A 456,392-nucleotide genomic window follows, 5' to 3' on the forward strand; every position below is an offset into this window, starting at 1 on the left:
CAGCCGACCGCCATCGAAGGCAGCTGTGACTTTCTTGGCGTGAACGGCTGGAAACGAGAAGGGCAGAATCGTATCGTCGGTCATGGCGGGCGAGGCGTTCGCGGTTGAGGTGATGGGGTTGGCTTTGCAACCGAATCCTACGCCGCATCAGCGCTTTACACCACGCTCGCCAGCCCATCAGACACACTCTTGCGAATAAGACGAGCTAGGAAGGTTCCAAAATATCCGCAGAATTGACGCGCACATGCCCGGCGGGCGTGGCCTCGTCCGGCTGCGCCACTCGAGCGCCGCGCATTTCCGAACCGATTCTGTCGGTGGAGAGATTGACCCAATCGTGGTCGAATATCATTCCAAAATACTTGGCGAGCGGTTCATCGTCGAACAGCAAGCTCGCGTCTCGATTAAGCGTGACGCCGAGTTGTGACCAATTTTGGCTTCCCACGAGCACCTTCTTGCGGTCGACAATGACGCCTTTAGTGTGGCTGTTGTGCTGAAAATGAACGGTGCCAACTTTCAGGCCTCGATCGGTCAGAAGTTCCAGATTGGCGCGATCGGTGGCCGGGAAAAAACTGCGGATAATGACGCGAACGGAAACGCCTTGCTGCTGCTTTGCGATTATCGCGTCAATCAATTGCGCGAGATCGGTCTGCCCCTGCAGCGGAGCGTTGAATGTCTGATTTTGAATCAGGATCTCATTTTGCGCTTCGTCGATGAGCGCATTGACGGGCGTGACGAAATTGTCTGGAGTGAGAAGTGGTGCGGAACCGACCTACCCTTCATCGGCGATCCGACTCGGAAAGCGGCACCGGCGCCCGCCGGCGCCATGAAGCGCGAACGGGAGAGCCGCGCGCATCGATCGATGCGCGCGGCTCTCCTTCGTGGACGGCGTCGTCATCACGGTGACTTCAGTCAGCCGTTGATCAGACCGCGCTTGAGCAGAGCCAACAGCTCATCCTGCCGGTCACGCGGCAGGTACTGCACGTAGGCCCGGACGGTCCTGACGCCGTCCTGGATGGCGTCGGCGGCGAGTTGCCAAGCGTCGGTCGCCGACTTCGAACCGTTCACCGCCTGCTTCAACACCCCCGTCGCAAGAATGTGACGGATCGCGTGACCCGGGAACGAGGTGATGCCCGGGATGCCGGCGCCGGCCTCGGGGTCGTGGCGCAGGTACTTGCCGATGATGCCGTGGACGAGCCGGCCGAGATAGGCGGTCGTCATGCGGCCCTTCTCGCACCAGGAATACTGCTGCTGGCGCAACCCGCAGCGCTCGTAGGGATTCACGACGAAGAGCGCGCTGGTCTCGCAGCCGCCGAGGATCCGCCGGCGGCCGGCCTTCAGGTAGTGCTCGATGGCGGCGTAGAGGCCGTGCGAGTCCAGGAGGTCGCGCTCATAGTGGTGGCGCCGGCCGGGGCCGGTGCCGAAATAGGGACCGGCCTGTCCGTTCTTGAAGCGCTTCGCGGGGACCCGCAGGCACCACTTGCCCCTGGTCTCGTCGTAGAAGATGTCGTCGACCTCCATCGCCTCGACCGTGCCCTTGCGGAAGCCGACCTGCGTCAGCATGCCGATGATGAAGGCGTCCCTGCTGGCGTAGGCCAGCGGCTCCGGATCGAGGCCGGCCATGTCCCGCTCCAGACCGCGGCACAGGGTCGCCAAGGCCGACAACGGGTTGTCCATCAGCAGGATGGGGCGGACCGACTCGTGCGGGTCGCGCGACACCTTCACGTGCTTGAGGTTTGACGCCTTCATCTCCACGTACGCCGCCCGCGCCGCGGCGCAGGCGCCCTTCCAGTCGGCGCGGACACGGGTGATGTCGGCGTCGGAGATGATGACCTCACCATCCGTCGTCGTCACCGGCACCAGGCGCTCGGCAAGGTGCGGCATCTGCGTCAGCCAGCCGGTGTCCGGATCGAGCAAGCTCTTGACCCAGCGGATCTGGTCGACCTCGAACCGGGTGAGGGCGCCCTCCCCGACGCCGAGGTTCTTGGCCGCGGCATCGCGCGCCAGCGCGAAGGCCAGGCGCTCATGGAGCATGCGCGGGAAGATGAACAGCGCCACGGTCATGTCGTCGCCAGCCATGCGCAGCTTATGGAGCGGCGTCGTCCAGCTGCCGTACACGCTCGCCAGCCAGTCGCGCTGCATCTGGATCGTCTTGGCGCCGAGGCGGCCCTTCGGCCGGTTCATGCCGAAGGGGCAGAGCGGCGCGTTACGGAACTCGCCGAAGGCCGCGAACTCGGCCTCTTGGCGTTCCGACCAGACGTGCATGCAGTACGGGTTCTGGATGCGCCACTGCGCCGCCTTGCCGTAGTCGGTGGAGCCGTAGACCGGGCTGGCCGTGCCTGGCGGCGCCACGCGCCGAAGCGCGAGGTCAGCGAGTCGTGCGGCAGGTCCAGCGCCTTCTCGACCAGGTTGACGCGGGCGAAGTGAGCCTCGATCGGACCGCGCTTGCCGGTGAGCCAGTTCGAGAGGGTAGCCTGGTTGGTGCCGGCCATGTTGGCGACCTTGGACTGGCTCAAGCCCGAGCGCGCGAGCGCGTAGCGGAGCAGGTGCGCCGGATTGCGCGGCAGGCCCTCGTTGGCATCCCAGTTGCCCACATAGCCGAGCGCGCGATTGGCCTCATTGAAGAAGACAGCGGACTTGTTCGCGAACCCGGCGCCGGCCGACGTGACCACGGACACGAGGACGTCGCGAGCGTCCTGATCGGGATCGCACTCGGCCTCGATGTCCTGCATGACGGCGGTGAAGACGGCGAGCTTCTGCGCCCTGCCGTCGGCACCCTCCTCTTCCAACTCGCGCTCGCGGTGCGCGACGGCGATCATGGCGAAGTCCGCGAACGGCAACGGCGTCGGCGCGATCGGCGCCGGCTCGAGGCCGTACGTCACGGCGAGCGCCAAGATGCGCTTGCGGTAGGGGAGGTGTTTGGCCGCCAAGAGCGACGCCGGCAGGTTCACCTTCGCGGCGATCGCCTTCCAGTACGGGACCTTCGGCTGGTCGGGGCTCGCCTCCACCTTCCCGCCCGCCTTCAGGTGCTTCTCCTCATAGGCGTCGAGCGCCGCGGTCGCAGGGGTGCGGCGGCGGCCGGCCTCGTCGCCGGCCGGCACCGGCACCTCATCGTCAACGAGGGCCGGCAAGCGCAGCGATGGGAGGAACGCGGCGTTGTTCAGGAAGGTCTCGGTCGTCTCAGTCTGCTGGGTACGCATAGGCTTACCCTCCATTACAAATTTCCAAACCAATTTGGCAACTGAAATGGCAATGATCGCGCCAGCCTCGGGCACGCAACCAAGTTCACTTTTCATAGTTAACGGATAATTCAGGGATTTTTCGCATAACACCAACAATTGCCAAACAATTTGCGAGTAATCTAAATGCAGGATCATTGGCTCGACAAGGAGTTCGCCAGGAGCGGCCTGCCCAAGTCCGCATTGGCCAGTTATCTCGGCGTCGAGAAAGCCGCGGTCAGCAGGGCCGTCAGCGGCGAACGGCAGCTGAACCGGGAGGACACCGATCTCGCCCACGCCTTCTTCTCGATCGTCCCACCCGATGCACCCGAATCCTTGACGGAGGCGATCCATCGCCTTCGCTCGACCAAAGTCCGCGAAGCCGCCGGACTGATGTTGAGCCGATGGCTGCTGGAGAGGGTCGACGAAGGGGATATCGCTTCCCGCGATTTCTTCGGGCCGGTCGCATCTCAGAACACGACACTGAGAGCCGACCAGATCGTCGCGCTCTGTCGCTTGCTTGGAATCGACTTTGGAGAACTGGTCCAAGGATTCGGCGTCCGAAGCCGAAACAATCTCGCACCGCCACGGAATCTGCTTGACGCACTACAGAGCGAAGCAGAACGGTGGCCCAGACGAGGCACCGTCCCATATCAGTTCGACCGCAATTCCGAAGCATCGCCTCCCCGCCTCGCCACGTCGAAGACAAGGTTCGTCACCCTGCAACCGGCCGATCCATCGGGCGAGGATCTGACCTCATGCGTCCCCTATCTGATCCCGGACGATTCCTACGCGCCTCGTTTCGAACAAGGTCAGACGATCTACCTCGACGCCTATTCCGAACCGAGGAAGGGCGACTACGTCGCGGTGGTGATCAAGGATTCGAATTCCTGGGAAGTGAAGGCGGTGCTGGGCAGGCTCCTCTACGTCAGCCGCGACCAGATCGGACTTGAGTCCTTGAAAAACACTCGGACGGAAGTGCCGCGAAGCGATGTTAGCGAATTCAGACGGATCGGCTTCTGCAAGATGTAGGTGAAAACGGACACCGAAGCCCTGTGTGCGCGAGGTCGTCAATCGCTAACGTACAAGACGGCGAAGGGTAGGCCTGCCCGTCCGTTAAACGAACCACCCAGACTCAAGGTCTGGCGGCACTGCGAGGATAAGGGGAGTCGGGACCGGACCGTCACACTCAGGGTGAAGTTCGCCGACTTTGAATTGATTTCGCGTAGCCGCACGTTGGCCAGCGCAATCGGCAGCCGTGATGAACTGTCGAACGTTTCGGTCGATCTGTTAAGGGTGCTGTTTCCGATGCAGAAAGCGGTTAGGTTGCTCGGCGTCTCGGTATCTGGGTTTGCTGCCGACGATATCCATCCCAAACAAATCGCCTTGGCCATCTAGTGCACTGAATGGGAAGGGAGAAAGTTCGAGTGAATGGAACGCGCACCTTTGACATCCGGACCACGGTAATCGTTGCGATGACACTTTTCCGCTTTTGTCAAAGAACGGGGTCAAACTAAGCTCTGTCCGGGTCAGGCTGAAGCAGCAGATCGAGGTATCAACTCCACGAGCGCCGCCAGACTCGCTAAATAGGCGAATCCAAAACCATTCAGCGCCATACCATAGACCTGCGCGAATGCCATCTGCAGCCGTTCCCACAATCGCCCGGTCGCAAGATATTTGCTATGGTGACGGACATGGCGCAATGCTGCGGCCTCCCCGTCGTCCCGAAGGAAAGGCAACTCGTGCCGTCGGAGACCAATTGGAGTGGTGTGGCTCCCTGCGTCTTCGACGTTAAGAAATGTCGTCAAGAACGCGCCCAAATACCCTCCCCGGAGACCGTGGAGAGATAGTCGAATTGATAAAGCAGATTGCGGCGTGCGAGTGCCACAAGTACACCGAGGGCAAACGTAGCGGAGCGGATGCCGCCACCGGAAATAGCAAGAGCAACGGCGTGTGGCCGACTTCGCCAAGCTTCCTCTACCGACGCTTCGGCCGGTAATGCGCCTTGCGATTGGGTCGCGTGCGACCGAGTGTCAGTCTGAGCCGAAGTTTCGTGCGCAACGGGGAGAGGGCGGTAATAGTGACGCCGCGCGGTCACGGCTTTCTTTTCTTCGGCATTTATCGCCGCCGCCATTTCCTCGCGAAGACCGCCCAGTTTCTCGTCGATGTGCCATTCAACGTCCTCACCCATTTCATCCGCGATTCTACTTTCGTCCTCGCTTTCGGCGGTCACCAGCGCCGAAGGTGGCGCCAGTCCATCGCGGATTTCCATGAGTAAGGCGTCGAAGCGAGTTAGCTTTTGTTGCAACGTGTAGAGGTCGTCGCGAAAAATGTCCGTGGCGTCGAGCGCCGAGAGAGCGCCGCGCTCGCTTTGCCTGTGCCATTTGGCCGTGAAGGGTCTGACATGCGTGTTAAGTACATGCCAGCTAATGGCGTCGACCAACCGGCTTCTGGAATGCGCCATGAAAATTTCACGTCCTTCGCCAAATAGCTGATAAACGCTTATTAGCGCAGCGGCCTCCACGCCGTCGGCGTAAGGAAGACGTTGCGTGCTGATGCGCGATACAAGCTGGACATGCAGCTTGGTCGCGGCGGTGATATCATCTGCACCTGCGGGATCGTCATGCGACGGCCACGCCTGGTTGCCCCATCGCTGGAGAAAATCTCGTCCAAAAATGACGATGCCATCGACGTCATAAGGAGTGAGCTTATAGCGCCACCTTGCAGTCACCACACTCTCCGAAACTGCTTCCATTGACCTAGGTTAGGCGAGGCGCGTCAGTAGTGTACTGGCCACGCGCTCCTAATCGTGCTCAACGTAACGCGCATCATTCGAGCGGCTTTGTCAATGCGGCTCCTCCTGTTGTCGGTCTTGTCGACTGAGCCGTGAGCGACGATGCCTTCAACGTGGGATCGAACCAGTCGCGGAGAGTTTGCGCTGCACGCGAACCTAGCCGTACGTTGACCTCCAAAGTGAAGTCTAGAAACATCTTGTACTGCTTCAGCCAGCCTCCAATAAGTCCGTCAAATTTGGGCGATTCACAATTCTCTCTCAATAGCTCTGTCGAACACTTGACCAATGCGTTCCGGGCCTCGGCCCAGTCAGCAAACGATTTTGTGACAGCGTCCGGGTCAGCATCAGATCCATAGTATTTAAAGTAGTTCGACGGCTCATCGAGCCCGTAGATATGACTCTCGTCTTCAATGAGGAATATTTTTCTCAACACCACTTCAATGCAATTCTTAAATTTTGATTTATCACCCTTGTTGACGAACACCGACCTATAGCTAAGCGGCGATTCTTCTTCCAAAAATAGCATCCGATAGCGCGCGGCGACATTCAACAAGGCCAACACGATAGCTTCCGGTCCTTCCTCGTAACGCTTAAACATCGGGATGAAGTAGACGTGCATCAATCGGCTACCGTCGTAGAAGGAGAAATGTCGCGTCACCACAATCCTGTGGATCGAGTTGCTCTGCCCGACGAAGAATTGCTCGTTGTCTACCGGACCAGGCTCGATCGCCGATCGAACGACATTTCTGAAAGCATTTGTAATGAACGGCGCATGAGCGGCGTTCGCTTCCGCAAGATGCTTCACAAATCTGTCCCACTCAAGCGAGGTTTGCTTAGTTTGGATGCCGAAGATTGAGAATGCGTTCTTAGTTGCACTCAGGGCTTTCAGAATTGCGCCCTCCATCAAATCGCCAGGAGGCTCCCCTCCCGCTGACGGCGGGTTCCAACTAACTACTAAGAGCGTCTGCTCTATCGAACTTCGTTCGACGATCCGTGACAGGGCCTTGAACAATGAGGATCGAAGTGCAGGAAGTATCGTATCATCAACCTCCGCTTGACCGCTTGCCAGCAGACCTGACAACTCGGTCGCCCTTTTGTTGTCCAAATTAGATCCGTGTTTGAGCTCATATACACTTCTGATGCTACTATCCGACAACGAACGGAAGAACACACCAAGCCCATCGGCGGGATCGATAACCCGATCGGTCGGATGGCCATCGCTGATAGCCTCCACGTTCAGCTTAATGCCGAGCATGTCAACTTCTGCCTGAGGAGGATCATCCAGAAACATCGAAATGATCCTGCGATCAGTACAGCCTCGAGCCTCGATGTCGTTCCTCATGTAGACACTGAACGCCCCTAATTCGAATCCGGTATACGAATGGCTTTTCTTCAACGTTTCAGTGTATATAACGAGTAAAATTTGCGAGCCCTGCAACATCTCGAGCACTTGGCTTTTTAGTGATCGTCCTTGATCGAAGCTGTGAATATCGCGGACAATTGCGACGTCAAAAAACGTTTTCTTGGCTAATTGGTTGAGTGCATCTTCGACAGCAGTCGCAAGCTCTTTGTCTTCGCTGGCGTATGAGATGAACACCGTTGTTGGTGTTGGATCCATCGGACACTCCTTCGTATGCAAGTATCACAATTAGTATAGGCCTGTGAAATTTCGCTCCAACGCAAAGTCCGCGGTTAGTTCAGCACACCGTTAGAGGTAAGTCGATTTTGTCGAGACATTCCCCCGCCTAACGGTCACCCCTCAATGTTGATGCGGTAAGCCAACCCCCGTGCCGAACTGGCAGCTCTTAAAATAGGTTTGCGGCGGCTAAAGCGAATAAATTATCGTATACATCTTCTAATTGTCAATCTAAACTGCTTCTTCGATCATACGGCAATTCATTCAGGCGGTGGTCGAAGCCTATGTGCTTCGGCATGCTGGAACAACATGATCCGAGGGACGTCGGTTTGAACCGACTATTGTCTATGGAAAAGAATCCAAATTCCTTTTTATCAGCAGATACTGACGCCCGAATGCCGACTGATCACGAACTCGGGGCATGGGCGGATCTCACGCCGGATGCCTTGTTGAGCAACGTCCCGCTGGTCCGTGAGCAGGTCAAGGTCACGGAGGCGTGGAAAGCACTGGCTTACGCGCGGATGGTCCCAAACCCGAGTTATGACGAACTTGCCTATCGCACCGCCGCAGCAACGCCGTGTCGCGGAGTGATACCGGTTCAAACAATTGCTCGGATGCTAGTCGAGCGAGAGCGCGATCGCGAACCTGCGCGGATCCGTCGCCTCAGGCGCAATCACGATGCCCTCCGACCGCGCGCGCTCGATCTGCCAATCAGCGAAGGTAGAGTGCGCTACGAGATTAACGCTACGACGCTTAATTTCCTCGTCGAGCGGCGATCTGACCGCGGCGTTAAGTTCGAAGAGAGGTGGGTTGTCGGACGTTCTCATCCTCCTCAAATGCTGCTACGCGGCGCGGTTGCGCGCGATGCTTCGCCGACTCTCAATCAGCACTTTCAAATACAGCTACCGCACGCCGCATGGGTTTCGCTCGGAACATTGATCGAGGTGGGCAAGCTATTGCCCCGTCAGCGATGGGAGGATCGGCTCTTGAAGCAGATAGAGGCGGGGCGCCTCTATCTATTCATCTCACACCGCTGGCGAACGCCGCACAATCCTGATCCAGACGGCCGCGAAGCCAGCCTGCTGGCGTGGCAATTGATCGATCACCTTTGCGAGGCCGTTCTCATAGCGAGCCGGCGAGGTTTGCAGGCGCCGCGAATGTACGCGCCAGACCTCGGTCAAATCATTGGGTTGTCCGGGCGCGACTTGGCCGAAACGATGATCGTGAATCTGCTGCGGCCACAGCTGACGGAGAGTGAGATACTCACCGCCGCAGCGGAAGCCGTGGAAATCGAACTCCATCTGGCGCGCGGGGTGCTCCATTCTGCAGGTGCCGACATCGGTCTCGGTTCGCTTCGTCAGTTGCTGGAACGCTGCCCGGTTCTAAACCGCCTCACCGAGGGCATATGCCTCTGGTATGACTTCGCCAGTCTCCCGCAGGTGCCGCGCAACACCTCCGAGGAAGCCGTGTTTCAGTCTGGGTTGCGCGAACTTAGCCCGATACAGATGATGGGGAATACGGTTGTCCTCATCGATCAGCCAGAACATTACCTTTCGCGCGCTTGGTGCACGCTTGAGGCAATTGGGGCGAATGTCTCGAATCAAGACCTCGTCCTCTTCCACGCCGAGCCGCGATCGACGGCGCTCGGAGCCGAGGTCGAGCACTACTTTGTGAACATGATGAATGATCGACCGTACGTTGTTCGTCGGGCGATCCTCGACACCTTTCTATTCAAAATACAGACACCGCAGCAGTGCTTCGAGCGCCTCGCGATCGCTCTGACCGAGACCGCCGACCTGATCAACGTCTTCGATTTACTTCGACAAGTGTGCCACACTCCCGGAGCCCATATCGATAACAGCAGCGTAGTGACCGGATGCTTGCCGCTTGCGCCTCAAGGAGTAAGCAACGTCGTCATCCCGGTAGGCCCTTCGCGCCTCGAATTGCTGGAGGATGCCGATGGAAATCCCCGTTCGCTGGATTGGACCGAGGCGCTGACACTCATCGGGTCTGGAACGCGCCCGATTTTCCCGGCACACGTCACCATGCCCAACAAGTCAGACCGGCGGCGGGCGCATGTCATCGTCATCGCCGGCTGTGAAGGAGACGCGGTCTTGATCGCGGGATGGGCCAGCGAGCACCTGGCTGCGCTCGAAAGCGAAATCGCTGCGTCGGCGGTCGCTATGTCCTGGATAAGCGATGACCTGATACCGGTTGGGCACATGCCGTGGGGTAAGATCGAGCCAGTCGTGGTGCCGGCCGACGTCTGGGTGATCGTGGCCCCGACCGTCTTGCTCAGACACGGCCACCTTGCGCGACGCCTGCTTACCGCAGCCGCTGCGGCCGGGTTGGCGCGCATCGTCGTCGCAGTTGACGTCCCCGAGCGTAACGTGCATCGGCTGGCCAAGTCTGCAAACGAACAATCCGGAGAATGGCTCGGATCCGTGCCCATTGAACGGCTCGACCGGCGTTCGATTCCTGGTGGGATTTTCGGCGCGGCTTTGGAGCGCGCAGAACTACTTTTGTTCCAGCATCCCGTCGAGTGTCCTCGGCCTCCCTTAGAGGATGCTGCGCCGGCTCCGGAGCAACTGCAAGTTATCTTAATCAACTCAGCATTCAAGAACGACCGCAAGTTGATGGGCCAGCTCTGTCAGACTTTCCCGCGTACAATAACTGAACTTTTCAAGACTTGGATGATGGTTCCCGAGGAATTACGCGAGCCGCCGGAACAAGCCCGCGCGTACGTAGACGCGCTATTTCAGATCGCGCAGCTTATGAATGAGCTCGGCTTCGAGGATCCATTGCAGACGCTGCACTCCTCCGACGGCAACCCGATCAGCCGGTGGTATGACATGATCAATTCGTCGCAGGCGGCGGCCGCGCAAGGCAATTACGAAGTAAGCAATCGCGAACTCGAAGCGGTCTTGACTGAGATGAAAGGCAGCAGGGGCAACGCCATCGATAGTTTACGGCCCAAGGTCTTGGGGATGATCAGCGCAAACCATTTTCACGACGGTCAGATTGACCAAGCACGAGAAAAGTCGCGGCAAGCACTTGAGGCCTGCCGGGAGGTCGGTGATGAAGAAGGCGTGTCCGTGTACCAGCAGAACCTCCAGCTCCTCGACGGCGCCTTGACCGAGGATGATGCGTCTATTGCACAGATTTATCGTGCTCAGGGACTATCTGACCAAGGTCGATACGAGGCGAGCAACGCAATTCTCAACTCTGTAGCGCTCGATGTGGCCACGGTAATGACGTGCAAGGCTCATGGCTTACTAGGGGCGAATTACTTCTGGCTAGGAGATCGGGCCGCCGCAGAACACCACACCCAAAAGGCTGTCAGCTTTGCTCAACATATTCCTGATCCAGATGCATTGCGGGTCTATGTTTATAATCTTACCCGGGTCAAGGAACCCGCGGACAGTGCAAGGTCACCGGAAATTTGATGCTGACTCTGATGACGCCTTGGCTAAGATGCGACAATCTTAGTTGCCGACCATGAAGACACTTTGACCGGGGGCACGATCAAAGGTGCTGCCCTAAGGTCGGCCACCATCGCCGAACAGATCGGCCTGTGACTTTGAGCCCTGGCGCGGCCCATAGAGATCGGACATCTGACGCAGGAAATCTGCCTGGCCGCCGTAGCTTGGGTGCCGGACCTTCAGGCATTTGCCCGGCGCCACGCGCTCGACGCATTTGGCCGCATCGCCGCCGAGCGCCACTACCCGTTCCGGCTGCAGTAGCCGCAGCAACTCGGAGAGAATCTCTTCCCCTACGGCGCGCTCACAAGCCCGATGCGACCTATTCGTGAAGGGAAGGCCCGGCTCGTGAGGGTGAAAGGGGAAAACATTCCACAAGAACACAGGTAGCTCGATTTCATCCAACACCGACCATGCCAGCCCCGCGGTCCGCTCCTTGACCGGCAATCCTTTCGTGCAGCGTCGGGTTTCGATGCCCCAGCGGGCCGCATGAGCGGCAACGTGGACGTCGTCCGTTAGCGCGAGGCCGGTGCGCCGACCACCGCGATAACCAAGGTCCCTTCCAATCCACACCGAGTGGATTCCCCCCGAGGAGGCCGCCCCAAGGATGGCGCTCAGTGTCACGGACCGTCTGGCCGGCGCGTCTGCCCTGTCATGAACGGGACAGCGATCGAAATAGGGATTGAAGACGTTTTCGAAGGCGAGGCCGCGGACGGTGGCCACGAAACGGGCGGCTGCATTCATCAGACTGCTCCGAGTGGCCGGAACTCCAGCTTGCGGCGATTACGGTCTCCGCGAACTATGCCGCCCTCGTGCCTCTTTACACGACGGAACACGTCATAGCCCTGTAAAATGGCATCTTCCCACAGCTTCATGGGGCAGGCATCTACCTCGTAGCCATCGACGAATTGCCGAACCGTCTTGAGAAGGTCGAAGGACAACGAGGATTGGCCTTCGAAGAAGGCAAGCGTTTTCGCGTGTGAGAAAACGAAGGCCGACAGGCCTTCTTCGACGACGATGGCTCGACCGCTGTCCTGCGTCTCATCCACGACAGGATCGCTCTTGCGCTTGCGTTTTATCAGCGCGCGAAAGGTCGGCGACCAGTGCATGACCGCGGCATGCGCGAAATGAAAGACATCGTGAAACCGGTAGCCGTCGCGGTCGGCGATGTTGTCGGTCAGCGGGTCGCCTATGACCACTCCGTTCATTTCCAGGACGCTGCGGCCTCCGGAGCGCTGACGGATCACGATCTCGAATTCGCGCGGCAGGCTTTCTTCTTCGGTAAAAGTTCCGTCGAACTCGGGAAGATCCGACAGAACGGGCGCTAGAAATCTACCCCGCACCTTTCGAACGTTGGCCGACGCGACCTCGGCAAACGAAATGCCCGCGGCACTCAACGCGCGCAGGAACGCGTCGGCGAAAGCCGTTAGGCGGGCCAGCGCGTCCGGGGCCTGCTTCCCCAGAACAAGAAGATTGGCCGCATTGCCTCCGAGACTGAGCAGGACTTCATCGAACGTGCCGGATGGTTGCGGAGACGAGACCCGGGATACGGCGCCCGGCGGATTATTCGCGGCCGACATCGAACACAGGTAGCCCTGCGACAAAGCCGCGGCGAGCACCTCGTGTAAGGGCACGCCTGCGCGCCGGCAGAGGGCGGCAAAATACCAGAGTGCATCACCGAATTCCTCCTCGACCGCGCGGCGGTAGCCGACAAACGCCGCGCCTTCCCTCCTCAGCTTCTTGGCCGCGGCCATAACTCCACCCACCTCCCCGAAGAGCCCGAGGAGGATCGGATTTATCTCCTCCGGCCTGAAACGGTCGGTTTCCCGGGTCAGCCGTTCGTAATCGGCGATGAACATGTTGGCTTTCTCCGTGTTCACGCCGTCGAAGTTTTCAATCGCACTATGCACTGAGTCGGAAGACATAAGGTGTTGCCCGAGCGAGAGGATTGCGTCACAGCACTGACCAGGTTTGGGGCATCTTCGATCGCAAAGGGCAACGCAAACTGTGGTCGACGATTGTCAAATCACCTTGTCGGCTTTCTTGGAATACCGGGCTGTGCTCTGCGTAAATTGGAACGGATCACCGAGCACTAGATTCACCTCACTTCCAAAGGAAGTGTCGAGCCATGATAAAAACGGTTGCGCATCCTGGATCGAGAAGACCCGATGACCGACCCCATTGCGAAAACCTAAATCGTCAAGAATTTCCTTAGGAACAAGGGGCGCGGTTTTACCGAAGTAATAGAATTGGTTTGATATGAGCACGCGGTTGGTCTGTGTGTCGTGCTGAATATTATGCGGATCTGGCGAACCATCTGGCTTACTATGATGAGAGTCTTCTTGCTGCCATTTCTTGGACGAAGATGATCGGTGATAGATATTATCTCCAACTATGGTCTTTCGACTGCCATTTCTGACTGGGCGCTTAGCGCGGAACTCCAACTCCTCCCAGTATTTTTCGAAAGTGCGTGCATCGGTTACCTGCATCGCATAAACGCAACGGCCGACGGCATCTAATTTTGCACCACCCATGCCGACAACCCAGTCGCCGGCTCTCGCAGTGCGACGAATGGTTGGCTTACATGTAGCCAACGTGCACATCCCGTGGAATGGGTTTGGCGCGAATCCGAAGTCCCGAGCCACGACATAAAAATAGACCTTTGCCATTCTGGTCTTAGCAGCGAGCCGTTCGCGCAGCATGAACAAGTGCGCGGGGCGCGGCGCTGCCCGCCGCCTCAAACGGGCTATCTATGCCCTCGATCGCTTGGATCACGCTATCAGAATTCCAATTGACTAGCGCATCACCATATTCTTCAAATGCAGGCGGAATATCGGCTTCGGTTCCGCCTCTCGTGAAAACGCCGACGATCCGCTTACCGAGCTCATTAGCTTTACGGATTTCCCAGTCTACCCATGGTCGTTGGTGCGTTTCTTTGCCTACCAAAACAATGACGGTTGAAGCCCACGACATCTTCATGCGCAAAAGCCGCTTCAACGTCTCCTCGGGAATCTGATTTTTGTCTAGGCGAGCCTGGTTGGATGGCTTCGCTCGAATCGAGCTGTTCCGTATTTGAAAGCCTTGCCGGTCCAGCAACTTAGTCAGGCCGCTAACATGCTCGTCATCCGCATGGTGATGGCTAATAAAGACATTGCGGCGCTTTGACATTGTCCCTCCACGAGCGGCTCGATCGCGGGGCAAGAACCCCGACGGGGACATATTTACGTGTTTGAAAATGTCAAGGCACCCTGGGGTAGAACGAGCGATTTCCATAATAAACGGAGACCGTTGTTCGGAAGGCGATTCGTGCCTTCACCGTGATTCCCCTAGCAATCGGTGGCCCTCGACGGCGGCGGCTCGGAGTATGTCGCGATCGTGGCGCGCCAGGTCGACAGGGACGGCGGTGCCGCTTTTACGGCAGCCCAGTCGGACTTCATTGGCCTTGGGCAGATGCAGCCACAATTTCGCCCGTTCGATCGCAACGTCACACAGAATACTCTCGCAGGAGGCGGAAGTGATCCCGTCATTCCAATTCGCCGGTCTGATCAATGTTAAATTGCTGGCGTATGTGGTCAACACGCTCATCATCGATGTCGGGCATGAAACAGGCATTCGCGATGTCTCCGAAGGCGCTCGGCGCGACGCGTGTCAGCATCCTGTTTCGCAACAATCCGGGGGACGTCGTGGCGAGCATCTATTTCACTCGAGCATTAGGATCTCCGTTCGAGCGCCCCCGGCGATTGGAACTGAGTGGCCCACTTCAAGCTCAAATGACTCCCGCTGGTAAGCCGAAATGGATGCGTACTGACCGGGCCTCGGCGGCCCGTCTGGCGTCGCAGGCGAACTTAAGGCTGGTACCAGCTTTCAAGGTCCATTGCTTGCGCGCGTCGCATGTGCGAAACGAGGTGGGCTTTGGGGCTACACTCGGAGGCTACACCGGCAAATCCGGGCGTGCGAAAAGCCGTAATTTACGGGGCTTTCTTGAAGCCGCTTTAAAGTGGCCGAGAGGGAGGGATTCCCGGCCAGATTGTAATATTGTCGTCCGAAATCAGTGACTTAGTGCGACAACCCTCTCACCTCCGAACGCCATCTAAAGCAGCTACGAAGCGGGCTCCGGCCTGCCCCTTGCTGCAGGCCGCGACAGCAGATGATCAGTGACTAATGATCGGAACCGGCGGGGATACCGCGATGACTCGGGCTTGGGTTTCTACCATGTTCGTCAGACCCGCGGCGCTGATACTGTCCGTCGGCTCGCCGTGACCCGACGGAGAGAACAGCCAGCCAAATTCCAGCGGGCTGATCCCCGGTTTAAGCGCCCGCGGCGAATGCAGGATCGAGACGTCCGACCAGAATTCGCTGGAGCCACCTTTGGTACCGTCGATCGAAACGAAGAATCCCGGAGCCGCGTTCGTGGCGGCGACCAAAGGAAACTGATCGGCTTCAGCAAACTGCCCGCTCGAGGTGGCGAGGGTTCCGTCGGAGTAGATGATCTGCAGGTCGTAGGTTCTGGCCGTTTCCGAGCCTTTGAAGGCGAGCCTGAGCCCGACCGCGAACTTCGAAGGCAGGTTGTTGAACTTGACCGGCAGACGAAACGGATTGAGCTCACCACTGCGATTGCGCCAGAAGTTGAGCCGTATCTCGGTGAATTTGGCGATCTGCGCCGGCGGGCCGACAAAGCGGAAGTGCAGTTGCACAGTACCGATGTTTTGCTCGAACTTGAATCCGGTCGAGAGCAGGTCGAAATAGGCTTGCTTGTAGGTTTGCGGAACTTGCGGTCCCTCCGCGCACAGGACCGCTGCCGGGGTCTCGAATTCAACAATGCGCACCACTTCTTCCTGCGGCTTGAAGATCTTGCCATCGCTCAGCCGGAGATTGCCCTCCATTGTGACCAATTGATATGCGGCGTCGGCATCGGCGGAGGTGCGGCAGAACACCTCCACAGGAGTGCCAAGCTCCTTCAGGAAACGCGACGAAATCAGGCCGACGTGTCGATGCACGTGGATCGGGGCAGGATTGGCGAATGTCGAGGAGCATAGCCAGACTGCCTTGCTGTCCGCAGGCGATCCGGTCCGATGGAACGTAAGGAATTCGTGGTTGTCGTGGTTAAGCTTCGCGGTCAGCTCGCGCACGTGAATGGGACCTGTCTTCCACTCGTTGTTGCCGAGTTCGGCAACATGAACGAAATCGAAATCGCGCCCGGTCTTGGTCCATCGGAGGAACGTTGATCCGCTCGCCATCGTCTGGAAGGCGCTTGCGGAAGTAGCTTCGAGTCGCACGGAGGGCGGACGTGGCTCCTCCTTGGGACCGCCTGCGTCATCCTTCACCTTCTTCTCTTTGGGCGACGACCATTCGAAGCCCGCGACCACCTGGGGGGTATTGATCTCGCCGCGCTCGGTCTTTGCCGAACCCGTGCGGACGAAAATAGACAAGGCGTGGCGAGCGGGCGCTACCTGCTGATGCAGCGCGGAGAGCTTGCTGAACTGTTCCAGGGTAACCGTCGCGACGGCAACCCAGTCCCGCCCGGGGTTTGAAAAGCCATCGATGGCCAGTATGGAAGCGCATAGCTCGATGTGCTGCTTGTCCGAGCTTTGCCTGAAAGCCAGAAGCGGCATCGAGCCCTCCAGGCCTTCGACTTTGTACCGTAGCAGGTCGGTCTCTTTGTTGACCTTCCAATCCCGTTGATCGAAATCGATCCACCAGGCGTTCTCGGCCTCGAGCCCGTTGCTGTTGTTGCCTCCCGCTCCCGTCCATGCGGGATCGATGTAGCGGCGCATCGTGACGCCGGCAAAGAATTCCTCGATCGGTGGCTTGCTGCCGAACAATACGTCCGGCTTGAGTACGAACATTGAGTTGGGAAAGGCCGGCGCCGGCGCGTCCACGTTGTCAAAGGTGAGGCCGATCGGCCCTTCGCCGCGCAGCATGAGGCTGAGCGCGGTTTCGCTGCCGAGAGCACGATAATCGAGCTGCGCATTGCGGCCCGCTTCCTTGCGTGCGTCTCGAATTTCGAGAGGGTCAACATCATTCTCAAAGCCGTAGCCGAAGCCAGTCTTGACCTCGGTGGCGATGCGATCGGCGAGGCCGCCGCGTGCATAGGGCGGTTCCTGCAGGATTGCCGCGACCGGTGGCGCCGGCCGGTCGATCCTTTCGCCTCCCGGCGCGGTCGTAAGCGGGATCAGTGCGCGCAACTGCGGCCGCGTCAGCTGGATACGCGCAAGATCGGCCAGCATGGCCACACGCATCGTCCAGCCATGGGCCTGGGTCTCCAGCTTGGCGGTGCGCCAGGCATTGATCTGACGGCTGTCCCGCTCAAGCAGGGCGCCAGCGTAGCGCGAACGCAAGGTAAAACGGTGTCGGAAGTAAGTTGCCGATTCCGGATTCCAGTGATGATCCTGAAGTATGGTGCTGGCCGGCAGCGGTGCCATTTGTTGCGTTACGGTCTGGGCGTCGACATCCGACCGATCGAAGAATGCCTCCAGTTCGAACTGCGCCAGTCTTCCGGCCATGTCGAGGTTCAAGGGCAGGGCGGGCTGGTTTCTGGATTCGGTTGACGGCTTCTTGTCGATGGCGAAATCGGGCTCGCGGGGGTTGATGAGGTGGTAGATCGGCCGTCCGCTCGGCCGCCAGCGCTGAGTGATCACATCGACTTCGCCGAGCAGGCGCCATTTCTCCCGCTGCTCGCCAGGCGCTGGCATGCCTGTCACGATTTCAAAGCGGCGGACGTGATCGATGCACCTGGCGGAGATGACCGCTGCAGCGAGAGCGATCGCGCCGGCGCCATCTTTCTCGATACCGTCGTACATCGTCTCTGCCAGCAGCGCCGCTGCGGGGAAGATGACGTGAGTAGGCTCCGCGAGTGGTTCGGAAGAATCATAGACGTTGCGCGACGCGTACTGCAGCAGGCCTCGATAGATGACCGACGGATGATGACCGTCGCTCTTGAAGCGCTTTGCCCTGACCATGGTGTCCATCGACAAACGGGCGACCATTCCGGCCGGCACTGACGCCGTCCGTTTCATTGCCTTCGGCTGGTTTATCGGCGTGAGCGCCAGTGGTCCCGGTTGGACCGTGACCCCAAAGCGGAATTCCTTGTCGAGAGGTTTGAGCAGATTATCGAGAAACCACTTCGGGAACTTTTTCGTCTGCGCATTGGACTTGGCGGCATACGCATTTGCAAATTCTGCCAACCGGCCACCGAGTTCGTGCAGCTGTGCCCCAACGGGCGCGATCGTTGCCTGCGTGAGGTCATCGAGTGCGACCAATTCGAGCCGGATCTTTTCGACCGCCGGATCGGGCAAGCTCTCGAGGTTCCTGGCGAGGTCGGCATCGAACTTTCTCATGGCATAGGCGGTGGCCAGGTCGTTCATGAAGATAACGCCGGCGTTATTCTTCGGATCGTCTCCGCGCTCCTTGCCAAACGTTTCGAGAAACAGGCTGCCATTGGCGAACCAGCGTTCGAAATCGAGATAGCTGACCCGAGGTGTCGTAACGGTGGTAGTCACCGGTCGCTCGACGCCACCCTTCCATGCGTCCTCGTCCGGCGCGAGGATCAGCAAGGGCTGGCTGACATTGTCGCTCTTCTGTGAGCCGATATTGGCAAAGGACATCGACGCCGAATGATCGTCGTCGGTCTTCAGGGCAAGACGCAGCCAGCCATTGAATTCATCGCCCGCCTTAAGGTCCCGCCGTTCCGGTTTGGCCCCGTCGCATTCGAACTCGAGCCAACGCTTGGGCCAATTTCCCGGGTCCAGCTCGAACACGATACGAATCGTGATGTTCGACAGGCTGGCAAATCCCTTGCCGATAACGAATGAGGCACCCTTCGAGCCAGGCTCCTTGTCAGGTTCGTTCGCGGTCCCCTCGAAGACGTTGAGAGTGAGCGTCTTCGGTTGGCCGCTGATCTTGATATCGCCGATGTGCCATTCGCAGGTCTTGCTCGCGACCATCGACCCGCGGCCGTCGGAATCGCGCAGCAGGTCGCGTACGCCATCGATGCGCGCTTCGGCGTGCAGGCCCACGCGGGGGTAGTCGGCCGCAAGCGGCATCACCCCGTCGACCAATGCGCCGATACGTGCAGGCCGGCCCGCAGTGTTCTCGACGACCGACATCTGCGCAATCGCGGTGCGGCGCTGATAATCGACATTCGCGATGACCGTCTGGTCCTCGTTGCCGGCAGAATCCTGCGGCGGCTTGATCTTCCAGTGGGGCGTCCACGGCGGAGTGCCCTCGTCCTGCAACCGGCGTGGCAACGTACCGGCGTTGCTGGTGATAAAGCTGAAGGTCTTGAACGTGCGGCCATAGGCAAGCCGCGGGATCCTGGGGTGGCGGTCCGCGGCGTCGTGCGGATCCTGCACGTAGAACGGACGCCGCGCATCGCGCGCGACCATGTCGTTGCCGACGATGCTCTCCTCGAGGGCCCGGTCGGCGAACGGAAATCCGTTATACTCGATGAACATCGGCCCGCGGCCATCGTTGATGGCAGGCAGCATCGGATGAATGGCCGCTGTAATGTCAGGCGGAGGGTCCTGCGACTCGCCGCCCGGTGGCGGCGGTGTCGGAAGCGTCCAGGTTAGATCGGCGAGATGCGTATGCGCCCAGCTATCGTCGCCGGTGCCGAGATCGCCGCGCTGAATTGCCAGGCCGATTCCGTTGAAGTGTCTGGAAAACGCGTCGATCTTGCCGCCGTCGATATTGCCCGCGACCTCAATCGCCATCGGCTGCGGCGTGCTGTCGGGAATGAAGCGGACGTCGGGATCCGAGAACGATGCGGCCGGCGCGAGGAAGTCGTGGAGGCCATCCTCGAGATGTACGTAGATCGACTCCAGCAGGGCATCGATCTGGCCCTGCAATTCCCCTGCGGGAATTCCGTCGGGTGCGGTGGTCAGCAGCAGCATGTCGGCATCGGCGCGGACCACGGAAGCCGCATGTGCATCGAAACATCCGCCGGCCGGAGTCGGAGTTCCGGTAACCCGGTTTGCGAAGAACGCGCTGCTGTTCAGATTCTTCACCAGCAACGACGTATTGCCGGCTTTTGGTTCGAGCGAGGAGAAATCCAGCAGGCTGCGAACGAAGGATGCGCTTGCGGATCTGCGAACGGCTTCGGCGCCGTTGAAGCTGCCGGCGAGCTCTGTGCGGTAGGTAGGCCACGCCTGTTCGAACGCGGCTTTGACCGCGCCCTTGATTTTTACTTGCTCCGCAGGGTCGGATGGGAGCGGTAGATATTGCTCGCCGACCTGTGTTGACAGAGATGGACCAGCCGTCTCGAACAATTTGATGATCGCGGCTTCTGTACCGGCCTCGTCGACCAGCCGCTGCTCGTATTGCAGCAGCGCCGTCGACACCTTGCTGGCCAGGCCACCCTTGTCGGCACCACCCTTGTCGGCACGAGCCTTGGCGGCTTTATCCGTGATGGTTTTGGCATAGGCGAGCACCTGGGCGCGCGGCTTGACTTTGTCAATCTCTGGCTTGTCGCGTGCTTCTTCGTAACAGGCGAGCGTCAACGAAATGAATTCACGCGCATCCTTGGGCTCTTCACTCTTTGGCGCCTCAATGTCATAGATCTTGCGCAATGCCTGAACGACGTCAGTCCGGGTCGGCTTCGCGCCGGACGGGTTCGAAATCAGCGGGCTGGTACGGGAAAGGGCTTTCCTGATTGCAAGCGCGACGTTGCCCGGATCGATGATTGAATCCGGGAGCGATTTCTCCAACTGGTCGAGCATCGCCGACACAAGCGGCGCAAGCACTTCGCCCTGGGCGTGCGGGTCAAACCCGAATGGTTCAGCCGGCACGGTGAGCGGCTTCAGCGCGCCGATCACTACGTTGTCGAGCGCGGACAGCAGTCTTGCCACGACGTACCAGACGATCGAGCAGCAGGTCACTTCAACGGGCAGTCCGTCCTTCGTGACCTGGACGGTGCTCACACCAAAGCGATTTTCAAACGCGGGATCATCGTCCGGATTGCTGGCGCGCGAAGCGAGCGCGGCGTTCGCCGACAGCAGAGTGGCGGCACGCAGCTCGAACCATGTCAGCAGCCGGTGGACCTGGGGCGCTTCGGGATCGATTTCGAAATAGCCGTCCGGTGTCAGGCCGGGATAGATCCCCTTCAAATCCAGCGGCGATGCTTTGGCGACGATCGACGTGTAACAGGTGACTGCGCCGACGTCTCCCTTCGCGTTATAGTCGAAAGTGCAGGCCGCCTCGTCGGCGAGCGGATCAGTCCCGAGCGCCTTGCCGGACAATGTCTGCTGCTCGGGGTCGTCCACGAAGAACGGCAATACGACGACGCCGTCACCCGTCAGGGCGGCGACCGGCAGCTGAACGATGTGGGTCAGCCTGAACTTGTGCGCAACCGGCGCATTCCACGCCTGCGCGGCCCGAAGGCGATGTGACGCACCGATGACATCGACGTTGATGGCGCTGTCGGGGAGCCATTCCGTCGTGGCCTTCGTCGCCCAGTAGTCGATGTTGTGCTCGATCGGCGCTGCTCTCCGCTCCCGCTCGAGCCAATTATAAACGGCGTCCGGATCCGCAGGTGCGACCGGCTCCGAAGTCAGATCGGTAATCTTCTTGTCATACTCGATCTCGATTTTTCCCGGATCCGGATCCGTGACCTTGTAGAGCTGGAAGCGTACGTCGCGAACGGCTTTCAGGAAATCCTTGAACGCGAGCGCCGCGTCCTTTGCTTCCTGCTCGGGATCGGCGGCCGTGCCGTCGGTGCGAACCTCGAAACTCAGATTGGCCGCGAAAGAAGCCTTGGATCCGTCGTCGTCGCTCGCGTGAAACGCGGTCGGTTCGCGGTCGACCAGGCAATGGATGTACTTTGAAATCGTCATTTTCAATGCCTCGCCGCTTCGAGCTTTTCGGCGGCCTTCTGCAATTTGTTCAACCTCTCGTCGGTAACCTGACCGCTGACGCTCGTGGAAACGGTGGTTTCCGATTTACCGCCGCGCAGCTTGTATTTCGCCTGCGCGCGCGCCGTGATCTTGAAGAACTTCGAAATCCGGATTTCGACTGTCAGGGTGCCGTCGGCATCGATCTGGCCGTTGTCGCGATAAGTCATGCGCAGCATCAGCACGATGCCGACCGTGACGATACCGGCGACGTTGACATGGCCGGCAATCACGAGGACCGCCGAGATCGAGAGGCCACCGCCGGGCCTGCCGATCACCTTGCGGTAGGCGAGGGTGCCCGACAGTGTGATGAATACCTGTCCGGAGAACGGGCCGAATGCGAACGCGAGTGATGCCGATCCGCCCGCACCTGCCTCGACGCAAACCATCAGCTCATTGTCGAAGGGCCGGTACTCCGCGTCGATCTGGATGTAGCCCGTTCCGCCGATGATGAAGATGGAGAAGATGAACGGACGCTCGACCGACGACAGGTTGAAGCGGTTGGCGAGCATGAAGTCGGGGAACGCCAACAACTTGAAATGGTTGGCGATACAGATGTTGGAGACGCCGCTGGTACCAAAATTGAGCGCCATCGGCGGGATCGCGAAGTCGTGCTGCAGGCCGACCGGAATGCCGTTCTCCTTGATGACCGTCAGCCCGCCGATGTCGTCGGGGAACAGGGCCGACAGGAAGTCCTGAATGAACTTGAATGTCGGATTGAGCCGGATGTTCTTTGGATCGAACTCGACGTCGAGGCCCTTCTCGCGGGTGAAGCTCAGCCCGAATTTCTCGAACTGCACCATCGACTGTCCGCCGACCACGAGATCGATCGTCGTACCGACCCGGCCGAACCCGGTCTCGGATACCTTGTCCTGGTCCTTCGACGCTTCGAGGCGCACCTGACCGGTCAGGTGCATGTCGACGAAGTCCGCCTTGAACACGCCGACGGAGAACAGGCTGCGGCGGCCGCCCATCGGCGCATCGATATCGACCTGGACCCAGGCGCGCGCCTGCTTCTTGTCGAAATCGTGGGTGACGCGTACCGCATTGCTGACGCCTTCCGGGATCTTGTAGTCCTTCAGGAGATTGCTGAGCTTGGCGCCACCGAAATTGCGGAACACATTGCCGATATCGAAATTCGAGAGATCGGCAGGCAACAGCTGGTCGCTGATCTTGTCGAACGGCAGCGACAGGCCGAGCGCCTTCAGCTCGTCACTGAGCCGGTTGAACAGCGCGTTAGCCTGGGTCGTCTTGATGACGTTGTCGATTTCATCAAAGTCAGACCGGATCCGGTCGATATCAGCCTTTAGCGCGGCGAGTTCCGGCGCACCGGTCACCGCCGAATAGAGCTTGAGGACGTTGTTCGGGGCCGCGAGCAGGCCGCCGTCGTCGAGCTTGCTGAACTGGTCAAAGACCCGATCACCATACGCGCGCGCCGTTTCGTGCGCGCGCGAGAGGTCGTTCTGCAGACCGCGCACCGAGCGATCGAACGATTTCGCAGCCGAAACCAACTGATCTACATCCTTGGGAAAGTCCGTGAGCGCAGTTTGCAGGTCCCGGAACGTCGGGTTCTCTTCGAGAGCGCCATAAGCGGCCTTCAGCTTGTTTTCGAAGTAGGTAGCCGCATCCGACCCAATCTCCTTGAAGTATTTCTCGACTTCCGCGATGCCCTCCGCAACCTGGCCGCATGCTGCGGAAACCTGCTCCATCCCCGTCAGCGCTTCGTTCCTTAGAGTGCGCATGAGCTCGCCGACCTTGTCGACGAAAAGGGCAAGTTGCGAGCGCATCGTGGCGACGGCCTCGGTGATGGCCTTGTCGACCTCGGGGACGTCCTTGATCGTCTCCGGCAACGATAAGAAGAGCTGATCCAGCGTCGCCCTGATGATCTTTTTCTTAACGAAGCCCTCAAGCAGCGCGTCTGGCGCGAGCGCGACCTGCACGGACTGGAGGAGGGCTTTTGCATCATCGATCACCGGCAGGGCCGCGGCCGGGATGGCACTCAACTCGACCTTGGTCTCGAGTAGGAGTGAATCCAGGAATGCTGCGGCCGGCGTAACGACGGCGTCGATCTGGGTGCCGATCTTGACGAGCCATTTTTCGGGCCAGTCGATGATGTTGGCGATCTCCTCGTTGACGAGGTTGAGGAGGCCGTCGACTTCCGTGGAAAGTTCGGTGGCCGCCTCGTTGGTGAGTTCGATCGCAACCTGGTTCAGTTCGCCGAGTTCGGTCGACAACGAAGTGCCGATTTCCTTGATCGCTGTGCCTACGGCAGCGACCAGATCCGTGACCTGACTTGCGGCCTGGTCGGCGCGCTGGTCGAGGGCCGCGGCCTGTGTCCGGGCTTCGCCGGCCGCTGCCTTCGCCTTCGCAACGGCCGTCTTCAAATTGGTGATGGCCGTTTCTGCACGGGTCTTCAGGCCGGCACTGACACCACTATTCTTGATCTTGGTCAGGACATCGTCGATCTGGCCGGTTCCGCCGGCGTTGACGAAACCTTCGAGAATTTTGTCGATCTTGCCGAGTAACTGATCGACGTGCCGGTGTACCTTCGTGACCTCGCCGAGCGCGCCGGCCTGCAAAGCCGCCAGCTGTCCGAGCGCCTTGGCAATGTGCCCGCCGATGGCCTGGCTGACCTCGTTGAGTTCGACACCCAGCCTTTGACGCGCTTCCTCGATCGCCGCGACGATGTCGTCACCGACACTGCTGACGGCAGCCGTCAGGCCGGCGCGGAACGAGCGGCGCCGTTCTTCCGACCACGGCTTGGTCTGGTCGTAGCCGTGCACGAACTGCGCGATTCGCTGCCGCGCGCGGGCCACGACCGCTTCGATTTCCGCCTCGACATCCGCGACAATGGCGCTCGATTTCTCGACGCCCTCCTGCAGCCGCGTGACGTCCTTGCTGGCCTCGTCGAAGAGCGGACGGATGTATTTGACCGCACTGTCTGTGAGCTGATTGATGACATCAGTCTTGGACGTTGTCCTGTAGGGATCGAGTGCCTTCAGGATTTCGTCAAGCAGTCCGCTCCAATCGTGCAGGGCCGTGCGAACCAGCAGTTCCTTGCGCTGGATCGTTTCGACGGCGTCCGATTTAAGTTTCTCGCACAGCGCCGGCGCCGCCTTGAGTTCCGACACGAAGCCCTTGAACTTGTCCACGTCGCCTGGAATGAACTTCTTCAGGTCGTTCTTGAGGCTTCCTGTCCAGGCTGCATCCAGTTTCTTTCGTGCATCGTTGAGGGCGGCAAGGTTGCCGGCTCCAAGCGCGGCATTGAGGGCCGAGATGCTGTCGGAGAAGGCCGTGGCACCGTCAGAGCCAGCGTTCTGTCCGTCAGCGCCCCAGTACCTCAAGGCGGCGAGTGCCTCGCTTTCCGGCTTGCCTGCCAACCCGCCAACGATCCCGAGGACCTTCGAAAGTTTGGGAGCGGATTCGGCGAGATTCTTGGGCCTTGCGTGCGTGGCCCGCATGAAGGAGACGCTGTCGAGGCCGGCATAGACCGGTTTGCCGGCGCGCCCCGCATTCACCGCGACCTTCTGCGCAGCCGGTGCCAGCCGCCAGGTGAAACGACGCAGGCCGGGAAGGATGCGGCTGACCGGCGGACGCCGCTTTTCGTGTTCGCTGGCTTCGGGCTGGTCCGACGATTTCTTGTCGACTTCGACGGCAATGTCATGCGCCGCCGGCATGTTGGGAAAGTCGAGATTGTGCCGCGGTTGCCAGGTGTCGGTATCGGGTGAGGCGTTCGGGCTCACATCGGCGTAGAAGTACAGGTAGTCCGGATCGAGACACTCCTGCGCGACGACAGGTTTTTCGGCATCGCCCTCGGCGGTGGAAACGAAGGCCACGTCCGGCATCGGGTAGACCTGCGGCCGCTCGCGCGCGCTTTGCCGGTTCCAGAGCGGAATCTCCCAGCCGTAATTTTCGATGTCGTGCGCCCATGCGCTGTCGACATTGATGATCTTCGAGTTGAATCGCACGCGTTCGAGGAAGCCGGCGCTGCGCTGTTCGGCGATCGTGAAATCGGGATAGTTGCGTTCCGGCTGCAGGAGCTCGATATATTCGCGGACCTTACGCAGGATCGGCCGGCGGGATCGCGTACGGTGCTTATCATCCTCAAACTTCGGTGCGAACTGCGCGGAAGGGTTGACCGTGCGCTCGTAGACCACGACGTGCTTGGCCCGATGCCAGAAGGCGCAGATGCGGCCGAGCACCTCGACCTGCTGACGCTGCACGTAGCCGTTATAGGTCTCGCTGATGATCGTGACCCTGCCGTCGAGGAATTGGGCTTTCTGCTTCGCGTCGCCCCCGGTCGGTGAGAGCGCGATCGCCTCGATCGTCCCGCCGGCCGATTGAGGCACCTGCAGCAGGGTCTTGAACAGGTTCAGCTGTTCGACCGGCCACAGCGCCCCGCCGCTCAGCCCTTGCGGATGGTGGCGCGGGTTCTGGAGTTCGATCGACGCCTTGTCGGCGGCGATCCCTCCGACGCGCGGCAACGACTTGTAGTCGTCAGCCGTTTCCCCGACCCCGCTGTCCGGCGTCTGGTCGATCAGAGGCGGGCGATGCAGCGCCGTGTGGCGCAGGGCAAATTGCACACCGTCGGTAAAGCGCGCCGGGGTGAAGTCGACAGCCGAATCGATATCGCGCGCCCAGATCTCCAGACGCTCGGGACGCCGGGCGATGGCGCTGCGCAGCGCATTCCAGCGACTGGAAACCCGTGCTTCCGAGCCGGGCTGCGCCGGGCCTGTCGGCTTGCCCGTCAGGGCCTCGATCTCGGCGACACGCGCGCCGCGGGCGATCGACCGTTCCTTGCTGACATCGATTCCGACCGGTAAGCCGTAGAGGAATTCAGCGCGCAAATATCCAAGAGCCGCGCCAAGTCCATATTCGCCGCGCTGGCGGAAAATCTCGTAGCTCGTCGCCTCCGGCATGAAATAGCCACGTTGGACGTCGCTCGGTTGGATCCACATCTCTGCGGACGGCGTCAGGCGGAACTCAACCGCGCGGCGCTGCAGATCGCTCTTCGCGCCGGCCTGGCGATAGTTGTGCGCATCAAGGATATTCTTGCCCTCGCCGTCCTGGTGCGGAACGAACGGGGTGGGCGGGTTCTCATTATTCGGATCCGGTACGAGCAGATCATGCAGTTCGAGTCGTCGCGGCTTGTCGGCGCTTTCGCCGACCACCTGCGGCGGGAAGACGTAGTGGTAGAGATCCGAGGTTCGCCGGTACTGCCAGATCCGGTCGTCGTCCGAATAGAACGCGACATTCGCCGTATCGACCGTGCCGCGCGCGTAGAGCGGCTGATGGGTATAGCGGAAAATCGAGAACGGCTCCGACGAGAGCACGACGTAGGAGCGTGTTCCGGTCTGCTGCGAGTTTTCGATGATCGAGGCGACAAGCTTGCGATCATGAGTCGGCGACAGGGTCTCGGTCGCCTTGAGCCAGAACACGTTGTCGCTGGTCGGGCCCACGGCCGCAGGGTCGAGCTGGATCAGTAGCGGGCCCGGACGCCCGCTGCGGTCGGTACGCGCGGTGTCGACGCCGATCGGCTCGATGATCGACGCCGGGATAGCGAGGCTGATTTCCGTCGCAATGCGGCCTTCGGGATAGGGCAGCAACGGGGCGCCGTCACCGAGGCCGAGATGCGCGCCTCGTCCGCCGATCCTGAGATGGCCGCGCTGCGATGTTGTCGGATAGTTCGTCGATCCGCGAAACTGCAGCGATGAAAGCCGGCCATGCCAGCTCTCCTGTTCGTCCTGCAGCCTCGGCCGTGTGGTTACCTTAAATGACGCAAAGAACGGCTCGCCGTCTTCCACGCTGTCGGTGGCCTGCGGCGGCCAGTCCTCGTCGTGCTCGAGGGTCAATTCAAGCTCGGGCGGAGGGGCAGCCGGCTTCGGCTGAAAGAAAGTCAGGCCGGTAGCGGACAGCACCAGTTTGAAGTTCGTGACACCAGGCTTGCTTTCGTCAGTCCCCTGGATCAGCTGGCCCGGGTTGGCGATGCTCAGTCGCATCGATGGCCGTCGCCAGCCGGCTTCTCCCGCGCCCGGCGCCGAGCGTCCCCATGAAACCATTCCGTCCTTGAAAGAGGCGGGTAGCGGCGAGCCATAAAGACAGAAGCGGATGTTCGAACTTCCGTCAGGACCGGACAGGTCCGGCAGGAAGGAATGAGGACGTCCTGCCTCGCCGCACTCGAGCGAGTCCCTGACCGTGCCGAGCGAATGGTTGGCGTGCGCGAGCAGCCCACTTCGAAATTCGGTGTCCGCGTTGACGGCTGCCGCTTTGACGTTGTGCGCCGAGATCGGCTCGAGCCAGTGCAGGCGTATACTGACGGTGGGAGACCAGTCGGAATCGGGATCGGTCGTCCAGATGTCGCGGCGTGAAATCTCCCAGGCGAGTTCGCAATCGACGGATAGATGCTTGGCGCCGATCCTGATCCAGCCGTCGACCTTGCTTGCGTCCTCCTCGTTGGGGGTCTCGTCGGCTCCATAATGGATGCCATCTGCCAGGCGGCCGCCGAGTTCGCGGGCCAGGCGCAGACGCAGTCCCTTGGTGTCGCCGCGAAAATCTCCGGAATCCGGGTTGTTCACTCCGGTCCGGATCACCGAGGCGCGATAGATGAGCGAACTGGAATGTCCCCGGTCCGCGCCGGTTCCATCTGTCGCGAGGGAAAAGCGCAGGCTTGAATCCGCAAGCCCGATATTGGCTGACCGCAGCCAATCGTCATCATTGTAGTCCAGCGCAAAGCCGTAGGGCCAAAGGATATCCTGGCGCAGCGCCTGGCTGTTGAGCGGCCAATAGGTCAGCGTGGTCGGCCGGTCGAGGCCATAAACGGCGAAATTGCTATCGGTCTTGCCGTATTCGGCAAATCCGAACGAGCCAAGGCGCATGTTGTCCTTGTTGGGCTTGTTCTCGCCGCGGAACGGAAAACAGGTCTTCTCCGGCACGTCGAACTTCGGCAGGCCGTCATTGGCCTTCCAGCCGGCGAATAGCCGGTCGATCTTGAACCAATCGCCCGCGGCTTTCGGCTTGAGATCGAGCACCGCCGAGAATGGAAACGCGCCCGCGTTCTTGCGGCTGGCCGCCGGAAGGCTTGTCCGGCGCACGGGCAGCGGCAGATGCAGACCCAGATGAAGCAGCGGATGGGTCTTGCCGTAGATGCCGAGCGAGGAGAAAACCGGATTGTCGGCATAGGCGAAGCGGCGCATCAGCGGCCACTGCACCTCGAGGTCGGCCGACCCTGCCGCCTTATCGCCCTTGGGCCGCCGGTACTGCTCGAAGAGGAACGCGCCGCGGAAGATGACGAACGCCTGGTCGGCGCCGGCCGCCGCGGCACCGCTACTGTCGAGCCATATCGCGCAGTCGTTGCCCGTGCTGGTGCTGAACCAGTCTGCCGCGCCTTGCGGGGTGAGATCGAAGAGATGGTCCGTCGGCTTGGCTAGGCCGGGGGGGCATGGATCGGCCAGGCAAGGGGGGGATGGATCGGCCTCACGATCGGTTGGAAACCAGCGCAACAGTGCCGTGTATTTATCGGCCGCTTGCTGCCTTGGCGCCGCGTAAACCTCGACGATGCCGGACTGCCGCGACGTCTCGTCGTCGTCGTGAAACTGCGCGGTCGGCGGCCAACAGAATTTGCCGTACAGCCTGAATATCAAGAACATCGAGCAACCCCCGGCCCAAAACGTAAAAAACAGAAAATAAAGCGCCTACCTCCGACAGAGTCCTTGTCGCGTCGTCTTCTCAAGCGTGACGCGAAAGTCCGAGCGATCAGAAAACTGGGTCGATAACGGACCGTTGCGTCGGCCGCTGCGCGATGTCCGCCCGACGGCGGCCACCCTCTATCTTCGGTGCGTGGGTCGACGGCAGTTCAGGCCTTCTTGACCGACACATGCACGTGGCTGGTGTCCTCGTAGAACACCCAGTCGCAGCCGGCATTCACCGCCAGCCGGGCAAGGCGCCCAAGCTTGGCGCCATCCGGCGGCTGCGTCGTGATGTCGGCTGCCCGGCCCTCGTAGTGCAATGCGGTGGGCAAGTGCTCGTCATTCTCGTCCCAGGCCTCCGTCACGCGAAGCTTCACCCCCGCCCATTCCGCACTGACCAGCGAAGCCAGCGCATCGAGCTTGGCCTGCAAGCGGGTCGACATCATGCGGTCGGCGCCGGTGCCTTCCTCGTCCTTGAAAACGATGCTGGCGTTCTGATTGGAGACCAGCGTCGCAAACTCGGGGTCGGTTCGCTTGATCTTCTTGGCGATCGCGCCGCAGGTCGCCGTTTCGGACGCGTTGGGGACCTTTTGCCCCTGCGTCAGGTCATCGGGGAGCAACGACGTCGGAGCCGATTCCATCGACGACCGATCGCCCGCCGACTTCGGCGTAATGCCGAAATAAGCGTAGGCCGCCGACACCGCGAGGCCGAGCCAGGTAGTCCCGATATCGCTCAGTGTCTGCAATGATTTCGGATAGGCCATGACGCCGATCACGAGCGCGGCGAGGCCCGTCGCCATCCAGCCCAGAAGGTAGGCGATCGCAACGGATGTTGCGGCCGTTGTCGCTTCGGTATCACCCACGCCGACCGTCGGCACTTTTCCGGGTTCCGTCACGCTGAGCTTGGCAATGACAAATGCCGAAACCAGGCCGCCGACCGTCGTGACGACGTAGATAAGCCCGTCGCCGAACTCGGGCTTCACAGCGCAACTGGTTCCCACGGCCCAACACGCCTTGATCACATAGAAGACGATGTAGAATGTCGTCGCCGAGAAAAGCAGAAGCAGGATGATCGCGATGAAGCCGCCAAAGACCTTTCCAACTGGAGTATCCATTTAATACGCCCCCGTTTACGCACTAAAATAAAATATGCCTTCAACTAAACATTGCAGAAATAGTAATCGCATCCGCGGTAGAAAAGCAAGATGGTGGCCATGGCCAGACAACCACCGGTGGCGGACTAGTCCAGGTTGAGTTCGGGGAACAGGCACTCGACGTCACCCGTGCGGGTTGTGCGGCTGCACCCGTCATGCTGCAAAGCGGTAGGCGGCGCGCGATTGCTGTGTCCTTCCGTCGCATCGACGTGCTGCCTTGCGGCGCGACATTCCTTGAGCGAGGGCCTCGGCTGATAGCGATACAAGCGGTCGGGGCCTGGCATTCACGAATGCCGTGCGAACGCTTGCGGTCGGATCGAACGAGGAGGAAAGTAGTTCGCTGGCAACAGGCGGGCGTCAGGTTTGCTGGCGCTGAGGCGAGACCGTCTATTTTCGATAGTTGCAGATTTTACTGGAGACCTTCATGGCTGATATCAAGATTGCCCTTACGTTTGACGATGGTCCCGACAACAACGTCCTGGATGCCGTCGGCGGGCCCGACGAGAAGAACAGGACGGAGCGTGTCCTGAACGTGCTGTCAGCCAAGGGTTACAAGGCCGCCTTCTTCATTCAGACGGAAGTGCCCAACCGCTTGAAGGGCGCGAACGGCGCCAAGATCGGCGCCCGTTCCCACAGCGACGGGCACGTCCTTGCCATTCACAACGGGAACAAGGAGGACCATCGCTGCCACAAGTCGCGCGTCGCGAAGAATGCCGATCTTCCCGGTACGACCAACGGTCCGGATTCGGACATGGTGCGGGCCAAGCAGAGTCTCAAGGCCATTACCGGCAATGATCCGGCATTCGTACGGGCAACGTTCGGCTACACAAACGCTGCCTGCATGAGCGTTTATCAGACGCGCAGCCTCAAGCACATCTACTGGGATATCGACAGCACGGACACCGCCGAGGGGGCGAACAAGGCTTCCGTATCGGCAGCGCTCAAAACCAAAACCGAGGAAAAGCTTGCCGCCGGAGTGACGGAGCTGATCTACCTGTTTCACGACATAAAGCTAATAACGGCCCAAAGTCTGGATGCATTCATTGGTGTCATCAGTACGACTGTCAGCGGAAAAGGTCATACCCCCAAGTTTCTGACGACATCAGCGGAAGTTTCCTCCCTTCTTCAAAGCAAGGCGAAAGCAACGGACGATGCCTGCCCTCCAAACTCCTTGTAGTCAGTCAATAAAGAGCCGAAATATCGGGAGCGCTCCTATGCGAAAGTCTCCACTGCGTCTGACGGCCGGCCCGGCGTATGTCGCGCTGGCAATCTGCATCGTCATGTGGTCGCCGCCGGCGAGGGCGGACAGATGCCAGTCGGACAATGGTCTGGCGTTATGCAGCTGCAGTGGGCAATGCGAGAAGTCGACCGCTGATTGCCGATGCAAGAGCGCAAACGACCCTGGTGTTCCATTGCTATGCACGTCGCTGGACGGACGGAGGGAGGCAATGTGCTTTGTGAAGTGCGAGCGGAGTAACACCGAAGTCCGGTGCAACGATCCGCCGGCGCCGCGGAGGTAGCGGTAGTCTCGTCCGCATAAGGAAGCTGAGGCAGCGGAAGGGTTTGGCCGGTTAGTTATGAACTGACAAAGACTTCGATATCGGCCAACGCTGCCGGCTAGTCCAAGTTCCTACCTCGCCCCGCGCGCCGACAGGCGCGTTGGGGCGTACGTTTCAGGGTCTGCTGCTCCTACATCGAAATCGCCAAGGCTCGAAGGCGTCAAAGGCGACGCGGTGATCGACGGCGAGCTGATCGTCATCGCAAACGGAGTTTCGCACTTCCAGCTCCTGCAGAATGCCCTGCGTCACGAAGCGAAGCTGCTATGCACCTCGAAGGCGTCATGGCCAAGCGTGCCGACAGCCCGTACGCATCCAGCCGGTCCGCGGATTGGCTAAAGGTCAAACCGCGCAGCGGCAGGAGGTCGTAATCGCGGGCTACACGGCGCCGCAGACCGTTCCCCGTGACGGGGCACGGCGAGTGCGGACATTCCCAACCAACCAATCCGACTGGCGCAAATGTGTCCGTAAGCTGAACAAGCAGCTTCAGAGCCCCGCCGGTGTCGGCAGCGCGTCGACGAGCATCTCGGCATCGTGCGGATAGGCGGCTCTATCGAATTCCACGTAACAAGGCGACAAATGGTGACATCTCTAGATTTTGTTCTATATCCGTTCTAACGAGGCGCGGTTTGTCAACCCGATTCCCTTGAACCCGCTCCGAGAGCACAAGCGCCAAAAGAGAGGCAATTGCCTGGACATCTGGGGGTATCCCTAGTTCCTAGCGGCTCAACCGACAGGCAAATTGGCCTTCCTCTCACTTATTGGGCCGACCGCCATGCCGCCGTCTTACCGACAAGGTTTCGAACGTAGAGGCCTGCGCTCGTGAAACTTGAGCTTGGAAAATTGCGCGACCTACATCCGCGAATGCCGGCCGGCCAAGCTAAGACGTTCCACTTCTATGCGTCGGCGGGTCTGTCTAGAGCTCATCATCGATCGGGAGTCAGTTTGCAGGTTTCCAACGGCGACGACAGCGGCCAGGCCACGCTTCATTTTTTTAGCTTCGCCACAGATGCCCTAGAGCAACTGGACAACAACAGGATAACCGAAGAAGCTGCCGAGGCCATCGCGTTAGCCTTCGTTGGAATAGCTAAAAAATGGCAGATCCGGAGACGCTTGCAGCGGGAGGAAAGCGCCGATTGGCTGCTGAACGACGGACCCGGTGCGGCTCGTGTCGCTTTGGAGATCAGTGGGATCGCAGAGGGCAAATCGGATGAGGCACGCATTAGGCGCAAACTCGAACAGGTCAGCCTGTGCCTAGTTGCGTCCGCTAAAGCGGCATGCGTTGTCGAGTTGAGCGTCCCATGGACGAAATTGAGGTTAGCCAACTGATGGAAGAGGAAATCGACGATATCTATCCGATCGTCAGCGAGGCGATCCGAAAAGCCGAATATCTCGAGAAGGTAGGGCTGGCTGCTTACGACGCGTTTCATGAGGTTTCCATTTTCGAAGAACGCGTCGCACGCATTTTGCCGGCGAGCGACGAAGAAGGAATGATCGCGCGAAGAGGCGCCGTCAGGGCAGCGATCAAGGCGCAGCGATATCGCCGTGCCACGTCGCTTCGGAACGAATTCCTTGCGGAGGTCGGCCCAGATAGCACGCTGGGAAAGCAGCTCGACGAAATCTACTTTTTGTTCACCCAACAGAGCCTGCAAAAAATCACCCTCGTGGAAGCAGAGATCGTTAAAGGTCTAGTGATGCTTTCCTTTCGAACCAGCGAAAGCATCGGTTACGAAAACATCGCCGAGGAGCTTGCCGAGAGAGTCTGGTTCTTTGCAGACGCAAGGCCCCCGTTGTTGCCGCGCCTCTTGTCGAAAGCCGTCTTAAGCCTGACTATTTCAGCCATCCGACAGTTGCTTGCCGTGTTGGTTGAATGCGCCGATTTAGATCTGCAGAAAGCTGCAGATGCCATGGTGTCGTCTCCCGGCTCACCCCTACGGCTGCTAATGACGGATGACGACTATATGTTGAGCTACGGCGGCAAGCGCTTTAAGCTCGATATTTTCGGTACCGGAAAGTCCGCGTCGACGGAGCGTCTATGGATTGAATTCTGCGTTCGCAATAGCGAAGAGAGCCAGGACGCCGATGTGGCACGCGCTTCGCTCTTGAATGCGGTCGGATCATGAACCAACCCGAGCGAGCCAAATATGTGAAGGGGGCGCGACGGCTGCGCGCCAGCATGCGCCTCAATCTGCAGGACGCCGAATTCGCATCAGAGGGTGGTCAAATCGTATACTTCGCGGATGCCAACGTTGTGGCGATGTTCACCGATCCGGCCTCCCACCGAGAACTTCTTGGTCCTTTCAATGATTGGCTGCAGGACGATCAAGCCTTTGCCACGCTGACAATGACGGCAGAATTTCTTTTCTCCGGCAATCTTCCGGGACAGCGCGGCCTGCCCATGCTGATCAGTATCGACCATTACGAAGAACTTCATAGTATGGCTGCTGCCATCAAACGTAACGGCGAACGATGGGCCGCCACTGCAGGCGCCGATCTTTCCTCGGCAGGAACGTACCGAAATCAGCTCGACGATCTCGTCCTCAATTACCGTCACGGGGACCTGAACACGCACGAATTCATGATGAAATGCTCCGAATTGCTGCCCAGATCGATGGTCGACCTGCTTCAGGGACCGGTGTCGGAGGCGGTCCAGTTTCGGAGGCTTCTCGGCGGCGACATGTTGCAGCGTGCTGACACCATGACCTGGTTCGACAGAAGTCTGCTTCACCCCAACCCACAACATGTCGCAGACTGGACTGTCGCTATCAGAACGGCCGCGCCAAAGCGCACTGCCGTGAAGACCGTACGCGATGCACGCTCGATCGTACAAGTCATGGAGCTCAGCAAACGGGAAGACTACCGGGGACCGGAGAAGCGTTATGTGCTCATAACCTCCGACTCTGCAATACACGTGGCCTATCTTCAATATCGGCAAAAGGAAATCCGGGCAGGAAGACGGCCAATTGAGCTTCATCTAAGACAGCCGACCGAATTTGTGCCCCTTTTGAATTTAGGCTCAATGGGCGGAAACGAAGTAGGCAGGCTGGAGCTTTTTCCTGAAATTGAGAAGGCATTGGAGAGACTGCTGCGGGGCGATCGTCTGGGGGCCGGCCCTGCGGATCCGTCGCCGCAGGATCTGAACAGCTCAGTCGCAGTGGCCGGAATGGCTGGAGATCCATCGTCGGACACGACGCAAATCGAAAGTCTGAGAAAGCTTTGGTCGCGCGCCGCTGCTCAAGCTCTCGCTCTGAACGCGAGCTACATTGCGCGGCGGGACACCGAGCACTTCGTCCAGATCGTCAATGTACTATCGAACGGCAACGTGGTCGATGCGGCCTTGCAGGAAATTCGTTCGGTCGTACACGACCTTAATGTCGCCCACGCGCGATATTCGGTAGCCGGAATTCTACAGAAATTCGTGGACGATGGGCGTGCGCGTGCGCGAAACGTTCCGGCCTTCGGAGCGCGTCGAGCGCCTTTGGTCATCCGACCCCAGATATTCCGCAGTCTAGTCGGTAATCTTTCCATCAACGATTATCTGGAAGCTCTCATTTCCGACACGTCCGAATTCCGGGTCGACGGCTTTGATCCAGGCGACAAGGACGTCGCCCTGCTCTTCGCCGCCTGCGTGGCACTCACCGCTGAGGATTGGATTTCAGCGCGAGCTTACGCCGAGCGGGCTATGGATGAAGCCCTTAACGTCGGAAACGAGGCGATGCTGAACGAAGCACGCTATTGTTGCGCCGTGGCGCTACGCTTCACGATGAAGTCGCCGGTAGAACTGGCTCGCGCCCGATCCCTTCTGGACGCTACGGACGCGTACTGCAAGTCGATAAAAGATGAATTGGGAAGGCTGCGCGCAGCAGCCGAGAGCGCTGCTCTGTTTTGTGTTGCTGCGTACAAAATGAAATTGGTGAGCGGCACTGAATTTGCGAGAACGCAATCCTCCGAGATTGCGAAGACCTGGAAAACCAGCCGATTATTGGCGGAACAAGCCGACGAATTGTACCGATTCGTCGATAGTCGAAGCGCAGTTAGAGGTGGACTGCACAAGCGGATCGGACTGCAAATCGCGTCGATAAACGCTGCACTGGCGCTCTTTTCTATTTGGATCGACTCCTCTCTACGAGGAGATGCTGGCGAGGAAAGCTTCGCGGGGGACCTCGAAGAACTCGAAAACAGATCGAGAGAATGGAGCGAGAGATCCCGGTTACCTTATACCGCCAACGTCTTCATCAAGGTGCTCAGATTTGTCCTTGAAAAAGACGAGCGGGCGCGCGTCAAAGCGGGTCTTGAGGCAGAGGAACTGCTTCGTAATCTTCTAATCTACGAAGAAGTCATGACCGATTTTGATAGCGCAGAATATAAGTTCTTCCTCGACAGGATATTAGCTGCAAGTCAGCAAGAGTAAGGTGGTTCGCCCCATCCTAATTCAGCATTCCTTCGCCAATGCTACGTAAGCGGTTCAGAACCCGAAAAATTCGCCGGCCACGTGATCCAGCCAAGTCGAAGGTCCTTCTGACCAAAACAATGTCAGGACGCCGAATGCGCTCTTCAACTTAACCACCGTTCCGGCTTCGACGATACCGAACCCTCCGGCGCCGATGACGGTATTGTTGATGCGAAGAGATCCGCCGATGACGAAGGTCGAAAGCGGCGCGGACAATGATAGATGAAGTCTTTCGCTCCCAGGTATGAACTGCGAGTCGGATGCGTGCTGCACTCCGTTGAGCGTTCCTGCGAAAAAAAGGACGGTTGAAGCGAAGAAGCGCTCAGTCAAGCGCCTTCAGCACGTCCATGCCCGGTAACGCCGCCAAAACGCAAGAAATGACGGAGCGCATCAAGTCTTCCGCGACCTAGCTTTTGAGGCCTTCAACAGGCCACGGAGTATCAATGCCGCCGCCTCATCCACATGGACCGTTTCCGCCAACCGGCCGTTTTCTTCGACCGTCAATCCATTGCGGAGGTCGGATGCGCCGAACTTCTCGAATTCTTCAAGGCCAGGCCACGACGAAGATCCGAACTGGACGGTCGAGCTCGACAGGCCCATTTTCATGGCAAGGTCGGCGCTACACCCGCCGAAGCCACCGAGCAGATAGAGAGGTTTTCCGCGCTTCAATTGAATCAGTGCCTCCTCGGCGATGCCCGGCAATCTGCCCTTGTATTTGGCGGTTTGCCCTCCCAAAGCTACCCTTGCTTGCACTTGCGACGCCATCTTTTCACGCATGGCCGTAAGAGCCGGCGCCCATTCGGCATCTGCCACTGGCAGACTTTCCGACGGTCGATCTTCCAGTTTGAGCTCGGCTCCGTCAGCGGATAGCAGCACGATCGACGCTAGGCCCTCAAGTCCGCTTCGCATCCTTTTGATATCGTCGGAACTCATGACTGCGTGTACTGGCCAAGCGAGATAACTCTTTACCAATATTTTGTCGCTATCGCTATTCAATCTGTATCTATTGACGATCTCAAACAATAGTTCAGTAAAGCCGCCCGGACGCAAATCTCCCCCGTACGCCACGGTCCCACCACTCGCGATCAGATGACGAGCTATCTCCGACATCGCGTCTTCCAGATGCTCCTTGCCAAGACCGCGGGCCGCCATGTCGGGGCTGTTCGATATCGAAATCGCGATGCACCGATCCTTCAGTAGCGGCGTCTTCATTTTGCTGCTCCAGCGAGCCATTCCGTAACACTCAGTAGCTTCACTCCGGGCGCAGCGAGCTGGAATAGATGGAGCTCTTCGGCGCCGATAGGCGGATCAGGATAGATAAGCGTGTCGGCGTGCGGATCCGCCGATCTCATCGCCGTCAAAACGATAAGTTCGGGAGGTCGTGGCAGAAAAGACGTGCTTTTGCTCGCCGCAACGGAGAGAAGGGTAACTCGGCAGCGCCAAAGAAAATCCTTCAGGACTTCGTCCATCAATCTTGAAACAACGACATCAATGCGGTCCCGCTTTTCCGGATCCATTCTGACGATGGGAACGTTCGCCATGTACGGAAACCCGCGTTCGTCGACGTCCTTCATGCAGTTCGCCACTACGAGCGGAACGTGAAACATATTGGCTTGGATCATTTCGCGCCGGCACCACTCGCGGCTAGAGTAGCTATCGGTATGTATCGCAACAACCGCGCTGACTTTGACCTTTTCAAGGAGGACCTTGTTGAAACGGAGGCCGATCGGAATATCGAAGACATCGAAGAACGCGTCGTAGCCGCCGTCTTGCACGAATTTTCTGAATTGCAACGCGATTGCGGTGCCGTCGCCGTCGTGTTTTGAATGGCTTAGAAAGACGTCGACGCGCTTCAAATAGGCAATAAGATCAGGCTCGTCGACTTCGGGACGCTTCAAGTGTTCCAAATACTGGCGAAGCATTCGGCAGAACTGGTACGACAGCGCGGTGGTCAACCGTCGATATTTCGTCTCCACAGCCTCTTCAGACCACTCGAACCATCGAACGCTTTGATCAGGAATGAGCGCATTTTTGATGCCGCTGGGGTCGATCGCTATCGGGAAAATGAGCGTCGTCAGCCCGGAGGCATCGGCCCTATCGGAAAGGTGTCGAGCCCATTCAGCCCAAGCTTCGTCTTCGGTCCAATTGCTGTCCACCAACAGGATAATGGCGTTGGTCTGAGCCTCGTTAAAGTCGATTTCAAGCGGAAGTTTCGATCCGCTCAAAGGTTCGAAACGATAAAGTACGGGCACGCCGGACCCGCCTGCGATATTTTGATAAAGGTCGCGCCTGTAATGCTGGAACAGGCGCCGGCCGATCTGGGCTCCATCGGCTAAGCTCGGATGCCAGGCAACGTAGATGGCAAGGAATGGTTTCGTCGAAACCGCCATGTTCAGCTCCGCCCCCCCGCTTTCCACGCATTATGTCTCATCCCTAAAGCTTTGTCCCGCGGATCATGGACAAGAAGGCAACATGGGCGGCGTCGTCTTGGTGAAAAAAGACGAGATTTCCGATTGATTTAAGTCCCGCCAAACGAGTTCGCAGACGATTCCCGCCAGGCGATCCGCGCTGATCACAGTGCTCCTTATCGTGCCGTCGTCGCTCACGGAGACAATCCGCGAGCCGGCTTTGTCGAAGGCAAGCGATCTGACCACGTCCTTGTGCAGATTCAGCAACACGGGCTGCCTTTCTGGGCGATCAAGCGACCAGAGGCGAACGATGCCATCACCAAAACCGGCCGCGAGCATTCTGCGATCGTCGCTGACCGCAGTCGCATACACCTGACCGAGATCCTTGCTGATCGATCTTTGCGTAGGGGTTCTCTCGTTGAGAGAGATAATTTCCACCTCCGCTCCCCGACCCACTACCACGCGGGTTGGGTCGACAAGCGCCATCGAAACGATGGGTGGCCCACCTCCTATTAGCGCTTCGGAAGTCGGCGTTGTACCCTGTATTCTCCATCGAGCAAGCCGACCAAAGTCGTCTCCGACGAGCAGCGTGTCTTCGTCTACAAAGGCGATTGCTCTGACCGTATGGTCGCCTTCGGAGGCTAGTGCAATTTTTTGTGTCGCGGCGCCGTCTTCGTTTAGATCGTGCATCACTGTAAGTCGCGAGGTTGCTCCTACGACAAGGCGATGTCCGGACGGGCTGAGAGCTACCGACAGGCTGGGGTGGCTCACATCCGCCGATTGGACAAGGACCGGAGGTTTGGCATCGTTGGCAGTCCAGACAAGGGCATACCCATAAGGGTCGACCGTGGCGAAGCGTTTTCCATTCTGTGAAAAGGACACAGCCATCACATGGCCGGTCAGCAGGAAATTTCTGCTCGAACTTTCGAATCGCGAGAGGTTTGGCACGCTTTGCATAGCCAGCCGTCTCCGCTCCGCAAGTACGACGGGAGGAGATTCCAGCTGAGCCGACCAACGTTGCAGGACGCCGTGATCTCCGCCCACGGTGAATTCGTCCTGCGTCGGATGTCTGGCGACGGAGTAAAGTCTTCCTGGTATTGGGAACGGCTGCCAATCACGAGCAACGATACTTCGCCCGCTACCGCTTCCCTTCATCCTCCAAAATTTGACCTCAGGGTCGGCCATTCCCGAGGACACCAGAAACTTTCCGTCTCCAGTGAACGCCAGACGCGCCACGGATCGCACTCCGGGAATGCGCCCTTTCTGGGCACGGGAACCTAGGTCCCAGATCAGAATGCCTGGGGATATCGCGCCCGATGCCGTTGCGGCCGTTTGGCCGTCGTCGGACACAGCTATGCTGTCGACCGATCCTCGTACCTCGGCTTGCTCAAACTCTCGCCGGCTGGATGGCTTATTCTTTGGATCCCAACCCCAAATGCGACCTCCGCGCTCGCCGACGATCAGCGTGGTGCCGCTGGCGAACTCGAAGGAATTGACCCTGTCGTTTGCCGGAAAGGTAGCGACGGGTCGGCTCAACCCTTCGGCATATGCACGCAGCTTTCCCTCTTTGTCTGTCGTTGCGATCAAGCGGCCGTCGGCCGACACGGCAATGCTTTCAATGAAACTGTCCACTTTCCAGGACTTCGAGACTTTAGCGGCCGCAACATCGATCCGTACCAACTCGCGCTCGCCGAGAACCGCTACGGCGGCTCCTCCATCGCGCGTCACGATGAAGATCGACGGAACTTGTCCGAGTTCTCCGATCAGCCGACGTCGTTGTTCCGGAGCCGCAAGCTTTCGTATTTCGACGCCGCCCTTGGAGGTTACGACTATGAGATCATCGCCCTTGCCGACGAAGCCCGCGACGGGATCGCCCAACTCCACCTCAAGCGCCGTTCCTTGTTTCGCGTCGCCGCCCAAGAGCGGGCCGAAAAGAACGTTCTTCTTTCCTGATAACAACGCGTAAGAACCCGACGCAGAGATGCGATCGAAGGTGCGCCCTTGCGGTACGCGCGCGATGCTTCCGACGAACGGAGTACCGAGCACTTCGGAGAGCGCCGCAATCACGTCGTACGAAGACTTGCCTCCGGTGCGCTTGTCGAGGAGGTAGGCTTGTCGCGCCAGCAGCAGTGCGCGTTCGTCCGCTCGATCTTCGCCTATCGAGCGTGACGCAAGCGACGTCAGCGAGCGCGCTTGCGCGATCCGAGCGCTCTCGGTTGCCGCGTCTCTCTGTCTGCCTGCTTCGTTTCTCTGAAGGATGGCCATCCCCGCCAAGATCGCCGTTACGACAGACACGGACGCAGCAGCTCCCGCAAACGCTCTCAGACGATTTCGCTCGCGTTGGGCGCATCTATCAAGATAGGCCGGCACCGAATTCACGCTGACGAATTGAGGGTTGGTTGCGGCCTGCGCCCGGGCCGTCTTGAGGAGCTGTCCCCCGATAAGGAAGCTGTTGTCCTTTCTATTGCTCAGTTCCCAAAGCGCCGCTTGGCGCCGGATGTAGTATGGCGTTATGGCTTCCGGCCCCGCCGCCCTCACGGGGAATCGCCCATGAACAGCCTCAATCAGTTTCGCCCGGGCCGCGTCGTCGGTCGGACCTTCGAGCTTTATCCAGTTGAAGGGAGGTTGATTGCCGGCACCGAACAAGTCCGACCAGGCGGCAGCCGGCGCATCGGGAAGATTTATCGGAATGATCCGGAAGTCGGCGCGTTCGGCCTTCACTTCGAGCGCGAGACGCGCCTCGACGAGATGCGTATTGCCCCAGCCATTGGCGCCGACGAATATGGCGCAGGCGGCCGATTTTCTCATCTCTTGGCGAATGAACTCCAGAAACTCTACGCTAGGCGGAATTGAAAACTCGTCGAGAAAAAAGAGAATGCCGGCTTCGATCTGAAGGGCGTCCGCGACGTCCTTAACCAACGGCTTATCAAGCGAGTTATGGCAAAGGAAAACGTCGTAGCGGGCTGCAGCAAGAGGAGCCACCGCGACGGCCAGGGCCGCTTCCGGTTTTTTTTCGGAATCCAAGTTTCGCCTCCGCAGTCCGGCCGACCGTAGCCGTAACATGCCCGTTCCCACGGGCTTGCCTAGGGGTTTCCCGCGTCGAAACTAGATCCCGAATCGTCTAATTTTCCAGATTCTGAGGGCGGAGGTCGGTCGGTGAACGAAGAAAAAAGCGCGGTTAGTCCGGGCGAGCAGCGCAAGATGTCGCCGGATCAGAAGGCCGCCCACGATCTGCTGACCGAATTGCGGACCAGAATATCAACCCAGCGCCTGCCCTACCAATACGGGGTGGAAGCGCGGGCTCTGGAGAGCCTTTGGGAAATCTTCGGTCTGACCCGGAAGGCCATAAAGGACAATCCGGGCTGCCAGCAGTTCGCGCAGATCGCGACCACCATGCTGAACGTGGTGCTCCGGCCGGTGACAGCCAAGTGGCATCGGGCCAAGGAAGCTGGGCTGCTGGACTCTCGGGACGGTGCCAACGACTTCCGAGCCGATCTGGCTCAGGTCCGCGAGAAGTTGGTCGCCTTTGCCGAGCATCTGCAGATGTTGGCGTATGGCAATGTGATACCTGACGAGCTTGGACCGGAAGTGCTGAGCCAGGCCCAGCTTCAAGCGGCTTTTCTTCCGCTCAAATTCGGCCAGGACGAAGGTGTCATTGCCGCGCCGGCCACCACGCGCACGCCGGAAGCGCGCATCAATTCCGACGAAGCAACGGACATCTCGAATCGCCGCCGCGCCGTAGGGCTCGTCCCGAACGATGTGGATGCCATCGGCTTGGCGCTGTCGGGCGGCGGCATCAGATCCGCGACGTTCTGCCTGGGGGTCGTTCAGGTTCTCGCGGATCGTGGATTGATGAAGGATTTCGATTATCTATCTACGGTCTCGGGCGGCGGTTACATGGGATCGTTCATCACCTCCGTCGTCGGAACGGGCGGGTCTTTCGACGAGCTCGCGAGTCCCTATGGTCCCGACACCGAAGCCGTCCGTCACGTCCGCCAGAATGCCAAATATCTCAGCGCCGTTGACCTAAAGCACCGCTGGCTCATGATAACCGGGACATTGTCCGGCATGATCATGAATTGGATCGCGCCGCTATGTCTGCTTTCTTTCCTGGCTCTGATTGCAGCGTTTTTCGGCGCCGGAATCACTCCGGAAGTCTGGTCCAAAGCCGCGCTTGCGTTCTCTATCGCCACCCTGTCGGCCATCTACGTGTCCGGCTTCTCGCTTCGTGCCGGCGCAAACGCACGATCAGGCGCGGCGGTTGTCGCCGTCGGCGCCGCTGCCGCCCTTGCCTGCGCTTTGATGTTCGCGATCGAGTGGGGGTTCGTCAAGTTCGACGCACTTCTCAATTCGAAGATCTCAGGTGGCGTGGCCCTTTCAGTCCTGGCCGGGCCTGCGCTGGCGCGATACCTGCCGATCTTCAAGAGCGAGATCTTTCGGAAGAACTTCTTTCGTATCGCACTGTACGCAGCAGGTCTCGTCGTTCCCATCCTGGCGGTCGCCGTGTTCTACCTGCTGAGAGAGTTGGGCAGGACGCCGGTCGACCCCGCGGCGTCTTGGTGGAATCCCATATACCACATTTCGGGCATCGAGATATTAGGCTGGGTGTTCTTGCTCACTCTGTTCTTTTCGCTCCTAGGCTTGGACGTTAATCTGACGGGGCCGCATAAGCTCTATCGCGACGCATTGGCGGGCACGTTCGTTCGGCCGAAAACCGAAGAACCGACGCTCCCGTTGGCGACGCTCAATGCCAGCGGAAGAGCGCCTTATCACCTGATCAACGCCGCTGTGAATCTGCCGTCGAGCACCAGCTTGGTGCTGCGAGATCGAAAAGCGGACTTCTTCCTGTTCTCGAAACACTGGATTGGTTCAAAAGCCGTCTGCTACAGCCCTACGAAGGCTTGGGCAGCGAAGACTTCGGAGGTCGACCTGGCCACCGCGATGGCAATCTCCGGTGCGGCGGCTTCCCCGCATATGGGCCTCGGCTCGATGCCGACGCTTTCCGCATTGATGACGCTGCTTAACGTCCGCCTCGGGTACTGGATCGCGAACCCGAAGGAGCGGTCGTTCTGGGATTTTCCGGGTTTTATTTGCCTCCTCCGCGAAATGTTCGGCGTCGGCATGGCGGAGAAAAACGCTTGGTTGAACGTTTCCGACGGCGGCCACATCGAGAACATGGGAATCTACGAGCTCCTCAGACGCCGATGCAAGTTCATCGTCTGCGTCGACGGCGAAGCAGACGCCGAGAGCACCTTTCATGGACAGTTGACCTTGGTTCGACATGCCCAAATCGATCTGGGCGTACGGATCGAGCCCCGGCTCGACGACATGCGGCCCGATCCGAAATCGCGCTTCAGCAAGACTCACGCGCAGCTATTTCGGGTGATCTATCCGGCGACCGCGGACGGGCGGCCGCAAGGCATGGGCTTGATGCTCTATCTGAAACTATCCTTGACCGGCAACGAAGCGGAAATATTGAAGCGATACCGGTTGCTTCACCCGGAATTTCCACATCAGTCGACCTTGGACCAGTTTTACGACGAGGAGCAATTCGAAGCCTATCGCCAGCTCGGCGTCCATGTTGCAGAAGGAACGTTCTCGCCCGCACTAATGACAAGCAATACGGAGCCGGCCAACATACCAGAATGGTTTCGCCAGCTTGCCGCGAACATGCTCGAGCCGTTTGAGGGTCGTTGATCTGCGGATTGCATCAATCCTCGACTTGCTCGGTAAGTTACTATCAGGCCACGATCAGCTTGTTGGCGTAACCACGCCGTATGAATAGCGGAAACCATGGCTCGCCGTCGACTATGCCCGGGCACCAAAGCGCGGTGTAGGTGGATGTGGGCACGTTCCACAGTGTGACCGTTCGCCCTTCGGAGTTCTCGTATCCGAGCGCGTCCTTCTCGGCATTGGCTTCCTTCAATCCGGAAGTTTGGATGCAGCCTGCACCCGCCTTCCGCAGAAATTCCAAGAATGGCGCTCTCAAAGTGAGCGTTGCCGATCCGGCGTCGAGACGCTCCCCGAACAATGAGCCTCCAAATCTTATGGATTGATCAGCGGGCGCCAGCTTTGATCGTATCGACTGATCGCTGCCGGGTTTGCCGACGCATGTGGCGAGCCGAACGTTGAGCTGCGAGAACAGGGCGATCTCATTGGGCTGCAGCCGGTTTGCCTCGATCCCCGCTTCCCTGAGCACCGCGGGATCGTCGCTCTGATCGCGCACTCCAAGCCAAGCCAGCATCTGGGCGCTGAATTGGGTGCCCGAGCTCACGTTGTCATCGACGAATATCACGGCATCGCCGGCTTTGGCCACACCGAGAAGTTCGTGGATCGAAGAACGGTCTTGAAGGGCCAAGGTAGCGAGTTGGGGCCTATTTTCCTGTTTGACCAATTCAAGCATCATCCGCGCGCTGGTGCCCGCAAGGGCCACTAGATGGATCGATGCAGGCTGATCTGCTTTTCGGATGTCTTCCACGGTATTGCGAACAGCAGTCCAAAGTGTTCGGCTCGCCGTCTCCCTGTTCAGGAAATTCAACGAAAGAAGGAGGCTTTTGGCGTCTTCTCGCATGGCGGGAGGAAATTGATTCAGAAAATGCCGAACCGTGCTCTCGGTAATGCGCCAATTGTGCTGTCCGGAAAATTCGCGAAACTTGTGAGCAATCTCCTCGCTTTCCCCGGTAGACGACTCCGGTTTCGCCAGTCGAGGACGACGGTCGTAGTATCCGTCCTGCGAGAGCAGCCGGCGATACAACGCAAGCTTTCCACGTTCAAGCCTGCACCTGCGTACCGCGAGATCCTCGGCGATGTAGAATCGTTGCATTGTTTTGACCTTGAGAAATCTCCTCTCGTTCCGACCGTCGCCCTGCTCGGCGTTTCCGAACGTGAGATCGATGTCGAAATGTCCGACGGGACCGTTGAAATAGTCATAGAGTATTTCTTGGGAAGCTAAGAAGACGATTTCAGCCCACTCGGAATCGCAAGTCACGAATCCGATCGAGCGGCCGATCTCTTTTGCACTCACGATCTGTGCCGCTCGCGAATGCTTCGCGGAGCTTTCGAGCTCTCCCTCGTGCGTCAGGAACGCACATGAACTGGGCGAGGCGCTATGATCGGGCAATGGGATGAAAAATACGGCCGGCCGACCGTCAGGAACCGAGCTTTCGGTCTTCTTGAGGATCTTGACCATCTCCATGGCTCGCTCCGAGATCCGCTTTTCGATCTCGATGTGACCCGATTTCGACTTGAAGTTAGTGGACGACTCTTTGAGCCTCGCGACGATGTCGTGGAATGGATCTTTGGAAGTTACGTCGTGATGATAGTGGGAGGCAGCTCTATGTGCTTCCACGTCTGAAAATATTTCCACGTAGGGCACGATCGGAGAGTAGAACTCTGGTGAGAAGGCGAATGCGCGTTTAGGAAGTTGCCTGAATTTGATTTTTCGAACTAGATCTTGACCGAGAGGCGAGGCGGCATCGAGAAGACTCTGCAGAAAGGTCTCGTCGTCGGCGGTGAAGCTGTTCAGAGCCTCAAGCCAAAAGGCCGGGTTCTGCGCGGCATCGGCGGAATCGGCGATAGCCACGGCCAACATTCGCTCCGCATTCCTCGTAACGGAGTGCCGGTACACACGCTCGTAGAGCGTGGCCCTCGAGAAGGCGACCTCCTCGATTGTATCGACGCCGGAACTGTTGAGCACCAAGGTAAGCGCAGGCCGCTCGAAATCAGTCTTGCGCGCAAGCACGCCCTTGGCGACGAGTTTTCGAAGCGTGCCTGTCTCGCACTTCACCAAAGCGGAGTTGAGAAAGAGGCGAGCCTTGTCGATAGCGACAGGAACATTGCTCATGGTCGAATCGCGCAACAGATAGTCGACCTTGTCGCAATCCACGGCCCCCGAAATGAGCTGGCTGTATCCGGGTTTATTGACGTCCATCGGGAGACCCGTAATAAGGCAGGCCACCCGCAGATATGCGGTGTCGTCCAGTCGCAGCGCGCTGTAGAATTTTTGGAAGCGCGGCGAAAGAATAATCGCGACGCTTAGCTTCTCACTCAGTTCCGATCTCACATCCGGAAGAGCCGACATGACTTCGTTTTCGAATTCGAGAACGGACGCGCCGCCAAGTGTGAACTTCGTAGGCTGCGCCCCCAGAATACCTTCCATCACATGAGAAAGAGGAAAATGGCCGATGTCGTGAAGCAACGCCGCGTGGCGGAGGTCCATCGCGAGCTCGGGGGACATCTCGATAGCACTCAGCCCCTCCGCGTAGCTTCGAGGCTGGGTCGCGCTGCGGTTTATGCTTTCGATGTATTTGGACACGACGGCGAGGACGCCGAGCGAATGCTCAAGCCTTACGTGCGAAACCGACGGAAACACAAGATAAGTGAATCCATTTTGTCGGATCGAGCGAAGTCTTTGTAAAATCGGTGAGTCCAGGATCGCGACGCATGTCGCGTCGAGCTCAATCATGCCCCAGACAATATCTTTAACTACTTTAGTTATTTTGGCGCCGCTGCTCTCGACTTGAGCGGCATCTCTTTCGTGACGCTTGAGTAGTCGTTCTGCACAATTTTTTACGTACGACTCAGAAAAACCAATTCGATCGAAAGCCGCATTTAGACCGGCTTCGAAGTTTTTCAGTGGAGATTCAGCGTCGGCGTCGGGTCCCGGATAGAGTAACCTTCCCAGATGCCTGAACTTATCCAGCGACGGGAAGTCGGCGTTCATCGGCGGGCGACTCGGATGGTGAGTCGAATCGCCGAGCCGCAGACTTTGCCAGCTCCGCCCATCCCGATTCTAGGAATTCCAATGAACTCTCCGCGTAGCTCCGTGAGACGTTGAACCTGAGATCCGCGAAGGCGGGGTTCGGCGAAGAAACCATACTTGTTTGAAGCGACCGCAGACAGGATTCGAAGTTGTCGAACTCCCCGTTCGAACTTGGTGCCAGATCGGTTCTGATCTTGAGGAGGCTGTACATTCCTTCGCGATCGTTCCGTTGCCTCGCCAGGCTGATTTCGTCGTCCAACCGATCCATTACCGCTTGAAAGCCGGCGCGCGCCGCATCGCTGCGGGGACGGACGGAATTGATGCCGGCAGTCACCAAAGCTGACACGAAGGCCGCACAGAAAGCTTCCGTCGACAAGCTGGTTTCGAAAGGCATCACCAAATTCCCCTTGACCATCTAAGAACAGATAACGAACAAAATGTGTTTTTACAGAGGCAAAATATGACTCCGAATCACATCTGTAGGTAGATATAGTTCTCCGGCGACTCGAGCGCACCACATTTAGAGGATGACGCCAATTTTCCAGTGCATGAGTGACACTACTCCGGACGTTGCAAATGAAAAGTCCTGAGTGATGGACGCTTGGTGACCTCGGACAACTTTCCCCGCTCTTCGCTAACCGCCGCTTGAGGCCGTGATCCACTTTTTACTCGCTTGTCAGAACCCGATTCGACAACCGTGTGACAAAGTTTTGCTCAAAGCGACTGGGGATATTCCTAGGTAGTGAAGCCATTGCCGAGCCGCTCCGCGCAATGTTGAACGGCCGTGCGAAGGCCGATTGGCTAATGCATGCCGCCGGTCTGAGGCGATGGCATTGCGGCTGTATCTCGGCGATGAACCTCAAAGTCCATACAGCAAGACTGTAGCCGGCACCGTATGCGGTGTTTTTTGGCGCGACTGGCTAGGGCAATCCACAGATACCGGCAAAGGTGAATCAGCTTAAACTCGCGACTCACCGGAGGTTACAGGATGATGGCCAACCCCTATGCTCCCTATCAACCGCAGCGCAGGCGCGTTTTCGTGAGCTACCACCACCGCGGGGATCAGTTGTACTATGAGGAATTTTCAAAGGTATTCCACGACGGCTTCGAAGCCATCACCGATAATTCTTTGGAGCGAAGGATCGACAGCGCGGACTTCGGTTACATCATGCGGTGCATCCGGGAGAACCATCTCAAGGGCAGTTCATGCACGATCGTGCTTTGTGGTCGCGACACGCCGAAGCGCAAATACGTCGATTGGGAGATCGAGGCGTCGCTGGATCAAAGTATGGGTTTGATTGCCGTCTTGCTTCCGACCCTTGAAGTATTTTCGAACGGCGGCACCGCAAAGCCGGATCGTTTGCAGGATAACATCGACAGCGGATATGCGGAATGGGTTTGGTGGCATAACCTGCGCAGCAATCCGGCCTTGCTCGCGACCATCGTCGAACGCGTGAATTCCAAATCCAGCCGATTGATCATCAACGCCAGGCGTCGAATGGACAGAAATGGTTGAATATATCACACGCGATACTCTTCGCAGTACCGGTGGGACACTCACCGAGCAGGCCTCCGTTCTCAGAAAGGCGCAGGCGCGCTCCCCTCAAGGCTCGACCTTTCTGAGCCATTCCTCAAAGGACATCGACATTTTGCCGGGTGTCATAGCGATACTCGAACGCCACGGCGCGACGGTTTACGTGGACAAGAAGGACGACTCGCTGCCGCCGACGACATCGCGCGATACAGCCACGATCCTCCGCGGCAGGATACGGCAGTCGCGCAAGTTTCTCCTTCTCACGACCACGAATTCGAAGGACAGCCGATGGATGCCGTGGGAGCTGGGCCTGGCCGATGGCTACAAGAGCCCGACGAATACTGCGATCTTTCCCGGCGTGGACTCGGCAACTGAGCGAACTTGGGCGGAGCGCGAATATCTCGGCATCTACGATCGCGTTGTGTACGGCGATCTGCAAGGGCAACCGAGGCCCGTGTTCATGGTCTACAATCAGGAAAAGCATACGGCGACCGAACTGTCCGTTTGGCTGAAGGCTTGAGAGTTGGTGTGCATATCGGGCGGCTTTTTAGCCGGCGACTGATCAAAAAGGGGATTTTCCGGTGGCGAAGTCATCCAAAATACGCGTCATGATATCGAGCCGCTGCAACGACGACTTTCCCCTGCGAAGCAAGGACAACATGAGGTTGACGGATCTCCGCGTGGAGATGAAGAACGAAATCGAAAGCAGCAAGACGCTTGGCAGCAGCGTTTACGAAGTCTGGATTCACGAGGATGCGGGCGTCTCCGCCGAACGAGATTCATGGGAGGAATGCGTGCGCCAGTCCCGCGACTGCGACATGTTTCTGATGCTGTATAACGGAAATGCTGGCTTCAAGGGAAAGGGCGAGTTCGCGTCCGTGGGAATATGCGACGCTGAATTTCAGGCGGCTTACGCCACCGCTCCATCGAAAGTAACCGTAGTAGACATCTTCGAACGCGATTCACCGGCTGCACCGTCCGGGGCTCACCATAAGGTTTTTCAGAAACGAATCGAAAGGGAAAGCGTGTTCGGTGCCCGTCCGACCAGTGTTCGAGAACTGAAGGACGCAATCCGGCGCGCAGTGGTTTCACGGACCATCGAGTTGACCCAGAAAGGTGTCGTATCGGGTAGGCAGGGACGAGGCTATCTCGGACCGGCGCTGGACTGGAAACGGCTCAGCTACTCGGAAAGAGCGGATAAAGTGACAAGTGCTGTCGTATCGGCGTTGGGCGGCCGCTTAGACGCAGGTACGTGCACGATCGAGCTCGACGACCGTATCCTTCTCTGCAAGCCTGCATCCATTCCGGACTCGCTTTCTGTAGCAGCCGCCCGCGAACTTGTAGGCCAGCCGCATCTCCGAGACCACATTGAGTCGGCCAAATTGAAGAAATGTTATGGTGGCCCGGTGCACTTGATAGCTTGCCAAAGGGGTGCGACCGAAGCTCAAGCGCAACGGATGCTGGGCTTTCCCAATGCGACAGTCGTCGCCGGCCCCTTCGGCGTCTACATCGTCGATCCGATCCAGGCTATTCAGCTCGTCTTGATCACAGATTGTTGGGACGATTACGCTACGCGCCTGGCCGTCCAACGCTTTCTGGATTGGCTGCCCCAATCGGCCCAGCTACCCTTGTTGGTTCGAACAGCTAAGAAAAGGAAGGAAATCGTCGACTTGCTGGCGAAGGACATCTGACCGATCCGCTCGCGGCGGACCATTGCGCTACCCGCCTTCCTCCCGTCCCTACTGCAGTGGTTCCTCTGCGGCGGCGGTCCAAAACGTGTGACGATCTCAAGGGCCCAGGAGACCTATTCAACGACAGGCCCGCGGCAGCACCGGAACCCTGTTCGCGATCACAAGCGTCGCGCTTTCGGAAGTTTCCAAGCCGATCTTTTGAGCGAGCATGACGTCGCCAGGCACAAGCGCCCGCACGGGATCGACGCACCACTCCCATCCCTCCTTGCCCTCTACGGCCCGTTCCGGATGTTGGCGGAGGTCCCGTAGTGGATCCGATACCGCGCCCCAGTGTCGCCACCGATGACATCGAAGCACCTGTCCGCATCGAACTGCTCGCGCTGTCTGGACGACAGCCATTCGCGAAGCAGCCGGCGACCGCGCGCTTCCGGGTCGTTCTGAGCCCGGATGGTCGCAAAGAGCGCGCGCACGCATTTGAAGCGCGAATGATCGCGGTCCTTGCCGATGCGATGCAACATCTCTGCCGAACTGCGTCTTGTCCGGACTCGCGCTTTGTTGTCGCTCGTTCGCTAGTTCAGGAAGCAAACTACGTAAACGCGGCGGCAAAGTCCGTCTGTAATGCGGACCTCGGGAATGGCGGTGGCCAGCTGCAACTTAGATTGTTGCTGTCGCAAATATGCTTGCTTTATCCAATCTTGCTAGGGTAACCCCGAGTGGAAACAACTGGCTGAACGTGCTTCGATCGTGGAGCATGTGTTCTATCGTTCGATAATGCGCCCCCGGCGGACTTTTGGACCCGAGCAATCTCGCGGTTATCCGACGCAAAGGCTTTTCGATGATTAAGGGGGACTAAGCCATGAGCTCGTCTCAGATCGATCATGCAGAGACAGCCGAGCATATGTCCGACGCCGTGACTTATCTGCAACGGGTCGCGCTTCGAGCCGGCTTCGAAGGTATCGCGGCAGAACTTGCAATCATTGCCTACCGCTTGAAAAGCATGGCAATCGACGAAAATCCTGCCAGCACCGAAAACTTGGGACGGAAGCACTGATTTTGAAGATCTTCACCCGGCAGCGAGCGTGCTACCGTTAGAGTTCAAGAAAGCCCCTTTTTATGCTGACCATGACCGCCGTTATGCGGTTGCTTGCGCCTAGTTTGCGCATCGAGTTTCCCAAGTGGAATTCGACGGTCTTTTCAGAAATCGAGAGTATCTCGCCGATCTCCCAGTTAGTCTTCCCTTCCTTGCACCACCGCAGACATACCACTTCCTTTGCCGTCAGCGTATGGTCCCGATTTTTGACGCTTCCTTCAATACCCTCTAAAACTCTCATGGGCCCCCACCTTAAAATCACTCGTTAAAAACCCGTCCTTTTCGCACTGGTTTTGCGGCCATAGCAATGCCCTGCAACCATTAGTCTATCGGAATTTTTTATGCGCCCATAAGACGATTACCCGCTGCCGATGGTCTACTCGTTAAAGCGAATAATCGACGGGTACAGATCGTCAGGCAACCGGAGCCGAGAAAAGGTTGGCAAGGTCTACGCCCAATGCCGCAGCCAATTTGTCCAAGGACTCCAGGGTCGGATTGGCGCTTCCGACCTCGATGGCGCTGACCAGCGCCTGACGTATCGCGGCCTCGTCGGCCAAGTCGTGCTGCGACCAGCCGCGGCCGTGCCGCAACGTTCTGACGTTGCGCGCTAGATTACGCCGTACTTGTGCTAGGCTTCGCTTTCCCATCCGGCCCATTCTCGATCACTGGAGCCTTCGGCGTCTACTCTTTAAAGATGGGTTTTAGAAAATTTGCTGGCGCCGATCCTCGGACGGTTCAAGCCAAGTCAGTAAGCGTGTTCCGTCAGCGCGACTAGGCCATGCCCGATCTGCAGAGCCTTTGAACTTGCCGGCAGCCTATCGGGCCGTCAACGCCGTATCAGCGACGGGTTGAGCTCTCACCGAGGTTTTCGTGGGTCGTCCGCAGCATTGAGATAGTCGATGTCGGTCGGTCCGACGCCGGTGATCTGAAACACCACTTCTTCATCCCTCGTTTCGGCGAATTATCAAACCTTAGGCGGCACGTAGGAGAACGTACCGGCCGGGAAGGCCATCAGCTTCGATCTGACGACATCATCGCCTCGAATACATCGCCTGGCACCGCGATATAGCCATCGCTTACGACATCGACCTGAAACTCGCCCTGCGTGAACGAGAAGTGGCTTCCTTTCGTCGGTCCCGCGCTTTGACTTTTGCCCTTGGAACTGCGGCTCCGTCGATGGCGTGTGAATGCGGTATCGAAGCGACGATGCCCGCCTGCAGAAAATGTTCGGGCGCCAGCGGTTAATCCATTGCACGATGGTATCGCGCACTTTGGTATCGGACGGCGACCGGGCTCGCCTCCGGTGCTCCGCCTCAAGCGCTCCTACGTGACCCGCGCCTCCTGCACCAAGGTATCGACGATACCATCGTACGATGGCGCATCGCTCGGATCGCTTTCGGATAGGCCGGTGTCAACGGCTCGCGCGGTGGGAGACTCGTAATGGGTAAACTGTCTGGGAAAGTCGCGTTAGTGTCGGGAGGAAGCAGCGGCATAGGGCTGGCGAGCGCCAAACTGTTTGCTCAGGAAGGGGCGCTGGTGTTCATCACTGGCCGGCGCAAGAAGGAACTCGAAGACGCGGTTGCCGAAATAGGCCACTTGGCGACGTGGATACAAGCAGACATTTCAAACCTTGCGGACTTGGACCCCGTGTATGAAGCGTTTAACGCGGAAGCCGGTGTCATCGATATCCTCTTCGCCAACGCTGGTGTCGGAGATTTTGCGCCTTGCGCGGCGCCATTACCAAAGAACACTTCGATAGGATATTTTCGATCAACGTGAGTGGAACACTATTCACTGTTCAGAAGGCGTTGCCGCTCCTGAACAACGGCGCCTCTATAACTCTGACCGGATCCACAACGGGCACGACCGGTACTCCTGCATTCAGCTGTACGGCGCGAGCAAAGCTGCGATCCGCAACTTTGTGCGAACCTGGTTTCTGGATCTCGCGGACCGGGCGATCAGGGTCAACGATTTGGTCCCAGGGAACACCTCCACGCCCCGCCCCGGGTGGCACGGCCTTGCTGCGTCCGAAGAGGTAAATCGAGAGATGGTGAATTACGTTGTATCGACGACCTCTCATGAGGCGGCTCGCTCAACCTGACGAGGTAGCTCGGGCGGCCCTGTTCCTTGCTTCGGACGAAAGCAGCTACGTAACCGGAAGCGAAATCTTCGTCGACGGCGGTTCTGCTCAGACCTGAGGCAACTTAGTGCTTCGAAAACGATCGCCGATACTCCCTCAGGCATTCGCCGACAAATGTCACGTTCCACATCGTGGTGCGACCAAGCCTCGAAGGACGGCTTTGAAACTCACCTCGGGGATACCAGGACCAGTCCCTCAAGGACTGGAACTCGATGCAGGTGAAGATTGATTTGCCTTGAACGGTCGTTATCGTCCAGCGCCTCAGCGAGGACGATTTGAGGCGGCTATGCCTTCGCCGCGTTTCGTAGATGCGCCCCTGCTCCCGAGCCGCTTGGTCGCCGGCGGGCGAATGCGAACTTCATACCACGCATTTGAAATTGATGTCCGATGCTCGTTAAGGCTGCCCCTCCAGCCGCGTTGAAACTTGCAGCCCGCCATGGCAGATTAGAGTGACCTTGAGGCTACACCCCGGGGCTACACCAGAGATCCTCTGGCGTGCAGTAAGACCTGATTTTAGGGGGCTTTCTCGAAGCCGTTTTATTATGGCGGAGAGGGAGGGATTCGAACCCTCGATATAGTCAGAGCAAAAGAGCAATAATCTTGCTCGGAATGGACTGGCATTCCGCCGCAACGTGAGCATTGCTGTCGGGACCGGGAGCCGCCTAGGGCGCGCTTTTGGGACAAGCCCCACCGGCTGATTTGCCTGGGTGGGGCTGAGGTGGTGCGGCGGACGGCGTCGCACAAACCTAATGAGGCCCCCCATGACCAGGACCAAATCTCAACGTAAGACGACTGTTGCTCAATCGCGGCCAACGAGGAAGTTGGCCAAGCGCAAATCATTAAAACCGCAGGTTCGAGCCGATGCCGCTTCGGGCGCGCTCGGAAGAACAAGGAGTGGCACCAAGAGCGCGCAGGTCCTCGCGATGCTAAGCGATAAGGCGGGAGCGACGATCGCCGCCATCGGTGGCGCGACCGGCTGGCAAGAACATTCTGTGCGTGGATTCCTCGCCGGTGTCGTCCGCAAAAAGCTCGGCCTCAATCTGGTATCTGAAGCATCCGAAAGCGGTCGCCTCTATCGCATAATCGACACGTCGACGCTTCGAGTGAAGCAAGCGGCGTGATGCGATGCAGAGCAAACATCGAAACCACCCGTCGTCGAAGACATCCGTAGAGGACGAGATCGCGCATCTGCGCGGTCTCGCTCTCGGGGGCTTACGTGCCCGATGGCAAAGTATCTTTCAGCGATCAGCGCCTCCTCACCTGCCTCGACACCTCTTGATTGCGATCGTGGCCTATCGGATCCAGGCCGATCGATTCGGCGACCTCGATCAAGAGACACGGAGAGTACTGGATCAGAAAAGCGCCAATGAGTTGGGTTCGACAATGGCGGCACGCCTGGAGGCCTTCGACCGAAAGCGGACCGATCTCACACCGGGAACAGTCCTCGTTCGGGAGTGGGATCAGAAATCGCATCGCGTGATGGTGCTGGTTAATGGCTTTGCCTGGAACGGGCGGTCTTATGACAGCCTGACCAAGATCGCCTTTGCAATTACCGGTACAAAGTGGAATGGCCCCCGCTTTTTTGGTCTGAGGGGCAAACCGGCAAAACCGATGGCAAGACCATGAAGGTCGCCTCCGTTAAACTCGTCCGCTGCGCCGTCTATACAAGGGTCTCGACCGACCAGGGTCTGGATCAGGAGTTCAACTCGCTGGACGCGCAGTACGAGGCTTCTTCGGCCTACATCAAAAGCCAGGCGCACGCCGGATGGACCCTGATCAAGACCCGGTACGACGACGGCGGCTACTCGGGGGGATCGACGGACCGGCCCGACCTCCAGCACCTGCTCGATGACATCCGCGCCCGCAAGATCGACGTCATCGTCGTCTACAAGGTCGACCGGCTAACACGATCTCTCGCCGATTTCGCCAAGCTCGTCGAACTTTTTGATGCTCACGGAGTGTCCTTTGTCTCGGTCACCCAACAGTTCAACACGACGACCTCGATGGGCAGGCTGACGCTCAATGTTCTATTATCCTTTGCCCAGTTCGAACGGGAGGTCACCTCTGAGCGGATCAGAGACAAGATTGCCGCCTCCAAGCGAAAAGGAATCTGGGTTGGCGGTCCCCTCCCCCTCGGCTATGACCTGAAAGATGGCAAGATTGCCGTTGACGAGCGTGAGGCTGAGCAGGTCCGCCTTATTTTCCAGCGTTATCTCGAACTCAGCGGGGTCAACGCCCTAGTTCGAGATCTCAGGGAGCGCGGGCTCCGCACCAAGACAAGGCTAGCCTCAACCGGCAGTACCCGAGGTGGGATCCCCTTTGAGCGAGGAACGCTGTTCTATTTGCTACGCAACCGCTTCTATATCGGCGAGGTCAAGTACCGAGGCGAGATCCTGCCTGGAGAGCAGCCTCCGATTCTCGACCGCGCCCTCTTCGATGCGGTCCAGAAAAAGCTGACGGATCAATGGACCACCAAGTCCACCGCCCGGAATGCCGGCGACCACTTGCTGGCGGAACTTCTGTTCGACGACGCGGGCTGTCCTATGATCCCAACGCATGCGACCAAAGCCGGCATTCGTTATCGCTATTACGTGTCCCGCCCCTGCCTGCATGGAGAAACCAAAATAGCCGACGTCGGATCAGTAACGCGTGTTCCTGCCGCCGACGTCGAGGAAGTAGTCGTCAAATCCCTCAAAGAACATCTCAGAGGTCAAAGCGGATTGCCGAGTACGCCGGTCTACGACCGCAACACTGTCAGGACGTTGATCGACCGTATCGATGTCCAGGAGTACAAGTTGGTGCTCCACCTAAAATCTAACGCAGGTCAAATGTCTACGGAACTAGCACGCGACGCTGAGGGGACAGACAATACTAAGGACCTGATCGATCACCACCTCTCCATTCCCTGGCAGAAGCCACCGTCCAAGCGATTCCGAGAGATGCTGTTGCCTCATGGCACCCCGCGAAAGGATGTTCGCCCCGAACGACCAGAACGACGGCTACGACTTGTCAGTGCCATCGCGCGAGGTAGACGCTGGCTTGATGAGATCATTTCTGGCTCAGCCATCAGCGCCGAACATATCGCTTCGCGGGAGCGTTGCAGTGTTCGTCATGTCAACATGACAATTTCGCTCGCCTTCCTTGCACCCAAACTCGTCCGGGCCGCCGTGGAAGGCCGCCTTGCTCGCGGCATCAACATCGAGCGCCTGCGCGACGCACCCGCGGAATGGAGCCGGCAGTTCGAAGCGCTGGGTCTGAATCCGCAATAGCCTGCTGCCGATAAAGGCTGGTCGTTGCGAACTCGCGGGTCTGGTTCGCTTACCCATAAGCCACACGTCAGCCGCCGACCGTTCGCTGCCAGGAACGGGATTTTTGGATGCAGAGACACGGGCCTCGAAATCGCTGCTAGAGATTGCGAGTGCGCGCAGAGACCGGTAGGCGCCAAAAGGCACCGCGGAAATCCCGGCAGATACGGCCCATCTGGACCTGACGGAAAGCTACCCAGTTTCGGGGGACTGGGTGGTGGGTGCGACAGGGATCGAACCTGTGACCCCTACCATGTCAAGGTAGTGCTCTCCCGCTGAGCTACGCACCCAAAGCGCTGTTTGGATCGGGACCCTATAACGGACCGCGGCGGGGCAGGCAAGGACGCAAAGTGAGGCTTTTTTGGCGAATCAGGCCGCCAGCAACTTGTTCACTTCGCTGACCAATTCCCTGAGGTGCACGGGCTTGGCCAGCACCTTGGCATTTTTCGGCGCCTCCGAATCGGAATTGAGGGCGACCGCGGCGAAGCCGGTGATGAACATGATCTTGATGTCGGGATCGAGTTCCGAGGCACGGCGCGCCAGCTCGATGCCGTCCATCTCGGGCATCACGATGTCGGTGAGGAGCATTTCGAACGGCTCCTCGCGCAGCCGCTGGTAGGCCGACATGCCGTTGTCGTGCGGCGAGACCTTGAAACCCGCGTTTTCGAGCGCCTTGACCAGGAAGCGGCGCATATCGGTGTCGTCTTCGGCGAGGAGAATTTTCGGCATGACTGAATCGTCGAATCCGGCTTGGAGGATCTGTCCGAACAGTAGGCACGACAGACGGTAAATTTCGGGTGAAATTTGCGGCAGGCCTGAGGCTGCGACCACCACCTATTTGTGGACCGAACCCCGCAGCGAATCAACCTTGGTTGGCATTTCCTGCTTTTAAGACCCGTTCCAGCGGAAACCACACTCTTTTCACTTGGCAGAATGATCGCGATTACCGACAATGCCCGCCCATAAATCTCCGCTTTTCCGGCAGAATCAATTCCTGCGGGGCGAGGCGGACGCAAGGGACGGCGCCAAGGGAATGAGCGAATTTGCTGGCGAGTTGTCGCCCCCGTTCGAGATCGTTGAGCCGCAGGCCTGGCGCGCGCCGATCATCTTCAATTCCCCGCATTCGGGTTCGGTCTACCCCACCGAATTCCTCGAAGCTTCGCGCATCGATCTGACGTCGCTGCGCCGCTCCGAAGATTCCTTCATGGACGAGTTGATCGCGGGCGTGAGCGATCGCGGCTTTCCGATCGTCCGGGTCAACTTCCCGCGCTCCTATGTCGACGTGAACCGCGAGCCCTATGAGCTCGACCCGCGTATGTTCACCGGACGGCTGCCGAGCTTTGCCAACACGCGCTCGATGCGGGTGGCCGGCGGCCTCGGCACCATCCCGCGGGTGGTCGGCGACGGCCAGGAAATCTACCGCGAGCGGCTCGACGTCGACGAGGCGCTGCGGCGGATCGAGGTGCTCTACAAGCCCTATCACCGGGCGCTGCGCCGGCTTATCAACAAGGCGCACCAGGCATTCGGCGCCGTGATCGTGGTCGACTGCCATTCGATGCCGTCGGTCGGGGTGTCGCGTGACGAGCCGCGCCGGCCCGACGTCGTGATCGGCGACCGCTACGGCACGAGCTGCGCGCCGCTGCTGCCCGACCTGGTCGAGGAGATGATGAGTTCGCTCGGCTATTCGATCGGCCGCAACAAGCCCTATGCCGGCGGCTTCATCACCGAGCATTACGGCAACCCGGCGAGCGGCCTGCACACCGTGCAGATCGAGCTCAACCGCGCCGTCTATATGGATGAGCGCCACCGCGAGCGCGGGCCGCGCTTCGCCCAGGTCGCGGCCGACTTCGCGAAGCTGGCGGATGCACTCGCGAAAATTCCGTTCGGGGATCTCGGCCCGTTCCAGGCGGCGGCGGAGTAGACAAGTCTCGGACAGGCACTGCGGTGCCCGTCGAAGTCATGAACAGAGAATCCATTTCGCGACGCGAGCCGAGCGCCGAACTGGATTCCAGGTTCACGCGCGGAAATGTCGGCCTAAGAAAAAAGGGCCGCTTGAATGAACAAGCGGCCCAAGTCTAGGGAGGAAACGCCCAAGGAGGGCAGCGATAGCGCGAGGCGCTACCGCACCGCAACAATATGCGGCCGCGCTGCACAAAACGCAAGAACTTTCGAAACATTTCCTCTGCAATGTTGGTAAATCTGGCGAAACTGCAACAGGCCGCACGCTCTAATTTTTGTCATTTAGATTCAATTGCTTATGGCAAAAATCTGAGGCGTCCAGCGCCCTGCGCATAGCTTGTATACCAGGACTCGCAACTTCGTGATCCGCCGCCAAGCCCAGGAGACTTTCGAATCCTAAGCCAAACGAAAGTGGGGAACCCCGTCATCAGGCCGGGATAACACTCCGTTAATCGTGCGCGCCGCGCCGGATTGAGCTAGGCAGATCGCATCCGATTTCTACCGCGTCGTTTGCGCATTTCAGGGACATGCCGTGACGGTCATCGACTTCACCGCCTTCATCGGCCGCCTCGCGACCGCATCCGGCGAAACCATCCTTCCGTTCTTCCGGACCTCGCTCTCGGTCGACAACAAGAGCTCGAACGATTTCGATCCGGTCACCGAGGCAGACCGGGCCGCGGAAGCCGTGATGCGGCGGCTGATCAAGGCGAACTTCCCCCAGCACGGCATCGTCGGCGAGGAATTCGGCAATGAGCGCGAGGACGCCGACTATGTCTGGGTGCTCGATCCGATCGACGGCACCAAATCCTTCATCGCCGGCTTTCCGATCTGGGGCACGCTGATCGCGCTGCTGCACAAAGGTACGCCGGTATTCGGGATGATGCACCAGCCCTATATCGGCGAGCGCTTCTCCGGCGACAGCGGCTCGGCGCATTATTCCGGGCCGTCGGGCCATCGGCGGCTCTCGGTGCGGCGCTGCACCTCGCTGAAGGAGGCGACCGTGTTCACCACGAGCCCGCTGCTGATGAATCCGGATGACCGCGCCCGCTTCGGCCGCATCGAAAATGCGGCTCGCCTGTCGCGCTACGGCGGCGACTGCTACTCCTATTGCATGCTCGCAGCCGGCCATCTCGACCTCGTGGTCGAGACCGAGTTGAAGCCCTACGACATTGCCGGCCTGATCCCGATCGTCACCGGGGCCGGCGGCATCGTCACCACCTGGGACGGCAAGCCGGCGCAAAGCGGCGGCCGCATCATCGCCGCCGGCGATCCGCGCGTGCACGAAGCGGCGATGAAGCTGCTCAATGCCTGATTTCCTGGCGTGATCTCTTGGCCTGATTTCTTGAGTTGCCGCGCGATTGATCTGCGCCCATCCTGACGGCAACAAGAAAAGTCAGGGATGGATGGGCGCACATGACGATTTGCGGCAGGCTGCTGGCAACCCTTCTGCTTCACGCGCCCGGCGCAGCCTCGGCCCAGGATTATCCGACCAAGCCGATCCGGCTGATCGTGCCGTTCCCGCCCGGCGGGCCGAACGACATCATCGCGCGGGTGATCGGGCAGAAGATCTCGGAACTGGTGAAGCAGCCGATCATCGTCGACAACCGCGCCGGCCAGGGCGGCGTGCTCGGCACCGACGCGGTCGCGAAGGCCGCGCCCGACGGCTACACGGTTGCGATCGCGAGCGCCGGCGCGCTCGCCATCAGCCCGAGCATGGAGAAGGTCGCCTACGACACGCTGAAGGATCTCGCGCCGGTGACGCTGGTCGCGACCGTGCCGGAGATGCTGGTGGTCGCCACCAATGTGCCGGCGAACAACATGAGCGAATTGGTCGCGCTTGCCAAAGCGCAGCCGGGCAAGCTCAACTTCGCCTCCTCCGGCCCCGGCAGCCTGCCGCATCTGGCCTGCGAATTGTTCAAGCTGACGGCGAAGATCGACATCGTGCACGTGCCCTATCGTGGCGCGGCACCGGCGGTGAACGACCTGCTCGGTCAGCAGGTGCAGATGACCTTCCTCGACCTGCCGGTGATCCTGCCGCAGATCAAGGCGGGCGCGCTGCGCCCAATCGCGCTCGGCGGCCGTGAGCGCGCCCCGACCGCGCCCGACGTGCCGACCACGGCGGAAGCCGGCATGCCCGATCTCGTCATCGAGAACTGGTATGGCATGGTCGCGCCCGCCGGAACGCCGCCGGCGATCGTCGCGAAACTGAACAGCGTCGCCACCGAGGCGATAGCCGACCCGGCGGTGAAGCAAAAGCTCGCCGAGTAGGGCCTGACACTGGTCGGCGACACGCCGGACCATTTCCGCGACTTCGTCGCCGCCGACATCAAGAAGTGGGCCAAGGTGATCCAGGATGCCGGCGTCGTGACGGCGAAATAAGGGTGCCGTCAGCGCTGCGCTTCGGCCCGGAGATACTCCACGAGCTGCTTGGCCGCCCGCGGCAGCGCCTTGAAGCTGCGGGCGCAGATCGTCAGCCGGCGGTTAGCCCAGGCGTCGCGGATCCGGATCGTTGTGATCGGCATCGAAGCCGCGCAGCGCCGCGCAGCGGTTTCCGGGATCACGGCGATGCCGACGTCGGCGGCGACCATCTGGCAGATGGCGTCGAAGCCGCGCAGCCGGGCGCGAAAGCGTAGCCGCGCCCCGAGCTTGGCCGCGTGGCGCGAAATATGGACCTGCAGCGCCGACGTCGCCGTAAGCCCGACGAAATCGCGGCCGACCACTTCCTGGAAGTCAATCTGGCGGCGGCCGCCGAGATCGCTGCGCCGCGACGCCACCAGCATCAGGCGATCCTCGCTGAACAGGAAACGCTCGACGCTGTCGGGCAGCGCGTGTTCCGCGGCGAAGCCGAGATCGGCGGCGCCGCTGGCGATCGCGGTCGCGATATCGGTGCTCTCGCGCTCCTCGACATCGACGCTGATGTCGGGATATTCGTGCAGGAAGGCCGCCAGCGCCCGCGGCAGGTGCTCCGACAGGCCCGAAGTGTTGGCGAGCAGCAGCACGTTGGCGCGGACGCCGCTGGCATAGGCGGCAAGATCGCTCTGCAACGCCTCGACATTGTGGATCACGATGCGGGCGTGGCCGAGCAGGCTCTCGCCCGCCGCCGTCAGTTCGACGCCGCGGCGACCGCGCTTGAGCAGCGCGACGCCGAGCGCCTCCTCGAGGCCCTTGATCCGCTCGCTGGCCGAAGCCAGCGCCATGTTCGCGCGCGCCGCGCCCTGCGTGATGCTGCGCGCATCGGAAACCGCGATGAACAATTGCAAGTCGATCAGGTCGAACCGCATGTTTTTTCCCGCCCCATACCTTCGCCCGGTCCGAAGGCTAACTCCGTAACCTCCAGATTGTGCCGATCGGATCGATCGGTCAATGTGCCGCTATGGTCGACCATCTCCTGATCTTCATCGCCTTCGCCTTCCTGCTCGCCGGCTTCGTCAAGGGTACGCTCGGCCTCGGTCTGCCGACGGTCGCGATGGGGCTGCTCGCAACCACGATGCCGCCGGGCCAGGCGATCGCGATCGTGATCGTGCCGGCGATCGTCACCAATATCTGGCAGACCTTCGTCGGCCCCTATCTGCGCGACATCATCAAGCGGCTGTGGCCGCTGATGCTCGGCACCGTGGTCGGGATCTGGATCAATGCCGGGCTGTTGACCGGGCCTTACGCGGCCTACGGCACCGTCGTGCTGGGCGTGCTGCTGGTGATCTACGCGATCGTCGGCCTGAGCCGATTCAACTTCAAGGTCGCGCGCCGCAACGAAAAATGGATCGGTGGCGTCGTCGGCGTCATCACCGGGCTGATCTCGGCCGCGACCGGAGTTCAGGTCATCCCCTCGATGCCGTTCATGCAGGCGATCGGCATGGAGAAGGACGAACTGGTGCAGGCGCTCGGCGTCTTCTTCACCACCGCAACCATAGCGCTCGCCTTCAACCTCACCGCCTCGGGCCTGCTGACGGCGGCCACCGCACTGCCGGGCGCGGTCGCGATGGTCGCATCATTCACCGGCATGTTCATCGGCCAGGCTGTCCGCACACGGATGCAGCCGGACGTCTTCCGCCGCTGGTTCCTGATCGCGATGATCCTGCTCGGCATCTATCTCGCCGGCAGCGCGCTGCTCAAGATCCACAGCTAGGGCATGATCCGGAAAAGTGCGAAGCGGTTTTCCCTCGCGACAAACGCGGAACGCGTTTGCGCGGAGATCATGCCCAAACTAAAGGGCTGAAGCGCGAGGACGATTCACCCCAATCTCATCGCGCTTAGCGCGCCTCCAGCATGGCGACGCGGACGCCGAGATAGATGAAGAGCGCGCCGAGCGAGCGGTTGATCCAGGCGACTACGCCGGCCGATTGCCTGATACGGCCGGCGGCCCTCGCCGCAAACGCGGCGAGGCCGAAGCACCACAGCGTGCCGCCGGTGATGAAGATCAGCCCGAGCACCAGGAAGGCCAGAGTCTTGTGCGGCGCGTCCGCCGCCACGAACTGCGGCAGGAAGGCCAGGAAGAACAGCGCCACCTTGGGATTGAGGATGTTGGTGAGCGCCCCCTGCCAGAACACAAGCGAGATCGAGGTCTCACCGCCCTGCCCGGTGATCTCCGTGATCGGCTTGGCGGGCGACAGCAGCATCTGCAGGCCAGTCAGCACCAGATAGGCCGCGCCGATCAGCTTGACGGCCAGGAACGCGGTCGACGACGCCATCAGCAGCGCCGACAGCCCGATCGCCGCGCCCAGCACATGGACCAGGCAGCCGCAGCTGATACCGATTGCCGCAGCGGCACCGCCGCGCCATCCCAGCTGAATCGTGCGCCCAACGATATAAGCGGTATCCGGCCCCGGCGTGATGTTGAGCAGCAGGCCGGACAGGACGAAAAGCCAAAGTTCGTGAATTCCCAGCATGTCAGCGCAATTAACCTATGTAAGTAACCGCCCCGGAAAGGATGACCAGCCGACCGGCGCCATCCCGGCGACACACGAATCCAGTAGACAAACGGACTGTACGATCCGTTGGTCGCATGCCAAATCCTGCTACTATGCATTATAGGTGCCTGCAAACCGAGCTTCCGCCGGACCCGGCCTGTCTTGTAAGTATCGGATACGGTCACCTCGGCTGAATGGCCATTCCAGGGCACAGGAAATATGGAAAGACGGCTCGCTGCCATTCTTTGCGCTGACATTACCGGCTATTCCCGCATGATGGGCGCCGACGAGGCGGGGACGCATGCCTCGTTCAAGGCGCATCGCAGCGCGATCTACCCGATCATCCTCAACCATGGCGGCCGCATCGTCAAAAACACCGGCGACGGCTTCCTCTTGGAATTTCCGAGCATCATCGGCGCCATCGAAGCCGCCGTCGCCATGCAGACCATGATGGCCGAGCGCAACGAGCATCTGCCGGCCGACCGCGCCATGCATTTCCGGATGGGCGTCCACATGGGCGACGTCATGGCCGACGAGGACGAGGTGTTCGGCGACGACGTCAACATTGCCGTCCGTCTCGAGACGGTCGCAGCGCCCGGCGGCATCGCGGTATCGGACAAGGCCCGCACCGAAGCGGGGCGGCGGCTTGCCGTCATCCTGGCGGACGCCGGCCCGCACCGCTTCAAGAACATCGCCGAACCGATCCATGTCTGGACCTGGGCGCCGGCCGGATCCGATCTGCAGGAGAAGACCCCGGACGACGGTCCGCATCTGCCGGGGCAATACCGGACCGCAATCGTCGGCGTGCTGCCGTTCGACAATCTCAGCGGCGGCGCCGACGAATATTTCTCCGACGGCCTGACCGAGGATCTGATCCACGCGCTGTCGCTGCAATCCTTCTACCGCGTGCTGAGCCGCAACTCGACCTTCGCCTACAAGGGCAAAAGCGTCTCGACCCGCCTGATCGCGCGCGAGATCGACGCGACCTATCTGATCCAGGGTTCGGTACGCCGCGCCGGCAACAAGATCCGCGTCTCCGCCGAACTGATCGCTCCCGAGAAGGGCGAGCAGCTGTGGACCGGCCGCTATGATCGCGACATGGGCGACCTGTTCGCGATGCAGGACGAGATCACCGCCAACCTCTCCGCCGCGGTGGCCCAGGAGATCTACCGTGCCGAGGCCTCGGCACCGGCGCGCTCGCCGAATGCCGAACTGACGGCGTGGGACCGCTTCCTGAAGGGCCTGTCGCACTACTATCACCAGACCAAGGACGACTGCGACACCGCGATCGCGCTGTTCAAGGAGGCGATCGAGCTCGACCCCGCGCTGTCGATCGCGCGCGCCTATCTGGCGCTGATCCAGATCCAGAGCATCCAGTTCGGCTGGATCCCGAGCACGCGCGAATTGTGGGCCTCGTCGGTCAGCCTGGCCGAGAGCAGCGTCCGGCTCGACCCGCGCTCCTCGTTCGCGTTTTCGCTGCTGGCCTATCTGCACGCGATGCAGGGCCACTACGAAGCCGCGATGGATGCCATCAAGCGGGCGATCGAGCTCAACCCCTACGACATGGGCGCGCGCGGCGTGCTCGGAATCTGCCACATGGTGATCGGCGACCACCGCAAGGCGGTCGACCTGTTCTCGACGGCGGTCCAGCGTGGCAACAGCGACCCGCGCTACCAATGGGCCGGGCTGAACGCGTTCAGCCATTATCTGCTTGGACAATATGACGCGTCGCTGTCGTGGTCGCGCGAGGGGCTGTATCTCAACCCGAACCATCTGCAGTGCCTTGCGGTGCGCACCGCGGCGCTCGCCCAGCTTGGCCGCGCCGACGAGGCCGCGCAGGCGGCAGAGGCGCTGCTCGCCAGTCATCCCGATCTGACGGTCGAACGTCATTTGCGGAATTTCCACTGGAAGAACCCGGCCGACATCGCGCATTACCGCGATGGCCTCTTGAAAGCCGGCCTGCCCTTCGGCAAACTCGTTCTGGTTGCATCTACGCCGAAATTCGCCGCTGAATCCTGAGCGAGTTCATCCGCTGGTAATGGATGCTTTTTAGGCTGAAGCTTTTCAGGATGTGGTTTGATGTCCGATATGCCTGCAAGCGAGGCCGCTGCCCCGCAGGTTTCCCCCAATAATCCTTGCCCGTTCCTGCGCGCACTCGTCGCCGGCAACTATGTCGGCGGTCATATCGTGCCGCTGCCCGAACTGACCGGGACGATCGGACGCGCCACCGGCAAGACGGGCCTGGCGGGTGCCGACGCAAAGGCGAAGATCTTCATGGTCGCGCAGATGGCCAACGGCATCGGCCCGTTCAGCCAGTTGCGCAGCCTGACCCATGGCGCGATCCTCGACGAGCTGCGCAACGGCCCGCTCGACAAGCACGGCGCCGGCTCACGCATTCTCGACCAGCATGCGGTGGTGCATGAGGACGAGATCGCCAGGCTCGCCACCTTCGGCAAGGACTATCCGAATCCTGACGGTGGCACCGAACGCGGGCTGTCGGCGTCCGACATCAAGACCTTCATGGCCGCGAACTTCCAGCGCGCCAAGGACGAGCATCCGCCGTCCTACGCGATCCTGCACGGCTACTATCCGCTGTTGATGCTCGGCGAGTGGCCGGTGCTGCTCGACATCATGGGCAAGGGCGACGGCAACGACCGCTATCTCAGCGTCGCCGAGGTCAGGACGCTGTTCGTCGAACGGCGCTTTCCGGACCGCATCGTCACGTTGCTCAACGCCTGAGCCACAGGCCTTCCGCAAACAGGCGGATCACTTGAAAAGCGGCGTGCCCGGCACGAAGGCGTCGAACGCCGCCCAGAATTGCCCGCGATAGCGATCCTGCTCCTGCAGGATCTCGTGCTTGGAGCCGGCGATCACGAGATGCGAGCCGGCGCGCAAATGATAGGCGAACTCCTCGATCGCCGCCGTCGACACCACCTCGTCATTGCTCGCCGCCAGCATCAGGATCGGCTGGCGGATTTCGGACGGATACGACATGCCGCGGAAGGTGCGCATCGCCTTGAACGCGGTGTCGGCCCAGGCGATGGTCGGCGCCGCGATGCCGAGCGTCGGGTCTTCCTCCAGGATAGCCGCGTTGCGGGCGTGGCGCACCAGATCGCTGGTCACGGGATTGCCGATGAACGGCGCGAGGCCAACCAGTTCGCCGCCGCCGCCCGGAACGTAGCGGCCGCCCTGACCGGCCAGGCGCATGATCCGGAGCAGCGCGCTCGGAAAGAACGACACGCGCCGCCGCGGCAGGTCGATCATCGGCGCCGACAGCACCATGCGGTCGAACCAGCGCTTGCCGGCATGCGCAAGCCGCAGCATCACCGCGCCACCCATCGAATGCGCCAGCGCGAAATAGGGCGGCGGGCAATCCGGCAGCACCACCTGCTGCACGAAGGTCTCGACGTCGACCTCATAGTCGGCGAAGTCGCGCACATAACCCTTGCGCGGATCGCGCAGCCGCCGCGACGAGTGGCCCTGCCCGCGCCAGTCGATCGTCGCCACCGCAAAGCCGCGGTCGCGCAAATCGCGCACCGTCTCGAAATATTTTTCGATCATCTCGCCGCGTCCGCCGAACACGCAGACCGTGCCCTTGCGGCCGGGCGGCGGCGCCCAGCGCGCAAAGCGCAACTCGGCCCCGTCGGGGGTCTTGATGGTGCCACTGACCACGTCGTCCGGAACCGGATTGGCAGGAATCGAGACGAGCGTCATGCGGGGAACCGGTAGGTGGGACGGAGTGGAGATCAAGGGCACGGGCGTCAAAAGCGACGCTGTTTCCGTCCCTTGAACGCGACGTAACCCCTCCCATATCACCTCAGTGCAGGCCGCTACCAGTGTTTCGGAACCGGAACATCAGGCTGCACACATCTAAGCCCGGCCCGATGGCGGGCGGGTAACTGAAACAGTCGCTCACTGGAGGACTAGCTCTATGCGTACCTACGACCTCACTCCGTTCTATCGTTCCACCGTCGGCTTTGACCGCCTCTTCAACCTGCTCGATCAGGTGACCTCGGACGGCAGCCCCGGCTACCCCCCCTACAACATCGAGCGCACCGGCGAGAATGCTTACCGGATCAGCGTCGCGGTCTCCGGCTTCTCGCAGGCCGAGCTGTCGATCGTCGCGAAGGAGAACACGCTGACGATCAAGGGCGAGAAAACCGCCAACGAGAACTCCGGCAACACCTCCGAAGTGCTCTATCGCGGCATCGCCTCCCGCGCCTTCGAGCGCGTCTTCCAGCTTGCCGATTTCGTGCAGGTGAAGAACGCCTCCCTCGAGAACGGTCTGCTCCACGTCGATCTCGTCCGCGAGATTCCCGAGGCCAAGAAGCCCCGTAGCATTCCAATCGGCGGCGGCGAGAAGGCTCCGCAGGTCGTCGACGGCTCGGCGAAGGTCGCGGCCTAAGCAACACGTCCCGCGTCAGCAGATATTGGCTGCACGCGAAAACGCCCCGGGAAACCGGGGCGTTTTTTGTTGCTGGTAACCGTCACTCCAACCCCTGCACCTTCGGCATGTCCTGGGTCGGCAGGATCGCGGGCGCGGGCGGCGCCGGCGGCGGAGCGGCCTGGCCGACGGTTGGAGCTTCGGCACGCTGAACGGCAGGCGGCGCCGCCTGGGCCTCGGCCGGCTTCGGCGCTGCTGCGGCCTGCTGGGCAGGCTCAGGCGCGGCCGCCTGGGTGGGCGCGGGCTGCGGGACCGCGGCCGGGACAGCCGCCTGGGCCGCCGGAGCCGGAGCGTCCGCGGGAACCTGCGCCTTGGCCGCAAGCGGACTGCGCTTCGGCACCGGCACGCGGCTCGCGACATGGGGGATCGGAGCCGGCGGCCGCGGCACCCGGGCCTGGATCGCCCGCGGCATCGGGCCGAACGGACCGTAGGTCGCGCTCAGCTCCTCTTCGTAATTGTCGCCGAGCCGATAGGCTGGGGTGAAGCGGAGAATGTGCCCGTCGCGGGCGTCGATCACCAGCCGGCCGTCGTCGCCGCCCTGATCGATCACCGAGATCGTGTAGACGAAACCCCGCTGCCGGGGGGCGCCGAGCGGCAGATAGCCGTTCTCGCGGAGCACGGTGTAGACCTCGACCGGCGGCAGCAGGCTCGGGACACGGCCGAAGCGCGGCGGCGGCGGAACCTCTGGCATGGCGGCATAGGGTCCGCCCATGTCGGATACCTTGATCAAAGCCGGGCTGCCGATCCTGGCCGATGTCGCCAGCTGGGCCTGGGCCGAGAGTGCGCTGAGCGCGAGGGCAGCGGCTGCAACCGAACCTGTGAACAACTTCATCGCCGTTACTCCTGTCTTGCCCACGCCCTTAAGGAGCTTCCCGCTCTCTGGCCGGCTTGCCCGGAGTAAAATTTCAGTTTGAAATCCGGCGGTCCTTGGTCGCTCCTTGGGCCAGATCACGGCGTGTTTGCTTCGAATCAGGGGCGCGGCGGGCCGGCCGAGCCGTTCGTTCCAAGCATGCGGGCGAGGACTTCCTCGCGCTTGTGTGATAGACAAAAATTTGGCAAGGTCGAAGTTAGGACAGCAAGACTGTCTCAAATTCGAGGCCATTCCGGCATAGGGATTGCAACGAAACCTCGGCGCCCCGGGCTCCGAGAATGCTGCAGGCAGGGCCGTTCCGCAGGGGACGTTGAAACGCCCGACGTCTGAATTTAGGAAAATGCGGCTCGCGGCGGACGAGCGGTGGCCCGGTGGGTGCCGCAACGTCCAAGGTGCGCCAAATACGGTGAGGCCCCTGACGCAAGGGAGAGGACACATGAGCGGGTCGGAATTCGAGCGCGAAATCATCGTGGCAGGTACGCTGTCGGCGACCGCGGACTCGAAAGCCGCTGATGCCGCGCATGACGCCTTATATGATGCGTCTTTTGGGCCGCACACTCCCGAGCTGCACACCTGGCGTCCGCAAGCCGAAGGCCTCTACGACCTCAGCCTGGAAAAGGATTCCTGCGGCGTCGGCTTCATCGCCAACATCAAGGGCCAGAAGTCGCATCAGATCGTCTCCGACGCGCTGAGCATCCTGTGCAACCTCGAACATCGCGGCGCCGTCGGCGCCGACCCGCGCGCCGGCGACGGCGCCGGCATTTTGGTGCAGATCCCGCACGCCTTCTTCGCGCGCAAGACCGCCGAACTCGGCTTCAAGCTGCCGCAGCCCGGCGAATACGCCATCGGCGCGCTGTTCATGCCGCGCGATGCCGCGTGGCGGAACGTGATCAAGAGCATCATCGCCGACGAGATCAAGAACGAGGGCTTCAAGCTGCTCGGCTGGCGCGATGTACCGTCTGACAATTCCTCGCTCGGCGTCACCGTGAAGCCGACCGAGCCCTATCACATGCAGGTCTTCATCGGCCGCAACGGCGCCGCCAAGACCGAGGACGATTTCGAGCGCCGGCTCTATATCCTGCGCAAGTCGATCTCGCAGGCGATCTATCAGCGCCGCGACCGCGGCATGGCGGGCTATTACCCGTGCTCGCTGTCGTGCCGTACCGTGATCTACAAGGGCATGTTCCTGGCCGACCAGCTCGGCAAGTACTATCCCGACCTGCATGAAGCGGATTTCGACAGCGCGCTGGCGCTGGTGCATCAGCGCTTCTCGACCAACACCTTCCCGACCTGGTCGCTGGCGCATCCGTACCGAATGATCGCCCATAACGGCGAGATCAACACGCTGCGCGGCAACGTCAACTGGATGGCGGCGCGGCAGGCCTCGGTGCATTCCGAAGCCTACGGCAAGGACATCAGCCGTCTCTGGCCGATCTCCTATGAAGGCCAGAGCGATACCGCCTGCTTCGACAACGCGCTCGAATTCCTGGTGCAGGGCGGTTACTCGTTGCCGCACGCCGTGATGATGATGATTCCGGAAGCGTGGGCCGGCAATCCGTTGATGGATGAGCAGCGCCGCGCCTTCTACGAATATCATGCCGCGCTGATGGAGCCGTGGGACGGCCCGGCCGCGATCGCCTTCACCGACGGCCGCAAGATCGGCGCCACGCTCGACCGCAACGGCCTGCGTCCGGCGCGCTATCTCGTCACCAAGGACGACCGCATCGTGATGGCGTCCGAAATGGGCGTCTTGAAGATTCCGGAGGACCAGATCGTCACCAAGTGGCGGCTGCAGCCCGGCAAGATGCTGCTCGTCGACCTTGAGCAGGGCCGCCTGATTCCGGACGACGAGATCAAGGCAGATCTCGCCAAGAGCCATCCCTACAGCGACTGGCTGCATCGCACCCAGATCCAGCTCGAGGAGCTGCCGGATGCGGCGGCCAAGGGCGTGCGCTCCAACCTGCCGCTGCTCGATCGCCAGCAGGCGTTCGGCTACAGCCAGGAAGACATCACCATCCTGATGACGCCGATGGCAGCCACCGGCGAGGAAGCCGCCGGCTCGATGGGCAACGACACGCCGATCTCGGCGCTGTCGGACAAGCCCAAGCAGCTGTTCACCTACTTCAAGCAGAACTTCGCGCAGGTCACCAACCCGCCGATCGACCCGATCCGCGAGGAGCTCGTGATGAGCCTCGTCTCGATCATCGGGCCGCGGCCGAACCTGTTCGACCTGCAGGGCCTGGCCTCGACCAAGCGCCTCGAAGTGCGGCAGCCGATCCTGACCGACGCCGACCTCGAGAAGATCCGCTCGATTTCCGACGTCGCCGAGACCCACTTCAAGTCGCGCACGCTGGACACCACCTTCCATGCCGGCTTCGGCGCGGCGGGCATGGAGCAGGTGCTCGACGAGCTCTGCGCACGCGCCGAGGGCGCGGTGCGCGAGGGCATCAACATCATCATCCTGTCGGACCGCATGACCGGCACCGACCGGATCCCGATCCCGTCGCTGCTGGCCTGCGCCGCCGTGCATCATCATCTGATCCGCACCGGCCTGCGCACCTCGGTGGGACTGGTCGTGGAGTCGGGTGAGCCGCGCGAGGTGCATCACTTCGCCTGTCTCGCCGGCTACGGCGCCGAAGCAATCAACCCCTACCTCGCGTTCGAAACCATCCTCGCGATGAAGGACCGGCTGCCCGCAGCACTCGACGACTACGAGATCGTCAAGCGCTACATCAAGTCGATCGGCAAGGGCCTGCTCAAGGTGATGTCCAAGATGGGCATCTCGACCTACCAGTCCTATTGCGGCGCGCAGATCTTCGACGCGGTCGGCCTGAAGGCGGACTTCGTCGCCAAGTATTTTGCCGGCACCCATACAAGGATCGAGGGCGTCGGCCTCGCGGAGATCGCGGAAGAGACCGTGCGTCGTCACGACGACGCGTTCGGTGACGGCCAGATCTACAAGAGCGCGCTCGATGTCGGCGGCGAGTATGCCTACCGCACCCGCGGCGAGGACCATGCCTGGACCGCGGAATCGGTCTCGACGCTGCAGCACGCCGTGCGCGGCAACTCGCTGGAGCGCTACCGGGCGTTCGCAAAAATCCTCAACGAGCAGTCGGAGCGTCTGCTGACGCTGCGCGGCCTGTTCCGGATCAAGAGCGCCGAGGACGACAAGCGCAAGCCGGTCAAGCTCGAGGACGTCGAGCCGGCCAAGGACATCGTCAAGCGGTTCTCGACCGGCGCGATGTCGTTCGGCTCGATCTCGCGCGAGGCGCACACCACGCTCGCGATCGCGATGAACCGGATCGGCGGCAAGTCGAACACCGGCGAAGGCGGCGAGGAATCCGACCGCTTCAAGCCGCTGCCAAACGGCGACAGCATGCGCTCGGCGATCAAGCAGGTCGCCTCGGGCCGGTTCGGCGTGACGACGGAATATCTCGTCAATTCCGACATGATGCAGATCAAGATGGCGCAGGGTGCCAAGCCCGGCGAAGGCGGCCAGCTGCCCGGCCACAAGGTCGACGCGACCATCGCCCGCGTGCGGCATTCGACGCCGGGCGTCGGCCTGATCTCGCCGCCGCCGCATCACGACATCTACTCGATCGAAGACCTCGCCCAGCTGATCTACGACCTCAAGAACGTCAATCCTGACGGCCAGGTCTCGGTCAAGCTGGTGTCGGAAGTCGGCGTCGGCACGGTTGCCGCCGGCGTCGCCAAGGCGCGCGCCGACCATGTGACCATCGCGGGCTTCGAGGGCGGCACCGGTGCCTCGCCCCTGACCTCGATCAAGCATGCCGGCTCGCCGTGGGAAATCGGTCTTGCCGAAACCCATCAGACGCTGGTGCGCCAGCGGCTGCGCAGCCGCATCGCGGTCCAGGTCGATGGCGGCTTCCGCACCGGCCGTGACGTCGTGATCGGCGCGCTGCTCGGCGCCGACGAGTTCGGCTTCGCCACCGCGCCCTTGATCGCGGCGGGCTGCATCATGATGCGCAAGTGCCACCTCAACACCTGCCCGGTCGGCGTCGCGACCCAGGATCCGGTGCTGCGCAAGCGCTTCACCGGCCAGCCCGAGCACGTCATCAACTACTTCTTCTTCGTCGCCGAGGAAGTCCGCGAGATCATGGCGCAGCTCGGCTACAAGACGTTCGACGAGATGGTCGGCCAGGTCCAGATGCTGGACCAGACCGCTTTGGTCTCGCACTGGAAGGCCAAGGGCCTCGATTTCTCCAAGCTGTTCGTGCGGCAGAAGGAGGAGAAGGGCCAGACGATCTATCACTCGGAAACCCAGAACCACCATCTGGACGCCGTGCTCGACCGCCGGCTGATCGACAAGGCGCAGGCCGCGCTCGATCGCGGCGCGCCGGTCAGGATCGAGGAAGAGATCAACAACACCGACCGTTCCGCCGGCGCGATGCTGTCGGGCGCGGTGGCCAAGATCTACGGCCATGCCGGCCTGCCGCTCGACAGCATCCATGTCAGCCTGAAGGGCACCGCGGGACAGGCGTTCGGCGCCTGGCTCGCCAAGGGCGTCACCTTCGATCTCGAAGGTGAAGGCAACGACTATGTCGGCAAGGGTCTCTCGGGCGGACGCATCATCGTCAAGCCGCCGAAGAACTCCGGCATCGTGCCGGAGGAATCGATCATCGTCGGCAACACCGTGATGTACGGCGCGATCGCGGGTGAGTGCTATTTCCGCGGCATCGCCGGCGAGCGTTTTGCCGTGCGTAACTCCGGCGCGGTCGCGGTCGTCGAAGGCGCCGGCGATCACTGCTGCGAATACATGACCGGCGGCATCGTGGTGGTGCTCGGCAAGACCGGACGCAACTTCGCGGCCGGCATGTCCGGCGGCATCGCCTATGTGCTCGACGAGAGCGGCGACTTCGCCAAACTCTGCAACCTGTCGATGGTCGAGCTCGAGCCGGTACTGTCGGAGGAGCTGATCAACGCCGGCACCTACCACCACTCCGGCGATCTCGAGGCGCATGGCCGGGTCGACGTGTTCCAGAACCTGCTCGACTCCGATGTGGAGCGACTGCATGTCCTGATCACGCGTCACGCCAAGCTGACCGGCTCGAAGAAGGCGGCCGAGATCCTCGCCGACTGGAAGACCTGGCTGCCGAAATTCCGCAAGGTGATGCCGGTGGAGTACCGCCGCGCGCTGAAGGAAATGAAGGCGAACGCCGACGCCGAGCCGAAAATCGCGATCGGCGCGTAATATCACCAGGCGTCATTCCGGGGCGCGCGAGGCGCGGACCCGGAATCTCGCCAACCGACTTCGGGACCTTCGGGTCTGCGCCTCGCGGCGCAGCCCGGAATGACGGAACAACTGAGATGCAGGGGCATCGGGTTTCAATGGGTAAGATCACAGGTTTTCTCGAGATCGAGCGGCATGACCGCAAGTACGAGCCGGTTGCCGAGCGGCTCAAGAACTTCAACGAGTTCGTCATTCCGCTGAGCGAGAAGGACACCCGCGACCAGGCCGCGCGCTGCATGAATTGCGGCATCCCCTATTGCCACGGCACCGGCTCGACCGCGCCGGGCACGCCGGGCTGCCCGGTCAACAACCAGATCCCCGATTTCAACGACCTCGTCTATCAGGGCAACTGGGAAGAGGCGTCGCGCAATCTGCACTCGACCAACAATTTCCCCGAGTTCACCGGCCGGATCTGCCCGGCGCCGTGCGAGGCGTCCTGCACGCTCAACATCGACGACAACCCGGTCACCATCAAGACCATCGAATGCGCGATCGTCGACCGCGCCTGGGACAATGGCTGGCTGAAGCCGGAGATCGCACCCCAGAAGACCGGCAAGAAGGTCGCCGTGATCGGCTCCGGTCCCGCCGGCATGGCCTGCGCGCAGCAGCTCGCGCGCGCCGGCCACGAGGTGCATGTCTACGAGAAGTTCGCCAAGGCCGGCGGCCTGCTGCGCTATGGCATTCCCGACTTCAAGATGGAGAAGAACATCATCGACCGCCGCGTGGCGCAGATGGAAGCCGAGGGCGTCACCTTCCACTACGGCAAGGCGGTGGGTGGCTCAACGCCCGGCGCGATCGATCCGCAGGAACTCGCCAAGCAGTATGACGCGGTGGCGCTGACCGGTGGCGCGGAAGCCCCGCGCGACCTGCCGATCCCCGGCCGCGACCTCGCCGGCATTCACTTCGCGATGGACTTCCTGCCGCAGCAGAACCGCCGCGTCTCCGGCGAGCCGCTGGACGGCACCGCCGACATCCTCGCCGGCGGCAAGCATGTCGTCGTGATCGGCGGCGGCGACACCGGTTCGGACTGCATCGGCACCTCGTTCCGGCAAGGAGCGCTGTCCGTGACCCAGCTCGAGATCATGGCGGCGCCGCCCGAGCACGAGAACAAGGGCGTGACCTGGCCGAACTGGCCGCTGAAGATGCGGACGTCGTCGAGCCAGGCCGAGGGCGCGGTGCGCGAATACGCGGTGCTGACGACGAAGTTCGAAGGCAAGGACGGCAAGGTCAGCAAGCTGCACTGCGTCAAGGTCGACGACAAGTTCAAGCCGCTGCCCGGCACCGAGTTCACGCTCGACGCCGAACTCGTGCTGCTGGCGATGGGCTTTGTCCATCCGGTGCACGAGGGCCTGCTCAAGACGCTCGGCGTCGAGCTCGACCAGCGCGGCAACGTGCGCGCGTCCCTGCACGACTACCAGACCTCGCGCGCAAAAATCTTCTCCGCCGGCGACATGCGCCGCGGCCAGTCGCTGGTGGTCTGGGCAATCCGCGAAGGCCGCCAGTGCGCCCGGTCGATCGACGGCTTCCTGATGGGGAAGACGGATTTGCCGGGATAAGGACCGGCAGTCTCGTCGAACCGCATCTCACAAACGCAACTGTCATCGCCCGCGAAAGCGGGCGATCCAGTATTCCAGAGGCGCCTGCTGGATATTCTGACGCCGCGGCAGGGTAAAGCCGGAGGCATCGATACCATTTGCATTCTTAATTGGTGTCATTGGCTCAATTAATTTCACCGTGCCCGTTACAGCTGTCAGTATCGCCGCCCACGGCGAGGAATTGAAACGATGCTGGCAGGACCGCGGCCGGAATGGCTGACCTTCGATTGCTACGGGACGCTGATCCAATGGGACGAAGGTCTGGGTGCTGCGGTTCGCAGCATCCTTTCCGGCAGCGGAGGACGGGTCGATCCAAATAAGCTCCTGGCGATCTACGACCGCCATGAGCATCGGTTGGAGCAGCAGCGCCCGCATCTGTCTTTCAAGGAAGTCAGTACTGAAGCGTTGCGCCTGACGATGGCGGAGCTGGCGTTGCCCTTCGACGCCAGTCAGGCGGAGATTCTGATATCGTCGATCAGCGCGATGCCTCCTTTCCCGGAAGTGGTCGAGACGCTGGGCCGCCTCAAGGCCGCGGGCTTTAAGCTCGCGATCATCTCCAACACCGATGATGCGATCATCGCCGGCAACGTCGCGCAACTCGGTGGCCATATCGATCGCGTCATCACCGCCGAGCAGGCCGAAGCCTACAAGCCGTCCGCGCGGATATTTCAACACGCCTGGAACGCCATCGGCGTCGGCAAGGACAGGCTCCTGCACATCTGCGCCAGCCCGCATCTCGACCTCGCGGCGGCTCGCGAACTCGGCTTTCGGGCCATCTGGATCGATCGCGGCACGGGCCGGCAGCCTTTGCCGGACTATGTGCCCAACGCAACGGCCAGAGCGCTCGATAGGGTGCCCGAGCTGCTGCGCGCTGCCGGCTGGATGTGACACCGTGCGCGACGATAACGGCTATGCGGGTCCCAGGATGATCGCGGCGCAAGCGGACGCGCGCTAAGCTAGTTCTGCACCCGCACGCCGAGCATCACCACCGTCGATGCCGAGCTCTGTCCCGGCTGGTTCGAATCCAGCCAGTCGCGGCGCAGGGTGCCCTTGATCCAGAGGCTGCGGGTCATCTTGTAGATCAGGTCGCCGGACACCGAGTAGATGGTGTCGTTGCGGTTGTCGCCCTGGTAGTCGAGCGTGCCGTAGGTGAACCTGCCAATGCCGGTCAGCCAGCGGCGGAAGTCGTGGTCGACCTCGACGGTGTAGGTGCGCGACAGCACGCCCGAGGTGCCGGGCAGCGTGGTCTCGCCGAGCTGGGTGTCGGAATAGAATTTGGCCGTGGTCAGCGGCGTCGCGGTCCAGGTCAGCGAGGCGGTGGTGAGCAGGCCCTCGAGTGGGCTAAGCCGCGGGTCGACATAGTCGCGCCTGGCATAGCCAATCGAGACCTCGCCGAACAGCAGCCGGGTGAACTCGAACGACGTACCGACCTTGGCATAACCGCCCGAGGAGTTGCGCGCGTAGCCGGAGCGGTCGAGATAGAGATCGTGGAAGCGGCTGTCGCCCTCCACCTCGACGAACGCCTTCACGGCCGGATTGAGCTCATAGCTGACGCGGCCGACGCCGCCATATTGCGTGAAATTGCGGTCGTCGTTCGACGACGAGGTGCCGTCGGTGAGCTTGGACCATTGGTAATCGGTACGGTCGACGGTGGCGCCGAGCGAGACCTGCAGGCGGTTGAAATGCTGGTCGATGCCGAAGGTGCCGCCGACCGTGGTGTAGATCGGATATTTGGCGAGGCCAGCCTGCACGTTCGGGCTGCCGGGATTGTCGGTCGAGACCAGCAGGCGGGCCTGCCCCAACAAATGCGTGTCTCTGGAGACGTCGAGACGGCCGTCGATATGGCCGGTGAAATTCGGACGGTCGACGTCGAGCGGCGCCGACAACGGCGTGCCGTCGGCGTTCGGCGTCAGCTGGGAACCGTAGCCGGTGAACGAGCCGCGCAAATCGGCGACGATGGCGTGACGCTCCCAGTCGGATACCGCGAGGAATTCCGGCGCGACCATGTAGAACGCCCTGCCCTGCGGCGAATAGAGACGGCCGGGGTTGGTGTCGTAGCCGGCCATCACCTCGACCGCAGTCTTGACCATGAACGAGCCGGCGTAATCGCCGACCGCGCCGAACGGATCGTCGTCGATCCTGAGCCGCCTGCGCGGCGGCTGGCCGACGATGGTGCCGGCCATCGCCGGCGGTAGCGGCGGCTTGCTGGCGGTTTCCGACGGCGGGATCGACAGCCGCAACTGACCGCTCGCGCTCAGCGGCGGCGGCGTGGGCACCGGCGAGCCGGGCCCCGGCGGCGGCTTCGGCTTGGCCTGGCCCGGATAATATTTCGGCTTCAGGCGCTTGCGGTTGAGCGAGTCATAGCCCGACGTCGCGGCGCCGTTCGCAGCGGGGAGGCCGTAGGTCGGGACCTGCCCGATCCGCTGCGACGTTGATGTCGATGAAGACGACGAACGCCGGTCACGATCGGCATCCGGCAGCCTCAAGCCGTTGAGCGGATCGAGCGCCTCGGCCGTGGTCCGGCGCAGCGGCGAATCCTGTGTGATCACCTGGCTCTGGCGGCTCGGGCTGAACAGATCCGGCGTCACGGTCTGGGCGTTGGCGAGCCCGGTGGCCGCGGTCAGCGCAAGGCATGGCAAAACCACGCGAACGAAGCGTCCGCGCCGATTTGGGCCGCTTGCTGGCCGCCGCCACACGATGGAAATACTCCAACGAATTCATGTACTTGACGTACGCATCCCGCCGGGCGGCGGAAAACGTCCTTAATGGAGTTAAAACAATTATGGTTAATGACCCGTTGAGGATCGGCCGCCGCGCGTCGCATCGCGGAATCGAACGTGCTAAGGGAGACGCCCGGGTGCAAAACCCCTCCCCTGGAATGCGAAATGGCCAAACCGAAACCGCTGATGACCAAATCATCCGGCCCCGATGACGGCGCCATTCAATCGGCGCTCCGCACCCTCGATGCCGAAGCAAGCGGCGTCGCAGCCCTTTCCGCGGCCCTGAAGTCCAACCTCGGCGCGCCGTTCGCGGCGGCGGCCGAGCTGATCGGCAAGGCCAAGGGACGCCTGATCGTCACCGGGCTCGGCAAATCAGGCCATATCGGCCGCAAGATCGCCGCGACCTTCGCCTCGACCGGCACGCCTTCGTTCTTCGTGCACGCCGCCGAAGCGAGCCACGGCGACCTCGGCATGATCACCGTCGATGACGTGATCCTGGCGCTGTCATGGTCCGGCGAGCAGCCGGAGATGCGCAATCTGATCGCCTATGCCGCGCGCTTCGGCATTCCGCTGATCGCGATGACCGCCGACAAGGATTCGACGCTGAGCAAGGCCGCCGACGTGCAGCTGACGCTGCCCAAGGCCCGCGAGGCCTGCCCGCACAACCTCGCGCCGACCACCTCCTCGCTGATGATGCTGGCGCTCGGCGATGCGCTGGCGATCGCGCTGCTCGAAGGCCGCGGCTTCACCTCGACCGATTTCAGCGTGCTGCATCCGGGCGGCAAGCTCGGCGCGCTCTTGAAATATGCCCGCGACCTGATGCACAGCGGCGACGCGCTGCCGCTGAAGCCACTCGGCACCAAGATGTCGGATGCGCTGGTCGAGATGACTTCGAAGGGATTCGGCTGCGTCGGCATCGTCGACCGCCACGGCCATCTCGTCGGCATCGTCACCGACGGCGATCTGCGCCGGCAGCTGCGTCGACCCGACCTTCTGGCGCTTTCCGTCGACGAGGTCATGACCAAGACGCCGAAGACGATCAGCCGCGACACGCTGGCCGGCGAAGCGCTTGAGCTGCTCAACGCCTCGAAGATCACCACGCTGATCGTGACTGATGCGAAGAAGCCGGTCGGCATCATCCATCTGCACGATCTGCTGCGCGCGGGCGTGGCGTAATTTCCCTCCGTCATTCCGGGGCACGCGAAGCGTGAACCTCAGATGCGCAATTGCGCATCGGGGAATCTCGAGATTCCGGGTTCGATGCTACGCATCGCCCCGGAATGACAGCGATTATTTCGGAAACCGCGCCGCGGTCGCCTCCAGCGGCAGGGCCAGCGCGTTGGCGAGGTAGGAGACGGTGCGGTAGAAGCCGCATAGCAGGATGATCTCCAGCACCTGATTGTCATCATAATGCGCCGACAGCGCCGCGTACTCGGCGTCATCAAGCGTCGCCCGCGCATGCAGCGCGTCGACCGCCGCGATCATCGCCTGTTCGGCCGGCGACCAGCAATCGGCGTCGGCCTTGCCGCGCACGGTAGCGTCGACCTGCTGCTCCGACAGCCCCGCGGCGGCGCTGAACGCCGTGACATGCACGCCCCACTCATATTCGCAAGCGTTGAGCGCGCAGGTGCGGTCGATCACGATCTCGCGCTCCCGCAACGGCAGCGGCCCGCGGTCGAGCAGGCTGCCGTCGCGAAACTTCTCCCAGGCGCGCGGATGGCCCGCCATGATGCGGAACAGCACCAGCGGCGGCTTGCCGCGCATGATGCGGTCGAAATGCTGTTGAACATCCGCCGCATAGGGCGGATCGAGCGGCGCGATACGTGACATGGCTCGATCTCCTTGCTACATTTACTGTAGCATCACGCTACAATATCTGTAGCGATCGACGCAAGCGGGATTCAGAAGGGATTCGCGACATGGCAAAGCAGGCTCCCGCCGCAAGACCGGGCGTTCGCGGCTCGCGGAGCGGCCGCCCGATCATGGCGCTGCTCGATCTCTTGGGACGGCGCTGGACCTTGCGCGTCATCTGGGAGCTGCGCGAGACCGCGCTGACCTCGCGCGCGCTGCGCACCGCCTGCGACGAGGCCTCACCGACGATCCTGCAGACGCGATTGACCGAGCTGCGCGAGGCAGGGTTCGTCGAACTGAGGGACGATGGTTACGGCCTCACCGCACTCGGCAGGGAGCTATTCCAGACCTTCACGCCACTCAATCGCTTCGCCGAGCGATGGAGCAAGCAGGGCGCCTGCTAGACCCCAGCCACCGTTAGGCTCGCGCCATCGGCGCGGACCACCTTGACCCGGCTGCCGGCCGGCGCATCGGGGCCGGCGACGCGCCAGACCGTGTCGTCGATCCGCACCGTGCCTGAGCCGTCGACGATTGGCTTCTCCAGCGTAAATTCGCGGCCGACCAGGGCTTCGTTGCGGCGGTTGAGGAATGGATTGCTCTTGCTCGCCTCGGTCGCGCCCCTGGCGAAATGCCGCCAGACCGGCACCGCGAGCGCAGCAAACACCGCGAACATCAGGAGCTGCGTCTGCCAGGACGGCGTGAAGACGAACGACAACAGCCCGACCAGCAGCGCCGCGAGCCCGAGCCAGAACAGGAACACGCCTGGCGCCGCAAGCTCCAGCGCCATCAGGATGAAGCCGAAGATCAGCCAGTTCCAGGTACCCAATGTCGAAAACATCTCGGCCATGACATGACCTCTATCATTGCGGGCGTGATGCCGTCATGCCCTCACCGCTGCGGCGGCACCGGCGGTGGCGGTGTTGGACCTGCCGGCGGCACCGAGCCGCGCCGCGCGGCGGCCGCGGCGGAGGCAGCGCTCTCACCGAAGGTGGCCTTGGCGATCTCGCCGATGCCGGCGAGCGAGCCGAGGATGCTGGTCGCCTCGATCGGCAACATGATGATTTTCTGGTTCGGCGAGTCGGCCAGTTGCCCGAACGCCTTGATGTACTTGTCGGCGATGAAATAGTTCAGCGCCGCCACGTCGCCCTTGGCGATGGCATCGCTGACCATCTGGGTTGCCCTCGCCTCGGCCTCGGCGGAACGCTCGCGCGCCTCGGCGTCGCGGAACGCAGCCTCCTTGCGGCCTTCGGCCTGCAGGATCTGGCCCTGCTTGGCGCCCTCGGCGCGCAGGATCTCCGATTGCCGCTGGCCCTCGGCCTGCAAAATGTCGGCGCGCTTGACGCGCTCGGCCTTCATCTGCCGGCCCATCGCCTCGACGAGGTCGGCCGGCGGCACGATGTCCTTGATCTCGATGCGGTTGACCTTGAGGCCCCAGGGCGAGACCGCGGCGTCGACCACGCGCAGCAGCCGCTCGTTGATCTCGTCGCGATGCGACAGCACCTGGTCGAGATCCATCGAGCCCATCACCGAGCGGATGTTGGTCATGGTCAGCACGATGATCGCCTGGTTGAGATTGGCGACCTCGTAGCTCGCCTTCGCGGCATCGAACACCTGGAAGAACGCGACGCCGTCCACCGTCACGGTGGCGTTGTCCTTTGTGATCACCTCCTGCTCGGGGATGTTGATCACCTGCTCCATCATGTTCATCTTGCGCCCGATGCGATCGAAATAGGGCACGATCAGATTGAGGCCGGGCGACAGCGTGCGGGTGTATTTGCCGAACCGTTCGATGGTCCAGTCATAGCCCTGCGGAACGGTCTTGATCCCGGCGAACAGCGTGACGATGACGAGAAGAACAAGCGCGATCGCGAAAATATCGAAGCCAGTCATAAAGTCCTCCAGGGCCCGCGAGACCATCGCCAGGCACGGTCCGTGCATTGGTCGGCAGGACCGCTCCGCCGGTTCAGCCGGCGGTTGTTCTCCCTAGCACATAGGAAGCTGTTGTCGGATGACCAGATGTATGCGAATGGCCGTGTCCGGTGTCACGGTTCGTTAACAATCAGGCCAAGGCCTTGCTAGATCCAGCCTTGCTAGATCCGGCCTTGTTAAATCCAGCTCTGTTAAATCCAGCCTTGCAGCTCGCGCAGCACCAGCTGGCGGATCACGTCCATGCCGCCGTCGCTGTCGTTGAGGCAGGGGATGGCGGCGAACTGCTCGCCGCCATTGTGGCGGAAGATTTCCGCGTTCTCCTGCGCGATCTCCTCCAGCGTCTCCAGGCAATCCGCGGAGAAACCGGGCGTGACCACGGCCATGCGCCGCACGCCGTCCTTGGCGAGCTTCTCGACCGTCTTGTCGGTATAGGGCTGCAGCCACTCGGCATTGCCGAAGCGCGACTGGAAGGTGAGGATCAGCCCGTTGGCATCGAGCCCGAGCCGCTTGCGCAGCGCATTGGTCGTGGCAATGCAATGCGCCTGATAGGGATCGCCCTTGTCGACATAGTCCTTCGGCATGCCGTGGAACGAGGCGACAATGATCTCGGGCTGGAACGACAGCGTCGCGAGATGCTCATTGATCGAGACCGCGAGCGCCTCGATGTAATCAGGGTCATCGTAATAGGGCGGCGTCACCCGCAGGATCGGCTGCGCACGCATGGCGGCCAGCACGCGAAACGCTTCGTCGCAGACGGTCGCCGACGTCGCAGCGGAATATTGCGGATAGAGCGGCACCAGCAGCAGCCGGCCGCAGCCTTGCGCCGCCAGCGCCTCGATGCGCTGCTTGATCGAGGGGTTGCCGTAGCGCATCGCCCAATCCACCACGACATGGTCGTGATCGGCGATCGCCTCCGCGAGCTTGTCGGCCTGCGAGCGCGTGATGGTCTTGAGCGGCGACTCGTTCTTCTCGGTGTTCCAGATCTTCAGATAGTCCTGCGCCTTGCGGGCCGGGCGGACGCGCAGGATGATGCCGTTGAGGATCAGCTTCCAGAGCAGGCCCTGATCCTCGATCACCCGCGGATCGGACAAGAATTCCTTCAGATAGACCCGCACGCCCGTGGCATCCGCGGTATCCGGCGTGCCGAGATTGACCAGCAGCACGCCGACGCGTTCCGGCTTCGGCGCCGCGGCAGGCTTCGCGCTCTCGAAGGGGATGACCGTACTCATGATGGCCTTGCGCTTGGGGTCCTTTGGGCTTCGCGCGTTGCTCCAACCTTGTCAAGCCGAGTGCCGGTTGGCTACGTTCCCGTCCGGAATATGGGGAGGAACCATGACGATCGCCGAATGGTGCGTCTTCGGGACGCTGATGCTCTCGCTCCTGACGATCGTGTCGGTGAAATGGGCCGGCATCCGCGGGTTCGACAATTCGAAGCCGCGCGATCCCGACTTCTACGACGACCCGATCCGCGCGCGGGCGCTCGGCGCCCACCAGAATGGCATCGAGGCCTTCCCGTTCTTTGCATTCGCCGTGCTGCTCGCCGAATTCCGCGTCGGCCCGCTGCGGCTGATCGACGAGCTCGCGGTGCTGTTCCTGATCGTGCGGATCGCCTACGTCTTCACCTACATCGGCAACCGCCCGACGCTGCGCTCGATCCTCTGGAGCATCGGCTTTGCGATCAACATCGCGATCTTCTTCCTGCCGGCGATAAGGGGATACCTGACGAGTTGAGCCTGAATTCCGTCTCCTTCCCGTCATCCTGAGGAGCGCGCTCTTGCGCGCGTCTCGAAGGATGCACGGCCCGGCCGGTGGCCGTCGATCCTTCGAGATGCCTGCTGCGCAGGCTCCTCAGGATGACGGATCACTTGGAGTTAGAGCCCTAAAGGCACGTCGCCCGTTCGGCCGCGACATAGCCGAGCAGCAGCCCGAGGCCGAACAGCAGCACCAGGCCTGCGGCGGCGAACTCCAGGCCGCGCATGATGACCATGCCGCCGCCGTCGCGCGCCGCGCTCAGCCGTTCCGCCAGGCCGCGCGCCGACACCGCGACCAGCGCGATCGCAGCCACCGTGATGGCGGTGCCGAGCCCCATCACGAAGGTCGCGGCAATGCCGGCCCAGAACAGGCCCTGCGCCAGCGCGAACACCAGCACCAGGATCGCGCCCGAGCAGGGCCGGATCCCGACCGTGAGGATCGCGCCGAGGCCGCGCCGCCAGCCGCCGGGACCGGCGAGCTCGGCTGGCGTCGGCCCGTGCGAATGGCCGCAATGCTCGTCATGGACATGCTGCGCGTCATGACCGTGATCGTGGCCGTGATGGTGATCGTGGTGATGATGGCCGCGATCGTCATGAGCATGGTCTTGGGCGTGACGATGATGGTGATCATGGCCATGGTCGTGGTCATGGTGGCCATGGCCATGATCGTGCTGCTGCGCACCGGCCATCGCCAGCGCCGGGCGCGGCACCTGGAGCGCGCGGAAGAAGCCGCCGCCCTTGACCCAGACCAGCCGGGCTCCGAACGCCGCGATCAACGCGTAGCTTGCGATCTCGATCCCCTTCTCCGCCCCGCACATGGTCTTCGCCGTCGCATTGAGCAGCCAGGCGCAGACGCCAACGACGAGAACGGCGACCAGCGACTGCATCAGCGCCGAGGCGAACGACAGCACGATGCCCCGTCGCGCAGTCTCGCGATTGGCGACCATGTAGGAGGAGATCACCGCCTTGCCGTGGCCGGGGCCGGCGGCGTGGAAGACCCCGTAGGCAAAGGAGATCGCAAGCAACGTCCAGACCGCCGAACCGTCGGATTTCGCGGCGCGGATGGTCTGCGAGATCTCGCGATAAAACTCCGACTGCTTGGCCAGCAGCCAGCCGACCAGCCCGCCCTGCGGCTCCGCCGCGCGCGGCGCCCCGAACGGATTTTGCGCCAGCAGCACATGTACCGCGCCATCGAGCAGCGCCATCGCAGCGACCACGGCAGCGGAAACGGCAAGGCCCCGCATCACGCGGGAGACGATCGGCGTCATGGGCATTCCACCGTGATCTTGTTAGCGAACATCATGGCGAAGTTGCCGGCATTGCCGTCGAGGAAGTTCTGCTCGCCGAGCTTCGCTGCGGCAGCGGTGCCGTCACTCGGCCGCTCGAACTGCAGCTTGCAGTCGGCCGCGGCGCCGACCAGCTTGACCGGCTCCTTCTCGGCGAACTGGAAGTCGATGAAGTAGGTCGGGTCGAACACTTCGAGCGAGAGCTGCCTGGCCTTGAACGGCGCCTTGACCGGCAGGGTGAAGTGCAGCGTCAGCGCCGAATCCTTGTATTCGAGGTAGTAGTCGACCGGCTCGGTGAACTTCTGCTTCTTGCCGTCTCCCTTGGCGAAGGTGAAGTAGGCGTATTCCTTCAGCGATTCGACGTTGGTCTGGGCCAGCGGCGCCAGCTCCTCGCGGCTGTAGGCGCCCTTCACCTTGGTCTCGAGGCCCTGCAGCGCGTAGGTCGAGAACATGTCGTCGAAGGTCCAGGCGTGGCGGACCCCGGTGATGGTGCCGTCAGGCGCGTAGATCAGCTCGCTCCGGGCGGTGATCCAGACATGGGGATGGGCCTCGGCGACCGCCGTGCCGAGCACGACGCACACCGCAAGCACCAGCCAAGCGATCAGGCGGTTGAAGGCGAGCCGCACCTTCAGGCCGCCTCGGGCGTTTCAAGCAGACCGCGTCGGCGCAACAGCGCATCCGGCTCGGGCTCGCGGCCGCGGAAGGCGACATAGGCCTCCTCCGGATCGCGCGAGCCACCCGACGAATAGATGTCGTCATGCAGCCGCTTGGCGGTCGCCGGATCGAAGATGTCGCCGGCTTCCTCGAAGGCGCCGAAGGCGTCGGCGTCCATCACCTCCGACCACATGTAGCTGTAGTAGCCCGACGCATAGTGGTCGCCGGAGAAGATGTGGCCGAACTGGGTCGGCCGGTGCCGCAGCGAGATTTCGGCGGGCATGCCGATCTTTTCCAGCTCCTTCTGCTCGAAGGCCCTGATATCGCGGCTCGCCGCCGCCGGCTGGGTGTGGAATTCGAGGTCGACCAGCGCCGAGGAGACGAACTCCACGGTGGCAAAACCCTGGTTGAACTTGCGCGCCGCGAGGAAGCGCTTGAGCAGGTCGTCCGGCAGCGCCTCCCCGGTCTGGTAGTGGCGGGCGAAGCGCTGCAGCACCTCGGGCCGCTCCTGCCAGTGCTCGTAGAGCTGCGAGGGCAGCTCGACGAAGTCGGTGAACACCGATGTCCCCGACAGCGACGGATAGGTCACGTCGGAGAGCATGCCGTGCAGGCCATGGCCGAACTCGTGGAACAGGGTCCGCGCGTCGTCGGGCGACAGCAGCGACGGCGCACCGTCGGCGCCCTTGGCGAAGTTGCAGACGTTGATGACCAGCGGCGCGACGGCGCCGTCGAGCTTCTGCTGGTCGCGCAGCGAGGTCATCCAGGCGCCGGAGCGCTTCGAGGGCCGCGCAAAGTAGTCGCCGTAGAACAGCGCCTTGTGCTTGCCGTCGCGGCCCGTGACCTCCCAGACCCGGACGTCCGGGTGCCAGACCGGCACGTCCTTGCGCTCCTCGAAGGTGACGCCGAACAGGCGGGTGGCGCAGTCGAAGGCGGCCTCGATCATGTGGTCGAGCACCAGATAGGGCTTGATCGCGGAATCGTCGAAATTGGCGCGGCGCTGGCGCAGCTTCTCGGCGTAGTAGCGCCAGTCCCAGGACGCCAGGGTGAAATTGCCGCCTTCCTCAGTGATCAGCGCCTGCAGCGCGTCGCGATCGGCGAGCGCCCGCGCCCGCGCCGGCTTCCAGACCCGCTCCAAGAGGCCGCGCACCGCCTCCGGCGTCTTGGCCATGGAGTCCTCGAGGCGATAGGCGGCATAGGTTGGGAAGCCCAGGATCTTCGCGGTCTCCTCGCGCAGCGAAAGGATTTCCACGATGGTCGCGTTGTTGTCGTTGGCGTTGCCATTGTCGCCGCGGGCCGTGAAGGCCTTGTAGACCTTCTCGCGCAGGTCCCGCCTGTCGGAGCTCTGCAGGAACGGCTCGACCGAGGAGCGCGACAGCGTCACGATCGCCTTGCCAGGCATGCCGCGCTCTTCCGCCGCGGCCTTGGCGGCCGCCACGAATGTGTCGGAGAGGCCGGCGCGGTCGTCCTCGCCGAGCTCCATGGACCACTCCTGCTCGTCGCCGAGCAGATGGTGGCTGAACGAGGTGCCGAGATGGGCGAGCCGCTCGTTGATCTCGGCCATGCGGGCCTTGGCCGCGTCGTCGAGCCCGGCGCCGGAGCGGTGGAAGCGGGTATAGGTGCGCTCCAGCAGCCGCATCTGCTCGCCGGTCAGGCCAAGCGAAGCGCGCTTCTCGTGCAGCATGGCGATGCGGCCAAACAGCACAGCGTTCATCATGATCGGATTCCAGTGCCGCGCCATCCGGGGCGACACCTCCTTGTCGATCTCCAGGATCGCCGGGCTCGAATGGGCCGAGACCAGGTCGTAGAACACCGCGGAGACCTTCGACAGCAGCTTGCCGGAGCGCTCCAGCGCCGTGATGGTGTTGTCGAAGTCGGGCAGCGCCGGATCATGGGTGATCGCAGCCACTTCAGCCGAATGGTCGGCAAAGGCCTGCTCGAAGGCGGGGAGGAAATGCTCCGGCTTGATCTCGGCGAAGGGCGGCGTCTCGAGCGGCGTCTGCCATGCCTTCAGGAGGGGGTTGGCCAAATTCTGGACCTCGGCTTCTGCGCTGGTTTCTGACATCGAATGTCCCGTTTTTCGCCTTGAAAATGCGGCCCAATCTATATCACGCGATACGGCATTTTTGGGCCTTTTGCGCTTGATAGATGGGCACTTTTCGGAGAGATTGCGCCCCCTGAACAGGACCTATTCCATGACCATGCAGCCCTCCACCTCAGGCAACCGCACCATCGCCTGGCCGAGCGTCATCACCGTGATCTCGGCGGCGATCCTGATCGGCGCGGAAGTGTTCGGCGCGGCGTTCGCCGGCGGCTGGGCGCTCGCGATCCTGCTTGGGCTCAGTGATGTCGGCGCGCACATCCTGCAGGCCGTGCTGTTCGGCATCGGCGTCCTGATCATGATCGCCTTCATCCGCGCGGCGCAGCGCGTCGAGCCGTTCACGCGTCGCGCCTGACCGCTGCGATTCAAGAAAGCGCTGCGGCACAGGGCTAAAACGCCACACGCTTCCTTAGTCATTCTTAACAGCCGTTCATCTTCACCGCCCCGACCGTGTGCTGCGCGCGAGATCGCAAGCACGCGTTAGGGAAATTTGTCGCTACCGCAAAAAAAATTCTTGCACCCCGAATTCAAAAGATTTATTTCCTGCCTTGCCCAATTTCGCACGTGCCTGTGGTCGTGTGTCAGTCGGTAGGTATCCGGACAAGAGGCCGGACAGCCGCCAAGGGGTGGAAGAACCGAGGGTCGCTTACGTCCATCAGGACACGAGGCGGCCAGCCTCCCTCTCCAGGGATGCCGTTGAAGGTCTCACCACTCTTTGCAACCGTGACTGGCAGCCGGAGGCGAACCGGCGCACCCCGCTCTCAACGGGGGACGCGACTTAAAGCAACGACGGATCGGGCTTTTTTGGTCTCTACCGGCAGTCCAAAGCCGGCGCGGGCTACTGAAAAGGCTTGTCCTTCATTGCCAGGTGAGCGGGCGGGAAACTCTCCCAACCAATCCACGGCAGCACAGTCTGGTTTGAGTCTTTTGGCTTCGTTGCGCCTCCATCGCGCAATGTGGCCAGAGCACTCCTATCCGACGTCACGTTGATGCGGATCCCGTCGCTGGGGCCGTTGGAGAGTGCCATGACCGAACGTATCCAGGAATTCCTGCGTCACCGCCGCAGCGAAGGTCTCGACACCGAGCCGTGCCTCGTCGTCGACCTCGACGTCGTGCGCGACAATTACCAGACCTTCGCGAAGGTGCTGCCGGACAGCCGCGTGTTCTACGCGGTGAAGGCCAACCCGGCGCCCGAAGTGCTGTCGCTGCTCGCCTCGCTCGGCTCCTGCTTCGACACCGCGACCGTTGCGGAGATCGAAATGGCGCTGGCCGCCGGCGCGACGCCGGACCGCATCTCCTATGGCAACACGATCAAGAAGGAGCGCGACATTGCGCGTGCCTTCGCGCTCGGCATTCGCCTGTTCGCGGTCGACTGCGCCGCCGAGGTCGAGAAGATCTCCCGCGCCGCTCCCGGCGCCAAGGTGTTCTGCCGCATCCTCTATGATTGCGCCGGTGCCGAGTGGCCGCTGTCGCGCAAGTTCGGCTGCGACCCGGAGATGGCGGTCGACGTGCTCGACCTCGCCAAGCGCCTGGGGCTGGAGCCGTGCGGCATCTCGTTCCATGTCGGCTCGCAGCAGCGCAAGGTGAAGGCGTGGGACCGCGCGCTCGCGATGGCCTCGACCGTGTTCCGTGACTGCGCCGAGCGCGGGATCAACCTCACCATGGTCAACATGGGCGGAGGTTTCCCGACCAAGTACCTCAAGGACGTTCCGCCGGTCCTGCAGTATGGCCGGTCGATCTTCCGCGCGCTGCGCAAGCATTTCGGCAACCAGATCCCGGAGACGATCATCGAACCGGGCCGCGGCATGGTCGGCAATGCTGGAATCATCGAGACCGAAGTCGTTCTGATCTCGAAGAAGAGCGATGAGGACGAGGTGCGCTGGGTCTATCTCGACATCGGCAAGTTCGGCGGTCTCGCCGAGACGATGGACGAGTCGATCCGCTACGCCATCCGTACCCCGCATGACGGGGCGGACATGACGCCGTGCGTGCTCGCGGGCCCGACCTGCGATAGCGCCGACGTGCTGTACGAGAAGCTGCCGTATCCGCTCCCGGTGACGCTCGAGATCGGCGACAAGCTGCTGATCGAAGGCACCGGCGCCTATACGTCGACCTACTCGTCGGTGGCGTTCAACGGCATTCCGCCGCTGAAGACCTACCACATCTGACCCGCCTCCTTTTCGAGGCCTGATAAACCGGGAGCCGGCCCCGCCGGCTCCTTCCCGATCATTTTTGATTTTCTGAACGACGCTTGCCGCGGCGTACGACACGCCGTTGCAAGCGGGGACTGACGTGCCATGACTGCAAAACGGAACACCCCCGTTGCCCTCATCCGACAAGCCGCTCCGTTCGCGATCCGTGCGGAGCGAGCCTCGGACGTCGTCGCGCGCGAGGCGCTGCTGGATGCCTGCTTTGGCGAAAATCGCCATGCCCGCATTTGCCAGCGCCTGCGCGACGGACGCGCGCCCGCCGAAGGCCTGAGCCTTGCGGCCGTGCGCCAGGACGGCCGGCTGGTTGGAACCGTGCGGTCGTGGCACGTCAGCGCGGGGGGCCGCAGCGCGCTGATGCTAGGGCCGCTGGCAGTCGACGATGACTGCCGCGGCCTCGGCGTCGGCGCCGCGCTCATGCAGCGCGCGCTCGCCGCCGCCAAGGCGCGTGGCCATGGCGCGGTGATCCTGCTTGGCGATGCGCCCTACTACGCCCGTTTCGGCTTCTCTGCCGGCAAGACCGGCGAGCTGTCGCTGCCCGGTGCTTTCGAGCGCGACCGGCTGCTCGGCCTCGAGCTTGTCGAGGGAGCGCTTGATGGCGTCTGGGGCATGATCACGCCGACCGGCGCAGTGCCTAAGGTGAAGGCATCCCGGACCCGGAAGGCACCGCTCGCCGTGCCGCACGCGGCGTAAGGCGGCGGCCATGTCGGACCACTTTCCCGCAACCGACGGCGCGCGCCCGCGTTGGCGAGGCCTCGTCACCACGGTCATGCTGATCCTGATCTCGGTCATGATCGTCAGGGACATCCTGATCCGGCGCTGGACCGGTGCGCCTCCGGCGCCGCCGGACACCACGCAGCAGTCCCACTAGCGCCGGCCGCAGGGCCAAAACCCAAGTCAGAATCTCAAGTCAGAATGCCAGGTCAGAATCCGGGGGTTGCGCGGGCGGCAAAAATGCCCGTAAACCCCGCGCAAGGCCATTTTCAGCCGAGGTCCGACATGTCCCGCCGCCTGATTTCCACCGGCTCTCCGTTCGAGAAGACCGCCGGCTACAGCCGTGCCGTGATCGACGGCGATTTCGCCTTCGTCGCGGGAACCACCGGCTACGACTACACCACCATGACCATGCCCGCCGATGTCACGAGCCAGTCACGGAACTGCTTCAAGACCATCGAAGCTGCCCTCAGGGAGGGCCGCTTCGCGATGGCCGACATCGTCCGCGCGACCTACTACCTCACCGACGTCAATGACGCGGACGCCCATTTCGCGGTCTGCGGCGAGGTTCTCGGCGACATTCGCCCGGCGGCGACACTGCTGATCGTCGCGGGGCTCTACAAGCCCGAGATGAAGGTCGAGATCGAAGTCACCGCGAAGCGTCGCAACCCCTGATCCACTCTACCCGCCGCTAGGCACTCTCCTGGAGAATATGATGAGCCCCTCCTCGCAGATCCACGCGAAAATCACCGGCCCCATTGTCATGATCGGCTTCGGCTCGATCGGCAAAGGCACGTTGCCGATGATCGAGCGGCATCTCGACTACGACAAGTCGCGCGTCACCGTGATCGACCCGAAGGACGAGGGCCGCAAGGCACATTGCGAGAAGCAGAATGTGAAATTCATCCAGAAGGCCGTGACCAAGGACAATTATCGCGAGTTGCTGACCCCGCTGCTCACTGAAGGCGGCGGCCAGGGTTTTTGCGTCAATCTCTCGGTCGATACCGGCTCCACCGACATCATGGAGCTCTGCAACGAACTTGGCGCTCTTTATATCGACACCGTCAACGAGCCTTGGCTCGGCTTCTATTTCGATTCGTCGAAGGGCCCGGAAGCGCGCTCCAACTACGCGCTTCGCGAAGTGACGCTGGCCGCCAAGAAGGCGCGCCCCGCGCGCTCGACGACAGCCGTCTCCTGCTGTGGCGCCAACCCCGGCATGGTCTCCTTTTTCGTCAAGCAGGCGCTGCTCAATGTCGCCGCTGATCTGAAGCTCAATGCCCCCAAGCCGAAGACCAAAGCCGAATGGGCGGACCTGATGCGGCAGGCCGGTATCAAGGGCATCCACATCGCCGAACGCGACACCCAGCGCGCCAAGTCGCCGAAGGAGCCCGATGTCTTCGTCAACACCTGGTCGGTGGAAGGTTTCCTGTCGGAAGGCGTGCAGCCGTCCGAACTCGGTTGGGGTACCCATGAGAAATGGATGCCCGAGAATGCGCGTACCCACGAAGCCGGCTGCGGCGCTGCCATCTATCTGATGCAGCCCGGCGCCAACACGCGCGTGCGGACCTGGTGCCCGACCCGCGGCGCGCAGTATGGCTTCCTCGTCACCCACAACGAGTCGATCTCGATCGCCGATTACTTCACGGTGCGTGACGCATCGGGCACGGCGATCTACCGGCCGACCTGCCACTATGCCTATCATCCGGCTGACGATGCCGTGCTGTCGCTGCATGAAATGTTCGGCCGCGCAGCGAAGATGCAGGAAAAGCACCACATCCTCGATGAGAACGAGATCGTCGATGGCATCGACGAACTCGGTGTGCTGCTGTTCGGCCACGACAACAATGCCTACTGGTACGGCTCGCAGCTCTCCATCGAAGAGACCCGCAAACTCGCGCCCTACCAGAACGCCACCGGCCTGCAGGTGACCTCGGCCGTGCTCGGCGGCATGGTGTGGGCGCTGGAAAACCCGAACCAAGGCATCGTCGAGGCCGACGAGATGGATTTCGATCGGCTGCTGGAAATCCAGCTGCCGTATCTCGGCCCGGTGAAAGGGTTCTACACCGACTGGACCCCGCTGACGGATCGTCCGGGGCTGTTTCCGGAGGATATCGATACCAGCGATCCTTGGCAGTTCCGGAATATTCTGGTGCGCTGATCCCGGAGCGCAGTCGATCGATCAAAATGCCCGGCTTCGCGCCGGGCATTTTGCTGTCGGCCGCCGCTCACTTCGCCATGTAGTCGAACGCCACCGAGCCGAGGCCGAGCGTCAGGTCCGCCTTGTAATGCAGCGCCGAGACCACCTCGCGCACCGGCAGACGGGCGACGTCGCACAGCGCGTGCGGAAACAGGCCGAGCGCGGCGGGACCGGTCCAGGCTTCCTTCAGCACGACATCGTCGAGATGAAAGCGCACCAGCTCGCAGATCCGCGGGGTGCCGTCGACATGCGGGATGATCTTCAGGATGAAGTTCGGCGCCTTCATCGCATTCAGCACGGTGTCGTGGTCGACCTTGCGGTGCTTGTAGCCCATGGTGGCGGAGGCGCACAGCACCGAGCCGTAATGCAGCGAGCCGACGAGGACATCGCTTTCGATCTCGATCTTGGGCCGCGCCAGCTTCTTCGGAAATCCCCACAGCTCGCGGCCGCCGGCGATCGGGGCCTCGTCGTCGAGATACATCGCGTGGGTATAGGCCCCGAGCTCACCCTTGAAGCGGACCGGGATCACCTGCCCGGTCTCGGTGTAGTCGCCGAAGCCGGTCGAGTCGGGCATGCGGATGAATTCATACTTCACCACCGGCTCGGCGACCTCGAGCGGCTCCGGCACCACGGCCGCGAGCGCTTCGGGGTCGGTCTTGTAGGTGATGATGAAATATTCGCGGTCGAAGAACCGGTACGGCCCCGGCGGGAACGACGGGTTGGTGAGCGGCATCGAATAGGCGGTGCGGCGGACGTCCTCGATCTTCATGAAAGGCCCCGATCTGTCGTTGGCGAGACGGCAGATTATGGCGGGCGCGGGCGGCGGAAGCGAGACCGTATAAGCGGCAGCGTTCGTCAAATGCGCGTCACAATGCGCCGGCCGGCAGCGGCTATTTCTTCTCGATCGGCGGCGCCGTCTTCTCGGCGGGTGCCGGCGGCAATGCCGGCCTGGCACCGGCCTTCTGCGCGTCGGCGTCGGGACGGGCCGGCTGCGGAGCCGGTGTGGTCGGCCGCTCGCCGCCGGGTTTCGACTCCGCCGGCGCGGTCTGCTGCGGCTCGGGCGACGGCGTGGTCTGCAGCGGCTGCGTCGCCTGCGCCATCTCCTGCGGCGGGGCCGCGTTGATCGCGTGCAGCGACAGCGCCGCGATCGCGACGCCCGCCACCACCAGTGTGGAGGCGATCAGCATGTCGTTCCGCAGCCTGGTCCGATCCGAAGCCATCTCGCTCACCTGCATTGTCAGCGAGGTCAACGATCCTGCCATGGCATGGTTCCGACGCGCCCGGCTGCGGAACCCAGCCTCAATCCGTGGTGCTGATCTCCCAAGTCGCGTGCCGCACGCCGGGCTGATGCTGCAGGTCGACCACCACGGCATTCAGCTCATTGGGGTCGACCGCGGTGGAGACCAGTGTGGCCACGATCTCCAGGAAGTCGTCGCCGGCCTCGACCACATTGACATCGGCGACCGGATAGTTCGCGGCCTCGAGCTTTTCGACCACGCGGTCGCGCATGTCGGGCAGCGCCTCGGGAGTGACCGCGAGCTTGAAGTAGTAGGTCGCCTCCGAGGCCTTCTCGTTCAGCGGGATGCGGTTGATGGCATTGACCAGCGGACGCAGCAGCGTGTTGCCGGCGATCACGAACACGGTCAGCGCGGCCGCCTGCGCCACCAGATCCGCGCCGGCGCAGGAGCCGACCGCGGCCGAGGCCCACAGCGTCGCCGCGGTGTTGAGGCCGCGCACGTCCATGCCCTGCTTCATGATGACGCCGGCGCCGAGGAAGCCGATTCCCGACACCACATAGGCGATCACCCGCACCGCGCCGTCGGCACCAGCCAGATGCATTGCGAGATCGACGAAGGCGGCCGCGCCGACCGCGACCAGCACATTGGTGCGCAGCCCCGCGGTGCGCTGCCGGTACTGCCGCTCAGCGCCGATCAGCGTGCCGAGCACAAAGGCGGTCGCCAGGCTGACCAGCGTGTCGATGAAGTCGGCGAGCTGGAATGTGGTGAGAAATCGCATGACGCTGCCCCGGCGCGAGCTTCGGATGCCGCGATCTCTTACATTTCCAGGATGCCCGCGTCACCATCTTCCGTGCCGAAGGCGAGCAGCGTGCCCTTGGCATTCCAGCCCAGCGCCGACACCGCCACACCGGCGTTCCGTCGTACCAGGATTTCGGCGCCGTCTTCGAGCCGGACCATCAGCACGGTGCCGTCGGCATAGCCGACCGCCATGACGTCGTTCTTCGGATGGCAGGCGACCACCGCGACCCGCGCCGGCATCGGCGCCAGCATCGCCGGCTCCTTGCCCATCGGGCCATCCTTGCTGGTGAACGGCCAGACGATCACGGTATCGGCGCCCGAGGTCGCGAGCCCCTTGCCGCCGGCGCTCCATGACATCGAGCGCACCCGGCCGGGATAGCCGCTCATCCGCATGTGCCTGTTATCGGCGAGCCGCCAGCCATGCATCGCCGGCTCGTGCATCGCGGTGACGAGGAATTTGTTGTCCGGGCTGAACATCACGGCGAGATGCGAGCCAGCCCATTCCAGAAACTCCGGATTGGCCGCCATGTTGGGAAACCACAGTGTCACGCCGTTGTAATGCGCGATCGCAAGCCGCAGGCCCTTCGGCGCGAAGGCGAGCCCGCCGACCGTCGACGGCACCTCGAAGGTTTTCGCTTCGCCCTTGGCGCCCTGAACGAACGCGGTCTTGCCCGCCGACCACGCCACGGTGCCGTCGCCATGCAGCGCGACATTGTCGATCCAGCGCCGCTTGGCGTCGGTCGCGATGGTCGAGGTCTCGCCCTTGGCGTCGATCGCGATCAGCTTGCCGTCGTCACCGCCAGTGACAATCCGCTTGCCGTCGGAGGCCGCGCACAGGATGGCACCGAAATGCGTCTCCGTCCGCGTGAACTCGCCGTCGGCGGTCGCGATCGCGATGCTCTCCTCGGCGCCGACGAAGAACGCGCGGTCGCCGAGGAAATGCACCGAGCCGACCGACGCGCCGAGCGCAAGCGGCTTGACGCGGTCGGTGATCGAAACGATGGAAGAAGGGGCCTCGCCCGGATCGAACTCTTTCATCACGTGGTGATGCACTGCTCGAAGCCGTCGCGGATCGCCTGCTCCGGCAGTTCGCGACCGATGAACACGACGCGGCTCTCGCGCTTCTCGCCGTCCTTCCATTTCCGCTGGTGGTCGCCCTCCAGCATCATGTGAACGCCCTGGAACACGTAGCGGTCGTCATCGCCGGTGAAGGCGAGGATGCCCTTCGAGCGCAGGATCTTCTGGCCCTCGGTGGCGACGAGCTGCTGCAGCCAGGGCATGAACTTGGTCGCGTCGAGCGGCTTCTCCGAGCGCAGCGACAGCGATTGCATGTCCTCGTCGTGATAGTGCTTCAGCCCATGGCCATGGCCGTGATCATGATGATGGTGGTGATCATGGTCGTGATGATGATGATCGTGGTCGTCGCCGGCCTCGAGGAAATCGGGCTCGATCTCCAGGATGCGGTCGAGGTCGAACGCGCCGCGCTCCAGCACGTCTGATATCCCGACCTGGCAACGCTCGGTGCGATGCAGCTTGGCATATGGATTGATGCCGCGGATGCGCGCCTCGACCTCGGCGAGCTCGGGCTTGGAGACGAGGTCAGTCTTGTTCAGCACGATGACGTCGGCAAACGCGATCTGGTTCTTGGCTTCCGGGGCGTCCTTGAGGCGGTCGCTCAGCCATTTGGCGTCGGCGACGGTCACGACCGCGTCGAGCCGGGCGTTCTTCTGCACGTCCTCGTCGACGAAAAAGGTCTGCGCGACCGGCGCCGGATCGGCCAGGCCGGTGGTCTCGACGATGATGGCGTCGAATTTGCCCTTGCGCTTCATCAACCCGTCCATGATGCGGACGAGGTCGCCGCGCACCGTGCAGCAGACGCAGCCATTATTCATCTCGAACACTTCCTCATCGGCACCGATGATGAGGTCGTTGTCGATGCCGATCTCGCCGAATTCGTTGACGATGACGGCGTATTTCTTGCCGTGGTTCTCCGACAGGATGCGGTTGAGCAAGGTGGTCTTGCCGGCGCCGAGATAGCCCGTCAGCACGGTCACAGGAATTTTTTGCGAAGCTTCAGCCATAACAACTCCGAATTGGGGCCGCGCTCAGCCCCGGCAGGGAGGCCCCTGCCCCTAGTCGGCGAGCGCGCTGGTCAGGGCCTTTATATTGTGCCTGACCATATCAATGTAAGTGGGGACTTGGCCCTTTTCGCCGGTCAAACTGTCCGAATACAGGGTGCCGCCGACCCTGATCCCGGTCTCGGCCGCGATCCGCTCGATCAGGCGCGGATCGCTGATGTTTTCGAGAAAAACTGCTGGAATTTTTTCAGCTCTGATCTGGGAAATGATGGCGGCGATATCGCGTGCGCTGGGCTCGGAATCGGTGGAGACCCCGAGCGGAGCGATGAAGGCGATGCCATAGGTATCGGCGAAATAGCCGAAAGCGCCGTGGGTCGAGATCACCTTGCGCCGGCCTTGCGGTATTTTCGCCACCGCCTCGCGGACCTCGCGGTCGAGCGCGTCGAGCTTCGCCAAATAGGCCTCGGCATTGGCCTTGATAACAGCGGCATCGTTGGGGGACACGGCCACCAGCGCGTCGCGGATGTTGCCGACATAGACCTTTGCATTGACGACCGATTGCCAGGCATGCGGATCCTCATGGCCGCCACGCTGGCGCGGCGTGATCCCCGTCGTCGCCACCACGACCGGCGCCTTGCTCCCGGAGGCCTGCACCAGCCGAGGCATCCAGCCCTCGAAGCCGAACCCATTGACGACAAGCAGCCGCGCAGAAGCGACTGTCTTGGCGTCCGCCGGCGTCGGCGCATAGACATGGGCGTCGCCGTCGGGCCCGACCAGCGCCGTGACATCGACCCTGTTACCACCGACATTCCGCACCATGTCGGCGAGGATCGAGAAGCTCGCGACGACATTGATACGCTCCGCAGCGCACGCCGGGCCGCTCGCCACCGCCAGCGCCAGACACATCAACCCGAGCAAACGCCGCATCGCACTCACGCCTCGAGATGGCGGCCGGGGAACAGCTGCCGCACCAAACCACTGACATTGCCGAACAGCAGCGACACAATATAAAGCCCCGCCGCGACCAGGATGATCGCGGGGCCGGAGGGAATCCGGGTCTGGTACGACAGCACCAGCCCGGCATAACCGGACACAATCGCGCTCGCGACCGCGATGCAGATCATCGTCGTGATGTCGCGCGACCAGAACCGCGCAATGCCGGCGGGCAGGATCATCAGCCCGACGCCGAGCAGCGTGCCGAGCGCGTGGAAGCCGTTGACGAGGTTGACCACGACAAGCGCGAGAAAGGCGAGATGCGCCGGCGCGCCGGCCCGGCTCACGGTGCGCAGGAACACCGGATCGACGCATTCGATCACCAGCGGACGATAGATCACCGCGAGCACCAAAAGCGTGATGGTGGCGTTGAACGCGATCACCAGCAGGGTCTGGTCGTCCATCGCCAGGATATTGCCGAACAGCACATGCAGCAGGTCGATATTGGTGCCCTTGATGGAAACAATCGTGACGCCGAGCGCGAGCGAGACCAGATAGAAGGTCGCGAGCGAAGCGTCCTCCTTCAGCTCGGTGGTGCGGGCGACCAGGCCCGCGAGCAGCGCCACGGTGAAGCCCGCGATCAGGCCGCCGGTCGTCATCGCGAACAGACTGAGCCCGGACAGCAGGAAACCGATCGCCGCCCCCGGCAGGATCGCATGCGCCATGGCGTCGCCGACCAGGCTCATCCGCCGCAGCATCAGAAACACGCCGATCGGCGCGCCGCCGAGCGACAGCGCGATCACCGCCGCCAGCGCGCGGCGCATGAACTCGAATTCGGTGAAGGGCGTGATCAGCGCGTCAGTGAGCATTGGCGTCAGGCAGCCCGCGAGCGCGGATCGGCGGCGCAGGCGCCGGCAGAGTCGTCGAACGCCTCGCACATCCGCATCGCGACCATCAGATTGTCCGCCGTCAGCGCCTCTGCGGTCGGGCCCCATTCCACCGGGCCGCGCGCCAGGAGCAGCGTCTCGGGGAAATTGTTGCGCACCATGTCGAGGTCGTGCAGCGCCGCCAGCACCGTGCGCCCCTCGCCGTTCCAGCGCTTCACCAGCGCCAGCAAATCGGCTGACGTCTTGGCATCGATGGCGTTGAACGGCTCGTCGAGCACGATCAACCGGGCATCCTGCAGCAGCACGCGCGCGAACAGCATGCGCTGCATCTGGCCGCCGGACAGCGTGCCGATCGGGCGGTTCTCAAAACCGTTGAGGCCGACGGCGGCGAGCGCCGCCAGAATCTTCTCGCGCGCACCCTTGCCGATGCCGCCGAAGAAACCGGTGGTGCGCCACAGCCCGGTGCCGACGAAATCGAACACCGAGATCGGGAACGTGCGGTCGATGTCGGCGGACTGCGGCAGATAGGCGATGTCGCGATGGTCGAGCCCGTCGAGATCGATCACGCCCGACAGCGGCTTGAGCACGCCGGCGATGCCGCGCAGCAGCGTCGACTTGCCGGCGCCGTTGGGGCCAATCACGGCAAGCAGCGCGCCCGCCTCGACGGCACCGTTGAGATGATGCACCGCCGGATGGCGGTCATAGCCAAGCGTAACGTCGCGGAATGTGACAAGGGCACCCATACTCACCTCATCGCCAGCCAGACCACGCCCCACAGGCAGGCCGAGACCGCGAGCGCCGCGGCCAGCCGCGCCGGCACGGTCATGCGCAGGATCGACCAGTGGGCCGTCTGGGCCGGATGCCCCGCCGGGCCGTGGCTGTGGGCATGCGGATGGGGGTGGCCGTGCTGGTGGTCGTGATCGTGGGTATGCGTATGCGCCATGGACAGACTGTTATATTATAACATAACGCGAGTCTACAAACGAGGAACTCATGGCGGATCCGCAAAACCGGGAGAGATTTGAGCTGCGACGGCAGAGTGACACCCTCGTCCATGTCTTCGTCTGCAAGACGCGCCCCGATGGAACCGTCGGCTACCAGCGCCAGGATCAGGATCAAGGCCAGGATTTCTGGATCTGGCACCGGCCGGATTGGGGGGTAGGTGGCCTGGGATCCGCAGAGCCAATCCTGCACCGGCCGCCCCTGAAGCGTGCTGCCGGCCAGATGCAGGTTGTGAGGCGCACCTGTGCGCTCAAATTCCGCCGTCGTCCCGGCGCAGGCCGGGACCCATAACCACAGGATTGGGTTGGTAGGAAAGCTGTGGCCCCAGCGTCGCGCAACCATCACCTTCGGTGGTTATGGGTCCCGGCCTGCGCCAGGACGACGATGAATTTGTTGCACCACTTGTACGTCACACTCCAACGGCCCCTTCAGTGGGCCGATGTCGGATCGGTCGTGTCGTAGACCACGCCGCAGACCCTGTGCGCGTAGCAGGAACGCAGATGACATCGTTGATCCAGTGCACAGCCGCCGTAGATCAGGGCGAAATAGCCGAGCACGGCGAAGGCGGTCACGCCAAGAAGGCATCTGGTCCAAACATCCATCGACGGCCGCCTCACCCCGTGTGCGAGTTGCACCACCACGCGCCCATACCCTTCGTATGATTTGACCGTAAACAGGTTCGTCCCCGCCTCACGCCTCTCTTGCGTAGCTCTTCAACCTTGCCTCGAGCACCGCCATCACCTGGTCGCGGACCGGGTCACGGGAGCCTTTCAGCCAAGCGGCGGCGAGTGGCAGGCGGCCGGCGGCACTGCCGCGCTTGAGTCTGAGGGGAACGAAACGCACGCCGGGGATCGCCATCCGCGCGGTCCAGCGCGGCACGATGGCAACGCCGAGCCGCGCCGCGACCATGTTGACGATGGTCTGCTTCTCGTCGGCGATCTCCTGGATGCGCGGCGTCAACCCGGCCTCGTCAAACAGTTTTGTCGTGAGATCGTGGCTGTGCGGCCGCGAGCGGCGCTCCGGCACGATCAAAGGCTGATCGGCGATGTCGGGCAGCACGATCTGCTTACGCCGCGCCAGCGCATGCTTGTGCGACAGCGCCACCACGGCGGTTTCCCGAAATAACGGAATGAACTCGATGCGGCGGTCGGGCCGCTCCGGCGGGCGCACAAAAGCGAGATCGAGCGCGCCCGACAGCAGCTTTGGCAAGAGACGGATGGTCTTCTCCTCGAGCAGCTGCACCGCGACATCGGGATGGGCGACGCGGAGGTCGCGCAGCAGCGGCGGCAACAGGCCGGCCGCGGCGCTGTCGATCGCACCGATCCGGAAGCGCCGCGCCTGTGGCTTGCGCAGCCGGCGGCGAAAGCCGTTCTCGATCGCTTCGGCGCGGCCGAGCAACTCGCGCCCCTCGCGCAGCAGCGTCGCGCCGTCCTCGGTCAACGACACCGCGCGCGTGGTGCGCGCGAACAGCCGCACCCCGAGATCTTCTTCCAGGAGCTTGATGTGGCGGCCGAGCGCCGACGGCATCATCTGCAGGCGCTGTGCGGCGCGGCCGAAATGCAGTTCCTCGGCAGCCGCGACGAAGCAGCGAAGCTGGTGCAGTTCCAAGATTTTCGTTCCCGGCTTTCTGTGATCGTCATGGCCGAGCTTGTCCCGGCCATGACGTGCCGAGGGCGCGTCGCTCGCGGCGATTATATCATTTTTTTGTATAAACCGGCGCGGATTGAAGCGGAAGGGCGCGAGCCTCTAGGGTTCCCGGTGGCGCGGCGAAATGCGCCGTCCCAACAAACAAGACGAACCCCGGGGAAGCCCATGGAAAGCGAGCTTGGCACTCGCGTGTTGCGCAAGATCTCACTGCGCATCGTGCCGTTCATCATGCTGCTGTACTTCGTGGCCTTCATCGACCGGGTCAATATCGGCTTCGCGTCGCTGACCATGAACAAGGACATCGGCCTGTCGCCGACCGTCTATGGCTTCGGCGCCGGTATCTTCTTCTGGGGCTACTTCCTGTTCGAGGTGCCCTCCAACATCATCCTGCACAAGATCGGTGCGCGGATCTGGATCGCGCGGGTGATGATCACCTGGGGCCTGGTCTCGGCGGCGATGGCGCTGGTGCAGGGCGCGACCAGCTTCTACGTGCTGCGCTTCCTGCTCGGCGCCGCGGAAGCCGGCTTCTTTCCCGGCATCATCCTCTATCTGTCCTACTGGTTCCCGGCCCGGCAGCGCGCCGCCGTCACCGCGCTGTTCATGGCCGCAGCCCCGCTGTCGACGGTGCTCGGCTCGCCGGTGTCCGGCGCGCTGCTGGAGATGGACGGCCTGTTCGGCTTCAAGGGCTGGCAATGGCTGTTCGTGCTGGAAGCCGTGCCCGCCGTGCTGCTCGGCTTCGTGGTGCTGGGCTTCCTGACCGACCGGCCGGAGCAGGCCAAATGGCTTGCCAACGACGAGCGCGCCTGGCTGGTCAAGACCATGAAGGCGGAGAACGACGGCAAGGCCGCGACCGCGAGCCACAGCATCTGGCGCGGCCTTGCGGACCCGCGCGTGCTGGCGCTGTCGCTGGTCTATTTCGGCACCTCGGCCGGGCTCTACACGCTTGGTGTGTGGGCGCCGCAGATCATCAAGGCGTTCGGCCTGTCGTCGCTGCAGGTCGGCTTCCTCAACGCGGTGCCGGCGACAATTGCCGTGATCGCGATGGTGCTGTGGGCACGGCATTCCGACCGCACCGGCGAGCGCACCTGGCACGTTGTGCTGGCCTGCCTGGTGGCATCAGCGGGACTCGCGCTGGCCGGACTTTGGACCGGCCTTGCCGCCGTGATCGCGGCGCTGACCTTGGTCAATATCGGCATCTCCTCGTCCAAGCCGCCACTGTGGAGCATGCCGACCATGTTCCTGTCGGGCTCGGCCGCCGCGGCCGGGATCGCCACCATCAACTCGATCGGCAATCTCGGTGGCTTCGTCGGGCCGGCGATGATCGGCTGGATCAAGGAGCGCACCGGCAGCTTCGAGGGCGGCCTCTATTTCGTCGCTGCCCTGCTGGTGCTCTCAGCCGTGCTCACGCTGCTGCTGTCGCGCGCGCAAGCCGCGCCAGTGCAGGCCGAACCGCAACCCAATCCCGTGCAAACCCGCTAACAACAGATCCGGAGACAACCCATGCGCACCCATTCCATCGCCGCCATCCCCGCCGACGGCATCGGCCCCGAAGTGATCTCCGCGGGTGTCCGCGTGCTCGAGGCGCTGGCAAAGCGCAGCGGCGACATCAGCTTCAACGTCAAGACCTTCGACTGGGGTTCGGACTATTACAAGAAGCACGGCGTGATGATGCCGGCCGACGGCCTCGCCGAGCTCAAGAAGTTCGACGCGATCTATTTCGGCGCGGTCGGCGCGCCCGATGTGCCGGACCACATCACGCTGTGGGGCTTGCGGCTGCCGATCTGCCAGGGCTTTGACCAATACGCCAATGTGCGGCCGACAAAGATCCTGCCCGGCGTCGCCTCGCCGCTGCGCAATGTCGGCGTCGGCGATCTCGACTGGGTGATCGTGCGCGAGAACTCCGAAGGCGAATATGCCGGGATGGGCGGCCGCGCGCACAAGGGCCTGCCGGAGGAGGTCGGCACCGAAGTCGCGGTATTCACCCGCGTCGGCGTGACGCGGATCATGCGCTATGCATTCCAGCTCGCGCAGTCGCGGCCGCGCAAATTCCTCACCGTGGTGACCAAGTCGAACGCGCAGCGCCACGGCATGGTGATGTGGGACGAGATCGCGGCCGAGGTGGCGCGGGAGTTCCCCGACGTCACCTGGGACAAGATGCTGGTCGACGCCATGACGGTGCGGATGACGCTGCATCCGAAGAGCCTCGACACGATTGTGGCAACCAATCTGCACGCCGATATCCTCTCGGATCTCGCAGGCGCACTGGCCGGCAGCCTCGGCGTCGCGCCGACCGGCAACATCGATCCGCAGCGCCGCTTCCCCTCGATGTTCGAGCCGATCCACGGCTCGGCCTTCGACATCACCGGCAAGGGCATCGCCAATCCAGTGGCGACCTTCTGGACCGGCGCGCAGATGCTGGAGCACCTCGGCGAAAAGGACGCCGCCGTGCGATTGATGGCGGCAGTCGAGAAGGTCTGCGCCGCCGGCGTGCTGACGCCCGACGTCGGCGGCACGGCGACGACCAAGGAAGTGACGGATGCGGTGATCGACGCGATCCATGGATCGAATGTGTGAGGCGCGGTCGCGCCGCTGCATCATTGAAGTAAGGTGAGCACGCTGCTCGGGCTCCCTCCCCCCTTGCGGGGGAGGGTTGGGGAGAGGGGCGCACTTGCTCCGCTCTCAGTTAGAAGCGGCGACACTTGCTGCGCAGGTTGATGGCGTCGTCGCTTCATCACTCGCATCACGCCCGGGGCCACCCCTCTCCCCGCCCTCTCCCGCAAGGGGAGAGGGAGCCTGAGAGGGTGCTCACCTTACGAGGTCCGTACGCTTACCTCACGAAAGCGTCTCCGCCTCCGCGCAGTTCGTCAGCCGCGCCGGCACGCCGACGGCGGTGCAGCCGGCGGGCACATCCGAGGTCACCAGCGCGCCGGCGCCGATCTTGGCGAAATCGCCGATCGTGAGATGTCCGATCACCGTTGCGCCGGCACTGAGCAGCACACCGCGGCCGATGGTCGGGGCGTGGCGCGGGTCGTCCTGATGGCGCGCGATGGTGACGTTCTGCAAAATCGTGACCTCGTCGCCGACAGAAGCCAGCGCGCCGATGATGATGCCGGTGCCGTGATCGAGGAACACCGCGGTTCCGATTTGGGCCGACGGGTGAATGCTGATCTGCAACTGGTCCGCAGCCGCACTCTGCATCAGCAGCGCGAGGTCGGGGCGATCTTCGCGCCACAGCCAGTTCGACACGCGCCAGGCCTGCAGCGCGGCGTAGCCCTTGAAGTTGAGAAGCGGCGGCAGGAAGCCTGAGATCGCCGGATCGCGGCGGACGATCGCCGTGAGATCAACTGCTGCGGCATCGACCAGCGCGGGCTCGGCCGCATACGCCTCGCGGGCCGCACGCGCAAACTGCGCACGATCGGCCTCGGCGCGGCCGATGCGCCGGCCGATCAGGAACGCGAGCGCGCCGCCGAGCTCGCCCTGATCGAGGATGAAGGCGGCCGACGCCTCGAGGAAGGGATCGGCGACGACGGCGGCTTCCGCTTCGCGCCGGATCGAACGCCAGAGATCGTCAGAACTCGCCGTCACATGCGTCGCCATGATCTTCGCCTCATCGTCCGGGCCGCCGACGATAGAGTGGGCGCGACCACCCCAAAATGCAAACCGCCCGCTTGCTCATCGCAAACGGGCGGCTCAGGGCCATCAGGTGTTATGGGGGCACATCGCCTGAAGGCTCAGCGCTTGCCTCGCGTGATCAGCTCTGCGGCGGCTGGTCGTTCGGCGGGGTCGGACGGGTCTTGTGTTGCGCCATGAAGGCGTCGAACTCTTCCTTGTCCTTGGCGTGGCGCAGGCGATCGAGGAAGTTCTTGAACTCGACCTGCTCCTCCTCGAGACGGCGCAGCGTGTCCGTGCGGTACTCGTCGAAGGCGCGGTTGCCGCTCGAGGGCGAACCGAAGCCGCCGAACGGGAAGCCGCGGCGCTCCATGCGGCTCTTCATCCGCTCCATCCTGTCCTGCATGCGCTCCATCTTGTTCTGCCAGCGATCCATGTCGTTGTGACTCCAACAGGCCATCTTTCTGCTCCCGAGTGTGAAAAAGAGAAGGGCGAGACCGATCGGCCACCAGATCATGAAACCAAGGATGATCCCGGCGATCTTCAGGGGATGCCACGGCGTCGCGTAGAAGTAGGGGCGGTAGGGTTCTTCGACGGGGCCGCGCCAGCGATTGACATCAGCGGTGTAGGCCATTTCCTTCTCCATGACGGCATCACGCCGTTGTGAATGTAAATAACATTTACATAGATAGCCGACCCCTTGGGAAAGTCAAGCAGCGCGAATGACGCACCCCTGGGATTATTTTTGAAATTTTATTTCGGCTTGCCCCAGGGACCCGCCTTGTCACCAGCGGGCATGTCGTCGGCGGGCGCCTCGGCACCCGGCCTGCGATCGGTGAGGAAGCCGAGGCCGCGCAGATAGATCAGCACTTCGGCTTCGAGCAGATCTTCCGGCGACATCGGCAGCTTGCGCCGCGCCGCATCGCCGCGGCCGAACAGCGAGGCGACGCCATGCGACATCGACCAGATGTGCAGCGCCATCATCATCGCCGGCGGGCGCGGCGTGGCGGGCGGCGCCAGCGCCGCGAGCCGCTCGGCGGCGGCGCGGATGATCGCAAACGCGCGTTCGCTCGCGGCCATCAGGGTCGGATTGGAATCGACCGGCAGGCCGGATTCGAACATCGCGGAGTAGAACGCAGGCTCCTCGCGAGCAAAGGCGAGATAGGCCTTGCCGACGCGCTCGAACGCCGAGACGGTGTCGGGACGGCCGTCGTCCCAGGCCTGCGTCAAGAGCGCCTCGAACTGCTCGAAGCCGCGCTGCGCGATGCTGGCGATCAGCTCGTCGCGGTCGCGGAAATGCCGGTACGGCGCGGCGGGGCTGACGCCGGCCATCCGCGCGGCGTCGGCGAAGGTGAAGCCGGCCGGCCCTTTCTTCGTGATCAGGTCGAGGGCTGCCTGCAGCAACGCCTCTTTGAGATTGCCGTGATGATAGCCGCGCTCGGCGCGGCCTTGGTCCTTGCGCCAGCTCATGTGAACGGCTTTTACATGAGCCGGCGGTAAAGGTCACTAGGCCACCGGTCCTGGCCGACCCAGGACCGGCGGCCTGGATTCTTGTTTCAACGCGTTCTCCGCGCGGAAAACGCTATGCGGCGGGGCGCGGGTTAATCAAGATTAACGGATAGGTGGCGCAGGCTCGCTGCTCTCGACCAGAGCAGCCCGGCTCAAGCCAATGGCTCCATCTTCCCCTTCCCCCTGAAAGGGGGAAGGTCGGGATGGGGGTCAGCCGCAGGCGACGAAGCATGTGGAGAGAGCAGATCCCCACCCGCTTTGCCCTGGCGAGCAAAGCGACCTCCCCTTTTCAAGGGGAGGTGAATGGTCCGGCCTCAGCGGCCCGGGATCGGCAGCACAGGCATTATCTCGACGGCCTCGCCCGGGAAGATCGCAAAATGCGGGTGGTTCTCGAACAGGTTTGCCGCCGCTTCGTGCGACGCCGCGCGCACCACGGTGAAGCCGGTCATCAGATTGGCGATGTCGGCGGTGCCGTCAGCGGCGACCTTCTTGGTCTTGCCGAGCGGTCCGCCCATCTCGACGATCACGTCGTGGTGCTTCTCGACCCAGGCTCCCCAGGCGGCCATGCCCTGCTGCTCCTTGGCACGCCGCTCGGCCTCCGGCATCGCGTTCCAGGCTGCCATCCGCGAACCGGTTTTGCCGCCGCCGAGATAGACGGCGAGGAAGGTGTTGGTGCTCATCTTGCGTCTCCGTTGTGGTGGTTGGTTGATCGTCAGTGCGTGTCGCGATGACGCTCTGAAGCGGCACCGCTTTCTTGGTGGTTAGCGCAGCGCCTTGCCCCAGCCGCCCTGCGGGTGCTCGAAGGTGGCGGCGGCCTGCTGCACCTCCTCGGAGAAGTCGGCCATCTCCTGCACCTGGCGGATCTCGATCATCTCGTTGGCGGACGCCGGGCACTTGCTGGCCCACTCGATCGCTTCAGTGCGCGAGGCGACATCGATCATCCAGAAGCCGCCGATCACTTCCTTGGCCTCGGTGAACGGACCGTCGGTCACGACGGGCAAGCCGCTGTCGAACCTGACCCGCGCGCCGGTCGCCGGCGGATGCAGGCCTTCCAGCGTGATCAGCACGCCGGCATCCTTGAGCGCCTGGTTGTATCGCATCATCGCGGCGACCCGTTCCGGGTCGAGCTCGAGCTTGGCCGGCGCGGACTCGTAGCCCTGCGGGATCATCAGCATCATGAAACGCATTGGTCGATCTTCCTTGCTTGTTGAATTACTCGCCTTCGTCATCTCGGGCATGCGCCGTCGGGCGCAAGCCCCGCAATAACGAAGACGTCACTTCTTTGCGGCCTGCGCGCGCAGCCGCTCTCCCCGCTCGCGCAGCTCGGGCGTCAGCGCCTCGCCAAAATCCTCCGCAGCAAACACCTGACGGATCTCGATCTCGGAGCCGCCGTCGAACGGCGCGCGCTTCATCCAGCCAATCGCTTCATCGAGCGATTTGGTCTCGATCAACCAGAAGCCGCAGACGAGATCGCCGGTCGGGCTGAACGGTCCGTGGCTCACGGTGCTCTGCCCGCCGGCATATTTGACGCGGGCGCCCTTGTTGGTCGGATGCAGGCCCTCGCCGGCCTGCATCACGCCGGCCTTGACCATCTCCTCGTTGAACTTGCCCATCGCGGCGAGCAGCTCGGTGCTCGGCATCACGCCGGCCTCGGTATCCTTGTTCGCCTTCACGATCACCATGAACTTCATCGTCCTGCTCCGTTGTGTTGGACCGGCGGTTGCCGGTGCTCGTCAGAAGGACGACGCCGCTCTTGCCACGCCGACAGGTCGAACGAAATTATTTCGGAGGTCATTGCATCGCGCGCCACGGCCTTCAGCGCTCCTGCCTGACGAGTTCGCCGTCCTGATGCGACGGACCGAAATAGACGTCGATGCGCGACACCTTGTCGCCGTCGAACACGACAAACTCGGTGTTGCGAAAGCTCTTGCCGTCGCGGCCGACGCAGCGATAGGTGACGAAGGCCTCTGTGCCATCGACCATGATGCGCTCGATCTCGTGGCGGCCGATCCAGCCAGAGTCGCGCCAGCACTCGGCGAAATAGCGCGGCTTGTCGATGTTCTCGCCGTAGGGTGTCGAGAAGCGGAAATCCTCCGCAAATGCCGCTTCGACCGCCGCGCGGTCATTGGCGAGATAGGCGGCGAAGAGCCCGCGGATGATCTCCGCCCTGTTGCCAGCTGCAGCCATGTCGTCTCCACACAATTCGCCCGGGCCTCCGGAGCGCGCTCCAGAACCCGGGCCTCAGGGAGATGACGAACGGGGCGGCGCGAAAACGACATCGCGCCGCGATTTATTTTCAGGCCCGGCTGGGACTTCAGCCTTCCCTGGGGAACATGCCGAAATAGGGTTCGGCCTCCCCGAGGACGCGCGCGAAGGACGGCCGCGCCTGCAGCCGCGCCAGATAGCCGGCCAGATGCGGATGGCCGTCGCCGAACGGCTCGACCTTGTTGCCGTAGAACAGCGCCGGCGCGGCGGCACAATCGGCCAGCGAGAAACGTTCGCCCATCATCCAGCCGCCATGCGCGAGTTGCTGCTCGAGAATGGCATAGGAGGTACGGAGCTGCGCCCGTGCCTCCGCGACGCCATGCGGGTCCTTGGTGTCCGCCGGCCGCAGCCGGTCGCCGACGATCCGCTGCATCGGCAGATGGACATAGAGATCGAGGAAGCGATCACGCAGCCGGGTCTGCAGCGCGAGCTCCTGATCTTCGGGGATCAAGGCGACGGCGCCGGGATAATGCCGGTCGAGATATTCGATGACGATGCTCGATTCCGGCACCGTCTCGCCCCGCGTCTCGTCGCGGAGCACGGGGAAACGGCCGATCGGCCACAGCGCGAGCAGCGCCGCGCGTTGCGCGGCATCGCCGAGATTGACCAAATTGGGCGTGAACAGTGCGCCGTTCTCGTAGAGCGCGACCAGCGCCTTCCAGCAGAACGAGGACAGCGGGTGGTAATGCAGGGTGAGCGACATCAGAACTCCATCATGAAACCAGTGCCCGGAGGACGAAGCGGAGAACGCGCTGCCGACATCCGGCACAGCAATTATTTTTCGCAGTCGCCGGGCATGGATATGAGCCTGGACATTGAGCATCAACGCGACGCGCATTCGTCGAGCACGCGAATCACGATGCTGGATTGTTTTGCGAAGCGGTCAGCAATATCAGCCTTCGTAATAGGTCTATCAGCGTTGCTGAAGTGCACGCGTTCCGATCATCCGCATCAGACGAAAGTTGTCATCGATTTTCGTCCGTAGGATTACGGTAAACATCGCATGCTGACTATGGATGCTAACGTGCACATCGGAAAATTTCTTCGCAAGTTGAAATAGATGCGCGCGCGACACAACGCGTTGTGCAGTCCGTGCCAGGCCCGCGCGACCATCAGGCTTTACCGATGCTAAACGGCTCGCTGCAACCTTTCCGTGAGTTGCCTCGATCCGCTTTTCCGCATCCCTTTCTTTTGAACCTTCACGGAGCCCTGATGTTCAGTTTCCGCAACAAGGCAACCATCGACAGTGCGCTGGCGCAAGCCGCTGCGATCGGCAAGTCGCAGGCGGTGATCGAGTTCAAGCTCGACGGCACCATCGTCACCGCAAACGAGAACTTCCTGAACGCGATGGGCTACACGCTCGACGAGATCAGGGACAAGCACCACAGCATGTTCGTCGAGCCGGCCTATCGCGACAGCCACGACTATCGCGCGTTCTGGGCGAGCCTCAACCGCGGCGAATTCCAGGCCGCGCAGTACAAGCGCGTCGCCAAGGGCGGCCGCGAGATCTGGATCCAGGCCTCCTACAACCCGATCCTGGACAAGAGCGGCAAGCCGGTCGGCGTCATCAAGTTCGCCACCGACATCACCACGCAGAAGATCCACAGCATGGAGGACGCCGGCAAGATCGCCGCGATCGGCCGCGCCCAGGCGGTGATCGAGTTCAATATGGATGGCACCATCGTCAATGCCAACGAGAACTTCCTCGGCGCGATGGGCTATTCGCTCGCCGAGATCCAGGGCAAGCATCACAGCATCTTCATGCCGCCGGCCGACCGCGACAGCGCGGCCTATCGCGATTTCTGGGCGCGGCTGAACCGCGGCGAGTTCGAGGCCGGCGAATTCAAGCGCATCGCCAAGGGCGCCAAGGAGATCTGGATCCTCGCCACCTACAACCCGATCCTTGACGACCGCGGCAAGCCGTTCAAGGTGGTCAAGTTCGCGACCGACGTCACCCAGCAGAAGCTGAAGGCCGCCGACAATGACGGCCAGATCGACGCGATCGGCAAGTCGCAGGCGGTGATCGAGTTCAACATGGACGGCACGATCCGCACCGCGAACCCGAACTTCCTCGGCGCGATGGGCTATTCGCTTGCCGAGATCCAGGGCAAGCATCACAGCATGTTCGTCGAGCCGGTCGAGGCGAGTTCGGCCGGCTATCGCGAGTTCTGGGGAGCGCTGAACCGCGGCGAGTTCCAGGCCGCCGAGTACAGGCGCATCGCCAAGGGCGGCCGCGAGATCTGGATCCAGGCTTCCTACAACCCGATCCTCGATCTCAACGGCAAGCCCTACAAGGTGGTGAAATACGCCACCGACATCACCGCGCAGGCGATCGGCCGCAAGAAGGCCGACAGCGCGCGCGGCCTGATCGAGGCGGTCGCCGCCGGCAGCGAGGAGATGAGCGCCTCGATCCGCGAGATCTCGGAAACCATGACCAAGTCGAAGCAGAACGCCGCGGTCGCCTCTGGCCGCGTCGAGGCTGCCGACGGCCAGGCGCAGAAGCTCAATGCCGCAGCTCAAGCGATGAGCGGCATCGTCGAGATGATCTCGAGCATTACCGGACAGATCAACCTGCTCGCGCTCAACGCCACGATCGAATCGGCGCGTGCGGGCGAAGCCGGCCGCGGCTTCGCGGTGGTCGCCTCCGAGGTGAAGAGCCTCGCCAACCAGGCCAAGCTGGCGACCGACACGATCTCCTCGGAAATCGACGCGCTGAACTCGATCGCCGCCGAGGTGGTGACCTCGCTGTCCGAGATCAAGGCCGCGATCGCCGGCGTCAACGAATACATCACCTCCACCGCCGCCGCGGTCGAGGAGCAGAGCATCGTGACGCAGGACATGTCGACCAACATGCAGCGCGCCTCCGCCGAGCTCGCAGCGTAAGCCACGGTGCGATCCTCGAAGGGTGCACGGCCCAGGCTGGTGGCCCTGCATCCTTCGAGACACGCCCCGAGTGACGAAGAATCCTCGTCGGGTTGACACGTCAGGGTAAAGGTCGCAGACGGTCGGGACATTGCCCGAACCGATGGACCACCCCGATGACTACAGCTTCCCCAAAAGTCGCACTCGTGACCGGCGCCGCGCGCGGCATCGGGCTTGCCGCAGCGAAACGTTTTCTCGCTGACGGCTGGCGCGTCGCGCTGCTCGACATCGAGGGTGAATTGCTGGCGAGCGCCGTCGCGGCGTTGAAGCAGCCCAACAGCACGCTGGCGCTGACCTGCGACGTATCGGACGCTGACGGCGTGACCAAAGCGATGGCGGCGATCACCGGCCGTTTCGGCCGGCTCGACGCGCTGGTCAACAACGCCGGCATTGCCGTGTTCACGCCGGTGCTGGAGACCTCGGACGCCGACTGGAGCCGGATCATGGCGGTCAATCTCACCGGCCCGTTCCTGTGCACCAAGGCGGCTGCGCCCTTGATGCGCGAGCATGGCGGCGCGATCGTCAACATCACCTCGATCTCGGCGGTGCGCGCCTCGACGCTGCGCTCGGCCTACGGCACCAGCAAGGCGGGGCTTGCGCACCTCACCAAGCAGCTCGCGGTCGAGCTCGCCTCTCTTGGCATCCGCGTCAACGGCGTGGCGCCCGGGCCGGTCGAGACCGCGATGGCGAAGGCCGTGCACACGCCGGAGATCCGCGCCGACTATCACGACGCCATCCCGCTGAATCGTTACGGGCTGGAAGAGGAGCTGGCGGAAGCGATCTTCTTCCTGTGCTCGGAGCGCGCCAGCTACATCACCGGACAGATCCTCGCCGTCGACGGCGGCTTCGACGCCGCCGGCATCGGCCTGCCGACGCTGCGCGGCCGGCGGCGGAATGGGTAGCGCCTCCGCTTTCTCACCGTCACCCTGAGGAGGCTGCGCAGCAGCCGTCTCGAAGGGTCGACGGCCCCGCTCGTGACCGATTCATCCTTCGAGGCTCGCCCGGCGGCGCAAGCGCGCCGCAGGGCTCGCACCTTCAGCGACAAAGGCGAAGCCTTTGCGCGGGGATGACGGGACAGAAAGCCGCGCAGTTGGCCTAGCGGTCGTTCACTGCAACAACACGCCAAGCATTCTCAAGCCGGTCGATCCGCGTCAGGGACAGTGGATCGATCACGAACCGCAGCGCGAGCTCCGGCGCGAGATCGAGTGCGATCGCAAGCACCGCGCGGATGGTGCCGGAATGCACGACCAGCACGACATTGCCTTCCGACAGGCGCGCGAGCCCTGCCCGCGCCCGCGCAATCTGGTCGGCGAAGCTTTCGCCGCCGGGCGGCCCGTTGGTGCCCGGCGATTGCCAGAACGCACGATAGGCTGCCGCGCCGAGCTCTCTCTCGATCTCGCAGTGGCGCCGGCCGGTCCAGTCGCCAAAATCCTGCTCGCGAAAGGCGTCGTCCTCGGCTGCCGCGAGACCGAGCCGCGCAGCGGTCTCGCGGGTGCGCCGCGCCGGGCTGCAAACGGCGAAGGCGCTAGCCGGCAGCCGCGCCTGCAACGCTGCGAAGGTCGCTGCATCGCCGAGATCCGCGGGCGCATCGGGCGCGTGGATCACACCGCGCGGACCGTCGACCGGCGCGTGGCGGATCAGCCAGAGATGCGTTTCGCCGTCCATCTTCGGCTTACTCCAGCCGGGCCGCGAGCAGCACCAGGATCGCGGTCTCAGCAACCTGCTCGGCGCCGCCGAGCACATCGCCGGTCTGGCCGCCGATCTGCCGCTTGGCCAAAAGCGCCATGATCAGCGCGCTCGCGCCGGCCGCGATCGCCGCCAGCAGCGCATTGCCAAAGGGCAAGGCAAGGAGTGCGATCAGAAGCGCGATGCCGGCCGCGACCGCCGCAATCGTGCCATCGGGCCGGCCTGCATTGGCCGCGAGCCCGTCCTTGCGCGCGTAAGGCAGGCTGATCGCGATCCATGGCAGCACGCCGCGGCCAAGCGCATGCGCGGCGATCAGGGTCTGCACCACAAGACCGTTCGGAATGGCCGCGAGCGCCGCAAGCTTGGCGGCAAAGCTCACCACCAGCGCCAGCGCGCCATAGGTGCCGAGCCGGCTGTCGCGCATGATCTCGAGCTTTGCGGCCGGATCGCGGCCGCCGCCAAAGCCGTCGGCGACGTCGGCGAGCCCGTCCTCATGCAGCGCACCGGTCAGCAGCGCACCGCCACCGAGCGCAAGCGCCGCGGCAGCGAGATCCGGCACACCGATCGCCCGCAGCAGCAGGCAGAACAGGCCGATCGCCGCCCCGATGCCGGCCCCGACCAGCGGAAACAGCCGCTGCGCCCGCGCAAAACTCTCCGGCCGCGCACCGTCCGGGTGCGGCATCGGTAGCCGGGTCAGAAAGGCGGTGGCGATCCTGAGATCGTCGAGCCACTCACGCATGGTCTTGGTATTCAAAGTCCTGGCCTTCAAATTGCTCCAAACCGCGATGAGATCAGGCCGGATCGTCATCCCGTTTCAGCGTCCAGTTTGAGCATAATCTTCCCGGAAAACCGCTTCACAGCGTTCCGGATCATGCTTTAGTTTGCGGCCCGCTCGACGAGGGAATCGCATGCAGTTCAGTACTCTAGACGACATCCGCAGCTTTTGTCGCGACCTGCCCGCAGGCGACGAGGCGAGCGCTGCGGCGGCTACCCTGCGCCAGCAGAATCTGACCAAGCCGCCGGGAAGCCTCGGCCGGCTGGAAGAGGTCGCGATCTGGCTGGCGCGCTGGCAGCGGCGCGAGATCCCCCGGCTCGACCAGGTCACCATTGCCGTGTTCGCCGGCAATCACGGCATCGCCGAGCGCGGCGTTTCGGCCTTTCCCTCTGAAGTAACCGCGCAGATGGTAGCGAATTTCGCCGCGGGAGGCGCGGCGATCAACCAGATCGCAAAACTTGCCGGCGCCGCGCTGCGCGTCGAGCCGCTCGAGCTTAAGCGCCCGACCCGCGATTTCACCATGGCGCCGGCGATGGATGGCGCCGATTTCCTGGTCGCGCTCGACACCGGCTGGCGCACGGTGCCCGAGCAATGCGACCTCCTGGTGGTCGGCGAGATGGGCATCGCCAACACCACCGTGGCCGCGACGCTGTGCGCGGCATTGATGGGCGGGCGCGGCGCGCGCTGGGCCGGCCGCGGCACCGGCGTCGACGATGCCGGCCTGCTGCGCAAGCGCACGGTGATCGACACCGCGCTGAAACTGCATCGCAACCTCCTCGACGATCCCTTGGCTGTCGCAGTCGCGCTCGGCGGGCGCGAGCTCGCAGCGATCGCAGGCGCCGTGCTGGCGGCACGGGCAAGATCGATCCCGGTGCTGCTCGACGGCTTCGTCGCGACATCGGCGGTGCTGCCGCTGGCGCGGCTTGCGCCCGACAGCCTCGCGCATTGCCGCGCCGGGCATGTGTCGGCCGAACTCGGCCACCGCGAATTGCTGCGCGAGCTCGCGCTCGCTCCCCTGCTCGATCTCGAGATGCGGCTCGGCGAGGCCTCCGGCGCGGGCGTGGCGATCCTGCTGCTGCGCGCCGCACTCGCCTGTCACGGCGGCATGGCGACCTTTGCCGAGGCCGGCGTTTCCGGCGCGGACTGAAGCCGGGGGATAGCGGCACAGTTCCTTCAAAAAGCCGGTGCATACCGCTGATGCGGGGCACAATCTTCGCGTGCGCAGCATGACCACTGTGCGCGGAAGGCCTAACCTGCGTGCCGGCGGGCGCCGGCCGGCGCCTCGGGCCATGCTGAAACCAGAATCCGGGGAGAATCACGTCATGTCGGGTGTTCTCATCAATCTGATCATTCAAATCATCAGCGGAGCCGTCGGCGGCAATGTCGCGGCGGGAGCGGCCAAGAACATCGATCTCGGCACGCTCGGCAACACCATCGCCGGCGCCATCGGCGGCGGCGCCGGCGGACAGCTGCTGGGCATGCTGATCCCGCTGCTCGCCAATTCAGGCGCGGCGCCTGACATCGGCAGCATCATCGGACAGGTCGCCGGCGGCGGCGTTGCCGGCGCGGTGCTCACTGCGATCGTGGGCGTGCTCAAGAACCGGGCAGCCTGAATCGACTGCCGTCGCGGAGCGGGCATCGGTCTTGACGATGCCCCATTCCGGCGCGAGCCTTGAGCTATCCGATGCGGCGGAACCTTGATCGCATCGGCGGCAGGGATCGCGTTCATGAAGGCACTTGTCGCGGCGGCAGCTCTCTGCGCAACGGTTTCCTGCGCACAAGCCGACGTTCGCATCCTTGCCAGCCCCGGCGGGCAGGTCGGCCCATTCATCGAACTGTTCGACAAGGTGCGCGAGTCCGGCGAGCGCGTGGTGATCGACGGGCCGTGCCTGTCGGCGTGCACGCTGGTGCTCTCGATGGTGCCGGGCGACCGCATCTGCGTGACGCGCCGCGCGGTGCTCGGCTTTCATGCCGCGCGCTCGATCGACCAGCGCGGCCGGACCTATGCGGAGCCGGAAGCCTCCGTCGCAGTCCTGGAAGCCTATCCGGCGCCGGTGCGCAGCTGGATCGTGCGCCGCGGCGGCCTGACCTCACGCCTGCTGCTGCTGCGCGGCCGCGAGCTCGCGGCGATCTATCCGCGGTGCAGGCGAGAATCTGTAGCTTGCAGAGTGGGCAAAGGCACGTCTGCGTCATGCCCACTCCGCGAACCCAAACCCGTCATCCTGAGGTGCGAGCCCTTGCGAGCCTCGAAGGATGCACGGCCACCAGCCGGGCCGTCGATCCTTCGAGGGCCGCTGAAGAAGCGGCCACCTCCAGCGACAACGGCGAAGCCGTTGCGCGGGGATGACGGTCCAACCACGTCGTGTACGCCCTACATCTGCTGCGGGCAGTTCACCATCCAGGGGATGCCGAACTGATCGACGCACATGCCAAAACCGTTGGAGAAGAAGGTCTTGCCGAACGGCAGGGTGACCGTGCCGCCTTCGGACAGCGCCTTGAAGCGGCGTTCGCCCTCGGCAGGATCATCGACCTGAAGCGCGACGTGGAAGCCCTGCGGCTTCTGGAAGTGGCCGGGCGGGGCGTCGGAGGCCATGATGATCTCGCCGTCGATCGTGAGGCGGGCGTGCATGATCTTGTCCTTCCAGCCGGGCGGCGTCTGCATCTCCGCATTGCCCTCGCCGTAAGGGAAGGTCTCCTCGATCCGCGCGCCGAGAACCGTCTGGTAGAATTTCAGCGCGGCGTCGCAATTGCCGTCGTAGGAAAGATAGGGGTTGACCTGCATGACATGCTCCCTGTGATAGATTCTCGTTTTGACGCGTTTTCTTCACGCAAACCGGTAACCGCTTCGTTCGAAAACGCTCTCTATTTTTCCGTCAGCTTCTTCAGATTGGCGAGACCGATCTCGAAATCCCTGCCGATCATGCGATCCAGGTTCATGAACACCTGCATCACCTTCGACATGAAGACGGCCGGACCATACATGGTCCATGTGACGCTGGTCGCATCTCCCTGCGGCAGCATTGTGAACTCGGCGGTGTTGTGGCCCTCGAACGGCTTGATGAAGTCGAGCTTGATGACGATCTTCGACGCCGCGGAGGACTGCAGGATCTCCATCCGGCCGGCGCCGACATTCTTGTTACCATCCCAGGCATAGACGGCACCCTGCCCGCGCTCGGCGCCGCTATAGATGCGCTTCATGTCCGGATCCCGGTTCTCGTAGGGCGACCACACCGTCCACTGATGGAAATCGTTGATCAGCGGAAACACCCGCTCCGCCGGCGCGTCGATACTGATCGCACGCGTCACCCGAAGCGTGCCCGGCTTGGTCACCACGAGGATCAGGATGACGGCAATCGCGAGCGCGAGGATGATAGCGATGATGGCAATGGTCTCGAACATGACAGTCTCCAGGTGGATAAATTAAAACGATAGCTCAGCGGCGAAACGGAAGCATTGCGCGCAGATTGCCGTCGCGCAGATAGAGCCCGCCCCACACCATCAGGCCGAGATAGAGCCCGAACAGCGTGTGGGTGAACAGCGGACTATCGATCCGCACATGGGAGGCGATGGCGCCGCCGAGGTAGCCGGTGAGCAGGATGGCGCCGAGGATCGAGGTCGGCGGCACCGAATACAGCAGCGTGCAGACGATGGTGATGATGCCGAGGCTGCGCGCCAGCGTATCGCTCGCGCCGTAACCCATCTTGTCCATAGTCTCGGTAACGACCGACAGCGGCACCAGCTTGATCGCGCCGTCGAACAGCAGGAACAGGACGACCACGCCGCTCATAACGCGGCCGGTGATGCGGGCGGGCTTTGAGATTTCGGCGTCGACGATCGTCGGCATGGCTTGCTCCCCAAGGTGTGGTGATGCTCTGCCTTCATGACGAACGGAGTGATGCGCGGCCGACAGGGGCGGTGAAGATTTTTCTGGGAGAGCGCGATGAGATGCGGTCATATCGCGACCGCGGCGGGACTGCGCCTCCCTCTCCCGCTTGCGGGGGAGGGCTGGAGTGGGGGTCTCACCACGAGTCCTATTGTGGTGAGAGCCCCCACCCGTATCGCATCTACGATGCGATACGACCTCCCCCGCAAGCGGGAGAGGTGCAGCGTGCGTGCGGCGATGTGGATGAAACTACTTCGCCTTCACATTGCGCGGCTTGCTGTCGCGCATCAGGCGGTCGATGTGCATGCGGATGTGGGCGGCTTCGGCGGTGGTGTTGGCGAGCGCGATGGCGCGGTCGAAGGCGACGTGCGCTTCGTCGTTGCGGCCGAGCTGCATTAGGAAGGCGCCACGCACGCCGAAATAATGGAAGTAGTTGGACAGCCGCGGCGCCAGCGGCTCGATCATCTCGAGCGCGGCCTCCGGCCCCTTCACCTTGGAGACCGCAACCGCGCGATTGAGCGTGATCACCGGCGACGGCTGCATGACCTCGAGCGCGCCGTACAGCAGATCGATCTGGGTCCAGTCGGTATCCTCGGGCTTTTCGGCGCGGGCGTGCAGCGCTGCGATCGCCGCCTGCACCTGGTAGGGCCCGCTGCGGCGGTGGCGCATCGCCTTGTCGATCAAGGCGAGGCCCTCGGCGATCAGCTTCTGGTTCCACAGGCTGCGGTCCTGGTCGTCGAGCAGGATCACCTGGCCGTCGGCGTCGAAGCGCGCGGCGGCACGGGCATGCTGCAGCAACAATAGCGCCGTCAGCCCCATGATCTCCGGCTCGCTCTGGAACAGCCGCAGCAGCAGGCGGGCCAGCCGGATCGCCTCCTCGCACAGCGGCGAGCGGATTTCGGCGGTGTCGCCGCTCGCCGAATAGCCCTCGTTGAAGATCAAATAGACCATCGCCGCGACCGAGACCAGCCGCTCGCTGCGCTCGACCGCACCCGGCGTTTCGAACGGCACGTTGGCATCGGCGACGCGCGTCTTGGCCCGCGTGATGCGCTGCTCCATCGCGGCTTCCGAGACCAGGAAGGCGCGCGCGATCTGCTTCACCGACAGGCCGGAGACGATGCGCAGCGCCAGCGCGATCTGCTGCGTCGCCGGCAGATCCTTGTGACAGCAGATGAACAGCAGCCGCAAAATGTCGTCGCGGTAATGCGAGCCGTCGAGCCGCTCGGCGATCTCGTCCTCGGTGTCATCAAGGTCGGAGATCGCCTGGTCGTCGTCGGGCAGCGGCTCCTGCTTTTTGCTGCGCCTGATATCGTCGATCGCGACGTTACGGCCAACCATGATCAGCCACGCCGCGGGATCGCGCGGCGGGCCGTTCTGCGGCCAGCTCTTCAGCGCCCGCAGGCAGGCGTTCTGAAAGGCCTCCTCGGCGGTATCGAGATTGCGGAAGTAGCGCAGCAGTGCGCCAACCGCCTGGGGACGCGCCGACGTCAGCGCGGCATCGATCCAGGCGGCGTCGGTCATGCTCACGCTTTTGGACTCCCCTGATTGAAGTAGCCGACCGGGCGGATCTCATAGGTGCCGCCCGGATTGGCCTCGCCAAGGTCGCGTGCGATGTCGAGCACCTCGTCGAGGTTCTTGCCCTCGACCAAATAGAAGCCCAGCAGCTGTTCCTTGGTTTCGGCGAACGGGCCGTCCAGCACGACCGGCGGGTTTTCCTTGCGCAGCGTGGTCGCGGCGGTGGTCGGCAGCAGCCGGGCCACTGGGCCGAGCCGGCCCTGCTTGGCGAGCTTGTCCTGCACCACGGACAGTTTCTGCATGACCGAGGCGTCGTGCTCCTTGCTCCAGGAACCGACCATGTCTTCGTCATGATAGCAGAGGATGGCGTACAGCATCGAAAAGGCATCTCCGTTCATTGCAAGAACGAACGATTATGCCCGCTGCCGACAGGGGGAGCGAAAGAAATTTAGGTTCCGGATATCGGCGATGGATTTCGCCGAAGCTGCATGGCGAGCCGCGACCGACCAAAGCCGAGGCACGGCGATGGCGCGTGAGGTCACCACCGTGACGATCATGCTGCGATTACCAGGTGACGCCGTAGCGGGCAGCGATCCGGCGCGCCTTGGCTTCGTCGCTCTCGCGGCGGCGGGCATGGCTCTTGTTCACAGGCCGGGACGCCTGCTGCCGGGGGGCCTCGGCCGACTGGGCCTGCGACGGCGCCGGCTGGGAGTCGGCCTGAGATGCAGCAGCGGCCGGTCGCGCCTGGGCGGGCGCATCCGCGGCGGCGAGCACGAGGCCGCGGCTCTGACCGGCATGGGCAGTGGTGAGCGAGGCCAGGATGAAAGCCGGGATCAGGATCAGTTTGCGCATGGAAGTTCTCCCCTGTTGGTGGCAGGAGACTGGGGGCGGGCCGGACCCGCTCTGTGATGCATATCACAATGACGTTGGAGGTATCTGGATGGGTAATGGCGTACTCGCGCTGCTGATCAATGGCGGCTCGGAAAACTGGTCGTCGGCGCGCTGGAAGGCGCGGTTCGACACCGTCTGCCCGGACCGCCGCGTGGTGCTACTGCCGGACGGCACGCTCGATGCGGCCGAGGTGCACTATGCCGCGGTATGGAAGCCGAAGCCGGGCGAGCTTGCCGCGTTCAAGAATCTGCGCGTGATTTTCAATCTCGGCGCCGGGGTCGATGCGCTGATGGCCGACCGCTCGCTGCCCGAGGTGCCGCTGGTGCGGGTCGCGGTCGGCGATCTCACCGACCGCATGACCGAATATGTCGTGCTGCATGTGCTGATGCATCACCGCCAGGAGCTTTACTTGCGGGAGTCACAGCGGCTGAAGCGCTGGGCGCCGAAATATCAATGGGCGGCGGGCGCGATCACCGTCGGCATCATGGGGCTTGGCACGCTCGGCGCCGCCGCGGCGCATGCGCTGCGCGCGCTCGGCTTCCGCGTCGTTGGCTGGAGCCGCAGCGAGAAGCGGATCGACGGCATCGCCTGCCACCACGGCACTGAGGGGCTGGATGCGTTCCTGCGCGAGACCAACATCCTGGTCTGCCTGCTGCCGCTGACGCCGGACACAAGGCACGTGCTGGACCGCGACGTGTTCGCGAAGCTCAATCGTAGCAGCCCGCTCGGTGCGCCCGTCATCATCAATGCCGGCCGCGGCGGCTTGCAGAACGAAACGGACATTTTGCGCGCGCTCGACGACGGTACGCTGGGCGCCGCCTCGCTCGACGTCTACGAGAGCGAGCCGCTGCCCGAGGCGAGCCCGATCTGGAGCCATCCCAAGGTGGTGCTGACGCCGCACAACGCCGCCGACACCGACGCCGACGAGATCTCGAAATACGTCGCGCAGCAGATCGCGCGCTTCGAGGCCGGCGGCGCGCTGGAGAACCTGGTCGATCGGACGCGGGGATATTGAGACATCGTCGTCCCGGGCAAGCGAAGCGCGACCCGGGACCCATAACCACAGGCGTTCGTGATCAAGAAAGCTGTGGCCCCCCAGCTTACCATAACAACGACAAACCGTGGTTATGGGTCCCGGCTTTCGCCGGGACGACAGGTGGTGAGGGCGCTCGTCAGCCCATCCCCGCGACAATCTCGGCGAGCCGGTCGTAGGCGGGCTCGACGCCCTTCTCGAGGCCGGAATTGAGATGGCCGTCGCGCGCCTCCTTGGTGGGATGGCGGATGGTGGTGGTCAGCGTGGTCGTGCCGGCCTCCTCGACGAAGGTCGAGGTGACCAGATATTCGTCGCTGGTGAAGCCCGGCATCGAGAAGGTCTCGCCGAAGGCGATGCGATCCGGGCGCGCGACCTCGCGGAAGGTGCCGGTGAGGACGTGCTCGATACCGTCAGACGAACGGAACACGTAGCGATAGCGGCCGCCGACGCGCAGGTCGACCTCGCAAACCGGCATCGCCATCTCCTCGCAGCCGAGCCAGCGAACCAGATATTCCGGCTTCGTCATCGCATCGAACACCAGGTGCCGCGGCGCGTCGAACTGGCGCGTCATGGCGAACTCGACATCCGACGGGGTGGTGATCCTCAGCGTCTTATCCACGCGTGCGTCCACGTTGCTTCTCCTTTACTCTGACTTTACGGGTGCTGCGCGGCGGGGCCTTGGTGGCCTCCTCCGCCTTCATCTCCTCGAGCAGGCCGTCGAGGCGGTTGAAGCTCTCGTCCCAGAAGCGGCGGAAATTTCCGAGCCAGAAATCGACCTTCTTGAACTGGTCGGGCGCGATGCGGCACGGCCGCCACTGCGCCTCGCGCCCGCGCGCGATCAACCCGGCATGCTCGAGCACCTTCAGGTGCTTGGAGATCGCCGGCAGGCTCATGTCGAACGGCTTTGCCAGTTCCATCACCGAGGTCTCGCCGAGCGCGAGCCGCGCCAGGATCGCGCGCCGGGTTGGATCGGCCAGCGCCGCGAAGGTCGAACTGAGGGGGTCGGGCGGCATCTACTTAGCTCATCGGTTAAATAACCTTTGGGTTAAGTACGACCAAACAGCGCCCGCGTCAACGGCGGATTTTCCGCTGACGCAGGCGTGAGTGGTTCAAGACTTGCGCGCGAAGGTGACGTGCGTGGCGTACGGGCTCGCGACGTGCGAGACGACGGCATAGCCGAGACCAGGCAGATCGAGGCCTGCGAACAGGCTTTCACCGGCGCCGAGCACGACCGGCGGCAACACCAGCTGCAATTCGTCGAGCAGACGCGCCTGCAGGAATTGCCGCACCACCGAGACGCCGCCGACGACGCGAATGTCCTTGTCCCCCGCAACCCCGCGCGCCCGCTCCAGTGCGGCAAGCATGCCATCGGTCACGAAGTGGAAGGTGGTGCCGCCTTCCATCTCGATGTCGGGCCGCGCATGATGGGTCAGCACGAACGTCGGCGTGTGATACGGCGGATTGTCACCCCACCAGCCCTTCCAGGAATCATCCGGCCACGGCCCGCGGATCGGGCCGAACATGTTCCGCCCGAGGATCCAGGCGCCGATACCCTCCATCGACTTGCGCGCGATCTCGTCGTCGAGTCCGGTCGTCCCGCCGTCCTGGCCGATCATTGCGCGAAAGGCGCGCGTCTCGAACAACCAGGAGGCGGGCAGCGCCAGGCCGCCCTCCCCGAATGGATGTTCGAGGCTCTGGCGCAGCGCCGCGCCAAATCCGTCGATCGAGACCGTGAATACTGAAGTCCTGACTTTTCCCATGACATTCCGCTTCCGTGGTTGAGAGACCTTACGGAGGACGGGCGGGAAAACCAGCACCCGACATTTGGTGCGGAGGAATTTCGCGAGCCGCTATTTCGGCCCGCACATCACGTCGACAGCCCCCTTCACGATCGCCTCGAGCTCCTTGCGCGGCACGCGCGCGCGGGCACGGATCGCAATGGTGTGGATGGTGGCGGAGGCGAGATGCGCCAGCGCGGCCGGATCGGCGCCGTCAGCCAGCTCGCCGCGCTCCTTGGCGTGGCGGAAGCAGATGCCGAACGCCTTGTCGAGCTCGGTCAGGCCCTCCACCACCATGCTGCGGATGCCCGGATCCGACACCGCCTCAGACGCCGCGGTCATCACCGTGAAGCAGCCGCGCGGGCCGGACTCGCCGGAGAGATAGATGTCGAGCGCGATGCGGTAGATGCGCTCGAGCCGCTCGCGCAGCGGTGCCTCGGCGCGGAAGATGTCGACCATCGCGGCGCGCGCGTCGTCGCGATAACGCTGGTAGCTCTTGATGTAGAGCTCGCGCTTGTCGCCGAACGCGCCATAGAGGCTCGGCCGGTTCATGCCGGTCGCAGCACTGAGATCATCGAGCGAGGTCGCGGCAAAGCCGTCGCGCCGGAACAGATCGAGCGCCTTGCCGAGCGCGACATCCGGCTCATAGGCGCGCGGCCGTCCGCGGCGCTTCGGTGCGACCGGTGCCTCGATTTTGGCAGCAGATGGCGGCTTCTTACTTTTTTGTACCATTTCGCATTAAATTCCTTGACGCCACTAATATTATCCAAGACAGTACAAAAATCAACAACGGCCGGGACACCCGTGCCAGACGCCCCAAGGAGGCACAAATGGACCTTTATTTCTCGCCGCTTGCCTGCTCGATGGCGACCCGCGTCGCGCTCTATGAGGCGGGCCAGCCGGCCAACTATCTCGAGGTCGATCCGAAGACCAAGCAGGTGCGCAACGACGGCTCCGACTTCAACAAGGTCAATCCGCTCGGCCTGGTGCCGACGCTGCGCACCGACGACGGCGTGGTGCTGACGGAGAACGCCGCGATCCTGCAATATGTCGCCGACCAGTTCCCGCGCGCCGGCCTCGGCACCGCATCGAATGCCGAGCGGTCACGGCTGCATCAATGGCTGTGCTTCATCGGCACCGAGCTGCACAAGGGCCTGTTCCTGCCGCTGCTCGACAAGAAGGCGCCGCCGGACGCCAAGAGCTACGCGCTGGAGAAATACGTCTCGCGGCTCGACCATGTCGAGAACCATCTGAAGGGCCGCGACTATTTGCTCGATCATTTCAGCGTCGCCGACGCCTATCTCGTCACGGTCATCAACTGGACCATGGCGACGCCGCCGATCGAGCTTTCGAAATGGCCGGCACTGAAGGCCTATTACGAGCGACTGCGGACGCGGCCATCGGTCGCTAAGGCGGTCGCGGAGGAGTTCGAGCTCTACAAGGCCGAGATCGCGCGGCATAAGGCGGCGGCGTAAGGATTGACGCACAAGGTGTAGCGGCTCCCGGATGGGGCCGTTCACCCTTCGAGGCTCGCTCCGCTCGCACCTCAGGGTGACGGAGATGGAACTGAGCTCGGCTGCAATTCGAGCCGCTCGCGAACATCTATCACCGTCATGCTGAGGTGCGAGCGCAGCGGCGCGTTTGCGCCGCTCCGCAAGCCTCGAAGCACGACGGCCCTGCTGTAGCGATATCCGGCTAGAACGGACTGTCCCCCAGTCCCGGCACATCGGCCGGACGCGGGCCGGGAGCGGGCCAGTGGAAGCGGCGGTCCTTTTCCAATATCGCGATGTCGTTGATCGAGGCCTCGCGGCGGCGCATCAGGCCGTGCTCGTCGAACTCCCACTGCTCGTTGCCGTAGGAGCGAAACCAGTTGCCGCCGGCATCGTGCCATTCGTACTGGAAGCGCACCGCGATGCGGTTGCCGTCGAACGCCCAGAGATCCTTGATCAGGCGATATTCCAGCTCCTTCTCCCATTTGCGGGTCAGGAAGGCCACGATCGCCTCGCGACCCCCGAACACCTCGGAGCGGTTGCGCCAGCGGCTGTCCTCGGTATAGGCGCCGGCAACCCGAACCGGGTCGCGCGAATTCCAGGCATCCTCCGCCATGCGCGCCTTTTGCGCGGCGGTCTCGCGGGTGAAAGGTGGCAGCGGCGGGCGTGACATCGGCGATCCCTCGCGGTTGTTTGTCGCGCAAATCTATCGCCGCGCCGCGCAGAGTCGATGGGGCATTTGCTATCGGTCAATAGTTAGGCCATATCGGCCTTCATCAGTGTGCGGATGCTCTTCGGTATAGGCTGTGCCCTGCCCTGACTGACGAAGGCAACGCGCACCTGCGCCTTCACGAGCACGTCATCGCCGCGCCTGACCTCCTGCGCGAGCATGATCGAGGCGCCCTTCACCGCGATCGGCCAGGTCACGACGTCGAGCATGTCGTCCATCCGCGCGGGCTTGAGGAAGTCGAGCGTCATCGAGCGCACGACAAAGGCGAAGCCGCCGGTTTCTTCCTGTGCCTCCTCGAACAGCGCGTTCTGTTCGGCGCCCATCAACCGGAGATGATTGGTGCGTCCGCGCTCCATGAAGCGCAAATAATTGGCGTGGTAGACGATGCCGGAAAAGTCGGTGTCCTCGTAATAGACACGGACCTGCATATGGTGGCGGCCATCGCGGATCGCGCCGTCGATATGGGGTAAGGTCATCTGGAAAACTCTCGCTCAGTACCTCCGCGACCGTCGAGAACGCGAACGATCACGATCCGATCCATCCCACCAGATAGAATGCAATGTAGCCCTCGATCAACCGCCCACGTAACGACGGCCGCAACCAACTTCGATTGCCTCATCGTGCAACGAACACGGAACCATCCGTGCTTCACTCCGACTTGTCGATATTCCAGAAGATCGGCGTGGCAGGGCCGTCAAGCACGCCCGAGAGCGATTTTCGCCACGCGCCGACCCCGCGCCACTGCCCGAGGGGGACATAGATCACCTGATCATAGACGACCGCCTGGATATCTGCGGCGATCTTCTTCTGCTCGGCCGGCGTGGATGCACGCACGAACTGGTCTTTCAGACCTTCAAGCCGGACCGATTCCGGCCAACCAAACCAACCACCGTTCCTGCCTCGACCGTTGACCAATATGTTGACGACGGGGTCCACCACATCGGCAATGATGAAGTTGGTGAAAAACAAGTTCCAACCGCCCTCTTTGGGCGGCTTCTGGCTGGCGCGACGGGAGACCACCGTTTGCCAATCGGTCGCCTGGAGGTCCACGTTGAAACCGGCCCTACGCAGCAGTTGCGCCGCGACGATCGGCTGTGCCTTGAAAACCAGGACGTCACCGGGAGCCATGATCACAACAGGCGTACCGTCGTAGCCGGACTCGGCAAGCAGCTTGGCCGCTTCTGCGAGACCATTGCCTTTCACCAGCGATTCCGAACCGGTGTCGGTGGCCAGCGGCGTGTCACAACCGAAAACCGCGCCACATACCCGGTAGTATTCTGAATTGCCGACCAATGCGTCCAGCACGTCCTTCTGGTTCAGCGCCAGCAACGCCGCGCGGCGCACCAGGACGTTATCGAACGGCGGGTAAAGAAAGTTCATGCGCCCGACGATCTGGAAGCCATGCTTGTCCAGGGTTTCAAGCTTCAAGTCCTTGTTGGCAGCCAACTTCGTTACGAGATCGAAGGGGATATTCTCCACGAAGTCGATGTCGCCGGATTGCAGCGCGTTCACGGCGGTCTGTGCATCCGGCATCCTGATCCATTCGACCCGATCGACCTTCACGACCTTGCCGCCCGACGTCCAGTTCGGCGGCTCCTTGCGCGGCACGTAGTCGGTGTTTTTCTCATAGATGGCCTTTACGCCGGGCTGGAATTCGGACTGAACAAACTTGAAGGGACCGGAGCCGACCTGCTCCTTGATTTGCTGGCCCGGCGGGGTTTCAGCCAGACGCTTGGGCATCATGAACGGAACAATCGACGAAGGCTTTCCAATCGATTCCAGCACTAACCCGTAAGGCTCTTTCAGTTTCAGCGTGATGGTTCTGTCGTCAGTCGCCTCAATGCTGGCCGTGAAGTCCATCAGCGTCTGGCCCATGGTCTCGTTCTTGCTCCAGCGCTTGAGCGACGCAACGCAGTCTTCCGCGGTGACCGGGCTGCCATCATGCCATTTCAGTCCGTCGCGGAGAGTGAAGGTGTAGGTGAGCCTGTCGTCGGAGATCTTCCAATCCGCCATCTGAGGCTGGATCTTGAAGTTGGAGTCGGTGGCGAGCAAAGTGTCAAAGATCATGTAGCCGTGATCGCGCGTGATATACGCCCCGGTGAAGCTTGGGTCGAGGATGCGCAGATCGGAATGCATCACCGCAATGAGAGTCTTCGCATGCACTTGCGACGAGATTGGTTGCGCCGAAGCGAACACTGCCGACAAGGCGCCGACTGACACCACAGTGCAAAGTTTTCGACATGATATCTGAAGCATTGGATGTCTCCTGATATCGGCTGGTCAAATCCTCAAATTCGGGCTGAGCTGAGCGTGCAGGCTTGATACGGCGGCGGAGCACCGCACCAGCGACCACATGCAGAGATCTCCGCCCGGCACCTTATCCGCAATCATCCCTCGGGTGCCGCGCTGGACGGCGCTCATTGCGCCGCGAGCGGAATGAGTACCCATGAGCCGACCTTGTCGATCGACTGCGATTATTTCATCCCCGCCTGCTGCAATCCCTTGAAGAGTTCATTCAATGTACTCTGAAACGCCAGATGCTGATTTGGAATTTCCTGGGAATAGATGTCGCGGATACGCGCCAGTGTGTAACCCGGCAGCGCGCTGTTGAAATCATTCAGCTCGTCGACCGCTTCGGTTTGCTTTCCGGCCAGCGCAAAGGCGCTCACCAAATGCGCGCGACTGAACCAAACCGTGCGTCTCTCCTCAACCGCCCTACGAAGCCAGACAATTGCGTCGTCGTAGTTTCCCATCGCGAAGTACGCGCGCCCCAGGACCCAGGAAAATACACTCCTGGCAGGATCGCGAGGACTGAGTCTGATCGCCTTCAACACCAGCGGAGGCGCTTCCTTGGGACGCCCCGTCAGGACAAGTTGATTGGCCTTTTGAGCATATGCGAGGGCAAGATTTGGATCGAGGGCAAGCGCCCGTTCGAAAGCATCCAGGGCTCCTTGATGATCCCCCTTCGCACGGCGAATAAAGCCATCATCCATGTGGCTCAGAGCAATGGTCGGGTCGAGACTGAATGCCTGTTGCAGCGCATGCTCGGCCTGGTTCAGCAGCTCAATGCGTGCGTTGGAATCCTTTCCAGCAGCCTCATTCCAGCGATTCAAATAGTCACGCATCAAGACATCTGCCAGTTGGCTCCAGGCGATGGCCGATTGCGGGCTGAGCTGCAGAGAATCCTGAAGATACTTGCGTGCGATAAGATTGTGCTGCGGAGTAATCGATTCAATGAGAATAGCCATGGCTCGTAACCTCATATCAATCGCATTGGAATCTCCCGACCGATTACGTCGGCGGCTCTCGGCCTTGACCAGTTGAAGTCCGAGTGACGATGCGATTCGGCCAGTTACAACTTCCTGCAATTCGAAAAGGTCTGTAACATCAGTATCAAATTGATCCGCCCAAATGGCCGTGGCGGAACGCGCATCTACCAGATGCGCGTTAGCTTGCACCTTGGTACCGACTTTCCGGATGCTGCCTTCCAAGAGATATCGAACGTCGCAGTCCAGTCCGATCTGTCGAGGGTCGATATCTTTCCCTTTGTAAGTGAAAGCCGTCGCACGCGCAATCACCACAGTATCAGCCAAGCGGGAGAGGTGCGTGGTTAGATCATCAGTGACCGCGTCGGCGAAATAGCCCTCCTGCGGATCATTGCTCATGCTGCGAAACGGCATCACCATGATGGACGCTTGAGCAGACTGCGCTTTTTGGCCATGCCAAAACGGCACTGTGCCTGCAAACATCGCGATGGCTAATAAGACTGCAAATGCAGCGACCACCGGACGACGCATCGGAGGAAGCGCGATAACTCGGCGCGCGGCGAGACGCATTCGCCCCAGGAGGGATTTGTCTTGCTCTTGGGCCTGGGTGACCCGAAAGACCTGAATCGGAGGGTCAATGTTCTTGAGCCGGTGACGGCCCCTGTCCTCAAATGCGAGGTCCGGATGACCCAGGAGCTGATCCCGAACAGTATTGGTAACAAATAGCTCGCCCGGCTCGGCGAGAGTCTCTAGCCGAGCTGCAATATTGACGCTGTTTCCGTAGATGTCGCGCTCGTCGAAAATGACGTCACCGGCATTTACGCCGATGCGCATTTGGAAGCGGCGCTCGGGAGCGGCACCGACATTGCGCTGGCTCAATTCCTGCTGAATTTCGATACCGCAATGCACGGCATCCAGAGCGCTGCCGAATTCGACAAGCAATCCATCGCCGCTGGATCGGATAAGACGACCACCGTGCTCGGAAATTTTGGGTTCGATCAGGCCGCCGAAACATTCGGCCAGCATCACGTGTGTGGCGTCCTCGTCGGTCGACATAAGCCGACTGTAGCCAACGACATCCGCCAGCAGGACGGCTGTCATCCTGCGTTTCACAGGGCACCTCCTTCCCGCTGCATCGGGGCTTAATGTTTTTACAGGAGCGGGCAGCTGTTGTCACGCGCCGAGGTCGGCGTGGCTGCACAACACCCGTTTGGGTGACGAACGCGCGTACCTCGCTAAAGGATGCCGCGTTTCAAGGCACTTCCCATGCAGCCTGATCTCCAAACGCCGACATCCGCGCCTTTATGAGTGCACGGCCGGGCTCGTCAGGAAACCACCGGCCCCTTGGCGCCGAGCGTCACCTGCACGACCTCGGGCGGCACGCCGAGGCGGAACGGCATGATGCTGCAGCCGAGGCCGCCGGAGACGACGACGTCGCATTTCAGCTTCAGATGGCCATAGGCGAGCCGCATGCCGTGCTTGACCGGCACCGCCGGCGACCAGCCGAGCAGCCGGACCTGGCCGCCATGGGTGTGGCCGGACAGCTGCAGCGCGACGCGCGAGGGCACGCGGAGCGCAACGTCGGGCTCATGCGCGAGCAGGATCACCGGCGCGTCGTCGGTGACCTTTGCAAGCGTCGCGTTGAGATCGTCGACGCCGATGCGGGTGACCTGGCGATAGTGCCGCGCCGGCAAATAGGCGAGCTGGTCGCCGAGGCCGGCGAGCCAGAACGCACGGCCGTCCTTGACGAGCCGCACCGCATCGTTCTCGTAGACCGGGATGCCCGCCCGCTCCAGCGCACGGCGCGCGACCGGCGTGCCCTGCCCCAAACGCTGTACCGCCTTGTCCTCCCAATAGTCGTGATTGCCGAGCACGGCATGCACGCCGAGCGGCGCCTTCAGGCCCTTCAGCACCGCAGCCCATTCGGAGGCCGGAATGAAGCGGGTGACGTGGCGCAGCCCCGCGACATAGTCGCCGAGCAGCACGATGATGTCGGCGTTGAGCGCATTGGTGCGCTCGACGATTGTCTCGATACGATCGAGCGACATCCAGGGATCGCAGGCGTGGATGTCGGCGAGCACGGCAATCTTGAGCGGAAAGTCCGCCGGCCATTGCCGCGGCGACAGATCGTAACGCGTGAGCGTGAGCCGGGCGACCGGCTCGCTCAGGCCGTAGGCCGCGGTCGAGGCGGTGACGGCGGTCAATCCGCCGAACCCGCGAAGCAAATGACGACGTGAAATCATGGACGTTGGATCGGTGATGCCTGACGCTTCCTGGAAACGCTCCGACCAATCATAAGCCCTTTGATTGGAGCGGAATTGGGCCGCGTTTGTGCAGACGGCCTGCAGAGACCTCGCAACGGTTAGCGGGCAAGGTTACCGGCAGCACGATGCACTGCATCAACACGTCTTTTCACGACTTCGGGAGCAGCTCAGTCCTCGTCGCCATTGTTGCCGAACAGGCCGAACTGCGAGGGATCGCGGTTCGGCTCGGCGAGGCCGAGATGACGGAAGGCGTGCGAGGTCAGCAGCCTTCCGCGCGGGGTGCGCTGCAAATAACCGCACTGGATCAGATAGGGCTCGATGATGTCCTCGATCGCATCGCGCGGCTCCGACAGTGCCGCTGCCATGGTCTCGACGCCAACCGGTCCGCCGCCATAGTTCAGGGCGATGGTGGTCAGATAGCGCCGGTCCATCGCGTCGAGCCCGGCACTGTCGACCTCGAGCGCACTCAGCGCGCGGTCGGCGATGCCGCGATCGATGGCGTCGGCGTCCGCCGCGGAGGCAAAGTCGCGCACCCGGCGCAGCAGGCGGCCGGCGATGCGCGGCGTGCCGCGGGCGCGGCGCGCGATCTCGTTGGCGCCGTCAGGGCTCATGCCGATGTTGAGCACGCGGGCGCCGCGGGTGACGATCTTCTCCAGCTCGTCCTCGGTGTAGAAATTGAGCCGGATCGGAATGCCGAAGCGGTCGCGCAGCGGATTGGTGAGCAGCCCCGCGCGCGTCGTCGCGCCGACCAAAGTGAATTTCGACAGCTCGATCTTCACCGAGCGCGCCGCCGGACCTTCGCCGATGATCAGGTCGAGCTGGAAATCCTCCATCGCGGGATAGAGCACTTCTTCCACCGCCGGACTCAGGCGATGGATCTCATCGATGAACAGCACGTCGCGCTCTTCCAGATTGGTCAGCAGTGCCGCGAGATCGCCGGCCTTCGCAATCACCGGACCCGAGGTGGCGCGGAAGCCGACGCCGAGCTCGCGCGCGACGATCTGCGCCAGCGTGGTCTTGCCGAGGCCGGGGGGACCGACGAACAGCACATGATCGAGCGCCTCGCCGCGCTTCTTCGCGGCCTCGATGAAGATCGAGAGATTCTTGCGCGCCTGGGCCTGGCCGACGAATTCCGTCAGCGACTGCGGACGCATCGCACTGTCGCCGACATCATCGGAGCGGCGTTCGGGCGAGACCATGCGCGACGGCGTGTTCACTTCGACAATTCCTTAAGCCCCAGCCGGATCAGCTGCGCGGTCTCGGCCTGCTCACCGGCGCTGCGCGAGGCGGCGGCGATGGCGGCGGCGGCCTGCGGCTGGCCGTAGCCGAGATTGACCAGCGCGGAGATCGCGTCCGTCACCGGACGCGGCGCGCGGTTGTTGTCGATCGCGCCCGACAGCTGCACCACCGCGGGATCGACATCGGCGAAGCCCGGCGCCTTGTCCTTCAATTCGCTGACGATACGCTCGGCGACCTTCGGCCCGACCCCCGGCGTGCGCGCCACCGCCGCCTTGTCGCGCAGCGCGATCGCGTTGGCGAGATCGGTCGGTGGCAGCGTGCCGAGCACCGCGAGCGCGACCTTGGCGCCGACGCCCTGCACGGTCTGCAACAGGCGAAACCATTCGCGCTCGAGATCTGAGCGGAAGCCGAACAGCTTTATTTGATCCTCGCGGACATAGGTCTCGATCGAGAGCACGGCCGCTGCGCCCGGCGACGGCAGCGCCTGCAACGTGCGGCTGGCGCAATGCACCTGATAGCCGACGCCGCCGACGTCGAGGATCACGTAATCCTCGCCATAGGAGTCGATCAGGCCCTTGAGCTTGCCGATCATGAGGACCACCCGGACTCAACGGCCGCGCGGTGTTCGAGTTTTTCCAAATCCGTGAGGGAGGCACCGGCGGAAGGGTTCCCTCCCCCCTTGCGGGGGAGGGTTAGGGAGAGGGATGCCGCTTGCTCGGTTGGCTGACGCAGAGCAAAGGCAACACTCACATGTCGAATGATCGTCTCACGAACTTGGTTGGCGCATCTTCGCTGCATCTCATGGGCCGTCGCCCGGGGCTTACCCCTCTCCCCAACCCTCCCCCGCAAGGGGGGAGGGAGCCCGATCAGCGCGCCATCCTCACATTGCGTGATCATAGGCTTGCCACCCTGAGCCGCAGCGCGGTGCTCTGGCGGTGATGGGCGTGGGTGATCGCGACCGCCAGCGCGTCGGCGGCGTCGGCGGATGGCGGCTCGGCCTTCGGCAGCAGTATCTTCAGCATCACCTGGATCTGGTTCTTCTCGGCATGCCCGGCGCCGACCACGGTCTTCTTGACCTGGTTCGGCGCGTATTCGGCGACCGAGATACCAAACATTGCGGGCGCCAGCATGGCGACCCCGCGGGCCTGACCGAGCTTCAGCGTGGCGACGCCGTCCTTGTTGACAAAGGTCGCCTCGACCGCCGCCTCCGCCGGCTTGTAGTCGCCTAGCACTGCGGCAAGCCCCTCATGGATCGCGAGCAGCCGGCTCGCCAGCGGCAGATTGTCCGGCGGTTCGACCGAGCCGCAGGCGATATAGACCAGACGGTTGCCTTCGGTCTCGATCACCCCCCAGCCGGTGCGGCGGAGACCCGGATCGATACCGATGATGCGGACGGGAGAGCGAATCGGCTGCGATGTCATGGGGTAGTGATACCGCCTGCGCCGGGAGAACGAAACACAAACGGAGGTTCATCCCCTGCCGCGGCCGTTGTAGTCGGCCTCGCTTGTCATCCCCGCGAAAGCGGGGATCCAGTACGCCGCGGCTTCTCGGTTCAAACGCAGGTCTCTGGAATCCTGGATCGCCCGGTCGAGCCGGGCGATGACAGTGGAGTTTTGAGCGACGAACGAGCCCTTACCCACCCATCTTCGCGATCAGCGCGTCGGACACCTCGAAATTGGCGAACACGTTCTGCACGTCGTCGTGCTCGTTGAGCAGGTCCATCAGCTTCAGCAGCTTTTCGCCGGTCTCGTCGTCGACCGCGACGGTGTTTTGCGGCTTCCAGGTCAGCGCCGCCTTGCGCGGCTCGCCGAACTTCGCCTCCAGCGCCTTTGCGACTTCGCGGAAGGTGTCCTGCGAGGCGTAGACCTCGTGACCAGATTCGCTGGAAACCACGTCGTCGGCTCCGGCCTCGATCGCGGCGTCCAGCATGGCGTCGTCGGAGGCGACCTTGGCGTCGTATTCGATGATGCCGGTGCGGTCGAACATGAAGGCGACCGAGCCGGTTTCGCCGAGATTGCCGCCCGACTTGGTGAAGAAGGAGCGGATGTCGGAGGCGGCGCGGTTGCGGTTATCGGTCAGCGCCTCGACGATGACGGCGACGCCGCCGGGGCCATAGCCCTCGTAACGGATCTCGTCATAGTTCTCGCCCTCATTGCCCGCGGCCTTCTTGATCGCACGATCGATATTGTCCTTGGGCATGTTCTCGGCGCGGGCCGCGACCACGGCGGCACGCAGGCGCGGGTTCATCGCAGGGTCCGGGGTGCCGAGCTTGGCCGCCACGGTGATTTCGCGGGCCAACTTGCCGAAAAGCTTCGACTTCTGGGCATCCTGCCGGCCCTTGCGGTGCATGATGTTCTTGAATTGGGAATGGCCGGCCATGCGACGTCTCTTCGAAAGCGTAGGGTCTGACGGGTGGAAAACGCGGCCTTATAGGCCCCTGGCGGTCAAAATCAAAGATCGGCGGGGGCGGTCCGGCCCCGGAATACTACCGCAAGCCGGAATATGAGGCACTTGTTAACCATGACTTCACGCCCGGATGCGAGGATCGCCCCGTCCCGCCGCAACTCCAAGGCAACTTCCAACAGCCCCCACAGAGCCCACATGGCGTTCGGTTTGTTTCGAAAGCAAGTGCCGGAGCCGGCTGCGCCCGCCGTCGCGCCGAAGGTTCCAACTGCGGCGGCTGCGCCTGAAGCCTCCGCGACCGAGACTGATTCGGCCAAGGACTCGGCCAAGGAGATCCTGGAGCTGCTGGAACTCGAGCTCGGCGCGATGATCCGCCAGCTCGAGCGCGCCGCAGGCTCGGTCGCCGACGGCGCCGAGGCGACGGCAGCCAAGCTTGCGACCATCCGCGCCCGCACCGACGCGCTGAGCGGCCGCAGCAGCGACGCGCAGAACACCGCGACGACATTCTCGGAAGCCGCCGGCCGATTCACCCATTCCGCCGAGGGCATCGGCCAGCAGGTGCGCAGCGCGAGCCAACTCGCCGACGATGCCGCAGCCGCAGCGCGCGAGGCCACCGCCAATGTCGATCGCTTGCGCGAATCCTCGGCCGCGATCGGCAACGTCGTCAACCTGATCGCGCAGATCGCGCGGCAGACCACGCTTTTGGCGCTCAACTCGACCATCGAGGCGGCGCGCGCCGGCGCCGCCGGCAAGGGCTTTGCGGTGGTTGCCACGGAGGTCAAGGCGCTGGCGGTGCAGACCCAGAGCGCCACCGAAGAGATCACGCGGAAGATCGAGGCGCTGCAGAAGGATGCCACCGGATCGGCGGACGCCGTGCACCGCATCTCGCGGGCGATCGAGGCAATCCGCCCGGTGTTCGAGAACGTCAACGGCGCGGTCGCCGAGCAGAATGCGATTACCGGCGAGATGGGCCAGAACGCGGCCTCCGCCTCCAGCTTCATCGTCTCGGTCGGCACCAGCGCCGGCGAGATCGACTCCGCGACACGCGAAGCCGCCGCATATGGCGACAATGTTGCGAAGGCCGGGAAGGCCGTGACCGCCTTTGCCCAGAAGCTGAAGGCACGCTGCGCGGTGCTGCTCCGCCAGAACGAGCGCAGCGACCCGCGCAAGAACGAGCGCCTGCCCTGCAGCCTCAAGATCGAGATCACGACCGCCCGCGGAATCATCACCGCGCCGGTCTACGAAATCGCGATGGACGGCATCCTGATCGGCGGGCCCGATGCCGAGAAGCTGCCGGCCCATGAGACCCTGAGTGCGACCTTGCAGGATGTCGGTGCGTGCCGGATCAGGATCGGCGACCGCACCAAGGCCGGCGCGCAGGCGCGTTTCGAGGCTGCGAGCTCCGCGCTGCGCGAGCTGATCGAAGACCGGATGTGGGCGATCCACGAGGAAAACGCCGAGCTGATCACCCGCGCGATGGAAGCAGGCACGGCGCTGACCAAGGTCTTCGAGAGCGGCCTTGCGAGCGGCGCAATCACGATCGACGACATGTTCGACACCGACTATGTCGAAATATCCGGCACCAATCCGGTGCAATACCGCACAAGGATGCTGGATTGGGCGGATCGCGCGCTGCCCGCTCTGCTCGAGGCGTTCCTCGCCAAGGACAAGCGGCTGGCGTTCTGCGCGACGGTCGATCGGAACGGCTATCTGCCGGTCCACAACAAGATCTACTCGCATCCGCAGCGGCCGGGCGATGTCGCCTACAACACCGCCAATTGCCGCAATCGCCGCATCTTCAACGATCCCGCGGGCCTCGCCGCCGCGCAGAACCAGCGCGCCTATCTGGTCCAGAGCTATCCGCGCGACATGGGTAACGGCACCACCGTGATGATGCGCGAGATCGACGTGCCGATCCGCGTCCGCGGCCGGCACTGGGGCGGCTTCCGCACCGCCTACAAGCTTTGATTGGAATTTTTGGTGCCCGGATGGAGCGAAGCGTAATCCGGGACGAGCGTGCCCACGGGCGGGAAACCCGGATTTCGGGGAACCTGTCATCGGGCCGCGCTTGGCGCAGACCCGTTGGCTGCATCCGGGCTACGGAGTGCACGCTCAGGCAAGACCGGCGGCGCGAATCACGCTTTAGATTGAAATGGGGAATGCTGCGGCGGCTCAACCGACCGCTGTGATGGAGGAAGCGCTGATATGTCGGCCGCGCAGCTTGCAGTTCTGGACACCTCATCGAACCGGACGCTGGCCGAACGGCTCGTTGACCAGCTTGCCGACCGCATCGGCGGCCTCGGAGTGGAACTCGCCGACATCGCCGGCAACGTCCAGGAGGTCGCCAACCGCGTCACCAACCAGTCGGAGCGGTTCCATCATTTGCAGGCGACCGCCGAGACGATGGTCTCGGCCAATCACGACATCGCCAACGCATCGCAGGCGGTGCAATCGACCGCGTCCGCCGCGGTCGGCCAGATCGCGGAGTCGCGCCATGCGGTGGACACTGCGGTCAGCCACATCTCCGAACTCGTCGCCGCGGTCGCGCGGATTGAGGCGCGGCTTGCCGCTGTCGGCTCCGCGCTGAGCCAGGTCGCCAAGGTTTCCGGTTCGATCGAGGCGATCGCCAAACAGACCAACCTGCTCGCGCTCAATGCCACGATCGAGGCGGCGCGCGCCGGCACCGCCGGCCGCGGCTTTGCCGTGGTCGCGAGCGAGGTGAAGAGCCTTGCGGAGGCGACGCGCCAGGCGACGCATCAGATCTCCGACACGGTGCGCGATCTCGACGGCCAGATCGGCAGCCTGATCGGCGAGAGCAGCGACGCCTCGCTGCGCGCCAAGAGCGCCGGCGAAGGCGCCCAGCAGATCTCCGGCATCATCATGCGGGTGCAGGAAGGCTTTTCATCTGTTGGTGCCGAGATCGACAACGTCGCGCGCGCCGCGACCTCCAATCTCGGTCATTGCGACACCGTGATCGCGGAGCTGAACGAGCTTGCCAAGGGCGTCGATCTCTCGTCGCGCGATCTCAAGCACGCCGACGGCCGCGTCGCGAAGCTGCTCGAGCTGTCCGAGAGCCTGATCGTGACCATCGCCGACAGCGGCGTGGAGACCAGTGACGCGCCGCTGATCCGCGTCGTGATCGACACCGCGAAGCAGATTTCCGAGCTGTTCGAGAACGCGGTCACGCGCGGCGAGATCACGCTCGCGCAGTTGATGGACGAGAATTACCGCGAGATCGCAGGCAGCAATCCGAAGCAATATCTAACCAACTATGTCAGCTTCACCGATCGCGTGCTGCCCGCGATCCAGGACCCGATCCAGAAGACCGATCCGCGCATCGTGTTCTGCGTCGCCTGGGCACGCGGCGGCTATCTGCCGACCCACAATCCGAACTACCGGCTGCCGCAGGGGCCCGACCCGGTCTGGAACAACGCCAATTGCCGCAACCGCCGCCTGTTCAATGACCGCGCGGTGAGCAAGGTCGCAGCCAATACAAAGCCGTTCCTGCTGCAGACCTACCGCCGCGACATGGGCGGCGGCAATTTCGTGCTGATGAAGGATGTGTCATCGCCGATCGTCGTGCACGGCCGCCACTGGGGCGCGTTCCGGATGGGCTTCCGGCAGTCGTAAATCCGTAGCCCGGATGCAGCGAAGCGCAATCCGGGATCAGCCCCTCAGCTTTGTTAGACCCCGGATTTCGCGGAGCCTGTCATCGGGCGCGCGTTCGCGCGACCCGTTGGCTGCATCCGGGCTACAAGCTCTACGTCCAGAACCCCGGCACCGCGGGCTCGAGTCGTCCGCCGGCGCGCACCGGCGCGACCTTCACCGCAAGCCCGGTCGTATCGTCGGTCTCGACCGCGATGCCGCTGAGCGTGGCTGTGCCCGCGGCCGGTTCGAAACGGCCGGAGGGAATGCCGGTGAGGAAACGCTGCAGCGGCTCCTCCTTCTGCATGCCGATCACCGAATCATAATCGCCGGTCATGCCGGCATCGCTCATATAGGCGGTGCCGCCCGGCAGCACCTGGTGATCGGCGGTCGGCACATGGGTATGGGTGCCGACCACGAGGCTGACGCGGCCGTCGCAGAAGAAGCCGATGCCCTGCTTCTCGCTGGTGGCCTCGGCATGGAAGTCCAGCACGATGGCGTCGGCGCCCTCGCGCAACGGACAGGCCTCGAGCTCGCGGTCGATCGCGGCGAACGGATCGTTGGACGACGGCTCCATGAAGACGCGGCCGATCGCGTTGATGACCAGCGCGCGCTTGCCGTTCTTGGTGTCGATCAGGGTCGAGCCGCGGCCGGGCGAATGGCGCGGGAAATTCAAGGGGCGGATCAGGCGCGGCGCGCGCTCGATGAAGACCAGCGCTTCCTTCTGATTCCAGGCGTGGTTGCCGAGCGTGATCGCGTCGGCCCCGGCGTCGAGCAGCTCCTGGTAGATCGCCTCGGTAATGCCGAAACCGCCGGCGGAATTCTCGCCATTGACGATGACGAGATCGAGCGACCAGTCCCTGATCATGCCGGGAAGGTGGTCGGCGATGGCGGTGCGGCCGGTCCTGCCGACGACGTCACCAACGAACAGAATACGCAATGCTAGGGGCTCCGGAAATCGAACGTCTTGCGCTCGGTTAGCACATAATCCAGCGGGACGTCGTGCGACAACGCCGGAATAGCCTTGCTTTCCTGTGCAGCGAAGGCAATCCCGACCCCGATCACATGCTTGGCCTTTCGCAGATGCGCAAAGGTATAGTCGTAATAGCCGGCGCCATAGCCGATGCGGTGGCCGAGCTTGTCGAAAGCCGCAAGCGGCACCAGCATCACGTCGGGATGCACCTCGGGTGAGGCCGGCGACGGCTCGGGAATGCCGAGCGGCCCGAGCATCAGCCGGTCCTGCGGCGACCAGCTGCGGAAGGTCAGCGACTGGCCGCGCGCATTGATGCAGGGCAGCGCGAGCCGCGCGCCCTTCTCGGCCAGCTTCTTCATCAGCGGCGCCGGATCGAACTCGCTGCGGATCGGCGCATAGCCGGAGACGATCATGCCTTGCGTGATCTCGAACGGCGCGCCGCGCTTGGCAAGCGCCTCGGCCGCCGCTGCGCGCTGCTCGTCGCTCAGCGCATCACGCTTGGCGAGGGCAAGCGCCCGAAGCTCGGCCTTCGATGGAGCTGCGTGCATGATCCATCTTCCGCTGTCGTCGTCCGCGACAACGGACGATCCATCGTTCCAGAGACGCTAAAGCGCGATGAGCGCTTTAGCGTTCTTGTTTGAGCATGATCTTTTCGGAAAACCGCTTCACACTTTTCCGGATCATGCTTCAGCACCGTATGGCCAGGCCGCGGCGCACTGGACGCCCCGCTTCGCAGGGGACAGCGCTGCACCACAATCGAACCGCCGCCGCGCGACGACAAGGCAACAGCAAAAATAGTGCGAAGCCGCAGAGGCCGTTGGAGCGCTCGATCCCGGAGTTCCCTACGAAAGTAGGTGGGCACCATATGTCCGGGTCCACGGACCCGGCCAGGGACAGTTCCCTAAAGGATCGATAAGGCCCCGGGGATATATGGCTCCTGACGCACGACGCAGCTTCGCGAAGCCAATGTAGCGACGAAGTGCCGGTTCCGCCAGCGGCAAGAAACCGCGATTCTGGATCGTCCTCCCTGCGACCAAGGACGTCATTGCTAGCGAAGCGAAGCAATCCACCACCCCCCGCATATGCTGATGGATGGATTGCTTCGTCGCTATCGCTCCCCGCAATGACGCCTCGGCTACCCGATCGCGATGCCGCCGCCGATGGTGCGGTTGAGCACTTGGGTGGTGCGCTCGATCCGCTCGGCGGCGGCGTTAAGCGCGTTGGAGACCGCGGTCTGGGTGGCGCGGGCGCGGTCGGTGGCGGCGACGCGTGCATTACGCAGCTGCTCGACCTCTTCCTCGAGGCTGCGGAGGCGTGCGCTGGCATCGGCCAACTCGTCGCAGGCGGTCAGCGCCGCCATCACCGTGAGCCGCGCATCGCCGATCTCGCCGAACTTGCCGCGCAGCGATTCGACGCGCTGCTCGAGGTTTTCCGCGAGCTTGAGCAGCCGCACCTCCTGGCCTTCCTCGCAGGCCATCCGGTATTGCCGGCCATTGATGGTGACGTTGATGTGGCTCATCTGCTGTCTCCGCCCTCGAGCACGGCGCGAATGGTGCCGATCGCCGCGTCGAGCTTTTCCGCGATGTCGCGATTGACGCGCTCGAGCTTGCGCGTCTTGACCAGCGATCCGTCGAGTTCGTCGGCAAGTCTGGAGCGATCGGCGCCGAGCGCCTGGATCCGGCTCGCCAGTTCGTTTTCGTCGCGGTCGGCCTCGCGGCGCCGCTCCACCGAGCTTTCCAGCGCGTCGAGCGCAGCCATCAGCCGCTTTGTCGCAGCATCGATATCGGCAAGCGGTGCCTCGGTATTGCCAGACCCGTTGGCGAGACGATCACTCATGACACGCGGCGTGGACCTTTCTTGGGTTGGCTGGGTAGCCTGCTGGATATAAGCCTGCCGCACGGCAAAACTGGCGGTTCGGCAAGCGCTTACGGGACGAAATTTACGTGGCAAGCGAGCCGAGCGCAACGGCGCAGCAGAACTATGCACCGTTGAATGAAATAGGGCCATTTCGGGCAACTTTTCCCCGTTTTGGGGCGTTTCATCGCCTTGGACTTGCGGAATTGAGGTGCTAATCCACCCTCCAACCCGTAAGGCCATCCACGCGCGCATCGCGGCTGCCCGCCCCGATGCGTCCAGCAACCAGCTCCTCATTTCAGGCGGACTTTTCATCATGTCGCAGGTCGATCACACCCGTATGGCCAATGCGATCCGTGGCCTTGCCATGGACGCCGTCGAGAAGGCGAAATCCGGTCATCCCGGCCTGCCGATGGGCGCCGCCGATATCGCGACCGTGCTGTTCACCCAGTTCCTGAAATTCGACGCCGCCGATCCGGCCTGGCCCGACCGCGACCGCTTCGTGCTGTCGGCGGGCCACGGCTCGATGCTGCTCTATTCGTTGCTGTACCTCACCGGCAACAAGGAGATGACGCTCGACCAGCTCAAGCATTTCCGCCAGCTCGGATCGCTGACGCCTGGGCATCCCGAGAATTTCCACACCAAAGGCATCGAGACCACCACCGGCCCGCTCGGCCAGGGCATCGCGACCGCAGTCGGCATGGCGCTCGCCGAGAAGATGCTCGCCGCCGAGTTCGGCAAGAAGATCGTCAGCCACCACACCTATGTGCTCGCCTCCGACGGCGACCTGATGGAAGGCATCTCGCAGGAAGCGATTGCGCTCGCCGGCCACTGGCGCCTCAACAAGATGATCGTGCTGTACGATGACAACGGCATCTCGATCGACGGCCCGACCTCGCTTTCCGACTCCGTCGACCAGGTGAAGCGCTTCAAGTCCGCGGGCTGGGCCGCCGAACTGATCGACGGCCACGATCAACAGGCGATTGCGGCTGCCATCACCCGTGCGCAGAAATCCAGCAAGCCCTCGCTGATCGCCTGCAAGACCACGATCGGCTTCGGCGCACCGACCAAGGCCGGCACCGCGAAGGTGCATGGCGAGGCGCTCGGCGCCGAGGAGCTCAAGGGCGCCAAGGAGAAGCTCGGCATCTCGCTCGAGCCGTTCTCGGTGCCCGACGACGTGCTGAAGGCCTGGCGCGAGGCGGGTGCCCGCGGCGGCGCCGAGCACAAGGCCTGGGACGAGCAGTTCGCGCAGCTCGGCAACCGCAAGCGCGCCGAGTTCGAGCGCCGTCTGCGTCACGAGCGGCCGGCCTCGCTCGCCAAGGGCCTGCGCGCTTTCAAGAAGGGGCTCCTGGAAAATCCGCTCAACGTCGCGACCCGCAAATCGTCGGAAGCCGCGATCGAGGTGATCGCGGCTGCGATGCCGATGGAGTTCGTCGCCGGCTCCGCCGACCTCACCGGCTCCAACAACAACAAGGCGAAGTCGGCGGTGGGGTTTGCCGCCAAGACGCCGAAGGGCCGCTTCATCCATTACGGCATCCGCGAGCACGGCATGGCGGCGTGCCTCAACGGCATCTTCCTGCATGGCGGCTTCGCGCCGAACGGTGCCACCTTCCTGGTGTTCACCGACTATGCGCGCGGCGCGATGCGGCTGTCGGCGCTGATGGGCACCGGCGTGGTCTATGTCATGACCCATGACTCGATCGGCCTCGGCGAGGACGGCCCGACGCACCAGCCGGTCGAGCACCTCTCCGCGCTGCGCGCGATGCCCAACATGCGCGTGTTCCGTCCCTGCGACGCGGTCGAGACCGCCGAGTGTTGGGAACTGGCGCTCAACCGCATCGACGGACCGACGGTGCTGGCGCTGACCCGCCAGAACCTGCCGCAGCTCCGCACCACGGTGCCGAATGACAGCCCGTGCAGCCACGGCGCCTACGAGCTGGTCGCGGCGCAGGGTGACGCAAAAGTGTCATTGTTCGCGTCCGGTTCCGAGGTCCAGATCGCGGTCGAGGCGCAGAAGCAGCTCGCCGGACGCGGCATCGCGACGCGGGTGGTCTCGGTGCCGTCGCTGGAATTGCTGCTGGCGCAGCCTGCCGAGCGGCAAAATGCCATCATTGGCAACGCCCCGGTCAAGATCGCGATCGAGGCCGCGGTGCGCTGGGGCTGGGATGCCGTGATCGGGCACGATGGCGAATTCATCGGCATGCACGGATTCGGCGCAAGTGCCCCGGCGAAGGACCTTTTCCCGCATTTCGGCATTACCGCGGAGGCCGTCGTTAACGCTGCCCTGAAGCGCGTCTGACGCTGGCCTGACACCCGCCGGTCAAAGGTTGAGCTTGCCGCGAAAAAGGATTACCAAAGCTCCATCTTTTCCGCTCGCGTCCGGCTGAACCGGGCGTTCCGCCGTAAAAGCTTCGTGGGAGCCCTCCCGCGGGGCTGGCAGCAGCTTTTAGAGGAGACAACAGCATGGCAATCCGCGTCGCGATCAACGGGTTTGGGCGTATCGGCCGCAATGTGTTGCGCGCCATCGCCGAGTCCGGCCGCAAGGACATCGAGGTCGTCGGCATCAACGACCTCGGCCCGGTCGAGACCAACGCGCATCTGCTGCGCTTCGATTCCGTGCATGGCCGCTTTCCGGGCACCGTGACCGTTGACGGCGACTCGATCAGCCTCGGCGACAACAAGATCAAGGTCTCGGCCGAACGCGATCCCTCCAAGCTGCCGTGGAAGGCGCTCGGCGTCGACATCGCGCTGGAATGCACCGGCATCTTCACCGCCAAGGACAAGGCCTCGGCGCACCTCACCGCCGGCGCCAAGCGCGTGCTGGTCTCGGCACCGGCCGATGGCGCTGACGCCACCATCGTCTACGGCGTCAACCACGACACGCTGACCAAGGATCAGCTCGTCGTCTCCAACGGCTCCTGCACCACCAACTGCCTCGCGCCGGTTGCAAAGGTGTTGAACGAGACGGTCGGCATCGAGACCGGCTTCATGACCACGATCCACGCCTATACCGGCGACCAGCCGACGCTCGACACCCTGCACAAGGATCTCTATCGCGGCCGCGCTGCGGCGATGTCGATGATCCCGACCTCGACCGGTGCGGCGAAGGCGATCGGCCTGGTGCTGCCGGAACTGAAGGGCAAGCTCGACGGCGTCTCGATCCGCGTGCCGACCCCGAACGTCTCGGTGATCGATCTGAAGATCGTCGCCAAGCGCGCCACCGACGCCAAGGAAATCAACGAGGCGATGAAGCGCGCCGCCGAGCAGCAGCTCAAGGGCATTCTGGGCTTTACCACCGCGCCCAACGTCTCGATCGACTTCAACCACGATCCGCACTCGGCCACCTTCCACATGGACCAGACCAAGGTGCAGAACGGCACGCTGGTGCGGGTGATGGCCTGGTACGACAATGAGTGGGGCTTCTCGAACCGCATGGCCGACACGGCCGTCGCCATCGGCAAGCTGATTTAACTCACGTCTCGTGTCCCGGACGCGGTGCAGCGTCGAGACGCTGCACCGCTGAGCCGGGACCCATTCAACCCAAGGTCCCGGTCCTGCACAGCCGCACTTCGCGCCGCTGTGCGCCGGGGACAAGAGACCTCCCATGACAAAATCATTCCGCACCCTCGACGACGTCGACGTGAAGGGCAAGCGCGTGCTGCTGCGCGTCGACCTCAACGTCCCCATGGAAGGCGGCCGCGTCACCGACGCCACAAGGCTCGAGCGCGTCGCCCCCACCATCACCGAGATTTCCGACAAGGGCGGCAGGGTGATCCTGCTCGCGCATTTCGGCCGGCCCAAGGGACGCGATCCCAAGGAGTCGCTGAAGCCAGTCGCTGACGCGCTGTCGCAAGTGATCAAGCGCCCGGTCGCCTTCGCCGACGACTGCATCGGTGATCCTGCGGCCAACGCGGTTGCGGCCCTCAAGGACGGCGACATCCTCTGTCTGGAAAACACCCGCTTCCATAAGGAAGAAGAGAAGAACGACGCCGGCTTCGTCGCTGATCTCGCAAAGCTCGGCGACATCTGGGTCAACGACGCCTTCTCCGCCGCGCATCGCGCCCACGCCTCGACCGAAGGCCTCGGCCACAAGCTGCCGGCCTATGCCGGCCGCACCATGCAGGCCGAACTCGACGCGCTCGGCAAGGCGCTGGAAGCACCGACCAAGCCCGTCATCGCGATCATCGGCGGCGCCAAGGTCTCGACCAAGATCGACCTGCTGGAAAATCTCGTGAGCAAGGTCGATGCGCTGGTGATCGGCGGCGGCATGGCCAACACCTTCCTGCACGCGCAAGGCATCAACGTCGGCAAGTCGCTCGCCGAAAAGGACCTCGCCGCGACCGCGCTGCGGATCATGGAAAAGGCCAACGCCGCGAACTGCGCGATCATCCTCCCGGTGGACGCCGTCGTCGCCAACCAGTTTGCCGCCAATGCGCCGTCGCATGCCTATGGCCTCGATGCGATCCCGGCCGACGGCATGATCCTCGACGTCGGTCCGCAGTCGATCGCGCGGATCCATTCCGCGATCGACGACGCGGCGACGCTGGTGTGGAACGGTCCGCTCGGCGCCTTCGAGCTGACGCCGTTCGACCGCGGCACCGTGGTGTCGGCCAGGCATGCCGCCGAGCGCACCAAGAGCAAGAAACTGGTCTCGGTCGCCGGCGGCGGCGATACCGTCGCGGCGCTGAACCAGGCGGGCGTGGCGGGCGATTTTTCTTACGTCTCGACCGCGGGCGGCGCGTTTCTTGAATGGATGGAAGGCAAGCCGCTGCCGGGCGTCGAAGTTCTGAAACACGGCTGATTGAGAGCATGATCCGGAAAAGTGTGAAGCGGTTTTCCGAAAAGATCATGCTCAAACAGAGAGTTAAACCGCGATGACGATTCAACCTAAGCTCATCGCGCTTCAAACCCGCGAACGCGCACTACAGGGAGAAATGGAATGGCTCGCATAACGTTGCGGCAACTGCTCGATCACGCGGCCGAGCACGATTACGGCGTACCTGCCTTCAATATCAACAACATGGAACAGGCGCTGTCGATCATGGCGGCGGCCTCCGAGGTCGACGCGCCCGTCATCATCCAGGCCTCGCGCGGCGCGCGGTCCTACGCCAACGACGTCATGCTCAAGCACATGATGGACGCCGTCACCGAGATCTACCCGCAGATCCCGGTCTGCGTGCATCTCGACCACGGCAACGAGCCCGCCACCTGCATGACCGCGATCCAGGCCGGCTTCACCTCGGTGATGATGGACGGCTCGCTGAAGGCCGACGGCAAGACCCCGGGCGACTGGGATTACAATGTCGGCGTCACCCGGACCGTGACCGGCATGGCCCATCTCGGCGGCATTTCGGTCGAAGGCGAGCTCGGCGTGCTCGGCTCGCTCGAGACCGGCATGGGCGACAAAGAAGACGGCCATGGCGCCGAGGGCAAGCTGTCGCATGACCAGCTGCTGACCAATCCCGACGAGGCCGTGAAGTTCGTCCAGGAGACCAAGGTCGACGCGCTCGCGATCGCGATGGGCACCTCGCACGGCGCCTACAAGTTCACCCGCAAGCCCGACGGCGACATCCTCGCCATGAACGTGATCGAGGAGATCCATCGCAAGCTGCCGAACACGCATCTGGTGATGCACGGCTCCTCGTCGGTGCCGCAGGAGCTGCAGGAGATCATCAACGCCAACGGCGGCAAGATGAAGCCGACCTGGGGCGTGCCGGTCGCCGAGATCCAGCGCGGCATCAAGAACGGCGTGCGCAAGATCAACATCGACACCGACAACCGGATGGCGATGACCGGCCAGATCCGCAAGGTGCTGAAGGACAATCCGGAAGAGTTCGATCCGCGCAAGTACCTGAAGCCCGCGATGGAGGCGATGACCAAGCTGTGCAAGCAGCGCCTGCAGGAGTTCAACACCGCGGGCCAGGCCAGCAAGATCAAGAAGGTGCTGACCACGGCGGAAATGGCCAAGCGCTACGCTGCGGGCCAGCTCGACCCCAAGGTCGCCTAAAGAGGTCGCCTGACGAGAGATCGCTGACACCATATTGCCCGAAACATTAACGCGGGACACCGGCTCCGACGCAGTTGGAAACGGTGTCCCGGGGCTTGATCGCCGACTGCGACAAACAGCGGCCGCGACGAACGTTTTCTAGGCATTTGCCCGAGAACCGCCTATTTTGGTTTGCAAAGGCAATGCGCTCTGGAGAACGTTTCCATGAACCTCGCTGACCTCAACAAAGTTGCCCTCGCCATGGTCACCCCGGGCAAGGGCATCCTTGCCGCCGACGAATCCTCCGGCACCATCAAGAAGCGGTTCGACGCCATCAAGGTCGATTCGACCGAGGACAATCGCCGCGACTATCGCGAGATGCTGTTCCGCTCGCAGGAGGCGATGAGCAAGTACATCTCCGGCGTCATCCTCTACGACGAGACCATCTGGCAGGATGCCAAGGACGGCACGCCGCTGGTCAAGCTGATCGAGCAGGCGGGCAGCATTCCCGGCATCAAGGTCGACGAAGGCACGCAAGCCCTGCCGAACTGCCCGGGCGAACTCGTCACCGTCGGCCTCGACAAGCTCGCCGAACGGCTGAAGAAATATTACGAGCGCGGTGCGCGCTTTGCGAAATGGCGCGCAGTGATCGATATCGGCTCGGGCGCCGGCAGCCGCGGCATCCCCACCATGACCGCGATCCGCGTCAATGCGCATGCGCTGGCGCGCTATGCCGCGCTGTGCCAGGCCGCGCAGATCGTGCCGATCGTCGAGCCGGAAGTGCTGATGGACGGCGATCACGACATCGACCGCTGCTACGAGGTCACGCAACGCGTGCTGAACCGCACCTTCCAGGAATTGCGGGTGCAGCGCGTCGCGCTGGAAGGCATGATCCTGAAGCCGAACATGGCGATCTCGGGCAAGAAATGCCCGAAGCAGGCGTCGGTGCAGGAAGTCGCCGAGAAGACCATCCGCCTGCTCAAGAGTTGCGTGCCGGCCGCAGTGCCCGGCATCGCCTTCCTCTCCGGTGGGCAGAGCGACGAGGAAGCGACCGCGCATCTCGACGCCATGAACAAGATCGGCCATTTGCCCTGGCGGCTGACCTTCTCCTATGGCCGTGCGCTACAGGCGGCGCCGCAGAAGGCGTGGTCCGGCAAGCCCGACAACGTCCCCGCGGGCCAGTGCGCCTTTTCGCACCGCGCCCGGATGAACGGGCTGGCAAGCACCGGCAATTGGGAAGCCGGCCTCGAAAAGCAGGCGGCATAGTTGGCGACCAAGCCCGTTCCGCCGCGGCCAGCGCCGCGCCTCTATCTGGCAACGCCGCCGCTCGACGAGCCCGCGCAGCTTGCGGCCGAGCTTGCCGAGCTGCTCGCCGCGGCCGACGTCGCGGCCGTGCTGGTGCGGCTGCGCGAGAGCGATCCGCGCAGCATGATTTCTTCCGTCAAGGCGCTGGCGCCGGCGGTCCAGAACGCCGGTGCTGCGCTGCTGATCGACGGTCATCCGGATATCGTGGCCCGCGCCGGCGCCGACGGCGCGCATCTGACCGGCATCGCCGCGATGGAAGAGGCGATGCCGTCGCTGAAGCCCGACCGCATCGTCGGCGTCGGCGGGCTCGCGACGCGCCACGATTCCATGGCCGCGGGCGAGGCCGGTGCCGACTATGTGCTGTTCGGCGAGCCCGATGCCAGGGGACAGCGGCCCTCGACCGAGGCGATCGCCGAGCGGCTGCAATGGTGGGACGAATTGTTCGAGCCGCCTTGCACAGGCTTTGCGACCTCGCGCGAGGAGGCCGAGGCGTTCGCATCGGCCGGCGCGGATTTCGTGCTGGTCGGAGATGTTATCTGGTCCGATCCGCGCGGCGCCAAGGCGGCGCTCGTCGAGATCGGCGAAGCGATTGCGCAGGCCCATGCCAGCACATTCGGCACGGCCAAGGCCGAGGGATGACGCCGGAATGAAGTCCCTGCGTCCGATAGGTGTTGCGCTCGGCTGCACGATGCTGGCGAGCGGCGCGATGGCGCAGCTCTCGATCACGCCGCCGGCCCAGACGCCGCCGCCTGCGCAGAAGGAGGCGCCGAAAGAGAAGCCGAAGGTGCATGCGCCGGTCGCGAAGAAGCCAGTGCCGAAGCCTGCCGCCTCGGCGACGCCCACCCCGACGCCCTCGCCGACCCCGACGCCGGACGATCCCAATGTCGACCTCGTCTACGGCGCCTATCAGCGCGGCATGTACAAGACGGCGTTCGACCTCGCGACGGCGCGCGCGCAGAACAACAACGATGCCAAGGCGATGACGATGCTGGGCGAGCTCTATGCCAACGGGCTCGGCGTCAAGCGCGACTACGTCAAGGCCGACGAATGGTACAAGCGCGCCTCCGATGCCGGCGACCGCGAGGCGATGTTCGCGCTCGCGATGATGCGGATCGCAGGACGCGGCGGCACGGTGGACAAGGATTCCGCGGTCAAGCTTTTGGCATCGTCGGCCAAGCTCGGCGAACCCAAGGCGGCCTATAATCTTGCGCTGCTCTATCTCGACGGCCAGACCCTGCCGCAGGACCTCAAGCGCTCCGCCGAGCTGCTGCGGATGGCCGCCGACGCCGGCAGCCCGGAGGCACAATACGCGCTCGCGACCTTTTACAAGGAAGGCACCGGGGTGCCGAAGGACCTCGAAAAGGCGGCGCGGCTGCTGCAGGCCGCCTCGCTGGCCGACAATGTCGATGCCGAGGTCGAATATGCCATCGCGCTCTATAACGGCTCCGGCACGCCGCGGAACGTGCCGGCGGCGGTGGCTATGCTGCGCAAGGCGGCCCGGCAGAACAGCGCGATCGCGCAAAACCGCCTCGCCCATGTGCTGGCGACCGGCGCCGGCGCCCCGGTGGACAAGGTCGAGGCGCTGAAATGGCACACCGTCGCCAAGACCGCGGGCAAGGGCGACCCCGATCTCGACGACATCCTCGCCGATATGAGCCCGGAAGACCGCGCCAAGGGCGAGGCTGCTGCCCGGAAATGGATCGGAAACAACGTCAAATGACGCCTTGACGGGGCGGCCTCCAGAGGGCACCCAGTCCAGCAATCTCCGACGCCGCAAGCCGTTCCCCGTCATCCTGAGGTGCGAGCGGAGCGAGCCTCGAAGGATGCGCGGCCCGGCTGGTGGCTGTCGATCCTTCGAGACGCGCGTTCCGCGCTCCTCAGGATGACGGGACCACTTTGAACCCGCCGTCAGCTCAATCGCACCGAAGAAGCCGCCATCATGCTCTACTCCGCCCTCATCAATGTCATGGTCAAGGCCGCGCGCCGCGCCGGCCGCAGCCTCAAGCGCGACCTTGGCGAGATCGAACATCTCCAGGTGTCGCTGAAGGGGCCGGCGAACTTCGTCTCGCTCGCCGACAAGCGCGCCGAAGAGATGCTCTACACCGACCTCGAAAAGGCCCGGCCCGGTTACGGGTTCCTCGGCGAGGAAGGCGGCCAGCGCGAAGGCTCGGACAAGAGCCACACCTGGATCGTCGATCCGCTCGACGGCACCACCAACTTCCTGCACGGCATCCCGCAATTCGCGATCTCGATCGGGCTGAAGCGCGAGGACACGATCATCGCCGGCGTGATCTACAATCCCGCCAATGACGAGCTCTACATCGCTGAGCGCGGCAAGGGCGCGTTCCTCAACGACCAGCGGCTGCGCGTCGCCGGCCGCCGCCAGCTCAATGAATGCGTGGTGGCCTGCGGCCTGCCGCATATCGGCCGCGGCAATCACCAGCTGGCGCTGCAGGAGATGGCCGCGCTGCAGACCAAGGTCGCGGGCTTCCGCCGCTTCGGCGCCGCCTCGCTCGACCTCGCCTTCGTCGCCGCCGGCCGGCTCGACGGCTTTTGGGAGCGCAATCTGCAGCCCTGGGACATCGCGGCGGGCCAGATCATGGTCAGGGAAGCCGGCGGCACCGTCTCGGGCATTCAGGGCAATGACGACCCGCTGCAGACCGGCCACGTCGTCTGCGGCAACGAGTTCGTGCACGGCGAGTTGATCAAGATTTTGAAACCGCTCGGGCAGTAGCACGACGGCACGATCTAATCGTCATCGTCGTCGTCGCGTTCCTCGTCACGAAATTCACCGCCGAGGGTCAGGCCTTCGATGGCCGTGGCGCCCTTGGCCTTGATCACCCGGCGAAGCGGGACCGAACTCTCGCTTTGCAACGCCTCCATCAGCTGTTCCGAATGGGTGACAATCCAGATGCCGGCGCGGCGCGACGCTTTGGCGATCAGCCGGGCCAATGGCGCCAGCAGCGATGGATGCAGGCTGGCCTCGGGTTCGTTCAGTGCGATGAACGGCGGCAGCCGATAGCCCATGAACACGGCGAGCAGGCAGATATATTTCAGCGTCCCATCGGATAGCTCGTGTGCCTTGAACGGACGCGGCATGTCCGCCAGTTGCAGTTCGAATTCGCACCGCCCGTTCTCTTCCCATGCCCGGAGCTCGGCGCCCGGGAACGCATCCTCGATCGCATCCTGCAGGTCGCAGGCATCTTCCCTGATCGCGTAGAGGGTCGCCAGGGCGGCAGCCAGATCGCTGCCATCGGCACAGAGCGCAGGCGTCGTGATCGCGAGACAAGGCTTTCGGATCGGCGACGCCGAATCGGTGCGAAAATCGTGATAGAATCGCCAGCTCTGCATTGCGTTTCTGATCAGGTCGACTTCGGGGCACGTCTTGCCGTCGAGGAATCCGGCGAGCGCGGTTTCCGACGGCAGCACCGCATCCTTGTGCTCGCTCAAGGCGCCGCTCTCGCCGCGCACGCTGACATGTGAATTCGTCCGCTCCATCAGCAGTACTTTGCGCTTTCCGTGGGCCACCTCGATGCGCTCGGACTTGATCATCGGCTCGCCGGAAAATGCCGCCTCGAGCGGGCCGGGAAATCCGAGCTCGATGGCGTATCTGATGTCGTCGAATCTGGCCGCCAATCGCAGTCGTCCATCCTCGCCCCGCTTGCGAATGCCGGACCAGCAGACGGAGTTCAATCCACCTTCATCGGCGATCGTGCGGGTGATCCGGCCCGTCGCCGCGTCGCGCAGCAGCGACAGGGACTTGTAAAGATTGGATTTGCCGACACCATTCTCGCCGACGAATACCGACAGCGGTTCGATGGGCATGAAGAGCCGCCGAATGGAGCGATAATTCGAGATCGCAATATCGGTCGGCCGCATCACATGCCCTCAATCCTCGGGTTGCCTGCACGCTCCCCGTTCAATCCAGAGATGCAATCTGGATTGGTCGGCTTGCGAGAGCAAGCCGGAGGCGGCGCCAGGCCCTGATGAGATCGGCGCCGATCTCGGACATCAGTGGCCGCCCCGCGCCGGCGCGGGCGGACTATAGGCTTCGGCCTTCTCGGGCGCCTTCTCGCGATCCCCCGCCAGCACGCGCTGCACGCTGACGAAGAACACCGGCACCAGCAACAGCGCCAGGATCACGACCGCGATCATGCCGCCCATCACCGACGTGCCGAGCGCCTGCTGGCTGGCGCCGCCAGCGCCGGTCGCGATCGCCATCGGCAGCACGCCGCAGACGAAGGCAAGGCCGGTCATCAGGATCGGGCGGAATCGGAGGCTACACGCCTCGATGGTCGCCTCGACCAGCGGCTTGCCCTGCGCGCGCAGATCCTTGGCGAACTCGATGATCAGGATCGCGTCCTTGGCGGCAAGGCCGATGATGGTGATCAGGCCAACGGTGAAATAGACGTCGTTGGACAGGCCGCGCATCGTCGCGGCCACCACGGCGCCGAGAATGCCGAGCGGAATCGTCAGCAGCACCGCGAGCGGAATGGTCCAGCTCTCATACAGCGCGGCGAGCAACAGGAACACCACCAGCACCGACAGCGCGAGCAGGAACGGCGCCTGGGAGCCCGACAGTTTCTCCTGCAGCGACTGGCCGGTCCACTCATAGCCGAAGCCGCGCGGCAGCTTGTCGGCGAGCCGCTCCATCTCTGCGATCGCATCGCCCGAGGTGAAGCCGGGCCGCGCCTCGCCGGAGATGCGCACCGCCGGATAGTAGTTGAAGCCCGCGATCTGCGTCGGCCCCTTCGACCATTCGATGGTGGCGAAGGCCGAGAACGGCACCAGCTGGCCGCGGCTGTTCTTGACGTTGTAATTCAGGATGTCGTCCGCGTTCATGCGGCTGGTCTTGTCGGCCTGCACGATGACGCGCTGCATGCGCCCGCGGTTCGGGAAGTCGTTGATGTAGTTCGAGCCGAGATTGGTCGAGATCGTGTTGTTGATGTCCTCGAAAGTGAGGCCGAACGCACCCGCCTTCTCGCGGTCGATCATCAGATTGGCCTGCGGCGCCGGCGGCAGGCCCTCGACATAGACCTTCTGCAACACGGGACTGGCATTGGCGTCCGCGATCAGGCGGTCGGACGCGGCGATCAGCGCCGCATAGCCCTTCTGGCCGCGGTCCTGCAGGCGGAACGAGAAGCCCGAGGAGTTGCCGAGATTGTCGATCGGCGGCGGCTGCAGCGCCGAAATCCTGGCGTCGCGGATCGACGACGACAGGTCGCGGTTGATGTCAGCGACGATCGCGGCAGCCGAATCCTTCGGGCCGCGCTCCGACCAGTCCTTCAGCGTGATGAAGGCCTGCGCGGTGTTCATGCCCTGGCCGAGGAAGCTGAAGCCGGTCAGGAACGTGACGTTCTCGATCCCGGCGCGGGTCTTCAGGTACTTCTCGACCTGCTCGACCGCAGCCTCGGTGCGCGCATAGGACGACTCCGACGGCGTCTGCACGTCGGTGGTGATGAAGCCCTGGTCGTCGACCGGCAGGAAGCCGCCGGGCAGCCGCACGAAGCCGTAGGCGACGCCTGCGAACAGCACGAGATAAATCAGCATCAGCCGGCCGGTGCGCTTCAGCCCGGCCTGCACCGTGCTGACATAGCCGGCGCGGCCGGAGTCAAGCACGCGGTTGAACCAGCCGAACACGCCCCTGCGGGCATGGCCGTGGCCCTTCTCGACTGGCTTGAGCAAGGTCGCACACAGCGCCGGCGTCAGCGACAGCGCGAGCAGCGCCGAGAACGCGATCGCCGCCACCATGGTTACCGAGAACTGGCGATAGATGATGCCGACTGAGCCCGGGAAGAACGCCATCGGCACGAACACCGCCATCAGCACCAGCGTGATGCCGATGATGGCGCTGGTGATCTGCGACATCGCCTTCTTGGTGGCTTCCTTCGGCGGCAGGCCTTCCTCGGCCATGATGCGCTCGACGTTCTCGACCACGACGATGGCATCGTCGACCAGGATGCCGACCGCCAGTACCATGCCGAACATGGTCAGCATGTTGATCGAGAAGCCCACGACCATCAGCGTGGCGCAAGTACCGAGCAGCGCCACCGGAACAACGATGGTCGGAATGATGGTGTAGCGGATGTTCTGCAGGAACAGGAACATCACGATGAACACCAGCACCACCGCCTCGACCAGAGTCATCAGGACCTTCTCGATCGAGGCCTTCACCACGGGCGTGATGTTGTAGGGGATCTCGTAGCCGATATTGGCCGGGAAGAAGCGCGACAGCTCCTTCATCTTGGCCTCGACCGCGCTCGCGGTCGCCAGCGCATTGCCCTTCGGCGACAGCAGCACCGAGAGACCCGCGGTCGGCTTGCCGTTGAGGCGGGTGTTGAACTGATAGCTGAGGCCGCCGATCTCGATCCGCGCGACGTCGCGCAGGCGGACCGTCGAGCCGTCGGGATTAGCGCGCAGGATGATCGCGCCGAACTCGTCGGGCGAGGAGAGCTGGCCCTTCACCAGCACTTGCGCGGAGATCTTCTGCGTATCGGTGCTCGGCTCGGCGCCGATGCTGCCGGAGGCGACCTGGGCGTTCTGCGCCGTGATCGCCTTGTTGACGTCGTCGGCGGACAGGCCGTAGCCGACCAGCTTGGCCGGATCGATCCAGATGCGCAGTGAGCGCTCGGTCGAATACAGCGTGGCGCGGCCGACGCCGGGGATGCGGCGCACCTCGCCCAGCACGTTGCGGATCATGAAGTCGCCGAGGCCCACTTCATCCAGCGAGCCGTCGGTCGAGTTCAGCGTGATGATCTGCAGCACGGCGGAGGAGGCTTCCTCGACCAGGATGCCCTGCTGGATCACGGCGCGCGGCAGCCGCGCCTCGACGCGCTTGAGGCGGTTCTGCACCTCGACCGAAGCCTGGCTTGTGTCGGTGCCCGGCTTGAAGTTGGCGATGATCTCGACCTGGCCGAGCGAGTCGGAGGTCGATTCGAAGTTCAGGATGTTGGCGGCGCCGTTGAGCTCCTCCTCGATCAGCCGCGTCACGCTGTTGTAGAGGTTTTCAGGCGACGCGCCGGGATAGCTGGTCGAGATCGAGATCGAGGGCGGCGCGATGATCGGATATTGCGCGACCGCGAGCAGCGGAATCGAGATCGCACCGACCAGACAGATGAACAGCGCGACGACCCAGGCGAAGATCGACCGGTCGATGAAGAAGCTGGGCATGTCGGATCACCGCACCGCGTGCGCGGTCTGCTGCGAATCCGTCATTGCAGCAGCGTCAATGTCACGCCAGGCCTGCGGCCGCACCTTGTCGCCGGCGGCGAATTTCTGGAACCCCTCGACCACGACCATGTCGCCGGCCTTAAGGCCTTCGGTCACGAACCAGTGGCCACCCTGCAGCGAGCCGGTACGCACCGGCTGCACCGCGACGAGGTTGTCGTCCTTGACGACGAACACTTCGCTGCCGCCGCCGCCATTGCGCTGGATCGCCTGCTGCGGCACAGCGATCGCATCGGAGTCGATGCCCTGCTCGATCTGCACGCGGACATACATGCCCGGCAGCAGGATGCGATCGGGATTCGGGAATTCGCCGCGCAGGGTCACCTGCCCGGTATGGGCGTCGACCTTGGCGTCGGAGAACAGCAGCTTGCCCGGTATCGGATAGATCGAGCCGTCGTCGAGCACGAGGCGGACCTTCATCGCATCAGACGCAATGCGGTCGAGGTCACCGCTCTCGAAGGCGCGGCGCAGCTGATTCATCTCGGTCACCGACTGCTGGAAGTCGGCATAGATCGGATCGAGCTGCTGGATGGTCGCAAGGCTCGCGGCGTCGTTCTGCACCACGAGCGCGCCCTCGCTGACCAGCGCGGCACCGATGGTGCCGTCGATCGGCGCGCGAATGGTCGCGTAATCCAGATTGAGCCTGGCACGCGCGACATCGGCCTCGCGGCCCTGCACGTCGGCTTCGGCGCCCTTCAGGTTTGCGATCGCCTTCTCGTTCTCGGCCTCCGGCGCTGCGCGCTGGCTGGTCAAAGTGGCAATGCGGCGGGCCTGCAGCGCAGCCTGCTCCTGCACGGCCTTGGCGCGCGCCAGCGCCGCCTCGGTCGATTGCAATTCGACTTCAAACGGGCGCGGATCGATCTGGTACAAGGGATCGCCGACCTTCACCTCGCTGCCCTGATGGAACATGCGGTTCACGACGATGCCCGAGACGCGCGGGCGCACCTCGGAAACGCGGGTCGGCGCGATGCGGCCCGGCAGCTCGCGCACCATCGCGCGCGCCTGCGGCTTCACGGTGACGACACTGACGTCCGGCTCGGGTGATGCTTGTACGGCGGCGGTTGCAGTATTCGGCTCGTCGCAGCCAGCAAGCAGTGGCGCCGTCACGGCCAGCATCAGAGCAATGCATGCCGATTGCGCGCGAAGTCCAGACATTGAGATGATCGCCCCTGTGGGTTGCAATAAACAAACGGCGGCGTCACACCGACACCGCTTCTGTTGCTGAAAGTAAAACCCGCTTGCTGCGATGCAAAGCGTTTGTCAGGCGGCTCAATGTCACACAAACCTATCGCACTGATTTCGCGGCATGTTTTAGCGAGTCACCGGATTGTGAGCGGGTTCCATCGCAGGCTGTGGGAATGCATTAACGACTGCGTGAGCGGGAATAGGTCAATTGCCTGCGCAGGAATGCCGCACATCGCAACATCATGAGGCGCAGCGAACGAATCACCGGTCACGGCACTTGCCTCACCCGCTGGTGCGTGCGACCCGCACGCGATCTGCTGACCGGACCGGCTCCAGCGCCAATGGTGATGCGCGGACTGGGCTGGAAAGCTGGGCGAAGCGGCAGCAACCCGCCCGGTTTCAACCCAAGGTTCTGCGCGCCCGCTTTGGATTCGGCTTTCCTCACTCCGCCGCTGTGCCATATTGCTGGCAGATGCAGCCTTCGCGAACGGATGATCCGGCAATGCCCCCTTCCCGCTCCGATATGGAGATCGAACTGAGCAAACTGTCCTCGCCCCGGATCTTCCTGGTGCGGATGCTGGTGTTCCTGGTGCTCTGCGGCCTGGTCGGGGTCGTACTGTACAAGCAGATCGTCACCGCCTTCTTCGCCAATCCCGGCCTGAACGCCCTGATCGGCGCGGTGCTCTTGATCGGCATCATCCTGGCGTTCCGTCAGGTGATCCGGCTCTATCCCGAGGTCGCCTGGGTCAATAATTTCCGCATCGCCGATCCCGGGCTTGCGATCGACCGCCGCCCGAAGCTGCTTGCCCCCATGGCCGCGATCCTCGGCGGCGAGCGCTCGGGCCGGATGTCGATCTCGCAGCAGACCATGCGGCATCTGCTCGATTCGATCGCAACCCGCCTCGACGAGGCCCGCGATATCTCGCGCTACATGACCGGCCTTTTGGTGTTCCTCGGCCTGCTCGGCACCTTCTGGGGCCTGATCGAGACGGTGGGCTCGGTCGGCAAGGTGATCGACGGGCTCAAGGTCGGCGGCGATTCCAGCGCATTGTTCGATACGCTGAAGGAGGGGCTGGCCGCCCCGCTCGGCGGCATGGGCATCTCGTTCTCGTCCTCGCTGTTCGGCCTCGCCGGCTCCCTGATCCTCGGCTTCCTCGATTTGCAATCGAGCCAGGCCCAGAACCGCTTCTACACCGACCTCGAGGACTGGCTCGCCACCACGGTGCGCGGCATTTCCGGCGACGAAAGTGGCGTCACCGGCGACATGCAGGGCGCGATCGACCGTCTCCGCACTGCGCTCGAGGAAGGTGGCGGCGGCGGCGGCCGCAACACCACGGCCGCGATGGCCAATCTCGCCGAGGCGATCCAGGGGCTGGTCGCCCATATGCGTACCGAGCAGCAGATGATCCGCGAATGGGCCGACGGCCAGGGCGAGCAGAACCGCGAGATCAAGCGGCTGCTCGAGCGCCTCGCCCGCCAGCCCGAGAAGAGTTGAGCCGAGGAGGCCTGTGTGCTGGACCACGTGACCATCGGCATCAGCGATATCGAACGGTCCAAGGCGTTCTATGACGTGGCCTTGCGTTCGCTCGGCATCAGCCGCCTGTACGCCGAAGGCGCCGAGTTTGCGGGTTATGGCGTTGGCCCGAAGGCGTTCTTCTGGATCGGCCGGCGCGACACGCCGCAGGCCGGCGCCCACGTCGCCTTCACCGCAAGCGATCGCGCCACTGTCGATCGCTTCTACGAGGACGCGATCAGGGCCGGCGGCAGGGACAATGGACGGCCCGGCATTCGGCCGCACTATCATGCAAACTACTACGGCGCCTTCGTGCTCGATCCCGACGGTCACAACATCGAGGCCGTCTGTCATGCAGCGCAGGACTGACCGCGTTAGAGCCTTTTCCGTTCCGATGAAATCGGAACGGGGCTCTAGATTTTTGTTTTGACGCGTTTTCTTCACGCGAACCGGTATCCACTTCGCTTGAAAACGTTCTAGATAAAGGGAAACCGAATGGCCCTCGCCCGCTCGCGCCGTAGCGAATCCGGCTTCAACTACTGGCCCGGCTTTGTCGACGCGCTGTCGACGCTGGTGCTGTCGATCGTGTTCCTGCTGTCGGTGTTCCTTGTGGTGCAGTTCTTCCTGTCGCAGGAGGTCACCGGCAAGGACAAGGCGCTGGAGCAGCTCACCGCCAAGATCGCCCAGCTCAACGAGCTGTTGTCGCTGGAGAAGCTCTCCAAGCTGACGCTGGACGACCAGGTCTCGCAGCTCCGCGCCGGGCTCGCCTCCGCCGAAGGCGAGCGCGACCGCATGAAGGGGCTCTATGAGGGGCTCGCCAGTTCCGGCAACGACGCGCAGGGCCGCGCCAACGAGCTCAACAAGGCGCTGGAGTCCGAGAAGAGCGTCTCGTCGCGCGCGCTGGCGCAGATCGAGGTGCTGAACCAGCAGATCAGCGCGCTGCGCCGCCAGCTCGCCGCGCTCGAGGAAGCGCTCGACGCCTCCGAGAAGCGCGACAAGGAATCGCAGAGCCGGATCGCCGATCTCGGCTCGCGCCTCAACGTCGCGCTGGCGCAGCGGGTGCAGGAACTGTCGAAATACCGCTCGGAGTTCTTCGGCCGGCTGCGCGCGATCCTCGGCAACCGCCCCGACATCCGCATCGTCGGCGACCGCTTCGTGTTCCAGTCGGAAGTGTTCTTCGACACCGGCCAGGCGCTGCTGCTGCCGGAGGGCAAGACCGAGCTCGACACCGTGGCCAATGCGCTGATCGATCTGGACAAGCAGATCCCCCCCGAGATCGCCTGGGTGCTGCGGGTCGACGGCCATACCGACGTGCGGCCGATCAACAGCCCGCTGTTCAAGTCGAACTGGGAGCTGTCGTCGGCGCGCGCGATCTCGGTGGTGCAATATCTGGTTTCGCTCGGCGTGCCGGCACAGCGCCTGGTCGCCGCCGGCTTCGCCGAATTCCAGCCGCTCGACACCGCGCAGACCGAAGACGCCTACAAGCGCAACCGCCGCATCGAGCTGAAGCTGACGGAGAGGTAGTTTGCTGGCGCCTGGCCAATCAGTCGTCATTGCCGGGCTTGACCCGGCAATCCATCGGAAAAGAGTCGTTCGAAGTAGATGGATGCCCGGGTCATCTGCGCGAAGACGCGCTTCGCGCTTTAGCCCGGGCATGACGTTCGTGTTTCGATGAGCCCTTCTTTCCATCTCCGCTCCTATCGCGCCGCGGATGAAGACGCCGCCATCGAGCTGTGGCGGCAGACCTGGCAGCAGGCTTATCCGTCGATCGATTTCGACGCACGCGTGGCATGGTGGCGCGAGCGCTGGCGCAACGAATTGGTGCGCGATGCCACGATCGTCGTCGCGGAAGCGAGCGGCGCGCTGGCCGGCTTCGTCACCATCGACAAGACCGGCTATCTCGACCAGCTCGTGGTCGATCCCGCGCACTGGGGCTCTCCGCTGGCGAGCGCGCTGCTCGACGAAACCAAGCGCCTGTCGCCCGAAGGCGTCACGCTGCTGGTCAACAAGGACAACGCCCGCGCCATCCGCTTCTATGAACGCAACGGCTTTGTGCATGCCGGCGAGGACGTCAACCCGACCTCGGGACGCCCGGTGCTGAAGATGGCGTGGAGATCGTAAAAAATCCTGCGCGCATCGCTGATCCATCCGTCGTCCTGGCGAAAGCCAGGACCCATAACCACCGGCGTTTGAAGGGAAAGGGTTCGAGGCCACAGCGCCGCGCAACAACGCGCATTTGGGGTAATGGGTCCTGGCCTTCGCCAGGACGACACCAAATATGTTACATGGCCTACATCCACAATCGTCGTCCCGGCGAAGGCCGGGACCCATTACCACAGGGTTGTCTTGTTGAAGAGGACTATAGCCCCAACGTCGCGCAACAATTGCCATTTGTGGTTATGGGTCCCGGCCTTCGCCGGGACGACATCGAGTGTGCTGCACTGCTTGTCAGTCATACATCCGCGCTCTCGCGACATGAATCGCCCGAGTCTTGCATTTCGTTCCGCCCTCTCGTTGAACAGAGGGCGCAGGGAAAGCCGGGCGCCGATCGCACCCATGGGTCCCGTGCAACAAAAAGCACGGGAGGTAGGACCACAGGTGTCACCGGAAACTCCGGCTTTCCCTGCGCGATGGTTTTACGGCTTACTTCGTGCTCTCCCCGGCGAGACTGGGCTTGTTTGTCACCGCCTCGCAAAACGCAATTGCGTCTTACAAAAGGACACCGGCCGCTAGGGCGTCAGGACCACACGACTTCACCGTCCGCTTCATGCGCACTCGTCAGTCGCGCAATCAGCGTCCACCGCATCCCACACCGCGTTCGTGACGATCGCGAAACGCCCCTCGATCGGGTGAGACGGGCAAACCATACACTGAGTTTTTGTTCCGATAAACCGAAATATTTTTGCGGCGAGGGCTTGCGTCGTCGGGCAACTCAGTGGCACGCGCGCGTGAGGGAGCCACCGGCGGCAGGGTTCCCTCTCCCCTTGCGGGAGAGGGTTAGGGAGAGGGGTACCCCACGGCAAGCTCTCTCCGTATCTGCTACCACTGCAAGCAAGCTGCGCGTGTAGTGTGCCCTGATCAATCATCTCGCCCAGGGCCACCCCTCTCCCCACCCTCTCCCGCAAGGGAGAGGGAGCCTGAGAGACGTGCTCACCTAACGTCATTTCGGGTCTCGTGGCCTCGGACTGACAGACGAACTCCCCCTCAGCGTCCGACCATCTGTTGCAGATGCTCCGGATAGCGCGCGCCCTGCACCTCGATCGCCGCCAGCGCCGTGCCGATCTCGGCGAGATCGGCGGGCGTCAGCTCGATCCGCGCGGCGCCGATGTTCTCGTCGAGGCGATTGAGCTTGGTCGTGCCCGGGATTGGCACGATCCACGGCTTTTGCGCCAGCAGCCAGGCCAGCGCGATCTGGGCCGGCGTGGCGCCCTTGCCGGCGGCGATCCGGCCGAGCTGATCGACCAGCGCCTGGTTGGCGCGGCGGGCTTCCGGCGAGAAACGCGGCACGAGGTTGCGGAAGTCGTCGCTCGCGAACGTGGTGGACGCGCTGATCGCGCCGGTGAGAAAACCTCGGCCGAGCGGGCTGTAGGGCACGAAGCCGATGCCGAGCTCCTCCAGCACCGGCAGGATCTCCGCTTCCGGCCCGCGCTCCCACAGCGAATATTCGCTCTGCAATGCGGTGACCTTCTGCACCGCATGGGCGCGGCGGATGGTCTGCGCGCCGGCCTCCGAGAGGCCGAAATGCCGGACCTTGCCGGCGGCGATCAGGTCCTTGACGGTGCCGGCGACATCCTCGATCGGCACCGCGGGATCGACCCGATGCTGATAGAACAGATCGATGACATCGGTCTTCAGCCGCTTCAGCGAGGCGTCCGCGACGGCCCTGATGTGCTCGGGACGGCTGTTCAGCGAACGATGCCGCTCCGCCATGGAGCCGATATCGAATCCGAACTTGGTCGCGATCACGACATCCTTGCGGAACGGCGCCAGCGCCTCGCCGACCAGTTCCTCGTTGACGAAGGGGCCGTAGACCTCCGCGGTATCGAACAAGGTGACGCCGCGCTCGACGGCGCCACGGAGCAGCGCGATGCCTGCTGCGTGGTCGACCGCCGGACCATAGGCGAAGCTGAGGCCCATGCAGCCGAGCCCGATCGCCGATACCTCCAGATTGCTGTTACCGAGTTTACGTTTCTGCATGTCGTCTCTCCGCATCAAGGACTGGAACCTGCCGCTGCGGCATTTAGGGCGTGCACAGGCGCGCCATTAGACGTAAAAATCGGGATGGACTTATGAGCTGGATTCATCAATGCCGCGGCATGACGTCAACGACCTGATCGCCTTCCTCGCGGTCGCGCGCGACCGCAGCTTCACCCGCGCCGCGGCAAGGCTCGGCGTATCGCAATCGGCGCTCAGCCACACCATGCGCGCGCTAGAGGAACGGCTGGGGGTGCGGCTTCTGACCCGCACCACGCGCAGCGTCGCGCCGACCGAGGCCGGCGAGCGGCTGCTGCAGGGCGTCGGTCCGCGCTTCGAGGAGATCGAGGCCGAACTCGCCGCGCTCAACGCACTGCGCGAGAAACCGGCCGGCACCATTCGCATCAACGCCGGCGAGCACGCCGCCGAGACCATCCTGTGGCCGGCGCTGGAAAAGTTCCTGCCGCGCTATCCCGACATCAAGGTGGAGCTGACCGTCCGCCTCGGCGAGCAGCTGGCCAAGGACATGATCGCGGTGCGGATCGCGCCTGATTTCCGCATGGTCGTGGTCGGTGCGCCCATCTACTTCAAGCGGCGCGAGCGACCGAAGCGGCCGCAGGACCTGACGCAGCACGCCTGCATCAACATTCGCCTGCCGACCCATGGCGGCATCTACGCCTGGGAATTCGAGAAACGCGGACGCCCGATCAAGGTCCGCGTCGACGGACAATTGGTCTTCACAGCACCGCACTGCGGATCAAGGCGTCGTTGGCCGGACTTGGGCTTGCCTATATCGCCGAGGATCAGGTGCAGGCGCAATTGGCCAAGGGTCAGCTGGTCCAGGTGCTCGACGACTGGTGCGCGCCATTTCCCGGCTATCACCTCTATTATCCGAGCCGCCGGCAATCCTCACCGGCCTTCGCGCTGCTGGTCGACGCGCTGCGCTATCGGGACTGACCGTGAACGTCCGCGCACCAAGTGCGCTCCACACGGATATTTGCTTCGCAGTTGACGCGGCTGCCGGGAACGCGACCGACATGGCCGACGTTATTGACACGCAATCTTGAGGGTTTGGCGGATGTCTCGTCTCCGTCGCGGCCCTATATACAGAAGCAGCCTCACCGCCTGATCTCGGAGTAGCGCATGCTCAGGAACAAATTCGCCATCATCATCGCCGCCGGCCTCGTGCTCGCGCCGGCCCAGCTTCTAGCGCAGAGCACGGGCGGCGGCAGCGCGCTGCCGCCCCGGCCAGGCGACCGTGCCACTTCGTCGAACGGCGTCGGCGGGAGCGCGCTTCCGACCCAGACCGGCCAGCGCGTTGCACCGTCGTCCGGCAGCAGCGCCGGCAGTGCGGCACCGGCCCTTCCGGGAAGCTCGATGGGCACGACCGGCAACGCATCAACGGGACGCTGAGGCGCGCTTGCGCGAGCCGCTAAAAGCACGACGATACGATCGGCGATTTGCTTCGCTGAGCCTGTCGAATACTGATCGATGAATGCTAGATAACGCCGGCCGGCTCCGCAGCCGGTTCGGTCGGCTCAGGCTCCGCCGTTACGAATTTGAGCCCGTAGGTCTTGCCGCGTCGCCACACCACCTCGCAGGGATAGCGCTTGGCGTGATCGGCGAGCAATGTCAGCGCAAGGCGGTCCTTCACCTCGAACTCGACCTCGGTCGTGATCTTGGCGCCGCCGGGCGAGATGTCGACCACGGCGCAGGCGCTCTCGGTTGCGCCGTCATCGACTGTGATCCAGGCCGCGCGATTGTTGAGCTGGCGCCTCGGCTCGCGACTGACCTTGATCCGTGCTCCATTGTTCGCCATCGTCGTCGTCCTCGAAGACATTGGGGACCGGGCGCGTCGATCGACAGGCCCGGCACGCAACCGCACGGGCCACCATGCCGTCCCCCCGTAAAGTCCGGCTTAGCGCGATCGCTTGAACTTTACCGGAATCTTGACGTGGCTTTTAGGCAACCGGGATTCTGCAATTCCCTCAGCATGATACCGGCCGCATCGGCCGCCGTCGGCTTGACACGGCGACCGCATAGTTGGTGAAGTGGCGGCCGTGGCTTTGGCCACATCCCTGCAACAAGAGCGCTTCAAGCCGCCCCCCTTTTTGACGGAAACGCCCCATGCTGATCCCCTTAGCCGACGTGCCGCGCTGGTATGCCGAACGCAAGCCGCTCGATGCCATCGCCGTCAGTCACGGCGCTGAAGCGCTGACCTGGCTCGAACTCGAGCGCCGCGCCAATGCGCGGGCGCGGGCGTTCGCCGCCAAGGGCGTCAAGCCCGGCGACTTCGTCGCGATCGGGCTGCCCAACAGCAACGCGTTCTTCGAGACCTCCTTTGCGGTGTGGAAATGCGGCGCGACGCCGACCTCGCTGTCATGGCGGCTGCCGCGGGGCGAGGCCGCCGCGGTGCTCGAGATTCTTAAACCGTCGCTGGTGGTCGGCGGCGAGGCCGACTGGAATGCGCCGAATTCGCTGCCGGTGAATTTCGTGCCGGAGGGATTTTCCGAGGAGCCGCTCGATGCGCCGGTCGCGCGCTACTGGAAGGCGATGACGAGCGGCGGCTCGACCGGACGGCCGAAGGTGATCCTCGATCACAACCCCGCCGTGATTGAGACCACGACGCCGCCGCTGCTCGGGATTCCGTTTGAGGCGTCGCTGCTCAATCCGGGGCCGCTCTATCACAACGCGCCGTTCATCCTGTCGCATTCCGCGCTGTTCGGCGGCGGGCGGCTGACCGGCATGGTGAAGTTCGACGCCGAGGAGACGCTGCGGCTGATCGAGCGCGAGCGCGTGCAATGGGTCAACTTCGTGCCGACCATGATGCACCGTATCTGGGCGCTGCCCGAGGAGGTGCGCAACCGCTACGACGTCTCCAGCCTGCAGATCGTGTTTCACATGGCAGCTCCGATGCCGCCCTGGCTGAAGGAGAAGTGGATCGAGTGGCTCGGCCCGGAACGAGTCTGGGAGCTCTATGGCGGCACCGAGCGGCAGGGCGCCTGCGTGATCTCCGGCGTCGAGTGGATGGCGCACAAGGGTTCGGTCGGCAAGATCGGCGAGACCGCGAAGCTCCGCATCATCGGCGAAGACGGCAACGACGTCGCGCCCGGCGAGACTGGCGAAATCTACTTCCTGCCCAATGACGGCGCCGGCTCGACCTATCACTATCTCGGTGCGGCGCCGAAGCGGCGGCCAGACGGCTGGGAATCGCTCGGCGACATCGGCCGGCTCGACGAAGAGGGCTATCTCTATCTCGGCGACCGGCTCGCCGACATGGTGCTGCGCGGCGGCGCCAACATCTATCCGGCCGAGGTCGAGGCCGCGGTCAGCGAACATCCCGAGGTGCGCTCCTGCGTCGTGGTCGGATTGCCCGATCCGGAATTCGGCCAGCGCGTGCATGCGATTCTCGAGCTCGCCGACAGCGCCGATGCACAACAGATCGCCGACGGCATGGCCGATTTCCTCAAGGACCGGCTCAGCCGCTACAAGCATCCGGAGAGTTTTGAGCGCGTCGGCACCGGGCCGCGAGACGATTCCGGCAAGGTCCGCCGCACCATGCTGCGCGACGAGCGCGCCGCCTGGATCAAGAAGGACCGCGCCTTCCGCATCATGCCGGCGCGCGCATCGGCGAAAACGGAGTAGCGCCGATTCTCGACATCAGAGATATTTCGCGGAAATACATTCTGAGGTAGAATGAGGATCGGCAGGCGCCGCTGACCGTGGCAGGTAGTCCCATGTCGTTTCGCAGTGACAACAAGGCGTTCGAGGCCTGGCTCGCCGAGCAGTGCGACGTCGTCAGATCCGACATCGCCTACAAGCACGACCGGATGCGCAAGAGTGCGTTCATCTTCCTGCGTGCGACCTATTTCCGTTGGGCGCGCAAGATCGGCGACTGGTGCCCGGAGCTGATGGATGCGCCGGCGGTGCTCTCGGTCGGCGATCTGCATCTGGAGAATTTCGGCACCTGGCGCGATGCCGACGGACGGCTGGTTTGGGGCGTCAACGATTTCGACGAGGCCGCCGTGATGCCCTATGTGCTCGACCTGGTGCGGCTTGCGACCAGCATCCGGCTCGCGCCGCGCCCGGCGATCAGCGCAAGTGAGGCGGCTGCCGCGCTGCTCGACGGCTACCGCGAAGGGCTCGACGATCCGCAACCAGCGCTGTTGTTCGAGGGCCAGACCTGGCTCAGGCCCTACGCCGAACCGGATGAGACGAAGGTGAAGAAATTCTGGAAAGACGTCGCAGATTATCCCACCGCAGCGCCACCGCCGAAGATCGCCGCAGCGCTGCGCGCGAGCCTGACGCGCGATGTCGCGCGCAACAGCATTCGGCTGTGCCGCATCCTGCGCAAGGGTGGCGGCGGCCTCGGACGGCCGCGCTATGCGGCGATTGCCTATTGGCGCGGCGGCCAAATCGTTCGCGAGGCGAAGGCGCTGGTGCCGTCGGCATGGAACTGGGCGCATGGCAGCCGCGCCCGCAGCGCGCCTCACTTCATGGCACTGGCAACCGGACGGTACCGGGCGCCGGATCCGTTCCTGCATCCTCGTCACGGTTTCATCCTGCGCCGTATCGCCGCCGATTCCCACAAGATCGAGCTCGGCGAGGATGCCGGACGGAAACTGCAACGCAAGCTGATCAAGGCGATGGCCTATGATCTTGCATCGATCCATGCAGCCGGCACATCCCGGGTCAGCCGATTGCAGGACGATCTCAAGCAGCGGCAGCGGAAACAGCGCAACTGGCTCGATGCCGCCGCCGAAATCGCCGAGGCCAAGGTGCGACGCGATTTCCGGGAGTGGCGCGGCTGACCCGATGCTGAACGCGTGCGAAGCCGCGTGCCCGATCTGGCATCTCGATCATCCGCCAATTGACTGTTATATATCACGGAAGCGGACGACAGTCCGGACCGTGATCTTTTCGCCTCGCACGGCGTTATCGACGACGCACTTGCGCCCCTGCGGAGACCTCCATGCCCTCCACCACCGAATGGAAAGTGCCACCGGCCTTTCAGCCTCGCCCCGAAGATTACCGCTTCGATCTCGATCGCGCGCTGACGAGTGTGGTCGGCCTGCATTCGATCATTCCGCCTGACGCCTTCAGCGCCGAGACACTCGGCACCGAGCGCGCCGGCAACGGCGTGCTGATCGACGACGGGCTGGTGCTGACGATCGGTTACCTGATCACCGAGGCCGCAACGGTGTGGCTGCATCTCGGCGACGGCCGGGTCGTCGAGGGCCACGCGCTCGGTTTCGATTTCGAATCCGGCTTCGGCCTGGTGCAGGCGCTCGGCCGGCTCGATCTCGCTCCGCTGCCGATCGGCCGGTCCGCGGCAACGCGCGTCGGCGACAGTGTCGTGGTCGGCGGCGCCGGTGGCCGCACCCGCTCGGTCGCGAGCCAGATCGCGGCGAAGCAGGAATTCGCGGGCTACTGGGAGTACCTGCTCGACGAGGCGCTCTTCACCTACCCGTCGCATCCGAACTGGGGCGGCACCGGACTGATCAACAACTCCGGCGAGCTGATCGGCATCGGCTCGCTGCAGCTCGAACGCGAGCGCTCGGGCCGCGCCGAGCATGTCAACATGATCGTGCCGATCGATCTGCTCAATCCGGTGCTGGACGATTTGCGCAAGTTCGGCCGCGTCAACAAGCCGTCGCGGCCGTGGCTCGGCATGTACACGACCGAGATCGACAACCGCCTCGTGGTGGTCGGCATTGCCAGCAAGGGTCCGGCGGCGCGCGCCGAGCTGAAGACCGGCGATGTCATCATCGCGGTCGACGGCGAGAACGTGACGAGCCAGACCGCGTTCTATCGCAAGCTCTGGTCGCTCGGCACGGCCGGCGTCGACGTGCCGCTGACCGTCTACCACGAAGGCGTCACCTTCGACGTGACGCTGACCTCGACCGACCGCATGAAGCTGCTGAAGGCGCCACGGCTGCATTGAAGCGAAGAGAAAGAGGCAGCGGCGATGAGCGAGGCCGTGGTTGATAACATCGTGGCCGTGCTGCCGCCGCTGTTGCAGACGCTGGAATCGCTGTCCTTTGTCGCGCGCAATCTCAACCCGCCAGACTTCGATCGCGTGATGCAGATCGCGGGCGAGCCCGACGAGACCTTGCAGGCGGTGCGGCCGCTTCTCGCCGGATGGCCGGAGAAATTCGACCACATCAAGACCGCACTTGAAGCTGCGATCGATGCGGCGCTCGCCGGCTATGCGGACCTGCGCGCGGTGCAGAACGGCGAAGGCGATCTGGTCAGCGTGTTCCGCGCGCTGCGCTATCTGCCGCGGGCGCAGGAGGCGCTCTATCCCTTGACCGAGCTGCCGCCGGTCAGCGCCTTCTTCCTCGCGCCCGAGTTGCGCGAGGATGCCGAGCTGCAGGCCAGGCTCGCGGCCACGCCCAACGAGAACACCGGCATTTTCCATGAGCGCAACGAACCGGGCAGCCGCGGCGGCTTCTCGATGTATGTGCCGGAGTATTATACGCCCGATCGCACCTGGCCGCTGGTGATGGCGCTGCACGGCGGCAGCGGCAACGGCCGCGGCTTCCTGTGGAGCTGGCTGCGCGACGCGCGCAGCCGCGGCGCCATCCTGGTGGCACCGACCGCGACCGGCCAGACTTGGGCGCTGATGGGCGACGACACCGACACGCCGAACCTCAACCGCATCATCGACCAGGTGCGCGAACGCTGGCGCATCGACGAGACCCGCATGCTGCTGACCGGGATGAGCGATGGCGGCACCTTCAGCTATGTCAGCGGGCTCGACGGCGCCTCGCGCTTCACGCATCTGGCGCCGGTTGCGGCGACCTTCCATCCGCTGATGGCTAACATGGCCGATGCGGATCGGCTGCGCGGCTTGCCGATCTTCATCACCCACGGCCGGCTCGACTGGATGTTCCCGGTGCAGACCGCGCGGCAGACCCAGGGCTTGCTGTCGGCCGCCGGCGCTAACGTCGTTTATCGCGAGATCGACGATCTCAGCCACACCTATCCGCGCGAGATCAATGCGGAGGTCTTCCGGTGGCTGAACGGCGAGCGCGCCGACGGAGCTTGAGGGACTCCCTCCCCGTCACCCTGAGGAGCGCGAAGCGCGTCTCGAAGGGTCGACGGCCCGGCTGCGGCCGCGCGGCTCCATCGGGGCCGTGCATCCTTCGAGACGCGCGCAAGAGCGCGCTCCTCAGGATGACGGTGATGGACGGAGCCGCGCGGGCGCTATCCTGGATTCAGCGCGGACAACGTTACTGGTTATCTCGCGGCTTGAGCAGGTCGGAGAAGCCGACCTGGTGCAGCATCTCGTTGCGGACGCGGTCGATCACGCCGAAGGCAACCTCGGCACCGTCCTGGGTCGGATCGATGTGGACGCGGAACGGCCGCCGGCCGAACGGCGTGTCGACGACCCCGACGATCGCGTCCGCGACGGACGACGCGTCGGCATCCTCGGGCACGATCGCCGCGAATGCCTTCATGATCTCCTCGCCGAAGCCGGCATAGGGACCCGCTTCGTATTCGGCCACGCGCGCCTGGTCGGCGGGGCGGCCGGAATGCGCGAAGTGGTTGGTGCCGCCGGTGAAGGCACCGGGCACGATGATCGAGGTCTCGATGCCCCAACGCGTGAGCTCACGAGCATAGATCACCGCCATCGCATCCATGCCGGCCTTCGCCGCGAAATACGGCGCGAGATAGGGCGGCGTGCCGCCGGCCGAGCTGCTGCTCGACACCCAGACCACAAGCCCCCTGCCCTGCTTGCGCAGCTGCGGCAGCGCCGCGCGGTTAACGCGCTGGGTCGAGAGCACGTTGACGTCGTAGAGCTCGGCGAGCTGCTCGGGCGTGAAGGCCTCCGCCGGGCCGAACACCATGTGGCCGGCATTGTGGATGACGACGTCGAGACGGCCTTCTTCGGCGACGATTTGCGCGATCGCCGCATCAACCGAGGCGTGCGAGCCGACATCGAGCTCGAGCGCGCGCAAATCGACATGGTTGTCCCTGGCGAATTCCTCGATATCGGCGACCGCGGCAGCGTTGCGGCCGGTAGTGTGGCGCATCGAGGCGTAGACAATGTGGCCGGCCCTGGCGAGCGCGTTGGCGGTGAGGCGGCCGAAGCCGCTCGATGCGCCGGTGATGACGATAACCTGTTTCATGACACGTATCCCTGTGAGGTCGATTGAGTGCAAGTTGGGTGAAGGTCTGAGAGCGTCAGACCAGGCCGCCATTGGCGCGCAGCGTCTGGCCGTTGATCCAGGAGCCGTCGGGACCGACCAGGAACGACACGGCGTTGGCGATATCGTCGGGCGTGCCGAGCCGCTCCAGCGGCACCATCTTGGCGAAGCGGTCGATCAGCTCGTCCGACTTGCCGTCCAGGAACAGGTCGGTCGCGGTCGGGCCGGGCGCGACTGCATTCACGGTGATGCCGCGGCCGCGCAATTCCTTCGAAAGGATCGCGGTCAGTGACTCGATCGCCGCCTTGGTCGCGACATAGATGCCGTAGGTCTCGAGCCTGGTGCCGACGACGCTGGTCGAGAAGTTGACGATGCGTCCGCCGTTGCGCAGCCGGCGCGCCGCCTCGCGCATGGTGTTGAAGCTGCCCTTCAGATTGACCGCGACCTGCTGGTCGAACGCCGCATCGTCGCTGTCGGCTATCTTGCCGAGCTTCATGATGCCGGCATTGTTGACCAGCACGTCGACGCCGCTGAACGCCGCTTCCGCCGCGTCGAACATGCCGCGGACGGCATTGGCATCGCTGACATCGGCCTTCGCCGTCAGCGCCCGGCCACCGGCGGCCTCGATCCGGTCGGCGACCGCCTGGGCGGGCTTGGCGTCGCCGGAATAGTTGATGACGACGGTGAAGCCCTCTTTGGCGAGACGCTCGGCAACCGCCGCGCCAATCCCGCGCGAGGCACCCGTCACCAGAGCTACCTTGTTGGTTTGTTTAGTCATTTTCAGTCTCCCATCAGGTGGTGCGGCCGAGCCGCGTTCGATGGGAGGACACTATGCCTTGTCACTATCCGGATAATCATGCATACTCCGGCATCACTATTCGCTATTTTCGGATAATAGATGGACCGCTTCGATGCGATGCGCGTGTTCACCCGCGTGGTGGAGCGGCGCAGCTTTTCGCTGGCCGCCGACGATCTGGGGCTGCCGCGCTCGACCGTGACGGACGCGGTGAAGGGGCTGGAGGCGCGGCTCGGCGTGCGGCTGCTCGAGCGCACCACGCGCACGGTCCGGCCGACGCTCGACGGCGAGGCGCACTATCGGCGCTGTCTGTCGTTGATCTCAGACCTCGAAGACGCCGAGGGCGCGTTCGGCGGCGCGCGGCCGAAGGGGCTGTTGCGGCTCGAAGTGCAGGGCACGCTGGCGCGGCACTTCCTGCTGCCAAATCTGCCGGGCTTCCTCGCCGAATATCCTGACATCGAAATCAGCATGAGCGAGAGCGATCGCTGGGTCGACCTGATCCGCGAGGGTGTCGACTGCGTGCTGCGCTTCGGCCAATTGCCCGACAGCGACATGATCGCGCGGCAGGTGACGATGCTGGAGCGATTGACCTGCGCCACGCCGGATTACTTTGCGCGCTGGGGCATGCCGACCGATCCGTTCGCGCTCGACGGCCATCGCATGATCGGCATTCGCTCGCTGACGACGGGACGGTTGCGGCCGATGGAGTTTTTGATCGACGGCGCGCTCAAACAATTTCCGCTGCCCGCACCGATGTCGGTGACCGGCCCCGAAAGTTATCTGGCGAGCGCCAGGCTCGGCCTCGGCCTCGTGCAGGTGCCGCGCTTCCACGCCGAAACCGATCTCGCCAACGGCACGCTGGTGCCGGTGCTGCAGCAATGCCCGCCGCCCTCGGTGCCGGTGTCCCTACTCTATCCGCGCAACCGCCAGCTTTCGCCGCGGGTTCGCGTGTTCATCGATTATGTGATGCGGGTGTTCGCGCGGGGCTGATGGGCAATCGGAACCACACCGAGCCCTGCGGCGTTATCCCGCCGACACCGGAGGGTTCAAGCGATGCGGACGTTTTTCGGCATGATTTTGGGTGCGCTGCTGCTGGTTTGCGGCGTCTATGTCTACGATTCGATGCGGACGTCGGGCGTGGCCAATGGCGAGGTCGCGCGCACCATCGTCAATTGGGATGTCGCGGCGCACGACTGGAACCTGTTGAAGGAGCGCGCTCGCGAGCAGTGGACCAAGATCGCCGAGAAGTAACGGTTGATTTCAAGCCGGCACAAAAGCCAATGGCCTCTCCGGCGCCGGAGAGGCCATGATTGTTTGTCGTGAGTGTCTTGCCATTCCAAGCTCCCCCGGATGAGGAGTTACAAGTTCTTCTCGTTCGAGCGGCCCATATTGGCCTTGCGGGCGTCGGCGATCACCTGCTCGAACTGGTCCATGCTGAGCACACCCGGCACGCGATACTTGCCGACGATGAACGAGGGCGTGCCGTTGAAGCCGAACGCCAGCGCCTGCTCATTGTTGCGCGCCAGGATCGCGTCGATTGCCTTGGCGTTGGCGTCGAGATCCTTCTTCAAACGGTCCATGTCGAGGCCGGCGCCCGAGAGCAATTCGGCGATGCGCGGCTCGGTGATGCGCGAATTGACCGAGATCATCGCTTCATGCGCGGCCTCGAACTTGTCCTGGTACTTTGCCGCCAGCGCCATCCGCGACGCGACCTTGGAGACCGGCCCGAGGATCGGCCAATCCTTCAGCACGAGACGGACCTTGCCGTCGTCCTGCACCACCTGACGCAGCTCCGGCGCGAGCTTGCGGCAATACGGGCAGTTGTAATCGAACCATTCGACGATGGTGATGTCGCCCTTGGGGTTGCCGATCACCGGAATATCCGGATCACGCAGCACCTGCGCCTCGGTCAGAACGTTGTCGTCCTCGGCGCGCGCGCTGCCTGCGGCCAACAGCGCGATGCCGGCACCGAGCAGGCCGAGCGCGCCGCGGCGGGTGGCACCGGCGTTGGTCAGAGGCGATTTCGTCAGATGGTTCATGGCTGGCTTTCGCAAGGGCACTTCGCCCTTCTACGTTCAGGACACATTGATGTTACGCAGCAGCATATAGATCGCCACCACGATAATCACAGTCGCAAACACGATATTAAGCGCGCCGCGCCGCTCCGACAGGTGCCGGGCGCTGCGTGTACCCATCAGGCCGCCTGCGACGCCGCCGGCGACGAATAGCCCCGCCAGCCCCCACGACACCAACCCGGACCACGCATAGCTCAACGCCGTGGTCATGCCGAAGGCGGTGACGGCGACCAGCGAGGAACTGACCGCGTTCATGATCGGCATCCCGGTCGCCAGCATCAGGGCCGGCACGATCAGGAAGCCGCCGCCGATGCCAAAGAAGCCGGACATGGTTCCGGTCGTCAGCCCGAGGCCGATGATCGCGGGCATGTTGGACATCGACATCTTGACGTCGGTCACCCCGACCCGCGCGCGGGTCTTCAGCATCAGGCCCGCAATCGCCAGCATCACCAGCGAGAACAGCGCGAGCAGCTTCTGCCCCTCCAGCATCTTGCCGAGGATCGAACCGCCGAAGGCCCCGCAAATGCCTGACAGCGCGAACACCAGCGCGCAGGACCAGATCACGGTGCCGCCGCGGGCGTGGTTGGAGAGGTTGATCGCGGCATTGGCGGCGACCGCGATCGCCGAGGTGCCGATCGCGACATGCGGCTCGGGCACGCCGACCACATAGACCATCAGCGGCACGGCAAGGATCGATCCGCCGCCGCCGACCAGGCCCAGCGAAAAGCCGCCCAGCAGGCCCGATGCCAGCCCAAGCACGCTTTGAGTTACGGAAAACACCAAGGGGAACAGACTCACGTTTGAGGCCGCAACCCTAGAAGGATTTGCTGCCGAACGCCATACCAACAGCACAAAACTGCCCTGCAGCCTGATGCCGGATCATGCTCAGCGCACCAGATAGGTCGCGGCGAACGGCACCAGCAGCGAGGTGACCAGCGCGTTCAGGCTCATCGCGATCCCGGCAAACACGCCGGCAACCTCGTCGACCTGGAAGGCGCGTGCGGTGCCGATGCCATGGGCGGCGATGCCGGCGGCAAAGCCGCGGCCGCGGAAGTCGGTGATCCCAGTGAAGTTCATCAGCGGCGTGACGATGATCGCCCCCATGATGCCGGTGAGGATCACCGACACCGCCGTCAGCGACGGATCGGCATGCAGGGATTCGCTGATTCCCATCGCGACGCCGGCGGTCACCGATTTCGGCGCCAGCGACAGGATGATGTCGCGCGGCAGCCCGAACGCCTGCGCCAGCAGCACCACCGAGACGATCGCGGTGAGCGACCCGACCGCGAGCGCAACCAGCATCGGCAGGATCGCAGCCGCGACCCGCCTGCGGTTCTCATAAAGCGGCACGGCCAGCGCGACCGTCGCGGGTCCGAGCAGGAAGTGCACGAACTGCGCGCCGGCAAAATAGGTGGTGTAGGAGGTTTTCGTCACGAGCAGGAATGCGCCGATGATCCACAGCGAATGCAGCACGGGATTGGCGAGCGGATGCCGCCGGGTCTTCAGCGACACCGCATCAGTTGCGGCATAGGTCAGCAGCGTCACGGTCAGCCAGAGCAGCGGCGACTGCGAGAGATAGACCCAGAGCGAGAACGGATTATCGCTCACGGCCTGTCCTCCTCGCGCGGCAGCAGACTGCTCGCCGCAACGAAGGTGGCGACCGTCGCCAGCAGCGTCACAATGACCGAAACCGCCAGGATCACCAGGATCGCGACGCCGTGCTCGGCGAGCAGATCGAGCTTCTGCACCACGCCGACGCCGGCCGGAATGAACAGCAGCGAAAGATTGGCCAGCATGGCGCGGCTCGCGCTCTCGACACCGTCATCGCCGAGCGGCCCGCGTGCCAGCGCCGGAAAGCGGTCGCGCGCCAAGAGCAGCAACAGCAGCAGCAACAGCCCGACCACCGGCCCCGGCACCGGTACGCCAAGCGCCCGCACGCCGACCTCGCCGACCAGCTGACAGAGCAGGATCAGGCTGAGGCTGGCGATCATGACGAGACGCTCACGTGAAGCATCCGCGTATCAGGTCGTTGTGGCGGGAGCTTGTCAATGCGGCGATCTCGGGAGGATGCGCAGATGCTGGGCACGACGGCTTCACAGTCCCGTCATCCCCACGCAACGGCATCGCCGTTGTCGCTGGACGTGCGCGCTCTTGCGCGCTTCGAAGGATGCACGGCCACCCGGGCCGTCGATGCTTCGAGACGCCGCTACGCGGCTCCTCAGCATGACGGGGATAGATTGCTCGTCACAATCTATTGCGCGCGCCGCTGCAGCGCCATCAGCGTGCCGCTCATGGTCGCGATCAGCGTTTCGACGCCGTCCTGTACTGCATAGGCGCGGCCGTCGCAGACGGTCAGCGTGCGGCCGGGCTTGACCACGACGCCGCGGAACACGAACCGCTCGCCGCGGGCCGGTGCCAAGAGATTGGTCTTGAACTCCACAGTGAGGATGTCGGAGCCGTCGGGCATCAGCGTGAAGGCGGCGATCCCGCAGGCATTGTCGAGGCCAGCAGTGATGATTCCGGCGTGCACAAAGCCGTTCTGCTGGCAGAACTCCGGCGCATAGGGCATTGCGAGATCGACCTCGCCGGGCTCGATGCGCGCGATCGAGATGCCGAGCGTCTGCATCGCGCGCTGCTGCGCGAATGTCGCGGTCGCGACCGCGCGATAGTCGGGATTCTTCGGTTCGAAACGCGGCATGGCGGTCACGCGATCGCAGGTTCTGCGGGCACGAGGTGCGGCATCGCGGCGTAGCGGATCGCCGGCGCGAACGGAACCGACTTGCGCGCCGCGCGGTCGATATGTACGGCCGCGATCTCGCAGGTCGCGGCGACCTCGCCGGTCTCCGCGTTGCGCATCTCATGCAGGAAGCGGATCGACTTGTCGCGGAATTCGACCAGCCGGCTCTTGACCTCGATGATATCGCCGGCGAGCAGCTCGCGCTTGTAGGAGATGGTCTGCTGCACGGCGGCCATGCCGCAGCCGGATTCGCGCAGATAGGTCGGCGTCAGCCCGATCCGCGCGAACATGTTCCAGTTCGCCTCGTCGAACTTGCCAACATACCACATCACGTTCATGTGGCCGATGTGGTCGCAATGCCATGGATAGACCGTGCCGCGGTAGGTCGCCTCGCCCTCCATCGTACGCCTCCTCGATTTGTGATACGGTAGCGTATCAGGGACAAGGCGGGCTAGCAATACGGTACCGTATCAAAGCATGATCCGGAAAAGTGCGAAGCGGTTTTCCCTCGCGACAAACGCAACGCGTTTGCGCGGAGATCATGCTCGAACAAGAGATTAGTGCGCGATGACGCTCCCATCGTGCATGAGGGTGCGCGGAGATCACATGACTGAAAGCAAGGGCGACGTCTGGGTCGCGGCCGGCTTTGCCGAACTCGCCCATACCGGCGTCGACGGCGTGCGGGTCGAGGTGCTGGCCAAGAATCTCGGCGTCACCAAAGGCGGCTTCTACCGCCGCTTTCGGGATCGCGCTGCGCTGCTCGAGGCCATGCTGACGCGCTGGCGCGACGGCCGCATCGCCGCGATCGAAAAGCAGACCGCACTCGACGGCGCGAGCGCGCGCGAACGGCTGAAGGCGATCATCACGCTCTATTCGGAGCGCATGAACACCGAGGCGATGGCGGTCGAGCTCGCGATCCGGCAATGGGCGCGCACCGACGAGGCGGCGGCCACTGCCGCCGCGAGCGTCGACGCCGCGCGGCTGAAGAATGTCGGCCAGCTCTATCGCGCCACCGGCCTAGCGGCCGAGGAGGCTGATGCGCAGGCCTTCCTGTTCTACTGCTTCATCTTCGGCCAGAGCCTGCTGTTTCTCGAGCGCGGCCCGCGCAAGCGTGCGCAACTGCTGGCGCAGTCGGCGGACAAGTTGCTGGCGGAAGGCCCATAGAGCGTTTTCGAGCGAAGTGGATGCCGGTTTGCGTGAAGAAAACGCGTCAGAACAAGAATCCGGAGCCAATCGAAAAGCGGCCGACTGGCGCCGGCCGCTCTCGTCGAAAACGCGTATCGGAAGGGCTCAGGCGCCCTTCAGGCGCTTGTTGCATTCGCTGTAATAGCCGCCGCCCTTCTGGATCCACTTCAGGCCTCCATTGCCGCCCGTGGTCTTGTTGGCGTTGTACTGGTCGACGCAGGTATGCATGCGTCCCTTGCCTTCGGACTCCTTGGCATATTTGGGATCGATGGCGTTCGGAAACACGGCGGGCCCTGCCGGCAGCGCCGGGGCTGCAGCGGGGGCGGCTTCCTTCTTGGCTTCCTTCGGCGCGGCCGGAGGGGGCACAGCTGCAGCAGGCGGCGGAGCGGCAGGCGCCGCGGCCGGGGTCGCGTCGGCGCCGCATTGAGCCTTGCGGAAATCATTCCACTTCTGGCCGGCGAGGGTGCCGGCTGTCTTGGCCGCCTGGTACTTGGCGCTGCATTCCTGCGCGGTCAGGGCCTGCGCCGGTGCGCTCGCCGCAAAGGCTGCAAAGCCCGACACCGCAATCACACACAACAATCTGGTTTGAATGGTCATCCCTGGTCTCCCTTTGGGGGGCATTGGCATAAGACCATTATCCTAGCGCAACCCGGACTTGCGACAACGCGCGGACGCGCCTCCCCGTCAAAATATTGTGGCGGCGGGACCGCCGCACGTTCATCCACGGTTCAGCATCGCCGCGCAACGTTTCGACCTCCTTTCCTCACGAGGTGCCTTCATGACGAAGATTTCCACGTTCGCGACCGCAACCGCCCTTGCCTCCCTGCTGCTGATGGGCGGCGCCTTCGCACAAACCGCCGCGCCTGCCGCCAAGGACGCCGCTCCGAAGGCGGACACCAAGGCGCCGAAGGAAGCCAAGCCGCGCACCGCCGAGTCGCTGGAATGCTCGAAGCAGGCCGACGCCAAGGGCCTGCATGGCAAGGAGCGCAAGAAATTCCGCTCCGAGTGCAAGAAGGCGGGCGGCGCTGCCGCTGCGCCGGCGGCCACGAAGTAACGCTCGGACATCTTTGATGTCCTTCACCCTCCCCCACCGGGGAGGGTGAAAATCTGTGCGCCAGGCTAGTTGCCCGCGTTTTCCGGCGCAATGCTGCAATCGCGAGATGCATTTGTCCCGTGGTTGCGAATTTGCCATAAGGCGGCGTGACCCTGATCCGCGCTTCGATGGCAACGGCCATTTCCGACCGCAGCAAAGTTCTGAACGGGCTCGAGACACTCGTCATCGGCGCTGCCGGCGGCTTGCTGTTTTTGTGGGCAGAATTGCCGGGCGGCCTGATCTCGGGGGCGATGGCCGCGGTTGCGATCGCCGCACTGATGGGGCGGCCGCTCGCGGTGCCGCCGGTGCTGACGCAGTCGGTGCTGCTGCTGCTCGGCATTTCGCTGGGCTCGCTGATGTCGCAGCAATTGCTGCAGCATATGAGCTCCTATCCGCTCACCATCGGCCTGCTTGCGCTGGCCACGTTCTGCTCGACCTTCGGCTCAAGCCTCTATCTCCAGCGCGTCCACGGCTGGGACCAGACCTCGGCCTTCCTCGCCGGCAGCCCGGGCGCACTGTCGCAGATCACGATCCTGGCCGCGGAAAAAGGCGCCGACGTCGCGGCGATCGCCGTGGTGCAGACCATGCGCGTGATCATCCTGACCGCGGCGCTGCCGCTGGTGCTGGCGCTGACCGGGGTGACGCACGGCGCGCCGCCGGCATTGCCGACCTCGGTCGCCTCACCGCTCGGACTTGCCGCGCTGGTCGCCGGGTCGATCGGCGTTTCACTACTGCTGCGCTGGGTCAAGTTTCCGGCGAGCTGGATGTTCGGCGCGATGCTCGCCTCCAGCCTGCTGCATGGCTCCGGGCTGGTCGATGGCGGCCTGCCGCCCTGGATCCGCAACGTCGCGCTGGTCGGCATCGGCGCGCTGATCGGCACCCGCTTCGCGCGGATGAAGACCTCGACCCTGCTGAGCCACGTCAATGCCGGACTCGGCTCGTTCGCGATCGCGATTCTGATCTCCGCCGTGTTCGTCGCGGTGATCGGCTTCACCACCCATGTCCGGCTCTCCGACGTCGTGGTCGCGTTCGCGCCCGGCGCGATGGATGCGATGCTGGCGCTGGCGCTGCATATCGACCCGATCTTCGTCGGCGCGCACCATCTGTCGCGCTTCCTGTTCGTCACCATCTCGACGCCGGGCATCATCCATCTGTTCGGACGGCCGCAGGACGACGTCGACGATTGACCTACCAACCGTTATCCTGAGGTGCGAGCGGAGCGAGCCTCGAAGGATGAACGGCCCGGCTGGTGGCCGTGCATGCTTCGAGACGGCTGCTTCGCAGCCTCCTCAGCATGACGGATTGCGAGGCGGACGGGCCTTATCCGTGGAAGCGTAGAATGGGTAGAGCGAAGCGAAACCCATCGCTCTCGTTCCGCCGATAGCGAGATGGCGGGTTTCGCGGAGCCTGTCATCGGGCGGCGCTTTGCGCGGACCCGTTGGCTCTACCCACCCGACAGCTCCAATCCCGATCATGCCTCGGCCGTCGACTGGTTCGGCTGATCGCGGAACGATCGCGCCAACGCCGTCAGCTCCACGGGATCGAACCACAGCTCTTCGTCCCGGTCGGTTTGCAGTTTCGCGACCGCTGCAGCGCGCCACAAGGGCCCGGTGATCCGGGCATAGACCGAATCGGGCTGTGCTTCGTTCCATTCCTCGAGCCGCTCCCTGGCGACTGCGCGCCATAACGCGGTCAGCCGGCAGCTCGCACCATGTATCTCGGCGATCGCGTATCTCGGGCGCTGCTCGCTCATCAACGTAGCGATGAGATTGCGCCCGCTCTTGAGGCGCATCAGCGTCTCATTGGCCAACAGCAACAACTCAACGGGGACGCGGCGCACGATGATCAGCATAGGCTCGTCTGTTGCGCAAAGTCGGGGACGGAGACGGCGGGATAGCCTCCACCTTGAAACACCTGACATGCGTCAGGGCCTTCGCACGGGAAGCCGCTATCTTTGCTTCCGGAAATCGATGCTGCGCAGGACGATCCCGGGCGGCGCGCCCTCGAACTCCTTCGCCTGGTACTTGCCGTCGGCGCAGGCTTCGATGCGCTCGCGCAGGCGCATGAACTGGGTCTCGCGGTGGCCCGCGCGCCCGAGCGCCCCACCTTCCAATTCATCCATGGCAGAGGTCGAGATCGCGCAATGGATCTCCTTTTGGTCGTCGTGCATCGAAAAGAGTACGACCATCCTGTCGTACTCGTAGCTGATGAAGCGACCCTGCCTAAGCGTCATGTGACCGGTTCCTTCAAAGCCGCGCAGTGGTCCTGGCTCATCGCGGCTCGGTGAGCCGGACAAAATCCTCGAGAATTGCCGTGACCAGATCGCGATGCCTTGTATCCTCCGGCGGCAGGCTCGCTGCGTACAGATTCAGGACGTAGCGCGCCTTGGCGGCGACCTCCGGCCACGACGTCGCGGGTGCCGCCAGCAGTCCGGTTTCAAGCGCGGCCTGACGTTCGCGCAGATCCCTCGCGTGGGTCTCGATTTCCGCCAGCGCACGGCGAATATCGGTGGCCTTCTGCGCCGCCATGCCGCGGTGGCGATCGAGGTCGAGCGGCTCGTCAGTCATTAGATGCGCTCGCGTCGATACGCTGGGCGTCCGCGAGATCGACCGAGCCGATCGACACCATCTCCGTCGCCAATCCGCGCGAGCCTTGTGCCGGGACGATGATCATCGTGGCGACACGGCGGAACGCCGCGAACGAGAGCCCTTCGATCGCCTCTTCGTCGGTAATGACCTCATAGGCCCCTGCAGGCAATTCACGATCGATGCCTCTGATCCGGAATGGATGCCGGAAGGTGACGACTTCACGTTGTGAGCGGATGGTCACGGGCCAGCCTTTTGCGAAACGTCTTGCTGCAGTGCGGCCCCACGGCGAGCATGCGCCCCTTCGGCCGTAATAGCCACAGCTTTCTGGGCTTTTTCGGCTTTCCGGGCTCTATCGCCGAGGCCGGAGCGACGGGCCGCTTGCCATTGCGTGCCGTGCGTTGTTGCCGCAGCGCCGCCGGATACTTTCGCGCTCGCTATTTGGGTGACATCGGCCTACGCTCGATGATCATCGCGTGTCCCCACGACATCGGCCGGTGACTGAGGGCCGCGCGCGCTGCCGCCGCAATGAACAGGAAGCATCTGTTGCGGCTATTTCGGCTGGCCGAATGGATCGTGGCATCCATCGTCGTTCCGCTGCTGCCTGCTTTGGTGTGTTCGCAGCGGCTCTCTTCCACACCTCACGCGTTTTCGCGAAGCCGCCATTGCTTCGCGCAAATCCACGTCGACGTCAGAGCCTGCCCCCACGGCCAAGCTCTGGCGGATCGATCCGATCCTCTCGAGAAGCACGATGGAGACCGTCATGTCCAAAGGCGAGCGACGCAGCAACCGGGAAGCCAAGAAGCCCAAGAAGGAAAAGGTCAAGGTGATCGCCGCGGCTCCCAGCCTTAAGGGCGGCGGACAGCCGAGCTTCGCGCCGGGAAAGAAGAAATAGGTCGGTTGAGTGAGGCCTGTTCTGTCAGGCCTTCACGTCAGGCCTTGGCCGCCTTCGCCAGGCCCCAGCCGGCGATCGCAGCCATCAGCAGCGAGATCAGCACATTGTAGCCGGCAAGCGAGATGCCGAGGAAGCGCCACTGCACCTCATCGCAGCGGACCACCTTGACCTTGTCGAGTTGATCCAGCAGCGAGCCGGCCTTGCCGAAATCCACCAGCGGTCCGGTGCAATCGGTCGGCCCCGGCCAAAACCCCCATTCGACGCCGGCGTGATAGGCGCCGAGCCCGGCATTGGCGAGCGCGGCGAGGCCGAGGATCACGAGCCCTGCAAGCAGCAGCCACCGCGGCGCACCGCGGGCCGCCGCCAGCGCGACCACGGCGCCGAGCGGAAGCGCGAGGTAATAGGCATAGCGCTGCTCGAGGCAGAGCGGACAGGGCATGATCTCCAGCACCAGCTGGAAGAACCAGGCGCCGGCCAGCGTCGCCGCCGCGATCACGGCAATCGCCAGGGCCGAGCTCAGCGCCGGATTGCCGGCGGCGGAAGCATGCGACGGATGGGCGGTGGCGAGCGTCACGGCATTCCTCCTGCGAGCATCATTCGGAAGGGCCAAGCCCCCTGCTCCATGGTTCAACCGAGGTCGTATCGCGCGAAAATACCGCTGTCGAGGCGCGGGACAATCACATCCGCGCGGGTTGACCGTGACGGGCCGGCCGCTATAGTCCGCGGCGCTTCGCAACCCCGGCCGTTTTCCTGGCCGGGAGCTGGCGAATGCCCCTGTGGCGGAACTGGTAGACGCGCTCGACTCAAAATCGAGTTCCGCAAGGAGTGCTGGTTCGATTCCGGCCAGGGGCACCAGCCTTCGCTGCTTCGCAGCTACGGCCGGGCGAGCCACGACGGGCTCTATCCAAGCGAAGCAGAGAAGGCTGTCCCGCCGAAGCCTTGGCGAAGGCGGACGCCCGGGCACCGCACCGCGTGGCGCAGCCGCGCGATGGCCAGAAGCGCGAAGCGTGTCCGGCGAAGCTTGAGCAGAGCGAAAGCGAAGACGGACCGCCCCAAGCGAACTGCAATTGCGCGCACAGCCCGCGCCGAAATCCCAATCCGAAATCATCAAGACGCCCGCCGCCAGCATTCCGCAAGCCGATCTCAAGCACGCCCGGAAACAGCCGTCGTCGCTGACTACGACATATCCCAACGTGAGGATGTCGGCAGCGGAGCTATTAACCCTGGAGCTTGCCTGGGTGGGATCGTTCCGCCATCATCCCCGGAGGAGCGTCTGGAAAGCAGGAAGCGATCATGACCACCTATGTCGGCACCCTGGGGGATGACAGCCATACCGGCACGGAAGATGTCATGTATGGCCTGGATGGCGCCGACACGCTCAACGGCAACGCCACCACCGGAGGCGGACAAACGCTCTATGGTGGTGAGGGGAATGACAGCATTTCCGGAGGGAGCCCCACAGGCCCAGGCATAAGAATCTACGGCGGGGGTGGAAACGATACTCTCTCGGGTATCGGTGCATTCTATGGCGACGGGGGCAACGATTCGATTACCGCAACCGGTCAAGGCGGCGCTTTCGGAGGCGATGGAAACGACACCATCAATACATCTCTGAGCGGCTTTTATGGCGGGGTTGCCTACGGCGGTACCGGGGATGACCTGCTGACCGGAACCGTTCTGTATTGGGATGGCGGCGACGGAAACGACAGCCTGTTTGGTGGCTACGCAGCCATTGGCGATACGACATTTACATTCGGTGGCAATGGCAACGATCTCATCGTGCTGACCGGCGCCAACGGCACAGGCGGTTCAGCGATCTACGGCGGCCTGGGCGATGACAGCGTCTACGGCGGGGGCGCGCAAGACACCATCGTCGGGGACGCCGGCGTGGATCTTCTGGAAGGCGGCGGCGGGGATGACTGGATCTATCTGCCGACTGGCGGTGGAAACGCCTACGGCGGCACCGGCAACGATGTGCTGATCGGTTCGCAGGTGTACGACGTCCTCAACGGCGACGACGGCAATGACGTGCTCTACGGTTACGGCGGCAATGACTACCTCTATGGCGGCGCCGGCAACAACACGCTGTACGGCGGCGATGGCACGGACATCCTGCTCGGAGGCGCCGGCAACGACTATTTCGACGGCGGCACGGGGGTGAACTACTATTTCGGAGGCGGCGGCAGCAATACGTTCGTCTCCAATGACGTGCCCAGCGTGCAGGTGGTTCAGGATTGGAATAGCGCGACCGACGTCGTGCAACTCAATGGCTCCGGCTTCAGCTCCTTTGCCGACGCGCTGTCGCACTCCTATCAAAACGGCGCCTACTTCGTTGTCCAGGTCGACGGCGACACCGCGGTCTGGCTCAATGGTGCCACGGCAGGCACGCTGACGGCGGCGAACTTCTCGATCGTCAGTTGACCGCGGGCCCGGCAGCGAGTTCAGGTACGCGTGGATGTCGGCAGCATCCTTGCTCAGCCGGCAACCGGAATATCAACTTGTGCAAGGACTCCCCGTCCATCGCGCCGATTTTCGACAGTCAGCGTCATATTGTTGCGCTGAGCAACCTTTCTTGCAATCGCGAGCCCCAAGCCGGTGCCTTCGATATCGACCGGCGCAGCGCGATAAAACCGGTCGAAGATCCTTGGCAACGCATGCTCTGGAATGCCTATTCCGGAATCTAGGATTCTGACCGAAATAGCCGAGTTCGACTTGGCAATGGAGACCTCTACAGAGCCACCGAACGGCGTGTAGCGGACTGCATTGTCGATCAGGTTAGCAAAGAGCAGGCGGAGTTCTGCATCATATGCCTCAATGCGGACATCCTCATTCAAGGACATATCAAGTTCGACGCCGCATCTGGCGGATGTCGGGACAAACTCCGAGACGACAGAAAGCATGACCCCCTTCAAGTCGATTTCAGCACGGGCATGGTGCAGCATCGGGCCGTCCAGCCTGGCCATCCTTAGGAGTTGTCCGACCATCGCGCTCGCACGCCTTATGCCCTGGCTCAACTCGCTGAGGATTTCACTCTTGAACGCGGCACCAGACTGACGGTGGAGATTGTCGATCTGAATCTGCAGCGCAGCAAGCGGCGTGCGCAGCTCATGCGCGGCTTCCGAGACAAACTGCTTTTGCTGCTCGACCGCCTGCCGATACCGGTCGATCAATTTGTTGATTGCACTAATGATCGGCAGGAACTCGTTGGGCATACCACCAGGGTCGACCGGATCCTTGGCCTCAACACTGCGGGCTGCGAGCGCATCCGAAAAGTTGGCCAAGCGACGAAGCAACTGATCGACCCCGAGAATTACCGCGATCCAAGCAAGCGGAAACGCGGCTAGCAGGGGCACTCCGGCGGCCGCAGCGGCATGATTGGCGATCTCCATCCGCGCACTCTGGCGCTGCCCAACTTGTGCGAAAAGATGACCATCGCCCGCTGTGTAGACCCGCCAAAGGTGGCCGCCGGCCTCGATGTCGGAAAAGCCGATCCTGGTTGATCGAGGCAGCCGATCCATTTCAGGACTTTGGTGAACAGTTTCACCGTCCTCGCGCCAGACCTGAACGGCAACGCGATTCTCGACTTCCGTGTTGCGGAGCGGCCCAAGTGCAGCTTCGGACAAACCGCGCCCGGCGTTGACTGCGATCTGCTGCAATTCGTTGTCGAGCAGCTTGTTGATCTCAACGATCGCGACATGCCTTGCTGCCGCAACGACGATGGCCGCGATGAAGATGATCAGGAGGCTGCTCCAGATCAGCGCTCGTCGGCGCAACGAGCTCAAGCGATATCCTTCGTGACCATCCATCCGGCGCCTCGCACATTGCGAATTATGTCCTTGTCGAACCGCTTTCGAATAGAATGAATGAGCACAGCGACGGCATTGCTCTCCACTTCCTCGCCCCAGCCATAGATCTGCTCCTCGATCTGCGCGCGAGATAGGATCATCCCGGGCCGTTGCAGCAGGACACGCATCAGCGCAAACTCGCGCGCCGACAAAATCAGCTTGACGTTCTTATACTCGACCTCGTGAGTTGCAAGGTCGAGCGATATCTCGCCACTTACGATCACCGATTGCGCCTGACCGTGGAGCCGGCGCATAACCGCGCGCATCCGGGCGAAGAGCTCGCCGAGCTCGAACGGTTTGACAATGTAGTCGTCGGCACCAAGGTCGAGGCCAACGATGCGGTCATCGACGCTGTCGCGCGCGGTGATAACCAAGATCGGTAGCGTTTTGCGCGCGAGCCGTACGCGCCTCAGCAGATCCAATCCCGACATCTCGGGTAGACCGAGGTCAAGCAGTACAATCGCATGCTCATCGCGGTCTGAGCCGAGCACCGCGTGTCCATCCGCGCCGGATCGCACCCAGTCGACAGCCATGCCCTCGTGCTCCAGGCCACTCACAAGGCTCCGACCAATCAGAGCATCGTCCTCGATCAGCAACACACGCATAGTTTGCGCAGACGCTTCCCCCTCTTGTTCCCCAGCGATGGATCGTAGGGATACGGCTAATTGTCAGCTAATTCTACGCCCGTAGCTTTGTTGCGCCACGACATGCTCGAGGAGCCCAAAGGCACGAACGGCAAAGCCTGATTTGAAGTCTGATCCAAAACGCGATCGACTTCAAATCCATCTTTGCTTATTCCCGAGCGATCACCCGCGACAAGACGGGACGTGGCGCATTGGAGGGCGCCGTTGAAGAAACCTGACTCTAAGTCCGCTTGGGACGACAAGGCCGATCGCGCCATCGAGATCGCACGCAGCCTCCCACCGGGGCCTGATCGGCATGATGCGATGAAGAAGGCCGGTCTAATGCGTCGGATGGCAGCGCTGTCGAGGAAATCGACAAGCAAGAAAGACCGATTCGTGGCAAGCGACCACGCAAGCTGAAATCGGCTCGATCTCGCGAAGTTGCGGAGTAACTAACGCTCGTCACGATCGACCAGCCTTGCTGGCTTTCGTCATGCCGGCCGTCGAGGGCCCCATTCCGCACCTTCGTCGCTGTGCTGCAACACGGCTGCATCGCATTGCGGAAGCAAAGTGGTGCCAAATTTGCGACAGACCTCGCGCGATCGACATCATGAATCGCGCGCCTCTGCATCAGCTAATTCAAGCCTCCTACGGTCTCTCCACTCGCAGATTCATGCGAGGACAAGTTGCGTCGGGGGGAGGCACAAGAACCATGCGATCGAAGATCGCCGGTCACGCGTGTCGTTCCGCTGCAGAGTTGATTTCAAAAAGGGGGAGGATCGAATGAAGAGCGTGATAGTGGCAATGGCTTGCGTCATCTGCTTCGGATCGACTGTGAACGCGGTCGCGGCCGAAGATAAGGATGCAACCACCCAGGAAATCGAAATGCTACGCCGTGAGATGCAGCAGATGAAGGCATCTCAGAAAGCGCTGCAGTCGAAACTCGACGCATTAGCGGCGGCGCCACGCCTGAGTGTCGCGGCGCGGGGGACAAATACAGAAGTTCCGAAAAAGGTCCCTCAGTCGCCTTGGCCCGCGGGTGTTCAGATCCCCGCTCCACCGAACACCACCTCGCCCGATATCGCAGAGGTTCCGCAGGTCGCAAGGATATCGCAAACCGGAATCGTTAGGGGACCGGCACCTGTGCTCGGCAATACGTTGAGCACGCGAGTGTGGGGAGTCGATGTCGGCTTGTACGGTTTCCTCGATTTGTCGTTCGATCGAGCCAACAATGGCGTAAAATCGATCAATCAAGTCTCCAGCAACGAATCGTTTCTGGGGGTCGCGGGAGGTATCGACCTCGGATCACCCTACTGGCGGGCAATCTACCAGATCGAGACCATGGCAGAGGTGTCGGCAACGCCTGGCGTCGCGAGTTCGATCGGATCGCGCAATTCGTTCGTCGGCATTGACACACCGATCGGCAGGTTCATGGCCGGGAAGGATGACACGCCCTACAAGCGATCGACCGCCCTAATGAACCCCTTCAAGGGCAGCGTCGGCGATTACAACTCGATCATGGGCAATTCAGCAGGCGAAGGCCGCACCGAATTTGACTATCGCATGCCGCATTCGGTCTTCTTCGACTCGCACGAATTCTATGGCTTCACCGTTAACGCGCTTTACTCGCCTGGCCAAAAGCTCGATGACCTCGCCGCTGCTGGCAACAACGCCTTTCCGGTCGGCGAACTCGTCTGCTCGGGCTCGCAGCAACCTAGCTTGAACGGCGCTACGCCAAACGCGCAAGGGACCCAGACGCTCTGCAATGACGGCGCGTTCAAGGATGCCTACAGCGTTGCGGTCAACTATTCCTATGGTCCGTTGTACCTCACCGCCGCCTACGAACTGCACAAGGATGTCAACAGAGAATCCGACAAAGGCGGTGTCATCGCCGACGAGGCAGCTGCCAAGGTCGGCGCGTCCTATCATCTGCCGTTCAACAACCAAGTCTCCGTCATCTATGAGGAACTCTACAGGTATGGCGTTGTGGCAGCCACCAATGAACGGCAGCGTTCGGGACTCTACGTCAGCGACGTCCAGGACATCGGTTTTGGGATCGATCTGATGGCGGGGTATGCGCACGCAGGCCAGACCCCCGGGAGCCCGAAATTTCCTGGCCTAGACGACCGCGCCAACATGTACTCGGTCGGAGCAAAATATCACTGGAACGAGCACACCAGTCTTTAATCTCGTAGCGGCCCACCTCACGCAGGGCCCAGGCGCCCATTACGGTCTGGGAGCTGGCGAGGGGCACGGCGCGCCGGACCTTTCGCCGCGAACTCAGACCGGCGGGCCGATGCCGGGGCAGACGCTGAGTGCGGTATCGACGGGAATCCAGGTTTCATTCTGACTGCGGTACGGATGCCCCCGTAACCTTTGGCTCGGCACCACGCCGGGCCAATTTTTTGTTGTCAGAGAACCTAAGCCGATCTTTAGAAAAAGCGTAGCGGTAAGCGCCCTGATGTTAGGCACCGCTTCCAGTGCTAAAATTCATTGGATATCATAGGCGCCGTGGGACTCGGCAAAGGTCTTGGGGCTGTCGTGAGCAAGAGAGACAGGATCGCGATATTGGGCTCTGCCCTGTTGCTACTCGTCATTGTGACGGTGGGTATATACGCCTTGTCGAGAGCATATCACTACAACGAACCCGCAATCCCACGGGCTGATCATTAGTCGACGATGTCGGCCGTGGTTCGCGACAAGGGTTGCGTCCTTGAAAGAACAGAATGACGTTGACGACATTGAAATGAAAGAGGCCGCCAACCGAGGCGGCCTCTGATCGTTTGACTGTTGCCGCGCGTGTCGCGACCAAGCGGCTTAGGCTAGAGCTTCGGTTCTGATTGAATCAGAACCGAAGCTCTGGCTTGTTGTATTGACGCGTTTTCTTCACGCGAACCGGTGTCCACTTCGCTCGAAAACGCTCTAGCGCGCCAGCGCTGCGATCAACTCGACCTCGATCGCTGCGTTGCGTGGAAGCTGCGCGACGCCGACGCTCGTCCTGGTGTGCAGTCCGCGCTCGGGACCGAACAGCTCCATGATGAGTTCCGATGCGCCGTCGGCGACTGCCGTCTGACCGCTGAAATCCGCGGCGCTGTGCACGAACACGGTGAGCTTCAAGATCTGCGTGATATTGTCGAGCGAGCCCAGATGCGCCTTGATCGCGGCCAGTCCGCGGATCAGCGCCAGCCGTGCACCTCGCTTGGCGTCTTCCAAGGTGACATCGCGGCCGACCTGGCCGACGACATGCACCTTGTCACCATCGCGCGGAAGCTGGCCGCTGACATAGATGGTGTCGCCGTGGACCACCACCGGTGCATAGGCGCCGCCGGCCGCCGCCGACATCGGCAGCTCGATGTTGAGTTCGTGCAGACGTTGTTCGAGCTTCACGGTTGCCTGCCAGCGAACTGGCCCTCTTCTCGGATCGCGGCGTGACCTCCGTCGGGCGCTCCTGATAGCCGAGTTCGGCGTGAAGCGGTACCGAGATCATGCTCTCGGAGCAATTGCGCCGGCGGCTCAGCTCCTGCCGGCCGCGCCCAGCGTCATCGCGATCAGATCACTTGCCATTGGGCAGTGTCAGCAGCCGCGGCAGATGGTCTTGAGCTTGGCGTTCAGCTTTGCATTTTCATCAGCAAGCATCTCGACGACGCTGCCACGCTTGGCCGACGGATCCGATAAGGCGGTCTTGCCCTTGTCCGGACTTCCACCCGTGATCGCGGCAGCCTTGTCATAGCAGGCCAGCCGGTCATTGGAATTGCTGATCGCCGAGCATCCGGACGTTTGAGCCGCAGCGCCGTGGCAAGCAATAACCTGGCAGGCAAGGATGAGAAACGCCGTGAGGGGAATAAACTTCATCTGAAAATCTCCGTCGGACATCATCTGCCAGCGATTGGGGCTGCACGTTGCGACACGCCTCGAGCCAGCCCGCAAGGCGTCAGTGACCTTCCTCATAGGGACGACCGACCAACGAACCGTTGCCTAACATACCCGGCCGAGATCGAGGAAGAATATTTGCCGCGATCTGACGCCGCGCTGCGCGCCAGGTTAACTGCGAAGCGGAACTCCGCTTATGAGGTGTTTCACCCGTGACACGACGTCCGGCGGGAATTATCGATAGGCCGCTAAAACGGCGGTTTGAAGGACAGCTGCGAAGGACATAGGTTGGGCACCACGCTTCGCCTGTCGGGCTACGCGTGGCGCGGCCGCGGCGCGATTTGCAGACGCCTCAACGTCGTCCAAGGCGCCTCAGATACGCGCAGAACATGTCGGCCATGGCGTCGGCGTAGGTCTCGATCTCCGCCTGCGTTCGCGGGCTTTCCGAAAAATCCTTGCCGACCGTGCTCAGCGTCGTCGCGATCAGATCGCCGGCCATCGCGCGCACCGCGTCGGACGCCTTCGGCAAGGCCGTGCGCATGAAAGTCTCGACGATGCGCTCGCCCGACGTCCGCGCCTCGCGCGCTTCCGGCGCATCGCGATAGAGCGGCGCGGCGTCACCAAGCGCGACGCGCACCGCGGCCTCCTCGCATTCCGAGCGGACGAAGGCGTGCACCAACGTGCGCAGCCGGTCGAGTGGCGGCCGTTTTGCGTCCTCGAGGATGTCGCGCAGCAGGGTCGTGGTCTGTCGCCACTCGTCGCTCTGCAGCCGGAACAGGATCGCCGCCTTGTTCGGAAAATACTGGTACAGCGAGCCGACGCTGACGCCGGCCCTCTCGGCCACCCGCGCCGTGGTGAAACGCTGCGCGCCCTCCTTGGTCAAAACCTGAACAGCGGCATCGAGAATCGCCGCGACGAGCTCGGACGAGCGGGCCTGTTGCGGCTGTTTTCGCGAGGAAATTGAAGAACTTCGGCGCTCGGTCATGGACTTCATCTGGAATGCGATTAGCGAATGCGAATAATTATTCGTATTTCTGACGGAGCGCAAGGACGCGCCGCTTTCAGACCGGAGACCGGATATGACCACCCTCATTTCACCTGAGCTCGCGGGCCTGCTCGATCGCCTGTTCGAGCAGGCTTCCGCCGCGCGGGAAGAAACCCAGCTCGCGGTGGCTGACCTCACCGACGAGGAGCAGACGCGCCTGTTGCGGAGCAAGACCGACTATCGCGCGCTCTACGGCCGCCTGAGCAACGTGCCGCTCGCGGTCTCGCGCGAGACCGGCACGCTGCTCTACATGCTGGCGCGCGGCAGCGGCGCGCGCAGCATCGTCGAGTTCGGCACCTCGTTCGGCATCTCGACGCTGCATCTTGCCGCCGCGCTGCGCGACAATGGCGGCGGCCGCCTGATCACCAGCGAGTTCGAATCGTCCAAGGTGGTGCGCGCCAGGGACAATCTCGTCGCCGGCGGCCTCTACGACCTAGTCGAGATCCGCGAGGGCGACGCGCTCCGGACGTTGCGCACCGATCTGCCCGATACGATCGACCTCGTGCTGCTCGACGGCGCCAAGGCGCTCTACCCCGAGATCCTCGATCTCGTGGAGCACCGCCTCAAGCCGGGCGCCTTCGTGGTCGCCGACAACGCCGACTTCAGCCTCGACTATCTGGCGCGCGTGCGCTCCCCGGCAAGCGGCTACCTGTCGGTGCCGTTCGGCGAGGACGTCGAGCTGTCGATGCGGCTTGGCTGAGGCGGAGGCGGGCGAAGCGCGCGGTCAGGCAATGCCCGTTGCGGAACTGGCCGACGCGCTCGACTTGAGTTCAAGGAGTGCTGGTTTGATTGCGGCCAGGGGCGCCATCAAACCGCGCTGCCTGCGCTAACAATTTGCGGCAATACCGCGAATGAGGGTCTTGCCGCCGCTGAAGGTAGTGGTTACCGCGGCGTTGCCGCGGCACTCGCTGCCATTTGGCCGCACAAAGCGATACTTCACGTTCACCACATCGTTGCTTGCAAGCTCGACGCTGAGCGTTTCCATCGGCGATGGCAGGTTCGAATAGAATTGCCGAATGCTGGTCGGATTGAACGGACCACCGCCCCGCTTTTCAGGAATAACAAACGTCTGCGCCAAATCGCCGTCGGCTCGCGACAGCGCAAGATAGAACGCTCTGACCGTGCCGACGGGATCGTAGGAGTTTATCGGCGACGGAGACGCAACGATTGGCCCGGGATCAGGCTGGACCCGAGCGACCGGAGGTACCGGCGAAGAGGTGACGTTTGGTGCTGGACCGGCCTCGCTGCGGCCTGATGGAGGTCCCGGCCTGGAGCCGGGATCAACGCCTGGCGCGAACTGGCGGATACTCTCGAACCCCTGCCTCATTTTCCCCGGCCGATCAGGCACCGGTTCGAACGCGCCCTCAGTGTTGATCGCGAGGCCTCCCAGCGCCTCGACCAGATCGGGGAGCCAGCCGCTCACCGTTTCAGGCGGGGTCAGATCCAGTGAGGCGAGGGCAACAAATCGTTTGTTTGAGTGGCCCGTGAAGGCAACGTATTTGGCGTCCGGATCGATCATTGCGCGCTCCACTTCATCGTCACTCATGGTATTTTCGAAGAGTGTGCGATCCATGAGGGGCAAGCCCGTTTCCAAATCCCAAAGGCTGTACCATTGAAGGTCCACGTTCGGCGGATCCCAAAGCGAACTTGCGATCAACGCGCGCCGGTTGTCGCGCGGGACAAACACGCGCTTCGTCGACTGAGGCGTGGTTCCCTGGCCGAACAAGCGCCGTTCCACGATCGGCAGACCAAGGCGCCGCGAAAAGTCGGTCGTCCATACTTCGGTGACAAAATCGCTTGTCGTAACCGCAAGGCTATCTCCGCCCTCGCCAAGACACACCAGGATGACTTCGTTGGAAAAGACCGGCGACACGGCGACTTGCACCCCATCCCTCACGACAGCGAGCTGTCGCGGTTCGGGCCGAGACAATTCACCTTTCGATGTGCGCAGCTTCCCGTCGGCCGGAGCGTCCATGGCGTAAAGAACGTCGTCATCCCATCGCTTGCATCCGGTGGATACCTGCTCGCTGACGACCGGGCCCGCCAAAGGCATTTTCACGACCGAGCTCAATGCAAAGAAGGGGGAGTTGCCGGGACCGAGAGTTACGACAATTCGATCGTTGCCTACTCGGTTGATCGACGTCGCAGCGCTCGCGAGATGCAGCACATTGCCAATCAGCTCCCCACCAGCGCCGCCGGCCAGACGGGTGACGCGCAGTATCCCGTCGGAACTCGACGTCATGAGCCATTCGTGTGCGGCGTCCAGCTCGGCGAAGACGATTGGCGCGGCATGTTCGCTCTTCGCAATCATGTCGATGCCAGACGGATCCACCCGGAATATGACGGCGTCTCCCTTCTCGGACACCGTGAACAGCAGCATGCTGGAATCGGCGCCGGCGTGAGCCGGCTCAGGCAGAAACTGCACCCGTGAGAACTGGACGTTTTGACTGTTCGGGAGTCGTCCGGTCGCTCTCACGTCGGAGCCAATTTGCTGATTGGTCTTCAGGTCGATGATTTGCAGGTAGGCACTCTCTCTCCACCCAGTGACTTCCAGAGCCAAGAGATTTCCGTCCAACGACAGGTAGCCTCTGAGTGAAGCGACGTAACTTATTCCGTTGTATGGCGGCTTGATCCAGGGTGTGACAGGTGTTCCGTCACTGCGCCAGATCCGATATTGGGCATCGGTCGCTTCGACGTTGTCGCCGATTGCGGTGAATATTCGTTTGCCGTCGCCGCTCACGGAGATGAACTTGACCTGTGCCGAGGTCCCGTTGACCGTAACGCTCTTGTACCTTTTCTTGATTGCGTCCGGGATTGCGTCCGATTGCACGGGACCGGCGGCAACGGCCGCCGTGCCGTCAGGCTGCGCCGGCAGCCAGAAGCGCCGCTGCTGAAGCAGCGTCCACAGTCTTGCAAGGGCGCGCTTGTCCTGTCCTTCCCTGACGGACCGCGACAGCAACGCCATCCCTTCCGACGTTGTGTCGTTGTTTTCCAACAGCGACGTTCCCTGGCGGAAGTCGGAGGTGGCGAGGGTCCGGACGGCATTCGACCGGCTGGCTTCCGCCAATTGCCGCTGGGTCACCGCAAAGGCCGCCAAACCCAACGCGAGCACACCGACGGCGAGCGACGCAGCGACCGTCAGGCGCAGCCGGCGCGTGGCAGCACGCCGGCTCTCGGCGACAAAGCTCTTGTGAAGAGCCGTCGGCTCGGGCGCCCCACGCGGCCTCGAGGCGATCCAATGTTCCACGCTCTGCAGTTCTTGCCCCCGCAGGGTCAGGCCGCCCGGCCGGTTTCGCTCGTCCCAGCGGCGAGCCAGTTCGCCGACCCGCGTGTGCTCCTTGAGCCAGACAAGGTCCGTCTGCAAAGCGTGCGCGAGCTCGTCGACCCGTGCATCGAAATCGTCTGCCTTGTCGAAGAACAGGTAGTTGATCCTGGCGATGGCTTCGGGAATGCGGTCGTCGGATACCCGTTCGAGAACAATCGGAGCCAGGCGCTTGTTGAGCGCGGCGACCTGCTCGACCTCCCACGCGCAAACCGGCGACAGAATCGAGTTTGGGCTGACGATGAAAACGACCGCGTCGGCTTCACGAATAAAGCCCAGCAACTCCCGCCGCCAATCTTCAAGCTTTGGCAGATCGCGGGTGTCGATCCGCGGTGTCAATCCGCGCGCTTCCAGCGCGGCGACGATCTTCTGCGCAAAATCGACATCCTTGCGCGAATATGAGATGAAGACGCCGAGCTGTTTTTGATCAATCGCCGGGGTCGCAACCATCGATCTTTACCGCCTTTGAAAATAGCAAATGCAGTGGCAATGAGCCCTATGCCTCCGCCGTGATCACAGCGCGCGAGCCTGGTGGCTCGCGGCGGTCATGTGCCGACCGTGCCGGCACCATGCTTCACAGAGCAGTCGTCACCATGCCGCCGAGATGGCGCGGCGGTCAGGCCGTCTTGATCTTGTCGATGATCGCAGACAATCGCGCGCGCCTTGCGGGGTCATCGACATGCGAAACGGTGTTTTCGAGATCACTCAGCATGGCGCTCACCTTCCATCTGGCCTGACCTTCGGCAATCACGGCATCAGCAAGTTCGTCAGCCTTGTCGGGCTCGCCGAGGTCGAAAGCCGCGGCAAGCAGCGTCGGGCGCAGCCATTCGTCCGCGATCTGCATCCGCCGGGCCCGCTCGCAAGAGGCGATCACCAGCCGAAGTGTCGACTGCGCGCGCTCCTCGTCACCTGCACTCCCACGCGTGCGATAGAGACGCGGCAGATTGCCGGAGCAATAATAGGCGTTGAGATCAAGCTCCATACCCCGTTCATAACAGCCGATCGCCTTCACGAGCGACTGATTGCGCTCTGCGGCGGAGGCCGCTGTGGCTCTGGCGAGGCGCTTGTAGCGGCCACCCATCAGGCCCAGACGTTCCGGTGTCGGTCCCGCCAGGTCAATCAGCGTTTCGATCTCGGCAATAGCCTCGATCTCGTTACCGACCTGGGCAGCGGCGAAAGCGCGGTTTTCCTGGACCTCAGGCTCGTTCGCGAAACGGTCGGGAAGATTCTTGATGTAATCCAGCACGACGTTCCAATCGGCAGTGGTGTCGACGCAGTCGCGCAGTAGCAACAGCAGGGCGAGCGCCTTCGCATAGGTCGCGGGTGGATTGCCCTCAGCTGCGATCAACGCCTGGGCGCGCTTCATACGCTCGGCCGCAGGCGCAGCGCGGACCGCGCGTATCTTGGTCTGGAACGCGGCTTGCTCCGCGAGTTGACCTCGCATCACGGTCGCCTTGCGTGGATCCACCTTGTCGGGATAGCCCGGGATCGACTGGTGCATCGGCGAAATCCCGTCGGAAAGCGCCCTGATCGGCTCCTTGATCGCGGCCTGCATGGCGGCGGCGGTTGCCGCCGTGATCTCTCCTTCGGGCAGCGGGTAGCGGACGGTCCGCAGCTGGACGACATCGAACAATTGCTTGGACCAGTCGGCCGCGAGCAGGACGCATCCCGTCTTCTGCGACGCGTGGCGAATGCCGACCTCGTAATAGACGTTGCCATTCGGGATCGTCATGTCGGCCAGCACGAGATCGGCGAAGTAGATTCGTTCTAGCATCTCGCTGACGATCAACGCGCTGGTGTCCTGATCGGCCCGCACCGGCTCATAGCCCAGCGCCTTGATGGCCGGAACATATGCACGATCCCAAAGCGCATTGAAATCGATCTCGGCCGGGCCAAGCTTGGGGTCAGCCTGGGTCGCCTTGCGGCCGTAAGGCATGATCATGAAACACGACGGCATCTTGCAAATCCTTCAGTCCCATAATTTTCGTGTATCCAGCCAGTAAATCCACGTCGTCCGGCGCCCCGCTTCCTCCATCAGGTGCTTCGCGCCGCCAGGACCATCACCGCCCTCGCCGTTCCACAGGCAGATGAAGGCGATCCTTTCGCCGCCATATCGCGCGGCCCGCTCCAGCATCCATTGATTGTCGCGCTCATAGGCGTTCTCGCCGGCCGGCATTGGCCCCAATTCGTCGGGCATGACGTGGAGCGTCGCGCGCGATTTGGCCGCGAAATAGCGCGCGCGCCAATTGCCGCTGGCGAAATCCACCGAACCGGCAAGGAAGGTCGGCTCGTCGAACGGAATATAGATCTCAAGCCGCATGCCCCGCGCCAGAGCCGCTTCCGCAAACAGCAGGTCACCGCCGCAAGCGCCGCCGCAGATGGCAAGATCGCCTTCGGCCGCACCGATCCGCAAAAGCGCATCGGCGATCGCAGCGGCGGCTGCCGGCTCCTTGTCCGGCGGAAAGCGGGGCGTTTTTCGATCTGGCGCATCGATCATGTGACCGCTGAAGAGAACCACCTTGTTCGGTGATCTGGCATCCGGCTCTGTGGTCATCGCGACACCTCGACTAAATGATTGGATCATCGTGTCTCGGTGGCGAACTTAGCTGAAGGCGAATTGCTTGTCGAAACTGGGATTTGCGTGTTGAGAAGCTGCTCCGCGCGGCATCATTTGATATCGAAGGCCGGCGGGAAGTGATCCGGCTTGACCTGCCTGATTGCTGCGAGTCGTCCGATGTCGGCGAGCTCGTCCATGTTGTTCGGGTTGTCCATCGCCGCGATCTTCACCAGCGCGTCCGGCGTCCGGTCGATGGCGACCGTCTTCCTCAACCAGTCGGTTTCCAGCAGTACGTTGTAGCGCGCATAGGTCGCGAGTTGCGGCCCGCTCTGGCTGTCGGCCACCATGTCTTCCACCGCGCGATCGATCATCCACGGCGTCAGGCAGTTCGTCAGCCATTGCAGCATGCCGTGATTATGCCGCCCGCAATCGTCCATGAGCGATTGCAGCGACCGCACGCCCTGCTCAGCCGCCGGCATGTGGACGATCTCATCCGTCGAGAACGTCGATTTGAACACGCCCGTACCGGCCGAGATCAGCAGGAGATTGTCCTTGCCGGTGTGCCAGCGAAAGCCATGGCCATGGAGTGCCGCGAGCATCAGGAGTTGCAGGGCCGGATCGTTGAACGGGCTGACGCCGCCGTCGACGAAGGCGCCGCTGACCGTGCTGCCGTCGCGCGCCGAGATCGTGATCTTCTGCGGTTCGAAATAGGTTGGCGCCGCGGTGCTGGCGCGAACCACCTCGGTCAGCCGCAACGCGCCGTCCTGCTTTGCGTAGGGCGCGTCCGGATGGTTATGCAGCGGCCAGGGACTGCCGGTATCGAGCCGCTTGGTCATGATCATCAACCCGGCGCGGATGTGATCGCCGCCGAGCGCCGTGTCGGCGCCGAGCTGAGCGTCGAGCGCGCGCTGCAAGGCGTCGGCCTTGAATTTCGGCGCCAGCAGCCCGCGCCGCCAGAACGAACCCTGAAAGATGTCGGTGCCGATCCCGCGATAAAGCTTCTTCAAGGCGTCGATCGTCATGCCGCAGGCCAGTCCGGCCGCGATGATCGATCCCGTCGAGGTGCCGCCGATCAGATCGAAATAGTCGCAAAGCAGGAGATCGTCCTTGCCGTACCGCCTGCGCAACATCGCTTCGACCGCGGCGAGATATTCGAGCGTCAGGATGCCGCGAATGCCGCCGCCATCGAGAGCCAGGATCCGCTTCGGTCCGGCGTCGCGATCGAGATGCTGCTGCTTGGTCTTCGGCATAATTGCCCCCGCGGAACCATGACGTCATGAAATGAAGCAACGCGCCCAACCGGCGCATCGGCTTGCTTACAATTTTAGTCATTCGATGCCGGAGCCGGACAATTTCGCGCGCCGGCTCTCCGCGGCAGTCAGCTTGCACGCGATACACCCTAAGGTATAGTGAGATATTTCACTGGCAGACGGTTTTTCTTTTTCTTGCCCGGCGATCGCGGATTTGAAAGACGGGATATCATTCCGTCCGCGGCGAGCCACGGAATTTGGCCGACGAAGATGCGGCCAGCCGTCGCATAACATTCATGCGGATAGGGTTTTGCCATGCCGGATGATTTTTCGGTCTTTCTCAGCCATCGCGCCGAAGACAGATATCTCGCGCGCCTGCTCAAGGCGCGGCTCGAATATCTCAGCAGCCTCGACCGCCAGCGTCCGGTGGAGTGCTATGTGTGCGAGGAAATCCCCGGGGGCTCGGAGTGGCGCCAATGGATGATCGACAACACGGCCAGGGCCGATTGCCTGATTTTCATCCACACCAATGCCGAGCACAATTGGACCTGGTGCGCGTCGGAGATTTCGCAGTTCGACGGCTACAAGCGCGCGCTGAAGCTGATGTCGAAAGTGCTGTGGTTCTCGGTCGATAGTTCGCCTTCGTTCCCGATGCTGGCGGAGAACGAGTTCTACGGCATCGGCGAAGACGATGTGCGGCGGTTTCTCGAGGATCTGTTCGTGAAACCGACCTTCGGTAACGTCCCGCTCCGGCCGCGACTGAATGCCAACCACGCCCGCGAATTCAACGATGCGGCGAAGGACATTCACGCGCAATTCATGCAGATCACCCGTCCGGAAGAGCTGTTTCGGCTCAGGCTGCGCATCGTGTTCAGCGACGAGCTGTCATTCCGGCAAAAGGCCGATTCGCTGGCGCCGCTCGCCCCTGCGGACCGCGCGCGCGGATTCCTGAAGGATGCCAGGCTGGAGGCGGATGCCGCCACTGTCACGCTGCTGTCCGGTCCCGATACGGCGGAGCTCGACTGGGAGGACCTGCTCCGCGCGCAAAACCGCTGCGACAGCGGTGCCTGGCTCGACGAACTGACCAACTATATCGCGAACTCGTTCGCCGACGTCGATATCGCAAGCCGCCGCAGCCGCGAACAGGTGCTGAGCCCGATATTCCGCGACCTGAAGCTTTTTCAGCCGGTCATTGCCCGGCTCGAATATCTCGACAACACGCCATTCTCGGTCGTCCTCATCTTCGTCCCGATGCCGCCCTTCAGCGAGGATCCCCGCCTGATGGTCGCGCAGAACATGCCAAAGGACATCGTCTTCCTGTCAATCCTGCTGCGGCTGGCAAGGCGCTTCCGCTGGTCATTTCTCGAACCCTTGTACAACGCGGTCGAGGGCATGGACGATGACGTCAACGCCAAACGATGGGACGATCTGCTCGAGCGCTACCACGAATGCCTGGAGAATCTGGATTCGATCCTGCGGCAGAGCAATATGCGCGAGTTGGAGACCGTCGGCGACATCAAATCGGCGATCAACATCTCCGACGATGCGCTGCTGAAGGAGATGTTCAAGGATTGGGGGACGTTTCAGACCAGGCTCGCGCAGGCCGTCGAGAAGAGATCGCCAGGCGACATCAGGCAGACGCTGGAGCCTTGGCTGAAGCGCAACAAGGACTTCATGAAACAGCTGCTTGTCGAAACCCAGGGCAGGGTCGAGAAGCTGCGGCCGATGTAACCCAGCCAAGCGAGAGCAAAGGTCCGGCTCGACCGGACCCGGCACTCAGATCATCGCCGCGACTCGTTCGAGCCCGATCAGGCGGGCCAGCGAACGGACCTCGTTCTTCTGGTCCTCGCGGAGCTGGAACAGCAGCGGCATCGCCGCCGATTTCAGCTGCTGAACTTCCTCGGAGTCGGGATCGATCGGCATAGTGCCCGCCGCAGGATCACCCTGACGCTTGGCGTGGATCTTGCGCGCGACGGCACGCAGCGCTGTCTCGACCGCCGGCCAGTATGATTCCTGCGACGACGACAGCTTGAGCCGGTCCTTGATGCCGGCGATCTGCGCGTCGCTGAGCAGCGCGTAGCTCTTCTGCGGCGCCGGCTTGGCGGCGGCCTTGGGCTTCGGCGGCGCGGGAGCCGTCGGCAATGCCCCGGGCTCGGCGGCCTTCGGCAGGCCGGCATCGACCGGGTCGGTGAGCTTCGGCAGGCCGATATCGGTGGGCTCGGCGGAGGCATAGGCCTGGCGCACGGTGTCGGTCGCGCCCGGGATCGCGGCCTGCGCCCGCAGCAGGAGCGGCGACGGATTGGCGGGAGGCACAGTCGGCTGGGGCGCCTCAAAGGCGGCAGTGGCAAGCGTCGTGACCGCGAGCTTGTCCTGCTTGCTGGCGCGGTTGGCGACCGGGCCGATGTCAGCCTGCGCCGCCGGCAGGCTGTCGCGGCCCAAAATGGCTGTGATCGCAGCGCCGGCAAGGAGGAAACATGTCAGCGCGGCGAGGGTGATGGCTCTGGTCAAAAATTACTCCATTCCCTGCCAGTATCACCGCAGGCTGACCGCCAAATGCGGCGTTACCGTGCCATGACGACGCCAAATAGGTGAAATTGTCCCGAAACGGCCCGAAAATTAGGCCGCGGCGGCGAGCTCATAGGCTTCCTGGATGTCGGCGACGATCTCGTGGGCGGTCCACAGCGCCCCCGGCTGGACCGAGTGCAGGCTGACCGTCCAGTTGGTGCGCCGGGTCCGCGGCGTGCTGACGATGTCGAATTCGACCTGACGGCACAGCGGATGCCGCTGCAGGGCGTAGAAGACCCGGGTCCGGAGCTCGTCGAGCGATGCCGGGGTCTTGTCCAGATCCTTGGCCAGATCCTTGGCGAAAAGCGCCTCAAAAGCCATGTCGCATTCCCACAACTGCCGGGCGGCCGGCCGTGGCGGCAGACCGTCCCATGGCGCCATTGTTGGGACTGGCATGGTTAATGCCGCGTTAAGCGGACAGGCGGGACTTGAGCGACAGCTGGGTCTGGTATCAGGCGAGCCGCACCCGCGCGCTCGCCGCCTCGTACTCCGCAACCGTCTGCGCCACGAGATCGTCGACGCCAAGCACCCCAGTCACCCCCGAAGTGGAATGACCGCCGCTCCAGATGTCGCGCCAGCGTTTCGGGCGGCTTTCGCGGGCGCCGATATCGATGTCCTTGCCAATGTCGATCGCGCCGCGCGCCGGCAGATCGTCGGGATCGAGACCGGCGGCCTCGATCGAGGGCCGCAGCATGTTGGTCTGCAGGCCCGTGAACGCCGTCGTCAGCAGGATGTCGTCGGCAGAGCTGTCGACCAGCATCTGCTTGTACCTCGCGTCAGCCATGCTCTCGCGTGTCGCGATGAACTTGGTGCCCATATAGGCGAGATCGCAGCCGAGCGCCTGCGCGGCGCGCAGGGCGTGGCCGTCGCCGATGCCGCCGGCGAGCACGATCGGGCCGTCGAAGAAACCGCGCACCGCACGCACGAACGCGAACGGATTGAGCCAGCCGGTCTGCCCGCCGGCGCCCGCGGTGAGCAGCACCAGCCCGTCGGCGCCGGCGGCGGCCGCGCGCTCGGCATGGCGGATCGAGGCGACATCGGCGAACACCAGCGCGCCGGCATCGTGCAACGGCGCGAGCACCGGTGCGGGCGAACCGACCGAGGTGATCACGAGCTCGACCTTGTGCCGCAGCAGCACGGCGAGATCCTGCTGGAGCCGCGCATTGGAGCGGTGCACGATCAGGTTCGGACAGATCGGTGCCGCCGCCTTGCCGCTCGCATCGGCATGCGCCCGCAGGCGGCGCTCGATGTCGCCGAGCCAGGCATCGAGCTGTTCCGTCTCACGGCAATTCACAGTCGGAAACGAGCCGATCACGCCGTTGCGGCAGGCCGCTACCACCAACTCGACGCCCGACACCAGAAACATCGGCGCCGCGATCAGCGGCAGCCGAAGGCGATCGCGAAAACGCGCAAGAAGATCAGCGGACAAGTTGTTTCTTCCCTGCAGCCTTGTGTTAGCGTTGCCCGCAACATTGGCACGAGAGAAGCCAAAGACAAAGGCGGGAGGAAGAACAAGATGAGCAATCCGCTCTATGCATTTCCGGCGGTGTGCGAGCAGACCTTGCGGGCGCTGGCACGCTATCCGTCGCGCACGGCCTTCGCCTGGCCGGGCGGCTCGCTCAGCTATCAGGGCGCGACCGACCTGATCGGACGGATGCAGAGCGTGTTCATGCGGTTCGGCTTTGCGCCGGGCACCCGCGTCGCCTTTCTCACCGCCAACCGCGCCGACACCTGGTGCGCCGGCGTCGCCGCGCAATTGTCGCGGCTCGCGATCACCTGGCTGCATCCGCTCGGCTCGCTCGACGACCAGCTGTTCCAGATCGAGGATTCCGAGGCCGAGATGCTGATCGTCGACGGCATCACGTTTCGCGATCGCGGCGGCGAGCTCGCGACCAAAGCGCCCGGGCTGAAGACCGTGTTCACGCTCGGCCCGGCAGATTACGGCGCCGACCTGCTGCAGGCGGTCGACGCCGCGGGCAGCGCGAGCCCGAAGAACTTCGCTGGTGCGGACGACATCTCGACCCTGAACTACACCGGCGGCACGACAGGCAAATCCAAGGGCGCGCTGCGCCGTCACCGCGAATATGGCGGCTTCGCCGCCGCCATCCTCGCCGACTTCGAGATTCCGGAAACGCCGCGCTATCTGACGGTGGCGCCGATCAGCCATGTCGCCGGCACGAAGGTGCTGCCGACGCTGATGCGCGGCGGCACCGTGCACATGCTCAAGGGCTTCGATCCGGAGGCCGTGTTCAAAACCATCGCGCGCGAGAAGATCAACTTCACGCTGTTCGTGCCGACCATGATCTATGTGATGCTGGATCATCCCGCGCTCGACAAGACCGACCTCTCCTCGCTCGAGCTCCTGCTCTACGGCGCGTCCGCGATGTCGCCGAGCCGGCTGGTCGAGGGCATCGAGCGGATCGGCCCGGTGTTCTCGCAGCTCTACGGCCAGACCGAATGCTATCCGGTCTCGGTGCTGCGCAAGGCGGATCATGATCCAAAGACGCCGGAGCTGTTCCTGTCCTGCGGCTTCCCGATCGCCGCCTGCCAGGTCAAGATCCTCGATCAGGACGACCAGGAGGTCGCGACTGGCGAGGCGGGCGAGATCTGCGTGCGCGCCACGCATGTGATGGCCGAATACTGGAAGCGGCCCGACATCACCGCCGAGACGCTGAAGAGCGGCTGGCTGCACACCGGCGACATCGCGCGCATGGATGAGCGCGGCTACATGTTCATCCTCGACCGCAAGAAGGACATGATCGTCTCCGGCGGCTTCAACATTTTTCCGCGCGAAGTCGAGGATGTGCTGTCGCAGCACGCTGATGTTGCGATGGTCGCGGTCGTCGGCGTGCCCGACGACAAATGGGGCGAGGCCGTCACCGCCGTCGTGGTGGCGCGCGAGGGTGCTGTGCCCGACGCCGACGAGCTGATCGGCCTGGTGAAGGCGAAGAAGGGCTCGGCCCATGCGCCGAAGCAGATCCAGTTCGTCAAGGAGCTGCCGATGACCGGCGTCGGCAAGGTCGACAAGAAGGTGCTGAAGGCCCGCTTCTGGACCGGCCGCGACCGCATGGTGGGGTGAGCACCGCGGCGCGCACGAAACCTATCACCGTCATCCTGAGGAGGCCGCACAGCGGCCGTCTCGAAGGATGCACGGCCCCGATATTTCGGCTCGCACCCCAGGCCATCGCGGCGACAGCCGGGCCCCGTCGCCCTTCGAGGCTCGCTCCGCTCGCACCTCAGGGTGACGGGGAGAGGCCGCCGGCGGCGGCACATTCCACGTTACTCCTTGCGCTGGTCGAGACGCGCAAGGAAGCCGCGAACCAGCGTCGCGATCTCGTCGGTCGCTTCGTCGAGCGCGAAATGTCCCGCATCCAGGATGTGTACCTCGGCTCCCGGCACATCGTCGGCATAGGCGGTTGCGCCGGCGACGGTAAACGACGGGTCGTATTTGCCCCAGACGACGAGGGTTCGCGGCTGCGCCTCGCGAAGCCATTTCTGCCATAGCGGGTAGGAGGCCAGGTTTGTCCGGTAATCCAGGAACAGCGTGGTCTGGATGTCGGCCTGGCCCGGGCGGGACAAAAACGCTGCTTCGTCGACCCACAGATCCGGATCGTAGCGTTCGGGATGCGGGCTCGTTCCGACATGACGCTGGCGCGTCGCTTCGAAGGACGTGAAGTTGGCCTTGAGCTTGTCGAGCTCGTGCGCCGGATCCGCCCAGAATTTCCTGCGCGCTTCCCACAGCGGGCCCAATCCCTGTTCGTGGGCGACCGCATTCTGGACAATGATCGCGCGGACTCGTTCGGGGTGCGCAAGCGCCAGGCGAAAGCCGACCGGCCCGCCATAGTCCTGCATGAACAGCACATAGTGCGCGAGCCCGAGCTTTGTCGTGAACTCGTTCGTCACGCGCGCGAGATTGTCGAAGGTGTATTCGAAGCTGGACGGCGCCGGCGCGCTGCTGTTGCCGAACCCCGGATAATCAGGGGCAATCACGTGATATTTGTCGGCGAGAAGAGGCAGTAACGGCTCCCACATCCGCGATGAGGATGGAAAGCCGTGGAGCAGCAGCACAACCGGTGCGTCGGCGGGCCCCGCCTCGCGGTAGAAGATGTTGACGCCCAGGATATCCACCGCGTGATACGAGATCGACCGTCGGCTCGATTGCAGGTCGGCCAGAGCGGCAGACATCGCTATTCGGGTGGGCATCTTCATAGGGCAGCTCCTGGTGCTCGGCGTTCTTCGACGTGATGTGACCAACACCGATCACGCGCGCATCCTTCCCGCCCAGTCGGTCGCGCGCAGATCACGTTTTCGACATTGTCAGCCACGCGACGTAGCCAGGCCGCCGCCCTTCGCGACGCCGCGCAAGCGCGGCTCCTCAGGGTGACGGAGAGAGCGTGGAAGGCGTGTCGCGACTGTCGGCGCTGGTGGCGGCGGTGTGCTGACCGGCGCCCTGCCCCAGCAACTGATCGAGCCGCTCGCGCAGTTGATCCTGGTGGTAGGGCTTGGCCAACCGCGGCAGGTCGACCTGGATGCCGTCGGGCAATTCGGCATAGCCGGTGGCGAGCAGGACGGGAAGCTGCGGCCGCAGCTTGCGCGCGGCCGCGGCGAGCTCGATGCCGGTCATGCCGGGCATCACGTGATCGGTCATCATCAGGTCGATCTCCTGGTCGCTCCTGATGATGTCGAGCGCGTGCGGTGCTGAATTGGCGCCGATCACGCGATGGCCGAGGTCCTCCAGCATCTCCATGGTGGACATCGCGATCAACGGATCGTCATCGACCAGCAGGATCACCGCCGAGCGCTTGACGGTCTGCGCCGCAGGCGCCGGGCTCTCGGCCTCAGGCGCTGCGGTTGCGACCGGCAGCACCAGCGCGGCCGTGGTGCCCTTGCCGACCGCGCTCGACAGCTGCAGCGCGCCGCCGAGCTGCACCGCGAGCCCATGCACCATCGACAGCCCGAGCCCGGTGCCCTTGCCCACCGGCTTCGACGAGAAGAACGGCTCGATCGCCCGCTTCAGCACATCCGGCGACATGCCGGTGCCGCCGTCGACCACCGACAGTTTCAGGTAATTGCCCGGCTGCAGCGACGGATCGTTCTTCGCCTGCAAGGCCGCGAGGCTGATCTCGATCGTGCCGCCATCCGGCATCGCATCGCGCGCATTGATCGCAAGGTTGAGCACCGCGAGTTCGAGCTGGTTGGTGTCGACACAGGCCGGCGGCAAGCCGGCGGGAATGTCGAGCCGCAGCATGACGCGCGGTCCGAGCGAGCGCTCCAGCAGATTGCTCATGTCGCGCACCAGCGCGCCGAGATCGACCGGCACCGCGCGCAGATCCTGCTGCCGCGCGAATGCCAACAGCCGCTGCGTCAGCGAGGCGCCGCGCTCGGCACCCTGCAGCGCGCCGTCGACCAGCCGTCGCAGGCGCGGATCCTCCGGCATCCGCTTGCGCAGCAAGTCGAGATTGCCCATCACCGCCATCAACAGATTGTTGAAGTCGTGCGCGACGCCGCCGGTGAGCTGGCCGATCGCCTCCATCTTCTGGGAATGGCGGAGCTGCTCCTGCGCCCGCTCGCGCGCGGCGACCTCCTTCATCAGGTCGGCGGTGCGCTGCTCGACCCGCTGCTCCAGCGTCGCGGTGAGTTCGGCCAGCGCGGTGCGCTCAGCCGCGAGCTGCGCCAGCAGCGCCTCCCGCTCGATCTCCGCGGTCTTGCGCGCGGTGATGTCGGAGCAGACCCCGACCAGCGAGCGGATTCTGCCGTCGGGCCGGCGCACCGCGCGGGCGCGGACGTCGAGCCAGTGCTGGGTGCCGTCGGGCCAGATGTTGCGGTATTCGATCCGGTAATCCGCGCCGGTGCGCAGCGTCTGCGCGACGATTTTGCTGCGGCGGGCACGGTCGTCGGGATGCACCGCATCCAGCAGCTCCGGATAGGTGAAGGGATCGGCAGGCTTGCGCCCGAAGAATCTCTTGCAGGTCGGCGACGCTTCGAGCTCGAAATCCGGCATATGAAGTTCGAGCGCGCCGAGATGGCCGGCATCGAGCGCGGTCTGCAACAGGCCTTCGCTCTCGGTCAGATCCTCCAGGATCTGGCGGGTCTGATACTGGCGGCGGCGGCCGCGCACCGCCGCGGCGACCAGGCTCACCAGCGTGGTCGGATGAAACGGACGCTCGACGAAGGTGACATTGCCGAGCGCGCGGCCGAGCCGCGCCGCCTCGGGATTGCGCTCGGGCCCGCCGCCCTCGCTCATCAGCACGATCGGGAAATCCGACCATGACGGCTGCTCGTTCAGCCAGCGCGTCAGGCCGGCGAGGTCGGCGCTCCGGATCGCCTCATCGGCAATGATGGCAAGCCCCGCCCCGCTTGCGACCTGGCGCTCGAGAGCGGCGAGGTCGCCGCAGATATTGGCGTAGTAGCCGGCTTCCTTGATCAGATGGGCCGTCTTGACGGCGTCCCGCTCGCTTGCGGCAAGGATGACCGCGCGTTCCGAGGACGGGCCGGGCCTCATCGCGACCGCCCCTCGGGCTGCCGAGCTTCATCACGAACCGGCGCCACGTCACACCGCCGCCGGGCGGCCATGGCCACGATACCGGCGGTGGGATCGATGCGCATCATGGGGCCCCTCACGGGAGCGAAACTCGCTGGCGCTGCCAACCGTTCCCGGGAAACCGGGTTATTTTTGCTGCAAGGGCAGCCGCTTGGCAGGGCTCCCACACCGCGGGCCGGTCAACGACCCCCCCGCGCTATTAAGGCGCGGCTGATCCTCTCCTTCCCCCTGAAAGGGGAAAGGTCGGGATGGGGATCGCTGCAGGCGATGCCGTATGCGGAGAGAGCTGATCCCCACCCGCTTTACTCTGACGAGCAAAGCGACCTCCCCTTTTCAAGGGGAGGTTGGAGAAACGTAGTCCTAGCTAGCGCCGCTCGATCACCAGGCTCTGGACTGCCCGGCCGAAATAGCCGCGCTGGTCGGCGAGCCGCGACATCGCAAGGCCGGCGCCGTCAGGCCCGATCCAGGATTCGCCGTCGAGCAGGATCCAATCGCCGACCGGCTCGCGCGCCAGGCTCACGGTGAGGTCGGCGTTGATGAAGGTCCATTGGTTGAAATCGAGCGCCGGCGAGGTGCCGTTGGAGAAATCCGAGGCGACCACCGCGCGCATCGCCTGCGAGACGGCGGCGCCCGCGATCAGCGGCTGGTCGACGCGAAACCAGATCGCGCCCGGCCCGATCTGGCCGAAACGGCCGCGCGCGGCGCGCATCGAGATACATCTGACGAACGGGCTGCTGATGTCGCCCGGCTCGGCCGAGCATTGATCGGGCCCCGGAAGATCGACCGGGAGATCGGCAATCTCGGGCGGCAGCTCGGCCGCCTGCTGCTTGATCTTCAGCACACTGGCCGAGACCACCAGAACGCCGTCAGCGAGCAGCCTGACGCCGCAGAGCTGGATCTTGCGGCCGTCGCGCAGGATCTCGCTCTCGACCGTCAGCGGCGCCACCGGCACCGGACGCATCAGGTCGATCGTGACGCGCGCGATCCGCATCGGCACCGGCGCGGGGATGGCTTCGGCCGCCCACACCACGAGCGCCGCCGGCGCGGAGCCGTGCTGCATCCGCGGGTCCCATGGACCCGCGGCGTCGGGACTGGTGACGACGCGGTCGCCGTCAACGCGAAAGATCGGCTCCATCAGAGCGCCGGATCGACCGCTTCGTCATATTCCTTCCTGAACCGGGCAATCAGCTCGGCCGCAGGCACCACCTTGGAGATGCTGCCGACGCCCTGGCCCGAGCCCCAGATCTCCTTCCAGGCCTTCGGCTTGGCGCGCTCGCCGGACGAATCGGTGCCGAAGCTCATCTTCGAGGGATCGGAGGTCGGCAGGTTTTCCGGATCCATGCCGGCCGCGACAATCGACGACTTCAAGTAGTTGCCGTGCACGCCGGTGAACAAGTTGGAATAGACGATGTCCTCGGCGGACGAATTGGTGATCATGTTCTTGTAGCCCTCGACCGCGTTCGCCTCCTGCGTCGCGATGAAGGCGGAGCCGATATAGGCGAAGTCGGCGCCGATGATGCGCGCGGCGCGGATGGCGCGGCCGTTGGCAATCGTGCCCGACAGCGCAATGGGTCCGTCGAACCACTGCCGCGTCTCCGACACGAACGGGAACGGCGAGATCGTGCCGGCATGGCCGCCGGCGCCGGCTGCGACCAGGATCAGGCCGTCGGCGCCCTTCTCGATCGCCTTGTGCGCGAACTTCTGGTTGATCACGTCGTGGAAGACGATACCGCCCCAGCCGTGGACGGCCTGGTTGAGCTCCTCGCGCGCGCCGAGCGAGGAGATGATCATCGGCACCTTGTGCTTCTCGCAAAGCGCCATGTCGTGATCGAGCCGGTTGTTCGACTTGTGCACGATCTGGTTCACCGCGAACGGCGCCGACGGCCGCTCCGGATGGCCCTTGTCATAGGCGGCGAGCTCTTCCTTGATCCGGTACAGCCATTCGTCGAGCAGTTCCGGCGGGCGCGCATTCAGCGACGGAAACGAGCCGACCACGCCGGCCTTGCACTGGGCGATGACGAGGTCGGGCACGGAGATGATGAACAGCGGCGCCCCGATCACGGGAAGAGACAGGCGGCCCTTGAACAGAGCAGGCATGGACATTGGGTGCGGATCCTCGGGTTGGTCGTTGGTCTCGAATGCTGACCGTCATACCAACAAGAATCTTTCCAGTGTCAAGTATTGCGTTACGGCGCTGCGAAATGGATGACAAAACCTCATCCAGGCACAGCATTTTTCGTAGGCGTCTGGCATCCCAGACCTGGTTTTACCCGCGCTATTGGCAGACCGCCCCTGTCACGAAATTTTCGGTCTTGCAGTCGTTCGGGCCACGCTTGTGGCCGGGCAAATAGACCAGCGGCGAGCGTTTCTCGAAGGCGTCGGTATCGATGCCCTTGCCTTCCCGAAACCCCTGGCTCTGGCACAGCCGGTCGGCGCCGATCTTGCAATCCGGCGCACCGTTCGACGCCACCACGCAGGCTGCGCGTCCGGTCACAACCGTCGAGGGGCGCGCGATGTTCGAGAGGTCGTTGATGGTCGCGCCGGGGCTCTTCAGCTGCGGCAGCGCCGACTTCGACTTCTCGAACAGCTTTCCGATTTCGTTGATCAGCCCGGGATTCTCGCGCTCGACCGGCGCCGGAGGCAGTTCGATCTGTGGCGGCTGGGATTCAACAGGCTGCGACTGCTGCGACTGCACGCCGAGCGCGGGCGGCGCGGTCTGCGCCCATCCTCTGTCGATCGCAGGCAGCGCCATCGACAGCGCAAGGCCCGCCATCGCAACGCGCGCCCTGGCGGGATTGAGTCTCGCGAGATTCACCGGTCGTCGATTCCATCAGCCATCGCAGCGAGCGTAGTCCGAAGCCGTCCGCTGACAAAGACGCGAAGGGCTAGAACTTTGGTTAGATCAGCTTGAATGCGACAACAAAGCCCAGCACCAGCACGATCGCGCCGATCGCGACCCACAGGCCGAGCCGCTTCTCGAGCTCCGCGCGGATGACATCGCCATAGCGGTTAAGCAGCACCGCAACGAAGAAGAAGCGGCCGCCGCGCGCGACGATCGAGCACAGGACGAACAGCCAGATGTTGTAGCCGGCAAAGCCCGAGGTGATGGTCACGAGCTTGTAGGGGATCGGCGTCAGCCCCTTCAGCAGGATGATCACGGCGCCCCATTCGGCATAGGAGGCGCGGAACGCGTCGACCTTGTCGGACAGGCCGTAAAGATGGATCAGCCACTGCCCGAGCGAGTCGTAGAGCAGCGCGCCGATCGCGTAGCCGAGCACACCGCCGGCAACGGACGCAACCGTACAGACCGTCGCAAACCACCACGCCCGCTTCGGCCGCGCCAGCGACATCGGCAGTAGCATGATGTCGGGAGGGATCGGGAAGAAGGAGCTCTCAGCGAACGAGACGGCCGCGAGAATCCAGAGTGCGTAGGGCTTGTCGGCCGCCTCGACGCACCAGTCGTAAATCCGTTTCAACATGGGCGCGATGAACCATCATGGAGCGGATTTGTCCATGCCGGGATTGGGCTGATTTGGGACGATTTGCGGCTACCGTTTGCGCAGCCGGTTCTCCAGCGCGACAATTCGGCGCCGAACCACCGGGACGGGCGCGGTTTTGGGCAGCTTGACCGGCGACTTCGGCAGTTTCTCGGCGATCCCGAGTAGCCGCTCGCGCCGCTCCATCTCGCGCCAGACGTCCTCCGGCTTGACGCCGGCCGACGCCCAGAGAACGGTGAGGTTGTAGAACAGGTCGGCGCTTTCGCGGACCACGGCATCCGACTTGCCGGCGACGGCGTCGATCACGACTTCGATCGCTTCCTCGGCGAGCTTCTTGGCCATCTTGGCCGGGCCGCGCTGGAACAGCCGTGCCGTGCGCGACGTTGCCGGATCGAGATCCTTGGCCGCGATCACCGCCTGGTAGAGCCGATCGATCGAATCACTCATCCTTCGAACCTAATCGAAACGCGTCGCCAGCGTGTTAACGGCGCTCATGAAAAAATCCACCGGCCTGAGACCGGTGGATTGATCGTTTGTGACAGTTCTGAGAACCGCCGGCGGTCTCAGTACGGCGTATAGGGCAGTTGCGAGCGGCCCCCGTAATAGCCCTGGTAACCATACGGTCCGCCGCCATAGTAGACCGGGCCGCCGCCGTAATAGGCCGGACCACCACCGTAATAGCCCGGGCCGGCGTCGTAGCCGTAGGAGTCGTAATAGTCGCGGCGGCTCTGGGCCGCGGCGATCGCCAGACCCGTGCCGACGATCCCGGCGAACGCGGCCGCCGCAGCCGCGCCACCTCCGCCATAGTAGCGACGGCGCGCACTGATATCGGTCGCGCCGCTGGTGCCGAGCGATGTGGTCACAGTGGCCGCCTTGCCCGCCGGAGCAGAGCCTGCGAACGCCATCGTCGGCTCAACGGCCGACAGCGCCACCGCGGCAACCGTTGCCAATGTGGCTGCGCGGCCAATGGACGAAAAAACACCTTTTCGCGCAAACATTGCAGTCATCCTTTGTGGAAGCCGGCCCGACGGGCCATGGTTAGCTAACCACTACCTCCAGATTAGGTTCCCCAAACCGAATGCAAGCTGAACAACCCTAGGCGAAAACAAGGCAGTCATCGGCCGTTCACCTTGGCTGAGGCAAAATGCCTGCAAATAACGCTTGAAATTGCACGTTGCCCTGGCGCATTCGATGCCATGAAGCAGGCGCACCGGCGCGGCACTTTGTCTCGCCTCCCGGATGTCATGATGCAGGTAACTCGAACCATCGTTCTCCGCTGGATACTGGCCGGCATGATCGGCCTCGCGGGCGGCGCGTGGCCGGCCGTCACCTCGCTCCGCGCCAGCGACCAGCCGCTCGCCATCCAGTTCACACTCGACCGTCCACTTGATGCCGCCGCCGCGCCGTTCGTGATGGCGCAGACCGGCGGCCTGTTCAGCGCCGAGGCACTTGCGGTCGGCACCAACGTCGCCACCACCTCGGCAGACGCGATCGCACGGGTCGCCGACGGCTCGAGCGATTTCGCGCTGGTCGACATCAACGCGCTGATCCGCTTTCGCGACAAGCCTGGCGCTGCGCCCGTCAAGGCGGTGCTGGTCCTGTTCAACCAGGCGCCCTACGCGATCATTGCCCGCAAGAGCCGCGGCATCAAGGCGCTGGCGGATATGGAAGGCAAGAACCTCGGCGTCGCCGAAGGCGACCTCTCGATCCTGTTCTGGCCCGCCGTCGCCAAGCAGAACGGCATCAAGCTCTCGAGCGTGAAGCAGAACACGATCAGCGCCGCGGTGCGCGAGCCGATGCTGTCCGCCGGACAGGTCGATGCCGTCACCGGCTTCTCCTATCTCTCGGCGATCAATTTGCGGGATCGCGGCGTACCGGCCGACGATCTCGCGGTGCTGCGCTTCGCCGACTATGGCTGCGAGGCCTATGGCTTTGCCGTCATCGTCAGCCCGCGCCTTGCCGCCGCGAAGCCGGATGCGGTGAAAGGGTTCGTGCGCGCGGTGATCGGCGGCACCAACCTCGCCATCAAGGACCCGGGGCGCGCCGCCGGCGAGGTGGTGAGCCGGATGGATGGCGGCTCGCGCGATCTGGAGCTCGAGCGGCTGCGCGCCATCATCCGCGACAACATCCTGACCGGCGAGGTGAAGCGCGACGGCATCGGCGGCATCGAGGCGGCGCGCTTCGAGCGGTCGATCGACCAGCTCGCGGAGGATTTCAAATTCCAGAAGCGGCCGCACGCCGCCGACATCTTCGACGACCAGTTCCTGCCGCCGATCGACGGCCGGCTGGTGAACTAGGCACTCACTCCGTCCACGTCATTGCGAGCCACCCGGTCGGCGCGAAGCGCCGCCGGATGACAGGCTCCGCGAAGCAATCCATTGTCACCGAGCAAGCGGAAACGGGGATTGCTTCGTCGCTCCAGCGCAAAATTGCTTCGCAATTTTGTCGCGAGCTCCTCGCAATGACGGGGATTGAATAACGCGAGGAGCCGGCCATCGCCCGCTGGCCCTGTCTCGCGAACCCTGATTAAATCGCGTCCCGCCTGACCGGGCGTCCACCGCTTACGAGTCCCGCCGGCATGTCCATGCTCCGCCTCTATACCCGCGTCCTTGAACTGCTCGGCAAGGAGGCGCGGCTCGGCTGGATCCTGGCCGCCGCCAACATGCTGCTCGCCGGCGCGCAATTCGCCGAGCCGGTGCTGTTCGGCAAGATCGTCGATGTGCTGTCGGGCCGGCCGGTCACCGGATTGTTCGCGACGAACTCGGCATGGCCGCTGCTCGTCGCCTGGGCGGCGTTCGGCCTGTTCACGATCGGCTGCAGCGCGATCGTCGCATTGCAGGCCGACCGGCTGGCGCACCGCCAGCGCCAGGCCGTGCTGACCGATTATTTCGAGCACATCCTGCAGCTGCCGCTGACCTTCCACTCCGGCACCCATTCCGGGCGGCTGATGAAGGTGATGCTGAACGGCACCGATGCGCTGTGGCGGCTCTGGCTCGGCTTCTTCCGCGAGCATTTCGCCGCGATCATGTCGCTGATCGTGCTGCTGCCGCTCGCGCTCTACATCAACTGGCGGCTCGCCATCCTGCTGTTCGCGCTCTGCGTCGTGTTCACCGTGCTGACCACGCTGGTGGTGCGCAAGACCTACGGCATGCAGAGCGAGGTCGAGGCCTATTACAGCGACCTTTCGGCGCGCGCCTCCGACGCGCTCGGCAATGTCGCGCTGGTGCAGAGCTTTGTGCGGATCGATTCCGAGGTGCAGGGCCTGCGCTACGTCGCCGACAAGCTGCTCGCGGTGCAGATGCCGGTGCTGTCATGGTGGGCGCTGGTCACCGTGATCACCCGCGCCTCGACCACCATCACGGTGCTGGCGATCTTCACCGTCGGCATCGCGCTCCACAACGAGGGCCTCACCACGGTCGGCGAGATCGTGATGTTCGTCTCGTTCGCCACCATGCTGATCCAGAAGCTCGAACAGGTGGTGAGCTTCATCAACAACGTGTTCATGGAAGCGCCGCGGTTGCAGGAATTCTTCGACGTGCTCGACGCGGTGCCGGCGGTGCGCGACCGGCCCGGTGCGGTCGATCCCGGACGGCTGTCCGGGCTGGTCGAGTTCAACAACGTCTCGTTCTCCTATGACGGCAAGCGGCCGGCGATCGAAGACCTCTCCTTCACCGCATTGCCCGGCCAGACCATCGCGCTGGTCGGCTCGACCGGTGCCGGCAAATCCACCGCGATCGCGCTGTTGCATCGCGCGTTCGATCCGCAATCCGGCATCATCAAGATCGACGGTATGGACATCCGCGCGCTGAAGCTGACGGCGCTGCGGCGGAACATCGGCGTGGTGTTCCAGGAGGCGCTGCTGTTCAACCGCTCGCTCGCCGACAATCTGCGCGTCGGCAAGCCCGACGCGACCGATGAGGAACTGCGTACCGCCGCGGCGCGCGCGCAGGCGCTGGATTTCATCGAGCGCAGCGACAAGAAATTCGACACCCATGCCGGCGAACGCGGCCGCATGCTGTCAGGCGGCGAACGCCAGCGGTTGTCGATCGCACGTGCGCTGTTGAAGGATCCGCCGATCCTGATCCTCGACGAGGCGACCAGCGCGCTCGACGCCGTCACCGAAGCCAAGGTGAATGCTGCTCTCGATGAAGTGATGAAGGGTCGCACCACATTTGTGATCGCGCACCGCCTGTCCACCATCCGCCACGCCACCCGCATCCTGCTGTTCGACCAGGGACGGGTGATCGAAAGCGGAACTTTCGATGAACTGGTGGCGAAAGGCGGGCGTTTTGCCGAGCTCGCGCGGGCCCAGTTCATGGTCCATGAGCAGGCACGCGCCGGCATCGAGACACCATAATTCCGGCTTTCCAATTGAGGCGGCTGCCGAAATTCAGCCGATTTCGTCCACGATATAATCCGTCGGCCTCTGTTCTCTGCTGGCAAGCTGGTATAGGGTTTGCATCGCCGCAACGCGGCGCCGGACACGCTTGAAACCCGTACGCTACAATCGCAAGACCTCCTTGTTTTAAGGCGGGTCTCAAAGGACCGGAACCGGACTCGTGCATTTTCCTCGCCCGCTGCGCCCGTCGTTGAAATGGATTCTGGCTGTTGCGATGCTCGCCATCGCAACGCCGCAGCTGGCGCAAGCCGAGGCGCTGCTGGTCGTCGAGGCCGATTCCGGCAAGGTGCTGCAGGCCGACAATGCGACGATGCCGTGGTATCCGGCGTCAATCAGCAAGCTGATGACGGCCTATGTGACGCTGAAGGCGGTCAAGGACGGCCGGGTGTCGCTCGACACGCTGCTCACGGTCTCGCCGACCGCGGCCTCGCAGTCGCCCTCGAAGATGGGCTTCCGGCCCGGCACCCAGGTCACCGTCGACAACGCGCTGAAGATGATGCTGGTGAAGTCGGCCAACGACATGGCCGTCGTGCTGGCGGAGGGCGTCGGCGGCTCGATCGACGGCTTTGCCGGGATGATGAACCAGACCGCGCAAAAGCTCGGCATGACGCAAACGAGCTACGTCAACCCGAACGGCCTGCCCGCCGACGGCCAGATCACCTCGGCGCGCGACATGGCGATCCTCGCCCGCGCCATCATCCGCGACCTGCCGGAATACGAATATTTCGTCCACATCCCGTCGATCCGCTTCGGACGCCGCATCACGCCGAACTTCAACAAGCTGATCGGCCGCTATCCCGGCGCCGACGGCTTCAAGACCGGCTTCATCTGCGCCTCCGGCTACAATCTGGTGGCCTCGGCGACGCGCGACGGCAAGCGGCTGATCGCCGTGGTGCTCGGCGCCTCCTCGGGCCGCATGCGCGCGATCCGCGCCGCGCAGCTCCTGGATCGCGGCTTTGCCAATAACGGGCTGGCGTGGCTGCGGCCCTCGCTCGGCACCGTCGACAATCTGGTGCCGATCGATGCCTCGCCGCCGAACCTGCGCGAGGAGATGTGCGGCGGCAAGCACAAGCGGCCGGCCAGCGACGAGGACGGCGAAGACACCGTCGCCAGCGCCGGAGGCTCGACCACCAACGGCGAAGGTGGCGTGAGCTTCTTCGCCGCCGGCCTGCAGGCCGCGATGCCGAAACCGTCAGAGATGCTGGCGCAGGCGCCGGCGGCGTCCGAGCCGGTCGTGGTTTATACGGGGCCGACCAAGACCGGCGCTGCGTTGATCGCCGCGGTCGATGCCGACACCGAGAAGATGCAGCCGGTCAAGCGCGGCAAGGCCAAGCACACCCGCGTCGCGGCCAAGAAGCCCGATGTGGCGGCCGACAAGGGCGACGCCAAATCCGACAAGCCGGCGGCCAAGCCGGCGCGTCATGCCAACGCCAAGCCGGATGCCGCAGCTGCGAAGCCGGCCGCGGACAAGCCAGCTGCCGCAAAGCCGGCCGCCAAGCCCGCGGCAGCGAAGCCCGTGGCGGCAAAGCCGAAGGCGGCCGACAAGCCGAAGGCCGACGCCAAGCCGGCCGGCTAACAGCGCAGCCGGCCCTCCTATTCCCCCGATGCGTCGATAGCGCGGCTTGCCATTGACCGCGGCATTGCTCAATACTGCCGAAAATAACGCGGCCAACAGCCGACCAAGTGCCGGCCAAAGCGCCGGAAACCCGGAAGCAATTCGGGACATCAGGCAATTTTGAGAGAGGGGATTGACCACCATGGAGCGCATCTGGCTCAAGCACTATCCGGCCGGCGTGCCCGCCGATATCGACGTCACGCAATATTCATCGCTGGTCGAATTGCTGGAAGAGAGCTTCAAGAAGTTCGCCGATCGCAAGGCGTTCATCTGCATGGACAAGTCGATCACCTATCGCGAGCTCGACGAGATGTCGTCGGCGCTCGGCGCCTACCTGCAGAGCAAGGGCCTGCAGAAGGGTGCGCGGGTCGCGCTGATGATGCCGAACGTGCTGCAATACCCGGTTGCGACCGCCGCCGTGCTGCGCGCCGGCTATGCCGTGGTCAACGTCAATCCGCTCTACACCCCGCGCGAGCTCGAGCATCAGCTCAAGGATTCCGGCGCGGAGGCGATCATCGTGCTGGAGAACTTTGCCACCACCGTGCAGAAGGTGCTGCCCAACACCGCGGTCAAGCAGGTGATCGTCGGCAGCATGGGCGACCTGCTCGGCTTTAAGGGCGTGATCGTCAATCTGGTGATACGCCGGGTGAAGAAGATGGTGCCGGCCTGGTCGATCCCGGGCGCGGTCTCGTTCAACGACGCGCTGTCGGCCGGTCGCGGCATGAAGCTCACCAAGCCCACGCTGACGCGCCAGGACGTCGCCTTCCTGCAATATACCGGCGGCACCACGGGCGTTTCCAAGGGCGCCACGCTGATCCACCAGAACGTGCTCGCCAACGTGCTGCAGAACGACGCTTGGCTGCAGCCGGCGCTGAAGAAGCCGCCGCATGTCGACAATATGATCATCGTCTGTGCGCTGCCGCTTTATCACATCTTCGCACTGACCGCGTGTTACCTGCTTGGCGTGCGAACTGGCGGCACCAATCTGCTGATCCCGAACCCGCGCGACATGGCCGGCTTCATCAAGGAATTGTCGAAGTACCAGGTCAGCTTCTTTCCGGCGGTCAACACGCTCTACAATGGCTTGCTGAACACGCCCGGCTTCGACAAGCTCGACTTCTCCAAGTTGAAGATCGCCAACGGCGGCGGCATGGCGACGCAAAGGCCGGTCGCGGAAAAATGGCTGAAAGTCACCGGCACCGCGCTGTCGGAAGGCTATGGCCTGTCGGAGACCTCACCGACCCTGACATGCAATCCAGCGACGATCGAAGAGTTCTCCGGGACGATCGGCCTACCCGTGCCGTCGACATGGCTCTCGATCCGTGACGACGACGGCAACGAGCTGGCGATCGGCGAGGCCGGCGAGATCTGCGCCAAGGGTCCGCAGGTGATGTCGGGTTACTGGAACAGGCCCGACGAGACCGCGCGCGTGATGACCGCGGACGGCTATTTCCGCACCGGCGACATCGGCGTGATGGACGAGCGGGGATACACCAAGATCGTTGATCGCAAGAAGGACATGATCCTGGTCTCGGGCTTCAACGTCTATCCCAACGAGATCGAGGAAGTGCTAGCGAGCCATCCGGGCGTGCTCGAGTGCGCCGTGATCGGCGTGCCCGACGCGAAGTCCGGCGAGGCGGTGAAGGCCTTCGTGGTCAAGAAGGACCCGAACATCACCGCCGAGGACATCATCAAATTCAGCGCCACCCAGCTCACCGCCTACAAGGTGCCGAAGCAGATCGAGTTCAGGACCGATTTGCCGAAGACCAATGTCGGCAAGATCCTGCGCCGCGAGCTGCGCGACGAGAAGAAGGCTGCGGCGTAAGAGACCGGCGAGGCGAGCGTTGGACATGACTGACGCGCGCCTCGCGACGCCGGCCGATATCATCACGTTCTGGCTAAAGGCTGGCCGTGATCGCTGGTACAAGCGCGACGACGCGTTCGATGCCGATATCCGCAGCCGCTTCCTCGCGACCTGGCAGAAGGCGGCTTCCGGCGAGCTGTCGTCATGGGAGGCGAACGACGATGGCGCCCTGGCGCTGACCATCGTGCTCGACCAGTTTCCCCGCAATCTGTTTCGCAACGACGCCAAGACCTTTTCCAGCGATCCGCTGGCGCGCGAGGTGGCAGGCCGGGCCATCGACCGCGGCGTCGACGCGCGGATCGATCCGCTGCTGCGCGAATTCCTCTATCTGCCTTTCGAGCATTCGGAGCATCTCGCCGACCAGCAGCGCTGCGTGTCGCTGTTTCGGCAATGCGGCGGCCATCCCGACAACCTCAGATATGCCGAGGACCACGCCGACATCATCCGCCGGTTCGGCCGCTTCCCGCACCGTAACCGCGTCCTCGGCCGCCAAACCACCGCGGATGAGCAGGCATTTCTCGACGCCGGCGGGTTTTCCGGCTGATGACGGAACGGTGACCAGCTTCCGGCATTGCCGTTCTTCCGCCAGGTCGTATTGTGCCGTTCCGCAGCCGGGTTTAAGAGAGTTCCGCTTCACCGAGGGAGAACACCGATGACGATCAATGTTGGCGACAAGCTGCCGGAAACCAAGTTTCGCGTCATGACCGCCGAAGGGCCGCAGGTCAAAACCACCGACGACATCTTCAAGGGCAAGAAGGTCGCCCTGTTCGCAGTGCCCGGCGCCTACACCGGCACCTGCCACAAGATGCATCTGCCGAGCATCTTCCTCAACGCCTACGCCTTGAAGAACAAGGGCGTCGACACCATCGCGATCGTCTCGGTCAACGACGCCTTCGTGATGAACGCCTGGAAGCGCGACACCGACCAGCGCGACGAAGCCGTGTTCCTCGCCGACGGCAATGCCGACTTCGCCAAGGCGATCGGCATGGAGCTCGACGCTTCCGGCAACGGCCTCGGCATCCGCTCCAAGCGCTACTCGATGCTGGTCGAGGACGGCGTGGTGAAGAAGCTCAACCTCGAGCCCGCCCCGGGCAAGGTCGAAGTCTCCGGCGGCGACACGCTGCTCGGGCAGCTCTGAGCTGAGCTTTCGCCGCAAACCTGGCTGTCGTCGCCCGGCTCGACCGGGCGACCCAGTACGCCGCGGCCTCTCGTTTCAATCACCACTGTCTCTGGAATACTGGATCGCCCGCTTTCGCGGGCGATGACAGTTTTGGGCGTGGCGATAGCTGGGGATCGCCGCGTTGTAGCTTCGCAGGATGGGTAGAGCGCAGCGAAACCCATTGGCTTCGTGCCATGCATTGAGATGGTGGGTTTCGCTTCGCTCTACCCACCCTACGCAATCTGCGCTTGACCCACCCTACGCGGGCACGGCTACGTGCAATCTGTGCCGGATGGAGGGTTCCCTCCGCGGATCGGCTTTTTCGTCCCGCCTCCCCGGAACCTGCCGGAATTTCCCCGGCGCGCCGGTGTTTGGTCAACACGCAGAGCATTGATGCTGCGCCGACTTCGGCTCAAGTCGATTAAATTCCAACAACTTAATGTTCGGCCGCACTGATCAGGGAGGCCCGTCATGGCTGAAAATGCATCCGCGTTCATCGGATTCGTGCAGCTTTCCCCGACAAGCTATCAGTACACGATCACCTTGATCGACAACGGTACCACCCCGATTGGTACATTCTGGTTCTCCTGGTTGCCTGGCCAGGGCTACCTGAGCGAGATTCCGACCTTCGTCGCCCCTTCGGGATGGACAGCAAGCATCACGGATGGTGCCCCCCCGGCGAACGGCTACAGCGTCCGTTGGGTCGCAGACTCCACCGCCACCGCGCTGCAGCCCGGCCAATCGCTCACCGGCTTCACGTTCACGACTTCAATTGCGCCGAATGTACTTTTTGCAGATTCATCAATCCATCCGGGGGTTTTCGGCACGACATCGGTGGTCTATTCCGCCGGCCCCTTCAGCGACGGCGGCTTTGACCTGGTTGCCGGTCAATTGCTTTCCGGCTCGGCGAGCAATGACATCCTCATTGGAACGATCGGCGATGACGCGGCCTATGGCGGAAACGGCAATGATTACATCTATGCCTATGGCGGCGATGACACGCTGGTCGGTGGCGATGGGCTTGACGTGCTCCTGGGCGCAGAAGGCAACGACTTCATCTACGGAGGCACCGGGTTCAACTATCTGTTCGGTGGCAGCGGCGATGACACATTGATCGGAAGCGGCGGAGGGACGGCATCCGACGTCAACGTCATGTACGGCGGCGACGGAGCAGACTTTCTCTACGGCGGCATCGGCACCAACTATTTCTACGGCGGTACCGGCGTCGATACGATGGTTGGCGGCTCCGGTCTCAACATCTTCATCTCGTCGGGCGAGACGGACGGCAATTTCATCTACGGCGGTTCAGGCCAGAACTATGTTTATGGTTCGAACGGCGGCGACACGGTCACTGGCGGCGCAGGCGTCGACGTTTTCCTGATGGGGAGCGGCAACGACAACATCACCGGCGGTGGCGGCGTCGATTATGCCTGGGGCGGCGGCGGCTCCGACACGTTCACGATCAATGACAGCACGCCAGAGGTCATGGTTGTCCAGGACTTCAACACGGGCGGCGTCAACGACTTCGTGAACTTCGCCGGCACGTCACTGCATTCGTTCGCCGATGTTCAGGCGGCCGAGTTCTATTCGCCCGGAATCAACACGACCATCATCACCGACGCCGCAGGCAGTGCGGTCTGGCTGATCGGAATCGCGCCGGGACAGCTGGACGCCAGCATGTTCAAGTTTAGCTAAGCGCCTGGCACCGCAGGGTGGGTTTCGCTTCGCTCTACCCACCCTACGCAGCCAGTTAGCGGCGCGACCGCGCCCTAACTCTTCAGCCGCGCCATCGCCACGCCCTCGCGCGCGAGTTCGTCGGCGCGCTCGTTCTCAGCGTGGCCGGCATGGCCCTTGATCCAGTGCCAGCTCACCTCATGCGGCTTCAGCGCGGCGTCGAGGCGCTGCCACAGCTCGACATTCTTGACCGGCTTCTTGTCGGCGGTGCGCCAGCCGTTGCGCTTCCAGCCGTGGATCCAGCCGGTGATGCCCTGGCGGACATACTGGCTGTCGGTAGTGAGGTCGACCACGCAGGGCTTCTTCAGGGCTTCCAGCGCCGAGATCGCCGCCATCAGTTCCATGCGGTTGTTGGTGGTGTGCGGCTCGCCGCCCTTCAATTCCTTCTCGACGTCGCCGAATCTGAGGATCGCGCCCCAGCCGCCCGGTCCGGGATTTCCGGAGCAGGCACCATCGGTGAACACGATCACATGCGGCTTGTCGCTCACGCCGCGCATCCCGCCGGCGTGATGCCGTAGTCGCTGATGGCAGCGACGTTCTGCTGGAAGCGCAGCTTGCGGACGTATTCCAGCGGATCCTTCGGCTGCACCAACGCGCCTTCGGGAACGTTGAGGAAGTCGACCAGGCGCGTCAGCAGGAAGCGCATCGATGCGCCGCGCGCGAGCAGCGGCAGCGCGGCCTCTTCCGCCGCCGACAATGGCCGCCCGCGGCCATAGGCATTGAGTAGCGCGCGCGCCTTGGTGACGTTGAAGGAATGATCCGGCTCGAAGCACCAGGCGTTGAGGCAGATCGCGACGTCGTAGGCCAGGATGTCGTTGCAGGCGAACGGGAAGTCGATCAGGCCCGACAGCTTGTCGCCGAGGAAGAAGACGTTGTCGGGAAACAGGTCGGCGTGGATGACGCCGACCGGCAGATCGGCCGGCCACGCGGCTTCGAGATGATCGAGCTCGCGCGCGATGAAGTCGTGCAAGCCTGGCTGCACGCTGTCAGCCCGCGCGGCGGCGAGACCGAACAGCGGTCGCCAGCCGGAGACCGATAGCGGGTTGTTGCGGACCAGCGGAAAGTCGCGGCCGGCGAGATGCATTTTGGCCAGCGCCTCGCCGACGCCTCCGCAATGCGTCACGTTCGGCCGGCGCGGCCACACGCCTTCGAGGAAGTTGATGATCGCCGCGGGCCGGCCGGCGAGCCGGCTAAAGACCTCGCCCTTGCGGTTGCGCGCCGGCTGCGGGCACGACACGCCGCGCTCGGCGAGATGCGCCATCAGCGACAGGAAATACGGCAGGTCGTCCTCCGCCACGCGCTTCTCATAGAGCGTGAGGATGTAGGCGCCCTGGCTGGTGTGCAGCAGGAAGTTCGAATTCTCGACGCCCTCGGCGATGCCCTTGTAGGAGAGCAATTCGCCGATGTCGTAGCTGTTGAGGAATTCCGCGAGGTCTTCGGCGGCAACGTCGGTGTAGACCGCCATATGGTCTATTCCGCCGCGGCAGCGTCGGGCCGTAGCGAACGCGGCAGCGGGAAGAACTCGTTCTCTTCCGCGGCCGAGACCGTCTCCACGTGCAGTTGGTAGCGCTCGGCGAAGGCGCCCATGATCTCCTCGACGATCACCTCCGGCGCCGATGCGCCCGCAGTGATGCCGAGGCTCGTGATGCCTTCAAACCTGCTCCAGTCGAGATCGCTGGCCCGCTGGGCAAGAACCGCAATCGGGCAGCCCTCGCGCTCGGCGACCTCGCGCAGGCGCTGCGAGTTCGACGAGTTCGGCGCGCCGACCACGATCAGGGCATCGACCACCGGCGCCACCTTCTTCACCGCGAGCTGGCGGTTGGTGGTGGCGTAGCAGATGTCTTCCTTGTGCGGACCGTTGACGTTCGGGAAGCGCTGCTTGAGCAGCGCCACGATCTCGGCGGTGTCGTCGATCGACAGCGTGGTCTGGGTCACAAAGGCGAGGTTGTCGGGGTCCTTCGGGACGAAGGTCTTTGCATCCTCGGCGGTCTCGATCAGGGTCACGGCGCCCACCGGAAGCTGGCCCAGCGTGCCGACCACCTCGGGGTGATGGGAATGCCCGATCAGCAGGATCTCACGGCCGCGCTTGAAATGGATCGCCGCCTCGCGGTGGACCTTGGTCACCAGCGGACACGTTGCATCCAGCGAGAAAAAATTGCGGGATTTCGCCTCGGCCGGAACCGATTTCGGAACACCGTGGGCCGAAAACACCACCGGCGCGTTGGTATCGTCAGGGATTTCGGCCAATTCCTCGACGAAAATGGCGCCTTTGGTCTTCAGGCTGTCCACCACATACTTGTTATGGACGATCTCGTGCCGGACATAAACCGGGGCACCATAAATGGTGAGGGCACGCTCGACCGTGTCGATGGCGCGGACCACCCCTGCGCAAAAGCCGCGGGGGGAACAAAGCACGATTCTAAGGTCGGGTTTTTTCGCTGACATCGGGCTGTCTCGGGGCAATCTCGGGACCGAATCACCCCTCGCCGGCGGGCGGGGAACGGCCAGTTAGGATAAGGACTTGGGACTGCTTTCGGGCTCTGTCAAGGCGATTTTGCTGGCCCATTGCGCCATTCCCCCCTGAGGGCTTATATAGGCGCCATAATTCCCGTCATCACCGATGACTACCAGCTTCGCCTCGACAGAGGTGGGCGAAGCACAAAGGAGATTTGCCATGAGCAACGCACCGCTGATGCCGAAGGCGACTGCCGTGTGGTTGGTCGACAATACCGCCCTCACGTTCGATCAGGTGGCCGATTTCACCAAAATGCACCCCCTGGAGGTCCGCGCCATCGCCGACGGCGACGCCGCCCAGGGCATCAAGGGCATGGACCCGATTTCCAATGGCCAGCTGACCCGCGAGGAGATCGAGCGCGGCGAGAGGGACCAGAACTATCGTCTCAAGCTGCAGGAGAGCAAGGTGGTGCTGCCCTCCGCCGCCAAGAAGAAGGGCCCGCGCTATACCCCGGTGTCGCGCCGCCATGAGCGGCCGAGCGCGATCCTCTGGCTGGTGCGCAACCACCCCGAGCTGAAGGACGCCCAGATCATGCGTCTGGTCGGCACCACCAAGACCACGATCGCCAGCGTGCGCGACCGCACGCACTGGAACGCCTCGACCCTGACCCCGATGGACCCGGTGACGCTCGGCCTGTGCTCGCAGATCGAGCTCGATTTCGAGGTGCAGCGCGCCGCCAAGGAAAAGCCGACCACGACCGTCTATGGCGGCGCCACGCTGCTGCCGGCCTCCGAGACCACGCGCAAGGACGAACTGGACGATCAGCCGATCGAGAAGCACGACGACCTCAACGTCGATGCCGTGTTCGCCAAGCTGAAAACGATCGGCGGCAAGAAGGCCGACGACGACGAACAGTAAGCGCGGACCGCGCAACTCGAAGACCGGAATACGAAACGCGGCGGGACAACCGGCCGCGTTTTTGTATGCGGGCATCAATTGCCCTGATCCCGCACGCGCCGGCTTCGCTCACCCGAACGAGAAACGCCGGTGGGCAAAGTCGAGCAGTGGACGTTCGAAATATCGATAGCTCAGCGCACACAGCCCAAACGTCAGGGCAAGCGCGGCGAAGGTCAGCAGGATGCCGGCGAGGCTCGTGACTGTCCTGGGTTGATGGAGCACGGCGAACAGCAGGTACACGATGACGTGGTGGGTGAGGTACGCCGCGTAGGACGTTCTGGCAAAGAAGTTCGCGACCGAGCTGCGCAGGATCGCGAGTTTTGCAGAGCCGCGATTTTCCAGAACGACGAACAGCAGAGAACCGAAGAAGATCTCGACCTGCGTGTGCGAGAACGCCACCGACCAGCGCTTCCACCCGAACAGCCACAGCAGGGGAAGCGAAACGCTCGACCATTTGAGGATCGCGGTGACGCGTCCGGAGATCTCGGCATCCGGCTTGCGATAGAGGCGCCACCAGGCGATCAGCGCGCCGATCGCAAGCGAATCGATCCTGAATTGCGGGAGCACGTACCAGCCATAGGCATCCGGCAGCGCGCTGTCGATCAGCGCCCGATCGGGCAAATCAGGATCGGGACGAGCAAGATCGCGAACAGCCGCTCGGACGGGAAGTTCCGGACCAGCAACGGAAACAGCAGATAAAACTGCTCCTCAATCGCAAGCGACCAGGTTACGGCCAGCCAGTAAGCGCCATCGGTCTGTGCCTTGGCCATTCCGAAATTCTGCAAGCCGAACAGATACAGCCAGCCAGGCACGCCCCTGGTGTCAAACAAATGAGGGCTTAGCGAAAAATACCAGCCGATCGCTGCGCTGGCGCACATCAAATAGTAGAGCGGCCAGATGCGGAACGCACGCCTGCCGTAGAAGGCCGAATAGTATCGTTTGGCCGCGCGGTGCCGCAGCAGAATATCCGTGATGAGATAGCCGGACAGAATGAAGAAGAGGTCGACGCCGAAGCGGCCGACATGCAGCAGTTCCCACGGCCAGCGCTGCGGACCGTCCGGCGTCCCGAAATAGTGCCAGATGACGACGGTCAGCAGCGCGATCGCGCGCAGCCCGTCGAGCTCTCCGATCCTGTCACGTTCCAACGCGAGCTCGCCTTCCACATGCACAAGATCAGGTCTCATCCAGTCCGCGCATACCCCGCCGGCCGGGCCGTCATCACGCGCCTAGTGCCGGTCCGGATTGTTCATCATGTATTCGCCGAGATCACGCTGCCTCCGATCGGTGCGGGCTTCGGCGTTCTGTCGCTGCACGTCGCGGTCCTTGCGGCAGGCGACATATTCGGGCGAACCGACCGCAACCTTGCCGTTGGCCTGGCAGTACTGGTCGTCGTCGCCCATGCTCTCCGCAATCGGCGATCGGCCGCGCTCGAGGCAGCCTGCCAGCAGCGGCAGTGCGAGCAGCAATGCAAGGGGCGCGCGTGCGGAAATGGATCGCATCCGGTGGTCCGTATCTCGTGGGGTATGGCGTTGGAAAGCCGGGATGACCCGGCAATCCATCAAAATCAAGGCCGTTTTGCTTCTGGGTGCGTTTCGGCGAGACGCGATCGAGACGACCGGCGATGGATCCATCAATCATCTCGCCCGCGGCTTACCCCTCTCCCCAACCCTCCCCCGTCGCAAGTCGGGCCTGCCCGACTTGCGCAAATCAGTGGTGCGCAACCGGGGTAGACCCCGGTTGCGTGGGGGAGGGAGCCTGACGAGCGTGCTCACCTTACGTAGCAATACGCTGCCCAAATGTGAGGGACGCACCGGCGGAAGGGTTCCCTCCCCCCTTGCGGGGGAGGGTTAGGGAGAGGGGTGGCCACACGGCGTGGTCTCTCGGATGCTGCGCAACTTGCTCTCGCCCCGAAGGACCTACGCCTTGCCCTTCAGCGCCTCGCCGATTTCGTCGAGCACCTTGGGGTCCTCGATCGTCGCCGGCATGGTCCAGGGTTCGCCGTCGGCGATCTTCTTGATGGTGCCGCGCAGGATCTTGCCGGAGCGGGTCTTCGGCAGCCGCGCCACTGTGATCGCGAGCTTGAATGCGGCGACCGGCCCGAGCTTCTCGCGCACCAGCGCCACGACCTCCTTCTCGACGTCGGCGGGCTGCTTGGTCACGCCGGCCTTCAGCACCAGGAAGCCGCAGGGCACCTCGCCCTTGATCGCATCCTTGACGCCGAGCACGGCGCATTCGGCGACATCGGGATGCGAGGCCAGGATCTCCTCCATGCCGCCGGTGGATAGCCGGTGGCCGGCGACATTGATGATGTCGTCGGTGCGGCCCATCACCCAGACATAGCCGTCCGCATCCTTGTAGCCGGCATCCGAGGTCTTGTAGTAGCCGGGAAATTCGGTGAGGTAGGCGTCCCTGAAGCGATCATCCTGCTGCCACAGCGTCGGCAGGCAGGCCGGCGGCATCGGCAGCTTGATCACGATCGAGCCCATCGTGCCCGCCGCCACCGGCTTCGCCGCCTCGTCGACGATGTCGACCTGATAGCCCGGCATCGGCACCGTCGGCGAGCCGTGCTTGACCGGCAGCATGCCCAGCCCCACGGGATTACCCGCGATGCACCAACCGGTCTCGGTCTGCCACCAGTGGTCGATCACAGGCACCTTGAGCTGCTGCTCCGCCCACTCGACCGTCGGCGGATCGGCGCGCTCGCCGGCGAGGAACAGGGTGCGGAAGCTCGAGAGGTCGTAGCTCTTGAGCAGCCTGCCCTCCGGGTCTTCCTTCTTGATCGCGCGGAACGCGGTCGGCGCGGTGAAAAAGGCGACCGCCTTGTGCTCGCTGATCACGCGCCAGAACGCACCGGCGTCGGGCGTGCCTACCGGCTTGCCCTCATACATGATCGAGGTCGCGCCATGGATCAGCGGGCCGTAGACGATGTAGGAGTGGCCGACCACCCAGCCGATGTCGGAGCCGCACCACCAGATCTCGCCGGGCTTGACGCCGTAGAGATTATACATCGACCATTTCAGCGCAACGAGATGCCCGCCATTGTCGCGCACCACGCCCTTCGGAATTCCGGTCGTGCCCGAGGTGTAGAGGATATAGAGCGGATCGGTGGCCAGCACCGGCACGCAGGGCGCGACCTTACCGGCATCGAACGCGGCGCGGCGCAGCGTCGCCCAGTCGTGGTCGCGGCCCGCGGTGAGCTCGCAACCCTGCTGCGGCCGCTGCAGGATGATGCAGGTCTCGGGCTTGGTGCCGGCGAGCCGGATCGCCTCGTCGAGCAGCGGCTTGTATTGCACGATGCGCCCAGGCTCGAGCCCGCAGCTCGCCGAGAAGATCAGCTTCGGCTTGGCGTCGTCGATGCGGGTCGCCAGCTCCTTGGCCGCGAAGCCGCCGAACACGACGCTGTGCACCGCGCCGATCCGCGCGCAGGCCAGCATCGCGACGACGGCCTCCGGCACCATCGGCATATAGAGGATGACGCGATCGCCCTTGGCCACGCCGAAATCCTGCATGATCGCGGCGAGCGTCTGCACTTCCTCAAGCAACTCGGAATAGGTGAATTTGCTGATCGTGTTGGTGAGCGGAGAATCGTGGATCAGCGCGACCTGGCTGGCGCGGCCGCCGGCGACGTGGCGATCCAGCGCGTTGTAGCAGGTGTTGACCACGGCGCCGGTAAACCAGCGTCCATAGGCGCCCATCGAGGGATCGAAGATCTTCTTCGCCGGCTCGATCCAGTCGATCTCGCGCGCCGCCTCCGCCCAAAAGCCCTCGGGGTCCCGAAGCGAGCGGGCATACACCTCATGATACCGGCTCATCTGCTGGCTGTTCATCGCGTTTCTCCCTCGCGCGGCCGCGCGTCATTTGCCGACCATTGTCACGGGAAGCGGCCGGGTTTCAAGCCGAAATGACCGCGACCTTCGGCCGGGTGTGGCTAGTAGCCGTCGACCCCGTTGATCCGCTGCAGCCGCTCGCGCATCGCCTTTTGCAAATCATAGCCCGGCTTGCCGAATTCGGCATTACGGCGGGCGATGAACTGATCCTGCTCGCGCTGCAGTTCGCGCGCCTGCCGCGGGTCTTTCGACTCGCGCACCGCGCGAAAGGTCGACGCACCGATCTCGCGATCGAGATCGGCGAGCTTGGGATCGGCGCAGATCGCCTTCTCCACCGCGCGGCGTGCCTTGCGGCAATCGAAGCTCGGCTTGCCGGCGACCGCCATCATGGCGCCGATCCGCTCCAGCTCCAGCGACAGCGATTTGTAGTTGGCCTTGGCGGCGGCGTGATCGGGGTCGAGCTTGACGGCGGCGCCAAAATCCATGATCGCCTTCGGCCGGTCGCCCTTGCGGCGCCACAGCTCGCCGCGCGCATTATGGGCGTCGGCCAGCGCCGGATCCAGCCTGAGCACGCTGTCGTAATCGGCGATCGCGCGATCGATCATCTGCCTGCGGTCATAGGCGCTCGCGCGCGCCACGAGCGCCTTGATGCGATCGGGCTTCGCCGCCTTCTCATTGTCGATCAGCGCGCCGCAGACATCGATGGTCTTGTCGTCATCCGCCGCCGCAGCCGCCGCAATGCAGGGTCCGGCATCGGCCTGCACATCCTTGCCGGGCTCGCTGCTCGTCGCACGCGCAACGCCCGATGTAAGCGCGCCTGACAAGCAAGCACAGATCAGAGCCAAAGCCAGATTCAAGGCCAGATTTGCAGAATTGCGTCGCATCCCAATCGCCAACAAAACACCCCTCTCCCGCGTCCAACCACCGGTCCCCGACTTCCGGCAGCGCGCCATTTGCCGCAAAACCACACGCTGGATTATACGTCAATTGCCACGATCGGCTGCACTGGGGGTTCGCCTTGCTCACATTCGAATGGATCATCGGCCTGTTGCTCGCGGCCGTTGCGTTGTCGGCGCTGGCACGCAAGATCAAGGTGCCCTACCCGACCTTCCTCGCGATCGGCGGCGTACTGCTGGCTTTCGTGCCGTCCGGCCCGTCCTGGGCGCTGGAACCGAAACTGGCGCTGGCGCTGTTCCTAGCACCAGTGCTGCTCGATGCCGCGTTCGACACCTCGCTGCGCGATCTCCGCAACAACTGGCTGCCGGTCTCGACGCTGGTGCTGGTCGCGGTTGGCATCACGACGGTGGCGGTCGCGGTGGTGGCGCGCTGGCTGCTTCCCGACATGCCCTGGCCGGTCGCGATCGCGCTCGGCGCCATCGTCGCCCCGCCCGACGCGGCCGCGGCCACCGCGATCCTGCGCCAGGTCAAATTGCCCTACCGGATCCAGAAGATCCTCGAGGGCGAGAGCCTGCTCAACGACGCCAGTTCCCTGCTGATCTATCGCGTCGCCGTCGGCCTGATCGCGGCCGAACACATGAAGGTGCGCGAATTCGTGCCGTCGCTTGCGGTCGCGTTGGTCGGCAGCCTCGCCGCGGGCTATCTGTTCGCGCAGGTCTGGATGATGATCACCCGCCGCATCACCGAGGCGCCGAGCGCGATCATCACCCAGTTCGGCGGCACCTTCATGGTGTGGATCGTCGCCGAGCATCTCGGGCTGTCGGGCATCCTCACCATCATCGCCTATGCGATCACGATCGCCCGCACCGCGCCGGCCCGTACATCGGCGCGGTTGCGCGTGTCGTCCTATACGGTGTGGGAAACCGTCGTGTTCGTGCTCAACGTGCTCGCCTTCATGCTGATCGGCATGCAGCTGCGTCCGATCTGGTCGGAGCTCGACGACGAGGTGCGGTGGAAATATTGCAGCTTTGCCGCCGCGATTCTCGCGGTCGTGGTCGTGGTCCGCATCGCCTGGGTGATGTCCTATGGCGCCTTCCTGCGTGCCCTGAAGGCGCGCGACCTGCTTCCGCGCTACGTGGTGGCGGCGGTGCCGTCGCTGCGGCGTACGGTCGTCGTATCCTGGTGCGGCATGCGCGGCATCGTCACGCTGGCGGCCGCCTTTGCGCTGCCCGAGTATTTTCCGTATCGCGACCTGATTCTGTTGACGGCGTTTGCCGTGGTGCTGGGCTCGCTGGTGATCCAGGGCCTGACATTGCGGCCGCTCATCCTGGCGCTGAAATTCGATGACGACGATCCGGTCGGACGTGAGGCCGCGCACGCCCGCAGCGTCGCCTTTCGCGCCGCGCTGGACCAAATCGATGCGGACCCCTCCGAGGAGGCCGAGATCCTCCGGCTCGAATACCGCGCCGTGCTGCTGCGCGCCGAGACCGAGCCGGACGGCGGCATCGCCTCAGGCGAGCTGCCGGCCGATCCGCTGCGCCGCCGTGCCATCGCAGCAGCGCGTCAGGCCTTGCTCAATTTGCGCCACACCGAGGCGATCGGTGACGACGCCTTCCATCTGGTCGAAGAAGAGCTCGACCGCGCCGAACTCAGCGCTGAAGCGTGACGGCCCGCCGTCTTCACAAGATCGTTCGCAGCCGGGCCCGGTTGAACCATCGCCGGATTTGTCAGACCCAACATCATGACAATCCTCATTGATCGCAACTCGCGCGGCGCCTCGGTGAAAGTCGAAGCGCAGTCCTTCTATTTCTATATGGCGTTGTCGTGCATGGCGGTTGCCCTGCTCGGTTTTGCCCCGACCTACTGGGTGCCGATGGCGCGGGGTTCGCTGGCCGCGCCCCCTGTCGTGCATTTGCATGGCCTGCTGTTCTTCGCCTGGACGCTCTATTTCGTATTCCAGAGCTGGCTTGCGGCTTCGGGGCGGATCGTGCGGCACCGCCGGGTTGGCATGATCGGCGTGTCGCTTGCGACCGCCATGACGATGCTGGGCCTGATGGCTTCGATCAGCGTCATGAAGCGCTCGGCCGCGATCGGGCAGATCAACGAAGGCATCGCCTTCTCGATCGTTCCGTTCAGCGGCATCGTGTTCTTTGCGGTCGTCTTCGCGCTCGCGATCATCTATGTCCGCGACCGTGAAGCACACAAGCGGCTGATGCTGCTCGCGGCCATTTCGATCCTCGACGCTGCGGTTGCCCGCTGGTTCCTGACCTTCCTCGCACCATCAGGCCCGCCGGGGCCACCGCCGGTCCCGGTCACGATCGCACCGGCGTTCGTCGCCTATCTGCTGCTGGTCGTCGCGATCGTGTTCGACTGGCGCACCCGCGGCCGTCCACACCCAGTCTATATCTATGGCGGGCTGGCGCTGGTAGCGGTGAAGCTGTTGAACTGGCCGATCAGCACCTCGGCCGCCTGGCATTCGTTCGCCGGCGGCATCCTGGCGCTGGCGCAGTAACCTCCTTCACGTGCCCGATTTCACGCGCCCGACTTGGAGGTGATGCCGCCATCGACCACGAGCTCGATGCCGGTGACATATTTCGATTCGTCCGACGCCAGGAACAGCGCGGCATTGGCGACGTCCCAGGCGTCGCCCATGTGCCCCATCGGCACCTGTGCGTCGCGGGCGCGCCACATCGCCTCGACATCGCCCTTGGCGTAGCTCTGCGCCAGCCCCGCCGAATGCGCGACCATCGGCGTCTTCATCAGCCCGGGCAGGATCGCGTTGACGCGGACATGCTTGGAGGCGAACTCGACCGCGGTCGAGCGCGTCATCTGATTCATCGCCGCCTTGCTCGCATTGTAGCTGACATAGGAAATGCCGACATGGCGGATCGAGGCGATCGAAGAGATGTTGATGATCGAGCCGCCGCCCTTCTTGATCATCACGGGAATGACGTGCTTCATCGACAGATAGGCGCTCTTGAGGTTGACCGCGAACACGCGGTCCCAATCGGCTTCCGCCACCTCGACCACGCTGCCGACCTCGGCGATGCCGACATTGTTGTCGAGCACGTCGATGCGGCCATAGGCCTTCAGGCAGGCCGCGACCATCGCCTCGACCTCGGCGGCGCGCGAGACATCGGCGGTGAATGCGACAGCCTTGCCGCCCGCCTCGGTGATGATCTTGACCGTCTCCTCGGCCGCGGCGCCGTTGCGATCGACGCAGAACACGCTGGCGCCCTCGCGCGCAAAGGTCACGGCGGTCGCCTTGCCATTGCCCCAGCCGGGCCCGATCGAGCCCGCGCCGACCACCATCGCAACCTTGCCCTTGAGCCGATCCATCGTTTGTTCTCCCTTGTTGTTCTTGTCGCCCGAATAAGGCCCGTAGCCCGGATGAAGCGCCAGCGAAATCCGGGGGCCGGTCTCCCCGGATTACGCTGGCCCTATTCTCCCCTTAGGCTCAGCCGGAAATTGGCCGCACACCCCCACTGGGTCAACCCATCCAAACAGGGATCCCGTATGGCAGCACCGCTCGCCACGACGGGAAACTCTGCGCATGCGAGCGGGTTGAGATGCGCATTCCCGCCGCGAGGTATGACTTGCAGCCGTCCCGGACGACCGCCACGCGAGCGCTTGATGCGTTGAACTTCTTCCTTGCCGACGTGCGGGACGGGCTCGGCCCTTATCTGGCGATCTACCTGCTGACCGAACGGAAATGGGACGAGGCCTCGATCGGGTCAGTGATGTCGATCGCGGCGATTGCCGGGATCGTCGCCCAGACCCCGGCCGGCGCCCTGATCGACCGCAGCCGCGCCAAACGCGCCCTGATGATCGCGGCTGCGATTGCCGTGACCGCCACGTGCCTGCTGCTGCCGCTGCTCGACCGGTTCGAATTGGACGCCGCGACCCAGGCGCTCGCGGCCGCCGCCGGCTCGGTGTTCGCGCCGGCGATCGCCGCGGTGACGCTCGGCATTGTCGGACCCAAGGCATTCGCGGCGCGGACCGGCCGCAACGAGGCGTTCAATCACGCCGGCAATGCGATGGCCGCGGCGATCGCCGGCGGCACCGCCTTCTGGTTCGGCCCGATCGTCGTGTTCTGGCTGCTGGCGGCGATGGCGCTCGCCAGCATCGCCGCAACGCTGTCGATCCCGGCCGCCGCCATCGATCATCAGGTCGCGCGCGGGCTCGACGATGTCGCTGAGGGGCAAGGCGCGGCGCATGACCAGCCGTCCGGCTTTCGCGTGCTGCTGACCTGCGAGCCGCTTTTGATCTTCGCGGTCTCCACCGTGATTTTTCACTTTGCCAACGCGGCGATGCTGCCGCTGGTCGGACAGAAGCTCGCATTGGTCAACCGCAACCTCGGCACATCGCTGATGTCGGTCTGCATCATCGCGGCACAGATGGTGATGGTGCCGGTTGCGATGCTGGTCGGACGCAAGGCCGACGTCTGGGGCCGCAAGCCGATCTTCGCGACGGCGCTCGCGGTGCTGGCTGTTCGCGGCGCGCTCTATCCGTTGTCGGACAACCCATACTGGCTGGTGTCGGTGCAATTGCTCGACGGCGTCGGCGCCGGCATCTTCGGCGCGCTGTTCCCGCTCGTGATTGCCGATCTCACGCACGGTACCGGGCATTTCAACATCAGCCAGGGCGCGATCGCCACCGCAACCGGCCTCGGCGGCGCGCTGAGCACGGCGGTCGCCGGATTCATCATCGTCCATGCCGGTTACAGCGCCGCATTTCTGTTCCTTGCAGCCGTCGCTTGTGCCGGGCTGATCGGCTACTGCGCGTTGATGCCGGAGACATTGCGCACGGCAACGACGACGTCACGCACAACTGCATTGGCACCGCAGAACCGATGATCCGATTCGCCGTCGGCGCTCGGCAGCGAATCAACGCATCACGCCGCCTGACGCGATCTGATGTCCGACAATGACGCAGATTCACATCTGCATCGAAGCCACACCACAGTCCTTAACACCGTCTCTCGATGAAACACGCGCGCAATGTTTCTGCCGACGTCAAAAGCCGGCGCGATCGCGCTCGTGAACGTCAGATGACGCATTTGTTGCGCGCGAGACAGCGGTGAGACGCGGCGATTCCCGCGTCATTTGATTCGAATTGAATCCTTTAAGGTTAGCGGCGCAATCAATGTATGAGCCAGAAATTTCCATGATTGCCGCCGCTCTTGGATGTACGAGTCAGGCCGGGGTAATTACGGATAAGGCGGGGCATGAACCACATCAGTCACATCGGACACGCGCGAGCCGGATGGTTCGGACATCGCAAGCTGACCCCACGCGCATGCATTGCGGACAGCAAAAAACACCTTCGGACCTTCCTCGCGGAGGCGCTGGAAGACCTCGGCTTCATCACCAGTGAGTGCAGCCAGGCTTTGGAACTCGAAACCGTCCTGGACGCGGAACGGCCCGATCTTCTGGTGCTCGGCGTGTCCGTTGACGGCATCGAAGTCAGTAAAATTCTCGAGACTTTGGTGAGAAAGGACTACGGCGGCAAGGTGCTCGTCATCGGCCAGCCGGACTCGATCATCGTCAAGGCGGTCCGGCAGATCGGCGATGAATACGGCATCGTCATGCTGCCGGCACTGTCGACGCCGTTCAGCGCGGGAACCCTGCGTGACAGTCTTGCGTCGCTGCTGCCGCTCGAACCCGCGCCGAGCCCCGCGGTGGATGTCCCCGAAGCGCTGAAGGCCGGCTGGCTCGAGCTGTGGTATCAGCAGAAAATTCATCTCCGCACTCTGGTTCCGAGCGGCGCCGAAGCGCTGATCCGGATGCGCCATCCTGCCTGGGGCGTCGTGCCGCCGGCCTACTTCATCCCCGATGAGAGCGATCCGCATTTTCATGCGCTGTCCGAATTCGTGATCGCGCGCGCGATCGAGGACTGGCGCTATCTCCTCGAGCAGATTGGGCCGGTCGATCTTTCGATCAACCTGCCGATCTCGTTTCTCGCCGACGACGATGCGGTGCGCGAGCTCTGCTATCGGATGCCGGATCATGCTGCATTCGCCGGCCTGCTGATCGAGATCGACAGCACCGAGGTGGTCGACAATCTCGACCTGGCGATCGATGTCGCGAGGCGCGTGCGGCTGCACAATATCGGCATCTCGATCGACAATGTCGGCGCCAACTGGCCGTCCTTGCTCGGACTGCCGAACTTCCCGTTCGTTCAGCTCAAGGTCGACCATCAATTCGTCACCGGCTGCGCGGATCAGCGCCTGAAGCAGACGGTATGCCGGCGGGTCGTGGAGCTCGCGCACGATAGCGGCGCGCAGGTCGTAGCCCAAGGCGTCGAGACGCGCGCGGATTTCCTCGCCGCGCATGAGATGGATTTCGATCAGGTCCAGGGTTACCTCTTCGGCAAGCCGATGGGCGTCAAGAAGTTCGCGCGCTCACGCATGCACTTCTCGGAGAAAGAGCCGGTCGTATCCTGAGGCGTGGCCTCTGGTCAGGCTTGAGCGTCGCGATCGATCGCGCGCAGCGCCTCGCCGCGCGCGATCAGGCGCTTTGCGTTCGAATAGGTCGGGACCTCGAGCAGCGAGCCATCGAGTTCGACGCGCCCAAGGCCCTGTGTCCGCGCCGCCTCGAACGCCGCGACGATCCTGCCCGCCTGCCGCAGTTCGTCCTCGCTCGGCGTGAGGACGCCGTTGACGATGGCCGCGTGCGCAGGATCGACCAGGCTCTTGGCGGTGTAGCCCAGCCGTCGCGCCCACACCGTGTCGCGCGCGACGCCTTCAGCGTCGCTCCAGGTGTAGGGACAATCGACCGCGACGACGCCAGCCGCGCGACATTCCACGATGAAGCGCTGCCGCGCATAGGCAAGCTCCAGGCCATCACTGCCCCGTTCGGCACCAAGATCGGCGGCGAGATCTTCGGAGGCCATCAGGCAACCGACGATGCGCCGGCTCGCCACCGCGATCGCGCCGGTCTGCACCAGATCGCGCGCGAACTCGATATTCGGCAGCAGGGACGTCGACCCCTCGGCAATGCCATAGTCGCGCTCGAACCGCGTCACTGCCTCGTCAAGCCTGACGACATGGTGCGGCTCGGCGACCTTCGGCAGCGCGACGATATCGGGACGTCCCCGCATCACCGCGGCCAGGTCATCCATGCCGTCCTGGTCGAGCGGATTGACGCGGACCGCGACCACGACGCCTTGGTCGCGCCAGGCCGCGTAGAGCTCGGCCGCCAGTGCCCGCGCCTTCGGGCGCAGCGGCGGCGGGGTGAAATCCTCGAGCTCATGGATCAACACGTCGGCGCCGCTGGCGGCTGCCCGCTGCAGGACCGCCTCATTGGCGCCTTCGAGAAACAGCCAGGAGCGGCAGAGCGAGGCTGGACGCAGCTTGCGCATCAGGCCGCCCGCACCGCCGTCACTGAAACGTCATGTCGAGGCATTTCGAGATGTCGGAGCCGAGGCCGGACGAGATGGTGATGCAGCCGCGGATCTTCTGGGTGTTGGCGTCGCTCGCCCAGATCGCATAGCCGCCCGGACCGAAGAACGAGTTGGTGTTCGGCGGCTCGGTCTCGGTGGCGTCGAAGGTGTAATTGCCGTCGGTCTCGAAGATCCGCGGCTTCCTGGTGCAGCCGCCGTCGGCCTGGACGTTGATGACCTCCTTGTTGTCCCGCGTCAGCGCCAGCGAAACCTGGCATCGGAAGTATTCCGAGGTCTTGGCGTTGAACAGATAGGCGTAGGACTTGCAGGTCGCGGTGTTGAGCTTGCCGGCGGACAGGCCGCGGCTGCAGGAGATGCGCTGGTTGTTGGAGAGCTTGAATTCGTCGGCCTGCGCGGCTGACGCCAGCGTCATGAACGACAGCGCGACACCGATACCGATCTTCATGACGTGGTTCATCCTGATCCATCCCCAAGGTCGTGTTTCTGGCAATCGAGGCGTTTGTAAACGGTAACGCGAAGATAGTCGTCAAGCTCGATGCGGGAAATCACAAAGTCGCTGACTGGCGTAAGCAGTCGCGCCGATTGTCGTATTGACGCACGAATGGCGTTCGTGATTTGTTCAGAAACGTGGGGACGACGCCGTTTTTCTCGGCCGGAGGTGGATCATGACGCATTTTCTGACCAAGACCTTTGTTGCGACTGCGGCGTTTGCCGCGCTGACGACCTGCTCCTTCGCGCAGGAGGCTGCGCCGTGGGAGCTGAAGCCCGACATGGGCTACGCCTATGACAAGGACGGCAAGACCTGGTCCTACAAGATAGGCACCAGCAATGCCGGCACGCTGCTGAAGGGCGCCAAGAAGGTGCCGAAGGGGACGCTGTTCTTCATCGGCCACAACGGCCAGCTCTACATGCGCTCCGGGCCCTATCTCGAGGGCGACGGCAAGTTCATGTTCGGCTCGAACTAGAGCGTTTTCGAGCGAAGTGGACACCGGTTCGCGTGAAGAAAACGCGTCAAAACAAGAGTCTAGAGCTTCGGTTCTGATTCAGTCAGAACCGAAGCTCTAGCGTTTTTCGGCAGCCCTCAGAACGCCGCGGCCAATTCCCGGGCGCCAGGCTTGTTGCTGTTGAAGTCCATCCGCTCGTTGGTGACGGCGAGCAGCCGGGCCACGGTGTTGTGGCGGATCGCGACCGGGTTGCGCTCGTAGCCGGAGCGCTGGAAGAAGTTCGAGGTCGGCACCTGCTCGCGCATCGCCTGCGGCATGGTCACCATGTCGAGCCCGGTGCCGTCGCCGGTCAGGTTCATCATCTCGAGCTCGGCTGCGGTCAGCGGCCGTGTGTAGCCCTTGTTGCGGGCGAAGATCACCGAGGTCAGCAGCTTGTGGGTCTGCAGCATCGGGCCGACATCGATGTCGAGCACCATGGCGTGACAGGCCCAGCCCTGCGGCGTGTCGGCGAGCCGTTGATGTGCCGACCAGTCGTCGGGCACGGTGCGACTGAACGCGACCATCTTCTTCAGCACCGCGAGCTTGTGCTCCATGGCCTTGCGCGCCGGCCCCTGCGTCGCCGCCACCCGCTCGGAGAGGTCCCGCACGAATTCATGACCCTGCTCGGCCAATAGCTCCACGGTGTTGGTGGTTAGCAGCTGGTTGTAGCCCATCGCGGTGGAAATGGCGCGCTTGCCGCCATGCTCGATACCCGCCTGCACGTCGTAATTGCCGGTGCCGCCGGTCTCGAACGAATAGACCCGCACCGCCTGCTCCGGCGTCAGCCCTGCCGCGCGGGCGTAGCGGGCATAGGCGCGCTTGAACTCGACCTCTTTGGTCGGCCGCTGCGGTGTGAACTGGAATTGCTCGGCAGCCGCCCTGACCAAATCCGAGACCACCGGTATAGTCTTGGGCGGACGCTTGCCGCCCTCCTCCTCTTCCGGAGCCGGATTGACCGGCCGCTTCGGGCCCTCATAGACCGGCGGCTGCTGCAGCACGTAATCGTCCAGCGAGATCTGCACGCGGTCGCGGCGCTTGGCATTGCGGCCGCGCCGCTTGTCGGCGATCGCATTCCAGTAGGCGGTCGCATCCTGCTCGAAGGCAGCGCGCGCCTCCTGGTATTCCTGCAGCTTGCGGCGATAGTCCATGATCGCCTGCGGCGAGGCCTGCGCCATCGCATTGGTGATGGAAGGCGGCAACGCATCGGCCTCGCCGGCCAACACAGACGGCGCGCTTGCGACCAGCGCGAGCGCGACAAATCCTGACGAGAAGCGAATCAATTGCGGGCGCATCGCCTCCTTGTAGCAAGCACGGCCGTGAAGTCAGCCCGGAATTGTCTCCTGATATCGGCGACCGGATGCCGCGATCAGGCGCAGAATATTCGCCATAATGCGGTGTTCTCCGAGGAAAGCAGTGGAGATCGCGATGAGGAAGGCACTCTGGCTCGCCGCCGCAGGCGCGCTGACGCTGATGGCGCCGGCGCGCGCCGAACGTCCGGATTGCGGATCGTTTCCGGATACCCGTTCACGTCTCACCTGTTACGACAACGTGTCGCGGGCGCCCAATCCGGAACCCGCGGTCGCGGCGCATCCTGCCGCACCACCGAAAGTAACGAAGCCGCGCCGCCACAAGCGGCACCACAGATAGCTTCCTCCACTCACTTCCATGCGAACACCGGCTGCTCGAGATCGGCGACGCGAGTGTTGCGGCCGGCCAGCACCTCGCGGAATTGATAGATCAGCGCCGCGGTCGGCGCATGGATATGCTGGCCGCCGAGTCGGAAGCGGATCACGCGCCGCGAACTCTCCGGGATCGTGACGAAGGTGAACACGTCGTCCGGCTCGATCGCATCGAGGCCGATGCGGTGGACGGAGGCGACCTCGTCCGGGTTCGGCACGATCGCCGCGTTGGCGCCGGCCCAGACCACGACCGGCGTGACCAGATAGCCGGACCGGGTCGGATAATCGTCCAGCATGCCGAGCACGTCGCGTTCGGACAGCGCCATGCCGAGTTCCTCGTGCAATTCGCGCAGCGCAGCCTCGGCCTGCGTCTCGCCGGCATCGCAGCGCCCGCCGGGCAGCGCCCATTGCGCGCTGTGGGCGCGCAGGCGCGCGCTGCGGCGGGTCAAGAGGAAGGCCGCGCCGCTGCCATCATCGCTCTCAGTCAGCGCGATCGCGACCGCCGCGCGCTTCAGCGTCGGTGCGGCATCGACTGGCGCGAGGCGCGCGAACGCCGAGCAGAGCTCTGCGATATTCCGCCGGGTGGCATCGTCAAATGTGCGGGCCATTGATCTTGACTACAACACAACAGCGTTTGATGAAATGACCTGAACGGCATGCCTCCTGCGATCAACCATTTGCAAGCAACGGATCCTCACCTCATGACGGCCAAGGTCGCGGACAAGCTCAAATCCGACGGCTGGAAGGTCGCCGACACCACGGGCTTCCTGACGCTGATCGGCCCGTTGTGGGAACGGCTGAAAGACGGCGCGCTCGAGCTCGCATTGATCACCGAGGACAAGCACCACAACCGCCGCGGCCTGGTGCAGGGCGGCGTCATCATGACCTTCGCCGACCGCGCCTGCGGCATGGCCGCGCGTTTCGTCTCGGGCAAGCCGACGCTTGCGACGGTGCAGCTCGACACCCATTTCGTCGAGGCCGGCAAGATCGGCGAGATCCTGACGACGCGCCCGCGCGTGGTGCGCTCGACCCGCAGCCTGATCTTCATCACGGCCGAGGTGACGGTCGACAAGCGCTGCATCGCGATGGCCAACGGCGTGTTCAAGATTCTGAAGAACGAGAGCTGACGCGTCATTCCGGAGGAACGATCGATGCAATATCGCCAGCTTGGCCGCAGCGGCCTGAAGGTTTCGCCGATCTGCCTGGGCACCATGATGTTCGGCGGACCGACCGATGAGGCGACCTCGTCGCGGATCGTGGCGAAGGCGCGCGAGGCCGGCATCAACTTCATCGACAGCGCCGACGCCTATAATGGCGGCAAATCCGAGGAGGTCGTGGGCCGCGCGATCTCGAACAGAAGGTCGAACTGGGTGCTGGCGACAAAACTCGCCAACCCAATCGGCGACGACCCCAACCATGGCGGACTGTCGCGGCGCTGGGTGTTCCAGGCCGCCGACGAGAGCCTGAAGCGGCTCGGCACCGACTACATCGACATCTACTACCTGCACAAGGAAGACCACACGACGCCGCTCGACGAGACGGTGCGCGCCATGGGCGACCTGATCCGCGCCGGCAAGGTGCGCTATTTCGGCATCTCCAACTACCGCGCCTGGCGCGTCGCCGAGATCTGCAACATCTGCGACCGGCTCGGCATCGACCGCCCGGTCGCGAGCCAGCCCTATTACAACGCGATGAACCGGATGCCGGAGGTCGAGCACTTTCCGGCTTGCGCCTATTACGGCCTCGGCATCGTGCCCTACAGCCCGCTGGCGCGCGGCGTGCTGACCGGCAAATACGCGCCCGATGCGGCGCCGCCCGCGGACACCCGTGCCGGTCGCAACGACAAGCGCATGATGCAGACCGAGTGGCGGCCGGAATCGCTGCAGCTCGCGCAAGAGATCAAGCGCCACGCCGAGAGCCGCGGCATCACCGCCGGGCAGTTCGCGGTGTCCTGGGTGCTCAACTCCTCGTTCGTCAGCGCCGTGATCGCGGGCCCGCGCACCGAAGCGCAATGGGACGATTACATCCGCGCGCTCGATTATCGCTTCACCGCCGAGGACGAGGCGCTGATCGATCGCCTCGTCGTCACCGGCCATCCCTCGACGCCCGGGTTCAACGATCCCGCCTATCCGATCGAAGGGCGCCGGGCGCGGACCGAATAGCATCGCGGCGTCGGCGCTTGTCTCGGCAACGCCGAAGTTACGTTTCGCACCTTCCGAATTGCGCAATGTCCGCGGCGGCTGCAGCATCAGGGCATGACAATGCTGATACTGGTGCTGCAATGATTGCATCCAATGTACTGGACTGGATCGTGGCGCTGCTGGTCTGCTGGGCAAGCCTGACCGCGATCTTCGAGCCCTCGCGCGGGGCCTCACAGTGCGACGTCCCCTATGCGACGAGCAGCGGACCGCAGGTCCCGCTCGCGGCTCCGACCCAGGCGGAGATCGCAGCGATGCTTCGCGATATGAAGCTGCACGACTGAGTAGGATAGGCAAACCGCTGAAAATCCTTCCTCATCGTCCCTGAAATGAGACAGGGCGGCGCCGAAGCGCCGCCCTGCCCTGATTGCCGTTGCCGGCTGCTTACTCGACCAGTTTACTTGGCCAATTTACTTGGCAAGCTCGAAGCGATCGGCGTTCATCACCTTGGCCCAGGCCGCGACGAAGTCCTTCACGAACTGCTCCTTGGCATCCGACGAGCCGTAGACCTCGGCGAACGCGCGCAGCTGCGAGTGCGAGCCGAAGATCAGGTCGGCGCGGGTGCCGGTCCACTTCACCGCCTTGGTCTTGCGGTCGCGGCCTTCATAGACGCCCTCGCCGGCATCGCTCCACACCGTGCCCATGTCGAGCAGGTTGAGGAAGAAGTCGTTGGTCAGCGTCCCCGGCTTGCCGGTGAAGACGCCGTGCTTCGACTTCTTGGCGTTGGCGCCGAGGACGCGCAGGCCGCCGATCAGAACCGTCAATTCCGGTCCGGTCAGCCGCATGAGGTGTGCACGATCGACCAACGCCTCTTCGGGCAACATGAACTGACGCTTGCCGCTGATGTAGTTGCGGAAGCCGTCAGCCCGCGGCTCGAGCGGAGCGAACGATTCGACGTCGGTCTGATCCTGCGTCGCATCGGTGCGGCCCGGCGTGAAGGGGACCTTCACATTGGTGCCGCCGTCCTTCGCCGCCTTCTCGATCGCAGCGGCGCCGCCGAGCACGATCAGATCGGCTAGCGAGACCTTCTTGCCGAACTCCTTCTGGATGGCTTCGAGCTTGCCCAGCACGGTTTTGAGCTGCGCCGGCTCGTTGACATCCCAGTCCTTCTGCGGAGCGAGACGGATGCGCGCGCCGTTGGCACCGCCGCGCTTGTCGGAGCCGCGGAACGTGGAGGCCGAGGCCCAGGCGGTCGACACCAGTTCGGACACCGACAGACCCGAGGCTGTTATCTTCGCCTTGAGCGCCTCGATATCCTTGTCGTCGATCACGGCATGATCGAGCGCCGGGAGCGGATCCTGCCAGATCAGCGTTTCCTTCGGCACCAGCGGGCCGAGGTAGCGCACGATCGGACCCATGTCGCGGTGGGTGAGCTTGAACCAGGCGCGGGCAAAGGCGTCCGCGAACTGATCCGGATGCTCATAGAACCGGCGCGAGATCTTCTCATAGGCCGGATCGTAGCGCAGCGAGAGGTCGGTCGTCAGCATCGTCGGGACATGCTTCTTCGACGGGTCGAACGCGTCCGGAATGACGGCGTCCGCGCCCTTTGCCTTCCACTGCTTCGCACCCGCCGGACTCTTCGTCAGCTCCCATTCGTACTTGAACAGGTTTTCGAAGAAGTGGTTGCTCCACTTGGTCGGGGTCTGGGTCCAGGTGACCTCGGGGCCGCCGGTGATCGCGTCAGCGCCGACGCCGGTGCCGAACTTGCTCTTCCAGCCGAGGCCTTGCTCCTCAAGCGCGCCACCTTCCGGTTCCGGCCCGATCAGCGACGGATCACCCGCGCCGTGGGTCTTGCCGAAGGTGTGGCCGCCGGCGATCAGCGCAACGGTCTCCTCGTCGTTCATCGCCATGCGGAAGAACGTCTCGCGGATGTCCTTGGCCGCGGCAACCGGGTCCGGATTGCCGTTCGGGCCTTCCGGGTTGACGTAGATCAGGCCCATCTGCACCGCGCCGAGCGGCTCGGAGAGCTGACGCTCGCCGCTGTAGCGCTCGTCGCCGAGCCAGGTGCCTTCCGGACCCCAGTACAGCTCTTCCGGCTCCCACACGTCGGCGCGGCCGCCGGCGAAGCCGAAGGTCTTGAAGCCCATTGATTCCAGCGCGACGTTGCCGGCGAGGACCATCAAATCGGCCCAGGAAATCTTGCGGCCGTATTTCTGCTTGATCGGCCAGAGCAGCCGGCGCGCCTTGTCGAGGTTGGCGTTGTCGGGCCAGCTGTTGAGCGGAGCGAAGCGCTGCTGACCGGCGCCGGCGCCGCCGCGGCCGTCTGTGATACGGTAGGTGCCCGCCGAGTGCCAGGCCATGCGGATCATCAGGCCGCCGTAGTGACCGAAGTCAGCCGGCCACCATTCCTGCGACGTCGTCATCAGGGCCGTGAGGTCCTTGATCACGGCGCCGAGATCGAGGGTCTTGAATTCCTTGGCGTAGTCGAAGCCCTTGCCCATCGGATCGGACAGGCTGGAGTTCTGATGCAGCACCTGAACGTCGAGCGTCTCCGGCCACCAGTCACGATTCGCGCGCCCGTGGGGCCCGCCCGTGAATGGGCATTTGCCCGCGCCTTCGTCGGTTTTTGCGTCCATGTTTCTTCTCCGAGGTGATGGATTCTGGAATGTGCTGGAACTCTTCCAAGAACGATTCTACGCGCCCCAATCCATCAGGTGAAATTGACTTTAATGATCGCAGCGATAAGATAATCTGATGATAAATGTCACACTCCGGCAACTGAGGTATTTCGATGCGCTGGCGCAGCACGGACATTTCGGCCGCGCCGCGGAGGCCTGCGCGGTGTCGCAGCCGGCATTGTCGATGCAGATCCGCGAGCTGGAACGGGCCGTCGGCGGCGTGCTGATCGAACGCAATGCGCGACAGGTCACGCTGACGACCTTCGGCGAAGACCTGTTGCATCGCGTGCGCGACATCCTGCGCTCGGTCGACGAGCTCGGCGACTTCGCGCGCGCCTCGCGCGACAAGCTCGCCGGGCGGCTGCGCGTCGGCATGATCCCGACGATTGCGCCGTATCTGCTGCCGAAGGTGATCGAGACCTTGGCGCGGCTGCATCCCGAGCTCGACATCCATGTCCGCGAGACGCTGACGCCGAAGCTGATCAAGGAGGTCGCCGAAGGCCGGCTCGATACCGCGATCGTGGCACTGCCGGTGCATGAACCGTCGCTGACCGAGGTCGCGCTGTTCTCGGAAAACTTTTTGCTGGTGCGGCCGGGCGAGGACGCCAAGACGCCGGTGCCGAGCGCCGAGATGCTGCGCGAGATGCGGCTGCTGTTGCTCGAGGAAGGCCATTGCTTCCGCGACCAGGCGCTGTCGTTCTGCAACATGCAGTCGTCGTCGCCGCCGCGCGAGGTGCTGGACGCGAGTTCGCTGTCGACGCTGGTGCAGATGGTCGGCGCCGGCATCGGCGTCACCCTGATCCCCGAGATGGCGGTGACGGTCGAGACGCGCTCCGCGCCGGTCACGGTCTCGCGCTTCAAGAACCCGCAACCCTCGCGCACCATCGGCATGGTCTGGCGCAAGACCAGCCCGCTGGCGGCACAATTGCAGCAGATCGCCGAAGTGGTCAGTCTCGCCGCCGACGAATTGCGCGCGCCGAAGGGGAATGCTGCGAAAGAGCCGGCAAAGCGCGCGGGGCGGCGCAAGGTCGGGTGATTGCTCTAGTGGCACGACGGAGCCGCAGGCCGCGTTTGACACGCACGTCGCACCACCCCCACAACTGTCGTCCCGGCGAAGGCCGGGACCCATACGCCGCAGCAATTATAGTGAACGGGACTCGTCGTTCCAGCGACGCTTAGCAACATCCCTTTGTGGTTATGGGTCCCGGCCTTCGCCGGGACGACACCGAGTGTGTTGCATGGCCTGTGAGTCACGCATCCGCATCCTCGCGACATGATTTGCCCGAGCTTTGCATCTCGTTTCGCCTCTCTGAGGATCAGAGGGCGCAGGGAAAGCCGGGTGCCGATCGCACCCATGGGCCCCGAGCAAAGGTAGAAAGCTCGGGGGTAGGACCACAGGTGTAACCGGGAACAACCCGGCTTTCCCTGCGCGATGGGTTACGGCTTACTTCGTGCTCTCCCCGGCGAGACTTGGCTTGTTTGTCACCGCCACGCGAAGATGCTTCGCATCTCGCGGGGGACACCGGCCACTAGGGCGTCAGGACCACACGACTTCGCCGTCCGCGTCATGCGCATTCGTCGACTGCGCAATCAGCGTCCACCGCATCTCACCGCAACACCCGTGACGATGCGCAGCGCCCCTCGATCGGGTGAGACGGGCGAACCATACACTGGGTTGTATTTCTGATAAAGCGAAATATTTTTGCGCTGGGGCCTTGCGCCGTCGGGCAACTCACTGGCAGGGGGCGCGTGAGGAAGGCACTGGCGGAAGGGTTCCCTCTCCCCTTGCGGGAGAGGGGTGCCACACGACGTGCTCTCACCGTATTAGTCACGGCGGCAAGCGAACAAGTTGCGCGAACGATGCGCTCATCGATCAGCTTGCCCGGGGCTACCCCTCTCCCCACCCTCTCCCGCAAGGGGAGAGGGAGCCTGAGCGGCGTGCTCACCTCACCGCGCCCCGCGGCATCGCGCTATGCGCCGCGGAATGGCGCGCGCAGCGCCCGCGCCTCACCTCTCCAGATACTTCTTCATCTCGGCGATCAGGCCGTCGCGCAGTTCGGGGCGTTTGAGGCCGAAGGCGATGTTGGCGCGGAGGAAGCCGGGCTTCGAGCCGCAATCGTGGCGCTCGCCCTCGAACTCGACGCCGTAGAATTTTTGCGTCCTGGCGAGCCCGATCATCGCGTCGGTGAGCTGGATCTCGCCGCCGGCGCCGCGCTCCTGGGTGGCCAGGATGTCGAAGATCTCCGGCTGCAGGATGTAGCGGCCGGTGATCGAGAGGTTGGACGGCGCGGTGCCCTGCGGCGGCTTCTCGACCATGCGATCGACCTCGAAGATGTTGCCGGTGCGCTTGCCGACGCTGCAGATGCCGTATTGATGGGTGAGCTCGTCGGGCACCGCCTCGACCGCGATCAGGTTCGACTTCTCGCCGAGCTTGCTTGCGGCGTCGATCATCTGCTTCAGGCAGCCCGGCGTGTTCAGCACCAGCTCGTCCGGCAGCACCACCGCGAACGGCTCGTTGCCGACGATGTCGCGCGCGCACCACACCGCGTGGCCGAGGCCGAGCGGCGACTGCTGCCGGGTGAAGCTCATCGCGCCGGCTTCGGGCTGGTTCTGCGCCAGGATCTCCTGCTCGGTTTTCTTGCCGCGCTGCGCGAGCGTGGTGTCGAGCTCGAACATGCGGTCGAAATGATCCTCGATGACGCCCTTGTTGCGGCCGGTGACGAACACGAAGTGCTCAATGCCGGCTTCCCTCGCCTCGTCGACCACGTACTGGATCAGCGGCTTGTCGACGATCGTCAGCATCTCCTTCGGCATCGCCTTGGTGGCGGGCAGCACGCGGGTACCGAGACCTGCGACGGGGAATACGGCTTTGCGGATCTTCATGGGATTATCGGAAGCCTTGAAATGGGTGGGACGGCGGCACGAAATGAATCATGCCTTGGTACCTGTTTTGCAGCCGCCAACAAAGGCGGATGTGTGGTGAGGCTTAATTCCGCCGTTCCCGCCGGCCAAAGCTGCGGCAGCAAAATCTCGCCGATGTTAAGTTAATGGAAACCGTGCCGGGGCCTTCTGAAACCGCACGTTTTTGACAGGCACACGACAATGCACGCGACGGGAACATCAAGGACCAGGCTTTTCAGCGCGAGCCTCGTCGCGTTGGCCGTTCTGCTGCCAGGCGCGGCGCTGTTGATGCCCGGCGGTGCCCGGGCCCAATCGGGCAACGGCCTGACCAACCTGATCGACAGCATCTTTTCCGGACCCAATGCCGCGACGCCGCCGCAGGCCGCGACCGGAGGCGACGGCACAGCGCCGCCCTGGAGCGGGGAAGACGGCGCCTCCGGCCATCCGCTGATGACGGCGGCGGCGATCCGCCAGGCCGCGTCGGACTTCCCGAACTGCGTCGCAGCGATGTGGCCAGATGCCGCACGGCGCAACATCACGCGCGAGAATTTCGAGCGCTTCACCGCGGGCCTCACGCCCGACCTGCGCATCATGGATCTGATGGATTCGCAGCCGGAATTCACCAAGGCGATCTGGGACTATCTCGACATTCTCGTCAGCGACGCGCGGCTTGCGAAAGGCCGCGAGATCCTTGCGAAATACAAGGCGCAGTTCGACGCGACCGAGCAGGCCTATGGCGTCGATCGCTACATCATCGCGGCGATCTGGGGCATCGAATCGAACTACTCGACCCAAATGGGCGATCGCAGCGTGGTGCAGTCCACCGCGACGCTCGCCTGCATCGGCCGCCGCCAGGCCTATTTCAAGGACGAGTTCCTGTCGGCGCTGGAAATCCTCAACCGCGGCGATCTCAGGCCCGAGCAGATGCGCGGCTCCTGGGCCGGCGCCTTCGGCCCGACCCAGTTCATGCCGACCGCGTTCAAGCGCTACGCGGTCGACGGCGATGGCGACGGCCGCCGCGATGTCGTCGACGATCCGAGCGATTTGATCGCCTCGACCGCCAACAATCTGAAGAAGGACGGCTGGCAGACCGGCGCGAGCTGGGGCTACGAGGTCGTGCTGCCGGAAGGCTTCAACTACATGCTAGCCGATCGCGCCAAGGCGATGCCGCTGTCGCAATGGGAGCAGCTCGGCCTCAAGCGGCCGAACGGCCAGCCGTTCCCGCGGTCGTCCGACAAAGCCTATCTGCTGGCGCCGGCCGGCGCCGCGGGGCCGGGCTTCCTGATGCTGCAGAATTTCCGGGTCATCATGAAGTACAACCCGGCCGAGGCCTATGCGCTCGCCATCGGCCATTTCGCCGACCGCCTGCGCGGCGGCCCACCCTTCGTGCAGCCCTGGCCGCGCCAGGAACGGGTGCTGTCGCGCGCCGAGCGGCTGGAACTGCAGCAGCTGCTGGCCCAGCGCGGCTTCTACAAGGGTACGCCCGACGGCCAGTTCGGCGGCCAGACCCGCGAGGCGCTGCGCGGCTTCCAGGTCTCGATCGGCGCCCCCGCCGACGGCTTTGCCACCGCCGAGGTGCTGGAGCGGCTGCGGGGAAGGTAGGGCGCCCTACGGAACCTCTTCACCTCCCCTTGAAAAGGGGAGGTCGCTTTGCTCGAGAGAGCAGCGGGTGCGGATCGTCTCTCTCCACAAGCGGCAGTGCGTGTGGCTGACCCCCATCCCGACCTTCCCCCTTTCAGGGGGAAGGAGAAGGCTAAGCCCCGGATGAGGCCCCGCTCCATCCGGGCGACGGGCGTGGGCAGCAGGCCCCTCACCCCCAAAAGTAACCGTGAAATCCGATATTTGCCCGGCGCCTTGACGGCCGCCCGCGGCACCCGATTTATGGTGGAAAAGCTGCCCGCTTGCGGCCCGATTCCGCTAGTATGGGGTGGTACTTCCAGATCATTGCGACCGCCCCGATGCGAAAGCCGACGTCCTTCCTGCGCATATTCACCGAAGCCGGCCCGCTGGTCGCGCTCACGGTGGCGCTTGCGCTCCTGATCGGCATCGCCCAGCCCGCCTCGGCGCAGTTCTTCGGCTTCCCGGGCTTTGGTGACGCACCCCAACGCCGCGCGCCGCCACGCAGCGGTGGCGGTGGTGGCGGCGGCTGGTTCGGGGGCGATTTCTTCGCGCCGTTCCAGCAGCAGCAGCAGCAACCGCAATCACAGCAGCAGCGGCCGCGTGAGGATTTCTCGCGCGCGCCGGCGCCGGCCAAGCGCGAGGCCGCCGCCGAGCGCAACGTGCTGGTGATCGGCGACGCCATGGCCGACTGGCTCGCCTATGGCCTCGAGGATGCCTATTCCGATCAGCCCGACATGGGCGTGATCCGCAAGCACAAGACGGTGTCCGGCCTGATCCGCTACCAGCCCAAGGGCGATCCGGCGGACTGGGCTGCCGCCGCGAAGGGCATTCTCGCCACCGAGAACCCCGACGCCATCGTCGTGATGCTCGGCCTCAACGACCGCACCGCGATCCGCGAACCTGTCGTGGAGAAGAAGGTCGACAAGAAGGACGACAAAAAGGACCCGCGCGCCAAACCGGACGCAAAGCCCGGCGACAAGCCCGATACCGCCGCCAAGACCGACGGCAAGACCGATGGCAAGACTGACGCCAAGCCCGCCGCTGCCGAGCCGCCGGCTGACGACGCCGACAATGACGCGCAGGCCGCGCCGGAAAAGACCGCGCGCTCGCCCAACGGCCTCTATGAATTCCGCGAGGACCGCTGGGTCGAGCTCTACGGCAAGAAGATCGAGGAGCTGATCAACGTGCTGAAGAGCAAGGGCGTGCCGGTGCTGTGGGTCGGCCTGCCCGCGATCCGCGGCCAGAAGGGCACGTCGGACATGCTGTTCCTCGACGCGCTCTATCGCGACGGCGCCGGCAAGGCCGGCATCACCTATGTCGACGTCTGGGACGGCTTTGTCGACGAGGCCGGCCGCTTCATGCAGAAGGGCCCGGACTTCGAAGGCCAGCCCCGCAAGCTGCGCTCCGATGACGGCGTGTTCTTCACCAAGGCCGGCGCGCGCAAGCTCGCGCACTATGTCGAGCGCGAGGTGACGCGGCTGCTTGCGGTGCGCACCGGCCCGATCGCGCTGCCGAGCGAGCCGGCAACACCCGATACCAGCGCCGAGCCCGGCAAGCCCGCGCCGCGGCCGCTGGCAGGCCCCGTGCTGCCGCTGGTCGCCTCTACGGTCGGCACCGATCAATTGCTCGGCGGACCGGGCTCGCGGCCCGCCGCCGTCGATGCGCTCGCCGCGCGCACGCTGGTGAAGGGCGAGGCCCTGGCGCCGCCCGCGGGCCGCGCCGATGATTTCGCCTGGCCGCGCCGCGAGATCGGCCGCGAGCAGGCCAAGGGCGATGTGCCTGTCGCTGCGGCCACGCCAGCCGCGCCGAGCGGTGCGCCGGCGAATCCGCCGCCCTCCACCACGGCGATCGCGCCCGACGGCTCGATTATCACCGCGCCGAAGCCGCAGCGGCGTGCGTTCCGCCCGGCCCAAGCCCAACCGCAGCAGCAGCCGCAGACCCAGCCTTGGCTGCGCGACATCTTCGGCTTCGGCGCGCCGCAGCAGCGCCCGCTGGTCGCACCGCCGCCGCGTCCGCCGCGGCCGCCCGGCAATATCGGACAGCGGGCCGCAGCGCCGGGCAATCCCTGGCAGTGGTAAGCGCGCCCTCTGATCAAATCGAAGCTCCATCCACGTCATTGCGAGCGAAGCGAAGCAATCCATCGATCCGTACGCGCGGACGGATGGATAGCTTCGTCGCTTCGCTCCTCGCAATGACGGTGAGTGAGCCTCAGCCGTAATAGCGCCAGCGCGACGGCGGCGGCCGGCGCGGCTGGCGCGTCATCAAAAGCGCGAGCGCAAAGCCGATGCCGCCGGCGATCAGCAGCGAACCGAGCGGATTGTCCTGCACCGCATGAGCCATCGCCTTCTGCCCGCTGCGAACGGTCTCGCCGCGATGCTCATAAGCATCTTTGGCGTAGTTGACCGCGGTATCAGCCGCGTCGCGCGCGGCATCCTTGGCCTGGCCGTAGAGATCCTGCACTGCGCCTGCGGCCTCGCGCGCGCGGCCCGAGGCCTGCGTCTGCGCATCGCCGGTCGCATCGCCGACTGCGCCTTCGGCCTTGCCTGCAAATTCCTTCGCCGTTCCGAAAATCCGATCCTTGTCCATCGTGACGCTCCCTGAAATGTCAGGGAGCCAACCGCGGAACCTCGCGCAAGTTCCTGGAGCTAGAGAATGAGCCCGCCATCGACGACGATGGTCTGGCCGACGATGTAGGAGGCGAGCGGCGAAGCGAGGAACAGCGCGGCGCCGGCCATGTCGGCGGGCGTGCCGAGACGCTTCAGCGGAATGCGCTCCAGCGCGCCCTCGAGACGCTTTGGATTGGCCGTCGTCGCCTTGGTCATCTTGGTGTCGACGAGGCCGGGCGCGATGCCGTTGACGCGGATGTCGTTCTCCGCCCAGGCCTCGCCCAGCGTGCGCGTCAGCCCGACGGCGCCGGTCTTCGAGGCGTTGTAGGCCGGATTGCCCATGGTGGAATGATAGGCCGCGGTCGAACTCACGATGATCAACGAGCCCCTAGCTGCGGTCAGCATCGCGTGGAATTTCGTGGCGCAGGCCATCAGGCTCATCAGATTGACCTCGAGCACCTTGCGGAAGCCCGCCATCTCGAATTCCCCGCGGCGGTAAATCACCGCGCCCTGCGCCAGCACCAGCACGTCGAGCCGATCGAACGACGGCGTGAAGCTTTCGATCGCCTGCGGATTAGAGACATCGAGCTGCGCGTAAGCGAGGCCCTCGAGATCCGAGCCCTCCTCTTTCGAATAATCGCTCGCCTGCGCGCGGGTGCCGTACACACTGACGCGCGCGCCCTTGGCGCGGAAGGCCCGCGCGATGCCGTTGCCGATCCCGCTGGAGCCGCCGACCACCAATATTTGCTTACCGCCGAAATCGAGCTCGTTCATCGCGTTTCTCCTGCTCTGTTTTCTTGATTGAGCATCATCCTTTTCGAAAAGCCAACCGGGAAACTTGCGTTAACGCGCTGCGCGCGCGCCGATATCGGATCAGTGGTTTGACGTCTCTGCGGAACGGTGCCAGCGTTGTCGATCTCACAACGCAAGAAAATCAACGGGGGGTCCGTCATGTCCGAATTCAAGCAGCTCAGCCGTTCGGTGAAGGGCCTCACCGTTCTCGTCACCGGCGCCGCCAGCGGCATGGGCCGCGCCACCGCGCGGGTGTTCGCCGACGAAGGCGCCAATGTCGCGGTCACCGACCTGACCGAAGAAGGCACGCAGGCGGTGGCGAAGGAAATCTCGGCGAACGGCGGCTCCGCAAAGGCATGGACGCTCGACGTCGCCGATCGCGATGCGATCACCAAAGTCGTCAACGATGTCGCCGCGCATTTCGGCGGGCTCGACATCATCGTCAACAATGCCGGCATCTCGGTGCGCGTGGCGATCGACGATCCCGGATACGAGGACGCCTGGGCCAGGGGCATTGCGGTGATGCTGACGGCGCATCCGCGCATCATCCGCGCCGCACTGCCATACCTGCGCAAGTCGCGATCGCCGCGCATCGTCAACATCGCCTCGACCGAGGCGCTGGGCGCGACCGGGTTGCACAGCGCCTACTCCGCGGCAAAGGGCGGCGTCACCAGCCTGACGCGTTCGCTCGCGGTGGAACTGGGACGCGAGGGCATCACCGTGAACTGCATCTGCCCGGGCCCGATCCGCACCGCCATCACCGACCGCATCTCCGAGGAGCACAAGACGATCTACGCCAAGCGCCGCACCGCGCTGGCGCGTTACGGCGATCCGGAAGAGGTCGCGCACATGACGCTGAGCCTGTGCCTGCCCGCCGCATCGTTCCTGACCGGCGCCGTGATTCCGGTCGACGGCGGGTTGATGGCGCGGAATGCCTGACCCGCGCCAACCCCACACTTCGCCGCGGAGCGTTGACAGCCCGCGCGTCGGGAGTAGCCTTCCCGGCAAACGAAGCGGGATAACCGCCCGCGAGATACGGGGAGATACGCCATGACGGTCCTGATCCGGCAGCTTCACAAGCATTTCGTCGGCGAGGTCTCCGGCGTCGATCTGCGCAAGCCGCTGACGAACCAGGAAGCAATCGACATCGAGGCCGGAATGGACAGGTACGCCGTGCTCGTCTTCCACGGCCAGGACATCACCGACGAGCAGCAGATGGCGTTCGCGCTGAATTTCGGCGAGCGCGAAGATGCGCGCGGCGGCACCGTGGCGAAGAAGGAGGACTATCGTCTCTCCGCCGGGCTTAACGACGTCTCCAATCTCGGCAAGGACGGCAAGCCGCTGCCGAAGGATCACCGCACCCATCTGTTCAACCTCGGCAACTGCCTGTGGCATTCCGACAGCTCGTTCCGGCCGATTCCGGCGAAATTCTCGCTGCTGTCGGCGCGCGTGGTGAACCCGAAGGGCGGCAACACCGAATTCGCCGACATGCGCGCCGCCTATGACGCGCTCGACGACGAGACCAAGGCGGAGATCGCGGACATGATCTGCGAGCACTCGCTGATGTATTCGCGCGGCTCGCTCGGCTTCCTCGACTATACGGATGAAGAAAAGCAGATGTTCAAGCCGGTGCTGCAGCGTCTGGTGCGCACGCATCCGGTGCACGGCCGCAAGTCGCTGTATCTGTCGTCGCATGCCGGCGCCATCAGGGGCATGAGCATGCCGGAGGCACGGCTGCTGCTGCGCGACCTCACCGAGCACGCCACCAGTCCGGAATTCGTCTACGTGCACAAATGGACGGTGCATGACCTCGTGATGTGGGACAACCGCCAGACCGTGCACCGCGTCCGCCGCTACGACCAGTCGCAGCCCCGCGACATGCGCCGCGCCACGGTGGCCGGCACCCAGTCGACGGTGGCGCAGGAAGCGGCGGAGTAGGCACAGCCACCGCCCGTCGTAGCCGAACCGACTACTGTCCTAACCAAGCCCACAGCTGTCGTCCCGGGCAAGCGTCAGCGCGACCCGGGACCCATAACCACAGGGCGCCGTTGTTGCGCGACGCTGTGGCCCCAGCTCGCTCCATCCTCACGTCCTATGGTCATGGGTCCCGGCTTTCGCCGGGATGACACTGTGAACGTGGAGAGATCGTCGCTACGTCAGGACAAACTACGCGTGGCCGGCGTCGTTGGACAGCATGCCGGCCTCGATGCCGATCTTGCGCAAGGCGCGCGCGTATTTCTCGTCGACATCGGCGCCGAAGATCAGCTCCGGATCGGCGTCGCAGTGCAGCCAGCCATTGTGCTGGATCTCGTTCTCGAGCTGGCCCGGCCCCCAGCCGGCATAGCCGAGCGCGAGGATCGCGTGCTTGGGGCCGGCGCCTTTGGCGATCGCCTTGAGGATGTCGACGGTCGCGGTCAGCGAGATGCCGTCGTCGATATTGAGCGTCGCATCCTGGATGTAGAAGTCGCTGGAATGCAGCACGAAGCCGCGGCCGGTGTCGACCGGGCCGCCCTTCATCACCTTCATCATCTCGGCATTTTCGGGCAGCCGGATCTGGTCCGATTTCTCGATGATGTCGAGCTGCACCAGGAGCCCCGGAAAGTCGATGCTGCCGGCCGGGCGATTGACGATGATGCCCATGGCGCCCTCGGAGGAATGGGCGCACATGTAGATCACCGAGCGCTCGAAGCGCGGGTCGTTCATGACAGGCATCGCAATCAGCATCTGGCCGTCGAGATAGCCATCATCGGCGGCGTTGTGACCGATGCCCGCGCTTCTGGCGGCGGTCTTGCGAGTCTTGCCTGTTTTGCCTTCAGGGCGCATCCGCAAAGGCCTTTCCTGCTGATTTGGCATCCTGATATTGGGTCGCCGTTCTGTCAATCAACCATCGCCCGCCATGCGGCGATGCATCACAAGCAATTCAATGGTTTGCAACGAAAGTTGCGGGTAAAGACGTCTCATGATGGTCACAGTTCCCTTGCGGGCCGCGTTTGGCGTTGCCGCCCTATTTTCCGTCGCATCCCTATCCGTCGCATCCCTGGCAACGGAGGTTCGCGCCGACGACGCCTCGCCGTGGCAGCAGGACACGCATTCGGCGGTGCGGCTGCTCGCGGGGTCGCGCAGCGGCGCGGTGCTGCTCGGCGGCATTGCCTTCCAGTTGCAGGACGGCTGGAAGACCTACTGGCGGACACCCGGCGATTCCGGCGTGCCGCCGCGATTCGATTTCTCCAGGTCGGACAATGTCGAGGCCGTCACGGTGATGTGGCCGGCGCCGCGCCAGTTCGACGACGGCGCCGGGGGCACCTCGCTCGGCTACAAGCACCAGGTCGTGCTGCCGCTGCGCATCGTCGCGAAGAATCCCGACAAGCCGCTGGTGCTGCGCGCCGACATCAACTACGCGGTGTGCGAGAAGCTGTGCGTGCCGGTGGAAGCGAAGGCCGAGCTGGCATTCGCCAGCGTCGCCTCGACCGAGGACGCCGCGCTGACCGACGCGCTCAACGCGGTGCCGAAGCCCGCCAATATCGGCGATCCCACGCCGTTCACGATCCGCGACGTCAAGCGCGACGGCAAGAACAACGTGCTGGTCGATGTCACCGCGCCCGAGAACCGCGACCTCAGCCTGTTCGTCGAGGGGCCGACGCCCGACTGGGCGCTCCCGGTGCCCAAGCTGGTCGAGCACGCGCCGCCGGGCGTGAAGCGCTTCTCTTTCGAGCTCGACGGGCTGCCGCCCGGCGTCACGGCGGACGGTGCGGCGCTGAAACTGACGCTGGTCGGCGGCGACAAGAGCTACGAATTCAATATCAATTTGAACTGACGCGGCAGCGTCGTCCCGGCGAAGGCCGGGACTCATACTCCGCGGCAGCAGTCTGAGGCACGCTGGGATCAAGCCGTGCGCATTAACGGTTCCCTGTGGTTATGGGTCCCGGCCTGCGCCGGGACGACGCAAGATGGAAGCATCCGTCACCCAACCCAATCTTAACGTTTCGTTGATAGATCGAGGCGCATCGCCGCGCTGCGGCGCTTCAGGAATTTTCCGCCTTGGCTGTGATGGAAACCCAAACCGCAACCTCTGCGCCATCGGGCCCGGTCGCACGCCTGCGGGGGCTCGCCGCGCGCCTGCTCGGCGGCACCAAGGAGGCGTCGGTCACCAAGCGCCTTGCAGGCACCATCTTCGTCATCCGCGTCATCAGCGCCGCGATCGCCTATCTCGCGCAGATCCTGCTGGCGCGCTGGATGAGCGGTTCGGATTACGGCATCTATGTCTATGTCTGGACCTGGGTGCTGCTGCTCGGCAGCACCATGGATTTCGGCATCGCGCCGTCCTCGCAGAAGATCATCCCGGAATATCGCGCGCGCGGCGACCTCGCCGCGCTGCGCGGCTTCCTCTCCGGCGGCCGCTGGGTGGTGCTGGCCGCGTCCAGCACCGTGGCGCTGCTGCTCGCCGGCGTGATCCATCTCGCCTCGCCCTGGATCGACCCCAACGCGATCGTGCCGCTCTATGTCGGCTGCCTGACGCTGCCGCCCTTCGTGGTCGCCAACACCCAGGACGGCATTTCGCGCGCGCATGACTGGATGCAGCTCGGCCTGATGCCGCAGTTCATCGTCCGGCAGGGGCTGATCATCGCGCTGACTGCCGGCGCGCTGGCGCTCGGCCTCAATCTCGGCGCGACGGTGGCGATGATCGCGAGCGCGGCTGCCGTGTACATTGCGGCGATCGGCCAGATGATCGTGCTGAACCGCCGCCTCGCCGCCCATGTCGGGCCCGGCGAGAAGACCTACGACGTCAAGGGCTGGTTCGCGATCTCGCTGCCGATCATGCTGGTAGAAAGCTTCTATCTGCTTCTCGGCTACACCGACGTGCTGATGCTGCAGCAATTCCGCTCGTCGGAAGAGGTCGGCATCTATTTCGCCGTGGTGAAGACGCTGGCGCTGGTGTCGTTCGTGCACTACGCGATGTCGGCGACGACGGCGCACCGCTTCGCCGAGTACAATGCGCTCGGCGACAAGGACCGGCTGTCGGCCTATGTCGCGCACGCCATCAGCTGGACGTTCTGGCCTTCGCTGTTCGCGACCATCGCCCTGCTCGCGTTCGGCAAGCCGCTGTTGTGGCTGTTCGGCCCGAAATTCGTCGACGGCTACAGCATCATGTTCGTCGCCGCGATCGGGCTTGTGATCCGCTCGGCGATCGGGCCGGTCGAGCGTCTGTTGAACATGCTCGGACACCAGGGCATCTGCGCGACGGCCTATGCGGTATCCTTCTTCATGAATGTCGGGCTCTGCATCGCGCTCGTCCCGCGCTACGGCGGCATGGGCGCGGCCGCCTCGACCTCGCTGTCGCTGACCTTCGAGACGATCCTGCTGTTCTACGTCGTGCGCTCTCGGCTCGGCCTGCACGTGCTGGCGTTCGGGAAGCGGCGGCCGACGTCGTAACGGGGCAGCAAGGTTCAGTCGCATCTCCAAAAGCAAAAGCCGGCCCTGATCCAATCAGGGCCGGCTCGTTGCTTCTGGCAGTCCAGCGACAAATCCCGCCGGAGAATTACTCCGCGGTCCAGCCGCCGTCGATCGAGAGATTGGCGCCGGTGATCTGCGCGGCATCGTCGCCGCACAGGAACAGCGCGAGTGCTGCGACTTGCTCCGAGGTGACGAACTCCTTGGTCGGCTGGGCGGCGAGCAGCACGTCCTTGATGACCTGCTCCTTGGTCAGATTGCGCGCCTTCATGGTCTCCGGAATCTGGTGCTCGACCAGCGGCGTCCAGACGTAGCCCGGGCTGATGCAGTTGCAGGTGATCTTGTGCTGCGCGAGCTCGAGCGCGGCGGTCTTGGTGAGGCCGGCAATGCCGTGCTTGGCCGAGACATAGGCCGACTTGAACGGCGAGGCGACCAGCGAGTGCGCGGACGCAGTGTTGATGATGCGGCCCCAGCCGCGCTTCTTCATGCCGGGCACCGCGGCGCGGATGCCGTAGAACGCCGACGACAGATTGATCGCGATGATCGCTTCCCACTTCTCCGGCGGAAACTCCTCGATCGGCGAAACGAACTGGATGCCGGCATTGTTGACGAGGATGTCGACCGAGCCGAAGGTCTTCTCGCCGAGCGCGATCATGTCGGCGATCTCGGCCGGCTTGGTCATGTCGGCCGGCGAATAGGCTGCCTTGACCTTGAAGTCGGTCTCGATGCCGGAACGCTCCTTCTCGATGTCGGCCGGAACGCCCATGCCGTTGATGACGACATTGGCGCCGGCGCCGGCGAAGGCGCGCGCATAAGCCAATCCGATGCCGCTGGTCGAGCCGGTCACAACGGCGGTCTTGCCTGTCAACGTACCCATTGTTCTTCGCTCCTATTTGCTTGCCGGGGGCGTGGGTTCGTCCCCCGTGAGATCGTAAGTCACCATGGTTTCCCCGGACTGTGGCCGTTCTAGCCATTCTTTGTGACGCATCGACAAATGCACGTCGCGCACGCCGGCGCCCCAGTGCTCGACCATCGCAAAATGGGAGAAGTCGTAGTCCTTCGACGAGCTCTCGTAATTCTTGCTCTTGTAGATCAGGTGAACCACCGTGACGGTGTTCTCCTTGGAGGCCTTGCGCAGCAGCTCGACCGACGGGTCGTTCTTCAGGTAATCCGGCAGCTTGCCGATCAGGTCGCGCACCGCCATGCGGGCATTGTGGATCTGCTTGTTCTTGTCGGTGTTCATCCGCGTCCGGCTGGAATAGCGGATGTCCTTTTCGCGCTCGGCGGCCTCCAGCAACGTCTCCGGCAACAGCCCGCGCGCGCTGAACAGGTCGACCTGGAAGATCAGGAGATCACGACTGATCTCCTCGTCCAGCACGAAGTCGAGCGGGGTATTGGAGGCGATGCCGCCGTCCCAGTAATGCTCGCCCTCGATCACGACGGCGGGAAAGCCCGGCGGCAACGCGCCCGAGGCCATGATGTGCTCGGGGCCGATCTTCTTGCCGCGCTTCTTGAAATCGTAATTGTCGAAATAGCAAAAATTGCCCGAGGTGACGCCAACCGCACCGACCGACAGGCGCGTCTTCAGATCGTTGACGCGGTCGAAGTCGACCAGCCGCTCCAGCGTCTTCTTCAGCGGCGCGGTGTCGTAATAGCTCAGCGATTGCGAGCTGCCGGGCGGCCACAGCGGCGCCGGCGGAATCCGCGGCGTGAAGAAACCGGGTACGCCGAAGGTCGCGATGATGGCGGCAGAGGTCTCGTTGAACAGCGAACGGGCGCGCTCATGCTTCGAGATCGGATTCCACGGCACCGGCGCCGAGACCATCTCCCAGAATTCCTTGAGCTTCGGCACGCGCTTGTCCGGCTCGTTGCCGGCGATGATCGCGGCATTGATGGCGCCGATCGAGATGCCGGCGATCCATTCCGGCTCGAAGCCCGCATGGCAGAGCGCCTGAAAGGCGCCGGCCTGATAGGAGCCGAGCGCACCGCCGCCCTGAAGAACCAGCACACGCTGCGCTTGCGCCGGCGTCGAGGCGGGCGCGGTGTCAGAAGTATCCATTCGTAACCGCCCAGTCAGGAATACCTTGCAGCGCACCGTGGCGGCTGTTCGCGGCCGCGTCAATCGACGAGATGCGGAAGCGGATCACGCGGATTTTATCGAGATCAGGTTGCCGCCAAAATGAGCGTCCAGAACACCTTGTATTTGGTATTCGGAGCATAGACGGCCGCGATGCCCATTTTTGTGACACCAGTCTTAAGCATATTGGCCCGGTGCGGCGGTGAATCGCGCCACCCCGAAAACGCTTCCGCCAGCGTGTGATAGCCGGCCGAGATGTTCTCGACCGCCACGGTTGCGGGATAGCCCCCGGCCTGCAGCCGCTTGCCGAGTGGGGCCTTGACGTCATGGTCCATCTTGTTGCGGGTGGCCATCGCCTGCGACTGCTGCTCGGCAAGCTTCGTCAGGTCCGGATCCACCACGACGGTGCCAAGACCATTGTTCTGGCGATACTGCGAGAACATGATGGCGGCCGCCTGGCTATCCAGCACCGCGCCGGCCTGCGCCATGTTGAGATACATGGTCGGTTCTTCCGGGATTTTGGTGTCTGCGGCACAGCCGGCAAGCACCAGAAGCCCGAACAGGGCGACCGTCGTCCATTTCACTTTAGAGAACCCCCAAGGTTGGCCCGCCGTTGTTGCATACCAACCGTGGCTGAATGGTGAACAGCGGCTAACTTTGGGGCCATCATCACCGTCATTCCGGGGCGCGAAGCGAACCCGGAATCTCGAGATTCCGGGTTCGATGCTTCGCATCGCCCCGGAATGACGACGATATCTGGCAGGTCGTCCGGATGGAGCCAACGGGTCGCGCGAACGCGCGACCGATGACAGGCTCCGCGATCCGGGGTCAGTCGATCCGCGGAGCAAGTCCCCGGATCTCGCTTCGTTGACACCATTGTGCGTTTCTGGCTCCGTCGGCCCACCATAGCCGTCGGGTTGAGGAAGATGATGAGCCAGGAAGCAGCCCTGCCGATCGCCGATTCATCGACGACGGAATCGGTCTTCGATTGGCTCGAACGGTTCGCCGCCTGCGTCAGGGCGGTGGACTATGCTGCCGCCCGTCCGTTCTGGCATCCCGACATCATCTCCTTTGGCACCTACCAGGAACTCATCCGCGGCCGCGCGCGCTGGACGGAGATGCAATGGGACAATGTCTGGCCCCGCACGGCGGACTTCGCCTTCGACCTCGGCAATACGGTGGTGCTGGCAAGCGCCGACGGCAACATGGCGACGGTGATCACGCCATGGACGAGCACCGGCTTCCATGCCGACGGCAGCCGCTTCGATCGGCCGGGACGGGCGACGATCATCCTCGCGCGTCAGACCGACGGACGCTGGCTCGGCATTCATTCCCACATGTCACTGCAGCGTGGCGTGCCGCAGGACAGCCACGGCAACCGGCCGGTCAGGGCGCGTTAGTCGCGGGCTGTTGGCCCATCCGGGCTACGGCACTTGCTTCTCCTTCCCCCTGCAAGGAGGAAGGTCGGGATGGGGGTTGGCCACAGGCGACAGCGGATGCCGTGGAGAGAGGATCCCCCCCGCTTTGCTCTGACGAGCAAAGCGACCTCCCCTTTTCAAGGGGAGGTTTGAACGCGGCGGCCGGGCCCCTAATCCTGCGCTGCGAAAATCCGGTAGCGGCGGGGCTGCAGGGAGACGATTTCGCCGGCCTGCAGCTCGCGGTCGCGGGGGGCATCGATCTCGATCACGGTCTTGCCCGCGCTACCCGACAGCGCCACTTCGGCGCGCTGGATCGGCCCGAACGAACGGACATGCCGGATGGCGCCTTCCAGGGCGCCGGTACCGGCCGGACCGACCGCCATATCGTGGCGGCGGACGAACAGCTTTGCCGCGCCCGACGCCGCGCCGAGCGCCGGAATGTTCAGCGGACGGCCGTCCAGCCGCACCGCGTCGCCGGCCACGTCGACCGGAAGCACGATGGATTCGCCGATGAAGCCATGCACGAAGGCGGTCGCCGGGTTGTCATAGACCTCGCCGGGCGAGCCGATCTGCTCGATCTTGCCCTTGTCCATCACCACGACGCGGTTGGCGACTTCGAGCGCCTCCTCCTGGTCGTGGGTGACGAAGATCGAGGTGACGTGAATTTCGTTGTGCAGCGAGCGCAGCCATTGCCGGAGCTCCTTGCGCACCTTGGCATCGAGCGCGCCGAACGGTTCGTCGAGCAGCAGGATGCGAGGCTCGATCGCGAGCGCGCGTGCCAGCGCGATGCGCTGCCGCTGGCCGCCAGACAGCTGGCTTGGATAGCGGTTGGAGAGCCAGTCGAGCTGCACCAGATCGAGCAATTCCTTGACCCGGGCGCGGATCGTCGCCTCGTCCTTGCGGATCGCGCGCGGCTGTACGCGCAGCCCGAACGCGACGTTCTCGAACACCGTCATATGGCGAAACAGCGCGTAGTGCTGGAATACGAAGCCGACCTGACGCTCGCTGGCGCCGCGTGACAGCGCATTCTCGCCGTCGATCGCGACCTCGCCGCTGTCAGGCCAGTCCAGTCCCGCGATGATCCGCAGCAGCGTTGTCTTGCCGGAGCCGGACGGGCCGAGCAGCGCCAAGAGTTCGCCGTCGGCGACCTTGAGATCGACATTGTCGAGCGCGGCAAAGCTGCCGAACGTCTTTACGATATTCTTGACTTCAATCGCCATCGGGCACCTCTGCCTCGTCGAGTCGTTGCTCGAGAACGGTCTTCGCCACCAGCGTGATCAGCGCCAGCATCGCCAGCAGCGATGCGATCGCGAACGACGCGACGAACTGATATTCGTTGTAGAGAATCTCGACCAGGAGCGGCATCGTGTTGGTCTCGCCGCGGATGTGGCCGGAGACGACCGACACCGCACCGAACTCGCCCATCGCGCGCGCGTTGCAGAGCAGGACGCCGTATAGCAGGCCCCATTTGATATTGGGCAGCGTCACGCGGAAGAAGGTCTGCAGGCCGGACGCGCCGAGCGAGATCGCCGCCTCCTCCTCCTGGGTGCCTTGCTCCTGCATCAGCGGGATCAGCGCGCGCGCCACGAACGGGAAGGTGACGAAGATCGTCGCCAGCGCGATGCCGGGCACCGCGAACAGGATATGGACGTTGTGCGCCTGCAGCCACGGACCGAAATAGCCCTGCGCGCCGAACAGCAGCACGAAGACCAGGCCGGAGATCACGGGCGAGACCGAGAACGGCAGGTCGATCAGCGTGATCAGGAAGGTCTTGCCGGTGAATTCGAATTTCGAGATCGCCCAGGCCGCGACCACGCCGAACACCAGATTGAGCGTGACCGAGATCGCGGCGACCAAGAGCGTCAGCCTGATCGCGGCGAGCGCCTCGGGCTCGGCCAGCGCCGCGATATATGCGCCGATCCCTTTCGAGAAGGCGGACGCGAACACCACGACCAGCGGCAGCACGACGAACGCACTGAGGAAGGTGATCGCCAGCGCGATGATGATGAAGCGGATCGGGCCCGGCTCGGTGCGCAAATTGCGCTGCGCCGTGCCCGGCTCCGCGCGCGCGATCTCGAGCCGTGGCGCCGGAGCCGCCACGCTGACATCCGTTGCCGGCGCGTAGGTCCGCAGTTGCGTCGTCGAGGTCACCAATCCCGTCTGCATCGACATCTCGAACCTCAATGCACGGGAATGCGGGCTTGCGCCCAGCGCTGCAGGCGATTGATCACGAAGATGATCAGGAACGAGGCCACCAGCATCACGACCGCGATCGCGGTGGCGTCGGCATAGCGGAATTCGGACAGCCGGATCACGATCAACAGCGGCGCGATTTCGGAGACGTTGGGCAGATTACCGGCGATGAAGATCACCGAGCCGTATTCACCGATGGCGCGGGCAAAGGCCAGCGCAAAGCCGGTGAGCAGCGCCGGGATCAGGCTCGGCAGGATGACGCGGAACACGGTGTGCCAGCGATTGGCACCCAAGCTCGCCGCGGCTTCCTCGATCTCGGGATCGAGATCGATCAGCACCGGCTGCACCGTGCGCACCACAAAGGGAATGCCGATGAAGATCATCGCGATGAAGATGCCGATCGGCGTGAACGCGACCTTGATGCCAAGTTCGGCGAGCGGCGCGCCAAGCCATCCCTTCTGCGCGAACAATTGCGTCAGCGCGACGCCGGCGACCGCGGTCGGCAAGGCGAATGGAATATCGACGATGGCGTCGAACAGCCGTCGGCCCGGAAAACGGTAGCGCACCAGCGCCCAGACGATGATGGTGCCCATCACCAGGTTGACGCAGGCGGCCGCAAACGAAAGCCCAAACGAAATCTTCAGGGCGTTCAAGGTGCGGCGGCTGGTGACGATACCCCAGAACTGGTCGAGGCTGAGCTCGAACGTCTTCAGAAACAGCGCGGCCAGCGGAATCAGGATGATAACGGAGAGCCATGTCAGGGTCAGTCCCATCGTGAGACCGAACCCCGGCAGGGTACTGCGCCGTGCAACCGCTGTGCTCACAAATCCCCCTGTTTGGCCCGGACGATAACTCGATCAGTTCTTGTAGATCTGATCGAAAATGCCGCCCTCGGCGAAGTGCTCCTTTTGGGCCTTGGTCCAACCACCAAAAACGTCGTCGATGGTGAAAAGTTCAACCTTGGCGAAGGATTTTTCGTACTCCTTGGCGATCTCGGGATCGCGCGGTCGGTAGGAGTTGCGCGCGGCGATCTCCTGGCCTTCCTTGGTGTACCAGTACTTCAGATAGGCTTCGGCGACGGCGCGGGTGCCCTTCTTGTCGGCAACCGTGTCGACCACCGCGACCGGCGGCTCGGCGAGGATCGACTGCGCCGGGGCCACGATCTCGAACTTGTCCTTGCCGAATTCGCGTTGCGCCAGAAAGGCTTCGTTCTCCCACGCCAGCAGCACGTCGCCGACGCCGCGCTCGACGAAGGTGACGGTCGAGCCGCGCGCGCCGGTGTCGAGCACCGGGACGTTCTGGTAGAGGTCGGCGACGAACTTCTTCGCCTTGTCGACTGAGCCGAACTTCTTCTGCGCATAGCCCCAGGCGGCCAGATAGTTCCAGCGCGCGCCGCCCGAGGTCTTCGGGTTCGGCGTGATCACGGCGACCCCGGGTTTGATCAAATCATCCCAATCCTTGATGCCCTTGGGGTTGCCCTTGCGCACCAGGAACACGATGGTCGAGGTATAGGGCGAGGCGTTCAGCGGCAGCCGCTTCTGCCAATCGGCCGCGAGCAGGCCCTTGCCCGCGATCGCATCGATGTCATAGGCGAGCGCCAGCGTGACCACATCGGCCTGCAATCCGTCGATCACCGAGCGCGCTTGCGAGCCAGAGCCGCCATGCGACTGCTTGATCTCGACGCTCTTGCCGGTTTCCTTCTGATAGGCCGCCGCGAACGCCTTGTTGAAATCGACATAGAGCTCGCGGGTCGGATCGTAGGACACGTTGAGCAGCGAAACGTCGGCCGCGAAGGCCGAGCTCGCCCACAACAATCCCGCGACCAGCGGCAGGATACGACGGATCATTTCTGTCTCCATTCAACCCGAGAATGTCAGGGAACACGCCAGACATAACTCGCGGCGAAGTGGCTTTAAGTCAACGAAACCGGTTTTCTTTGTTTGCGGCCGTGCAGCGCGCTTGTGCTACGAAGGCGCCGCACTGCGAAGGCTTTGTCGTGTGCTACGACATCTTCATTGTATGAATGCCGCATTCCGTCTTGGCCCGGCCACGCCAGCGGCCGTCGCGCGCATCCTCGCCGGCGGCAGTCCGGCTGCTACAAGGCATACACCCGACCGACTGATATCCCGATGCGACAAGTGGATGCGGCGGCAGCTTGCCGAGCGTGTAGATCGCCTCGATCTCCTCGCGCGAGACATTGGCGAACGGATTGAATTTCAGCCTGACCCCGTCGTCCTCGACGACCGGAATCTCGGTGCGGGCGCCGCCCTGGAAACGCTTGCGGCCATTGATCCAGCCGGCGAACGGTTTTAGCGCACGCGCCAATGGCTCGACCTTGCGGATCCGGCAGCAGGCATCGGGATCGGTGAACCACAATTCGCGGTCCGGATCCTGGCGCGACAGCGCCTGCTCATCGGGCTTGATCGAACGCACATCGGTGAGGCCGAGCGTAGCTATCAAGGTGTCACGATAAGCCAGCGTCTCCTCGAACAGCCAGCCGGTGTCGAGGAAGACCACCGGGATCGCCGGGTCGACATCCGCCATCACCTTGAGCAGCGCGGCGGACTCGGTGCCGAACGACGACACCAGCACCAGCCTCTCGCGGCCGACCGTCTTCAGCGCAGCCGCGATCACCTCGGCGGGCGATGCCGTGCGCAGCGCGCGATCGAGTGCATCGGCCGCGGGCAATCCGCCCGGCGCCGCGGCTGCGAGCTCTGGTGCAAGCGTGCTCACTGGCCAGCGCTCTCCGAGTGACGCAGCTGCATGCGACGGTTGAGCGCGGTGACGCGGCCGTCACCGGTCGGCTGGTAGAACACCGAATAGCGCTTCATGGTCGCGGCGAAGGCGTCGGCATCGGCATCCTTCTTCACCTCGAAGGCGTCGAAGCCGGCGCGGGTCATGAACACGAACTGGTCGCGCAGCACCTGCCCGGTGGCACGCAGCTCACCGTCATAGCCGTAGCGCTCGCGCAGCAGGCGCGCCTGGCTGTAGGCGCGGCCGTCGCGGAAGGTCGGGAACACCAGCGCGACCGAGGCGAGCCGATCGAGATGCGACACCAGATCGTCGAGATTGCGGTTGTTCGGCCAGATCACGCCGACCTTGCCGGGGCGGCGCAGCAGCGCCTCCGGATCAGCGAGAAAGCGTTCGGCGCTCACCAGCACCGCGCCGTCGCCCGGCAGCTCGGCGCCGTCGGCGACATGGACGAACAAATCGGTGGTTAGTCTTCCCTGCTTAACGAGTGGCATAGACCCGCTCCCTGAAAGGCTCGACGCCCAGACGCTTCACCGTATCGACGAACAATTCCTCGGGACGGTCGCGCAGCGCGAGATAGGCTTCGACAATGTCTTCGATCACGTCGGCGACTTCCGCATAGGGAACGGCCGGGCCGATCAAGGTGCCCATCTGCGCGTTCTCGTCGGCGCGGCCGCCGATCGTGATCTGGTAGAATTCCTCACCGTTCTTCTCGACGCCGAGAATGCCGATGTGGCCGACATGGTGATGGCCGCAGGCATTGATGCAGCCGGAGATGTTGATGTGGAGCCGGCCGATCAGGTCGGCGGTGTCGTGATTGGCAAAGCGCCGCGTCAGCTCCTGCGCGATCGGGATCGAGCGCGCATTCGCCAGCGAGCAGTAATCCAGTCCCGGGCAGGCGATGATATCGGTGACCAGGTTGACGTTCGGCGTCGCCAGGCCGAGCCGGTCGAGCGCCTTGAACAGTGCCGGCAGGTCGCGCTTGGCGACGTGCGGCAGCGCCAGGTTCTGCTCGTGGCCGACGCGGATTTCGCCGAACGAATATTTGTCGGCGAGATCGGCGAGCGCGTCCATCTGCTCGGCGCTGGCATCGCCGGGCGGGCCGCCGACCGGCTTCAGCGACAGCACGACGATCGAGTAGCCCTGCACCTTGTGCGGGAACACCGAGTTCTTGCGCCAGCGCTCGAACAGCTTGTCATGCGCGGCCTGCTTCAGCTCGTCCGGCATGTGCGGCAGCTTTTCGTAAGACGGATAGGAGAAGCGCGAGCGGACCTCCTCGATGGCGGCGTGGTCGAGCGTCAGCCCGACATCGCCCATCTGCTTCCACTCCTCGTCGACTTCCTTGGCGAACTTCTCGATGCCGAGCTCGTGCACGAGGATCTTGATGCGCGCCTTGTAGATGTTGTCGCGGCGGCCGTACTGGTTGTAGACGCGCAGGATCGCCTCGATGTAGCTCAGGATATCGCGGCCGGGCACGAACGGCTTGATGGTCTTGGCGATGAACGGGGTGCGGCCGAGGCCGCCGCCGACCAGCACCTCGAAACCGGTCTCGCCGTCGGCATTCTTGTGCAGCCGCAGGCCGATGTCGTGGATCTTGATCGCGGCGCGATCGTGCTCGGAGGCAGTGATCGCGATCTTGAACTTGCGCGGCAGGAACGAGAATTCCGGATGCAGCGTGGTGTGCTGGCGGATCAGCTCCGACCAGATCCGCGGATCCTCGATCTCGCCCGGCGCAACCCCGGCCCACTGGTCCGAGGTGACATTGCGCATGTTATTGCCGGAGGTCTGCATCGCGTGGATCCCGACCTCGGCGAGGTCGGACAGCGCGTCGGGTAGCTCGCTGAGCTTGATCCAGTTGAACTGGATGTTCTGCCGGGTGGTGAAGTGGCCGTAGCCGCGATCGTAGCGGCGCGCGACATGGGCGAAGCGGCGCAGCTGCTTCGACGACAGCGTGCCGTACGGGATCGCGACGCGGAACATGTAGGCGTGCAGCTGCAAATACACGCCGTTCTGCAGACGCAGGATCTTGAATTCGTCCTCGGTGAGCTCGCCCGAGAGGCGGCGCTTCACCTGGTCGCGGAATTCCGAAACACGCTCGTTGATCAGCGTGCGGTCGAGTTCGTCATATGCATACATGATGGATGAGCCTTACGCCGGCACCTGAAGATCGATCGTGACGCCCTTGGCGCGGATGTGTTCACGGAGATTGCCCGGCTTGACCTTGCCGCCGTCCTTGAGCTCGACCGGCGCGATATAGGGGCCGACCGCGCCGACGTCGTCGGCGGCGGCTTCGGCCAGCAGCGCGCGGGCATCGTCGGAGGTGCTGACAATGGCGGAGTCGGCGAGTTCGGTGGACCAGCCCTTTTGCGCGGTCCGGTACACCACGGCGCCATCCCAGGTGCGGTTGGCGGTCACCACTGACGGGCCCGTGATCCTGATTTTCTTCTGTTCAAGCGGAGAGGTCATTCGGCAGCTTTCAGCAGTTCGGAGAACATCTGGTTGGAGAAGAGTTGGGTGACGTTGGATCGGCTCCACGGCGCGGAATGCGCGACCACGTCGCCGATGATGAGGACGGCGGGACCGCCATCGACCTGTTTGACCAGCTCGGGCAGCCGCGCCAGCGTGCCGACCGCAGCCTTGGCGTCGGGCCGTGTCACGCGGGCGAACACGCCGACCGGCGTCTCCGGCGAGCGGCCTGCTGCGAGCAGACCTTCGCGGATCGAGGGCGCCGCGGTCATGCCCATGTAGACGACGACGGTCATCTTGTTGTCGGTCAGCACCGACCAGTCGACGACTTCGGCATCGCGCGCCTTGTGCGCGGTGAGGAAGGTGATGCGCAGCGCCTCGTGCCTATAGGTCAGCGGCACTTCGAACTGCGCGGCGGCGCCAAGACCGGCGGAGATGCCGGGAACAATGGAGTAGGCAACGCCGGCGTCGCGCAGTGCCTCGATTTCCTCGCCGCCGCGGCCGAACACAAAGGGATCGCCGCCCTTCAGCCGCACCGCACGCTGGCCCGCCTGCGCCGCCTCGATCATTAGGCGGTTGATGGCGTCCTGGCCGATGCCGGGCTTGCCGATCCGGCGGCCGACCGGGGTTCGCGCGGCATCGCGCCGGATGCGGTCGAGAATTTCAGGTGACACCAGTTCGTCATAGAACACGACGTCGGCATCCTGCAGCGCGCGCAGCGCCTTCACCGTCAAGAGATCAGGATCGCCGGGTCCCGCACCGACCAGCGTGACGTGGCCAATGGCTTTGCCCTCTGCGCTCGCGCCGGCGAATACGGCGGGATCGGTGATCGCGTTCAGCGCCTGCTCGGCTTCGTCCTTGCGGCCGGCCAGCACCAGCGCGCCGATCGGGCCGTCGACGATGCGCTCCCAGAAGCGGCGGCGCAGCGGAAACTCTTCGATGCGGGTATGGATCGATTTGCGGAAGCGGCCGATGAAGCCGGCGAGGTCGCCGATCCGTGCCGGCAGCACCGCCTCGATCTTCTCGCGGATGCGGCGCGCCACGACCGGCGACGTGCCGCCGGTGCCGACCGCGACCACGACATCGCCGCGATCGACGATCGCGGGCATGATGAAGGTGGAGTGGACGAGGTCGTCCATCACATTGACCGGCAGGCCGATCGCCTTGGCCCGCACCGACATCGCAACGCCGATGTCGCCGGCGCCGGCGCACAGCACGGCGATGACATCTGAAAGATCAGCGGCGAGCGGATCGCCCTCGGCGCGCTCGATCCGCGCGGCCTCCTCCGCCGCAAGGCCGGCGAGATCATGGTCACCGTCGGTCGCGTACCAGCGGACCGCGGCGCCGGCAGCCGCAAGCAGCCGCAGCTTGGCGCGCACGAGTTCGCCCGCTCCAACGAGCAGCACCTTGCCGCTTTGCAGATCCAGAAACACCGGCAGATATCGCATCAGACACTCGCTTCCCCAACTTGGGGGTTGACTGAAATTATTTTCTATTTATCTCTCGATCAAGGCCAGCAAAGAGAAAATTATTTCTTCTCTATTGCAGCGCAACTTTAGAATTTTCACCTCCACAGGCCAAGGCCGATAGATGCATCTTCTCGACAAAGAATCCGCCGCTGCCGGATCACGGGCTGCAGCCCTTGCACAAGCATCTTCCGTGCCGGGGATTTCGGCCCATCAGGCCCCCCCGACCATGGATCACCTGGACGAGCTCGAGGCGCAGAGCATTTACATCCTGCGCGAGGCATTCGCCCGGTTGAAGAAGCTCGCGCTGTTGTGGTCGCTCGGCAAAGACTCCAATGTGATGATCTGGCTGGCGCGCAAGGCATTCTTCGGCCGGGTTCCGTTCCCGGCGATGCATGTCGACACCGGCAAGAAGTTTCCGGAGATGTACGCGTTCCGCGACCGTTTCGGCAAGGAATGGGATCTCGACCTGCGCGTCGAACCCTGCCCGTCGATCGACAGCGTCGATCCGACCCTGCCGCCGGCCGCGCGCTCCGCGGCGCGCAAGACAGAAGGGCTGAAGCTCGCACTCAATAAGTATGGCTTTGACGGATTGATCGCCGGCATCCGCCGCGACGAGGAGGCGACGCGCGCCAAAGAGCGTGTGTTCTCGCCGCGCGGCCTCGAAGGCGAGTGGGACGTGCGCGACCAGCCGCCGGAATTCTGGGACCAGTTCAACGCCTCGCCGCCGCAGGGTGCGCATTTGCGCATCCATCCGATCCTGCATTGGACCGAGGCCGACATCTGGGCCTACACCAAGCGTGAGAACATCCCGATCATCCCGCTGTATCTCGCCAAGGACGGCAAGCGCTACCGCTCGCTGGGCGATCAGGACATTACCAACCCGGTCGCTTCGACCGCGTCCAACATCGACGAGATCCTGACCGAACTCGACGCCACCAAGATCCCGGAGCGCGCCGGCCGCGCGCTCGACCACGAGACCGAGGATGCGTTCGAGCGGCTGCGTGTCGCCGGCTATCTCTGATCGACTGGCTTCTCAACATTTGGCTTTCCCACTTCGCGCGAGCGTTCCGATGAACATGATCCTTCCCACCGCCTCGATCTCGGCAACGCCCAACGGCACGACGCGGCCGCAGGTACGCATCGTCATCGTCGGCCATGTCGATCACGGCAAGTCGACGCTGGTCGGGCGCCTGCTGCATGAGACCGGCAGCCTGCCGGACGGCAAGCTGGAAATGTTGAAGGCTGTCAGCGCACGGCGCGGCATGCCGTTCGAATGGTCGTTCCTGCTCGACGCGCTGCAGACCGAGCGGGACCAGGGCATCACCATCGACACCACCCAGATCCGCTTCCGCACCCGCTCGCGCGACGTCGTGCTGATCGACGCGCCCGGCCACGCAGAGTTCTTGCGCAACATGATCACCGGCGCCTCGCAGGCCGACGGCGCGGTGCTGATCATCGATGCACTCGAAGGCGTGCGGGACCAGACCCGCCGGCACGGCTATCTGTTGCATCTGCTCGGTGTGAAGCAGGTCGCGGTCGTGGTCAACAAGATGGACCGCGTCGACTTCAGCGCCGAGAGGTTCAAGGAGATCAGCGACGAGATTTCCGCGCATCTGATCGGCCTCGGCGTCAGGCCTACGGCTGTGATCCCGATCTCGGCGCGCGACGGCGACGGCGTCGCCGAGCGCACGCCGCGGATCGACTGGTACAAGGGACCGACCGTGGTCGATGCGCTCGATGCGCTCGAGCCGGCGCGTCCGCTCGCCGAGTTGCCGCTGCGGCTACCGGTGCAGGCGATCTACAAATTCGACGACCGCCGCATCGTGGCGGGCCGCATCGAGTCCGGCAGCCTCAAGGCCGGCGACGAGATCGTCATCATGCCGACCGGCAAGATCGCCACGATCAAGACCGTCGAGAGCTGGCCGGTGACGCCGGTCAACGGCCCGCAGGGCGCGGGGCGCTCGGTCGGCATCACGCTCGACCGCGAGCTGTTCCTCGAGCGCGGCGACATCATCGGACATAGCGGGCAGAGCCCGCGCGACACCCGCCGCATCCGCGCGCGGATCTTCTGGCTGCACGACAAGCCGCTGACCAAGGGCGAGCAGATCCTGATCCGGCTCGGCACCAAGGAAAGCCGCGCCACCGTGGTCGCCATCGAGAAGGCGATCGACCCCGGCGCGCTGTCCAACGAAGAGAACAGCGCTATCGCGCGCAACCATGTCGGCGAGATCGACATCTCGCTGGCGCAGCCGGTTGCGACCGATCCCTACACCGACAATCCGCGCACCGGGCGCCTCGTGATCGAGGTCAACGGCCGCATCGCCGGCGGCGGCCTCGTGCTGTCGGTCGACGCCGGCCGGCCTGCGGTGCCGGTCGATATCGTGCCGGTGGAATCCGCCCTGCGTGCGGACGAGCGCTCGGCGCGCTACCACCACAACGGCGCCGTGATCTGGCTGACCGGCCTGCCCGGCTCGGGCAAGTCGACCCTTGCGCGGGCGCTGGAGCGGCGGCTGTTCGGAAATGGCGGCTCGCCGATCCTGCTCGACGGCGACACGCTGCGTGCGGGCCTCAACAGCGATCTCGGCTTCTCGCCGCAGGATCGGGCTGAGAACATCCGCCGTCTCGCCGAGGTCGCGACCCATCTGGCGCGCAACGGCCATATCGCGATCGTCGCCGCGGTGTCACCGTCCGCCGCCGACCGTGCGACGGCCCGCCGCATCGCCGACAACGCGTTCCGCGAGATCTATGTCGCGACGCCTGCCGAGGTCTGCGAGACCCGCGACCCCAAGGGCCATTACGCCAAGGCCCGCTCCGGCGGATTGCCGTCCTTTACCGGCATCACCAATGACTACCAGCCGCCGGCCGGCAACGAATTGACCATCGACACCTCGAACCGCTCGGTCACTGAAGCCACCGACGAGATCGAGCGGATGCTGGCCGAGACCGGCATCCTGTTCGACGAACTGACCGATCTCGCGGCGAATATCTGACCTCGCTCGCCTGTCATCGCCCGGCTTGTCTGGGCGATCCAGTATTCCAGAGACAGCAATTATCGAGCCGGGAGGCCGCGGCGTACTGGATGCCCCGCTTGAAGCGGGGCATGACGGCGTCATGCGCGGCAACAAAGGGGCCTTCTCAGAGCCGGGACTTTAGGGCTAAAAGGGCCGTGAACGCGGCCCTTTGGCGCGTTTTTTGCTGATTTCTTTCGAAAACAGCTCCTAAAACGCCCGTTTCTTTGAGAAAGCCCATCATGACTCGTGTCGATGCCCATGGATTGAAGATCGCCCCTGTCCTGTTCGATTTCATCGCCAAGGAGGCGACGCCCAAGGCCGGGATCGCTCCCGACGCGTTCTGGGCCGGACTTGCCGCCATCATCCAGAAGCTCGGACCGAAGAACCGCGAGCTGCTCGCGGTCCGCGACACGCTGCAGGCCAAGATCGACGACTGGCACCGCGCCCACAAGGGCAAGGCGTTCGACATCAACGCCTACACCGCGTTCCTGAAGGACATCGGCTACCTGCTGCCGGAGCCCGCGACCCACAAGGTCGAGACATCCAATGTCGATGAGGAAATCGGCAAGATCTGCGGCCCGCAGCTCGTGGTGCCGCTGACCAACGCCCGCTATGCGCTGAACGCCGCCAACGCGCGCTGGGGTTCGCTGTACGACGCCTTCTACGGCACCGACGCCATCCCGCACGATCCGAGCGAAGCTGGCCGCGGCTACAACAAGGCCCGCGGCGACAAGGTGATCGCGAAGGCAAAGGCCTTCCTTGACGCATCAGCGCCGCTTGCGACCGCAAGCCATACCGATGTGACCTCCTACAGCGTGATCGCCGGCCAGCTGTCGGCCAAGCTGAAGAGCGGCAATTCAACCGCGCTGAAGGACGGCGCCCAGTTCGCCGGCTATCAGGGCGATGCGGCCCAGCCTTCCGCGATCTTGCTCGTCAACAACGGCATGCATGTCGAGATCAAGATCGACCGCAGCAACATCATCGGCAAGGATGATCCGGCCGGCGTCGCCGACATGATCCTGGAATCGGCTGTTTCCACCATTCTCGACATGGAAGACTCGGTCGCCGCCGTCGACGCCGAGGACAAGGTGCTGGTCTATCGCAACACGCTCGGCCTGATGAACGGCACGCTGTCGGCCGATTTCGACAAGGGCGGCAAGACGTTGACCCGTTCGCTCAATGCCGACCGCGTCTACAAGAAGCCCGATGGCAGCGAGCTGAAGCTGCACGGCCGCAGCCTGCTGCTGATGCGCAATGTCGGCCACCACATGTTCACCGACGCGGTGCTCGACGCCAAGGGCGAGGAGATTCCGGAAGGCCTGCTGGATGCCGCGGTCGCCGGCCTGCTCGCGATCCACGACATCAAGGGCAATTCCAAGGTCAAGAACAGCCGCACCGGCTCGGTCTATATCGTCAAGCCGAAGATGCACGGCCCCGACGAGGTGACGCTGACCTGCGACCTGTTCGCCGAGGTCGAGAAGATGCTCTCGCTGCCCGAGAACACGCTGAAGGTCGGCATCATGGACGAGGAGCGCCGCACCACTGTCAATCTCAAGGCCTGCATCCAGCGCGCCTCCAAGCGCATCATGTTCATCAACACCGGCTTCCTCGACCGCACCGGCGACGAGATCCACACCTCGATGGAAGCGGGTCCGATGATCCGCAAGAACGACATGAAGGCGCAGCCCTGGATCAAGGCCTATGAGGACTGGAACGTTGACAACGGCCTGGTCGACGGCCTGCCCGGCCATGCCCAGATCGGCAAGGGCATGTGGGCCGCGCCCGATAAGATGGCCGACATGCTGGTGCAGAAGATCGGCCATCCGCAGGCCGGCGCCACCACCGCCTGGGTGCCGTCGCCGACCGCGGCCACGCTGCACGCCCTGCACTATCACCAGGTCAACGTAACAGCCCGGCAGCAGGAGCTCGCCAAGGGCGGGCCGCGCGCAAAGCTCTCCGACATCCTCACCATTCCGGTGTCGCAGTCGAACTGGGCGCCCGACGATGTCAAGCAGGAGATCGACAACAACTGCCAGAGCATATTGGGCTACGTGGTGCGCTGGATCGACCAGGGCGTCGGCTGCTCCAAGGTGCCGGATATCCACGACGTCGGCCTGATGGAAGACCGCGCCACGCTGCGCATCTCGAGCCAGCATCTGGCGAACTGGCTGCATCAGGGCGTCATCACCAAAGATCAGGTGATGGAGTCGCTGAAGCGCATGGCCGTCGTGGTCGACAAGCAGAACGCCGGCGATTCCCTCTACAAGCCGATGGCGCCGTCGTTCGACGGTGTCGCCTTCAAGGCCGCCTGCGACCTGATCTTCGAGGGCCGTACGCAGCCGAACGGCTACACCGAATACATCCTCACCGCGCGCCGCCGCGAGGCCAAGGCCGCCGGTTGATCGGCGAGTCGCGACGAGAAGCAAAAGCCCCGGCGATGAGCCGGGGCTTTTTGTTGGGCGTTGGCGGTGCCGCAGGCGTCATTGCGAGCGAAGCGAAGCAATCCATCTCACCACTTGTGGAGGCATGGATTGCTTCGTCGCTTCGCTCCTCGCAATGACGAACTCAGTCTAGAACACCGCCAAATATTTCAGCAGCGAGACGATGCCGATGATGATGACGACGACGCGCGCGATCTGCTTGGCGCGGCCGTCGAGCGGCAGCATGTTGATGAGATAAAGAACGAGAATAATGACAAGGAAGGTGACGAGTACGCCGACGAGCATGCGGGGCCCCCTGATGGCATCGGTAAATGTGCTGTTCGCCCGTTGCTAACGTGCGAGACGGAGCCCGGTTCCGGATCACGGAACCGAAAGTGGGCCGCCTCGTGCAAGTGGCGCTACTCGCGCGCCAGCACCGCCGGACGCTGATATTTGGCGCGGATGCGATCCGGCGCCGGCGTGAAGTTGAGAGATGCCCCGCGCCGGTCCGCGCGGCCGACCGACATCAGCCCGTCCTTGCCGGCGACGATGTCGCCCTTGCGCAAGGTCGGATCGTCCTCGATCTTCACCGCGGCCAGGCCGACCGGATCCTTGCCGTTGCAGGTGCAGCCCGCGACGATCTGGTCACGATAGCGGAACGCGTTCGGCAGCTCGGAATAGGGCTTGCCGTCCTCCGTCGCGGCGTTGTCGATATTGCCGCCATAGACCACTTCGGTCGCGCTCGCCGGGCAGAAACTGTTGCAGCTCTCCGCCTTGCTCTGATTGCCGGTCGCTGCCAGCGGGAAATAGCGGCCGTCGCAGGTCCGCACGCAGTAAGCCTGACCGCCGTCATAGCGCGCGCGACGCTCGGCCCGCGGCGCGACAGGCGCCGGGCCGTCGTCGAACGGGACCCGGATCACCGGCGGACGGCCCTGCATGAAGCCGCCGAACAGTTGCGAGAAGAAGTCCTGGGCTTGCGCCGCGGGCGCAAGGGACAGGCCGAGCAACGCCGCCGTCCCGAACGCCCACCGCCTGGAATATCGCTTCACCATCACCGCCCCTCATACAACGCCGATCCTCAGTACAACGAGGAAGCGGTCGGAATGTTCATCGCCTGGCGGCCTGAGGGCAGCGTCATCACCGCGGGCCGCGGCTGCACCGGTGCCGGCCGGACCGAGATCTGCGTCGTGGTCGGGCCGAGCTCGCGGGCGGCGAGATGCGGCGCGTTCTTCGGCAACACCACGACTTTGGTGCCGACATCGACCCGGCTGAACAGGTCGGAGACATCCTCATTGGTCAGCCGGATGCAGCCCGACGACACGTACTTGCCGATGGTCGACGGATCGTTGGTGCCGTGGATGCGGTACTCGCTGGAGCCGAGATACATCGCGCGTGCGCCGAGCGGATTGCCCGGGCCGCCGGCCATGAAGCGCGGAAGATAGGGCTGGCGCTTGATCATCTCGGCCGGCGGATGCCAATCCGGCCATTCGGCCTTGCGGCTGATGGTCTGGACGCCGGCCCAGGTAAAGCCCTCGCGGCCAACGCCGACGCCGTAACGGATCGCCCGGCCGCCACCGAGCACGTAATAGAGCGCGGTGTTGCCGGTATCGATGATGATGGTGCCGGGCGCTTCCGTCGTGTTGAGCGCGACGGTGGTGCGGCGCAGCCGCTCCGGCAGCGCGCCGCCCTCGCTGGCCCCGCTCGAGGGATCGTTCATCACCTCGTCGGATGGAAATGCACCCGGCTGCGTCGACGCATAGCCGAGCGCAGACGAGCGGACTTGCGCGCTGGCCGAGGTGGTGACAACGAACGGCGTCACGAACAGGACGCTGGCGAAGGCAAGGTTGCGCGCGGCGCGCGACGCAAGCCGGCGGCTGGAGAGAGACTGCTGTGTCATGTGCTGCCCCTGGACGGGATGCGCATCGTGGTGATGCTACGCCAGTTCAACGCACGCGGCCGTCAGACGGTTCCGGCGCGAATCATCGCAAGCCCGAGATTGTCAACCCGCCGGCCGTCACGAACCCGCGATGGAACCTTTGCCGGCGCGGGCCGTTGTCAGGCGCCATTGGACGCGCGGGGTGACCTCGCAGCGCGAAATTCGTTTTGCCTTCGTGCGGGAGGAAACTGGTGCGCGCGTTTCCGGGTGAACGTCTGCTTGGCAATCCGCCCGAAGGCACGCCCTTCCCCGACAGCAAGGCCGAACTGCCGCCGATGATCAGCCGCGCCGAGGTCGTCGCGTTCGCGCTGGTCGCGCTGCTGGTGATCGTCGTGGTGGCCGTGCTCTATCTGGCGCGCGCGTTCTTCCTGCCGATCACGATGGCCTTCATTGTCGGCACCATGCTGTCTCCGGCGGCGAACCTGCTTGAACGCTACCGGATCCCGCGCCCGCTCGGCGCAGTGTTATTGGTGATCGCGGTCGGCGCGACCGTCAGCTTCATGGTCGGGTTGATTTCCGCGCCCCTAATGGAATGGAGCTCGCGGCTGCCCGAGCTCGGCGCGATCCTGAGGGAGAAGCTGCATGTGTTCGACCGGCCGCTCGCGCTGTGGCAGGAATTGCAGAGCATGCTCGGCGGCTCCGATACGCTTGCCAGCCTGCAGCTGCCGAAATTCGAATGGGTGCAGCCGACGCTGGAATTCCTGTCGCCGACCTTTGCCGAATTCCTGCTGTTCATCGCGACCCTGATCCTGTTCATCGCGAGCTGGAAGGACCTGCGCCGTGCGCTGGTGATGAACTTCAGCGAACGCGCGGCGCGGCTGCGCACGCTGCGCATCCTCAACGAGATCGAGACCCATCTCGGCAATTACCTGCTGACGGTGACCATGATCAATGTCGGCGTCGGCATCGTCACCGGTGCGATCTGCGCGGCAACCGGCATGCCCAATCCGGCCGGGCTCGGCGCACTCGCCGCGACGCTGAACTTCATTCCAATCATCGGCCCGGTCGCGATGTTCGTGGTGCTGGTCGTGGTCGGCATCATCGCCACCCCGACCATCGGCGCCGGGCTGATCGCGGCGGCCTGCTTTGCGGCCGTGACCTTTATGGAAGGGCATTTTGTCACGCCGATGATCGTCGGCCGCAGGCTGTCGCTGAATGCGCTCGCAGTCTTTCTCGCGCTCGCGTTCTGGACCTGGCTGTGGGGCCCGATGGGCGCCTTTCTGTCGTCGCCGCTATTGATCGTGGCGTTGATCGTGAAAGAGCATTTGATGCCGGACAATTCGCCGCAGCTGCCCGAGGAATAGAAAGCGTTTTCAAGCGAGGCAGGCACCGGCTTGCGTCGCGAACACCTGTCGAGCGAACAGGCCAAGTTTCGCATCTGGAACTTTGCCTGCTGCGGGGCGTTTTTCCTTACAACACGCGAATTCTCCGGGAGCTTTCGATGTCGAGCACGGACAACGCATTTGGGATCAAGAACATGACGGACAAAGCGACCTACGAACGCCTGGAAAAGGATGTCACCGCCGTGAAGAACGATATCGCAGCCCTCACCGAACAAATCACTGACGCGCTCAACTCGTTCGCCAACAACGCGGGCAAGCAGGCGCGCCGCCACTACAAGGATGCGCGCGCCAATGCGGAATCGACGCTCGACGACATGTCGGAGCGCGGCAGCGCGATGATGGGCGCGGCGCAGGACGCGGCCTCTTCGATCGAGGAATCGCTAGAAGACATGATCACGCAGCGGCCGCTGGCGACCGTCGGCCTGGCGCTCGGTCTCGGCTTTCTGATCGGCGTCGCCTGGCGCCGCTAACGGATCTTCTCGAATGAGGCCTGTGGAGGCGGTCATCCGCAAACCTCCCCTCTGGACGCGATGGCAGCGCTGGCGCGCCGCCGCCTCGTTTGTCGATGCGCTTTTCAAGGCGAGATTGAAGGCAAGGTTTGGCAATGCTTCAGCGGCTGATCAATGACGTCAAGGAATCCACCGGCAGCGCGTTGCGCCTGACGTCGCTTGCCGCCGCTGCCGCGATCGCGCTGTCCATCACCATCGCCTTCCTTTGCGCGGCCGCCTTTGTCTTCGTACTGCAGCACTACGGCCCGGTGGAGGCGTGCCTGTCCGGCGCCGCAGTGTTCCTGGTCGTCACGCTGGTCGCCGCCAGCGTTTACATCGTGCGTAAGCGCGAGGCACGCCAGCGTGCGGAGAAGGCGGCAAAGGCAGCCGCGGCCAATGTGTTTGCCGACCCTGTTGTGGTCGCCACCGGCCTGCAGATCATCCGGGCGATCGGCGTGAAGCGGTTGATCCCGATCCTGGCGGTCGGTGGCCTCGCGCTCGGCCTGATGGCCAGCCGCAGCGCCGCCGCTAGCGGTCAGCCGGAGGAGGAGTGACGCCTCGTACGGGAACAACCGGTGTCATCGCCCGGCTTGACCGGGCGATCCAGTACGCCGCAGCCCATCGGCTCAATCACGACTGCCTCTGGAATACTGGATCGCCCGGTCAAGCCGGGCGATGACAGCTGTGCCTGTTGAGATCGCGGAGCTTCTAGTTGAGATCGCGGAGCACCGTTCTCAGGTCACGCAGCGGCCGGGCTGCAGCAGCTTGGCCACTTCGGTCAAAACGCTAACCACGGGCTCACAAGCCACCTTGCGGGTGTCGCCGGGCCGGGCCCGGGCGGGCGCTGTGGGGCGATTGCGAGCCTCTTCCCGCGCCACGGGAACGCGGACCAGCACCGACGTCTCGGGAAGCCGATCGACCTTCAGCGCGACGGTCCTGCTCGGCAGGCCGCTTGATGGAACCGCGGCGCGGTCGGTCTTGGCGGTGCGATTGACCGCGCTCTCCGGCGCCAGTTCGGTGGTGACCTTCTGAGTTCCAATGAGATCGTGGCCGGATGCGAGCTGCACCGCGCCAAGCGTCAATCCGCCCGCCAACGCAGCGAAAATTCCCTTTTGAATCTTTGGCATGGTGATGTCCCTCGCCCCATGGAAGTTTCCCTTGGCGATCACGGACACAACGCGAGCGGAACCTGTGGAGTTCTCGCGTCCGGCCATCACTTAACCGTGTACGAAAATATTTTCACGCGCAGGGAACGAGTCCGGGGGTTCGCGAGTCATTGCAAGAGCCGGTTATTCCCCCTGCCCCATTGACCGGCGACGTAGGGCGCGACCGTGGTGATGCCGGTCGCGCCCTGCTCTTTTTTGCGGTGAGCTGCGGACGGGGCGTCAGCCAGCATTTCACTCACCGGTTGCATTTGGAGTGAGGCGCCGAGGGCTGATCCCCTCACTGGCGAGAGGACCGCCTGACTAGGCGTTGTCGTTTGCCGGCATGTCCTGGGAACGAACGACCGTCACTTCACGGCAGGACAGGCAACGACCGACGTGAAACTTGATTCCCGTCGTCTGGTCGTCGACGAGCATCAGCTCGCTCAGGGGCTCGCCGCATTTGCAGGTCACCGTCTTGCTGTCGGCAAAATACATCGGACGTCCCTCCATGGGCTGGAGATTTCATCTCGTCATTGGGGCGAACTCGATTGCCCCTTCAGATCGCTTCCACTCCTTTTCGGCCGGTAACGTCCGGGCAATCCGGACAATGGGGGTGACGTTCCCAGATTTATTTTGAAGCAGCTTGCGTCTTCGTCTGGAACTGCGCGGCTTCGCGCGCCTGCCGCTCGGCCTTGAGCCGCTTGAAATTCTCGTAAAAAGCCTTCTCGCTGGCGCGATGCTCCTTTATCGCCTCCGACGCCTCTTGCTGACGCAACTCGTTGCGGGCCTTCCGCTGCTGGGGAGTCAAATTCATATGGCCTCCAACTAAGCTCTTGAATCAACGCTGGATTCAACGCACGAGGCCGGAAAAGGTTGCACTGGAGGGAACTGGCTCTACTTGCGCAGGCTGGCCCAGACGCCGCCGAGAATCAAAAGGCCGCCGATCAAATGGATCAGCTTCGGTGGCTCGCCGAGGATGATCCACGACAACAGCGCGCTGGCGATCGGCGCGACGTAGAGCACGAGCGACGTCCGCACCGAGCCGAACCTTGCGCCGAGCCAGGCAAAGCCGGCATAGGCGATCAGGCCGGGCACGAGGCCGGCGAAGACATAGGCCTCGAACGCCCTGGCGTTGAAGACCTCCGCCGGCGTGGCCCACATCTCCCGGAGCGCCGGCGGCAGCGAGCACAGCGCGCCGGCCGCCGAGAACAGGCTGACCCGCGCCAGCAGCGAGGCGCGCGACGCGACGCGCGACTGCATCAGCGTGTAGCCGGACCAGCCGAGCATCGCGACCACCACCAGCAGATCGCCCCAGGCCGCGCTCGACTGCGTCAGCGTTTCCAGATGGCCGCCGGAGACGATCAACAGCGCGCCGGCCAGCGCGAGCCCGGTGCCGAGCCATTGCAGCGGCCCGATATGCTCGATGCCGAGCGCGGCCGAAATCAGCAGCACCATGATCGGCGACAGCGCGAAGATCAGCGCGATATGGATTGCGGTCGTCGTGATGCCCGCGATGTAGACCGGGCCGCCGCACAGGAACATGCCGAGGAAGCCCGCGGCGAAGATCGGCCAGAGATTCTGTGCCAGCGGGATCTTGCCGTCCCTGACAGCCGCGATCGCAAACGGCGCCAGCCCGATCGCGATGATGCTCCAGCGAAAGAAGGCCAGCGAGAACGGCGGCACCGAGCCGGCAAGGCCGCGCGCCAGCACCTGGTTGGAGGCCTGCCCGACCGCGACCAGGATGAAGCCGGTCAGCGCGACCGCGTCCTCCCAGCCCGTGGCCGGACGGCCGACCGGAGCTTTCGGCAACTCCGCATCCATGACACCGCCCCCTCAGCCGGCACAATCGACGAAGACAAATCCCGTCAGCGCAGCCGCCCGCCGCGGCGCGCGCACAGCCTCACTGCTCCGCCGCTTCCCGCTCCATGTCGCGGCTGGACATGTCTTCACCCTGCATGTTGGCGTAGTCGCGCGCCATCTCGCGCATCAGGAATTTGGCGGGAACGTCGTGATACGTGCCGTGGTCGTTGACATACTGCATGTAGGCGCGCCCGGCGCCGTCGAAGGGATGCAGCAGCGCATCGGAATGGCCGTCGAAATCGAGCGGCTTGACGCCGAGCTTGGCGCACAGCGTGTCGTTGAAGGTCGGGGTCGCCTTGCGCCAGGCGCCGTCGACGAACACTTCGGTGAAGCCGTGCCAAGTGAACAGGTCCGAGCCCATGCTCTGTCGCAGCTTCTCGGTGGTCAGGTGGTTGCGGACATCAGCGAAGCCGACCCGGGCCGGGATGCCGTGGACCCGGCAGGCCGCCGCATAGAGCGCCGCCTTGCCGACGCAATAGCCGTTGCCGGCGGCGAGCACGCTGGAGGCGCGGAAGCTCTCCGGCGAGCGCATGCTGACATAGGGATTGTAGCGGATGCCGTCGCGCACCGCGGTGTAGAGCCGGCTCGCTCTTTCGCGCGCGCTGGCGTCAGCCGGCACGGCGGCGCGGGCGAACGCTGCGACGGCAGGATGGTCGCTGTCGACATATTCGCCTGCAACAGTGTAGAGGCGGCTGATCGTATCGGGAAGATGCTCGGTCATGGCGCGAGCTTAGCAAGCCATTTGCGCAGTTCAATGCGGCTCGTGCGGCCCTTCTTGCAGCCCTGCCCCGCTCAGGTCCTGAAGCGTCCGTCCCTGCGGCGGCGAGTAGCTGCGCCGCTTGGCCTTGAAATATTCGCGCGCGAAATGGATGCCGATCCCGATCAGGAACGGCGGGGCAAGCGCGGCAGCGATCATCAAGGCGGTAATCGACTTCGGCGTCAGGATGTCCAGCACCATCGACGCCAGCAGCCACAGCGTGGCAGCAATCACCGCGACGTCGACATGCTTCATCCCCGCTCTTTCCCTTGTCCGCTGACCATCATCCGGGTTCCATACTACCGGCTGGCCCCGGGCGCGCCAAGGATTCCGGGCGGCAGGCAATACCTCCAGCCCTTCACTTTTCTGGAACGGCAGGGCGGCTGGTTAGGCCGCGAACGCCCTGACCAGCAGCAGGCCGCCGAACAGCGCGAGGATCGAGAACGCGACGGAGGCTGCGATGTAGGCGCCGGCCGACCATAACTCGCCCCGCTGCATCAGCACGATGGCATCGAGCGAGAAGGTCGAGAAGGTGGTGAAGCCGCCGCAGATGCCGACGGTGAGAAACACCCGCGTCGCCTGGCTGACATTCCAGCTCAACGCGAAGGATTCCGCGAAGACGCCGATCAGGAACGAGCCCACGATATTGATCACCAGCGTGCCCCAGGGAAATTCCGTGCCGACCAGGCGCCCCGCGCCGATCGCCACCAGATAGCGCGCGACCGACCCCAGCGAGCCGCCGATCGCGACCGCCGCCAACAATTGAACGTTCAATGCCTCACCTTTCCGCCCCGCCACTCGACGATGCCTGCCACAAGCCCGACAACGAAGGTCGCGGCGACCAGCTCGCCCGGCGCGCCGACCAACAGGGCGACGACGCCGACGAGCCAGATCGACCCGACCAGCGACAATGCGATTGAGAGTGACCCAGGAAGACTTGTCATGCTCTGCCCCTTCTCGTTCGCGGGGGGCGCGTAGCGGGTCGGCGGTGGCGCATGCTCCTACCGACGCTCTCGCGCCCGGTAGGAGTCATCAGCCTTGCGGCGGTTATCGGGGGACTCCATCCCCATCAACGTGGGAATGGTAGGCGAGCGGCGCGGCGGGAGCAAGTAACCATCCCGCCGCTTCGCTGTTGGTTCACTCGCTCATCGACAGCATCGCGTTCAGCTCGACGGCGGTCCGCAGCTGCTCGATGCGCGCAGCAACCTGCTCGCGTTCGGCGCCGCGCGGCAGCTGCGCGAGCCGGCTTTCAAGCCGCACCCGGTGCTCGTCGAGGCGCTGCTCGAAGGTGTGGGGTTCAGATCGCTTCCGCTTCTGAATCGTCTTCATCACTCACCCTTGGCGGTTGCAGACCGGGACTGTTGGCCCAGCGGTCCAGTTGATCGATGACCTGTGCGTGGCTCGGACGCCGCGGTTCAGGGGCTTCCGGCTCCTCGGATAGCTTGCGGGGCAATTTGACGTGGTTGGTCATGGCATCACTCCCGCGAGACAACGGAGAGGCACCCGGATCGTTCCTCAATCTTTTGTCTAAGTCATTGATATCACTTGATAAACGTACTCAATTGATGTTTTTTTAGGGGCTTGAGGAACCCGCCGCAACTTGGTTCGTTTAGCAAATTACTCAACTAACTAATTCTGGGCGATTTGCGATGAATGAGCTTCGCGCTGAACGTCTTCAAGTCATGTTGTCACCCGAGGAATTGGCTGCCCTCGACGATTTCCGATTCAAGCACCGCATGCCGACCCGTGCTGCGGCGGTTCGCGAGCTGCTCAAGCTCGGTCTGGCCGGCAACGGCATCGATGGGGGAGCCGGGGTCAAATCGAGCGAGTATGGGGTGTTTAATCGGGGGCCGGACGGGCACACCCAAGGGGACGCACCGCAAGAGGAATAGCGGCGCGTTGGCGCGCAGGACTGTCGCGGCTCAAGCCGCGACGAAGAGGTCCACAATCCCCTTCAGGATCGAGACCACGAGCGCCGACGAGAACATCGCCGTGCCGAGATCCGCGAGATAAAGCAGCTGCGCCTTCTGCTCCGCATCAAGCCGCGCGATTGCCTTTCGCATGGCCAAGCTCCCTTTTGGGGAGAACGCGCCTCGCGAACGTCGGTTCCGTCCGCCGTGCGCTCAGGCCCGCTGCAGCGCCAGCGTCACGCCGCCGAGCGTCAGCGCCATGGCGCCGATCTCGCGCAGGCCCAAGGGCTCACCGAGGATGATCGCCGCCGACACCACGCCGATGACAGGTACCAGCAGCATGCCGGTCGACGCCGATGTCGGCGGCAGGCGGCGCAGCGTCTCGAACCAGGTGAGGTAGCAGATGCCCATCGGCATCAGCGTCATGTAGGCGAAGCAGCCGAGGCCGAACGGCGTGATCGCGGCGTAGTTCGGGTGCTCGAAGAGAATGCCGAGCAACAGCATCACGAGACAGCCGATGCCGACCTGCCAGGCGACCACCGCGAGCGGCGGCATCGGCAGCGGCTTGCGGTTCAGCACATTGCCGAGCGCAAAGAGGATGGCGCAGGCGAGCGCCAGCGCAATTCCGGTGAGCTTGCCGGCGCTGAAGGCAAAGCCATTGCCGCCAAGCAATAGTGCAACGCCGGCGACGCCGAGCACCAGCGCGGCGAGGTCCCGCAAGGTCGGACGGCTGTGCAGCACCGGCCAGGCGAACAGCATCGCCCAGATCGGCATCGTGTAGGCCAACAGCGCGCCCTCGCCGACGGTGACGAATTTCATCGCGATGGTGCCAAAGCCCATCCAGGCGAAGACATTGGTGAAGGAGGCGAACAACAGCCGCGGGATCGCCTCGCGCGGCACGGTCAGCGACTGGCCGCGGGCCAGCGCCAGCGTGCCCAGGATCACCGCCGCGCAGGTGCCGGCGAGCCCGCGGGCGAACAGCGGCGGCCATTGCTGCAGCAACAGCTTCATCAGCGGCCAGTTCAGGGCCCAGCCGAACGCCGTGATGACCAGGCAGAGAAAACCGACTGTTCTGTCGCGTTGAGTCGTGTCCATGGGCCGCGCTTAGCAGGCAGACAGGCGTGATTCCACAGCGCATTGCGCATGCCGGGGCGCGTGGCACGCGAGAACGATCCAGCGTGTACCTTCGAATACCACTTGGTCAGGCGAAGGAGCCGATCGTGATCCGCGGCCAGCCCTCGCTTTTCCGCGCGGCGGCAAGCTTGCTCGCCCAGGCATCGATCAGGCTCGCGATCAGGAGGCGGCCGGTGCCGCGCATGTCGGGCAGTTTCATGGTAGGCGTGCCGAGCGTAAGTGCGACCACGCCATGCACAGCCGCAAGCAGCGCAGTCGCCAGCCGCTGCGGCAGGCCCGACGGCGGTTCGGCGCCATGTGCCGCCAGGAATTCCCGCACCGACGTGACGAACAGCTCGTAGCTGCGGCGCGCGATCTCGGTCTCGCCGAAATAGACGCCGTCGGGAAAGCGGCGGTCCTCGACCGTTCCCGACATCGAGAACAGCGAACGGAAGTGATCGGGATTGTCGGCCCAATAGTCGAGATAGGTTTCCATCACGCGCCGCAGCCTGAGATCGCTGTCGGCGGTCTGCGCGCGGACCCGTTGGAGCTGTTCGGCCACCGCCTCGAGGTTCTGTTGCTTCACAGCGAGCAGCAGCAGCAGCTTGGTCGGATAATATTTGAGGACGGTGCCCTTGGAGTAGCCGATCGCGTCGGCGATCTTCTGGATCGAGACGGTCTCGAGCGTGCCGGCGGCGAATTCCTTGCGCGCGGTATCGAGGATCAGCGCCTTCAACGCCTCCTTGTCGGCCTCCTGCCGTGCCCGGCGCTGAAAGCGCCGCCCGCCTTTGCTGGATCGCTCCTCGATCGACATCGCCGTTTCCTAGAGCCTTTTCCGTTCCGATGGAATCGAAACGAGGCTCCCCTTGCCATAGCCGAGTTAATTGACTATGGTCAATTAATTGATCATAAGACGGGAGGATGCAATGAGCGCCCTTGCGAGCCCCCTCGCCGGCGAGGTTGTCCGCAGCGATTTCGATCCGTTCAGCCCTGCGACGCGGGCCGATCCCTACGGCACCTACGCGGAGCTGCGCGCCGCGGCGCCGGTCATTCGCCTGACCAAATACGACATCTGGGCGGTGCCGCGCTTTGCCGAGGTCAAGACGATCTTCGGAGACCATCTCAACTTCAGCAACGCCGGCGGCGCCGGGCTTGCCAACCACTTCAAGGAAAAGCCGTGGCGGCCGCCGAGCATCGTGCTGGAAGCCGATCCGCCGCTGCACACCCGGACCCGCGCGGTGCTGGCGCGCATCCTCTCGCCCGGCGCAATGCGTCGGCTCGCGGATGACTTCAAGGCGATGGCGGCACGGCTGGTCGACGGGCTGGTCGCGCGCGGATCGTTCGACGCGATCAAGGACATCGCCGAGGTATTTCCGGTCAGCGTGTTTCCCGACGCGCTCGGCATCGACCAGGAAGGCCGCGAGAATTTCCTGACCTATGGCGCGATGGTGTTCGCCGGCTTCGGACCCGAGAACGACTATTTTCGCGACCTGATGAAAGAAGCGCCCCGCGTGCTGCCCTGGGTCGCGGCACGCTGTCAGCGCGAGGCGCTGCGCCCGGGCAGCTTTGGCGCGCAGGTCTACGAGGCGGCCGACGCCGGCGAGATCAGCGCGGAGGAAGCGCCGCTGCTGGTGCGTTCGCTGCTCTCGGCCGGGCTCGACACCACGATCAGCGCGATCGGCATGGCGCTGTACACGCTCGCGCGCCATCCCGATCAATGGGCGCTACTCGCGGCCGATCCGTCGCTGTCGCGCGCGGCGTTCGACGAGACGCTGCGCTTCGATTCACCGGCGCCGTTCGTGTTCCGCACCACGCCGCATGACACCGAGATCGCAGGCGTTGGGATCGGCAAGCACGAGAAGGTGCTCCTGCGGCTCGCCTCCGCCAACCGCGACGAGACGCGCTGGGAGCATGCCGACCAGTTCGACGTCAGACGGCGGTTGTCCGGGCACATGGGGTTCGGCGTCGGCATCCACGGCTGCGTCGGGCAGATGGTGGCGCGGCTGGAGGCGGAGGCCGTGATCGCAGCGCTCGCGGCCCGCGTTAAGCAGTTCGACATTGCGGGCCCCACAGCCTTCCGCGACAGCTCGGGCCTGCGGGCGCTCAGCGCGATGCCGGTCCGCGTCACACCGAAATAGCAGGCCACCCTAGAAAAATCCGGCGCACCTTGCGATGCGCCGGATCAGTCGACCAGCTTCAGAACTTCATGCCGACGCCGCGCGCGGTGTACGGTTGCGCGAGTTGCGCTGGAAGAACAGCGCCTGGCTCGCCACCGCCGACACCATGGCCGGCTGGAACGGCTTCGAGATCAGGAATGCCGGCTCCGGCCGCTCGCCGGTCAGGAAGCGTTCGGGATAGGCGGTGATGAACACCACCGGCACCTCGAAGGTCCGCAGCAGCTCGTTCACCGCATCGAGGCCCGACGAGCCGTCGGCGAGCTGGATGTCGGCGAGGATCAGGCCCGGCTTCTTGTTCTTGGCGAGCGCAACCGCATCGGAGTGCGTGCGCGCGACGCCGATCACGTTGTGACCGAGATTCTTCACCAGGCTCTCGAGGTCCATGGCGATGAAGGTCTCGTCCTCGATGATCAGAACGTCGGTGGCGATCTCGGCGGCCATCTCGCGGCCGGCGGCATCGGTGAGCTTGCGCGTCTCGGCGATGTCGGTGCCTAGAATGTAGCCGACCTCCTCCTCCGAAAAGCCCTCCAGCGACAGCAGCAGGAAGGCCTGGCGGGGCAGCGGCGTGATGTTGGAAAGCCGGCGCTCCGGCGGCAGCGACAGCGTCGCCACGTCGGCATTGTCATTGTTCACCGACACTGAATTCCAGATCTGGGTGAACAGCCGAAACAGGCCGGCGCGCGGGCCGTGCGCCTGGTCCAGCAACGATCCGTCCTGCAACAAGGCCTCGAGCATGGCCCCGACATAGGCGTCCCCCGACGCCTGGTTTCCGGTCAGTGCGCGGGCATAGCGGCGCAGCAGCGGAAGGTGTTCGGCAACGATCTGCGATCGGGACATTCCCACTCCATCTTGTTCGTGAGGCCTGCCGGCCTGAAACCCGTTGTCCGGGGGCGGCGCATCCATTTCGAGGCCCCCCCGGTTCCCCTGCATCCCCGATTACGCGTGAACGACGAAAAAGTTCCACGAAATAGTTCCAGCCTTCCGGAACTTTCTGCGCAACTTTGCATTAGCTCGTGACCGACGAGGCAACGCGGCCAGCCTCTAATTTCGAGGAAACATCTTGGAAATCAGAGACTTAACTCCCGGGGAAGCGTGGATCACATCATGAAGGAAGTAAAGAAGCAGGGCGGTCTCAACGCCGAGATTCAATCGAGAATCGGCCACCAGCTTCGCGCCATGTACGACGACGTGGTGCGACAGGGGGTGCCCGACCGCTTTGCGGAGCTGATCCGCAAACTCGACGGACCCGAGGCTGCCGCGGCGGCCGTCGCCGGGGGTGGTGATACCGACAAGAACAATGGAGGGGACTAATGCCTCTCACGAATGAACTTCGCGACGACATTCTTGCGTCGGTCCCGAGCCTGCGCGCGTTCGCGATCTCGCTGTCCGGTAATGGTGACCGCGCCGACGATCTGGTGCAGGAGACCCTGCTGCGCGCGATCGCCAATATCGACTCGTTCCAGCCTGGCTCGAACCTGCCCGCGTGGCTGTTCACCATCCTTCGCAACCTGTTTCGCTCCGACTACCGGAAGCGGCGGCGCGAGGTGGAGGACGCCGAGGGCAACTATGCCAAGACGCTGAAGAGCCAGCCGTCGCAGACCGCTCACCTGGAGTTCGAGGAATTCCGCACCGCACTCGAAAAGCTGCCGCAGGACCAGCGCGAGGCACTGATCCTGGTCGGCGCCTCCGGCTTCTCCTACGAGGATGCCGCGGCGATCTGCGGCTGTGCGGTCGGCACCATCAAGAGCCGCGTCAACCGTGCGCGATCGAAGCTGAGTGCGCTGCTCTATGTCGATAGCGCCGAGGATTTCGGCCCCGACAACACCGTGCGCGCCGTGATCGGCGGCAATGGCGGCTGAACGCGACCGATGTTAAATGCGAAAAGGCGGCCCTGATCGGGCCGCCTTTTTGGTTGGGAATCAACAAGATCACGTTCGCGCGACCGGCAGACGCCTCCTCTTCGCAGCGTTAGCTCGCCATCGCCTTCTCGACAGCGGCCGGCTTGAAGCCGTTTCTCAATTCGAGGATCTTGGCCGCGATTTCGGTCACCGGGACCGGATGGCTGAACAGGAAGCCCTGGGCCTCGTTGCAACCTTCCGCCCGCATGTGGTTCAACTGCTCGACGGTCTCGATGCCCTCGGCGATCGTGGTCATGCCAAGGCTTTTGCCGAGGCTGATGACGGCACGGACGATCGACTTCGATCCATGCGTCGCCGTCGCGTCGCGCACGAAGGATTTGTCGATCTTGAGCTTGTCGAAGGGAAAACTTCGCAGATAGCTCAGCGATGAATAGCCGGTGCCGAAATCGTCGAGCGCAATGCGCAGCCCCTGCGCCTTCAGCTTGTGCAGCGTGGCAAGGGTCTCGTTGCTGTTGGCGAGGAAGACGGACTCGGTGATTTCGAGCTCCAGCCGGCGCGGCGACAATTTTGACGCCGCGAGCGCGTTGACAACAACGTCGATGAAGTCGGGGTCGCGAAACTGGACCGCCGAGACGTTGACCGCGAGCTTCATCTCGCTGGGCCAGGTGACGGCCTGCTCGCAGGCACGATTGAGCACCCATTCTCCCAGCGGGCAGATCAGCCCGATCTCTTCCGCGATCGGGATGAACTGGTCGGGTGGCACCAGTCCGCGCTTCGGGTGATGCCAGCGCAGCAGCGCCTCGAAGCCGCAGATGCGGTCGAGATTGAGATCGTAAAGCGGCTGGTAGAACAGCGAGAACTCGTCCTTGACCATCGCCTCGCGAAGGTCGAGCTCGAGCGCCCGGCGCCGCTGCAGACTGGCGTCCATCGCGGGTTCGAAAAATCGCCAGGTGCCCCGGCCTTCCATCTTGGCACGGTACAGCGCGACGTCGGCGTTCTTCTGAAGCTTCTCGCCGGTGGTGCCGTCGCCCGGCGACATCGAGATGCCGACGCTACATCCGACGATGACGCGATGCCCGTTCAGTTCGTACGGGGCGCCGACGCATTCGACGATGCGGCGAGCGAGGCGCTCGGCCTCGTCTCCGCCCTGGACGCCGCATTGAATGACCGCGAACTCGTCGCCGCCCAAACGCGCGACGGTGTCGACCTCACGGACGCAGGCGTTGAGCCGGTCCGCGACCGCACAGAGCAGTTCGTCGCCGACCGGATGCCCTAGCGTGTCGTTGACCTGCTTGAAATTGTCGAGGTCGAGGCAGAACACCGCGAAGCCAAATCCACGGCCGACCTGAGCAACCGCCAGCTCGATCCGTTCGGCCAGCAGCGTACGGTTCGGCAGCTTGGTCAGGGCATCGTGCCGGGCCATGAACGCGATCTGCGACTCGGCGCGTTGTTGTTCGGTGACGTCCTCGCAGGTGACGAGCCAGCCGCCGTCGGAGGTCGGCCGTTGCGCGATGGCGATGATCCGTCCATCGCTGAGATGCTGCAGATAGTTGCCGCCCTCCTGCTGGCCCATCGATCGCTCGCGCTCGGCCAGCAGGTCGGCGACGGTGCGATCGCCATGATTGCCGGCGGCGATGCTGAGGTCGAGCACGTCCTCCATGGTCATGCCGGGAACGACGAGCTCCGGCGAAATATCGAAGATCTCGCAGAACCGGCGATTGGCGACCTGCAGCCGCGCTTCGCTGTTGTAGAGGCACAAGCCTTGCGACATATGCGTGAGCGCCGCATCGAGCCGCAGATTGGTTTCATGCAGCTCTGCCTTCTGCTGCTTCAGCGCGGAGATGTCGCTGTAGACGAGGACGACGCCGCCCTCCTGCGTCTCGCTCCGGCTGACGCGCAGCCAGCGTCCGTCGGACAGCTGCGCTTCGCTCGCGAAACCGTCGATGTCACCTTCGGTCGGAGCGAGCTCGGGAGCCTCCAGTCGATCCGATTGCAGCAGCTGCGGCGAGAGACGGATGAATTCGCTGGCGCGCGAGTTGGCCAGGGCAATCTGGCCGTCCGCATCGAGCAGCACGACGCCTTCACGCGACGTTTCGAGCGCATCCGAAAGCCGCGCCTGCGCGGAGCGACGTTGCGACACCTCCTGATCGACCATCCGCCTGATGTTGTCGCGCATCGTTTCCATGGCGGTCAGCAGGATGCCCAGTTCGTCGGTGCCGCCCTTGGGGACGGTCGCATCGAGGTCGCCGCCGGCGATGCTGCGCGCGGCGCGGGATGCAATGGCGACCGGTCCGATGATGCGGCGCGCCAGCAACCATGAAAACAGTGCCGACAGGAATAGCGCGACGGTCAGCCCGGCCACGTTGAGCTGCAGGTCACGCTTGATGGTCGAGAGCGCCTTCTGCCGGAACAGGAAGCCGTCACCAGCCGTATAGTTGACCAGCAGCTCGACCTGCTGGCCGACGATCTTGGAATAGCGATCGACGTCGCCGACCGAGGTGCCCGATGCATGCGGATCGGACGCCGGGTTTGCCTCCAGCGACGAGCCGACCGCGCGGCGATGCAGTTCCATCCAGGCGTCGGCGGCTTCCTGAACCTTGGCGGCGGCCTGCGCAGCCCGCGAGGACTGCGACCGATCGGCGGCGATCGTCAGGTCTTCCGAGAGCGTCCTGGCGAGCTTTTCGATCTGGCTGTCGAGGCTCGCACGGATCTCCGGGTCCGACGTCATCAGACGCTGCGACGAGGCGACCCGCATCGCGGCGAAATCCGCGCCGGCCGCGCGGGCGTAGTTGATCGACATCAGGGATTCGTCGAACGTCTTGGCCACCAGATCGCCGGCGTGGCGGATGCCTAGGATGGAGTATCCGCCGAGCGCGACGGCAATGGCGCTCATCGCAAGGCAGAAGATCAGAATCTGGGCGCGGATCGAGCCCGTCGTCAGCGCAAAGCGCGACAGGCGGCCGGTTGCGTACCGAAGCGCCGCACTGCTCTTCACCTTGAGATTGCCCAAGAGGCTATCCATGCCCGCGTTTCGCCGTAGTGCTCGGTACTCAAGCTACGCAGAAACGCGCAGCGCATGCGGAAAATGACTGTCTGCTCAAAATTGCCTTAGTAGTGACTGGAACTCATGCTGAAATCGTTAAGATCAGCTGGCGATAATCACCCTCACAGGTAATCCCTGAGGCGACTTTTGCAGCCTTGGGTAGCGGTATCCGGTGGTCGAAGTTCAGGCGGGGGTCTCATGCAGTCAGGCTTGTTGCGCGGCTTGCGCCTCGGCCAGTTCAGCCGTGTGCCATTTGTGGCCGCGATTGTCACGGGAGTGCTCACCGGAGCCGCTTTGGGTGCAGCCCCTTACGTCATTTCGCAGAAGGATCGTGAATTCAAACCCGCGGAAATCTCGATCAAGCGGGGCGAGGTTTTACGGTTCGTTAACGATGACGGCGAGCTGTTGCATCACGCTTATTTGAGCACCGAGGCGTTCAGCTTCGACTCCGGCGACCAGCAGCCGGGCAGCAAATTCGACGTCACCTTTTCGGTACCCGGCGACTACACCGTGTTGTGCGGCATTCATCCGAAGATGAAGCTCGCCGTCCACGTCGCCAAATAGCCAGGCTCAAACCGCGACGATCTTACAGGACCGAGGTCTTGAAGATCGCGGCATGGCCGAAATAGTAGACGAACAGCGTCAGAGACAGCGCGGCACAGAGCGCGACCGGGGCGAGCCACGCCGGGCGACGATCGCGTTGCAGGACCTTGTTGTCGGCCACGATCGCAAACAGGACGGCGATGATCGCCGAATGTCCGATCGTGTCGATCTTGCCGAATTCGAAGCACGCGCTGACAAACATCCCGGCGAGCACGGCGGCGGCGCAGCGCCGGATCAACGGCGTCCAGATCAAGGCGAAGGCGAGCGTGAATTCCACCATGCCCGCGGCGCGCATGTAGAACTCATTGTCGAAGCCGAGGGTCATCGACGCATGCTCGATCAGGAGCGGGAAGCTCCACTCCGGATAGGCCCATTTCTCGATCGAAGCCCACATCAACGTCACTGCCGCGGCGTACCGCATCACGTCGATCGGCCGGATTCCGAACAGATCCTTGTTCAGCCCGACCAGCGCGAAATAGGCGGCAACGCCTAGAAAGATCGGGTAATCGGCGAGATGGAAGACGCCGTAGCCCTGGACGCCGATTCCGAACAGGATCGCCATCCCGGCGGCCGACAGCGGCATCGTGCGTCGCGACAGCATGCCGGCGGCGATACCGAGTTGCAGCGCGCCGACCAGCGGTGACGACGTCTTCAACTCGGGGGTCAGCAGGATGCCGCCGACGGCCCAGATCGAGATGAAGAAGAACGCGCAGACCGCACGCATCATCAACTCGGTGTGCAGCCGCAATCCCGCGGTGACGCGGTCGAGCACCCGGATCGTCGCATCTCCCAGCGACGTCGGCTCGATCACGCAGCCCGCAAACAGCCAGAAGACGGCGATGCCGAGCAGCAGTTCAAAGTCGAGGCAAAGGACATTCTCGAGTCCGCGCGGCTGGCCGGCGACGTCGTAGGCACAGAACCATTTGACATGCGCCTCGGCACTGCGCGCGGCTACGACACAAAACAAAACCGCTGCAAGGCACGTGGCAGAAAAGGAGCGCACGGCCGATCCGGCATCTCGCGCCCATCCACTAAACATTGAACCAACCGCCCACACACACACACACGCTTAAGGACTTGTTTAACTTATATCAAATTTTAAGCTTTGCGCCTGCCCCGGACAGCCGCTGGTTGCATTGTGGTTAATTGCGACGGACCAGCCCAGCCCGTCCCTTTGTGCAGTCTTTACAGCCGGTTCCCTCAAATTTTAGCTAATTCCGGCACGGGAGCTCAATTCAACTGTCGTACTGAAATCCGGACAAATCGGTTCGGGAGGCCGGTACAATGTTCGGAGCGTTGAGTGTCGTGAGTATCGGGGTGGGCTCGGCCCTCGCCTACCTGACCAAATCGTATCCTTCGCGCGTGGAGACGCTGGAGACCTGCGCGGGTGCCTTCCTGATCGTCGGACTTGGCCTCCTGGGGGCTGCGCTGCCGCACCTGGCCTGAGCGAGTCCTGTTCTCGACAGCCTTGTTCTCAACAGCCCTGCCGCGGTCATCGCGGCAGCTTGGGCACCCCGGGCACCGGTGGATTGGTGGCGGTCAACGTTTCAAGAAAGGCGATGAGATCCTTCTTCTCGGCTGCCGTCAGCGACAGCGGCTTGATGTCGGGCGATCGGCTCGGCCGTTCGATCCCGCCCTTGTTGTACAGCTCAATGACATCTTCCAGCGTCGCGACCGATCCGTCGTGCATGTAGGGCGCGCGGCGCGCGACGTCGCGCAAGGTCGGGGTCTTGAACGCATATTTCAGCTTCGCCGACGTCGGAAAGAAACGGCCGCGCCCGATGTCATGCCCCTTGGCGGTGCCGATATCCTGAAACGATCCGTCGGAGAAGGACGGGCCGCTGTGGCAGGCCGAGCAACGCGCCTTGCCGTTGAACAGCTCAAAGCCGTGCTGGGCTGATGCACCGATCGCGCTATTGTCGCCCTTGATCCAGCGGTCGAACGGCGCCTCGCCAGCAATGATGGAGCGCTCGAAGGTCGCCAGCGACTGCTCGATCCTCGGCCGTGTGATCGCACCGTCGCCGAACGCGCGGCCGAACGCATCGACATAACCAGGGATCGCCGCAAGGCGCGCGATCAATTCCGGCTCGGTCATGTTCAGGTTCATGGGAGACAGGATCGGGCCGAATGCCACGGATTCGAGATCCTTGAACTTGCCGTCCCATCCGAGGGGCTCGAAAAAGGCCACGTCGATCAGCGTCGGCGAGCGGATCGGCAGGCCTTTCGGGTCCTCACCGATGGCGCGCGGCAGGCCGTCGCCCCAAGACAGGCTTGGCCTGTGGCAGCTCGCGCAGGAGTGCGTCTTCGACCGCGACAGCAGCGGATCGAAGAACAGCATCTGCCCAAGCGCGGATTTCGCCTCCGAATAGGGATTGCTGCTCGGGAAGGGAACGACCTCCGGCCGGCGATAGCTGGTACGAATTGTCGCAGGGTCGCCGGGCGCCGTCGCCGGGGTCAGCGCAAGCGACAGCCCTACCGGCAAAACTGCCACAAGCAAGGTCAGGCTGACCCAAAGCCTCATCGGGGTCCTCAGACGGTATCCTGCCCGGTATATGCCGAAGCATGTTCAACGAAGTTTTAACAATCGGTTGCGGGTTAGTACGGATGACCGGCGCCGGTCACGAATGATGCCGGCGCTTCGCGCGCGCTTGACTTCGATCAATCCGGGCAGCGGCAGAGTATCACAACCTGAGGCAGCAGCTGCTACTTCTTCACCGGGCGCACCGGCGCTGAGATCTGCTCGGTGCGGTCGCGCTCGGTCATGTCGACCACGGTGTCCATCGGCGCAGTCAGCTCGTAGACATAGGAGACGTCGGTGAAGTAGCGCTTCGCGGTGCCGCCGAGCGCCTCCGGCGCGACACGGTCGAGCAGGATCAGGCCGAAATCGCTGTCCGCGCGCCGCGTCGCCTGGCTGGTGTTGAACTCCTCCCAGCGAAAATTGAAGACCGCGTCCTCGCCGTCGCCGACCACCTCCCAATTGGCGACGATGTGCGGATGCTTGCCGACCAGCGACAGGCCTTCGTCGGAGTGCGAGGCGAGCTCGAAGAACAACAGCGACAGCGATTGCGCGGCGCGCGCGCTCACCGTGATGTCGGGTCCGTTCACCGCGATCCGGTCGGCATGCGGGATCGAGCGCGATTCGAACAGGCCCTTCAGCTTGACGCCCTGCCACTGGCTCTCGCTGAGCAGCGTGACGACGTTCGACATCGCATGGATGCGCCCGATCAACAGTTCGCGCGCGACGTCGATATCGGCGCCGTGCCGCAGCGTACGGGTCACGATCGACTGGATCACCGCAAGGATGTTCTTGACCCGATGGTTGAGCTCGTCGATGACAGCGGTCAGCCGGCGCTCGAAACCGATCCGGACCTCGATCTCGCGGCTGAGGCGCAGATTGTTGTAGGCGACATAGCCGAACAGGCCGCAGACGATGCCGGTGAGCGCGAGGCCGATCGCCGCGACGATGGTCGCGGTCTGCTGCGCACGCACCGTGGCATTGCTCTTGGCGTAATAGTCGAGCGACCAGTCGCGGCCGCCGAACGTGACCGTGCGGACCATCGACGGCATCGGGCCGTCCTGGCGCACCGCGCGCGAGGTGACGATGCCCTGCTCGTTGGCGGTAAACTCGTCGTTGGAATCGCGCGGATCCTTCAGCGCCACCGCGAACAGCGAGGAATCGTCGTTGGTCAGCATCAGCGACGACAGCTCGTAGGAAAAGGTGATGAAGCCGGCCGGCTCGGATGCGCCCTCCTGGAACACCGGCGCCGCGAGCACGACGCCGACCGGGCCGTTCTGCCGCAGCAGTGGCACCGGGTCCGAGGCCACCGGCTTGGCGTCTGTCATCGCCCGCGCCAGCATCGGACCAACCACCGAATGACGGTCGAAGGCGCGGCCCGGGATGCTCAGGGTTTCGGGATTGCGCGGCTCGACGTCCATCAGCACGTTGATCGGCTTGTCCAGCGCCTTGAGGTCGAGCGCCTGGTCATCGAAATCCCGGATGGTTGGATTGGTGAAGCCGTTGGCCTTGAGCTCGGCCTCCGCCGCGGCCAGTTCGTCCGGCTTGAGCCGCGCGATCCAGGCGGCGAACACGAAATCGGTCTTGAACGCGTAGATCGCCGAGCGCAGCGGCTGCAGCATGTTGGCCTTCACCATCGACGGGGTCCGGAACAGGCCCGAGGCCACCCGCGCCAGCAGCTCGCGCTCGGTCAGCCGGTCCTGCACCAGGCTGGCATGGACGTCGATCGCCCGCGCCAGCGCGATACCGTCGATCGCGAGCTCCTGATCGTGCACCCGATAGGCGGCAAGACCGGAGAGCAGAACTCCGATCAGTGCAATCAAGGCAACGATGAAGCCCAGTCGAACCACACGCTTACTCGGCAATCAGGGGGTGGCGAAAGGGGACGGAAAGCATCTGGCTTCTGCGGGGGCCGCGATAACTCAGGGTGCGAAGAGCGCCAACCGCAAGGGAATATGGAATAGCGATCATCGGTACGCAACAGGAGCCGGTCGGCAACATTAACGACGACGCCACCCGGCGGTCTTTGGCGGCGCCAAAGGTTGCTAATCGTCAAAGTTGGAAATTGTTCCGGCGATTGCGCAGCTTTTTTGCGGCGGCTTGACACCCAGACTACTGCCTCACCGTCATCCTGGGGAGCGCGCAGCGCGTCTCGAAGGATGAACGGCCCGGTCAGCGGGGCCGTGCACCCTTCGAGGCTCGCTACGCGAGCGCCTCAGGGTGACGGTGAAGGACACTAGCGGTCTGCCACAATGATTAACGTCAGCCTGCCTTGTCAGCCCGCCTTCGTACGTGCCTTGGCCACCTTGCCTGCGGCTTGCGACCGAAGGCCGCCCTTGGTCTCGATGAAGCTGATGATGCGGTCGAGGCCGTCGCTCTTCTTCAGATTGGTCATCACGAAGGGCCGCTCGCCGCGCATCCGCCGGGCGTCGGTGTCCATCTTCTCAAGCGACGCACCGACATGGGGCGCGAGGTCGATCTTGTTGATCACGAGGAGGTCGGATCGCGTGATGCCGGGGCCGCCCTTGGAAGGGATCTTGTCGCCGGCGGCAACGTCGATGACGTAGATCGTGAGATCGGCCAATTCCGGCGAGAAGGTCGCCGCCAGATTGTCGCCGCCGGATTCGATCAGCACCAGGTCGAGATCGGGGAATTTGGCCCGCATGTCGGCGACCGCAGCGAGGTTCATCGAGGCGTCCTCGCGGATCGCGGTGTGCGGGCAGCCGCCGGTCTCGACACCGGCGATGCGGTCCGGCGTCAGCGAGCCGGAGCGCACCAGAAACTCGGCGTCCCATTTGGTGTAGATGTCGTTGGTGATCGCGGCGATGTCGTAGCGCTCGCGCATCGACTTGCAGAGCAGGTCCATCAGCGCGGTCTTGCCGGAGCCGACCGGACCACCGACGCCGACCCGCAACGGGCCATGAGAAGTGGGCATGTGAGAAGCTCTCTCTGTTATCGTCGTCCCGGCGCAGGCCGGGACCCATTACCACCGAATTGAATTGTTGCGAGAAGCTGGAGCCCCAGCGTTGCACAACCCCAGAAGCCTGTGGCTATGGGTCCCGGCCTGCGCCGGGACGACGGTTGAGGACGCGGCGCTGGCATTGTCGCTCGATTGCGCATCATGACCGAAACAGCCTCGTATATTGCGTCTCGTGACGCAGGCTGGCGAGATCGGCCCTAAAGGTCGCGCTGCCGAGATCGTCGAGCGAGGCCGCGCTGGCCCGCGCCGCGGTTGCGGCAACGACCTGCTCGAGATCGGCCAGCACGCGCTGGCTGTCGGTCTGGCCTAGCGGGATCAGCCGGCTGCCTGCAGAAATCCAGTTGGAGACGACGGCGTGCAGGAAGGCGTGCAGCGACGGCGCAAGCGGAATGCCATGCGCGGCGCTGACGATGCCGACCGCGACCGGATACACGATCGCGCCATCGCAGGCCGTGATCATCGCGTCGAGGCCGGGTGAATTCCAGGCCGCGCGGGCGATCTCGATGAAGGCGCGTCCCTGCGTCGTGGTCTCGAGCTGCCGTTCGCGCGACGGCACGAAGGCCGCGGCGAGCTCGGCGGTCTCCTTCAACCCGCTGTGGTTGTGCTCCGACGCCGCGCGATGGCTTTGCGCCAGGAATACGGCGTCGCAAAATCCGCTGCCGTCAGCGAGCATCGCCGCGAGCCAGCCGCGCAGCGAGGCGGCGTCGGTGATGTCGCCGGCCTCGACCGCCCATTCGATGCCGCTGGAATAGGCGAACGCCCCCACCGGAAAGGACGGCGACAGCCACGTCATCAGTCGATACAGCGCGGCTGCCTCATCCTCCGTGATTCCGCCGCGCACCGCGGCGGGATCAGGCTCATTTGCGGTCATGAGCATGGGAGTGGTCGTGGTGATGATGAGCATGATCGCAATGCTCATCGTGATGGTGGTGGTCGTGATCATGCGCGTGATCATGGTGATGACCATCATCGTGATGGTGACCATCCCCGTGGTGATGTCCATCACCGTGATGATGATCATGATCGTGCGCATGGCTATGAGCGTGATCGTGCCCGGTATGACCATGCGCGTGCGCGTCGGCATGCGCATGCTCGGCATAGGCGCCACCCTCGGGATCGAACGGCGCCTCGATCTCGATGACACGGGCGCCGAGCCCCTTGACCATCGCCTCGATCACGTGATCGCGACGGATGCGCAGGGCTTTCGGCATGATCTGCGTCGGCAGATGGCGGTTGCCGAGATGCCAGGCGACCCGGATCAGATGATGCGGATCGCTGCCGCGGATTTCCGCGAGCGGCTCGGGAGCCGCGACCACCTCGACAAGGCGGCCGTCCTCCAGCACCAGCGCATCGCCGCCGCGCAACGCGACGGCGTTTTCGAGATCGAGCAGGAATTCGAGCCCGCGCGTCCCGGTCATCGCCATCCGCCGCCGGTGCCGGTCGTCGAAATCGAGCACGACGGTATCGGCCGCCGCTTCCGACCAGCGATGCTGTCCCAGAACCTTGGTTGCGCGGATCATCGATGCCTCAAAGCTTCTCGACCTTGGCGTCGCTGATGATCTCGATCACCGTCGGCCCGGTCTTCATCTGCGCGGAATATTCGCGCCATACCTTCATGTGCGGCGCCCTGGCATGGGCGTTGAGATCCTCGCGGCTCTCCCAGCGCTCGACCACCACATAGAGGTTGGGATCGTTGACGCTGACATTGCCGTCATAGGAGATGCAACCTTTCTCCTTGCGGGTCTCGACCGTGCAGGCCTTGTGGCCCTTGATGAAGTCGTCGCGATTCTCCGGCTTCATCGGCGTGGTGGCGATCACATAGATCATGCTGCTTGTCCCGTTCTTGTTGTTATCTTAGCGGACGTCGACCTTCTCGGGCGTGATCACCTCGATCTTGGGCGGCGCGGCCATGCACTTCACGGCGACACGGCCGAACGTCTTCATGTGCTCGGCTGCGCGATGCGGCACCAGCGCCTCGGCATTCTCCCATTGCTCGACGAACACCATCTTGCTGTGGTCGGTGACGCTCTCGTGCAAATCATAGGCGATGTTGCCGGGCTCCTTGCGGGTTTCCTTGATGCAGGCGGTCGCCGCGGCGATGAATTCGGCGCGGGACTCGGGCTTGATGGTCAGGGTGGCTACGACGTAAATCACGGAAGTTCCTCCCGGTTTTCTGTTATGGCTTTGGATACCGGGAGCGGTTTTAGAACATAAAGTAACGCTGTGCCATGGGCAGCACCTCGGCCGGCGCGCAGGTCAGAAGCTCGCCGTCTGCGCGTACCTCATAGGTCTCGGGGTCGACCTCGATGTTCGGCGTCGCATCGTTGTGGATCATGCTCTTCTTGGAGATTTTCCCGCGGGTGTTCTGCACCGCGTAGAGCTTCTTGCTGATCCCGAGCTTGCGGGCGAGGCCGCCGGTGACCGCGGCCTTCGAGGTGAACACCACCGAGGACGCCGTCAACGCCTTGCCGAAGGCGGCGAACATCGGCTGGTAGTGCACCGGCTGGGGCGTCGGGATCGAGGCGTTGGGATCGCCCATCGGCGCCGCCACGATCGAGCCGCCCTTGATGATGCAGTCCGGCTTGACGCCGAAGAACGCCGGCGACCATAGCACGAGGTCGGCGAGCTTGCCTTTCTCCACCGAACCGATCAGCTTCGACACGCCATGCGCGATTGCGGGGTTGATGGTGTATTTGGCGATGTAGCGCTTGACGCGGAAATTGTCGTTGTCGTTGCCCTTGTCCTGCGGCAGCGCGCCGCGCTGCTTCTTCATCTTGTCGGCGGTCTGCCAGGTGCGGATGATGACCTCGCCCAGCCGGCCCATCGCCTGGGAGTCCGACGACATCATCGAGAGCGCGCCGAGATCGTGCAGGATGTCCTCGGCGGCGATGGTCTCCTTGCGGATCCGGCTTTCGGCGAAGGCGAGGTCCTCGGCGATCGACGGATCGAGGTGATGGCACACCATCAGCATGTCCAAATGCTCGTCGATGGTGTTGCGGGTGAACGGCCTTGTCGGATTGGTCGATGAGGGCAGCACGTTCTTCAGGCCTGCGATCTTGATGATGTCGGGCGCGTGGCCGCCGCCGGCGCCCTCGGTGTGGAAGGCATGGATGGTGCGGCCCTTGAATGCCTTGACCGTATCCTCGACGAAGCCGGATTCGTTCAGCGTGTCCGAGTGCAGCATCACCTGGACGTCGTAATCGTCGGCGACCGACAGGCAGGTGTCGATTGCCGACGGCGTGGTGCCCCAGTCCTCGTGCAGCTTCAGCGCGCAGGCGCCACCCTTGACCATCTCGACCAGCGCCGCCGGGCGCGACGCGTTGCCCTTGCCCGAGATGCCGAGATTGACCGGGAAGGCGTCGAACGACTGGATCATCCGCCCCATGTGCCACGGACCGGGCGTGCAGGTGGTGGCGAAGGTGCCGTGCGACGGGCCGGTGCCGCCACCCAGCATCGAGGTGACGCCGGACATCAGCGCGTGCTCGATCTGCTGCGGGCAGATGAAATGGATATGGCTGTCGAATCCGCCGGCGGTCAGGATCTTGCCCTCGCCTGCGATCACATCGGTGCCGGGCCCGATGATGATGGTCACATTGGGCTGGATGTCCGGATTGCCGGCCTTGCCGATCGCGGCAATCATGCCCTCCTTGATCGCGACGTCGGCCTTCACAATGCCCCAGTGATCGACGATCAGCGCGTTGGTGATGACGGTATCGGCGGCGCCTTGCGCGTTCGTGACCTGCGACTGCCCCATGCCGTCCCGGATCACCTTGCCGCCGCCGAACTTCACCTCCTCGCCGTAGGTGGTGAGATCCTTCTCGACCTCGATGATCAGGTCGGTGTCGGCAAGCCGCACCTTGTCGCCGGTGGTCGGCCCGAACATGTCGGCATAGACGGAACGTTTGATCTTCACGGACATATCAGCCCCCAGTTTCTGCCAGCGCAGCCTTGGCGCGCGCAATGGTGTCGTCAAAAATGCGGTCGAGCCGCGGATTGATCCCCCGGCAACCGGCAACAACCCTGCCGGCCCAGGCCGCATAATCGGCGAGATCGGCGCGCTCATCCTTGCTTGGATGCGGCACGATCCGGGCGCCAATATTGCTGACCTTGTCGGCGGTCTTGATCAGCTTTGCATCGGGCGATTTATGCGGCGCGTCGTCGATCTGCCTTTGCCGGCGCACGGCCTTGGGCAGGCTCATGTCGTCGGTGCATTCGACCACCAGCGAGGCAACACGTTCGCTGAATTTTTGCGCGAGCTCCTCACGCGTGGTCCCGGTATCCTCGATGGTGTCGTGCAGCCAGCCTGCCGCGACCAGTTCGGCATCGGCGCCATCGGTCACCTGCGCCAGCAGGTTTGCGACCTCGGCGAGATGATTGATGTAAGGCTCGCTCCCCCGCCCCTTGCGCGCCATCCCGTTATGACGGCGCGCGGCGAGCTCGGCAGCCTCGGAGACCATGCGGAGCGCGGGCAGCATCGGGCCTAAAGCTTCCCCTTCACCTCGGCGCGGAAGCCGTAGATCACGCGCTTGCCGGCGAGTGCGACGAGCTTGATGTCGCGGGTCTGGCCGGGCTCGAAGCGGACGGCAGTGCCGGCGGCGATGTCGAGGCGCATGCCGCGGGCTTTCTTGCGGTCGAATTTCAGCGCCGGGTTGGTCTCGAAGAAATGGTAGTGCGAGCCGACCTGGATCGGACGGTCGCCGGTGTTGGCGACCGACAGCGTCACGGTCTTGCGGCCGGCATTGAGCTCGATCTCGCCGTCCTTGATGAAGAGTTCGCCGGGGATCATGTCCTTCTCCTCGTCATTCCGGGGCATGCGAAGCATGAACCCGGAATCTCCTTAAACAATCTCTGGATTCCGGGTTCGGCCTTCCGGCCGCCCCGGAATGACGCTCGTGACTATCGGATCGGCTCGTGCACGGTGACGAGCTTGGTGCCGTCGGGGAATGTCGCCTCGACCTGGATGTCGTGGATCATTTCGGGGATGCCGGTCATCACCTGATCGCGGGTCAGGACCTTGGCGCCGGCCTGCATCAAATCGGCGACGGTGCGGCCGTCGCGCGCACCCTCGACGATGAAATCGGTGATCAGCGCGATCGCCTCCGGGTGGTTCAGCTTGACGCCGCGCTCCAGCCTGCGGCGCGCCACCATGGCGGCCATCGAGACCAAGAGCTTGTCCTTTTCGCGGGGAGACAAATTCATGCGAGCACTCTGATCGTTCTGATGAGGTCTAGTTGAGCCACAGCCGCGGCAGCGGGACCAAGGAGGCGCGGCCGAGCACCGTCATCATATCGGCGCGCAGCCGGGCCGCATCTTGGGCACAGAAGCGCGCCATTGCAAAGCCATTCCAGGCGGAGATGCCGACCTCGCCGCCGAAGCTGTCCGACGCCTCGCGGATATGCTCGATCAAGGCCTCGTCGCCCGGCACGATCAGCGCCGTGCCGATTGCGCAGCCGCCGCCCGCGATCGCGGGCCGTGCGAGCTTCTCGCCGATCTCGCCGTCGAGCCGGATCGTCTCGGCGAACACCAACTGGCCGCCGCGCCGCATCCGCCAGCGGTCGACGAATTCGCCGTGACCCATGGTCTCGCCCATCGCAGCACGGCCGAACACGACGATCTCGGAGAGCAGGAACGAAGCGCCTTCCGCAAGATCGATGTCGAAGCTCCTGACAATACGTGCGCGGTCGAACAGGATTGTCTCCTGCGGCAGCCAGGAGAGATGCGCACCGTCCGCGACCTTCAGCGCAATATCGAGCCGAGCCGGCGCTGCCGGCGCACGATAGACCTTTTCCGCCGCTGCCGTAGTCAGCGTCAGGCGGGTGCCCTCGCCGGCTGCGATGGCAATGTCGAAGCGGTCGCCGCCGGCAATGCCGCCGGCGGTGTTGACTAACATGGCCGAGAGGCCGTCGTCCTCCGGCGATGGAAAGCGGACGCGCAGCGAGCCCGACTCATGCAGGTCGCCGCGGCGGGTGGCGCCATCCTTGCGATGCACGCCGAACCTGACAGCACCCTGGGCGCGGTTTGCCGCGAACGTCGCCGCTGCCGCGCCTGCGATCCCGGTCCGCATTCCTCCGACGCTCCCTCACGCACGCCGCGCGAAGCGGCGTCACATCCTGTTCACAGCGCCATCTGACGGCTGATCTCTGCGGGATCGAGGTTCGCGCGGTCGCAGGCATATTTCACCGCACCCCGGTCCATTACGGCAAAACTGTCGCCGAGTTCGCAGGCAAAGTCGAGATATTGTTCGACCAGCACGATTGCGATGTTGCCGAGGTTGCGCAAATAGGAGATGGCGCGGCCGATGTCCTTGATGATCGAGGGCTGGATACCCTCGGTCGGCTCGTCGAGCAGCAGAAGCTTTGGCCGCATCACCAGCGCGCGGCCGATCGCGAGTTGCTGTTGCTGGCCGCCGGAAAGGTCGCCGCCGCGGCGGCCCAGCATGGTCTGCAGCACCGGGAAGAGCGAGAACACGTCATCGGGGATGTTGCGGTCTTCGCGCTTCAGCGGGCCGAAGCCGGTCTTGAGGTTTTCTTCCACCGTGAGCAGCGGGAAGATCTCGCGGCCCTGCGGCACGAAGCCGATGCCGCGCCGCGCCCGCTCATAGGGCTTTAGCGCGGTGATGTCCTTGCCGTCGAAATTGATCGCACCGGAGGCGATCGGGTATTGCCCGACCATGGCGCGCAGCAGCGAGGTCTTGCCGACGCCGTTGCGCCCGAGCACGCAGGTGACCTTGCCGGGCTCGGCGGTCAGCGACACACCGCGCAGTGCCTGCGCCGCGCCGTAATAGAGGTTGATGTTGTCGATCTTCAGCATCGCGCTAGCGCCCCAGATACACTTCGACCACCCGCTCGTTCGACGACACCTGGTCGATCGAACCTTCGGCGAGCACCGTGCCTTCGTGCAGGCAGGTCACCTTGACGCCGAGCTCGCGCACGAAGGTCATGTCGTGCTCGACCACCATGATGGTGTGGTTCTTGTTGATCTCCTTCAGAAGCTCCGCGGTCAGATGGGTCTCGACATCGGTCATGCCGGCGACCGGCTCGTCGACCAGCAGCACCTTCGGGTCTTGGGCCAGCAGCATGCCGATCTCGAGCCACTGCTTCTGGCCGTGCGACAGGCTGCCGGCGAGGCGGTTGCGCGCATCGGTCAGGCGGATGGTCTCGAGCACCTTGTCGATGCGCTCGGACTCGGCCTTGCTGCTGCGCCAGAACAGCGTGCCGCGCACGGAATGATCGACATTGAGCGCGAGCAGCAGGTTGTCCTGCACGGTCTGGCTCTCGAACACCGTCGGTTTCTGGAACTTGCGGCCGATGCCGAGCTCGGCGATACGGGTCTCGTCGAGCCGGGTCAGGTCGACGGTGCCGTCGAACAGCACCGTGCCCTCGTCCGGCTTGGTCTTGCCGGTGATGATGTCCATCATCGTGGTCTTGCCGGCGCCGTTCGGGCCGATGATAGCGCGCATCTCGCCGGGCGCGAGCGTCAGCGACAGATTGTTGATGGCGTGAAAGCCGTCGAACGAGACGTGCACGCCGTCGAGATAGAGCATGGCCGAGGTGGCGCGGGTATCCATGACGTTCATTTGCCTACTCCGCCGGATTCGGTGCGCCGACGCCGTCTTCGCGCGCGGCACTCTCAGCGTCGGGAGAGCTGCGCCGCGCGTTCTCCCACCAGCCGTTGATGGTGCCGACGATGCCCTTGGGCAATAGCAGCGTGACCAGGATGAACAGCGCGCCGAGCATGAACAGCCAGTACGGCGCGAGCGGCCCGGAGGTAAAAACCGTCTTGGCGTAGTTGACGACGACGGCGCCGAGCGCCGCTCCGATCAGCGTACCGCGGCCGCCGACCGCGACCCAGATCACCGCCTCGATCGAATTGCCGGGGGCGAATTCGCTCGGATTGATGATGCCGACCTGCGGCACGTAGAGCGCGCCGGCGACGCCCGCCATGCAGGCCGACAGCGTGAACACGAACAGCTTGTAGGATTCGACGCGATAGCCGAGGAAGCGGGTCCGGCTTTCGGCGTCACGCACCGCGATCAGGACCTTTCCGAGCTTCGAGGTCACGATCGCGCGGCAGATCAGGAACGCGATGATCAGCGCAAGGCAGCTCAGCAGGAACAGCGCGGCGCGGGTTCCTTCGGCCTGCACGTTGAAGCCAAGGATGTCCTTGAAGTCGGTCAGGCCGTTGTTGCCGCCGAAGCCGAAATCATTGCGGAAGAACGCCAGCAGCAGCGCATAGGTCATCGCCTGCGTGATGATCGAGAGATAGACGCCGGTGACACGCGAGCGGAAGGCGAGCCAGCCGAAGCAGAAGGCGAGCAGACCCGGCACCAGCAGCACCATCAGCGCTGCAAATGCGAATTTGTCGAAGCCGTACCAATACCAGGGCAGCTTGTCCCAGTTCAGGAAGACCATGAAGTCGGGCAGAACAGGATTGCCATAAACGCCGCGGCTGCCGATCTGGCGCATCAGATACATGCCCATGGCGTAGCCGCCGAGCGCGAAGAACGCGCCATGGCCGAGCGAGAGGATGCCGCAATAGCCCCAGATCAGATCGATCGAGAGCGCGAGGATGGCGTAGCAGACATATTTGCCCCACAGCGCCACCAGATAGGTCGGCACCTGGAACATCGAGCCCTGCGGCAGCAGCAGGTTCGACAGCGGGATCAGCACCCCGACCGCGGCGACGAGCAGAACGAACGCGGTCGCGGCGCGGTCGAGCGAACGGGTGAGGATGTGCGGCGTCATGCTTCCACCGCCCGACCCTTGAGCGCGAACAGGCCGCGCGGCCGCTTCTGGATGAACAGGATGATCAGCACCAGGATCGCGATCTTGCCGAGCACCGCACCCGCCACCGGCTCGAGGAACTTGTTGGCGATGCCGAGCGTGAAGGCGCCGACCAGCGTACCCCAGAGATTGCCGACGCCGCCGAACACCACGACCATGAAACTGTCGATGATGTAGCTCTGGCCGAGATTCGGGCTGACATTGTCGATCTGCGACAGCGCCACGCCGGCAATGCCGGCGATCCCCGAGCCGAGGCCGAAGGTCAGCGCGTCGACGCGCGAGGTGGCGATCCCCATCGAGGCCGCCATGCGGCGGTTCTGCGTCACAGCGCGCATCTCGAGGCCGAGTGCGGTGTAGCGCAGCATCGCGAGCAGGATGGCGAACACGGCGAGCGTGAAGCAGAGGATCCAGAGCCGGTTATAGGTGATGGTGATCTGGCCGAGCTCGAAGGCGCCGCTCATCCAGGAGGGATTCCCGACCTCGCGGTTGGTCGGGCCGAACGCGGTGCGCACCGCCTGCTGCAGCACCAGCGACAGGCCCCAGGTCGCGAGCAGCGTCTCCAGCGGGCGGCCGTACAGGAAGCGGATGATGGTGCGTTCGATCAGGACACCGATGAAGCCCGCGACCAGGAAGGCGAGCGGCACCGCGATCAGCAGCGAATAGTCGAACAGCGCGGGATAACGGGTCCGGATCACCTCCTGCACCACGAAGGTGGTGTAGGCTCCTAACATCACCATCTCGCCATGCGCCATGTTGATGACGCCCATGACGCCGAAGGTGATGGCGAGCCCGATCGCGGCGAGCAGCAGCACCGAGCCGAGCGACAGGCCGTACCAGGCATTCTGCACCATCGACCACATTGCGAGATTGCTCTGGATCGAGGTGACCGCGGTTGCGGCCGCCTGGGCGACCAGCGGCGGCTGATCGCCAAGCCCGGTGAGCAGCGCCAGCGCCTCCTGGTCGCCGCGTGCCTTGACCACGGCGACGGCGTCGAGCTTGTCGCTGTCGGACGCATCCGACTTGAACAGGATGATGGCGGCGCGCGCCTCGGCGAAAGCCTGCTTGATCGACTTGACGCTCTCCTTGGCGAGCGCGCCCTCCACCGTCGGCAGCAGGTTCTCCTCGTGGCTCTTGAACACCGATTGCGCCGCGGCGAGCCGCTTGGCCGGATCCGGCGACAACAGCGTCAGGCCACCGAGCGCGGCATCCACGGTGCGGCGCAGGCGGTTGTTGAGGCGAACGGCGGCGGCGTTGTCGGGCAGCTTGTCGACGGCAGCGCCGGTGGCGGCGTCGATGATCTTGCCGTCGGTCTGCGTGATGAAGACCTTCTTGCTGTCCGGATCGGCCGAGAGCCGGCCGTCCTGCAGCGCGCTGATGATCGGGGAGGCCAGCGCATTGCCCGATGCGGCAACCCCGCCGATCGCCTCCTCGGTGTCGGAGAACTCGTCATTGGCGAATTTGGCGACCGAATCCTCGAACGGGCCGGCCAGCGCCGGAACGACGAAACAGCTCAGCAGCAGGATCGAGAGAAACAGCGCACGAAAACGATCAATACAATTGGCGAACACGTCAGTACCCCGGCAGGAGTGTGAGGAGAAGGCGGCGAGCTGTGCCGCCTTCTCCAGGTTCTTGGATGGTTGTGTTGTGTCGTGGATCAGGTCAGGAGCTCAGGAGCCCTGGCCGCCGCACTTGTTGGTCTTGGTGTTGTAATTGCCGCACTTCTTGCCGACCCAATCGCCGATCAGGTCCTTGGAGCCCTCGAGCTCCTTCGACCAGGCGTCGCCGGCCACCAGGCCCGGGGTCTTCCAGACCACGTCGAACTGGCCGTTGCCCTTGATCTCGCCGATGAACACCGGCTTGGTGATGTGGTGGTTCGGCAGCATCTTCGAGGTGCCACCGGTCAGGTTCTTGGCTTCGATGCCGGGCAGCGCGTCGATCACCTTGTCCGGATCGGTCGACTTCACCTTCTCGACCGCCTTGACCCACATGTCAAAACCGATCACGTGCGCTTCCATCGGATCGTTGGTCACGCGCTTCGGATTCTTGGTGTAGGCCTGCCACGCCTTGATGAACTTCTCGTTCTCGGGCGTCTTGATCGACTCGAAGTAGTTCCAGGCGGCGAGATGGCCGAGCAGCGGCTTGGTGTCGATGCCGGCGAGCTCTTCTTCACCGACCGAGAACGCGACCACCGGGATGTCGGTCGCCTTGATGCCCTGGTTACCGAGCTCCTTGTAGAACGGGACGTTGGCATCGCCGTTGATGGTGGAGACCACCGCCGTCTTCTTGCCGGCCGAGCCGAACTTCTTGATGTCGGCCACGATCGTCTGCCAGTCGGAATGACCGAACGGCGTGTAGTTGATCATGATGTCTTCCTGGGCGACACCCTTCGACTTCAGATACGCCTCCAGGATCTTGTTGGTGGTGCGCGGATAGACGTAGTCGGTGCCGGCCAGCACCCAGCGCTTCACCTTCTCGTCCTTCATCAGATAGTCGACGGCGGGGATCGCCTGCTGGTTCGGCGCGGCACCCGTGTAGAACACGTTGCGCTCGGACTCCTCGCCCTCATACTGCACCGGATAGAACAGGATGTTGTTCAGCTCCTTGAACACCGGGAGCACGGACTTGCGCGACACCGAGGTCCAGCAGCCGAACACGACCGCAACCTTGTCCTTGGTGATCAGCTCGCGCGCCTTCTCCGCAAACAACGGCCAGTTCGAGGCGGGGTCGACCACGACGGCCTCGAGCTTCTTGCCAAGCACGCCGCCCTTCTTGTTCTGCTCGTCGATCAGGAAAAGGATGGTGTCCTTCAGCGTGGTTTCGCTGATGGCCATGGTGCCGGAAAGCGAATGGAGAACGCCAACCTTGATGGTGTCGTCGGCCGCTTGCGCGGGCGCGAACGGCGAGGACGCAGCCAGACCCAAAACCAGGCCGGCCGTCGCCGCGAGCGCGCGGCGGCGGGTCATCGTCGTTATTTTGTGAGTAAGCTGAGTAAGCATGAAATGTCGTCTCCCTGACGCAGGCGTGAACGCTTGCGAAACGGCCGCTTGGCCGCCTGCGGTTAAGGGAATCGCAAGAACTGTGCCACGGTGCGCGAGCACCTTAAGCCAATGAACCGGCTGGATAATTTTGCGAGTTCCGGGCAAATACGGAAATCGATTGCTCAATCATTGGGCCGTCATCTTGACTGCTGAAAGTGCAATCAGATTATTTTGTAGGCAAATTTGCCATTTTGGCTAAAATTCCGGCACCGATTTGTGACAGTTTGCGCGAGCGATCGGCGAACTTCGAGCACCGATCCGGCAATCTCACCTTGAAACCGCCCTGTTCCTGGTCCATATCCTCGCCATGCCCGCGAAATCGCGGTGCCTTCGCGAGCTGCGTGTACAAGCCGCCCCAAGCGGCTTCTGGCTCGCCTTTCAGCTAACCCAGCTTGACGCCCCAGACACGCGGGTGTCCCGAACGCCTTCAAGCGATTCCGGCCGATATTGGACCGGGACGAAGACGGCTTTTATGGAAAGAACCACTTTTGACCTCCTTTCAGGATTTCGGCCTCGCCGAACCCATCGCCCGCGCGCTTCGTGAAGAGAACTATCTCACACCGACCCCCATCCAGGCCCAGACCATCCCGCTCGCACTTGCCGGCCGCGACGTCGTCGGCATCGCCCAGACCGGAACCGGCAAGACCGCATCCTTCGCGCTGCCGATCCTGCACCGGCTGCTTGAGAACCGTGTCCGCCCGCAGCCCAAGAGCTGCCGCGTGCTGGTGCTCTCGCCCACCCGCGAACTGTCCGGGCAGATCCTCGACAGCTTCAATGCCTATGGCCGCCACCTCCGGCTGTCCTCGGCGCTCGCCATCGGCGGCGTCCCGATGGGCCGCCAGGTCCGCAGCGTGATGCAGGGCGTCGAGGTGATGGTCGCCACCCCCGGTCGCCTGCTCGATCTCGTGCAGAGCAACGGCCTGAAGCTCAACCAGGTCGAGTTCCTGGTGCTCGATGAAGCCGACCGCATGCTCGACATGGGCTTCATCAACGACATCCGGAAGATCGTCGCCAAGCTGCCGATCCGGCGGCAGACGCTGTTCTTCTCGGCCACCATGCCCAAGGACATTGCCGAGCTCGCCGAAGCGATGCTGCGCGACCCCGCCCGCGTGGCGGTGACGCCGGTGGCCTCGACGGTCGACCGCATCGCGCAGCGCGTGATCCAGGTCGATTTTGCGGCCAAGCCGGCGATTCTCGCCCAGTTGCTGAAGCAGGAACCGGTCAATCGCGCCCTGATCTTCACCCGCACCAAGCATGGCGCGGACAAGGTGGTGAAAGGCCTGGAGCGAGCCGGCATCAGCGCCAATGCCATCCACGGTAACAAGTCGCAGAACCACCGCGAGCGTACGCTGGCGGCGTTCCGCACCGGCGAAATCCGGACGCTGGTGGCGACCGATATCGCCGCCCGCGGCATCGACGTCGACGGCATCAGCCATGTCGTGAATTTCGACCTGCCCAACATTCCGGAGACCTACGTCCACCGCATCGGCCGCACCGCGCGCGCCGGCGCCGACGGGGTCGCGATCTCGCTGATCGCGGGTGCCGAAGAGATGGGCTATTTGCGTGACATCGAACGGCTGATCCGCGTCACGCTGCCGCGGGAAGACCGTCGCACGCCGGGCAGCAACCGCGAACCCGCACCGGCTCAGGCACCCCACCCGCACCGGGGTGGCCGTTCTGCGCCGCGCGCGCATAATGTCCGTGGGAAGAATGAGGCGGCTCCGAGTGGAAAAGGGCCTCGCCGCCGCCGTCGTCCAGGTGGTAATAATGGCGCGCCGCAGACGAGCCGGGGCGAGTCGCCGCGTCCGTCGCAGGCCGGCAACAGCGAAGGCATCCAGGGCGTCGCCTTCTTGCATCGCGAGAGCCGGCCGAATCCGCAACCCAACCGCAACAACCGACCGAAGCACTAGCCGTCGCTCGATCTGGAGAACCATATGGCTAAGGAAGAGCTGATCCAGTTCGAAGGACTGGTGACCGAAATCCTCCCCGACGCTCGTTACCGGGTACAACTCGATGCCGGACACGAGATCGTCGCCTACACCGCCGGCAAGATGAAGAAAAACCGCATCAAGACGCTGGCCGGCGACCGCGTTACGATCGAAATGTCGCCCTACGATCTCGAAAAGGGCCGCCTGATTTTCCGCCACAAGGACGAGCGTCCGAGCGGCGCGCCCGGCGGCCCGCCGCGGGGCGGAGCGCAGCGCGGCGGCCAGTTCCGCCGCCGATAAACAAGGTTTGCAACTGCTGCGCGCATGACATCCTGATGTCCTGCGCAGCAATGGCCGGCGCCTGCGCCGGCCAAAAAATCGCGCACGTCAGGATTGTTTTGAAGCCTTCTATCGAATAATATCCTAACCATCGATTTTCGGCCGGACGACATTAGCCAATACCGGTACAGCCGGTTCAGACGCTGACGACCCTTCCAAAAATTCGATCTCACCACCCCGCCGATCAGCGGGTCTTGAACTTGTATATCTGAGAAGGGACTACCCACGTGAGCATGGGAACCGTGAAGTGGTTTAACGCGACCAAGGGCTACGGCTTCATCCAGCCGGATGAAGGCGGGAACGACGTGTTCGTGCACATCAGTGCAGTCGAGCGCGCCGGCCTTGGCACTCTGCGTGAAGGCCAGAAGATCTCCTACGAGATCGTGGCTGACCGCCGTTCCGGCAAATCCTCGGCCGACAATCTGCGCGCCGCCGGATAAGCCGATTTCCCGGAAGCGCGAAGCTCCAGGAAATTGTCGTCAAAGCATCAAGGGCCGCACCTCCGGGTACGGCCCTTTTTGTATGGATCGCGGGCCCGCAGCCCACGTCGCTCGAAAGCGCTCTAGAGTTTCCTGTTTTAACGGGTTTTCTTGACGCGAACCGATGCCCACTTCGCTCGAAAACGCTCTAGTAAGTCGTGCAGGCGTTCGACGCGGTGGCGGACGTCGAGGAATAATTCACGCACAGCGACTGCCGCGGCCTGGTATAGGCGACGTCGCTGAGATTGATGCCGCTCTTGGCCATCACATAGCCGATCGTCGGCATGTATTTGTAGCTGACTTCACTGAAGATCAGATAGGTGCCCGCAATCAGCAGCGAGGCCGGGACCAGGCTCGTCACCACATCACCCTGACTGCGCGTGGAGGTCGTCACCGTGGCTTGCGTGGCGCCGGTGGCGATCGTTCCCGCCTTGCTCCACTGGATCCGCGCGATATTGGAGTTGTCGATATAGATTTCCGACAATGTGATTTTGGTCGGTGACGGATCGTACGGCGTCATGATGCCGACGGCGGCGCTGAAGAAGTTCTGCAGGTCGGTGTCGACCACCGCCGTTGCCTGCGAGGTCAGATCCGACGCGGCGCGCGCCATCAGCGTGACCTTGCGGTCGACCGCGACGCCGGATGAGAACTCGACGGTGCCGAAGAACATCACCAGCATCAGCGGCACGATGAAGGCGAACTCGACGGCGGCGAGGCCACGGCGGTCATGGCAGAGGGCGCCGACGGAGCGCAGCAAGGCCGCGGTTAGGGTTTTCACGACTTTGCTCATGAGCATGTGGCTCCGGAGGTTCCGGAGGGCTCGTTCTTGAACGTCGCGGTCGCGGTCAACAGCCGCGTGCCATTGGAGAGGTTGGCGACGTGGAAGCCGAGCTTGGTGACGAACAGCGGCCACTGATAGTACAGCCGGACAACCACGACGTCGCCGTCCTTGCCGGGACACCATTTCGTGGCCGGAATGAACGCGTTGCTGGAGTCGATCGGCGGCGTGATGTTGACGCTGCTGAACGAGGAATAGCTGCGCACGTCGACAAAGATGCCGTTGGTGCAATCGAACAGCGCGCTGACCCGGCTGCAGACGTAGTTCTTGAACTGCGCCTGGGTGTAGCTCAGGCCCTGGGCCTGGCCGGTCATGACGAAGCGGGCCGAATCCTGCGTCACGGTCTCGAGCACCTGGCTGGCAAGGAAGATCATTGCCACTTCGATGATCGCGAACAGCAGTCCGAAAAACAGCGGTGCGACCATCGCGAATTCGACCGCGGTCACGCCACGGCGATTTCGGCGAAAGCGGCGGAGCAGGTCTGCGAAGGAACGAGCGGGCAGCGGCATCAACGACCCCGGATCAACATGGCGGCAACAACTACCCCAAGACTCATTGTTGAAGTGTTTCGCCGGATCGAGACAGAGTGCCCCTATCCGTTAGGTCTTTCTTAACCATGTCGAACGAACGGTATCCGATCGGCCGCGGCCCCGGCGTGAGTGGCGCCGGAGCGGACACGTGCTAGTTCTGCGGCTTTCCTGCCGCGCCCGAACCGGAGGCCTGGGTGTTGAGCGTACCGGCCTGGTCCATGGTCGCCTTGAAATAGACGTCGCCGTCGCCGAGCGTGATGCGGCGCTGACAGACCGGCATGCAGCTGTAGGTCTCGCGATCGACGCCGCGATAGACGGTGACGAGCTGGTCGGTCGGGCCTTCGACCTGAATCTGGCGGTCCACCAGCACCTGACCGGTGCGGTCGAGCGCGATGAAATTGGTCGCGCCGTAGCCCTTGCCGGTTACGACGACAACCCCGCCATTCTGCAGGGTGACATCGGCAATCAGGGGATTGCCGACCACGATCGTGGCAATGCCTCCGGGCAGCTTGACGAGCTTGGCCTGATCGACATTGACCGCGATCCGGTCGGGATCGGGCGCTGCCGTTGCGAACGCGGGCGACAGCAGCACGGCTGCGGCCAGCGAGATGAATCCAATGCGCGTGACGGCGCGAATACGATGGGACTGAAACGACATATTGTACCCCGGGACGTTAACAGGCCGGCAAAAGCGATACGCAGCGGACCGGCGCCCGACGCAGGCGAATCTGACGGTAATTCATTTAAGAAGAGGAAAAATCGAGCGCCGAATTGCGCGGATGTCACGACTTCCGGAGCGGATCGGCCAGCGGCCTCGGAATCTCGCGCGAAAACCTATCCCGCGGGGCGCGCAGCCGCCGCCTCACCGCCCGCACGCACATGGATCACCACGCGATCGTCGGCGTAGAGGCGCTGCCATCCATCGATATGATCGAGAAATCTGGAGGCAGGCGTCGCCGGGTCGAGCATCACCGCATCGATGTTGTAGGTCTTGAGCAGATCGAAGAAGCCGTCGACGTCCTTGAGCTGGAGCGCGCGGTAATAGGCCATCTCGAACGTCTCGCCGTAAAGCTCGGCACGCCCGTCGACGAACACCGGCACCTGACGCCAGATCAGATATCCGCCGAACTGCAGATCGTTGAGCACGCGCCGGGCATTGTACGCCTTCAGCGCGTCAACGGCAGCAACGGGTGAATGGATCGGCGGCGGCGCGATGTTGCCCCGTGCCGCAACGAACCAGGTCGAGGCGCACAGCGCGACGATGAATATCGCAGTCGGCGCAGCCTTCAGCCGGACAATGCTCGCGGCACGCAGACCGAACTGGGTCGCCACCGGCGTCAACGCAGCCAGCGGCAGCAGCAGGGCGAACAGCTCGAGATTCCTGACATGGGACAGCGCCATGTGCAGCAGGCCCAGCACCAGGGCGATCCGCGGCAGCGGCAGCCTCACTCCGCAATAGAGCGCCCCGCCGATCAGGCCGAGAATGGATAGCTCGAACGCATCGATGTGGCTGAAGTTCGCCGGCATCCACTCCGCAATCAGATGCAGCAGTTCGCCGAGGCTGAGAATCTTCAAGGAGGCAAGGAGCGAACCCCATCCGTAGGGGGTCGCGCAGCACGCGGCCAGCGCGCCGATACCGAATGCCGTCCAGCGCAGCGCGAGCGGCAATCTTTGCGCGGGCGCGGCATTCCACATCGCATCGAGCGCAAAGGCGCCGAGAAGCACGAGGCCGAACAGAAAGCCACCATGCAAATTGGCCCAGAGCGCGATCAGCGGCAGCAGCCAGAACGAGGGGGCCTCGCGGCGTTCACTGGCGACCATCAGGCCGTTCGCCCAGAGCATCATGATCGGCAGCACCAGCACATGCGGACGGGCCAGCAGATGCCCGCATGTCAGCACCAGCGCCGCCAACGCGACCAGGCTCGCATAGATCGCCGGCAGCGCGCGGCTGAGAATGGCCGTAAGCAGCGCGAAGGTGGCGGCACCACAGGCCGCGGCCAGCGCCGCGGGCCCGGTCCACCCGGCAAGATCATAGGCCTTCGCGAACAGGACCTGCGCCAGCCAGGACGACGACATCCATGGCTGACCCGCCTTGGTGAACGAATAGATATCGACTGACGGCAGCGCGCGATGGTCGAGGATCCAGCGGCCGACCGCGATTTGCCAGTAGGTGTCGGAATCGGCGAGCAGCCTGTCGCCGACGATCAGCAGCAGCGCGTAGACGCCGCACGCCATCCAGAACCAGGCCGGGACCTCGGCGAACACGGAGGCCCTTGCCTGCGGGATGGTTGCGGTCTCAGCACTCATGCGGGCACGGGCCGGACAACGACGTCAATGCCGGAACGGATAGGCCAGCTGTCCGCCGATCTCGGCCGGGACGCCCTGCTCGGCGTCGACGCCGTAATCCTCCGGAAGCTTGCCTTCGGGCATGCGGAACGTCCCGAACAGGATGTCCCAGAGCGGAAACGTGCCCGCGAAATTGGTGTCGCCGCCTTCCTCGAGCGCGGTGTGATGCCAGCGATGAAACACCGGCGTCGCGATCACATATTTGAACGGGCCGAGTGTCCAGTTCAAGTTGGCGTGGACGAAGGCCGAATGGAATGTGGTGAACGGGCCGACCCACAGCATGATGTTCGGCGAGATGCCGGCCATCAGCAGAATCACGTCGACCGTGATCGTGCCGATCAGGAGATTGACGGGATGGAAGCGCGCCGCCGAAATCCATTCGAGGTCTTCGGAGGAGTGATGAATGGCGTGGTACTTCCAGAAGCCGCCGCCGTGAAACATCCGGTGCAGCCAATACAGCATGAAGTCCGAGGCGACCAGGAAGACGATCGACTGCAGCCAGAGCGGAAGCTGCGACAGCGGACCGTGCCCGTTCTCGTAGAACGCGATGAGATCGTCGGCGCCGTGCACGTTGAAGACCGCGGCCGCGCCGACCACCAGGAGTCCGATGCGCAGCACGCGGGCGAACACCGGCACGAAGAACCAGTAGCAGATGTCAGTGACCAGCTCACGCTTCTGCCACCACGGCTTGCCGGGATTGCAGGCCCAGAAGTGGGTCAGCACGCTGAAGAACAATGCGAGGCCGATCGTGATCGGCACCACCCTCATCATCGTCTGGCCGAGCATCTCGATGACTTCAAGCGGAAGGGTGGACATGACAGCCTCATTCTACGGAAGCCTCATGGGTATAGATGTGCGCTTAAGGAGCCGTGAATAGACCCAGGCCGCGGCCGGCCTCGGTAACAATCTGCAATTTTGGCGAGCCGCTTAATGCCAAATTTACTTTGCGCAACAACAGCGGGTTCCCCCAGAGTTTATGCGATCAAATTAACTGCACCGAAATCGTCGAACCGTAGGGTGCCGCCATGGTCACGGTGCTGAGAACGCCGGCCAGACCAAACCTAGTTCGACCAGCCACGTGTACACAGGAGTGAATTTTATGAAGAACCTCGTTTCGCGCTTCGTGAAGGATGAGTCGGGCGCGACCGCCATCGAATACGGCCTGATTGCGACCGGCATCGCCATCGCGATCATCGCTGCGGTCAACGGCGTCGGCACGAAACTCTCGGGTACCTTCAACTCGATCTCGGGCTCGCTGAAGTAAGCCGGTTCCGACGAGTTCGCATCAAAGGTCCCGGCAACCCCGGGACCTTTGCTATTTGTCGGGCTCCAATTGCCGGCCGCCTTCGAAGCGGCCGGCAGTCCTTTCCCGATTGTTCACCAATGGCCGCTAGCGTCGGGTCTCGACCGCAGCTCCAGCTTGACGGCATGAATCCATGATCCTCGACATCGCACGCTTGATGCTGTTTCCGGCCCTGATGGCCTTCGCGGCGGCGAGCGATCTCCTGACCATGACGATCCCGAACCGGATCTCGCTGGCACTGGCGGCCGGCTTCTTCGTGCTGGCGCCGCTGACCGGGATGGGCGTCCACGACATTCTTACCCATGCCGGCGCAGGCGCGCTGGTGCTGGTGGTGGCGTTCGGCATGTTCGCGATGGGCTGGGTCGGCGGCGGCGACGCCAAGGTCGCGGCCGCAGCCAGCCTGTGGTTCGGGTTCGAGCATCTGCTGCCTTATCTGGTGTTTGCGTCGCTGTTCGGCGGTGCGTTGACCGTGCTGCTGTTGCAGCTCCGGCAATGGCCCCTGCCCTACCCGCTCGCGTCCCAGGCCTGGCTCAGCCGGCTGCACGACAAGCAGACCGGAATTCCCTACGGCATCGCACTCGCCCTCGGCGCCCTGCTGATCTATCCCGAGACGGACTGGATCAAGACGATCGATCTCGCGCACTTCGCGATGCGCTGAGAAAGCAGCGGTAACCGCTCGTTAAGGCGATTTAGATACGCCTCATTAACCATGCTTTGACGAATAGCTGGTCAACTCCCATCACGGCGGCGGCAGCGTCGCGGCGTCATGTGGAAAGTGAAGCGTAATGGATAAGGCCCGCATTCTGGTCCTGGCAATTGCAGGCTGCGCCGGCCTTGCGGCGCTCTATTTGGCAAGCGGAGGCGACGACAAGCCGGCGGCGCCTCCCCCGGTCGCGCAGCTGCCTACCGTCGACATCCTGGTCGCGAAAGCCGACATCGGCCTCGGCCAGGCGGTGAAGCCCGAGGATCTGCAGTGGCAGACCTGGCCGGCGGCGACCGCCAGCGCCAGCTTCATGCGCAGGGACAGCAACGCCGAAGCCATCAAGGACGTCACCGGCTCGATCGCCCGTGCCCCCTTCATCCAGGGCGAGCCGATTCGCGAGCAGAAGCTCGTCAAGGCGGACGGAAGCGGTTTCATGGCTGCGATCCTGCCGACCGGCATGCGGGCGGTATCGACCGAGATCTCACCGGAGACGGGCGCCGGCGGCTTCATCCTGCCGAATGACCGGGTCGACGTCCTGCTGTCGAAGCGGGACAAGAATCCTGACCGCAATGGCGCCGACATCGTCAATTCCGAGGTCATCCTGACCAATATCCGGGTGCTCGCGATCGATCAGGCTCCTAAGGAGAAGGACGGCACCAACGCACTGATCGGCAAAACGGTGACGCTGGAGCTGAAGCCCGAGCAGACCGAGACGCTGGCGCGCGCGCGCCAGAGCGGCATCCTGTCGCTGGCGCTGCGCAGCATCGTCGACGTCAACGCGACCGACGTCAGGACCGACGACAACCCCCAAAAGCGCGGTGAGACGATCAACGTCATCCGCTTTGGCGTTGCCAACCAGGCAACGATGCAGAAGTGATCATGAGGACAGACGTGATGAAGGGCGGGGCAACTCAACGGACGATGCGGGCCTACATGGTCCGCGCATTGTCGTTCTCGGCGGTCGCAGCGCTCACGCTCAACCCGGCGCTGACGCCGGTGGTAGCGAGCGACTACCGCGCCGCCGCCGCCCCTGCCGCGGCCGATGGTCAGATGAACGCCCGTTTCCTTGCGCTCGGCGTCGGCAAATCAGTGGTGATCGATCTACCCAGGGACATCAAGGACGTCCTGGTCGCCGATCCGAAGATCGCCAACGCCGTGGTCCGCTCGGCGCAACGCGCCTACATCATCGGCGCGACGGTCGGCCAGACCAACATCGTGTTCTTCGATGCCGCCGGCCAGCAGATCGCGGCCTATGACATCGCGGTCAAACGCGACCTCAACGGGGTCCGTGCGGCGCTGCGTCAGGCAATGCCGAATTCCGACATCCAGATCGAGGGCGTCGGAGAGGGCGTCGTGCTGAGCGGCAGTGCGGCGAGCCCGGTCGAGGCGCAGCAGGCCGGCGAGATGGCCGCCCGGCTGGTCGGCAGCACCGACAAGGTCGTGAATTCCATCACGGTTCGCGGCCGTGACCAGGTGATGTTGAAAGTCACAGTTGCCGAAGTCTCGCGCAGCCTGATCAAGCAGCTCGGCATCGACCTCACCGCAAATCTCAATTACGGCACAGCGGTGGTGAAATTCGCCAACGCCAACCCGTTTACGGCGAACAACGCAGCGCTGGTGCCCAACAACGCCATCACCACCGCGTTCGGGTCGGCGCCCTCGGTCTCCGCAACGATCCGCGCCATGGAAAGCGCCGGCGTCGTCCGCACGCTCGCCGAGCCGAACCTGACCGCGATCTCAGGCGAATCAGCCACCTTCATCTCCGGCGGCGAATTTCCAATTCCAACCGGCGTGACCTGTCAGACCACGACGAGCGGCGCGATCGGACAGTGCGTTCAGACCGTCAGCTTCAAGAAATTCGGCATTTCGCTCAACTTCACGCCGGTGGTGCTGACCGAGGGCCGGATCAGCCTGCGCGTGATGACGGAAGTGTCGGAAGTCTCGACCGAGAACTCGCTCACCGGCGGCGCGAACGGAACGACGATCCCTTCGATCAAGACCCGCCGCGCAGAGACCACGCTGGAAATTCCATCGGGCGGCTCGATGGCGATGGCCGGCCTGATCCAGGACCAGACCAAGCAGGCGATCAACGGCCTTCCCGGGCTGTCGACGCTGCCGGTGCTCGGCACGCTGTTCCGCAGCCGCGACTTCGTCAACAACCAGACCGAAATGATGGTGCTGGTGACGCCCTATATCGTTCGCGCGGTGGCGCAGAAGGACCTGTCGCGTCCGGATGACGGTTTCGCCAATGCGTCGGATCCGCAGGCCGACCTGCTGGGCAGCATTAATCGCGTCTACGGCGTGCCGGGCCGGACCGAGCCGGCGCGGAATTACCGCGGCACCTACGGCTTTATCACGGACTGAGGCGGACGATGACACAGACCACATCCAGGACACCCGCCGGTACCAAGCGCCCGATCGCTATCGCAGCGGCGCTCGTCGGCGTTGCCGTGACGCTCGGCGCCTGCCAGCACGCCGCCGACAACAGTTTCGCGATGGACGCCCCCGCCGACTATCGCCAGCGTCATCCGATCTCGGTGACCGAGGCTGATCGCTCGATCGTGGTGTTCGTCGGCCGCAGCCGCGGCGGCCTGACCGCGGATCAGCGCGCCTCGGTGATGGAGATGGCAGGGGACTGGATGCGCGAGGGAACCGGCGCCGTGACGATCGACGTTCCGGTCGACACGCCGAACGCCCGGCCCGCCCAGGAATCCCTGCGCGAGATCCAGGCCACCTTCGCCGCCGCCGGCGTGCCGCCGCGCGGGATGCTCGTTCGCAAATATCACCCCGACGATCCGCGGATGATGCCGGCGATCCGGGTGAACTATCCAAAGATGAAGGCCACCGCGGGGCCGTGCGGCCTCTGGCCGGACGACCTCGGCCCGTCGATCCACAACAGGGCCTACATCGAGAACCAGCAGTACTACAATTTCGGCTGCGCCAATCAGCGCAACCTCGCCGCCATGGTCGAAAACCCGTCTGACCTCGTGCAGCCGCGCGCGGAGACCCCTGCCTACACGTCGCGTCGCAATATCGCCTTTGACAAGTATCGCAAGGGCACCACCACCGCCACGACGTATCCCGAGTCCGACAGGGCCAAGCTAAGCGATACAGGAAAATGATCACCTACGCGCAGCAAAACTCCGAAGAGCAGCCGGACGCCACGTCGCAAGCCGTGGACGACCATATTGCTCCGGCGCCACGGGTTTCGGTTCAGGCGTTCTGCGAAACGGTCGAGACCGCCGCCGCCGTGCAGTCGGCCGGCGAGGATCGCCGGCTGGCCAAGGCTCACCTCAAGATCCAGATGGGCGGCATGGCCGCCGCCGTCGAGGCCTATCGCTCGGCGCCAACGCCCAACGTCATCATCCTCGAGACCGAGGGCCGCGGCGACATCCTGACCGGCCTCGATCAGCTCGCCACGGTCTGCGATGCCGGCACCCGCGTGGTCGTGATCGGCCGCGTCAACGACGTCACGCTGTATCGCGAGCTGGTGCGCCGCGGCGTCAGCGACTATGTGATCGCGCCGGCCCATGCAATCGACGTGGTGCGCGCGGTCTGCAACCTGTTCTCGGCGCCGGAAGCCAAGGCGGTCGGCCGCATCGTCGCCGTCGTCGGCGCCAAGGGCGGCGTCGGCGCCTCGACGATTGCCCACAATGTCGCCTGGGCGATCGCCCGCGATCTGGCGCTGGATTCCGTTGTCGCCGACCTCGACCTCGCGTTCGGCACCGCCGGCCTCAACTACAACCAGGATCCGGCGCAAGGCATCGCGGACGCCGTGTTCTCGCCGGACCGCGTCGATACCGCCTTCGTCGACCGCCTGCTGTCGAAATGCACCGACCATCTGAGCCTGCTGGCGGCGCCGGCCACGCTCGACAAGGTCTACGATTTCGGCGCCGAAGCGTTCGATGCGATCTTCGATACGCTGCGCACCACGATGCCCTGCATCGTGCTCGACGTACCGCACCAATGGTCTGGCTGGACCAAGCGCGCATTGATCGCGGCCGACGACATCCTGATCGTGGCGGCGCCCGATCTCGCCAATCTGCGTAACGCCAAGAACATGTTCGACCTCCTGAAGGCGTCCCGGCCCAACGACCGCGCGCCGCTGTACTGCCTCAACCAGGTCGGCGTGCCGAAACGGCCGGAGATCGCTGCGGGCGAGTTCGCCAAGGCGATCGAAAGCCAGCCGATCGCCGCAATCCCGTTCGATCCGCAGATCTTCGGTTCGGCTGCCAACAACGGCCAGATGATCGCGGAAATCTCCGCCAATCACCGCGCGGTCGAGATGTTCCTGCAGATGGCGCAGCGGCTGACAGGCCGCGGCGAGACCAAGAAGCCGCGGGGGTCCTTCCTGTCGCCCCTGCTCGAAAAGCTGCGGTCCAAATAGTGGCCCGCGTGGAGTCAAGACGTCGTGTTTGGTAAGCGTAGCGGAAACGATGGGGACGTGCGGGCACCCAAGCCCGCCTTTCAGGCGCCGGAGCCCGCCGGCGCGCCGCCGATGGCGCGCGAGTCCGTCGCGCCCACGATCTCGTCACCGCCGCTGGCCCCGGCCAAGCCGCCGCCGGCTCCAATCGTCGAAGCCCGCCGCTCGGACAACTATTATCAGGTCAAGGCGACGATCTTCGGCGCCCTGATCGAGGCGATCGACCTTGCCCAGCTCGCCAAGCTGGACAGCGAGTCCGCGCGCGAGGAAATCCGCGACATCGTCAACGAGATCATCGCGATCAAGAACATCGTGATGTCGATCGCCGAACAGGAAGAGCTGCTCGACGACATCTGCAACGATGTGCTCGGCTACGGACCGCTGGAGCCCTTGCTGTCGCGCGACGACATCGCCGACATCATGGTCAACGGCGCCGGCACCGTGTTCATCGAAGTCGCCGGCAAGATCCAGCGCACCGGCATCCGCTTTCGCGACAACCAGCAGCTGCTCAACATCTGTCAGCGCATCGTCAGCCAGGTCGGCCGGCGCGTCGACGAATCCTCGCCGATCTGCGACGCCCGCCTCGCCGACGGCTCGCGCGTCAATGCCATCGTACCGCCGCTGGCGATCGACGGGCCTGCGCTGACCATCCGCAAATTCAAGAAGGACAAGCTGACGCTGGACCAGCTCGTCAAGTTCGGCGCGATCACGCCGGAAGGGGCGACCATCCTGCAGATCATCGGCCGGGTCCGCTGCAACGTGATCATCTCAGGCGGTACCGGCTCCGGCAAGACCACGCTGCTGAACTGCCTGACCAACTATATCGAGCACGACGAGCGCATTATCACCTGCGAAGACGCCGCCGAACTCCAGCTGCAGCAGCCGCATGTGGTGCGGCTGGAAACCCGGCCGCCGAACATCGAGGGCGAGGGCCAGGTGACGATGCGCGAACTGGTGCGCAACTGCCTGCGTATGCGCCCGGAGCGGATCATCGTCGGCGAAGTCCGCGGACCAGAGGCGTTCGACCTGTTGCAGGCGATGAACACCGGCCACGACGGCTCGATGGGCACGCTGCACGCCAACAATCCGCGCGAAGCACTGTCGCGCTGCGAATCCATGATCACGATGGGCGGCTTCTCGCTTCCGTCGCGCACCATCCGCGAGATGATCTGCGCCTCGGTCGACATCATCGTGCAGGCTGCGCGCCTGCGCGACGGCTCGCGCCGCATCACGCACATCACCGAGGTGATGGGTATGGAAGGCGATACCATCATCACCCAGGATGTCTTCCTCTACGACGTGGTCGGGGAAGACGCCAACGGCAAGATCATCGGCAAGCACCGCTCGACCGGCATCGGCCGGCCACGCTTCTGGGAGCGTGCGCGCTACTACAATGAAGAGAAGCGGCTTGCGGCGGCGCTCGACGCCTCCGACGCGCCGGCGCCGGTCTAGGGGAACGCAGGATGCAGACGCAAACCGTTGCCCTGGCCTTCCTCGCCGCCACGACCGTGGGCGGCATCGCCTGGGTCTTCCTTTATCCCTACCTGTCGGGAGAGAAGAAGGCCGAGTCGCGCCGCGCATCGGTGGCGCGCAGCGAGCCTGCAGCAGCACGAAATGTCGACCGCACGCAACGCTCGCGCCGCGAGCAGGTCGAGGGATCGTTGAAGGAGCTCGAGGCGCGGCGGCAGAAGGACAGGAAAGTCCCGCTCGGCATGCGCATCTCGCAGGCCGGACTGGAATGGTCCGAGCAGAAATTCTGGATAATCTCCGGAGCCCTCGGCCTGTTCGGATTCGGCGCGGCATTTCTGGCCGGCGGAGGCATGCTCGGCGCGGCCGGCATCGGGTTTGCCATGGGTCTCGGCGTACCGCGCTGGCTGCTCGGCTGGCTGAAGAAGCGGCGGGAGAAGGCCTTCCTGCGGGCGCTGCCCGACGCCGTCGACGTCATCGTGCGCGGCATCAAGGCCGGCCTGCCGCTGTTCGAATCGCTCAAGGCGGTCGTCAACGACGCATCGGAGCCGTTGCGCAGCGAGTTCCTCGCGATCATCGAGACCCAGGCGATCGGCATGCCCCTCGGCGAGGCCTGTTCCCGGCTCTATGAGCGCATGCCGCTGCCGGAAGCAAACTTCTTCGGCATCGTGATCGCGATCCAGCAGAAGTCCGGCGGCAATCTGTCGGAAGCGCTCGGCAATTTGTCCAAGGTGCTGCGCGACCGCAAGAAGATGGCCGAGAAGATCCAGGCGATGTCGATGGAAGCCAAGGCCTCCGCCGCCATCATCGGCTCGCTGCCGCCGATCGTGATGATCCTCGTGTTCCTCACGACCCCCGACTACATCGCGCTGCTGTGGACCAACTCGATGGGCCAGCTGATGCTGGTCGCCTGCGCCGTCTGGATGTCGATGGGCGTGCTGGTGATGAAGAAGATGATCAATTTCGATTTCTGACGGTGCAGCATGATTGATTTCCTTATCGCCAAGCTCCACGACGTCAGGTTCATGACCATGCTGCTTGCCTTCTTCGCGGCAAGCGCGACGGTCTACACACTGGTGATGCCGCTGCTCGCCGGCGGTGATCTCGACAAGCGCATGAAGGCGGTCGCCAGCGAGCGCGAACGTCTCCGGCAGCGCGAACGCGATAGGCTCTCCAAGTCGGAGAAGGTGACGCTGCGGCAGACGCCGAAGCAGGCCGTTTCCAGGATGGTCGATGACCTCAACCTCACCAAATGGCTGGCCCAGGAAGCGGCGCTCGACAAGCTGGTGATGGCCGGCTATCGCGGCCACGCCCCGTACGTCTATTTCCTGGCAGCCCGCGCGGCGACGCCGGTCGTGATGCTGCTCGCCGCGATCATCTATACGTTCTTCATCGCCGGCGCGACCTGGTCGCTCACGCTGAAGATCGGCATTTGCGTCGGCGCGGCCTATGCCGGCCTCCAGGCCCCGATGCTGTTCCTGAAGAACGCGATCTCCAAGCGTCAGCTCCAGATCAAGCGTGCCTTCCCTGATTCGCTCGACCTGCTGCTGATCTGCATCGAGTCGGGCATGTCGGTCGAGGTCGCCTTCCGCAAGGTCGCCAACGAGATCGTCGGACAGTCGGTCGCGCTGTCGGAGGAGTTCGCGCTGACGACCGCGGAATTGTCCTACCTGCAGGACCGCAGGACCGCCTACGAGAATTTGGCGCGCCGCACCGGGCTCGAGGGCGTGAAGTCGGTGTGCATGGCCCTGCAGCAATCCGAACGCTACGGCACGCCGCTCGGCCAGAGCCTGCGCGTGATGGCGCAGGAAAACCGCGACATGCGCATGAACGAGGCCGAGAAGAAGGCGGCTTCACTGCCGCCCAAGCTGACCGTGCCGATGATCCTGTTCTTCCTGCCCTGCCTGTTCATCGTGATCCTCGGGCCGTCCTACATCAAGATCGCTACGATGCATTGAGCGGCGCCGCCGCGCCGACCGCCTTCTCCTTCCCCCTGAAAGGGGGAAGGCCGGCATGGGGGTCAGCCACAGGCGACGCTGCCCGTGGAGAGAGATGATCCCCACCCGCTTTGCTCTGACGAGCAAAGCGACCTCCCCTTTTCAAGGGGAGGTATGGAAGTTGCCGTGTTGGCTAGTCGTCCTTGGCGACGACAGGGGCGGCGCGCGATGCGGTTCGCGGCCCGTCCTTGCGGTTCAGCATGTCGCGGAGATAGGCGACGTTGGCCGCCGCCTCGTCTGCCGGCAGGTCGGCCTTGACGATGGTTTCGGCCTCCGCGAAGCGGCCCTGAAGGCCGACCACGAGCGCAAGGTTCTGCCTGATACGGGTGTCGGCGCGGGCGCTGGCATAGGCCTGGCGCAACGTCTCTTCCGCTTTCGGCAATTCCTTGGTCAGCATGTAGGACAGGCCGAGATTGGACAGCACCGACGGCTCGTCCGGAGCCAGCCGCAGCGCGCTTGCGTAATAGCGCCGCGCCTCCTCGTGCCGGTTCATCTTGTCGAGCGTGGTTCCCTGCACCGACAGGATCCGCCAGTCCGGATTGTCCGGGCTGTGGGCGCGGCTCAGCACATCGAACGCAGCCTGCGAATTGCCGTTGTCGGCCAGCGCGCGGCCATAGGCGGCGAGCAGCGTCTTGTTGCCGGGATTGGCGATCGTGGCCTGCTCCAGCATGGCGCAGGCCTGCGAGCGCTGTCCGCTCATGCGCAACGCCTGGCCGTAGGCGATCGCGGCGTCGACATCCTTGGGATTCTTGCGATAACGCTCGCCATAGACTTCGGCGGCACGGCGCGGATCATCGGGCACCGGATCCGACTTGGACGCAATCGATCCCGTCACGTCAGACATGGTCTGGCAACCGCCAAGGCCAGCGGCGAGGACCGCCACGAGGGCCGCGGAAGCGAGATGCCGGGTCAAATTGGACTGTCGACACATGGCACTGTGACTCACGAAATCAGGCGAATGGATCCAGCCGAGCGTGCCAGCAATAGACTGTTAACCCTAACGTCTGGTTAACTGGGCGGGCCCGGTTCCGTTTCCGCACGTCGCGTGAACCGCTCGTGCGCTACCATCCACCGCGAAAGGCGTGTAGTAGCCACCCACGACGCCAGAACAGCCGAGAGCCGCATGCCATCCGTGTTCGAGACCGCAACCGCCGCCGCCGTCACACCGATCACCTTCGTCACCAAATCGACATGGGATGCGGTCCGGAGCGAACTGCCGGCGGCGGCGCGCCAGTTCGCGGAGGCGAATGGCTTTGAGGCCAAGCCCGGCAAGTCCCTCGCCTTGCCGGCCGCCGACGGCAGCATCGCGCAGGTGCTGTTCGGCCTCGAGGACGCCAGTGGCCGATCGCCCGATCCGTTCAGGGCCGGCGCCCTGCCCGGCCTGCTGCCGCCGGGCGTCTATCGCTTCGCCAACGCGCCGCATGACACGCGGCTCGCCGCGCTCGCCTTCGCGCTCGGCTGCTATCGCTTCGCTCGCTATCGCACCAACAAGACGCCGGAGGTTCGCCTGGTGCTGCCCGACGGCGTCGATGCCGCCGAGATCACACGGATGGCGGATGCGGCGACGCTCGCGCGCGACCTCATCAACACGCCGTCCAACGACATGGGGCCGGCCGAGCTCGCCGAGGTGGCCCGCGACCTCGCGACACGGTTCGGCGCCGACTTCACTTGCATCAGCGGCGACGAGCTGGCGCAGAATTTTCCGCTGATCCACGCCGTCGGCATGGCATCGACCCGCGCGCCGCGGCTGATCGACCTGAGCTGGGGCGATCCGGCCCATCCGAAGGTGACGCTGGTCGGCAAGGGCGTCTGCTTCGACACCGGCGGGCTCGATCTCAAGCCGTCCAGCGGCATGCTGTTGATGAAGAAGGACATGGGCGGCGCCGCCAACGTGCTGGCGCTGGCGCAGATGGTCATGGACGCGAAGCTGAAGGTGCGGCTGCGCGTGCTGATCCCGGCGGTCGAGAACGCGGTCGCCGGCAATGCGTTCCGCCCGCTCGACATCTTCAGGTCGCGCAAGGGCATCACCGTCGAGATCGGCAACACCGACGCCGAAGGACGGCTGGTGCTCGCTGACGCGCTGGCCCTTGCCGACGAGGAGCAGCCCGATCTGCTGGTCGATCTGGGCACGCTGACCGGTGCGGCGCGCGTGGCGCTGGGCCCGGATTTGCCGCCGTTCTACACCAATGACGAGACGCTGGCCGGCGACGTCGCAGCCCATGCGAAGCGCGAGAACGATCCGCTGTGGCGCATGCCGCTGTGGCCGGCCTACGATGCCTGGCTCGACTCCAAAACCGCCGACATCACCAATGCACCGTCAGGCGGTTTCGCCGGCTCGATCACCTGCGCGCTGTTCCTGCAGCGCTTTGTCGAGCAGGCGAGAAGCTGGCTGCATGTCGACATCTACGGCTGGACGCCATCCGCAAAACCCGGCCGCCCCGAAGGCGGCGAGTGCCAGGCCGCACGCGCAATCTATAAATTGTTGAGCCAGCGCTATGCATGATGTCAGACTGACGCCGGCCCGCGACGACGTCGCCGCAAAATATCTGGAGGGCAAGGTCAAGGCCGCGCGCTTCGTTGACGGCGAGGTATTCGAAGTCAGCGACGCCATCGCCCCGTTGCGTCATGCGCCTGCGGCCGATGCCGAGCAGATGACGCAGGCGCTCAAGGGCGAGCGCGTCACGGTGTACGATCGTAATAGCGAAGGCTGGGCCTGGGGCCAGCTCGCCGATGACGGCTATGTCGGCTGGATCCCCGAGGCCGCGCTGACCAAGCCCGGCGCGACGCCGACGCACAAGGTGGCGGTGCTGCGCACGCTGGCGTTTCCGGGGCCGTCGATCAAGCTACCGCCGGTCGAGGCGCTGGCGATGGGCACGAAGCTTGCGATCGTCCGCGAGGACGGTCCGTTCGCGGTGACCCGCGAGGGTTGGCACCTGCCGCGCCGGCATGTTGCGCCGCTCGACGCGATGGCGCCGGATTCTGTCGCGATCGCCGAGCAATTCGTCGGTGCGCCCTATCTGTGGGGCGGCAAATCGAGCCTCGGCATCGACTGCTCCGGCCTGGTGCAGATCGCGCTGACCGCCGCCGGCACCGGCTGCCCGCGCGACAGCGACATGCAGCAGGAAGGGCTCGGCCGCGAATTGACCGCGGCGGAATCAAAGCATCTGCAACGCGGCGACCTGATCTTCTGGAAGGGCCATGTCGCCATCGCGCGCGATGCGACCACAATCGTGCACGCCAACGCGCATCACATGGCAACGGCAGTGGAGAACACGCAGGCCGCCATCGCGCGGATCAAGGCCGCCGGCAGCGGCGTCCTGGCGATCAAGCGGCTTTAGCGAGATGTCGTAGGATGGGTAGAGCGCAGCGAAACCCATCAGGCTGCAACCGCGTGGCCCGATGATGGGTTTCGCTTCGCTCTACCCATCCTACAACAGCTACAGAGTTACGTCGCCACGGCCGCCCCGCCGGCCGCTTCGATGCGGAAGGCGGCGGCGAACAGCGCACGGGTGTAGTCGCTCTTGGGGTTCTTGAAGAGCTCGGAGGCCGGCCCCTCCTCCTCGACCTTGCCGGATTTCATCACGATCAGATGGCTCGCGAGCGAGGCCACCACGCGCAGATCGTGCGAGATGAACATGTAGGTGAGGTCACGCTTGCGCTGCAGGTCGCGCAGCAGGTCGACCATCTGGGCCTGGAGCAGCATGTCGAGCGCACTGGTCGGCTCGTCCAGCACGACGAAGTTCGGCTCCAGCACCACCGCGCGCGCGATCGAGATGCGCTGGCGCTGGCCGCCGGAGAACTCGTGCGGATAGCGGAAACGCCACTCGGGATCGAGGCCGACATCCTTGAGCGCCTTGATCACCCGCACCTCGCGCTCCTCGCGCGACAGCTGCTTCTGGTGCACTTCAAGCCCCTCGGCGATGATGTCAGCCACCGACATGCGCGGGCTGAGCGAGCCGAACGGGTCCTGGAACACGATCTGCATGTCGAGGCGGAACGGCAGCATCTGCTTGAAGCGCAGGCCCTGGATGTCCTTGCCGAGGAACACGATCGGACCATCCGACGAGATCAGCCTGAGCAGCGCGAGCCCAAGCGTGGTCTTGCCGGAGCCGGATTCGCCGACCACGCCGAGCGTCTCGCCCTTGCGCACGGCGAGACTGACGCCATCGACCGCCTTGATGTGGCCGACGGTCGAGCGCAACAGCCCGCGCTTGATCGGAAACCAGACCTTGAGATTGTCCGTCGATATCACGACCGGCGCATCGGGCTGCGGCGGCGCCGGGTCGGGCTTCGGCTCGGCCGCTAGCAGCGCCTTGGTATAGGCGTGCTTCGGCGCGGTGAAGACCTGCTCGACCGGGCCCTGCTCGACGATCTTGCCGCTGTTCATGACGCAGACCGTGTCGGCGATACGGCGGACGATGCCGAGGTCGTGGGTGATGAACAACAGGCTCATGCCGAGCCGCGCGCGTATCTCCGCCAGCAAAGCCAGGATCTGCGCCTGCACGGTGACGTCGAGCGCGGTGGTCGGTTCGTCCGCGATCAACAGATCGGGCTCGTTGGCGAGCGCCATCGCGATCATCACGCGCTGGCGCTGGCCGCCGGACAATTGGTGCGGATAACTCTTGAGCCGTGTCTCCGGCTCGGGGATGCCGACCTGGCCCAATAGCTCCAGCGTCCGCTCCCTCGCCGCCGCACCGCTAATGCCGCTGTGCAACGACAGGATCTCGCCGATCTGGGATTCGATGGTGTGGAGCGGATTGAGCGAGGTCATCGGCTCCTGGAAGATGATCGAGATGTCGTTGCCACGAATCCCGCGCATCTCGCGTTCCGACGATCCCAGGAGATCGCGGCCCTTGAAACGGATCGCCCCGGAGGGATGTGACGCCGCCGGATAGGGCAGCAGCCTCAATACCGACAGCGCGCTAACCGATTTTCCCGAGCCGGACTCGCCCACCAGCGCCGTGCATTCGCCGCGCTTGATCGAGAAGGAGACACGATCGACCGCAAGCGAGCGGCCGAAGGCGACGGAGAGGTCGCTGACGTCGAGCAGAGGCTGATTGGTCGCGTCCATGCGTCAGCCCTTCGAGAATGTCTTGCGCGGATCGAAGGCGTCGCGCGCGGCTTCGCCGATGAAGATCAGGAGCGACAGCATGATCGCAACCGAGAAGAAGCCGGTGAGGCCAAGCCACGGCGCCTGCACGTTGGCCTTGCCCTGCGACAGCAATTCACCGAGCGAGGGCGAGCCGGGTGGCAGGCCGAAGCCGAGGAAATCCAGCGCCGTCAGCGTCATCACCGAGGACGAGACGATGAAGGGCAGGAACGTCATGGTCGCGACCATCGCGTTCGGCAGCAAATGGCGGAACATGATCACGCGGTTGGAGACGCCGAGCGCGCGCGCCGCCTGGATGTATTCGAAGTTGCGGCCGCGCAGGAACTCGGCCCGCACCAGGCCGACCAGCGAGACCCACGAGAACAGCAGGAGGATGCCGAGCAGGATGAAGAAGCCCGGCGGCAGCACCGCCGAGATGATCAGCAGCAGATAGAGCGAGGGGATCGCGGTCCAGATTTCGATGAATCGCTGGAAGCCAAGATCGATCCAGCCGCCGAAATAGCCCTGCACGCCGCCGGCGGCGATGCCGATGATCGAGGACAGGATGGTCAGCGTCAGGCCGAACAGCACCGAGATGCGGAAGCCGTAGATCAGCCGCGCGACGACGTCGCGGCCCTGATCGTCGGTGCCGAGCCAGTTGTATTCGAGGTCGCGGCAGCCGGTCAGGCCCTTGCGCTTCACCACGTCCTTGCACTGCGCTTCGGTCAGGAGCCAGGTCGGCTTCGACGGCACCGCGGTCGGCGGGTCGAGGTTGCGGCTGTCGTAGGAGTAACGGATCGGCGGCCAGATCATGCTGCCGCCCTTGGCGGCGATCTGCTTCTGCAAGTACGGATCGCGATAGTCGGCCGCGGTCTCGAAGTCGCCGCCGAAGGTGGTCTCTGCGTAGGTGAACACCACCGGCCAGTAGAGACGGCCGTCATATTTGACGACCAGCGGCTTGTCGTTGGCAATGAAATTGGCGAACAACGACAGCACGAACAGCACGAGGAAGATCCAGAACGACCAGTAGCCGCGGCGGTTGGCCTTGAAGTTCTGCCAGCGGCGCTTGTTGAGCGGCGACGGCGCAAAGCCGTGACGCGTGGCGGGCACGGCCTCGCCGAGCGGCGATTGCGTCGTGGTTTCGACCGGCTGGGGCGCGAGCATCGTCATCAGACCTCCCGCGCCTCAAAGTCGATCCTGGGATCGATCCACATATAGGCGAGGTCGGACAGCAGATTGACCACCAATCCGACCAGCGAGAAGATGAACAGCGTTCCGAACACCACCGGATAGTCGCGGTTCAAGACGCTCTCGAAGCCGAGCAGGCCGAGCCCGTCGAGCGAGAAGATGGTCTCGATCAACAGCGAGCCGGAGAAGAACGCGTGGATGAACGCGCCCGGGAAGCCCGCGATCACGATCAGCATGGCGTTGCGGAAGATATGGCCGTACAGCACCTGACCCTCGCTGCAGCCCTTGGCGCGCGCGGTCATCACATATTGCTTGCGGATCTCGTCGAGGAACGAGTTCTTGGTGAGCAAGGTCATGGTGGCGAAGGCGCCGAGCGCCATCGACACCAGCGGCAGCGTCAGATGCCAGAAATAGTCGATGATCTTCCAGTACCAGGGAAACTGCGCCCAGCCGTCCGAGGTCAGGCCGCGCAGCGGGAAGATGTTGAGGAACGAGCCGCCGGCGAACAGCACAATCAGGAGGATCGCAAACAGGAAGCCCGGTATCGCAAAGCCGACGATGATCACGGCCGAGGTCCAGGTGTCGAACCGCGACCCATCCTTGACCGCCTTGCGGATGCCGAGCGGGATCGAGATCAGATAGGTCAGCAGCGTCATCCAGATGCCGAGCGACATCGAGACCGGCAGCTTTTCCTTGATCAGCTGCAGCACGCTGACGCTGCGGAAATAGCTGCTGCCGAAGTCGAAGCGCGCAAAATTCCACACCATCAGCGCGAACCGCTCCGGCGCCGGCTTGTCGAAGCCGAACTGCACCTCGAGCTTCTTGATGAAATCCGGATCGAGTCCCTGCGCGCCGCGATATTTCGAGTTGGTGGCACCGGCTGCGCCCGCGCCCTGGCCGCGCTGCGCGCCGAAATCGCCGCCGCCACCCGACACGCGCGAAGTGCCGCCGGTGTCGGCGCCGTTGATCTGCGCGATGACGCGCTCGACCGGCCCGCCTGGCGCGAATTGCACGACCACGAAGGAGACGAACAGGATGCCGAGCAGCGTCGGCAGCATCAGGAAGATACGTCGGGCGATATAGGCGCTCATCGGCTATTTCTTCGCCTGTTCGAGCTTTGCGGCCTTGGCCGCATCATACCACCAGTTCTCTGGCGCCCCGACGCCCTGGGTATATTTCGCCAGCTTCTCGGTATGACCGAACTGGTCCCAATAGGCGACCGGATGCGTGTTGCGGTACCATTGCGGCACCCAGTAACGGCCGGCGCGGAACACGCGGTCGAACGCACGGCAGGCAATCGTCAGCTCCTGGCGATTATTGGCGCCGATGATCTTCTCGATCAGGGCATCGATTGCGGGATTGGCGATACCTGCGAGATTGTAGGAGCCCTTGGTCTTCGCCGCCTGCGAGGAGAAGAACGGCCGCATGCTGTCGCCAGGTGTCGCCGAAAAGTTGAAGCGCTCCATGGTCATGTCGAAGTCAAAATCTTCCACCCGCGCGCGGCGCTGCACGGCGTCGACGAGGCGGAATGTAGCCTCGATGCCGAGCGTGCCGAGGTTCTTGATGTAGGGCCCATGGTGCGGCTGCAGCGAGGGCTCATCGTTGAGGAATTCGATGGTGAGGGGCTCGCCGTTCGGCAGCACGCGCTTGCCGTCCTTGATGACGCAGCCGGCCTCGTTGAGCAGTTGTACCGCCTTGCGCAGCAGCGCGCGGTCCTGGCCGGAGCCGTCGGACATCGGCGGCACGAAGGGCAGGCCGAACACCTCGTCGGGCACCTGGCCGCGGAACGGCTCGAGCAGCGCAAGCTCTTCGGGCGGCGGCGGTCCCTCGGCCACCATGTCCGAATTCTGGAACGGCGACACGGTGCGCGCATAGGCATCGTACATGATGGTCTTGTTGGTCCACTCGAAGTCGAAGGCGTAGATCAGCGCCTCACGCACGCGTGGATCCTTGAACTTGTCGCGGCGCGTGTTGATGAACCAGCCTTGCGCGCCGGACGGCGTGTCGTCCGGTAGCGTCTCGCGCTTGACGCGGCCATCCTTTACCGCGGGGAAATCGTAGCGCGTCGCCCAGACGCGCGCGGTGAACTCCTCGCGGAACAAATAGCTCTTCGAGGTGAAGCCCTCGAACGCCACATCGCGGTCGCGATAGAATTCATAGCGTACGGTGTCGAAATTGTAGCTGCCGCGATTGACCGGAAGGTCGGCGCCCCACCAATCCTTGAGGCGGTCGAATTCGACGTAGCGGTTGACCTCGAACCTGCCGACCTTGTACGGCCCCGAGCCGAGCGGCGTATCGAGCGTCGATTCCTCGAACGATCGTGCCGCGTAATAGGCCTTGGAGAAGATCGGCAGGCCCGCGACATAGAGCGGCACGTCGCGGGCGCGGCCCGCTGCGAAGGTCACCACCACAGTCGCGTCATCGGGCGCCTCAGCCTTGACGAAGTCGCGCAGCTGCACCTGGATCAGCGGGTGACCTTTTTCCTTCAGCGTGTTGAGCGAGAAGGCGGCGTCCTGCGCCGTCAGCTTGGTGCCGTCATGGAAGCGCGCCTCGGGACGCATGGTGAAGCGATAGGTCAGCTTGTCCGGCGAGATCTGCACCGACTTCGCGGCATAGCCGTACATCGCATCGGGCTCGTCATTGGCGCGCGACATCAGCGTCGCGAACGTCATGTCCATGCCCTGCGCGCCTTCGCCCTTCAGGACATAGGCGTTCAACGAATTGAAGGTGAAGTAGGACTGGTTGTAACCGCGCACCCACGGAATCACCGAGAACGCGCCACCCTTCGGCGCTTTCACATTGACATAGTCGAACTGCTGAAAATCCGCCGGATATTTCAGGTCGCCGAACACCGACATGCCGTGCATCTCGGTTCCGTTGTCGGCTGCCGCCGGCGCAGCACGCAATCCTGCAGCACTCAATGCACCGATGCCGAGACCGAGTGCGTGCCGACGGGTAAACAGCGCCATGCGCGAATCCTTAATCTTATGAACGCTTGAGCTTGGCCGCTCTGTCGGCGTCGTACCACCAGATCGCCGGGAATCCCGATTGGCCATATTTGGGCAATTCTGCCGGACGGCCGAAGCGATCCCAGCGCGCTGTACGCACCTTCGGATAATTCCATTGCGGAACGACGTAATGGTTCCATAGTAACACGCGATCGAGCGCCTTCGTCGCGGCAACGAGATCTTCGCGATCCGTCGCAAAAATCACCCGCTCGATCAGTTTGTCGACCACCGGGCTCTTGATGCCGGCAATATTGCGCGATCCGGCGTTGTCTGCAGCCTTCGATCCCCAGTATTCGCGCTGCTCGTTGCCGGGTGACAGGGATTCCCCCCAAGACGCGACCACGATGTCGAAATCCCAACTGCGAAGCCGATTTTCGTATTGGATCGGGTCGATCGTGCGCACTGTGATCGAAAATCCGAGCCGCTCGAGTGCCGGCTTGTAGGCCAGCATGATCCTTTCGAAATTCGGATCCTCACTCAACAGTTCGATAGAGAACGGTTCTCCGCTCTTGGAATCCACGAGCTTCCGGTCTCGTACTTCGTAGCCGGCCTCCTTGAGCAGACGTGATGCTTCGCGGAGATTTTCGCGCACGGCCTCGGGATTGCCACCGACCGGGTTGGTATAGACCGTTGTGAATGCTTCGGCTGGCACCTGATCACGCAGTGATTCAAGGATGGCAAGTTCCTTGCCTTGCGGCAGCCCAGTCGCCATCAATTCCTCGGCGCCATCAAAGTAGCTAATGATGCGCTTGTATTGGCCGAAGAACAGTAGTTTGTTGACTTCCTCGAAGTCGAACGCGTAGTTCAGAGCCCGGCGAACACGCGGATCCTTGAATTTGGCACGGCGCTGATTCGGAACAAAGGCCTGCATGACGCCTGAACTGCGGTTCGGAAACTCTTCCAGCACCACACGCTTGTCGCTGACGGCCGGAAAATCATAGGCAGTCGCCCATGCCTTCGCGCTGTTCTCCAAACGCCAATCGATCTGATCGCCCTTGAATGCCTCGATCGCAACCGTCGGATCCCTGAAGTACTCGTAGCGAAGTTCGTCGAAGTTGTTGCGCCCCACGTTGATCGCGAGGTCGCGCGCCCAATGGTCCTTGACGCGTTCCAGAGTCACGGTCCGTCCTGCGACAAACTCCTTGATCCGATACGGTCCCGACCCAAGCGGCTGCTCCAGCGTTGTCGCGGAGATATCGCGCCTGCGGCCTTGGCCATCGGTGCCTTCCCACCAGTGCTTGGGCAAGATCGTGAGTTGGCCCACGATCTGCGGCAATTCGCGGTTACCTGGCATATCGAAGACGAATTTTACTTCATGATCGCTAAGCTTCTCCGCTCTCACCACATGGCTGTAATAGGCGGAAAACATCGGGTGATGCGCCTTGAAGGCGTCGAGCGAGAAGATCACGTCTTCCGGAGTAACCGGTGCTCCGTCATGCCACTTTGCCTGAGGGCGCAGACGGTAAACGACGTAGGAGAAGTCGTCGGGGTAACTTGCGGCCTCCGCCAGCGATCCGTACTCCGTTGAGACTTCGTCGAGCGAAGCCGTCGTCAGCGATTCATAAATGAAGGCCACAGCGCCTGCGATGGAGCCTTTCACACCCGAGACGACGATGTTGAAATTATCAAAAGTGCCAATTGAGATTTGCCGGACAAGACCTCCCTTCGGTGCATCCGGATTGACGTAGTCAAATCGCTTGAAGTCAGCCGCGTATTTGACGTTGCCGAAGAGCGAGAGGCCGTGTCGCCATTTAAGCCCGTTGGGGGCGTCGTCGGCGAGCGCCGGCGTGATCGCCGAGATGCCGGGGTTAAGTCCGAGCGCCGGAGCCATTGCCGCCAGTGCGCTGCCTTGAAGTAGGTGTCGTCGGGTGATCGCCAAATTCGCTCTTCCTGCTTGCGGCCCCGCTTACATGGGACCCAATATAAGGCAACGGTTCGACAAATTACGTTGCTTTTTCCTCATGATGTCAGCCCGGGAACAATATCGGTGCGGCGAAACGTCCCGATAACAACTCTGCGACAGCAGATTCCGCATGCGAAAACGGCCAGGCATTGCCTGGCCGTTTCATCCACATGCTTGCGCGAAGCAAATCGTTACTTCGAAGCGGTCGGGATCGGAGCCGGATGCTCCGAGTTCGAATTTAGATAGGCGATGATGTCGGCGCGCTCGCTGTCCTTCGGAACGCCGGCGAAGCCCATCGCGGTGCCCGGGATGAAGCCCTTCGGATTGGTCAGGAACTTGTTGAGGTCGTCGAAGCTCCAGTTGCCGCCCTTGGCCTTCATGGCCGCCGAGAAATTGAAGCCACGGCCTTCGCCCCTGGCCTCGTTCACGACGCCGAACAGGTTCGGACCGACGCGGTTGGGACCGCCCTTCTCGAAGGTATGGCAGGCCTGGCACTTCTTGGCGGCCGCCGCGCCCTTCTCGACCGAGGCGGTCTGCAGCAGCTTCTCGATCGGCTCGGATGCGGCCGCAGCCGCCTCGCCGCCACCATGGGACTCTTCCTTCACCGCGATCTCAAAGCCCGGCTTTTCCGGCAGCTTCGCGGAAAACACCGATCCGGCGGCAAAGCTCATCACCAGGACGACGATGCAGGTGCCGAGAAGCGCACCGAGAATTTTGTTGAGTTCGAAGGAGTCCATTTCGGGTCAGGCTCCGGGCCTTGAATGTCGACTTCAGGCCGGGAATTACGGCCGCGGGAAAGACCTGGGAATCGGCCTTATCGCACCGCCCCAAGCAGGGTTGAGATATCGGTTTGCCCGCGCTCTGGCAACCCGTATAAACGCGCCGAATTCAACCTCCTCCCCGCCAATTTCCGCAGGCCGGACGGGCCCCGACACGAATGACCCAATCCCGCACCCTGGTGCTGATTCCGGCCCGCATGGCCGCCACCCGACTGCCCGGCAAGCCGCTGCTCGATATCGCGGGCGCGCCGATGATCGTCCACGTGCTGCGGCGGGCCGAGGAGGCCGGGATCGGCCGGGTCGCGGTCGCCACCGATGCGGTCGAGATCGCTGAAGCGGTGAAGGCTGCCGGCGGCGAGGTCGTGATGACCCGCGCCGACCATCCCTCCGGCTCGGACCGGATTCATGAAGCAATGACGACCCTCGACCCGGACGGCCGTGCCGAGATCGTGGTCAATCTGCAGGGCGATTTTCCGACCATCACCTCTGAGACCATCCGCAGCGTGATGCCGGCGCTCGACGATCCCGCGGTCGAAATCTCGACCCTGGCCTCGCGCATCCATACCGAGGAGGAGGATCGGGCCCCCAGCGTCGTCAAGGCGGTGGGCTCGCCGATCGGGGCAAATCGTTTGCGCGCGCTGTATTTTACCCGCGCCACGGCGCCCCATGGCGACGGACCGCGCTACCATCATATCGGCCTCTACGCCTACCGCCGGGCCGCTTTGCAGCGCTTCGTGGCGCTGCCGCCCTCGCCGCTGGAGCAGCAGGAGAAGCTCGAGCAGCTGCGCGCGCTGGAGGCCGGGATGCGGATCGACATCACCATCGTCGACACCGTCCCGCGCGGCGTCGACACCCCGGCCGATCTCGAAACCGCCCGCAGAATACTTTCCAAAGCCTGACCGGGTGCTAAAAGGCGCCGCAGGAAAGAACCCATGACCAAGAAGCTGAAAATCGCATTCCAGGGCGAGCCTGGCGCCAATTCCCATATCGCGATCGTCGAGGCCTATCCCGACGCCGAGCCGATGCCCTGCGCGACCTTCGAGGACGCGCTGGCCGCGATCGCCTCGGGCGAGGCCGATCTCGGCATGATCCCGATCGAGAACTCGGTCGCCGGCCGCGTCGCCGACATCCACCATCTCTTGCCCGCCTCGGGCCTGTTCATCGTCGGCGAATGGTTTTTGCCGGTCCGCCACCAGCTGATGGCGGTCAAGGGCACCAAGCTCGCCGACATCAAGAGCGTGGAGAGCCATGTCCATGCGCTCGGCCAGTGCCGGCGCATCATCCGCAAGCTCGGCATCCGGCCGATCGTCGCCGGCGATACCGCCGGCAGCGCCCGCGATATCTCCGAGCGCGGCGACAAGAGCGTTGCGGCGATCGCCTCCCGCCTCGCCGCCGAGATCTATGGCCTCGACATTCTCTCTGAGGACATCGAGGACGAGGCCCACAACACCACCCGCTTCGTGGTGCTGGCGCGCGAGGCCAGATGGGCGGCGCAGGGCTCGGGGCCGCTGGTCACCACTTTTGTGTTCCGGGTGCGCAACCTGCCGGCCGCGCTCTACAAGGCGATGGGCGGCTTTGCCACCAACGGCGTCAACATGACCAAGCTCGAGAGCTACATGGTCGACGGCAATTTCTTTGCCACGCAGTTTTACGCGGACGTCGACGGCCATCCTGACGACCGCGGACTCGCCTTTGCGCTGGAAGAATTGAAATTCTTCTCGCGCGAATTCCGCATCGTCGGCGTCTATCCCGGCCATCCGTTCCGCGCCACCTTCAGCGAGAAGGCGGACTGAGTCGCACGCACTGTCCTCCATACGTCGTCCCGGCCTAGTGCGCAATTGCGCACGGGGGCCGGGACCCATAGCCACCGGCTTGGGTTGTGGGAGGGATAGCGGCCCCAGCGAAGCGTAGCAACTTTGATTCGTGGTAATGGGTCCCGGCCCCCGTGCGCAATTGCGCACTAGGCCGGGACGACGATCATTACGCGGCTTCCTTTTTCGTAAGCCCGAACGCCTCGGCAAGCAGGCTGTAGGACTTCTTCCGCGCGTCGTGATCGTAGACCGCGGTGATCACCATCAGCTCGTCCGCCTGGCTCGCCGCGAGCAGCGGCTGCAGCTTGGTCATCACGGTTGCAGGGCTGCCGACGAACAAGCGGGCGCGGTTGCGCGCGATCGAGGCACGCTCGGCGTCGGTGTAGGGATAGGCTTGCGCCTCCTCGACGCTCGGCAGCGGCAGATACTGGCCGCGGTCGCGGCGCAGCCGGTTGAGGTCCATCGACATCGCGAGTTGCTCGGCTGCCGCGTCGGTCTCCGCCGTGACGACCGCGACCGCCAGGATCGATTGCGGCGTGGCGCGCCAGCCCGACGGCTTGAAATGCGCACGGTAATTCGTCATCGCCGCAACAGCGTCATGGGTTGCGAAATGATGCGCGAATGCAAAGCCCATCCCGACCTGCGCGGCGAGCTCGGCGGAATAGTCGCTCGAGCCCAGCAGCCAGATCGGCGGCAGCGGCGAATCATCCGGCATCGCCACGACATTGTTGTAGGGATGGCCGGCCGGGAAATCGCGCGTCTCCCACAAGGTCAGCTCATGCAGCCGCTCGAGGAAATCGTCGCCCTCGCGGCGATCGAGCCGGCTGCGCAGCGCGTAGGCCGTAGCGCCGTCGGTGCCGGGCGCGCGGCCGAGGCCGAGATCGATCCGGCCGGGAAACAGCGCCTCCAGCGTCTTGAAGCGCTCGGCGATCACCAGCGGCGCATGGTTGGGCAGCATCACCCCGCCGGAGCCGACGCGGATATGCTGCGTCACCGCCGCGATCTGCCCGATCATCAGATCGGGCGCCGGGCTCGCGACGGAGGCGAGGTTGTGGTGCTCGGCGAGCCAGTAGCGTGTGTAGCCGAGACCATCGACATGGCGCGCCAGGTCGATGCTGTTGCGGAGCGCAGCGGCTGGCTTGGTACCGGTGGTGACGACGGACAGATCGAGGACGGAGAGCGGAATCATGGCCGTCAACCTAGTGTGGCGCCACGGGGCGACAAAGGCCCCGGCCGCGCAGGGCAGTCCCGCACCCGAAGGTCGGCACTCGCCGCGACGGATTTTGGGACGAAATGAAACGATTCATTGACACAGCTTACTGCCCACAACTGATTTCGACCCCAAATCAATGCAAGATCCCTATTTTATATAGATAATTCAACAAACTGTCCGCTCAGTACGTCGGACAGACGCCTGCCCATTATCCGCCTTATGTGGTCAGTTTTTGTCGCATCAGCGTATCCAATGGGCAATTTCCCATATCCGATGGGCTGTTTGATCCAACCCATTTGGCCTATCTTGCGCAGATCATATCCAGGCCAGACGTCTGCCCTCCAGTTGCGGAGCCCTTGCGTATCATGACCGAGACGATTTCCTCCGTGCCGAACGGGTATCGTGCGTCAAAGACGCCGAAAATCTCCTTCGAGTTCTTCCCGCCGAAGACCGAGGAGATGGAGCGCAATCTCTGGGAGACCATCAACCGGCTGGCGCCGCTGACGCCGAACTTCGTCTCGGTCACCTACGGCGCCGGCGGCTCGACCCGCGAGCGCACCCATTCCACCATCAGTCGCATCCTGCGCGAGACCGATCTGCTGCCGGCCGCACATCTGACCTGCGTCAGCGCCTCGCGCGGCGAGATCGACGACATCGTCGACCGCTACCATGAGGTCGGCGTCCGCCACATCGTGGCGCTGCGCGGCGATCCGCCCGGCGGCATCGGCACGCCCTACTTCACCCATCCCGACGGCTACCAGAGCTCGGCCGAGCTCGTCGCCGCCATCAAGAAGCGCCACGCCGACATCGAGATCTCGGTGTCCGCCTATCCCGAAAAGCATCCGGAAGCCGCTGACTTCGACGCCGACATCGACACATTGAAGGCCAAGGTCGACGCCGGCGCGACGCGCGCGATCACCCAGGTGTTCTTCGACAACGACCTCTACCACCGCTATGTCGACAGGGTGCGGGCGCGCGGCATCGAGATTCCGATCGTGCCGGGCATCATGCCGATGCACAATTTCAAGCAGGGCCGCAATTTCGTGACCCGCGCCGGCACCAGCGTGCCGGACTGGCTCGCCGAGAAGTTCGAGGGCCTCGACAACGACGCCGAGACCCGCAAGCTGGTCGCGGCCACCGTCGCCGCCGGTCAGGTGCAGAAGCTGTTCAAGCACGGCGTCGACACCTTCCACTTCTACACCATGAACCGCGCGGACCTCGTGTTCGCGATCAGCCATTTGCTCGGCATCCGGCCGAACGGTGCCCAGAAAGCTGCCTGACACATGTCCGTTCCCGTTTCTCCCAAGCGTAACGCATTGCTCGCTTCTGCCCGCGAGCGCATCCTGGTGCTCGACGGCGCCATGGGCACGATGATCCAGGGCCTGCAGTTCGATGAAGCCGCCTTCCGCGGTGCGCGCTTTGCGGACTTCCACCGCGACATCAAGGGCAACAATGATCTCCTGATCCTGACCCAGCCTGACGCGATCACGGACATCCACGCCGCCTATCTGCGCGCCGGTGCCGACATCGTCGCGACCAACACCTTCTCCTCGACCTCGATCGCGCAGGCCGACTACGACATGTCGGACCTCGCCTATGAGCTGAACCTGCAGGGCGCGCGGCTGGCGCGCACCGCAGCGGAGCGGGTGAGCGCCGAGGACGGCAAGCCGCGTTTTGTGGCCGGCGCGCTTGGCCCGACCAACCGCACCGCCTCGATCTCGCCTGACGTCTCCAATCCCGGCTATCGCGCGGTCACCTTCGACGATTTGCGCAAGGCCTACGGCGAACAGGCCAAGGGCCTGCTCGACGGCGGCGCCGACCTGCTGCTGGTCGAGACCATCTTCGATACGCTGAACGCCAAGGCGGCGCTGTATGCGATCTCCGAGATCATCGAGGAGCGCGGCATCGATGTGCCCGTGATGATTTCCGGCACCATCACCGACAAGTCCGGCCGCCTGCTCTCCGGGCAGTTGCCGGAGGCGTTCTGGCACTCGGTGCGGCACGCCCGGCCCGTGACGATCGGCTTCAACTGCGCGCTCGGCGCCGAGGATTTGCGCGCGCACATCGCCGACATCGGCCGCGTCGCCAACACGCTGGTTTGCGCCTATCCGAACGCCGGCCTGCCCAACGAGTTCGGCCAATATGACGAGACGCCGGACTACATGGCGCGGCTAATCGGCGAGTTCGCCGCCGCCGGCCTCGTCAACATCGTCGGCGGCTGCTGCGGCACCACGCCCGACCATATCGCCGCGATCGCCAGGGCTGTCGCCCCGCACAAGCCGCGCGTCGTGCCTGACATCGAGCCGCGGCTGAAGCTCTCCGGCCTCGAGCCGTTTACGCTGACCGACGCGATCCCATTCGTGAACGTCGGCGAGCGCACCAACGTCACCGGCTCGGCGCGCTTCCGCAAGCTGATCACCGCGGGCGACTACACCGCCGCGCTGCAGGTCGCGCGCGACCAGGTCGAGAACGGCGCCCAGGTCATCGACGTCAACATGGACGAGGGCCTGCTCGATTCGGAAGCGGCGATGGTGACATTCCTCAACCTCGTCGCCGCCGAGCCCGACATCGCGCGCGTGCCCGTGATGGTCGACTCCTCGAAATTCCACGTCATCGAGGCCGGCCTGAAGTGCATCCAGGGCAAGCCGATCGTGAACTCGATCTCGATGAAGGAAGGCGAGGAGAAATTCCTGCACGAGGCGACGATTGCAAAACGCCACGGTGCCGCCGTGGTGGTGATGGCGTTCGACGAGACCGGCCAGGCCGACACGTTCGCGCGCAAGACCGAGATCTGCAAGCGCGCCTACGACATCCTGGTCAACCGGCTCGACTTCCCGCCCGAGGACATCATCTTCGATCCGAATATTTTTGCGATCGCGACCGGCCTCGAGGAACACAACAATTACGGCGTCGACTTCATCGAGGCGACGCGCTGGATCCGCCAGAACCTGCCCGGTGCGCACATCTCCGGCGGCGTGTCGAACCTGTCGTTCTCGTTCCGCGGCAACGAGCCGGTGCGCGAGGCGATGCACTCGGTGTTCCTGTATTACGCGATCCATGCCGGCATGGACATGGGCATCGTCAATGCAGGGCAGATGATCGTCTATGACGACATCGACCCCGAGCTGCGCCAGACCTGCGAGGACGTCATCCTCAACCGTGATCCGGGTGCTTCCGAACGCTTGCTGGCGCTTGCCGAGAAATTCCGCGGCAAGGAGAAGCAGACCAAGGAGCAGGATCTCGCCTGGCGCGAATGGCCGGTCGAGAAGCGGCTGTCGCATGCCCTGGTGCACGGCATCACCGAGTTCATCGAGGCGGATACCGAGGCCGCCCGCCAGAACACCACCCGCCCGCTCGACGTGATCGAAGGCCCGCTGATGGCCGGCATGAACGTGGTCGGCGACCTGTTCGGCGACGGCAAGATGTTCCTGCCGCAGGTCGTGAAGTCGGCGCGCGTGATGAAGCAGGCGGTCGCCTATCTGATGCCGTTCATGGAGGAGGAGAAGGCGCGCAACCTCGCCAACGGCATCACCGGCGGCCGCAACGCCGCGGGCAAGATCGTGCTCGCGACCGTGAAGGGCGACGTCCACGACATCGGCAAGAACATCGTCGGCATTGTGCTCCAGTGCAACAATTTCGAGGTCATCGACCTCGGCGTCATGGTGCCCGCCAACAAGATCATCGAGACGGCGAAGGCCGAGGGCGCCGACATCATCGGCCTGTCCGGCCTGATCACGCCCTCGCTCGACGAGATGAGCTTCCTCGCCGGCGAACTGGAACGGCAGGGCATGAATCTGCCGCTCCTGATCGGCGGCGCCACCACGAGCCGGGTGCATACCGCTGTGAAGATCGACCCGAACTATCCGGGCGGCCCGGTCGTGCATGTCAACGACGCGAGCCGCGCCGTCGGCGTTGCCTCCTCGCTGTTGTCGGCCGAGAAGAAGCAGGCCTATGCCGCCGAGGTGCGCGCCGAATACGCCAAGATCTCGACGGCGCATTTCCGCGCCCAGGTCGACAAGAAGCGGCTGAAGCTTCCTGCTGCCCGCGCCAACAAGGTCGCGATCGATTTCGCCGCGGCGCCGCCGAGGAAGCCGACGTTCTTCGGGCTGAAGAGTTTTGATGCCTACGACCTCGCGGAGCTCGCCCAGTACATCGACTGGACGCCATTCTTCCAGACCTGGGAATTGACCGGCCGCTTCCCGGCGATCCTCGACGACCCCAAGGTCGGTGAGGTCGCCCGCTCGCTCTATGATGATGCGCGCACGATGCTCGACCGCATCATCGCGGAGAAGTGGTTCACCGCGCGCGCCACCATCGGCTTCTGGCCCGCGAATGCCGTCGGCGACGACGTCGAGGTCTATGCCGACGAGAGCCGAGCCGAGAAGATCGCGACCTTCCATACGCTGCGCCAGCAGCTCGAGAAGCGCGAGGGCCGCTTCAATGCCGCGCTGTCCGACTTCGTCGCGCCGAAGGACACTGGCGTAGCCGACTATATCGGCGGCTTCGTGGTCACCGCGGGCATCGGCGAGGATGCAGTCGCCGACCGCTTCAAGAACGCCAATGACGACTACTCCTCGATCCTGTGCAAGGCGCTGGCCGATCGGCTGGCCGAAGCCTTCGCCGAGCGCATGCACCAGCGCGTGCGCAAGGAGTTCTGGGGCTATGCGCCCGACGAGAGCTCGTCGCCGGACGAATTGATCCTCGAGAAATACGACGGTATCCGCCCCGCGCCGGGCTATCCGGCGCAGCCCGACCACACCGAGAAGCGGACGTTGTTCGCGCTGCTCCATGCCGAGACCACCGCCGGCGTGAAGTTGACCGAGAGCTTTGCGATGTGGCCGGGCTCGTCGGTCTCGGGCCTGTATTTCTCGCATCCCGACAGCTTCTATTTCGGCGTCGGCAAGATCGAGCGCGACCAGGTCGAGGACTATGCCGCGCGCAAGGCCATGACGGTCGCCGAGGTCGAGCGCTGGCTCGCGCCGGTGCTCAACTACATCCCGTCGCAGGACGCGAAGGGACAGGCGATCGCGCCCGCCGCGACGCCCGCCAATGACGAGGAGCTGGCCTCGCATCCGCAGGGCTGCACCTGCGCGGTGCACCTCGCCTGGCGGAAGAAGAAGGTCGGCGCGGGGTAGCTCTTCCTTCCCTTCTCCCCTTGTGGGAGAAGGTGGCGCGGACGCAGTCCGCGACGGATGAGGGGTCTCCATCCGCGGAGACAGACCCCTCACCCGTCCGCGATGCTTCGCATCGCGTCCACCCTCTCCCACAAGGGGAGAGGGGAAGAAACGCGGAGTATACTCCATGCAATTCTTCTCCTTCTGGCGGTCGCTGGCGAGCTTTCGGGTCCGGATCGCGCTCAATCTGAAGGGCGTGCCGGCCGAAATCGTGCTCGTCGACATCGATGCGGACGCGCATCGCGCCGATGCCTATCGCAAGATCAATCCGCAGATGGCGCTGCCGGCACTGGTGACGGACGACGGCACGGTGCTATTCCAGTCGCTCGCGATCATCGACTATCTCGACGAGACCTACCCAAGCCCGCCGCTGCTTCCTTCCGATCCGCTCGGCCGCGCCCGGGTGCGCGGTCTGGCGCTGATCGTCGCCTGCGAGGGCCATCCGCTGCTGACGCCGCGGGTGCGCCGCTATCTCGACCGCGAGCTCGATTTGCGCGACAGCCAGCAGAATGCCTGGCGACGGCACTGGACGGTCGAGACGCTGGCGGCGCTCGAGGGCCACCTCGCCGGCCACAAGGCAACCGGCCAGTTCTGCCACGGCGATGCGCCGGGCCTCGCCGACATCTGCCTGGTCGGTCACGTCACCGCGGCGATCAACCAGCAGATCAGCCTGTCGCCCTGGCCGACCGTGAAGCGCATCCACGAGACCGCAATGGCGCTGCCGGCATTCGCCAGCGCGCATCCGTCCGCGCAGTCGGACACGCCCGAGGCGATGCGGGCGAAGTAGTGGGCGAGTGGAAGCGCCGCGAAGCATAGGTAGAGGCGCAAATGTGCACGATCCTCGCCCCGCCGTCGTCCCGGCGAAGGCCGGGACCCATACGCCGCAGCGGGTGTTGTGGATGGGACTCGTCGTTCCAACGTCACGCAACAATAACCATTTGTGGTTATGGGTCCCGGCCTGCGCCGGGACGACACTGAATATGCGGCGCGGGTTGTGAGTCAAACCTCCGCGTTCTCGCGACATGAATCGTCCGAGCTTTGCTCTTCTTTCCGCCCTTGCTCTTGCAGAGGGCGCAGGGAAAGCCGGGTGCCGATCGGTACACCCCGGTTGCGTGGGGAAGGGAGCCCGAGACGCGCGCTCACCTCACGCTCCGACCAATGCGCTCGCTGACCGTTCGCGCGATCGCGGCCGGCGCCTCGTCGGGGATCGCGAAGCACGAGCTCGCGTTGATCTCGCAGAGCACGTAGGTGTCGGCGCCATCGGCATCGCGCGGACCATAGAGGAAGTCCGCATCCCAGATCACCGGCAGCGACGCCTCATCGATCACCAGCGTCGCCATCAACTGCGGGATCCAGTCGTCCTCCATCAGCCGTCGCAACGTCCTAAATTGCGGGGCATCGGGACCATGCATGATGCGCGGTCCGGGTTGCGCCTCGGGTGCGTCAGGGCCTTCCGGAGGCGGCGGGATCAAGGCCCTGATCAGCTGGTGCCCGAAGCCCGCGACCTTCGATCCGCTGACATAGCAACGGATCATGCCCTCGGGCAGCCGCGGCTGGAAAGCCTGATCGATGATGCAGCCGCCCCATCCGAAATACGGCTCGCAATGCGCGATGAAGGCGTCAAGCGGCATCTCCTCGGGCTGGCTGCCGCGCAGCGCGTGGAGCACGCGAACGGTCGCGTCCGCATTCGGCAACGCTTCCACCTTCCAGACGCCCTGCCCACCATTGCCGCGGTTCTGCTTGAGCACGCGTGGACCACCCGTGCGCAGGCGCGACGGGAATTCGGCGCGGAAAGCGTCGGCGGTGGCGTAGCGATGCGTGTCAGCGCCCCAGCCGAGATGACGGGTGCGGTAGAGCACCTCCTTGACGCCCATCTTGAGGATGACGTCCGGATGCGCGCTGACCCATGGATGTCTCATCGGACCTCTCATCGGATGTTTCGCCGCGACCTCGCGCAGCAGCGGATCGAGCGCCGCGCGCGTCTTTCCCTGATGGATCGGATCGACCCAGACGAGAACGCCGTCCATCGTCAGCAATTGGTCGCGGACGGCATCGGCGAAAGTTTCGTCATAGACGACGGGACAAGCCTCGATGCCGGAGGCTTCGAGCGCTTCGAAGGCGCGGACGAAACGGTTGTTGTGCGCCGTCGCGTCCTGCCGCGCCGCGGCATCGCCACGCCACAGGATCGCTATTCTGGAACGACGAGGTGTGTGCTGTTCGGTGTCCATATCAACGCTCCACGACGGGTTGGGTGTCGCGCAGAGCTTGGACCGAGGTCTCACGGGGAGTCTGCCTTTTCCCCGTAGGCAGGAATCTAGACGACCTTGCCCAGGTTTCAAGATGGAAGTGGAACCAATCCTGCTGAGCGGTTGAGAGCGAGATTCAGCACCGACACCGTTCCTGTCATAGACAGTGAACTTTTGGTGATCCGTTTCAATCGTTGATGATTCCGCTTCGCCAAGACCGTTGACAGCAACGGACATTCGTCTTTTATTGCAGCCACGGGGATGTGCGATCTCCCCGCGAGGCGACATGCCCAAGAATCGCGTCCTGTTCACCAAGGACGCACCATGTCGTCATACACATCGATCTCATCAGAGAAACTGTCTCGTCTTATCGGCACGGCCAAGGCCCCGGTGCTGGTCGACGTTCGCGTCGATGAGGATTTCACCGCCGATCCACAGCTGATCCCGGGCGCCATCAGGCACTCCCACCTCGACGTCCAGGACTGGGCTCCCCGCCTTTCCGGCCAGTCGGTGGTGGTCATCTGCCAGAAGGGGCAGAAGCTCAGCGAAGGCACCGCCGCCTGGCTGCGATGCGGCAACATTGCTGCCGAGGTTCTCGAGGGCGGCCATCTCGGCTGGAAAGCGGCGGAACTTCCCACCGTTCCCGCCGACAGGATTCCGAAACGCGACGGGCGCGGCCGCACCGTCTGGGTGACGCGATCACGGCCGAAGATCGACCGCATCGCCTGTCCGTGGCTGATACGCCGCTTTGTCGATCCCGCGGCCGTGTTCCTGTTCGTCGCATCAGCGGAGGTCGACGCTGTCGCCGAGCGCTTCGGGGCCACGCCTTTCGACATCGAGAACGTGTTCTGGAGCCATCGCGGCGACCTCTGCACCTTCGACGTCATGGTCAAGGAATTCGGTCTCGCGACGCCGGCGCTGGAGCGGCTCGCCACCATGGTGCGGGCGGCGGATACCGCGCGGCTCGATCTATCCCCGGAGGCACCCGGATTGCTCGCCGCCTCGCTCGGCCTGTCGCGCATGTTCGACGACGACCTCGAGCAGTTGAGCGCCGGCATGCTGCTCTACGACGCCTTCTATCGATGGTGCCGCGACGCGACCAGGGAAACGCACAACTGGCCGACCAGCAAGGTGAAGGCATGACCGACGTCGCGGCGAACCCGAAGGCGAGTCAGGAGTACGCCCACGGCATCTCGTTCAACGAGGCGCTGCTGGTGTGGATGCGCGTCGCGATCCTGAGCTTTGGCGGACCGGCCGGCCAGATCGCGGTGATGCACCGCATCCTGGTCGAGGAAAAGAACTGGATATCGGAGGGGCGTTTCCTGCACGCCCTCAACTACTGCATGCTGCTGCCGGGGCCGGAGGCGCAGCAGCTCGCGACCTATATCGGCTGGCTGCTGCACAGGACGCTCGGGGGCATCGTGGCAGGTGGGCTGTTCATCCTGCCCGGCATCTTCGCCATCATGGGCCTCAGCTATATCTATGCCGCTTACGGCAATGTCGGATTTGTCGAGGCGCTGTTCTTCGGCCTGAAGGCGGCGGTGCTTGCCATTGTCATCCAGGCTGTGGTGCGGGTCGGCAAGCGCGCGCTGCGCAACCGGGTGATGATCGCGCTCGCGGCGACGGCCTTTGTCGCGATCTTCTTCTTCGCGGTGCCGTTTCCGCTGATCATCCTGGCCGCTGCCGGCGTCGGGCTGATCGGGGCATGCCTGGGCCGCAGCGAATTTGCGGCGATCGAACATGGCGGCAAGAATTCCGCCGTGATCGACAGCATGCTTGGCGAGGCGGTTCCGGATCACGTCCGTCCCAACGCGTCGCGCGCGCTGCGGGTCGGCGCGGTCTGGCTCGCGCTCTGGCTGGTGCCGGTGTTCACCCTGCTCATCGCGCTCGGGCCCGGCGACGTGTTCAGCCAGATCGCGATCTTCTTCAGCAAGATGGCGATGGTGACGTTCGGCGGCGCCTATGCCGTGCTCGCCTATGTCGCGCAGCAGGCCGCGGAATATTACCACTGGGTCAGCCCGCGCGAGATGCTGGACGGGCTCGGCATGGCCGAGACCACGCCCGGACCGCTGATCATGGTGGTTCAGTTCGTGGGCTTCATGGCGGCGTTCCGCGAGGCCAGCGGGCTGCCGCCGATGCTCGCCGCCACGCTCGGCGGCCTGCTCGCGACATGGGTGACCTTCACGCCGTGCTTCCTGTGGATCTTCGTCGGCGCGCCCTACATCGAAGCGCTGCGCGGCAACAAGGTGCTGGCGGGTGCGCTTTCGGCGATCACCGCCGCCGTGGTCGGCGTGATCCTCAATCTTTCGATCTGGTTCGCGCTGCACACGCTGTTCCGGCAGACCTTCCCGGTGCACGGACTCGGCCTGTCGTTCGACGCGCCGGTGCCAAGCAGTATCGACTGGCCGGCGCTGGCGCTGTCGGTGGCCGCTGCGATTGCGATCTTCCGCTTCAATGTGGGGATGCTCACGGTCCTGGCCGCGTCCTGCAGCGCGGGCGTGCTGCTGCGCCTGGCGGGCATCATCTGAGGTGAGCGGCACGCATCACAAGAACCTGGGGCAGCACAATACAACCGGGAGAACAAACATGCAGAAAGCAAAGCTCCCTCACCTGATCCTTGCGCTCGCGATCGCGGGCGCCGCCATGCCAGCCCATGCCCTGACGCAGGACGAGCTCGTCGCAAAACTTCAGGCCGCCGGCTATGCCGAGATCAGCGACGTCAAATCGACGGCCGAAGGCTTGACGGCGAAAGCGATGAAGAACGGCAAGCCCGTGAGGCTCGTGATCGACAGCAGCGGTCAGGTCAAGGAGCAGAACTGAGACCTCGGCGAAACACCGAAATCGAAGCGAACGAGGAACGATCATGACCAAATCAACTTTGGCATTGTGTGCTGTCATACTTTGGCCTGCGATGGCTCTCGCGGCACCAACCGACGTCAGCGAAAAGCAGCAAGCCGTCGTCACATCGGCCGAGGCGGCAGCCATCCATCCGCCGTCGACCCAGACCCTGCGCGGCGTCGTCGACAGCATCGACGAACGCAACGATACGATCAGGATACGTCTGTCATTGGACCGGACAGAGCCGTTCAAGGTTCAGGATGGCCTGCTGTTCAACGCGGTCCGCTTCGGCGATCCCGTCACATTCTCGGTGCAGGATATCTCGGGATTTCGGACCATCGTCGGGCTCACGAAGGAATAGCGCGCGTGCCTGACGCATCGAACTTTTTCGCCTTTGATCCAAGCGTACCGGCATTGCTCAACATCAGGAGGAGCCGATGACCATCGACACAGAGCGCCGCAACTTCATCACCGCGGCCGGCGTAGCCACAGCATCGGCAGTCGTGCTGGGTAGCAACCGCGCCGCTGCCGAAACCAACCAGCAGACAGGAGCCAGGGCCATGTCCTATCAGGCAAAACCGATGTCGTTCGATCCAAAGTCGATCAGCGGCATCTCCGAGAAGATCCTCGTCAGTCACTACGAGAACAATTACGTCGGCGCGGTGAAGCGGCTCAACGCCATCGGCACGCAGCTTGCCGAACTCGACTTCGCCAAGGCGCCGAACTTTGTGATCAACGGCCTGAAGCGCGAGGAGTTGATCGCAGCGAACTCGATGATCCTGCATGAAGTCTATTTCGACGGGCTCGGCGGCGCGGGCAAGCCGGGCGGAGCGCTCGCCGAGGCGATCACGCGCGACTTCGGCAGCATGGAGCGCTGGCGCACCGAATTCGCCGCGATGGGCAAGGCGGAAGGTGGCGGTTCGGGTTGGGTGATCCTCGCCTACTCGCCCCGCGACAAGCGGCTGGTCAATCAATGGGCCGCGGATCATACGACGACGCTTGCCGGCGGTCGTCCGGTCCTGGTGCTCGATATGTATGAGCACGCCTATCACATGGACTTCGGCGCCGCCGCGGCCCGCTATGTCGACATCTACATGGAGGCCATTCGCTGGGACAATGCAGCCAGGCTTTACGAGCAATACGCGAAGGAGACGTGAGGAGAGACGTGGAGCGGCGCGGCTGGTTCCATTCGGCGGGCATGTGACCAAACACTGCCGCGTTATCGGCATTGAGAATGTGCTTCGGCCACTCTAGATCAGAGGTTGCCCCTCCCCCGGCGCAGTCACTGCGCCGCTCCACCGAAGAGTTAGCCTATGCGACCCCACATCATCTGCCACATGGGCACGTCGATCGACGGCCGGCTTCATCCCAGCCGCTTCACCAAACCCGCCGCCGGCATCCCGGCCGACGTGCTGCGCTCCCATTACGAACGGATCCATGACGAATTCAACGCCGACGGATGGATCATCGGCCGCGTCACCATGAACGAGATGGCCAAGGGATCGGAGCGGCACATCGCCAATGCACCGAAAGTGCCGCGCGAACCGCATCTCGGCAATCGCAATGGCCGCAAGCTCGCGATCGGCATCGATCCGGCGGGCCGCGTGCATTTCGGCAAGGACAATGTCGGCGGCGATCACGCCGTCGCGGTACTCGGCGAGCAGGTCTCCGATGCCCATCTCGCCGAGCTGCACGAGGACGGCGCGTCCTATCTCTTTGCCGGCGCAAAGGGCGATGACCTGGCGAGCGCGATGGCGCAGCTTGCGTCGCTGTTCGGCGCCAAAACGCTGCTGCTCGAAGGCGGCGGCGGGATCAACGGCGCCTTCCTCAAGCACGGGCTGATCGACGAGTTCAGCACGCTGATCCATCCGGCGGTCGACGGCGTCGCCGGATCGCAAAGCATCGTCGACTATCACGGCCCCGAAGGCGACCGCCCCGGCGCCGGGCAATCGCTGCGGCTCACCCATTGCGAGACGCTGGAGGGCGGCATGGTCTGGCTGCGGCATGCGGTGGAGCGCGTGCCGGGTTGAGCGCCGGCCTGCCGCAAGCGCGACGAGGCGGATGTCAAATGCCGGCGGTGGCGGCGATGATGGTGTCTCGCAGCCAGCGGTGCGCCGGCAGATCGTCGAAGCGGCGGTGCCAGCTCATGACGCTCTGCAGCTTCGGTGCGTCGAACGGCAATTCGCGCATCTCGATCGGATAGGCGCGGCGGAATTCGAGCGCGAGCTTCCGCCCCAGGATCGCGACCATATTCGATTGCACCAGGACCGCGCCGGCGGACAGATAGGGGATGTCTGCGGCAATGGTCCGCTCGGCCTTGCGGGCCTGCAGCCAGGCGTCGACGAAGTCCAGATTCTCGCCGCTTGAGGTGATCGCAAGATGAGGCAGTCCGGCCAGCAGCTCGGCGGTCAGCTTCTTGCGCAGGGACGGATGCCCGGCCCTCAGCACCGCGACGAAGCGATCCTCGATCAAGAGCTGCGAGGCAAAGCGCTCGTTCTCGAGGGCGCGCGCAGAGATCGCGAGATCGAGCTCGCCGCGGTCGAGCCGGTCGGCAAGGTTCAAGGTGCCGCTCGGCAGCAGCGTCAGCCGCACCTTCGGCGCCTGCGCCCGCGCAGCCGCGAGGATCAGGCCGACCGCGACCACCGCGGCATAATTGTTCACCGCGATGGTGAAGCGCCGGTTGGCCTGCGCCGGATCGAACTGATCGCCCTCGACCGCGAGCTGCAGCTCGTTGAGCGCCTTGCGGATCGGCAGCGCCAGCGCCTCCGCCCGCGGCGTCGGCAGCATGCCGGATGGCGTGCGGACGAACAGTCCGTCCTTGAGCGCGTGGCGCAGCCGGTTCAGCGCGTGGCTGACCGCCGGCTGGCTGATCGCAAGCGCGTTGGCTGCGCGTATCACGCTGCGTTCGCGCATCACCGCGTCGAACACCAGGAGCAAATTGAGGTCGAGATTGCGCAGCCGCATATACCCATCATGCACGATATGAATTAGCGGATAAAGACAATTCATTTGAATAATATCGCGGCGAGGCCCAGCTTCCGGGCATGTTCCAGAGCCTGCACAGCGCGGTTCCAGCAAGGTCGGTTCGCACCGCGGCGAGCGTGCTGGTCGGTGTCCTCGTCACACCGGATGCAACGGCCGTCGCCATCCCCGAGACCTTCGCGCGCTGGCGGGCGCTGACGCCGCTTGCGACATGGCTGCCGATCGCACTGGGCGAACCGGGCTACGCCGACGTCCTGAGCGGCGTTGCGGCCGCCCTCGCCCGCTCCGGCATGACGCCGCGGCAGCTGATCCTGCTCGGCGAAGGGCCGGTCGCGCGCAGCATGCTCGAACTGGCGCTGCGGGGCGAATTGCCGTGCGGCGGCATCGTCGCGATCGACGTCCCCTGCGGCGCACTGCCGTTTCCCATCGTGCCCACGGTCACTGCGATGCGGCTTGTCATCCGTCGCGAAGGCGATGAGACGCTGCGCGGCAATCTCATTGGCGCGCTGCGCTCAGCCGATCTCGACGCACGCATCATCACGCTCGACCTGACGGCCGGCCGCGGTGCCGGCGCGGCAGCGAGCGTCACTGAAACCTTCGTCCTCGAGCTGGTCGCAACGATCGGCCGCCGGACAATTGATGGAGTTGGCGACCCATGACACCGAAGGCCCTCATGATCACCAGCGCTTGTCTGGCAATTGCCGCCGCAATCGGCGCCGGTGCGTATCTCGTGCACCTGCGCGACGGCCGCACAGATCACGTGCCCGCCACAGCACAGGCCAAGGCCGCCACGCCGGCCGTTCCGGTGACTGCGTCCAAGGTCCGGCAGCACGACGTGCCGATCGTGCTCGAAGGGCTCGGCACGGTGACGCCGATTAACACCGCGACCATCCGCACCCAGGTGCAGGGCACGCTCGACAGCGTCGACTTCGTCGAAGGCAAGCAGGTGAAGCGCGGCGACGTGCTCGCCAAGATCGACCCGCGGGTCTATGAGGCCCAGGTCGATCAGGCCGAGGCCGCGCTGGCCCGCGACGAGGCCGCCCTGAAGAACGCCAGGACCAATGTTTCGCGAACCCAGCCGCTCGCCGACCGCGGCTTTGCCACCCAGCAGCTGCTCGATACCCAGAATTCGCAGGTCGCGCAGGGCGAGGGCACGGTCGCGCTCGACAAGGCGGCGCTGGAAGCCGCGCAAACCCAGCTGAGCTTCACCACCATCACCGCGCCGTTCGACGGCGTCACCGGAATCCGCCGCATCGATCCCGGCAACATCGTGCAGCCGTCCGATCTCAACGGGCTCGTGGTCCTGACCCAGCTGCAGCCGATCGCGGTGATCTTCACGCTGCCGTCCGCCGACATCCCGCGCGTGCAGCAGGCGCTCGCGTCCGGGATCGTGTCGGTCGACGCTTACGATGCCAGGAACACGCGGAAGCTCGACCACGGCAGCCTGATCCTGATCGACAACCAGGTCGACAGCTCGACCGGCACTGTGCGGCTGAAGGCGTCGTTCCCGAACGCCGGCAAGACGCTGTGGCCCGGCACCTTCGTCAACGTCCATCTGACCGTCGCGATCAGCCACAACGCGCTCACCGTGCCGCTGACCGCAGTGCTGCAGGGCCCGAACGGCGCGTTCGCCTATGTGGTCGCTGCGGACAATGTCGTGAGCACGCGCAGCCTCACCACCGGTCAGTCGCGTGACGGGCAGAGCCTGATCGAGCAGGGCCTCGCGGCAGGCGAGACCGTCGTCACCGCCGGCCAGTACCGGCTCAGTCCAGGCGCGACCGCCGAGATCGTGCCCGACGACAAGAAGGACCTGGTCCAGAACGCGACCACCGCCAGCGCAGGCATGCTGCCATGAACATCTCCGAAGGCTTTATCCGCAGGCCGGTCGCAACCGCCTTCCTGGCCATCGCCATCACGCTGGTCGGCATGGTCGCCTTTGTGCGGCTGCCGGTCTCGGCGCTGCCGACGGTGGACACCCCGACCATCCAGGTGACCGCGCAACTGCCTGGCGCCGACCCGCAGACCATGGCCTCCTCGGTCGCGACGCCGCTGGAGCGGCAGTTCGGACAGATCGCGGGCCTGACCGGCATGAGCTCGAGCAGCGGGCTCGGCAACACCCAGATCACGCTGCAATTCGCGCTGAACCGCAGCGTCGATTCGGCCGCGCAGGACGTGCAGACCGCAATCAATGCCGCAGCCGGGCAACTGCCCAAGACAATGCCGTCGCCGCCGACCTTCCACAAGGTCAATCCGGCCGATGTGCCGGTGCTGCTGATCGCGTTGACGTCGGACACCGAGCCGCTGACCAAGGTCGACGATTACGCCGACAGCATTTTGGCCCAGAAATTGTCGCAGGTGCCCGGCGTCGCGCTGGTCACGATCGGCGGCATGCAGAAGCCGTCGATCCGCGTGCAGGTCAATCCGGCCAAGCTCGCCGCCGCAGGCCTCGACCTCGAGCAATTGCGCACCACGCTCGGCAACATCACCGTGAACCAGCCCAAGGGCGTGCTCTACGGCAATCAGCAGGCCTACACGCTTGCCACCAACGACCAGGTGCTGGTCGCGAGCAAGTATGACGATCTGATCATCGCCTATCGCAACGGCGCGCCGGTGCGCCTGCGCGACGTCGGCCAGGCCATCGTCGCCGCGGAAGACGTCACGCTGCACGGCTGGTACAACGACAAGCCCGCCGTCATCCTCGCGATCCAGCGCCAGCCCGGCGCCAACGTGATCAGCACGGTGGACGGCATCAAGAAGCTGCTGCCGCAGCTGGTCTCGGGCCTGCCGTCCGACATCAAGGTCCAGATCGCGTCCGACCGCACCCAGACCATCCGCGCCAGCGTCGCCGACGTGCAGTTCACCCTGCTGTTGACCATCGCGCTGGTGGTCGGCGTGATCTTCCTGTTCCTGCGCAATCTGTGGGCGACCGTCATTCCCGCGGTCTCGGTGCCGATCTCGCTGATCGGCACCTTCGGCGTGATGTATCTGCTCAACTACAGCCTCGATAATCTGTCGCTGATGGGCCTGTCGATCGCGGTCGGCTTCGTCGTCGACGACGCCATCGTGATGATCGAGAACATCTCGCGGCACATCGAGGAGGGTCTCTCGCCGATGCAGGCGACGCTGAAGGGCGCAAAAGAGATCGCCTTCACCATCATCTCGATCTCGGTCTCGCTGGTCGCGGTGTTCATTCCGCTCCTGCTGATGGGCGGCGTGATCGGCCGCATGTTCCAGGAATTCGCCGTAACGGTCTGCGTCGCCATCCTGGTGTCGGTCGTCGTCTCGGTGACCCTGACGCCGATGATGTGCGCCTATCTGCTGTCGCCGAACCCTGGCGCCGATGCCGGGCGGGTGTCGCGCGCGCTCGAGCGCGGCTTCGTCGCGATCGAGACCGGCTACGAGCGGCTGCTCGCCGTGGCGTTGCGCTTCAAGGCCACGACGCTGTCCATCATGCTGGCCAGCATCGTGGTGACCGGCCTGCTGTTCGTTGCCATCCCCAAGGGCTTCTTTCCCCAGCAGGACACCGGCATGATCACCGGAATCACGGAAGCATCGGCGGACGTCTCGCCGGCGCAGATGGCGGCCTTGCAGCGCAGCGCCATCGACATCATCGCAAAGAACCCCGGGGTCGCCAATGCGACCGGCTATATCGGCCCGGGCGGCCCAACGGTGACCGAGAACAATGGCCGCCTGTTCGTGCTGCTGAAGCCAAAAGCGGAGCGCTCCGCTTCCGCGGACCAGGTGATCCGGCAGCTCGACACCGCGCTGCAGAAGATCAAGGGAATGTCGGTGTTCCTGCAGGCTACGCAGGACATCAATCTCGCCAGCCGCCTGTCCAAGACGCAATATCAGTACACGCTCACCGATGTGAACCAGGACGAGCTCAATCTGTGGGCCGGCAAGCTGTATCAGACGCTGAAGACGCTGCCGGAGCTCGCTGACGTCGCCACCGACCAGGCTAATGCCGCGCGCCAGCTCAAGCTCGAGATCGACCGCGACGCCGCCGCCCGCCTCGGCATCGATCCGGCGGCGGTGGACAACACGCTCTATGATTCCTTTGGCCAGCGCCATGTCGCGCAGCTGTTCACGGCGCTTAACACCTATTACGTGATCCTCGAGGTCGATCCGTCGTTCCAGCTCGGCCCCTATGCGCTGAACCGCATCTATATCCGCTCGTCCACCGGATCGATGGTGCCGCTCAGCCAGATCGCGAGCATCGACTACGGCACCGCGCCGCTCGCCGTGAACCATCAGAGCCAGTTCCCGTCGGTGACGCTGAGCTTCAACCTCGCGCCCGGCGCGGCGGTGGGAACGGCGGTCGCCGCGATCCAGAAGGCGACCGCCGAGATGCACATGCCCTCGACCGTTGCCACCAGCTTCCAGGGCAATGCGCAGGCGTTCCAGGCGGCACTCGCCAGCACGCCGGTGCTGATCGTCGCGGCGATCGTTGCGGTCTATCTGATCCTCGGCATGCTCTATGAAAGCACCATCCATCCGGTCACGATCCTCTCCACCCTTCCCTCCGCCGGCCTCGGCGCGCTGCTTGCGCTATGGGCCTTCGGCTTCGGCCTCGACGTGATCGGGCTGATCGGCATCATCCTCCTGATCGGCATCGTGAAGAAGAACGGCATCATGCTGATCGACTTCGCGCTGGAGGCGGAACGCCACCAGCACCTCTCTGCCGAGCGGTCGGTCTATCTGGCCTGCAAGGCGCGCTTCCGCCCGATCCTGATGACGACGATGTGCGCCATGCTCGGCGGCGTGCCGCTGATGATCGGCACCGGAACGGGGTCCGAGCTGCGCCAGCCGCTCGGCTTTGCGATCGTCGGCGGGTTGATCGTCTCGCAGCTGATGACGCTGTTCACGACGCCGGTCGTCTACATCTATCTCGACGACATCAGGCGATGGCTGGGCGGCCTGCGCGGAGGCGCGCGGCAGGCCGCATCTCGCCGGTCCGAGGCAGCGTCATAGAGGCGCTCCCCAGCCGGTCCTGCATGCGGCGACGAAGAACGCGACGCCGCGTGCAACATGATCATCGATCTCGGGGTCGAGCACTTTCAGGTCCACCTCGAACAGCGCCCGAAGCAGCATCGGCACCGCGATGATGTCCAGGAACAGGCGCGCCGTTGTCGGCAGTTGCTCCGGGGCGAAGGCGGGCAACTTGCCGAGTTCATCGGATTGCGTCAGGTCGCGCAGCAGGTGAACGCCGAGCTCGGTGGCGAGCGCGCGCGCCCTGCGGTTGACGGTGGCAGCAAGATCCGGAAAGCGATGCGCCTCCGCGATGGCGAGCCGCATCAGTCCGATCCGATCGGCGTCAAGGCCCCAATGCAGCAGGGTCGAGGCAACGCTGGTGAGACGCTCCTCGACCGTCGCGCCGACCGGCGCATCCGCCTTGAACTCGGCGATCCGCGACAGGATGTCCCGCGTCACCACCTCGGTAAACAGCGCGCGCTTGTCGCGGAAGCGTGCATAGATCGTGCGCTTGCCGGAGCGCGCGGCCTCGGCGATCTCGTCGATGCTCGCGCCCTCGAACCCGCGCTGCAGAAAAACCTTGCGCGCCGCATTCAGGATGCGCCCGTCGACCTCGCCGGCCAGCTCCTTTGGCGGCCGGCCGGCACGCACCTCGACCGGACTCGCCTTGGGAGCCCGCGGCTTCTTCAAGGTGCTGGTGGTCATCGCCTCTACCCGGGTGCCGTTGGCCGGTCGCGCCGGCAACAACAGATGATATAGCCCTATCACATCTGGTTGTAAATAGAACGGTACAGTTCCGTTTCTATTGACGCCGCGCTGCCACCGGACTACTTGCCGCATAGAAACGAAACTGTTTCGTTCCTTTATGCAGGCCCGAACGGACCTCGCCGGACAGCAGGAGCCGCCATCATGTTCGAAGACACTGTTTTGGAGCGCGACCAGGAGGGGCATCCGGGCATCGAGGGCTCGCCCCCGGTGCCGGCCCCGCACGAAGCCGATGCCAAATCCGACCAGCCGGAGATCACCGCGAAGGCTCCCGCGCCGGAGCGTCCAGCCGGCAAGCAGCCCGCGCCACCGCAAACAGTCCCACCGGAGGTTACCGGCAAGGCGCCGCGGCGCGGTTTCCTGCGCCGCCGTCCGGTCGTCTCCGCGATCGGCGCCGTGCTGCTCGCCGCCGCGGTCGGCGGTGGCACCCTCTATATGGATTACACAGACCATTTCGAATCCACCGACGACGCCTTCATCGCGGCGCGGCAGTCCGCCCTCGCACCAAAAGTCTCCGGCTACATCACCGCCGTTCCGGTCACCGACAACCAGCATGTCACAGCCGGCGACGTGATCGCCCGCCTCGACGACCGCGACTATCTCGTCGCGCTGGCGCAGGCCGAGGCCCAGGTCGCGGCCGCGCAGGCCAGCATCGAGAATGTCGATGCGCAGCTCGATGTGCAGCAGGCGCAGATCGCCGCCAACCAGGCCCAGGTGGACCAGGCGCACGCGGCGCTGGTGTTCGCCCAGCAGCAGGCAACGCGCTTCCAGCATCTGGAGCAGACCGGCTACGGCACGGTGCAGAATTCCGAGCAGTACACCTCGCAACTGCATCAGCAGCAGGCCGCGCTGCTGAGCGCGCAGGCGACGCTCAATCTCGCGCAGCGCCAGGTCGAGTCGCTGAAGGCGCAGCGCAAGAGCGCGGTCGCCAATCTCGCCCAGGCCGAGGCGCAGCGCGACCAGGCGCAACTCAATCTGTCCTACACGACCGTGACCGCCGCGCAGCCGGGCCGCGTCGTCAACCTCTCGGCTGCGGTCGGCCAGTTCGCGCAGGCCGGCACCAACCTGACCATGTTCGTGCCCGACCAGACCTGGGTCACCGCGAACTTCAAGGAGATCCAGCTTAACAAGATGCGCCCTGGCAAGAAGGTGACGCTGAAGATCGACGCCTATCCCGGACGCACGATCAATGGCCATGTCGAGAGCGTGCAGCCCGGCTCCGGCACCGCGTTCTCGTTGCTGCCGGCGCAGAACGCCACCGGCAACTACGTCAAGATCGTGCAGCGCGTGCCGGTCAAGATCGTGATGGACAATCCGCCGACCGACGTCGCGCTCGGGCCGGGCATGTCGGTGGTACCGACGGTGCGGATCGACGCCGCGCCGTCGCTGCTCGAGCGTCTTGAGAAGCTGAATCTCGGGAGGCTGTGATGAGTGCCGCAGCGATCGACGCCAAAGCCATGCCGGCTCCAGCCGTCAGCATCAATCCCTGGCTGATCGCCATCGTGGTTGCGCTCGCGAGCTTCATGGAGGTGCTCGACAGCACCATCGCCAACGTCGCGCTGCCCTATATCGCCGGCGGCATGGGGGTGAGCGAGGACGAAGCCTCCTGGGTGGTCACCTCCTATCTGGTTTCCAACGCCATCATCCTGACCGCGTCCAGCTTTCTCGCCCGAATGCTGGGGCGCAAGCGGTTCTTCCTGATCTGCCTCGGCATCTTCACGGTCTCTTCGATCCTGTGCGGCTTCGCCTCGAGCCTCAACGCGCTGCTGCTGTTCCGCATCCTGCAAGGCCTCGGCGGTGGCGGCATGGTGCCGGTGGCGCAGTCGATCCTCGCGGATGCGTTTCCGCCGGCCAAGCGCGGACAAGCGTTTGCGGTGTTCGGCATCGCCGTGGTGGTGGCGCCGGTGGTCGGGCCGACGCTCGGGGGCTGGCTGTCCGACAATCTGTCCTGGCACTGGTGTTTTCTGATCAACGCCCCGGTCGGCGCGTTTGCGACCATCCTGATCGCGGCAGTGCTGCAGGAGCCTGCAAAGAAGGCCAAGCCGCAACGGCAGGAGGCCGGTTTCGATGTCATCGGCTTCGCGCTAGTCGCGACCTTCCTCGGCGCGCTCGAGGTGATGCTCGACCGCGGCCTCGAGGACGACTGGTTCGCCTCGTCCTTCATCGTCACATCAGCGGTGATCTGCGGCGCGGCGTTCGTGCTGATGATCCCGTGGGAGATGACCCGGCGCAATCCGATGATCGACCTCAGGATGGTCGCGACCCGGCAGTTCGGCGCCTGCTTCCTGGTGATGCTGGCGACCGGCGCCATCCTGCTTGCGACCACGCAATTTTTGCCGCAGCTGGTGCAGCAGGATTTCGGCTACACCGCGACCTGGGCCGGCCTCGTGCTCTCGCCCGGCGGCCTCGTCACCATGGCGATGATGTTTGTGGTCGGCCGCCTCGCCGCCAAGGTGCAGCCGAAATATTTGATCGTGCTCGGCGCGCTGGTGATCGCCGCCTCGATGTACAGCATGACCAACGTCTATGGCGATCTCGGCTTCTGGTTCATGGCGCGCTCGCGCATGCTGATCGGCGTCGGCCTGCCGCTGATCTTCGTGCCAATCATGGCGGCGTCCTATGACGGCATCCCGCCTGACAAGACCGACCATGCCTCCGCGCTGATCAACGCGGCGCGCAACACCGGCGGCTCGATCGGCGTCTCGATCGTGTCCAACGTGCTGACGCATCGCCAGCAGTTCCACCAGAGCCGGCTGGTCGAGCAGGTGACGCCGTCAAGCCCGCAATATCAGGACACGCTGCACCAGGTCACCGACTTCTTCGTCGCCCAGGGCAATTCGCTGGCGCAGGCGCACCAACAGGCGATCCAGTGGATCGGCCAGCAGGTGCAGACCCAGGCCTCGTTCCTGTCCTACATGGACGCGTTCTGGGTGCTGATGCTGATCTCGCTCTCGGCCATCCCGTTGGCGCTGACCTTGCGCAAGGTCAAGCTCGGCGGCCCCGCCCCTGTCGGCCATTGAGCCTCGCCGCGAAAGGAAATTTTCGAAAGCGCGTCGCCCTTCCGGCGGCGCGCTCTCAGTTGGCGCCTTCCCTCAACCCGCCCTGCGCCGCTGGCCGCGCCACCACAGGCCGAAGGCGATCGTGACCGCGGCGGCGAGCGAGAACCAGGTGATGGCGTACTGCATGTGGTCGTCCTTGAGCCGCACCTTGAGCGGCCCGGGCTTCGGCGTGCCGCTCTCCGGCACCGGCGCCTCGAGGTCGATGTAGAACGGTGCGACCTCACCCCAGCCGAGCGCCTGCGCCATCGCGCGGTGATCGCGCACGAACCATAGCCGCTTTGTCGGATCTTCCTTCGGCGTCAGCCGGCCCGGCGGCTCCGGAAAGCGGATGTAGCCGGTGAGTTCGACCGGCGCGCCGGTGGCGAGGCGGCCGGCGACACGATCCTCGAAAGCGCGGTCCTGCATCGTGTTCTGGACGAAGCCGGCGTTGACCACGACGGTCTCGCCGCTGGCGAGCTTAGCCGGCAGGAACGCCCAGGTGCCGGGCCCGCTGATGTCGTCGCGCACCGCGGAGCCCGAGCTGAACACCATCGCGTCAGGCTGTTTCGCGTAGGTCACGGTCAGGGTGACGCGGCGGAATTCGTCCCTCGCCGAAGTCAGCGTGGGCCACGCCGACGGCGGCGGCAGCGCCTCGGTCGGAGCGGCGAGCCGCACGTCGAGCGCTGCGATCAGCGCATGCTTCTCGACCCTGCGCTGCAATTGCCAGACGCCTAGCGCGATGCACACCGCGATCAGGATCAACGTGAAAATGCCGAAGCCGGCCGCGCTCGGCCGGTGCGTCGTCTTGTCATTCATTGCGGGTCGCGCTCGATCAATTGGCCTTCGGCGGCCTTGTGGTGGAATTGCAGCGCGATCAGCAGCGCCTTCATCGAACGCAGCGGCAGGATCGTGGTCACCACGATCAGCGGCAGCCACAGCGCGGCATGCACCCAGAACGGCGGCTGGTACTTCACCTCGACGATCAGCGCCGCCGCGACCACGATGGCGCCGGCCAGCATGATGACGAAGATCGCCGGCCCGTCACCGGCATCGATGAAGGCGAAGTCGAGGCCGCAGGCCTGGCAGCGCGGCGCCAGCGTCAGGAAGCCGGAATAGAGCTTGCCCTTGCCGCAGCGCGGACAGCGGCAGGCAATGCCGCGGATCGCGCTCTCGGTCACAGTGGGCGGGGTATCCGTCATCGGGTCTCTTCAAATGCAAAGGGGCGGCCATCCGGCCGCCCCTCTTAGCACGTCGGCGTGCGGTTAGTGTGCGCCGTGGGCCATCGCCTCGGCGCCGCGACCCCAGACGTAGATGCAGATGAACAGGAACAGCCAGACCACGTCGACGAAGTGCCAGTACCAGGCAGCGAACTCGAAGCCCAGGTGCTGCTTCGGCGTGAAATGACCGGCATAGGCGCGGATCAGGCAGACCAGCAGGAAGATGGTGCCGACCAGCACGTGGAAGCCGTGGAACCCGGTCGCCATGAAGAAGGTCGAGCCATAGACGTTGCCGCCGAACGAGAACGTCGCGTGGGCGTATTCATAGGCCTGCACGCAGGTGAAAAGGGCGCCGAGGATCACGGTCAGGATCAGGCCCTGCTTCAGGCCCTGGCGGTCGTTCTCCAGCAGCGCATGGTGCGCCCAGGTGACGGTGGTGCCGGAGGTCAAGAGCAGCAGCGTGTTGAGCAGCGGCAGATGCCAGGGATCGAAGGTCTCGATGCCGTGCGGCGGCCAGGTGCCGGGGACGGAGCAGGCGCCCATCGCACTGCCGGCGCCGCAGCCGAACACCGCGTCGCGGGTGGCATGCACCGCATCGGCCGGGAACAGCGCCGAATTGAAGAAGGCCCAGAACCAGGCGACGAAGAACATCACCTCGGAGGCGATGAACAGGATCATGCCATAGCGGTGGCTGATCTGCACCACGCGGGTGTGGTCGCCTTTGTACTGGGCTTCCTTGATCACGTCGCCCCACCAGCTCGCCATGGTGTAGAGCACGCCGATGGTGCCGACCCCGAACACGATCGGGGCGGCCGAATACATGTGGTGCATCCAGCCGATCGCGCCGACCGCCATGATGAAGGCCGAGATCGAACCGACCACCGGCCACGGGCTCGGGTCGACGAGATGATAGTCGTGATGCTTGACTTGCGCCTCAGCCATTGCCGTCTCTCCATTCGCGTGCCGCGAGGCACGTCTTAAGTCTTTAATTCCAGAACTAGCCGCCCTTGCGCTGCTCCGCCTCGCCCGCCGCCACGGGCTTCGGCGCGGCGTCGCGCACGGGGAAGAAAGTGTAGGACAAAGTGATCGTCTTCAGCGTGTCGTTCTCGCTGTCCTTGGCCAGCGCCGGATCGACATAGAATACGACGGCCATCTCGCGCTTTTCGCCGGGCGCCAAGGTCTGTTCCGTGAAGCAGAAGCAGTTGATCTTCTGGAAATAGGCGCCGACCGTCAGCGGCGCGACGTTGTAGGACGCCTGTGCGGTGGTGGTGCGGGCCGACTGGTTGGTCACGGTGTAATAGACGGTGACGACCTGGCCGATCTTGACGTCGATATTGTTCTGCTCCGGCTCGAACTTCCAGGGCAGGCCCGGCGCGACGTTGGAATCGAAGCTGACGGTGATGGTGCGCTCGAGCGGCGCATCCGAAGGCAGCGAGGTCGCGACCTGGGTGGTGCCGTTGAAGCCGGTGGTGCGGCAGAACCAGTTGTAGAACGGCACGGCCGCGTAGGACGCGCCGAGCATCAGCACCACGACGAAGCCGCAGATCGACGCCACCATCGTATCGCGCGACAGCGTGCGGCGCGTGACCTTGGCGCGCTCGCCTTGCGGTGCCTCGGTGCTGCGCTGGTTCGCCGTCTCACTCATAGCGGCCGCACCAGCACGGCTGGCCCCTTGACGATGGTGACCGCGAAGAACAGCAGGACCATGACGCCGAGCGCGAGCGCAATGGCGATCGAGCGCTGGCGCCGGCTCCTGAGCTGCGCCTCGGTGAGGACGATTCCGTCTGGTTCGCGTTTCTCGTCCATTGATGTCCCATGCGCCCCCATCTCGCCCCCGGGCGTTCCCTATCCGATCAAGACAGGCGCAATCGCGCGGACCACGACCTCGGCGAGGAGGACGGCAAACAGCGCGAACAGATAAAGGATCGAGAACGCGAACAGCCGGCGGGTGGCGCGGTTGGCCGCAACACCCTCGCGGCGACGATAGACCTCGATGGCAAGCCATAGCATGCCGGCGCCGAGCACCAGCGAGGTGACGCCGTAGATCGCGTCGAAATAGCCGAGCGGCCACGGCGCCAGCGCCACCGCGACCAGCACGATGGTGTAGAGCAGTATCTGCAGGCGGGTCGCGTCGGGACCGGCAACCACCGGCAGCATCGGAATGCCGGCGCGCGCGTAGTCGTCGCTGCGGAACAGCGCCAGCGCCCAAAAATGCGGCGGGGTCCAGAAGAAGATGATCAGGAACAGCAGGATCGGCTCGACCGAGAGCGAGCCGGTCGCGGCCGCCCAGGCCACCACCGGCGGCAGCGCGCCGGCGGCGCCGCCGATCACGATGTTCTGCGCGGTCCAGCGCTTCAGCCACATCGTGTAGACCACGGCATAGAAGAAGATGGTGAAGGCAAGCAGCGCGCCCGCCACCCAGTTGACCAGGATGCCGAGCGTCATCACCGAGAAGAAGGCGAGCGTGATGCCGAACGCGGCGGCCTCGGTCGGGGTGATGCGCCCGCGCGGGATCGGCCGGTTGGCGGTGCGCGTCATCAACGCATCGACGTCGTTCTCATAGGCCATGTTGAGCGCGCCGGAGGCGCCGGCGCCGACCGCGATGCACAGGATCGAGGTGAACGCCAGCACCGGATGCACATGCACCGGCGCGATCATCAGTCCGACCAGCGCGGTGAAGATCACCAGCGACATCACGCGCGGCTTCAACAGCGCGATGTAATCGCCCACTTCGGCCTCGGAGATCCGGGGCAACTCGATGGCATTGTGATCGACAACCGACAAGATCAGGTTCCGCTTCTATAAAGCGCACGGCGCACTTTGGGTGCGCCGCGCGGTGTTGGAATTACTGCACGCGCGGCAGCACTTCGAACTGGTGGAACGGCGGCGGCGAGGTCAGCGTCCACTCCAGCGTGGTCGCACCCGCGCCCCACGGATTGTTCGCGGCCTGCTCCTTGCGGACGAAGGCATCGATCACGCCGTAGATGAAGATCAGCACGCCGATGCCGGAGATGTAGGAGCCCCAGGAGGAGATCAGGTTCCAGCCGGCGAACGCATCCGGATAGTCGACATAGCGGCGCGGCATGCCCGACAGGCCGAGGAAGTGCTGCGGGAAGAACACCAAGTTGACGCCGATGAAGGTGAACCAGAAGTGCGCCTTGGCGATGGTCTCCGAGTACATGTAGCCGAACATCTTCGGGAACCAGTAGTACCAGCCGGCGAAGATGCCGAACACGGCGCCGAGCGACAGCACGTAGTGAAAGTGCGCCACCACGTAGTAAGTGTCCTGCAGCACTCGGTCGACGCCGGCATTGGCCAGCACCACGCCGGTGACGCCGCCGACGGTGAACAGGAAGATGAAGCCGATCGCCCAGATCATCGGCGCCTTGAACTCGATCGAGCCGCCCCACATCGTGGCGATCCAGGAGAAGATCTTCACGCCGGTCGGCACCGCGATCACCATCGTGGCGGCGACGAAATAGGCCTGCGTCGCCGACGACATGCCGACGGTGTACATGTGGTGCGCCCACACCACGAAGCCGATGCCGCCGATCGCGACCATGGCGTAGGCCATGCCGAGATAGCCGAACACCGGCTTGCGCGAGAAGGTGGAGACGATCTGGCTGACCATGCCGAAGGCCGGCAGGATCAGGATGTACACTTCGGGGTGGCCGAAGAACCAGAACAGATGCTGGAACAGCACCGGGTCGCCGCCGCCGTCGGCGGCAAAGAAGGCGGTGCCGAAATTGCGGTCGGTCAGCAGCATGGTGATCGCACCGGCGAGCACCGGCAGCGACAGCAGAAGCAGGAACACCGTCACCAGGATCGACCACACGAACAGCGGCATCTTGTGCAGGGTCATGCCTGGCGCGCGCATGTTGAAGATCGTGGTGATGAAGTTGATGGCGCCGAGGATCGACGACGCACCGGCCAGATGCAGCGACAGGATCGCGAAATCGACCGCCGGACCCGGATGGCCCGAGGTCGACAGCGGCGCGTAGATGGTCCAGCCCGCGCCGACGCCGTTGGCGCCCGGCTCACCCTCGACGAAGGTCGACATCAGGAGCAGCGCGAACGAGGCCGGCAGCAGCCAGAACGAGATGTTGTTCATGCGCGGGAACGCCATATCAGGCGCGCCGATCATCAGCGGTACCATCCAGTTGCCGAACCCGCCGATCATCGCCGGCATGACCATGAAGAAGATCATGATCAGACCGTGCGAGGTCACGAACACGTTATAGGTGTGCGTCTCGTGGAATATCTGGACGCCCGGATACATCAACTCGGCACGGATCGCGATCGACATCGCGGCGCCGATGATGCCCGCGATCACCGCAAAGACCAGGTACATCGTACCGATGTCCTTGTGGTTCGTGGAGTAGAGATAGCGCCGCCATCCGGTCGGATGGTGGGCGTGATCATCATGGGCGTGATCGTCGTGTGTCGCTGCGCCTGTCGCCATGTTCAAAATCCTGCCTTGCAGTCCCTCTTGGACCTTGCGGTCCCGTCGCCCTTATTCCATCCCGCGCCGCAAGCCGTCCCGGCTTACTGCGCCGCCTGACCAGCCGAGGCGTAGGAATTCGCCGGGTTGGTCGCAAACTTCTTCTTCGCCCCCTCGACCCAGGTCGCGAATTCCTGGTCGCTGACGACCCGCACCGCGATCGGCATGAAGGCATGGTCCTTGCCGCACAGTTCCGAGCACTGGCCGTAGAACACGCCGGTCTTGGTGGCCTTGAACCAGCTCTCGTTGAGGCGGCCGGGGACCGAGTCGATCTTCACGCCGAAGGCCGGCACAGCGAAGGAGTGGATCACGTCGGCACCGGTGGTCTGGATCCGCACCACCTTGTTGACCGGGACCACCATCTCGTTGTCGACGCCGAGCAGGCGGGGCTGCTTGTCCTTATCGAGCAGCGAGTCGAACTCGAACTTGCCGTTATCCGGGTAGGCGTAGGACCAATACCACTGCTTGCCGGTGACCTTCACGGTGAGGTCCGGCTTCGGCACGTCGAGCTCCAGGAACAGCAGGCGGAACGACGGCACCGCGATGCCGACCAGAATCAGGACCGGGATCAGCGTCCAGGCCACTTCGATCAGGGTGTTGTGGGTAGTCCGGGAGGGGACCGGGTTGGCCTTGGCGTTGAACTTCACCACCACGATGATCAGCAGCGCCAGCACGAACAGCGTGATCACGGTGATCAGCACCAGCAGGAAATTGTGGAACCAGATGATGTTCTCCATCACCGGGGTCGCGGCTTCCTGCAGCGTGTGCTCCCACGGCGCCGGCTGTCCCATCTCGGCGGAGGCCGATCCCGCGGCGACTGACGCCATCCCCGCCACCGCCAAACCCAGCAACTGCCTGCCCAACCGGCCAATCGACATCTTCATGCCGTTCGCGCTCCCTTGATAATTCCCCAAAACACCTCCGGCACTTGACCGGAAATGCAGCACGATCCGCCCTGACAAATGGCCTTCCGGACATACCCGTCTACGAGTCAAGGTGGGTACGGGAGCCAGATCGCTAGAACGCGTCGAAATCCAGCCTCTCAAACCATAATTCGCAGGCGCTCGCAATGCAGTAGTGGGGCCGAAAGCCATGCGCCTGCGATGAACCTGCCGCTTGCGATTTTTCCCGCAAAATCAAGCGAAAGTCGCCGAAACACGGCCGCACACAGTTGACAGGGGGATTACCGGATGTACGCACAGGCAGGGCAGCCCACAGGAACCTGATTCGCTGCGGGCCGCCCCAATCCGGCGCGGGAATGGCTTCAACATCGCCTTCAAGGCGCCCTATTGCGGTATCAGTCGACTGATGCGTGCTACCGGCGGCCTCGACGGCTGGACCGACCGAACAATCAAAGGATCGACCCGGATGGGCGCTTCGAACATTCAGGTAAGACCGAAGGCCGGTTGGCTCAGCGGGCTGCTGTTTCTGGCCCTCAGTTTCGGCCTGACCCAGGCGGCAAACGCGCAGGGCGCGGTACGCTCGGTCCATGGCGACTGGCAGATCCGCTGCGACACCCCGCCCGGCGCCCAGGCCGAGCAATGCGCGCTGATCCAGAGCGTGGTAGCGGAAGACCGCTCCAACGCCGGCCTGACCGTGATCGTGCTGAAGACCGCCGACCAGAAGAGCCGCCTGATGCGCGTGGTCGCGCCGCTCGGCGTGCTGCTGCCCTCCGGCCTCGGCCTCAAGCTCGACAACCAGGACGTCGGCCGCGCCGGTTTTGTCCGCTGCCTGCCCAACGGCTGCGTCGCCGAGGTCGTGATGGACGACAAGCTGCTCGGCCAGTTGAAGAACGCGAAGACCGCGACGTTCATTATTTTCGAGACGCCGGAAGAGGGGATCGGGTTTCCGCTCAGCCTGAATGGGCTGGGCGAAGGGTATGACAAGCTGCCGTAGCCGAGCCTACCGCGCACCACCCGCATAATAATCAAACAACCCGCCCGCCTCCGCGGACAGCCAGTCCGCCTCTCCCGTCATATAGCCCTCGACCTGTCCGCTGACGCCGATCAGGAACGAGATCGGCATGCCGTAGAGCGCGAATGGCGTGTCGAGCTCGGCGGCATCGACGCGCGAGACGAGGCCGCCTGGATCGAAGCCGATCGCTAGACGATGCAGCTTGAACTGCTTGACGTAGGGCGGCACCAGCGCGCGGTTGCGGTCGGTACTGATCGCAATGACCGCGAGATCGCTGCGGCCGCTGGCGGCGAGCCGGTCCAGCATCGGCAGCTCGGTCCGGCACGCTGCGCACCATGTGGCCCAGAAGTTCACCAGCACCATCCTGCCCTTGAACGAGGTGAGATCGATCGCGCCGCCGGCGAGTGCGGGAATCGCGACCGGCGGCACCCGGCGGGCGCCTTGAACCTGCGTGAACTGGTGGCGGATGGTGCCGAACGGCGGCGGTCCGCCGGACGCTGCGCGCACCGGTGGTGCCGGCATCGCGAGCGAGGCGCCGGCGCCAAGCATGCCGGCGACGATGGCGCGGCGGGTTGGCGCGCGAACTGACATCATGATGGGGTCTCCGCCTGGCTTGATCGCCGCATTGCTCACGACCGGATGTAGGACCAGCCGGCTTCCTGCAATTCGATGATGCGTCCGGGCCCGTTCGGCACCAGATCGACATTGTCGAGCAGGACGAGCGGATGGCCCTCGGCGCGCTCCATGCCGAGCTTGGTGGCTTCGCAGACCACGAAGCGGATGCCGGGCGTGAGCCCACGCACCACCCGCAGCAAATCCTTTACCGGCGAGGTATCGGCGCGCAGCATGTGGACGCCGGCATTGTAGGCGACGATTTCGATCTCGAACGGCTCGTTGCGCTCCTGATAATATTTCGGGAGGTTGAGCGCGGTCGAGATCAGCGCCCGCATCGTGGTCGGATCGTCGGAGTTGATCGGCAGCACCAGGCGATGCATGCGCGGCTGCACGGCCTGCCTTGTGGACTCGGGCTTCGAGACCGCCGCAACCGATCCGGTGAGCAGCAATGTCGCGGCGAACGGCACCACGAGTGCCAGCACCAGCCCGGTTGCGACCGTCAGTGTGCTGCGAGAGAGGCGCACCGCGGCCTCCTCACGGCGCGATCGCGAGCAAGGCGAACTGGCTGCGCTTGGTGTAGGCGACGATCGCGCTCAACGTCAGCAGCACGAGGGCGGGCACCGGCGAGCCGCCGATCACGAACAGATGGGTGATGGTCGCGCCGACCATGATGCAGCCGAGCAGCAGGCCGCCGAAGGCTGCGAGCGAAGGCACCAGGATCAGGAGGGCGCCGAACAGCTCCAGCGATCCCGTGAGATAGCGGAACCACTGGCCGAGCCCGATATGCTGGAATTCCTCGACCAGCATCGGCACGCCATAGAGCTTGGCGCCGCCGGCGGCGGCAAAGGCCAGCGCAAGCAAACCCCTGACCACCCACAGCGTGACGGATTTCCAGCGCGACGGCGCCGAGGCAACAGCAACTGACATTGATCTCTCCCGAGATTGTTCGAATCGACCCCAACGCGCGCCCATCTCTCCATTCGGCGGCAGGCCCGCTTCTTCCGGTGCACTAAATTCGGGAGTAAGATGAAAAGAACAAGTAGGATGCTTTTTGTGAGGCAGTATGAAAAAACTGACTAATGAGCCCGCCGAGCCTCCGGCGGCATCCGAACCGTGCAACGGCGACCTGTCGGCGCAATTTCATCGGGCGCTTTCGGTGCTGGCCGGAAAATGGAAGGGCGACATCCTCTGGCAATTGGTCGACCGCAAGCGGCGGTTCGGCGAATTGCGGCAGTCGATCCCCGGCGTGACCCAGCACATGCTGACCACCCAGCTCCGCGACCTCGAGGCCAATGGCCTCGTCAAGCGCACGGTCTATCCCGAGGTGCCGCCGCGGGTTGAGTACGAGATGACGCCGTCCGCCAGGGCGCTCAAACCGGTGTTCGATGAGCTGTACCGCTGGGCCCAGGAGCATGGTTTCCCGACCTCGGCGCAGGGAGCCGCGCAGCCGAAGCCCGAGCCGTCGAGCGATGGCGACGTGCCGGAAGACCAGCCGCTCAAGGCGGATCGGCGCTCTCAAGCGCGATGAGTTCAGGTTGAACCGTCATCGCGCTTTAGCTCTTTGTTTAAGCACGATCTTTTCGGAAAACCGCTTCGCACTTTTCCGGATCATGCTCTGATGACGACAAGGTGAGGAACTCGATAGCCTGCCGTGATCAACGGCATAGCCGCGGGCTCTCCCGGTTTGCCACCCCAAACACTATCTTTGACAGTGGCCATCCGGGTCTGAACCGGGACCGGCACAGGTTTCCGGGTTGTGAGATGAGTGTTGCGCTCGTTTCTGCTTCATTTGCCCGAAATCCCTGCTGCTCGTTCCGCACTGGCAATCAGCCGCGCTTCAGGCAAGGATGACGAGGAATCGCCAAGGAATCGCACTGCGTCGGAGTGACCATGACCAATCCTGCCACGACCTCCCTGATCGACCGCGCCAATCTGGACCGCGATGCCGTCCGCCGCGAGGTGGCGCGGGGGCTTGAAGGCGCCGACGACGGCGAGTTGTTCCTGGAGTACGGGCAGACCGAGGCGCTGGTGTTCGACAACGGCCGGCTGAAGCAGGCGACCTACGACACCTCGCAGGGCTTTGGCCTGCGCGCGGTCAAGGACGACGCGGTCGGCTATGCGCATTCCTCCGACGTGTCGATCCCGGCGCTGATCCGCGCCGCGGATGCGGTGGCGGCGGTGCGCGGCGGCTATGCCGGCAGCTTCGCCGCGGCGCCGGCCCACACCAACATCAAGCTTTATGGTGACGAGAACCCGCTGGACGGGCCGGCCTTCGAGGCCAAGGTCAAGCTGCTCGGCGAGATCGACGCCTATGTCAGGGACAAGGACCCGCGGGTGCGGCAGGTCTCGGCCAGCCTGACTGCGACCTGGCAGGTGGTGGAAATCCTGCGGCCCGATGGCGAGAGCTATCGCGACATCCGCCCGTTGGTGCGCATCAACGTTTCCGTGGTCGCCGGCCAGGGCGACCGGCAGGAGAGCGGCAGCAAGGGCTATGGCGGCCGCGAAGGCTATGCGCGCTTCATCGAGACCAAGGCCTGGCGCGACGCCGCCGACGGCGCGCTGCGCGAGGCGCTGGTCAATCTCGAATCGGTGCCGGCGCCGGCCGGCGAGATGGACGTGGTGCTCGGCGCCGGCTGGCCCGGCGTGATGCTGCATGAAGCCGTCGGCCATGGGCTCGAGGGCGACTTCAACCGCAAGCAGACCTCGGCTTTCGCGGGCCTGATGGGCAAGCAGGTCGCGGCCAAGGGGGTCACGGTGGTCGACGACGGCACCATGGCGTCACGCCGCGGTTCTCTGTCCATTGACGACGAGGGCACGCCGACCAACCGCACCGTGCTGATCGAGGACGGCGTCCTGGTCGGCTACATGCAGGACCGCCAGAATGCCCGGCTGATGGGCATGAAGCCGACCGGCAACGGACGGCGGCAGAGCTATGCCCATGTGCCGATGCCGCGCATGACCAACACCTACATGCTGTCGGGCGACCGCGACCCGGCCGAGATCCTCGCCTCGGTGAAGAACGGCATGTATGCCGCCAATTTCGGCGGCGGCCAGGTCGACATCACCTCGGGCAAGTACGTGTTCCAGTGCACCGAGGCCTACAAGATCGAGAACGGCAAGCTCGGCGCGCCGCTGAAGGGCGCCATGCTGATCGGCAATGGACCGACCGATCTCCACAGGATCACCATGATCGGCAACGATCTTGCGCTCGATACGGGAATCGGCACCTGCGGCAAGAACGGCCAGGGCGTGCCGGTCGGCGTCGGTCAGCCGACGCTGCGGATGGAACGGATTACGGTCGGAGGAACGGGCTAGTGAGCAGCGGAAACGAAGTCGTGACGGCCAAGCCGACCAGCTGGCGCGGACAGGCCGTGCAGCTGGCCGCGATCGTGGCCGTCGTGTTCCTCGCCAAGGGCGCGATCGCCGAGCCATTTTACGTGCCGTCGGGATCGATGGAACCGACGCTGTTGATCGGCGACGCGCTGGTCGCCTCGAAATTTCCCTATGGCTACGGCGCGGCGTCGCTGCCGATCCAGATCACGCTGCCGGAAACCGGCCGGGTGTTCGGCGAGACGCCGAAGCGCGGCGACGTCGTCGTGTTCCGCTGGCCGGGCGACCGCTCGCAAGCCTGGGTCAAGCGTGTGGTCGGGCTGCCCGGCGATCGCATCCAGATGCGGCAGGGTCAGCTCTTCATCAACGATCATCCGGCGGCGCTGAAGCCCGACGGCACCGGCTTTGCCGAAGACGATCGCGGCGGCGGCGAGGAGGCCTATCGCTATATCGAGACGCTGCCGAACGGCGTTAGCCATGCGATCTTCAAGATCCGCGACAATGGCCGGCTCGACAACACGCAAGAGGTGACGGTGCCTCCCGGCAATCTGTTCGTGCTCGGCGACAACAGGGACAATTCCGCCGACAGCCGCGTGCCGGTGCGCGACGGCGGCGTCGGCCTCCTGCCGATCGACAATCTGATCGGCCGCGCCGACGCAGTGGTCGGCTCCTGGGACATGGGCATCCGCAGCCAGCCGGTCTGGACCTGGCTGTCCGGCTTCCGCCTCGCGCGCTTCTTCACCTCGGTGCAGTGAGCTCACCAACCGTGACCTTCGACGACGTCAGGACCCATGGTGCTGGCGTGGCCGGAGGTCGAGGACGGCTCTTCCTACGGTACGCCGGCGCTGAAGGTGCGCAAGAAGATGCTGGCGCGGCTCAAGGAGGACGGCGACAGCCTGGTGATGCCGGGCGTGCCGCCGGATGAGCGCGACATACTGGTCGAAAGCCAGCCCAAAGTGTTCTATTTCACCGATCACTACCGCGACTACCCGATGGTGCTGATCCGCCTGTCGAAGGCCAGGCGTCAGACCGTCGAGCCGCTGCTGCGCCGGCATTGGCGCACGCTGGCGTCGAAGAAGGCAGTCAGGGACTACGACGCGACCGCCTCGTCGTGACGCAAGACGGATTCCTCACGGCTGCGCTCCGCAACCCGGCCAATCAAGCGATAGCCGACGAGCTGCACCGCCTCGCTTTGCCCGATGCCTGGCTGGTGGCCGGCTGCCTGGTGCAGACCGTGTGGAACGTGCTGACCAACCGGCCGGTCGATCACAGCATCAGCGACTACGACATCTTCTATTTCGATCCGGATACGTCGTGGGAGGCCGAGGACGCTGTGATCCGCGACCTCAAGGCGCGGCTCGGCCATCTCGGTGTCGCGATCGAGGCGCGCAACCAGGCCCGCGTCCATCTCTGGTATCCCGGCAAACACGGCCTGCCCTACCCCGCGCTGTCGCGTTCGAGCGACGGCATCGATCGCTTCCTCACCGAGAACACGCGGATCGGCATCAGCCGCAGCGCCAGCGGCTACGACGTCTATGCGCCGAGCGGTTTCGACGATGTGGCTGACATGATCGTGCGGCCGAACCGGACCTCGAATTTTCCGCGGCAAACTACGCGACGAAGACAGCGCGGCGGAAGGCGCTGTGGCCGGAGATCACCGTGCTGGCGGCTCAGGGTTAGCCTGTCGTCCCTGCGAAAGCAGGGACCCATAACCACCGGAGGAAATTGCAGGCGGGATCGAGGCCCCAGCGTCGCGAAACACCGGCATTTGTGGTTATGGGTCCCGGCTCAAGGCCGGGACGACGTGTGGAGAGAACCGGCGTCACCGCACCACGCCCGAGGTGAACCCCGCCTTGCGGCGCGGCGGCTTGATGTCTTTCTTCAGGAAGCAATGCGCGTCGCGGCCGGCATAGCCGGGCCGGGCGTAGGTCCAGGCGCGGCACTTGTTGTCGGCGGTGCAGGCGGCCTGGCAGGCCTCGTCGCCGTCGCTGCTCTTCAACTCGAAATTCTTGTAGTCGCCGCCGAGGCGGTCGATCGAGGTTTCGATAGCGCCGTTGCGCGGTTCGACCACGCCCGCGCCGCGCACTCCGGACACGCAGCAATTGTCCTGCACCCGCGGCGGCACGCTATTCTTCAGCCAGCACACCGCGCCATTGTTGACGTCGTTCGGATAGCTGAAGCTCCAGGCACGGCAGCGGCGGTCGCGCTCGCAGGTGAGCGCGCAATCGGCGGGATCGCCCGACGTCACCGGCGCGTTCAGATAGTCGCCGCCAGGACGGTCGAAATTGGTCTGCGCCAATGCCGGGCGCGCGACGAAAGCCGCGGCAAAAACCGCGAACATCACCACAGACGCCCTAAAGAGGCGGCCTATCCCCATGAGATTGCTTTCAAATTCGCGCAGCCCCGCGCATCCCGCGGGCCGTCATTTGAACGCCATGAACCTGTACGGCTGATGAACGGCCGGTGCGACACCACCGCCGTCCGCGCGCGTTTCGAGCCCGGATCGGGGTTAGCCAGGGATTAGAAGGCGTATTCCTGATAGGCCGGCTCCACCGAGCCCTTCCAGGGACCGTTGAACTTCTCCAGCATCTCCTCCGCCGGCGAGCGGCCGGTCTCGATGATGCGCTCGAGCGGTTCGAGGAAGCGGCTTTCGTCGCGCCCGAGATGATCGATCCGGCCGCGCCGCCGCAATCCGGCATGCGACAGGATCAGGCACTCCTTGGCGATCTCGAACAGATAGCGGTCCTTGATCCGGGCCTTGAAGCCGAAACGCGGCACGTCGTCACGCAGCGCCTGCCGCTCCGGCGCGGTCCAGTGCCGGACGATGTCCCAGGCGGCATCGAGGCTGTCATTGTCGTAGAGCAGCCCGACCCAGAACGCCGGCAGCGCCGGCAGCCGGCCCCACGGCACGCCGTCGGCGCCGCGCATTTCGAGATAACGCTTCAGGCGCACCTCGGGGAAGATCGTCGAGAGGTGATTGGCCCAGTCCGACAAGGTCGGGCGCTCGCCGGGCAAGACGGCATTCTTGCCGGCGAAGAAATCCCGGAACGAGGAACCGGCGACGTCGATATATTCCTCGCCGCGCTTGACGAAATACATCGGAACGTCGAGCGCATAATCGACATAGCGCTCGAAGCCCATGCCGTCCTCGAACGCGAACGGCACCATGCCGGAGCGCGCATTGTCGGTGTCGCGCCAGATCTCGGAGCGGAACGACAGGAAGCCGTTGGGCTTGCCCTCGGTGAACGGCGAGTTGGCGAACAGCGCGGTCGCGATCGGCTGCAGCGCCAGCGACACGCGCAGCTTCTTCACCATGTCGGCTTCGGAGGAGAAGTCGAGATTGGTCTGAACCGTGCAAGTCCGGAACATCATGTCGAGGCCGTACTTGCCGACCTTCGGCATGTAGTTTCTCATGATCTTGTAGCGCCCCTTCGGCATCACGGGGATCTGCGCCCGCGACCAGGACGGCGTCATGCCGAGACCGAGGAAGCCGATGCCGAGCGGGGTCGCGATCTCCCGCACCTGTGCCAGATGCGCCATCAGCTCCGACTGGGTCTGATGCACGGTCTCGACCGGCGCGCCCGACAATTCGAACTGGCCGCCCGGCTCGAGCGAAATCGCGCCGCCGCCGGTCACGTCATAGAGCCCGATGATGTTGCCGCGCTCCATGATCGGCTCCCAGCCGAGCAGGAGCTTCATGCCCTCGAGCAGCGCGCCGATGCCCTTCGCGCCTTCATAGGGCACGGGCTGGTGGCCCTCGAGCGTGAACGGTGTCTTCTCATGCTCGGTGCCGATCCGGAACTCGGATTCGGGTTTCACGCCGGCTTCAAGCCACGCCACGAGTTCGTCGCGCGACTGCAGCGGCGTCATGTCGATCTGGTCACGCGCCATACGAAATCCAACTCAAGGGCGCTTCGATCGAACGCGCGCGGTGGCAGGGACATCCGCGAGCCACAACGGCTGCGGATGATGGGATCAGGACTATCATCGGGCAGGCGCGCCGTCTCGGGCAGGCGCAGCCTTGCTATCGTTCTTGGTCTCATTCTTGGCGTCGCTTTTGGCGTCGCCGCAGGAGCAGCCGAGACGGTCGAGCAGACCGCACAGCCGGGCCGCGTCGGCATCGGATAATTTCGAGCCGACATGCTTGTCGATCGCGGCCGAATAGGCGCTCCACATCTTCTTCTGGAGCTCGCGTCCAGCCTCGGTGATCTCGACGAACTGGCCGCGCTTGTCGATCTTGCATTCGCGCCGCGCGGCAAGTCCCTCGTCGACCAGCTTGTCGATCAGCCGCGACGTCGAATATTGCGGAATCAGCATCTGCCGCTCGAGCTCGACCGGGCGCAGCTCGCCGGACGGCGCGCGCGACAGCTCGAGCAAGGCGTCATACCAGGCGAGCGGCGGAAAGCCGGCCTTCTTCAGATCCTGCTCGACGCAGTCCAGCACCCGGCTCGGCACCCGCATCAGGCGGATCCAGGCGGCGGTCGCCTCGCTCGATAGCTTGCGTTTCATGGTCTAGCTCATAAGGTCCCGGAACCAGTGTACCGCACTGAATGCATCTGCATCAATCTTGACTATTTCATGCAGGTGCATGTTGGCAATCCCTCTCCGGACGCCAAGAACAAGGGAAGGAATACCCCCATGAAGCTTTATTACTCCCCCGGTGCCTGCTCCCTCTCCCCCCACATCGCCCTGCTCGAAGCCGGGCTGCCCTACGACCTGGTCAAGGTCGATCTGCGGGCCAAAAAGCTCGAAAACGGCGACGATTTCCTGCAAGTGAACCCCAAGGGTCAGGTGCCCGCGCTGGCGCTGGATAGCGGCGAGATGGTCACCGAAGGGCCGATCATCATCCAGATGATCGCCGACAGGGTCGCCGACCGGAAGCTGGCGCCGGCCCGCGACTCCAACGAGCGCTACAAGCTGCTCGAATGGCTGAACTACATCACGACCGAGCTGCACAAGAATCTCGGCCCAATGTTCGCGCCGGCCCTCGCCGACGACGCCAAGGCCTTCTTCAAGGACCGCGCCATGGGCAAGTTCAAATATGTCGAGAGCCAGCTTACCGGACGCGAATACCTGATGGGCAACCAGTTCACGGTCGCCGACGGCTACCTCTTCACGATGATGATGTGGGCGAACGACCGGCTCGGCTTCGACTTCTCCGGCTTGCCCAATGTGACGGCCTACAAGGCCCGCGTCGCGGCGCGCCCGAAGGTGCAGGAAGCGCTGAAGAAGGAAGGCCTGCTGAAGGCGGCCTGAGCCTGGCACACCACAGTCGACAAAGAGCCGGATCGCCGATCCGGCTCTTTTTTGTGGCCGCTAGCCTACTTTCGGCAACCGAAGGTGGAACGTCTCAATTTAACCCGCATTGTACCGATTAATGCTAAGTCGGTGTACTTCCGGCTGAGGGCGTTGCTGTCCTTGTTCGCGCGATCCAACTGACCGACTATGACCTGCGGCGCGCCCTCCGCTCCAACTGGTCTAAAAATGTGACGATCGCCTTTACCCTTTTGTTGACCAGCACCCTCGTTGGGCTGGCAACCAGTTTGTATTTTCGGGTTTGGACGTTGATGCTGGTGTCACCGCTGATCGCGGTGCTCGCGGCGGTCATGCTCCAATCCGACGGCTTCTCGTTTGCCACCGGCGCTCCGCTCGTCGTCGCCTGCCTCGCGTTCAGCCAACTCGCCTATCTCGCCGGCGCCTTGCTGTCGCCGGAGGCTGACGGCTCAGTTGCGGAAGAAATCGACGGCGTGCCAGGCGGCCACCGCGAGCATCAGATCCGCCGCCAGAAAAAGTAGCACCAGGCCGGTCCACAGCGGGCCTTTGCCACGCAGCCGAAGGGAAATCCGGCGCGGCCGCGGCAGCAACGCGTGTCTATCCGCGGTTCCGGCGGCACCTTCCTTGAACGCAGAACTCATCGCCCGCCCACCCTTGATGCTGATCGTCGTCCCGACGATCGCCTTTGGCGATCGTCCTCGGTGATCGTCTTCGATCAACCCGGCGATCGACTTGACGATCGACCCCGGTGATCGACTTGACGATCACCCAGCAAGAGTGATGCCAGCAGCGTGGTGGCAGTGCGGAGCAAGCGTGGCGGGAGTTTGACCGGCGTGACCGTCACGTAACGGGATCAAGTCGGATCGATGACCCGGCCTGATCCTGTCGCGATTTGGAACGCGACGAAGGCTTACGCCGCCTGCTTCTTCGGCGGGAAGCGGCCGTAGAAGGTTTCGCCCTTGGCCGCCATCTCCTCGAGCAGTTTCGGCGGCGTGAAGCGCGAACCGTACTTCTTCTCGAAGGCGTGGCAGAGCGCGACGAAGTTCTTGGTGCCCATGAAGTCGATATAGGACAGCGCACCACCGGTGAACGGCGCGAAGCCGAAGCCCAGGATCGAGCCGACATCGGCCTCGCGCACGTCGGTGATGACGTGGTCCTCGACGGTGCGCGCGGCTTCCACCGCCTGCACCACCAGGAAGCGTTGCTTCAGCTCCTCGACGCTGAGTGTGTCGGGATCGAGCCGCTTCGGCTGCAGGCCGGCGAGCCCCGGCCACAGGCTCTTCTGACCCTTGCCCTTCTCCGGATAGTCGTAGAAGCCCTTGCCGTTCTTGCGGCCGAAGCGGCCCTGCTTCTCGACCATCTCGACCATCAGCTTCTTCTGCGCCTGGTCGATCGCGTTGGGGCCGAGATCGGCCTCGGTCGCCTTGGTGATCTTCAGCCCGAGGTCGAGCGCGACCTCGTCCTGCAGCGACAGCGGCCCGACCGGCATGCCGGCCATCTTGGCGGTGTTCTCGATCATCGCCGGCGGCACGCCTTCGAGCAGCATCTCGTTGCCTTCGGAGATGTAGCGCATCACGCAGCGGTTGGCGAAGAAGCCGCGGGAATCGTTCACAACAATGGGCGTCTTGCCGATCGCACGGACATAGTCGAGCGCCGTCGCCAGCGCGACGTCGCCGGTGTTCTTGCCCAGGATGATCTCGACCAGCATCATCTTCTCGACCGGCGAGAAGAAGTGGATGCCGATGAACTTGCCCTGGTCCTTGAACTCCTCGGCCAGCGAATTGATCGGCAGGGTCGAGGTGTTGGAGGCGAAGATCGCGTCCGCCTTCAACAGCGGCTGCGCCTTGGCATAGGTGTCGGCCTTGACCTTGCGGTCCTCGAACACGGCCTCGATGACCAGGTCGCAGTCCGAGACCGCGTTGTAATCAGATGTTGCCGAGATGCGCGCCAGGATGGCGTCGCCGGCCTCCTGCTTCATGCGTCCCTTCGCCACCTGCCCGTCGACCACGGTTTTGGCGTGGCCCTTGCCCTTGTCGGCGCTCTCCTGGTCGCGATCGACAAGCACGACGTCGATGCCGGCCTGCGCCGAGACATAACCGACGCTGGCGCCCATGAAGCCGGCGCCGATCACGGCGAGCTTCTTCACCTTGGTCGGCGGCACGCCCGCCGGACGGCGCGCGCCCTTGTTCAATTCCTGCATCGACAGGAACAGCGAGCGGATCATCGCCGCCGCTTCCTTCGAGCGCAGCACTTTCGTGAAGTAACGCGACTCGACGCGCAACGCGGCGTCGATCGGCAGCTGCAGGCCTTCATAGACGCAGCTCATGATGGCGCGCGCGGCCGGATAATTGTCGTAGGTCTCGCGGCGATAGATCGCGTTGCCGGCCGGGAACATCTGCATGCCGGCCTTGGAGAACACCAGACCGCCGGGCAGCTTGAAACTCTTCTCGTCCCACGGCGCGACCGCCTTGCCGCCGCCCTTGATCCAGTCCTTGGCGGCCTTGATCAGGTCGGCCGCCGGCACGACGGCGTGAATCAGATTGAGCGCCTTGGCCCGATCGACCTTGACCGCCTCGCCCTTGAGCAGCAGCGTCATCGCATCCTGCGGCTGCACCAGGCGCGGCACGCGCTGGGTGCCGCCGGCGCCGGGGAACAGGCCGACCTTGATTTCCGGCAGGCCGAGCCGGGTCTTCGGATTATCGGCCGCGACGCGGTAGTGACAGGCCAGCGTGATCTCGAAGCCGCCGCCGAGCGCGAGGCCGTTGATCGCGGCGACCCAAGGCTTGCCCGAGGTCTCGATCGCGCGAAACGCCTGCGACATCTGGCGGCTCTGCTCGAACAGCATCTGGTTGGCGGCTTCCTCGCCCTTCTCCTTGAGAAGCTGCGCATAGCTGCGGTTCATGCCCTCGAGCATCGAGAGGTCGGCGCCGGCGCAGAACGCCTCCTTGGCCGAGGTGATCACGACGCCCTTGATCGCTGCGTCGCCGGTCGTCTGCTTGATGATCTCGCCGATCTCCTGGGTCGAGAGATCGTCGAACACGTTCATCGAACGATCAGGGATATCCCAGGTGACCAGCGCAATGCCGTCGGCGTCGACTTCGAACTTGAAATTCTTGTAGGTCATCTCTTGCTCCCTCGGTGCCAGCGGCCGATCCCAGGCGCGGCGGTTGCGTCTCGATTTCGTAGGGTGGGTTAGCGAAGCGTGACCCACCGTTTTCTTCGGGGTGGCGTGGTGGGTTACGCCTTCGGCTAACCCGCCCTACGACCCACGGCCGTCACACCCGCTCGATGATGGTGGCGGTGCCCATGCCGCCGCCGATGCACAGCGTCACCAGCGCCGTTTCCTTGTTGGTGCGCTCGAGCTCGTCGAGCACGGTGCCGAGGATCATCGCGCCGGTCGCGCCGAGCGGATGGCCGAGCGCGATTGCGCCGCCATTGACGTTGATCCTGGCGTTGTCGATGTCGAAGGCCTGGATGTAGCGCAGCACCACCGAGGCGAAGGCCTCGTTGAGCTCGAACAGGTCGATGTCCGACTTCTTCATGCCGGAGCGCTCGAACAGCTTTTCGGTGACGTCGACCGGGCCGGTCAGCATCATCGCGGGCTCCGAGCCGATATTGGCGAAGGCGCGGATCCTTGCCCGCGGCTTCAGGCCGTGCTTCGCGCCGGCCTCCTTGCTGCCGAGCAGCACCGCGCCGGCTCCATCGACGATGCCGGAAGAGTTGCCGGCGTGATGCACGTAATTGACTTTCTCGACCTCAGGATGCGACTGGATTGCCACCGCGTCGAAGCCGGCCATCGCCGCCAGCGCCGCGAAGGACGGCTGCAGCTGCGCCAGCGACTGCATCGTCGTGGTCGGGCGCATGTGCTCGTCCCTGGCGAGGATGGTCAGGCCGTTGACGTCCTTGACCGGGACGACAGAGTTCTTGAAGCGGCCCTCGTCCCAGGCCTTGGCGGCGCGCTGCTGGCTCTGCACGGCATAGGCATCGACATCATCGCGCGAAAAACCGTACTTGGTCGCGATCAGGTCGGCCGAGATGCCCTGCGGCATGAAATAGGCCGGCACCGCCATCGAGGGATCCATCGGCCAGGCGCCGCCGGAGGCGCCGATACCGACGCGGCTCATCGATTCCGCGCCGCCGCCGATCACGAGCTCATGCTGGCCGCTCATGATCTGGGCCGCGGCAAAGTTCACGGCATCGAGGCCGGAGGCGCAGAAGCGGCTGATCTGCACGCCCGGCACCTTCTCGCCGAGACCGGCCTTCAGCGCCGCGAAGCGGGCGATGTCGGAACCGGCCTCGCCGACCGGATCGACCACGCCGAGCACGACGTCGTCGACGGAGTTTTCGGGAAGATTGTTGCGCTCTTTGAGCGCCGTCAGCGGCGCCGTGGCGAGCGCCAGCGCGGTGACCTCGTGGAGCGCGCCATCGGCCTTGCCGCGGCCGCGCGGGGTACGAACGTGATCGTAGATGTATGCCTCAGGCATGACGCCCTCCTTGATATGAGGATCATAATATATAACGGAAGGAAGCGCCGCCGCACGGGGTGCGGCGGCAATTTTTCAGAACGCTTCCGCAGCCAGTTCCATCGTGGTGGCGCTGCCGCTCTGGATCCGCGCCAGGTGCACGGCGGTCTCCGGCAGCAGCCGCTCCATGAAGAAGCGGCCGGTGACGAGCTTGGTGTTGAGGTAGGGCGTCGTGCCGGCGGCGATCTTGTCCTGCGCCACCCTGGCCATCTTCGCCCACATATAGCCGAGCGCGACCAGGCCGAACAATTTCATGTAGTCGGTCGCGGCGGCGCCGGCATTGTCGGGCTTGGCAAGCGCGTTCTGCATCAGCCAGCCGGTGGCCTGCTGCAGATGGCCGAGCGCGGCGGAAAGCGGAGCAACGAACGGCTTCATCGCTTCGTCGGCGCCGTGCTCCTTGGCGAAGGCCGTGACCTCGCCGAAGAACGCCATCGCGGCGCGGCCGCCGTCGCGTGGCAGCTTGCGGCCGACCAGGTCGAGCGCCTGGATGCCGTTGGCGCCCTCATAGATCATCGCGATCCGCGCATCGCGCACGAACTGCTCCATGCCGTGCTCGGCGATATAGCCGTGGCCTCCGAACATCTGCTGCGCCGAGACGGTGTTGGCAAACCCGGTGTCGGTCAGCACGCCCTTCAGCACCGGCGTCATCAGGCCCATGTGATCGTCAGCGGCCTGGCGATCCTTGGGGTCCTGGGAACGATGCGCGACGTCGCTCTTCAGCGCGGTCCACACCACCATGGCGCGCGCCGCCTCGTTGAAGGCGCGGATGGTCAGCAGGGTACGGCGGACGTCGGGATGCACGATGATCGGGTCGGCTGGCTTGTCGGCCGCCTTGACGCCGGTCAGCGCGCGGCCCTGCAGGCGCTCGCGTGCATAGGCAACCGCGTTCTGATAGGCGACTTCGGACTGCGCGAGGCCCTGCACCGCAACGCCGAGGCGGGCCTCGTTCATCATCACGAACATGCCCTGCATGCCCTTGTTCTCTTCGCCGATCAGCCAGCCGGTGGCGTTGTCGTAGTTCATCACACAGGTGGAATTGCCGTGGATGCCCATCTTGTGCTCGATCGAGCCGCAGGTGACGCCGTTGCGCTGTCCGAGCGAGCCGTCGGCATTGACCAGCACCTTCGGCACCACGAACAGCGACACACCCTTGATGCCGGCCGGCGCGCCCTCGACGCGAGCAAGCACCAGATGGATGATGTTCTCAGTGAGGTCGTGCTCGCCGGCGGAGATGAAGATCTTGGTGCCCGTGATCTTGAAGCTGCCGTCGGCCTGGCGCACCGCCTTGGTGCGGAGCAGGCCGAGATCGGTGCCGCACTGCGGCTCGGTCAGGTTCATGGTGCCGGTCCACTCGCCGGCGACCATCTTCGGCACATAGGTCTTCTTCTGCTCGGGCGTGCCGTGCACCAGCAGCGCCGCGGTCGCGCCCATGGTGAGGCCGCCATACATCGAGAACGCCATGTTGGCGGAGATCTGGAATTCGCCGACCACCTGCGAGAGCGTCACCGGCAGGCCCTGGCCGCCATACTCAGTCGGCGCCGCCAGGCCGAGCCAGCCGCCTTCGGCGACCTGCTTGAAGGCGTCCTTGAACCCTTTCGGCGTGGTGACGTTGCCGTCGTCACTGCGCTTGCAGCCTTCGAGATCGCCGACCCGGTTGAGCGGCTGCAGCACTTCCTCGCTAAGCTTGGCGGCCTCGCCGAGGATCGCCTCGCGCACATCGGCCGACGCGTCGGTGAAGCCGGGAAGATTGCCGTAGCGATCGATCTGGAAAACGTCGTTCAGCAGAAAGCTGACGTCTTCAACGGGGGCTTTGTAGGTTGGCATGCTGGTCTCCCGGCTGGCCGTGGTCGCATGTGCGACTGACGCTGGCGCAGCTTTGTCGTTGGTTTGTTGGAGCGGACCTTATCCGGTTCCGGAGGTCCGCGGCAGGTCCTATCGAGACTGTGATTGCGACGTTGCGCCGCTTTGCTGCATCAACTGCTCGCCCATCAGCCGATGCAGCAGGTTGATCGCCTTGAGCGGACGCACCATCACCTTGAAATGCGTGATCCGGCCGTCACCATCTAAGGTGATGATGTCGACGCCGTTGAGCTTGATGCCGTCGATCTCGTTCTCGAACTCGAGCACCGCGCCGGTGTCGTTGCGCCACTCACCCAGATACTTGAAGGTCGGGCCGCCGAGAACCTTGGCGGCGCTGGTGAGATATTTGAAGGTGATGTCGCGGCCGCGCTGCGGCGTGTGCACGACCGGACTTTCGAACACCGCATCGGGATGCAGCAGATCCCACAAAGCGGCGGTGTCGTGGGACTTCATGTAGGCGTACCACTTGTCGAGGCCCGGCTTGCTCATTCGGACGTCTCCTGCGGCGGGGGTTGGGAAGTCTGAACACCGGCGCGCGCGACAAGGCGGCACGCCGATCACGATATGCATATTGACGCATATGCACAGTAATGCATAAAGTCAAGCGAACTTCAGAACGGTCTTGTCGGGAACTCAGATGGAGGTGGGCGTTGGCACTCGGTGACGCAATCCTCGCATGCCTCACGGAACGTCCGATGACAGGCTATGAGCTCGCCAAGACGTTCGATGCCTCGATCGGCTTTTTCTGGAAGGCCGACCATCAGCAGATCTACCGGGAGCTCTCGCGGCTGCGCGACAAGGGCCACGTCCAGGGCCGCGAGGTGGTGCAGTCGGGCAAACCCAACAAGCTGGTCTACACCCTGACGCCCGAGGGCCGCGCGGCGCTGAAGCATTGGGCGGCGCGGCCGAGCGTTCCGCCGTCGATCAAGGACGACCTGCTGGTCCGGCTCTATGCGCTCGACTGCGTCGACATCGAGCCGCTGCGCACCGACCTGATGGCGCGGCTCGAGCATCACCGCGACCGCTATGAGCGCTACGAGCGCCTGCTCAACAAGCGCTTTCCCGACGGCACCGCGCCGCCGGCCGATGTCGGCAAGATGCTGGGCTTGCGCATCGGGATGCGCCACGAGCGCGTCGTGATCGAGTGGTGCGAGGAGGCGCTCGACGCGCTGTCGGCGATCTCCGGTCGCGGCAATGTGCTGCCGCTCGACGACGGCAAGCGCGAGAGCAACGGCTAGAAACAATCTCAGTCTGGTCGCGGCGTGCTGCGGTCGCGCGAAGCGGAATCCTTTTCGCCGAAAAACGCTAGCCCTGTCCTGATCCGGCGCAACAGGTTCCCGGATTCCCTAACTTTAAGGCCCGCCGGCCGCATTCCTTAACCCGTTATTTACCGTGACGGGAAAAAGTCAGCAGCTGAAGCAGACGACCAGCGCAGAATTCGATTGTCTCTTAACGGGAATGCGCGGGGAGGCTGCGGGGCGCAGGGTGTAGCGCCGGAGTCGGGACCGGACGGAATCATGAATTCGCGCGTATCGTGGAGTGTTGACGGCATCGATCCCTCCGTCCGCGAAAGGGCAGAGGCGGCGGCGCGCCGCGCCGGCATGTCGCTGAACGACTGGCTCAATTCCACCGTCGGCGAACCGAGCCCGCCGGATTGGCGCATGGAGCAACGGCAGCAGCCGATGCCGAGCCGGGAAAGCCGCGAGGTCGCCGATATCCATCAGCGGCTCGACGCCATCACCCACCAGATCGAACAGATCGCAAAACCATTGTCGCGCGGCGAAGCCGTGCGCGCCGAAATACCGCGCGGCCAGCCCGCCGTTGCGCGGCAGCTGAACGACGCGATCTCGCGCCTCGACGCGCGGCTGTCGCAGATCTCGCGGCCGCAGCCGGCGCGCGAGCCGCAGCCCCAGCCGGTGCGTGAACCGCAGATGCAGCGCGAGCCGCAGATGCCGGACCGCCAGGTCCAGGACCGCCAGTCGCAGGAGCGCCAATTGCAGGAGCGGCTGCGCCAGACCGAGGCGGTCGAGCGCGCCGCAGCCCAGGTCTACCGCCCCTCGCCACCGCTGAGCCCGGCGTCGTTCGATTCCGCGATCGCGGAAATCGCCGCACGCCAGAACGAACTCGACGCATCAGCATCACGGCAGATGCCGCCGCGCAGCGCGCCGCCGATGCCGCCATCGGCCCCGCCGATGGCCGCCTACACGCCGCCGCCGGCCGCGCCCGCCGGCCCCGACTTCTCCTCGCTCGAGCGCCATCTGCTCAAGATCACGAGCCAGATCGAGGCGCTGCAGCGGCCCGACCATATCGAGCAGTCGATCGCGACCTTCCGCGGCGAGTTGGCGGAGATCCGCCAGGTCATCACCGAGGCGATGCCGCGCCGCGCGATTGAATCGATCGAGAACGAGATCCGCTCGCTGCATCACCGGATCGACGAGATCCGCCAGGACAGCAGCAACGGCCAGGCCCCGGCGATCGCCGGCATCGAGCGCGCACTGTCGGAAATCCGCGAGGCGCTGCGCACGCTGACCCCGGCCGAGCAGCTCACGGGTTATGACGAGGCGATCCGCAATCTCGGCGCCAAGCTCGACATGATCCTGCGCGCCAACGACGATCCGTCGACCGTGCATCAGCTCGAGAGCGCGATCGCGGCGCTGCGCGCCATCGTTTCCAATGTCGCCTCCAACGACGCGCTGCTGCAGCTCTCCTCCGACGTGCACGCGCTGTCGGCGAAGGTCGACCAGCTGTCGCAGATGTCGCGCAGCGAATCCCACGGCGATGCCTTTGCCGGGATCGAGCAGCGCATTGCCGCGCTGGCCTCGACGCTGGAAAGCCGCGAGCGGCCGGCCGGCTACGACAATGGCGATGCCATCGAAGGGGCGGTGCGCGCTCTGTCGGAGCGGATCGACCGGTTGCAGGTCGGCAATGACAGCTCATCGGCATTTACGCATCTCGAGCAGCGCGTCTCGTATCTGCTCGAGCGGCTAGAGTCCGCCGACCAGCGCTCCGGCAATCTTGGCCGCGTCGAGGAAGGTCTGCATGACATCATGCGGCACCTCGAGGCGCAGCACGCCCACATCGCCTCGCTCGCCGACGCCACCCGCAACTTCAATGGCGCCGCGCCGCAGCCGATGATGGACACCGGCATCGTCGACCTGGTGAAGCGCGAGCTGTCCGACATCCGCTTCAGCCAGTCGGAGACCGATCGCCGCACCCAGGATTCGCTGGAGACCGTTCACAACACGCTCGGCCATGTCGTCGATCGCCTGGCGATGATCGAGAACGATCTGCGCACGGTGCGCACGGCTCCGCCCGCCCCCGCGCCGGCCGAGCCGCGGATGGAAGCACCGCGGATGGAGATGCCGCGCGCGGCAATGCCGCAGCCCAGATCCGAAACGTACAAGCCTGAAACGTATCAGCCTGAAGCTTACAGGCCCGAATTGCCGAATCCTGCGCAGGCGCAGGAGCACTTCATGTCCGCGCCGCGCGAATTCCATGCCGCGCAGCCGGTCGAGCCCGCGCCGCCGCCGCTACCGCCGCGCGCGATCAGCGAGATCCTCGAACCGCACGCGGCGTCCGCGCGCGCCGCGATCGCACCGGAATTGCCGCCTGATCATCCGCTCGAGCCCGGCACGCGCCCCTCGGGCCGCATGTCGTCGCCATCGGAGCGCATTGCGGATTCCGAGCGCGCGATCTCTGATCTTCCCGCCGGCAAGAAGGAGCCCGTCTCGACATCGAGCTTCATCGCCGCCGCGCGCCGCGCCGCGCAGGCCGCGGCCGTGCAACCCGTCAACGAGAAGGCGGCGCGCGCCGCGAGCAAGGCCGCAGCCAAGGCCAAGGACAAGGCCGACAAGGCCGCGAAGGCCGCAGCCGGAAAGGCCGGTGCACCTGCGACTGGCGCGTCGGAGGCCGAGCCGTCGACCATCACCTCGAAGATCCGCTCGCTGCTGGTCGGCGCGAGCGTGGTCGTGATCCTGCTCTCTACCGCCAAGATGGCGATGAACCTGCTCGACACCAGCTCCGCGCCGCAGATGCCGGCGATCGAGCACAGCGAGCCGGCCGCGCCCCCGCTGCCGCTGCAGCCGCCGGCCGAGAATTCCGCGGCGCCTGCACCGGCCGCGCCGTCTGGCCTGCCCGTGCCGTCGATGACCTCGCCGACCCCGCTCGGCCGCCAGTCCAACAACACGCCGGCGCCGAACACGCTCGACAGCGCGCAGGTCACGATCCCGCAGGCCGCGGCGCCCGCCGCTGCTCCAGTGCCGTCAGCAGCTCCGGCCGCGGCGGCACCGGCCGGAACCAACGACATCACCGGCACAATTCCGACCGCGCCGCCGCTTGGCGGCAAGCTCGGCACGATCCAGATTCCCGCAGGCGAGAAGCTGCCCGACGCGATCGGCGGGCCGGCATTGCGCACGGCCGCGATCAAGGGCGATGCGGCCGCGGCCTACGAGGTCGGCATCCGCTTCGCCGAGGGCAAGGGCGTGACCGCCAATCTCGACGAGGCCGCCAAATGGTATGGCCGCGCGGCACAGGCCGGCGTGGTGCCCGCGATGTTCCGGCTCGGCACCTTCTACGAGAAGGGCCTTAGCGTGAAGCGCGACTTCGATATGGCGCGGCGCTACTACGTGCAGGCCGCCGAGCGCGGCAGCGCCAAGGCGATGCATAACCTCGCCGTGCTCGACGCCGATGGCGGCGGCAAGGGCGCTGACTACAAGAGCGCGGCGCAGTGGTTCCGCAAGGCGGCCGATCGCGGCGTCGCCGACAGCCAGGTCAATCTCGGCATCCTCTATGCCCGCGGCATCGGCGTCGAACAGAACCTCGCCGAATCCTTCAAGTGGTTCAGCCTCGCGGCTGCGCAGGGCGACGCCGACGCGGGTCACAAGCGCGACGACATCGCCAAGCGGCTCGACCCGCAGTCGCTGGCCGCGGCGAAGCTTGCGATCCAGACCTTCACCGCCGAGCCGCAACCGAGCGACGCGGTCAACGTGCCGGCCCCCGCCGGTGGCTGGGACACGGCCCCGGCGCAGCCCGCGGCGGCGAAGCCCGCCGCCAAGCAACCATCGAAGCGGACCGCGGCATTGGCCGCTCCAGCTCACTAGATTTCAGAATGGCTGCGGCGCCTTGACGGCGCCGCTCTGCTATACCTCTGCCCTCCCGCCGTGTAGAGAGGTGCGCAGTCCCGCGCCATTAACGCACGCGTTCCGGAGGAGCCGGCTTGTCTGTCGATGACCGTCAGGATGATGCAGCGGGAGCCCACCGTTCGTCGCCGACCGGTCCCCGGGTCGCGCCGCCGCGCGAGAGGCCGTCGCCATTTGCCGCGCGTCCCAACGCGCCGCCGCAAGGCAACGCGCCGTCACCGCCTCGTGCCTTCCGGTTCTCGCTCTGGTCCATCATCATCTTTGTCCTGCTGCTGTCGAGCGTTGCCATCCAGGCCTACCGCGACCTGTCGACGCCCGGCGCCTGGGACTTCTGGCGCGAGACCTACATCGCGGCGAGCATGACGTCGGCGGTGATTCCCGATGTCGACATCGACGGATCGGGCCGCGGCCGGCGGGCGCTTGCGATCAGCGGCAAGATCGGCTCGGCCAGCGCGAGCTGGCTCCGCGACCGGCTCAGCGAGGCGCGTCTCAAACCGGGTGATGCCGTGCTGCTGTCGTCGCAGGGCGGCGCGCTGAACCAGGCCGCCATCATGGGCGAGGCGATCCGCACCCGCGGGCTCGTCACCGCCGTCGCCACATCAGACCCATCGGGCAAGCTCCGCCCCGCCGCCTGCGCCAGCGCCTGCGTGCTGGTCTTTGCCGGCGGTCAGACCCGTTATGGCATCGCGGGCTCGCGGCTCGGCGTGCATCGCTTCACGACGAGCGCACCGGTCAGCGATCCCCTCGCCGAGGCACAACGCATCCAGGGCATGGTGCTGGGCTACATGACCAAGATGGGCGTCTCGTCCGGGATCGTCGAGGCGATGTCGCAGACCTCGGATATCCGCTGGCTGAGCCCGAAGGAAGCGCTCGCGCTGAACCTGATCACCAGGCCGGTCGATCGGCCCTGAGGCAACACGGACGTCATTAATCTGAATTATCAACCACGTCCGCAGCTGAGCTGCAACGTGCGGCGAAAAATGCTCTCCGGGGCGGAATCTTTAGTCCCTCCCCCCGCCGATTTCAGTTATGCAAGAATGCGGCAATCGACCCGCGTTCGCCTGCTTCTTGCGCGCTGACCGGATTCGTTCAGCCGGAGAATGCCCCGAACGACATCACGCCGTGATGCGGCCTTGCGCCCAGCTCGCGGCGAACCGACAAGAAGCGACGCGCGTGCAGCTGTACCTCCCGATCGCCGACATTCCGGTCAATGTCTTCCTCATCCTGGCGATGGGCGCGGCGGTTGGATTCGTCTCCGGCATGTTCGGGATCGGCGGCGGCTTCCTGATGACGCCGCTTTTGATCTTCGTCGGCATCGCGCCCGCGGTCGCGGTGGCCTCGGTCGCAAGCCATATCGCTGCCTCCTCCTTCTCCGGCGCGATCTCCTATTGGCGCAGACGCGCGATCGATCCGCTGCTGGCAGCGGTCCTGCTGGTCGGAGGCACCATCGGCACCGCACTCGGGGTGTGGACCTTCACCTTCCTGCGCTCGCTGGGCCAGCTCGACCTGATGATCGCGCTGTCCTACGTCATCCTGCTGACGACGGTCGGCGGGCTGATGTTCTGGGAAGGCCTGCGCGCGATGCTGCGTTCGCGCCGCGGTGGCCCGGTCACGCTGCGCAAGCCCGGCAGCCATGGCTGGATCCACGGCCTGCCGCTGAAGCTGCGCTTCAAGCGCTCCAAGATCTACCTCTCCGTCATCCCGGTGGTCGTGGTCGGGCTCGTGATCGGCTTCATCGGCGCGGTGATGGGCATCGGCGGCGGCTTCATCCTGGTGCCGCTGATGATCTATCTGCTGCGGGTGCCGACCTCGACCGTGATCGGCACCTCGATGGTGCTCACCCTCGTCACCATGGTGTTCGCCACCCTGCTGCACGCCGCGACCAACCATCTGGTCGACGCCGTGCTGGCGCTGATCCTGATGATCGGCGGCGTCACCGGCGCGCAGTTCGGCGCCCGCGCCGGCCAGAAGATCCGCGGCGAGCACTTGCGCCTGCTGCTCGGCCTGCTCGTGCTCGCGGTCGGCATCCGCTTTGCGGTCGAGCTCGTGATCCGGCCGCAGGATCTCTTCACCATCCGCGAAAGCAGTGGCGGAGGCCCGCCATGAGATCGCGCACGCTGTTCGCCATCGCCGGTGTTGTGACCGCCATGCTTGCCGCGGCGCCCGCCCATGCCGAGCGGCTGATCGTATCGGTCTCCAACCACCGCGTCACGGTGACGCCGAATTATTCCGGCGGCGAGCTGGTGCTGTTCGGCTCGGTCGAAAAGGACGACAAGACGCCGCCCAATCGCGGCAATTACGATCTCGTCGTCACGGTCTCCGGCCCGCGCGCCGACATGGTCACGCGGCGCAAAGAGCGCAAATTCGGGATCTGGATCAACACCGATTCGCGGCAGTTCCTGCAGGTGCCGGGCTATCTCGCGCTGTTCTCCAACCGTCCGTTCGACCAGATCGCCTCGCCCGAGGTGCAGCGGCGTCAGCAGCTCGGGCTCAACAACGTGCTCCTGATGCAGCGGGTCGGGGCCGACTATGCCGACGTGGTGCCGAACGATCCTTTCCGCAGCGCCTTCGTCCGGCTGCGCTCCGAGCACGGGCTATACAGTGAGGCGACCTCGGCGGTGACGTTCCTGACCCCGACCCTGTTCCGCACCGGCATTCCGTTGCCGGCGGAGGTGCCGATCGGCACCTACAATGTCGAGATCAAGCTGTTTGCCGACGGCGCGCTGGTGACCAAGACCGAGACCGCGTTCGAGATCGTCAAGGTCGGCTTCGAGCAGTTCGTCGCCACCACCGCGCGGCAGAACGGCCTGGTCTACGGCCTCGTCACCGCATTCATGGCGCTGATGACCGGCTGGATGGCCTCGATCGTGTTCCGCAAGGATTGATCTGCCAGTCTTTCAAGCGCCCTGCCGTTGCAACGTGCTTTCGAAAGCGTCGCTCAGGATCGAGAGGCCAAGATCGATCTCGTCGTCGCTGATCGTGAGCGGCGGAGCGATGCGGAACACGCTGCCCATGCCGGGCAATTGCACGATGTTGGTGCTCAGTCCGAGCTCCATGCAGCGCTGCGACACAAGCGTTCCGAGCGCTTCGTCAGGCTCCTTGCTGTGGCGGTCGCGCACGATCTCGATGCCCTGCATCAGCCCTCGCCCGCGCACGTCACCGATGCATTCGAACCGGTTCTGCAGGGCGAGGAGCCCTTCCCTCAGCCGCGCACCCGCAGTCCTGGCGCGCTCGACCAGTCTGTCGCGCAGGATGATCTCGATGACCTTCAGCCCGACCGCGGCCGGCATCGGGTCCGACACATGTGTCGTGTAAAACAGGAAGCCGCGCTCGTGACACCGCTCCTCGATTTCGGCTGACGTGATGACCGCGGCCAAAGGCAGGCCGGCGCCGAGCGTCTTCGACAAAGTGAGGATATCAGGCACGGCGCGGTCGCGCTCGAAGGCGAACATCGCGCCGGTCCGGCCAAGACCGGTCTGTGCCTCGTCGACGATCAGCAGCATGCCCCGCGCACCGCACAGCTGCTTCAGCTCGGCAAGGTAGCCTTCCGGCAGATCGATCAGCCCGCCGGAGCTCAGGATCGGCTCGGCGATCATACACGCGAGCGATCCGGTCGACTGGCGATCGACCAGATCGAAGGCATAGGCCAATTCGGCTCGCCAATCGTCCGCATTGCCGAAGCGGGGACGATAGGGGTTCGGCGTCGGGATCGCGAGCGAGCCGACCGGCGCGGGACCATAACCCTTGCGGCCGGCCGAATAGGTCGTCGCGGCCGCGCCCGAGGTCATTCCGTGCCAGGACTGCGCGAACGCAACGGTCTCGAAGCCGCCGGTGAAGAGCTTGGCCATCTTGATGGCCGCCTCGTTCGACTCAGCCCCCGTGCTCAGCAGCATGACGCGATCAAGTCCCGGCGGCAGCAACTCGGCGAGCTGTTCGGCCAGCGAGACGACCGGGCGCGTCAGCATGCCGCTGAACAGATGGTCGAGCCGTTCGGCATGTTCGCTGATCGTCTTGACGATCTCGGGGTGACCGTGACCGAGCACGGCGCTCATCTGGCCGGACGTGAAGTCGAGGATGGCGCGGCCGTCGGCGTCATAGACGAAGGATCCGGAGGCGCGCTCGATGATCACAGGAGCGAACGTCCCGCCATAACGGATGAGGTGATGCCGTGCGCGGTCCCAGAACGATTTGTCGTCATTTCCGGCCATGCCCGTTCCCTTTGATGAATCGCCACGAATTCAGGTTCTCGCAGAGCATCCTAAGCGCGCACCATCGCAATGACATTGCGTTTTGGGATGCATTTGGCCGCCTCTTCTGCAATTAATTGCGCAAGATACGGAAAATGCGAAAGAAATGGGAACCACGACGGTGCTCGACGAGATCGACCGAAAAATCCTCGACCTGCTGCAGGTCGAGGGGCGCATCACCAATCTCGAGCTGGCCGAACAGATCGGCCTCTCGTCCGCCCCCTGCATGCGACGCGTCCGGACGCTCGAAGAGACCGGCGTCATCCGCTCCTACGTGGCGCTGGTGGACCCAGCCAAGATCGGGCTCGGGTTCGACGTGATCGTCGAGGTCCGCCTCAAGCAGCAGACCAGGGAATCCTTCGAGCGCTTCGAGAAGAAGGTGACCGGCCTTCCGGAGGTCGTCGAATGCTGCATGATTGCCGGCGATTGGGATTACTCGCTCCGTGTCGTGTCTTCCGACCTCGCACGCTATCAATCATTCATCCTCGACCGCCTCATGCATCGCGACACCGATATCGCGAGCTACCGCACCACCATCATCCTGCGAAAGGTCAAATCGACGACCAGGATCGATCCCTCGCTGTTCTGACCGCGGGGATCATAGGAGCAGCCCGACGCCCATCGCGATCACGCTGAGCGCCATCGAAGCGGTCGAGAGCCAGCCGAGCCAGTAGAGCCACCCGCCGATCACGAAGCGTCCCATCACCGGCTTGTGGCGGGCCATGAACATCAGCAGCACCATCACGGGCACCGCGAGCACGCCGTTGACGACCGCGCTCCAGTACAGCGCCGAGATCGGATCGATCGGGGTGAAGTTGAGCGCGATGCCGATGCCGCCCGACAGCGCCAGCACCAAATAGAATGCGATTGCCTCCTTCGGCTTGCGTGCCAGCCCGACAGACCACCGCCGTCCTTCGCCGACCGCGTAGGCCGTTGCGCCGGCAAGCACCGGGATCGCCAGCAGGCCGGTGCCGACGATGCCGAGCGCGAAGATCACCTCGGCAAAGGGTCCTGCGATCGGGCGCAATGCCTCGGCGGCTTGCGCCGAGGTCTGGATATCGGTCTTGCCGGCGGAATGCAGCGTGGCCGCGGCGGTGACGATGATCGACAGCGCAATCACGTTGGAGAACGCCATGCCGGTGATGGTATCAGCGCGGATGCGCGAGAATTCGCGCTGCGCGCCGTATTGCCGCTCGATCAGCGGTTGCTTGCTGGCGTCGATCCGCTGCTCCTCGGCCTCCTGCGAGGCCTGCCAGAAGAACAGATAGGGCGAGATCGTGGTGCCGAGGATCGCGACGATGGTGGTGAAATAGTCCGCGCTCCAGGTGATGCGCGGCACCAGCACGCCGGCCAAGGCCTCTGTCCACGACACCTTGGCAAACGCGAGCGCCGCAACATAGGCGAACAGGCTGAGCGTCAACCATTTCAGGACGGCGACGTAGCGCCGGTAGTTCATGAAAATCTGGGCGGCCACCGACGCCGAACAGCACGACGTAGAGGATGGCCGGCCCGCCGATCAGGAGTTTTGTCGCATCCGCCATCGCCGAGAGGTCGGCCGCGATGTTGATGGTATTGGCGATGGACAGCAGCGTCACCACGATGACCAGCAGCCAAGGTGGATAATGTCGGCAGACATTGCCCGAAAGGCCGTGCCCGGTGACGCGGCCGACCCGCGCGGAAATCTCCTGGATCGCGGTCATCAACGGGAATGTCAGCAGCATGGTCCAACCGATGCCGTAGCCGAGTTGCGCGCCGGCCTGGCTGTAGGTGCCGATCCCCGACGGGTCGTCGTCGGAGGCCCCGGTGATCAAACCGGGGCCGAGCGTCTTCAGGACATTACGGAAGCTAAACGGCTGGCGCGGAGCTTTCTCAGCCGGCGCGCTGCCCGACTTGTCGTGATGTTTTCGCGAGGTCTTGTGTGTCATGCGGTTCCGGCCGTCGCGACAACGAACCGGATACCGCAGGGTTCCTCCGATGAAACCTGTAGCTCTATGGCCGTAGCGTGGTGATGCTCACGTCACATTCCTCTTGGGCGCGGCGGCGGCAGGGCGGGTCACCAGATAGATGCCGAGCGCAACCGGAACGATGCCTAGCAGGTCGCGAAATTCGACATGCTCGCCGAGCACGAGGTAGGCGAACAGCATGCCGAGCGGCGGCATCAGGAAGTGATAGGCGCTGGCTGCGGTCGCGCCACACACCTTCAGGAGATGAAACCAGAGCAGATAGGCGAGGATCGAGCCGCCGAGCACCAGGAAGGCGAAGGCGCCGGCGAGCCGCATGCTTGGCACGATGTCGCTGATGCTGGAGAGCGTGAAGGCGAACGGCATCACTGCAAGTCCGCCGGCGATGTTCTGAATGCCGTTGCCGATCCACAGACTGCCCTTCGGCGCCAGCAGCTTGAACAACATGGTGCCGGCGACAATCGAGGCGAGCGAGGCCAAGGTGAACAGGATGCCGTGCGGGCTATCGGTGCCGACCTTCAAGCTATGCCAGACGATAAAGGCAACGCCGACGATGCCGAGCACGAGGCCCACGACCTTGCGCAAGGTCATGCTCTCACCGAGGAACATCGCCGCCAGCATGGCGGTGAATACCGGATTGGCCGAGACGATCAGTGCGCCGAGCCCGGCGGACACCGTCTTCAGCCCGGTATAGCCAAGGCCGAGATAGAGCGCGTTGTTGGCGACGCCGATCACGGCAAACACCGCGGCGTCGCGCCAGGTGAGGTCCCATCTGTCGCTGCGCAGCCAGGAGACGGCAAGGATCAGGACGCCGGCGAGCGAAAACCGCGCGGCGAGCAGGATCAGCGGCGGGCAATCGGTGACGCCGATCTTGCCGGCGACGAAGGCATAGCTCCAGAGCAGGCAAAACAGCGCGATCAGCAGCGGCAGGGTATTGAAGCGGGTACGGGGGGCGGCCAACGAGGTTGCGGCGGACATGGGCATTCTCCTTCGCCCATGATCTAGGCCCGCGCCTTGATATTTGTAAATTAAATGATAAACTGACATCCAGTGGATTTATTAATGGAGGCTGCGATGCTCGATCTGGAGCTGCTGCGCAGTTTCGTCTCGGTGGTCGATGCCGGCGGCTTCACCCGCGCCGGCGAGCGCGTCCACCGTACGCAATCGACTGTCAGTCAGCAGATCAAGCGCCTGGAGGAGGACGTCGGCCAGCCCTTGCTGATTCGCAGCGGCAAGGATGTGACCCCGACGGAGGCCGGCGAGCGGCTGTTGAGCTATGCGCGGCGGCTGCTGTCGCTCGCCGAAGAGGCGCGTGATGTGGTGTCGCGCCCCGGCAGCGAAGGCGCGATCCGGATCGGCATCACCGAGGATTTTGCCGCCTATCGGCTGACAAAGCTGCTCGCGACCTTCTCGCGCAGCCATCCGAATTTGCGGCTCGACGTGCGCTCCGGCCAAAGCCTGTTCCTGTACCGCGATCTGGAGCGCGGCGATCTCGATCTCGCGCTGATCAAGCGCGCCGCCGATGAGAAGGGCGGCATCGCGGTGTGGCCGGAACGCGTGCACTGGGTCACCAGCAAGAGCCATCCGCGTGACGTTGCGGCCGGCTCGGTGCCGCTGATCGGTTTCGCCTCGGGCTGCCTCTATCGCGCCCGCGCCATCCATGCGCTGGAGAGCGCCGGCCGCAACTGGCACATGGCCTACACCTCCTCCAGCCTCGCCGGCATCCAGGCCGCGGTCGCCGCCGGCCTTGGGCTCAGCATCCTCTCGGAGATGTCGATCCAGGCGGAGCATCGCGTTCTCACCGCGAAAGACGGCTTTGCGCCGATCGAGCGGACCGAGGTCGCGCTTGTCGCAGCCCCCGACGCCAGCCCCGCGACGCTGCGGCTGGCGGACAGGCTGGCGGAGTATTGCGAGAGCGTGCAGGCGAAGGCGGCGTAGGGCTGAGTGCCGCAATAACCTCTGCCGTCGTCCCTGCGAAAGCAGGGACCCATAACCACAGGGTTGTGTTGCCGAAGTAAGCTTTGGCCCCAGCGACGCGCAACAACGACTATCGGTGGTTATGGGTCCCGGGTCGCTCTTCGCTTGCCCGGGACGACACCGAGAATGGTGGCAGGTTGGAGTGGGCTGGTCACGATCGTCAATAACACCGTGACGCCGCGAACGCGTGCACACGGTTGTCGCCGAGCACGTGGGCCATGAAGCCGGGCGATCCGAAAATCCTCGCGAACGCCGCGTCGCGGATGCTCAGGCCGCCGGTGTAGGCACCGAAGGCCGGCATCACCGCACGCTCGCCGTCAGAGGCAAAGCACCGCCGCTCGATCGAGCGGCCGCGGGTCGGCACCCGGGCCTTGGGATGCAGATGGCCGGCGATCTCGCCGCTCGCGCCCGTCGGCTCATGGCGGAACACGATCGGGCCGATCGCGACTTCGGTCGCGACCACGCCGCCGAGATTGGTCGGCAGCGCCGGATCGTGGTTACCCGAGATCCAGATCCAGTTACGCCGCATCTGCAGCGCCGCGAGCGCCTCGCGATCCGGCCCCGACAGGCGTGCATGCGCGTCGCGATCGTGAAAGCTGTCACCGAGCGCGATCACCTGCCGCGGATCGTGCCGCGCGATCACCGCGGCAAGCCGGCTCAGCGTCGCGACCGTGTCGTAGGGCGGCAGCAGCACGCCGCGGGCAGCGAAGCTCGAGCCTTTTTCCAGATGCAGGTCGGACACCACGAGCAGGCTTTGCTGTTCCCAGAACAGCGCGCCGGAGAAATCCGCCACGAAGCCGATATCCGCCACCGTGACCCTGGAAACGCGCATGTCGTCACCGTCTCTCAAAACCTGCGCGCTCGCCGTCACATCCGGTCCTCAGCGTTATGTCGTCGCCTCCCGCACGAGTTCCTCGGCCGCCTCGGCCAGAAGCTCGTCGGATGCTTCGCCATAAACTGACTCGCGGCCGATTTCCAGCAGCGCGGGCACGGCAAGCGGGGAAACGTGATCGAGCGCCTTGTGGGTGATTCGGCCGTGGATGCGGGAAAGCATGTCGCTGAGGCGGCGGAGATCGAGCAACCCTGTGGCGGCATCGCCGCGCGCGGCGCGCAGCAGCACATGGTCGGCCTGGTGCTTGCGCAGCACGTCGTAGATCAGGTCGGTCGAGAACAGCACCTGGCGGCGCGACTTCTCCTCGTCGGTGAAGCGGCGCGCGATCAGGCCGGAGATGATGGCGCAATTGCGGAAGGTCCGCTTCATCAGCGCGGATTCTGCGAGCCATGCTTCGAGGTCGTCGCCGAGCATGTCGGGATCGAACAGCGCGTTGAGATCGAGCTTGCCCTGCCGGATCATGAAGGAGAGATCGCCGACGCCCCAGACCGCGAGCGCATATTCATTGGCGACGAAGCCGAGCGGACGGGCGCGGGCGCGCTCCAGCCGGCGAGTCAGCAGCATGCCGAGCGTCTGATGCGCGAGCCGGCCCTCGAAGGGATAGCAGACCAGATAATGGCTGCCGCCGCGCGGAAAGGTTTCCACCAGCAACTCGCGCGCCGCCGGGACGCGGGAGAACTTTCGCTGCAATGACAGCCAGTCGTGCACCTGATCCGGCAGCGCGGTCCAGGCACGGCTGTTGTCGAGCAATTTGCGGACGCGCTCGGCGAGATAGGTCGAGAGCGGGAACTTGCCGCCCATATAGGACGGCACTTTTGCATCCTTATCATTGGCGCGGGAGACGTAGACCTGGTCTTCAACCAAGGCCTCGTAGCGCACCACCTCGCCGCCAAACACGAACGTGTCGCCGGACACGAGGCCCTCGATGAAGGCTTCCTCGATCTCGCCGAGCATGCGGCCGCCGCGCGCGATCGCGCCGGTCGAACCGCTACCGCCGGCGCGCGACCGCACCAGCCGCACCTTCAGCATGGTCTCCTCGACGATGGTGCCGACGTTGAGGCGATAGCTCTGCCGCACCTTGGGATTGGTGACGCGCCAGCGGCCCTGCTTGTCCTGCTTGATGCGCGCGAAACGCTCATAGGTCTTGAGCGCGTAGCCGCCGGTCGCGACGAAGTCGACGACGTCGTCGAAATTCGTTCGGGCCAGCGACGCATAGGGCGCCGCGGTCCTGACCTCATCGTAGAGCTCATCGGACAGAAACGGCTTGCCGCAGGCGCAGCCGAGCACGTGCTGGGCGAGCACGTCGAGCGCGCCGGAGCGCAGCGGCGGCGTGTCCTGCGCATTCTCGGCGATGGCATCGATCGCGACACGGCATTCCAGCACCTCGAACCGGTTGGCCGGCACCAGCACGGCGCGCGAGGCCTCGTCGAAGCGGTGGTTGGCGCGGCCGATCCGCTGCATCAGCCGCGACGATCCCTTGGGCGCACCGATATTGATGACGAGGTCGACATCGCCCCAGTCGACACCGAGGTCGAGCGATGAGGTGCAGACCACGCCGCGCAGGCGGCCGGCGGCCATCGCGTCCTCGACCTTGCGGCGCTGCGCGACGTCGAGCGAGCCGTGATGCAGCGCGATCGCGAGCCCATCGTCGTTCATGCGCCAGAGATCCTGGAACAGCATCTCGGCCTGGCTGCGGGTGTTGACGAACACCAGCGTGGTCTTGTTGCGCTTGATCAGCTCATAGACCTCGGGCAGCGCATGGCGCGCGCTGTGGCCCGACCATGGCAGCCGCTCCCGCGTGTCGAGCATCTCGACCACCGGCGGCGCGGCGCCGCCGGCGGTGACGACGTCGGCGGACACGCTCGCGCCGCCCGGCTGCGGCACCAGGAAGCGCGCCAGCTGCTCAGGTTCGGCCACCGTCGCCGAGAGGCCGATCGCGCGCGCCTGTGGCGCGATGGTCCAGAGTCGCGCCAGCCCGAGCGACAGCAGGTCGCCGCGCTTGGAGGTGACCAGCGCATGCAGCTCGTCGAGCACGATGCGCTTCAGCGAGGAGAACAGAAAAGGCGCATCGTCGGAGGCGAGCAGCAGCGCGAGTTGCTCGGGCGTGGTGAGCAGAATATCCGGCGGATAGCGCCGCTGCCGCTGCCGCCGCGACACCGGCGTGTCGCCGGTGCGGGTCTCGATCCTGATCGGCAGTCCCATCTCGGCAACCGGCGTCTCCAGGTTGCGCGCGATGTCGACCGCGAGCGCTTTCAACGGCGAGATGTAGAGGGTGTGCAAGCCGGCGGAGCGGCGAACGCCGCGGCCCGTGGAGATGAGATTCGTTCTTGGCTCAGCGGCGCTCGCTGGTAGGGCTCCCTCCCCCCTTGCGGGGGAGGGTTGGGGAGAGGGGTAAGCCGTATCGTTCGGAGCAAGCGGCGTACCCCTCTCCCGCCGTCCTCCGACGCGCAATTGCGCGTCAGAGGACGTCGACCTCCCCCGCAAGGGGGGAGGTGGCGATCGAGTATGCCGCTGTGTTTCTTCGCCCTCCCCACTCAACTCCACCAGCGTCGGCAGGAAACCCGCCAGCGTCTTGCCCGCGCCCGTGGGCGCGATCAGCAGCGCCGAGCGCGCCTCGCGCGCTTTCGCCAACAGCGCGAGTTGATGCTCGCGCGGCGACCAGCCGCGTGAGGCGAACCAGTCGCGAAACCGGCGCGGCAAGAGATCGGCCGTTTCCGACGGCGTGACGGAAAAGAGATCGAGCGTCGACACGCCCAAGAGGTAGGTGGTTCAGGCGGTTTCGTCGAGGGCGAAGCGGGATGGCAGCAGGTGGCACTGCCCCGTTGCGCTGGTCCCTTACCTCGCCCCGCTTGCGGGGAGAGGTCGAAATTCAAGCACCGCTTGAATTCCGGGTGAGGGGGTACAGGTCTGTCGGCTTACACCGCCTTGTGGAGAGAGCCCCTCACCCCGCCCTCTCCCCGCAAGAGCGGGGCGAGGGAGACGATAGTGCGGTGCCCGCCGCCTACTCCGTCATCGGCTCGCCGGAGAGGTCCCAATCCTTGCCGTTGAAGATCGAGACATAGAGCGTCTTCATCGGCGTGTAGTTGTCGGGCGTGTAGCTGTAATTGATGCCGTCGAGGAAATAGGGCGAGTGGAAGCCGGCCAGCGTGGTGGCGTGCTTGAGCACATTGGCGCGGGTCAGATCGTCGCCGCAGCGGCGCAGGATCTCTCCCATCGTCGCGGCCTGGCCGTAGCCGGCGAATGCGATGGTGTTGTCGGGGTCGATATTCGGCAGGTACTTCTTGCGCAGTTCCTCGAACGCCACCACATCGGCATCCTTCTCGTAGCGCGGCACGCCGACTTCCTTGTTGTAGCGGATCGCGACGATGTCCTTGGCGTTCTCGAGTCCCGCGGCGCTCAGGATCGAGCGGCCGGTCGAGCCCGCCGACAACAGCTGCAACGGCTTCCAGCCGAGCTCGGCCACCTTGCGGATCGACTGCGACGTCGCCTTGCCGGTGGTGATGTTGTAGAACACGTCGGCGCCCGACTTCGAGAGATTGATGAGCTGGGAATCGACCGTCGGATCGGTGAGATCGTAGATCTGCTCCATGATCACCTGCGCGGTGCCGCCGGCATCGGCCAGCACCTTCTTGAACGGCCCCAGGAAATCACGGCCGAAATCGTCGTTCTGGTAGAGGATGCCGATCTTGGCGTTCGGCTTCACGCTGACGACGTGCTTGGCCAGGATGCGCGCTTCGGTCGGATAGAGCGGCAGGCCCGCCATGGTCCATTTGAAATTCTTCGGGTCGTTCCACTTCGAGGCGCCGGTGTTCAGCAACAGCTGAGGCACGCCCTTGGAATTGAGGTATTTGTGCACGGAGGTCTGCGGCGCGGTGCCGAGCGAGCCATAGAGCGCCAGCACCTCCTCCTGCTCGACCAGGCGGCGCGTCGCCTCGACGCATTTCGGCGCACTGTAGGCGTCGTCCATGGTGAGGAATTTCACCTTGCGGCCGTTGATGCCGCCCTTGTCGTTCAGCATCTGGAAATAGGCTTCGCCGACGCGGCCGAGCACGCCATAGAGCGAGCCGGGGCCGGAATGCGGCACGGTCTGACCGAGCTTGATCTCGGTGTCGCTCGCACCCGGATCGTACTTCTTGTCCGCGGCCCGGACGAACGGCGCGGGCAGCACGGACGCTGCGATGACAGACAATGCGGTGGCGCCGAACTCGCGCCGAGTATGTTTTTTCATTGCTTCTCTCCCTGAGGCGAAAAGCTCTCGCATTCCGCCCTGCGCCGGGCAAGCGCGAAGTCACCGCTTTGCGGCGCAATGCCGCGTCACGGCAAATGCGTAGCGTGTAGACTCAAGTTTGAGCACACAACGCGGACGACTCTTCCCTTCTCCCCTTGTGGGAGAAGAGATCACTAAAAAATGTCAATCATATCAATACGAACTGGGTTTGGTGCCCAACCAGTATCAAGACCAGCGCAGCAAGCGAAAGCCTGTGACCTGAGGCAGGGCTCTGTCAAGCTGGAGAGAGCCATATGGAGCTACGCGAGAAGAAGAGATACGGTACAGCGCCATCGGGCCTCCGGATGATTTCTGCGCGCACTTCCTTTGTCAGCAGGTCATCACAGGCTCTGAGATACCGATGCGCGAACTGCCGCAGGATCTCGCAGCGCCAGATCGCAGCATACTCCAGCGGGATCAGGTTTCTGCCCCGCGCGCGGAGGTGTCAGGGCGCGCACCTCGCGCGGACATCCTGCGGACAAGCTACCAAGGTGCGCTGATGACCCGAGGCAGAACATTCAACCTCTAAGGGGCCTGATACTTATATCCAGCATCCACCGATGAATCGCCGTCATAGCCCTCCGAGATCTTGTACATCTCACAATTGACCCCACTGGTCCGCTTTAAAAAGTTGAAGGCAACGCACAAGAGTTCCTCGTTGCAGGTCCTCTTGCAGGCGTCGAAATTATCCACTCTCAAGGTTCTGTTAGGCGCGCCATGCATTCGCTTGTTGCGCAAGGTATCGATCTGACTTTCCTTTTGTGAGACCCTCGGAATTTCCCCGGGTTTCTTCACCGCAATCATCGAACGTGGATCCAGTATTGAGCCGGAGAACGCACTTTTCGGGTAGCAACTCCTATTCCAACGATCGTATGCAAACGCCAGACATCTCGAGTCGCTGGTGCATCGTTTCGCACACTCGACTATGTCCACTCCGTGCAAGCCTATGCTGCCGTCAGGCAGCTTAATGTCCTGTTGCCAGATGTCTCTGTTGTCCCGCGTGCTATACAGAGCATTCCAAGGGGAAGTTGGTGTCGGAGTTGGTGTCGGAGTTAGTGTCGGTGTTGGTGTCGGTGTTGGTGTTGGTGTTGGTGTCGGTGTTGGTGTTGGTATCGGAGTTGGAGTTGGAGATGGTGTTGGGCCTGAGTAAGAAGTGAGTCCCCATGGATAACCCCATTCCCGAAATGCTCGCGAAATGGCTTCGATGGACGTCGCTATTCCAATTACGGCGTCAACGTCGTCGACTATCATACCCAAAATGCCGGAGTTGCCGATCAGCGGTCCCCCCGATGTTCCCGGTCGAATGGCAAGACCTTCGAAACGGATTTCCCTATCAGATTGGACACTGCTGATCGCGCCGGGCCTTACGGGAACGTACCAATCGCCCTGAAGGCCCACGAACCAGACATCGTCAGGCCGAACGGCACCAGTACGGGCGAGGACATCGCGCCGCCAAGGAGGAAGGCCGAGTGGAGGTGGGAGTCGAATTACCGCCACATCACCTAAGGATTTTATAAGGTGCGTATCTAAGACGTCTCCTGGATACTCCTTTCCTCGATCGAAATAGAAAGTTATCCCCGGCGTCCCGGCAAGCCCATTGCTGTCGCGAACCACGTGATCGGCGGTCACAATGTAAAGAAGTCCACCTCTATCGCCGACCAAGAATCCGAAACCGTCTTTCGACCCACCATTGGGCCATCGGGCGTTGACACGAACAACATTGTTTCGCAAATCAGACGCAAGCGCACCGCCGGTGGCCTGTGCTAGTGCTTCCGGGACACTTGGTCCGACAAGCATAAGCGCAAGCAGCAGCGACAATTTTACCTGAAGATTAGCGTGCGCGCGCTCCAAAGAAGACCCCACAGGAAACTGGCCACGGCCCAGAAAAAGCCGAGCCTTTGTTGATCGTACATATACTCGAGCAGCGACGGTTTAAGCTCTCGTTCAAATCCAGGCGGCCCAATAGTGGCGCTTCGGACTCTGCCCTCGAACACAAGACGAACGCCGTCGCCGCCAATAGTAAGTGCGGAGATTACACCCTTGACACCCTCCAGTCGCAGTCGGCTTCCCGCCTCTAGCGGCAGAGGTTTTTCGCCGATGCTCAAGATGGTCAGGTTGCCCTTGATAATCCCCGATTGGAACGAGGTTTCGGAATCGGCTTTCTCACGCGCGAAAGAGATCTTTTCTACCGCCAAGTCGGCAAGGGTTAGTGAACCTCGTGGCGTCACACGGAGAATCGCAGGAGCTTGTGAGGCGTCATGGAAGAAGGTAATCGTCCCAGGTATATCGAAGCGAGTTTCCGAAAGCTTTTCGCCCTTTTCGGGTGATCGGCCGGCCTGAATCTTTGGTGTGCCGTATACTTGCAATTGCCCGAGCAACGGGGAATTCCAGGAGTTAATGTTCAGGGTCTGCAACTCGGCCTTCTTTACCAGAAGTTCCGATTGAGCTTGAATTTCAAGGCTCCTCAACGCGAAATCGCCATTGCTTCCCTCAAACCAGGATCTCCCGGCAAGCATATTCTCGTCGGCCAACTCCGGGGGAATTTCGATGCGTGACATGTCCTCCAGACGCAGCAAACCGCCGCCAAGGTCCCAATTGCCGTTCCAGCTTGTCTGCTTAGCTAGTCTTATTGTGATGCTCTCACTCGTGACATCCAATTGCAAATGGCTCGTTGGCAATCGAGTCGTCCAGAGCACACAAGCAACGATCAGACATATCGCTCCCACTGCGCAAGCTGTGTAGATCGTTGCCTTGTTTGATTGCGGAATGAATTTTAAGAGCTTTTCGACTTGCTCGATCCGTTTCAGTTCCTCGTCTACGGGAGCGTTCAGCAGCAGTTTTTTCGCTGCGGCCGCACTTTGTGCTGCACGAAGGGCTTCCAATTGACTCCAAAGGTGTTGGCGGCCAGTCATGGCACAATTATTCGAAATGGTTCTGTTTGCAGCCTACCTTGATTTGCGTACTTCACCGCGATTTCGACGACTAATGAACCGCTCGGTTGTTCTGAAAGATCAAGCGAGATTGGTTGACCGGCCCGTATTATCGTCGGTTGCGGGCCACCAAACGTGATCCAATCTTTTATTTTATTCTGACCGCTCTCTTGCCGGCTTCGCCATTTCAATATCTCGATGTCCAGGGAGGACCGTAGAATCATTACGGGTGGACGGCTCGCAGGCGTTGCGACATTTTCGGGAACGACCGAGACCGGTACATAGTATTTTCCGAGCTCTCGATTGATCCAAGCAACAACGCCGATGGCATTTGACGGCAGGTTTGCGGGAGCCAGAACGGCATTGATCGGCCACCTGAACGTTCCCCCGGATGCGATGGCCGCATCCATCCGGTAATATGTGCCAGGGCGGAGCGCCCTTGCTGTCAGGAAGACCTGAGAAGACCCAAACTGGCTCAGATTCGGTGCCGAAACAACGAGAGTCCTATCCGACGCAAGGTCGTAATTGATCGTTCCTTTTACCAATGAAAGGAATTCGAGACTGCCAGAAACTTGCTGCTGATAGAATCCTTCGCATCTGTCAGCATTTAGGCGTCGTTGATAACCTATGGAGCCAACAATTGGGGTGACGTCGCTACAAGAAAGCTGAGCCGCCGCTGGCTGCAAACAATCAACAAAACAAAATATCACCAGCAAAACCCGGAGACACCGCATGGGCCCCTCCCAGAGTAACGCTTATACAACCATAGGGTAGCACGCGGCGCCAACCATTTCAACGTGCGAATGTTGTCCGACTGGTATAATTGCGAGTATGCGCGTTCTGCCGCGCAGGTGCTAGACGGGGGCAGCGGAGCGGACAACGCCAGGCGGGTGCGGCTGAGTAGCCTGATCAGTCGTCTTACCGCAACAACCCATCGAACTTGCCGGGCGATGGCGGCGCGTAGCCGCCTGCCGCGAGCCTCGTGCGGGCAACGGGCGTCAGGCCGAACTCGGATGCGTAGCGGATTACATCGCCAGCATGCTTGCGCACAATGCTGACTAGCGGATTCGTCGCTGCATCGCCGTACTTGGTCTTGATGATCATGCCGTTCATGATCGGATCGTTCGCCTGCATCTTCGCGAGCGACTCGGCGGCCATACGCCATTGCCCGAAAGCGTGGCAGTAGGCGGCCAGCGCGGGAACATCGATGCGGGTCAGCAGGCCAAGCCTGTGAAGTTCGGGTGCGGTCTTCCACCATTCATCGGCGGCATAGCCGGTGATGAAGGGCGGTGGCTCGGGCACGTAAGGCAGCTGCTCGGGCTGAGGCCCAGGCTTCAATGGCCGCTTGCCAGGGTTGCCGCGGAGCACTTTCAGCGGAAACGGCACTGGTGGGTTGGGCATGGCAGCTTCTCACGCGCGGTTGCCCGGCAAGTTTGCTCGGTTTGGAGCTGGGAAACGAGGGGGTCCCGAAGAATATTTTTCCCGGCCAAAATGCGCGAACTGCGGGCGCTAAACTGCCAGCGCCGCCAGCGCTCGGACAGAGTTCGCATCACGTTTGGCGTCCTCCCCCCGGCCCCCCTTAAACAGTAGCCCCGTGGCGCGGACCCGCACAGGATGCGTCATTTTGCAGTGGCCGCTACCATAAGCGGCACGGTGCTTGAACGCATCAGCGGGCTCCTAAAGGGCTCGCGTCTCAGAGCGGTGCAAACTGATCACATCTGCTCAGTTCGCGCATGTCAGAAAATTCAAGCGCGCACGAGCTTGGCGTAGACATCGCCGATCTGCTGCCAGCCTACCGCGGGGCATCGCCTGGTTCGCACTTAATCGGCGGGAGCGTGACCACACCGCGGCGCCTTGGTTCGGAATCAGCATCAATCCGACAATCATCCCATGTCCCTAATCGCTAGGACACTTCCAAAGCCCGTAGCAGTTGTTCATTGCAACTTTCGATCCACAACAGTACTCGATCCCGCCGAAACATCTCGACCCGTTCGGACACATAGCTCCAGTCCGGTTCGTAGTGGCTGGAATCGAGCCAAGGTCAAAACCCAAGTCGACCCGCAGCTTTTTGTACGTCGACCCCCTACGGACCAATACGCGATTGGTGCCGTCCGTGTCCTTTAACTCGAGCACTGCATCATTTTCTACTTCGATTGATACCTTAGCTCCGCTCCTATGATGATCAATCTGCCCCCCCGTGGCGCTTTCCTGCCGCCTGCCGAAATTGATTAGGACGCCTTTCTTTCCAAACGAGAATGCTACTTCGATATAACTCGGCAGTAGGTGCGCCCCCAAGGCTCTCTCCGGCCCTCAACTGCGCCGGCTGCCGAAATAACCCACTTGACTCCTTCAACTAATTGGCGAGTAATTTACCTGTTACGCCCCAGCGCATCTCTTCGCCGTGAGACCTGCCGGGGAGACCAGATGTGATTTAGCCGAAGCCTATCGTTTTCTCGCAATCTTTTGCATTCGGGCGGAGGTGCTTGTGCCAACAGCCGGAATACACATTACCATTGTAGAGCGTATCGCTCTTACTGGGGAGTTCAGCGACTCGATCGGCGAGATTGACGCTGATCAGGACTCAGATCCGGGCAAGCTTTTGAAGTTTGCCAAGCTGGGCGCCATCGGGCCTGACATTTTTTATGCGCTCGCGGACTACAAGAGCGACATGCAGGACCTCATCAACTTCCTTTCGAAGTTAGCGGGCTCCGTCGCATGCATAACCGAGCTAACGGCCGACATTGACAAGAAGATCGCCGAAATCGAAGCCGATGTGACGCTGGGCGCAAGCACGTACTTTAAGCAGGCGCTCGCTGAATTTGAAAGTGTGTTCGGCCTGATCAACGCGATCCTTCACGAAGGGCTGATGGCGGCCGTTGTCACTAACGGTGTCAACTTTTTCCCGATCTTCGAGGCTAGACGCCAGCAGGACAAGCCAAGGAAAAAGTGGTTCTGGGCTGACTACCTCCACTACGTGCGGACGGGTCAGTTTGCGCGCGAGCTTTTCGTGCAAAGCATGAACAAGCCTAACGTCAGAGCCTTCGCTTGCGGGTATCTTACGCACTACGTGACGGACGTGGTTGGACACCCCTTCGTCAACCAGATCGTAGGCGCACCTTACCGGATGTACTGGCAAAGGCATCATCTGGTCGAGAACTTTATGGACGGCTATATCTGGGATCGCTGGCACGACAGCATCGATCAAACTGACCCGAACACGGGCGAGCAGTTCTTGGACAAAATTCGCAGTGCTCCCAATGCCAAAATGGGCGATGGCGCGCGTTTCACTTTCGCGCGGCTCAACGATCATATCAATGTCGGTACGTTTGCCGGCGACGATCCGATCGACAAGTTCATTCAAGGGATCTGCGACGACATACGCAATGGCCTCGAAAACATCGGGGTCGTCGAGAAGGTGCCGGATGCGCCGGATGACGAGGATCTTAACGAATGGGCCGAGACGCTCGCACAGGTCTTCAAGGTAGCTTATCCGGTAACGGCGGAGCCACCGGAGAACCTGAAAGGCGGCGGCCGCCCGGATGGCTATCCGACGGCAGACGATATTAAACAGGCATACAGTCTCTTGCGCCTTTTCCTGCGAGTGTCGACCGAAGAGAGTATCAACGAGCCGGAATTTCCTGACATCGTTGGAGATGTCTGGAATGCCGTCAAGAAACTTTGGGACGATGTAGAGAAAGATCTGGGTGCGGCGCCGCCGTTTCCTTCGCCAGGAATCCCGCAATCCATGGAAGACCTTTGGGCAGCGCTTAAGGCGTTCCTAGACTGGGCAGCAAAAACAGCTGCTGCAATCGGAAAAGCCGCGTTTGACTTCATCAAGAACGCCATCGCTGCTGGCGGCGTCCTTCTCGTCGATATGATTAAGGCCGGGCTCTATCTTATCAAGAAGGCCCTTTTCGATCTTTACAAGTATTTGCGCTTCTTCCTAGTACGGACCGGATACGCTATCCCGTTCACCGACGAACTCACCGAAGACCTAGGCGGCGGCATTCCTGCCACCACGCTATGGCGGACGGCACCGGAGCCGAACATCTACGCATTCCCGAAGGAGGAATTGCCCGATCTCGAGCGGAAAATGGTGTCGAGTCACTACGTACCGTGGGTCCCGCCTGAGATGTTGAGCGAAATGCAGTCGCCCAACAGTGTCGTCATGGAGCAGCCGCAAACTTGGATGGGTCCGTACGCGTCGTCGGCGACGCCGGATGCCTTTATCGATCCGCCGGTCGGCACTCGCACCATGCTCTCCCCTCAGGGACCGACCAGTTTCGGCTCTCTCGTGACACCGGGAGTGCCGTTTCCCGCTCCCACCACCTTCGGAGGAGCGATCGACAACAGCGTGGTAGCTCTTCGAAAAGTCCTTGCCGCCGAATCTGCCGGTAACATCCCCGACGATATCTTTCCTGACTACAATCTTGATGGAGACCGTGGATATGGTTGGCCGTGCTGGAATGTGCGGCATCCGCCGGGCGGAGCTGGCGCCTTTGACAGCCTGCAGCCGTCTCCGGGTATGTCGGTCACCGTCGACCCGGTGCTGATCAGATGACAGGGGATACAATGTCGATCGCATCATCCCGTGTGGACTTCGACCGTCCTCGCAGATTGAGAGACGATGAACATCACCCGGCTACACCCTATTTGGTGATACCCGAGGCTTACGATGATAACGGGTTCCGTCCTCAGCCGGGAACGGGTTGGATTTCTTCGCAATCGCTCCTGTTGCTGAGCGACGCAGGTGAACTGGAGACCTCCCCACGGCCGAATGTCACCTACCGGCTTTTGGCGTTGATGGAGAATATCGGTGCGGCGCCCGTACAAAATGGGTTCGCCGAGCTTTGGCTGGCGCCGAAGCCTCCTGTGACTCAAATCGATCCGGCTCCCGCGTTTGTCTACCAGCGCAATCCAATGACTCCAGACGCGAGGTGGACATCGCTTGGTGTCTCAACATTTTCTCTTCCGCCGTCGGTATCCGGACGCGGCGAAGTTGGTTGGGTATTGAGTCCCCGGAGCTGGACAGCCGCCGACTTAGGTTTTTGCGCCGTCGTGCAGGTCTTTGAGCCCATACAGGATGGTGCCAGCTCAAGCCAGAAAAGCTGGGAAGACCGGAAGCTCGCGTTTCGGGCATTCAGCCCCAATTATGCCGGCACATGGAATGGCACCGAACAAGACGCGACTACAGGCCAGGTCCTCGGGCCGGTTCAGCTCAAGATTTCGCAGGAATGGAATATCGTCGACAGAGGAGGCGTCCAGGCATGGACGCCGACCTGCTATGTCGACGCGCGGCAGCTTCCGAGCCTTCCCCCTCCCGGCACCTTTGAAGGTATCTGGGGCACGATCGTTGGAGCTCTGTACTATTCGATAAAGCGGGACGCCAGATCCATAAGCATGACCTTCTCGTTCCGAAAAGACGGCTCGCTTGAAATGCATCTCCTCAAGGACAACGGCGGCCGCACTACAGCTTCCCTGACGCTTACACAGCCTGGTCCGCCGCCGCCCGGACCCGACAAAATCCTCCTGAACCGGGTGCGTCAGATTATTCCGCAATCATGGCCCGCCCAACGCAAAGCGGATGCCGAGAAGCTCTACAGGGCGTTTGCTGCTCTGCCGTAGGACTTACGCAAGACGGAAAACATGGGGGACTCTGATGCCTGAACTGACCATCAATACGCCGACGCACGGCAACCCCGACGGCCGTTTTGCGCGTTATTGTACGGTAGACGATCCGCTCACGGGTGCAGGGTCAGGCCAGATCGAATTGAGTGAGCACGGCGCTTTGGTCACCATTTTCGGCAGGGTTTGCACGCAGTTCACACAGAAGCTCTTTGGCGACGATAACCGTATCGAGGCGGCTACCTCTCAAGTGAGCCAGTCGCTCGGAACGGTATCAGACGCACAGCCTACCGTGATGATCACGCATACGCTCTTTTTGCGGGGCACCGTGCAGATTTCAGGAAATATTCCAACGGGCCAGGTCGTGTTTCGCAGCCCTTCGGTGGGCCTCGCACGCGGCTGCGGTATCCAGACTTACGCCCCGCCCTCTCCCGGATTTGTAAAGCCCGTCGTTTTTTTGCGTTCGCTTGACGACGTCGATCCCATAGGTCTGATCACGTTCTCCTGGAATTTCGGCGCACCCTGCTTAGCTTGATTTTTCTGCTCAACCGTCTGCATTCTCAGTACCGGATTCCTCGGGGGTCGGCCCGACGGGTCTTCGTCATCGGCGGATCTTGTGGGGCGCCGATCTGATGTCCGTTGTGGGTCAAAAAGCGACATCTGCTCACTACCGGAGTAGGTCAGCTTTGCACTTAGCAACGGACATAAGAACGGGCTTGCTCAGGTGCGCCCCGTTCCCTTGATCAGCCCTTTGAACGAACTCGCCCGCAGCAAGCCTTCCGACGTGACGTCCCGGTATTTATCTCGAAGTGAAATGCTTGGGCTGCAGCACGCATCAAACCGTGCCGCTGAATATCGTCCGCCGACCGAAGGCTACGCCTGGAGCGCTACATGCGGTGCAAGGATTGCTCACGGCTTCAAGGGCGACCGTACAAGCGAAGCCATCTGATCGCGCTGCGGGCGACGAAGATTTCCGCCAACGATCCGGCGTCAACGTGGTGGCCGGGCGAGCGGGATTAGGAACCAATGTGCAATCTACTCGATCACCACGAACCAAGAAGCTATCCGCGCGCTCTTTCGTGTCATGAACCGTTACGTAGGCAACCTGCCGCCGATGCCGGGCGTGTTTCCAGACTACCCCGCGCCAGTGGTCCGCAACTTCGGCACTGAGCGCGAGCTGACGATGATGCGCTGGGGCATGCCGCCACCACCGCGCACGCGCGGACCTCCGGTGACCAATATCCGCAACACCAGCTCCCCGCACTGGCGGATGTGGCTGAAGCCGGAAAACCGCTGCTTGGTCCCATTCAACAGTTTTGCTGAATACGCGCCAGAGCCCAACCCGGAGACCAAGAAAAATGATGTGGTGTGGTTCGCCTTGAACGACGAACGGTCGTTCGCCGGGATCTGGACCGAGTTCAAAGGTGACCGGGGCACCAAATCCAAGCCGGTGTCGGGGCCGCACCTCGTCTAGGGCTTTCTGACCACCGAGCCGAACGCGGTCGTGGAGCCGATCCACCGGAAGGCGATGCCGGTGATCCTGACGACTAACGACGAGCGGGACGTTTGATGCGCGCGCCGTGGGATGAGGCCAAGGCGCTCCAGTGGCCATTGCCCGACGATGTGCTCAGGATCGTCATGCGCGGCTCAGACAAGGAAGACAAAGCAGCCGGATAACGGCTGGATTGTGGGCGGTTTCACATACAACCATCTTATGTCATTGTAACCTTCTGGACTATGGGGTGACTGCAATGCACTTGCTCTGGATTGTCGCGCTCGCTGTAGTCTCTTTGTGCGGCGAGGCACGGGCATGGGGAGACGACGCGCACAAGATCATCTGTGAAATTGCCTTCAGGGTGGCACAGCCGGGCACGCGGGCGGCCATACAAAAGCTAATAGAGACGGACCCAGCGTTCAAAACCTTTAGCGATTCTTGCGTTTTTGCCGATAATCCGCGCATGCGTGCTTCCGAACATTTCATTAATCTAGCGCGCGATTCTCAGGGACTTCCGTCAAGTAGCTGCCCAACAACGTCGAGGTGCCTGCTCACTGCGATTTCTCATGACTCTAAGATCCTTGCGTCAAAAGCTGCGAAGAGTTCAGATCGATTGATCGCGCTAAAACTGCTCGGGCATTGGGTCGGAGATATACATCAACCACTTCATGTCGCTTTTGATGATGACCGGGGAGGCGCGAACATCGGGGTTAGTGGACAATGTTCAGGAAACTTACACGCGGCATGGGATAACTGTCTCGTTCTGCACGCAGTCGGCCCTGACGTTGCCGGTGCCACGACGGCTCTCGTCGATGCGATCACTCCCGAAATGAAAAAGAGCTGGACCGCTTCCGAACCGAGTGACTGGGCCAATGAATCCTTTGCAATCGCGAAGTCCGTGAAAACTAGATACTGCGTCATGCGCACCGTCTCTTGCGATTTGCCAAGCACGGATGATGTTTTGGTCGACGCAGCATACTTGGACGCAAACGAAGCGGTCGTGAAGGAACAGTTTCAGAAGGCTGGGGTACGACTCGCGCGACTTCTTGACGCTGCATTAGCCGATTAGTGAGTTGCACCCGACTTGACTATCGACGCTTGTCGAACATCAGGCATCGGCAATCAACTTCGCAAGCAGTTTGGGGCGGGCAATCATGGCGAACGAAACGAAGCATCTCGTTATAACTGTCCATGGCATCCGGACCTTCGGTCAGTGGCAACAACGGTTGGAGAAAGTAGTAAACAACAAGAACGGCGCTATCCAATTCAATCACTTTCAGTTCGGCTATTTCTCCATCCTTGCTTTCATCATACCGTTCACACGGTGGCTTTTGGTTAGGCGTTTCAGACGCGAACTGCGTGCCGTGGTCAGCAGGCATAGTCCGACCCGCTTGGACTTAGTCGGCCACAGTTTTGGTACCCACCTAATAGCCTGGGCGTTGCGCGGTCTTGGGGACGGCGAGAAAATCCAAATCCACACCCTCATCTTGGCCGGGAGCGTGCTTAGGGCCGATCACTATTGGGCGGACTTAATTCCTTCCCGTGTTGGCCGAGTCATCAATGACTGCGGCGTCCGCGACTCCGTTCTTCTCGCCAGCCAATTCTGTGTGCCATTCACTGGTATGGCGGGGCGAACCGGGTTCGTAGGCATGAATGGTTCCGAATTTCTAAATCGCTATTCGATGTTTGGGCATAGCGGATATTTTCAGAACGAGAATAGAGATCCTTCAGATGAGTATATGGTGAGCAATTGGTCACCGCTGATTTCTTCAGACGCGCCAGCTGTTCCATTTGACGCAAGAGAAGTGCCTACGCCGTGGCGAGGCTTGATCATTTGGTTGAGCAACAATTTCGAGCCGATCAAGCTTTCAATACTTACAGCCCCACTATTAATTTTCGCAATAGTTGTTGGTGCTTTATACGTGAGAGCAAACGCAACGAACGAGAGGCTGGCAGCAGTGGCAGCCCTCGCTCAGCAAATGAAGTACAAAAACTCGTTTCCGCGCGAAGCCGAACCCCTGCTCGAAACGATTCAGCGCGCCTTAGCGTCAAGCTTGGAACGGACCGCAGTGCTTTGGGTCGATGATGATCCGTCAGCAAATTCTTTCGAGCAGAGGGCGCTTACGAAATTCGGGCTTTGCTTTGCGCAAGTGGGAAATACCGACGAGGCCATTCGCATGCTAGAGGCAAACCCAAGTCGGTTCTCTGTCGTGCTCTCCGACTTTGCACGGCCTAAGGACACGAAGGCAGGCTATGGCCTTTTAGAGGAAATGACGAAGCGAAAAATAAACGTCCCATTGATCTTCTATGTTACCAGAGTCAATGAAGACCAATTGAAAGAGGCACTAAATAGGGGCGTACGTGCTGAAGTAACTGGTAGCATCGATTTGCTTACCGAAGTTATAGATTTACTTCCGCCGCAGTCCAAGATACCTGGCAGGCTAGAACTGATCTCTCAAATGCTCTTGGGGTGTTGGGGAATGTGGAGTCAACCAAGCAAGTAGGCGAGATTAGCACCACGGCACCCTGCTTCTCGAGCCCGGCGTTAGGCAACATCCATCGAATGAGTCACGAGTGGTGCACGACGGCTCCACGAGACGGTTACCGGATGCAGGTCATCGCGAATCGCTCAAGTTAAGGCCTGGTCCTGTCCGCGCCGGTGCAGCACACCGGGCAGATCGATCACCTTGGCCTATTCGATACTTCCCCGATGGCGCAGTTCGGCAATCGCGATCTGGTGTTCTGTCAGCTTCTCGCTGGTGTGGCGGCTCCTCGGCTGACCGCGCATCGTTCGCACCCAACAGTTCCGCCAGCTTGAGTGCTAAACTTCGAATGCTTTCGGCCCGTCTGGTGCTATACTGACATCAAGCCAGGCGGGAAGCGGCCATGCAGACTAATGGCAACAGACATCACAGTGAGGCCCTTGCAGATACAAACGCGGCCTGGGCGGAGCATGTCAATGGCTTGGTGCACCAATCGACGATGGATGTTCTCCACGCCGTCGCGGACGAACTGACCAAGTTGATGGCAGGCGTCAACGAAGACTTCAACAAAAGCATCGATGTTTGCGATGCCAAGATCAAAGCCGCTATCGCTACCTGTGAACGGACCTCTGCCGAGATGCGGTCCAATGTCCCAGCCATGATCGACGAGGCCGTCGCAAAGTACGTCGCGCAGGCGATGGTGAGCATCCGACTGCCGGCTGATGGCGCGCCGGGTCCCGCTGGTCCGCCCGGCAAAATGGAGATCGTGAAAGATCATGTCGAGGGCCGGGTCTACTACGAACGCGATCTCGTGGTAGCCGGCGACGGTGCGCTGTATCAGGCCGAATGCGACACAGCCGCACCGCCGCCACACACAGATTGGCACTGCATCACCCGCGCCGGCCGCGATGGCCAGGATGCCCTCAACTTCCGCATCGAAGGCACGCATAACCCAGACGCGAAATATCGCCGGCTCTCGATCGTAATGCTGAATGGATCGAGCTTTGTGGCGCGTCGTGACGGCCCAGGGCCTTGCCCCGGCGACGGCTGGCAACTGTTCACTTCCGTCGGCAAACGCGGCCAGCAAGGTCCAAAGGGCGAGCGCGGTCCTGCGGGTCCGCTCGCAATTGCGCCCCGCATCGCTAGCACCGAAATTGACGCTAACTATAACCTGCTCATCCTGTACACGGACAATTCTAGCGACACCATTCCGCTTCGCCCGGCGTTCGAGCAATTCCAGATGGAGATCGGAGGATGAAATGATCCAGCCCTTCCATCCCGACGACCTGAAACGCATCAAACAGCTTACCTATCTACGGTCATCCGTGGAGGCCTATTTCCTGCTCGGGATCAAAGGCTGGAAATTTAACCATTCCACTTTTCGGCTGACGCCGGTCCTTCTCGACGATAGCCTCGGCCCGGTCGTCGAGTTGCGAGAGATGTACGACAGCTTCAGCGCACGCAACGGCGACTGAACGCTTGGGAGGTTCAGAGCACCACCCGGACTTCTTTGCTGGGACGGCGGTTGCGGCATTGATGCTAATACCGGTGCTCGATCCCCGCGTAGCCTGTTGGAGATCAGGGTGTTCCCCTTGATATAGCGCGTCAGATACGTCTCGGCGCATCCGCCATGACGAATTCGCGCGGCGTGCCTTCAAGGGAATAGGGCGCAACGTCTTTAAATCATCGACCCAGCGCCGCGAAGCGGAACCTTGAGCATCGGACTTTATGGAGACCGGATGCTCAGAAGATTTCAGTCACAAGGCTTAGGCACTACTGCACCGGAGTCTAACGACGTTTATACGCTGGAAAACAGAACACGGCCCAATCTGCAGAGCCGTTCTGGCCGATGGCATGCGAACACCATAAGTGCCTCACTGACCAAACCAAACGAGCGTCGTCTCAGATCAATCTGGGCCAACATGCGACGTTTGAAGAGTGAGGGCGACGGCTACGTTGCCGAGTTGTAGTCCCTCGGTCGCTTCTTTCACCATCAATGCTACCTAGCGTCAGCTCTGCAAGGCAATGAACCTAGAAATTGGGTGGGAATGGGTTGCGACCCCGCTCCCGGCGGCGCAGCACTCCTTCGACTAAGTCGATCGGAAAGACTCGGCCAAGTCGCAGTGCCTCCAGTGCTTTCTCTCCGACCGCACCTGCATAGACCCCGACGAGTTCGAGCTTCACCCAGTCTTTCGCCCGGCGGCTTGCACCGCGGTCATCGGAACGGGGATCTGCTAGATCTGACCGGCGATCGCCACCCGTCTGCGCAGACACGATTGTACGATAGTAGACGGGCGCCCCGGACATGCCCGGGACACCGGGCGCATCGACGAGAATCCATGGTCTGCCCTCGGTGGTGTCCCGTTCGCTCGCGACCATCGCGCCTTTCCAGATCGCAGAGGCTGCATGCGTGCCGAGTTCGAACGGGTGACCGACCATGACGACCTCCAAGCCCGGCTCAAGCATCATGGATGAGTTGGGCGCAAAACTCTGGGAAAGTGGCAGGCGGAAGCGGGGCCTATCTTTCAATTGGATGAGCGCCAAATCTATCCCTTGGTCGCGATCGCATTCGACCCACGTCGGTCCATCGGCATCATAGAGCGCGAGCTCCATTTGCTGCCAGCCAGTGCCGCCTGCATCCTCCACTTTGAACCGAAGCGAGCTAGGACTCGCTGGCTTTCCACGGAGAAGCATGCCGGGATCATCCGGTCTCCGACCGGTTACGACATGCCAGTTCGTCACCAGCCACCGCGTTCCGTTGGGGCCCGCATACAGGAACCCGGTCGCGAATCCGAACGGCTTTTGCCCCTCGGGGGTGTTGACGAGGCTCTCGATATAGACGCTGCAGCGGGAGACGGGGGACATGGACATCTGGACCGTGTAACACTCCGGCAGCGCCCCGAAAAGCCGAGGGGCATATTGGGATGGATGCATGAAAACTCTGGCGGACCACGAGATCGCCGACGCTATCGCTCGCAACGAGCTCGTGCTCGACGCGGACCTGCAGGGGTGCAAGGGAGCCTGCTACGAACTTCGGATGGGAGACGTGTACTACGACCTAACTGAGGACGAGAAACGCTGGTCGGTCGCTCCGGGAGGAGACGTGCTGATAAAACCGGGACATCGGGTCGTCCTCATCACGCACGAACGCCTTGCGCTTAACGACCGGGTGTTCGCTCGCATCGTCAGCAAGGGCTCTTTGTTCAGCGTAGGTCTGAGCGCCGTGGCTACCTATGCCGATCCCGGATTCAATGGACGTATCGGCATCGTGACTCAGAACATAAGCGATAAGTACATCGTCCTGCCTCTGCTTGAGCCTATCGCCAAAGTCGACTTCACGATTCTCGAGACCGCCTCCTCCAATCCGTATAAGGGCCAGCACGGATTTGAGACTAAAATCTGGCCAATTCAAAAGCACCTCCAGAAGACGCGTGAAGAATTGGCCGGCGATCCGAGGCTCGGTGAGCCGGCTCCCTTCAACGCCAGTCGGGCGTCGGAAACCGCCGTGGAGACGTTGGTCAGTCTCTGCCGTCGGCAGATCGATGCGGACCGCATGCACGGCTTTCCCGTCGATCTTCCTGACGACGCCGAGCGTTGTGGTCAGATATCTCGGGATCTCGTAGGATTGATGGGGGAGATTGGTGAATTTGCGAATCTGATCAAGAAGGTTGACCTAGCCATGATGAGACCAGGTTATGCGGGTTCGGATCTCGTCGCCGCAGAACCGAAGCTCCGGATGGAGCTTGCCGATGTCCAGATTTATTTGCTGCGACTTGCGCATTTGATTGGCGCGGATCTCACCGAGACGGTCCTTGAAAAGATGCGGTTGAATGATGAGCGGTACGCGTATCTCAGGAAGACCTAGGCGGACTTTCTTCGTCGGATTGAACACCGGCTACGTCGAAGACGGCGCGCCGGACCGGCGGATGCTCGCGTTCTATGAGCAACGGAGTTCGCCCAGCCTCACGTGTGCGATCGTCGGCAACGTAGTCATTCCCGGAGGGCACGCCGTCAACGCGGTGACGCCAAAGATGTCCCGAAATCGGCGATGGAAGACGTTGTCTTCGGCTATCGCATCGCGCGGCACGACGCCGGGCATCCAGCTCGCGACCGCTTGGGAAAACTATGAGGGTGTGACGTCCTTCCGGCCGAAGGACTGGACGGAGACTATCGCAAGAAGTCGTGCAATCGCGGCCACGATTGCCCCGCGCCGACTGCAACAGCTCTTCTCCTGCCTGCAGATCGGGACGGAGTTGGCCGCAGAGGCCGGCTTCCTGCATGTCCAACTACACGCCGCCCATGGTTACCTTTTCGGCATTCTCCTCGACTCGCGACTCTACGACGGCGCCGCGGACTGTCTTGCGCTTGTGGCCACATGGGCGAAAGCAGGGCGACAAACCGGTTTGGAGACATCGCTAAGGATTTCGCTGAGAACGGGTGACGATAGTTTCGACCGCGATGGCGCAACTAGCTTTCAGAATCAGGCGAGTACCTTGCCCGTCGACATCGTCGACGTGTCGTCGGGATTCTACAATATCGACAAGCGGCTAATATATCCCAGCGTTGGACCCATATTGCGCGATCGTCATATTGAGACGGCAAAACTTGCAACGCGCCTTCCCGCAACTCAATTCATCTTGTCCGGGCGAGCATCCAGCGCAGTCGAAGAGTTCCCTGACAACGTTCACTTAGGCCTATGCCGGGATCTGATTGCCAACCCATACTTTCTCGATGGTCGGTCGCACGGCTGCAGAAACTCTGGGAACTGCCACTACCACTCCCGTGGCGCCAGCAGTGTGACATGTTCGCGCTGGCGCTCGGGCACCGAGACGTCGCCGGACCCAGCCTGCTCGGCTGGTGGCGTGCCCTTACAAGATGTTGTCTAAGGCGAATGTCAACGCAGCAAATCGACTGCACGGCCATCCGCACTATAGACATCGATGCTTTATGTGCGATGCGGATTCCATAGGAACGCACGAATAACGCTTCGTCTCGTCAACTTGGATGGAATTACTCAAGAACAGCCGTTGCATCATCCTGAAGCATTGTAGTCAATAGCCGCAAATCCTTTAGCGCGAGATTATTCGCGGTCTCGACACGCGCAGTAACGTAGAGGTCATCTGGTTCCACTGAGGCTGGCTCAGATGGTCGCGCGACGCGCCATACAGCAACCTTTCCAAAATACTTTAGCGCTATCAGAACCAGTAGCGCTGATAAGATCTTCGGGCCCATCGGAACCATCACAACGCGGTACGAGCCGACCAACGAGTGAACAATATTCTCGATGTGATCGTAGGCCGCTTTAAGATCGAGAAGTTCGTATTCTGTGACCTCTACATTGTATGGATTAAAGTCAAAGTCTAAATTCGCATTTCGGACGGCTCGATCGTAATTGTCATCACTGCCAATCGCCCGAAAACAAATGGTAAAGTTGGGTTCTAACTGATTGATTAGCCCGACTGCTGTCCCATACTCGTACCCCAAGCCTAACACCAGTGCGACTGGAAGCGCGGGCTCAGAATCGAATCCCGAGAGTTCGGGTATTACCGCTCCCACTTGCTCGATGGGAGAAAATAGCAAATTTGGTTCCTTAAATTTGGCAGGAACATAAAAAATCTCGAACGAATCAATATCGTTGTTGCAGGCAAACATCGAGGACAGCGAAAGTGCGGCCATTGTTCGGTTCATCGACGAAACGTCAATGCCGACAACAAGTTTTCTGCCAAACTTTCGAATGAGGAGATCTAGGTGCTCCTGAAATTCATGCCTAAAGAACGCTGAGACGTCTGAGACGATGTGAGCAGATAAGCCCTCCATAATTTTCTTGTTCGCATCAAAGTACAAAACGGCATTCTCGCCGAACGACAAGCTTATAAACGACGCGGCCTCAATCTTTTGCGCGCGAAGAAGGCAAGATGCTCGCTCTTCATACCCTAACGAGTTGATAAAAAGGTCGAACGAATGCGTCTCTGAACCGCGCAATGAATGGACGTGGCTTTGCGATATCATGCTACGATCGATCTGTAGGAAGAAACAGATCCCCCAATATCAGCTGTTCCGACGAAGGCTTGGTTAGTGTAGCCGAACGAAGAACGGGTGAGAGGTCAATAGACCGGCCTAATACAAGCGGCAATCGGTATCTCGGCGCGAGCAGGAAAGCCAAACGAACTCGTTTGCCTGAAATCGTACCCGGAGCAGCACTATTTAGCTCGGATGTTCCACGCCTCGCGGTACTTTGCGGCACTATAACAAGTGCCCCTTGGTTGATCGCGCGACCTACGGCGCTTTGAACTTCGTGGGTCACGCTGCGATCAATCGTAAACGAGAGAACAGGCTCGGGGTTGAAGTCCTTACTGAGGACTTGCTCAAAACTGAAGTCCCCAAGCTGTTCGACTAATTCAATGATAGACTTGCTTGGATAGTCTCCGGATGGAGCCCGCAATGTCGAAAGTAATGTCAGGAACGTTGTGATAGTCCGCTCAATACGTTTGCTTTGCTCGGCTCTCCCGACCGCTTTCATCGCAAGCTTATCCTTTGCGCCTGTCAGTTCAGCGATTAGGGGCCGAAACATTCCAATAATCCATCGCGGATTTCCCTCACAAAGCGCGAATAGAGAATACGCCCCAGTATAAATCGGTGAAATCACCTTGCGCGCGCGATACCTTCGTGACCTCGCTTCATCGTTCTGGGCCCTCTCGAAGAGAAATTCATCTCGCACGATCACTGTAGAGATAATCTTACGAATAAGAGAGGCCTTTTGAAACTCAGGCAACTTCTCCATACCGTTTGGATCAATGCCTCGCGCAACAAGGTATTGCTCAAAACTAGGATCTTTCCGCGCTAGGCTTCTGAACTTCTTGTTGTAAAATCCATTGGGAGCCAGCCGCGCTCCTTTTCCACGACTGACCGAGGAAGCGAGCGTTGTAACGCTATCGGTGGCGGGTCCATCCACATCAGGATCAAACGAATCATCGTAGAAGGACGGCCCTAAACGTTGTTCTGCCTGTATTGGATTGGTGCCTATTTCCGAACAAAGCTTTTGAAACATGCGCCTACTAAATCGATCGATCTCTCGTCGCGGCTGCGACGAGAGGTCAATCTCTCGGAAATCATGAGACGCCATAGGCATCTTGGGCTGAAGCAGTTCGGTTAAGCTTTCATCGTAGGGACTCGCAGAAATTTTAATGAGAAAGCGCGAGTCAAAAGATCTTCCGCTTTGCCAAACGGGAACCTTGACTGGATCTGGCGCAATCTCAAGTTCATCGAAGCACGCAGCCCACCGCTGCCTCCGGCTGTATACGTGTTCGAACACATCGCCAAACTCCTTCAAATCGTCGAAGAACGTCGCAGATAAGAATGCATGCCGATCCAGCATTTCGCTCGCGGATAGCGCCTTCATCGATACTAGGGTCAAAAGATGTTGTATCGCGCGTATGCGTTGGGTCACCGCGCTACGTAGACCATAGAAACCACCAATGGGCGGCTCAAGTCCCCAACTCGCTGCAAGAAGTCCAGAAGCCCTTTCTGCTAGAACCTCATCGCTACTGATAGCCAGCTTGCTTAGATATCGATCGTCCTTGAGCAGGGGATCGATCATATACCCCAACGTATCGCATATTGCCAAAAGCACATGACTTCGGAAAAGTGCATAGCTCAGCAAGTCATCAGTATCCTTTGGTGGTTGGGTTTTTATAGGGCGCCTGAAATCTGGATACCAAGTGAAGTCCGAAGGAACGTAGATAGCGATGAAGTCCATTTGCTCCATCAGCCGCTGTGTTTCTTTCGTCCGTTCCCGTTTCCACCATGAGCGAAGCGCTGGTAGCGTAAGCATCTTGAGGAGTGTGGTCTTCCCGCTTCCTCGCGGTCCTAGAACAATAGAATTTGAGCGAGCAGCAACTTCAGCAAACGGAGGTGAATAAATAAATCCCCTCCCAATTTGCTCTGGCTCGAGCGCACGAGCATTGAATGATTCAAATAGCGACTGGTGGATCATGTATGTTGTTTACCTCGATCGAGCACTCGCGGTAACTGCCACTTGTCGTATAGAATTTCGGTTCCTGAGTTGTTTAACAGTGCGATCAGTTCGACGAGCTCATCAGGCACTAGGAATGATAGATCGGAAATCGCGCTTGTTAAATCAGCCCAGTCACTTCGTTTCGTGGGCTGATTGTTGACGTGATGGTTAATTGCCGTGCAGAGATCCGAAAGACCTGTCTGGCGGCCGAAACCGCATTGGCGTGGTAAGCCCGAGTCCGGATATGATTCCGTCCAGCCAATTGTTTGAGCCCAGTTCCAAGTAAAGATCTTTGCGCGCACTGCTTGGTCATCGTCGAATTCTATTAGGTGCATTTGGTTGCGAGGAGTCCGCCCACGGACTTCGTAGCGTTGCGCTGCAATACTGGCTGCCGATAGAACGACAGGCGAATTGCTATCGGACGTTCCGTAAGCGAGGTGTGGCAAATGCTGGTGACCGTGAACCACCAGCCACTGCACACCGGTCTCACGCAAGATCTCCATCAAACGAGGTCCATTAACAGCATGACTGCTATCGTCTGGAATCCAAGGGTGCTGTCTGATGTGATGGTGCATAATGAGGATGTTAATAGCGGAGATCCGGCCTGGAAGCTCAGAGGCTAAACGTTCAATGACCCTGTCGCTAATCAGGCCGTGTTCGTATGAGGGGCTTTCTGAGCCTGATCCGATCCCGTGCAATGCGCAGCTATTGACCAAGACGAACGTCGCGCTTGCAGCGCCGTCTTTCACAACGACATAATCATCTGCCCAGAACTTATTGGCTAATCTTCTGTCGGCTAAAGGGAACGGCGGAGACAATGCCTTTAACGCTTGCTCGGGCTTCTCCTTGCCGTCCTGACGCCTCGAGTTAATGTCGTGATTTCCTACGGTGCCGATAAGTTTTCGAGCTCGTATCTTTTTTCTCATGGCATCTAGCTGCTGCCAAGCAATGGAAGCTGAGATGGGATCATTCTGATCGGAAATGTCACCTGGACAAATTATCCAATCAATTTGTTTTCCGAGTGAACAGACCAATTCGGTAGCATCAAAGATGGGGTTCACCTTTGCCACGTTGAAGTTTGGATGAGCGCTTAGATACGATGGTGACGAGCCCACAGGCTTCTTTTGATGCATGTGCGGATCGCTGATGACGACAATGCGCAAACTAGGCATCGGTAACGTCGTAATTGAAAATCAAAAGTTCCTTAGTTGGCCCGCGTGCGGCTACGCTTCCTGCGATCGTACGGCGAACATTTATTCGTTTCCGGTTCCATTGAGCCGCGAGACGTTTCGCTATAGCGCATTCAGGATAGCTTAAAAGAAAACGAGCGCCTGTCTGGTCAATTTCTCGAAGCAGACACTCGAGCCGATCAATATCCTCATTCGAGAATGGCTTTGAGGAATACTCCCTAAAAACTCGCTTCCGGGGCCGGTAATAAGGAGGGTCAAGATAGATAAAGTCACCCCGCTTTGCTTCCATCTCGCACGCGTGTTCGAAGTCGCCGCATCTGAGCTTGGCTTTTGTCAGTATATTAGTGGCCAGAATAAAATTCTCGCGCGTCGGATAGTTCGCTACGCGGTCCTTTGAAAACGGAACATTGAAACCGCCCTGGTTGTTTGTCCGATAAATTCCGTTGAAGCAGTTGCGATTTAGGTAGAGAAAATGGGCCGCTCTCCTGAGCGGGTCTTTCTCAGAGGGAAAGGCGCGACGAATTCGATAGTACGTCTCAGGATTGCGAGGCAGTCGAATGAAACGCCTGAAGACCCCTTCAGGATCGTCCGTTGCCACTCTATAGAACTCAATCAGAGAAACATTATTATCAACGAGGACGGCGCGCTTGGGGGCGAGGTGGAAGAATAGACAAGCGGAGCCGGCGAAGAGCTCAATGTATCGGTCTCTAACTTGTGGAAAGTACGGCGACATCTCGGGAAGAGAACGAAGTTTACTCCCGGCCCACCTTAGAAGCGGACGTACCGAATTGGAGGGTTCAAGCTGAATTTGCTTGCCCTGGTTGGAGTGAGCCGCGTTCCGCATGCTTTCCCTAGGAGGCCGTTGCTATCCGATTCGGATAGCAACAACTGAAGTGAACAGGTAGTAGGCAAAGGAGCAACTAAAAATTGCAAGTTCTCGACAGATAGTTATGAATACTCGTTATTTGGTTCGTACGCACGTCTTGCGCCCAATAACTTGTGAGGCCTTCCTTGGACGGCACCAAGCCTCACTTGCGTGCGTGGCGCGAGCGCTTCCATCAGCCGCTGCTTCAAAAGCGGCTGCAGTGGTTACCATTGCGGTCCCACTCCATGCCGTCGTGTCCCTTCATGTAGGCGGCGGCTCAGATCAACATAATCGTCAAATAGGCTGGTCGTGCGTGGATATCTGCCGAGCCTGCGCTTGGCGCTCCTGTCTGTTACGATCATCTGAATACGGGGGTCATCCGGTCCTCCCGATGGCCGCCCGAGCTGCTGTGCGCGCGCTTAGATCTTCCTGGTTCGGCCGCGGTCGCTGGGCCTATAGGGAGGGAGGTTCGCTGTCCTCCCTCCCTATAGGACCGGGAACACCGAACACCCCAACCGGGAAGAACCGGGAAGCAACCCCGAAGGTAACCGGAAAGGCCGATCATACCCCCTCCGATCCGGCCGGTCCGAGCGCCAGGTGCCGAATTGTTTTCGAGGGCGGGCCGAAGCTGGCGATATGAACGCGGCTTGCCGCCAGCAGCCGCTCGAGCGCGGCCCGGTAATCGCGCTGCGTATAGGCCTTGCCGTCGGGATGCTCGGCGATGACTTTCGGCCCATAGTTCGACGCGTGCGCCGACGGGCTGACCGGCCGGTTCTGCTTGATCAGTTTGCCGAGAACGTCGAGGAACGTCTCATCGACCTTCTGGTCGTGCGCGAGCTTCTCGAGCGTGGATTGGCCGGCCTCCGGCAAGAATAGGCCGTTGCGGTAGCGCAGAACGATTCGTTCGGCGAGCGGGCCGTAATTATTCTTTAGGAACGACAGCTCGCGCAGGTCGCTGACGGACTGCTCGTCGTTGCTGTCCTTTGTCGGCGTCTTGAGCAGCATGCGGGCACGTACCGAGTTGTGCCACGCGGTAGAACCGCTCAGGCCGGTGCCGCTGCTAATCCCGGTGAGAGACGGATGCGCCAACAGCACCACCGAGCCGTTGGCTGCGATCGCCAGCTTACGCATCAGGCCGACGAACTGGCGCACTTGCGCGCGGTCGATCTCGTTGCCGGCAAAAGTGTCCGCTGTGGCATCGATGCCAATGTGCTTGGGCCTGATATCGCCAGCGGCCTCGAGCAGCTTATTGTACAACGGCGTCGGCTGCACCTTGCCTTGCCGATCCGGTATGGCCAGCACCGCGTCGGCGCCGGCGAATGATAGCAGGTGCAAACCGCCAGCGATAAGGTCCGAAAATTGGACGCCATAATGCCCGACGATGGCGGTAAGCCGGCGGTGCAACTCGTCGGCGTCGTCCTCGGCGCCGTAATAGATCGCCGGGCCCGGTTCCGGCATACCGCCGAGCCAGTCTCGTGCCAGGACGTGCGCGGCACAAAGCTGCAACTCGACGAGGGTCTTACCGGCGGCGCCTTCGCCGCTAAATAAGGTCGGCTGGTTTATCGGAATGCGATCAATTACGGCCCAAGGCCGGGATGGTGCGGGAGTGCTATCCCAAGGCTGCATATCGATGAAGGGCAACGGGCCCGCTGGCGGCGCATCGTCTCGATGATATTTCTCGCGTGCCGAGCTGACGATACGTGGGATAGCGTCAAATCGCGCCTGCCAACGCACCGCATCGTGTGGCGCCGTCGAGGCCGACATGATCGCACGCAACAGCTTGATTGCGGTGCCGTCGTGCATCCTGCTGCCGACCAAACGAGCCGCCAGCGCTACCAGCGCCGCATGATAGCTCGCCCCGCTTATGATGCCGTTGACCAGAGTGTACCAGTCGCTGCTATCGCCAATGCTAGTACTACCATCGGAGTTCGCCTGCGGCTTCGGCGGTGCCGCCGCCTGCAATCTTGCCATCACGACCTCAAGCTCGATCTCGATGTCGGCGTTAACCTGCTCGATCTCACATAGCCGGGGCTCGGCTTTCCGGTGCCAGGAACCTGGCCAACGGATCGGATGACAAACTGGCTTGTTGGTGGGGTCGCCGCCGACCATCCGCGACGCGAGATCGCGGGCAAGCTTGAGCGCAGCGAGCGCTTCTCCAGTAGCCGGACGGGCGAGACGCCAATGCAGGTGCAGTTTGTTTTCCGGCGTATTATTTCCGCCGTTGACCCAGATGCCGCCGCTCTTGACGACAACGGTTGCTGGGCCAAGCAGGTCTTCGAGGATTGTGCACGCCTCGCCGGGATGCTGGTCGCATTCGACGCTAAGTGCCAGACCTTCGAGTAGGTCCTGCTCGCGTGCGTGATCCTTGTTGCCGAAGACCGCGATCGGCGGACAGAAGACAACAGGCGCTGGGTTTTGCGCCGCCCGTCTAGCGTCGTCCTCGGCGACGTCGATGAGAAATCGCAATCCTCCCGAAAGGTTTGCGGTACTTAATCGGAAGGGTTTGTCTGCGCCTTCAAAGAAACTGCGGACCGCGACAAAACCTCTGTCGCCGGCGCGCCGGAACAGCGCGTCGACAAAGATTTCCAACTGGTCGCGGTCCGGCTCGAGCATGGCAACATCGGCTCAAAACGCAATATCGTCATCGAGCGCTTCTGTCGTCGTCGGCGCCTTAACCAGCCTGCCGACGGGTGCCGTTGTCTTGGCCTCGATCGCGCGGGATGGTGTGCTCTCGATCGCAGGGCTTCCGGTGCTGCCGAGATCTCTCCAATCGGCGATTGAGAACTCGGGCCGCAGCTTGGTGCCGATCTTCGTCTTCATTGGACGGCTATCGAGCGTGACAAGCGGGAAGACCGCGGCGCCTCGCAGCGCTCTCATCCAATTGATGCGATCGACTAGCCGCTCCCAGGCGATCATCGCGCCGATCGTCCCGTTAGCGAAGGTGAACAACGACGCGTCTGAGATGTTGAGCAGATAGACGACATACTGCTGTTCCCAAGGCGGCCGCGGCTGACCATCGAGGCCTAGATCCCATTCGGTCCGCGGTATTTTGGCGTTGAGTTCGTCGACGTCCGGCAGCCCCGTGCCGGTATCCACGATTGTCTCGACCGGTTCAAGCCACCGCTTAATTGCCTTGACAGTCGTCAGTGCCAGCAACTGCGTGCCGGTCAACGCGGAATCGTCGTTTGTGCTCCATCTGCCGTCGACGCATTTCAACAATTCGCCGTGGATCAGTCGTTCGCTGGTATTAATCGCAGGCAATGCTTGGATACTCATTTGCTCTCTCCATCGTTTTGGCCGGAAGGCGCCGGCCCGCATTTTGGGTCTCTCAGTTCGCTTGCGAAGTCGGGGCTCGCCAGGCGCACGGCATTTGAATGATCGTGAAATTCGCGTTGTCCGGATCGGTGATCAGGATGGCGTTGCCCGCGCCCATCCCGGCATCGATGCGAACGCGGTGGCTTTTGAGTTCACCGAGCAGTTGCATCAGATGCTTGATCTGGATAGCCAGCCGCCCTTGGCCGGACACTTCGGCCTCGATCGTGTCCTCGGCGATCTCGGGCGCGCCAGGAGTGCAAAGTTGCAGTGCCTTCTCGGGCGTTTTCCATGTCAGCCCGATAAGCGGCGAGCGCTTGTTGTCAGACGCTACAGCCGCGATGCGGGCAACGGCCTGGACCAGTGCCAGATGATCGACAGTCGCGGTGTTATTGGTCGAAGCGGGTACGAGACGTTCGTAGGCCGGATATTCGGCGTCGATCAGCTTGCTGATGAATGAAAATGCTGTGGTCGTGATTTCAATCAGCGCCGCCGAGCGCCGAAGTGTCAGTAGTTCCACGTCCCTGTCGGCCAGCAACTTCAGCAGGACCCTCATCGCCGGCCGCGGAACGATTAGACGCCGGTCCTGCGATAGCCCGCTCGTACCTGGTAAGATAACGCGCGCTAAACGGTGGCCGTCGGTGGCCACTGCGGCGAGGCCGTCGCCGGTATCGTGCAAGAGGATGCCATTGAGATAGTAACGGGTGGTCTCCGTCGAGATCGCAAATGCCGGCTTTGACAGCAGCGCGAGCAACTCCGAGCGCTCAAGCGCGATGCAGCCAACCTCATTCTCGACCACGGGCGTGGGCGGCAGCTCGGCGACCGGCAACGTCGGAAGCTTGAAGCGTGAACGCCCGCAGGTGATCGACACCATTGTTTCGTCGCTGCTGATCGCGAGCTCGGCATCGCCGCGGAAACCCGCAGCTAGCGTGGCCAATTGTTCACTTCTTATTGCGACTTCGCCCGCAGCCTCAATCAGCGACGGCAGCGAAAGCTTCAGCACAAAGTCCAGCACGTTCGCGGTGATGACGAGGCGATCGCCCTCGGCCGCCAGCCGCGCGTGGTCTAACGCAGCGATCTTCTTCAGCTTGGCGTCGACCATGCAACTGGCTGCTAGGCTGAGCATGGTTGCCAGTGGCTTGGCTCGGAGAATGACTTTCATGGCGTCGGGTCCTCGAGAGAAAGCTCGACGCACAGAACGTCCTGGTGGCAACGCTCGCAGATCAGGTTAATGGCGTCTGTCTCGCGGCTGACGGCGCTTGGGCGGAGTGGACGAAGACAGTGCGGGCAGATCAATTCGCCCGCCATCCGCACGCGGAAGTTCGAGCCGGTCCAACTCAACATTGAGAAGATCGGGAGATTTTTCATATGCCGTGGCCTTTCCGTTCATTAAGCTTCTTGAGAATTTCCCTCGCGGTGCGTTCCGCCTTCGCAGGCGACAGCGTGGCAACCATCACTCCGGCAATATCCGCTGCCGAGTCCGACGGCTTCCACAAGTCACCGTCAGCGGCTTCGATCCGATGCTGAAGGCGATGGTTCTCTTCGATGAGTTGGACGTGCGCGGTTTTGAGCTGTGCATAGGGCGATGGCTTCGGCGTCGCGTTGGGGTCGGGAATAGCAGTCGCAGCCTTCCATTTGCGCAAGACGGCGTCCGGGTGGTTGAGCTTGAATCGCTCGCTGTCCGTTAGAAGCGCGCGCCACTTTTCAATTTGTTCGCGGTGGCGAAGACACTCCAGCAGCCGGCAACGGGCGCTCTTGTCGATGTCCTTAAAGCCGTTCGCCACCAACCACTCGCCCATTGCCTTTTCGTACCGGCGGCCTGAGGGTTGATTGGTATGCAGCTCGCGCATGACCGCGGAGCGGCCGACGTCAAGTGCTTCGGCAATGATCATAAAGTCCTCCCAGCGCCGCCGCTGGCGCGCCATGGCTTCTTGGCCGAGACGGACTTTCAATTCTGATGGGTTGTGACAGCACAACCCATCACTGATCTGAGGCTTGACACTTGCCGAGGGCGGGGCGATATCGAGCATGATCTTCCTGCTGCTTTGCGAGAGCTCGGGATTGATAAAATCGGCGGCCGGGCGTTTGAGTTGACGAGACCTTTCCTCCCGGCCGCCGCCCTCCTTTTAGATTTCGCAACCGTTCAGGCGGCTCCCTCCGTCGCCTCGGCGCCTGCGGCCTCGCGCTGGACACGCCAAGCGGCGGTGGCTTCCAGCGAGATCAAAATGCGCTGGCCGACCTTCATTTCGACGGGGCCAAGTCCCTGGCGCTTTAGCTTGAAGTAGAAGGCTTCGCTGATACCGAACGATTCACAGAATTCAGGAATGCTCAGCGCGAAGCGGCTTACGCCCGGCTTTCGACCTGTTACTTCTCTGCGCACCATTGTTCGGTCTCCTTGACTGGATGCCGAAACATAGGCCTCTATTGAAATTGGCCCGAGGTGAGATGCGGGGAGATGCGGGGAATTAGAACAGGAATCTGATCAGCTTGTGGATGTCGCTGATGTCAGGCTCATTACCCCACTTTTCTTGGCAATATTCGGCAAGGTCCTTAGCCGACGGCAACGGCTTGCCGGCTTCGACGTAGCGTGCCAGCTCGGCAGCCACATACACTCTCCAGTTATTCGTCAGCTTTTTGCCCGGCTTGCGGCGTGCCGAAGGCCCACCGTCCTCGGCATGCTCACTGTCCTCAGCGTCGGCTCGTGCGCCCCCGACAGGATACAGCCTGTAGAGATCGCTACGGGCCACGAAAAACCAAAGCTTGGCGTTGGCGACGAACTTGACGTCAAGACCGCGCACCTGAACCTTCCCCGACCTCTTCGCAAGACCATCCGAGCCAAGTTCGTGGGTCTCCATCAGCGTGAGTCCGTTCCAGAACGGCGGCTTAACGCGCGCAAATATCTCCGAGCCATCACGCTCGATCCGCCGCATCGAAGATAACAATCGCCCTGATCGTAGATGCTCGTGCAGATCGCGCTCTGCAAGGTCGGAGGAGCTGAGGGCTTCTTTCGCTCGAACAAGGGCCTCGTTCAGCGGGGCCCATCGGGCCACGGAAAAAAAAGCTTTCTTGCGCGGCGCCTTTTCCATGGTCAGGACCGCATTGGGATAACATTCTCGCCAGCACGCGGCTTGTGGTGCAGCAGCCCGACTCGAACGATCTCGTCGGCATGGTGCGCAATGTGCTTACTGTAGGTTTTCTCGATGGCCGCGACCGAGGTGTCGTGCGAGCTGGCGCAAATTCGGATCGGCACGCCCGCCAGCAGCTGGCGCACGATAGAGGAATGCCGCAGCGCGTAGACTGTCACCTCGTCGGCATCGAGCCCGAGGCTGGCGACGATTTCGCGGACGGCTGCTCGGTAGTTCTCCGAAGGCCGCTCGCCCCATGAGCTACCATCGGCCTGCAGCAGCAGTGGCGCGTCAGCGGCGCGGCCCTTGCTGGCTTGCTTCAATTGCAATGCAAGTGCGTGCGTGATCGGAACCGGCACGCGCTCGGCCTTGCGCGCCGCGCGGTTGGCCGAGCGGCCCTTGGCGCTTTTAGGCATCGATAAGCGCGGAGCCTTGGCGCTGGCGATGATGAGATCGGCGACCGTAAGCCGCGCCGCCTGCGACGGCCTCGCCCCAGATATCGCCAACGTGTCGATGTAAAGGCCCAGCGCGCGATCACGTCCATAGGCTGCGGCCACGAGATCACTGATCTGATCGTCAGGCAGGATGACATTGCGGTCCCGGTCAGCATCGGGCAGCGCCTGCAGACCGATCCCTCGCGCGGCGGCGTTCTGGATTCGCGGATCGAGCCGCGCCGCGAGCGACAGCGCCGCGCGCAAGCTCTTCAACATGCGGTTGATCGAGGAGGGCTGCAAGCTGCCGCCGATCAGGCTGTCGCGCCACCGCTTCAGCTCATTGGCTCCGAGCAACGCCACCGGCTTGCTCAGCAGGACGGTGCTGAGATGCTTGCGCGGCATTCCGGTATTGTAGATCGATCCGCCGCGCGCCTTCAGGTCCTCTTGGTAGCGGTCGAGCGCTTCAGCAACGGTGATCGGGCGGCCCTCATCGCCTGCATGCGGCTGCTTGCGCGCCAATGCCAGTGCCACCTTCTGCACATCCCAGAAGGTCAGCACATGCGGTGGCGCGGCGGCTTCCAGATCATCGGCCAGCGCGAGCCGCTTCTCCCACAGCCTGCCATGGCCGTCCGATGATCGAACTGACCACGTGCCGGGGCCTTCATTGCGGCGATAGCCGAGCGCAATTCCAGGCGACAGCTTCAGCCAGTAGGGCTTCTTTCGGACCACCAACTTGCGGCGGCTGGTAGCGCTTTCGAGCGCGGATGATCGCGGCTTTGGCATGGGCTCTCCGGTCGCAGTGCCCTGCCAGTATCAAAAACAGCGGGGTACAGGGCTGGAAAGCAGTATACGGCGGAGGATAGGTCGGTTCAATAATGTTAAAATTTTTCAGTAGGTTACGGGGCTTTATACAGCTCTATAGGGCTATACGATCTGGCAAAAATTCTCCCCTTGTGGGAGAAGGTGGCGCGGACAGCGTCCGCGCCGGATGAGGGGTCTGCATCCGCGGATAGAGACCCCTCACCCGGCTTCGATGCTACCGCATCGAACCACCCTCTCCCACAAGGGGAGAGGGTAAGAAAGCATCACGGCTTGACGGCGACGGCGACCAGCCCGGGCGCCGGGATGTTATCTTCATTGCGCGCCGAGAGATCGTCGAGCAGCGCCAGTGTCAGCCCTGCGGCGGCGACGGAGGCACGCACGTAGGGCGCGCTGTGCGCATAGCGCAGCCCTTCGCCGATGATGACGCCCTCGCCGTCATGGGTCTCGGTCGTGAAGGCGAGCACGCCGCCTGGCAGCAGCACGCGCGCGGCCTCGGCGAGCAGCGGTGCGAGATCGGCGACATAGACCATCGCATCCGCGGCGAGAATCAATTCGGCGCTGGCGTCCGGCTTGCCCGAAATGCCGTTGAGCATGTCGTCGACCTCGAGCTCGGCATAGAGGGCTGTGGCGCGCGCCTTGTCGATCATGCGCGGCGACAGGTCGATGCCGATGAAGCGATCGACATGCTCCGCGAACGCGCCGGCGGCCAGTCCGGTGCCGCATCCGAGATCGATCGCGCGCTTGAAGAAGGCCGGTTTCTTTGCGCTCGCGCGCACCGACAGTACGGCCTTGAACAACAGCGCCGGGCCGCGATAGCCGAGGTCGTCGACCAGCGCGGCCTCGAACCGCGGCGCATACTGATCGAACAACGTCTGCACATAGCCCGGCGGCATCGCGCTGACGGCCTCGACGCCGAGCTGCATCAGATGCAGGCCGGCGCCATGACGGTCTTCGGGATCGACTTCGCGCGCGGCGCGGAAGGCTGCGATCGCGGCCTCGCGCTGGCCGAGTTCGAGGCGGATCTTGCCGAGCGTGAACCAGGCGGACGAGAATTTCGGCGCCAGCTCGATCGCCTGTTCGAGCAGCTCGGCGGCAGCCGACAAATCGCCCTTCAATTGCAGGTCGCGCGCGAACTCGTAGCGGCGGTCGGCGACGAGGTCGCCGGAGGATAGAAACAGGCGGGGGGCCATTCTCTTCTTAACGAACCGATCTTGCCTTCAGGAACCGATCTCGGCCTGTTAGGGCCATCCATCAAAGCACCGACTCTTTCCGGAGATGGGAGCGCGGGTCAAGCCCGCGCATGACTGCTAAACATCAGGGATCGAGCGCCTATATAGGGGCAATGCGCCCGCAAGACATCCTGATGCCCGTCCCGGCCGGGCTTTGCTGCAAGCCCGGCGGCTTCCACATCGATCCTGTCAGGCCGGTCGAACGTGCCCTGATCACGCATGGCCATTCCGACCATGCGCGGGCGGGTCATGGCGCGGTGCTCGCGACCCAGGAAACGCTCGACATGATGCGGCTGCGCTATGGCGAGAATTTCGCCGGCTCAGTGCAGGCCGTCGCTTACGGCGAGGAGATCAGGCTCGGCGACGTCACGGTGACGTTTCATCCCGCCGGCCATGTGCTGGGCTCCGCCCAGATATCGGTCACCTGCAAGGACACCCGCATCGTCGCCTCCGGCGACTACAAGGACGCGCGCGATCCGACCTGCGCGCCGTTCGAGCTCGTGCCGTGCGACGTCTTCATATCAGAGGCGACCTTTGGCCTGCCGGTGTTCCGCCATGGCGATGCGGCCGGCGAAGTGAACAAGCTGCTGGCATCGGTCAAACTGTTTCCGGAGCGCGCGCACCTGGTCGGCGCCTATTCGCTCGGCAAGGCGCAGCGCGTGATCGCGCTGCTGCGCGAGGCCGGTTACGACGCGCCGATCTATCTGCACGGCGCGATGGAGAAGATCACGTACTATTATCAAGAGCGCGGCATTGCACTCGGCGAGCTCCGGCCGGCGCGCGGCATGAAGAAGGCCGAGCTGGCCGGCACCATCACGCTGGCGCCACCGAGCGCGACATCCGACGTCTGGACCCGGCGCTTTCCCGATCCGGTCACCGCCTTTGCGTCGGGCTGGATGCGCGTGCGCGCCCGAGCCCGGCAGGGCGGCATCGAGCTGCCGCTGGTGATATCAGATCATGCCGATTGGGACGGGCTGACGGCGACGATCGCCGCGACCGGCGCCGGCGAGATCTGGGTCACCCACGGCCAGGAAGACGCGCTGGTGCACTGGTGCAAGAGCAAGGGCCTTGCCGCGCGGCCGCTCGATCTCGTCGGCTATGGCGACGAGGATGAGGGCGACACGGCGGCGGTCACCGGCGAGGCCCAGCCCGCCGGCGAGGCCGAAACATGAACCGCTTTGCCCAACTGCTCGACCGCCTCGCCTACGAGCCCGGCCGCAACAACAAGATCAAGCTGCTGGTCGCCTATTTCCGCGAGACCGCGGACCCCGACCGCGGCTACGCGCTGGCGGCGCTGACCGGTGCGCTGTCGTTCAAGCACGCCAAGCCGGGCTTGATCCGCGATCTGATCACCGAACGCGCCGATCCGGTGCTGTTCGGCTACTCCTATGATTACGTCGGCGATCTCTCCGAGACCGTCGCGCTGATGTGGCCGAAGGCGGCTGGCGTATCTCACAACGAGCCTTTCCGGGGCCACCCCTCTCCCCAACCCTCCCCCACAAGGGAGGAGGGAGCGCAGCCGTCGTGCTCACCTCACAGCGATATCGAGGTGATTGACGTGGGTGAGGGACGCACCGGTGGATGGGTTCCCTCCCCCCTTGCGGGGGAGGGGCAGGGAGAGGGGTACCGCGGGCGAGATAGCAGTGAGATTGTACGCACGCACAACAACCCACCTCCTCCGACGCTCACGGACGTCGTCACCACGCTGCGAACGCTCGGCAAGGCTGAATTGCCGGCACAGCTGGCGCGCTGGCTGGACGAGCTCGACGAGACCGGGCGCTGGGCGCTGCTAAAACTCGTCACCGGCGCGATGCGGATCGGGATCTCCGCGCGGCTGGCGAAGACCGCGGCGGCTGCGCTCGGGACTAAGGATCCGCACGAGATCGAGCTGATGTGGCCCGGCCTGTCGCCGCCCTATCTCGACCTGTTCGCCTGGCTCGAAGGCCGCGGCGACAAGCCTGTCAACCGCGACCCGACGCCGTTCCGTCCGGTGATGCTGGCGCATGCGATCGAGGATGCGGATTTCGCCAATCTCGACGCCGCCGATTTCAGCGCGGAATGGAAGTGGGACGGCATCCGCGTGCAGGCTGTCGCCGGCCGCGATGCGCGCGGCCACATCCAGGCGCGGCTCTATTCGCGCAGCGGCGAGGACATCACCGGCAGCTTCCCCGACCTCGTGCCGTCGCTGCATCTGCCCGGTGCAATCGACGGCGAACTGCTGGTGCTGCGCGAGGGCCGCGTGCAGACTTTCAACGTGCTGCAGCAGCGACTGAACCGGAAGGTGGTTTCGCCGAAGCTGATCAAGGAGTTTCCGATCCATCTGCGCGCCTACGACCTGCTCGGCGACGACGAGAACGATCTGCGCGAGCTGCCCTTCACCGAGCGCCGCGCGCATCTCGAAAGATTCGTCGCCAGGCTGAACGATCCGCGCATCGATCTGTCGCCGACCATCCCGTTCGCGAGCTGGGAAGAGCTGGCCGCGGCGCGAGCCGATCCGAAAAGCGCCGGCGCCGGCGACGATGCCGACGCGGTCGAAGGCGTGATGCTGAAGCGGCGCGACGCGCCCTATCTGCCGGGGCGGCCGAAGGGCCCGTGGTGGAAGTGGAAGCGCGATCCGCACATCATCGACGCGGTGCTGATGTATGCCCAGCGCGGCCATGGCAAGCGCTCGTCCTATTATTCCGACTACACGTTCGGGGTCTGGACCCGGGGCGATAACGGCGACGAGCTGGTGCCGGTCGGCAAGGCCTATTTCGGCTTCACCGACGAGGAGCTGTTGCAGATCGACCGCTTCGTCCGCCGCAACACCACCGAGAAGTTCGGCCCCGTCCGCCATGTCGTGCATGAGCCGGATCAGGGGCTGGTGCTCGAAGTCGCGTTCGAGGGCTTGCAGCGCTCGCCGCGCCACAAATCCGGCGTCGCGATGCGCTTTCCCCGGATCAGCCGCCTGCGCTGGGACAAGCCACCGCGCGAAGCCGACCGGCTGGAGACACTTGAACGGTTGTTAATCTCCATGACGGGAAATTAAACCCGAAGCGCGCATGACAGCCATTGATCGCGGCTCACGGGTTTCCCATGTGCTGCGCCGTGACCTATAATGCGCGGGCGATTCCGCCAGGAGAAAGCGATGCCAAACGATATCCGGGACTTGCCGGCCGGCCGGAGTGACGGCCTGTACCGCTTTCTCGGCGGATCGCCGCTCGCGGTGGCGTTCCGGCTGATCCTGCTTTCGATCCTGGTCGGCGTCGTGCTCGCCGCCATCGGCCTCGATCCCTGGAATATTCTCAACAGCGTCCGCAGGCTGTTCCAGACCATCTGGGATTTCGGCTTCGATGCGATCAACTGGGCCTGGCGCTACTTCCTGCTTGGCGCCGTAATCGTGGTCCCGATCTGGCTGTTGTCGCGGCTGTTCGGCGCGCCGCGCGGCCGCTGATCCCAAGGAGAGCTCGCAGCCGATGCAATTGCGATTTGTCGGCTGCGGCGATGCATTCGGCTCCGGTGGCCGCTTCAATACCTGTTTCCACGTCTCAGGCGAGCGGGCCAATTTCCTGATCGATTGCGGCGCCTCGTCGCTCCCGGCGATGAAGCGGCTCGAAATCGATCGCGAGGCGATCGACCTGATCCTGATCACCCACTTCCACGGCGATCATTTTGCCGGCCTGCCGTTCTTCCTGCTCGACGCACAGTTCTCCCGCCGCGCAAGGCCGCTCGTGATCGCCGGACCCGAAGGGATCGAAACCAAACTGCCTGCGGTGATGGAGGTGATGTTCGAGCATTCCTCCAAAACCAAACAGCGCTTCGATCTGTCCGTCGTCTCGCTCGCACCGCAGGAGCAGCGCAGTTTTGGCGAGGTGACCGTGACGCCCTACCTAGTCATGCATGGCGAATCCGGCGGGCCGCACCTCGCCTATCGGATCGAGGCGGAAGGCCGCGTCATCAGCTACAGCGCCGACACCGAGTGGACCGAGGCGCTGATCCCGGCCGCGCAGGATGCCGACCTCTTCATCGCCGAAGCCTATACCCATGACAAGATGGTCAAGAACCATCTCAGCCTGAAAACGCTGGAACAGCATTTGCCCGCCATCAACGCGAAGCGCGTGGTGCTGACCCACATGAGCGACGACATGCTGGGCCGCGTCGACGACCTGCCCTACACGGCGGCGAGCGACGGCATGGTGATCGTATTCTGACCACGCGATTACTCTGTCGGCGGCTCCGCCCCCTCACCAGCGCATTGCTCTGAGAACAATTCCAGCATGGCCGCGCGGCGGTTGACGCGATAGAAGCCTACATTCCTCGCAACTGTAGCCATGCACGCGCCCGCCCACCCAAAGATCACGACCCGCCAGGTGTTTGCCATCGCCGGACCCGCGATGGTCGCCAACCTGACCACGCCGCTGATCGGCATCGTCTCGACCACCGCGATCGGCCGGCTCGACGATGCCGCATTGCTCGGCGGCGTGGCGATGGCCTCGGTGATCTTCGACTGCCTGTTCTGGCTGTTCGCCTTCCTGCGCATGAGCACGCTGGCCTTCACCGCGCAGGCGCAGGGCGCGGGCGAACCGCAGGAATATGCGGCGATCCTGGTCCGCGGCTTCATCGTCGCCGGCCTGATCGGGGCTGCGCTGATCGCGCTGCAGGTGCCGCTCGCCACGATCACGTTCCAGCTGATGGGCGGCAGTGAAGGCGTCACGCACGCGGCCAAGAGCTATTTCATGATCCGTATCTGGTCGGCGCCGCTGGCGCTGGCCAACTACGTCATCCTGGGCTGGCTGGTCGGACAGGCGCGCGCCAATCTGGCGCTCGTCCTACAGATCGTGGTCAATCTCATCAACGTGGCCGCCACCGTGCTGCTGGTGCAGGTCTATGGCGCAGGCATCGCGGGCGCCGCGATCGCCGCCGTGCTGGCCGAGGGTGCAGGCTTTGCAGCCGGCATCATCGCGGCCTGGCGGATCTCGCAAGGCGGCTTCGCCGTTCCCGCGGCCACGCTGTTTGATCGCGCCAAGCTGATGCGGATGCTGGCGGTCAACCGCGACATCATGGTCCGCACCGCGGCGCTGATCATCGTGTTCCTGTTCTTCACCGCCAAGGGCGCGCGCGAGGGCGACGTCACGCTGGCGGCGAATTCGGTGCTGAACAATTTCCTGCTGGTGAGCGCCTTCTTCCTCGACGGGCTCGCCAACGCCGCCCAGCAGCTGTGCGGCCGCGCGTTCGGCGCGCGCGATGCACGAGGCTTTGCCGACTCGACCCGCCTGGTGCTGCTCTGGGGCATCGGCTTTGCGCTGGTCGTGTCGGTGCTGTTCGCGCTGTTCGGGCCTGCGCTGATCAATCTGATGACGACCAGCGACGACGTGCGCAGCTCAGCGCGCGACTTCCTGGTGTTCGTGATCCTGGCACCTCTGCCCGGCGTGTTCGCGTTCGGCTTCGACGGGATCTATGTCGGCGCCACCTGGGCGCGCGAGATGCGCAATCTGATGCTGGCCTCGCTCGCGATCTTCCTCGCGGCCTGGTGGGCACTCAGCTCGTTCGGCAACACCGGACTGTGGATCGCGCTGCTCGGCTTCTACGTCGCACGCGGCGGCCTGCAGGGCCTGCGCTATCCGGCGCTGTTCTGGAAGACGTTCAAGGCTGCGTGGCCCGGCTAAGCCTCTCGTGTCCCGGAGGCGGTGCGGCACGAACTGACGCGCCGCAGAGCCGGGACCTATGTCAACCATGGGCCCCGGACCAGCAGCGCACCACGCCGCAACTGCGGCGCGCTGCACTGCATCCGGGGCACGAGAGAGTGGTTATCTCACCGGCCAGTCCTCGGCCGTGATGGTCGCGGCATCGGCGCCGACGATTTCCGACAGCGAGTCGCGGCCGGTGCGCAGCAGGGTCGAAGACAGATCGCGCTTGATGTCCTCGACCAGACCGATGCCCTTGTAGACCAGCGAGGAATAGAGCTGGATCAGACTGGCGCCGGCGCGAATTTTCGTCAGCGCGGCGCCACCGGAGTCGATGCCGCCGACGCCGATCAGCGGAAATGCGCCTTCGACGCGGACATAGGTCTCGGCCACCATCCGCGTCGACAAGCGGAACAGCGGACGGCCCGACAGGCCGCCCTGCTCCTTGGCGCGGTTGTCCTCGCGCAAGGTTGAGGGACGTGCCAGCGTGGTGTTGGCGACGATCATGCCGTCGACGCGCCGCGAGCGGGCGATGTGCACGACATCGTCGAGCTCGGCGAGGCTCAAATCCGGCGCGATCTTCAAGAGCACCGGCGAATCGCCGGCGTTCTTGCGCACGCGCTCGCGGGTATCGATGACCCGCGCCAGCAAATCGTCGAGCGCCGCCGATTGCTGCAGATTGCGCAGGCCCGGCGTGTTCGGCGAGGAGACATTGACGGTGAAATAGCTCGCGACCGGGGCAAACGTCTCGATCAGCTTCACGTAGTCGGCGACACGGTCGGACGAATCCTTGTTGGCCCCGACATTGACCCCGATGATGCCGCCGCCGGCGGCCCGCGCGGCGAGCCGCCGCAGCACGGCCTCCGCGCCGTCATTGTTGAAGCCCATGCGGTTGATCACGGCCTCGTCGCGCTCCAGGCGAAACAGCCGCGGCCGCGGATTGCCTGCTTGCGGCTTCGGCGTGACCGAGCCGATCTCGACAAAGCCGAAGCCGAGCCGCAGCAGCGCGTCGGGCACTTCCGCGCTCTTGTCGAAGCCCGCCGCCATGCCGATCGGATTCGGAAAGTTGAGCCCGAAGGCGCGCACCGCGAGCTTGGGATCATCCACCCGCTGCCGGATCGGCGGCAGCAGCTTCAGGCCCTGGATCGCCATGCGATGGGCATCTTCCGGATCGAACCAGCGCAGCAGCGGCAGCGAGAAGGCGTCGAAGGCACGGATCACGGCTTGAGCTCCGGAACGTCGTGGCCGCCGTCAGAGCGCGCGCGCAGATCGAGGATTTCGATGACTGCGCCGAGGTCAAGCTCGCCATAGAGATGCGGGAACAGCTCGTCGTTGCGCGAACGCTCCCAGCGCAGGTCGTCGCCAAGCGCATCGGCATCGACCGCGACCAGGAACAGGCCGGTTTGCCCGTGGTAGTGCTTGCGCGCGGTCTCGGCCACCTGGGAGGCGGTTGAAAAATGGATGAAGCCGTCGCGTTGGTCGTCCGCGCTGCCCCGGTACACGCCCTGCCGCTCGGCCTCACGCCAGGCCGAAGCGGGGGTGATTTTGTAGATCATAGGCACGGGCCGGCGCTCCCTTTGTCCTTGAATCTCTTGGGGTTTTATCCGGATTTGATGGGGATGGCCCCAGACGCCACCGGGTGAGCGAGGGACCGTATCGGCGGCGGCGGCGCAACTCAAGCGGCGCCGGGACACAGAACACGGCAGATTTGCGAAATTCGCGAGTTTCAGGCAATAATTCCTAGGACAGCACCCGGGGATGCCCTCGATGGCCAAACAGCCCAAAGCCGCCCGACCGCTGACCCACGCTCAGGTCTGGGCCGCGCTCGACCGGCTCGCCGAACGCGCCGGCCTGTCGCCGTCCGGCCTTGCCAAGCAGTCCGGCCTCGATCCCACCACGTTCAACAAGTCCAAGCGCGTGACCGGCGACGGGCGCGAGCGCTGGCCGTCGACCGAATCGCTCTCCAAGGCGCTCGCCGCGAGCAATGCCAGCATGGAGACCTTCGTGCAGTTGCTCGGCGATGGCCCGCGCGGCGGCCAGTCGGTGCCGCTGATCGGCTTCGCCCAGGCCGGTGCCGGCGGCTTTTTCGACGATAGCGGTTTTCCCGCCGGCAAGGGCTGGGACGAAGTGGCGCTGCCGGCCACCACCGACGAGCACGCCTATGCGCTGGAGATCGAGGGCGACTCGATGAAGCCCGCCTATCGCGAAGGTGACATCATCGTGGTGTCACCCGCGACCGCGATCCGCCGCGGCGACCGCGTCGTGGTGCGCACGACCGGCGGCGAGGTGATGGTGAAGGAACTGAGGCGCCGCACCGCCAAGGTGCTGGAACTCGCGTCGCTCAATCCGGAGCACCCCGACCGCATGCTCGACGCCGAAGAGGTGGTGTGGATCGCACGCATCGTGTGGGCAAGTCAGTAGCTCGACGAAACGACAACCACAAAACCGGTGTCGTCCCGGGAAGCGAAGCGCGACCCGGGACCCATAGCCACCACTCATTGAACTTGAGCAAGCTGGGGCCACAGCGCGATTCAACAACTCCACCCTGTGGTAATGGGTCCCGGCCTTCGCCGGGACGACAGCGAGTTGGAGAGCCGTCCGACCTCCCTTACGTCGCGTAGTCCGGCTCCTTGCGGTCCAGCATCCGCTTCAGCGCATCGAAATGCCGCTGCGCCGGGGTCGGGCCGTTGTAGAGATGGTCGTCGCGGAAATCGCGCTTGGTCTTCTCGACCACGTGCTGCGGCAATTGCTTGAGTGGCTGCTGGGTCCACATCGCGTAGATCTGCACCTGCGCGGCGCGCTCGATGTAATAGAGCCGGTCATAGGCGTCGGCGACGGTCGCGCCGACGGTCGAGATGCCGTGATTGGCCATGAACAGGATGGTCTTGTTGCCGATCACCCTGGCGAGCCGTGCGCCTTCCTCGGGATCGAGCGCGGGGCCGGTGTAGCGATCGTCATAGGCGATCGCCTCCGACAGCCCGACCTCGGTCTGCCCGATCTCCTTGATGCGCGGATCCTCGAGCCGGGTCAGCGCACTCGCATAGGGCATATGGGTATGGAATACGGCCTTGGCCTGCGGCAGCGCCTTGTGGATCGGCGCATGGATGCAATAGCAGGACCGCTCGACCTCGCCCTCGCCGCGCTTCACCTCGGCATCGTCGATGCCGACCTCCATGAAGGATGACGCGGTGACCTCCGACCAATGCATGCCGAACGGGATCTGGTAGTAGCGGTCGGTGCGGCCGGGCACCACGAAAGTGAGATGGTTGAAGATGCCTTCCGAAAAACCGTGGTTGAAGGCGAGCCGGTGCGCCGCCGCGAGATCGACCCGCGCCTGCCATTCCTCGGCGCTCGAACTGTCCTGCAGCGATGTCGGCGAAACCCTGAACTGCATGCGCATGCTCCCATCTGTGCCGGCCTCTCGGCGGAGGCCATGCTGATTTTATGGGACGGAGTGTAGCGCAATCCGGCGGCGGCCTTGGGTGAAATTGGCGAGGATCAGCCATCCGGATTTTGCGGGCTTGTCGTCTGTGGCGGCCGCAATCATCGCTGTCGTCCCGGCCTTGAGCCGGGACCCATAACCACGAATGGTCGTGCGTTACGAGCTTAGGCCACAGCCTACGCTACCGTCTCGCAGCTGTGGTTATGGGTCCCTGCTCCCGTGCGCAATTGCGCACTAGGCAGGGACGACCATGGTGTGAAAGCTCATCGATCTACGACGACCGCGCCAGCGCGCCGTCGATCATGTTGACCGCGTTCTGCACGCCGTAGACCGCGACGAAGGAGCCGAAGCGCGGGCCCTTCTCCTGGCCGAGCAGCACCTGGTAGAGCATGTTGAACCAGTCGAGCGAGACGCCGGGACGGCCGTCCTTGCCCTTCTTGACGGTGTCGAGGAACGGCTCGCGGCGGCCGATCTCGTAGACCACGTTCTGGATGTCTTCCGCGGTCGCGTCCGCCGGCATGTTGGCGAGCGCATCGCGCAGATCCTGCAGCGCGGCGCGTTCGCCATCGGTCGGCTCGCGGAACTGCTTGGTCGGCGCCACGAAGTCGCGATAATAGTTGATGGCGTAGCCGACCATGGCGTCGAGCTTGGGATGGGTCTGCGGCGTCACGCCCGGCCGGTAGCGGCCGATGAAGCCCCACAACGTCTCGGCATTCTCCGCGTTCGACGACGACACCAGCGTCAGCAGGAGCTGGAAGGTGACGGGCATGTCGGCCTGCGGCGGCTTGCCGGAATGGGTGTGCCAGACCGGATTCTGCAGCTGCTGCCGCGCCTCCTGCCGCGTGAAGCCGTCGAGGAACTGCTGGTACTCGTCGACATTGCGCGGGATGACGTCGAAATAGAGCCGCTTCGCCGCCTTGGGCTCACGGTACATGAACAGCGAAAGCGATTCCGGCGAGGCGTAGCGCAACCATTCGTCGATGGTCAGCCCGTTGCCCTTCGACTTCGAGATCTTCTGGCCCTTCTCGTCGAGGAACAGCTCGTAGTTGAAGCCTTCCGGCGGCGTGCCGCCGAGCGCCGAGCAGATCTTGCCCGACAGCTTCACCGAGTCGATCAGGTCCTTGCCGGCCATTTCATAGTCGACGCCGAGCGCGTACCAGCGCATCGCCCAGTCCGGCTTCCATTGCAGCTTGCAGCGGCCGCCGGTGACGGGAACGGTGACGCTCTCCTTGGTGTCGGGATCTTCGTAGGAGATCGTGCCGGCCTTGGCGTCGTGCGCCGTCACCGGGACGTAGAGCACGAGGCCGGTGCGCGGACAGATCGGCAGGAACGGCGAGTAGCTCGCCGCCCGCTCCTCGCGCAGCGACGGCAGCATGATCGCCATCACCTTCTCGATCCGCTCCAGCATGCGCAGCAGCGCGGCGTCGAACCGGCCCGAGGTGTAGTATTCGGTCGAGCTCGCGAATTCATAGTCGAAGCCGAACTGGTCGAGGAAGGCGCGCAGCCGCGCATTGTTGTGCTGGCCGAAGCTCGGATGGGTGCCGAACGGGTCCGGCACCTTGGTCAAGGGCATACCGAGGTGCTGCTCCAGCAACTCCTTGTTCGGCACATTGTCCGGCACCTTGCGCAGGCCGTCCATGTCGTCGGAGAAGGCAAGCAGGCGGGTCTTGATCTTGTCCTCGGTGAGCACGCGGAAGGCGTGGCGCACCATCGTGGTGCGCGCGACCTCGCCGAATGTGCCGATATGCGGCAGGCCCGATGGACCATAGCCGGTCTCGAACAGCACCTCGTCCTTCGGATTTTTCTTCAGCCGCGCCACAATCGCTTTCGCCTGCTCGAACGGCCAGGCGTTGGATTGTTCGGCGAGCGCCCGCAGGTCGCTCGGGCTGGCAGCAAGATCAATCACGGACATTCTTCAGGCTTTCTCCAAAAAGGCCGCGAAAACTAACGCTTTCGCGGCAAAATGCAAAACGACGGCAGGTTCGTCATTCCGGGATGGTGCGTTAGCACCAGACCGCAGATGCACAATTGTGCATCGGGGAATCTCGAGATTCCGGGTTCGATGCCATGCATCGCCCCGGAATGACGGATTCAAAACGGGCTGATCGAGAAATAGCGCAGCCACAGATCGGTGAAGCGGCCTTTTTCCCAGATCCGGAACAGCGCCCAATTCAGCGACTGCCGGAGCAGATCGTTGCCCTTGCGGACGGCGATGCCGACGCCCTCACCGAAAAAGCGGCTTTCGACGAAGGGGCCGCCGGAGAACGCGCAGCATTCGCCGGAATCGGTGCCGTTGATCCAGAACGCGAGCGAGATCGCATCGCCAAAAATGAAATCGACCTCGCCGCGGCGCAGCGCCGCGCGCAGCGCATCGTTATCCGGATAGGAATGGATCTCGGCGTCGGTGAACATCGCCTTGAGGTAGGCCTCGTGCGAGGTGCCGGCGATCACGCCGACCTTCTTGCCCTCGAGAAATTCCGGGCGGATTTCCGGCATCACATTGTCGCGGCGCGACACGAAGCGTGCCGGCGCGCGGTAATAGGGATCGGTGAAATCGACCTTGGCGCGCAGCTGCGGCGTCACCGCCATCGACGCGATGATGGCATCGCCCCGGTTGGTGGCCAGCGCATCGATCAGGGTCTCGAAGCGGCGCATCTGGATGGTGCAGGTGACCTTGATCTCGTCGCAGAGCGAACGCGCCAGGTCGACGTTGAAACCGGCCGGATTGCCGTCCGGCCCGGTGAAGTTGAACGGCGGATAGTCGGTCTCGGTCAGGAAGCGGATCACGGTGAGGCGCGAGAGGTCCGGCCTATCCGGGCGGCGCCGCGGGTCCCAGAAGCCCGGCACCGCCTGCGGCGCAGCCTCGGCAGCGGCCTTGGGCGGCAGAGTTGGAGTCGGTGGCACGGCAGCGGCCGGGGGCGGCGCAGGCGCCGTCGGTGCAGGGGCCGGTCTGGCAGAAGGAGCCGGAGTTGGAGCGGGAGCCGTCTTGGCCGCGGGCGCCTGCTGTGCCTGGGTGGGGGGTGTCTGCGCGATCGCAGGGCCTGCCAGAGCCAGCAAGCCAGCCGCCATCACCCCCGCGGCCATGCAAAGCTGGCGCGAGCGGACGGCAAAGGGCTGGGCGGACAAATCTGGCATAACCGGCAATTTTAGGGAATTGAACGGCTTATAGACCATCCGGCGCGTGATGCGAGCGCCGATTGGGTTAATTCTGAAGCGGAAATGGCAATCAGAGATACCGTTTCAGATCGGCCGCCGCCTCTTCCGGCGTCCGTTTCAGATTGAACGGCGAAACGAAACGGCCGTCGCGATCCATCAGATAGATCAGCGCGGTGTGATCCATCGTGTAGTCGCCATCCTTCAGCGGTACCTTCTTGGCGTAGACGCGATAGCTCGACAGCACCTTGGCGATCGCGGCGGGGTCGCCGGTCAGGCCCTTGAGGTGCGGATCGAAGCTCGAAAGGTAGTCCTTCATCGCGGTGGCGGTGTCGCGTTCCGGATCGACCGAGACGAAATAGGCATTCACGCGATCGGCGTCCTTGCCCATCGCCTTCAGGACCTCGGAAATCTCGAACAGCGAGGTCGGGCAGACGTCCGGGCAATGGGTGAAGCCGAAGAAGATCAGCGTCGGCTTGCCCTGGAGGTTCTTGTCGGTGACGGTCTGGCCGACCTGGTCGGTGAGCTGGAACGGGCCGCCGATCGCGGCCGGGGCGGCAACAGTGCGGAGGCCCCCGACCGCCCACAGCATAAGGAACAGGCCGACCGCGAGGCTGCCGGCGAAGGCGGCGAAGATCACCAGCGGGCGAGTGGTCCGAGGCATGGGCAGGACATCCTTGTCAGAAGCAGGCGGAGATGCCGGCCGTGATCATTTCGAAAAACACCGCGGTCCCGTAGTGGAACCAGAGCGCCGCAGCGGCAAGCAGGACCACCCCGCCGATACCGGAAGCGCCCCACAGGATCGCAGATGCCACCCGGCCCTGCGGAGCCGTCACGAGCTCGGATCGGGTGGAGATCGGCTGAACCATAGGGTTGAGATAAGCCGGGTTCCGGCAGGCAGCAAGCGCAACGGCGGTCGCAGGCCGTCAAATGATAGCGAGGCTACTCCCGGCAGCGGCCGGATCACGCCGGGGATTAAATGCAGAGATCAGCCGGAGCTCAGTGCTCGGGCTTCGACGCCGAGGCCTGGGCGTTGAGATAGCACGGCTTGTACAGCGCCTGCAGCTGCTTGCCGCGCAGGAAGATCATCCGGCGGGTCAGGCCACCGCGGTCGGAGATCCATCTGCGGACGGCCGGCGGGTACATCAGGTACAGCATATGGGTGGCTTCGGGATTGGGCACCGGGCGGCCGTCGTCACCGTAATCCCAGGCCGCATGGAAGCCGAGACTGGCGTGTGACGTCACACAAATCCGGTCATGAGGAACCTTGCCGAGCACGATGGTGCAGGCCGAGGCGCACAACCCGTCGATGATGACGGTCTCACCCGACGTGCGCAGGTCCTGATATCTGTCGACATAGACCCCGATCTTGCCGCCGCGATCGTCGGCGATTCTGACCACTGCCTGTGACGCCCCCATTCCCGCCAGCAGGAGAACCGCCGCGAGCAACCCCGTCATCAACTTCATTGGCCAGCCCCAGTCGAAACCGAATCTGTTGGTCTTGTGATGCAAGTTGGTTGTGAGCGTGTTGCGGCCGCGGATTTTTGTCCAGACGAGCGAAGCCGGTCAAAACAAATTCAAATTGGGTGTTGCGCGCGCGCTGCAGTGGAGCGTGGAAAAGGTCCCAAACTGGAACAGCCTGCCACGGCTGCTTGGTGCCGCGCCGCCACAGGCAAGGTCCATTTGGCGTTGACCGCATACAATCGCGCGGTCTTCAATCGCAGCGGGACGGGGGAATCAAAACATGGCTGACGATGCGGATGTGATCGTGATTGGCGCCGGGCTGGCAGGCTTGGTCGCCGCAACCGAGATCGCCGACGCGGGCAAACGCGTCATCGTGCTCGACCAGGAAGGGGAACAGAGCATCGGCGGCCAGGCCTTCTGGTCGTTCGGCGGATTGTTTCTGGTCGATTCGCCGGAGCAGCGCCGGCTTGGCATCAAGGATTCCGCAGACCTCGCACTGCAGGACTGGATGGGCACCGCCGGTTTCGATCGTGAGGAGGATCACTGGCCGCGCAAATGGGCTGAAGCCTATGTGGCGTTCGCGGCGGGCGAGAAACGCGACTGGCTGCGCGCGATGGGCCATCGCATCTTCCCGGTCGTCGGCTGGGCCGAACGCGGCGGCTACGACGCGATGGGCCATGGCAATTCGGTGCCGCGCTTTCACGTCACCTGGGGCACCGGTCCCGGCATCGTCGAGCCGTTCGAGCGTCGCGCACGCGAGGCCGCGAAAAGCGGTCGGCTGGTGTTCAAGTTCCGCCATCGGGTCGATGCGCTCGATGTCACCAACGGCGCGGTCGACGGCGTGCGCGGCGCGATCCTGGAACCGACAGGCGTCGAACGCGGCAAGAGTTCTTCCCGCAACATCATCGGCGATTTCGCACTGCGCGCGCAGGCGGTGATCGTCGCCTCCGGCGGCATTGGCGGCAATCATGATCTGGTGCGGCAGAACTGGCCGAAGCGGCTCGGCGAACCTCCCAAATTCATGATCTCCGGCGTGCCCGAACATGTCGACGGCCGCATGATCGGCATCACCGAGGCGGCCGGCGGCCGGCTGATCAACCGCGACCGGATGTGGCACTATGTCGAGGGCATCCAGAACTGGAACCCGATCTGGCCGCGGCACGGCATCCGGATTCTGCCGGGACCATCGTCGCTGTGGTTCGACGCCACGGGCAAACGGCTGCCGGCGCCGCTGTTCCCGGGCTCCGACACGCTCGGGCAGCTGCACTACATCATGGGCACGGGCTACGATTATTCGTGGTTCATCCTGACCCAGAGCATCATCAAGAAGGAATTCGCGCTCTCAGGCTCGGAGCAGAACCCGGACCTCACGGGCAAGAGTTGGCGCATGACGATCAAGCGCGCCACCAACAAGGGCGCGCCGGCGCCGGTCGAAGCCTTCAAGCAGCACGGCCCCGACTTCATCGTGCGCGACAATCTCGCCGATCTCGTCAGTGCCATGAACAAGCTCGCCGGCAGCGACCTGTTGCAGTTCGATGCCATCAAGACGCAGATCGAGGCGCGCGACCGCGAGATCACCAATCCCTACGTCAAGGATGCGCAGGTGATGAACCTGCACAATGCGCGCCGCTATATCGGCGACAGGCTGATCCGCACCGCGAAGCCGCATCGGATCCTCGATCCCGAGCACGGCCCACTGATCGCGGTGAAGCTCAACATCCTCACCCGCAAGACCCTCGGCGGCTTCGAGACTGATCTGGATTCGCGCGTGTTCGGAAATGATCACCAGATCATCCGCGGGCTCTACGCGGCCGGCGAAGCCGCCGGCTTCGGCGGCGGCGGCGTGCACGGCTATCGCTCGCTGGAGGGTACGTTCCTCGGCGGCTGCCTGTTCTCGGGCCGCAATGCGGGACGCGCGGCGGCGAAGGCTGTGGGTTAGAGTTCGAATAGCAACCGCGAAAGGGCTGGCCCCTCTCCCTATTGCCCTCACTGCAGCAATTAGGCGCTTTTTGGCTTGGAAGAAGCGCGCTTCTTCGCAGGACTCCTAGCTGCCTTTGCTTTAGCCTTCCCTATCTTCATCTCCTCGTGGGGCTTTGGCTTCATGCGCACGAGCGCGCTCATCAAACGCTTCGTACCTCTATATTGGATTTTGCCATGACAGACCCGGACGGCAACTGGCCTACAAGTTTCAATAGGATTGCCTCTAGCGCTCAGCTAGAGGCGCTAGGTCAGATCACGCTGATGTTCAACTACCTGGAAGAGGGAATCGGAACTATCTTCAAAGCGGTTATGCCAACCGATACTGACTTCTCGAATAGGCTCTATCACAAGCTCAACAATCGAGACAGGATTGATTTGCTAAGCGCCATCGCCAAAACGACCTGCAGGGATGGCGTCCAAGAGGAGATTATTTATCTTCTGAATTGCTACGAGATCTGCACAGAGAATAGAAATATCTTGCAGCACGCAATATTGGAATCCGCGGACGAAGATATCATTAGCCTTTCAAAGAAAGCGACTAGAGACCCCAATCGGCAAAACGAGTTCCGCATACCTCTCACCGAGCTTAGAGGGGTAGCCGATGATATGGCGGAGCTTTTTGTTTATACTATGCGCTTGCAAGCGATGATTGACGCAAGAGCCGATCCTTCTACGACAGCTTCTCTCGCTGCCTCGCCCGATAGACCTCCGAAACCAAGTATTCTGATCCCGTACAGGGATTCAGCAGACGGGCAAAGCGATCAACCCCAGCCTCTAGAATCCGGGGAGTAATTTCAATTATGGGCGCGCCAGCCGCTTTCGCTGGCTCGGCGTTTTGCCCGATCTCGGAGTGAGGGGGCACCGGCACGATTTCGGAATATTAGAAGAATATCGCTGAGTTGCCCGACGTGTCAAGTTGCCTGGTCGAACGCCGCCGCCGGCTACTTTGCATGGGGTTGTTTTCGATATTTTGGCAACGCGCCCTTGCGACAGAGCAGGCGGGAGA

General features: G+C 63.5%; 418 protein-coding genes, 3 tRNA genes, 1 other RNA gene, 12 pseudogenes and 1 riboswitch. Of the genes and pseudogenes, 180 read left to right on the forward strand and 254 right to left on the reverse strand.

Going from position 1 to position 456,392, the window contains the following annotated elements; all coding sequences use genetic code 11:
- Positions 1-205: 205 nt before the first annotated feature.
- The 3 genes and pseudogenes from K359_RS0100010 to K359_RS0100020 form a co-directional block, all read right to left on the reverse strand.
- Positions 206-724, reverse strand: a pseudogene (locus tag K359_RS0100010) (phospholipase D-like domain-containing protein); the annotation flags it as partial.
- A 185-nt stretch (positions 725-909) separates the two neighbouring features.
- Positions 910-2,262: a hypothetical protein gene (locus K359_RS0100015; RefSeq protein WP_029077482.1), complete on the reverse strand. Its 1,353-nt coding sequence runs from the start codon at positions 2,260-2,262 to the stop codon at positions 910-912.
- Complete coding sequence (locus K359_RS0100020; protein ID WP_029077483.1) at positions 2,178-3,197, reverse strand: helix-turn-helix transcriptional regulator; 1,020 nt, start codon at positions 3,195-3,197, stop codon at positions 2,178-2,180. Before K359_RS0100020 ends, K359_RS0100015 begins: the two co-directional genes overlap by 85 nt.
- 165 nt (positions 3,198-3,362) lie before the next feature.
- Here K359_RS0100020 and K359_RS0100025 point away from each other — a divergent pair, with 165 nt between their 5' ends.
- Together K359_RS0100025 and K359_RS65740 are read left to right on the forward strand one after the other, a co-directional pair.
- Positions 3,363-4,247 carry a S26 family signal peptidase gene (locus tag K359_RS0100025; protein WP_029077484.1) on the forward strand — a complete coding sequence of 295 codons (885 nt, stop codon included), beginning with the start codon at positions 3,363-3,365 and terminating at the stop codon, positions 4,245-4,247.
- On the forward strand, positions 4,248-4,613 hold the full coding sequence (locus tag K359_RS65740; RefSeq protein WP_029077485.1) for a hypothetical protein: 366 nt from the start codon (positions 4,248-4,250) through the stop codon (positions 4,611-4,613). It abuts the gene before it with no gap.
- Positions 4,614-5,019: 406 nt separating this feature from the next.
- Here the strand turns inward: K359_RS65740 and K359_RS57055 are convergent, their stop codons facing one another.
- Both K359_RS57055 and K359_RS0100040 read right to left on the reverse strand, forming a co-directional pair.
- Complete coding sequence (locus K359_RS57055) at positions 5,020-5,946, reverse strand: hypothetical protein (protein ID WP_156928280.1); 927 nt, start codon at positions 5,944-5,946, stop codon at positions 5,020-5,022.
- 97 nt (positions 5,947-6,043) lie between these two features.
- On the reverse strand, positions 6,044-7,627 hold the full coding sequence (locus K359_RS0100040; RefSeq protein ID WP_029077486.1) for a toll/interleukin-1 receptor domain-containing protein: 1,584 nt from the start codon (positions 7,625-7,627) through the stop codon (positions 6,044-6,046).
- A gap of 314 nt (positions 7,628-7,941) precedes the next feature.
- Between K359_RS0100040 and K359_RS0100050 the strand changes: the two genes are divergently transcribed.
- The gene (locus tag K359_RS0100050) at positions 7,942-11,091 is read left to right on the forward strand and encodes a hypothetical protein (protein ID WP_156928281.1); all 3,150 of its coding nucleotides are present in this window, start codon (positions 7,942-7,944) and stop codon (positions 11,089-11,091) included.
- A gap of 93 nt (positions 11,092-11,184) precedes the next feature.
- On the opposite strand, the gene K359_RS0100055 is transcribed toward K359_RS0100050, so the two are convergent.
- The 8 genes from K359_RS0100055 to K359_RS0100085 all read right to left on the reverse strand — a co-directional run bounded on the left by K359_RS0100055 (position 11,185) and on the right by K359_RS0100085 (position 30,810).
- On the reverse strand, positions 11,185-11,868 hold the full coding sequence (locus K359_RS0100055) for a uracil-DNA glycosylase (RefSeq protein WP_029077489.1): 684 nt from the start codon (positions 11,866-11,868) through the stop codon (positions 11,185-11,187).
- A complete protein-coding gene (locus K359_RS0100060) occupies positions 11,868-12,983 on the reverse strand; it encodes a nucleoside triphosphate pyrophosphohydrolase family protein (protein WP_035975866.1) in 1,116 nt (371 codons plus the stop codon). Before K359_RS0100060 ends, K359_RS0100055 begins: the two co-directional genes overlap by 1 nt.
- A gap of 162 nt (positions 12,984-13,145) precedes the next feature.
- Positions 13,146-13,793: a hypothetical protein gene (locus tag K359_RS58510; protein WP_084518224.1), complete on the reverse strand. Its 648-nt coding sequence runs from the start codon at positions 13,791-13,793 to the stop codon at positions 13,146-13,148.
- Between the two features lie 7 nt (positions 13,794-13,800).
- Positions 13,801-14,292 (reverse strand): TIR domain-containing protein, encoded by a 492-nt coding sequence (locus K359_RS0100065; protein ID WP_029077491.1) that lies wholly within the window; start codon positions 14,290-14,292, stop codon positions 13,801-13,803.
- 355 nt (positions 14,293-14,647) lie between these two features.
- Positions 14,648-14,818 carry a hypothetical protein gene (locus tag K359_RS60985; RefSeq protein ID WP_156928282.1) on the reverse strand — a complete coding sequence of 57 codons (171 nt, stop codon included), beginning with the start codon at positions 14,816-14,818 and terminating at the stop codon, positions 14,648-14,650.
- A gap of 457 nt (positions 14,819-15,275) precedes the next feature.
- Positions 15,276-21,953: a hypothetical protein gene (locus K359_RS0100075; protein ID WP_029077492.1), complete on the reverse strand. Its 6,678-nt coding sequence runs from the start codon at positions 21,951-21,953 to the stop codon at positions 15,276-15,278.
- Between the two features lie 2 nt (positions 21,954-21,955).
- The gene (locus K359_RS0100080; RefSeq protein ID WP_029077493.1) at positions 21,956-29,656 is read right to left on the reverse strand and encodes a methyl-accepting chemotaxis protein; all 7,701 of its coding nucleotides are present in this window, start codon (positions 29,654-29,656) and stop codon (positions 21,956-21,958) included.
- Between the two features lie 206 nt (positions 29,657-29,862).
- Positions 29,863-30,810: a hypothetical protein gene (locus K359_RS0100085; RefSeq protein WP_029077494.1), complete on the reverse strand. Its 948-nt coding sequence runs from the start codon at positions 30,808-30,810 to the stop codon at positions 29,863-29,865.
- 463 nt (positions 30,811-31,273) lie between these two features.
- Here K359_RS0100085 and K359_RS0100090 point away from each other — a divergent pair, with 463 nt between their 5' ends.
- From K359_RS0100090 to K359_RS0100115, 5 genes and pseudogenes are all read left to right on the forward strand, one after another.
- Positions 31,274-32,026, forward strand: a complete 753-nt coding sequence (locus K359_RS0100090; protein ID WP_156928283.1) for a polysaccharide deacetylase family protein — start codon at positions 31,274-31,276, stop codon at positions 32,024-32,026.
- Positions 32,027-32,536: 510 nt separating this feature from the next.
- Positions 32,537-32,820: pseudogene (locus tag K359_RS64200) on the forward strand (DNA ligase); the annotation flags it as partial.
- A gap of 530 nt (positions 32,821-33,350) precedes the next feature.
- Positions 33,351-33,734: a hypothetical protein gene (locus K359_RS0100105; RefSeq protein WP_156928284.1), complete on the forward strand. Its 384-nt coding sequence runs from the start codon at positions 33,351-33,353 to the stop codon at positions 33,732-33,734.
- On the forward strand, positions 33,707-34,528 hold the full coding sequence (locus K359_RS0100110) for a hypothetical protein (RefSeq protein WP_156928285.1): 822 nt from the start codon (positions 33,707-33,709) through the stop codon (positions 34,526-34,528). Before K359_RS0100105 ends, K359_RS0100110 begins: the two co-directional genes overlap by 28 nt.
- Positions 34,525-36,816 carry a hypothetical protein gene (locus tag K359_RS0100115; RefSeq protein WP_029077498.1) on the forward strand — a complete coding sequence of 764 codons (2,292 nt, stop codon included), beginning with the start codon at positions 34,525-34,527 and terminating at the stop codon, positions 36,814-36,816. Before K359_RS0100110 ends, K359_RS0100115 begins: the two co-directional genes overlap by 4 nt.
- 54 nt (positions 36,817-36,870) lie before the next feature.
- Here K359_RS0100115 and K359_RS60990 read toward each other — a convergent pair whose 3' ends face one another.
- The 4 genes from K359_RS60990 to K359_RS0100135 all read right to left on the reverse strand — a co-directional run bounded on the left by K359_RS60990 (position 36,871) and on the right by K359_RS0100135 (position 42,287).
- Positions 36,871-37,185, reverse strand: a complete 315-nt coding sequence (locus tag K359_RS60990; protein WP_156928286.1) for a hypothetical protein — start codon at positions 37,183-37,185, stop codon at positions 36,871-36,873.
- A gap of 60 nt (positions 37,186-37,245) precedes the next feature.
- The gene (locus K359_RS0100125; protein WP_035975751.1) at positions 37,246-38,067 is read right to left on the reverse strand and encodes a hypothetical protein; all 822 of its coding nucleotides are present in this window, start codon (positions 38,065-38,067) and stop codon (positions 37,246-37,248) included.
- The gene (locus tag K359_RS0100130) at positions 38,064-39,245 is read right to left on the reverse strand and encodes a toll/interleukin-1 receptor domain-containing protein (protein WP_029077501.1); all 1,182 of its coding nucleotides are present in this window, start codon (positions 39,243-39,245) and stop codon (positions 38,064-38,066) included. Before K359_RS0100130 ends, K359_RS0100125 begins: the two co-directional genes overlap by 4 nt.
- A 63-nt stretch (positions 39,246-39,308) precedes the next feature.
- Positions 39,309-42,287, reverse strand: coding sequence for a toll/interleukin-1 receptor domain-containing protein (locus tag K359_RS0100135; protein ID WP_198031090.1), 2,979 nt, complete (start codon positions 42,285-42,287; stop codon positions 39,309-39,311).
- A 132-nt stretch (positions 42,288-42,419) separates the two neighbouring features.
- Here K359_RS0100135 and K359_RS0100140 point away from each other — a divergent pair, with 132 nt between their 5' ends.
- Positions 42,420-44,960, forward strand: a complete 2,541-nt coding sequence (locus K359_RS0100140) for a patatin-like phospholipase family protein (RefSeq protein ID WP_371261108.1) — start codon at positions 42,420-42,422, stop codon at positions 44,958-44,960.
- Positions 44,961-45,003: 43 nt separating this feature from the next.
- Here the strand turns inward: K359_RS0100140 and K359_RS0100145 are convergent, their stop codons facing one another.
- Entirely contained in the window at positions 45,004-47,985 is a 2,982-nt protein-coding gene (locus tag K359_RS0100145; RefSeq protein WP_029077504.1) for an HD domain-containing protein, read from the reverse strand.
- Complete coding sequence (locus tag K359_RS0100150) at positions 47,957-48,418, reverse strand: hypothetical protein (RefSeq protein WP_156928288.1); 462 nt, start codon at positions 48,416-48,418, stop codon at positions 47,957-47,959. Before K359_RS0100150 ends, K359_RS0100145 begins: the two co-directional genes overlap by 29 nt.
- Before the next feature lie 594 nt (positions 48,419-49,012).
- On the opposite strand from K359_RS0100150, the gene K359_RS0100155 reads away from it, so the two are divergent.
- From K359_RS0100155 to K359_RS0100165, 3 genes are all read left to right on the forward strand, one after another.
- Complete coding sequence (locus tag K359_RS0100155; protein WP_245284477.1) at positions 49,013-49,540, forward strand: TIR domain-containing protein; 528 nt, start codon at positions 49,013-49,015, stop codon at positions 49,538-49,540.
- Positions 49,533-50,078 carry a toll/interleukin-1 receptor domain-containing protein gene (locus K359_RS0100160; RefSeq protein WP_029077507.1) on the forward strand — a complete coding sequence of 182 codons (546 nt, stop codon included), beginning with the start codon at positions 49,533-49,535 and terminating at the stop codon, positions 50,076-50,078. The genes K359_RS0100155 and K359_RS0100160 overlap by 8 nt, the downstream gene beginning before the upstream one ends.
- A gap of 160 nt (positions 50,079-50,238) precedes the next feature.
- Entirely contained in the window at positions 50,239-51,249 is a 1,011-nt protein-coding gene (locus K359_RS0100165; protein WP_156928289.1) for a hypothetical protein, read from the forward strand.
- 272 nt (positions 51,250-51,521) lie between these two features.
- Here K359_RS0100165 and K359_RS64205 read toward each other — a convergent pair whose 3' ends face one another.
- Positions 51,522-51,764 (reverse strand): hypothetical protein, encoded by a 243-nt coding sequence (locus K359_RS64205; RefSeq protein WP_245284478.1) that lies wholly within the window; start codon positions 51,762-51,764, stop codon positions 51,522-51,524.
- A 341-nt stretch (positions 51,765-52,105) separates the two neighbouring features.
- On the opposite strand from K359_RS64205, the gene K359_RS0100175 reads away from it, so the two are divergent.
- Positions 52,106-52,300 carry a hypothetical protein gene (locus K359_RS0100175; protein WP_029077509.1) on the forward strand — a complete coding sequence of 65 codons (195 nt, stop codon included), beginning with the start codon at positions 52,106-52,108 and terminating at the stop codon, positions 52,298-52,300.
- 37 nt (positions 52,301-52,337) lie between these two features.
- Here K359_RS0100175 and K359_RS66095 read toward each other — a convergent pair whose 3' ends face one another.
- Together K359_RS66095 and K359_RS65745 are read right to left on the reverse strand one after the other, a co-directional pair.
- Entirely contained in the window at positions 52,338-52,580 is a 243-nt protein-coding gene (locus tag K359_RS66095; RefSeq protein WP_029077510.1) for a helix-turn-helix transcriptional regulator, read from the reverse strand.
- A 172-nt stretch (positions 52,581-52,752) separates the two neighbouring features.
- Positions 52,753-52,995, reverse strand: coding sequence for a helix-turn-helix domain-containing protein (locus K359_RS65745; RefSeq protein ID WP_371261109.1), 243 nt, complete (start codon positions 52,993-52,995; stop codon positions 52,753-52,755).
- Between the two features lie 784 nt (positions 52,996-53,779).
- Here K359_RS65745 and K359_RS50775 point away from each other — a divergent pair.
- The 4 genes and pseudogenes from K359_RS50775 (at position 53,780) to K359_RS0100205 (ending at position 57,748) form a co-directional block, all read left to right on the forward strand.
- Positions 53,780-54,537 (forward strand): annotated as a pseudogene (locus K359_RS50775) (SDR family NAD(P)-dependent oxidoreductase).
- Between the two features lie 703 nt (positions 54,538-55,240).
- The gene (locus K359_RS58520; protein WP_084518241.1) at positions 55,241-55,600 is read left to right on the forward strand and encodes a DUF3489 domain-containing protein; all 360 of its coding nucleotides are present in this window, start codon (positions 55,241-55,243) and stop codon (positions 55,598-55,600) included.
- A gap of 4 nt (positions 55,601-55,604) precedes the next feature.
- The gene (locus K359_RS50780; protein WP_035975754.1) at positions 55,605-56,105 is read left to right on the forward strand and encodes a DUF2924 domain-containing protein; all 501 of its coding nucleotides are present in this window, start codon (positions 55,605-55,607) and stop codon (positions 56,103-56,105) included.
- A complete protein-coding gene (locus K359_RS0100205) occupies positions 56,102-57,748 on the forward strand; it encodes a recombinase family protein (protein WP_029077513.1) in 1,647 nt (548 codons plus the stop codon). The genes K359_RS50780 and K359_RS0100205 overlap by 4 nt, the downstream gene beginning before the upstream one ends.
- 251 nt (positions 57,749-57,999) lie before the next feature.
- Here the strand turns inward: K359_RS0100205 and K359_RS0100210 are convergent.
- Positions 58,000-58,074: transfer RNA gene (locus K359_RS0100210), tRNA-Val, on the reverse strand.
- A gap of 79 nt (positions 58,075-58,153) precedes the next feature.
- Complete coding sequence (gene cpdR, locus K359_RS0100215) at positions 58,154-58,513, reverse strand: cell cycle two-component system response regulator CpdR (RefSeq protein ID WP_016843340.1); 360 nt, start codon at positions 58,511-58,513, stop codon at positions 58,154-58,156.
- A gap of 304 nt (positions 58,514-58,817) precedes the next feature.
- Here cpdR and K359_RS0100220 point away from each other — a divergent pair, with 304 nt between their 5' ends.
- The 3 genes and pseudogenes from K359_RS0100220 to K359_RS50785 all read left to right on the forward strand — a co-directional run bounded on the left by K359_RS0100220 (position 58,818) and on the right by K359_RS50785 (position 62,122).
- Complete coding sequence (locus K359_RS0100220; protein WP_029077514.1) at positions 58,818-59,705, forward strand: N-formylglutamate amidohydrolase; 888 nt, start codon at positions 58,818-58,820, stop codon at positions 59,703-59,705.
- Between the two features lie 570 nt (positions 59,706-60,275).
- Positions 60,276-61,055, forward strand: coding sequence for a histidinol-phosphatase (hisN, locus tag K359_RS0100225; RefSeq protein WP_029077515.1), 780 nt, complete (start codon positions 60,276-60,278; stop codon positions 61,053-61,055).
- Between the two features lie 101 nt (positions 61,056-61,156).
- A pseudogene (locus tag K359_RS50785) lies at positions 61,157-62,122 on the forward strand (Bug family tripartite tricarboxylate transporter substrate binding protein).
- Positions 62,123-62,130: 8 nt separating this feature from the next.
- Here K359_RS50785 and K359_RS0100235 read toward each other — a convergent pair.
- On the reverse strand, positions 62,131-63,024 hold the full coding sequence (locus K359_RS0100235; RefSeq protein ID WP_029077516.1) for a LysR family transcriptional regulator: 894 nt from the start codon (positions 63,022-63,024) through the stop codon (positions 62,131-62,133).
- Between the two features lie 92 nt (positions 63,025-63,116).
- On the opposite strand from K359_RS0100235, the gene K359_RS0100240 reads away from it, so the two are divergent.
- The gene (locus tag K359_RS0100240; protein WP_029077517.1) at positions 63,117-63,869 is read left to right on the forward strand and encodes a sulfite exporter TauE/SafE family protein; all 753 of its coding nucleotides are present in this window, start codon (positions 63,117-63,119) and stop codon (positions 63,867-63,869) included.
- A 124-nt stretch (positions 63,870-63,993) separates the two neighbouring features.
- Here K359_RS0100240 and K359_RS0100245 read toward each other — a convergent pair whose 3' ends face one another.
- Positions 63,994-64,629 carry a LysE family translocator gene (locus K359_RS0100245; RefSeq protein WP_029077518.1) on the reverse strand — a complete coding sequence of 212 codons (636 nt, stop codon included), beginning with the start codon at positions 64,627-64,629 and terminating at the stop codon, positions 63,994-63,996.
- Positions 64,630-64,869: 240 nt separating this feature from the next.
- Here K359_RS0100245 and K359_RS0100250 point away from each other — a divergent pair, with 240 nt between their 5' ends.
- A complete protein-coding gene (locus K359_RS0100250) occupies positions 64,870-66,669 on the forward strand; it encodes an adenylate/guanylate cyclase domain-containing protein (RefSeq protein WP_029077519.1) in 1,800 nt (599 codons plus the stop codon).
- Between the two features lie 60 nt (positions 66,670-66,729).
- The gene (locus tag K359_RS0100255; protein WP_029077520.1) at positions 66,730-67,389 is read left to right on the forward strand and encodes a hypothetical protein; all 660 of its coding nucleotides are present in this window, start codon (positions 66,730-66,732) and stop codon (positions 67,387-67,389) included.
- A 27-nt stretch (positions 67,390-67,416) separates the two neighbouring features.
- On the opposite strand, the gene K359_RS0100260 is transcribed toward K359_RS0100255, so the two are convergent.
- Positions 67,417-68,364 carry an alpha/beta hydrolase gene (locus K359_RS0100260; protein ID WP_029077521.1) on the reverse strand — a complete coding sequence of 316 codons (948 nt, stop codon included), beginning with the start codon at positions 68,362-68,364 and terminating at the stop codon, positions 67,417-67,419.
- Positions 68,365-68,581: 217 nt separating this feature from the next.
- Here K359_RS0100260 and K359_RS0100265 point away from each other — a divergent pair, with 217 nt between their 5' ends.
- Positions 68,582-69,055, forward strand: a complete 474-nt coding sequence (locus K359_RS0100265; protein WP_029077522.1) for an Hsp20 family protein — start codon at positions 68,582-68,584, stop codon at positions 69,053-69,055.
- An 82-nt stretch (positions 69,056-69,137) separates the two neighbouring features.
- Here the strand turns inward: K359_RS0100265 and K359_RS0100270 are convergent, their stop codons facing one another.
- The gene (locus K359_RS0100270) at positions 69,138-69,926 is read right to left on the reverse strand and encodes a hypothetical protein (RefSeq protein ID WP_029077523.1); all 789 of its coding nucleotides are present in this window, start codon (positions 69,924-69,926) and stop codon (positions 69,138-69,140) included.
- A 475-nt stretch (positions 69,927-70,401) separates the two neighbouring features.
- Between K359_RS0100270 and gltB the strand changes: the two genes are divergently transcribed.
- The 3 genes from gltB (at position 70,402) to K359_RS0100285 (ending at position 77,699) form a co-directional block, all read left to right on the forward strand.
- Positions 70,402-75,177 carry a glutamate synthase large subunit gene (gene gltB / locus K359_RS0100275; RefSeq protein WP_029077524.1) on the forward strand — a complete coding sequence of 1,592 codons (4,776 nt, stop codon included), beginning with the start codon at positions 70,402-70,404 and terminating at the stop codon, positions 75,175-75,177.
- 137 nt (positions 75,178-75,314) lie between these two features.
- Positions 75,315-76,772: a glutamate synthase subunit beta gene (locus K359_RS0100280; RefSeq protein WP_029077525.1), complete on the forward strand. Its 1,458-nt coding sequence runs from the start codon at positions 75,315-75,317 to the stop codon at positions 76,770-76,772.
- Positions 76,773-77,000: 228 nt separating this feature from the next.
- Positions 77,001-77,699, forward strand: a complete 699-nt coding sequence (locus K359_RS0100285; RefSeq protein WP_035975763.1) for a haloacid dehalogenase type II — start codon at positions 77,001-77,003, stop codon at positions 77,697-77,699.
- 68 nt (positions 77,700-77,767) lie between these two features.
- On the opposite strand, the gene K359_RS0100290 is transcribed toward K359_RS0100285, so the two are convergent.
- Complete coding sequence (locus tag K359_RS0100290) at positions 77,768-79,450, reverse strand: outer membrane beta-barrel protein (RefSeq protein ID WP_084518225.1); 1,683 nt, start codon at positions 79,448-79,450, stop codon at positions 77,768-77,770.
- Positions 79,451-79,696: 246 nt separating this feature from the next.
- Here K359_RS0100290 and K359_RS0100295 point away from each other — a divergent pair, with 246 nt between their 5' ends.
- Entirely contained in the window at positions 79,697-80,707 is a 1,011-nt protein-coding gene (locus tag K359_RS0100295) for an SIS domain-containing protein (protein ID WP_029077528.1), read from the forward strand.
- 114 nt (positions 80,708-80,821) lie between these two features.
- On the opposite strand, the gene K359_RS0100300 is transcribed toward K359_RS0100295, so the two are convergent.
- A complete protein-coding gene (locus tag K359_RS0100300; RefSeq protein ID WP_029077529.1) occupies positions 80,822-81,361 on the reverse strand; it encodes a carboxymuconolactone decarboxylase family protein in 540 nt (179 codons plus the stop codon).
- Positions 81,362-81,450: 89 nt separating this feature from the next.
- Here K359_RS0100300 and K359_RS0100305 point away from each other — a divergent pair, with 89 nt between their 5' ends.
- Positions 81,451-81,786 (forward strand): helix-turn-helix domain-containing protein, encoded by a 336-nt coding sequence (locus K359_RS0100305; protein WP_029077530.1) that lies wholly within the window; start codon positions 81,451-81,453, stop codon positions 81,784-81,786.
- On the opposite strand, the gene K359_RS0100310 is transcribed toward K359_RS0100305, so the two are convergent.
- The 3 genes from K359_RS0100310 to hemH all read right to left on the reverse strand — a co-directional run bounded on the left by K359_RS0100310 (position 81,783) and on the right by hemH (position 84,540).
- Positions 81,783-82,229: an NfeD family protein gene (locus K359_RS0100310; RefSeq protein WP_029077531.1), complete on the reverse strand. Its 447-nt coding sequence runs from the start codon at positions 82,227-82,229 to the stop codon at positions 81,783-81,785. The genes K359_RS0100305 and K359_RS0100310 overlap by 4 nt on opposite strands.
- A gap of 41 nt (positions 82,230-82,270) precedes the next feature.
- Positions 82,271-83,272, reverse strand: coding sequence for an SPFH domain-containing protein (locus K359_RS0100315; protein WP_029077532.1), 1,002 nt, complete (start codon positions 83,270-83,272; stop codon positions 82,271-82,273).
- Between the two features lie 230 nt (positions 83,273-83,502).
- Positions 83,503-84,540 (reverse strand): ferrochelatase, encoded by a 1,038-nt coding sequence (gene hemH, locus K359_RS0100320; RefSeq protein ID WP_029077533.1) that lies wholly within the window; start codon positions 84,538-84,540, stop codon positions 83,503-83,505.
- Positions 84,541-84,643: 103 nt separating this feature from the next.
- On the opposite strand from hemH, the gene K359_RS0100325 reads away from it, so the two are divergent.
- A complete protein-coding gene (locus tag K359_RS0100325; RefSeq protein WP_029077534.1) occupies positions 84,644-85,042 on the forward strand; it encodes an MAPEG family protein in 399 nt (132 codons plus the stop codon).
- Positions 85,043-85,190: 148 nt separating this feature from the next.
- On the opposite strand, the gene K359_RS0100330 is transcribed toward K359_RS0100325, so the two are convergent.
- Genes K359_RS0100330 through K359_RS0100340 form a run of 3 tightly spaced genes read right to left on the reverse strand, consistent with a single transcriptional unit; the run spans position 85,191 to position 89,064 of the window.
- A complete protein-coding gene (locus K359_RS0100330; protein WP_029077535.1) occupies positions 85,191-86,336 on the reverse strand; it encodes a nickel/cobalt transporter in 1,146 nt (381 codons plus the stop codon).
- The gene (locus tag K359_RS0100335) at positions 86,327-86,953 is read right to left on the reverse strand and encodes a DUF1007 family protein (protein WP_029077536.1); all 627 of its coding nucleotides are present in this window, start codon (positions 86,951-86,953) and stop codon (positions 86,327-86,329) included. Before K359_RS0100335 ends, K359_RS0100330 begins: the two co-directional genes overlap by 10 nt.
- A gap of 23 nt (positions 86,954-86,976) precedes the next feature.
- Positions 86,977-89,064: a M3 family metallopeptidase gene (locus K359_RS0100340; protein WP_029077537.1), complete on the reverse strand. Its 2,088-nt coding sequence runs from the start codon at positions 89,062-89,064 to the stop codon at positions 86,977-86,979.
- A 130-nt stretch (positions 89,065-89,194) separates the two neighbouring features.
- Here K359_RS0100340 and K359_RS0100345 point away from each other — a divergent pair, with 130 nt between their 5' ends.
- A complete protein-coding gene (locus tag K359_RS0100345) occupies positions 89,195-89,455 on the forward strand; it encodes a hypothetical protein (RefSeq protein WP_029077538.1) in 261 nt (86 codons plus the stop codon).
- A gap of 483 nt (positions 89,456-89,938) precedes the next feature.
- On the opposite strand, the gene K359_RS0100350 is transcribed toward K359_RS0100345, so the two are convergent.
- On the reverse strand, positions 89,939-90,127 hold the full coding sequence (locus K359_RS0100350; protein ID WP_029077539.1) for a hypothetical protein: 189 nt from the start codon (positions 90,125-90,127) through the stop codon (positions 89,939-89,941).
- Here K359_RS0100350 and K359_RS0100355 point away from each other — a divergent pair.
- The 5 genes from K359_RS0100355 to K359_RS0100375 all read left to right on the forward strand — a co-directional run bounded on the left by K359_RS0100355 (position 90,126) and on the right by K359_RS0100375 (position 94,179).
- Entirely contained in the window at positions 90,126-91,268 is a 1,143-nt protein-coding gene (locus tag K359_RS0100355; RefSeq protein WP_029077540.1) for a type III PLP-dependent enzyme, read from the forward strand. The genes K359_RS0100350 and K359_RS0100355 overlap by 2 nt on opposite strands.
- 129 nt (positions 91,269-91,397) lie before the next feature.
- Entirely contained in the window at positions 91,398-92,000 is a 603-nt protein-coding gene (locus K359_RS0100360; protein WP_029077541.1) for a GNAT family N-acetyltransferase, read from the forward strand.
- Between the two features lie 10 nt (positions 92,001-92,010).
- Complete coding sequence (locus K359_RS63090) at positions 92,011-92,178, forward strand: hypothetical protein (protein WP_165126393.1); 168 nt, start codon at positions 92,011-92,013, stop codon at positions 92,176-92,178.
- 128 nt (positions 92,179-92,306) lie between these two features.
- Positions 92,307-92,696, forward strand: a complete 390-nt coding sequence (locus tag K359_RS0100370; protein ID WP_029077542.1) for a RidA family protein — start codon at positions 92,307-92,309, stop codon at positions 92,694-92,696.
- Between the two features lie 40 nt (positions 92,697-92,736).
- The gene (locus K359_RS0100375) at positions 92,737-94,179 is read left to right on the forward strand and encodes a homospermidine synthase (RefSeq protein ID WP_029077543.1); all 1,443 of its coding nucleotides are present in this window, start codon (positions 92,737-92,739) and stop codon (positions 94,177-94,179) included.
- 67 nt (positions 94,180-94,246) lie between these two features.
- Here K359_RS0100375 and K359_RS0100380 read toward each other — a convergent pair whose 3' ends face one another.
- The 11 genes from K359_RS0100380 to K359_RS0100435 form a co-directional block, all read right to left on the reverse strand.
- Complete coding sequence (locus K359_RS0100380) at positions 94,247-94,987, reverse strand: acetoacetate decarboxylase (protein ID WP_029077544.1); 741 nt, start codon at positions 94,985-94,987, stop codon at positions 94,247-94,249.
- Between the two features lie 121 nt (positions 94,988-95,108).
- Complete coding sequence (locus K359_RS0100385) at positions 95,109-95,480, reverse strand: hypothetical protein (protein WP_245284480.1); 372 nt, start codon at positions 95,478-95,480, stop codon at positions 95,109-95,111.
- A gap of 37 nt (positions 95,481-95,517) precedes the next feature.
- The gene (locus tag K359_RS0100390) at positions 95,518-96,234 is read right to left on the reverse strand and encodes an MgtC/SapB family protein (protein ID WP_029077546.1); all 717 of its coding nucleotides are present in this window, start codon (positions 96,232-96,234) and stop codon (positions 95,518-95,520) included.
- A 38-nt stretch (positions 96,235-96,272) separates the two neighbouring features.
- Entirely contained in the window at positions 96,273-97,292 is a 1,020-nt protein-coding gene (locus K359_RS0100395; protein ID WP_029077547.1) for a WD40 repeat domain-containing protein, read from the reverse strand.
- Complete coding sequence (locus K359_RS0100400; protein WP_029077548.1) at positions 97,292-98,335, reverse strand: GTP-binding protein; 1,044 nt, start codon at positions 98,333-98,335, stop codon at positions 97,292-97,294. The genes K359_RS0100395 and K359_RS0100400 overlap by 1 nt, the downstream gene beginning before the upstream one ends.
- Before the next feature lie 51 nt (positions 98,336-98,386).
- Complete coding sequence (locus K359_RS0100405; protein WP_029077549.1) at positions 98,387-99,259, reverse strand: metal ABC transporter substrate-binding protein; 873 nt, start codon at positions 99,257-99,259, stop codon at positions 98,387-98,389.
- 5 nt (positions 99,260-99,264) lie between these two features.
- A complete protein-coding gene (locus tag K359_RS0100410) occupies positions 99,265-100,134 on the reverse strand; it encodes a metal ABC transporter permease (protein WP_029077550.1) in 870 nt (289 codons plus the stop codon).
- Between the two features lie 5 nt (positions 100,135-100,139).
- The gene (locus K359_RS0100415; RefSeq protein ID WP_029077551.1) at positions 100,140-100,895 is read right to left on the reverse strand and encodes a metal ABC transporter ATP-binding protein; all 756 of its coding nucleotides are present in this window, start codon (positions 100,893-100,895) and stop codon (positions 100,140-100,142) included.
- Positions 100,896-100,897: 2 nt separating this feature from the next.
- Positions 100,898-101,095: a hypothetical protein gene (locus K359_RS0100420; protein ID WP_029077552.1), complete on the reverse strand. Its 198-nt coding sequence runs from the start codon at positions 101,093-101,095 to the stop codon at positions 100,898-100,900.
- Positions 101,096-101,582: 487 nt separating this feature from the next.
- Complete coding sequence (locus K359_RS63095) at positions 101,583-101,756, reverse strand: hypothetical protein (RefSeq protein WP_165126402.1); 174 nt, start codon at positions 101,754-101,756, stop codon at positions 101,583-101,585.
- A gap of 88 nt (positions 101,757-101,844) precedes the next feature.
- On the reverse strand, positions 101,845-102,762 hold the full coding sequence (locus tag K359_RS0100435; RefSeq protein ID WP_029077553.1) for a LysR family transcriptional regulator: 918 nt from the start codon (positions 102,760-102,762) through the stop codon (positions 101,845-101,847).
- Between the two features lie 204 nt (positions 102,763-102,966).
- Between K359_RS0100435 and K359_RS0100440 the strand changes: the two genes are divergently transcribed.
- Both K359_RS0100440 and K359_RS0100445 read left to right on the forward strand, forming a co-directional pair.
- On the forward strand, positions 102,967-104,280 hold the full coding sequence (locus tag K359_RS0100440) for an MFS transporter (protein ID WP_029077554.1): 1,314 nt from the start codon (positions 102,967-102,969) through the stop codon (positions 104,278-104,280).
- A 21-nt stretch (positions 104,281-104,301) separates the two neighbouring features.
- Entirely contained in the window at positions 104,302-105,375 is a 1,074-nt protein-coding gene (locus tag K359_RS0100445) for a tartrate dehydrogenase (RefSeq protein ID WP_029077555.1), read from the forward strand.
- A 258-nt stretch (positions 105,376-105,633) separates the two neighbouring features.
- Here K359_RS0100445 and K359_RS0100450 read toward each other — a convergent pair whose 3' ends face one another.
- From K359_RS0100450 to K359_RS0100485, 8 genes are all read right to left on the reverse strand, one after another.
- Positions 105,634-106,398, reverse strand: a complete 765-nt coding sequence (locus K359_RS0100450; RefSeq protein WP_029077556.1) for a serine acetyltransferase — start codon at positions 106,396-106,398, stop codon at positions 105,634-105,636.
- A gap of 154 nt (positions 106,399-106,552) precedes the next feature.
- A complete protein-coding gene (locus K359_RS0100455; protein WP_029077557.1) occupies positions 106,553-107,044 on the reverse strand; it encodes a DUF2852 domain-containing protein in 492 nt (163 codons plus the stop codon).
- Positions 107,045-107,163: 119 nt separating this feature from the next.
- Positions 107,164-107,880 carry a TetR/AcrR family transcriptional regulator gene (locus tag K359_RS0100460; protein ID WP_029077558.1) on the reverse strand — a complete coding sequence of 239 codons (717 nt, stop codon included), beginning with the start codon at positions 107,878-107,880 and terminating at the stop codon, positions 107,164-107,166.
- 353 nt (positions 107,881-108,233) lie between these two features.
- Positions 108,234-108,599 carry a YciI family protein gene (locus tag K359_RS0100465; RefSeq protein ID WP_029077559.1) on the reverse strand — a complete coding sequence of 122 codons (366 nt, stop codon included), beginning with the start codon at positions 108,597-108,599 and terminating at the stop codon, positions 108,234-108,236.
- An 81-nt stretch (positions 108,600-108,680) separates the two neighbouring features.
- Positions 108,681-109,106 (reverse strand): YciI family protein, encoded by a 426-nt coding sequence (locus K359_RS0100470; RefSeq protein ID WP_029077560.1) that lies wholly within the window; start codon positions 109,104-109,106, stop codon positions 108,681-108,683.
- Between the two features lie 87 nt (positions 109,107-109,193).
- Positions 109,194-109,610, reverse strand: coding sequence for a YciI family protein (locus K359_RS0100475; protein WP_029077561.1), 417 nt, complete (start codon positions 109,608-109,610; stop codon positions 109,194-109,196).
- Between the two features lie 124 nt (positions 109,611-109,734).
- Entirely contained in the window at positions 109,735-110,106 is a 372-nt protein-coding gene (locus tag K359_RS0100480; protein ID WP_029077562.1) for a nuclear transport factor 2 family protein, read from the reverse strand.
- 127 nt (positions 110,107-110,233) lie between these two features.
- Positions 110,234-110,887, reverse strand: coding sequence for a glutathione S-transferase family protein (locus K359_RS0100485; RefSeq protein ID WP_029077563.1), 654 nt, complete (start codon positions 110,885-110,887; stop codon positions 110,234-110,236).
- A gap of 509 nt (positions 110,888-111,396) precedes the next feature.
- Between K359_RS0100485 and K359_RS0100490 the strand changes: the two genes are divergently transcribed.
- Complete coding sequence (locus K359_RS0100490; protein ID WP_029077564.1) at positions 111,397-113,067, forward strand: PAS domain-containing methyl-accepting chemotaxis protein; 1,671 nt, start codon at positions 111,397-111,399, stop codon at positions 113,065-113,067.
- Between the two features lie 155 nt (positions 113,068-113,222).
- Positions 113,223-114,008 carry an SDR family NAD(P)-dependent oxidoreductase gene (locus K359_RS0100495; RefSeq protein WP_029077565.1) on the forward strand — a complete coding sequence of 262 codons (786 nt, stop codon included), beginning with the start codon at positions 113,223-113,225 and terminating at the stop codon, positions 114,006-114,008.
- A gap of 193 nt (positions 114,009-114,201) precedes the next feature.
- On the opposite strand, the gene K359_RS0100500 is transcribed toward K359_RS0100495, so the two are convergent.
- Together K359_RS0100500 and cobS are read right to left on the reverse strand one after the other, a co-directional pair.
- Positions 114,202-114,771: a histidine phosphatase family protein gene (locus K359_RS0100500; RefSeq protein WP_029077566.1), complete on the reverse strand. Its 570-nt coding sequence runs from the start codon at positions 114,769-114,771 to the stop codon at positions 114,202-114,204.
- 7 nt (positions 114,772-114,778) lie between these two features.
- On the reverse strand, positions 114,779-115,546 hold the full coding sequence (cobS, locus tag K359_RS0100505) for an adenosylcobinamide-GDP ribazoletransferase (protein WP_245284481.1): 768 nt from the start codon (positions 115,544-115,546) through the stop codon (positions 114,779-114,781).
- Positions 115,547-115,700: 154 nt separating this feature from the next.
- Here cobS and cobT point away from each other — a divergent pair, with 154 nt between their 5' ends.
- The 3 genes and pseudogenes from cobT to K359_RS50795 all read left to right on the forward strand — a co-directional run.
- A complete protein-coding gene (gene cobT / locus K359_RS0100510) occupies positions 115,701-116,714 on the forward strand; it encodes a nicotinate-nucleotide--dimethylbenzimidazole phosphoribosyltransferase (protein WP_029077568.1) in 1,014 nt (337 codons plus the stop codon).
- Between the two features lie 175 nt (positions 116,715-116,889).
- On the forward strand, positions 116,890-117,180 hold the full coding sequence (locus tag K359_RS0100515; protein WP_029077569.1) for a hypothetical protein: 291 nt from the start codon (positions 116,890-116,892) through the stop codon (positions 117,178-117,180).
- Between the two features lie 114 nt (positions 117,181-117,294).
- A pseudogene (locus tag K359_RS50795) lies at positions 117,295-117,714 on the forward strand (hypothetical protein); the annotation flags it as partial.
- Between the two features lie 224 nt (positions 117,715-117,938).
- Here K359_RS50795 and K359_RS0100525 read toward each other — a convergent pair.
- The 6 genes from K359_RS0100525 to K359_RS0100550 all read right to left on the reverse strand — a co-directional run bounded on the left by K359_RS0100525 (position 117,939) and on the right by K359_RS0100550 (position 121,817).
- Entirely contained in the window at positions 117,939-118,349 is a 411-nt protein-coding gene (locus K359_RS0100525; RefSeq protein WP_029077570.1) for a VOC family protein, read from the reverse strand.
- Between the two features lie 80 nt (positions 118,350-118,429).
- Complete coding sequence (locus K359_RS0100530; RefSeq protein ID WP_029077571.1) at positions 118,430-118,966, reverse strand: SRPBCC family protein; 537 nt, start codon at positions 118,964-118,966, stop codon at positions 118,430-118,432.
- Between the two features lie 34 nt (positions 118,967-119,000).
- Positions 119,001-119,411, reverse strand: a complete 411-nt coding sequence (locus K359_RS0100535; RefSeq protein ID WP_029077572.1) for a DoxX family protein — start codon at positions 119,409-119,411, stop codon at positions 119,001-119,003.
- 288 nt (positions 119,412-119,699) lie between these two features.
- The gene (locus K359_RS0100540) at positions 119,700-120,977 is read right to left on the reverse strand and encodes an RNA polymerase sigma factor (RefSeq protein WP_029077573.1); all 1,278 of its coding nucleotides are present in this window, start codon (positions 120,975-120,977) and stop codon (positions 119,700-119,702) included.
- A complete protein-coding gene (locus tag K359_RS0100545) occupies positions 120,974-121,342 on the reverse strand; it encodes a YciI family protein (protein WP_029077574.1) in 369 nt (122 codons plus the stop codon). Before K359_RS0100545 ends, K359_RS0100540 begins: the two co-directional genes overlap by 4 nt.
- Before the next feature lie 187 nt (positions 121,343-121,529).
- Entirely contained in the window at positions 121,530-121,817 is a 288-nt protein-coding gene (locus tag K359_RS0100550) for a hypothetical protein (protein WP_029077575.1), read from the reverse strand.
- Between the two features lie 88 nt (positions 121,818-121,905).
- Between K359_RS0100550 and K359_RS0100555 the strand changes: the two genes are divergently transcribed.
- A complete protein-coding gene (locus K359_RS0100555; protein ID WP_029077576.1) occupies positions 121,906-122,871 on the forward strand; it encodes a glyoxylate/hydroxypyruvate reductase A in 966 nt (321 codons plus the stop codon).
- A 157-nt stretch (positions 122,872-123,028) separates the two neighbouring features.
- On the opposite strand, the gene K359_RS0100560 is transcribed toward K359_RS0100555, so the two are convergent.
- From K359_RS0100560 to K359_RS0100575, 4 genes are all read right to left on the reverse strand, one after another.
- Positions 123,029-123,508, reverse strand: coding sequence for an SRPBCC domain-containing protein (locus tag K359_RS0100560; RefSeq protein ID WP_029077577.1), 480 nt, complete (start codon positions 123,506-123,508; stop codon positions 123,029-123,031).
- Complete coding sequence (locus K359_RS0100565; RefSeq protein WP_029077578.1) at positions 123,501-123,902, reverse strand: metalloregulator ArsR/SmtB family transcription factor; 402 nt, start codon at positions 123,900-123,902, stop codon at positions 123,501-123,503. The genes K359_RS0100560 and K359_RS0100565 overlap by 8 nt, the downstream gene beginning before the upstream one ends.
- Before the next feature lie 96 nt (positions 123,903-123,998).
- On the reverse strand, positions 123,999-124,649 hold the full coding sequence (locus K359_RS0100570) for a dihydrofolate reductase family protein (protein WP_029077579.1): 651 nt from the start codon (positions 124,647-124,649) through the stop codon (positions 123,999-124,001).
- 90 nt (positions 124,650-124,739) lie between these two features.
- Positions 124,740-125,399 (reverse strand): TetR/AcrR family transcriptional regulator, encoded by a 660-nt coding sequence (locus K359_RS0100575; RefSeq protein ID WP_029077580.1) that lies wholly within the window; start codon positions 125,397-125,399, stop codon positions 124,740-124,742.
- Between the two features lie 98 nt (positions 125,400-125,497).
- Between K359_RS0100575 and K359_RS0100580 the strand changes: the two genes are divergently transcribed.
- Positions 125,498-126,142 carry a glutathione binding-like protein gene (locus K359_RS0100580; protein ID WP_029077581.1) on the forward strand — a complete coding sequence of 215 codons (645 nt, stop codon included), beginning with the start codon at positions 125,498-125,500 and terminating at the stop codon, positions 126,140-126,142.
- A 220-nt stretch (positions 126,143-126,362) separates the two neighbouring features.
- Here the strand turns inward: K359_RS0100580 and K359_RS0100585 are convergent, their stop codons facing one another.
- The 9 genes from K359_RS0100585 to K359_RS0100630 form a co-directional block, all read right to left on the reverse strand.
- Positions 126,363-126,830 carry a nuclear transport factor 2 family protein gene (locus K359_RS0100585; protein WP_029077582.1) on the reverse strand — a complete coding sequence of 156 codons (468 nt, stop codon included), beginning with the start codon at positions 126,828-126,830 and terminating at the stop codon, positions 126,363-126,365.
- An 83-nt stretch (positions 126,831-126,913) separates the two neighbouring features.
- The gene (gene ybgC / locus K359_RS0100590) at positions 126,914-127,363 is read right to left on the reverse strand and encodes a tol-pal system-associated acyl-CoA thioesterase (protein WP_029077583.1); all 450 of its coding nucleotides are present in this window, start codon (positions 127,361-127,363) and stop codon (positions 126,914-126,916) included.
- A 172-nt stretch (positions 127,364-127,535) separates the two neighbouring features.
- Entirely contained in the window at positions 127,536-129,143 is a 1,608-nt protein-coding gene (locus K359_RS0100595; protein WP_029077584.1) for an ABC transporter substrate-binding protein, read from the reverse strand.
- A 218-nt stretch (positions 129,144-129,361) separates the two neighbouring features.
- Positions 129,362-131,254, reverse strand: coding sequence for an adenylate/guanylate cyclase domain-containing protein (locus K359_RS0100600; protein WP_029077585.1), 1,893 nt, complete (start codon positions 131,252-131,254; stop codon positions 129,362-129,364).
- Positions 131,255-131,478: 224 nt separating this feature from the next.
- On the reverse strand, positions 131,479-132,396 hold the full coding sequence (locus K359_RS0100605; protein ID WP_029077586.1) for a metallophosphoesterase: 918 nt from the start codon (positions 132,394-132,396) through the stop codon (positions 131,479-131,481).
- 188 nt (positions 132,397-132,584) lie between these two features.
- The gene (gene ruvB, locus K359_RS0100610; protein WP_029077587.1) at positions 132,585-133,634 is read right to left on the reverse strand and encodes a Holliday junction branch migration DNA helicase RuvB; all 1,050 of its coding nucleotides are present in this window, start codon (positions 133,632-133,634) and stop codon (positions 132,585-132,587) included.
- Positions 133,631-134,248: a Holliday junction branch migration protein RuvA gene (gene ruvA, locus K359_RS0100615; RefSeq protein WP_029077588.1), complete on the reverse strand. Its 618-nt coding sequence runs from the start codon at positions 134,246-134,248 to the stop codon at positions 133,631-133,633. The genes ruvB and ruvA overlap by 4 nt, the downstream gene beginning before the upstream one ends.
- A 301-nt stretch (positions 134,249-134,549) precedes the next feature.
- Positions 134,550-135,077 carry a crossover junction endodeoxyribonuclease RuvC gene (gene ruvC / locus K359_RS0100620; protein WP_029077589.1) on the reverse strand — a complete coding sequence of 176 codons (528 nt, stop codon included), beginning with the start codon at positions 135,075-135,077 and terminating at the stop codon, positions 134,550-134,552.
- A gap of 211 nt (positions 135,078-135,288) precedes the next feature.
- A complete protein-coding gene (locus K359_RS0100630; protein ID WP_029077590.1) occupies positions 135,289-136,035 on the reverse strand; it encodes a YebC/PmpR family DNA-binding transcriptional regulator in 747 nt (248 codons plus the stop codon).
- A gap of 222 nt (positions 136,036-136,257) precedes the next feature.
- Between K359_RS0100630 and K359_RS0100640 the strand changes: the two genes are divergently transcribed.
- Both K359_RS0100640 and K359_RS0100645 read left to right on the forward strand, forming a co-directional pair.
- Complete coding sequence (locus K359_RS0100640; protein ID WP_029077591.1) at positions 136,258-138,027, forward strand: methyl-accepting chemotaxis protein; 1,770 nt, start codon at positions 136,258-136,260, stop codon at positions 138,025-138,027.
- A 237-nt stretch (positions 138,028-138,264) separates the two neighbouring features.
- Entirely contained in the window at positions 138,265-139,689 is a 1,425-nt protein-coding gene (locus tag K359_RS0100645) for a methyl-accepting chemotaxis protein (protein WP_029077592.1), read from the forward strand.
- 130 nt (positions 139,690-139,819) lie between these two features.
- On the opposite strand, the gene K359_RS0100650 is transcribed toward K359_RS0100645, so the two are convergent.
- From K359_RS0100650 to K359_RS0100665, 5 genes are all read right to left on the reverse strand, one after another.
- Positions 139,820-140,644, reverse strand: coding sequence for a TIGR00282 family metallophosphoesterase (locus tag K359_RS0100650; protein ID WP_029077593.1), 825 nt, complete (start codon positions 140,642-140,644; stop codon positions 139,820-139,822).
- A gap of 2 nt (positions 140,645-140,646) precedes the next feature.
- Complete coding sequence (locus K359_RS0100655) at positions 140,647-141,225, reverse strand: 5-formyltetrahydrofolate cyclo-ligase (RefSeq protein WP_029077594.1); 579 nt, start codon at positions 141,223-141,225, stop codon at positions 140,647-140,649.
- Positions 141,226-141,475: 250 nt separating this feature from the next.
- A non-coding RNA gene (ssrS, locus tag K359_RS58280) (6S RNA) lies at positions 141,476-141,636 on the reverse strand.
- Between the two features lie 176 nt (positions 141,637-141,812).
- Positions 141,813-142,196: a cell division protein ZapA gene (locus K359_RS0100660; RefSeq protein ID WP_029077595.1), complete on the reverse strand. Its 384-nt coding sequence runs from the start codon at positions 142,194-142,196 to the stop codon at positions 141,813-141,815.
- Positions 142,193-142,513 (reverse strand): DUF4164 domain-containing protein, encoded by a 321-nt coding sequence (locus tag K359_RS0100665; RefSeq protein WP_029077596.1) that lies wholly within the window; start codon positions 142,511-142,513, stop codon positions 142,193-142,195. Before K359_RS0100665 ends, K359_RS0100660 begins: the two co-directional genes overlap by 4 nt.
- Positions 142,514-142,847: 334 nt before the next feature.
- On the opposite strand from K359_RS0100665, the gene tkt reads away from it, so the two are divergent.
- From tkt to K359_RS0100705, 8 genes are all read left to right on the forward strand, one after another.
- On the forward strand, positions 142,848-144,830 hold the full coding sequence (gene tkt, locus K359_RS0100670; RefSeq protein WP_029077597.1) for a transketolase: 1,983 nt from the start codon (positions 142,848-142,850) through the stop codon (positions 144,828-144,830).
- Between the two features lie 164 nt (positions 144,831-144,994).
- A complete protein-coding gene (gene gap, locus K359_RS0100675; RefSeq protein ID WP_029077598.1) occupies positions 144,995-146,002 on the forward strand; it encodes a type I glyceraldehyde-3-phosphate dehydrogenase in 1,008 nt (335 codons plus the stop codon).
- A 133-nt stretch (positions 146,003-146,135) separates the two neighbouring features.
- Positions 146,136-147,332: a phosphoglycerate kinase gene (pgk, locus tag K359_RS0100680; RefSeq protein ID WP_029077599.1), complete on the forward strand. Its 1,197-nt coding sequence runs from the start codon at positions 146,136-146,138 to the stop codon at positions 147,330-147,332.
- Between the two features lie 138 nt (positions 147,333-147,470).
- Positions 147,471-148,538, forward strand: a complete 1,068-nt coding sequence (gene fba / locus K359_RS0100685) for a class II fructose-bisphosphate aldolase (RefSeq protein ID WP_026192208.1) — start codon at positions 147,471-147,473, stop codon at positions 148,536-148,538.
- Positions 148,539-148,742: 204 nt separating this feature from the next.
- Entirely contained in the window at positions 148,743-149,783 is a 1,041-nt protein-coding gene (locus K359_RS0100690) for a class I fructose-bisphosphate aldolase (protein WP_029077600.1), read from the forward strand.
- Positions 149,784-150,461 carry a thiamine phosphate synthase gene (locus K359_RS0100695; RefSeq protein ID WP_029077601.1) on the forward strand — a complete coding sequence of 226 codons (678 nt, stop codon included), beginning with the start codon at positions 149,784-149,786 and terminating at the stop codon, positions 150,459-150,461.
- Between the two features lie 7 nt (positions 150,462-150,468).
- Positions 150,469-151,542, forward strand: coding sequence for a tetratricopeptide repeat protein (locus K359_RS0100700; RefSeq protein ID WP_029077602.1), 1,074 nt, complete (start codon positions 150,469-150,471; stop codon positions 151,540-151,542).
- Positions 151,543-151,761: 219 nt separating this feature from the next.
- Entirely contained in the window at positions 151,762-152,556 is a 795-nt protein-coding gene (locus tag K359_RS0100705) for an inositol monophosphatase family protein (protein WP_029077603.1), read from the forward strand.
- A 14-nt stretch (positions 152,557-152,570) separates the two neighbouring features.
- Here the strand turns inward: K359_RS0100705 and K359_RS0100710 are convergent, their stop codons facing one another.
- The 3 genes from K359_RS0100710 to K359_RS0100720 all read right to left on the reverse strand — a co-directional run bounded on the left by K359_RS0100710 (position 152,571) and on the right by K359_RS0100720 (position 158,204).
- Positions 152,571-153,701, reverse strand: coding sequence for an AAA family ATPase (locus K359_RS0100710; protein ID WP_029077604.1), 1,131 nt, complete (start codon positions 153,699-153,701; stop codon positions 152,571-152,573).
- A 132-nt stretch (positions 153,702-153,833) separates the two neighbouring features.
- The gene (locus K359_RS0100715) at positions 153,834-156,992 is read right to left on the reverse strand and encodes a multidrug efflux RND transporter permease subunit (RefSeq protein ID WP_029077605.1); all 3,159 of its coding nucleotides are present in this window, start codon (positions 156,990-156,992) and stop codon (positions 153,834-153,836) included.
- 6 nt (positions 156,993-156,998) lie between these two features.
- Positions 156,999-158,204, reverse strand: a complete 1,206-nt coding sequence (locus K359_RS0100720) for an efflux RND transporter periplasmic adaptor subunit (protein ID WP_156928293.1) — start codon at positions 158,202-158,204, stop codon at positions 156,999-157,001.
- 532 nt (positions 158,205-158,736) lie between these two features.
- Between K359_RS0100720 and K359_RS0100725 the strand changes: the two genes are divergently transcribed.
- The 4 genes from K359_RS0100725 (at position 158,737) to K359_RS0100740 (ending at position 161,868) form a co-directional block, all read left to right on the forward strand.
- Positions 158,737-159,729, forward strand: a complete 993-nt coding sequence (locus tag K359_RS0100725; RefSeq protein ID WP_029077607.1) for a hypothetical protein — start codon at positions 158,737-158,739, stop codon at positions 159,727-159,729.
- A gap of 15 nt (positions 159,730-159,744) precedes the next feature.
- A complete protein-coding gene (locus tag K359_RS0100730; RefSeq protein WP_029077608.1) occupies positions 159,745-160,116 on the forward strand; it encodes a VOC family protein in 372 nt (123 codons plus the stop codon).
- 126 nt (positions 160,117-160,242) lie between these two features.
- Positions 160,243-161,271 (forward strand): peptidoglycan -binding protein, encoded by a 1,029-nt coding sequence (locus tag K359_RS0100735; RefSeq protein ID WP_029077609.1) that lies wholly within the window; start codon positions 160,243-160,245, stop codon positions 161,269-161,271.
- Positions 161,272-161,418: 147 nt separating this feature from the next.
- Positions 161,419-161,868, forward strand: a complete 450-nt coding sequence (locus tag K359_RS0100740; protein ID WP_029077610.1) for a GNAT family N-acetyltransferase — start codon at positions 161,419-161,421, stop codon at positions 161,866-161,868.
- Positions 161,869-162,951: 1,083 nt separating this feature from the next.
- Here the strand turns inward: K359_RS0100740 and K359_RS0100750 are convergent.
- The gene (locus K359_RS0100750) at positions 162,952-163,944 is read right to left on the reverse strand and encodes an aldo/keto reductase (RefSeq protein WP_029077611.1); all 993 of its coding nucleotides are present in this window, start codon (positions 163,942-163,944) and stop codon (positions 162,952-162,954) included.
- Positions 163,945-164,053: 109 nt separating this feature from the next.
- Here K359_RS0100750 and K359_RS50800 point away from each other — a divergent pair.
- Both K359_RS50800 and K359_RS0100760 read left to right on the forward strand, forming a co-directional pair.
- A pseudogene (locus K359_RS50800) lies at positions 164,054-164,898 on the forward strand (LysR family transcriptional regulator).
- 186 nt (positions 164,899-165,084) lie between these two features.
- Positions 165,085-165,354 carry a hypothetical protein gene (locus K359_RS0100760; RefSeq protein ID WP_029077612.1) on the forward strand — a complete coding sequence of 90 codons (270 nt, stop codon included), beginning with the start codon at positions 165,085-165,087 and terminating at the stop codon, positions 165,352-165,354.
- Positions 165,355-165,439: 85 nt separating this feature from the next.
- Here the strand turns inward: K359_RS0100760 and K359_RS50805 are convergent, their stop codons facing one another.
- Positions 165,440-165,760 (reverse strand): PilZ domain-containing protein, encoded by a 321-nt coding sequence (locus K359_RS50805; protein WP_051345924.1) that lies wholly within the window; start codon positions 165,758-165,760, stop codon positions 165,440-165,442.
- Between the two features lie 308 nt (positions 165,761-166,068).
- On the opposite strand from K359_RS50805, the gene K359_RS0100770 reads away from it, so the two are divergent.
- The 4 genes from K359_RS0100770 (at position 166,069) to K359_RS0100785 (ending at position 170,992) form a co-directional block, all read left to right on the forward strand.
- Positions 166,069-167,586, forward strand: coding sequence for an AMP-binding protein (locus K359_RS0100770; protein WP_029077613.1), 1,518 nt, complete (start codon positions 166,069-166,071; stop codon positions 167,584-167,586).
- 92 nt (positions 167,587-167,678) lie between these two features.
- Positions 167,679-168,752, forward strand: a complete 1,074-nt coding sequence (locus K359_RS0100775) for a DUF2252 family protein (protein WP_029077614.1) — start codon at positions 167,679-167,681, stop codon at positions 168,750-168,752.
- 161 nt (positions 168,753-168,913) lie between these two features.
- Positions 168,914-169,885 (forward strand): S1C family serine protease, encoded by a 972-nt coding sequence (locus tag K359_RS0100780; protein WP_029077615.1) that lies wholly within the window; start codon positions 168,914-168,916, stop codon positions 169,883-169,885.
- A gap of 24 nt (positions 169,886-169,909) precedes the next feature.
- The gene (locus K359_RS0100785) at positions 169,910-170,992 is read left to right on the forward strand and encodes a phospholipase (protein ID WP_029077616.1); all 1,083 of its coding nucleotides are present in this window, start codon (positions 169,910-169,912) and stop codon (positions 170,990-170,992) included.
- 184 nt (positions 170,993-171,176) lie between these two features.
- On the opposite strand, the gene K359_RS0100790 is transcribed toward K359_RS0100785, so the two are convergent.
- Positions 171,177-172,076 (reverse strand): SDR family oxidoreductase, encoded by a 900-nt coding sequence (locus K359_RS0100790; RefSeq protein WP_029077617.1) that lies wholly within the window; start codon positions 172,074-172,076, stop codon positions 171,177-171,179.
- 55 nt (positions 172,077-172,131) lie between these two features.
- Positions 172,132-172,872 (reverse strand): SDR family oxidoreductase, encoded by a 741-nt coding sequence (locus tag K359_RS0100795; protein ID WP_029077618.1) that lies wholly within the window; start codon positions 172,870-172,872, stop codon positions 172,132-172,134.
- Between the two features lie 120 nt (positions 172,873-172,992).
- On the opposite strand from K359_RS0100795, the gene K359_RS0100800 reads away from it, so the two are divergent.
- Together K359_RS0100800 and K359_RS0100805 are read left to right on the forward strand one after the other, a co-directional pair.
- Complete coding sequence (locus K359_RS0100800) at positions 172,993-173,880, forward strand: LysR family transcriptional regulator (RefSeq protein WP_029077619.1); 888 nt, start codon at positions 172,993-172,995, stop codon at positions 173,878-173,880.
- 63 nt (positions 173,881-173,943) lie between these two features.
- Positions 173,944-174,141 carry a hypothetical protein gene (locus K359_RS0100805; protein WP_029077620.1) on the forward strand — a complete coding sequence of 66 codons (198 nt, stop codon included), beginning with the start codon at positions 173,944-173,946 and terminating at the stop codon, positions 174,139-174,141.
- A gap of 107 nt (positions 174,142-174,248) precedes the next feature.
- On the opposite strand, the gene K359_RS0100810 is transcribed toward K359_RS0100805, so the two are convergent.
- The 6 genes from K359_RS0100810 to K359_RS0100835 form a co-directional block, all read right to left on the reverse strand.
- Entirely contained in the window at positions 174,249-174,929 is a 681-nt protein-coding gene (locus K359_RS0100810; RefSeq protein WP_051345925.1) for a DsbA family protein, read from the reverse strand.
- 36 nt (positions 174,930-174,965) lie between these two features.
- Positions 174,966-175,745, reverse strand: coding sequence for a sulfite exporter TauE/SafE family protein (locus K359_RS0100815; RefSeq protein WP_029077622.1), 780 nt, complete (start codon positions 175,743-175,745; stop codon positions 174,966-174,968).
- Positions 175,746-175,850: 105 nt separating this feature from the next.
- The gene (locus K359_RS0100820; protein ID WP_029077623.1) at positions 175,851-176,573 is read right to left on the reverse strand and encodes an LrgB family protein; all 723 of its coding nucleotides are present in this window, start codon (positions 176,571-176,573) and stop codon (positions 175,851-175,853) included.
- Complete coding sequence (locus tag K359_RS0100825) at positions 176,570-176,956, reverse strand: CidA/LrgA family protein (RefSeq protein ID WP_029077624.1); 387 nt, start codon at positions 176,954-176,956, stop codon at positions 176,570-176,572. The genes K359_RS0100820 and K359_RS0100825 overlap by 4 nt, the downstream gene beginning before the upstream one ends.
- Positions 176,957-177,216: 260 nt before the next feature.
- Positions 177,217-177,663, reverse strand: coding sequence for a PaaI family thioesterase (locus tag K359_RS0100830; protein WP_029077625.1), 447 nt, complete (start codon positions 177,661-177,663; stop codon positions 177,217-177,219).
- 5 nt (positions 177,664-177,668) lie between these two features.
- Positions 177,669-178,103, reverse strand: coding sequence for a thioesterase family protein (locus tag K359_RS0100835; RefSeq protein ID WP_029077626.1), 435 nt, complete (start codon positions 178,101-178,103; stop codon positions 177,669-177,671).
- A gap of 205 nt (positions 178,104-178,308) precedes the next feature.
- Here K359_RS0100835 and K359_RS0100840 point away from each other — a divergent pair, with 205 nt between their 5' ends.
- On the forward strand, positions 178,309-178,866 hold the full coding sequence (locus K359_RS0100840; protein ID WP_029077627.1) for a TetR/AcrR family transcriptional regulator: 558 nt from the start codon (positions 178,309-178,311) through the stop codon (positions 178,864-178,866).
- Positions 178,867-178,992: 126 nt separating this feature from the next.
- Here the strand turns inward: K359_RS0100840 and K359_RS0100845 are convergent, their stop codons facing one another.
- Positions 178,993-179,484 (reverse strand): hypothetical protein, encoded by a 492-nt coding sequence (locus tag K359_RS0100845; protein WP_029077628.1) that lies wholly within the window; start codon positions 179,482-179,484, stop codon positions 178,993-178,995.
- 181 nt (positions 179,485-179,665) lie between these two features.
- Here K359_RS0100845 and K359_RS0100850 point away from each other — a divergent pair, with 181 nt between their 5' ends.
- The gene (locus K359_RS0100850) at positions 179,666-179,941 is read left to right on the forward strand and encodes a PsiF family protein (protein WP_029077629.1); all 276 of its coding nucleotides are present in this window, start codon (positions 179,666-179,668) and stop codon (positions 179,939-179,941) included.
- 146 nt (positions 179,942-180,087) lie between these two features.
- Positions 180,088-181,167 (forward strand): AbrB family transcriptional regulator, encoded by a 1,080-nt coding sequence (locus tag K359_RS0100855; RefSeq protein WP_156928294.1) that lies wholly within the window; start codon positions 180,088-180,090, stop codon positions 181,165-181,167.
- Between the two features lie 284 nt (positions 181,168-181,451).
- Here K359_RS0100855 and K359_RS0100860 read toward each other — a convergent pair whose 3' ends face one another.
- The 4 genes from K359_RS0100860 to K359_RS0100875 all read right to left on the reverse strand — a co-directional run bounded on the left by K359_RS0100860 (position 181,452) and on the right by K359_RS0100875 (position 182,809).
- Positions 181,452-181,832: a hypothetical protein gene (locus tag K359_RS0100860; RefSeq protein ID WP_029077631.1), complete on the reverse strand. Its 381-nt coding sequence runs from the start codon at positions 181,830-181,832 to the stop codon at positions 181,452-181,454.
- A 96-nt stretch (positions 181,833-181,928) separates the two neighbouring features.
- Entirely contained in the window at positions 181,929-182,213 is a 285-nt protein-coding gene (locus tag K359_RS0100865; RefSeq protein WP_029077632.1) for a DUF1488 family protein, read from the reverse strand.
- A gap of 37 nt (positions 182,214-182,250) precedes the next feature.
- Positions 182,251-182,547, reverse strand: a complete 297-nt coding sequence (locus tag K359_RS0100870) for a hypothetical protein (protein ID WP_029077633.1) — start codon at positions 182,545-182,547, stop codon at positions 182,251-182,253.
- Positions 182,540-182,809, reverse strand: coding sequence for a hypothetical protein (locus K359_RS0100875; RefSeq protein ID WP_029077634.1), 270 nt, complete (start codon positions 182,807-182,809; stop codon positions 182,540-182,542). Before K359_RS0100875 ends, K359_RS0100870 begins: the two co-directional genes overlap by 8 nt.
- Before the next feature lie 507 nt (positions 182,810-183,316).
- Here K359_RS0100875 and K359_RS60995 point away from each other — a divergent pair.
- Positions 183,317-183,460: a hypothetical protein gene (locus tag K359_RS60995; RefSeq protein ID WP_156928295.1), complete on the forward strand. Its 144-nt coding sequence runs from the start codon at positions 183,317-183,319 to the stop codon at positions 183,458-183,460.
- A gap of 37 nt (positions 183,461-183,497) precedes the next feature.
- Here K359_RS60995 and K359_RS0100885 read toward each other — a convergent pair whose 3' ends face one another.
- Positions 183,498-184,034, reverse strand: a complete 537-nt coding sequence (locus K359_RS0100885) for a disulfide bond formation protein B (protein ID WP_029077635.1) — start codon at positions 184,032-184,034, stop codon at positions 183,498-183,500.
- A gap of 196 nt (positions 184,035-184,230) precedes the next feature.
- Here K359_RS0100885 and K359_RS0100890 point away from each other — a divergent pair.
- Both K359_RS0100890 and K359_RS50810 read left to right on the forward strand, forming a co-directional pair.
- Positions 184,231-184,315, forward strand: a tRNA-Leu gene (locus K359_RS0100890).
- Between the two features lie 438 nt (positions 184,316-184,753).
- The gene (locus K359_RS50810) at positions 184,754-185,881 is read left to right on the forward strand and encodes a calcium-binding protein (protein WP_051345926.1); all 1,128 of its coding nucleotides are present in this window, start codon (positions 184,754-184,756) and stop codon (positions 185,879-185,881) included.
- Positions 185,882-185,934: 53 nt separating this feature from the next.
- Here the strand turns inward: K359_RS50810 and K359_RS0100900 are convergent, their stop codons facing one another.
- Both K359_RS0100900 and K359_RS0100905 read right to left on the reverse strand, forming a co-directional pair.
- Positions 185,935-187,266 carry an ATP-binding protein gene (locus K359_RS0100900; protein WP_035975784.1) on the reverse strand — a complete coding sequence of 444 codons (1,332 nt, stop codon included), beginning with the start codon at positions 187,264-187,266 and terminating at the stop codon, positions 185,935-185,937.
- A complete protein-coding gene (locus tag K359_RS0100905) occupies positions 187,239-187,910 on the reverse strand; it encodes a response regulator (protein WP_029077637.1) in 672 nt (223 codons plus the stop codon). The genes K359_RS0100900 and K359_RS0100905 overlap by 28 nt, the downstream gene beginning before the upstream one ends.
- Before the next feature lie 243 nt (positions 187,911-188,153).
- Between K359_RS0100905 and K359_RS61000 the strand changes: the two genes are divergently transcribed.
- Positions 188,154-188,348 carry a hypothetical protein gene (locus K359_RS61000; RefSeq protein WP_156928296.1) on the forward strand — a complete coding sequence of 65 codons (195 nt, stop codon included), beginning with the start codon at positions 188,154-188,156 and terminating at the stop codon, positions 188,346-188,348.
- A 363-nt stretch (positions 188,349-188,711) separates the two neighbouring features.
- The gene (locus K359_RS0100910; protein WP_084518227.1) at positions 188,712-190,115 is read left to right on the forward strand and encodes a porin; all 1,404 of its coding nucleotides are present in this window, start codon (positions 188,712-188,714) and stop codon (positions 190,113-190,115) included.
- A 735-nt stretch (positions 190,116-190,850) separates the two neighbouring features.
- Here K359_RS0100910 and K359_RS0100915 read toward each other — a convergent pair.
- The 3 genes from K359_RS0100915 to K359_RS0100925 all read right to left on the reverse strand — a co-directional run bounded on the left by K359_RS0100915 (position 190,851) and on the right by K359_RS0100925 (position 192,783).
- Positions 190,851-191,315, reverse strand: coding sequence for a RidA family protein (locus tag K359_RS0100915; RefSeq protein ID WP_029077639.1), 465 nt, complete (start codon positions 191,313-191,315; stop codon positions 190,851-190,853).
- A gap of 186 nt (positions 191,316-191,501) precedes the next feature.
- Positions 191,502-191,780 (reverse strand): hypothetical protein, encoded by a 279-nt coding sequence (locus tag K359_RS0100920; protein WP_156928297.1) that lies wholly within the window; start codon positions 191,778-191,780, stop codon positions 191,502-191,504.
- Between the two features lie 370 nt (positions 191,781-192,150).
- Complete coding sequence (locus K359_RS0100925) at positions 192,151-192,783, reverse strand: TetR family transcriptional regulator (protein ID WP_029077641.1); 633 nt, start codon at positions 192,781-192,783, stop codon at positions 192,151-192,153.
- Between the two features lie 94 nt (positions 192,784-192,877).
- On the opposite strand from K359_RS0100925, the gene K359_RS0100930 reads away from it, so the two are divergent.
- Positions 192,878-193,543: an O-methyltransferase gene (locus K359_RS0100930; RefSeq protein ID WP_029077642.1), complete on the forward strand. Its 666-nt coding sequence runs from the start codon at positions 192,878-192,880 to the stop codon at positions 193,541-193,543.
- Between the two features lie 33 nt (positions 193,544-193,576).
- A tRNA-Ser gene (locus K359_RS0100935) sits at positions 193,577-193,650 on the forward strand.
- Positions 193,651-193,669: 19 nt separating this feature from the next.
- On the opposite strand, the gene K359_RS0100940 is transcribed toward K359_RS0100935, so the two are convergent.
- From K359_RS0100940 to K359_RS0100955, 4 genes are all read right to left on the reverse strand, one after another.
- Positions 193,670-196,615 carry a toll/interleukin-1 receptor domain-containing protein gene (locus K359_RS0100940; protein WP_029077643.1) on the reverse strand — a complete coding sequence of 982 codons (2,946 nt, stop codon included), beginning with the start codon at positions 196,613-196,615 and terminating at the stop codon, positions 193,670-193,672.
- Positions 196,616-196,781: 166 nt separating this feature from the next.
- Positions 196,782-198,122: a TRAFs-binding domain-containing protein gene (locus K359_RS0100945; protein WP_156928298.1), complete on the reverse strand. Its 1,341-nt coding sequence runs from the start codon at positions 198,120-198,122 to the stop codon at positions 196,782-196,784.
- A gap of 12 nt (positions 198,123-198,134) precedes the next feature.
- The gene (locus K359_RS0100950) at positions 198,135-198,719 is read right to left on the reverse strand and encodes a hypothetical protein (protein ID WP_029077645.1); all 585 of its coding nucleotides are present in this window, start codon (positions 198,717-198,719) and stop codon (positions 198,135-198,137) included.
- A 113-nt stretch (positions 198,720-198,832) separates the two neighbouring features.
- Positions 198,833-199,972 carry a patatin-like phospholipase family protein gene (locus K359_RS0100955; RefSeq protein ID WP_029077646.1) on the reverse strand — a complete coding sequence of 380 codons (1,140 nt, stop codon included), beginning with the start codon at positions 199,970-199,972 and terminating at the stop codon, positions 198,833-198,835.
- Between the two features lie 315 nt (positions 199,973-200,287).
- Here K359_RS0100955 and K359_RS0100960 point away from each other — a divergent pair, with 315 nt between their 5' ends.
- Positions 200,288-201,703 (forward strand): toll/interleukin-1 receptor domain-containing protein, encoded by a 1,416-nt coding sequence (locus tag K359_RS0100960; protein ID WP_029077647.1) that lies wholly within the window; start codon positions 200,288-200,290, stop codon positions 201,701-201,703.
- A gap of 45 nt (positions 201,704-201,748) precedes the next feature.
- Here the strand turns inward: K359_RS0100960 and K359_RS0100965 are convergent, their stop codons facing one another.
- The 3 genes from K359_RS0100965 to K359_RS0100975 form a co-directional block, all read right to left on the reverse strand.
- Complete coding sequence (locus tag K359_RS0100965) at positions 201,749-202,480, reverse strand: hypothetical protein (RefSeq protein WP_029077648.1); 732 nt, start codon at positions 202,478-202,480, stop codon at positions 201,749-201,751.
- 108 nt (positions 202,481-202,588) lie between these two features.
- On the reverse strand, positions 202,589-202,858 hold the full coding sequence (locus tag K359_RS0100970) for a hypothetical protein (RefSeq protein ID WP_051345929.1): 270 nt from the start codon (positions 202,856-202,858) through the stop codon (positions 202,589-202,591).
- Between the two features lie 130 nt (positions 202,859-202,988).
- Complete coding sequence (locus K359_RS0100975) at positions 202,989-203,966, reverse strand: nitronate monooxygenase family protein (RefSeq protein ID WP_029077650.1); 978 nt, start codon at positions 203,964-203,966, stop codon at positions 202,989-202,991.
- An 87-nt stretch (positions 203,967-204,053) separates the two neighbouring features.
- Between K359_RS0100975 and K359_RS0100980 the strand changes: the two genes are divergently transcribed.
- Complete coding sequence (locus K359_RS0100980; RefSeq protein WP_029077651.1) at positions 204,054-205,616, forward strand: AMP-binding protein; 1,563 nt, start codon at positions 204,054-204,056, stop codon at positions 205,614-205,616.
- A 200-nt stretch (positions 205,617-205,816) separates the two neighbouring features.
- Here the strand turns inward: K359_RS0100980 and K359_RS0100985 are convergent, their stop codons facing one another.
- The 8 genes from K359_RS0100985 to K359_RS0101020 form a co-directional block, all read right to left on the reverse strand.
- Entirely contained in the window at positions 205,817-206,740 is a 924-nt protein-coding gene (locus K359_RS0100985) for an alpha/beta fold hydrolase (RefSeq protein ID WP_371261116.1), read from the reverse strand.
- Positions 206,741-206,912: 172 nt separating this feature from the next.
- The gene (locus K359_RS0100990; protein ID WP_029077653.1) at positions 206,913-209,039 is read right to left on the reverse strand and encodes a hybrid sensor histidine kinase/response regulator; all 2,127 of its coding nucleotides are present in this window, start codon (positions 209,037-209,039) and stop codon (positions 206,913-206,915) included.
- A gap of 403 nt (positions 209,040-209,442) precedes the next feature.
- Positions 209,443-210,213: a thioesterase family protein gene (locus tag K359_RS0100995; RefSeq protein WP_029077654.1), complete on the reverse strand. Its 771-nt coding sequence runs from the start codon at positions 210,211-210,213 to the stop codon at positions 209,443-209,445.
- Positions 210,213-211,181 (reverse strand): nitronate monooxygenase family protein, encoded by a 969-nt coding sequence (locus K359_RS0101000; protein WP_029077655.1) that lies wholly within the window; start codon positions 211,179-211,181, stop codon positions 210,213-210,215. Before K359_RS0101000 ends, K359_RS0100995 begins: the two co-directional genes overlap by 1 nt.
- 172 nt (positions 211,182-211,353) lie before the next feature.
- Positions 211,354-211,851 carry a hypothetical protein gene (locus K359_RS0101005; protein WP_051345930.1) on the reverse strand — a complete coding sequence of 166 codons (498 nt, stop codon included), beginning with the start codon at positions 211,849-211,851 and terminating at the stop codon, positions 211,354-211,356.
- Positions 211,852-211,975: 124 nt separating this feature from the next.
- Complete coding sequence (locus tag K359_RS0101010; protein ID WP_029077657.1) at positions 211,976-212,557, reverse strand: YqaA family protein; 582 nt, start codon at positions 212,555-212,557, stop codon at positions 211,976-211,978.
- Between the two features lie 69 nt (positions 212,558-212,626).
- Positions 212,627-213,022, reverse strand: a complete 396-nt coding sequence (hisE, locus tag K359_RS0101015; protein ID WP_029077658.1) for a phosphoribosyl-ATP diphosphatase — start codon at positions 213,020-213,022, stop codon at positions 212,627-212,629.
- A 116-nt stretch (positions 213,023-213,138) separates the two neighbouring features.
- On the reverse strand, positions 213,139-213,573 hold the full coding sequence (locus K359_RS0101020) for a hypothetical protein (protein WP_029077659.1): 435 nt from the start codon (positions 213,571-213,573) through the stop codon (positions 213,139-213,141).
- Positions 213,574-213,822: 249 nt separating this feature from the next.
- Here K359_RS0101020 and K359_RS0101025 point away from each other — a divergent pair, with 249 nt between their 5' ends.
- The 7 genes from K359_RS0101025 (at position 213,823) to K359_RS57065 (ending at position 223,307) form a co-directional block, all read left to right on the forward strand.
- Positions 213,823-214,872, forward strand: a complete 1,050-nt coding sequence (locus K359_RS0101025; RefSeq protein WP_029077660.1) for an ABC transporter substrate-binding protein — start codon at positions 213,823-213,825, stop codon at positions 214,870-214,872.
- A gap of 281 nt (positions 214,873-215,153) precedes the next feature.
- Positions 215,154-216,932, forward strand: coding sequence for a glucan ABC transporter ATP-binding protein/ permease (locus tag K359_RS0101035; RefSeq protein ID WP_029077661.1), 1,779 nt, complete (start codon positions 215,154-215,156; stop codon positions 216,930-216,932).
- 202 nt (positions 216,933-217,134) lie between these two features.
- The gene (locus K359_RS0101040) at positions 217,135-218,550 is read left to right on the forward strand and encodes a D-alanyl-D-alanine carboxypeptidase family protein (protein ID WP_029077662.1); all 1,416 of its coding nucleotides are present in this window, start codon (positions 217,135-217,137) and stop codon (positions 218,548-218,550) included.
- Between the two features lie 181 nt (positions 218,551-218,731).
- Entirely contained in the window at positions 218,732-220,414 is a 1,683-nt protein-coding gene (locus K359_RS0101045; RefSeq protein ID WP_029077663.1) for a long-chain fatty acid--CoA ligase, read from the forward strand.
- A gap of 25 nt (positions 220,415-220,439) precedes the next feature.
- A complete protein-coding gene (locus tag K359_RS0101050) occupies positions 220,440-220,997 on the forward strand; it encodes a DUF924 family protein (protein ID WP_029077664.1) in 558 nt (185 codons plus the stop codon).
- A 108-nt stretch (positions 220,998-221,105) separates the two neighbouring features.
- Positions 221,106-221,591, forward strand: coding sequence for a peroxiredoxin (locus tag K359_RS0101055; protein ID WP_029077665.1), 486 nt, complete (start codon positions 221,106-221,108; stop codon positions 221,589-221,591).
- A gap of 492 nt (positions 221,592-222,083) precedes the next feature.
- A complete protein-coding gene (locus K359_RS57065; protein WP_051345931.1) occupies positions 222,084-223,307 on the forward strand; it encodes a calcium-binding protein in 1,224 nt (407 codons plus the stop codon).
- A gap of 74 nt (positions 223,308-223,381) precedes the next feature.
- Here K359_RS57065 and rnhA read toward each other — a convergent pair whose 3' ends face one another.
- Genes rnhA through ispH form a run of 3 tightly spaced genes read right to left on the reverse strand, consistent with a single transcriptional unit; the run spans position 223,382 to position 225,791 of the window.
- Positions 223,382-223,843 (reverse strand): ribonuclease HI, encoded by a 462-nt coding sequence (gene rnhA / locus K359_RS0101065; RefSeq protein WP_035975789.1) that lies wholly within the window; start codon positions 223,841-223,843, stop codon positions 223,382-223,384.
- Positions 223,831-224,811 (reverse strand): homoserine kinase, encoded by a 981-nt coding sequence (locus K359_RS0101070; RefSeq protein WP_029077667.1) that lies wholly within the window; start codon positions 224,809-224,811, stop codon positions 223,831-223,833. Before K359_RS0101070 ends, rnhA begins: the two co-directional genes overlap by 13 nt.
- 5 nt (positions 224,812-224,816) lie before the next feature.
- A complete protein-coding gene (gene ispH / locus K359_RS0101075) occupies positions 224,817-225,791 on the reverse strand; it encodes a 4-hydroxy-3-methylbut-2-enyl diphosphate reductase (protein ID WP_029077668.1) in 975 nt (324 codons plus the stop codon).
- 229 nt (positions 225,792-226,020) lie between these two features.
- Here ispH and K359_RS0101080 point away from each other — a divergent pair, with 229 nt between their 5' ends.
- Positions 226,021-226,719, forward strand: coding sequence for a DUF1013 domain-containing protein (locus K359_RS0101080; protein ID WP_029077669.1), 699 nt, complete (start codon positions 226,021-226,023; stop codon positions 226,717-226,719).
- Positions 226,720-226,827: 108 nt separating this feature from the next.
- Here K359_RS0101080 and K359_RS0101085 read toward each other — a convergent pair whose 3' ends face one another.
- From K359_RS0101085 to K359_RS0101105, 5 genes are all read right to left on the reverse strand, one after another.
- The gene (locus tag K359_RS0101085; RefSeq protein WP_029077670.1) at positions 226,828-227,379 is read right to left on the reverse strand and encodes an acyltransferase; all 552 of its coding nucleotides are present in this window, start codon (positions 227,377-227,379) and stop codon (positions 226,828-226,830) included.
- Positions 227,361-227,942, reverse strand: a complete 582-nt coding sequence (locus K359_RS50820) for an acyltransferase (RefSeq protein ID WP_084518228.1) — start codon at positions 227,940-227,942, stop codon at positions 227,361-227,363. The genes K359_RS0101085 and K359_RS50820 overlap by 19 nt, the downstream gene beginning before the upstream one ends.
- A gap of 42 nt (positions 227,943-227,984) precedes the next feature.
- Complete coding sequence (locus K359_RS0101095) at positions 227,985-228,257, reverse strand: hypothetical protein (protein WP_029878796.1); 273 nt, start codon at positions 228,255-228,257, stop codon at positions 227,985-227,987.
- Positions 228,258-228,674: 417 nt separating this feature from the next.
- On the reverse strand, positions 228,675-230,585 hold the full coding sequence (locus K359_RS0101100) for a propionyl-CoA synthetase (protein WP_029077671.1): 1,911 nt from the start codon (positions 230,583-230,585) through the stop codon (positions 228,675-228,677).
- A 101-nt stretch (positions 230,586-230,686) separates the two neighbouring features.
- On the reverse strand, positions 230,687-231,469 hold the full coding sequence (locus K359_RS0101105; RefSeq protein ID WP_035975791.1) for a hypothetical protein: 783 nt from the start codon (positions 231,467-231,469) through the stop codon (positions 230,687-230,689).
- Between the two features lie 134 nt (positions 231,470-231,603).
- On the opposite strand from K359_RS0101105, the gene K359_RS0101110 reads away from it, so the two are divergent.
- The gene (locus K359_RS0101110; protein WP_029077673.1) at positions 231,604-233,148 is read left to right on the forward strand and encodes a sodium:proton antiporter; all 1,545 of its coding nucleotides are present in this window, start codon (positions 231,604-231,606) and stop codon (positions 233,146-233,148) included.
- A gap of 75 nt (positions 233,149-233,223) precedes the next feature.
- Positions 233,224-233,994: a hypothetical protein gene (locus tag K359_RS0101115; protein ID WP_029077674.1), complete on the forward strand. Its 771-nt coding sequence runs from the start codon at positions 233,224-233,226 to the stop codon at positions 233,992-233,994.
- A gap of 20 nt (positions 233,995-234,014) precedes the next feature.
- Here K359_RS0101115 and K359_RS0101120 read toward each other — a convergent pair whose 3' ends face one another.
- Positions 234,015-234,821 carry an SDR family NAD(P)-dependent oxidoreductase gene (locus tag K359_RS0101120; protein WP_029077675.1) on the reverse strand — a complete coding sequence of 269 codons (807 nt, stop codon included), beginning with the start codon at positions 234,819-234,821 and terminating at the stop codon, positions 234,015-234,017.
- Positions 234,822-235,051: 230 nt separating this feature from the next.
- Between K359_RS0101120 and K359_RS50825 the strand changes: the two genes are divergently transcribed.
- Together K359_RS50825 and K359_RS0101130 are read left to right on the forward strand one after the other, a co-directional pair.
- A complete protein-coding gene (locus K359_RS50825) occupies positions 235,052-236,338 on the forward strand; it encodes an MFS transporter (RefSeq protein ID WP_051345933.1) in 1,287 nt (428 codons plus the stop codon).
- 371 nt (positions 236,339-236,709) lie between these two features.
- Positions 236,710-237,927: an EAL domain-containing protein gene (locus tag K359_RS0101130; RefSeq protein WP_029077676.1), complete on the forward strand. Its 1,218-nt coding sequence runs from the start codon at positions 236,710-236,712 to the stop codon at positions 237,925-237,927.
- Between the two features lie 14 nt (positions 237,928-237,941).
- On the opposite strand, the gene K359_RS0101135 is transcribed toward K359_RS0101130, so the two are convergent.
- Positions 237,942-238,844: a CoA ester lyase gene (locus tag K359_RS0101135; RefSeq protein ID WP_035975793.1), complete on the reverse strand. Its 903-nt coding sequence runs from the start codon at positions 238,842-238,844 to the stop codon at positions 237,942-237,944.
- A gap of 19 nt (positions 238,845-238,863) precedes the next feature.
- Positions 238,864-239,343 (reverse strand): hypothetical protein, encoded by a 480-nt coding sequence (locus tag K359_RS0101140; RefSeq protein WP_029077678.1) that lies wholly within the window; start codon positions 239,341-239,343, stop codon positions 238,864-238,866.
- A gap of 208 nt (positions 239,344-239,551) precedes the next feature.
- Here K359_RS0101140 and K359_RS0101145 point away from each other — a divergent pair, with 208 nt between their 5' ends.
- Positions 239,552-239,851, forward strand: a complete 300-nt coding sequence (locus K359_RS0101145; RefSeq protein ID WP_029077679.1) for a hypothetical protein — start codon at positions 239,552-239,554, stop codon at positions 239,849-239,851.
- A gap of 116 nt (positions 239,852-239,967) precedes the next feature.
- On the opposite strand, the gene K359_RS0101150 is transcribed toward K359_RS0101145, so the two are convergent.
- The gene (locus tag K359_RS0101150; protein WP_029077680.1) at positions 239,968-241,161 is read right to left on the reverse strand and encodes a hypothetical protein; all 1,194 of its coding nucleotides are present in this window, start codon (positions 241,159-241,161) and stop codon (positions 239,968-239,970) included.
- A 133-nt stretch (positions 241,162-241,294) separates the two neighbouring features.
- On the opposite strand from K359_RS0101150, the gene K359_RS50830 reads away from it, so the two are divergent.
- Positions 241,295-241,516 (forward strand): hypothetical protein, encoded by a 222-nt coding sequence (locus K359_RS50830; RefSeq protein WP_156928301.1) that lies wholly within the window; start codon positions 241,295-241,297, stop codon positions 241,514-241,516.
- A gap of 10 nt (positions 241,517-241,526) precedes the next feature.
- On the opposite strand, the gene K359_RS0101160 is transcribed toward K359_RS50830, so the two are convergent.
- On the reverse strand, positions 241,527-242,156 hold the full coding sequence (locus K359_RS0101160) for a CoA pyrophosphatase (RefSeq protein WP_029077681.1): 630 nt from the start codon (positions 242,154-242,156) through the stop codon (positions 241,527-241,529).
- A 93-nt stretch (positions 242,157-242,249) separates the two neighbouring features.
- Between K359_RS0101160 and K359_RS0101165 the strand changes: the two genes are divergently transcribed.
- The 3 genes from K359_RS0101165 to K359_RS0101175 all read left to right on the forward strand — a co-directional run bounded on the left by K359_RS0101165 (position 242,250) and on the right by K359_RS0101175 (position 244,030).
- Positions 242,250-242,675, forward strand: a complete 426-nt coding sequence (locus K359_RS0101165; protein WP_029077682.1) for a PaaI family thioesterase — start codon at positions 242,250-242,252, stop codon at positions 242,673-242,675.
- A 24-nt stretch (positions 242,676-242,699) separates the two neighbouring features.
- Positions 242,700-243,710 (forward strand): aldo/keto reductase, encoded by a 1,011-nt coding sequence (locus tag K359_RS0101170; RefSeq protein WP_029077683.1) that lies wholly within the window; start codon positions 242,700-242,702, stop codon positions 243,708-243,710.
- A gap of 119 nt (positions 243,711-243,829) precedes the next feature.
- Complete coding sequence (locus K359_RS0101175) at positions 243,830-244,030, forward strand: hypothetical protein (RefSeq protein WP_029077684.1); 201 nt, start codon at positions 243,830-243,832, stop codon at positions 244,028-244,030.
- A 126-nt stretch (positions 244,031-244,156) separates the two neighbouring features.
- Here K359_RS0101175 and katG read toward each other — a convergent pair whose 3' ends face one another.
- Positions 244,157-246,322 carry a catalase/peroxidase HPI gene (gene katG / locus K359_RS0101180; protein WP_029077685.1) on the reverse strand — a complete coding sequence of 722 codons (2,166 nt, stop codon included), beginning with the start codon at positions 246,320-246,322 and terminating at the stop codon, positions 244,157-244,159.
- 118 nt (positions 246,323-246,440) lie between these two features.
- On the opposite strand from katG, the gene K359_RS0101185 reads away from it, so the two are divergent.
- Entirely contained in the window at positions 246,441-247,400 is a 960-nt protein-coding gene (locus K359_RS0101185; RefSeq protein WP_029077686.1) for a LysR substrate-binding domain-containing protein, read from the forward strand.
- 971 nt (positions 247,401-248,371) lie between these two features.
- Here the strand turns inward: K359_RS0101185 and galU are convergent.
- Positions 248,372-249,247 (reverse strand): UTP--glucose-1-phosphate uridylyltransferase GalU, encoded by an 876-nt coding sequence (gene galU, locus K359_RS0101190; RefSeq protein ID WP_029077687.1) that lies wholly within the window; start codon positions 249,245-249,247, stop codon positions 248,372-248,374.
- A gap of 306 nt (positions 249,248-249,553) precedes the next feature.
- Here galU and K359_RS0101195 point away from each other — a divergent pair, with 306 nt between their 5' ends.
- The gene (locus K359_RS0101195) at positions 249,554-250,867 is read left to right on the forward strand and encodes a lytic murein transglycosylase (RefSeq protein ID WP_156928321.1); all 1,314 of its coding nucleotides are present in this window, start codon (positions 249,554-249,556) and stop codon (positions 250,865-250,867) included.
- A gap of 356 nt (positions 250,868-251,223) precedes the next feature.
- Entirely contained in the window at positions 251,224-252,963 is a 1,740-nt protein-coding gene (locus K359_RS0101200; RefSeq protein ID WP_029077689.1) for an SGNH family hydrolase, read from the forward strand.
- Between the two features lie 130 nt (positions 252,964-253,093).
- On the opposite strand, the gene K359_RS0101205 is transcribed toward K359_RS0101200, so the two are convergent.
- Positions 253,094-253,471: a CsbD family protein gene (locus K359_RS0101205; protein WP_029077690.1), complete on the reverse strand. Its 378-nt coding sequence runs from the start codon at positions 253,469-253,471 to the stop codon at positions 253,094-253,096.
- 59 nt (positions 253,472-253,530) lie between these two features.
- The gene (locus K359_RS0101210; protein WP_029077691.1) at positions 253,531-254,265 is read right to left on the reverse strand and encodes an SDR family NAD(P)-dependent oxidoreductase; all 735 of its coding nucleotides are present in this window, start codon (positions 254,263-254,265) and stop codon (positions 253,531-253,533) included.
- Between the two features lie 177 nt (positions 254,266-254,442).
- Between K359_RS0101210 and K359_RS0101215 the strand changes: the two genes are divergently transcribed.
- Both K359_RS0101215 and K359_RS0101220 read left to right on the forward strand, forming a co-directional pair.
- Positions 254,443-255,222, forward strand: coding sequence for an SDR family NAD(P)-dependent oxidoreductase (locus K359_RS0101215; protein WP_029077692.1), 780 nt, complete (start codon positions 254,443-254,445; stop codon positions 255,220-255,222).
- Positions 255,223-255,333: 111 nt separating this feature from the next.
- Entirely contained in the window at positions 255,334-256,221 is an 888-nt protein-coding gene (locus tag K359_RS0101220; RefSeq protein ID WP_029077693.1) for a TauD/TfdA family dioxygenase, read from the forward strand.
- Between the two features lie 228 nt (positions 256,222-256,449).
- Here K359_RS0101220 and K359_RS0101225 read toward each other — a convergent pair whose 3' ends face one another.
- Positions 256,450-257,106, reverse strand: a complete 657-nt coding sequence (locus K359_RS0101225; protein ID WP_029077694.1) for a YqgE/AlgH family protein — start codon at positions 257,104-257,106, stop codon at positions 256,450-256,452.
- Between the two features lie 136 nt (positions 257,107-257,242).
- Here K359_RS0101225 and K359_RS0101230 point away from each other — a divergent pair, with 136 nt between their 5' ends.
- Entirely contained in the window at positions 257,243-258,097 is an 855-nt protein-coding gene (locus K359_RS0101230) for a protein-disulfide reductase DsbD domain-containing protein (protein WP_029077695.1), read from the forward strand.
- A 233-nt stretch (positions 258,098-258,330) separates the two neighbouring features.
- Positions 258,331-259,713 (forward strand): oligosaccharide flippase family protein, encoded by a 1,383-nt coding sequence (locus K359_RS0101235; protein ID WP_156928323.1) that lies wholly within the window; start codon positions 258,331-258,333, stop codon positions 259,711-259,713.
- Positions 259,714-259,819: 106 nt separating this feature from the next.
- Here K359_RS0101235 and K359_RS0101240 read toward each other — a convergent pair whose 3' ends face one another.
- The 3 genes from K359_RS0101240 to K359_RS0101250 all read right to left on the reverse strand — a co-directional run bounded on the left by K359_RS0101240 (position 259,820) and on the right by K359_RS0101250 (position 262,392).
- Positions 259,820-260,608 carry a 3-hydroxybutyrate dehydrogenase gene (locus K359_RS0101240; protein ID WP_029077697.1) on the reverse strand — a complete coding sequence of 263 codons (789 nt, stop codon included), beginning with the start codon at positions 260,606-260,608 and terminating at the stop codon, positions 259,820-259,822.
- A gap of 12 nt (positions 260,609-260,620) precedes the next feature.
- Positions 260,621-261,790 carry a DUF3734 domain-containing protein gene (locus K359_RS0101245; RefSeq protein WP_029077698.1) on the reverse strand — a complete coding sequence of 390 codons (1,170 nt, stop codon included), beginning with the start codon at positions 261,788-261,790 and terminating at the stop codon, positions 260,621-260,623.
- A 104-nt stretch (positions 261,791-261,894) separates the two neighbouring features.
- A complete protein-coding gene (locus tag K359_RS0101250; RefSeq protein ID WP_029077699.1) occupies positions 261,895-262,392 on the reverse strand; it encodes a CAP domain-containing protein in 498 nt (165 codons plus the stop codon).
- Between the two features lie 345 nt (positions 262,393-262,737).
- Here K359_RS0101250 and K359_RS0101255 point away from each other — a divergent pair, with 345 nt between their 5' ends.
- Positions 262,738-263,208, forward strand: a complete 471-nt coding sequence (locus K359_RS0101255) for a nuclear transport factor 2 family protein (RefSeq protein WP_035975894.1) — start codon at positions 262,738-262,740, stop codon at positions 263,206-263,208.
- Between the two features lie 188 nt (positions 263,209-263,396).
- Here the strand turns inward: K359_RS0101255 and K359_RS0101260 are convergent, their stop codons facing one another.
- The 9 genes from K359_RS0101260 to cysG form a co-directional block, all read right to left on the reverse strand.
- Positions 263,397-264,446 carry a sulfate/molybdate ABC transporter ATP-binding protein gene (locus K359_RS0101260; protein ID WP_029077701.1) on the reverse strand — a complete coding sequence of 350 codons (1,050 nt, stop codon included), beginning with the start codon at positions 264,444-264,446 and terminating at the stop codon, positions 263,397-263,399.
- Positions 264,436-265,398, reverse strand: coding sequence for a sulfate ABC transporter permease subunit CysW (gene cysW, locus K359_RS0101265; protein ID WP_371261110.1), 963 nt, complete (start codon positions 265,396-265,398; stop codon positions 264,436-264,438). Before cysW ends, K359_RS0101260 begins: the two co-directional genes overlap by 11 nt.
- An 8-nt stretch (positions 265,399-265,406) precedes the next feature.
- A complete protein-coding gene (gene cysT, locus K359_RS0101270) occupies positions 265,407-266,213 on the reverse strand; it encodes a sulfate ABC transporter permease subunit CysT (protein WP_029077703.1) in 807 nt (268 codons plus the stop codon).
- Between the two features lie 63 nt (positions 266,214-266,276).
- Complete coding sequence (locus tag K359_RS0101275; RefSeq protein ID WP_029077704.1) at positions 266,277-267,266, reverse strand: sulfate ABC transporter substrate-binding protein; 990 nt, start codon at positions 267,264-267,266, stop codon at positions 266,277-266,279.
- Positions 267,267-267,420: 154 nt separating this feature from the next.
- The gene (locus K359_RS0101280; protein ID WP_029077705.1) at positions 267,421-268,152 is read right to left on the reverse strand and encodes a phosphoadenylyl-sulfate reductase; all 732 of its coding nucleotides are present in this window, start codon (positions 268,150-268,152) and stop codon (positions 267,421-267,423) included.
- A complete protein-coding gene (locus K359_RS0101285) occupies positions 268,149-268,664 on the reverse strand; it encodes a DUF934 domain-containing protein (RefSeq protein WP_029077706.1) in 516 nt (171 codons plus the stop codon). Before K359_RS0101285 ends, K359_RS0101280 begins: the two co-directional genes overlap by 4 nt.
- The gene (locus K359_RS0101290; RefSeq protein ID WP_029077707.1) at positions 268,651-270,306 is read right to left on the reverse strand and encodes a nitrite/sulfite reductase; all 1,656 of its coding nucleotides are present in this window, start codon (positions 270,304-270,306) and stop codon (positions 268,651-268,653) included. Before K359_RS0101290 ends, K359_RS0101285 begins: the two co-directional genes overlap by 14 nt.
- Positions 270,307-270,318: 12 nt before the next feature.
- The gene (locus K359_RS0101295; protein ID WP_029077708.1) at positions 270,319-270,636 is read right to left on the reverse strand and encodes a DUF2849 domain-containing protein; all 318 of its coding nucleotides are present in this window, start codon (positions 270,634-270,636) and stop codon (positions 270,319-270,321) included.
- Positions 270,633-272,084 carry a siroheme synthase CysG gene (gene cysG, locus K359_RS0101300; RefSeq protein ID WP_029077709.1) on the reverse strand — a complete coding sequence of 484 codons (1,452 nt, stop codon included), beginning with the start codon at positions 272,082-272,084 and terminating at the stop codon, positions 270,633-270,635. Before cysG ends, K359_RS0101295 begins: the two co-directional genes overlap by 4 nt.
- 247 nt (positions 272,085-272,331) lie before the next feature.
- Between cysG and cysD the strand changes: the two genes are divergently transcribed.
- The 3 genes from cysD to K359_RS0101315 all read left to right on the forward strand — a co-directional run bounded on the left by cysD (position 272,332) and on the right by K359_RS0101315 (position 277,518).
- On the forward strand, positions 272,332-273,126 hold the full coding sequence (gene cysD, locus K359_RS0101305) for a sulfate adenylyltransferase subunit CysD (protein ID WP_029077710.1): 795 nt from the start codon (positions 272,332-272,334) through the stop codon (positions 273,124-273,126).
- Between the two features lie 49 nt (positions 273,127-273,175).
- Complete coding sequence (gene cysC, locus K359_RS0101310) at positions 273,176-275,095, forward strand: adenylyl-sulfate kinase (RefSeq protein WP_029077711.1); 1,920 nt, start codon at positions 273,176-273,178, stop codon at positions 275,093-275,095.
- Between the two features lie 260 nt (positions 275,096-275,355).
- On the forward strand, positions 275,356-277,518 hold the full coding sequence (locus K359_RS0101315) for a malate synthase G (RefSeq protein ID WP_029077712.1): 2,163 nt from the start codon (positions 275,356-275,358) through the stop codon (positions 277,516-277,518).
- Positions 277,519-277,686: 168 nt separating this feature from the next.
- Here the strand turns inward: K359_RS0101315 and K359_RS61010 are convergent, their stop codons facing one another.
- The 3 genes from K359_RS61010 to K359_RS0101330 all read right to left on the reverse strand — a co-directional run bounded on the left by K359_RS61010 (position 277,687) and on the right by K359_RS0101330 (position 279,433).
- Complete coding sequence (locus tag K359_RS61010; RefSeq protein ID WP_021076357.1) at positions 277,687-277,842, reverse strand: Thivi_2564 family membrane protein; 156 nt, start codon at positions 277,840-277,842, stop codon at positions 277,687-277,689.
- 113 nt (positions 277,843-277,955) lie between these two features.
- Positions 277,956-278,588, reverse strand: a complete 633-nt coding sequence (locus K359_RS0101325) for a DUF2865 domain-containing protein (protein ID WP_029077713.1) — start codon at positions 278,586-278,588, stop codon at positions 277,956-277,958.
- A gap of 26 nt (positions 278,589-278,614) precedes the next feature.
- Entirely contained in the window at positions 278,615-279,433 is an 819-nt protein-coding gene (locus tag K359_RS0101330) for a L,D-transpeptidase (protein ID WP_029077714.1), read from the reverse strand.
- 230 nt (positions 279,434-279,663) lie between these two features.
- Between K359_RS0101330 and K359_RS0101335 the strand changes: the two genes are divergently transcribed.
- The 3 genes from K359_RS0101335 to K359_RS0101345 all read left to right on the forward strand — a co-directional run bounded on the left by K359_RS0101335 (position 279,664) and on the right by K359_RS0101345 (position 281,857).
- On the forward strand, positions 279,664-280,776 hold the full coding sequence (locus tag K359_RS0101335) for an AI-2E family transporter (protein ID WP_029077715.1): 1,113 nt from the start codon (positions 279,664-279,666) through the stop codon (positions 280,774-280,776).
- Positions 280,777-280,913: 137 nt separating this feature from the next.
- The gene (locus K359_RS0101340) at positions 280,914-281,285 is read left to right on the forward strand and encodes a YqjD family protein (RefSeq protein WP_029077716.1); all 372 of its coding nucleotides are present in this window, start codon (positions 280,914-280,916) and stop codon (positions 281,283-281,285) included.
- A gap of 134 nt (positions 281,286-281,419) precedes the next feature.
- Positions 281,420-281,857, forward strand: coding sequence for a hypothetical protein (locus tag K359_RS0101345; protein WP_029077717.1), 438 nt, complete (start codon positions 281,420-281,422; stop codon positions 281,855-281,857).
- Between the two features lie 180 nt (positions 281,858-282,037).
- On the opposite strand, the gene K359_RS0101350 is transcribed toward K359_RS0101345, so the two are convergent.
- The 10 genes from K359_RS0101350 to K359_RS63105 all read right to left on the reverse strand — a co-directional run bounded on the left by K359_RS0101350 (position 282,038) and on the right by K359_RS63105 (position 286,536).
- Positions 282,038-282,430 (reverse strand): hypothetical protein, encoded by a 393-nt coding sequence (locus K359_RS0101350; RefSeq protein WP_029077718.1) that lies wholly within the window; start codon positions 282,428-282,430, stop codon positions 282,038-282,040.
- Positions 282,431-282,769: 339 nt separating this feature from the next.
- The gene (locus K359_RS63100) at positions 282,770-282,943 is read right to left on the reverse strand and encodes a hypothetical protein (RefSeq protein WP_165126501.1); all 174 of its coding nucleotides are present in this window, start codon (positions 282,941-282,943) and stop codon (positions 282,770-282,772) included.
- A 133-nt stretch (positions 282,944-283,076) separates the two neighbouring features.
- Positions 283,077-283,262 carry a hypothetical protein gene (locus K359_RS0101365; protein ID WP_029077719.1) on the reverse strand — a complete coding sequence of 62 codons (186 nt, stop codon included), beginning with the start codon at positions 283,260-283,262 and terminating at the stop codon, positions 283,077-283,079.
- 80 nt (positions 283,263-283,342) lie between these two features.
- Entirely contained in the window at positions 283,343-284,269 is a 927-nt protein-coding gene (locus tag K359_RS0101370; protein WP_029077720.1) for a DMT family transporter, read from the reverse strand.
- A gap of 79 nt (positions 284,270-284,348) precedes the next feature.
- The gene (locus tag K359_RS0101375) at positions 284,349-285,029 is read right to left on the reverse strand and encodes a transglutaminase family protein (RefSeq protein WP_029077721.1); all 681 of its coding nucleotides are present in this window, start codon (positions 285,027-285,029) and stop codon (positions 284,349-284,351) included.
- Positions 285,030-285,059: 30 nt separating this feature from the next.
- Positions 285,060-285,320 carry a hypothetical protein gene (locus tag K359_RS50835; RefSeq protein WP_035975804.1) on the reverse strand — a complete coding sequence of 87 codons (261 nt, stop codon included), beginning with the start codon at positions 285,318-285,320 and terminating at the stop codon, positions 285,060-285,062.
- 132 nt (positions 285,321-285,452) lie between these two features.
- Positions 285,453-285,839, reverse strand: coding sequence for a fluoride efflux transporter CrcB (crcB, locus tag K359_RS0101385; protein ID WP_029077722.1), 387 nt, complete (start codon positions 285,837-285,839; stop codon positions 285,453-285,455).
- Entirely contained in the window at positions 285,836-286,009 is a 174-nt protein-coding gene (locus tag K359_RS61015; RefSeq protein ID WP_156928303.1) for a hypothetical protein, read from the reverse strand. Before K359_RS61015 ends, crcB begins: the two co-directional genes overlap by 4 nt.
- Positions 286,010-286,081: 72 nt before the next feature.
- Positions 286,082-286,142, reverse strand: a riboswitch (Fluoride riboswitch).
- A gap of 60 nt (positions 286,143-286,202) precedes the next feature.
- Positions 286,203-286,394, reverse strand: coding sequence for a hypothetical protein (locus K359_RS61020; RefSeq protein ID WP_035975807.1), 192 nt, complete (start codon positions 286,392-286,394; stop codon positions 286,203-286,205).
- Positions 286,363-286,536, reverse strand: a complete 174-nt coding sequence (locus tag K359_RS63105) for a hypothetical protein (protein WP_165126504.1) — start codon at positions 286,534-286,536, stop codon at positions 286,363-286,365. Before K359_RS63105 ends, K359_RS61020 begins: the two co-directional genes overlap by 32 nt.
- A gap of 178 nt (positions 286,537-286,714) precedes the next feature.
- On the opposite strand from K359_RS63105, the gene K359_RS0101400 reads away from it, so the two are divergent.
- Complete coding sequence (locus K359_RS0101400) at positions 286,715-286,957, forward strand: hypothetical protein (protein ID WP_029077723.1); 243 nt, start codon at positions 286,715-286,717, stop codon at positions 286,955-286,957.
- Positions 286,958-286,987: 30 nt separating this feature from the next.
- Here K359_RS0101400 and K359_RS61025 read toward each other — a convergent pair whose 3' ends face one another.
- The 3 genes from K359_RS61025 to K359_RS0101415 all read right to left on the reverse strand — a co-directional run bounded on the left by K359_RS61025 (position 286,988) and on the right by K359_RS0101415 (position 288,902).
- Complete coding sequence (locus K359_RS61025) at positions 286,988-287,128, reverse strand: hypothetical protein (RefSeq protein ID WP_156928304.1); 141 nt, start codon at positions 287,126-287,128, stop codon at positions 286,988-286,990.
- A 60-nt stretch (positions 287,129-287,188) separates the two neighbouring features.
- The gene (locus K359_RS0101410) at positions 287,189-288,070 is read right to left on the reverse strand and encodes a DMT family transporter (RefSeq protein WP_029077724.1); all 882 of its coding nucleotides are present in this window, start codon (positions 288,068-288,070) and stop codon (positions 287,189-287,191) included.
- Positions 288,071-288,176: 106 nt separating this feature from the next.
- Complete coding sequence (locus K359_RS0101415) at positions 288,177-288,902, reverse strand: TetR/AcrR family transcriptional regulator (protein ID WP_029077725.1); 726 nt, start codon at positions 288,900-288,902, stop codon at positions 288,177-288,179.
- Positions 288,903-289,014: 112 nt separating this feature from the next.
- Between K359_RS0101415 and K359_RS0101420 the strand changes: the two genes are divergently transcribed.
- Positions 289,015-290,226 carry a cytochrome P450 gene (locus K359_RS0101420; RefSeq protein ID WP_029077726.1) on the forward strand — a complete coding sequence of 404 codons (1,212 nt, stop codon included), beginning with the start codon at positions 289,015-289,017 and terminating at the stop codon, positions 290,224-290,226.
- A gap of 66 nt (positions 290,227-290,292) precedes the next feature.
- Here the strand turns inward: K359_RS0101420 and K359_RS0101425 are convergent, their stop codons facing one another.
- The gene (locus tag K359_RS0101425; RefSeq protein ID WP_029077727.1) at positions 290,293-291,102 is read right to left on the reverse strand and encodes a response regulator; all 810 of its coding nucleotides are present in this window, start codon (positions 291,100-291,102) and stop codon (positions 290,293-290,295) included.
- A 267-nt stretch (positions 291,103-291,369) separates the two neighbouring features.
- On the opposite strand from K359_RS0101425, the gene K359_RS0101430 reads away from it, so the two are divergent.
- Together K359_RS0101430 and K359_RS0101435 are read left to right on the forward strand one after the other, a co-directional pair.
- Positions 291,370-291,576, forward strand: coding sequence for a NepR family anti-sigma factor (locus K359_RS0101430; protein WP_029077728.1), 207 nt, complete (start codon positions 291,370-291,372; stop codon positions 291,574-291,576).
- Entirely contained in the window at positions 291,576-292,124 is a 549-nt protein-coding gene (locus K359_RS0101435; protein ID WP_029077729.1) for a sigma-70 family RNA polymerase sigma factor, read from the forward strand. The genes K359_RS0101430 and K359_RS0101435 overlap by 1 nt, the downstream gene beginning before the upstream one ends.
- A gap of 109 nt (positions 292,125-292,233) precedes the next feature.
- Here the strand turns inward: K359_RS0101435 and K359_RS0101440 are convergent, their stop codons facing one another.
- Positions 292,234-295,146: an EAL domain-containing protein gene (locus tag K359_RS0101440; protein WP_051345935.1), complete on the reverse strand. Its 2,913-nt coding sequence runs from the start codon at positions 295,144-295,146 to the stop codon at positions 292,234-292,236.
- 219 nt (positions 295,147-295,365) lie between these two features.
- Between K359_RS0101440 and K359_RS50845 the strand changes: the two genes are divergently transcribed.
- Positions 295,366-295,731, forward strand: a complete 366-nt coding sequence (locus K359_RS50845; RefSeq protein WP_029077731.1) for a methylamine utilization protein — start codon at positions 295,366-295,368, stop codon at positions 295,729-295,731.
- 22 nt (positions 295,732-295,753) lie between these two features.
- Here the strand turns inward: K359_RS50845 and K359_RS0101450 are convergent, their stop codons facing one another.
- Positions 295,754-296,737 (reverse strand): hypothetical protein, encoded by a 984-nt coding sequence (locus K359_RS0101450; protein ID WP_029077732.1) that lies wholly within the window; start codon positions 296,735-296,737, stop codon positions 295,754-295,756.
- Between the two features lie 338 nt (positions 296,738-297,075).
- Here K359_RS0101450 and K359_RS63110 point away from each other — a divergent pair, with 338 nt between their 5' ends.
- Positions 297,076-297,216, forward strand: a complete 141-nt coding sequence (locus tag K359_RS63110) for a hypothetical protein (protein WP_165123014.1) — start codon at positions 297,076-297,078, stop codon at positions 297,214-297,216.
- 46 nt (positions 297,217-297,262) lie between these two features.
- On the opposite strand, the gene K359_RS0101460 is transcribed toward K359_RS63110, so the two are convergent.
- From K359_RS0101460 to urtA, 17 genes are all read right to left on the reverse strand, one after another.
- Complete coding sequence (locus K359_RS0101460; RefSeq protein ID WP_029077733.1) at positions 297,263-298,291, reverse strand: cytochrome-c peroxidase; 1,029 nt, start codon at positions 298,289-298,291, stop codon at positions 297,263-297,265.
- 182 nt (positions 298,292-298,473) lie between these two features.
- A complete protein-coding gene (locus tag K359_RS0101465; protein ID WP_029077734.1) occupies positions 298,474-300,135 on the reverse strand; it encodes an HWE histidine kinase domain-containing protein in 1,662 nt (553 codons plus the stop codon).
- A gap of 425 nt (positions 300,136-300,560) precedes the next feature.
- A complete protein-coding gene (gene ureG / locus K359_RS0101470; protein ID WP_029077735.1) occupies positions 300,561-301,220 on the reverse strand; it encodes an urease accessory protein UreG in 660 nt (219 codons plus the stop codon).
- Positions 301,221-301,404: 184 nt separating this feature from the next.
- Positions 301,405-302,142, reverse strand: coding sequence for an urease accessory protein UreF (locus tag K359_RS0101475; protein ID WP_029077736.1), 738 nt, complete (start codon positions 302,140-302,142; stop codon positions 301,405-301,407).
- Positions 302,123-302,785, reverse strand: a complete 663-nt coding sequence (gene ureE / locus K359_RS58525; protein WP_084518230.1) for an urease accessory protein UreE — start codon at positions 302,783-302,785, stop codon at positions 302,123-302,125. The genes K359_RS0101475 and ureE overlap by 20 nt, the downstream gene beginning before the upstream one ends.
- 7 nt (positions 302,786-302,792) lie before the next feature.
- Positions 302,793-303,092 carry a putative quinol monooxygenase gene (locus tag K359_RS0101485; RefSeq protein ID WP_029077737.1) on the reverse strand — a complete coding sequence of 100 codons (300 nt, stop codon included), beginning with the start codon at positions 303,090-303,092 and terminating at the stop codon, positions 302,793-302,795.
- A gap of 27 nt (positions 303,093-303,119) precedes the next feature.
- Complete coding sequence (locus K359_RS0101490) at positions 303,120-303,419, reverse strand: putative quinol monooxygenase (protein ID WP_029077738.1); 300 nt, start codon at positions 303,417-303,419, stop codon at positions 303,120-303,122.
- Positions 303,420-303,468: 49 nt separating this feature from the next.
- Positions 303,469-305,184 (reverse strand): urease subunit alpha, encoded by a 1,716-nt coding sequence (ureC, locus tag K359_RS0101495; RefSeq protein WP_029077739.1) that lies wholly within the window; start codon positions 305,182-305,184, stop codon positions 303,469-303,471.
- A gap of 1 nt (position 305,185) precedes the next feature.
- Positions 305,186-305,740, reverse strand: coding sequence for an HD domain-containing protein (locus tag K359_RS0101500; RefSeq protein WP_029077740.1), 555 nt, complete (start codon positions 305,738-305,740; stop codon positions 305,186-305,188).
- Between the two features lie 5 nt (positions 305,741-305,745).
- Entirely contained in the window at positions 305,746-306,051 is a 306-nt protein-coding gene (locus K359_RS0101505) for an urease subunit beta (protein ID WP_029077741.1), read from the reverse strand.
- Between the two features lie 110 nt (positions 306,052-306,161).
- A complete protein-coding gene (locus K359_RS0101510; protein WP_029077742.1) occupies positions 306,162-306,464 on the reverse strand; it encodes an urease subunit gamma in 303 nt (100 codons plus the stop codon).
- 28 nt (positions 306,465-306,492) lie between these two features.
- A complete protein-coding gene (locus K359_RS0101515) occupies positions 306,493-307,329 on the reverse strand; it encodes an urease accessory protein UreD (RefSeq protein ID WP_029077743.1) in 837 nt (278 codons plus the stop codon).
- A gap of 50 nt (positions 307,330-307,379) precedes the next feature.
- Positions 307,380-308,075 carry an urea ABC transporter ATP-binding subunit UrtE gene (gene urtE / locus K359_RS0101520; RefSeq protein ID WP_029077744.1) on the reverse strand — a complete coding sequence of 232 codons (696 nt, stop codon included), beginning with the start codon at positions 308,073-308,075 and terminating at the stop codon, positions 307,380-307,382.
- Between the two features lie 4 nt (positions 308,076-308,079).
- Positions 308,080-308,841: an urea ABC transporter ATP-binding protein UrtD gene (gene urtD / locus K359_RS0101525; protein ID WP_029077745.1), complete on the reverse strand. Its 762-nt coding sequence runs from the start codon at positions 308,839-308,841 to the stop codon at positions 308,080-308,082.
- A gap of 4 nt (positions 308,842-308,845) precedes the next feature.
- The gene (gene urtC, locus K359_RS0101530; RefSeq protein ID WP_029077746.1) at positions 308,846-310,009 is read right to left on the reverse strand and encodes an urea ABC transporter permease subunit UrtC; all 1,164 of its coding nucleotides are present in this window, start codon (positions 310,007-310,009) and stop codon (positions 308,846-308,848) included.
- Positions 310,006-311,601, reverse strand: a complete 1,596-nt coding sequence (gene urtB, locus K359_RS0101535) for an urea ABC transporter permease subunit UrtB (protein WP_156928327.1) — start codon at positions 311,599-311,601, stop codon at positions 310,006-310,008. Before urtB ends, urtC begins: the two co-directional genes overlap by 4 nt.
- A gap of 114 nt (positions 311,602-311,715) precedes the next feature.
- Complete coding sequence (urtA, locus tag K359_RS0101540) at positions 311,716-313,044, reverse strand: urea ABC transporter substrate-binding protein (protein WP_029077748.1); 1,329 nt, start codon at positions 313,042-313,044, stop codon at positions 311,716-311,718.
- A 530-nt stretch (positions 313,045-313,574) separates the two neighbouring features.
- Here urtA and K359_RS0101545 point away from each other — a divergent pair.
- The 3 genes from K359_RS0101545 to K359_RS0101555 all read left to right on the forward strand — a co-directional run bounded on the left by K359_RS0101545 (position 313,575) and on the right by K359_RS0101555 (position 315,793).
- Entirely contained in the window at positions 313,575-314,996 is a 1,422-nt protein-coding gene (locus K359_RS0101545) for a DEAD/DEAH box helicase (RefSeq protein WP_029077749.1), read from the forward strand.
- A gap of 24 nt (positions 314,997-315,020) precedes the next feature.
- Complete coding sequence (gene infA / locus K359_RS0101550; protein ID WP_016842649.1) at positions 315,021-315,314, forward strand: translation initiation factor IF-1; 294 nt, start codon at positions 315,021-315,023, stop codon at positions 315,312-315,314.
- Between the two features lie 266 nt (positions 315,315-315,580).
- Positions 315,581-315,793, forward strand: coding sequence for a cold-shock protein (locus K359_RS0101555; protein WP_016842648.1), 213 nt, complete (start codon positions 315,581-315,583; stop codon positions 315,791-315,793).
- A gap of 187 nt (positions 315,794-315,980) precedes the next feature.
- On the opposite strand, the gene K359_RS0101560 is transcribed toward K359_RS0101555, so the two are convergent.
- The 5 genes from K359_RS0101560 to K359_RS0101580 all read right to left on the reverse strand — a co-directional run bounded on the left by K359_RS0101560 (position 315,981) and on the right by K359_RS0101580 (position 320,362).
- Positions 315,981-316,628 (reverse strand): TadE/TadG family type IV pilus assembly protein, encoded by a 648-nt coding sequence (locus tag K359_RS0101560; RefSeq protein WP_051345938.1) that lies wholly within the window; start codon positions 316,626-316,628, stop codon positions 315,981-315,983.
- Positions 316,619-317,179 carry a TadE/TadG family type IV pilus assembly protein gene (locus K359_RS0101565; protein WP_029077751.1) on the reverse strand — a complete coding sequence of 187 codons (561 nt, stop codon included), beginning with the start codon at positions 317,177-317,179 and terminating at the stop codon, positions 316,619-316,621. Before K359_RS0101565 ends, K359_RS0101560 begins: the two co-directional genes overlap by 10 nt.
- Positions 317,180-317,351: 172 nt before the next feature.
- Positions 317,352-317,858, reverse strand: coding sequence for a pilus assembly protein N-terminal domain-containing protein (locus tag K359_RS0101570; protein ID WP_029077752.1), 507 nt, complete (start codon positions 317,856-317,858; stop codon positions 317,352-317,354).
- Between the two features lie 176 nt (positions 317,859-318,034).
- Complete coding sequence (locus K359_RS0101575; RefSeq protein ID WP_035975819.1) at positions 318,035-319,507, reverse strand: hypothetical protein; 1,473 nt, start codon at positions 319,505-319,507, stop codon at positions 318,035-318,037.
- A 24-nt stretch (positions 319,508-319,531) separates the two neighbouring features.
- Entirely contained in the window at positions 319,532-320,362 is an 831-nt protein-coding gene (locus K359_RS0101580) for a sterol desaturase family protein (protein WP_029077754.1), read from the reverse strand.
- A gap of 283 nt (positions 320,363-320,645) precedes the next feature.
- Between K359_RS0101580 and K359_RS0101585 the strand changes: the two genes are divergently transcribed.
- The 9 genes from K359_RS0101585 to K359_RS0101625 all read left to right on the forward strand — a co-directional run bounded on the left by K359_RS0101585 (position 320,646) and on the right by K359_RS0101625 (position 329,400).
- The gene (locus K359_RS0101585) at positions 320,646-320,810 is read left to right on the forward strand and encodes a Flp family type IVb pilin (RefSeq protein ID WP_016842642.1); all 165 of its coding nucleotides are present in this window, start codon (positions 320,646-320,648) and stop codon (positions 320,808-320,810) included.
- Positions 320,811-320,982: 172 nt separating this feature from the next.
- Positions 320,983-321,507: a prepilin peptidase gene (locus K359_RS0101590; RefSeq protein ID WP_029077755.1), complete on the forward strand. Its 525-nt coding sequence runs from the start codon at positions 320,983-320,985 to the stop codon at positions 321,505-321,507.
- Between the two features lie 127 nt (positions 321,508-321,634).
- Positions 321,635-322,429 carry a Flp pilus assembly protein CpaB gene (gene cpaB / locus K359_RS0101595; RefSeq protein WP_029077756.1) on the forward strand — a complete coding sequence of 265 codons (795 nt, stop codon included), beginning with the start codon at positions 321,635-321,637 and terminating at the stop codon, positions 322,427-322,429.
- Between the two features lie 2 nt (positions 322,430-322,431).
- Entirely contained in the window at positions 322,432-323,916 is a 1,485-nt protein-coding gene (locus K359_RS0101600) for a type II and III secretion system protein family protein (protein ID WP_156928305.1), read from the forward strand.
- Positions 323,917-323,924: 8 nt separating this feature from the next.
- Positions 323,925-324,674 (forward strand): CpaD family pilus assembly protein, encoded by a 750-nt coding sequence (locus K359_RS0101605; RefSeq protein ID WP_029077758.1) that lies wholly within the window; start codon positions 323,925-323,927, stop codon positions 324,672-324,674.
- Positions 324,671-325,939 carry an AAA family ATPase gene (locus K359_RS0101610; RefSeq protein ID WP_029077759.1) on the forward strand — a complete coding sequence of 423 codons (1,269 nt, stop codon included), beginning with the start codon at positions 324,671-324,673 and terminating at the stop codon, positions 325,937-325,939. The genes K359_RS0101605 and K359_RS0101610 overlap by 4 nt, the downstream gene beginning before the upstream one ends.
- A 24-nt stretch (positions 325,940-325,963) precedes the next feature.
- Entirely contained in the window at positions 325,964-327,427 is a 1,464-nt protein-coding gene (locus tag K359_RS0101615; RefSeq protein WP_029077760.1) for a CpaF family protein, read from the forward strand.
- Positions 327,428-327,438: 11 nt separating this feature from the next.
- Entirely contained in the window at positions 327,439-328,416 is a 978-nt protein-coding gene (locus tag K359_RS0101620; RefSeq protein ID WP_029077761.1) for a type II secretion system F family protein, read from the forward strand.
- 9 nt (positions 328,417-328,425) lie between these two features.
- Entirely contained in the window at positions 328,426-329,400 is a 975-nt protein-coding gene (locus K359_RS0101625; protein WP_029077762.1) for a type II secretion system F family protein, read from the forward strand.
- A 172-nt stretch (positions 329,401-329,572) separates the two neighbouring features.
- Here K359_RS0101625 and K359_RS0101630 read toward each other — a convergent pair whose 3' ends face one another.
- Entirely contained in the window at positions 329,573-330,370 is a 798-nt protein-coding gene (locus tag K359_RS0101630) for a tetratricopeptide repeat protein (protein ID WP_029077763.1), read from the reverse strand.
- 192 nt (positions 330,371-330,562) lie between these two features.
- Here K359_RS0101630 and K359_RS0101635 point away from each other — a divergent pair, with 192 nt between their 5' ends.
- The gene (locus K359_RS0101635) at positions 330,563-331,942 is read left to right on the forward strand and encodes a M17 family metallopeptidase (RefSeq protein WP_029077764.1); all 1,380 of its coding nucleotides are present in this window, start codon (positions 330,563-330,565) and stop codon (positions 331,940-331,942) included.
- Positions 331,935-332,777: an NlpC/P60 family protein gene (locus K359_RS0101640; RefSeq protein WP_029077765.1), complete on the forward strand. Its 843-nt coding sequence runs from the start codon at positions 331,935-331,937 to the stop codon at positions 332,775-332,777. Before K359_RS0101635 ends, K359_RS0101640 begins: the two co-directional genes overlap by 8 nt.
- Before the next feature lie 107 nt (positions 332,778-332,884).
- Here K359_RS0101640 and K359_RS0101645 read toward each other — a convergent pair whose 3' ends face one another.
- The 6 genes from K359_RS0101645 to K359_RS0101670 form a co-directional block, all read right to left on the reverse strand.
- Positions 332,885-334,510, reverse strand: coding sequence for an ABC transporter ATP-binding protein (locus tag K359_RS0101645; RefSeq protein WP_029077766.1), 1,626 nt, complete (start codon positions 334,508-334,510; stop codon positions 332,885-332,887).
- A gap of 3 nt (positions 334,511-334,513) precedes the next feature.
- Positions 334,514-335,698 (reverse strand): ABC transporter permease, encoded by a 1,185-nt coding sequence (locus K359_RS0101650; protein WP_029077767.1) that lies wholly within the window; start codon positions 335,696-335,698, stop codon positions 334,514-334,516.
- Positions 335,698-336,807, reverse strand: coding sequence for a microcin C ABC transporter permease YejB (locus K359_RS0101655; protein WP_029077768.1), 1,110 nt, complete (start codon positions 336,805-336,807; stop codon positions 335,698-335,700). Before K359_RS0101655 ends, K359_RS0101650 begins: the two co-directional genes overlap by 1 nt.
- Before the next feature lie 3 nt (positions 336,808-336,810).
- Positions 336,811-338,685, reverse strand: coding sequence for an extracellular solute-binding protein (locus tag K359_RS0101660; RefSeq protein WP_029077769.1), 1,875 nt, complete (start codon positions 338,683-338,685; stop codon positions 336,811-336,813).
- A 16-nt stretch (positions 338,686-338,701) separates the two neighbouring features.
- A complete protein-coding gene (locus K359_RS0101665; RefSeq protein WP_029077770.1) occupies positions 338,702-340,603 on the reverse strand; it encodes an extracellular solute-binding protein in 1,902 nt (633 codons plus the stop codon).
- Positions 340,604-340,818: 215 nt separating this feature from the next.
- A complete protein-coding gene (locus K359_RS0101670) occupies positions 340,819-341,364 on the reverse strand; it encodes a cytochrome c family protein (protein ID WP_029077771.1) in 546 nt (181 codons plus the stop codon).
- A 200-nt stretch (positions 341,365-341,564) separates the two neighbouring features.
- Between K359_RS0101670 and K359_RS0101675 the strand changes: the two genes are divergently transcribed.
- Positions 341,565-342,305 (forward strand): 3-deoxy-manno-octulosonate cytidylyltransferase, encoded by a 741-nt coding sequence (locus K359_RS0101675; protein WP_029077772.1) that lies wholly within the window; start codon positions 341,565-341,567, stop codon positions 342,303-342,305.
- A 33-nt stretch (positions 342,306-342,338) separates the two neighbouring features.
- Entirely contained in the window at positions 342,339-343,199 is an 861-nt protein-coding gene (locus K359_RS0101680; protein ID WP_029077773.1) for a prephenate dehydratase, read from the forward strand.
- 187 nt (positions 343,200-343,386) lie between these two features.
- Here K359_RS0101680 and K359_RS0101685 read toward each other — a convergent pair whose 3' ends face one another.
- On the reverse strand, positions 343,387-344,406 hold the full coding sequence (locus K359_RS0101685; protein WP_029077774.1) for an LLM class flavin-dependent oxidoreductase: 1,020 nt from the start codon (positions 344,404-344,406) through the stop codon (positions 343,387-343,389).
- A gap of 389 nt (positions 344,407-344,795) precedes the next feature.
- On the opposite strand from K359_RS0101685, the gene metF reads away from it, so the two are divergent.
- The 3 genes from metF (at position 344,796) to maiA (ending at position 350,391) form a co-directional block, all read left to right on the forward strand.
- Complete coding sequence (metF, locus tag K359_RS0101690) at positions 344,796-345,710, forward strand: methylenetetrahydrofolate reductase [NAD(P)H] (RefSeq protein ID WP_029077775.1); 915 nt, start codon at positions 344,796-344,798, stop codon at positions 345,708-345,710.
- 3 nt (positions 345,711-345,713) lie between these two features.
- Complete coding sequence (gene metH / locus K359_RS0101695; protein WP_029077776.1) at positions 345,714-349,565, forward strand: methionine synthase; 3,852 nt, start codon at positions 345,714-345,716, stop codon at positions 349,563-349,565.
- Between the two features lie 166 nt (positions 349,566-349,731).
- The gene (gene maiA / locus K359_RS0101700; RefSeq protein WP_029077777.1) at positions 349,732-350,391 is read left to right on the forward strand and encodes a maleylacetoacetate isomerase; all 660 of its coding nucleotides are present in this window, start codon (positions 349,732-349,734) and stop codon (positions 350,389-350,391) included.
- A 352-nt stretch (positions 350,392-350,743) separates the two neighbouring features.
- Here the strand turns inward: maiA and K359_RS0101705 are convergent, their stop codons facing one another.
- Entirely contained in the window at positions 350,744-351,832 is a 1,089-nt protein-coding gene (locus K359_RS0101705; protein WP_029077778.1) for a Cj0069 family protein, read from the reverse strand.
- Positions 351,833-352,174: 342 nt separating this feature from the next.
- Between K359_RS0101705 and K359_RS0101710 the strand changes: the two genes are divergently transcribed.
- The 6 genes from K359_RS0101710 to K359_RS0101735 all read left to right on the forward strand — a co-directional run bounded on the left by K359_RS0101710 (position 352,175) and on the right by K359_RS0101735 (position 356,718).
- Positions 352,175-352,993, forward strand: a complete 819-nt coding sequence (locus tag K359_RS0101710) for a sulfurtransferase/chromate resistance protein (RefSeq protein ID WP_029077779.1) — start codon at positions 352,175-352,177, stop codon at positions 352,991-352,993.
- Positions 352,990-354,378, forward strand: a complete 1,389-nt coding sequence (gene chrA, locus K359_RS0101715) for a chromate efflux transporter (RefSeq protein ID WP_029077780.1) — start codon at positions 352,990-352,992, stop codon at positions 354,376-354,378. The genes K359_RS0101710 and chrA overlap by 4 nt, the downstream gene beginning before the upstream one ends.
- A 58-nt stretch (positions 354,379-354,436) precedes the next feature.
- On the forward strand, positions 354,437-354,670 hold the full coding sequence (locus K359_RS0101720; RefSeq protein ID WP_029077781.1) for a hypothetical protein: 234 nt from the start codon (positions 354,437-354,439) through the stop codon (positions 354,668-354,670).
- Between the two features lie 43 nt (positions 354,671-354,713).
- Entirely contained in the window at positions 354,714-355,049 is a 336-nt protein-coding gene (locus K359_RS0101725; protein ID WP_029077782.1) for a hypothetical protein, read from the forward strand.
- 199 nt (positions 355,050-355,248) lie between these two features.
- Positions 355,249-355,845 carry a superoxide dismutase gene (locus tag K359_RS0101730; protein ID WP_029077783.1) on the forward strand — a complete coding sequence of 199 codons (597 nt, stop codon included), beginning with the start codon at positions 355,249-355,251 and terminating at the stop codon, positions 355,843-355,845.
- 156 nt (positions 355,846-356,001) lie between these two features.
- On the forward strand, positions 356,002-356,718 hold the full coding sequence (locus K359_RS0101735) for a dihydrofolate reductase family protein (protein WP_029077784.1): 717 nt from the start codon (positions 356,002-356,004) through the stop codon (positions 356,716-356,718).
- A gap of 34 nt (positions 356,719-356,752) precedes the next feature.
- Here K359_RS0101735 and K359_RS0101740 read toward each other — a convergent pair whose 3' ends face one another.
- Positions 356,753-357,652, reverse strand: a complete 900-nt coding sequence (locus K359_RS0101740) for a LysR family transcriptional regulator (protein WP_029077785.1) — start codon at positions 357,650-357,652, stop codon at positions 356,753-356,755.
- An 80-nt stretch (positions 357,653-357,732) separates the two neighbouring features.
- On the opposite strand from K359_RS0101740, the gene K359_RS0101745 reads away from it, so the two are divergent.
- Genes K359_RS0101745 through K359_RS0101755 form a run of 3 tightly spaced genes read left to right on the forward strand, consistent with a single transcriptional unit; the run spans position 357,733 to position 362,641 of the window.
- Positions 357,733-358,329: a hypothetical protein gene (locus K359_RS0101745; RefSeq protein ID WP_245284484.1), complete on the forward strand. Its 597-nt coding sequence runs from the start codon at positions 357,733-357,735 to the stop codon at positions 358,327-358,329.
- Positions 358,326-359,525 (forward strand): efflux RND transporter periplasmic adaptor subunit, encoded by a 1,200-nt coding sequence (locus K359_RS50855; RefSeq protein ID WP_245284485.1) that lies wholly within the window; start codon positions 358,326-358,328, stop codon positions 359,523-359,525. Before K359_RS0101745 ends, K359_RS50855 begins: the two co-directional genes overlap by 4 nt.
- Positions 359,522-362,641 (forward strand): efflux RND transporter permease subunit, encoded by a 3,120-nt coding sequence (locus K359_RS0101755; RefSeq protein WP_029077787.1) that lies wholly within the window; start codon positions 359,522-359,524, stop codon positions 362,639-362,641. The genes K359_RS50855 and K359_RS0101755 overlap by 4 nt, the downstream gene beginning before the upstream one ends.
- On the opposite strand, the gene K359_RS0101760 is transcribed toward K359_RS0101755, so the two are convergent.
- Positions 362,636-363,592 (reverse strand): TetR/AcrR family transcriptional regulator, encoded by a 957-nt coding sequence (locus K359_RS0101760; RefSeq protein WP_084518232.1) that lies wholly within the window; start codon positions 363,590-363,592, stop codon positions 362,636-362,638. The genes K359_RS0101755 and K359_RS0101760 overlap by 6 nt on opposite strands.
- On the opposite strand from K359_RS0101760, the gene K359_RS0101765 reads away from it, so the two are divergent.
- Both K359_RS0101765 and K359_RS0101770 read left to right on the forward strand, forming a co-directional pair.
- Entirely contained in the window at positions 363,551-364,834 is a 1,284-nt protein-coding gene (locus tag K359_RS0101765; RefSeq protein ID WP_084518233.1) for an HlyD family secretion protein, read from the forward strand. The genes K359_RS0101760 and K359_RS0101765 overlap by 42 nt on opposite strands.
- Positions 364,834-366,426 carry a DHA2 family efflux MFS transporter permease subunit gene (locus K359_RS0101770; protein ID WP_029077790.1) on the forward strand — a complete coding sequence of 531 codons (1,593 nt, stop codon included), beginning with the start codon at positions 364,834-364,836 and terminating at the stop codon, positions 366,424-366,426. Before K359_RS0101765 ends, K359_RS0101770 begins: the two co-directional genes overlap by 1 nt.
- 72 nt (positions 366,427-366,498) lie before the next feature.
- Here the strand turns inward: K359_RS0101770 and K359_RS0101775 are convergent, their stop codons facing one another.
- The 8 genes from K359_RS0101775 to coxB all read right to left on the reverse strand — a co-directional run bounded on the left by K359_RS0101775 (position 366,499) and on the right by coxB (position 373,046).
- The gene (locus K359_RS0101775) at positions 366,499-367,260 is read right to left on the reverse strand and encodes an SURF1 family protein (protein ID WP_029077791.1); all 762 of its coding nucleotides are present in this window, start codon (positions 367,258-367,260) and stop codon (positions 366,499-366,501) included.
- The gene (locus K359_RS0101780) at positions 367,257-367,643 is read right to left on the reverse strand and encodes a DUF983 domain-containing protein (protein ID WP_029077792.1); all 387 of its coding nucleotides are present in this window, start codon (positions 367,641-367,643) and stop codon (positions 367,257-367,259) included. The genes K359_RS0101775 and K359_RS0101780 overlap by 4 nt, the downstream gene beginning before the upstream one ends.
- Before the next feature lie 63 nt (positions 367,644-367,706).
- Positions 367,707-368,603, reverse strand: a complete 897-nt coding sequence (locus tag K359_RS0101785; RefSeq protein ID WP_029077793.1) for a cytochrome c oxidase subunit 3 — start codon at positions 368,601-368,603, stop codon at positions 367,707-367,709.
- A 55-nt stretch (positions 368,604-368,658) separates the two neighbouring features.
- A complete protein-coding gene (locus tag K359_RS0101790; protein ID WP_156928331.1) occupies positions 368,659-369,219 on the reverse strand; it encodes a cytochrome c oxidase assembly protein in 561 nt (186 codons plus the stop codon).
- 83 nt (positions 369,220-369,302) lie between these two features.
- The gene (locus K359_RS0101795) at positions 369,303-369,467 is read right to left on the reverse strand and encodes a hypothetical protein (protein WP_029077795.1); all 165 of its coding nucleotides are present in this window, start codon (positions 369,465-369,467) and stop codon (positions 369,303-369,305) included.
- Positions 369,468-369,506: 39 nt separating this feature from the next.
- Entirely contained in the window at positions 369,507-370,445 is a 939-nt protein-coding gene (locus K359_RS0101800; RefSeq protein ID WP_029077796.1) for a heme o synthase, read from the reverse strand.
- A gap of 61 nt (positions 370,446-370,506) precedes the next feature.
- On the reverse strand, positions 370,507-372,123 hold the full coding sequence (ctaD, locus tag K359_RS0101805; RefSeq protein ID WP_029077797.1) for a cytochrome c oxidase subunit I: 1,617 nt from the start codon (positions 372,121-372,123) through the stop codon (positions 370,507-370,509).
- A gap of 83 nt (positions 372,124-372,206) precedes the next feature.
- On the reverse strand, positions 372,207-373,046 hold the full coding sequence (gene coxB, locus K359_RS0101810) for a cytochrome c oxidase subunit II (protein ID WP_029077798.1): 840 nt from the start codon (positions 373,044-373,046) through the stop codon (positions 372,207-372,209).
- Positions 373,047-373,530: 484 nt separating this feature from the next.
- Between coxB and K359_RS0101815 the strand changes: the two genes are divergently transcribed.
- Positions 373,531-374,058: an invasion associated locus B family protein gene (locus K359_RS0101815; RefSeq protein WP_029077799.1), complete on the forward strand. Its 528-nt coding sequence runs from the start codon at positions 373,531-373,533 to the stop codon at positions 374,056-374,058.
- Positions 374,059-374,064: 6 nt separating this feature from the next.
- Here the strand turns inward: K359_RS0101815 and K359_RS0101820 are convergent, their stop codons facing one another.
- Genes K359_RS0101820 through K359_RS0101830 form a run of 3 tightly spaced genes read right to left on the reverse strand, consistent with a single transcriptional unit; the run spans position 374,065 to position 375,618 of the window.
- Complete coding sequence (locus K359_RS0101820; protein WP_035975906.1) at positions 374,065-374,670, reverse strand: TlpA disulfide reductase family protein; 606 nt, start codon at positions 374,668-374,670, stop codon at positions 374,065-374,067.
- A gap of 35 nt (positions 374,671-374,705) precedes the next feature.
- Positions 374,706-375,215 (reverse strand): DsrE family protein, encoded by a 510-nt coding sequence (locus K359_RS0101825; protein ID WP_029077801.1) that lies wholly within the window; start codon positions 375,213-375,215, stop codon positions 374,706-374,708.
- A 10-nt stretch (positions 375,216-375,225) separates the two neighbouring features.
- Entirely contained in the window at positions 375,226-375,618 is a 393-nt protein-coding gene (locus K359_RS0101830) for a DoxX family protein (protein WP_029077802.1), read from the reverse strand.
- A 136-nt stretch (positions 375,619-375,754) separates the two neighbouring features.
- On the opposite strand from K359_RS0101830, the gene K359_RS50860 reads away from it, so the two are divergent.
- The 5 genes and pseudogenes from K359_RS50860 (at position 375,755) to K359_RS58530 (ending at position 379,701) form a co-directional block, all read left to right on the forward strand.
- The gene (locus K359_RS50860) at positions 375,755-376,219 is read left to right on the forward strand and encodes a helix-turn-helix domain-containing protein (protein WP_063618900.1); all 465 of its coding nucleotides are present in this window, start codon (positions 375,755-375,757) and stop codon (positions 376,217-376,219) included.
- Positions 376,220-376,581: 362 nt separating this feature from the next.
- Positions 376,582-378,006 (forward strand): metalloprotease TldD, encoded by a 1,425-nt coding sequence (gene tldD / locus K359_RS0101840; RefSeq protein WP_029077803.1) that lies wholly within the window; start codon positions 376,582-376,584, stop codon positions 378,004-378,006.
- Entirely contained in the window at positions 378,006-378,776 is a 771-nt protein-coding gene (gene lepB, locus K359_RS0101845) for a signal peptidase I (protein WP_029077804.1), read from the forward strand. The genes tldD and lepB overlap by 1 nt, the downstream gene beginning before the upstream one ends.
- A gap of 11 nt (positions 378,777-378,787) precedes the next feature.
- Positions 378,788-379,136, forward strand: a pseudogene (locus K359_RS0101850) (MmcQ/YjbR family DNA-binding protein).
- Positions 379,133-379,701, forward strand: a pseudogene (locus tag K359_RS58530) (nucleotidyltransferase family protein). Before K359_RS0101850 ends, K359_RS58530 begins: the two co-directional pseudogenes overlap by 4 nt.
- Positions 379,702-379,843: 142 nt before the next feature.
- On the opposite strand, the gene K359_RS0101860 reads toward K359_RS58530, so the two are convergent.
- The 3 genes from K359_RS0101860 to K359_RS0101870 all read right to left on the reverse strand — a co-directional run bounded on the left by K359_RS0101860 (position 379,844) and on the right by K359_RS0101870 (position 382,530).
- Entirely contained in the window at positions 379,844-380,398 is a 555-nt protein-coding gene (locus tag K359_RS0101860) for a PAN domain-containing protein (protein WP_029077807.1), read from the reverse strand.
- 143 nt (positions 380,399-380,541) lie between these two features.
- Positions 380,542-381,912: a glutamate--cysteine ligase gene (locus tag K359_RS0101865; RefSeq protein ID WP_029077808.1), complete on the reverse strand. Its 1,371-nt coding sequence runs from the start codon at positions 381,910-381,912 to the stop codon at positions 380,542-380,544.
- A 93-nt stretch (positions 381,913-382,005) separates the two neighbouring features.
- Positions 382,006-382,530, reverse strand: a complete 525-nt coding sequence (locus tag K359_RS0101870) for a MarR family winged helix-turn-helix transcriptional regulator (protein WP_029077809.1) — start codon at positions 382,528-382,530, stop codon at positions 382,006-382,008.
- Positions 382,531-382,659: 129 nt separating this feature from the next.
- Here K359_RS0101870 and gstA point away from each other — a divergent pair, with 129 nt between their 5' ends.
- Together gstA and K359_RS0101880 are read left to right on the forward strand one after the other, a co-directional pair.
- Positions 382,660-383,277, forward strand: coding sequence for a glutathione transferase GstA (gstA, locus tag K359_RS0101875; RefSeq protein WP_029077810.1), 618 nt, complete (start codon positions 382,660-382,662; stop codon positions 383,275-383,277).
- 230 nt (positions 383,278-383,507) lie between these two features.
- Positions 383,508-383,816 carry a hypothetical protein gene (locus K359_RS0101880; protein ID WP_224741895.1) on the forward strand — a complete coding sequence of 103 codons (309 nt, stop codon included), beginning with the start codon at positions 383,508-383,510 and terminating at the stop codon, positions 383,814-383,816.
- A 389-nt stretch (positions 383,817-384,205) separates the two neighbouring features.
- Here the strand turns inward: K359_RS0101880 and K359_RS0101885 are convergent, their stop codons facing one another.
- The 4 genes from K359_RS0101885 to K359_RS0101900 all read right to left on the reverse strand — a co-directional run bounded on the left by K359_RS0101885 (position 384,206) and on the right by K359_RS0101900 (position 390,167).
- On the reverse strand, positions 384,206-386,419 hold the full coding sequence (locus tag K359_RS0101885) for a 3-hydroxyacyl-CoA dehydrogenase NAD-binding domain-containing protein (protein ID WP_029077812.1): 2,214 nt from the start codon (positions 386,417-386,419) through the stop codon (positions 384,206-384,208).
- 151 nt (positions 386,420-386,570) lie between these two features.
- Positions 386,571-387,779 (reverse strand): acetyl-CoA C-acetyltransferase, encoded by a 1,209-nt coding sequence (locus K359_RS0101890; RefSeq protein ID WP_029077813.1) that lies wholly within the window; start codon positions 387,777-387,779, stop codon positions 386,571-386,573.
- A gap of 75 nt (positions 387,780-387,854) precedes the next feature.
- On the reverse strand, positions 387,855-389,642 hold the full coding sequence (locus tag K359_RS0101895) for an acyl-CoA dehydrogenase C-terminal domain-containing protein (RefSeq protein ID WP_029077814.1): 1,788 nt from the start codon (positions 389,640-389,642) through the stop codon (positions 387,855-387,857).
- A 108-nt stretch (positions 389,643-389,750) separates the two neighbouring features.
- The gene (locus tag K359_RS0101900) at positions 389,751-390,167 is read right to left on the reverse strand and encodes a nuclear transport factor 2 family protein (RefSeq protein WP_029077815.1); all 417 of its coding nucleotides are present in this window, start codon (positions 390,165-390,167) and stop codon (positions 389,751-389,753) included.
- A 161-nt stretch (positions 390,168-390,328) separates the two neighbouring features.
- Here K359_RS0101900 and K359_RS0101905 point away from each other — a divergent pair, with 161 nt between their 5' ends.
- The 5 genes from K359_RS0101905 to K359_RS0101925 all read left to right on the forward strand — a co-directional run bounded on the left by K359_RS0101905 (position 390,329) and on the right by K359_RS0101925 (position 397,701).
- On the forward strand, positions 390,329-390,916 hold the full coding sequence (locus K359_RS0101905) for a PadR family transcriptional regulator (RefSeq protein ID WP_029077816.1): 588 nt from the start codon (positions 390,329-390,331) through the stop codon (positions 390,914-390,916).
- A 279-nt stretch (positions 390,917-391,195) separates the two neighbouring features.
- Entirely contained in the window at positions 391,196-394,777 is a 3,582-nt protein-coding gene (locus K359_RS0101910) for a tetratricopeptide repeat protein (RefSeq protein ID WP_029077817.1), read from the forward strand.
- Between the two features lie 116 nt (positions 394,778-394,893).
- The gene (locus K359_RS0101915; RefSeq protein ID WP_029077818.1) at positions 394,894-395,727 is read left to right on the forward strand and encodes a hypothetical protein; all 834 of its coding nucleotides are present in this window, start codon (positions 394,894-394,896) and stop codon (positions 395,725-395,727) included.
- A gap of 262 nt (positions 395,728-395,989) precedes the next feature.
- A complete protein-coding gene (locus K359_RS0101920) occupies positions 395,990-396,922 on the forward strand; it encodes a sulfite exporter TauE/SafE family protein (protein ID WP_029077819.1) in 933 nt (310 codons plus the stop codon).
- Between the two features lie 41 nt (positions 396,923-396,963).
- A complete protein-coding gene (locus tag K359_RS0101925) occupies positions 396,964-397,701 on the forward strand; it encodes a TIGR02186 family protein (protein WP_371261117.1) in 738 nt (245 codons plus the stop codon).
- 12 nt (positions 397,702-397,713) lie between these two features.
- On the opposite strand, the gene K359_RS0101930 is transcribed toward K359_RS0101925, so the two are convergent.
- Positions 397,714-399,024 (reverse strand): aspartate aminotransferase family protein, encoded by a 1,311-nt coding sequence (locus K359_RS0101930; RefSeq protein WP_029077821.1) that lies wholly within the window; start codon positions 399,022-399,024, stop codon positions 397,714-397,716.
- 145 nt (positions 399,025-399,169) lie between these two features.
- Here K359_RS0101930 and K359_RS0101940 point away from each other — a divergent pair, with 145 nt between their 5' ends.
- Positions 399,170-399,652, forward strand: a complete 483-nt coding sequence (locus K359_RS0101940; protein ID WP_029077822.1) for an Lrp/AsnC family transcriptional regulator — start codon at positions 399,170-399,172, stop codon at positions 399,650-399,652.
- 9 nt (positions 399,653-399,661) lie between these two features.
- On the opposite strand, the pseudogene K359_RS50865 reads toward K359_RS0101940, so the two are convergent.
- Positions 399,662-400,988: pseudogene (locus K359_RS50865) on the reverse strand (Nramp family divalent metal transporter).
- 87 nt (positions 400,989-401,075) lie between these two features.
- On the reverse strand, positions 401,076-402,002 hold the full coding sequence (locus tag K359_RS0101950) for a DMT family transporter (RefSeq protein WP_029077823.1): 927 nt from the start codon (positions 402,000-402,002) through the stop codon (positions 401,076-401,078).
- Between the two features lie 96 nt (positions 402,003-402,098).
- Between K359_RS0101950 and K359_RS0101955 the strand changes: the two genes are divergently transcribed.
- Positions 402,099-402,962 (forward strand): LysR family transcriptional regulator, encoded by an 864-nt coding sequence (locus tag K359_RS0101955; RefSeq protein ID WP_029077824.1) that lies wholly within the window; start codon positions 402,099-402,101, stop codon positions 402,960-402,962.
- A gap of 199 nt (positions 402,963-403,161) precedes the next feature.
- On the opposite strand, the gene pdeM is transcribed toward K359_RS0101955, so the two are convergent.
- From pdeM to K359_RS50875, 9 genes and pseudogenes are all read right to left on the reverse strand, one after another.
- Positions 403,162-403,833: a ligase-associated DNA damage response endonuclease PdeM gene (gene pdeM, locus K359_RS0101960; protein WP_035975828.1), complete on the reverse strand. Its 672-nt coding sequence runs from the start codon at positions 403,831-403,833 to the stop codon at positions 403,162-403,164.
- Positions 403,834-403,887: 54 nt separating this feature from the next.
- Complete coding sequence (locus K359_RS50870; RefSeq protein WP_035975914.1) at positions 403,888-406,644, reverse strand: ligase-associated DNA damage response DEXH box helicase; 2,757 nt, start codon at positions 406,642-406,644, stop codon at positions 403,888-403,890.
- A 250-nt stretch (positions 406,645-406,894) separates the two neighbouring features.
- Positions 406,895-408,121, reverse strand: a complete 1,227-nt coding sequence (locus K359_RS0101970) for an ABC transporter substrate-binding protein (RefSeq protein WP_029077827.1) — start codon at positions 408,119-408,121, stop codon at positions 406,895-406,897.
- A gap of 564 nt (positions 408,122-408,685) precedes the next feature.
- Positions 408,686-409,093 (reverse strand): PAN domain-containing protein, encoded by a 408-nt coding sequence (locus K359_RS66100; RefSeq protein ID WP_371261118.1) that lies wholly within the window; start codon positions 409,091-409,093, stop codon positions 408,686-408,688.
- Positions 409,094-409,163: 70 nt separating this feature from the next.
- A complete protein-coding gene (locus tag K359_RS64215; protein ID WP_245284486.1) occupies positions 409,164-409,325 on the reverse strand; it encodes a hypothetical protein in 162 nt (53 codons plus the stop codon).
- A gap of 110 nt (positions 409,326-409,435) precedes the next feature.
- Positions 409,436-409,957 (reverse strand): annotated as a pseudogene (locus K359_RS66105) (trypsin-like peptidase domain-containing protein); the annotation flags it as partial.
- 23 nt (positions 409,958-409,980) lie between these two features.
- Positions 409,981-411,072: a hypothetical protein gene (locus tag K359_RS0101990; RefSeq protein WP_029077829.1), complete on the reverse strand. Its 1,092-nt coding sequence runs from the start codon at positions 411,070-411,072 to the stop codon at positions 409,981-409,983.
- Positions 411,069-411,824 carry a hypothetical protein gene (locus tag K359_RS61030; protein ID WP_156928309.1) on the reverse strand — a complete coding sequence of 252 codons (756 nt, stop codon included), beginning with the start codon at positions 411,822-411,824 and terminating at the stop codon, positions 411,069-411,071. Before K359_RS61030 ends, K359_RS0101990 begins: the two co-directional genes overlap by 4 nt.
- A 184-nt stretch (positions 411,825-412,008) precedes the next feature.
- Positions 412,009-412,476, reverse strand: a complete 468-nt coding sequence (locus tag K359_RS50875) for a phage terminase small subunit P27 family (protein ID WP_198031092.1) — start codon at positions 412,474-412,476, stop codon at positions 412,009-412,011.
- A 1,099-nt stretch (positions 412,477-413,575) separates the two neighbouring features.
- On the opposite strand from K359_RS50875, the gene K359_RS0102000 reads away from it, so the two are divergent.
- From K359_RS0102000 to K359_RS0102035, 9 genes and pseudogenes are all read left to right on the forward strand, one after another.
- Positions 413,576-415,651 carry a zinc dependent phospholipase C family protein gene (locus K359_RS0102000; protein ID WP_156928310.1) on the forward strand — a complete coding sequence of 692 codons (2,076 nt, stop codon included), beginning with the start codon at positions 413,576-413,578 and terminating at the stop codon, positions 415,649-415,651.
- 11 nt (positions 415,652-415,662) lie between these two features.
- Complete coding sequence (locus K359_RS0102005; protein WP_156928311.1) at positions 415,663-416,715, forward strand: hypothetical protein; 1,053 nt, start codon at positions 415,663-415,665, stop codon at positions 416,713-416,715.
- Between the two features lie 34 nt (positions 416,716-416,749).
- Positions 416,750-417,250, forward strand: coding sequence for a hypothetical protein (locus tag K359_RS50880; RefSeq protein ID WP_035975832.1), 501 nt, complete (start codon positions 416,750-416,752; stop codon positions 417,248-417,250).
- Positions 417,251-417,515: 265 nt separating this feature from the next.
- Positions 417,516-417,735 (forward strand): annotated as a pseudogene (locus K359_RS64220) (hypothetical protein); the annotation flags it as partial.
- 64 nt (positions 417,736-417,799) lie between these two features.
- A pseudogene (locus K359_RS57070) lies at positions 417,800-418,392 on the forward strand (SOS response-associated peptidase family protein).
- 74 nt (positions 418,393-418,466) lie between these two features.
- Entirely contained in the window at positions 418,467-419,279 is an 813-nt protein-coding gene (locus tag K359_RS0102020) for a S1/P1 nuclease (protein ID WP_029077833.1), read from the forward strand.
- A gap of 85 nt (positions 419,280-419,364) precedes the next feature.
- Positions 419,365-420,714, forward strand: a complete 1,350-nt coding sequence (locus K359_RS57075; RefSeq protein WP_029077834.1) for a response regulator — start codon at positions 419,365-419,367, stop codon at positions 420,712-420,714.
- A 382-nt stretch (positions 420,715-421,096) separates the two neighbouring features.
- The gene (locus tag K359_RS0102030; RefSeq protein WP_156928312.1) at positions 421,097-421,951 is read left to right on the forward strand and encodes a hypothetical protein; all 855 of its coding nucleotides are present in this window, start codon (positions 421,097-421,099) and stop codon (positions 421,949-421,951) included.
- A 1-nt stretch (position 421,952) separates the two neighbouring features.
- Positions 421,953-422,168 (forward strand): hypothetical protein, encoded by a 216-nt coding sequence (locus K359_RS0102035; RefSeq protein WP_029077836.1) that lies wholly within the window; start codon positions 421,953-421,955, stop codon positions 422,166-422,168.
- A gap of 556 nt (positions 422,169-422,724) precedes the next feature.
- Here the strand turns inward: K359_RS0102035 and K359_RS0102040 are convergent.
- On the reverse strand, positions 422,725-423,558 hold the full coding sequence (locus tag K359_RS0102040) for a serine protease (RefSeq protein WP_198031093.1): 834 nt from the start codon (positions 423,556-423,558) through the stop codon (positions 422,725-422,727).
- Positions 423,559-423,625: 67 nt separating this feature from the next.
- Between K359_RS0102040 and K359_RS57080 the strand changes: the two genes are divergently transcribed.
- On the forward strand, positions 423,626-424,558 hold the full coding sequence (locus K359_RS57080; protein ID WP_051345942.1) for a hypothetical protein: 933 nt from the start codon (positions 423,626-423,628) through the stop codon (positions 424,556-424,558).
- Between the two features lie 19 nt (positions 424,559-424,577).
- Positions 424,578-425,579, forward strand: a complete 1,002-nt coding sequence (locus K359_RS0102050) for a hypothetical protein (protein WP_029077838.1) — start codon at positions 424,578-424,580, stop codon at positions 425,577-425,579.
- A gap of 124 nt (positions 425,580-425,703) precedes the next feature.
- Here K359_RS0102050 and K359_RS0102055 read toward each other — a convergent pair whose 3' ends face one another.
- From K359_RS0102055 to K359_RS0102120, 12 genes are all read right to left on the reverse strand, one after another.
- Positions 425,704-426,702 (reverse strand): hypothetical protein, encoded by a 999-nt coding sequence (locus tag K359_RS0102055; RefSeq protein WP_029077839.1) that lies wholly within the window; start codon positions 426,700-426,702, stop codon positions 425,704-425,706.
- A gap of 1 nt (position 426,703) precedes the next feature.
- Entirely contained in the window at positions 426,704-428,686 is a 1,983-nt protein-coding gene (locus tag K359_RS0102060) for a hypothetical protein (RefSeq protein WP_156928313.1), read from the reverse strand.
- Positions 428,683-429,870 (reverse strand): metallophosphoesterase, encoded by a 1,188-nt coding sequence (locus tag K359_RS58545; RefSeq protein ID WP_198031094.1) that lies wholly within the window; start codon positions 429,868-429,870, stop codon positions 428,683-428,685. Before K359_RS58545 ends, K359_RS0102060 begins: the two co-directional genes overlap by 4 nt.
- Position 429,871: 1 nt before the next feature.
- Positions 429,872-430,741, reverse strand: a complete 870-nt coding sequence (locus K359_RS58550) for a Dam family site-specific DNA-(adenine-N6)-methyltransferase (protein WP_084518237.1) — start codon at positions 430,739-430,741, stop codon at positions 429,872-429,874.
- A 582-nt stretch (positions 430,742-431,323) separates the two neighbouring features.
- A complete protein-coding gene (locus K359_RS58555; protein ID WP_051345943.1) occupies positions 431,324-433,375 on the reverse strand; it encodes an AAA family ATPase in 2,052 nt (683 codons plus the stop codon).
- Positions 433,376-433,387: 12 nt separating this feature from the next.
- Complete coding sequence (locus K359_RS0102085; RefSeq protein ID WP_156928314.1) at positions 433,388-434,038, reverse strand: hypothetical protein; 651 nt, start codon at positions 434,036-434,038, stop codon at positions 433,388-433,390.
- Between the two features lie 52 nt (positions 434,039-434,090).
- Positions 434,091-435,236: a DNA polymerase III subunit beta gene (gene dnaN, locus K359_RS0102090; RefSeq protein ID WP_084518238.1), complete on the reverse strand. Its 1,146-nt coding sequence runs from the start codon at positions 435,234-435,236 to the stop codon at positions 434,091-434,093.
- A 202-nt stretch (positions 435,237-435,438) separates the two neighbouring features.
- A complete protein-coding gene (locus K359_RS0102100; protein WP_156928315.1) occupies positions 435,439-436,104 on the reverse strand; it encodes a hypothetical protein in 666 nt (221 codons plus the stop codon).
- Positions 436,105-436,217: 113 nt separating this feature from the next.
- The gene (locus tag K359_RS0102105) at positions 436,218-436,457 is read right to left on the reverse strand and encodes a hypothetical protein (protein WP_051345944.1); all 240 of its coding nucleotides are present in this window, start codon (positions 436,455-436,457) and stop codon (positions 436,218-436,220) included.
- A gap of 82 nt (positions 436,458-436,539) precedes the next feature.
- The gene (locus tag K359_RS50905; RefSeq protein WP_035975838.1) at positions 436,540-437,160 is read right to left on the reverse strand and encodes a hypothetical protein; all 621 of its coding nucleotides are present in this window, start codon (positions 437,158-437,160) and stop codon (positions 436,540-436,542) included.
- A 2-nt stretch (positions 437,161-437,162) separates the two neighbouring features.
- Positions 437,163-438,416 (reverse strand): site-specific integrase, encoded by a 1,254-nt coding sequence (locus K359_RS0102115; RefSeq protein WP_029077848.1) that lies wholly within the window; start codon positions 438,414-438,416, stop codon positions 437,163-437,165.
- A 302-nt stretch (positions 438,417-438,718) separates the two neighbouring features.
- Positions 438,719-439,645, reverse strand: a complete 927-nt coding sequence (locus tag K359_RS0102120; RefSeq protein ID WP_029077849.1) for a methyltransferase domain-containing protein — start codon at positions 439,643-439,645, stop codon at positions 438,719-438,721.
- Between the two features lie 152 nt (positions 439,646-439,797).
- Here K359_RS0102120 and K359_RS0102125 point away from each other — a divergent pair, with 152 nt between their 5' ends.
- The 5 genes from K359_RS0102125 (at position 439,798) to K359_RS0102145 (ending at position 445,329) form a co-directional block, all read left to right on the forward strand.
- A complete protein-coding gene (locus K359_RS0102125; RefSeq protein ID WP_029077850.1) occupies positions 439,798-440,856 on the forward strand; it encodes a ligase-associated DNA damage response exonuclease in 1,059 nt (352 codons plus the stop codon).
- Entirely contained in the window at positions 440,853-442,712 is a 1,860-nt protein-coding gene (locus K359_RS0102130) for a cisplatin damage response ATP-dependent DNA ligase (RefSeq protein WP_029077851.1), read from the forward strand. Before K359_RS0102125 ends, K359_RS0102130 begins: the two co-directional genes overlap by 4 nt.
- 99 nt (positions 442,713-442,811) lie before the next feature.
- On the forward strand, positions 442,812-443,117 hold the full coding sequence (locus K359_RS0102135) for a DUF6460 domain-containing protein (RefSeq protein ID WP_029077852.1): 306 nt from the start codon (positions 442,812-442,814) through the stop codon (positions 443,115-443,117).
- 22 nt (positions 443,118-443,139) lie between these two features.
- A complete protein-coding gene (locus K359_RS0102140; RefSeq protein ID WP_029077853.1) occupies positions 443,140-443,874 on the forward strand; it encodes an MBL fold metallo-hydrolase in 735 nt (244 codons plus the stop codon).
- Between the two features lie 120 nt (positions 443,875-443,994).
- The gene (locus tag K359_RS0102145) at positions 443,995-445,329 is read left to right on the forward strand and encodes an MATE family efflux transporter (protein ID WP_029077854.1); all 1,335 of its coding nucleotides are present in this window, start codon (positions 443,995-443,997) and stop codon (positions 445,327-445,329) included.
- Positions 445,330-445,470: 141 nt separating this feature from the next.
- Here K359_RS0102145 and K359_RS0102150 read toward each other — a convergent pair whose 3' ends face one another.
- Positions 445,471-446,568 carry a quinone-dependent dihydroorotate dehydrogenase gene (locus tag K359_RS0102150; protein WP_029077855.1) on the reverse strand — a complete coding sequence of 366 codons (1,098 nt, stop codon included), beginning with the start codon at positions 446,566-446,568 and terminating at the stop codon, positions 445,471-445,473.
- Positions 446,565-446,909: a DUF952 domain-containing protein gene (locus K359_RS0102155; protein WP_029077856.1), complete on the reverse strand. Its 345-nt coding sequence runs from the start codon at positions 446,907-446,909 to the stop codon at positions 446,565-446,567. Before K359_RS0102155 ends, K359_RS0102150 begins: the two co-directional genes overlap by 4 nt.
- A 205-nt stretch (positions 446,910-447,114) precedes the next feature.
- On the opposite strand from K359_RS0102155, the gene K359_RS0102160 reads away from it, so the two are divergent.
- On the forward strand, positions 447,115-447,768 hold the full coding sequence (locus K359_RS0102160) for a helix-turn-helix transcriptional regulator (protein ID WP_029077857.1): 654 nt from the start codon (positions 447,115-447,117) through the stop codon (positions 447,766-447,768).
- A gap of 187 nt (positions 447,769-447,955) precedes the next feature.
- Here the strand turns inward: K359_RS0102160 and K359_RS0102165 are convergent, their stop codons facing one another.
- The 6 genes from K359_RS0102165 to K359_RS0102190 form a co-directional block, all read right to left on the reverse strand.
- On the reverse strand, positions 447,956-448,741 hold the full coding sequence (locus K359_RS0102165) for a class II aldolase/adducin family protein (protein ID WP_245284487.1): 786 nt from the start codon (positions 448,739-448,741) through the stop codon (positions 447,956-447,958).
- A gap of 319 nt (positions 448,742-449,060) precedes the next feature.
- Positions 449,061-450,701 (reverse strand): lysine--tRNA ligase, encoded by a 1,641-nt coding sequence (locus K359_RS0102170; protein ID WP_029077859.1) that lies wholly within the window; start codon positions 450,699-450,701, stop codon positions 449,061-449,063.
- Between the two features lie 179 nt (positions 450,702-450,880).
- Positions 450,881-451,924, reverse strand: coding sequence for a transporter substrate-binding domain-containing protein (locus K359_RS0102175; protein ID WP_029077860.1), 1,044 nt, complete (start codon positions 451,922-451,924; stop codon positions 450,881-450,883).
- A 91-nt stretch (positions 451,925-452,015) separates the two neighbouring features.
- The gene (locus K359_RS0102180) at positions 452,016-452,606 is read right to left on the reverse strand and encodes an SCO family protein (protein WP_029077861.1); all 591 of its coding nucleotides are present in this window, start codon (positions 452,604-452,606) and stop codon (positions 452,016-452,018) included.
- A 16-nt stretch (positions 452,607-452,622) separates the two neighbouring features.
- Positions 452,623-452,778: a hypothetical protein gene (locus K359_RS0102185; protein WP_371261115.1), complete on the reverse strand. Its 156-nt coding sequence runs from the start codon at positions 452,776-452,778 to the stop codon at positions 452,623-452,625.
- 163 nt (positions 452,779-452,941) lie between these two features.
- The gene (locus K359_RS0102190) at positions 452,942-453,409 is read right to left on the reverse strand and encodes a hypothetical protein (protein ID WP_029077863.1); all 468 of its coding nucleotides are present in this window, start codon (positions 453,407-453,409) and stop codon (positions 452,942-452,944) included.
- 277 nt (positions 453,410-453,686) lie between these two features.
- On the opposite strand from K359_RS0102190, the gene K359_RS0102195 reads away from it, so the two are divergent.
- Entirely contained in the window at positions 453,687-455,345 is a 1,659-nt protein-coding gene (locus tag K359_RS0102195; protein WP_029077864.1) for an FAD-binding dehydrogenase, read from the forward strand.
- A 215-nt stretch (positions 455,346-455,560) separates the two neighbouring features.
- Positions 455,561-456,178 carry a hypothetical protein gene (locus K359_RS0102200; RefSeq protein WP_029077865.1) on the forward strand — a complete coding sequence of 206 codons (618 nt, stop codon included), beginning with the start codon at positions 455,561-455,563 and terminating at the stop codon, positions 456,176-456,178.
- Positions 456,179-456,392 lie beyond the last annotated feature (214 nt).

Source organism: Bradyrhizobium sp. th-b2 (genome assembly GCF_000426785.1).
Taxonomy (GTDB): domain Bacteria; phylum Pseudomonadota; class Alphaproteobacteria; order Rhizobiales; family Xanthobacteraceae; genus Bradyrhizobium; species Bradyrhizobium septentrionale.

Bases quoted from the DNA above. Each gene is read 5' to 3' on its own strand.
- K359_RS64215 (WP_245284486.1), bottom strand. From the start codon at position 409,325: ATGGGGACTCACTTCTTACTCAGGCCCAACACCATCTCCAACTCCAAC.
- tldD (WP_029077803.1), top strand. From the start codon at position 376,582: ATGACCAATCCTGCCACGACCTCCCTGATCGACCGCGCCAATCTGGAC.
- K359_RS0100810 (WP_051345925.1), bottom strand. From the start codon at position 174,929: ATGAACCATCTGACGAAATCGCCTCTGACCAACGCCGGTGCCACCCGC.
- K359_RS0101830 (WP_029077802.1), bottom strand. From the start codon at position 375,618: ATGTCAGTTGCTGTTGCCTCGGCGCCGTCGCGCTGGAAATCCGTCACG.
- K359_RS0101440 (WP_051345935.1), bottom strand. From the start codon at position 295,146: ATGGATAGCCTCTTGGGCAATCTCAAGGTGAAGAGCAGTGCGGCGCTT.
- K359_RS0100310 (WP_029077531.1), bottom strand. From the start codon at position 82,229: ATGGCCGAGATGTTTTCGACATTGGGTACCTGGAACTGGCTGATCTTC.
- K359_RS0100495 (WP_029077565.1), top strand. From the start codon at position 113,223: ATGACTACAGCTTCCCCAAAAGTCGCACTCGTGACCGGCGCCGCGCGC.
- K359_RS0100775 (WP_029077614.1), top strand. From the start codon at position 167,679: ATGTCGTTTCGCAGTGACAACAAGGCGTTCGAGGCCTGGCTCGCCGAG.
- K359_RS0101635 (WP_029077764.1), top strand. From the start codon at position 330,563: ATGCCATCCGTGTTCGAGACCGCAACCGCCGCCGCCGTCACACCGATC.
- K359_RS0101165 (WP_029077682.1), top strand. From the start codon at position 242,250: ATGACGGCCAAGGTCGCGGACAAGCTCAAATCCGACGGCTGGAAGGTC.
- K359_RS0100480 (WP_029077562.1), bottom strand. From the start codon at position 110,106: ATGGCTGCAGCTGGCAACAGGGCGGAGATCATCCGCGGGCTCTTCGCC.
- K359_RS0102125 (WP_029077850.1), top strand. From the start codon at position 439,798: ATGCGCCCGCAAGACATCCTGATGCCCGTCCCGGCCGGGCTTTGCTGC.
- K359_RS65745 (WP_371261109.1), bottom strand. From the start codon at position 52,995: ATGGGCCGGATGGGAAAGCGAAGCCTAGCACAAGTACGGCGTAATCTA.
- K359_RS0100465 (WP_029077559.1), bottom strand. From the start codon at position 108,599: ATGAGCACCAACACCTTCCTCGCCGTCTATCTCGGCGGCGGCAAAACC.
- K359_RS0100770 (WP_029077613.1), top strand. From the start codon at position 166,069: ATGCTGATCCCCTTAGCCGACGTGCCGCGCTGGTATGCCGAACGCAAG.
- K359_RS0101740 (WP_029077785.1), bottom strand. From the start codon at position 357,652: ATGCGGCTGCGCAATCTCGACCTCAATTTGCTCCTGGTGTTCGACGCG.
- K359_RS0100115 (WP_029077498.1), top strand. From the start codon at position 34,525: ATGAACCAACCCGAGCGAGCCAAATATGTGAAGGGGGCGCGACGGCTG.
- cysW (WP_371261110.1), bottom strand. From the start codon at position 265,398: ATGTCGATGCAGACGGGATTGGTGACCTCGACGACGCAACTGCGGACC.
- K359_RS0100845 (WP_029077628.1), bottom strand. From the start codon at position 179,484: ATGACCATTCAAACCAGATTGTTGTGTGTGATTGCGGTGTCGGGCTTT.
- K359_RS50835 (WP_035975804.1), bottom strand. From the start codon at position 285,320: ATGAAGCATGTCGACGTCGCGGTGATTGCTGCCACGCTGTGGCTGCTG.
- K359_RS0101215 (WP_029077692.1), top strand. From the start codon at position 254,443: ATGTCCGAATTCAAGCAGCTCAGCCGTTCGGTGAAGGGCCTCACCGTT.
- K359_RS57080 (WP_051345942.1), top strand. From the start codon at position 423,626: ATGAAAACTCTGGCGGACCACGAGATCGCCGACGCTATCGCTCGCAAC.
- K359_RS60995 (WP_156928295.1), top strand. From the start codon at position 183,317: ATGGAGACCGTCATGTCCAAAGGCGAGCGACGCAGCAACCGGGAAGCC.
- K359_RS0100535 (WP_029077572.1), bottom strand. From the start codon at position 119,411: ATGCCGACGATCGTCGACGCCGAAATCTCAAAGCCCGCCCGCATCACC.
- K359_RS61020 (WP_035975807.1), bottom strand. From the start codon at position 286,394: ATGAAGACGATTCAGAAGCGGAAGCGATCTGAACCCCACACCTTCGAG.
- K359_RS0100920 (WP_156928297.1), bottom strand. From the start codon at position 191,780: ATGAAGTTTATTCCCCTCACGGCGTTTCTCATCCTTGCCTGCCAGGTT.
- K359_RS58555 (WP_051345943.1), bottom strand. From the start codon at position 433,375: ATGCTCGAGCCGGACCGCGACCAGTTGGAAATCTTTGTCGACGCGCTG.
- K359_RS0100315 (WP_029077532.1), bottom strand. From the start codon at position 83,272: ATGACTGGCTTCGATATTTTCGCGATCGCGCTTGTTCTTCTCGTCATC.
- K359_RS0100490 (WP_029077564.1), top strand. From the start codon at position 111,397: ATGTTCAGTTTCCGCAACAAGGCAACCATCGACAGTGCGCTGGCGCAA.
- K359_RS0100725 (WP_029077607.1), top strand. From the start codon at position 158,737: ATGCCCCCTTCCCGCTCCGATATGGAGATCGAACTGAGCAAACTGTCC.
- K359_RS0101790 (WP_156928331.1), bottom strand. From the start codon at position 369,219: ATGGTGGCGTCGATCTGCGGCTTCGTCGTGGTGCTGATGCTCGGCGCG.
- K359_RS0102060 (WP_156928313.1), bottom strand. From the start codon at position 428,686: ATGATCCACCAGTCGCTATTTGAATCATTCAATGCTCGTGCGCTCGAG.
- K359_RS0100645 (WP_029077592.1), top strand. From the start codon at position 138,265: ATGTCGGCCGCGCAGCTTGCAGTTCTGGACACCTCATCGAACCGGACG.
- K359_RS0100270 (WP_029077523.1), bottom strand. From the start codon at position 69,926: ATGAAGTTGTTCACAGGTTCGGTTGCAGCCGCTGCCCTCGCGCTCAGC.
- K359_RS0101050 (WP_029077664.1), top strand. From the start codon at position 220,440: ATGACTGACGCGCGCCTCGCGACGCCGGCCGATATCATCACGTTCTGG.
- K359_RS0101795 (WP_029077795.1), bottom strand. From the start codon at position 369,467: ATGGACGAGAAACGCGAACCAGACGGAATCGTCCTCACCGAGGCGCAG.
- K359_RS0100405 (WP_029077549.1), bottom strand. From the start codon at position 99,259: ATGCGGCGTTTGCTCGGGTTGATGTGTCTGGCGCTGGCGGTGGCGAGC.
- K359_RS0102190 (WP_029077863.1), bottom strand. From the start codon at position 453,409: ATGAAGTTGATGACGGGGTTGCTCGCGGCGGTTCTCCTGCTGGCGGGA.
- K359_RS0100565 (WP_029077578.1), bottom strand. From the start codon at position 123,902: ATGCCGCCCGACCCCCTCAGTTCGACCTTCGCGGCGCTGGCCGATCCA.
- K359_RS0100110 (WP_156928285.1), top strand. From the start codon at position 33,707: ATGGACGAAATTGAGGTTAGCCAACTGATGGAAGAGGAAATCGACGAT.
- K359_RS0100240 (WP_029077517.1), top strand. From the start codon at position 63,117: ATGGTCGACCATCTCCTGATCTTCATCGCCTTCGCCTTCCTGCTCGCC.
- K359_RS0100205 (WP_029077513.1), top strand. From the start codon at position 56,102: ATGAAGGTCGCCTCCGTTAAACTCGTCCGCTGCGCCGTCTATACAAGG.
- K359_RS0101605 (WP_029077758.1), top strand. From the start codon at position 323,925: ATGACACAGACCACATCCAGGACACCCGCCGGTACCAAGCGCCCGATC.
- K359_RS0102085 (WP_156928314.1), bottom strand. From the start codon at position 434,038: ATGAGTATCCAAGCATTGCCTGCGATTAATACCAGCGAACGACTGATC.
- infA (WP_016842649.1), top strand. From the start codon at position 315,021: ATGGCTAAGGAAGAGCTGATCCAGTTCGAAGGACTGGTGACCGAAATC.
- K359_RS0100955 (WP_029077646.1), bottom strand. From the start codon at position 199,972: ATGCCGAAGACCAAGCAGCAGCATCTCGATCGCGACGCCGGACCGAAG.
- K359_RS0101680 (WP_029077773.1), top strand. From the start codon at position 342,339: ATGACCAAGAAGCTGAAAATCGCATTCCAGGGCGAGCCTGGCGCCAAT.
- K359_RS0100600 (WP_029077585.1), bottom strand. From the start codon at position 131,254: ATGACAGCCGTCCTGCTGGCGGATGTCGTTGGCTACAGTCGGCTTATG.
- K359_RS0101095 (WP_029878796.1), bottom strand. From the start codon at position 228,257: ATGCGATCCATTTCCGCACGCGCGCCCCTTGCATTGCTGCTCGCACTG.
- K359_RS0101430 (WP_029077728.1), top strand. From the start codon at position 291,370: ATGAAGGAAGTAAAGAAGCAGGGCGGTCTCAACGCCGAGATTCAATCG.
- K359_RS0100735 (WP_029077609.1), top strand. From the start codon at position 160,243: ATGGCCCTCGCCCGCTCGCGCCGTAGCGAATCCGGCTTCAACTACTGG.
- K359_RS0100655 (WP_029077594.1), bottom strand. From the start codon at position 141,225: ATGCACGCAGCTCCATCGAAGGCCGAGCTTCGGGCGCTTGCCCTCGCC.
- K359_RS0101775 (WP_029077791.1), bottom strand. From the start codon at position 367,260: ATGAATGACAAGACGACGCACCGGCCGAGCGCGGCCGGCTTCGGCATT.
- K359_RS0100760 (WP_029077612.1), top strand. From the start codon at position 165,085: ATGCTCAGGAACAAATTCGCCATCATCATCGCCGCCGGCCTCGTGCTC.
- K359_RS0100245 (WP_029077518.1), bottom strand. From the start codon at position 64,629: ATGCTGGGAATTCACGAACTTTGGCTTTTCGTCCTGTCCGGCCTGCTG.
- K359_RS0100640 (WP_029077591.1), top strand. From the start codon at position 136,258: ATGGCGTTCGGTTTGTTTCGAAAGCAAGTGCCGGAGCCGGCTGCGCCC.
- K359_RS0100530 (WP_029077571.1), bottom strand. From the start codon at position 118,966: ATGTTCGAGACCATTGCCATCATCGCTATCATCCTCGCGCTCGCGATT.
- K359_RS0100125 (WP_035975751.1), bottom strand. From the start codon at position 38,067: ATGAAGACGCCGCTACTGAAGGATCGGTGCATCGCGATTTCGATATCG.
- K359_RS0102140 (WP_029077853.1), top strand. From the start codon at position 443,140: ATGCAATTGCGATTTGTCGGCTGCGGCGATGCATTCGGCTCCGGTGGC.
- K359_RS0101730 (WP_029077783.1), top strand. From the start codon at position 355,249: ATGTCCTATCAGGCAAAACCGATGTCGTTCGATCCAAAGTCGATCAGC.
- K359_RS0102115 (WP_029077848.1), bottom strand. From the start codon at position 438,416: ATGCCAAAGCCGCGATCATCCGCGCTCGAAAGCGCTACCAGCCGCCGC.
- K359_RS0100985 (WP_371261116.1), bottom strand. From the start codon at position 206,740: ATGCCCACCCGAATAGCGATGTCTGCCGCTCTGGCCGACCTGCAATCG.
- K359_RS0102145 (WP_029077854.1), top strand. From the start codon at position 443,995: ATGCACGCGCCCGCCCACCCAAAGATCACGACCCGCCAGGTGTTTGCC.
- K359_RS0100485 (WP_029077563.1), bottom strand. From the start codon at position 110,887: ATGTCGCTCACCCTGCATTACCACCCGCTGTCCTCGTTCTGCTGGAAG.
- K359_RS0101230 (WP_029077695.1), top strand. From the start codon at position 257,243: ATGATGGTCACAGTTCCCTTGCGGGCCGCGTTTGGCGTTGCCGCCCTA.
- K359_RS0100410 (WP_029077550.1), bottom strand. From the start codon at position 100,134: ATGCTCACTGACGCGCTGATCACGCCCTTCACCGAATTCGAGTTCATG.
- K359_RS0100325 (WP_029077534.1), top strand. From the start codon at position 84,644: ATGACGATCGCCGAATGGTGCGTCTTCGGGACGCTGATGCTCTCGCTC.
- K359_RS0100785 (WP_029077616.1), top strand. From the start codon at position 169,910: ATGAGCGAGGCCGTGGTTGATAACATCGTGGCCGTGCTGCCGCCGCTG.
- K359_RS0100395 (WP_029077547.1), bottom strand. From the start codon at position 97,292: ATGAAAGAGTTCGATCCGGGCGAGGCCCCTTCTTCCATCGTTTCGATC.
- K359_RS63100 (WP_165126501.1), bottom strand. From the start codon at position 282,943: ATGTATTTTGCCGACAGCAAGACGGTGACCTGCAAATGCGGCGAGCCC.
- K359_RS0101820 (WP_035975906.1), bottom strand. From the start codon at position 374,670: ATGATGTCAGTTCGCGCGCCAACCCGCCGCGCCATCGTCGCCGGCATG.
- K359_RS0101870 (WP_029077809.1), bottom strand. From the start codon at position 382,530: ATGAAACGCAAGCTATCGAGCGAGGCGACCGCCGCCTGGATCCGCCTG.
- K359_RS50805 (WP_051345924.1), bottom strand. From the start codon at position 165,760: ATGGCGAACAATGGAGCACGGATCAAGGTCAGTCGCGAGCCGAGGCGC.
- K359_RS0100460 (WP_029077558.1), bottom strand. From the start codon at position 107,880: ATGAGCTGGCGCAAGGACCAAGGCCGCGCCGAGCGCGGCTATCATCAC.
- K359_RS0101885 (WP_029077812.1), bottom strand. From the start codon at position 386,419: ATGACCTACAAGAATTTCAAGTTCGAAGTCGACGCCGACGGCATTGCG.
- K359_RS0100305 (WP_029077530.1), top strand. From the start codon at position 81,451: ATGGCAAAGCAGGCTCCCGCCGCAAGACCGGGCGTTCGCGGCTCGCGG.
- ctaD (WP_029077797.1), bottom strand. From the start codon at position 372,123: ATGGCGACAGGCGCAGCGACACACGACGATCACGCCCATGATGATCAC.
- K359_RS0101070 (WP_029077667.1), bottom strand. From the start codon at position 224,811: ATGGCGGTCTACACCGACGTTGCCGCCGAAGACCTCGCGGAATTCCTC.
- K359_RS0101325 (WP_029077713.1), bottom strand. From the start codon at position 278,588: ATGGTGAAGCGATATTCCAGGCGGTGGGCGTTCGGGACGGCGGCGTTG.
- K359_RS0102165 (WP_245284487.1), bottom strand. From the start codon at position 448,741: ATGCAGTTCAGGGTTTCGCCGACATCGCTGCAGGACAGTTCGAGCGCC.
- K359_RS0100995 (WP_029077654.1), bottom strand. From the start codon at position 210,213: ATGGAGCCGATCTTTCGCGTTGACGGCGACCGCGTCGTCACCAGTCCC.
- K359_RS0101670 (WP_029077771.1), bottom strand. From the start codon at position 341,364: ATGGACTCCTTCGAACTCAACAAAATTCTCGGTGCGCTTCTCGGCACC.
- K359_RS0100015 (WP_029077482.1), bottom strand. From the start codon at position 2,262: ATGCACGTCTGGTCGGAACGCCAAGAGGCCGAGTTCGCGGCCTTCGGC.
- K359_RS0101035 (WP_029077661.1), top strand. From the start codon at position 215,154: ATGTCCATGCTCCGCCTCTATACCCGCGTCCTTGAACTGCTCGGCAAG.
- K359_RS0100340 (WP_029077537.1), bottom strand. From the start codon at position 89,064: ATGTCAGAAACCAGCGCAGAAGCCGAGGTCCAGAATTTGGCCAACCCC.
- K359_RS0101365 (WP_029077719.1), bottom strand. From the start codon at position 283,262: ATGAATTTGACTCCCCAGCAGCGGAAGGCCCGCAACGAGTTGCGTCAG.
- K359_RS0100350 (WP_029077539.1), bottom strand. From the start codon at position 90,127: ATGGCACTCTCCAACGGCCCCAGCGACGGGATCCGCATCAACGTGACG.
- hemH (WP_029077533.1), bottom strand. From the start codon at position 84,540: ATGAGTACGGTCATCCCCTTCGAGAGCGCGAAGCCTGCCGCGGCGCCG.
- K359_RS0101500 (WP_029077740.1), bottom strand. From the start codon at position 305,740: ATGCTGCCCGCGCTCCGCATGGTCTCCGAGGCTGCCGAGCTCGCCGCG.
- K359_RS0101565 (WP_029077751.1), bottom strand. From the start codon at position 317,179: ATGCCGCTGCCCGCTCGTTCCTTCGCAGACCTGCTCCGCCGCTTTCGC.
- K359_RS0101210 (WP_029077691.1), bottom strand. From the start codon at position 254,265: ATGAACGAGCTCGATTTCGGCGGTAAGCAAATATTGGTGGTCGGCGGC.
- katG (WP_029077685.1), bottom strand. From the start codon at position 246,322: ATGGACGCAAAAACCGACGAAGGCGCGGGCAAATGCCCATTCACGGGC.
- K359_RS0100020 (WP_029077483.1), bottom strand. From the start codon at position 3,197: ATGCGTACCCAGCAGACTGAGACGACCGAGACCTTCCTGAACAACGCC.
- K359_RS0100870 (WP_029077633.1), bottom strand. From the start codon at position 182,547: ATGACTGACGAGCCGCTCGACCTCGATCGCCACCGCGGCATGGCGGCG.
- K359_RS0100160 (WP_029077507.1), top strand. From the start codon at position 49,533: ATGGTTGAATATATCACACGCGATACTCTTCGCAGTACCGGTGGGACA.
- K359_RS63095 (WP_165126402.1), bottom strand. From the start codon at position 101,756: ATGGATGTTTGGACCAGATGCCTTCTTGGCGTGACCGCCTTCGCCGTG.
- K359_RS0101860 (WP_029077807.1), bottom strand. From the start codon at position 380,398: ATGGGGATAGGCCGCCTCTTTAGGGCGTCTGTGGTGATGTTCGCGGTT.
- K359_RS61025 (WP_156928304.1), bottom strand. From the start codon at position 287,128: ATGCGAAAGGCAATCGCGCGGCTTGATGCGGAGCAGAAGGCGCAGCTG.
- chrA (WP_029077780.1), top strand. From the start codon at position 352,990: ATGACCGACGTCGCGGCGAACCCGAAGGCGAGTCAGGAGTACGCCCAC.
- K359_RS0101170 (WP_029077683.1), top strand. From the start codon at position 242,700: ATGCAATATCGCCAGCTTGGCCGCAGCGGCCTGAAGGTTTCGCCGATC.
- K359_RS0100710 (WP_029077604.1), bottom strand. From the start codon at position 153,701: ATGCGGCCGACCGATATTGCGATCTCGAATTATCGCTCCATTCGGCGG.
- K359_RS0101765 (WP_084518233.1), top strand. From the start codon at position 363,551: ATGTTCGAAGACACTGTTTTGGAGCGCGACCAGGAGGGGCATCCGGGC.
- K359_RS0102120 (WP_029077849.1), bottom strand. From the start codon at position 439,645: ATGGCCCCCCGCCTGTTTCTATCCTCCGGCGACCTCGTCGCCGACCGC.
- K359_RS0101760 (WP_084518232.1), bottom strand. From the start codon at position 363,592: ATGCCCCTCCTGGTCGCGCTCCAAAACAGTGTCTTCGAACATGATGGC.
- K359_RS0100750 (WP_029077611.1), bottom strand. From the start codon at position 163,944: ATGCAGAAACGTAAACTCGGTAACAGCAATCTGGAGGTATCGGCGATC.
- K359_RS0100085 (WP_029077494.1), bottom strand. From the start codon at position 30,810: ATGGATACTCCAGTTGGAAAGGTCTTTGGCGGCTTCATCGCGATCATC.
- K359_RS0100080 (WP_029077493.1), bottom strand. From the start codon at position 29,656: ATGTTCTTGATATTCAGGCTGTACGGCAAATTCTGTTGGCCGCCGACC.
- K359_RS0100630 (WP_029077590.1), bottom strand. From the start codon at position 136,035: ATGGCCGGCCATTCCCAATTCAAGAACATCATGCACCGCAAGGGCCGG.
- K359_RS0101930 (WP_029077821.1), bottom strand. From the start codon at position 399,024: ATGGCCGGAAATGACGACAAATCGTTCTGGGACCGCGCACGGCATCAC.
- K359_RS0100780 (WP_029077615.1), top strand. From the start codon at position 168,914: ATGCCCTCCACCACCGAATGGAAAGTGCCACCGGCCTTTCAGCCTCGC.
- K359_RS0101195 (WP_156928321.1), top strand. From the start codon at position 249,554: ATGCCCGGCGGTGCCCGGGCCCAATCGGGCAACGGCCTGACCAACCTG.
- K359_RS0101640 (WP_029077765.1), top strand. From the start codon at position 331,935: ATGCATGATGTCAGACTGACGCCGGCCCGCGACGACGTCGCCGCAAAA.
- gap (WP_029077598.1), top strand. From the start codon at position 144,995: ATGGCAATCCGCGTCGCGATCAACGGGTTTGGGCGTATCGGCCGCAAT.
- K359_RS61015 (WP_156928303.1), bottom strand. From the start codon at position 286,009: ATGACAAGTCTTCCTGGGTCACTCTCAATCGCATTGTCGCTGGTCGGG.
- K359_RS63105 (WP_165126504.1), bottom strand. From the start codon at position 286,536: ATGACCAACCACGTCAAATTGCCCCGCAAGCTATCCGAGGAGCCGGAA.
- K359_RS0101045 (WP_029077663.1), top strand. From the start codon at position 218,732: ATGGAGCGCATCTGGCTCAAGCACTATCCGGCCGGCGTGCCCGCCGAT.
- K359_RS0102135 (WP_029077852.1), top strand. From the start codon at position 442,812: ATGCCAAACGATATCCGGGACTTGCCGGCCGGCCGGAGTGACGGCCTG.
- K359_RS0100930 (WP_029077642.1), top strand. From the start codon at position 192,878: ATGACCACCCTCATTTCACCTGAGCTCGCGGGCCTGCTCGATCGCCTG.
- K359_RS0100025 (WP_029077484.1), top strand. From the start codon at position 3,363: ATGCAGGATCATTGGCTCGACAAGGAGTTCGCCAGGAGCGGCCTGCCC.
- K359_RS0101235 (WP_156928323.1), top strand. From the start codon at position 258,331: ATGGAAACCCAAACCGCAACCTCTGCGCCATCGGGCCCGGTCGCACGC.
- K359_RS0100075 (WP_029077492.1), bottom strand. From the start codon at position 21,953: ATGACGATTTCAAAGTACATCCATTGCCTGGTCGACCGCGAACCGACC.
- K359_RS0100545 (WP_029077574.1), bottom strand. From the start codon at position 121,342: ATGCTGTACGCCATCCTCTGCTATCATGACGAAGACATGGTCGGTTCC.
- ruvA (WP_029077588.1), bottom strand. From the start codon at position 134,248: ATGATCGGCAAGCTCAAGGGCCTGATCGACTCCTATGGCGAGGATTAC.
- K359_RS0101745 (WP_245284484.1), top strand. From the start codon at position 357,733: ATGTTCCAGAGCCTGCACAGCGCGGTTCCAGCAAGGTCGGTTCGCACC.
- K359_RS50780 (WP_035975754.1), top strand. From the start codon at position 55,605: ATGCAGAGCAAACATCGAAACCACCCGTCGTCGAAGACATCCGTAGAG.
- K359_RS0100905 (WP_029077637.1), bottom strand. From the start codon at position 187,910: ATGCGTGTGTTGCTGATCGAGGACGATGCTCTGATTGGTCGGAGCCTT.
- K359_RS0100385 (WP_245284480.1), bottom strand. From the start codon at position 95,480: ATGGCAGGATCGTTGACCTCGCTGACAATGCAGGTGAGCGAGATGGCT.
- K359_RS50845 (WP_029077731.1), top strand. From the start codon at position 295,366: ATGCAGTCAGGCTTGTTGCGCGGCTTGCGCCTCGGCCAGTTCAGCCGT.
- urtE (WP_029077744.1), bottom strand. From the start codon at position 308,075: ATGCTGAAGATCGACAACATCAACCTCTATTACGGCGCGGCGCAGGCA.
- cpdR (WP_016843340.1), bottom strand. From the start codon at position 58,513: ATGCCGAAAATTCTCCTCGCCGAAGACGACACCGATATGCGCCGCTTC.
- urtD (WP_029077745.1), bottom strand. From the start codon at position 308,841: ATGAACGTCATGGATACCCGCGCCACCTCGGCCATGCTCTATCTCGAC.
- K359_RS0102170 (WP_029077859.1), bottom strand. From the start codon at position 450,701: ATGTCCGTGATTGATCTTGCTGCCAGCCCGAGCGACCTGCGGGCGCTC.
- urtC (WP_029077746.1), bottom strand. From the start codon at position 310,009: ATGACGCCGCACATCCTCACCCGTTCGCTCGACCGCGCCGCGACCGCG.
- K359_RS0100525 (WP_029077570.1), bottom strand. From the start codon at position 118,349: ATGCAGGTCAACCCCTATCTTTCCTACGACGGCAATTGCGACGCCGCG.
- K359_RS0100470 (WP_029077560.1), bottom strand. From the start codon at position 109,106: ATGCGTTTCATGATGCTGATGATCCCGCAGGGCTACGAGTCCGCGCCG.
- K359_RS0100800 (WP_029077619.1), top strand. From the start codon at position 172,993: ATGGACCGCTTCGATGCGATGCGCGTGTTCACCCGCGTGGTGGAGCGG.
- fba (WP_026192208.1), top strand. From the start codon at position 147,471: ATGGCTCGCATAACGTTGCGGCAACTGCTCGATCACGCGGCCGAGCAC.
- K359_RS0101100 (WP_029077671.1), bottom strand. From the start codon at position 230,585: ATGAACAGCCAGCAGATGAGCCGGTATCATGAGGTGTATGCCCGCTCG.
- K359_RS0101275 (WP_029077704.1), bottom strand. From the start codon at position 267,266: ATGATCCGTCGTATCCTGCCGCTGGTCGCGGGATTGTTGTGGGCGAGC.
- K359_RS0102200 (WP_029077865.1), top strand. From the start codon at position 455,561: ATGACAGACCCGGACGGCAACTGGCCTACAAGTTTCAATAGGATTGCC.
- K359_RS0101285 (WP_029077706.1), bottom strand. From the start codon at position 268,664: ATGCCACTCGTTAAGCAGGGAAGACTAACCACCGATTTGTTCGTCCAT.
- K359_RS0100585 (WP_029077582.1), bottom strand. From the start codon at position 126,830: ATGTCACGCCCGCCGCTGCCACCTTTCACCCGCGAGACCGCCGCGCAA.
- K359_RS0100740 (WP_029077610.1), top strand. From the start codon at position 161,419: ATGAGCCCTTCTTTCCATCTCCGCTCCTATCGCGCCGCGGATGAAGAC.
- K359_RS0100055 (WP_029077489.1), bottom strand. From the start codon at position 11,868: ATGAATGCAGCCGCCCGTTTCGTGGCCACCGTCCGCGGCCTCGCCTTC.
- cysG (WP_029077709.1), bottom strand. From the start codon at position 272,084: ATGCGATATCTGCCGGTGTTTCTGGATCTGCAAAGCGGCAAGGTGCTG.
- K359_RS0100355 (WP_029077540.1), top strand. From the start codon at position 90,126: ATGACCGAACGTATCCAGGAATTCCTGCGTCACCGCCGCAGCGAAGGT.
- K359_RS0101575 (WP_035975819.1), bottom strand. From the start codon at position 319,507: ATGAGTGCTGAGACCGCAACCATCCCGCAGGCAAGGGCCTCCGTGTTC.
- K359_RS0100840 (WP_029077627.1), top strand. From the start codon at position 178,309: ATGACTGAAAGCAAGGGCGACGTCTGGGTCGCGGCCGGCTTTGCCGAA.
- K359_RS0101505 (WP_029077741.1), bottom strand. From the start codon at position 306,051: ATGATCCCCGGCGAACTCTTCATCAAGGACGGCGAGATCGAGCTCAAT.
- K359_RS0100860 (WP_029077631.1), bottom strand. From the start codon at position 181,832: ATGCTGATCATCGTGCGCCGCGTCCCCGTTGAGTTGTTGCTGTTGGCC.
- K359_RS0100265 (WP_029077522.1), top strand. From the start codon at position 68,582: ATGCGTACCTACGACCTCACTCCGTTCTATCGTTCCACCGTCGGCTTT.
- K359_RS0100295 (WP_029077528.1), top strand. From the start codon at position 79,697: ATGGCCAAACCGAAACCGCTGATGACCAAATCATCCGGCCCCGATGAC.
- maiA (WP_029077777.1), top strand. From the start codon at position 349,732: ATGCAATTCTTCTCCTTCTGGCGGTCGCTGGCGAGCTTTCGGGTCCGG.
- K359_RS0100705 (WP_029077603.1), top strand. From the start codon at position 151,762: ATGCTCTACTCCGCCCTCATCAATGTCATGGTCAAGGCCGCGCGCCGC.
- K359_RS0101330 (WP_029077714.1), bottom strand. From the start codon at position 279,433: ATGACACAGCAGTCTCTCTCCAGCCGCCGGCTTGCGTCGCGCGCCGCG.
- gltB (WP_029077524.1), top strand. From the start codon at position 70,402: ATGAGCGGGTCGGAATTCGAGCGCGAAATCATCGTGGCAGGTACGCTG.
- cysD (WP_029077710.1), top strand. From the start codon at position 272,332: ATGGATCACCTGGACGAGCTCGAGGCGCAGAGCATTTACATCCTGCGC.
- K359_RS0101630 (WP_029077763.1), bottom strand. From the start codon at position 330,370: ATGTGTCGACAGTCCAATTTGACCCGGCATCTCGCTTCCGCGGCCCTC.
- K359_RS0101650 (WP_029077767.1), bottom strand. From the start codon at position 335,698: ATGACGATGCTCGCGCCCCAGCCGGTCGAAACCACGACGCAATCGCCG.
- K359_RS0101655 (WP_029077768.1), bottom strand. From the start codon at position 336,807: ATGAGCGCCTATATCGCCCGACGTATCTTCCTGATGCTGCCGACGCTG.
- K359_RS0100960 (WP_029077647.1), top strand. From the start codon at position 200,288: ATGCCGGATGATTTTTCGGTCTTTCTCAGCCATCGCGCCGAAGACAGA.
- K359_RS0100390 (WP_029077546.1), bottom strand. From the start codon at position 96,234: ATGCGATTTCTCACCACATTCCAGCTCGCCGACTTCATCGACACGCTG.
- K359_RS0100970 (WP_051345929.1), bottom strand. From the start codon at position 202,858: ATGGCTTTTGAGGCGCTTTTCGCCAAGGATCTGGCCAAGGATCTGGAC.
- K359_RS50880 (WP_035975832.1), top strand. From the start codon at position 416,750: ATGCCTGAACTGACCATCAATACGCCGACGCACGGCAACCCCGACGGC.
- K359_RS0100515 (WP_029077569.1), top strand. From the start codon at position 116,890: ATGTCGGGTGTTCTCATCAATCTGATCATTCAAATCATCAGCGGAGCC.
- K359_RS60985 (WP_156928282.1), bottom strand. From the start codon at position 14,818: ATGCTCGCCACGACGTCCCCCGGATTGTTGCGAAACAGGATGCTGACA.
- K359_RS0101580 (WP_029077754.1), bottom strand. From the start codon at position 320,362: ATGTCCACCCTTCCGCTTGAAGTCATCGAGATGCTCGGCCAGACGATG.
- K359_RS50905 (WP_035975838.1), bottom strand. From the start codon at position 437,160: ATGGAAAAGGCGCCGCGCAAGAAAGCTTTTTTTTCCGTGGCCCGATGG.
- K359_RS0101220 (WP_029077693.1), top strand. From the start codon at position 255,334: ATGACGGTCCTGATCCGGCAGCTTCACAAGCATTTCGTCGGCGAGGTC.
- K359_RS0101685 (WP_029077774.1), bottom strand. From the start codon at position 344,406: ATGATTCCGCTCTCCGTCCTCGATCTGTCCGTCGTCACCACCGGTACC.
- K359_RS0100825 (WP_029077624.1), bottom strand. From the start codon at position 176,956: ATGATCGCCAGCCTCAGCCTGATCCTGCTCTGTCAGCTGGTCGGCGAG.
- dnaN (WP_084518238.1), bottom strand. From the start codon at position 435,236: ATGAAAGTCATTCTCCGAGCCAAGCCACTGGCAACCATGCTCAGCCTA.
- K359_RS0100065 (WP_029077491.1), bottom strand. From the start codon at position 14,292: ATGTCAAAGCGCCGCAATGTCTTTATTAGCCATCACCATGCGGATGAC.
- K359_RS0100130 (WP_029077501.1), bottom strand. From the start codon at position 39,245: ATGGCGGTTTCGACGAAACCATTCCTTGCCATCTACGTTGCCTGGCAT.
- K359_RS0102130 (WP_029077851.1), top strand. From the start codon at position 440,853: ATGAACCGCTTTGCCCAACTGCTCGACCGCCTCGCCTACGAGCCCGGC.
- K359_RS0101245 (WP_029077698.1), bottom strand. From the start codon at position 261,790: ATGGATACTTCTGACACCGCGCCCGCCTCGACGCCGGCGCAAGCGCAG.
- K359_RS0100060 (WP_035975866.1), bottom strand. From the start codon at position 12,983: ATGTTCATCGCCGATTACGAACGGCTGACCCGGGAAACCGACCGTTTC.
- K359_RS58510 (WP_084518224.1), bottom strand. From the start codon at position 13,793: ATGGCAAAGGTCTATTTTTATGTCGTGGCTCGGGACTTCGGATTCGCG.
- K359_RS0100700 (WP_029077602.1), top strand. From the start codon at position 150,469: ATGAAGTCCCTGCGTCCGATAGGTGTTGCGCTCGGCTGCACGATGCTG.
- K359_RS0101315 (WP_029077712.1), top strand. From the start codon at position 275,356: ATGACTCGTGTCGATGCCCATGGATTGAAGATCGCCCCTGTCCTGTTC.
- K359_RS0102195 (WP_029077864.1), top strand. From the start codon at position 453,687: ATGGCTGACGATGCGGATGTGATCGTGATTGGCGCCGGGCTGGCAGGC.
- K359_RS0100375 (WP_029077543.1), top strand. From the start codon at position 92,737: ATGAGCCCCTCCTCGCAGATCCACGCGAAAATCACCGGCCCCATTGTC.
- K359_RS0100945 (WP_156928298.1), bottom strand. From the start codon at position 198,122: ATGCCGTCGTGTTTCATGATCATGCCTTACGGCCGCAAGGCGACCCAG.
- K359_RS0102035 (WP_029077836.1), top strand. From the start codon at position 421,953: ATGATCCAGCCCTTCCATCCCGACGACCTGAAACGCATCAAACAGCTT.
- K359_RS0100980 (WP_029077651.1), top strand. From the start codon at position 204,054: ATGAGCAATCCGCTCTATGCATTTCCGGCGGTGTGCGAGCAGACCTTG.
- K359_RS0101145 (WP_029077679.1), top strand. From the start codon at position 239,552: ATGACGCATTTTCTGACCAAGACCTTTGTTGCGACTGCGGCGTTTGCC.
- rnhA (WP_035975789.1), bottom strand. From the start codon at position 223,843: ATGCGCGGCGTGAGCGACAAGCCGCATGTGATCGTGTTCACCGATGGT.
- K359_RS0101755 (WP_029077787.1), top strand. From the start codon at position 359,522: ATGAACATCTCCGAAGGCTTTATCCGCAGGCCGGTCGCAACCGCCTTC.
- K359_RS0101590 (WP_029077755.1), top strand. From the start codon at position 320,983: ATGATCCTCGACATCGCACGCTTGATGCTGTTTCCGGCCCTGATGGCC.
- K359_RS0100380 (WP_029077544.1), bottom strand. From the start codon at position 94,987: ATGAAGATCGAGGACGTCCGCCGCACCGCCTATTCGATGCCGCTCACC.
- K359_RS0101990 (WP_029077829.1), bottom strand. From the start codon at position 411,072: ATGACTGGCCGCCAACACCTTTGGAGTCAATTGGAAGCCCTTCGTGCA.
- K359_RS0100150 (WP_156928288.1), bottom strand. From the start codon at position 48,418: ATGCCTTTCGAAACCAGCTTGTCGACGGAAGCTTTCTGTGCGGCCTTC.
- metH (WP_029077776.1), top strand. From the start codon at position 345,714: ATGTCCGTTCCCGTTTCTCCCAAGCGTAACGCATTGCTCGCTTCTGCC.
- K359_RS0101400 (WP_029077723.1), top strand. From the start codon at position 286,715: ATGAATGAGCTTCGCGCTGAACGTCTTCAAGTCATGTTGTCACCCGAG.
- K359_RS0100835 (WP_029077626.1), bottom strand. From the start codon at position 178,103: ATGGAGGGCGAGGCGACCTACCGCGGCACGGTCTATCCATGGCATTGC.
- K359_RS0100805 (WP_029077620.1), top strand. From the start codon at position 173,944: ATGCGGACGTTTTTCGGCATGATTTTGGGTGCGCTGCTGCTGGTTTGC.
- K359_RS0101955 (WP_029077824.1), top strand. From the start codon at position 402,099: ATGCTCGATCTGGAGCTGCTGCGCAGTTTCGTCTCGGTGGTCGATGCC.
- K359_RS0101770 (WP_029077790.1), top strand. From the start codon at position 364,834: ATGAGTGCCGCAGCGATCGACGCCAAAGCCATGCCGGCTCCAGCCGTC.
- K359_RS0101055 (WP_029077665.1), top strand. From the start codon at position 221,106: ATGACGATCAATGTTGGCGACAAGCTGCCGGAAACCAAGTTTCGCGTC.
- coxB (WP_029077798.1), bottom strand. From the start codon at position 373,046: ATGAAGATGTCGATTGGCCGGTTGGGCAGGCAGTTGCTGGGTTTGGCG.
- K359_RS0101105 (WP_035975791.1), bottom strand. From the start codon at position 231,469: ATGCGACGCAATTCTGCAAATCTGGCCTTGAATCTGGCTTTGGCTCTG.
- K359_RS50855 (WP_245284485.1), top strand. From the start codon at position 358,326: ATGACACCGAAGGCCCTCATGATCACCAGCGCTTGTCTGGCAATTGCC.
- K359_RS0100090 (WP_156928283.1), top strand. From the start codon at position 31,274: ATGGCTGATATCAAGATTGCCCTTACGTTTGACGATGGTCCCGACAAC.
- K359_RS0101620 (WP_029077761.1), top strand. From the start codon at position 327,439: ATGCAGACGCAAACCGTTGCCCTGGCCTTCCTCGCCGCCACGACCGTG.
- K359_RS0100950 (WP_029077645.1), bottom strand. From the start codon at position 198,719: ATGACCACAGAGCCGGATGCCAGATCACCGAACAAGGTGGTTCTCTTC.
- K359_RS0100255 (WP_029077520.1), top strand. From the start codon at position 66,730: ATGTCCGATATGCCTGCAAGCGAGGCCGCTGCCCCGCAGGTTTCCCCC.
- K359_RS0101705 (WP_029077778.1), bottom strand. From the start codon at position 351,832: ATGGACACCGAACAGCACACACCTCGTCGTTCCAGAATAGCGATCCTG.
- K359_RS0100285 (WP_035975763.1), top strand. From the start codon at position 77,001: ATGCTGGCAGGACCGCGGCCGGAATGGCTGACCTTCGATTGCTACGGG.
- K359_RS0100050 (WP_156928281.1), top strand. From the start codon at position 7,942: ATGCTGGAACAACATGATCCGAGGGACGTCGGTTTGAACCGACTATTG.
- K359_RS0100440 (WP_029077554.1), top strand. From the start codon at position 102,967: ATGGAAAGCGAGCTTGGCACTCGCGTGTTGCGCAAGATCTCACTGCGC.
- K359_RS0101660 (WP_029077769.1), bottom strand. From the start codon at position 338,685: ATGGCGCTGTTTACCCGTCGGCACGCACTCGGTCTCGGCATCGGTGCA.
- K359_RS0100235 (WP_029077516.1), bottom strand. From the start codon at position 63,024: ATGCGGTTCGACCTGATCGACTTGCAATTGTTCATCGCGGTTTCCGAT.
- pgk (WP_029077599.1), top strand. From the start codon at position 146,136: ATGACAAAATCATTCCGCACCCTCGACGACGTCGACGTGAAGGGCAAG.
- K359_RS0101350 (WP_029077718.1), bottom strand. From the start codon at position 282,430: ATGCCAAAGATTCAAAAGGGAATTTTCGCTGCGTTGGCGGGCGGATTG.
- cysC (WP_029077711.1), top strand. From the start codon at position 273,176: ATGAACATGATCCTTCCCACCGCCTCGATCTCGGCAACGCCCAACGGC.
- K359_RS0100830 (WP_029077625.1), bottom strand. From the start codon at position 177,663: ATGCCGCGTTTCGAACCGAAGAATCCCGACTATCGCGCGGTCGCGACC.
- K359_RS0100280 (WP_029077525.1), top strand. From the start codon at position 75,315: ATGGGTAAGATCACAGGTTTTCTCGAGATCGAGCGGCATGACCGCAAG.
- K359_RS0101410 (WP_029077724.1), bottom strand. From the start codon at position 288,070: ATGGACACGACTCAACGCGACAGAACAGTCGGTTTTCTCTGCCTGGTC.
- K359_RS0100500 (WP_029077566.1), bottom strand. From the start codon at position 114,771: ATGGACGGCGAAACGCATCTCTGGCTGATCCGCCACGCGCCGGTCGAC.
- ureE (WP_084518230.1), bottom strand. From the start codon at position 302,785: ATGATCCGCGCAACCAAGGTTCTGGGACAGCATCGCTGGTCGGAAGCG.
- K359_RS0100345 (WP_029077538.1), top strand. From the start codon at position 89,195: ATGACCATGCAGCCCTCCACCTCAGGCAACCGCACCATCGCCTGGCCG.
- K359_RS63090 (WP_165126393.1), top strand. From the start codon at position 92,011: ATGTCGGACCACTTTCCCGCAACCGACGGCGCGCGCCCGCGTTGGCGA.
- K359_RS0100865 (WP_029077632.1), bottom strand. From the start codon at position 182,213: ATGACGCTTAGGCAGGGTCGCTTCATCAGCTACGAGTACGACAGGATG.
- K359_RS0100990 (WP_029077653.1), bottom strand. From the start codon at position 209,039: ATGAGGCCCGGCCCGTCCTCGGAACGCGCGGTCATCCTTGCCGCAAGC.
- K359_RS0101570 (WP_029077752.1), bottom strand. From the start codon at position 317,858: ATGTCGTTTCAGTCCCATCGTATTCGCGCCGTCACGCGCATTGGATTC.
- K359_RS0101815 (WP_029077799.1), top strand. From the start codon at position 373,531: ATGGGCGCTTCGAACATTCAGGTAAGACCGAAGGCCGGTTGGCTCAGC.
- K359_RS0101295 (WP_029077708.1), bottom strand. From the start codon at position 270,636: ATGACCTCTCCGCTTGAACAGAAGAAAATCAGGATCACGGGCCCGTCA.
- K359_RS0100175 (WP_029077509.1), top strand. From the start codon at position 52,106: ATGAGCTCGTCTCAGATCGATCATGCAGAGACAGCCGAGCATATGTCC.
- K359_RS0100690 (WP_029077600.1), top strand. From the start codon at position 148,743: ATGAACCTCGCTGACCTCAACAAAGTTGCCCTCGCCATGGTCACCCCG.
- K359_RS0101475 (WP_029077736.1), bottom strand. From the start codon at position 302,142: ATGCTCATGACCGCAAATGAGCCTGATCCCGCCGCGGTGCGCGGCGGA.
- ybgC (WP_029077583.1), bottom strand. From the start codon at position 127,363: ATGACCTTACCCCATATCGACGGCGCGATCCGCGATGGCCGCCACCAT.
- K359_RS0101900 (WP_029077815.1), bottom strand. From the start codon at position 390,167: ATGAGCAAGCCGGGCCTCGACAAGTGGTACGCCTACATGAAGTCCCAC.
- hisE (WP_029077658.1), bottom strand. From the start codon at position 213,022: ATGAGTGATTCGATCGATCGGCTCTACCAGGCGGTGATCGCGGCCAAG.
- K359_RS50820 (WP_084518228.1), bottom strand. From the start codon at position 227,942: ATGAGACCTGATCTTGTGCATGTGGAAGGCGAGCTCGCGTTGGAACGT.
- K359_RS0100445 (WP_029077555.1), top strand. From the start codon at position 104,302: ATGCGCACCCATTCCATCGCCGCCATCCCCGCCGACGGCATCGGCCCC.
- K359_RS0101005 (WP_051345930.1), bottom strand. From the start codon at position 211,851: ATGGCGGGCCTTGCGCTGTCGATGGCGCTGCCTGCGATCGACAGAGGA.
- K359_RS0100580 (WP_029077581.1), top strand. From the start codon at position 125,498: ATGGACCTTTATTTCTCGCCGCTTGCCTGCTCGATGGCGACCCGCGTC.
- K359_RS0100940 (WP_029077643.1), bottom strand. From the start codon at position 196,615: ATGGTTGCGACCCCGGCGATTGATCAAAAACAGCTCGGCGTCTTCATC.
- K359_RS0101340 (WP_029077716.1), top strand. From the start codon at position 280,914: ATGTCGAGCACGGACAACGCATTTGGGATCAAGAACATGACGGACAAA.
- ruvC (WP_029077589.1), bottom strand. From the start codon at position 135,077: ATGACATCGCAGCCGATTCGCTCTCCCGTCCGCATCATCGGTATCGAT.
- K359_RS0101020 (WP_029077659.1), bottom strand. From the start codon at position 213,573: ATGTTTGCGCGAAAAGGTGTTTTTTCGTCCATTGGCCGCGCAGCCACA.
- K359_RS0102005 (WP_156928311.1), top strand. From the start codon at position 415,663: ATGTCGATCGCATCATCCCGTGTGGACTTCGACCGTCCTCGCAGATTG.
- K359_RS57065 (WP_051345931.1), top strand. From the start codon at position 222,084: ATGGCTGAAAATGCATCCGCGTTCATCGGATTCGTGCAGCTTTCCCCG.
- K359_RS0101435 (WP_029077729.1), top strand. From the start codon at position 291,576: ATGCCTCTCACGAATGAACTTCGCGACGACATTCTTGCGTCGGTCCCG.
- K359_RS0102100 (WP_156928315.1), bottom strand. From the start codon at position 436,104: ATGCTCGATATCGCCCCGCCCTCGGCAAGTGTCAAGCCTCAGATCAGT.
- K359_RS50810 (WP_051345926.1), top strand. From the start codon at position 184,754: ATGACCACCTATGTCGGCACCCTGGGGGATGACAGCCATACCGGCACG.
- K359_RS0101725 (WP_029077782.1), top strand. From the start codon at position 354,714: ATGACCAAATCAACTTTGGCATTGTGTGCTGTCATACTTTGGCCTGCG.
- K359_RS0100260 (WP_029077521.1), bottom strand. From the start codon at position 68,364: ATGACGCTCGTCTCGATTCCTGCCAATCCGGTTCCGGACGACGTGGTC.
- K359_RS0101895 (WP_029077814.1), bottom strand. From the start codon at position 389,642: ATGCCAACCTACAAAGCCCCCGTTGAAGACGTCAGCTTTCTGCTGAAC.
- K359_RS0101225 (WP_029077694.1), bottom strand. From the start codon at position 257,106: ATGCGCCCTGAAGGCAAAACAGGCAAGACTCGCAAGACCGCCGCCAGA.
- K359_RS0100145 (WP_029077504.1), bottom strand. From the start codon at position 47,985: ATGAACGCCGACTTCCCGTCGCTGGATAAGTTCAGGCATCTGGGAAGG.
- K359_RS0100660 (WP_029077595.1), bottom strand. From the start codon at position 142,196: ATGAGCCACATCAACGTCACCATCAATGGCCGGCAATACCGGATGGCC.
- K359_RS0100595 (WP_029077584.1), bottom strand. From the start codon at position 129,143: ATGCTTCAGATATCATGTCGAAAACTTTGCACTGTGGTGTCAGTCGGC.
- K359_RS0101375 (WP_029077721.1), bottom strand. From the start codon at position 285,029: ATGACCGAGCATCTTCCCGATACGATCAGCCGCCTCTACACTGTTGCA.
- K359_RS0101610 (WP_029077759.1), top strand. From the start codon at position 324,671: ATGATCACCTACGCGCAGCAAAACTCCGAAGAGCAGCCGGACGCCACG.
- K359_RS0100300 (WP_029077529.1), bottom strand. From the start codon at position 81,361: ATGTCACGTATCGCGCCGCTCGATCCGCCCTATGCGGCGGATGTTCAA.
- K359_RS0101585 (WP_016842642.1), top strand. From the start codon at position 320,646: ATGAAGAACCTCGTTTCGCGCTTCGTGAAGGATGAGTCGGGCGCGACC.
- K359_RS0101925 (WP_371261117.1), top strand. From the start codon at position 396,964: ATGCTTGCCGCGGCGCCCGCCCATGCCGAGCGGCTGATCGTATCGGTC.
- ispH (WP_029077668.1), bottom strand. From the start codon at position 225,791: ATGTCAGCGAAAAAACCCGACCTTAGAATCGTGCTTTGTTCCCCCCGC.
- K359_RS0101625 (WP_029077762.1), top strand. From the start codon at position 328,426: ATGATTGATTTCCTTATCGCCAAGCTCCACGACGTCAGGTTCATGACC.
- K359_RS0100925 (WP_029077641.1), bottom strand. From the start codon at position 192,783: ATGACCGAGCGCCGAAGTTCTTCAATTTCCTCGCGAAAACAGCCGCAA.
- K359_RS0100370 (WP_029077542.1), top strand. From the start codon at position 92,307: ATGTCCCGCCGCCTGATTTCCACCGGCTCTCCGTTCGAGAAGACCGCC.
- ureC (WP_029077739.1), bottom strand. From the start codon at position 305,184: ATGTCCGTGAAGATCAAACGTTCCGTCTATGCCGACATGTTCGGGCCG.
- K359_RS0101290 (WP_029077707.1), bottom strand. From the start codon at position 270,306: ATGTATGCATATGACGAACTCGACCGCACGCTGATCAACGAGCGTGTT.
- K359_RS0101140 (WP_029077678.1), bottom strand. From the start codon at position 239,343: ATGAACCACGTCATGAAGATCGGTATCGGTGTCGCGCTGTCGTTCATG.
- K359_RS0101645 (WP_029077766.1), bottom strand. From the start codon at position 334,510: ATGGACGCGACCAATCAGCCTCTGCTCGACGTCAGCGACCTCTCCGTC.
- K359_RS0101370 (WP_029077720.1), bottom strand. From the start codon at position 284,269: ATGGATGCGGAGTTGCCGAAAGCTCCGGTCGGCCGTCCGGCCACGGGC.
- K359_RS0100910 (WP_084518227.1), top strand. From the start codon at position 188,712: ATGAAGAGCGTGATAGTGGCAATGGCTTGCGTCATCTGCTTCGGATCG.
- K359_RS0102180 (WP_029077861.1), bottom strand. From the start codon at position 452,606: ATGCCTCGGACCACTCGCCCGCTGGTGATCTTCGCCGCCTTCGCCGGC.
- K359_RS0102020 (WP_029077833.1), top strand. From the start codon at position 418,467: ATGCACTTGCTCTGGATTGTCGCGCTCGCTGTAGTCTCTTTGTGCGGC.
- K359_RS0102160 (WP_029077857.1), top strand. From the start codon at position 447,115: ATGGCCAAACAGCCCAAAGCCGCCCGACCGCTGACCCACGCTCAGGTC.
- K359_RS0100420 (WP_029077552.1), bottom strand. From the start codon at position 101,095: ATGGCGCATACGCATACCCACGATCACGACCACCAGCACGGCCACCCC.
- K359_RS0101120 (WP_029077675.1), bottom strand. From the start codon at position 234,821: ATGGATCGGCTCAAGGGCAAGGTTGCGATGGTGGTCGGCGCGGGCTCG.
- pdeM (WP_035975828.1), bottom strand. From the start codon at position 403,833: ATGCGCGTTTCCAGGGTCACGGTGGCGGATATCGGCTTCGTGGCGGAT.
- K359_RS0101515 (WP_029077743.1), bottom strand. From the start codon at position 307,329: ATGCGGACCGGGATCGCAGGCGCGGCAGCGGCGACGTTCGCGGCAAAC.
- gstA (WP_029077810.1), top strand. From the start codon at position 382,660: ATGAAGCTTTATTACTCCCCCGGTGCCTGCTCCCTCTCCCCCCACATC.
- K359_RS0101600 (WP_156928305.1), top strand. From the start codon at position 322,432: ATGAGGACAGACGTGATGAAGGGCGGGGCAACTCAACGGACGATGCGG.
- K359_RS0101485 (WP_029077737.1), bottom strand. From the start codon at position 303,092: ATGATCTATGTGATCGCCACCACGCCGATGAAGCCGGAGAATCGCGAC.
- K359_RS0101420 (WP_029077726.1), top strand. From the start codon at position 289,015: ATGAGCGCCCTTGCGAGCCCCCTCGCCGGCGAGGTTGTCCGCAGCGAT.
- K359_RS0100715 (WP_029077605.1), bottom strand. From the start codon at position 156,992: ATGCCCAGCTTCTTCATCGACCGGTCGATCTTCGCCTGGGTCGTCGCG.
- K359_RS0101970 (WP_029077827.1), bottom strand. From the start codon at position 408,121: ATGAAAAAACATACTCGGCGCGAGTTCGGCGCCACCGCATTGTCTGTC.
- K359_RS0101415 (WP_029077725.1), bottom strand. From the start codon at position 288,902: ATGTCGATCGAGGAGCGATCCAGCAAAGGCGGGCGGCGCTTTCAGCGC.
- K359_RS0101025 (WP_029077660.1), top strand. From the start codon at position 213,823: ATGCAGGTAACTCGAACCATCGTTCTCCGCTGGATACTGGCCGGCATG.
- K359_RS0101910 (WP_029077817.1), top strand. From the start codon at position 391,196: ATGAATTCGCGCGTATCGTGGAGTGTTGACGGCATCGATCCCTCCGTC.
- K359_RS0102105 (WP_051345944.1), bottom strand. From the start codon at position 436,457: ATGGTGCGCAGAGAAGTAACAGGTCGAAAGCCGGGCGTAAGCCGCTTC.
- K359_RS0100900 (WP_035975784.1), bottom strand. From the start codon at position 187,266: ATGGATGGTCACGAAGGATATCGCTTGAGCTCGTTGCGCCGACGAGCG.
- K359_RS0101260 (WP_029077701.1), bottom strand. From the start codon at position 264,446: ATGGCGATTGAAGTCAAGAATATCGTAAAGACGTTCGGCAGCTTTGCC.
- K359_RS0101425 (WP_029077727.1), bottom strand. From the start codon at position 291,102: ATGTCCCGATCGCAGATCGTTGCCGAACACCTTCCGCTGCTGCGCCGC.
- K359_RS58520 (WP_084518241.1), top strand. From the start codon at position 55,241: ATGACCAGGACCAAATCTCAACGTAAGACGACTGTTGCTCAATCGCGG.
- K359_RS0101185 (WP_029077686.1), top strand. From the start codon at position 246,441: ATGATAAATGTCACACTCCGGCAACTGAGGTATTTCGATGCGCTGGCG.
- K359_RS0101735 (WP_029077784.1), top strand. From the start codon at position 356,002: ATGCGACCCCACATCATCTGCCACATGGGCACGTCGATCGACGGCCGG.
- K359_RS0100850 (WP_029077629.1), top strand. From the start codon at position 179,666: ATGACGAAGATTTCCACGTTCGCGACCGCAACCGCCCTTGCCTCCCTG.
- K359_RS0101780 (WP_029077792.1), bottom strand. From the start codon at position 367,643: ATGACGGATACCCCGCCCACTGTGACCGAGAGCGCGATCCGCGGCATT.
- K359_RS0100795 (WP_029077618.1), bottom strand. From the start codon at position 172,872: ATGACTAAACAAACCAACAAGGTAGCTCTGGTGACGGGTGCCTCGCGC.
- cobT (WP_029077568.1), top strand. From the start codon at position 115,701: ATGCAGTTCAGTACTCTAGACGACATCCGCAGCTTTTGTCGCGACCTG.
- K359_RS0101130 (WP_029077676.1), top strand. From the start codon at position 236,710: ATGAACCACATCAGTCACATCGGACACGCGCGAGCCGGATGGTTCGGA.
- K359_RS0101510 (WP_029077742.1), bottom strand. From the start codon at position 306,464: ATGAATTTGTCTCCCCGCGAAAAGGACAAGCTCTTGGTCTCGATGGCC.
- K359_RS0101720 (WP_029077781.1), top strand. From the start codon at position 354,437: ATGCAGAAAGCAAAGCTCCCTCACCTGATCCTTGCGCTCGCGATCGCG.
- ureG (WP_029077735.1), bottom strand. From the start codon at position 301,220: ATGCCCACTTCTCATGGCCCGTTGCGGGTCGGCGTCGGTGGTCCGGTC.
- K359_RS0102040 (WP_198031093.1), bottom strand. From the start codon at position 423,558: ATGTCCCCCGTCTCCCGCTGCAGCGTCTATATCGAGAGCCTCGTCAAC.
- K359_RS0100155 (WP_245284477.1), top strand. From the start codon at position 49,013: ATGATGGCCAACCCCTATGCTCCCTATCAACCGCAGCGCAGGCGCGTT.
- metF (WP_029077775.1), top strand. From the start codon at position 344,796: ATGACCGAGACGATTTCCTCCGTGCCGAACGGGTATCGTGCGTCAAAG.
- K359_RS0101150 (WP_029077680.1), bottom strand. From the start codon at position 241,161: ATGCGCCCGCAATTGATTCGCTTCTCGTCAGGATTTGTCGCGCTCGCG.
- K359_RS0100455 (WP_029077557.1), bottom strand. From the start codon at position 107,044: ATGGCCTACACCGCTGATGTCAATCGCTGGCGCGGCCCCGTCGAAGAA.
- K359_RS0100360 (WP_029077541.1), top strand. From the start codon at position 91,398: ATGACTGCAAAACGGAACACCCCCGTTGCCCTCATCCGACAAGCCGCT.
- K359_RS0101175 (WP_029077684.1), top strand. From the start codon at position 243,830: ATGATTGCATCCAATGTACTGGACTGGATCGTGGCGCTGCTGGTCTGC.
- K359_RS0101205 (WP_029077690.1), bottom strand. From the start codon at position 253,471: ATGGACAAGGATCGGATTTTCGGAACGGCGAAGGAATTTGCAGGCAAG.
- galU (WP_029077687.1), bottom strand. From the start codon at position 249,247: ATGAAGATCCGCAAAGCCGTATTCCCCGTCGCAGGTCTCGGTACCCGC.
- K359_RS0102030 (WP_156928312.1), top strand. From the start codon at position 421,097: ATGCAGACTAATGGCAACAGACATCACAGTGAGGCCCTTGCAGATACA.
- K359_RS0100450 (WP_029077556.1), bottom strand. From the start codon at position 106,398: ATGGCGACGCATGTGACGGCGAGTTCTGACGATCTCTGGCGTTCGATC.
- K359_RS0101460 (WP_029077733.1), bottom strand. From the start codon at position 298,291: ATGAGGCTTTGGGTCAGCCTGACCTTGCTTGTGGCAGTTTTGCCGGTA.
- K359_RS0100555 (WP_029077576.1), top strand. From the start codon at position 121,906: ATGGGTAATGGCGTACTCGCGCTGCTGATCAATGGCGGCTCGGAAAAC.
- K359_RS57075 (WP_029077834.1), top strand. From the start codon at position 419,365: ATGGCGAACGAAACGAAGCATCTCGTTATAACTGTCCATGGCATCCGG.
- K359_RS0101200 (WP_029077689.1), top strand. From the start codon at position 251,224: ATGCGAAAGCCGACGTCCTTCCTGCGCATATTCACCGAAGCCGGCCCG.
- K359_RS0101785 (WP_029077793.1), bottom strand. From the start codon at position 368,603: ATGGCTGAGGCGCAAGTCAAGCATCACGACTATCATCTCGTCGACCCG.
- K359_RS0101675 (WP_029077772.1), top strand. From the start codon at position 341,565: ATGACCCAATCCCGCACCCTGGTGCTGATTCCGGCCCGCATGGCCGCC.
- K359_RS0100550 (WP_029077575.1), bottom strand. From the start codon at position 121,817: ATGCGCAAACTGATCCTGATCCCGGCTTTCATCCTGGCCTCGCTCACC.
- K359_RS0101135 (WP_035975793.1), bottom strand. From the start codon at position 238,844: ATGCGCAAGCTGCGTCCAGCCTCGCTCTGCCGCTCCTGGCTGTTTCTC.
- tkt (WP_029077597.1), top strand. From the start codon at position 142,848: ATGTCGCAGGTCGATCACACCCGTATGGCCAATGCGATCCGTGGCCTT.
- K359_RS0100040 (WP_029077486.1), bottom strand. From the start codon at position 7,627: ATGGATCCAACACCAACAACGGTGTTCATCTCATACGCCAGCGAAGAC.
- cpaB (WP_029077756.1), top strand. From the start codon at position 321,635: ATGGATAAGGCCCGCATTCTGGTCCTGGCAATTGCAGGCTGCGCCGGC.
- K359_RS0101345 (WP_029077717.1), top strand. From the start codon at position 281,420: ATGCTTCAGCGGCTGATCAATGACGTCAAGGAATCCACCGGCAGCGCG.
- K359_RS0100665 (WP_029077596.1), bottom strand. From the start codon at position 142,513: ATGAGTGATCGTCTCGCCAACGGGTCTGGCAATACCGAGGCACCGCTT.
- urtA (WP_029077748.1), bottom strand. From the start codon at position 313,044: ATGCTTACTCAGCTTACTCACAAAATAACGACGATGACCCGCCGCCGC.
- K359_RS0101890 (WP_029077813.1), bottom strand. From the start codon at position 387,779: ATGCCTGAGGCATACATCTACGATCACGTTCGTACCCCGCGCGGCCGC.
- K359_RS0102055 (WP_029077839.1), bottom strand. From the start codon at position 426,702: ATGATATCGCAAAGCCACGTCCATTCATTGCGCGGTTCAGAGACGCAT.
- K359_RS58550 (WP_084518237.1), bottom strand. From the start codon at position 430,741: ATGCGGAACGCGGCTCACTCCAACCAGGGCAAGCAAATTCAGCTTGAA.
- K359_RS50830 (WP_156928301.1), top strand. From the start codon at position 241,295: ATGAGGAAGGCACTCTGGCTCGCCGCCGCAGGCGCGCTGACGCTGATG.
- K359_RS0101160 (WP_029077681.1), bottom strand. From the start codon at position 242,156: ATGGCCCGCACATTTGACGATGCCACCCGGCGGAATATCGCAGAGCTC.
- K359_RS0101710 (WP_029077779.1), top strand. From the start codon at position 352,175: ATGTCGTCATACACATCGATCTCATCAGAGAAACTGTCTCGTCTTATC.
- K359_RS66095 (WP_029077510.1), bottom strand. From the start codon at position 52,580: ATGAGAGTTTTAGAGGGTATTGAAGGAAGCGTCAAAAATCGGGACCAT.
- K359_RS50825 (WP_051345933.1), top strand. From the start codon at position 235,052: ATGCGCATTCCCGCCGCGAGGTATGACTTGCAGCCGTCCCGGACGACC.
- K359_RS0101115 (WP_029077674.1), top strand. From the start codon at position 233,224: ATGACAATCCTCATTGATCGCAACTCGCGCGGCGCCTCGGTGAAAGTC.
- K359_RS0100570 (WP_029077579.1), bottom strand. From the start codon at position 124,649: ATGGGAAAAGTCAGGACTTCAGTATTCACGGTCTCGATCGACGGATTT.
- K359_RS0100475 (WP_029077561.1), bottom strand. From the start codon at position 109,610: ATGAAGTTCATGGTGATCGTGAAGGCGAACAAGGATACCGAGGCCGGC.
- K359_RS0101240 (WP_029077697.1), bottom strand. From the start codon at position 260,608: ATGGGTACGTTGACAGGCAAGACCGCCGTTGTGACCGGCTCGACCAGC.
- K359_RS61010 (WP_021076357.1), bottom strand. From the start codon at position 277,842: ATGCTCGTCGGCGTACTCGTCACCTTCCTTGTCATTATTCTCGTTCTT.
- K359_RS0100415 (WP_029077551.1), bottom strand. From the start codon at position 100,895: ATGGGTGCCCTTGTCACATTCCGCGACGTTACGCTTGGCTATGACCGC.
- K359_RS0100790 (WP_029077617.1), bottom strand. From the start codon at position 172,076: ATGAAACAGGTTATCGTCATCACCGGCGCATCGAGCGGCTTCGGCCGC.
- K359_RS0101950 (WP_029077823.1), bottom strand. From the start codon at position 402,002: ATGTCCGCCGCAACCTCGTTGGCCGCCCCCCGTACCCGCTTCAATACC.
- K359_RS0101940 (WP_029077822.1), top strand. From the start codon at position 399,170: ATGGGAACCACGACGGTGCTCGACGAGATCGACCGAAAAATCCTCGAC.
- K359_RS50860 (WP_063618900.1), top strand. From the start codon at position 375,755: ATGAAAAAACTGACTAATGAGCCCGCCGAGCCTCCGGCGGCATCCGAA.
- K359_RS0100575 (WP_029077580.1), bottom strand. From the start codon at position 125,399: ATGGTACAAAAAAGTAAGAAGCCGCCATCTGCTGCCAAAATCGAGGCA.
- K359_RS0100330 (WP_029077535.1), bottom strand. From the start codon at position 86,336: ATGCCCATGACGCCGATCGTCTCCCGCGTGATGCGGGGCCTTGCCGTT.
- K359_RS0100720 (WP_156928293.1), bottom strand. From the start codon at position 158,204: ATGTCTGGACTTCGCGCGCAATCGGCATGCATTGCTCTGATGCTGGCC.
- K359_RS0101865 (WP_029077808.1), bottom strand. From the start codon at position 381,912: ATGGCGCGTGACCAGATCGACATGACGCCGCTGCAGTCGCGCGACGAA.
- K359_RS0102175 (WP_029077860.1), bottom strand. From the start codon at position 451,924: ATGCCAGATTTGTCCGCCCAGCCCTTTGCCGTCCGCTCGCGCCAGCTT.
- K359_RS0101010 (WP_029077657.1), bottom strand. From the start codon at position 212,557: ATGTTGAAACGGATTTACGACTGGTGCGTCGAGGCGGCCGACAAGCCC.
- K359_RS0100400 (WP_029077548.1), bottom strand. From the start codon at position 98,335: ATGGCTGAAGCTTCGCAAAAAATTCCTGTGACCGTGCTGACGGGCTAT.
- K359_RS0101000 (WP_029077655.1), bottom strand. From the start codon at position 211,181: ATGTCCATGCCTGCTCTGTTCAAGGGCCGCCTGTCTCTTCCCGTGATC.
- K359_RS0101255 (WP_035975894.1), top strand. From the start codon at position 262,738: ATGAGCCAGGAAGCAGCCCTGCCGATCGCCGATTCATCGACGACGGAA.
- K359_RS61030 (WP_156928309.1), bottom strand. From the start codon at position 411,824: ATGCGGTGTCTCCGGGTTTTGCTGGTGATATTTTGTTTTGTTGATTGT.
- K359_RS0100250 (WP_029077519.1), top strand. From the start codon at position 64,870: ATGGAAAGACGGCTCGCTGCCATTCTTTGCGCTGACATTACCGGCTAT.
- K359_RS0100605 (WP_029077586.1), bottom strand. From the start codon at position 132,396: ATGATTTCACGTCGTCATTTGCTTCGCGGGTTCGGCGGATTGACCGCC.
- K359_RS0101080 (WP_029077669.1), top strand. From the start codon at position 226,021: ATGAGCAACGCACCGCTGATGCCGAAGGCGACTGCCGTGTGGTTGGTC.
- K359_RS0101560 (WP_051345938.1), bottom strand. From the start codon at position 316,628: ATGCTCATGAGCAAAGTCGTGAAAACCCTAACCGCGGCCTTGCTGCGC.
- K359_RS0100220 (WP_029077514.1), top strand. From the start codon at position 58,818: ATGAGCGAATTTGCTGGCGAGTTGTCGCCCCCGTTCGAGATCGTTGAG.